At 46.7% G+C, this 461,373-nt stretch carries 435 protein-coding genes, 1 tRNA gene, 1 other RNA gene and 3 pseudogenes (1 of these 440 cut by a window edge); 215 read left to right on the top strand and 225 right to left on the bottom strand.

The genetic code is table 11. The features are described from left to right. From ACOGW3_RS27670 to ACOGW3_RS27655, 4 genes are all read right to left on the bottom strand, one after another. On the bottom strand, window positions 1–1,094 hold the 5' portion of the coding sequence (locus ACOGW3_RS27670) for an ATPase, T2SS/T4P/T4SS family (RefSeq protein WP_419905868.1). It extends 469 nt beyond the left edge of the window; 1,094 of the gene's 1,563 nt are visible here — the first part of the coding sequence; its start codon is at window positions 1,092–1,094; the stop codon falls past the left edge of the window. 190 nt (window positions 1,095–1,284) lie between these two features. Then, the gene (locus ACOGW3_RS27665) at window positions 1,285–2,004 is read right to left on the bottom strand and encodes a hypothetical protein (protein WP_419905867.1); all 720 of its coding nucleotides are present in this window, start codon (window positions 2,002–2,004) and stop codon (window positions 1,285–1,287) included. Window positions 2,005–2,050: 46 nt separating this feature from the next. Beyond that, entirely contained in the window at window positions 2,051–3,160 is a 1,110-nt protein-coding gene (locus ACOGW3_RS27660) for a hypothetical protein (RefSeq protein WP_419905866.1), read from the bottom strand. Window positions 3,161–3,559: 399 nt separating this feature from the next. Next, on the bottom strand, window positions 3,560–3,757 hold the full coding sequence (locus ACOGW3_RS27655; RefSeq protein ID WP_419905865.1) for a helix-turn-helix domain-containing protein: 198 nt from the start codon (window positions 3,755–3,757) through the stop codon (window positions 3,560–3,562). Between the two features lie 22 nt (window positions 3,758–3,779). On the opposite strand from ACOGW3_RS27655, the gene tnpA (ACOGW3_RS27650) reads away from it, so the two are divergent. Continuing rightward, on the top strand, window positions 3,780–4,202 hold the full coding sequence (gene tnpA, locus ACOGW3_RS27650) for an IS200/IS605 family transposase (protein WP_419901409.1): 423 nt from the start codon (window positions 3,780–3,782) through the stop codon (window positions 4,200–4,202). Window positions 4,203–4,305: 103 nt separating this feature from the next. Here tnpA (ACOGW3_RS27650) and ACOGW3_RS27645 read toward each other — a convergent pair whose 3' ends face one another. The 4 genes from ACOGW3_RS27645 to tnpA (ACOGW3_RS27630) form a co-directional block, all read right to left on the bottom strand. After that, window positions 4,306–5,745: a hypothetical protein gene (locus ACOGW3_RS27645; protein WP_419905864.1), complete on the bottom strand. Its 1,440-nt coding sequence runs from the start codon at window positions 5,743–5,745 to the stop codon at window positions 4,306–4,308. Then, a complete protein-coding gene (locus ACOGW3_RS27640; RefSeq protein ID WP_419905863.1) occupies window positions 5,746–7,152 on the bottom strand; it encodes a hypothetical protein in 1,407 nt (468 codons plus the stop codon). It lies immediately after the preceding gene. Between the two features lie 9 nt (window positions 7,153–7,161). Continuing rightward, window positions 7,162–8,751 (bottom strand): hypothetical protein, encoded by a 1,590-nt coding sequence (locus ACOGW3_RS27635; RefSeq protein WP_419905862.1) that lies wholly within the window; start codon window positions 8,749–8,751, stop codon window positions 7,162–7,164. 984 nt (window positions 8,752–9,735) lie between these two features. Further along, on the bottom strand, window positions 9,736–10,158 hold the full coding sequence (gene tnpA, locus ACOGW3_RS27630) for an IS200/IS605 family transposase (protein WP_419901409.1): 423 nt from the start codon (window positions 10,156–10,158) through the stop codon (window positions 9,736–9,738). A gap of 22 nt (window positions 10,159–10,180) precedes the next feature. On the opposite strand from tnpA (ACOGW3_RS27630), the gene ACOGW3_RS27625 reads away from it, so the two are divergent. Further along, window positions 10,181–11,350: an RNA-guided endonuclease TnpB family protein gene (locus ACOGW3_RS27625; protein ID WP_419901410.1), complete on the top strand. Its 1,170-nt coding sequence runs from the start codon at window positions 10,181–10,183 to the stop codon at window positions 11,348–11,350. Between the two features lie 52 nt (window positions 11,351–11,402). On the opposite strand, the gene ACOGW3_RS27620 is transcribed toward ACOGW3_RS27625, so the two are convergent. From ACOGW3_RS27620 to ACOGW3_RS27605, 4 genes are all read right to left on the bottom strand, one after another. Then, window positions 11,403–11,933 (bottom strand): winged helix DNA-binding protein, encoded by a 531-nt coding sequence (locus ACOGW3_RS27620; protein WP_419905861.1) that lies wholly within the window; start codon window positions 11,931–11,933, stop codon window positions 11,403–11,405. A 57-nt stretch (window positions 11,934–11,990) separates the two neighbouring features. Then, entirely contained in the window at window positions 11,991–13,286 is a 1,296-nt protein-coding gene (locus ACOGW3_RS27615) for a TRAP transporter large permease (protein ID WP_419905860.1), read from the bottom strand. Between the two features lie 11 nt (window positions 13,287–13,297). Then, a complete protein-coding gene (locus ACOGW3_RS27610) occupies window positions 13,298–13,870 on the bottom strand; it encodes a TRAP transporter small permease (protein WP_419905859.1) in 573 nt (190 codons plus the stop codon). Window positions 13,871–13,992: 122 nt separating this feature from the next. Continuing rightward, complete coding sequence (locus ACOGW3_RS27605; RefSeq protein WP_419905858.1) at window positions 13,993–14,970, bottom strand: TRAP transporter substrate-binding protein; 978 nt, start codon at window positions 14,968–14,970, stop codon at window positions 13,993–13,995. Between the two features lie 259 nt (window positions 14,971–15,229). Here ACOGW3_RS27605 and pxpB point away from each other — a divergent pair, with 259 nt between their 5' ends. The 6 genes from pxpB (at window position 15,230) to ACOGW3_RS27575 (ending at window position 19,906) form a co-directional block, all read left to right on the top strand. Beyond that, the gene (gene pxpB, locus ACOGW3_RS27600) at window positions 15,230–15,976 is read left to right on the top strand and encodes a 5-oxoprolinase subunit PxpB (protein ID WP_419905857.1); all 747 of its coding nucleotides are present in this window, start codon (window positions 15,230–15,232) and stop codon (window positions 15,974–15,976) included. Further along, window positions 15,976–17,067, top strand: a complete 1,092-nt coding sequence (locus ACOGW3_RS27595; RefSeq protein ID WP_419905856.1) for a biotin-dependent carboxyltransferase family protein — start codon at window positions 15,976–15,978, stop codon at window positions 17,065–17,067. The genes pxpB and ACOGW3_RS27595 overlap by 1 nt, the downstream gene beginning before the upstream one ends. Beyond that, window positions 17,054–17,827: a LamB/YcsF family protein gene (locus tag ACOGW3_RS27590; protein WP_419905855.1), complete on the top strand. Its 774-nt coding sequence runs from the start codon at window positions 17,054–17,056 to the stop codon at window positions 17,825–17,827. Before ACOGW3_RS27595 ends, ACOGW3_RS27590 begins: the two co-directional genes overlap by 14 nt. Before the next feature lie 397 nt (window positions 17,828–18,224). After that, a complete protein-coding gene (locus ACOGW3_RS27585) occupies window positions 18,225–18,503 on the top strand; it encodes a hypothetical protein (protein ID WP_419905854.1) in 279 nt (92 codons plus the stop codon). Window positions 18,504–18,559: 56 nt separating this feature from the next. Then, window positions 18,560–19,276, top strand: coding sequence for a HupE/UreJ family protein (locus ACOGW3_RS27580; RefSeq protein ID WP_419905853.1), 717 nt, complete (start codon window positions 18,560–18,562; stop codon window positions 19,274–19,276). Between the two features lie 15 nt (window positions 19,277–19,291). Further along, on the top strand, window positions 19,292–19,906 hold the full coding sequence (locus ACOGW3_RS27575; RefSeq protein WP_419905852.1) for a transmembrane anchor protein: 615 nt from the start codon (window positions 19,292–19,294) through the stop codon (window positions 19,904–19,906). Window positions 19,907–20,019: 113 nt separating this feature from the next. Here the strand turns inward: ACOGW3_RS27575 and ACOGW3_RS27570 are convergent, their stop codons facing one another. Together ACOGW3_RS27570 and ACOGW3_RS27565 are read right to left on the bottom strand one after the other, a co-directional pair. Then, the gene (locus ACOGW3_RS27570) at window positions 20,020–21,090 is read right to left on the bottom strand and encodes a D-TA family PLP-dependent enzyme (protein WP_419905851.1); all 1,071 of its coding nucleotides are present in this window, start codon (window positions 21,088–21,090) and stop codon (window positions 20,020–20,022) included. A gap of 44 nt (window positions 21,091–21,134) precedes the next feature. Continuing rightward, a complete protein-coding gene (locus ACOGW3_RS27565; protein WP_419905850.1) occupies window positions 21,135–22,013 on the bottom strand; it encodes a MurR/RpiR family transcriptional regulator in 879 nt (292 codons plus the stop codon). A 235-nt stretch (window positions 22,014–22,248) separates the two neighbouring features. On the opposite strand from ACOGW3_RS27565, the gene ACOGW3_RS27560 reads away from it, so the two are divergent. From ACOGW3_RS27560 to ACOGW3_RS27545, 4 genes are all read left to right on the top strand, one after another. Further along, the gene (locus ACOGW3_RS27560) at window positions 22,249–22,755 is read left to right on the top strand and encodes a TRAP transporter small permease (protein WP_419905849.1); all 507 of its coding nucleotides are present in this window, start codon (window positions 22,249–22,251) and stop codon (window positions 22,753–22,755) included. Next, a complete protein-coding gene (locus ACOGW3_RS27555; protein WP_419905848.1) occupies window positions 22,752–24,032 on the top strand; it encodes a TRAP transporter large permease in 1,281 nt (426 codons plus the stop codon). The genes ACOGW3_RS27560 and ACOGW3_RS27555 overlap by 4 nt, the downstream gene beginning before the upstream one ends. 115 nt (window positions 24,033–24,147) lie before the next feature. Beyond that, window positions 24,148–25,203 (top strand): DctP family TRAP transporter solute-binding subunit, encoded by a 1,056-nt coding sequence (locus tag ACOGW3_RS27550; protein ID WP_419905847.1) that lies wholly within the window; start codon window positions 24,148–24,150, stop codon window positions 25,201–25,203. Window positions 25,204–25,290: 87 nt separating this feature from the next. Continuing rightward, window positions 25,291–26,733, top strand: coding sequence for a M81 family metallopeptidase (locus ACOGW3_RS27545; RefSeq protein ID WP_419905846.1), 1,443 nt, complete (start codon window positions 25,291–25,293; stop codon window positions 26,731–26,733). 7 nt (window positions 26,734–26,740) lie between these two features. On the opposite strand, the gene ACOGW3_RS27540 is transcribed toward ACOGW3_RS27545, so the two are convergent. Together ACOGW3_RS27540 and ACOGW3_RS27535 are read right to left on the bottom strand one after the other, a co-directional pair. Continuing rightward, complete coding sequence (locus ACOGW3_RS27540; RefSeq protein WP_419905845.1) at window positions 26,741–28,126, bottom strand: M20 family metallopeptidase; 1,386 nt, start codon at window positions 28,124–28,126, stop codon at window positions 26,741–26,743. Then, a complete protein-coding gene (locus ACOGW3_RS27535; protein ID WP_419905844.1) occupies window positions 28,127–29,659 on the bottom strand; it encodes a gamma-glutamyltransferase in 1,533 nt (510 codons plus the stop codon). 341 nt (window positions 29,660–30,000) lie between these two features. Between ACOGW3_RS27535 and ACOGW3_RS27530 the strand changes: the two genes are divergently transcribed. Then, on the top strand, window positions 30,001–31,677 hold the full coding sequence (locus ACOGW3_RS27530) for a monovalent cation:proton antiporter-2 (CPA2) family protein (protein WP_419905843.1): 1,677 nt from the start codon (window positions 30,001–30,003) through the stop codon (window positions 31,675–31,677). A 172-nt stretch (window positions 31,678–31,849) separates the two neighbouring features. Here ACOGW3_RS27530 and ACOGW3_RS27525 read toward each other — a convergent pair whose 3' ends face one another. Further along, window positions 31,850–32,671 carry a substrate-binding periplasmic protein gene (locus ACOGW3_RS27525; RefSeq protein WP_419905842.1) on the bottom strand — a complete coding sequence of 274 codons (822 nt, stop codon included), beginning with the start codon at window positions 32,669–32,671 and terminating at the stop codon, window positions 31,850–31,852. Window positions 32,672–32,961: 290 nt separating this feature from the next. Between ACOGW3_RS27525 and tnpA (ACOGW3_RS27520) the strand changes: the two genes are divergently transcribed. After that, on the top strand, window positions 32,962–33,396 hold the full coding sequence (gene tnpA / locus ACOGW3_RS27520; protein WP_419901154.1) for an IS200/IS605 family transposase: 435 nt from the start codon (window positions 32,962–32,964) through the stop codon (window positions 33,394–33,396). A gap of 284 nt (window positions 33,397–33,680) precedes the next feature. On the opposite strand, the gene ACOGW3_RS27515 is transcribed toward tnpA (ACOGW3_RS27520), so the two are convergent. Beyond that, complete coding sequence (locus ACOGW3_RS27515; RefSeq protein WP_419905841.1) at window positions 33,681–34,580, bottom strand: N-acyl homoserine lactonase family protein; 900 nt, start codon at window positions 34,578–34,580, stop codon at window positions 33,681–33,683. 137 nt (window positions 34,581–34,717) lie between these two features. Here ACOGW3_RS27515 and ACOGW3_RS27510 point away from each other — a divergent pair, with 137 nt between their 5' ends. Then, window positions 34,718–35,602, top strand: coding sequence for a LysR family transcriptional regulator (locus tag ACOGW3_RS27510; protein WP_419905840.1), 885 nt, complete (start codon window positions 34,718–34,720; stop codon window positions 35,600–35,602). Window positions 35,603–35,649: 47 nt separating this feature from the next. Here the strand turns inward: ACOGW3_RS27510 and ACOGW3_RS27505 are convergent, their stop codons facing one another. Further along, entirely contained in the window at window positions 35,650–36,408 is a 759-nt protein-coding gene (locus ACOGW3_RS27505) for a GlxA family transcriptional regulator (protein ID WP_419905839.1), read from the bottom strand. 294 nt (window positions 36,409–36,702) lie between these two features. Between ACOGW3_RS27505 and ACOGW3_RS27500 the strand changes: the two genes are divergently transcribed. Further along, the gene (locus ACOGW3_RS27500; RefSeq protein WP_419905838.1) at window positions 36,703–37,467 is read left to right on the top strand and encodes a class II aldolase/adducin family protein; all 765 of its coding nucleotides are present in this window, start codon (window positions 36,703–36,705) and stop codon (window positions 37,465–37,467) included. A gap of 9 nt (window positions 37,468–37,476) precedes the next feature. Here the strand turns inward: ACOGW3_RS27500 and ACOGW3_RS27495 are convergent, their stop codons facing one another. Beyond that, window positions 37,477–37,758 (bottom strand): hypothetical protein, encoded by a 282-nt coding sequence (locus tag ACOGW3_RS27495; protein WP_419906010.1) that lies wholly within the window; start codon window positions 37,756–37,758, stop codon window positions 37,477–37,479. A 125-nt stretch (window positions 37,759–37,883) separates the two neighbouring features. Next, the gene (locus ACOGW3_RS27490) at window positions 37,884–38,414 is read right to left on the bottom strand and encodes a Spy/CpxP family protein refolding chaperone (RefSeq protein WP_419905837.1); all 531 of its coding nucleotides are present in this window, start codon (window positions 38,412–38,414) and stop codon (window positions 37,884–37,886) included. A gap of 75 nt (window positions 38,415–38,489) precedes the next feature. Here ACOGW3_RS27490 and ACOGW3_RS27485 point away from each other — a divergent pair, with 75 nt between their 5' ends. Then, window positions 38,490–39,041, top strand: coding sequence for a Crp/Fnr family transcriptional regulator (locus ACOGW3_RS27485; protein ID WP_419905836.1), 552 nt, complete (start codon window positions 38,490–38,492; stop codon window positions 39,039–39,041). On the opposite strand, the gene arfB is transcribed toward ACOGW3_RS27485, so the two are convergent. Genes arfB through ACOGW3_RS27470 form a run of 3 tightly spaced genes read right to left on the bottom strand, consistent with a single transcriptional unit; the run spans window position 39,025 to window position 40,809 of the window. Continuing rightward, on the bottom strand, window positions 39,025–39,450 hold the full coding sequence (arfB, locus tag ACOGW3_RS27480) for an alternative ribosome rescue aminoacyl-tRNA hydrolase ArfB (RefSeq protein ID WP_419905835.1): 426 nt from the start codon (window positions 39,448–39,450) through the stop codon (window positions 39,025–39,027). The two genes, ACOGW3_RS27485 and arfB, sit on opposite strands and share 17 nt — an antisense overlap. Before the next feature lie 56 nt (window positions 39,451–39,506). Next, complete coding sequence (locus ACOGW3_RS27475) at window positions 39,507–40,094, bottom strand: TetR/AcrR family transcriptional regulator (protein ID WP_419905834.1); 588 nt, start codon at window positions 40,092–40,094, stop codon at window positions 39,507–39,509. A 55-nt stretch (window positions 40,095–40,149) separates the two neighbouring features. Further along, window positions 40,150–40,809: a glutathione S-transferase gene (locus tag ACOGW3_RS27470; protein ID WP_419905833.1), complete on the bottom strand. Its 660-nt coding sequence runs from the start codon at window positions 40,807–40,809 to the stop codon at window positions 40,150–40,152. 488 nt (window positions 40,810–41,297) lie between these two features. Here ACOGW3_RS27470 and tnpA (ACOGW3_RS27465) point away from each other — a divergent pair, with 488 nt between their 5' ends. Further along, the gene (gene tnpA / locus ACOGW3_RS27465; protein ID WP_419901154.1) at window positions 41,298–41,732 is read left to right on the top strand and encodes an IS200/IS605 family transposase; all 435 of its coding nucleotides are present in this window, start codon (window positions 41,298–41,300) and stop codon (window positions 41,730–41,732) included. An 18-nt stretch (window positions 41,733–41,750) separates the two neighbouring features. Next, on the top strand, window positions 41,751–42,206 hold the full coding sequence (locus ACOGW3_RS27460) for a PAS domain-containing protein (RefSeq protein ID WP_419906009.1): 456 nt from the start codon (window positions 41,751–41,753) through the stop codon (window positions 42,204–42,206). A 78-nt stretch (window positions 42,207–42,284) separates the two neighbouring features. Here the strand turns inward: ACOGW3_RS27460 and ACOGW3_RS27455 are convergent, their stop codons facing one another. After that, entirely contained in the window at window positions 42,285–43,634 is a 1,350-nt protein-coding gene (locus ACOGW3_RS27455; protein ID WP_419905832.1) for a DEAD/DEAH box helicase, read from the bottom strand. 508 nt (window positions 43,635–44,142) lie between these two features. On the opposite strand from ACOGW3_RS27455, the gene ACOGW3_RS27450 reads away from it, so the two are divergent. The 6 genes from ACOGW3_RS27450 to ACOGW3_RS27425 all read left to right on the top strand — a co-directional run bounded on the left by ACOGW3_RS27450 (window position 44,143) and on the right by ACOGW3_RS27425 (window position 49,709). After that, entirely contained in the window at window positions 44,143–45,330 is a 1,188-nt protein-coding gene (locus tag ACOGW3_RS27450) for an ABC transporter substrate-binding protein (protein WP_419905831.1), read from the top strand. A 132-nt stretch (window positions 45,331–45,462) separates the two neighbouring features. Then, window positions 45,463–46,386, top strand: a complete 924-nt coding sequence (locus ACOGW3_RS27445; protein ID WP_419906008.1) for a branched-chain amino acid ABC transporter permease — start codon at window positions 45,463–45,465, stop codon at window positions 46,384–46,386. Between the two features lie 8 nt (window positions 46,387–46,394). Continuing rightward, the gene (locus tag ACOGW3_RS27440; protein ID WP_419905830.1) at window positions 46,395–47,411 is read left to right on the top strand and encodes a branched-chain amino acid ABC transporter permease; all 1,017 of its coding nucleotides are present in this window, start codon (window positions 46,395–46,397) and stop codon (window positions 47,409–47,411) included. Then, window positions 47,404–48,150: an ABC transporter ATP-binding protein gene (locus ACOGW3_RS27435; protein WP_419905829.1), complete on the top strand. Its 747-nt coding sequence runs from the start codon at window positions 47,404–47,406 to the stop codon at window positions 48,148–48,150. Before ACOGW3_RS27440 ends, ACOGW3_RS27435 begins: the two co-directional genes overlap by 8 nt. Beyond that, the gene (locus ACOGW3_RS27430) at window positions 48,150–48,860 is read left to right on the top strand and encodes an ABC transporter ATP-binding protein (RefSeq protein ID WP_419905828.1); all 711 of its coding nucleotides are present in this window, start codon (window positions 48,150–48,152) and stop codon (window positions 48,858–48,860) included. The genes ACOGW3_RS27435 and ACOGW3_RS27430 overlap by 1 nt, the downstream gene beginning before the upstream one ends. A gap of 3 nt (window positions 48,861–48,863) precedes the next feature. Next, window positions 48,864–49,709, top strand: a complete 846-nt coding sequence (locus ACOGW3_RS27425) for an alpha/beta hydrolase (RefSeq protein WP_419905827.1) — start codon at window positions 48,864–48,866, stop codon at window positions 49,707–49,709. A gap of 21 nt (window positions 49,710–49,730) precedes the next feature. On the opposite strand, the gene ACOGW3_RS27420 is transcribed toward ACOGW3_RS27425, so the two are convergent. Next, complete coding sequence (locus ACOGW3_RS27420; RefSeq protein ID WP_419905826.1) at window positions 49,731–50,429, bottom strand: hypothetical protein; 699 nt, start codon at window positions 50,427–50,429, stop codon at window positions 49,731–49,733. Between the two features lie 34 nt (window positions 50,430–50,463). After that, entirely contained in the window at window positions 50,464–50,751 is a 288-nt protein-coding gene (locus ACOGW3_RS27415) for a hypothetical protein (RefSeq protein WP_419905825.1), read from the bottom strand. Between the two features lie 102 nt (window positions 50,752–50,853). Between ACOGW3_RS27415 and ACOGW3_RS27410 the strand changes: the two genes are divergently transcribed. Beyond that, the gene (locus ACOGW3_RS27410) at window positions 50,854–51,732 is read left to right on the top strand and encodes a LysR family transcriptional regulator (RefSeq protein WP_419905824.1); all 879 of its coding nucleotides are present in this window, start codon (window positions 50,854–50,856) and stop codon (window positions 51,730–51,732) included. 45 nt (window positions 51,733–51,777) lie between these two features. Here the strand turns inward: ACOGW3_RS27410 and ACOGW3_RS27405 are convergent, their stop codons facing one another. Further along, window positions 51,778–52,245: a thiol-disulfide oxidoreductase DCC family protein gene (locus ACOGW3_RS27405; protein WP_419905823.1), complete on the bottom strand. Its 468-nt coding sequence runs from the start codon at window positions 52,243–52,245 to the stop codon at window positions 51,778–51,780. A gap of 314 nt (window positions 52,246–52,559) precedes the next feature. On the opposite strand from ACOGW3_RS27405, the gene tnpA (ACOGW3_RS27400) reads away from it, so the two are divergent. Together tnpA (ACOGW3_RS27400) and ACOGW3_RS27395 are read left to right on the top strand one after the other, a co-directional pair. Beyond that, window positions 52,560–52,994, top strand: a complete 435-nt coding sequence (tnpA, locus tag ACOGW3_RS27400; protein WP_419901154.1) for an IS200/IS605 family transposase — start codon at window positions 52,560–52,562, stop codon at window positions 52,992–52,994. A 115-nt stretch (window positions 52,995–53,109) separates the two neighbouring features. Beyond that, window positions 53,110–53,823, top strand: coding sequence for a substrate-binding periplasmic protein (locus ACOGW3_RS27395; protein ID WP_419906007.1), 714 nt, complete (start codon window positions 53,110–53,112; stop codon window positions 53,821–53,823). 45 nt (window positions 53,824–53,868) lie between these two features. Here the strand turns inward: ACOGW3_RS27395 and ACOGW3_RS27390 are convergent, their stop codons facing one another. The 4 genes from ACOGW3_RS27390 to ovoA form a co-directional block, all read right to left on the bottom strand. Then, window positions 53,869–54,486, bottom strand: coding sequence for a LysE family translocator (locus ACOGW3_RS27390; RefSeq protein WP_419905822.1), 618 nt, complete (start codon window positions 54,484–54,486; stop codon window positions 53,869–53,871). Between the two features lie 37 nt (window positions 54,487–54,523). Beyond that, window positions 54,524–54,982 (bottom strand): Lrp/AsnC family transcriptional regulator, encoded by a 459-nt coding sequence (locus ACOGW3_RS27385; RefSeq protein WP_419905821.1) that lies wholly within the window; start codon window positions 54,980–54,982, stop codon window positions 54,524–54,526. Between the two features lie 198 nt (window positions 54,983–55,180). Then, a complete protein-coding gene (locus ACOGW3_RS27380) occupies window positions 55,181–55,924 on the bottom strand; it encodes a putative 4-mercaptohistidine N1-methyltransferase (protein ID WP_419905820.1) in 744 nt (247 codons plus the stop codon). Between the two features lie 2 nt (window positions 55,925–55,926). Continuing rightward, complete coding sequence (ovoA, locus tag ACOGW3_RS27375) at window positions 55,927–57,348, bottom strand: 5-histidylcysteine sulfoxide synthase (RefSeq protein WP_419905819.1); 1,422 nt, start codon at window positions 57,346–57,348, stop codon at window positions 55,927–55,929. A gap of 307 nt (window positions 57,349–57,655) precedes the next feature. Between ovoA and ACOGW3_RS27370 the strand changes: the two genes are divergently transcribed. Beyond that, window positions 57,656–58,588, top strand: a complete 933-nt coding sequence (locus ACOGW3_RS27370; RefSeq protein WP_419905818.1) for a threonine/serine dehydratase — start codon at window positions 57,656–57,658, stop codon at window positions 58,586–58,588. An 80-nt stretch (window positions 58,589–58,668) separates the two neighbouring features. Here ACOGW3_RS27370 and ACOGW3_RS27365 read toward each other — a convergent pair whose 3' ends face one another. Next, complete coding sequence (locus ACOGW3_RS27365; RefSeq protein ID WP_419905817.1) at window positions 58,669–59,061, bottom strand: DM13 domain-containing protein; 393 nt, start codon at window positions 59,059–59,061, stop codon at window positions 58,669–58,671. A gap of 198 nt (window positions 59,062–59,259) precedes the next feature. On the opposite strand from ACOGW3_RS27365, the gene ACOGW3_RS27360 reads away from it, so the two are divergent. From ACOGW3_RS27360 to ACOGW3_RS27340, 5 genes are all read left to right on the top strand, one after another. Continuing rightward, the gene (locus ACOGW3_RS27360; protein WP_419905816.1) at window positions 59,260–59,850 is read left to right on the top strand and encodes a TetR/AcrR family transcriptional regulator; all 591 of its coding nucleotides are present in this window, start codon (window positions 59,260–59,262) and stop codon (window positions 59,848–59,850) included. Between the two features lie 215 nt (window positions 59,851–60,065). Beyond that, window positions 60,066–61,844 (top strand): sensor histidine kinase, encoded by a 1,779-nt coding sequence (locus ACOGW3_RS27355; protein WP_419905815.1) that lies wholly within the window; start codon window positions 60,066–60,068, stop codon window positions 61,842–61,844. A gap of 227 nt (window positions 61,845–62,071) precedes the next feature. Next, a complete protein-coding gene (locus ACOGW3_RS27350; protein WP_419905814.1) occupies window positions 62,072–62,983 on the top strand; it encodes a DMT family transporter in 912 nt (303 codons plus the stop codon). Between the two features lie 12 nt (window positions 62,984–62,995). Next, a complete protein-coding gene (locus ACOGW3_RS27345) occupies window positions 62,996–64,030 on the top strand; it encodes a hypothetical protein (RefSeq protein WP_419905813.1) in 1,035 nt (344 codons plus the stop codon). A 165-nt stretch (window positions 64,031–64,195) separates the two neighbouring features. Then, the gene (locus ACOGW3_RS27340; protein ID WP_419905812.1) at window positions 64,196–65,341 is read left to right on the top strand and encodes a PA0069 family radical SAM protein; all 1,146 of its coding nucleotides are present in this window, start codon (window positions 64,196–64,198) and stop codon (window positions 65,339–65,341) included. A gap of 14 nt (window positions 65,342–65,355) precedes the next feature. Here the strand turns inward: ACOGW3_RS27340 and ACOGW3_RS27335 are convergent, their stop codons facing one another. Then, window positions 65,356–65,487, bottom strand: a complete 132-nt coding sequence (locus ACOGW3_RS27335) for a DinB family protein (RefSeq protein WP_419905811.1) — start codon at window positions 65,485–65,487, stop codon at window positions 65,356–65,358. Window positions 65,488–65,526: 39 nt separating this feature from the next. Further along, window positions 65,527–66,759, bottom strand: coding sequence for an ISL3 family transposase (locus tag ACOGW3_RS27330; protein ID WP_419901077.1), 1,233 nt, complete (start codon window positions 66,757–66,759; stop codon window positions 65,527–65,529). Between ACOGW3_RS27330 and ACOGW3_RS27325 the strand changes: the two genes are divergently transcribed. Further along, on the top strand, window positions 66,746–66,889 hold the full coding sequence (locus ACOGW3_RS27325; protein WP_419904612.1) for a hypothetical protein: 144 nt from the start codon (window positions 66,746–66,748) through the stop codon (window positions 66,887–66,889). The two genes, ACOGW3_RS27330 and ACOGW3_RS27325, sit on opposite strands and share 14 nt — an antisense overlap. Here the strand turns inward: ACOGW3_RS27325 and ACOGW3_RS27320 are convergent. After that, window positions 66,830–68,077, bottom strand: coding sequence for an ISL3 family transposase (locus ACOGW3_RS27320; RefSeq protein ID WP_419902967.1), 1,248 nt, complete (start codon window positions 68,075–68,077; stop codon window positions 66,830–66,832). The two genes, ACOGW3_RS27325 and ACOGW3_RS27320, sit on opposite strands and share 60 nt — an antisense overlap. 70 nt (window positions 68,078–68,147) lie before the next feature. Beyond that, complete coding sequence (locus ACOGW3_RS27315; protein WP_419906006.1) at window positions 68,148–68,531, bottom strand: DinB family protein; 384 nt, start codon at window positions 68,529–68,531, stop codon at window positions 68,148–68,150. Between the two features lie 112 nt (window positions 68,532–68,643). Between ACOGW3_RS27315 and ACOGW3_RS27310 the strand changes: the two genes are divergently transcribed. Both ACOGW3_RS27310 and ACOGW3_RS27305 read left to right on the top strand, forming a co-directional pair. Continuing rightward, complete coding sequence (locus tag ACOGW3_RS27310; protein WP_419905810.1) at window positions 68,644–69,504, top strand: GNAT family N-acetyltransferase; 861 nt, start codon at window positions 68,644–68,646, stop codon at window positions 69,502–69,504. Window positions 69,505–69,649: 145 nt separating this feature from the next. Beyond that, complete coding sequence (locus ACOGW3_RS27305) at window positions 69,650–70,042, top strand: DUF983 domain-containing protein (protein WP_419905809.1); 393 nt, start codon at window positions 69,650–69,652, stop codon at window positions 70,040–70,042. Between the two features lie 5 nt (window positions 70,043–70,047). Here the strand turns inward: ACOGW3_RS27305 and ACOGW3_RS27300 are convergent, their stop codons facing one another. Further along, complete coding sequence (locus ACOGW3_RS27300; RefSeq protein WP_419905808.1) at window positions 70,048–70,479, bottom strand: Lrp/AsnC family transcriptional regulator; 432 nt, start codon at window positions 70,477–70,479, stop codon at window positions 70,048–70,050. 171 nt (window positions 70,480–70,650) lie between these two features. On the opposite strand from ACOGW3_RS27300, the gene ACOGW3_RS27295 reads away from it, so the two are divergent. Beyond that, on the top strand, window positions 70,651–70,980 hold the full coding sequence (locus ACOGW3_RS27295) for a phosphotransferase (protein ID WP_419905807.1): 330 nt from the start codon (window positions 70,651–70,653) through the stop codon (window positions 70,978–70,980). Then, window positions 70,938–73,685: an aminotransferase class III-fold pyridoxal phosphate-dependent enzyme gene (locus tag ACOGW3_RS27290; protein ID WP_419906005.1), complete on the top strand. Its 2,748-nt coding sequence runs from the start codon at window positions 70,938–70,940 to the stop codon at window positions 73,683–73,685. Before ACOGW3_RS27295 ends, ACOGW3_RS27290 begins: the two co-directional genes overlap by 43 nt. 84 nt (window positions 73,686–73,769) lie before the next feature. Here the strand turns inward: ACOGW3_RS27290 and ACOGW3_RS27285 are convergent, their stop codons facing one another. Continuing rightward, window positions 73,770–74,669, bottom strand: coding sequence for a DMT family transporter (locus ACOGW3_RS27285; protein ID WP_419905806.1), 900 nt, complete (start codon window positions 74,667–74,669; stop codon window positions 73,770–73,772). Between the two features lie 253 nt (window positions 74,670–74,922). Between ACOGW3_RS27285 and ACOGW3_RS27280 the strand changes: the two genes are divergently transcribed. The 3 genes from ACOGW3_RS27280 to ACOGW3_RS27270 all read left to right on the top strand — a co-directional run bounded on the left by ACOGW3_RS27280 (window position 74,923) and on the right by ACOGW3_RS27270 (window position 77,105). Beyond that, entirely contained in the window at window positions 74,923–75,747 is an 825-nt protein-coding gene (locus tag ACOGW3_RS27280; RefSeq protein WP_419905805.1) for a helix-turn-helix domain-containing protein, read from the top strand. 108 nt (window positions 75,748–75,855) lie between these two features. Beyond that, entirely contained in the window at window positions 75,856–76,449 is a 594-nt protein-coding gene (locus ACOGW3_RS27275) for an NADPH-dependent FMN reductase (protein WP_419905804.1), read from the top strand. A gap of 89 nt (window positions 76,450–76,538) precedes the next feature. Then, window positions 76,539–77,105: a D-sedoheptulose-7-phosphate isomerase gene (locus ACOGW3_RS27270; protein WP_419905803.1), complete on the top strand. Its 567-nt coding sequence runs from the start codon at window positions 76,539–76,541 to the stop codon at window positions 77,103–77,105. A gap of 8 nt (window positions 77,106–77,113) precedes the next feature. Here the strand turns inward: ACOGW3_RS27270 and ACOGW3_RS27265 are convergent, their stop codons facing one another. Then, entirely contained in the window at window positions 77,114–77,794 is a 681-nt protein-coding gene (locus tag ACOGW3_RS27265; RefSeq protein ID WP_419905802.1) for a D-glycero-alpha-D-manno-heptose-1,7-bisphosphate 7-phosphatase, read from the bottom strand. A gap of 477 nt (window positions 77,795–78,271) precedes the next feature. On the opposite strand from ACOGW3_RS27265, the gene cysD reads away from it, so the two are divergent. The 7 genes from cysD to ACOGW3_RS27230 all read left to right on the top strand — a co-directional run bounded on the left by cysD (window position 78,272) and on the right by ACOGW3_RS27230 (window position 91,316). Further along, window positions 78,272–79,165, top strand: coding sequence for a sulfate adenylyltransferase subunit CysD (gene cysD / locus ACOGW3_RS27260; protein ID WP_419906004.1), 894 nt, complete (start codon window positions 78,272–78,274; stop codon window positions 79,163–79,165). Then, a complete protein-coding gene (gene cysN / locus ACOGW3_RS27255; protein WP_419905801.1) occupies window positions 79,165–81,063 on the top strand; it encodes a sulfate adenylyltransferase subunit CysN in 1,899 nt (632 codons plus the stop codon). Before cysD ends, cysN begins: the two co-directional genes overlap by 1 nt. A gap of 293 nt (window positions 81,064–81,356) precedes the next feature. Next, on the top strand, window positions 81,357–83,693 hold the full coding sequence (locus ACOGW3_RS27250) for an alpha/beta fold hydrolase (protein ID WP_419905800.1): 2,337 nt from the start codon (window positions 81,357–81,359) through the stop codon (window positions 83,691–83,693). After that, window positions 83,693–85,366 carry a long-chain-fatty-acid--CoA ligase gene (locus tag ACOGW3_RS27245; protein ID WP_419905799.1) on the top strand — a complete coding sequence of 558 codons (1,674 nt, stop codon included), beginning with the start codon at window positions 83,693–83,695 and terminating at the stop codon, window positions 85,364–85,366. Before ACOGW3_RS27250 ends, ACOGW3_RS27245 begins: the two co-directional genes overlap by 1 nt. 50 nt (window positions 85,367–85,416) lie before the next feature. Then, complete coding sequence (locus tag ACOGW3_RS27240; protein ID WP_419905798.1) at window positions 85,417–86,559, top strand: thiolase family protein; 1,143 nt, start codon at window positions 85,417–85,419, stop codon at window positions 86,557–86,559. After that, the gene (locus ACOGW3_RS27235) at window positions 86,556–88,886 is read left to right on the top strand and encodes a 3-hydroxyacyl-CoA dehydrogenase NAD-binding domain-containing protein (RefSeq protein ID WP_419905797.1); all 2,331 of its coding nucleotides are present in this window, start codon (window positions 86,556–86,558) and stop codon (window positions 88,884–88,886) included. The genes ACOGW3_RS27240 and ACOGW3_RS27235 overlap by 4 nt, the downstream gene beginning before the upstream one ends. Window positions 88,887–88,898: 12 nt before the next feature. Then, complete coding sequence (locus ACOGW3_RS27230; protein WP_419905796.1) at window positions 88,899–91,316, top strand: acyl-CoA dehydrogenase; 2,418 nt, start codon at window positions 88,899–88,901, stop codon at window positions 91,314–91,316. Window positions 91,317–91,330: 14 nt separating this feature from the next. Here ACOGW3_RS27230 and ACOGW3_RS27225 read toward each other — a convergent pair whose 3' ends face one another. Next, entirely contained in the window at window positions 91,331–92,143 is an 813-nt protein-coding gene (locus ACOGW3_RS27225) for a substrate-binding periplasmic protein (protein ID WP_419905795.1), read from the bottom strand. 268 nt (window positions 92,144–92,411) lie between these two features. On the opposite strand from ACOGW3_RS27225, the gene ACOGW3_RS27220 reads away from it, so the two are divergent. Continuing rightward, window positions 92,412–92,948 carry a YceI family protein gene (locus ACOGW3_RS27220; RefSeq protein WP_419905794.1) on the top strand — a complete coding sequence of 179 codons (537 nt, stop codon included), beginning with the start codon at window positions 92,412–92,414 and terminating at the stop codon, window positions 92,946–92,948. Window positions 92,949–92,964: 16 nt separating this feature from the next. Here the strand turns inward: ACOGW3_RS27220 and ACOGW3_RS27215 are convergent, their stop codons facing one another. Further along, window positions 92,965–93,825: a LysR family transcriptional regulator gene (locus tag ACOGW3_RS27215; protein ID WP_419905793.1), complete on the bottom strand. Its 861-nt coding sequence runs from the start codon at window positions 93,823–93,825 to the stop codon at window positions 92,965–92,967. A gap of 133 nt (window positions 93,826–93,958) precedes the next feature. Between ACOGW3_RS27215 and ACOGW3_RS27210 the strand changes: the two genes are divergently transcribed. From ACOGW3_RS27210 to sthA, 3 genes are all read left to right on the top strand, one after another. Next, entirely contained in the window at window positions 93,959–95,227 is a 1,269-nt protein-coding gene (locus tag ACOGW3_RS27210; protein WP_419905792.1) for an MFS transporter, read from the top strand. Window positions 95,228–95,317: 90 nt separating this feature from the next. After that, a complete protein-coding gene (locus ACOGW3_RS27205; protein ID WP_419905791.1) occupies window positions 95,318–96,805 on the top strand; it encodes a sulfatase-like hydrolase/transferase in 1,488 nt (495 codons plus the stop codon). Between the two features lie 251 nt (window positions 96,806–97,056). Next, a complete protein-coding gene (gene sthA / locus ACOGW3_RS27200; RefSeq protein WP_419905790.1) occupies window positions 97,057–98,448 on the top strand; it encodes a Si-specific NAD(P)(+) transhydrogenase in 1,392 nt (463 codons plus the stop codon). 86 nt (window positions 98,449–98,534) lie between these two features. Here sthA and ACOGW3_RS27195 read toward each other — a convergent pair whose 3' ends face one another. Further along, complete coding sequence (locus ACOGW3_RS27195) at window positions 98,535–99,005, bottom strand: OsmC family protein (protein ID WP_419905789.1); 471 nt, start codon at window positions 99,003–99,005, stop codon at window positions 98,535–98,537. A 106-nt stretch (window positions 99,006–99,111) separates the two neighbouring features. Here ACOGW3_RS27195 and ACOGW3_RS27190 point away from each other — a divergent pair, with 106 nt between their 5' ends. Further along, entirely contained in the window at window positions 99,112–99,984 is an 873-nt protein-coding gene (locus ACOGW3_RS27190; RefSeq protein WP_419905788.1) for a LysR family transcriptional regulator, read from the top strand. Between the two features lie 4 nt (window positions 99,985–99,988). On the opposite strand, the gene ACOGW3_RS27185 is transcribed toward ACOGW3_RS27190, so the two are convergent. The 8 genes and pseudogenes from ACOGW3_RS27185 to ACOGW3_RS27150 form a co-directional block, all read right to left on the bottom strand. Next, window positions 99,989–101,023 (bottom strand): bestrophin family protein, encoded by a 1,035-nt coding sequence (locus tag ACOGW3_RS27185; protein ID WP_419905787.1) that lies wholly within the window; start codon window positions 101,021–101,023, stop codon window positions 99,989–99,991. Between the two features lie 72 nt (window positions 101,024–101,095). Beyond that, window positions 101,096–101,761, bottom strand: a complete 666-nt coding sequence (locus ACOGW3_RS27180) for an ABC-type transport auxiliary lipoprotein family protein (protein ID WP_419905786.1) — start codon at window positions 101,759–101,761, stop codon at window positions 101,096–101,098. 42 nt (window positions 101,762–101,803) lie between these two features. Then, window positions 101,804–102,838: an MlaD family protein gene (locus ACOGW3_RS27175; protein WP_419905785.1), complete on the bottom strand. Its 1,035-nt coding sequence runs from the start codon at window positions 102,836–102,838 to the stop codon at window positions 101,804–101,806. Window positions 102,839–102,902: 64 nt separating this feature from the next. Beyond that, on the bottom strand, window positions 102,903–103,685 hold the full coding sequence (locus tag ACOGW3_RS27170) for an ABC transporter ATP-binding protein (protein WP_419905784.1): 783 nt from the start codon (window positions 103,683–103,685) through the stop codon (window positions 102,903–102,905). A 1-nt stretch (window position 103,686) separates the two neighbouring features. Further along, window positions 103,687–104,190: pseudogene (locus ACOGW3_RS27165) on the bottom strand (MlaE family ABC transporter permease); the annotation flags it as partial. Window positions 104,191–104,276: 86 nt separating this feature from the next. Continuing rightward, on the bottom strand, window positions 104,277–105,089 hold the full coding sequence (istB, locus tag ACOGW3_RS27160) for an IS21-like element helper ATPase IstB (protein WP_419901088.1): 813 nt from the start codon (window positions 105,087–105,089) through the stop codon (window positions 104,277–104,279). Next, the gene (locus ACOGW3_RS27155) at window positions 105,086–106,132 is read right to left on the bottom strand and encodes a Mu transposase domain-containing protein (RefSeq protein WP_419904170.1); all 1,047 of its coding nucleotides are present in this window, start codon (window positions 106,130–106,132) and stop codon (window positions 105,086–105,088) included. Before ACOGW3_RS27155 ends, istB (ACOGW3_RS27160) begins: the two co-directional genes overlap by 4 nt. A gap of 62 nt (window positions 106,133–106,194) precedes the next feature. Further along, window positions 106,195–107,427 (bottom strand): ISL3 family transposase, encoded by a 1,233-nt coding sequence (locus tag ACOGW3_RS27150; protein WP_419901301.1) that lies wholly within the window; start codon window positions 107,425–107,427, stop codon window positions 106,195–106,197. Here ACOGW3_RS27150 and ACOGW3_RS27145 point away from each other — a divergent pair. After that, a complete protein-coding gene (locus ACOGW3_RS27145; RefSeq protein ID WP_419905783.1) occupies window positions 107,414–107,548 on the top strand; it encodes a hypothetical protein in 135 nt (44 codons plus the stop codon). The genes ACOGW3_RS27150 and ACOGW3_RS27145 overlap by 14 nt on opposite strands. A 6-nt stretch (window positions 107,549–107,554) precedes the next feature. On the opposite strand, the gene ACOGW3_RS27140 is transcribed toward ACOGW3_RS27145, so the two are convergent. Next, window positions 107,555–108,787, bottom strand: a complete 1,233-nt coding sequence (locus ACOGW3_RS27140; RefSeq protein ID WP_419901077.1) for an ISL3 family transposase — start codon at window positions 108,785–108,787, stop codon at window positions 107,555–107,557. On the opposite strand from ACOGW3_RS27140, the gene ACOGW3_RS27135 reads away from it, so the two are divergent. Continuing rightward, window positions 108,774–108,902, top strand: coding sequence for a hypothetical protein (locus ACOGW3_RS27135; protein WP_419905782.1), 129 nt, complete (start codon window positions 108,774–108,776; stop codon window positions 108,900–108,902). The genes ACOGW3_RS27140 and ACOGW3_RS27135 overlap by 14 nt on opposite strands. Here the strand turns inward: ACOGW3_RS27135 and ACOGW3_RS27130 are convergent. The 3 genes from ACOGW3_RS27130 to ACOGW3_RS27120 all read right to left on the bottom strand — a co-directional run bounded on the left by ACOGW3_RS27130 (window position 108,862) and on the right by ACOGW3_RS27120 (window position 110,772). Then, on the bottom strand, window positions 108,862–109,317 hold the full coding sequence (locus ACOGW3_RS27130; protein WP_419905781.1) for a hypothetical protein: 456 nt from the start codon (window positions 109,315–109,317) through the stop codon (window positions 108,862–108,864). The two genes, ACOGW3_RS27135 and ACOGW3_RS27130, sit on opposite strands and share 41 nt — an antisense overlap. Window positions 109,318–109,440: 123 nt before the next feature. Beyond that, window positions 109,441–110,118 (bottom strand): ABC transporter permease, encoded by a 678-nt coding sequence (locus tag ACOGW3_RS27125; RefSeq protein ID WP_419905780.1) that lies wholly within the window; start codon window positions 110,116–110,118, stop codon window positions 109,441–109,443. 84 nt (window positions 110,119–110,202) lie between these two features. Then, a complete protein-coding gene (locus ACOGW3_RS27120; RefSeq protein ID WP_419905779.1) occupies window positions 110,203–110,772 on the bottom strand; it encodes a hypothetical protein in 570 nt (189 codons plus the stop codon). A gap of 272 nt (window positions 110,773–111,044) precedes the next feature. Between ACOGW3_RS27120 and ACOGW3_RS27115 the strand changes: the two genes are divergently transcribed. After that, the gene (locus ACOGW3_RS27115) at window positions 111,045–111,767 is read left to right on the top strand and encodes a substrate-binding periplasmic protein (RefSeq protein ID WP_419905778.1); all 723 of its coding nucleotides are present in this window, start codon (window positions 111,045–111,047) and stop codon (window positions 111,765–111,767) included. Window positions 111,768–111,823: 56 nt separating this feature from the next. Here ACOGW3_RS27115 and ACOGW3_RS27110 read toward each other — a convergent pair whose 3' ends face one another. Both ACOGW3_RS27110 and ACOGW3_RS27105 read right to left on the bottom strand, forming a co-directional pair. Beyond that, the gene (locus ACOGW3_RS27110; protein ID WP_419905777.1) at window positions 111,824–112,999 is read right to left on the bottom strand and encodes a TauD/TfdA family dioxygenase; all 1,176 of its coding nucleotides are present in this window, start codon (window positions 112,997–112,999) and stop codon (window positions 111,824–111,826) included. Between the two features lie 175 nt (window positions 113,000–113,174). After that, complete coding sequence (locus ACOGW3_RS27105) at window positions 113,175–113,297, bottom strand: hypothetical protein (RefSeq protein ID WP_419905776.1); 123 nt, start codon at window positions 113,295–113,297, stop codon at window positions 113,175–113,177. On the opposite strand from ACOGW3_RS27105, the gene ACOGW3_RS27100 reads away from it, so the two are divergent. Together ACOGW3_RS27100 and ACOGW3_RS27095 are read left to right on the top strand one after the other, a co-directional pair. After that, complete coding sequence (locus ACOGW3_RS27100; protein ID WP_419901077.1) at window positions 113,284–114,516, top strand: ISL3 family transposase; 1,233 nt, start codon at window positions 113,284–113,286, stop codon at window positions 114,514–114,516. The genes ACOGW3_RS27105 and ACOGW3_RS27100 overlap by 14 nt on opposite strands. 110 nt (window positions 114,517–114,626) lie before the next feature. Next, window positions 114,627–115,781: an aminotransferase gene (locus tag ACOGW3_RS27095; RefSeq protein ID WP_419905775.1), complete on the top strand. Its 1,155-nt coding sequence runs from the start codon at window positions 114,627–114,629 to the stop codon at window positions 115,779–115,781. A gap of 26 nt (window positions 115,782–115,807) precedes the next feature. Here the strand turns inward: ACOGW3_RS27095 and ACOGW3_RS27090 are convergent, their stop codons facing one another. Next, entirely contained in the window at window positions 115,808–117,307 is a 1,500-nt protein-coding gene (locus ACOGW3_RS27090) for a PLP-dependent aminotransferase family protein (protein ID WP_419905774.1), read from the bottom strand. Between the two features lie 302 nt (window positions 117,308–117,609). Between ACOGW3_RS27090 and ACOGW3_RS27085 the strand changes: the two genes are divergently transcribed. From ACOGW3_RS27085 to ACOGW3_RS27040, 10 genes are all read left to right on the top strand, one after another. Further along, complete coding sequence (locus ACOGW3_RS27085) at window positions 117,610–118,683, top strand: extracellular solute-binding protein (protein ID WP_419905773.1); 1,074 nt, start codon at window positions 117,610–117,612, stop codon at window positions 118,681–118,683. Between the two features lie 166 nt (window positions 118,684–118,849). After that, complete coding sequence (locus ACOGW3_RS27080; protein WP_419905772.1) at window positions 118,850–119,995, top strand: ABC transporter ATP-binding protein; 1,146 nt, start codon at window positions 118,850–118,852, stop codon at window positions 119,993–119,995. Beyond that, the gene (locus ACOGW3_RS27075; protein ID WP_419905771.1) at window positions 119,992–120,891 is read left to right on the top strand and encodes an ABC transporter permease; all 900 of its coding nucleotides are present in this window, start codon (window positions 119,992–119,994) and stop codon (window positions 120,889–120,891) included. The genes ACOGW3_RS27080 and ACOGW3_RS27075 overlap by 4 nt, the downstream gene beginning before the upstream one ends. Window positions 120,892–120,902: 11 nt before the next feature. Next, window positions 120,903–121,769, top strand: coding sequence for an ABC transporter permease (locus ACOGW3_RS27070; protein WP_419905770.1), 867 nt, complete (start codon window positions 120,903–120,905; stop codon window positions 121,767–121,769). Window positions 121,770–122,189: 420 nt separating this feature from the next. Beyond that, entirely contained in the window at window positions 122,190–122,537 is a 348-nt protein-coding gene (locus ACOGW3_RS27065; protein WP_419905769.1) for a hypothetical protein, read from the top strand. Window positions 122,538–122,632: 95 nt separating this feature from the next. Then, a complete protein-coding gene (gene tnpA, locus ACOGW3_RS27060; RefSeq protein ID WP_419901154.1) occupies window positions 122,633–123,067 on the top strand; it encodes an IS200/IS605 family transposase in 435 nt (144 codons plus the stop codon). Between the two features lie 18 nt (window positions 123,068–123,085). Next, window positions 123,086–123,976 (top strand): extracellular solute-binding protein, encoded by an 891-nt coding sequence (locus ACOGW3_RS27055; RefSeq protein ID WP_419906003.1) that lies wholly within the window; start codon window positions 123,086–123,088, stop codon window positions 123,974–123,976. Window positions 123,977–124,090: 114 nt separating this feature from the next. Next, the gene (gene merF / locus ACOGW3_RS27050) at window positions 124,091–124,294 is read left to right on the top strand and encodes a mercury resistance system transport protein MerF (RefSeq protein ID WP_419905768.1); all 204 of its coding nucleotides are present in this window, start codon (window positions 124,091–124,093) and stop codon (window positions 124,292–124,294) included. After that, window positions 124,291–124,494, top strand: coding sequence for a GDCCVxC domain-containing (seleno)protein (locus ACOGW3_RS27045; protein WP_419905767.1), 204 nt, complete (start codon window positions 124,291–124,293; stop codon window positions 124,492–124,494). The genes merF and ACOGW3_RS27045 overlap by 4 nt, the downstream gene beginning before the upstream one ends. Window positions 124,495–124,609: 115 nt before the next feature. Then, entirely contained in the window at window positions 124,610–125,152 is a 543-nt protein-coding gene (locus tag ACOGW3_RS27040; protein WP_419905766.1) for a glycine cleavage system protein R, read from the top strand. A 72-nt stretch (window positions 125,153–125,224) separates the two neighbouring features. Here the strand turns inward: ACOGW3_RS27040 and ung are convergent, their stop codons facing one another. From ung to ACOGW3_RS27015, 5 genes are all read right to left on the bottom strand, one after another. Then, window positions 125,225–125,944, bottom strand: coding sequence for a uracil-DNA glycosylase (gene ung, locus ACOGW3_RS27035; protein ID WP_419905765.1), 720 nt, complete (start codon window positions 125,942–125,944; stop codon window positions 125,225–125,227). 56 nt (window positions 125,945–126,000) lie between these two features. Beyond that, window positions 126,001–126,657 (bottom strand): isoprenoid biosynthesis glyoxalase ElbB, encoded by a 657-nt coding sequence (gene elbB, locus ACOGW3_RS27030; RefSeq protein WP_419905764.1) that lies wholly within the window; start codon window positions 126,655–126,657, stop codon window positions 126,001–126,003. A gap of 138 nt (window positions 126,658–126,795) precedes the next feature. After that, window positions 126,796–127,710, bottom strand: coding sequence for a LysR family transcriptional regulator (locus ACOGW3_RS27025; RefSeq protein WP_419905763.1), 915 nt, complete (start codon window positions 127,708–127,710; stop codon window positions 126,796–126,798). Between the two features lie 184 nt (window positions 127,711–127,894). Next, window positions 127,895–129,151 (bottom strand): FAD-dependent monooxygenase, encoded by a 1,257-nt coding sequence (locus tag ACOGW3_RS27020; protein ID WP_419905762.1) that lies wholly within the window; start codon window positions 129,149–129,151, stop codon window positions 127,895–127,897. Between the two features lie 194 nt (window positions 129,152–129,345). Next, the gene (locus tag ACOGW3_RS27015) at window positions 129,346–130,179 is read right to left on the bottom strand and encodes a hypothetical protein (RefSeq protein ID WP_419905761.1); all 834 of its coding nucleotides are present in this window, start codon (window positions 130,177–130,179) and stop codon (window positions 129,346–129,348) included. 716 nt (window positions 130,180–130,895) lie between these two features. Between ACOGW3_RS27015 and ACOGW3_RS27010 the strand changes: the two genes are divergently transcribed. Further along, window positions 130,896–131,582 (top strand): cell wall hydrolase, encoded by a 687-nt coding sequence (locus tag ACOGW3_RS27010; protein WP_419905760.1) that lies wholly within the window; start codon window positions 130,896–130,898, stop codon window positions 131,580–131,582. A gap of 163 nt (window positions 131,583–131,745) precedes the next feature. On the opposite strand, the gene ACOGW3_RS27005 is transcribed toward ACOGW3_RS27010, so the two are convergent. After that, complete coding sequence (locus tag ACOGW3_RS27005) at window positions 131,746–131,928, bottom strand: DUF4169 family protein (protein ID WP_419905759.1); 183 nt, start codon at window positions 131,926–131,928, stop codon at window positions 131,746–131,748. A 131-nt stretch (window positions 131,929–132,059) separates the two neighbouring features. On the opposite strand from ACOGW3_RS27005, the gene ACOGW3_RS27000 reads away from it, so the two are divergent. From ACOGW3_RS27000 to ACOGW3_RS26990, 3 genes and pseudogenes are all read left to right on the top strand, one after another. Next, window positions 132,060–134,159 (top strand): S9 family peptidase, encoded by a 2,100-nt coding sequence (locus tag ACOGW3_RS27000; protein ID WP_419905758.1) that lies wholly within the window; start codon window positions 132,060–132,062, stop codon window positions 134,157–134,159. A 130-nt stretch (window positions 134,160–134,289) separates the two neighbouring features. Continuing rightward, a pseudogene (locus ACOGW3_RS26995) lies at window positions 134,290–134,571 on the top strand (PCRF domain-containing protein); the annotation flags it as partial. Continuing rightward, entirely contained in the window at window positions 134,560–135,009 is a 450-nt protein-coding gene (locus tag ACOGW3_RS26990; RefSeq protein ID WP_419906002.1) for a peptide chain release factor-like protein, read from the top strand. The pseudogene ACOGW3_RS26995 and the gene ACOGW3_RS26990, both read left to right, overlap by 12 nt. A 59-nt stretch (window positions 135,010–135,068) precedes the next feature. Here the strand turns inward: ACOGW3_RS26990 and ACOGW3_RS26985 are convergent, their stop codons facing one another. The 4 genes from ACOGW3_RS26985 to carA form a co-directional block, all read right to left on the bottom strand. Beyond that, a complete protein-coding gene (locus ACOGW3_RS26985) occupies window positions 135,069–135,632 on the bottom strand; it encodes a histidine phosphatase family protein (protein WP_419905757.1) in 564 nt (187 codons plus the stop codon). Window positions 135,633–135,708: 76 nt separating this feature from the next. Next, entirely contained in the window at window positions 135,709–136,185 is a 477-nt protein-coding gene (gene greA, locus ACOGW3_RS26980; protein ID WP_419905756.1) for a transcription elongation factor GreA, read from the bottom strand. 77 nt (window positions 136,186–136,262) lie between these two features. After that, on the bottom strand, window positions 136,263–139,523 hold the full coding sequence (carB, locus tag ACOGW3_RS26975; RefSeq protein ID WP_419905755.1) for a carbamoyl-phosphate synthase large subunit: 3,261 nt from the start codon (window positions 139,521–139,523) through the stop codon (window positions 136,263–136,265). 116 nt (window positions 139,524–139,639) lie between these two features. Further along, entirely contained in the window at window positions 139,640–140,845 is a 1,206-nt protein-coding gene (gene carA, locus ACOGW3_RS26970) for a glutamine-hydrolyzing carbamoyl-phosphate synthase small subunit (protein WP_419906001.1), read from the bottom strand. Between the two features lie 212 nt (window positions 140,846–141,057). Here carA and ACOGW3_RS26965 point away from each other — a divergent pair, with 212 nt between their 5' ends. From ACOGW3_RS26965 to ACOGW3_RS26940, 6 genes are all read left to right on the top strand, one after another. Next, on the top strand, window positions 141,058–141,510 hold the full coding sequence (locus tag ACOGW3_RS26965) for a GatB/YqeY domain-containing protein (protein ID WP_419905754.1): 453 nt from the start codon (window positions 141,058–141,060) through the stop codon (window positions 141,508–141,510). Between the two features lie 182 nt (window positions 141,511–141,692). After that, window positions 141,693–143,777 (top strand): DNA primase, encoded by a 2,085-nt coding sequence (dnaG, locus tag ACOGW3_RS26960; RefSeq protein WP_419905753.1) that lies wholly within the window; start codon window positions 141,693–141,695, stop codon window positions 143,775–143,777. A 76-nt stretch (window positions 143,778–143,853) separates the two neighbouring features. Further along, window positions 143,854–145,872 carry an RNA polymerase sigma factor RpoD gene (gene rpoD, locus ACOGW3_RS26955; RefSeq protein WP_419905752.1) on the top strand — a complete coding sequence of 673 codons (2,019 nt, stop codon included), beginning with the start codon at window positions 143,854–143,856 and terminating at the stop codon, window positions 145,870–145,872. A 14-nt stretch (window positions 145,873–145,886) separates the two neighbouring features. Next, window positions 145,887–146,363: an ASCH domain-containing protein gene (locus tag ACOGW3_RS26950; RefSeq protein ID WP_419905751.1), complete on the top strand. Its 477-nt coding sequence runs from the start codon at window positions 145,887–145,889 to the stop codon at window positions 146,361–146,363. A gap of 61 nt (window positions 146,364–146,424) precedes the next feature. After that, the gene (locus tag ACOGW3_RS26945; RefSeq protein WP_419905750.1) at window positions 146,425–147,309 is read left to right on the top strand and encodes an MBL fold metallo-hydrolase; all 885 of its coding nucleotides are present in this window, start codon (window positions 146,425–146,427) and stop codon (window positions 147,307–147,309) included. Between the two features lie 84 nt (window positions 147,310–147,393). Next, window positions 147,394–147,470, top strand: a tRNA-Ile gene (locus ACOGW3_RS26940). A gap of 89 nt (window positions 147,471–147,559) precedes the next feature. On the opposite strand, the gene ACOGW3_RS26935 is transcribed toward ACOGW3_RS26940, so the two are convergent. The 6 genes from ACOGW3_RS26935 to ACOGW3_RS26910 form a co-directional block, all read right to left on the bottom strand. Continuing rightward, complete coding sequence (locus ACOGW3_RS26935; protein ID WP_419905749.1) at window positions 147,560–148,168, bottom strand: DNA-3-methyladenine glycosylase I; 609 nt, start codon at window positions 148,166–148,168, stop codon at window positions 147,560–147,562. Window positions 148,169–148,219: 51 nt separating this feature from the next. Continuing rightward, window positions 148,220–148,522 carry a YciI family protein gene (locus tag ACOGW3_RS26930; RefSeq protein ID WP_419905748.1) on the bottom strand — a complete coding sequence of 101 codons (303 nt, stop codon included), beginning with the start codon at window positions 148,520–148,522 and terminating at the stop codon, window positions 148,220–148,222. A gap of 70 nt (window positions 148,523–148,592) precedes the next feature. Further along, on the bottom strand, window positions 148,593–149,198 hold the full coding sequence (locus tag ACOGW3_RS26925) for a TetR/AcrR family transcriptional regulator (RefSeq protein ID WP_419905747.1): 606 nt from the start codon (window positions 149,196–149,198) through the stop codon (window positions 148,593–148,595). Between the two features lie 188 nt (window positions 149,199–149,386). Continuing rightward, window positions 149,387–151,141, bottom strand: a complete 1,755-nt coding sequence (locus ACOGW3_RS26920) for a sensor histidine kinase (protein WP_419905746.1) — start codon at window positions 151,139–151,141, stop codon at window positions 149,387–149,389. Window positions 151,142–151,320: 179 nt separating this feature from the next. Continuing rightward, a complete protein-coding gene (locus ACOGW3_RS26915; RefSeq protein ID WP_419905745.1) occupies window positions 151,321–151,821 on the bottom strand; it encodes a cache domain-containing protein in 501 nt (166 codons plus the stop codon). 153 nt (window positions 151,822–151,974) lie between these two features. Continuing rightward, window positions 151,975–152,985: a zinc-binding alcohol dehydrogenase family protein gene (locus tag ACOGW3_RS26910; protein ID WP_419905744.1), complete on the bottom strand. Its 1,011-nt coding sequence runs from the start codon at window positions 152,983–152,985 to the stop codon at window positions 151,975–151,977. Window positions 152,986–153,111: 126 nt separating this feature from the next. Between ACOGW3_RS26910 and ACOGW3_RS26905 the strand changes: the two genes are divergently transcribed. Then, the gene (locus tag ACOGW3_RS26905; RefSeq protein ID WP_419905743.1) at window positions 153,112–154,011 is read left to right on the top strand and encodes a LysR family transcriptional regulator; all 900 of its coding nucleotides are present in this window, start codon (window positions 153,112–153,114) and stop codon (window positions 154,009–154,011) included. A gap of 45 nt (window positions 154,012–154,056) precedes the next feature. On the opposite strand, the gene ACOGW3_RS26900 is transcribed toward ACOGW3_RS26905, so the two are convergent. The 3 genes from ACOGW3_RS26900 to ACOGW3_RS26890 form a co-directional block, all read right to left on the bottom strand. Beyond that, on the bottom strand, window positions 154,057–154,605 hold the full coding sequence (locus ACOGW3_RS26900; protein WP_419905742.1) for a flavin reductase family protein: 549 nt from the start codon (window positions 154,603–154,605) through the stop codon (window positions 154,057–154,059). Between the two features lie 57 nt (window positions 154,606–154,662). Further along, a complete protein-coding gene (locus ACOGW3_RS26895) occupies window positions 154,663–155,259 on the bottom strand; it encodes an FAD-binding oxidoreductase (protein ID WP_419905741.1) in 597 nt (198 codons plus the stop codon). A 186-nt stretch (window positions 155,260–155,445) separates the two neighbouring features. Beyond that, window positions 155,446–156,294, bottom strand: coding sequence for a LysR family transcriptional regulator (locus ACOGW3_RS26890; protein ID WP_419905740.1), 849 nt, complete (start codon window positions 156,292–156,294; stop codon window positions 155,446–155,448). Window positions 156,295–156,632: 338 nt separating this feature from the next. On the opposite strand from ACOGW3_RS26890, the gene ACOGW3_RS26885 reads away from it, so the two are divergent. The 3 genes from ACOGW3_RS26885 to ACOGW3_RS26875 all read left to right on the top strand — a co-directional run bounded on the left by ACOGW3_RS26885 (window position 156,633) and on the right by ACOGW3_RS26875 (window position 159,234). Next, window positions 156,633–157,718 (top strand): amidohydrolase family protein, encoded by a 1,086-nt coding sequence (locus ACOGW3_RS26885; RefSeq protein ID WP_419905739.1) that lies wholly within the window; start codon window positions 156,633–156,635, stop codon window positions 157,716–157,718. Between the two features lie 11 nt (window positions 157,719–157,729). Further along, a complete protein-coding gene (locus tag ACOGW3_RS26880) occupies window positions 157,730–158,086 on the top strand; it encodes a Rieske (2Fe-2S) protein (protein WP_419905738.1) in 357 nt (118 codons plus the stop codon). Window positions 158,087–158,232: 146 nt separating this feature from the next. Continuing rightward, complete coding sequence (locus tag ACOGW3_RS26875; RefSeq protein ID WP_419905737.1) at window positions 158,233–159,234, top strand: YeiH family protein; 1,002 nt, start codon at window positions 158,233–158,235, stop codon at window positions 159,232–159,234. On the opposite strand, the gene ACOGW3_RS26870 is transcribed toward ACOGW3_RS26875, so the two are convergent. Further along, the gene (locus tag ACOGW3_RS26870; RefSeq protein ID WP_419905736.1) at window positions 159,231–159,695 is read right to left on the bottom strand and encodes a hypothetical protein; all 465 of its coding nucleotides are present in this window, start codon (window positions 159,693–159,695) and stop codon (window positions 159,231–159,233) included. The genes ACOGW3_RS26875 and ACOGW3_RS26870 overlap by 4 nt on opposite strands. A 50-nt stretch (window positions 159,696–159,745) precedes the next feature. Between ACOGW3_RS26870 and ACOGW3_RS26865 the strand changes: the two genes are divergently transcribed. The 4 genes from ACOGW3_RS26865 to ACOGW3_RS26850 all read left to right on the top strand — a co-directional run bounded on the left by ACOGW3_RS26865 (window position 159,746) and on the right by ACOGW3_RS26850 (window position 162,284). Beyond that, window positions 159,746–160,978 (top strand): ISL3 family transposase, encoded by a 1,233-nt coding sequence (locus ACOGW3_RS26865; RefSeq protein ID WP_419901077.1) that lies wholly within the window; start codon window positions 159,746–159,748, stop codon window positions 160,976–160,978. Continuing rightward, entirely contained in the window at window positions 160,954–161,292 is a 339-nt protein-coding gene (locus tag ACOGW3_RS26860) for a DUF2269 family protein (RefSeq protein WP_419906000.1), read from the top strand. The genes ACOGW3_RS26865 and ACOGW3_RS26860 overlap by 25 nt, the downstream gene beginning before the upstream one ends. A gap of 154 nt (window positions 161,293–161,446) precedes the next feature. After that, window positions 161,447–161,902: a PAS domain-containing protein gene (locus ACOGW3_RS26855; RefSeq protein ID WP_419905735.1), complete on the top strand. Its 456-nt coding sequence runs from the start codon at window positions 161,447–161,449 to the stop codon at window positions 161,900–161,902. Between the two features lie 142 nt (window positions 161,903–162,044). After that, the gene (locus ACOGW3_RS26850; RefSeq protein ID WP_419905734.1) at window positions 162,045–162,284 is read left to right on the top strand and encodes a YdcH family protein; all 240 of its coding nucleotides are present in this window, start codon (window positions 162,045–162,047) and stop codon (window positions 162,282–162,284) included. A 56-nt stretch (window positions 162,285–162,340) separates the two neighbouring features. Here ACOGW3_RS26850 and ACOGW3_RS26845 read toward each other — a convergent pair whose 3' ends face one another. The 7 genes from ACOGW3_RS26845 to ACOGW3_RS26815 form a co-directional block, all read right to left on the bottom strand. Next, on the bottom strand, window positions 162,341–163,012 hold the full coding sequence (locus tag ACOGW3_RS26845) for a Fe2+-dependent dioxygenase (protein WP_419905733.1): 672 nt from the start codon (window positions 163,010–163,012) through the stop codon (window positions 162,341–162,343). A 130-nt stretch (window positions 163,013–163,142) separates the two neighbouring features. Beyond that, window positions 163,143–164,246 (bottom strand): DUF1513 domain-containing protein, encoded by a 1,104-nt coding sequence (locus ACOGW3_RS26840; protein WP_419905732.1) that lies wholly within the window; start codon window positions 164,244–164,246, stop codon window positions 163,143–163,145. Further along, window positions 164,236–165,357: an imelysin family protein gene (locus ACOGW3_RS26835; protein WP_419905731.1), complete on the bottom strand. Its 1,122-nt coding sequence runs from the start codon at window positions 165,355–165,357 to the stop codon at window positions 164,236–164,238. The genes ACOGW3_RS26840 and ACOGW3_RS26835 overlap by 11 nt, the downstream gene beginning before the upstream one ends. Next, window positions 165,357–166,895: a di-heme oxidoredictase family protein gene (locus ACOGW3_RS26830; RefSeq protein WP_419905730.1), complete on the bottom strand. Its 1,539-nt coding sequence runs from the start codon at window positions 166,893–166,895 to the stop codon at window positions 165,357–165,359. The genes ACOGW3_RS26835 and ACOGW3_RS26830 overlap by 1 nt, the downstream gene beginning before the upstream one ends. 127 nt (window positions 166,896–167,022) lie before the next feature. Continuing rightward, complete coding sequence (locus ACOGW3_RS26825; protein WP_419905729.1) at window positions 167,023–168,309, bottom strand: imelysin family protein; 1,287 nt, start codon at window positions 168,307–168,309, stop codon at window positions 167,023–167,025. A 295-nt stretch (window positions 168,310–168,604) separates the two neighbouring features. Next, the gene (gene bfr, locus ACOGW3_RS26820) at window positions 168,605–169,084 is read right to left on the bottom strand and encodes a bacterioferritin (RefSeq protein ID WP_419905728.1); all 480 of its coding nucleotides are present in this window, start codon (window positions 169,082–169,084) and stop codon (window positions 168,605–168,607) included. 349 nt (window positions 169,085–169,433) lie between these two features. Next, window positions 169,434–170,858 carry a PLP-dependent aminotransferase family protein gene (locus ACOGW3_RS26815; RefSeq protein WP_419905727.1) on the bottom strand — a complete coding sequence of 475 codons (1,425 nt, stop codon included), beginning with the start codon at window positions 170,856–170,858 and terminating at the stop codon, window positions 169,434–169,436. A gap of 16 nt (window positions 170,859–170,874) precedes the next feature. Between ACOGW3_RS26815 and ACOGW3_RS26810 the strand changes: the two genes are divergently transcribed. The 6 genes from ACOGW3_RS26810 to ettA all read left to right on the top strand — a co-directional run bounded on the left by ACOGW3_RS26810 (window position 170,875) and on the right by ettA (window position 178,998). Continuing rightward, entirely contained in the window at window positions 170,875–171,561 is a 687-nt protein-coding gene (locus tag ACOGW3_RS26810; RefSeq protein WP_419905726.1) for a LysE family translocator, read from the top strand. Between the two features lie 472 nt (window positions 171,562–172,033). Further along, window positions 172,034–173,476: a short-chain fatty acyl-CoA regulator family protein gene (locus tag ACOGW3_RS26805; RefSeq protein WP_419905725.1), complete on the top strand. Its 1,443-nt coding sequence runs from the start codon at window positions 172,034–172,036 to the stop codon at window positions 173,474–173,476. Between the two features lie 120 nt (window positions 173,477–173,596). After that, the gene (locus ACOGW3_RS26800; RefSeq protein ID WP_419905724.1) at window positions 173,597–173,980 is read left to right on the top strand and encodes a response regulator; all 384 of its coding nucleotides are present in this window, start codon (window positions 173,597–173,599) and stop codon (window positions 173,978–173,980) included. A 55-nt stretch (window positions 173,981–174,035) separates the two neighbouring features. After that, complete coding sequence (locus tag ACOGW3_RS26795) at window positions 174,036–174,392, top strand: hypothetical protein (RefSeq protein WP_419905723.1); 357 nt, start codon at window positions 174,036–174,038, stop codon at window positions 174,390–174,392. Then, entirely contained in the window at window positions 174,382–177,138 is a 2,757-nt protein-coding gene (locus ACOGW3_RS26790; RefSeq protein WP_419905722.1) for an ATP-binding protein, read from the top strand. The genes ACOGW3_RS26795 and ACOGW3_RS26790 overlap by 11 nt, the downstream gene beginning before the upstream one ends. 183 nt (window positions 177,139–177,321) lie before the next feature. Beyond that, on the top strand, window positions 177,322–178,998 hold the full coding sequence (ettA, locus tag ACOGW3_RS26785; protein WP_419905721.1) for an energy-dependent translational throttle protein EttA: 1,677 nt from the start codon (window positions 177,322–177,324) through the stop codon (window positions 178,996–178,998). Between the two features lie 33 nt (window positions 178,999–179,031). On the opposite strand, the gene ACOGW3_RS26780 is transcribed toward ettA, so the two are convergent. Beyond that, the gene (locus tag ACOGW3_RS26780; protein WP_419901077.1) at window positions 179,032–180,264 is read right to left on the bottom strand and encodes an ISL3 family transposase; all 1,233 of its coding nucleotides are present in this window, start codon (window positions 180,262–180,264) and stop codon (window positions 179,032–179,034) included. On the opposite strand from ACOGW3_RS26780, the gene ACOGW3_RS26775 reads away from it, so the two are divergent. Then, entirely contained in the window at window positions 180,251–180,382 is a 132-nt protein-coding gene (locus ACOGW3_RS26775) for a hypothetical protein (protein WP_419905720.1), read from the top strand. The two genes, ACOGW3_RS26780 and ACOGW3_RS26775, sit on opposite strands and share 14 nt — an antisense overlap. Before the next feature lie 137 nt (window positions 180,383–180,519). Here ACOGW3_RS26775 and ACOGW3_RS26770 read toward each other — a convergent pair whose 3' ends face one another. Together ACOGW3_RS26770 and ACOGW3_RS26765 are read right to left on the bottom strand one after the other, a co-directional pair. After that, a complete protein-coding gene (locus ACOGW3_RS26770; RefSeq protein ID WP_419905719.1) occupies window positions 180,520–181,161 on the bottom strand; it encodes an MlaC/ttg2D family ABC transporter substrate-binding protein in 642 nt (213 codons plus the stop codon). Window positions 181,162–181,163: 2 nt separating this feature from the next. Next, window positions 181,164–182,006, bottom strand: a complete 843-nt coding sequence (locus tag ACOGW3_RS26765; RefSeq protein WP_419905718.1) for a VacJ family lipoprotein — start codon at window positions 182,004–182,006, stop codon at window positions 181,164–181,166. 459 nt (window positions 182,007–182,465) lie between these two features. Between ACOGW3_RS26765 and ACOGW3_RS26760 the strand changes: the two genes are divergently transcribed. The 3 genes from ACOGW3_RS26760 (at window position 182,466) to ACOGW3_RS26750 (ending at window position 185,595) form a co-directional block, all read left to right on the top strand. After that, on the top strand, window positions 182,466–182,957 hold the full coding sequence (locus tag ACOGW3_RS26760; protein ID WP_419905717.1) for a thioesterase family protein: 492 nt from the start codon (window positions 182,466–182,468) through the stop codon (window positions 182,955–182,957). 34 nt (window positions 182,958–182,991) lie between these two features. Beyond that, window positions 182,992–183,561, top strand: coding sequence for a pentapeptide repeat-containing protein (locus ACOGW3_RS26755; protein ID WP_419905716.1), 570 nt, complete (start codon window positions 182,992–182,994; stop codon window positions 183,559–183,561). Between the two features lie 249 nt (window positions 183,562–183,810). After that, window positions 183,811–185,595, top strand: coding sequence for a chloride channel protein (locus ACOGW3_RS26750; protein WP_419905715.1), 1,785 nt, complete (start codon window positions 183,811–183,813; stop codon window positions 185,593–185,595). A gap of 69 nt (window positions 185,596–185,664) precedes the next feature. Here ACOGW3_RS26750 and ACOGW3_RS26745 read toward each other — a convergent pair whose 3' ends face one another. Continuing rightward, complete coding sequence (locus ACOGW3_RS26745; RefSeq protein WP_419905714.1) at window positions 185,665–186,798, bottom strand: succinylglutamate desuccinylase/aspartoacylase family protein; 1,134 nt, start codon at window positions 186,796–186,798, stop codon at window positions 185,665–185,667. Between the two features lie 495 nt (window positions 186,799–187,293). Here ACOGW3_RS26745 and ACOGW3_RS26740 point away from each other — a divergent pair, with 495 nt between their 5' ends. Further along, window positions 187,294–189,567, top strand: coding sequence for an ATP-dependent helicase (locus ACOGW3_RS26740; RefSeq protein WP_419905713.1), 2,274 nt, complete (start codon window positions 187,294–187,296; stop codon window positions 189,565–189,567). Then, on the top strand, window positions 189,567–190,445 hold the full coding sequence (locus tag ACOGW3_RS26735) for a 50S ribosomal protein L11 methyltransferase (RefSeq protein ID WP_419905712.1): 879 nt from the start codon (window positions 189,567–189,569) through the stop codon (window positions 190,443–190,445). The genes ACOGW3_RS26740 and ACOGW3_RS26735 overlap by 1 nt, the downstream gene beginning before the upstream one ends. 167 nt (window positions 190,446–190,612) lie before the next feature. On the opposite strand, the gene ACOGW3_RS26730 is transcribed toward ACOGW3_RS26735, so the two are convergent. Beyond that, window positions 190,613–190,990 (bottom strand): DUF1127 domain-containing protein, encoded by a 378-nt coding sequence (locus tag ACOGW3_RS26730; RefSeq protein WP_419905711.1) that lies wholly within the window; start codon window positions 190,988–190,990, stop codon window positions 190,613–190,615. A 267-nt stretch (window positions 190,991–191,257) separates the two neighbouring features. Here ACOGW3_RS26730 and ACOGW3_RS26725 point away from each other — a divergent pair, with 267 nt between their 5' ends. After that, a complete protein-coding gene (locus ACOGW3_RS26725; protein ID WP_419905710.1) occupies window positions 191,258–193,075 on the top strand; it encodes an aminopeptidase P family protein in 1,818 nt (605 codons plus the stop codon). Between the two features lie 26 nt (window positions 193,076–193,101). Here the strand turns inward: ACOGW3_RS26725 and ACOGW3_RS26720 are convergent, their stop codons facing one another. Then, complete coding sequence (locus ACOGW3_RS26720) at window positions 193,102–193,992, bottom strand: LysR substrate-binding domain-containing protein (protein WP_419905709.1); 891 nt, start codon at window positions 193,990–193,992, stop codon at window positions 193,102–193,104. Between the two features lie 104 nt (window positions 193,993–194,096). Between ACOGW3_RS26720 and ACOGW3_RS26715 the strand changes: the two genes are divergently transcribed. Both ACOGW3_RS26715 and ACOGW3_RS26710 read left to right on the top strand, forming a co-directional pair. Then, complete coding sequence (locus ACOGW3_RS26715) at window positions 194,097–194,279, top strand: hypothetical protein (protein ID WP_419905708.1); 183 nt, start codon at window positions 194,097–194,099, stop codon at window positions 194,277–194,279. Window positions 194,280–194,323: 44 nt separating this feature from the next. Then, the gene (locus ACOGW3_RS26710; RefSeq protein ID WP_419905707.1) at window positions 194,324–195,130 is read left to right on the top strand and encodes an alpha/beta fold hydrolase; all 807 of its coding nucleotides are present in this window, start codon (window positions 194,324–194,326) and stop codon (window positions 195,128–195,130) included. 41 nt (window positions 195,131–195,171) lie between these two features. Here the strand turns inward: ACOGW3_RS26710 and ACOGW3_RS26705 are convergent, their stop codons facing one another. The 3 genes from ACOGW3_RS26705 to ACOGW3_RS26695 form a co-directional block, all read right to left on the bottom strand. After that, window positions 195,172–196,086 carry a DMT family transporter gene (locus tag ACOGW3_RS26705; protein ID WP_419905706.1) on the bottom strand — a complete coding sequence of 305 codons (915 nt, stop codon included), beginning with the start codon at window positions 196,084–196,086 and terminating at the stop codon, window positions 195,172–195,174. A gap of 120 nt (window positions 196,087–196,206) precedes the next feature. Beyond that, window positions 196,207–196,956, bottom strand: coding sequence for an AraC family transcriptional regulator (locus ACOGW3_RS26700; protein WP_419905705.1), 750 nt, complete (start codon window positions 196,954–196,956; stop codon window positions 196,207–196,209). A 302-nt stretch (window positions 196,957–197,258) separates the two neighbouring features. Next, window positions 197,259–197,387: a hypothetical protein gene (locus tag ACOGW3_RS26695; protein ID WP_419905704.1), complete on the bottom strand. Its 129-nt coding sequence runs from the start codon at window positions 197,385–197,387 to the stop codon at window positions 197,259–197,261. Here ACOGW3_RS26695 and ACOGW3_RS26690 point away from each other — a divergent pair. Both ACOGW3_RS26690 and ACOGW3_RS26685 read left to right on the top strand, forming a co-directional pair. After that, entirely contained in the window at window positions 197,374–198,606 is a 1,233-nt protein-coding gene (locus ACOGW3_RS26690; RefSeq protein ID WP_419901077.1) for an ISL3 family transposase, read from the top strand. The genes ACOGW3_RS26695 and ACOGW3_RS26690 overlap by 14 nt on opposite strands. Further along, complete coding sequence (locus tag ACOGW3_RS26685; protein WP_419905999.1) at window positions 198,582–199,169, top strand: substrate-binding periplasmic protein; 588 nt, start codon at window positions 198,582–198,584, stop codon at window positions 199,167–199,169. The genes ACOGW3_RS26690 and ACOGW3_RS26685 overlap by 25 nt, the downstream gene beginning before the upstream one ends. 226 nt (window positions 199,170–199,395) lie before the next feature. Here the strand turns inward: ACOGW3_RS26685 and ACOGW3_RS26680 are convergent, their stop codons facing one another. Next, window positions 199,396–199,782: a hypothetical protein gene (locus ACOGW3_RS26680; RefSeq protein WP_419905703.1), complete on the bottom strand. Its 387-nt coding sequence runs from the start codon at window positions 199,780–199,782 to the stop codon at window positions 199,396–199,398. Window positions 199,783–199,901: 119 nt separating this feature from the next. Between ACOGW3_RS26680 and istA (ACOGW3_RS26675) the strand changes: the two genes are divergently transcribed. Together istA (ACOGW3_RS26675) and istB (ACOGW3_RS26670) are read left to right on the top strand one after the other, a co-directional pair. Continuing rightward, window positions 199,902–201,410: an IS21 family transposase gene (gene istA, locus ACOGW3_RS26675; RefSeq protein ID WP_419905702.1), complete on the top strand. Its 1,509-nt coding sequence runs from the start codon at window positions 199,902–199,904 to the stop codon at window positions 201,408–201,410. After that, on the top strand, window positions 201,407–202,219 hold the full coding sequence (gene istB / locus ACOGW3_RS26670; RefSeq protein WP_419901088.1) for an IS21-like element helper ATPase IstB: 813 nt from the start codon (window positions 201,407–201,409) through the stop codon (window positions 202,217–202,219). The genes istA (ACOGW3_RS26675) and istB (ACOGW3_RS26670) overlap by 4 nt, the downstream gene beginning before the upstream one ends. A 72-nt stretch (window positions 202,220–202,291) precedes the next feature. On the opposite strand, the gene ACOGW3_RS26665 is transcribed toward istB (ACOGW3_RS26670), so the two are convergent. Next, entirely contained in the window at window positions 202,292–203,269 is a 978-nt protein-coding gene (locus ACOGW3_RS26665) for a methyl-accepting chemotaxis protein (RefSeq protein ID WP_419905701.1), read from the bottom strand. A 164-nt stretch (window positions 203,270–203,433) separates the two neighbouring features. Between ACOGW3_RS26665 and tnpA (ACOGW3_RS26660) the strand changes: the two genes are divergently transcribed. Next, window positions 203,434–203,868, top strand: a complete 435-nt coding sequence (gene tnpA, locus ACOGW3_RS26660; RefSeq protein ID WP_419905643.1) for an IS200/IS605 family transposase — start codon at window positions 203,434–203,436, stop codon at window positions 203,866–203,868. A gap of 69 nt (window positions 203,869–203,937) precedes the next feature. On the opposite strand, the gene ACOGW3_RS26655 is transcribed toward tnpA (ACOGW3_RS26660), so the two are convergent. The 30 genes from ACOGW3_RS26655 to ACOGW3_RS26510 all read right to left on the bottom strand — a co-directional run bounded on the left by ACOGW3_RS26655 (window position 203,938) and on the right by ACOGW3_RS26510 (window position 238,190). Further along, on the bottom strand, window positions 203,938–204,891 hold the full coding sequence (locus ACOGW3_RS26655) for a hypothetical protein (RefSeq protein ID WP_419905700.1): 954 nt from the start codon (window positions 204,889–204,891) through the stop codon (window positions 203,938–203,940). Between the two features lie 227 nt (window positions 204,892–205,118). After that, window positions 205,119–207,227, bottom strand: coding sequence for an NAD-dependent DNA ligase LigA (gene ligA / locus ACOGW3_RS26650; RefSeq protein ID WP_419905699.1), 2,109 nt, complete (start codon window positions 207,225–207,227; stop codon window positions 205,119–205,121). A 5-nt stretch (window positions 207,228–207,232) separates the two neighbouring features. Then, entirely contained in the window at window positions 207,233–208,903 is a 1,671-nt protein-coding gene (recN, locus tag ACOGW3_RS26645; protein ID WP_419905698.1) for a DNA repair protein RecN, read from the bottom strand. A gap of 13 nt (window positions 208,904–208,916) precedes the next feature. Continuing rightward, window positions 208,917–209,756 carry an outer membrane protein assembly factor BamD gene (locus ACOGW3_RS26640; protein WP_419905697.1) on the bottom strand — a complete coding sequence of 280 codons (840 nt, stop codon included), beginning with the start codon at window positions 209,754–209,756 and terminating at the stop codon, window positions 208,917–208,919. 197 nt (window positions 209,757–209,953) lie between these two features. Continuing rightward, the gene (locus ACOGW3_RS26635) at window positions 209,954–210,544 is read right to left on the bottom strand and encodes a UDP-3-O-acyl-N-acetylglucosamine deacetylase (protein ID WP_419905696.1); all 591 of its coding nucleotides are present in this window, start codon (window positions 210,542–210,544) and stop codon (window positions 209,954–209,956) included. Next, complete coding sequence (locus ACOGW3_RS26630) at window positions 210,526–210,918, bottom strand: UDP-3-O-acyl-N-acetylglucosamine deacetylase (RefSeq protein WP_419905695.1); 393 nt, start codon at window positions 210,916–210,918, stop codon at window positions 210,526–210,528. The genes ACOGW3_RS26635 and ACOGW3_RS26630 overlap by 19 nt, the downstream gene beginning before the upstream one ends. A gap of 169 nt (window positions 210,919–211,087) precedes the next feature. Continuing rightward, complete coding sequence (ftsZ, locus tag ACOGW3_RS26625) at window positions 211,088–212,794, bottom strand: cell division protein FtsZ (RefSeq protein WP_419905694.1); 1,707 nt, start codon at window positions 212,792–212,794, stop codon at window positions 211,088–211,090. Window positions 212,795–212,887: 93 nt separating this feature from the next. After that, window positions 212,888–214,159: a cell division protein FtsA gene (gene ftsA / locus ACOGW3_RS26620; protein ID WP_419905693.1), complete on the bottom strand. Its 1,272-nt coding sequence runs from the start codon at window positions 214,157–214,159 to the stop codon at window positions 212,888–212,890. A 67-nt stretch (window positions 214,160–214,226) separates the two neighbouring features. After that, window positions 214,227–215,126: a cell division protein FtsQ/DivIB gene (locus tag ACOGW3_RS26615; RefSeq protein WP_419905692.1), complete on the bottom strand. Its 900-nt coding sequence runs from the start codon at window positions 215,124–215,126 to the stop codon at window positions 214,227–214,229. Further along, window positions 215,123–216,055: a D-alanine--D-alanine ligase gene (locus ACOGW3_RS26610; RefSeq protein WP_419905691.1), complete on the bottom strand. Its 933-nt coding sequence runs from the start codon at window positions 216,053–216,055 to the stop codon at window positions 215,123–215,125. The genes ACOGW3_RS26615 and ACOGW3_RS26610 overlap by 4 nt, the downstream gene beginning before the upstream one ends. Continuing rightward, entirely contained in the window at window positions 216,052–217,005 is a 954-nt protein-coding gene (murB, locus tag ACOGW3_RS26605) for a UDP-N-acetylmuramate dehydrogenase (RefSeq protein WP_419905690.1), read from the bottom strand. The genes ACOGW3_RS26610 and murB overlap by 4 nt, the downstream gene beginning before the upstream one ends. Before the next feature lie 4 nt (window positions 217,006–217,009). Further along, the gene (gene murC, locus ACOGW3_RS26600; RefSeq protein WP_419905689.1) at window positions 217,010–218,446 is read right to left on the bottom strand and encodes a UDP-N-acetylmuramate--L-alanine ligase; all 1,437 of its coding nucleotides are present in this window, start codon (window positions 218,444–218,446) and stop codon (window positions 217,010–217,012) included. Continuing rightward, a complete protein-coding gene (gene murG / locus ACOGW3_RS26595; protein ID WP_419905688.1) occupies window positions 218,443–219,597 on the bottom strand; it encodes an undecaprenyldiphospho-muramoylpentapeptide beta-N-acetylglucosaminyltransferase in 1,155 nt (384 codons plus the stop codon). Before murG ends, murC begins: the two co-directional genes overlap by 4 nt. Then, window positions 219,594–220,718, bottom strand: coding sequence for a putative lipid II flippase FtsW (ftsW, locus tag ACOGW3_RS26590; RefSeq protein WP_419905687.1), 1,125 nt, complete (start codon window positions 220,716–220,718; stop codon window positions 219,594–219,596). Before ftsW ends, murG begins: the two co-directional genes overlap by 4 nt. After that, window positions 220,715–222,142 (bottom strand): UDP-N-acetylmuramoyl-L-alanine--D-glutamate ligase, encoded by a 1,428-nt coding sequence (gene murD, locus ACOGW3_RS26585; protein WP_419905686.1) that lies wholly within the window; start codon window positions 222,140–222,142, stop codon window positions 220,715–220,717. The genes ftsW and murD overlap by 4 nt, the downstream gene beginning before the upstream one ends. 6 nt (window positions 222,143–222,148) lie before the next feature. After that, window positions 222,149–223,237 carry a phospho-N-acetylmuramoyl-pentapeptide-transferase gene (gene mraY, locus ACOGW3_RS26580; RefSeq protein WP_419905685.1) on the bottom strand — a complete coding sequence of 363 codons (1,089 nt, stop codon included), beginning with the start codon at window positions 223,235–223,237 and terminating at the stop codon, window positions 222,149–222,151. Beyond that, window positions 223,237–224,661 (bottom strand): UDP-N-acetylmuramoylalanyl-D-glutamyl-2,6-diaminopimelate--D-alanyl-D-alanine ligase, encoded by a 1,425-nt coding sequence (locus ACOGW3_RS26575; RefSeq protein ID WP_419905684.1) that lies wholly within the window; start codon window positions 224,659–224,661, stop codon window positions 223,237–223,239. The genes mraY and ACOGW3_RS26575 overlap by 1 nt, the downstream gene beginning before the upstream one ends. Beyond that, window positions 224,651–226,165, bottom strand: a complete 1,515-nt coding sequence (locus tag ACOGW3_RS26570; RefSeq protein WP_419905683.1) for a UDP-N-acetylmuramoyl-L-alanyl-D-glutamate--2,6-diaminopimelate ligase — start codon at window positions 226,163–226,165, stop codon at window positions 224,651–224,653. Before ACOGW3_RS26570 ends, ACOGW3_RS26575 begins: the two co-directional genes overlap by 11 nt. Next, the gene (locus ACOGW3_RS26565) at window positions 226,152–227,918 is read right to left on the bottom strand and encodes a peptidoglycan D,D-transpeptidase FtsI family protein (RefSeq protein WP_419905682.1); all 1,767 of its coding nucleotides are present in this window, start codon (window positions 227,916–227,918) and stop codon (window positions 226,152–226,154) included. The genes ACOGW3_RS26570 and ACOGW3_RS26565 overlap by 14 nt, the downstream gene beginning before the upstream one ends. Then, complete coding sequence (gene ftsL / locus ACOGW3_RS26560) at window positions 227,915–228,265, bottom strand: cell division protein FtsL (RefSeq protein ID WP_419905681.1); 351 nt, start codon at window positions 228,263–228,265, stop codon at window positions 227,915–227,917. Before ftsL ends, ACOGW3_RS26565 begins: the two co-directional genes overlap by 4 nt. Further along, a complete protein-coding gene (rsmH, locus tag ACOGW3_RS26555) occupies window positions 228,262–229,359 on the bottom strand; it encodes a 16S rRNA (cytosine(1402)-N(4))-methyltransferase RsmH (protein WP_419905680.1) in 1,098 nt (365 codons plus the stop codon). The genes ftsL and rsmH overlap by 4 nt, the downstream gene beginning before the upstream one ends. Then, complete coding sequence (locus ACOGW3_RS26550; RefSeq protein ID WP_419905679.1) at window positions 229,356–229,847, bottom strand: division/cell wall cluster transcriptional repressor MraZ; 492 nt, start codon at window positions 229,845–229,847, stop codon at window positions 229,356–229,358. The genes rsmH and ACOGW3_RS26550 overlap by 4 nt, the downstream gene beginning before the upstream one ends. Window positions 229,848–230,218: 371 nt before the next feature. Continuing rightward, window positions 230,219–230,660, bottom strand: an RNA gene (rnpB, locus tag ACOGW3_RS26545) — RNase P RNA component class A. A gap of 10 nt (window positions 230,661–230,670) precedes the next feature. Further along, complete coding sequence (locus ACOGW3_RS26540; protein ID WP_419905678.1) at window positions 230,671–231,441, bottom strand: N-acetylmuramoyl-L-alanine amidase; 771 nt, start codon at window positions 231,439–231,441, stop codon at window positions 230,671–230,673. After that, window positions 231,425–232,363 carry a transcriptional regulator GcvA gene (gene gcvA / locus ACOGW3_RS26535; RefSeq protein ID WP_419905677.1) on the bottom strand — a complete coding sequence of 313 codons (939 nt, stop codon included), beginning with the start codon at window positions 232,361–232,363 and terminating at the stop codon, window positions 231,425–231,427. The genes ACOGW3_RS26540 and gcvA overlap by 17 nt, the downstream gene beginning before the upstream one ends. Before the next feature lie 292 nt (window positions 232,364–232,655). Beyond that, window positions 232,656–233,753 (bottom strand): NAD(P)/FAD-dependent oxidoreductase, encoded by a 1,098-nt coding sequence (locus tag ACOGW3_RS26530; protein WP_419905676.1) that lies wholly within the window; start codon window positions 233,751–233,753, stop codon window positions 232,656–232,658. 30 nt (window positions 233,754–233,783) lie between these two features. Next, on the bottom strand, window positions 233,784–235,634 hold the full coding sequence (locus ACOGW3_RS26525) for an ABC-F family ATP-binding cassette domain-containing protein (protein ID WP_419905675.1): 1,851 nt from the start codon (window positions 235,632–235,634) through the stop codon (window positions 233,784–233,786). A 14-nt stretch (window positions 235,635–235,648) separates the two neighbouring features. Continuing rightward, on the bottom strand, window positions 235,649–236,371 hold the full coding sequence (locus ACOGW3_RS26520) for a TerB family tellurite resistance protein (RefSeq protein ID WP_419905674.1): 723 nt from the start codon (window positions 236,369–236,371) through the stop codon (window positions 235,649–235,651). A 158-nt stretch (window positions 236,372–236,529) separates the two neighbouring features. Further along, window positions 236,530–237,321, bottom strand: coding sequence for a DUF3750 domain-containing protein (locus ACOGW3_RS26515; RefSeq protein ID WP_419905673.1), 792 nt, complete (start codon window positions 237,319–237,321; stop codon window positions 236,530–236,532). Between the two features lie 140 nt (window positions 237,322–237,461). Then, on the bottom strand, window positions 237,462–238,190 hold the full coding sequence (locus tag ACOGW3_RS26510; protein ID WP_419905672.1) for a DUF2161 domain-containing phosphodiesterase: 729 nt from the start codon (window positions 238,188–238,190) through the stop codon (window positions 237,462–237,464). Between the two features lie 230 nt (window positions 238,191–238,420). Here ACOGW3_RS26510 and ACOGW3_RS26505 point away from each other — a divergent pair, with 230 nt between their 5' ends. After that, a complete protein-coding gene (locus ACOGW3_RS26505; protein WP_419905671.1) occupies window positions 238,421–239,812 on the top strand; it encodes an FAD-binding oxidoreductase in 1,392 nt (463 codons plus the stop codon). Window positions 239,813–239,852: 40 nt separating this feature from the next. On the opposite strand, the gene ACOGW3_RS26500 is transcribed toward ACOGW3_RS26505, so the two are convergent. After that, window positions 239,853–240,740: a LysR substrate-binding domain-containing protein gene (locus ACOGW3_RS26500; protein ID WP_419905670.1), complete on the bottom strand. Its 888-nt coding sequence runs from the start codon at window positions 240,738–240,740 to the stop codon at window positions 239,853–239,855. Between the two features lie 179 nt (window positions 240,741–240,919). On the opposite strand from ACOGW3_RS26500, the gene ACOGW3_RS26495 reads away from it, so the two are divergent. From ACOGW3_RS26495 to ACOGW3_RS26475, 5 genes are all read left to right on the top strand, one after another. Then, window positions 240,920–241,306, top strand: a complete 387-nt coding sequence (locus ACOGW3_RS26495; protein WP_419905669.1) for an ectoine synthase — start codon at window positions 240,920–240,922, stop codon at window positions 241,304–241,306. Between the two features lie 717 nt (window positions 241,307–242,023). Further along, the gene (locus ACOGW3_RS26490) at window positions 242,024–243,121 is read left to right on the top strand and encodes an ABC transporter ATP-binding protein (RefSeq protein ID WP_419905668.1); all 1,098 of its coding nucleotides are present in this window, start codon (window positions 242,024–242,026) and stop codon (window positions 243,119–243,121) included. Window positions 243,122–243,214: 93 nt separating this feature from the next. Beyond that, entirely contained in the window at window positions 243,215–244,309 is a 1,095-nt protein-coding gene (locus ACOGW3_RS26485) for an ABC transporter substrate-binding protein (protein WP_419905667.1), read from the top strand. Between the two features lie 112 nt (window positions 244,310–244,421). Continuing rightward, entirely contained in the window at window positions 244,422–245,717 is a 1,296-nt protein-coding gene (locus tag ACOGW3_RS26480) for an ABC transporter permease (protein WP_419905666.1), read from the top strand. 4 nt (window positions 245,718–245,721) lie between these two features. Next, window positions 245,722–246,567, top strand: a complete 846-nt coding sequence (locus ACOGW3_RS26475) for an ABC transporter permease (protein WP_419905665.1) — start codon at window positions 245,722–245,724, stop codon at window positions 246,565–246,567. Between the two features lie 80 nt (window positions 246,568–246,647). Here the strand turns inward: ACOGW3_RS26475 and ACOGW3_RS26470 are convergent, their stop codons facing one another. After that, window positions 246,648–247,670, bottom strand: a complete 1,023-nt coding sequence (locus ACOGW3_RS26470; RefSeq protein ID WP_419905664.1) for a GlxA family transcriptional regulator — start codon at window positions 247,668–247,670, stop codon at window positions 246,648–246,650. A gap of 215 nt (window positions 247,671–247,885) precedes the next feature. Here ACOGW3_RS26470 and ACOGW3_RS26465 point away from each other — a divergent pair, with 215 nt between their 5' ends. Genes ACOGW3_RS26465 through ACOGW3_RS26450 form a run of 4 tightly spaced genes read left to right on the top strand, consistent with a single transcriptional unit; the run spans window position 247,886 to window position 253,099 of the window. Further along, entirely contained in the window at window positions 247,886–249,136 is a 1,251-nt protein-coding gene (locus tag ACOGW3_RS26465; protein ID WP_419905663.1) for a sarcosine oxidase subunit beta family protein, read from the top strand. A gap of 12 nt (window positions 249,137–249,148) precedes the next feature. Next, window positions 249,149–249,487, top strand: coding sequence for a sarcosine oxidase subunit delta (locus ACOGW3_RS26460; RefSeq protein ID WP_419905662.1), 339 nt, complete (start codon window positions 249,149–249,151; stop codon window positions 249,485–249,487). Continuing rightward, a complete protein-coding gene (locus tag ACOGW3_RS26455) occupies window positions 249,487–252,507 on the top strand; it encodes a sarcosine oxidase subunit alpha (protein ID WP_419905661.1) in 3,021 nt (1,006 codons plus the stop codon). Before ACOGW3_RS26460 ends, ACOGW3_RS26455 begins: the two co-directional genes overlap by 1 nt. Continuing rightward, window positions 252,500–253,099: a sarcosine oxidase subunit gamma gene (locus ACOGW3_RS26450; RefSeq protein ID WP_419905660.1), complete on the top strand. Its 600-nt coding sequence runs from the start codon at window positions 252,500–252,502 to the stop codon at window positions 253,097–253,099. Before ACOGW3_RS26455 ends, ACOGW3_RS26450 begins: the two co-directional genes overlap by 8 nt. A gap of 85 nt (window positions 253,100–253,184) precedes the next feature. Here the strand turns inward: ACOGW3_RS26450 and ACOGW3_RS26445 are convergent, their stop codons facing one another. Beyond that, window positions 253,185–255,053, bottom strand: coding sequence for a sensor histidine kinase (locus ACOGW3_RS26445; RefSeq protein ID WP_419905659.1), 1,869 nt, complete (start codon window positions 255,051–255,053; stop codon window positions 253,185–253,187). Between the two features lie 413 nt (window positions 255,054–255,466). Here ACOGW3_RS26445 and ACOGW3_RS26440 point away from each other — a divergent pair, with 413 nt between their 5' ends. The 3 genes from ACOGW3_RS26440 to ACOGW3_RS26430 all read left to right on the top strand — a co-directional run bounded on the left by ACOGW3_RS26440 (window position 255,467) and on the right by ACOGW3_RS26430 (window position 257,275). Further along, window positions 255,467–255,850, top strand: a complete 384-nt coding sequence (locus ACOGW3_RS26440; protein WP_419905658.1) for a methyl-accepting chemotaxis protein — start codon at window positions 255,467–255,469, stop codon at window positions 255,848–255,850. 124 nt (window positions 255,851–255,974) lie between these two features. Beyond that, window positions 255,975–256,910, top strand: coding sequence for a DMT family transporter (locus tag ACOGW3_RS26435; protein ID WP_419905657.1), 936 nt, complete (start codon window positions 255,975–255,977; stop codon window positions 256,908–256,910). A 2-nt stretch (window positions 256,911–256,912) separates the two neighbouring features. Then, complete coding sequence (locus ACOGW3_RS26430) at window positions 256,913–257,275, top strand: hypothetical protein (protein WP_419905656.1); 363 nt, start codon at window positions 256,913–256,915, stop codon at window positions 257,273–257,275. Here the strand turns inward: ACOGW3_RS26430 and queG are convergent. The 4 genes from queG to ACOGW3_RS26410 form a co-directional block, all read right to left on the bottom strand. Beyond that, window positions 257,236–258,435 (bottom strand): tRNA epoxyqueuosine(34) reductase QueG, encoded by a 1,200-nt coding sequence (queG, locus tag ACOGW3_RS26425; protein WP_419905655.1) that lies wholly within the window; start codon window positions 258,433–258,435, stop codon window positions 257,236–257,238. The two genes, ACOGW3_RS26430 and queG, sit on opposite strands and share 40 nt — an antisense overlap. A gap of 99 nt (window positions 258,436–258,534) precedes the next feature. Beyond that, complete coding sequence (tgt, locus tag ACOGW3_RS26420; protein ID WP_419905654.1) at window positions 258,535–259,689, bottom strand: tRNA guanosine(34) transglycosylase Tgt; 1,155 nt, start codon at window positions 259,687–259,689, stop codon at window positions 258,535–258,537. Further along, a complete protein-coding gene (gene queA / locus ACOGW3_RS26415) occupies window positions 259,686–260,738 on the bottom strand; it encodes a tRNA preQ1(34) S-adenosylmethionine ribosyltransferase-isomerase QueA (protein ID WP_419905653.1) in 1,053 nt (350 codons plus the stop codon). Before queA ends, tgt begins: the two co-directional genes overlap by 4 nt. Window positions 260,739–260,890: 152 nt before the next feature. Beyond that, the gene (locus ACOGW3_RS26410; protein WP_419905652.1) at window positions 260,891–261,529 is read right to left on the bottom strand and encodes a hypothetical protein; all 639 of its coding nucleotides are present in this window, start codon (window positions 261,527–261,529) and stop codon (window positions 260,891–260,893) included. Between the two features lie 413 nt (window positions 261,530–261,942). Here ACOGW3_RS26410 and ACOGW3_RS26405 point away from each other — a divergent pair, with 413 nt between their 5' ends. Both ACOGW3_RS26405 and ACOGW3_RS26400 read left to right on the top strand, forming a co-directional pair. Next, window positions 261,943–262,347, top strand: a complete 405-nt coding sequence (locus ACOGW3_RS26405; RefSeq protein WP_419905651.1) for a DUF423 domain-containing protein — start codon at window positions 261,943–261,945, stop codon at window positions 262,345–262,347. Continuing rightward, entirely contained in the window at window positions 262,340–262,570 is a 231-nt protein-coding gene (locus tag ACOGW3_RS26400) for a sulfurtransferase TusA family protein (RefSeq protein WP_419905650.1), read from the top strand. The genes ACOGW3_RS26405 and ACOGW3_RS26400 overlap by 8 nt, the downstream gene beginning before the upstream one ends. Window positions 262,571–262,672: 102 nt before the next feature. Here ACOGW3_RS26400 and ACOGW3_RS26395 read toward each other — a convergent pair whose 3' ends face one another. Beyond that, a complete protein-coding gene (locus ACOGW3_RS26395) occupies window positions 262,673–265,879 on the bottom strand; it encodes an efflux RND transporter permease subunit (protein ID WP_419905649.1) in 3,207 nt (1,068 codons plus the stop codon). Beyond that, window positions 265,879–267,045, bottom strand: coding sequence for an efflux RND transporter periplasmic adaptor subunit (locus ACOGW3_RS26390; protein WP_419905648.1), 1,167 nt, complete (start codon window positions 267,043–267,045; stop codon window positions 265,879–265,881). The genes ACOGW3_RS26395 and ACOGW3_RS26390 overlap by 1 nt, the downstream gene beginning before the upstream one ends. A 333-nt stretch (window positions 267,046–267,378) precedes the next feature. On the opposite strand from ACOGW3_RS26390, the gene ACOGW3_RS26385 reads away from it, so the two are divergent. From ACOGW3_RS26385 to ACOGW3_RS26345, 9 genes are all read left to right on the top strand, one after another. Next, entirely contained in the window at window positions 267,379–268,314 is a 936-nt protein-coding gene (locus ACOGW3_RS26385; RefSeq protein ID WP_419905647.1) for a histone deacetylase family protein, read from the top strand. A 97-nt stretch (window positions 268,315–268,411) separates the two neighbouring features. Continuing rightward, window positions 268,412–268,705: an exodeoxyribonuclease VII small subunit gene (locus ACOGW3_RS26380; RefSeq protein ID WP_419905646.1), complete on the top strand. Its 294-nt coding sequence runs from the start codon at window positions 268,412–268,414 to the stop codon at window positions 268,703–268,705. 24 nt (window positions 268,706–268,729) lie between these two features. After that, window positions 268,730–269,617: a polyprenyl synthetase family protein gene (locus ACOGW3_RS26375; RefSeq protein ID WP_419905645.1), complete on the top strand. Its 888-nt coding sequence runs from the start codon at window positions 268,730–268,732 to the stop codon at window positions 269,615–269,617. A 175-nt stretch (window positions 269,618–269,792) separates the two neighbouring features. Continuing rightward, window positions 269,793–271,730, top strand: coding sequence for a 1-deoxy-D-xylulose-5-phosphate synthase (gene dxs, locus ACOGW3_RS26370; RefSeq protein WP_419905644.1), 1,938 nt, complete (start codon window positions 269,793–269,795; stop codon window positions 271,728–271,730). A gap of 119 nt (window positions 271,731–271,849) precedes the next feature. After that, a complete protein-coding gene (tnpA, locus tag ACOGW3_RS26365) occupies window positions 271,850–272,284 on the top strand; it encodes an IS200/IS605 family transposase (RefSeq protein WP_419905643.1) in 435 nt (144 codons plus the stop codon). Between the two features lie 287 nt (window positions 272,285–272,571). After that, entirely contained in the window at window positions 272,572–273,996 is a 1,425-nt protein-coding gene (locus ACOGW3_RS26360) for an MATE family efflux transporter (protein ID WP_419905642.1), read from the top strand. A 1-nt stretch (window position 273,997) separates the two neighbouring features. Next, entirely contained in the window at window positions 273,998–274,747 is a 750-nt protein-coding gene (locus ACOGW3_RS26355) for a TlyA family RNA methyltransferase (protein WP_419905641.1), read from the top strand. 371 nt (window positions 274,748–275,118) lie between these two features. Then, complete coding sequence (locus ACOGW3_RS26350; protein WP_419905640.1) at window positions 275,119–275,580, top strand: hypothetical protein; 462 nt, start codon at window positions 275,119–275,121, stop codon at window positions 275,578–275,580. A 4-nt stretch (window positions 275,581–275,584) separates the two neighbouring features. Further along, a complete protein-coding gene (locus tag ACOGW3_RS26345) occupies window positions 275,585–276,472 on the top strand; it encodes a sensor histidine kinase (RefSeq protein ID WP_419905639.1) in 888 nt (295 codons plus the stop codon). 60 nt (window positions 276,473–276,532) lie between these two features. Here the strand turns inward: ACOGW3_RS26345 and sppA are convergent, their stop codons facing one another. Further along, on the bottom strand, window positions 276,533–278,338 hold the full coding sequence (sppA, locus tag ACOGW3_RS26340; protein ID WP_419905638.1) for a signal peptide peptidase SppA: 1,806 nt from the start codon (window positions 278,336–278,338) through the stop codon (window positions 276,533–276,535). 218 nt (window positions 278,339–278,556) lie between these two features. On the opposite strand from sppA, the gene rlmD reads away from it, so the two are divergent. Further along, window positions 278,557–279,900 carry a 23S rRNA (uracil(1939)-C(5))-methyltransferase RlmD gene (rlmD, locus tag ACOGW3_RS26335; protein ID WP_419905637.1) on the top strand — a complete coding sequence of 448 codons (1,344 nt, stop codon included), beginning with the start codon at window positions 278,557–278,559 and terminating at the stop codon, window positions 279,898–279,900. Between the two features lie 21 nt (window positions 279,901–279,921). On the opposite strand, the gene ACOGW3_RS26330 is transcribed toward rlmD, so the two are convergent. Then, window positions 279,922–280,560 (bottom strand): antibiotic biosynthesis monooxygenase family protein, encoded by a 639-nt coding sequence (locus tag ACOGW3_RS26330; protein WP_419905636.1) that lies wholly within the window; start codon window positions 280,558–280,560, stop codon window positions 279,922–279,924. Between the two features lie 148 nt (window positions 280,561–280,708). Here ACOGW3_RS26330 and hemH point away from each other — a divergent pair, with 148 nt between their 5' ends. After that, window positions 280,709–281,740, top strand: coding sequence for a ferrochelatase (hemH, locus tag ACOGW3_RS26325; RefSeq protein ID WP_419905635.1), 1,032 nt, complete (start codon window positions 280,709–280,711; stop codon window positions 281,738–281,740). 30 nt (window positions 281,741–281,770) lie between these two features. After that, complete coding sequence (locus ACOGW3_RS26320) at window positions 281,771–282,295, top strand: isochorismatase family protein (RefSeq protein WP_419905634.1); 525 nt, start codon at window positions 281,771–281,773, stop codon at window positions 282,293–282,295. Window positions 282,296–282,318: 23 nt separating this feature from the next. Here ACOGW3_RS26320 and ACOGW3_RS26315 read toward each other — a convergent pair whose 3' ends face one another. Both ACOGW3_RS26315 and aroC read right to left on the bottom strand, forming a co-directional pair. Continuing rightward, entirely contained in the window at window positions 282,319–284,454 is a 2,136-nt protein-coding gene (locus ACOGW3_RS26315; protein ID WP_419905633.1) for a spermidine synthase, read from the bottom strand. Window positions 284,455–284,740: 286 nt separating this feature from the next. Further along, window positions 284,741–285,823, bottom strand: a complete 1,083-nt coding sequence (gene aroC, locus ACOGW3_RS26310; protein ID WP_419905632.1) for a chorismate synthase — start codon at window positions 285,821–285,823, stop codon at window positions 284,741–284,743. Between the two features lie 197 nt (window positions 285,824–286,020). Here aroC and ACOGW3_RS26305 point away from each other — a divergent pair, with 197 nt between their 5' ends. After that, window positions 286,021–287,253, top strand: a complete 1,233-nt coding sequence (locus ACOGW3_RS26305; protein WP_419901077.1) for an ISL3 family transposase — start codon at window positions 286,021–286,023, stop codon at window positions 287,251–287,253. A 30-nt stretch (window positions 287,254–287,283) separates the two neighbouring features. On the opposite strand, the gene fabI is transcribed toward ACOGW3_RS26305, so the two are convergent. Next, complete coding sequence (fabI, locus tag ACOGW3_RS26300; protein ID WP_419905631.1) at window positions 287,284–288,123, bottom strand: enoyl-ACP reductase FabI; 840 nt, start codon at window positions 288,121–288,123, stop codon at window positions 287,284–287,286. A gap of 184 nt (window positions 288,124–288,307) precedes the next feature. On the opposite strand from fabI, the gene ACOGW3_RS26295 reads away from it, so the two are divergent. Together ACOGW3_RS26295 and ACOGW3_RS26290 are read left to right on the top strand one after the other, a co-directional pair. After that, window positions 288,308–289,564, top strand: a complete 1,257-nt coding sequence (locus ACOGW3_RS26295) for a YihY family inner membrane protein (RefSeq protein ID WP_419905630.1) — start codon at window positions 288,308–288,310, stop codon at window positions 289,562–289,564. 115 nt (window positions 289,565–289,679) lie between these two features. Then, window positions 289,680–290,678 carry a questin oxidase family protein gene (locus tag ACOGW3_RS26290; protein ID WP_419905629.1) on the top strand — a complete coding sequence of 333 codons (999 nt, stop codon included), beginning with the start codon at window positions 289,680–289,682 and terminating at the stop codon, window positions 290,676–290,678. A 65-nt stretch (window positions 290,679–290,743) separates the two neighbouring features. Here ACOGW3_RS26290 and ACOGW3_RS26285 read toward each other — a convergent pair whose 3' ends face one another. The 4 genes from ACOGW3_RS26285 to ACOGW3_RS26270 all read right to left on the bottom strand — a co-directional run bounded on the left by ACOGW3_RS26285 (window position 290,744) and on the right by ACOGW3_RS26270 (window position 296,250). Further along, window positions 290,744–291,064: a hypothetical protein gene (locus tag ACOGW3_RS26285; RefSeq protein WP_419905628.1), complete on the bottom strand. Its 321-nt coding sequence runs from the start codon at window positions 291,062–291,064 to the stop codon at window positions 290,744–290,746. Window positions 291,065–291,273: 209 nt separating this feature from the next. Beyond that, window positions 291,274–292,215, bottom strand: a complete 942-nt coding sequence (locus ACOGW3_RS26280; RefSeq protein ID WP_419905627.1) for a DnaJ C-terminal domain-containing protein — start codon at window positions 292,213–292,215, stop codon at window positions 291,274–291,276. Between the two features lie 281 nt (window positions 292,216–292,496). Continuing rightward, window positions 292,497–295,292 (bottom strand): response regulator, encoded by a 2,796-nt coding sequence (locus tag ACOGW3_RS26275; protein ID WP_419905626.1) that lies wholly within the window; start codon window positions 295,290–295,292, stop codon window positions 292,497–292,499. After that, entirely contained in the window at window positions 295,282–296,250 is a 969-nt protein-coding gene (locus ACOGW3_RS26270) for a 6-bladed beta-propeller (RefSeq protein WP_419905625.1), read from the bottom strand. The genes ACOGW3_RS26275 and ACOGW3_RS26270 overlap by 11 nt, the downstream gene beginning before the upstream one ends. 245 nt (window positions 296,251–296,495) lie before the next feature. Here ACOGW3_RS26270 and tnpA (ACOGW3_RS26265) point away from each other — a divergent pair, with 245 nt between their 5' ends. Next, on the top strand, window positions 296,496–296,930 hold the full coding sequence (gene tnpA, locus ACOGW3_RS26265; RefSeq protein WP_419901154.1) for an IS200/IS605 family transposase: 435 nt from the start codon (window positions 296,496–296,498) through the stop codon (window positions 296,928–296,930). A gap of 128 nt (window positions 296,931–297,058) precedes the next feature. Here tnpA (ACOGW3_RS26265) and ACOGW3_RS26260 read toward each other — a convergent pair whose 3' ends face one another. Further along, complete coding sequence (locus ACOGW3_RS26260; RefSeq protein WP_419905998.1) at window positions 297,059–297,409, bottom strand: low temperature requirement protein A; 351 nt, start codon at window positions 297,407–297,409, stop codon at window positions 297,059–297,061. A gap of 180 nt (window positions 297,410–297,589) precedes the next feature. Here ACOGW3_RS26260 and istA (ACOGW3_RS26255) point away from each other — a divergent pair, with 180 nt between their 5' ends. Further along, a complete protein-coding gene (gene istA, locus ACOGW3_RS26255) occupies window positions 297,590–299,098 on the top strand; it encodes an IS21 family transposase (RefSeq protein WP_419901087.1) in 1,509 nt (502 codons plus the stop codon). Further along, window positions 299,095–299,907, top strand: coding sequence for an IS21-like element helper ATPase IstB (istB, locus tag ACOGW3_RS26250; protein WP_419901088.1), 813 nt, complete (start codon window positions 299,095–299,097; stop codon window positions 299,905–299,907). Before istA (ACOGW3_RS26255) ends, istB (ACOGW3_RS26250) begins: the two co-directional genes overlap by 4 nt. A gap of 23 nt (window positions 299,908–299,930) precedes the next feature. Here istB (ACOGW3_RS26250) and ACOGW3_RS26245 read toward each other — a convergent pair whose 3' ends face one another. Beyond that, window positions 299,931–300,692: a low temperature requirement protein A gene (locus ACOGW3_RS26245; RefSeq protein WP_419905624.1), complete on the bottom strand. Its 762-nt coding sequence runs from the start codon at window positions 300,690–300,692 to the stop codon at window positions 299,931–299,933. A gap of 154 nt (window positions 300,693–300,846) precedes the next feature. On the opposite strand from ACOGW3_RS26245, the gene tnpA (ACOGW3_RS26240) reads away from it, so the two are divergent. From tnpA (ACOGW3_RS26240) to istB (ACOGW3_RS26230), 3 genes are all read left to right on the top strand, one after another. Then, a complete protein-coding gene (gene tnpA / locus ACOGW3_RS26240) occupies window positions 300,847–301,281 on the top strand; it encodes an IS200/IS605 family transposase (protein ID WP_419901154.1) in 435 nt (144 codons plus the stop codon). 451 nt (window positions 301,282–301,732) lie between these two features. Beyond that, window positions 301,733–303,241 (top strand): IS21 family transposase, encoded by a 1,509-nt coding sequence (gene istA, locus ACOGW3_RS26235; RefSeq protein ID WP_419901087.1) that lies wholly within the window; start codon window positions 301,733–301,735, stop codon window positions 303,239–303,241. Continuing rightward, window positions 303,238–304,050: an IS21-like element helper ATPase IstB gene (gene istB, locus ACOGW3_RS26230; RefSeq protein WP_419901088.1), complete on the top strand. Its 813-nt coding sequence runs from the start codon at window positions 303,238–303,240 to the stop codon at window positions 304,048–304,050. The genes istA (ACOGW3_RS26235) and istB (ACOGW3_RS26230) overlap by 4 nt, the downstream gene beginning before the upstream one ends. A 7-nt stretch (window positions 304,051–304,057) precedes the next feature. Here istB (ACOGW3_RS26230) and ACOGW3_RS26225 read toward each other — a convergent pair whose 3' ends face one another. From ACOGW3_RS26225 to ACOGW3_RS26215, 3 genes are all read right to left on the bottom strand, one after another. Then, complete coding sequence (locus tag ACOGW3_RS26225) at window positions 304,058–304,276, bottom strand: hypothetical protein (RefSeq protein WP_419905623.1); 219 nt, start codon at window positions 304,274–304,276, stop codon at window positions 304,058–304,060. Window positions 304,277–304,333: 57 nt separating this feature from the next. Continuing rightward, window positions 304,334–304,615, bottom strand: coding sequence for a hypothetical protein (locus tag ACOGW3_RS26220; RefSeq protein WP_419905622.1), 282 nt, complete (start codon window positions 304,613–304,615; stop codon window positions 304,334–304,336). A gap of 387 nt (window positions 304,616–305,002) precedes the next feature. Further along, entirely contained in the window at window positions 305,003–306,178 is a 1,176-nt protein-coding gene (locus ACOGW3_RS26215; protein ID WP_419902857.1) for an ISL3 family transposase, read from the bottom strand. A 107-nt stretch (window positions 306,179–306,285) separates the two neighbouring features. Here ACOGW3_RS26215 and tnpA (ACOGW3_RS26210) point away from each other — a divergent pair, with 107 nt between their 5' ends. Continuing rightward, window positions 306,286–306,720: an IS200/IS605 family transposase gene (gene tnpA / locus ACOGW3_RS26210; RefSeq protein ID WP_419901154.1), complete on the top strand. Its 435-nt coding sequence runs from the start codon at window positions 306,286–306,288 to the stop codon at window positions 306,718–306,720. Between the two features lie 69 nt (window positions 306,721–306,789). Here tnpA (ACOGW3_RS26210) and ACOGW3_RS26205 read toward each other — a convergent pair whose 3' ends face one another. Next, complete coding sequence (locus ACOGW3_RS26205; protein ID WP_419905621.1) at window positions 306,790–307,623, bottom strand: LysR family transcriptional regulator; 834 nt, start codon at window positions 307,621–307,623, stop codon at window positions 306,790–306,792. A 318-nt stretch (window positions 307,624–307,941) separates the two neighbouring features. Then, window positions 307,942–308,409, bottom strand: a complete 468-nt coding sequence (locus tag ACOGW3_RS26200) for an RT0821/Lpp0805 family surface protein (RefSeq protein WP_419905620.1) — start codon at window positions 308,407–308,409, stop codon at window positions 307,942–307,944. Window positions 308,410–308,698: 289 nt separating this feature from the next. Between ACOGW3_RS26200 and pdxH the strand changes: the two genes are divergently transcribed. The 6 genes from pdxH to modC all read left to right on the top strand — a co-directional run bounded on the left by pdxH (window position 308,699) and on the right by modC (window position 313,848). Then, complete coding sequence (pdxH, locus tag ACOGW3_RS26195; RefSeq protein ID WP_419905619.1) at window positions 308,699–309,304, top strand: pyridoxamine 5'-phosphate oxidase; 606 nt, start codon at window positions 308,699–308,701, stop codon at window positions 309,302–309,304. 86 nt (window positions 309,305–309,390) lie between these two features. Beyond that, on the top strand, window positions 309,391–310,341 hold the full coding sequence (locus ACOGW3_RS26190) for a cation diffusion facilitator family transporter (protein ID WP_419905618.1): 951 nt from the start codon (window positions 309,391–309,393) through the stop codon (window positions 310,339–310,341). 1 nt (window position 310,342) lies between these two features. After that, on the top strand, window positions 310,343–311,116 hold the full coding sequence (locus tag ACOGW3_RS26185) for an SDR family NAD(P)-dependent oxidoreductase (protein WP_419905617.1): 774 nt from the start codon (window positions 310,343–310,345) through the stop codon (window positions 311,114–311,116). Between the two features lie 122 nt (window positions 311,117–311,238). Continuing rightward, window positions 311,239–312,018, top strand: a complete 780-nt coding sequence (gene modA / locus ACOGW3_RS26180; protein ID WP_419905616.1) for a molybdate ABC transporter substrate-binding protein — start codon at window positions 311,239–311,241, stop codon at window positions 312,016–312,018. Between the two features lie 31 nt (window positions 312,019–312,049). Further along, window positions 312,050–312,715 carry a molybdate ABC transporter permease subunit gene (gene modB / locus ACOGW3_RS26175; protein ID WP_419905615.1) on the top strand — a complete coding sequence of 222 codons (666 nt, stop codon included), beginning with the start codon at window positions 312,050–312,052 and terminating at the stop codon, window positions 312,713–312,715. Next, window positions 312,712–313,848 (top strand): molybdenum ABC transporter ATP-binding protein, encoded by a 1,137-nt coding sequence (gene modC, locus ACOGW3_RS26170; RefSeq protein WP_419905614.1) that lies wholly within the window; start codon window positions 312,712–312,714, stop codon window positions 313,846–313,848. Before modB ends, modC begins: the two co-directional genes overlap by 4 nt. Before the next feature lie 56 nt (window positions 313,849–313,904). Here modC and ACOGW3_RS26165 read toward each other — a convergent pair whose 3' ends face one another. Further along, the gene (locus ACOGW3_RS26165) at window positions 313,905–315,665 is read right to left on the bottom strand and encodes a methyl-accepting chemotaxis protein (RefSeq protein WP_419905613.1); all 1,761 of its coding nucleotides are present in this window, start codon (window positions 315,663–315,665) and stop codon (window positions 313,905–313,907) included. 379 nt (window positions 315,666–316,044) lie between these two features. On the opposite strand from ACOGW3_RS26165, the gene ACOGW3_RS26160 reads away from it, so the two are divergent. Continuing rightward, window positions 316,045–318,216: a CHASE3 domain-containing protein gene (locus tag ACOGW3_RS26160; RefSeq protein WP_419905612.1), complete on the top strand. Its 2,172-nt coding sequence runs from the start codon at window positions 316,045–316,047 to the stop codon at window positions 318,214–318,216. An 81-nt stretch (window positions 318,217–318,297) separates the two neighbouring features. On the opposite strand, the gene ACOGW3_RS26155 is transcribed toward ACOGW3_RS26160, so the two are convergent. Then, window positions 318,298–318,723 (bottom strand): Lrp/AsnC family transcriptional regulator, encoded by a 426-nt coding sequence (locus tag ACOGW3_RS26155; protein WP_419905611.1) that lies wholly within the window; start codon window positions 318,721–318,723, stop codon window positions 318,298–318,300. Between the two features lie 137 nt (window positions 318,724–318,860). Between ACOGW3_RS26155 and ACOGW3_RS26150 the strand changes: the two genes are divergently transcribed. After that, window positions 318,861–319,631 carry a carbon-nitrogen hydrolase family protein gene (locus ACOGW3_RS26150; protein WP_419905610.1) on the top strand — a complete coding sequence of 257 codons (771 nt, stop codon included), beginning with the start codon at window positions 318,861–318,863 and terminating at the stop codon, window positions 319,629–319,631. Window positions 319,632–319,797: 166 nt separating this feature from the next. On the opposite strand, the gene ACOGW3_RS26145 is transcribed toward ACOGW3_RS26150, so the two are convergent. From ACOGW3_RS26145 to ACOGW3_RS26130, 4 genes are all read right to left on the bottom strand, one after another. Beyond that, window positions 319,798–320,331 (bottom strand): hypothetical protein, encoded by a 534-nt coding sequence (locus tag ACOGW3_RS26145; RefSeq protein WP_419905609.1) that lies wholly within the window; start codon window positions 320,329–320,331, stop codon window positions 319,798–319,800. A gap of 117 nt (window positions 320,332–320,448) precedes the next feature. Beyond that, complete coding sequence (gene hemA, locus ACOGW3_RS26140) at window positions 320,449–321,660, bottom strand: 5-aminolevulinate synthase (protein ID WP_419905608.1); 1,212 nt, start codon at window positions 321,658–321,660, stop codon at window positions 320,449–320,451. Window positions 321,661–321,935: 275 nt separating this feature from the next. After that, window positions 321,936–323,318 (bottom strand): aspartate aminotransferase family protein, encoded by a 1,383-nt coding sequence (locus tag ACOGW3_RS26135; RefSeq protein ID WP_419905607.1) that lies wholly within the window; start codon window positions 323,316–323,318, stop codon window positions 321,936–321,938. Window positions 323,319–323,576: 258 nt separating this feature from the next. Beyond that, on the bottom strand, window positions 323,577–324,809 hold the full coding sequence (locus tag ACOGW3_RS26130; protein WP_419901301.1) for an ISL3 family transposase: 1,233 nt from the start codon (window positions 324,807–324,809) through the stop codon (window positions 323,577–323,579). Between ACOGW3_RS26130 and ACOGW3_RS26125 the strand changes: the two genes are divergently transcribed. The 9 genes from ACOGW3_RS26125 to ACOGW3_RS26085 all read left to right on the top strand — a co-directional run bounded on the left by ACOGW3_RS26125 (window position 324,796) and on the right by ACOGW3_RS26085 (window position 331,521). Then, window positions 324,796–324,939, top strand: coding sequence for a hypothetical protein (locus tag ACOGW3_RS26125; protein WP_419905606.1), 144 nt, complete (start codon window positions 324,796–324,798; stop codon window positions 324,937–324,939). The two genes, ACOGW3_RS26130 and ACOGW3_RS26125, sit on opposite strands and share 14 nt — an antisense overlap. Before the next feature lie 31 nt (window positions 324,940–324,970). Further along, a complete protein-coding gene (locus ACOGW3_RS26120; protein WP_419905605.1) occupies window positions 324,971–326,176 on the top strand; it encodes a response regulator in 1,206 nt (401 codons plus the stop codon). Window positions 326,177–326,362: 186 nt separating this feature from the next. Then, window positions 326,363–326,629: a hypothetical protein gene (locus ACOGW3_RS26115; protein WP_419905604.1), complete on the top strand. Its 267-nt coding sequence runs from the start codon at window positions 326,363–326,365 to the stop codon at window positions 326,627–326,629. Further along, window positions 326,602–327,552, top strand: a complete 951-nt coding sequence (locus tag ACOGW3_RS26110) for a M20 aminoacylase family protein (RefSeq protein WP_419905997.1) — start codon at window positions 326,602–326,604, stop codon at window positions 327,550–327,552. Before ACOGW3_RS26115 ends, ACOGW3_RS26110 begins: the two co-directional genes overlap by 28 nt. Window positions 327,553–327,660: 108 nt before the next feature. After that, window positions 327,661–328,641, top strand: coding sequence for an ion channel (locus ACOGW3_RS26105; protein WP_419905603.1), 981 nt, complete (start codon window positions 327,661–327,663; stop codon window positions 328,639–328,641). 131 nt (window positions 328,642–328,772) lie between these two features. Further along, the gene (locus ACOGW3_RS26100) at window positions 328,773–329,258 is read left to right on the top strand and encodes a hypothetical protein (RefSeq protein WP_419905602.1); all 486 of its coding nucleotides are present in this window, start codon (window positions 328,773–328,775) and stop codon (window positions 329,256–329,258) included. 4 nt (window positions 329,259–329,262) lie between these two features. Then, entirely contained in the window at window positions 329,263–329,790 is a 528-nt protein-coding gene (locus ACOGW3_RS26095) for a hypothetical protein (protein ID WP_419905601.1), read from the top strand. A gap of 3 nt (window positions 329,791–329,793) precedes the next feature. Continuing rightward, complete coding sequence (locus ACOGW3_RS26090; RefSeq protein WP_419905600.1) at window positions 329,794–330,471, top strand: SCO family protein; 678 nt, start codon at window positions 329,794–329,796, stop codon at window positions 330,469–330,471. Between the two features lie 96 nt (window positions 330,472–330,567). Beyond that, a complete protein-coding gene (locus ACOGW3_RS26085; protein ID WP_419905599.1) occupies window positions 330,568–331,521 on the top strand; it encodes an AEC family transporter in 954 nt (317 codons plus the stop codon). A gap of 15 nt (window positions 331,522–331,536) precedes the next feature. Here the strand turns inward: ACOGW3_RS26085 and ACOGW3_RS26080 are convergent, their stop codons facing one another. Further along, window positions 331,537–332,079 carry an Lrp/AsnC family transcriptional regulator gene (locus ACOGW3_RS26080; protein ID WP_419905598.1) on the bottom strand — a complete coding sequence of 181 codons (543 nt, stop codon included), beginning with the start codon at window positions 332,077–332,079 and terminating at the stop codon, window positions 331,537–331,539. Between the two features lie 68 nt (window positions 332,080–332,147). On the opposite strand from ACOGW3_RS26080, the gene ACOGW3_RS26075 reads away from it, so the two are divergent. Continuing rightward, entirely contained in the window at window positions 332,148–333,323 is a 1,176-nt protein-coding gene (locus ACOGW3_RS26075) for an MFS transporter (protein ID WP_419905597.1), read from the top strand. A gap of 52 nt (window positions 333,324–333,375) precedes the next feature. Here ACOGW3_RS26075 and ACOGW3_RS26070 read toward each other — a convergent pair whose 3' ends face one another. The 7 genes from ACOGW3_RS26070 to ACOGW3_RS26040 form a co-directional block, all read right to left on the bottom strand. Beyond that, window positions 333,376–333,732, bottom strand: coding sequence for a nitrile hydratase accessory protein (locus ACOGW3_RS26070; protein ID WP_419905596.1), 357 nt, complete (start codon window positions 333,730–333,732; stop codon window positions 333,376–333,378). Further along, on the bottom strand, window positions 333,729–334,391 hold the full coding sequence (gene nthB / locus ACOGW3_RS26065) for a nitrile hydratase subunit beta (protein ID WP_419905595.1): 663 nt from the start codon (window positions 334,389–334,391) through the stop codon (window positions 333,729–333,731). The genes ACOGW3_RS26070 and nthB overlap by 4 nt, the downstream gene beginning before the upstream one ends. Beyond that, complete coding sequence (gene nthA, locus ACOGW3_RS26060; RefSeq protein ID WP_419905594.1) at window positions 334,388–335,032, bottom strand: nitrile hydratase subunit alpha; 645 nt, start codon at window positions 335,030–335,032, stop codon at window positions 334,388–334,390. Before nthA ends, nthB begins: the two co-directional genes overlap by 4 nt. Before the next feature lie 140 nt (window positions 335,033–335,172). Beyond that, complete coding sequence (gene chrA / locus ACOGW3_RS26055) at window positions 335,173–336,477, bottom strand: chromate efflux transporter (RefSeq protein ID WP_419905593.1); 1,305 nt, start codon at window positions 336,475–336,477, stop codon at window positions 335,173–335,175. Window positions 336,478–336,481: 4 nt separating this feature from the next. Beyond that, window positions 336,482–337,300, bottom strand: coding sequence for a chromate resistance protein ChrB domain-containing protein (locus tag ACOGW3_RS26050; RefSeq protein ID WP_419905592.1), 819 nt, complete (start codon window positions 337,298–337,300; stop codon window positions 336,482–336,484). 222 nt (window positions 337,301–337,522) lie between these two features. Next, complete coding sequence (locus ACOGW3_RS26045; RefSeq protein WP_419905591.1) at window positions 337,523–338,557, bottom strand: permease; 1,035 nt, start codon at window positions 338,555–338,557, stop codon at window positions 337,523–337,525. Window positions 338,558–338,671: 114 nt separating this feature from the next. After that, window positions 338,672–338,968 carry an ArsR/SmtB family transcription factor gene (locus ACOGW3_RS26040; protein WP_419905590.1) on the bottom strand — a complete coding sequence of 99 codons (297 nt, stop codon included), beginning with the start codon at window positions 338,966–338,968 and terminating at the stop codon, window positions 338,672–338,674. Window positions 338,969–339,218: 250 nt separating this feature from the next. Between ACOGW3_RS26040 and ACOGW3_RS26035 the strand changes: the two genes are divergently transcribed. Beyond that, window positions 339,219–339,542: a LysR family transcriptional regulator gene (locus tag ACOGW3_RS26035; RefSeq protein ID WP_419905589.1), complete on the top strand. Its 324-nt coding sequence runs from the start codon at window positions 339,219–339,221 to the stop codon at window positions 339,540–339,542. Between the two features lie 6 nt (window positions 339,543–339,548). Here the strand turns inward: ACOGW3_RS26035 and ACOGW3_RS26030 are convergent, their stop codons facing one another. Then, entirely contained in the window at window positions 339,549–340,781 is a 1,233-nt protein-coding gene (locus ACOGW3_RS26030; protein WP_419901077.1) for an ISL3 family transposase, read from the bottom strand. Here ACOGW3_RS26030 and ACOGW3_RS26025 point away from each other — a divergent pair. After that, window positions 340,768–340,902: a hypothetical protein gene (locus tag ACOGW3_RS26025; protein WP_419905588.1), complete on the top strand. Its 135-nt coding sequence runs from the start codon at window positions 340,768–340,770 to the stop codon at window positions 340,900–340,902. The genes ACOGW3_RS26030 and ACOGW3_RS26025 overlap by 14 nt on opposite strands. Before the next feature lie 6 nt (window positions 340,903–340,908). Here the strand turns inward: ACOGW3_RS26025 and ACOGW3_RS26020 are convergent, their stop codons facing one another. Then, window positions 340,909–342,141 carry an ISL3 family transposase gene (locus ACOGW3_RS26020; protein WP_419901077.1) on the bottom strand — a complete coding sequence of 411 codons (1,233 nt, stop codon included), beginning with the start codon at window positions 342,139–342,141 and terminating at the stop codon, window positions 340,909–340,911. Here ACOGW3_RS26020 and ACOGW3_RS26015 point away from each other — a divergent pair. Next, window positions 342,128–342,841, top strand: coding sequence for a substrate binding domain-containing protein (locus ACOGW3_RS26015; protein ID WP_419905587.1), 714 nt, complete (start codon window positions 342,128–342,130; stop codon window positions 342,839–342,841). The two genes, ACOGW3_RS26020 and ACOGW3_RS26015, sit on opposite strands and share 14 nt — an antisense overlap. A 315-nt stretch (window positions 342,842–343,156) precedes the next feature. After that, a complete protein-coding gene (locus tag ACOGW3_RS26010) occupies window positions 343,157–344,077 on the top strand; it encodes a LysR substrate-binding domain-containing protein (protein WP_419905586.1) in 921 nt (306 codons plus the stop codon). Between the two features lie 26 nt (window positions 344,078–344,103). Here ACOGW3_RS26010 and ACOGW3_RS26005 read toward each other — a convergent pair whose 3' ends face one another. After that, window positions 344,104–345,015, bottom strand: a complete 912-nt coding sequence (locus ACOGW3_RS26005; protein ID WP_419905585.1) for a LysR substrate-binding domain-containing protein — start codon at window positions 345,013–345,015, stop codon at window positions 344,104–344,106. Between the two features lie 209 nt (window positions 345,016–345,224). Here ACOGW3_RS26005 and ACOGW3_RS26000 point away from each other — a divergent pair, with 209 nt between their 5' ends. Beyond that, window positions 345,225–346,691 carry a PLP-dependent aminotransferase family protein gene (locus ACOGW3_RS26000; protein ID WP_419905584.1) on the top strand — a complete coding sequence of 489 codons (1,467 nt, stop codon included), beginning with the start codon at window positions 345,225–345,227 and terminating at the stop codon, window positions 346,689–346,691. A gap of 89 nt (window positions 346,692–346,780) precedes the next feature. On the opposite strand, the gene ACOGW3_RS25995 is transcribed toward ACOGW3_RS26000, so the two are convergent. Next, window positions 346,781–347,452 carry an orotate phosphoribosyltransferase gene (locus tag ACOGW3_RS25995; RefSeq protein ID WP_419905583.1) on the bottom strand — a complete coding sequence of 224 codons (672 nt, stop codon included), beginning with the start codon at window positions 347,450–347,452 and terminating at the stop codon, window positions 346,781–346,783. A gap of 234 nt (window positions 347,453–347,686) precedes the next feature. On the opposite strand from ACOGW3_RS25995, the gene ACOGW3_RS25990 reads away from it, so the two are divergent. Next, entirely contained in the window at window positions 347,687–348,478 is a 792-nt protein-coding gene (locus ACOGW3_RS25990) for an enoyl-CoA hydratase/isomerase family protein (RefSeq protein WP_419905582.1), read from the top strand. Between the two features lie 51 nt (window positions 348,479–348,529). Here the strand turns inward: ACOGW3_RS25990 and ACOGW3_RS25985 are convergent, their stop codons facing one another. Continuing rightward, complete coding sequence (locus tag ACOGW3_RS25985; RefSeq protein WP_419905581.1) at window positions 348,530–349,534, bottom strand: zinc-dependent alcohol dehydrogenase family protein; 1,005 nt, start codon at window positions 349,532–349,534, stop codon at window positions 348,530–348,532. A gap of 136 nt (window positions 349,535–349,670) precedes the next feature. On the opposite strand from ACOGW3_RS25985, the gene ACOGW3_RS25980 reads away from it, so the two are divergent. Both ACOGW3_RS25980 and ACOGW3_RS25975 read left to right on the top strand, forming a co-directional pair. Continuing rightward, window positions 349,671–350,606, top strand: a complete 936-nt coding sequence (locus tag ACOGW3_RS25980; protein WP_419905580.1) for a LysR family transcriptional regulator — start codon at window positions 349,671–349,673, stop codon at window positions 350,604–350,606. Between the two features lie 135 nt (window positions 350,607–350,741). Continuing rightward, window positions 350,742–351,221, top strand: coding sequence for a hypothetical protein (locus ACOGW3_RS25975; RefSeq protein ID WP_419905579.1), 480 nt, complete (start codon window positions 350,742–350,744; stop codon window positions 351,219–351,221). Between the two features lie 36 nt (window positions 351,222–351,257). On the opposite strand, the gene ACOGW3_RS25970 is transcribed toward ACOGW3_RS25975, so the two are convergent. Continuing rightward, window positions 351,258–351,689 carry a PaaI family thioesterase gene (locus ACOGW3_RS25970; protein ID WP_419905578.1) on the bottom strand — a complete coding sequence of 144 codons (432 nt, stop codon included), beginning with the start codon at window positions 351,687–351,689 and terminating at the stop codon, window positions 351,258–351,260. Window positions 351,690–351,717: 28 nt separating this feature from the next. Further along, window positions 351,718–352,197, bottom strand: coding sequence for an Lrp/AsnC ligand binding domain-containing protein (locus tag ACOGW3_RS25965; RefSeq protein WP_419905577.1), 480 nt, complete (start codon window positions 352,195–352,197; stop codon window positions 351,718–351,720). Between the two features lie 152 nt (window positions 352,198–352,349). Here ACOGW3_RS25965 and putA point away from each other — a divergent pair, with 152 nt between their 5' ends. Further along, window positions 352,350–355,487 (top strand): bifunctional proline dehydrogenase/L-glutamate gamma-semialdehyde dehydrogenase PutA, encoded by a 3,138-nt coding sequence (gene putA, locus ACOGW3_RS25960; protein WP_419905576.1) that lies wholly within the window; start codon window positions 352,350–352,352, stop codon window positions 355,485–355,487. Window positions 355,488–355,605: 118 nt separating this feature from the next. Further along, complete coding sequence (locus ACOGW3_RS25955) at window positions 355,606–356,148, top strand: hypothetical protein (RefSeq protein WP_419905575.1); 543 nt, start codon at window positions 355,606–355,608, stop codon at window positions 356,146–356,148. Window positions 356,149–356,252: 104 nt separating this feature from the next. Here the strand turns inward: ACOGW3_RS25955 and ACOGW3_RS25950 are convergent, their stop codons facing one another. Further along, window positions 356,253–356,804 carry a cysteine hydrolase family protein gene (locus tag ACOGW3_RS25950; protein WP_419905574.1) on the bottom strand — a complete coding sequence of 184 codons (552 nt, stop codon included), beginning with the start codon at window positions 356,802–356,804 and terminating at the stop codon, window positions 356,253–356,255. Between the two features lie 101 nt (window positions 356,805–356,905). Between ACOGW3_RS25950 and ACOGW3_RS25945 the strand changes: the two genes are divergently transcribed. Beyond that, window positions 356,906–357,877: a GlxA family transcriptional regulator gene (locus ACOGW3_RS25945; protein WP_419905573.1), complete on the top strand. Its 972-nt coding sequence runs from the start codon at window positions 356,906–356,908 to the stop codon at window positions 357,875–357,877. 20 nt (window positions 357,878–357,897) lie between these two features. Here ACOGW3_RS25945 and ACOGW3_RS25940 read toward each other — a convergent pair whose 3' ends face one another. From ACOGW3_RS25940 to ACOGW3_RS25930, 3 genes are read right to left on the bottom strand one after another with little or no spacing between them, the layout of a single operon-like run. Then, on the bottom strand, window positions 357,898–358,467 hold the full coding sequence (locus ACOGW3_RS25940) for a methyltransferase domain-containing protein (RefSeq protein WP_419905572.1): 570 nt from the start codon (window positions 358,465–358,467) through the stop codon (window positions 357,898–357,900). A 10-nt stretch (window positions 358,468–358,477) separates the two neighbouring features. Further along, complete coding sequence (locus ACOGW3_RS25935) at window positions 358,478–359,992, bottom strand: B12-binding domain-containing radical SAM protein (RefSeq protein ID WP_419905571.1); 1,515 nt, start codon at window positions 359,990–359,992, stop codon at window positions 358,478–358,480. A 42-nt stretch (window positions 359,993–360,034) separates the two neighbouring features. Further along, on the bottom strand, window positions 360,035–360,694 hold the full coding sequence (locus ACOGW3_RS25930; RefSeq protein ID WP_419905570.1) for a hypothetical protein: 660 nt from the start codon (window positions 360,692–360,694) through the stop codon (window positions 360,035–360,037). On the opposite strand from ACOGW3_RS25930, the gene ACOGW3_RS25925 reads away from it, so the two are divergent. The 3 genes from ACOGW3_RS25925 (at window position 360,681) to tnpA (ACOGW3_RS25915) (ending at window position 363,311) form a co-directional block, all read left to right on the top strand. Then, window positions 360,681–361,913, top strand: coding sequence for an ISL3 family transposase (locus tag ACOGW3_RS25925; protein WP_419901077.1), 1,233 nt, complete (start codon window positions 360,681–360,683; stop codon window positions 361,911–361,913). The genes ACOGW3_RS25930 and ACOGW3_RS25925 overlap by 14 nt on opposite strands. A gap of 22 nt (window positions 361,914–361,935) precedes the next feature. Next, the gene (locus tag ACOGW3_RS25920; protein WP_419905569.1) at window positions 361,936–362,736 is read left to right on the top strand and encodes a glycosyltransferase family 2 protein; all 801 of its coding nucleotides are present in this window, start codon (window positions 361,936–361,938) and stop codon (window positions 362,734–362,736) included. Window positions 362,737–362,876: 140 nt separating this feature from the next. Next, entirely contained in the window at window positions 362,877–363,311 is a 435-nt protein-coding gene (gene tnpA, locus ACOGW3_RS25915; protein ID WP_419901154.1) for an IS200/IS605 family transposase, read from the top strand. Window positions 363,312–363,316: 5 nt separating this feature from the next. Here tnpA (ACOGW3_RS25915) and ACOGW3_RS25910 read toward each other — a convergent pair whose 3' ends face one another. After that, window positions 363,317–363,928, bottom strand: a complete 612-nt coding sequence (locus tag ACOGW3_RS25910; protein WP_419905568.1) for a hypothetical protein — start codon at window positions 363,926–363,928, stop codon at window positions 363,317–363,319. 308 nt (window positions 363,929–364,236) lie between these two features. Beyond that, window positions 364,237–365,628, bottom strand: coding sequence for an aldehyde dehydrogenase family protein (locus ACOGW3_RS25905; RefSeq protein ID WP_419905567.1), 1,392 nt, complete (start codon window positions 365,626–365,628; stop codon window positions 364,237–364,239). A 434-nt stretch (window positions 365,629–366,062) separates the two neighbouring features. Between ACOGW3_RS25905 and ACOGW3_RS25900 the strand changes: the two genes are divergently transcribed. Next, window positions 366,063–367,085 carry a hypothetical protein gene (locus ACOGW3_RS25900; protein ID WP_419905566.1) on the top strand — a complete coding sequence of 341 codons (1,023 nt, stop codon included), beginning with the start codon at window positions 366,063–366,065 and terminating at the stop codon, window positions 367,083–367,085. 104 nt (window positions 367,086–367,189) lie between these two features. Here the strand turns inward: ACOGW3_RS25900 and ACOGW3_RS25895 are convergent, their stop codons facing one another. Further along, window positions 367,190–367,942: an SDR family NAD(P)-dependent oxidoreductase gene (locus ACOGW3_RS25895; protein ID WP_419905565.1), complete on the bottom strand. Its 753-nt coding sequence runs from the start codon at window positions 367,940–367,942 to the stop codon at window positions 367,190–367,192. Window positions 367,943–368,015: 73 nt separating this feature from the next. Continuing rightward, the gene (locus ACOGW3_RS25890; RefSeq protein WP_419901077.1) at window positions 368,016–369,248 is read right to left on the bottom strand and encodes an ISL3 family transposase; all 1,233 of its coding nucleotides are present in this window, start codon (window positions 369,246–369,248) and stop codon (window positions 368,016–368,018) included. On the opposite strand from ACOGW3_RS25890, the gene ACOGW3_RS25885 reads away from it, so the two are divergent. Continuing rightward, window positions 369,235–369,357 (top strand): hypothetical protein, encoded by a 123-nt coding sequence (locus ACOGW3_RS25885; protein ID WP_419905564.1) that lies wholly within the window; start codon window positions 369,235–369,237, stop codon window positions 369,355–369,357. The genes ACOGW3_RS25890 and ACOGW3_RS25885 overlap by 14 nt on opposite strands. Before the next feature lie 67 nt (window positions 369,358–369,424). On the opposite strand, the gene ACOGW3_RS25880 is transcribed toward ACOGW3_RS25885, so the two are convergent. The 3 genes from ACOGW3_RS25880 to nth all read right to left on the bottom strand — a co-directional run bounded on the left by ACOGW3_RS25880 (window position 369,425) and on the right by nth (window position 371,837). Then, window positions 369,425–370,462 carry a M48 family metallopeptidase gene (locus ACOGW3_RS25880; RefSeq protein WP_419905563.1) on the bottom strand — a complete coding sequence of 346 codons (1,038 nt, stop codon included), beginning with the start codon at window positions 370,460–370,462 and terminating at the stop codon, window positions 369,425–369,427. Between the two features lie 63 nt (window positions 370,463–370,525). After that, window positions 370,526–371,086 carry a LemA family protein gene (locus ACOGW3_RS25875; protein ID WP_419905562.1) on the bottom strand — a complete coding sequence of 187 codons (561 nt, stop codon included), beginning with the start codon at window positions 371,084–371,086 and terminating at the stop codon, window positions 370,526–370,528. A gap of 97 nt (window positions 371,087–371,183) precedes the next feature. Beyond that, the gene (gene nth / locus ACOGW3_RS25870; RefSeq protein ID WP_419905561.1) at window positions 371,184–371,837 is read right to left on the bottom strand and encodes an endonuclease III; all 654 of its coding nucleotides are present in this window, start codon (window positions 371,835–371,837) and stop codon (window positions 371,184–371,186) included. A 148-nt stretch (window positions 371,838–371,985) separates the two neighbouring features. Between nth and ACOGW3_RS25865 the strand changes: the two genes are divergently transcribed. Next, window positions 371,986–374,259 carry a methyl-accepting chemotaxis protein gene (locus ACOGW3_RS25865; protein ID WP_419905560.1) on the top strand — a complete coding sequence of 758 codons (2,274 nt, stop codon included), beginning with the start codon at window positions 371,986–371,988 and terminating at the stop codon, window positions 374,257–374,259. 7 nt (window positions 374,260–374,266) lie between these two features. On the opposite strand, the gene istB (ACOGW3_RS25860) is transcribed toward ACOGW3_RS25865, so the two are convergent. The 3 genes from istB (ACOGW3_RS25860) to ACOGW3_RS25850 form a co-directional block, all read right to left on the bottom strand. Next, entirely contained in the window at window positions 374,267–375,079 is an 813-nt protein-coding gene (gene istB / locus ACOGW3_RS25860) for an IS21-like element helper ATPase IstB (RefSeq protein WP_419901088.1), read from the bottom strand. Beyond that, a complete protein-coding gene (gene istA, locus ACOGW3_RS25855; RefSeq protein ID WP_419901087.1) occupies window positions 375,076–376,584 on the bottom strand; it encodes an IS21 family transposase in 1,509 nt (502 codons plus the stop codon). Before istA (ACOGW3_RS25855) ends, istB (ACOGW3_RS25860) begins: the two co-directional genes overlap by 4 nt. A gap of 311 nt (window positions 376,585–376,895) precedes the next feature. After that, the gene (locus ACOGW3_RS25850; RefSeq protein WP_419905559.1) at window positions 376,896–377,804 is read right to left on the bottom strand and encodes a DMT family transporter; all 909 of its coding nucleotides are present in this window, start codon (window positions 377,802–377,804) and stop codon (window positions 376,896–376,898) included. A 217-nt stretch (window positions 377,805–378,021) separates the two neighbouring features. Here ACOGW3_RS25850 and ACOGW3_RS25845 point away from each other — a divergent pair, with 217 nt between their 5' ends. The 6 genes from ACOGW3_RS25845 to pgmG all read left to right on the top strand — a co-directional run bounded on the left by ACOGW3_RS25845 (window position 378,022) and on the right by pgmG (window position 384,176). After that, window positions 378,022–378,858: a division plane positioning ATPase MipZ gene (locus tag ACOGW3_RS25845; RefSeq protein WP_419905558.1), complete on the top strand. Its 837-nt coding sequence runs from the start codon at window positions 378,022–378,024 to the stop codon at window positions 378,856–378,858. Between the two features lie 144 nt (window positions 378,859–379,002). Continuing rightward, on the top strand, window positions 379,003–379,701 hold the full coding sequence (locus ACOGW3_RS25840; protein WP_419905557.1) for a VWA domain-containing protein: 699 nt from the start codon (window positions 379,003–379,005) through the stop codon (window positions 379,699–379,701). 54 nt (window positions 379,702–379,755) lie between these two features. Next, a complete protein-coding gene (locus tag ACOGW3_RS25835; protein WP_419905556.1) occupies window positions 379,756–380,481 on the top strand; it encodes a DnaJ domain-containing protein in 726 nt (241 codons plus the stop codon). Between the two features lie 63 nt (window positions 380,482–380,544). After that, on the top strand, window positions 380,545–381,414 hold the full coding sequence (gene galU / locus ACOGW3_RS25830; protein ID WP_419905555.1) for a UTP--glucose-1-phosphate uridylyltransferase GalU: 870 nt from the start codon (window positions 380,545–380,547) through the stop codon (window positions 381,412–381,414). 36 nt (window positions 381,415–381,450) lie between these two features. Next, entirely contained in the window at window positions 381,451–382,776 is a 1,326-nt protein-coding gene (locus ACOGW3_RS25825) for a UDP-glucose dehydrogenase family protein (RefSeq protein WP_419905554.1), read from the top strand. 26 nt (window positions 382,777–382,802) lie between these two features. Then, a complete protein-coding gene (gene pgmG / locus ACOGW3_RS25820; RefSeq protein WP_419905553.1) occupies window positions 382,803–384,176 on the top strand; it encodes a phosphoglucomutase/phosphomannomutase PgmG in 1,374 nt (457 codons plus the stop codon). 121 nt (window positions 384,177–384,297) lie between these two features. On the opposite strand, the gene ACOGW3_RS25815 is transcribed toward pgmG, so the two are convergent. Continuing rightward, window positions 384,298–385,521: a serine hydrolase gene (locus tag ACOGW3_RS25815; RefSeq protein ID WP_419905552.1), complete on the bottom strand. Its 1,224-nt coding sequence runs from the start codon at window positions 385,519–385,521 to the stop codon at window positions 384,298–384,300. Window positions 385,522–385,773: 252 nt separating this feature from the next. Between ACOGW3_RS25815 and ACOGW3_RS25810 the strand changes: the two genes are divergently transcribed. The 4 genes from ACOGW3_RS25810 to clpA all read left to right on the top strand — a co-directional run bounded on the left by ACOGW3_RS25810 (window position 385,774) and on the right by clpA (window position 390,577). Next, window positions 385,774–386,454: a hypothetical protein gene (locus tag ACOGW3_RS25810; RefSeq protein WP_419905551.1), complete on the top strand. Its 681-nt coding sequence runs from the start codon at window positions 385,774–385,776 to the stop codon at window positions 386,452–386,454. Window positions 386,455–386,870: 416 nt separating this feature from the next. Beyond that, complete coding sequence (locus tag ACOGW3_RS25805) at window positions 386,871–387,335, top strand: phasin family protein (protein WP_419905550.1); 465 nt, start codon at window positions 386,871–386,873, stop codon at window positions 387,333–387,335. A 283-nt stretch (window positions 387,336–387,618) separates the two neighbouring features. Beyond that, the gene (gene clpS, locus ACOGW3_RS25800; RefSeq protein WP_419905549.1) at window positions 387,619–387,945 is read left to right on the top strand and encodes an ATP-dependent Clp protease adapter ClpS; all 327 of its coding nucleotides are present in this window, start codon (window positions 387,619–387,621) and stop codon (window positions 387,943–387,945) included. Window positions 387,946–388,258: 313 nt separating this feature from the next. Continuing rightward, window positions 388,259–390,577, top strand: coding sequence for an ATP-dependent Clp protease ATP-binding subunit ClpA (gene clpA, locus ACOGW3_RS25795; protein WP_419905996.1), 2,319 nt, complete (start codon window positions 388,259–388,261; stop codon window positions 390,575–390,577). A gap of 68 nt (window positions 390,578–390,645) precedes the next feature. Here clpA and ACOGW3_RS25790 read toward each other — a convergent pair whose 3' ends face one another. Continuing rightward, window positions 390,646–391,575 carry a LysR family transcriptional regulator gene (locus tag ACOGW3_RS25790; protein ID WP_419905548.1) on the bottom strand — a complete coding sequence of 310 codons (930 nt, stop codon included), beginning with the start codon at window positions 391,573–391,575 and terminating at the stop codon, window positions 390,646–390,648. Window positions 391,576–391,782: 207 nt separating this feature from the next. Between ACOGW3_RS25790 and ACOGW3_RS25785 the strand changes: the two genes are divergently transcribed. Further along, entirely contained in the window at window positions 391,783–392,253 is a 471-nt protein-coding gene (locus tag ACOGW3_RS25785; RefSeq protein ID WP_419905547.1) for an SRPBCC family protein, read from the top strand. Between the two features lie 86 nt (window positions 392,254–392,339). Here the strand turns inward: ACOGW3_RS25785 and ACOGW3_RS25780 are convergent, their stop codons facing one another. The 6 genes from ACOGW3_RS25780 to ACOGW3_RS25755 form a co-directional block, all read right to left on the bottom strand. Then, on the bottom strand, window positions 392,340–392,789 hold the full coding sequence (locus ACOGW3_RS25780; protein WP_419905546.1) for a DUF6896 domain-containing protein: 450 nt from the start codon (window positions 392,787–392,789) through the stop codon (window positions 392,340–392,342). Between the two features lie 3 nt (window positions 392,790–392,792). Continuing rightward, on the bottom strand, window positions 392,793–393,335 hold the full coding sequence (locus ACOGW3_RS25775) for a suppressor of fused domain protein (RefSeq protein WP_419905545.1): 543 nt from the start codon (window positions 393,333–393,335) through the stop codon (window positions 392,793–392,795). Window positions 393,336–393,396: 61 nt separating this feature from the next. Next, window positions 393,397–394,671, bottom strand: a complete 1,275-nt coding sequence (locus ACOGW3_RS25770) for a M48 family metallopeptidase (protein WP_419905544.1) — start codon at window positions 394,669–394,671, stop codon at window positions 393,397–393,399. Between the two features lie 64 nt (window positions 394,672–394,735). After that, a complete protein-coding gene (locus ACOGW3_RS25765; RefSeq protein WP_419905543.1) occupies window positions 394,736–395,269 on the bottom strand; it encodes an inner membrane CreD family protein in 534 nt (177 codons plus the stop codon). Continuing rightward, window positions 395,257–395,562, bottom strand: coding sequence for an inner membrane CreD family protein (locus ACOGW3_RS25760; protein WP_419905995.1), 306 nt, complete (start codon window positions 395,560–395,562; stop codon window positions 395,257–395,259). Before ACOGW3_RS25760 ends, ACOGW3_RS25765 begins: the two co-directional genes overlap by 13 nt. Then, a complete protein-coding gene (locus ACOGW3_RS25755) occupies window positions 395,563–396,795 on the bottom strand; it encodes an ISL3 family transposase (protein WP_419901077.1) in 1,233 nt (410 codons plus the stop codon). Here ACOGW3_RS25755 and ACOGW3_RS25750 point away from each other — a divergent pair. Then, entirely contained in the window at window positions 396,782–396,907 is a 126-nt protein-coding gene (locus ACOGW3_RS25750) for a hypothetical protein (RefSeq protein ID WP_419905542.1), read from the top strand. The genes ACOGW3_RS25755 and ACOGW3_RS25750 overlap by 14 nt on opposite strands. Here ACOGW3_RS25750 and ACOGW3_RS25745 read toward each other — a convergent pair. Further along, window positions 396,866–397,594 (bottom strand): inner membrane CreD family protein, encoded by a 729-nt coding sequence (locus ACOGW3_RS25745; RefSeq protein WP_419905541.1) that lies wholly within the window; start codon window positions 397,592–397,594, stop codon window positions 396,866–396,868. The two genes, ACOGW3_RS25750 and ACOGW3_RS25745, sit on opposite strands and share 42 nt — an antisense overlap. A 232-nt stretch (window positions 397,595–397,826) precedes the next feature. Here ACOGW3_RS25745 and ACOGW3_RS25740 point away from each other — a divergent pair, with 232 nt between their 5' ends. After that, the gene (locus ACOGW3_RS25740; RefSeq protein WP_419905540.1) at window positions 397,827–398,426 is read left to right on the top strand and encodes a DUF1287 domain-containing protein; all 600 of its coding nucleotides are present in this window, start codon (window positions 397,827–397,829) and stop codon (window positions 398,424–398,426) included. 164 nt (window positions 398,427–398,590) lie between these two features. Here ACOGW3_RS25740 and ACOGW3_RS25735 read toward each other — a convergent pair whose 3' ends face one another. Then, on the bottom strand, window positions 398,591–398,725 hold the full coding sequence (locus tag ACOGW3_RS25735; RefSeq protein ID WP_419905539.1) for a hypothetical protein: 135 nt from the start codon (window positions 398,723–398,725) through the stop codon (window positions 398,591–398,593). On the opposite strand from ACOGW3_RS25735, the gene ACOGW3_RS25730 reads away from it, so the two are divergent. After that, on the top strand, window positions 398,712–399,944 hold the full coding sequence (locus tag ACOGW3_RS25730; RefSeq protein WP_419901077.1) for an ISL3 family transposase: 1,233 nt from the start codon (window positions 398,712–398,714) through the stop codon (window positions 399,942–399,944). The genes ACOGW3_RS25735 and ACOGW3_RS25730 overlap by 14 nt on opposite strands. A gap of 2 nt (window positions 399,945–399,946) precedes the next feature. Here the strand turns inward: ACOGW3_RS25730 and ACOGW3_RS25725 are convergent, their stop codons facing one another. From ACOGW3_RS25725 to ACOGW3_RS25715, 3 genes are all read right to left on the bottom strand, one after another. Then, window positions 399,947–400,243 carry a hypothetical protein gene (locus tag ACOGW3_RS25725; protein WP_419905538.1) on the bottom strand — a complete coding sequence of 99 codons (297 nt, stop codon included), beginning with the start codon at window positions 400,241–400,243 and terminating at the stop codon, window positions 399,947–399,949. A 40-nt stretch (window positions 400,244–400,283) separates the two neighbouring features. Then, complete coding sequence (locus ACOGW3_RS25720; protein ID WP_419905537.1) at window positions 400,284–401,477, bottom strand: GNAT family N-acetyltransferase; 1,194 nt, start codon at window positions 401,475–401,477, stop codon at window positions 400,284–400,286. Window positions 401,478–401,648: 171 nt separating this feature from the next. Then, window positions 401,649–402,116 carry a RidA family protein gene (locus ACOGW3_RS25715; protein ID WP_419905536.1) on the bottom strand — a complete coding sequence of 156 codons (468 nt, stop codon included), beginning with the start codon at window positions 402,114–402,116 and terminating at the stop codon, window positions 401,649–401,651. A 719-nt stretch (window positions 402,117–402,835) separates the two neighbouring features. Here ACOGW3_RS25715 and tnpA (ACOGW3_RS25710) point away from each other — a divergent pair. After that, the gene (tnpA, locus tag ACOGW3_RS25710) at window positions 402,836–403,270 is read left to right on the top strand and encodes an IS200/IS605 family transposase (RefSeq protein WP_419901154.1); all 435 of its coding nucleotides are present in this window, start codon (window positions 402,836–402,838) and stop codon (window positions 403,268–403,270) included. A gap of 5 nt (window positions 403,271–403,275) precedes the next feature. Here tnpA (ACOGW3_RS25710) and ACOGW3_RS25705 read toward each other — a convergent pair whose 3' ends face one another. Then, the gene (locus ACOGW3_RS25705) at window positions 403,276–404,481 is read right to left on the bottom strand and encodes a pyridoxal phosphate-dependent decarboxylase family protein (RefSeq protein WP_419905535.1); all 1,206 of its coding nucleotides are present in this window, start codon (window positions 404,479–404,481) and stop codon (window positions 403,276–403,278) included. Window positions 404,482–404,630: 149 nt separating this feature from the next. On the opposite strand from ACOGW3_RS25705, the gene ACOGW3_RS25700 reads away from it, so the two are divergent. Beyond that, on the top strand, window positions 404,631–405,218 hold the full coding sequence (locus ACOGW3_RS25700) for a bifunctional transcriptional activator/DNA repair enzyme AdaA (RefSeq protein ID WP_419905534.1): 588 nt from the start codon (window positions 404,631–404,633) through the stop codon (window positions 405,216–405,218). Between the two features lie 180 nt (window positions 405,219–405,398). Here the strand turns inward: ACOGW3_RS25700 and ACOGW3_RS25695 are convergent, their stop codons facing one another. After that, a complete protein-coding gene (locus ACOGW3_RS25695; RefSeq protein ID WP_419905533.1) occupies window positions 405,399–409,034 on the bottom strand; it encodes a vitamin B12-dependent ribonucleotide reductase in 3,636 nt (1,211 codons plus the stop codon). A 617-nt stretch (window positions 409,035–409,651) separates the two neighbouring features. Beyond that, window positions 409,652–410,560 (bottom strand): DMT family transporter, encoded by a 909-nt coding sequence (locus tag ACOGW3_RS25690; RefSeq protein ID WP_419905532.1) that lies wholly within the window; start codon window positions 410,558–410,560, stop codon window positions 409,652–409,654. A gap of 238 nt (window positions 410,561–410,798) precedes the next feature. Between ACOGW3_RS25690 and ACOGW3_RS25685 the strand changes: the two genes are divergently transcribed. From ACOGW3_RS25685 to ACOGW3_RS25665, 5 genes are all read left to right on the top strand, one after another. Beyond that, window positions 410,799–411,638: a hypothetical protein gene (locus ACOGW3_RS25685; RefSeq protein WP_419905531.1), complete on the top strand. Its 840-nt coding sequence runs from the start codon at window positions 410,799–410,801 to the stop codon at window positions 411,636–411,638. 189 nt (window positions 411,639–411,827) lie between these two features. After that, complete coding sequence (locus ACOGW3_RS25680) at window positions 411,828–412,208, top strand: NADH:ubiquinone oxidoreductase subunit NDUFA12 (protein WP_419905530.1); 381 nt, start codon at window positions 411,828–411,830, stop codon at window positions 412,206–412,208. 68 nt (window positions 412,209–412,276) lie between these two features. After that, window positions 412,277–412,726 (top strand): outer membrane lipid asymmetry maintenance protein MlaD, encoded by a 450-nt coding sequence (mlaD, locus tag ACOGW3_RS25675; RefSeq protein ID WP_419905529.1) that lies wholly within the window; start codon window positions 412,277–412,279, stop codon window positions 412,724–412,726. Between the two features lie 52 nt (window positions 412,727–412,778). Next, window positions 412,779–413,009, top strand: a complete 231-nt coding sequence (locus ACOGW3_RS25670; RefSeq protein WP_419905528.1) for a hypothetical protein — start codon at window positions 412,779–412,781, stop codon at window positions 413,007–413,009. Between the two features lie 38 nt (window positions 413,010–413,047). Then, window positions 413,048–413,476 carry a DUF2155 domain-containing protein gene (locus tag ACOGW3_RS25665; RefSeq protein ID WP_419905527.1) on the top strand — a complete coding sequence of 143 codons (429 nt, stop codon included), beginning with the start codon at window positions 413,048–413,050 and terminating at the stop codon, window positions 413,474–413,476. Window positions 413,477–413,515: 39 nt separating this feature from the next. Here ACOGW3_RS25665 and aat read toward each other — a convergent pair whose 3' ends face one another. From aat to ACOGW3_RS25635, 6 genes are all read right to left on the bottom strand, one after another. After that, the gene (aat, locus tag ACOGW3_RS25660; RefSeq protein ID WP_419905526.1) at window positions 413,516–414,184 is read right to left on the bottom strand and encodes a leucyl/phenylalanyl-tRNA--protein transferase; all 669 of its coding nucleotides are present in this window, start codon (window positions 414,182–414,184) and stop codon (window positions 413,516–413,518) included. Window positions 414,185–414,235: 51 nt separating this feature from the next. Then, window positions 414,236–415,585, bottom strand: a complete 1,350-nt coding sequence (gene accC, locus ACOGW3_RS25655; protein WP_419905525.1) for an acetyl-CoA carboxylase biotin carboxylase subunit — start codon at window positions 415,583–415,585, stop codon at window positions 414,236–414,238. 22 nt (window positions 415,586–415,607) lie between these two features. Then, window positions 415,608–416,048, bottom strand: a complete 441-nt coding sequence (locus ACOGW3_RS25650; protein ID WP_419905524.1) for an acetyl-CoA carboxylase biotin carboxyl carrier protein — start codon at window positions 416,046–416,048, stop codon at window positions 415,608–415,610. After that, window positions 416,048–416,488, bottom strand: a complete 441-nt coding sequence (gene aroQ, locus ACOGW3_RS25645) for a type II 3-dehydroquinate dehydratase (protein ID WP_419905994.1) — start codon at window positions 416,486–416,488, stop codon at window positions 416,048–416,050. Before aroQ ends, ACOGW3_RS25650 begins: the two co-directional genes overlap by 1 nt. A 207-nt stretch (window positions 416,489–416,695) precedes the next feature. After that, complete coding sequence (locus tag ACOGW3_RS25640) at window positions 416,696–417,460, bottom strand: DsbA family protein (protein WP_419905523.1); 765 nt, start codon at window positions 417,458–417,460, stop codon at window positions 416,696–416,698. 27 nt (window positions 417,461–417,487) lie between these two features. Next, window positions 417,488–417,643 carry a hypothetical protein gene (locus ACOGW3_RS25635; protein WP_419905522.1) on the bottom strand — a complete coding sequence of 52 codons (156 nt, stop codon included), beginning with the start codon at window positions 417,641–417,643 and terminating at the stop codon, window positions 417,488–417,490. Here ACOGW3_RS25635 and ACOGW3_RS25630 point away from each other — a divergent pair. Beyond that, window positions 417,630–418,862: an ISL3 family transposase gene (locus tag ACOGW3_RS25630; RefSeq protein WP_419901077.1), complete on the top strand. Its 1,233-nt coding sequence runs from the start codon at window positions 417,630–417,632 to the stop codon at window positions 418,860–418,862. The two genes, ACOGW3_RS25635 and ACOGW3_RS25630, sit on opposite strands and share 14 nt — an antisense overlap. Before the next feature lie 117 nt (window positions 418,863–418,979). Here the strand turns inward: ACOGW3_RS25630 and ACOGW3_RS25625 are convergent, their stop codons facing one another. After that, complete coding sequence (locus ACOGW3_RS25625; protein ID WP_419905521.1) at window positions 418,980–420,347, bottom strand: M48 family metalloprotease; 1,368 nt, start codon at window positions 420,345–420,347, stop codon at window positions 418,980–418,982. Window positions 420,348–420,408: 61 nt separating this feature from the next. On the opposite strand from ACOGW3_RS25625, the gene ACOGW3_RS25620 reads away from it, so the two are divergent. Together ACOGW3_RS25620 and ACOGW3_RS25615 are read left to right on the top strand one after the other, a co-directional pair. After that, window positions 420,409–422,016: a gamma-glutamyltransferase gene (locus ACOGW3_RS25620; RefSeq protein WP_419905520.1), complete on the top strand. Its 1,608-nt coding sequence runs from the start codon at window positions 420,409–420,411 to the stop codon at window positions 422,014–422,016. Window positions 422,017–422,068: 52 nt separating this feature from the next. Continuing rightward, the gene (locus ACOGW3_RS25615; protein ID WP_419905519.1) at window positions 422,069–423,214 is read left to right on the top strand and encodes a pyridoxal phosphate-dependent aminotransferase; all 1,146 of its coding nucleotides are present in this window, start codon (window positions 422,069–422,071) and stop codon (window positions 423,212–423,214) included. 150 nt (window positions 423,215–423,364) lie between these two features. Here the strand turns inward: ACOGW3_RS25615 and ACOGW3_RS25610 are convergent, their stop codons facing one another. After that, a complete protein-coding gene (locus tag ACOGW3_RS25610) occupies window positions 423,365–426,262 on the bottom strand; it encodes an Rne/Rng family ribonuclease (RefSeq protein ID WP_419905518.1) in 2,898 nt (965 codons plus the stop codon). Between the two features lie 584 nt (window positions 426,263–426,846). On the opposite strand from ACOGW3_RS25610, the gene ACOGW3_RS25605 reads away from it, so the two are divergent. From ACOGW3_RS25605 to prfB, 3 genes are all read left to right on the top strand, one after another. Next, window positions 426,847–428,058 carry an N-acetylmuramoyl-L-alanine amidase gene (locus tag ACOGW3_RS25605; protein ID WP_419905517.1) on the top strand — a complete coding sequence of 404 codons (1,212 nt, stop codon included), beginning with the start codon at window positions 426,847–426,849 and terminating at the stop codon, window positions 428,056–428,058. A gap of 287 nt (window positions 428,059–428,345) precedes the next feature. Next, window positions 428,346–430,790 carry a penicillin-binding protein 1A gene (locus tag ACOGW3_RS25600; RefSeq protein ID WP_419905516.1) on the top strand — a complete coding sequence of 815 codons (2,445 nt, stop codon included), beginning with the start codon at window positions 428,346–428,348 and terminating at the stop codon, window positions 430,788–430,790. A gap of 75 nt (window positions 430,791–430,865) precedes the next feature. After that, window positions 430,866–432,003 (top strand): peptide chain release factor 2 gene (prfB, locus tag ACOGW3_RS25595; protein ID WP_419905515.1). Its coding sequence is split into 2 segments (ribosomal slippage): window positions 430,866–430,934 and window positions 430,936–432,003, totalling 1,137 coding nucleotides; the frame shifts between segments, so codons are not numbered across the junction. Window positions 432,004–432,224: 221 nt separating this feature from the next. Here the strand turns inward: prfB and ACOGW3_RS25590 are convergent. Beyond that, window positions 432,225–432,512, bottom strand: coding sequence for a DUF1127 domain-containing protein (locus ACOGW3_RS25590; RefSeq protein WP_419905514.1), 288 nt, complete (start codon window positions 432,510–432,512; stop codon window positions 432,225–432,227). 155 nt (window positions 432,513–432,667) lie between these two features. On the opposite strand from ACOGW3_RS25590, the gene ACOGW3_RS25585 reads away from it, so the two are divergent. Then, complete coding sequence (locus ACOGW3_RS25585) at window positions 432,668–433,537, top strand: LysR family transcriptional regulator (protein ID WP_419905513.1); 870 nt, start codon at window positions 432,668–432,670, stop codon at window positions 433,535–433,537. A 17-nt stretch (window positions 433,538–433,554) separates the two neighbouring features. Here ACOGW3_RS25585 and ACOGW3_RS25580 read toward each other — a convergent pair whose 3' ends face one another. The 8 genes and pseudogenes from ACOGW3_RS25580 to ACOGW3_RS25545 all read right to left on the bottom strand — a co-directional run bounded on the left by ACOGW3_RS25580 (window position 433,555) and on the right by ACOGW3_RS25545 (window position 444,648). Continuing rightward, window positions 433,555–435,177: a bifunctional metallophosphatase/5'-nucleotidase gene (locus ACOGW3_RS25580; RefSeq protein WP_419905512.1), complete on the bottom strand. Its 1,623-nt coding sequence runs from the start codon at window positions 435,175–435,177 to the stop codon at window positions 433,555–433,557. A gap of 89 nt (window positions 435,178–435,266) precedes the next feature. Continuing rightward, window positions 435,267–436,703, bottom strand: a complete 1,437-nt coding sequence (locus ACOGW3_RS25575) for an MATE family efflux transporter (RefSeq protein ID WP_419905511.1) — start codon at window positions 436,701–436,703, stop codon at window positions 435,267–435,269. Window positions 436,704–436,747: 44 nt separating this feature from the next. Then, on the bottom strand, window positions 436,748–439,237 hold the full coding sequence (locus ACOGW3_RS25570) for a cation:proton antiporter (protein WP_419905510.1): 2,490 nt from the start codon (window positions 439,235–439,237) through the stop codon (window positions 436,748–436,750). A 101-nt stretch (window positions 439,238–439,338) separates the two neighbouring features. Beyond that, window positions 439,339–440,883: pseudogene (locus ACOGW3_RS25565) on the bottom strand (PAS domain-containing sensor histidine kinase). A 337-nt stretch (window positions 440,884–441,220) separates the two neighbouring features. Next, a complete protein-coding gene (locus tag ACOGW3_RS25560) occupies window positions 441,221–442,627 on the bottom strand; it encodes an MATE family efflux transporter (protein ID WP_419905509.1) in 1,407 nt (468 codons plus the stop codon). Between the two features lie 215 nt (window positions 442,628–442,842). After that, window positions 442,843–443,670 (bottom strand): ferritin-like domain-containing protein, encoded by an 828-nt coding sequence (locus tag ACOGW3_RS25555; RefSeq protein WP_419905508.1) that lies wholly within the window; start codon window positions 443,668–443,670, stop codon window positions 442,843–442,845. Between the two features lie 59 nt (window positions 443,671–443,729). Beyond that, a complete protein-coding gene (locus ACOGW3_RS25550; RefSeq protein WP_419905507.1) occupies window positions 443,730–444,362 on the bottom strand; it encodes a hypothetical protein in 633 nt (210 codons plus the stop codon). Further along, window positions 444,334–444,648, bottom strand: coding sequence for a hypothetical protein (locus ACOGW3_RS25545; RefSeq protein WP_419905506.1), 315 nt, complete (start codon window positions 444,646–444,648; stop codon window positions 444,334–444,336). The genes ACOGW3_RS25550 and ACOGW3_RS25545 overlap by 29 nt, the downstream gene beginning before the upstream one ends. Here ACOGW3_RS25545 and ACOGW3_RS25540 point away from each other — a divergent pair. Beyond that, complete coding sequence (locus tag ACOGW3_RS25540; RefSeq protein ID WP_419901077.1) at window positions 444,635–445,867, top strand: ISL3 family transposase; 1,233 nt, start codon at window positions 444,635–444,637, stop codon at window positions 445,865–445,867. The two genes, ACOGW3_RS25545 and ACOGW3_RS25540, sit on opposite strands and share 14 nt — an antisense overlap. A gap of 2 nt (window positions 445,868–445,869) precedes the next feature. Here the strand turns inward: ACOGW3_RS25540 and ACOGW3_RS25535 are convergent, their stop codons facing one another. Further along, window positions 445,870–446,142 carry a hypothetical protein gene (locus ACOGW3_RS25535; RefSeq protein ID WP_419905505.1) on the bottom strand — a complete coding sequence of 91 codons (273 nt, stop codon included), beginning with the start codon at window positions 446,140–446,142 and terminating at the stop codon, window positions 445,870–445,872. A 163-nt stretch (window positions 446,143–446,305) separates the two neighbouring features. On the opposite strand from ACOGW3_RS25535, the gene ACOGW3_RS25530 reads away from it, so the two are divergent. After that, window positions 446,306–446,926: a hypothetical protein gene (locus ACOGW3_RS25530; protein ID WP_419905504.1), complete on the top strand. Its 621-nt coding sequence runs from the start codon at window positions 446,306–446,308 to the stop codon at window positions 446,924–446,926. A 62-nt stretch (window positions 446,927–446,988) separates the two neighbouring features. On the opposite strand, the gene bcp is transcribed toward ACOGW3_RS25530, so the two are convergent. Both bcp and ACOGW3_RS25520 read right to left on the bottom strand, forming a co-directional pair. Continuing rightward, window positions 446,989–447,459: a thioredoxin-dependent thiol peroxidase gene (bcp, locus tag ACOGW3_RS25525; protein WP_419905503.1), complete on the bottom strand. Its 471-nt coding sequence runs from the start codon at window positions 447,457–447,459 to the stop codon at window positions 446,989–446,991. 385 nt (window positions 447,460–447,844) lie between these two features. After that, window positions 447,845–447,976, bottom strand: coding sequence for a hypothetical protein (locus ACOGW3_RS25520; protein WP_419905502.1), 132 nt, complete (start codon window positions 447,974–447,976; stop codon window positions 447,845–447,847). Here ACOGW3_RS25520 and ACOGW3_RS25515 point away from each other — a divergent pair. Both ACOGW3_RS25515 and ACOGW3_RS25510 read left to right on the top strand, forming a co-directional pair. After that, a complete protein-coding gene (locus ACOGW3_RS25515; RefSeq protein WP_419901077.1) occupies window positions 447,963–449,195 on the top strand; it encodes an ISL3 family transposase in 1,233 nt (410 codons plus the stop codon). The genes ACOGW3_RS25520 and ACOGW3_RS25515 overlap by 14 nt on opposite strands. Before the next feature lie 89 nt (window positions 449,196–449,284). Next, window positions 449,285–449,779: a hypothetical protein gene (locus ACOGW3_RS25510; protein WP_419905501.1), complete on the top strand. Its 495-nt coding sequence runs from the start codon at window positions 449,285–449,287 to the stop codon at window positions 449,777–449,779. Window positions 449,780–449,837: 58 nt separating this feature from the next. Here ACOGW3_RS25510 and ACOGW3_RS25505 read toward each other — a convergent pair whose 3' ends face one another. Further along, window positions 449,838–452,831 carry a bifunctional [glutamine synthetase] adenylyltransferase/[glutamine synthetase]-adenylyl-L-tyrosine phosphorylase gene (locus ACOGW3_RS25505; RefSeq protein ID WP_419905500.1) on the bottom strand — a complete coding sequence of 998 codons (2,994 nt, stop codon included), beginning with the start codon at window positions 452,829–452,831 and terminating at the stop codon, window positions 449,838–449,840. 164 nt (window positions 452,832–452,995) lie between these two features. Between ACOGW3_RS25505 and ACOGW3_RS25500 the strand changes: the two genes are divergently transcribed. Next, a complete protein-coding gene (locus tag ACOGW3_RS25500; RefSeq protein WP_419905499.1) occupies window positions 452,996–456,313 on the top strand; it encodes an AsmA-like C-terminal domain-containing protein in 3,318 nt (1,105 codons plus the stop codon). A gap of 78 nt (window positions 456,314–456,391) precedes the next feature. Here ACOGW3_RS25500 and tyrS read toward each other — a convergent pair whose 3' ends face one another. After that, a complete protein-coding gene (gene tyrS / locus ACOGW3_RS25495) occupies window positions 456,392–457,660 on the bottom strand; it encodes a tyrosine--tRNA ligase (RefSeq protein WP_419905498.1) in 1,269 nt (422 codons plus the stop codon). A 227-nt stretch (window positions 457,661–457,887) separates the two neighbouring features. On the opposite strand from tyrS, the gene ACOGW3_RS25490 reads away from it, so the two are divergent. After that, entirely contained in the window at window positions 457,888–458,964 is a 1,077-nt protein-coding gene (locus ACOGW3_RS25490) for an anhydro-N-acetylmuramic acid kinase (protein WP_419905497.1), read from the top strand. Window positions 458,965–459,043: 79 nt separating this feature from the next. Here ACOGW3_RS25490 and ACOGW3_RS25485 read toward each other — a convergent pair whose 3' ends face one another. Continuing rightward, window positions 459,044–459,697, bottom strand: a complete 654-nt coding sequence (locus tag ACOGW3_RS25485) for an alpha/beta hydrolase (protein WP_419905496.1) — start codon at window positions 459,695–459,697, stop codon at window positions 459,044–459,046. A gap of 263 nt (window positions 459,698–459,960) precedes the next feature. Here ACOGW3_RS25485 and cysE point away from each other — a divergent pair, with 263 nt between their 5' ends. Further along, a complete protein-coding gene (cysE, locus tag ACOGW3_RS25480; RefSeq protein WP_419905495.1) occupies window positions 459,961–460,728 on the top strand; it encodes a serine O-acetyltransferase in 768 nt (255 codons plus the stop codon). 99 nt (window positions 460,729–460,827) lie between these two features. After that, window positions 460,828–461,298 (top strand): Rrf2 family transcriptional regulator, encoded by a 471-nt coding sequence (locus ACOGW3_RS25475; RefSeq protein WP_419905494.1) that lies wholly within the window; start codon window positions 460,828–460,830, stop codon window positions 461,296–461,298. Window positions 461,299–461,373 lie beyond the last annotated feature (75 nt).

Here is a 461,373-nt window from a genome sequence, read left to right as displayed (position 1 = left end):
ATGTTACCTGGCTTGCTCAGTTTTGAAGGATGAACACCCATATCGATTAAGCGGAAAAGAATTCCGTTTGCAGAATTACAGTGAATTGTTGTCCAGACCTGGTGGCCCGTATCAACCATATCCATTACCTGACGGCCCGAATTCCCATCCCTGATTTCCGAGACCATACCGGTTGCCGGATGAACCCGGCAGAAGTGCATGAGGGCCTGACTGTAAACAGCCTCGCGTTCTTCTTCGGTCGCAGCGGTTGATACGGGAATCTGGATGGCTCCGGGGATCGAGTATTCTACAGGATCCTCGACCGTGACCATTTGAAGCTTATTGTTAAACAACTTGTTCTGCTGATTGAGTGAGACAGCAATTGTTGTGGACTTACCATCACCCGTTACCCCGGAAATGAATACGGCTCCGTTAATGGAGAGCATTATTCTCTCCAGGACTTCACAAAGCTCAGAATCAAATCCGAGTTTTTCCAGGGTAAGATTGTCCGTGGTATTTTCGTAAAACAACCGCATGACCATATGGTCACCATTGTGGCTCGGTCCTCGTTGAACGCGGAGTTTTACAATGTTTCCCGGTAATGGAAAAGCGTCAGAGGGGCTTATGGAAAAACCCTGGTTACTTGATTTTTCATATGATGTCTGTTTACTGCCCTCGTCCTTGGCAAAGAAAATCTGCTCCATAGCCTGAGTGCCTTCAGAAGAAGTCCAGGGAGTGCAAAGCTTAATTTTATTATCATTAACAAGAGCGTGAAATTTACAGGACACGCCGTCAGAGTGAATAACAAGATCACTGGCTTTAGCGTTGGCGCAGGCCTTGAGTAAATTGTAAATCCGGGACTTTAACTTGTCTGCCGGAACGTCGCTGTTAACGCTTTTATCGTAAAGAGCGGCGATATCAGAAAGATCACAAGTTACCTTGCTTTTTTCCCTTGGCAGTATCTTGGCACGCATATGGGAATGTACTTCGTTAAGGACGGTCGTATCCTTATCGTAGCCTTTGGCATAGTAATAGGTTCCGTCGCTCGTAACCGCACAAAGCTCCATGAACCTTTGGGAAAGCTTCTTGTGGGTGATGATATCGATGTCGTTCAATTGATATCTCCCTCATAAGAAATTGAGATGGGATATTCAACAGGATCCGCTGCAGGAAGCGCCCGTTGTAGAGGTTGACCCTTTTTCCGGGAAAGAAAAGAACGAAGAGTTGCCGTCTTTCCATCTCCTGTTGTCCCGAAAGGAAAACAACACCTTCTTAAGACAGAAGGCTTGATTTTGGAGAATGTCTTCAATTGAGTTCTCCAGAAAAGACATCATCGAGAGGTTTTGCTTTACGGTTGATGTAGGGAAGCGGGAAGAGGCGCTTTCCTTTTTGGAGGATTACCTTTTCGGGTTTAGCTTCAACGGTAACGATTTTCCAATCGCCCGGAAGCATATCACCACGTTTTAACAGCCAGTTTCCACGGCCGTCACTAATACCGACCGTTAAATCCGTGCCGGTGCCATACATGGTGTACCAGTTGTACTCGGAAGCCAGGGATGGAGATGGATTAGTACCGTTTAAAGCAGGAGGGGCAGGGGGAGTGCCAGTGGCTCCGGAAGAGTGGGAGCCTTGGTTATTGCCGCTATCAAAGAAAACACTTGTATTGTTGCTTAGTGCCTTACGACTGTTTGCTCCTGCCACAGGGGCTTTACCCTGTAGTTTTTGGAGCTTTTGGTCTTCTGTGATGATGGTGTTATATAAGCTGGCGCGTTCGGCACAGAGTTTCAGGACCTCGCTTTCAAGAGCCAGTAGGTCGATCAATTCACTTCCGCTGATATTCTCGCTTAAAGCTTGCTTGATTTGTTCTCTGGGGCAAGGAGTAAAACCTTCAGGATAATCAGCCTGCACGGCAGGAGTGTCCTGTATAACAGGAGCGGCTTGAGCTGATGGTGTCAACTGTACCACTATACCAACAGTAGATAATGGCAGAAGGCATGTAGCGAGAATAAGCGACTTGAATTTCATTGGTTCGGCTCCTTGAAATACGAGATTTTTTACTTGTTTTTAGAGGTTATTTTAGCCCAGGCCATTCAAGTTGTTTGGCAGCATCTTTCCATGCAATTGAATAGTAGTTGACTGCATTAGTGTCGTAGGATAATGAGAGGTTTAATTCTGTGGCTTGATGTTTCCATGTTCCTTGAAATGTTTCACCTGCAGCCCATGCAATGACATTGTTGGGAGAAGTGAATTCAAGGGTGGCAACTTTATTTTCACCAAAGGAAAGTTCTACATAACCCTGCTTTTGCAGCCAATCCGTGAAGGTGAACGCATTATGTCGGCCACCAGTAGGTTTCAACTGGATTTGGTCTCCAATATTATAAGATTGTTGAATGCCGCCTTTTTCCCACTGCATGTCCAGTGTTTCATCTGTTGCACTCAGGTGGGCTATATCTGCAATTTCAAGCTTCTCGTCAATTTTCCAGAACTCACGACCGTTCATGTTCGGGACATAATTCTTGCCGTCGCTATCAACGAGTATATTTCCATTGTTCTGGTGAAGAAAAGCGGCTGCTTCTTCTGCAGTTAAAGGAGTGATTTTCTTACCTGAAGGTGTCAGATCATAGGTTTTGTAGTTCTGTTCGTAATTAGGGGTTTTCTGTTCGTGATTGATCTTTAGACCAGCAGGGAGTTTTAAATCAGGGCATTTTTCTAGTGCCCAGGCTGGCCAAGAGTCTTGTAGGTGGCCAACGACAAGTCGTTTCCATTCTCCCTTACGTTGATACCAACGCTCAAGCACGTTAATTTTTTCGTCGTATATGGGAATAGATCTCGTACCATTGCCGTTGGTCGTGAGAAGTACACCTGAACTAAAAAAGGGTTTGGTTAGGCGCCATGTATCCCATTCTGAATGTCCTTGATATGTACGATATTTGAGGGTTTTGTCGTTTTTTGTGTCTCCATATGTACACTGAAAATCAGTCCCGTCAGGTGCTAAATATGTTGCATGGGATGTACGTCTAGCAATTTCAGATACCTCCCAAAGAGGCGTTTTTGTAACTAACACCTTTCCCGATAGGAAACTCTCAAATTGCTCAATATTATGGCTTGCCTCTGGTTTGGCCATAGCCATTTCCGAGAACCCAATAATCAGGGCTCCAGTGCATATAAATAGTTTTTTCATGTTTTGGCTCCTTAAATAATAGTATGTTTCGTTACGGGTTATGGCTTCTATCTTCCTATTCCACTTTCAACTTCCACGCTGCATCCCCATTACTGGGTCCTTCGTGATCATTGGTATCACCGTCTTGTCGGCTACGACCATCGTGGTCCGGCGTCAGTCATCACACACCATAGTACTTACCTGTTTGCGCGAGATCAATGGTGCAGAACTGCTTTGACCGTGCCGACTTTGGGCAAGTACAGACTGACACCATTTACAATTTTGACCCGTTGCGGGTAGGACATGGCTTGTTTGCCGTGCTCTTAAAGCGGGGATAGCGGCCCTGTTTTCTAAAAAATCGCTTAAAGGCATCATCCAAATGCATCACCGATTGTTGCAAGGCTTGGCTATCGGCTTCCTTTAGCCAGCCTGTTTCTTCCGTGGCTGGAGCTTGTCCAAGGTCTGGCGCTTGCTGATGCTTTCGCCGCGCTCTTTCCAAGCGGAGCTACGCCAGCCCAAAGTAAAATTATACGCCCACCGCATCGCGCCAAATTGAAAGGCAAACGCCTTCCTCTGGTCAACAGTGGGATACAATCGGACTTTGGTTGCCTTTAGCATATCTCGACTCTACCATTGGTCTATGGACAACTCAAATGAATATCGCACAGGAAGACATTGTGTTTTTGCGCTACACGTACACTTGGTATTTATTACCAAATACCGCAGAGATGTGCTGTCAGAACTGGCTATACAGGACTTGCGGCACATCTTTGCCAAGGTCTGCAACGACTTTGAGGCGCAACTCGTCGAGTGTGACGGGGAAGACGACCATGTGCATCTGCTTATCAATTATCCGCCCAAAATATCCCTCTCTAAGCTGGTCAACAGTCTCAAGGGTGTATCCAGTCGCCGTTTGCGAAGCTTTCGCCCTGAAATTACGGGTAGGTATCGCAAAGGTGTCCTTTGGTCGCCGTCTTATTTTGCCGCTTCATGTGGTGGTGCGCCGCTCGATATTATCCGCAAATATGTCGAAACGCAGCGAGCCAACAAAAAACCGCGCTAGCGCGGTTGCGCCTTATATCCCCGCCCTGAAGGACGAGGTTTTACGGCGCGTTCCGATAAATAGTTTTTTCATGTTTTGGCTCCTTAAATAATAGTATGTTTCGTTACGGGTTATGGCTTCTATCTCCACCACTTGCTGCATCCCCATTACTGGGTCCTTCGTGATCATTGGTATCACCGTCTTGTCGGCTACGACCATCGTGGTCGGCGTCAGTATCACCACCACCCTGGCCATCATGATCGCCGCCTCCGCCACTGCTTCCCCCGCCACTCCCACACGCACCTCTTGAGCTGGAGACAACTTCCCCACCGCGCCTACAGGTGCAGTGTTTAAAGCCTTCTTCCGAACTGCCTTCCCAGGTGCTGCATACAAGCGGTTGGGTACAGGTGTTTGATGTCTGTGCCCAGTTTGAATAACTGGTCGCGACAACGGGATCCTGCTTCCAGACAAAGGTTGTGGTTCTGACGGTCTTCGTCCTGCGTAGCGAAATGCTGCCCGTATAACCTGCAGGACAACTCTGACTTTTGTTCTCAGTCGTGTTGACCGTATTTACGATCGGAGCGGGAAGTTCAGCCTTAACAACCCCGTCGCGGATATCAGGGCAGTTGGAACTCTTGAATTCCGGTGCAGACATGCTTACACCATCAGCGCTCACATTCTTGGTTTGTGTCCAGTAAACCGAACCCTGCCAAGTGGTTCCTTTTTTGGTCGTATAACTACAAGAAGTCTTAAAAGTGAAATCTCTCGCATAATCGTCCTTGCAATAGTTCGTAAACTCGGCCCACGCTCCCCAAACAGGGGCACCGACGGGTTCTAGGAATTTGTTGTATTTTTGCGTTCCCTCCCGGCGCATGTAGATCCCGTTTTTACCATGTTTGCCTGCTGGGCAGGCATCGGTTCTCCGGTCAATTACTGTTTTCTCGAAAAATTGCTTCGAGAGGTCAATTACTCTCTCAATTTTAACGGGCCGTCCTGAAGGTAGTGGCGTGTCCAGCATACAAGCCGGAACTTCTAAAATTGGATCAGCATACTGAAAAGAGGATTCAATTATGTTGTCTTCCATCCACTGTAAGGGTGCCGGTGGTTGACCCGGTCCCGAAGTACCGTTTTTCCTCAAGTAAGATTCTGTCCAACCGGTTTGAATATTGCGCAGATTGTCAGGCCCAACACCCTTTGGGGCAGGGTCATCAAGATAAACCAGAAGGGTATCGTCACAATAACGCGCTTTAATACCAGGATAGATACGAGACGCATGCAGATTGTAAATTTTGTCCAGGGGAACACCGTCGGCCCAGTCATTCAAAGGTTCCGTTCCGGGATTTCTCCGGGGTTTGTCCGGATCATCCCCCATCTCTCTCTCGTAACTTGCACCCCCGATCCAGGTGGTTATTTTTTGATGAACCCAGATTATTGAGTGGGCGTAGGAAGCAAGTTGTCGCTCATGAGCCCTTTTTGCCCGATCCGCACGGTCTGCAAATGCCTGGGTACCCATCACGGACAATACGCAAACGCTAAGGAGGAGAGCTTTCTTATTCAACGTCATCTAGTTAATTCCTTGTTGAGCGAGAGTATTGCCAGGAACGGTAAGAACCTGGGCGAGACTTGCTTCTACGGCCCAGGACTGCCGCTTGTTGAAATTTCCTGATTTTGTGACGGACATTATACGAAGACCTGGCACCTGAGCAGTCCGCTTTGCCAGTTGTTCAAGGGATAGCGGTGTTGAAAAACGGACCGACCAATGGCCCGCACTTTCAGAATGGTGCAGGTCAGAAGTTATGGCACCAAACACGAGATCAACTTGTTTTCGAAAAGCAGCTTTTCCTGGTAGTTGGGTTGAATCAAAAGTTGCCTTCAGTGCTTTTACCGGGATAAAGCCAAATGCCGTATCATCCAGGACGACGCCCTTATTCCACTCGGAGAGATTCTTTTCAGCGGAACGGCGGAAGATTGCCTTATTCTTATTGGCAGCAATGCGCCATTCATAGAAAAGGGTTGGCTCTCCAAACAACGGGCTGCCGATTGAAGTGCCAATGTTCGAACTACTTGGAGAACAGGTAACTTTAGTTAGGTCCCATCCGATGAGTTCCGAAGGAGGACTTTGCAGACTGGTAAAGCAGGCTTCAAGAAGGGAAGTGGGATCCACAAAGCTGACAGTAGGTGTTATCTGGGGCTTCTCCACCACAATAACGTGCTCAGTTTGCTGGAAGAACATTGGCATAACGATTTCAGTCGCTAAATACAGGCCCCCAACAATTGCTGTAGCACCCGCTGTTAGTCCCCCCCAAAGAGGTAAGTTATTAACCCGGATGCTTTTAAACGGTAAGGGCTTGATGCTTTTCCGCTGTTGTGGGGAGTAGGCTTCCTCGGTAATGATATCCGATAAAGAGAAGGGCTCTACCTGTGCATCAGAAAGCTCTGGCTCCACAAGCAGGTCCTTGGCGGTATCACTTATAAAAATGTTTTGCCATTCAGTGTTGAGTTCTGTTTTAAAGGCTGCGAGAGCCGATACAGGATCCGGATAGAAAGCATCGCCATTTGGCAGGAGCACGCCGTCCTTAGCCTGTACGATCAAATATGAACCCAGGCAATCTGTCTCTGATTTCTCTGAAGCAGTCTCGCTTGCGAGTATAACCAGTAAAGTACCAGCCTTGTCTGAGAAAAAGTCAGCCACCAGTGTTGCAGCAGGAACCAGATTATCAAGATCGTGGTGTTCTTGCGTTACATACCCTATCTGGTCTTGATACCGGACAGAGGATGAAGCCTCCATGGCCCGGCCGTTTTCAATCAAATAAGCGAGGGACGGTTTACTTGGACCCTTGTATACCCATTCAAGGCCGCAAGCATACTTTTCACCACCCAACACAATTTGATTAGCGGGAGTTGCGTCAAGATTTTGTGACACTTCACTCGTACCAGGTGATGTTGATGTCTCTTGGTTGAAAAATGACATTATCAGATCCTAAAGCAAGTCAGCTTTGTATTCAGTGACACCTTGTGGCGGGTCAATTTCGGCGGACAGAAGAATAACCTGCTGATTTCTCGAAATGTCAGCATCCTGATTGCCACCGAGGAGCCAGTTATCCGCATTGCCGAGACCTGAACGATCGCCATTGGTTTTGTTATCAGTTGTTCCGGAAATGATAAGGGTGTCACCAGAGCGGATCAGTCGTTCAATTCTGATTGCGTTGCTTGATTCTTCAGGAAACTGGAGAGTTGTGCCGTCTGAAGTGAACTCACGTAGTTCAAGTAGGTCCTGCAGTCCAATATTCATGCGTACCCGAACCTGGTCATCGTTTACGATACGAGGCAGGAAGGAGATGAAGTAGCCACTATCAACGGAGCCGATCGTAAAGCTGCGGGAAACCACGCCATCGATGGTGTCTGTTTCTGCTGATTTAAGATAAGCACGGCGGACAAAGCGTTGCAGGGGAACGGGCTGTCCATTCAGAGCTGCGACCGTTCCGTTAAGATCCCGGCTAATGGTCCCGAGAGAATTAAGGGCCTTGATTGTGGCATTAACAGAGTTTGTTGTTGTGCCTGATGGAAGAGGGCGAACCGTTCCTATCAGATTTGATGTTCCGCCGGATACAAATTGCAGACTTTGTTTCCCAAGGATATCTTTAAGCAGGAAATCCAGGTCAAAGTTATAATCCGCTGAGCGGGTGCGCTGTAGATCAAGAATTCGAACCGATAGGGTTACCGAGCGCAGGATTTTTTTGTTCAGGTGTTGTAGGAAGTTCGCAACGGTTTTGATATCTGCGGGTATCCCCTTAACGGTGATGGTTCCACTGGTTGGGGATGCCTTGACCTTTGTTTTAGCACTCACCAGTTCCTTGGCTTGTGTTTCTACTTCATTAAAGAGATCAATTACATAGGTTGATGAGATTTTTTGGCTTGCTAGGGAGTTGCTGCCGTCCGTTTCTGCAGAAGAAGACAGGCTTGTTGTAAAGGTGTCATCGCCAGCAAGCGCGTCGATCGTGAAAACGGAGGCTCCATATCTTATAATGGAAATGCTGTCGCCGTCATAGGACCAGTCATAGCCATAGAAGCTTGTCCACTGATCGAGCAGGGAATCAAGAGGTCCCTGCCAGATGATCTTATCGCTACTGGCGGATGAAATATAACTAACCGGTGTAAAGGTTTTAGCTTTTTTCTCATCACCTTCAGTGTCCTGTTGCCCTTTAAGCTTTACAGATATTCCTGTGGCTGCCGAGATCCTGTTGGCAATCTCGTTGATATCCAGAGCTTCTTCAAAGGGAATAGCAATGCCATTGCCTGTTCTGAATTGTTCGGGGAGGGCAGTACCCTTTGGTAGGGATAACTTTTTAAGTCCTAACCAGGGGCGATCCTTTACATGCACCGCTTGAGGCTTTTGAACCACAACTTCCGGTAAAACTATGGATGCACCAGACGATTCTATCGTGTGCAGTTTTAAATCATAGTCTTTGTCGGCGATACGGGCTTCTTCAGAAACGAGGCAACCGCTAAGCCCCAAAGCCAAGGATAGGCTTGCTATAGCTGTGATAATTTTAGAATCATTAAAGGACATTTGTGATCCCCCGAACAGATAAACTCAAAAAAAAATAAACAAATGGTTGCGAATCTTTCCCATAAGATGGAATAATGCCAATCTAATCAACAATCGGTTGTGTGGTTGGGTGCCAAAATGCTTCCTGTAACCAGACGCACAAGCCAAACTGTATAAAATTTTAGGGAAATTTAAGGTAAACTGTCATACACTGTATTCACTACTTGAAAGTATTCACTACTTGAAAAACTGTCGTGAAAAATATAGTATTAATAACAGTTAACACTTTTAGGTGAATAAATACTAATTCTGGGTCATCATGCTCCTTCTTTGCGGTTGGTGCGTGCTGTGGAGGGTGTGACGGGGCAGGATCCGCCAAAGATACAAGCCCCGTTACCCGACCTCTCTAAGGAGAGAACAGCTTACTTATCACAACTGACAATATAAATTTCCCTATACAAGGGCAATAGTTTTTTTCATTTGCGCCCCCTCTGCAATTCAACACTTCCCCTAACATGTTGATAACTCTTCGCAATTAGAAATTGTTTCAAATGAAATATTTTTTATAACGTTATAAATTCCATTGAATTCATTCACGATCATGTGAGGTAATCGTGATATCTTGAGCGTAGAACTGATAGTGAATTCATATATTTTTCCAACAGAAACAAGTCTAACTCTTTTTATCATCCTCAAGACGTTGTAAGTTTCCTTTTTTTGTCCATCCGGTAAGGAAAGGTCTGGTGCATGGCATATTGTCTGCGTCTCTTTGAAGAGGGCGCGGTAAGCGTCATGCGATTTCAAATCTTGATACTTAACGATGGTGTGTTGTAAGATATGGTTCATACTTCGAAATCCAATACGGAATTTTCTTACGTGGATGCCATACTTTACAACTTTGTAGAAGAAGCCCTTAGCTCTACATTCCGGGCAAAAGCTCTGGCAATTATCGGAACGCGCCGTAAAACCTCGTCCTTCAGGGCGGGGATATAAGGCGCAACCGCGCTAGCGCGGTTTTTTGTTGGCTCGCTGCGTTTCGACATATTTGCGGATAATATCGAGCGGCGCACCACCACATGAAGCGGCAAAATAAGACGGCGACCAAAGGACACCTTTGCGATACCTACCCGTAATTTCAGGGCGAAAGCTTCGCAAACGGCGACTGGATACACCCTTGAGACTGTTGACCAGCTTAGAGAGGGATATTTTGGGCGGATAATTGATAAGCAGATGCACATGGTCGTCTTCCCCGTCACACTCGACGAGTTGCGCCTCAAAGTCGTTGCAGACCTTGGCAAAGATGTGCCGCAAGTCCTGTATAGCCAGTTCTGACAGCACATCTCTGCGGTATTTGGTAATAAATACCAAGTGTACGTGTAGCGCAAAAACACAATGTCTTCCTGTGCGATATTCATTTGAGTTGTCCATAGACCAATGGTAGAGTCGAGATATGCTAAAGGCAACCAAAGTCCGATTGTATCCCACTGTTGACCAGAGGAAGGCGTTTGCCTTTCAATTTGGCGCGATGCGGTGGGCGTATAATTTTACTTTGGGCTGGCGTAGCTCCGCTTGGAAAGAGCGCGGCGAAAGCATCAGCAAGCGCCAGACCTTGGACAAGCTCGTTGAACTGAAAGCCACGGAAGAAACAGGCTGGCTAAAGGAAGCCGATAGCCAAGCCTTGCAACAATCGGTGATGCATTTGGATGATGCCTTTAAGCGATTTTTTAGAAAACAGGGCCGCTATCCCCGCTTTAAGAGCAAACACGGCAAACAAGCCATGTCCTACCCGCAACGGGTCAAAATTGTAAATGGTGTCAGTCTGTACTTGCCCAAAGTCGGCACGGTCAAAGCAGTTCTGCACCGTGAGATTGTAGGTAAGATTAAGACCGTCACCATCTCGCGCACTCAAACAGGTAAGTACTATGCGTCAATCTTGTGTGATGATGGGCTGGAGGTTCCAGCCCTCTTAAAAACGATTGAAGCGGACGCGGTGACGGGTATTGATTTGGGCATAACGCATTTAGCGATTGCCAGCACGGGTGAAAAACAAAAGAACCCCCGTATTTTGAAACGTGCGGCGGCCAATTTGCGCCGCAAGCAAAAAACACTGTCACGAAAGAAGAAAGGGTCGGCAAACCGCAACAAGGCGCGTGTACTTGTTGCCAAGGCTCACGAAAGAACTGCCAACACGCGCAATGACTTTCAACATAAATTGTCAAAACGACTGGTTGACGAAAATCAAGCAATCTGCGTGGAGACGTTGAAAGTCAAAAACATGCTCAAGAATAGGAAGCTTGCCAAACATATCGCTGACGCGGCATGGGGCGAATTGCTCCGAAAGCTGACCTACAAAACAGCTTGGTCAGGTAAGCACCTCGTGCAAATTGACCAGTGGTTTGCATCCAGTAAGACCTGTTCTGATTGCGGCACTAAGGTTGATGCTATGCCGCTGTCGGTGCGGCAATGGACGTGCCAGACCTGCGACCAAGAGCATGACCGCGATATTAACGCTGCCATCAATATTCGGCAGCAAGGTATCCTGAAACTAAAGGCGGAAGGGCTATCCGTCTCTGCTTGTGGAGGCTCGCGTAATTCTGGCACACTGCCAGTTGCAGCCTGAGAAACAAGAAGCCTCGTCCTTTAGGGCGAGGAGTAGTCACTCCAGATAAGAGCTACAACGAAGCCGCGGCTCTTGAGGCTTGGTCATAAAGTCCGGATATACTACGCAGTACCTGGGCAGTATGGGTAATTTCATCTGATTTTGAATCTGTGGAAATAGCGGGATCAATCAGACAAAGTTCACGAATTTTACGGTACTCGGTACAGGCCTCGGCACCTTCTTCTGTCGTGGCGTAGAAGATTTCTTTGCCACGCTTCGTGCCCTTAACCAGTTTGGCTTTGATCAGCTTTTTCAGGGAATAGTTCACAGTGTGCGGATCTTCGACATTGAGGACAAAGCAAATGTCGTTCAGTCGTTTTTCCCTGTTGCGATGGTTTACATTGTGTAAGACCAGAACGTCCAGCGGATTGAAGTCCTGGTGGCCCGCCGCATTCATGCAGCGGACCATCCAACGTGAAAATCCATTAAAGGCGATGATCATGCCGTATTCCAATTCACTCATCTGCCAACCGTGTTCGCTTGCCAGGTGCTCCGAAGAAACGATAGGGCGCGGCGATTTTGGTGTGTCAGCAGAATCAGACATAACGGGTCCTTCTTGTTGAGTGAATACGGTACTGAGTGATCTTAGGATTAATCCTGTTTACATGTTGTTGGGAAGATAGGTCACGATCTCTGGTACGGCAATGATAATAGCAAGCGCCAAAATCAAGAGGCCGAAGAAGGGCAGAGCTGCCTTGGCGACTGTCAGGATATTTCTTCCAGTTAAGGCCTGTAAGACAAAGAGATTGAAGCCCACGGGTGGTGTGATCTGTGACATTTCAACGACGATAACAATATAGATGCCAAACCATAACGGATCGATACCTGCTTGTTCGACTAATGGCATGATTACGGAAGTGGTCAGGACCACGACGCTAATGCCATCCAGAAAACAGCCCAGGACGACAAAGAAAACGGTGAGGGCGGCGAGAAGTCCGTATGTGCTTAATTCAAGGCCACCGATCCATATCGCCAATAGTTTTGGAATTCCGGTAAAGCCCATGGCCACTGTAAGGAAGGCTGCGCCCGCTAAAATGAAGGCGATCATGCAAGATGTCTTGGTTGCCCCCATCAGGCCATCTAGGAAAGTGGTTTTGTTGAGGTCTCCCGTATACCACGATAGTAATAAGGCGAGAGTTACACCCACTGCAGCGGCATCGGTTGGGGAGGCGATGCCTGAATAAATCGAGCCGATCACTCCAGAAATCAGGGCGATCACAGGAAGCAGGCTTTTTGCGCGCTTTAATTTTTCTGTGAATGATATCTGTTCGATAATATCGGGAAGTTGATCTTTGTTTAGTAATGCCCATATGGCGACAAAACCAACAAACAGCGCAACCAGCAAGAGGCCAGGGATCACGCCTGCAATAAAGAGGCGGGCGATGGACTGCTCGGTCGCGACGCCGTAAACAATCAAAATAATGGATGGGGGGATCAGAAGTCCGAGGGTCGCAGAGCCCGCGAGGGTTCCGATCATCATACTTTCAGGATACTTGCGCTTTGATAGCTCAGGTATCGACATCTTGCCAATTGTCGCTGCCGTTGCTGCGGATGAACCAGAAACCGCTGCGAAAATCGCACAGCCAAAGATGTTTACGTGTAGGAGTTTTCCCGGAATTTTTCCCATCCAGGGCGATAGGCCGCTGAACATATCTGCAGAAAGGCGGGAGCGAAAAAGAATTTCTCCCATCCAGATAAAGAGGGGGAGAGCTGCTAGAGCCCAAGAGTTACTCGCGCCCCAGGCTGTGGTAGCAAGGACATCGCCGACTGGGGCGTCTGTGAAGGCAACCATGCCAAAGAGGCCAACGCCAAAAAGGGAGAAGGCGACCCAAACACCAGAACCAAGTAGGGCAAATAGTGTCAGAAGTAACAGTAGTGTTAGGTAAATTTCAGACATCGCAAAGCCCCCTATTCCGCGTGAAGATCAGCGTGATCTTGTTCCAGTAAGTTCTCGCCTTTGCCCTCATAACTCGGGTCCCGGCCACAGAGAACGCAGACTAGTTCATCTAAAAGAGCGAGAGAGAGTACAGCTAACCCGATCAGCATGGGGAGCATTGGTATCCAGATCGGTATGGCAATCATCCCTGGAGACAGGTCGTTGTAAGTGTAGGACTCGTGGACCAGGAAACCAGTATAGGCGGTAAAGTATATCGCCATTGCAGAGGCAATACCCAGGCACCAGATTTCTACGAAATGACGTGTTTTTGGCGATAGGTGCTGGAGTACGAGTGAAACCCGAATATGGCTGCCGTCACGCAGGGTGTAAGCAAGGGCAAGGAATGACGCGCCCGCAAGGAAGAAGCCCGTAAAATCTGCGTAAGAGGGAATGGTGAGGCCAAACGCTTCACCAGTTATCACGCTACTTATACGATCAAGCAGGTTGAGTACGACTTGAGCCATAACAGTAAGGCAGATCGCAACGATAAAAAATGCAGCTGTCCACCCGCTGATGGAATATATTTTATTGAGGAGCTGTCGCATGGTCGTACACACCTTCAGTTGACGATCATGTATTAAGGATGGCTGCTAAAACGAGGCAGTATGTCCTTAAATAAACATGGGCGGCCCGCTAACGAATTAGCATGACCGCCCATCAGGGAAACTTAGTTGCCGTAGGAAGTCAGAATTTCTGAGCCTTCACTGCCAGCATTTTCTTTCCACTCTGTGAGCATGCCAGAGCCAACGTCTTTCAGGCCTGTCATAAGCTTTTCAGCAGGTGGGTTTACTATGGTAACACCGTTGTCTTTCATGATTTTGATTTTGTTCTTGGTTTCGTCCTGGCTCATTGCCCAACCACGTTTTTCAGCTTTAGATGCAGCTGCAAGAACGAGTTTTTGTGTGGCTTCGTCTAGTTTGCGCCAGTACTTTTTATTGATCACGACGATATTTTTTGGAACCCAAGCTTGGATATGAGTGTAGTGAGAAACAAAATCCCAAGCTTTGCTGTTGGCGCCGGTAGAAGGTGATGTGATCATGGCTTCGACGCGACCCGTTGCGTAAGCTTGCGGGATATCAGGTACTTCTACTTGGGTAGGAGCTGCGCCAGTTAGGCTTGCGAATTTCTCAAGAGTAGCATTGTAGGCGCGGAATTTCAGACCTTTGAGGTCATCAACAGAATTGATCTCTTTTTTTGTATAGAGACCCTGTGGTGGCCACGGCACGGAGAAAAGTGGCATCAAGCCCTGTTTGTCGAGCAACTTGCTGATGACAGGTTTTTGCGCGGACCAGAGTTTGCCAGCTTCATCATAATTTGTTGCGAGGAAAGGGAGTGAATCCGCACCGAAAGCAGCGTGCTCGTTTGACAGGCGAGAGAGGAAGAACTCGCCAATTGGCACTTGGCCACTACGAACCGCATTTTTGATTTCTGGATGTTTGAAAAGTGATCCAGCAGAGTGAACTTTGATCTTTAGATCGCCGTTGGTCGCTGTTTCCACATCTTTAGCAAATTCGATGATGTTTGCTGTGTGGAATGTTTTGTCGGGATATGGTGTTGGCATGTCCCATGTGTCAGCGGAAGCTGTTGCGACTGTGCCCATAGCAATGGCAGCGACACCAGCGGTGAAGTTACGTAATAGTTTCATTTTGAAAACCTCCCAGGGTTTTGTAATTCGGCCTCGGTTTATTATGGCCACGACGTTTTTTTTGGCTCGTGTATTCCTGAATTACACTAAGGAAAAGCGAGCAGTTTCTTTGCGAATAATGAGCTTAAAAACGTGTGCCATTACTAACGCATGAACAAACAATGACATTTTGTTGACAAATAGTCAATAAAACAATAACGATTTATTGTTGATGTGTATCTGAAGCTGTAGTTCAATAAGAAAAAACAAGAGAGCTAACGTGGATATCCGAGTCCTTACATTGGGCGATAGCGCCTTCACTATCGAGTTTCCTTCCCTTAAGGGGGCTTTGGGGGCAAGGCGTGTGCGTGCCCTTCGTGCCCGAGTTCAGCAGGAAGTTGACCTGGGTAAATTGTTGGGGGTCTTGGATGTGATATCAGCCAGCCGTTCTCTAACAGTTTGTCTGGATCCTCAAAAGTCAGATTATGAATTGGTTCGTGATCTGATTGCTGACTTGGCGCGTGAGCCTGTTTCTGAGGTCAAAGACGAGGGCCAGTTATGGTCGCTACCGGCCTGTTATCAGGGTGAATATGCTCCTGATCTAGAAGAGGTGGCGCAGAGAAGTGGTCTAAGTGTCAAAGAAGTAATCGAACTCCATAGCTCGGTTACGTATGATGTTTTCTTGATTGGCTTTCTTCCGGGCTTTGCCTTTTTGGGAGAGATTGATAAAAAATTACGCTTCCCGAGAAGGACTAGTCCGCGTGTAAGGGTGCCTGCCGGATCGGTCGGAATAGCGAACGAGCAAACGGCCGTCTACCCTTGGGAAAGTCCTGGAGGGTGGCATCTTCTCGCACGTTGTCCCGTACCTTTTTTCAATACGGCATGGGAGCAACCTAGTTTATTGTCTCCGGGGGTTCTGGTGCGTTTTGACCCTATTTCAATCGTTGAATATGAAAAGCTTCAACGTGATCTCAGCTCCGGAGCTGTAAGCCCTCAATCTTTTCTTGTTGATCAAGGGAGAGATTAATGGGGGCGTCTCTTAAAGTAATTTCTCCAGGCATTGTTGCCTCAATCCAGGATGAGGGCCGTCGAGGGTACGCGGGGTTCGGTGTGCCGAGAAGTGGCGCCGCTGATCCTGTTGCGCTTCAAATTGGTAATGCCTTGGTTGGTAATGATCCGTTTGACGCGGCAATAGAGTTTCGTTTTTTAGGCCCTAAGGTGGTTGCCCATAAAGGGCGTGTCCGTCTGGGGTTGGCTGCGAATACAGCCGCCGAACTTATTCTTGCTGAAAATGGTGAAAAACTGAGTGTTTCAGCTTGGCAAACGGTCGTTCTCAACGAAGGAGATATCCTCGCGGTCTCTTCTATAGGTGATGGTGCTACGGGGTATCTTACCATAGAAGGTGGGTTCGATCTTACCCCCGTTCTTGATAGTTATTCGACCTACGCCAGAGCAAAACTCGGCGGATCTACGGGCTTGCCATTACAAGCTGGTGACGTGGTAGGTGCCAATCTCGACATTCCGCGTGATGGTATGGAGAAGGTCGTTAATTCTCCACCAGTGTTAGATCGCAAAACTGTGCGCGTCATGCTTGGGCCACAAGAGGATTATTTCTCTCAAGATGAGATAGTGAAATTCTCCAGTGAAGTTTATAACGTTAGTGGCGATGTCGACCGTATGGGGATCCGTATGGAAGGCGCAGAGCTGGTGCCTTTGCCAGAAAAGGGCAGTGATCTGATTTCGGATGGTCTTGTGCCTGGATCGATTCAGATACCGGGTAGCGGGCAGCCAATTGTTCTTTTTGTCGATTGCCAAACCATCGGTGGCTATCCCAAGATTGCGACTGTGATTACCGCTGATCTCCCCTTGCTTGGTCAGCTGCTACCCGGTGACAGTATCCGGTTTGAGCCCGTGAGCTTGGCGCAGGCACAGGCAGCATTAATTGATCAAAACTCGGCAATCCAAAACTCCATTTCCTCAATAGCTGAATATTTTGGCGAAGGGGTAATGGATTTAAAGGCGCTTTATAAAGCCAACCTGATCGGCGGTGTTGTCGATGCAAACCAGTCCGGACACTTTCCCGGCCACCTTGAGGGAACATCAAATGAAACTGATTAATCTTAACGCCGATATGGGTGAGGGATTTGGGAAGTATTCAATAGGTAATGATGCTGCCATGCTTGAGGTAATAGGTTCAGCGAATATTGCTTGTGGCTATCACGCCGGCGACCCGCTGGTGATGTCGACCACGACAAGGCTGGCCAAAGAAAAAGGTGTGAGCGTCGGTGCTCATCCCGCATTCCCCGATATACAGGGTTTTGGTCGCAGAAAGATGGTTTTACCGCTTCCAGAACTTGAAGCCATGATGGTCTATCAAATCGGGGCCTTGCAGGCCGTGGCTCAGAGCCAGGGGACGAAAGTTACTCACGTAAAACCCCATGGCGCGCTTAATAATATGGCCGCGGAAGATATGCCGATGTCGCTGGCAATTGCCCGTGCGATCGTTTCTGTCGATCCGTCCCTTATTCTTCTTGCAACCGCTGGCTCCTGCCTTTGTAAAGCCGGGTTGGAATTAGGACTGCCGACAGCAGGTGAAATCTTCGCAGACCGAACCTACGACGAAAACGGAAACCTGACACCGCGTTCGCAGCCTAATGCGGTCATTCATGATCCCGAGCAATCGGCAGATCAAATCCTGTCGTTCCTTGATGAGGGTAAAATCATTACGCCTTCAGGTAAGCGCATAGAAACCCCGATACACAGCATTTGTGTGCATGGTGATACGGAAGAGGCGGTGGCGATTGCCCATCGGGTAAAAGAACGGTTGGAACTAGCTGGTTTTGAACTGGCTCCACTCCCGAAGGTTATGGTGGTATAAAATACTGACAAAGGGTCATGTTTAGTGATCTAGTTAGAAATGAAAGCACCCTACTCAAGTATTGGATAACGAGAGTTTTAACGTCGTTCTATTCCTTTTAAGCATCTGGCTTCTAGGGAAATAGGTGGGATAACTTATTTTCACAGTTGTTAGGCTCGCCTGAGAAACTTCGCAGTTATCTTGTTGATCGCCTTAATGTCTCCATAGTTAGTAATAAAATACAAAGCGATGTTGTAGAAATTGACCGCATTGAGCACATCGTAGTAGAAATTAATCAGCTTAAGCCTGTAGGCAGAATGAAGGGGCGAGATAATTGAGGATTATGACGCGTGCATACAAGTACGTTCATACGCTAAGCATTGTAGGCATTTGTCTTGCCCTTGTTACGTGGTCAATTATGCCCTCCGTTACGCACTCACCTACTGTACTTGAAACGATTCAAGATCATCTTGAACAGGTTGAATCGCACGGCCATTCTCATGGTTTTGAAGAGGATCTCTTTTGGGCGATGCATGGCCACAGTCACGATGTGGCGGATCATGACCATAATCAGGTATTTCTATTTGTATCCCTTACCAATAATTATCCTTTATTATTAAGGGGGCCTTGGTTGAAGGTGGATTCAGTCGCTGGTCCTGAGGGGCATTTCCGTATTGAACGACCTCCACGTGTTTAATCTACGCAGCTTTGCTGTGTTCTTTTGATTGAATTAAACACTAACGGAGTTTTTCCATGAAAATCCTTGCTGGGGACAAGGCACGCGCGCCTATGCGTATTGTTATCCTCACTCTAAGCACGCTGGCATTCTTTGCTAATGCGGCATTTGCCCATGATGTCACACCAGGTGACGCGGGTTATATCCAAGAAATATGGGGGGTGCATATCATTCCCTTCATCTATCTCGGCGCAAAACACATGATGACAGGATATGACCATATCTTATTCCTTCTTGGGGTTGTGTTTTTTCTCTACCATATGAAAGACGTAGCAATTTACGTCACCCTTTTCGCAGTAGGTCATTCAGTTACGATGCTTCTGGGGGTGTGGTTCGGTTGGGGCATTAATGCCTATATCATTGATGCCATCATAGGGCTTTCAGTCGTATACAAGGCTCTCGACAATCTTGGGGCCTTTCAAAGATGGTTCGGATTTCAACCGAATACGAAAGTTGCGACCCTGATATTTGGCCTTTTTCACGGTACAGGGCTCGCCTCAAAAATCTTGGAGTATCAGATCGACCCTGACGGTCTTTTGGCAAACCTTCTGGCTTTCAATGTAGGCGTAGAAGTTGGTCAGCTTTTGGCCCTTTTTATCATACTGATTGTAATGGGATATTGGCGGCGCAGCCCTAATTTCCTGAAACAAGCTACCTATGCAAACTTAATTATGGTCACCCTGGGAGTTCTGCTAATGTATCAGCAGATCACGGGGTACTTGGCCAGCGCTTAACGATTGGATTATCAAATGCACAACGCACCAATACCAAAACTTGAAGACTTGCCTTCTAAAGCACAGCTACGTCGTTACTCCTTCATCGCTGGCATAGGGGCTGTTGCCATCGGTGTCATGGTATATATGCCCGCTGAACTAGGGCAAGACCCAACTGGTGTAGGCTCTCTCTTGGGGTTGACGAACATGGGCGAGATTAAGCAACAGCTTTTGAAGGAGGCAGGAAATGATGCCGAGCACCAGGAAGGCGATGGGGCTTCGTTTTTGCTGCAACAGATTCAAGGCTTATTTGTCTCAACAGCCTATGCTCAAGAGGTGCGGCAGGATGAGATCACCTTCACCCTTGCGCCAGGCGATTACTCTGAGATCAAGGTCACAATGGAGAAGGGGGCTGAGCTTATGTATTCATGGAAAGCTGAGGGTGGTCGGATCAATTTTGACCTCCACGCCCATGCTGGGGGAGAAGCCGTCACCTACGAAAAAGGCCGTGGTCAAATCTCGGGAACTGGAAGTTTTATAACTCCTTTCGCCGGAGATCATGGTTGGTTTTGGCGAAATCGTGACGGTGAAAATGTTACTGTCACTCTACAGCTCAGCGGCGACTATACGGCTATTGTACGGGGTAAATAATAATCATTAGAAAGGCGCACCCCAGAATAATGGGGTGCGCCCTGCTTGTGGTTGTTGGCTTGTTTTCGTAAAAAAGTGTTTTCTTGTTTGATCACAATTTAACTTCAACTTGATCAAGTAACTAGCCCTCTAGCAGCGATTAATGTTTTGGAGAGCTTGCCTTCTTCCTTTAAGTAAACGTAATCGACCATATTTGATACCACGCAGGCGTGGTTCGGAATGATATTGATCGTATCACCGACTTTTGGGGACCATGTGGTTTCGCTAAGGTCAATGATTCCATGCTCTTCGCTTAAGCTGGTTATAATGGCTTCTGGCGCTTCTTTGATTAAACCATAACCATCCAGCCCCAGGAGATCCGAGGTTAGAATCTTTGAGCCTGCGTCTATGATGGCGCGCGTTTGCGTCGGGCGGCTGATGACGGTTGCCTTTACGGTGAGGGCACAGTGTTCGACGGCGCAATGACCTGCGTTGATCAACGATCTGTCGTTGTAGATATAGGTGCCTGATCTATGTTCGTCTGCAATGGATACTTCTTGAGCGCGCCACATATTCGGGGTGCCGCCGCTGCTGATCCGCGGGCAAGGCAGGTCCTTTTCAAGAAGGATGTCTTTTGCCTGTGATAGCCAACTGTTGACGCTGTTTTGATCATCCATGGGGGGGTAGGTCATCAAGCCACCGAGTTGGAGGCCGCAAGCATTATGTATAAGCTTTGCCAGGTGGAGCACTTCCTGTGGAGACTGCGCGCCGCATCTACCTGCGCCGGTGTCACATTCTATTAAAACCTCCAGCGGAAAAGGTTCCCCGAGAAAGGCTTGATTAAGGCCGTCAATAACCTGCCCATTATCTGCGACGACTGATAGTTTGCATCGTTTCGATAGCTCGATCAATCGCTGTAGTTTTCCAGTGCCGAGGATATTGTAAGAGATGAATATATCTTCGATCCCAGCATTCGCCATAACTTCTGCCTCGCCAATTTTTTGACAAGTTATACCGACAGCACCGGCGGCTATTTGCAGCTTGGCCATGGAGGGGAGTTTGTGCGTTTTGATATGGGGGCGTATGGCTATGCCGTGTTGATCGCAATGCTTTTGAAAGCGGGCAATGTTCTTTTTCGCCACTGCTATATCAATAAGCACCGCGGGTGTTTCTACGACTTTTTCTGCGGCTTTTTCAGAATGCATTCGGAAAGCTCTTTCAATTCAAAAGGGGCGCTAGAGCAAAACCCTTAGTCCCCGATTGGTTGTGGGTCCGTGTTTCCGTGGAGAGCGGTTAGGCTGGCTCGTATCCGACGGAGGGTTTCTTTTGTTTTATCAGGCATTTGACGAGCAACGGAAGCCGCGAGAATGTCGATAATTGCAAGGAAAACCAGACGAGAGGCTGTTGGTTTGTAGATATCTGGGTCTTCTGGCAAGTCGATGCCGATAGTAAGGGAGCACGTTTGAGATAATTCTGAATTTGGTCGGGTTAGGCAAACCGTCGTTGCGCCGTATTGATTGGCTATTTTTGCGGTATCAATTAGGGCCCTCGGTGTTCCTGTTGAAGAGATGAAAAACATCAGATCATTTGGGCCAAGGGTTGCTGCGTGCATGCGTAAAAGATAGGCGTCGTTCAAGGATAGTGATGTAATGCCCAGCCGGAAAAAACGGTTAGCAGCATCAAACGCAACCGTTGTAGATCCCCCGCCCACACCACAGAAAATTAGGGTTTGAGCTTTTGTAATTGCCTCAACGGCATTTGCAATTTGCTCTGGATTAATTTGATTATGTGCAACGTTTGTTGTGGAAATCAACGCGCTTAGAACTTGATCAATAGTGCTGTCTGTTTTGGGATTTGGGCTCTCTGAGCGAGAGAGGTATTGAAGGCTGACGGCGACGTTTTGTGCAAGTTGAATTTTGAAATCCTTAAAGCCCTCGCAGCCAAGTTTCCTGCAAAATCGAATAACAGTTGGTTCGCTGACGTCGCATGCCTTGGCGAGGTTACTGACACTGGTTTGGCTGATGGTTTCGAGGTTTTCAAGTACGTAGGTAGATACCTGTTGCTCCCTGGCTTTAAAGCTGCCGTCCATCTTTCTGAGTTTTGTAATGAGGTCGAATGTACCAATCAAACCTATGCCCCTTGAGTATTTTATGTTTCGAATTTGTTTGTGCCGATGTGCAATTACAAAAACAATATACTACGTAGTTAAATTACGCAAATAGTCATATTTAGATAAAATAACTACCATTCAATGATGAAATTTAGCTGAATATGACTATTTGTGAAATTAAATTACGTAATTTTGCTTTACATCATGCGATTCTCATCAGTATATGTAGTAAAGTTACATTTTGGAGGGTTGGATGAGAAAGTTTGCGACTATTGCCAGTGAGAGACTGAACTGGATTGTAGAGCGGTTGGTCGCATTGCTCATGCTGTTATTGGTATTGGATGTATGGCTTGGTGTTATTGATCGGTATCTTTTTCATTGGCAACTCCCTTGGCCAGAAGTGTTGGCCCGTTACTTGATGATATGGGCTGCGTTGCTTGCGATCTCGGCTGGCATCGCTCGCAGAGAGCATATTGGTTTATCCATACTTATTGATCGACTGCCAAAGTTCCTGCGCCGTACATGCCTTTTTTCAGTTGATATTCTCACCTTTGGTCTTTTTGCCTTTTTATGTTGGTACGGCATTGATTTTGCCAATGGTGGCAGCAGCCGCCAGGCAATGATTTTCGATATGACGCTTGCAATGCCCTTTGCGGCAATCCCAGTTTCAGCAGCGATAGCTGCCCTCCAAGTCCTGTTCGTAGCCTTCAGAGATCAGGGCCAAGTCATGACACATACAAATGATGAGGTGATGCAATGATAGTTGGAATTGCCTTCGTCGTACTCGTCCTTATTGGCATGCCAATTGGCTTTGCGCTTGGGCTGGCTGGTGTGTTGGGGCTCGTTGATATGGGTGGAGGATCCTTTTTTGCCTTGGCCCCCAGTCGCATGTTCAACGGCTTAAATATATTCCCGTTTCTAGCGATGCCATTTTTTATTCTTGCCGGAGAAATTATGAACCATACGGGTATTACCCACCGTTTGGTTTCTTTAGCGCAAACATTGGTTGGACACTTTCGGGGGGGATTGGCCCACACTAATATGCTGGCTTCGGTCTTTTTTGCTGGACTTACGGGGGCCGCAACTGCCGATGCCGCAGCTTTTGGTAAAACATTGGTGCCGGCCATGGTAAAGCGTGGATACAGTCGGGATTATGCCTGTGCCGTTACAGCTGCGGGATCTATTATTGGGCCGACCATTCCTCCATCAGGCTTGATGGTTATTTACGGCTCTCTTATGGGAGTATCAATCGGTGGGCTATTTGCTGCTGGAATACTTCCTGGCCTTATAATTTGCTTTGTTTGTATGGTTGTTATTGCCATCGGCGTCAAAGCAAACAACCTTCCAGAAGCGGATAAACGAGCGAGCCTTAGAGAGTTTTTATCCGTCTTTAAGTCATCCATTCTCGCTCTGTTTATGCCAATTATCATTCTCGGCGGCATTCTTGGTGGCATTGTCACACCGACAGAAGCAGCATCCATTGCTGTTGCCTATGCGCTCTTCATCGGTGTTTTTGTCTATCGCTCTATCTCGGTTCCTGATTTTATCGGCATGCTCATTCGCACGGCGAGAATTACGGGCGTCATTTTTGTCATCATTGCCTTTGCTGCAATTCTTGGGTGGTGGTTGAGCTTTAACCGCATTCCACAGGAACTCGCTGAGGCAATTGTCTCTGTTTCAGATAACAAATACATCATCATCGCCCTTATTATTGGCATGTTGCTGGCCGTTGGTATGGTGATGGACATCACCGCAATCTTGATACTGCTTGCACCTGTGCTCGTACCTTTGACGGAACAGGTTGGTTTAGAACCAATCCATGCCGGGATCATATTTGTCCTTGCCTTGAACATCTCTTTGATGACCCCACCCGTCGGCGCCTGCCTCTTTGTTTTGTCCTCTGTCACGGGGGAGAGGCTTGAACGGATAGCTGCAAAGTTGTGGCCCTTCTTGATCGCTGAAGTTTCAATTTTATTCATTTTTGCTTTTTGGGAGGACCTCGCATTGGCGCTTCCCCGCATGCTGGGGTTCGCTTAACTCCGGAACTAGAGGGAGAGCGATTGCTCCCGGTCCTGTTGGCTGAAAGCTAATGGGATGAAACAGGCGCGAAGTTTGGGAAACGAATTTAAAATAAAAACTGGGAGACGTAAGAATGAAGTTTATGAAAAAAGTTGCATCCTCTGTCGCTGTCGGTGCTCTGTTGTGTGCAAGTGTGAGCGGGGCAATGGCTGGGCCAAAAGTACTTAAGTTTGGCCATGACAATAAAATGGATCCCTTTGAAAATCCTGCACATGCCTGTACAGCTGTTTTTGCCAATATCGTTGAAGCAGATACCAACGGTTCTATTGAGGTTGAGGTTTATCCTTCAAACCAACTGGGTTCCGCAAAAGAACACGTTCAGCTCGTTCGTGACAATGTTATCCAGGCGACGCTGACATCCACGGGGGCAATTTCATCATACTATCCGCGTATTGATGTCTTGAATTTGGCATTTGCTTTTGATCATAACGCCGCAACCTATGACGTGTTTGACGGTCCTTTTGGAGCCGAGCTTTCTCGAGATATTGAGGAAACTGTTAGTGGGATTAAGGTCCTAGGTTTCCCTGATACTGGTGGGTTCTTCGCTGTAACAAACTCAAAACACGCGATTAAAAATCTTGATGATTTCAAGGGCATTCGTGTGCGTACCATGACATTGCCGTCGCACCAGAAAATCATCCAGTCTCTGGGTGGAGAAGCTTATCCTTTGGCATGGGGTGAGGTCTATTCAGGGCTCCAAACGGGTGTAATTGATGGTCAGATGAACCCAGTTCCGATCATTTCATTCGCCAAATTTGCCGAAGTTCAGAAGTATATGACACTGACGAACCACCTTTTTGCACCCTACACCTTTATGGTTTCCAAGGCGTTTTGGGATGATCTCACCGCTGATGAGCAACGGGTTCTTAACTATGCGGCGAACTCTTGTGTTGTTGCCAGCCGTGGGTTGAGCCGTGTGATTGAAGCATCCGACCGTGGCCTTGCCGGATTGAAAGACAAAATTGAAGTAACGGCTCTTTCAGCTGAATCTCGCAACCAGTTTAAAACAGCTGCTCAACCTGTTGTTCTAAAACACATCGAAGAAACACTCGGTGCACAAGGGGTTACGCTTTTGGAGTTATTCCAAAAGGAACTTGGGAATGCCAATACGCGGAGCTACCTCAAATAAGCTCCGTTAGGAAAGGGGGAGGTTGTGTGTTTCTCCCCCTTTCACTCTAACTCAATTGATTTACTTATAGTATTGTGAGGCTTTCCAGTGCGGGTATTTTGCGCATCGATTGCGACAGAAACGAATACATTTTCTCCTTTGCGGGCAGACATAAGTGACTTTATGGAAAGCTTTTATGCTGCACCAGGTGATCATCCGGAAACGCCGACACTGTGTAGTGCTGTTTTCCCTGTTTGCCGTCGTCGCGCAAAAGATGAGGGTTGGAAGCTGATTGAAGGAACCGCCACCTGGGCTGAGCCGGGTGGAATCGTTAACGAGCAAACATGGAACAGTTTGCGTGATGAAGTCCTCGATCAGTTGAGAGATGCTTTGCCTGTCGATGCCGTGATTCTCGGTTTACATGGCGCCATGGTGGCACAGAATTGTCAGGATTGTGAAGGCACTTTGCTCTCGGAAATTCGAAATATCGTTGGACCAGATGTGGTTATAGGTGCGACCCTGGATCCGCACAGCCATCTTTCAAAAAAACGAACTGAATCAGCTGATATTTTGGTAGCATTCAAAGAGTTTCCCCATACTGATTTTGTCGAACGGGCTGAGGACTGTGTCGATCTTGTTCTCCGGACGGTAAAGGGTGAGATCAAACCCGTAATCCACGTCGCCGATTGCAATATGATCGAAGTCCTCCCTACCAGTCGTGAACCCATGCGCAGTTTCGTTGATAGGTTAGTAGAGCTTGAAGGAAAAAATGGGGTTCTATCTCTTTGTGTTATTCACGGGTTTATGGCCGGGGATGTCCCGGATATGGGAACCAAGATATTTGTCGTTGCGGAAGGCAATACGGATGTTCCTGCACAACTCGTAAAAGATTTAAGTCAGGAACTTTTTTCGTTTAGAGGGAAAACAAGACCTGAATTTTTAGCCCCGGATGAAGCTGTCAAAAGAGCGATCGAAGCTGATAGAGGTCCGGTTGTTATTGCGGACGTATGGGATAATCCCGGAGGCGGCGTACCGGGTGATTCTACCATTCTATTACGTACGCTCGTTGAGCATGAGGCTTTTGATGCAGCGGTTGGGACGATATGGGATCCCATGGCGGTACGTACGTGTATCTCGGCTGGGGAAGGTGCGACATTAAAATTACGGTTTGGCAGTAAAATGTCAGATACTGCCGGGCCTCCTATAGATGCAGACGTAAAAGTTCTGAAAATCGTTCGAAATGCTACTCAGAATTTTGGTAAATCTATTGTGCCTTTGGGGGATGCCGTTGCGATTGATTACATGGGAATCACGGTTATTCTCAATTCAAATCGTAGCCAAAGTTTTGATCCCAGTCTCTTTAGTAATCTTGGGGTCGATCCCAGGTCCAAGAAAATACTCGCGATAAAATCAACAAACCATTTCTACGATGGTTTTAAGCCGATCGCTTCAGAGATTTTGTATGCAAGTGTTGATGGTCCATACCCAAACAATCCGCGCACAACAAATTACCGTTATGCGCGGAAGGACATTTGGCCAAGGGTTGGTTAAGAGTGGCTTAGTTTCTCTTAATGCCTTTCTCGGCAATATCCCAAAACAGTCCAGCCATATTTCTCAGGCCATCACGGGAAATGGATTTTAAGATGTGTTCATCTGGGGCGTGTTGGGAACATCCGCCATAAGAATGTGGCACCCATACTGTTGGTAGCTCGAGAATGTCACTGAAGGTATCATTGGGGAGCGATCCTGCAAGATTGGGCAGGATGTGTGGTGTCTTACCACTGGTCTTTGATATTGATTCCGCCGTGAATTGTACCCAGGGGTGATCAGGATTGAGGCGTGTTGCTTTGAAGCACACATCTTCGGCGGGCTTAATCGTAACGTTATCAAACCCGCCCTTATCAAGGTGGTTACGAAGAGCCGGGAGGATTTGATCTACGTCGGTGCCAACGACAAAACGTAACTGACAATGTGCAGAAGCACTACCTGAAATGGCGTTTACCGGTGCTTCTGGGACACCGCTTTTCATCGCAAGTACAGAAAAGGAGTTCCAGCCAAACGCCCGCTCTACTGGGGTGAGATCTTTTTCTCCCCAGTCTTGATTTATTTCGGGGCCGCCTTCAATAGGAAGCCCTTTTAAAGTATCTTTAATATCAGGAGTGAGGCTTGTGGGACGCCAGTCATCGATTAAGATCTGGCCTCTGGCATCGGTAATGGATGCAAGGGCATGGGCTAGGATAATTGCCGGATCAGCGAGAAGGCCACCCCAATTCCCTGAATGATTTGCGCCCTCCCGTAACTTGACTTCAAGATCGAAATTTATGGCCCCCCGGGTTCCCATAAACAAAGTTGGTGTGTCGGGCTGTAATCGCGGTCCGTCAGAGGCGATAAGGACGTCTGCCCTCAGGCGTTCTTTTTGCTCTTTAAAGAAGTCTGCAAGCCCGGCAGACCCGGTTTCTTCCGAAGTTTCAATAATCACTTTAACGTTGAAACCAAAACTGCCGCGTTCTTTGAGTAAGCAAGACAGAGCCGAGAGATTGATGAGGTGTTGGCATTTGTTATCCGCTGTGCCGCGGCCATAAATTTTTTCATCCTCCACGACAACTTTGAAGGGATGCAGGCCTTCACGCCATTGATCCGTTTGGGCTCTAATTACGTCACCGTGGCCATAGGTCAGGATAGTCTGGAAAGCGGGATCCTCTATACGTTCGCCAACAAGGATTGGCCCTCCATTTTGATCTGGGTTTTCAAATATCTCTGAGGTGAACCCCATAGAATTTAAGAGTGGGGTAATCCCTTCAATGAGGTATCTGTAGAGTTCTTCGCGTTGATCTGGGTTTTGACTTTCGGTCTCAATCGCCACTAGAAGGGAAATGTCTTCCAGAAAAGAACCGTCGTCAAAATACGTCTCTGCTTTTTGGATCGTGCCTTCACGTGTTGTCATTTACTTGGTTCTCTCTGATACCGCGTCACCCCACGGGGACATGATTTCTGTACAGCCCATATTCTTACCCTTTTCTCTCATTACGCCTGCGGGGCAGGCAAAGGCATAGGGGAATACGGTTCGTTTGGTGGTGGCGACCTGGTTGTCTTTTGATAGAGCCGCAATGATTTCTGGGGAAAGATCCTCGTCGGCGATGATGGCATCTCCACCTGACACATCCATTCTTGGATGGTGGAAAGCATCTTCCAGGGACATGTCGAAGTCAGTCATAAACGAAGATAAATGCATGACCGCAGGCATGATTTTGCGGCCACCCGAAGCGCCCAAAGCAAATCGTTTGTCGCCCTTTTCACCGATAACGGGGCAAACATTCATCAGGCATCTTTTATTCGGCGCTAAAGAATTGGGGTGCCCGGGTTCTGGATCGAACCACATGACACCATTGTTCATTAGAAATCCGGTGGATGGCGAGACAACACGAGAGCCAAACAACGACAGGAGTGTCTGGGTCATCGACACCATATTGCCGTGGCGATCGACGATGGAAAAATGAGTCGTGCAAGAGGGCGAGTGAGGTGCATCCTGATCGCCCATACTTTCCAATCGGCGTTTATAGGAAGCCTGCAACGCTTTGGCATAGGATTGAAATGTTTCAGGGTTGGGGGCTTGTTCCGGATCGAACATGTCCTCAAGCTGTCCTAGAGTGTCTGCGAGAGTTGGGCCTGCAGTCAGAGTTGGTGTTGCGAGGATACGGCTTCCCCGGTATGGAATTTCGAGAGCCTCTTCAAAATCAACCGAATAGTCCGCAAGATCTTCCATGGAAAGAAAGCCACCCTTGTCCAGAACGTCCTTAGTCATGGCGGCGGCGATATCGCCGGTGTAAAAATCCTGAGCTCCGGCTTCTCCAAGCTGGGTTAGTGTGCTTGCAACTTTGGACAAGCTAATGCGTTTTTCCGAGAGAGCTGTCCAACCTGCAATCGTTGGCCATTGACCGTCTTCTAAAAACATGGCGGCGGCATCGGAGTCCGCTGATAGCGCACGGGTACCAGACGCGATTACAAGGGCAGCGTACCAGTCAACGCGAAGTCCTGCTTTTGCTTCTCGAATTGCGGGTTTTAGTAGTTCATTCCAAGGCATCTTGCCAAATGCTTCATGAGCCTTTGAGGTTCCAGCTACAGTGCCGGGGACGGCAATGGAAAGGGGGCCTTGAACGTTTTTGTCGCCGACAACAGATTTCCAGGGAAAGAGATCAGCAGCTTTTCCATCTTTTGCTAAAGGAAAGGCATTTGTGTCCAGTGCTTTGGGGGACTTCATACCATAGGTGAGTGCATAGGCCTTTTGTTCCTCTTCCCTCCAAATCATCATGGCGCCACCACCGGCGGGACCGCTCATCCAGGGTTCAAGAACGCCCATGGCAAAAGAGACTGCAACCGCAGCGTCAACTGCATCCCCGCCGTCTTCAAGAACTGCGGCACCAATTTCAGCAGCTTTAACGTGTTGTGCAGCGACAACTCCGCCAGTTGTAACAGACACAGGCTTACGAATGGTTTGTGATCGAGAAAAATTGTGGTTCAAGGAATGAATCTTTCAGAGTAAAGGGGATATTGGATAATTTATATTGCTAGTTTGTCCTTCTTCCCTGGATTGGTCAAAGGGGATAACCGCGCGATCTCTAATAAATTGATATATTAGAAATATGATCTGAAAACTCAAAACAATGTACTCATTTTTATGAATTTTCTTGGTTAACCATATTTATTTGTTAACGAGATGCTCTTATCCTTAGGGGAGTTCAAACAAGGGTGTCTTGAGATCCTCTGAGGCATAACCGCGAAATGAACTAATGTTTTTAAGCTTTGGGGAAGGGGATATCTATGCTCGAGATCGTATCGCTTCTGGCGGCATCCGTTGTGGCGGTTTTGTTGTTCAGTCGATTGGGTCTTGGTTCTGTTCTGGGGTATCTTTTTGCTGGTGCGGTTATTGGCCCCGCTGGATTTGCCCTTGTTAACGACGCGACTTACATGCGCCATATCGGTGAATTTGGTGTAGTTTTCCTCCTCTTTCTTATCGGCATAGAGATCAAACCTCAACGCTTGTGGGTGCTTCGTAAACTTGTCCTTGGTCTTGGCGGGTTACAGGTGGCCATTTCAGGATTGCTGATTGCCGGGCTTGCCTATTTTATATTGGGAATTCCGAAAGAGACAGCCGGCGTTATCGGGTTTGGCCTGGCGCTGTCATCAACGGCCTTCGGTGTCCAAATTCTGGCGGATAAACATCAAACGACCAGTCACTGGGGGCGCGTTAGCTTTTCAGTTCTGTTGTTTCAAGATTTGGCCGTTGTCCCGCTTTTGATCCTGTTGCCTCTTTTGGCTATCGGAGAGATGCGTTTCTCAGTGTCGATGGGTTTCGCGTTGGTCCAGTCGGTTGGAATTTTTATTTCGGTGCTCGTTGTCGGGCGCTTTGCGATCAACCCTCTGTTGCACACTATTGCACATACTAAAAACAGCGATGTCTTTGTTGCCACAGCCCTTTTACTGGTTCTAGGGTTCGCCTGGATCATGGAGTTGGTCGGGCTTTCGATGGCCATGGGCGCGTTTATCGCGGGTGTTCTCTTATCTGAATCTGAGTACAAGCAACAAATTGAAGCGGATATCATGCCGTTTCGTGGCTTGTTGTTGGGGTTGTTTTTTATGAGTGTCGGCATGACGTTTGTGCCGGCATCCCTTTTTACTAATCTCGAACAGGTTATTTTGGGGGCGCTTGTCCTTCTTATCGTTAAGGCCGTGGTTATTATTGTCCTCGCAAAGACTTGGAAGGTTCCGCTCTCAATAGCAGTGAGATGTGGATTTTTATTGTCCCAAGCGGGAGAATTTGGGTTTGTTCTCTTTACTCTGGGTGACAGTCTCGGTCTTTTGCCAGAGGGCATGATGGAGATTCTCATCGCCGTTATCGTTCTCAGTATGGTCATGACACCGCTTATGGTGAAGATGGGCGAGATAATTGCTGAAAAGCTAAAGTCGCCAGCTTCCTATGCCATGGAAACATCTGAACCCGTACCAGAACGCCCTGTTATCGTCGCTGGTTTTGGTCGGGTTGGGGAGGTTATCGCAGGAATGCTTCGCAATGTTGATGTGAGTTGTGTTGCCGTGGATATGGATGCCAAGAAGGTCGCTGAGGGAAGGCGGCTTGGATACAATGTTCTGTTTGGTGATGCCAGTCGACCCGAGATCTTAAAGGCCATGGGTGCCGTGCGTGCCCGTTTAATGGTCATTACACTGGATGATTATAAAGCTGCAGAAAGTGTCGTACGGACGATGAAGCGCCTTTACCCTGATGTACCTCTACACGTGCGTGTTCGCGATTGGGATGACGCGGATCATTTTACCGAACTCGGGGCTTCCCATGCGATACCGGAAACGGTTGAAGCAAGCTTGCGTTTGGGGGCTTCGACATTGGAAGCCGCAGGGGTCGGTGAAGACGAACGGCGGGACTTGTTTGAGTATCTACGCGAAGGGGATTATGAAAAACTCAGGGATTATCACAAGCTCTAATCACAATTATTATTTGTTTCCATTTGTTTTGGCGAAGGTGGTTTAAAATCGCGGGCTGCTTTCGATAACCCGGATATACTCAGCATTCGAATATCCGTAGCTCTCAATCCAGGAAGCTGAGATGACGTTAGCCTTTATTCTTATCCGGGGCTTTCTCAGCCAATTGGCTAAATTACCAATTGATGCCATATTTAATTTCAATCCACCTGTATTCAGGTGCTTGAGTCACGGAATGAATAATGTGCTCAAGCTTTTTGGCGGATATGGGACCATTCTTACGGACAATGCCGATAAAGTTATAGGGCTGATCGTATGTGTTGGAGACCGAGATAAGGTCTTTTAAGTTTTTGTGAGTTTGCAGATATTGAAGTAAATACGTTTCTGTGATCACGCCGACCTCAACCCTGTTGCCAAGAACGAGTTTAAGGATCTGAATTTGTTTGTCTACGAGGGTAATATCAAATCGATCATTGAGTTTATCCGGATCAGATTCAAAGTCTGCAAAATTGTAATGGTAGCCTAAAATAGCCCCAATTTTCTTATTTGGTAGATCGTTGAAATAAGTTTGATTTGTCACGTTTGAAGCTAAGGCAATATAGCGTTCACCACCGCTCAAATATACGTCGGTTATCTCAACTTTTGCTTCATCCCAGCCCCACTGAATATGATCAAACAAGGAGACGTCATACACGCCTTTATCAAACAGGTGATGTCGACGACGGGGGCTTATTTCAATGGTTTCAAATCTATAGTCGGATTGGATTTCATTCATTGCCTTGATGAGATCAATTCCAAGTCCAGTAGAGGGGGCATTATTTGATACAATATAAAAGGGAGGGAAGTGAGTTATATTTATACGGACGGTTTCGATTGCTTCAACGCTGTTTAGTAAAGCGCTATTGATTAACAAAAAGATGAATAATTGACGCATCCTTTTGGAAGACAACAAAAGCAAATTATAAATTAAAATGGTGCCCCGATAAGCTTGTACCAAGTTAATTGCCTCTTATAGAAATAGCTCTATCACATAGCTTTACTGTATAATGATGGGTATCCAAAGTATTATAAATGGTTAATCGCTGAATTTTATCTGGTTGTATGGGTGGATAAGTTTTCTTTTATTATCAGCTGAGTTGGCATCGTCACTCGTCGGGATGGTTTTTTTTTATCTACTAATTTAATCCGGTAAACCCCCGGCTATGCCGGGGGACTCTCAATGGTTTGACCGTTCCCACGGTCTTACATTTCTTTGTTTATTGACCAAAATAACAAAGGAATTAGCCGATGAGAGATTACAAAAGCCTTGCACATACGAGATGGGATTGTAAATACCACGTGGTTTTCATCCCTAAACGCAGGCAAAAAGTTATCTATGGCAACCTACGTCAGTATCTTGGTGAAATTTTCCATGAACTGGCCGGGCATCGCGAAAGTAAGATTGAGGAGGGCCATTTGATGCCGGATCACATTCACATGTGTATCAGCATACCGCCCAAACATGCTGTTTCAAAAGTCGTTGGATACCTAAAAGGAAAAAGCGCGATTGCCATAGCTCGAAAATTCAAAAATAAAGCACGGAATTTCAAGGGTGAAAATTTTTGGGCCCGTGGATATTTCGTCTCAACTGTAGGGCTCGATGAACAGATGGTGAGGGAGTATATCAGAACGCAAGAAGAGCGTGATAAGTACTTTGACCAAATGGATATATTCAATCCATAACCGCTTTAGCGGTTCCCAATTTGCCCCTTTAAGGGGCTCACCCGCTTAAGCCCCCGGCTTTGCCGGGGGTCATTTAACTACGAAGCAGGTAATTTCGAAAGAAAATATTGTCGATATTAACATTGATGATTTAGGCGGTGGTGAGGATGTCATCACCTAAAGTCATAAAATGGCTGGCTAGAATGCGAAGGTAGATTAAAGGCGAATGTTGATACTGTATCAGGCCCCACTTTGAGGGGAGTTTATATGGACGAATATCCCAATGAGGCCTGATCTTATATACATTATTGATAAAAAGCAGGAGATTTTATGAGTGAATCAAACGTGGGTTTGTCGTGCTCGATCCAAAGCTGTGCATTCGTTTTATCGAGGATATTGTCAATTTTCACGAAGGATTGAATCGTTTCCTTTTTCGAATTCCAGACCGGAATGCCGTAGTTATCGCGATTTTCTTGAAAGTGATATAGATCGCCGGAAAGAATAACAGGGCCTGTCTGGGGAAGATTGACCCATAAAACCTGGTGGCCCGGACTGTGGCCCGGCGTGGATAATATAACGACGGAGCCATCGCCAAACACATCATGATCGCCGTTTAGTTTCATTGTTTCGCTGTCTTTCAGCCCGATGTAATCATCTATATGAAAACCGTAATCTTGGGCGTTTTCACTAAAGGCAATGGTGTGCTCGTTTTCCTGTACCAACCAAGTCGAGTTGGCGAAGTAATTTGCATTGCCAACGTGGTCTGCATGAAGGTGGGAAAGCGCTAAATAATCAACGTCCTTTGGCTTCACTCTGATTTCTTCCAGCTGCGAAATAAGTGTTTTCGACACAGAAAAGTTAAACGCGCCCTCATAAAACTCTACCCCGTTCGGTTCTGTGTTGAGGGAATCGGATAAGCCACCGTCCCAGAACAATGTCCCCTTGGGGTGTTTGATCAAATAACAAGGGGCCACCATTTCCATTGCAGTTCCTTTGGTAATGGCAGGATTGAAAAGCGATAGATCCCGCGCGGATACATTACCGCACTCAAAAACATATAATTGTAATTCTGTATTATTTGTAAGAAGGGTATCTACACCAATGACTTTTGGTGCAGCTTGTGTTGTGCCTATGGATAATAGGAACGATATAGATGCCCCCAACATTCCTTTGACCAGCATTTTTCTGATAAGTGTGTTTTTCATAATAAATCCTCAGAGCTTAACAAGACACGGAATGGAATGACCTTCATGCCATTGCGCTTAACTCTGATATAACTGGCTGAATAGATGAAAATAAGTGAAACTAAGTAAAGTTAATATCAACCATTTGGAAATTATAAATGGATCGTTTTTCCGCATATCGTACATTCATCACCGTGGTTGCTGAGGGAAGTATGATTAAGGCTGCGCAAAAGCTGAACCTGACCTCATCAGCAATAAGTAAACAGCTGTCCCAGTTAGAACATGAGATGGGTGTGGAGCTCATCAAAAGAACTACTCGATCGCTTGCGGTCTCTGACGAAGGAATAGATTTTCACAGGGATTGTGTCGTTCTTTTAAAACAAGCTGAGGGTATTGAAGAGAAGCTAAAGTCTAGTTTGGGAGATATGGTTGGGAAGATTAAAATTTCCTGGTCGCAAATACTGATGCGCGGGCCTTTGGTCGATATGCTTGTAGAATTTTCAAAAGCCTATCCCAACATCAAAATTGAATCTGTTGTGTCTAATAGAAATCTGGATTTCATGGAAAATGATCTCGATTTTGCTTTTAGAACATTTTTGAAAGGAAGTGCCCCAAGCTCTTCTAAAGCCTTGATAAACTCCAGGACAGTGGTATGCGCATCTCCTCAGTATCTGGCCGAGGTTGGTCATCCCACTTCACTAGAAGAAATCCTGCTGGATAATCTCATAGTACCCTCCTACCTAAATCTATCAGATTTAAGGAGCCTGTTATCCAGCTATGGAGAGCTAAAACATCTGGATCGGTACAGTTCCATTAATGATGCAATCGCCTATTATCATGCTGTGTGTGCAGGAATGGGCTTTGGCCTTATGCAGCAAACATTGATCGAGCAGGACTTAAAATCAGGAGCCCTTGTTGAAGTTCTACCCGACTTTAAGCTTCGAACACTCGAAGTTCATCTTGTTGGCAATGACAAGAGTGCTCCGACGCCTAAAACAGTATTATTTAAAGAATTCACTAACAAATTTTTCGAAACTCAATAATCAGATCCAAAAGCTTTAGGACACGACTGTTTTTCAGGACAGTTTTTTTACTGATTATAGCTAAGCCGATCTTTAGAAGGGCTCATTCCAAACTGTCTTTTGTAGGCTCTGGAGAAAGTTTCGTTATTCTCAAAGCCACACAAACTAGCAATGGTGTAGATTTTATGATGTGAATTATGCAGTAAGTATTGGGCGTGTTCTAGACGCAAAGACAGGTAATATTCACCAGGTGTCTTGTGGAGATAGCGCTTGAAAAGACGTGCCAATTTCCACGAGGGGATCTCACACTGTTGGCTTATCTCAGAAAGGGGTATCGGGCTTTCTATTGATGAAAGCATGATGTTCACTGCCCTCGCGGTATCCCGGCTAACAAGTGACAATGCCTGATTGGGGGAAAGCGTTTTCTGAGGACCCGTATGTTCTGTTGGTTGGTAGGTCAATATTTCAGCTACACGTTTTGAAATTGAGCTGCCAGAGTAATGCTTGATGAGGGTGAGTGTCATATCACACGTAGCAACACCTCCGGCGCTGGAGCAAAGGGGAGGGTTGAAATCAAACAATTTATCAACAAACATCGCTTGAGGAAATTGTTCCATGTAGCCTGCGATGGCTTCAAAGTGTGCCGCAACCGGTTTCGTTGATAATAGGCCTGCTTGTGCAAGAATCAGGGCGCCCGTATCAACACATCCCATGAGGCAGCCTGTTCTCGATTGTTTTCGTAACCAATTAATCAGGGCTTTGCTCAGGGCCTTTTCAGGATTGTACGATGATAACAAGAGCAACCCATCGCGCTTTTGCTCATCCATCTTTTCAGTCTGTATCTGATATCCACTGGAAGACCTTAAAACTCCTCCCTCAAGGGACAGGAAACGCCACTTATAAACCTCCCGTAAACTTTCGCGGTTCGCTATGCGCAAGGGCTCTGTGATTAAGGATAGTGACAGGATTGGGAAGTTATCGGTTAGGAAGATATCTATCTGGGGCATCCAAAAATTCACATATGGTAAATTTGTATCAAGGAAGTGTAAGTTTGTGTCAATGAATTTGTACGCCTACAGCTTATGTTGTGCAAATAACAAATTGCTCAAGGAGACAAGGGTATGAGCTTAGTAGAAACAAATGAGGCAAACACTTGTAGTGAGGTTGAATGGGGCGCACGGGTGGAGCTCGCGGCATTGTTCCGAGCCATAGCGCATTATGGTATGTCGGACTTGGTAAACGGCGCTATTGCCTGTCGTGTGTCTGATGAAACAGATCATTATCTGGTTCACCCTTATGGGATGCATTGGGAAGAAATCAGGGCATCTGACTTTGTTAAGATAACATCGGATGGTATCCCCGTTGAAAGTGATATTCCCTGGCTGAATGATGGCGGGGTCAATCTCTGCAAGTGGATCCTAGGAAGCCGACCAGATGCCAACTTCTTTGTCCATGGGCATGACGAAGAGATCATGGCGGTGGGCTCAATTGAAGATGGTCTCATGCCGCTAAATCAACCTGCTGTGTATCTCGGTGACCTAACCGGATATATCGAATATGAATTCGAAGAAGACGATGAGTTTGGCGAGCACTTTGTCAAAACTCTGGCCGGTCACGCCATATTGATCAGTCACAACCACGGCTATTACGCTTTGGGTGAAACCGCCGCGGAGGCTTTTTTCAGGGCCTATTTCCTAAGACAAACCTGCTCCGCTCAAATCAAGACCCTATCAATGGGGCGGGAATTACACCTGTTAGATCCGCAAAAAGTCGCACGCTACCAAGATGCAATGCGTCAGTCTGATGATTATAATTATAATGGAAAAACAGAATGGCCCGGCATTATTCGTATGCTGGATCGCACACAGGACGACTATAAAACCTAATCTGTAAGGCTAATAATCCGACTTTGAAACGCGGCCGCGATTTTTTTTGATCGCGCCGCGTTGCTTTTTTTGATCTGCGTGTTTGGTTTTTGCGGATCTACTCGGTTTTGTCGGGCGGCGGCATTTTTGTTGAATGGTCGCTTGTCTGATGAAATCAGCCAATCTATCACGAGCGTCCTGGCGGTTGCGATCCTGGGTCCGGTGGCTGTTGGCAGTGATGATGATTTCAACGTCCTGTGTCATAAGGTGGCTTGCCAGAGTACGAAGGCGGTTAAAGACAAAGCTCGAAATGGCAGAGCTGGCCTTGGCATTAAAGCGCAGTTGAACGGCAGTCGAAACTTTTTTAATATTCAGTACTATTATGCAGTACTGAATCCAAAGAGTAATAATTTACCTAATTGTAAATTGAAAAAAATTTAATGATTGGATATCAAATATCCTCTTAAATGATTGTATTTTTTAGTTTGGTCTGTCGTCAAAATCTTATGAGTATGAAGATGTGTTGATAAATGCGTAAACCTTAAGTTTGTGCGCGCGTCTTGAATTTGTTCCAATAATAAACGCAGTTTTATTTGATCAATTGTCTTATTTTTGAAGGATTGTCCAAGTTCTTGTTCAAGAACAATTAATTTCTCTCCCTGTACAACAGCTGTTGCTTTCATTTGATCAAATAGTTCCTGAATTTTTGTTACCTGTTGGGGGGTGAGGTGGAGTTCTTCCTTCATCTTCAGCACATGTGATGGCCCCGGTATTCCATTTAATTCTGCCGCTTTGGCTAGCCCCCAGCCGCGACCCGCTTGTAATTCGTTTATGTCCTCAGCAGATAAGCTTTTTATACCTCTCTGTTCCTCGCCCAGATATTTTGAAATATGCTCATGGTTTATGCTTTGAGCAAAGGTAGGTGTTGTGAAGAGCAGTAAAACCACTGGTAATAGAGACTTAAACACGAAATCTTCTCATTTGTAGTTGTTCATCATGTTTATTCTTGTCTCACTAAACGAAATAGAGACATGATAGTTATCATGTCAGATGATTTTATTGAAAAAATAATCCCAAAAATTAAAATCACAAAAAAGATCGAACAAAACAGCTATCTGTTTTATCAAAACGATGCTGTAAGTTCAGTCTATATTGTGGATGCTGGATTAGTCGAATTAACTCGCAATCTGCACGATGGAACATCAATCGTTTTACAGCGCGCTGGAGATCGAACAATCCTAGCTGAAGCGTCCGTTTATTCCCAAATATATCATTGCGATGCTTTTGCCAGATTTCCCTCTACCGTCTTTGTATTACCGAAGGCGATGTTTCTGAAGTTTCTTCGTGATGATGAAGAACTGTCATTGATGTGGGGAAAAAAACTTGCCCATGAGATTCAGTCAACTCGCAACCGATTGGAAATTTTATCGCGACACACAGTATCAGATCGCTTAGATGGTTGGTTGGTTCTGAATGGTAGCGTGATGCCACCAAAGGGAGAATGGAAAAGCATCGCTTCACAAATTGGGGTAAGTCCAGAATCCCTGTATCGCGAATTAGCAAAAAGAAGAAAAAATGCTAATAATCTGACTTAGAAACACTACCGCGGCCTTTTTTGATTGCGCCGCGCTGCTTCTTCTTGTCGGTGCGTTTTGTTTTTGCTGATCGGTTGGGCTTGGTGGGACGGCGGCTCTTTTGCTGAATGGTCGCCTGTCTGATGAAATCAGCCAGCCTGTCGCGAGCGTCCTGGCGGTTGCGATCCTGGGTTCGGTGACTGTTGGCAGTGATGATGATTTCACCGTCCTGGGTCATAAGGTGGCTTGCCAGAGTACGAAGGCGGTTAAAGACAAAACTCGAAATGGCGGGGCTGGCTTTGGCATTAAAGCGCAGTTGAACGGCCGTCGAAACTTTGTTGACGTTTTGACCACCGGATCCCGAAGCGCGGATAAAGGTTTCCTCCAGCTCATCTGGATCAATTTGTATTGTATTTGTTACCCGAAGCATAGATGGATCCAGAAGTTAACTTTTGCCTGTTTGAGCGTCTGATGAAAGAGAGAGGATTAATGCAGTGCAGACAGAGTGATGTCGACAATCTTTTCCAATTTCTCTTTGCCAACTTTACTTTTCACGGATGACCTTAGGCCGGATATACTGTTAAAGAGGAAACCCGCAAGTTCTTTGGGATCGCTATTAGAAGGTATGTCTCCTTCATCTTGAGCCCGCTTTATTGCTTTTGCAAAAAGTGCCTCAAAAGTTTGCGAACGGTCGATGATGATCTGGCGTAATCTTTGGTCTCGGATGTTCCATTCATTGATAGAGTTAGAAATAAAGCAACCTCTTGGTTCTTCAGCTCTCTCTATTTCACGGGCGGCAAAAACCAGGGTGTCACGAATAAAGGCAAGGCCCGAAGGTTTTGCCTCAAGCTCCGCTGACATTGATCTATAAAGTTTTTCGGAATAGCGCTCTATAGCCATTTCGAAAAGCTGAAGCTTACTGCCAAAGACCTTGTAGAGGCTACTTTTTGACAAGCCTGTGGCGGATAGTAAGCTCGCTAGAGACGTGCCTTCATAGCCCTGGGTCCAAAACAGCTCCATAGCTTGATCAAGTGCTATATCAATATCAAATTCGCGAGGGCGTCCTAAAGTCATGCTTTATTTAAGGACCTAGTGGTCTTTTTGTCAATATTTCCCCCTTACCAGAATATCAGGCGGGGTTTGGGAAATAAATAATCGGGTCACCTTCTTTCCAAATCGGATATTTGTACAGAATGTTTTTAAAAGTTTGAGATTCCAGGAAATTGTTAAGCCAAACTTTGAGTTTTAGGTAAGGAGTTTGCTCGAACCATGCCCTGTCAACGTTTGCGAATTGCCTAATGAAGGGAGCTATTGCCATGTCGGCTAAGGAGATTTTATCCCCGTATAAGTATTGCGAAGTATTAAGGCGTTGATCAAGCTCTTGCAGAAAGCTTTCTGCTTCATTCCGGTGCTCAAGTGGATTGGCATTTTCATAACGCGGGGCATATTTGTAGCGGTCTAGGTGACATTTAAAGTCATTTTCACAACGCGTAATCAGTGTGAGCATTTCGTCCAAATTACTGCCCTCAGGCTCCAGCCATCCCTCGGGATCATCAAGTTTGAGAGCCCACAGCATGATATCGAGGCTCTCCTCTATAACGGTTCCATCCGACAGAATGAGGACGGGAACAGTGCCTTTGGGTGAGGCAGCGAGCATGGGGGCGGGTTTGTCGCGCAGGATTATTTCCCGCAACTCACATTTTTGATTACTGCCTTGTAACCCAAGCCGCGCGCGCATAGCGTAGGGGCAGCGTCGAAAGCTATATAAAACAGGGAGTTGGTTTGTCATGCAAGTCTAGCCGAATTGGTGTGTCATAAAGATGATCTACAATGAAGCAGTCATGTCCTGAATGTTCAAGTTCTTCTGTGGTTTTCTCTTTAAATTTAAATTGTGCAGAAGCTTTAATGTACATAGGATATTGGGAAAATATTCTCTAGGTACTATTGCGAATAGCCTCAAATCCCGGATGTAACTATATATTTACAATAGAAAACAATCGTGATGTGGAATCCTTTAAAGGGGCTCGCTTTGGAAAGTTTTTATAAGGCAATACAGGGTGATTTTGTTAAATTACAAAATTGTTGTGGCGAGATGATGCAAGAATATAAACGGTCAACGACACTTGATTTTCTGGATGATTGCCCTGACAAAATTCTGTCGTTCTATAATTTAATCCGGTAAACCCCCGGCTATGCCGGGGGACTCTCAATGGTTTGACCGTTCCCACGGTCTTACATTTCTTTGTTTATTGACCAAAATAACAAAGGAATTAGCCGATGAGAGATTACAAAAGCCTTGCACATACGAGATGGGATTGTAAATACCACGTGGTTTTCATCCCTAAACGCAGGCAAAAAGTTATCTATGGCAACCTACGTCAGTATCTTGGTGAAATTTTCCATGAACTGGCCGGGCATCGCGAAAGTAAGATTGAGGAGGGCCATTTGATGCCGGATCACATTCACATGTGTATCAGCATACCGCCCAAACATGCTGTTTCAAAAGTCGTTGGATACCTAAAAGGAAAAAGCGCGATTGCCATAGCTCGAAAATTCAAAAATAAAGCACGGAATTTCAAGGGTGAAAATTTTTGGGCCCGTGGATATTTCGTCTCAACTGTAGGGCTCGATGAACAGATGGTGAGGGAGTATATCAGAACGCAAGAAGAGCGTGATAAGTACTTTGACCAAATGGATATATTCAATCCATAACCGCTTTAGCGGTTCCCAATTTGCCCCTTTAAGGGGCTCACCCGCTTAAGCCCCCGGCTTTGCCGGGGGTCATTTAACTATTGGGATTCAAAACGCCATGGTCGAACCATGCCTTCGCGTTCTGATTTGGATCCCGTAGAAATGAAACCCTTCCTATCAAGCCTGATCCTTGTTGATGTGAAACACGATCCCCTGAATTTCGTATATCGACTGGTCGGTACAAAAGAAGTCAGTGCACGCGGGTTTGATCCAACGGGATGTGATGTCAGGGAGAGGGTGCTCGGGACTACAGTTGAGGAAGTCTTGACCAACTATAAAATTGTCTCGGAAAAAAAATGCCCTGTCTTTGATCAAGAAGGAGTCCTCTCAGATGTGACTACTTTACGTCAAGGCGATGCTATTTTGCTCCCCTTATCTGATGATGACGAGACGGTTAATATGGTCGTTGCCTATACTGACTTTATCCATCTTTGAGTTTTCGAGATTTGATTAAAATTAAAAAGGCTGCCGTGAGGCAGCCTTTTTAAATAAATATGTCGAAGCGTTAGCTTATTAGGCAGCTTGACGCTTGGTAAATCTTTTTTGAGATCTGTTCTCGCCGTTTGCGTTCTGGGCAGAACGACCACCAAATCCAGAACCGTTACGGGCTTTGGCTGGGCCGCCACGACCGCGTCCGCCAGCACCTGGTCTGCCGCCACCTGGCTTGCCAAAGGAACGTCCACGACGATTGCTTGGCTTTTGTGAGTAAGCGTCACGGTTGCTGATTTCAACGTGGAAAGGGTGATCCTTTTCAACGGTGATATCCTGACGAATTGCTTTTTCAATCCGCTTTAGAGTACCGATTTCTTTCGGTGAGCAGAAAGAATAGGCTTCACCAGTTGCTTCCGCGCGGCCAGTACGACCGATGCGGTGAACATAGTTCTCAGGATCTGTAGGCAGATCAATGTTCACAACAACCTTGATGTCTTTAACGTCAATACCGCGTGCTGCAACATCTGTGGCAACGAGGACATCGATGTCGCCGCGACGGAACTTGTTCATCACTTTGGTACGAATACGTTGTTGCTTGTCACCGTGAATTGCATCAACCCGACGGCCATCTTCACGAAGGGCATCGCACCAACGATCACATTCAGCTTTGGTCTGCATGAAAACGAGAACGCGCTCGCCTGGGTTCTTGTCGAGGATATGACCGAGAAGAGCCTGTTTTTGGCCGCCGTGTACATAGTAAGCACGCTGGGTAACATTTGCAGCAGTGGTTGATTCTTTAGCCGTTTCGATACGAACTGGGTTCGTCAGCAATTTGGTGATCAAACGATCTACAGATTTCGGCATGGTCGCTGAGAAAAGAACTGTCTGGTGCTCTTTCGGTAAGCTGTTGGCGATCTCGGTAACTTCGTCTGAGAAACCAAGATCGAGCATGCGATCTGCTTCGTCGAGGATCAGTGTTGTTGTGTGGTCGAATTTAACAGAACCACGCTTTACGTGATCGATAAGACGGCCAGGCGTCGCAACCAGAATGTTCACGCCGCGATTTAGATCACGGAACTGAGGGAACATTGGGGCGCCACCAGTCACTGTAGTGTAATGCAAGGGCAGGAACTTCGTGAAAGCACGAAGAACTTGGCCAATCTGCATGGCAATTTCACGTGTTGGTGCAAGAATTAGAGCTTGCGGGTGATTTGGAACGTAGCGCTCTTTGTTTTCAAATAGACGCTGTAGAAGCGGAAGTACAAAAGCAGCTGTTTTACCGCCACCTGTCTGAGACAAGCCGATTACATCTTTGCCAGCTAGTAGAGCTGGAATCGCTTGAGACTGAATGGCTGTAGGCGCAGTGAAACCTTGTGCATCGATAGCACGTTGAAGCGGCTCAACAAGATTGAGCTCGGAAAACTGAGTCATGCAGGAAAAGTCCTTTAAAAGCATGGTGAAGGCTATACCTGGATCAATCTAGCTCTTCGCCGCACTTTTGGAGACATAATGTCCAACACAAGGATAAGCGCAATAGATCAAGGCGGGGTTATTACTCAACCCCTTTTCAGAGCGATAAACTGTAGGGCGAACCCACACATTTCCGCGAAGTGACGCAGCAATATAGGAATGGCTTCCACGGGTCAAGCCCAACCGGGCGTCATCTTTTGCATGGCCCCTATGCGTCTGCATGGCTGGGTTGAAAACGGAAATGTTAATGCGGCTAATGAGAGATATTTTTAGCATCTTATGAACAGATATATCGCAGCATATAGTCGATTTAACTGTAATTAGTTGTGTTTAAGAAGTTGCCTGCTCATGGGGCTTGGACTACCGTATCTGCAAAATAATAGGGAGGTTCCTTGTTCGATAGGATTGGGGACTATCGTTCGGTCTCAGGCTGGCCGTTCATAAATATCGATCTTACTAGGGGTTAAAAATGAAAAAAATAAAAAATATTTTACCAACGATAGTCGCAGGAGCTCTTGCCTTAGGGGCCACTTTCGCATCTCCAATCGCTCAAGCTGCTGATCCCGTAAAAATTGGGATGATCACAACCCTTTCGGGTGGCGGGGCTTCGCTTGGCATCGATATTCGCGATGGTTTCATGTTGGGCCTGAAAATGAAAGACGGCAAACTTGGCGGGGTCGAAACCCAGGTTATCGAAGTTGATGATGCGCGTAAGGTCGAAAACGCCAAACAAATCGCCACACGGATGATCAAAAAAGACGACGTCGATATCGTAACCGGGATCGTTTGGTCCAATCTTGCCATGGCTGTGGTGCCAAGCGTAACTCGTGCAGGTAAATTTTACATCAGTCCAAATGCCGGGCCGTCGGCTCTTGCGGGTAAGAGATGTCATGAAAACTATTTCAATGTTGCCTGGCAGAACGACAACCTGCACGAAGCAGCAGGTCAATATGTGACAGATAAAGGCCTGAAGAAGGTTTACCTGATGGCCCCCAACTATCCCGCTGGTAAAGATGCTATCGCAGGATTTAAACGCTTTTATAAAGGTGAGGTCGCAGGAGAAGTTTACACCAAACTTGGCCAAGTGGATTATGCCGCGGAACTCGCCAATCTTCGGGCCGCAAAACCTGATGCGGTTTATTTCTTCCTTCCCGGTGGTATGGGCGTGAACTTCGTTAAGCAGTATTCCCAGGCAGGTCTCAGCGCGGATACCCCACTTTTTGGCCCGGCGTTCTCCTTTGATGAAGGCATCCTAAAGGCTGTTGGTGACGCAGCTCTTGGGGTCTACAACACTTCTCAGTGGAATAAAGACATCGAAAACCCTACAAACGCTAGTTTTGTGACTGCTTTTAAAGAGGCTTATGGTCGTAATCCTTCGCTTTATGCCAGCCAGGGATATGATGCAGCATTGTTGATTGATTCTGCGATTGCGGCCGTTGGCGGTGATCTTTCTGATGATGACAAATTCCGCGCGGCTCTCCGTAAGGCTGACTTCTCTTCTGTTCGGGGGGATTTCAAGTTTGGTTCTAACCAACACCCTGTACAGGACATTTATGTTCGTGTTGTCCACAAAGAGGGTGACATCGTAACCAATAAAATCGTGAGCAAGGTTTTCTCAGCTCACCAGGATGCTTACGCGGCTGATTGTAAGCTTTAAATTTTATCAGAGCCGGCTGTTGTCCATAGGCGTTACAGGTTTCAATAATCTGTCGTTCTGAAAGGGCAAACGAACAGCCGGCTCTGGCATGTCTGCTGTTATGCCTGCTGTGCGTCTGGAAGTTAGTTTATGTTGACGATAGAGCTCTTTCTTGAACAGTCCCTCAATGGTCTCCAGCAAGGGGTCATGCTGTTTCTTATGGCTGCCGGGTTAACCCTTGTGTTCGGTATTATGTCCTTGATTAATCTGGCGCACGGATCGCTTTATATGGTCGGCGCTTATGTTGCTGCGAGTGTTACCCAGGCAACGGGTAATTTTGTGATTGGAATACTCGCTGCTCTCGGAGCTGCTGGTGTAACTGGAATGCTTCTGGAGTACTCTGTGCTTCGGCGGCTTTATAATCGGGACCACCTGGATCAGGTTCTGGCGACATTTGGTATGATCTTGTTCTTCAATGAACTGGTGAAAATTCTCTGGGGGCCACAGGCTCTTTTTCTTTCCACACCGGAACTTTTGTCTGGAACTTTAGAATTTATTCCAGGTGCTCCTTATCCTTCCTACCGCTTGTTTATTATCGCAGCCGGTTTGTTGGTTGCCCTTTTGTTACGTCATCTTATCATAAATACGCGGGTTGGGATGTTGATCAGGGCAGGTGCGACCCACCGTGAAATGGTTGGCGCGCTGGGGGTAAATATTGATCGGCTCTATACTATAGTCTTTGGAATTGGTGCCATGTTGGCGGGGCTCGCCGGGGCTTTGGCTGGTCCCATGCTGGCAATCGAAGTCGGCATGGGTGAAAAAATCCTGATCCTGACTTTTGTTGTCATCATCATTGGGGGCATCGGGTCGGTTCGTGGCGCTCTGGTCGGGGCCTTGCTGGTTGGTATGGTCGATACCTATGGTCGGGCTTTCCTCCCCACTATTATGCGGCAAATGATGGAACCTTCAGCAGCTGATTCAGTTGCGGCGTCAATGTCTTCTGTGGCGATTTATGTGTTGATGGCTGCCGTTTTGATATGGAAGCCAAGAGGCCTCTTTCAGGCGTATGGGGGATAGGCCAAATGATGTTTTTGAATAAGCTATTCAGTCCCAACTCTGGGGTGCGAACAAAAACGGTAATTCTTAGTGGATTGTCATTGTTATTGTTATTGCCGCTGTTTGCAGCACTTTTGGATGATCCCTTCCTCGTTGATATTGCCAGTCGAATTTTAATCTATGCTCTCGTGGCAGTCAGTCTCGATTTGATTTTGGGTTATGGCGGCATGGTCAGTTTTGGTCATGGTGCCTTTTTTGGTCTCGGTGCCTATGTAGTTGGTATTCTCTCCCATCATAGTTATGAAGCCACCGCGATTACTTTTCTCCCAGGGGATTGGGAGGGAACAACTCAGGCTTTTATCCAATGGCCGCTTGCCATGGTTGTCAGTGGTTTACTTGCATTGATGATTGGCGCGCTAAGCCTTCGGACGTCCGGAGTTTATTTCATTATGATTACCCTGGCGTTTGCCCAAATGTTGTATTTCTTCATGATATCTATTCCGACCTATGGTGGGGAGGATGGTTTGAATATTTGGGAGCGTAGCGAAATTCCGCTCTTAGATCTCTATGATAGTCAGACCTTTTATTACACTTGTCTGGTACTGTTGCTGATCTGTCTTTGGGTCTGTCGGCGGCTGGTCAAAAGTCGTTTCGGCATGGTTCTACAAGGTTGCCGCCAGAACGAAACCCGGATGAAAGCCCTGGGCTATCCGATCTACCGTTACAAACTTACAGCCTTTGTGATTTCTGGAATGATTGCGGGATTAGCAGGTGCGCTCTCAGCCAATCACACAGAGTTCGTTGGCCCCGGCCTTATGCATTGGACTCGATCGGGTGAGATCATGGTTATGGTTATTCTCGGTGGCATGGGCAGTTTGTTTGGCGCGGTTCTTGGGGCGGCATCCTTGTTAATGATGGAAGAAGTACTCTCAGGATTAACCGAACACTGGATGATCTTCCTGGGGCCAATTCTGGTCCTGGTGGTGCTGTTTGCCCGCAAAGGATTATATGGACTTCTAATTGGCAAAGGTGCTGACAATGGCTGACCCGATTTTAGAAGTTTTAAGTTTGACCAAATGTTTCGGGGCTATAGCTGCCAGCGATGGGCTGACGTTCTCGGTTAAGCGGGGAACTATTCACGCTCTGATTGGTCCGAATGGGGCTGGGAAATCTACCGCCATTGCTCAGCTTTCAGGAGAACTTCGCTCTGATACGGGGCGGGTTCGCTTCGACGGGCAGGATGTTACACGCTGGTCGGTTGATAAACGCGCGCGAACGGGTTTGCAGCGATCCTATCAGATCACCAGCTTGTTGCCGGAGTTCTCCGTGGAAGATAATGTGGCGATGGCGATCCAGTCACAACAAGGGCATAGCTTTCGCTTCTGGGAAGATGCGCGACGGGATCTCTGCCTGAGAAACCCAGCGCAGAAAATTCTCGAACGCGTTGGATTGAAAGATCTCGCTGATCGCCCAGTTACCTCGCTCGCCCATGGTCAGCAAAGACAGCTAGAGCTGGCGATGGTGCTTGCGACAGCGCCAACCATGTTGTTGCTCGATGAGCCGATGGCGGGCATGGGACAGTCAGAATCTTTGCAGATGATGGAATTGCTCCGCCCCTTGAGAGGGGATATCACCATGCTGTTGGTTGAACATGATATGGATGTTGTTTTTGCGCTTGCAGATGTTGTCACAGTTTTGGTCAAAGGGCAGGCATTGGCAACGGGGACGCCAGATGAAATCCGCGCTAACCCGGATGTTCGCCGTGCCTATCTGGGGGATTATTGATGGGAGCTCTTAAACTTTCAGGAGTTGAGACCTGTTACGGCCCCAGCCAGGTTTTGTTTGGTGTCGACCTTGAAATTCTGCCCGGTGAAGTCGTTACGCTGATGGGGCGAAATGGTATGGGTAAGACGACCACCGTTCGTTCCGTCATGGGGCTGACGGCGGCCAACAAGGGAACGATTTCCTTTGGGGGGACTGAGATACGTGATTTACGCAGTCATGATATTGCCAAACTTGGCATCGGTTATGTTCCCGAAGGACGGCAGGTTTTCTCGAACCTTACGGTGATGGAAAACCTTGTTGCAACGGCGGCTAATAATGCTGGGTTGGATGAACCTTGGACTGTTGAAAAGGTTATGGATCTTTTTCCGCGGTTGCGAGAGCGATCAAAGCAATACGCCCGTACGCTTTCTGGTGGGGAACAGCAAATGCTGGCGATTGGCCGGGCACTTATGACCAATCCAAGTTTCATGATTTTAGATGAAGCGACAGAAGGACTTGCTCCTTTAATCCGGGATGAAATCTGGCACGTGCTCGAGCATAACTTAAAACAATCCGGTCAGGCCATTTTGGTGATCGACAAACATCCCGAAGCCATGGCTCGTATAGCGGATCGTCATTATGTTATGGAAAAAGGCCGTATAGTCTGGTCGGGAACATCTGAAAGTTTATTGGCAGATGAGGCCATGCAACACCGATATCTCGGAGTATAATAAATGACCATCGATCCAACCCTCGAGAAGCTCTATAGCGTTCGCACGGCCATTCCAACCTTTCCAGAGATTTTTGCGGAATGGGAGAGACGTTCGGATGCATTCCGTGAAAAGAACACGGGGCATCTCGATTTGGTTTATGGTTCCGGGCCAAGAGAAAAGTTGGATATTTATCCTGCACGGGATAAAGGTGCGTCTCTACATGTCTTTATCCATGGTGGTTATTGGCAGGCAATGGATAAACGTCAGTCAAACTTTTTGGCACAAGGGTTTCTCGACGCTGGCATTTCTGTTGCCATGATCGGTTACGATTTATGCCCAGATGTATCCCTTCGCGATATCGTCGAAGAGGTTCGTTGGGGCTTTTCCTGGCTTTGGCAGCATGCTGAAGAATACGGCTATGATCGAGAGAAAATTCAAATCTCAGGTCATTCAGCAGGTGGCCATTTGGTTGCGATGTTGCTTGCCACAGATTGGGTTAAGTATGGATTACCGAAGGACGTTCACCCAATTCATAGCGCCATTTCCATCAGCGGTCTATTTGATGTCTCTCAGCTGGTCCAGACTTCGATCAATATAAAGCTTGGCCTTGATGTCGAAGAGGCCTTGGCGCCTAGTCCTCTCTTCATGACACTTAAAAATTCCTGTCCTCTACTCCTAGCCGTTGGGGAAGAGGAGAGTTCTGCCTTTCACGAGCAGTCCGATAATCTTCTCGTGAAATGGGCGGGTGAGAAAAATCTGGTCGAGAGGATGACGATACCCGGATGTCATCATCTCTCAGTGGTTACAGAACTTGTTAACCGGGAAAGCGATCTTTTCAAGTGGTGCGAAAGCCATCTCCAGTGCTGACCTACGCGACCTTACTGATGATTACCTTCTGCTTTGAGCAATGTAATAGATGTAATCGGTTAGATGTTTGTCGTTAAAGTCGACAACCTTGTCTAGAACATCAGGATTGTTATCTCTGAAACGATCACCAGCAGCGGTGGTATCATAGTAAAGCACAACTGCTTCGTCGGGCGTTGTCATGCCGTATGCCTGAGTAGTGCCAAGGAATGATTCCAATTGATAGGCATCATCGCGTGGCCGCACTGTTTCGCCCAAGTGCGCGAGATCGAGATCTCTTTTTGTAGGATTGGAATTATTGTAGTGGCTCACTTTTAGGATATAGGAACGTTCACCAGCCTGCTTTTTAAAAGAGACCGTATCTTGGAAGAACGGTGTGCCTTCCATTGCAGCAATGTAATCACTGCCTTTGCCAAGATCAGCCAGGAAGTCTCTGCCATCTGGGCTTCCCAAGAGGGATGTTTTGCAGTCAAAGTAGATAAAGCGATTGGGTTGATCCAGATCGATGTCTCCGTCTTCGGCAACAACAGGCCCCTCGCGAAGGATGGTGCAGTTCATGGACTGGGCTTTTTCTTCAAAATTTGAGAGTTGATTGTCATAACGAACCGTATCGTTTACGTCGAGAAGCGCAAGGACACCGTGTGAGGGTGTTTCTGATATCGCGAGACCCGAATTCAAAAACGAGAAAGACAACGTACAAAATATTGTTGATAGTTTATTCATTTTGAATCTCCTGTATTTAAAGGTTGAGGCGTTATTAGATTTCGAACTCGACAATATTATTTTTGAAGACGTCGACAGGAGAGGTGTCAGGCGATGTTTTAAGGGCGTTAATGCTCTCAATAGGTTTCCCTAGAAATGCCATGGGATGTGCGGGTTTGGGCATGGAAGGGGCAGAGCCATTAAAACGTGCGGTAAAGTGTTCTGGGGTCCAGAAGTAATCCAGCGAAGCCAACTGTTTGCCATTTGCTTCGATAGCGATGCTCATTTCCCCGTTCATGCCTTCGCGAATATCAGCTTCGATAAGAGTTGCTTGGTATTTCATTTTTTTCTCCGTTTTAGATTTGTTGTGTATTGGCTTGAGAAAAAGATGACAGAGAAGGGTTGGTCATGTAATTATCCAAAAATAAACCAGTATGGATGAAAAATGATCCAATCATTTAATTGGGATGACATCAGAGTTTTTCTGGCGTTGAGCCGTTCAGGCTCTGTCAGAGGGGCATCCCGGCGTTTGAAAGTAACCCACGCGACGGTTTCCAGGCGGTTACGAATATTAGAGGAAACAATCGGGGTTTCATTATTCGAACGGGTTACGCATGGCGTTAGTTTGAGTGAGGTCGGGCGGGAAATATTACCCGCTGCTGAAGAAGCTGAAATCGCCATGCAAGAGCTGGATCGGCGCGTGTTTTCCAGAGAAACACAAATTGCTGGTAAAGTTCGGCTCTCGATGTCCGAAACACTTTTCCTCAGTATTCTGCACCCGACCATCGCTGCCTTTCAAGAGCGTTACCCCATGGTCGAGTTGACCCTGGAAAGTTCTGATTTGATGGCCAAGCTGGACCAAAGGGAAGCAGATGTTGTGATCAGGATCACCCGTAATCCCCCACCAAATGCTGTGGGCCGCCGGATCGCGGAAAGCCCCCTTGGGTGTTATGCTTCTCTAGGATATCTAGCCAAGCGCCCAGCATTGGATCGTTGGATATCGCAGAGTTATGAGGGCGCGGCTAAACCTGTAATCCCAGCAAGGATTTCTGCGACAGGGACGTCAGCCAACTCCGTACAGGTCATGTTACGTGATGGTATGGGGATTGGAATGCTACCTTGTTATATGGGCGATAGTGATCCCTTGCTCTGCAGAGTACCGGATACAGAACTGATATCAGACAATACAATGTGGGTTCTTGTGCATGCCGATATAAAGGAAAACCGACGTGTCCGGGTATTGCTGGATTTTCTTTATGAGGCAATGGATGGGTTCAAACCTTTGATTGAGGGGCGTATTCCTCAAAAGCCTATAAAGGCGTGAATATATTCAAAAGCTGAAAGTTATTTTGAATAAATAGAGGAAAGATTATTTCAGGAACCGTTGCTTTAAATCATCAGTCGGGACCAGGCAGCTTTCACTCTTACCAAAGAAACTATAGCGATTTTGTGCAATTCTGTCGTAGAGCAAGTTATCAATAGGAGAGGGTATAAGGCCAGATAGGGATAATATCCGGGCTGGGTAGGGGAGGAGAGACATGCAATTAGAAAAGGCAGACATCTTTCCGTAAGCACGCCCTTCCGAAATCAAAAGGTTGGTTTCAAAATTTATGGGATCGAGATTGTAGTGCCTAAAAAGCGATTGGCCGAGCTGAGATTGACCTGCTGTGAATTGGAATTTTTTCTCTGCATCATGCTTAATCACGAATTTAATAAAGCCTGAACAGAGTACGCAATCGCCGTCATAAACCAATAGAGGACGCCGGTCATCAAATTCGCGGACTGCAGGGTCGTCACGGTAACTATTTAGGGGATATGCAAGAGAAGCTCTGGACATCATCATTACTCTAGAGGTTAAGACAAAGTAGTATTGTGAAAATAACAAATGAAGGAAAGCGTTATACAAACTGTGGTATAGTTTTTATGCAAAATTAGCTTATTGGGTTCGTTTAATGAAAGCAGGGGGCTGCTAGAAAGGTCCATGAATGCTCCGCCTTCCTCTCTTGATTCTATCTTGTTGCTTGGTGTTGGGGAGTATTCTAATTTAATCCGGTAAACCCCCGGCTATGCCGGGGGACTCTCAATGGTTTGACCGTTCCCACGGTCTTACATTTCTTTGTTTATTGACCAAAATAACAAAGGAATTAGCCGATGAGAGATTACAAAAGCCTTGCACATACGAGATGGGATTGTAAATACCACGTGGTTTTCATCCCTAAACGCAGGCAAAAAGTTATCTATGGCAACCTACGTCAGTATCTTGGTGAAATTTTCCATGAACTGGCCGGGCATCGCGAAAGTAAGATTGAGGAGGGCCATTTGATGCCGGATCACATTCACATGTGTATCAGCATACCGCCCAAACATGCTGTTTCAAAAGTCGTTGGATACCTAAAAGGAAAAAGCGCGATTGCCATAGCTCGAAAATTCAAAAATAAAGCACGGAATTTCAAGGGTGAAAATTTTTGGGCCCGTGGATATTTCGTCTCAACTGTAGGGCTCGATGAACAGATGGTGAGGGAGTATATCAGAACGCAAGAAGAGCGTGATAAGTACTTTGACCAAATGGATATATTCAATCCATAACCGCTTTAGCGGTTCCCAATTTGCCCCTTTAAGGGGCTCACCCGCTTAAGCCCCCGGCTTTGCCGGGGGTCATTTAACTTCTAGCACAGCTGCTTGGGCCGAGTGCGAAAAAAAGATCTCTATAGCCTATGCGAAAAATTACATACCCTATCAATTTCAATCGTCCTCTGGTGTGCCTTCTGGTCTTGATATTGATATCATTTCAGCGATTTTGGATGAGTTGGAATGCGAGTACAATTTTATCGAAATCCCTGCCAAGCGCGCCCAAGTTCTCCTTAAGCGAGGTGCGCTGGATATTATGCCAGCAGCGTCCATCACCCAAGAGCGACAGAGCTATTCATACTTTTCTGAACCCTATAGAGACGAAGCGATTGCCATGTTTGTGCGTTCAGAAAGCCTGAGCAAGTATCAGTATTATGTATTGCGGGATGCAATAGATAACGGTCTTCGAATTACTGCGGGATTGGGAGCGTGGTATGGCCCGGAATATAATGAAGAAAAAGCACGTGCAATAGAAATTGGTGCTCTTACATTAAACGCGAGTACTGCTGTACGCTTTCAACAGTTGTTTGATCTGCGTACGGATATGGTTCTTGCCGATTTGTTCGTAGGTTATCATTATGCAATTAAGTCAAACCGTTTAGACGATTTTAGCCCATTACCTCATTTGCTTAACTCGGACCCTGCTCATTTTATGTTGAGCAAAAGTTCAATTCCCCGGGAATTTGTAAGTGAATTTAATAATGCTCTAGAGCTTGTTTTAAGTAGCGAAAAATATGAACGTTTGCTGGAAAAATATCGCCCCACAGCAAACGTTCATACAAATTGACTGTCTTCTCTTTCTGATGATTACCAGCTTGGCTTTCAGAAGTTTTTAGGAAGCTAAAATATAGAAACCAAAACCACCAATAACCAAAGCTGAGAGCCAGTCGATGGCTTTGATAAAGCTGGTGGGCAGGTGCTTTCTCATAACGCTGCCTAAAAGAGCAATAAAGAGCCACCACCCCAGAGACCCCAAAAAGATACCGAGAGCTACAATCCAACGCTCTTCGCCAGACCCGTCGTTGTTTAATCCGGCAAAAATTGCCAGAAATACAAGTATTGTCATTGGGTTGGTAATGGTTAAAGCGTAGGCGCTGGAAAAGGCGACAATCAAGCCCTTGCTGCCGCTGTCCTTGATCTCGGCTGCATGTAGTACAGCTGGTGCCCGCAGTATTTTGTAGACACTAAACCCTGCCATGATGATTAGTCCGCTGCCGCCAAGTGAACGGATTAAGTCATTATGCTCAAGCAAAAGGGTCATGACCGCGGTTAGGCCAAGCAACGCTAGAATGCCATATGTCATATCTGCAATGGCAATACCCAGCCCAGTGGCAAAGCCCGCCATAATCCCGCGTTCAAGGCTGAGTTTTAGGCAGAGAAGTGCCATTGGCCCTACGGGGGCGGCGACGGCGAGGCCAATCATAAGGCCTTTTATTGTGAGTGCTAACATTGTGTATCTTTCATCGGCTGGCTACCGATGTAAAAGATTACACTGGCAGTATTATGGGCAGTATTGTTGTTTCTTTTTCGCTCTCTAAGACAACGATGGTTTCTGTATGGGCCACACCTGGTTGCCGTTTCAGCTGTTGTTTCAAAAACTGTTGCAAGCCTTGCGTATTGGCGACACGAACTTTTGCTAGGTAGTTGTGTTGGCCTGTCACGTGATGAAGCTCTTGAACTTCAGGTAGTTGTTTGATGGCCTCAACAAAGTTGTCTTCATCTGTTCCTTGGTGCAGGTCGATGAAGAGAAAGGCGAGTAATTCCATCCCAAGAGTTTTTGGATTGAGAACCGCCCTGTTGTCTTGGATGGTTCCGTTGCTCTGCAACTTTCGCACCCGGTCATTGACCGCCGATACACTCAAGCCAGTTTGGTCGGCGAGAGTTGCCATGGAGGTTCTGTTGTCGCTTTGGAGTTGAGCGAGAATTTTCCGGTCTGTGCTGTCCATGTCAGGAATATATGTGGTGAAATGGGGTTGAGTCAAGAAATAAATGTGAAATAATTGAATTATTCATGCATTATTTCGGATTGCATGGTAATTTTCCGTCCATTATCCTGAAAATACTTCGGTACGCCGGATTTCATAGCGAAAAGCCCCGGATGTGGGGCCAGGGCTTTGTTTTGATCGAATCTTTGAGAAATGTGGTTAACTTTTTTTCTTCCAGATCGAAAGTTCAGCGAGGGTGTGTTGGTGTTTGCGCCGGGTTTCTCGAATAACAAAAGGAACATCGGTCGGCTGACCCACAAGTTCGAATTCTGGCGCCAAAGCATCGCGAAGGCCATCAAGCGTGGTGTAATTTTCCCCGGTGTTGGCTTTAAAGCCCCCCAGCCAATTTTCTCGTTGGGTGAATTCTTCCAACCAGGTGTAGGGCGAGGTCAAAACAAGGTGCCCACCCGCGCGGATACGATGTTTGATGGAAGAAATGAAACTCTGTGGATCGTAAAGACGGTCGATGAGATTACCGGCAAAGACCAAGTCGTAATCTGTATATTTTGCATCCAGATTACAGGCGTCCCCTTGCACGAAATTCACTCTATTTTTGATCGCATTATAGCCATCAAAATCCTCGAGATTGATCTCCTTGTAGCTGACAAGGTCACCTTCGTCCTGGAGCGTGTAACGTTGTGTGCCTTTTTGTTGTAGAGTTGAGGGCGCTTGTATTAAGCGAGCGGAAAAGTCGATTGCGTCGACATGATCATAAACTTTGGCGAGCTCAAAAGAGGCCCGACCTGTCGCACAGCCGAGATCCAGGGCTCTGTTGGTCGCTCCTTCTTGTGCGTGATCTAGACAGATATTTGCACAGGCCACCGGAAAATTTGGAACCCCAAAGTACTGGTCGCCATAATGAAATTCGATGTATTGGGCGACAATGTCGTCTGTTTCGTACATATTTACCTCGGTCGTGGGGAGTTCCGTAGCTTCAACATAGCGCAGACCTGAGTATTGGAAAAATGACGGCGAAAGGCGTAGCGTGAATCTTTAAGGGCATAGTTCCCTGTGGAGATCCAGCAACCGCCTTTAAAGATGTTGTGTTTACCATCAAACGTCGGGGTTGAGAAATCGTCATAGATAGGATGAACCGAAAAACCTTCGAAGCCGTCGATGGCGGTTTCTGTCCATTGCCAAACATTGCCAATGATATCAAAGAACCCTTCCGCAAATTCGTGACGGTTAATCGGACAGGATGACATTTCATGCTCGAGGTTGATGTTCCCTGGTGCGTGGTCCCAAGTGGGTTGATCCGTTGGCTCTAACTCGCGAAGTTTATACCACTCAGCTTCGGTTGGAAGTCTTATCGTTTTACCGGTTTTTTCTGACTTCCAATTACAAAATGCTTTTGCCTCAAGGTAATTGATATCCACCGGCCAGTCCCAAGGCATGGGGATGATTTCAAGCATGGTTCGGTAATTGTATTCACCATTCTCTTTTACCCAATAGATCGGGGTTTGGGCCTCTTTGTATTGTACCCACTTCCACCCTTCACTGGACCAATATTTTTCTCGCCCATAGCCGTTGTCTTGGACAAAGCCTAGATATTCTTCATTGGATACGAGGTATTTACTGGCCTTAAAGGTCTCAACGGTTGTGGGGAAAGTTCCGTACTCATTATCCCAGCCAAAGTGCTGGTTATCGTGTCCTTTCCCAAGCGTCAGTTTTCCACCGTTTACAGGTAGTAATTGGTTCGTGGGTGCAGACGAAGACTCTTTGCAAATTTTACTCCAAATTCGGTGGGGCTTTAGCAACTTAATTGGTAGTTCCCTAATGAGAACTGCTGTTGTCTCGAGATGGATACGTTCGTGCTCGATGCCCATCATGATTATCCAAAGAGGATCATCCTGATTAATGGGAACAGAAAGATCACAAGTGCGAATGAAGTGATCGACCACCACGCGCGTTTTGTCGCGATATGCCTTCACTGTCGCAGGGGTAGGCCAGTTGTAACTGTTTTCGTTCAAATCATCCCAAGACATTTCATCAACACCGATCGCAAGAGTTGATTCGAGTGTTTCATCGAGACGCTTATCGATTAATTTTGCAACATTAAGTTTATTGATAAAAAAGACTGCTGTGTGGCCGTAGTAGAATATCAAGGGATGCCGTAAAGGGTTCGCCCGGGCATAAAAGGCGTCGTCACTATTGAGGCATTCAAAAATAGTTTCATAGAGCGAAAAGGTTTTGTGAAAATAATCGAGGATCTCTTGCCGTTTTTCTTCTGGGCTTCCTCGATTGAGATGAATTGTACGCGTACTAAGGAGGTTGCTGTCAGATAAAGTTATACTTTTATCATTGCGAAGATCTGCTTCTGGCGACATTTGTCGGGTTCCCTGTTATAAGCTTTCTTTTGTGAACAAAACGAGTACAGCTTAGTAATATGGGAGTGGGTTCTGAGATTTCAGTATGTCTGACGAAAGCGTGATGAAAAGTAAGGTTTTAATGGCTTGGGCGGAATTTCGTTGTAAATATCTTATGTAAATTAGTATGTTAACTTTACTTTGTTTGTTCTTTTTCTCTTATTCTGCACGACTGTACTTCTCTTACCTTTCGGCGGGGATAGTCCTTTTAATGCAAGAAACACTTCCTACATGTGCTTGTACTAACAACTGAATAAAGGTGTATTCTGTGGCAGAGGTCATTTCTCAATCCTCCATACTCACTTCTTATGAGCTCATTCGAGAGCACATAAGGCGGACACCAATTTTACGTGTACCAGCAGGTGAGCTGATTGAGGATGTTCCCATTGCTCTGAAGTTTGAGCAAATTCAGCACGCTGGGTCTTTTAAAACGAGAGGAGCCTTTAATGCCCTTCTTTCGGGTGAGCTTCCTGATACGGGGGTGATTGCGGCTTCTGGTGGCAACCATGGCGCTGCGGTTGCTTACGCAGCAAACAAATTAGGTGTGCGAGCAGAGATCTTTGTTCCTGAAATTATATCGCCAGCAAAACTTGCGAAGCTTGAAGAGTACAAAGCCAAGATAAATATTGTCGGCCGCAATTTTTCCGAGGCGCTGGAAGCTTGCCTGATCAGACAAGAAACAACGGGTGCAAAGTTACTCCATGCCTATGATCAGGCCGTAATCGTGACTGGGCAGGGTACTGTCGGACTTGAATTTGAAGAACAAGTACCAGAATTGGATAGTCTTCTTGTGGCTGTCGGTGGCGGCGGTTTAATTGGCGGCATTTCTTCTTGGTATCGCGGCAGAGTTAAAATTATTGCGGTGGAGACAGAAGGGACCTCGACCTTGCATTCAGCCAGAGAAGCAGGTCAGCCTGTTGGGGTGACTGTTTCTGGGCTTGCAGCGGATGCACTTGGCGCGAGTACAATTGGCACTCTTGGATTTAACGCGGCAGACAAATTCGTTAGTAATTCAATACTCGTATCAGATCAGGACGTTCGCAATGCGCAGCGTTTGCTGTGGGAGAGTTTTCGGCAAATTGCAGAGCCGGGTGGGGCAACTGCTTTGGCGGCTATTTTATCGGGTCGATATACCCCTGAGCCTAATGAAAAAGTTGGGGTTTTGGTCTGTGGAGGAAATATGGATCTCTCGAAGTTCTGAAATTCTTTAACTAAATCTTTGAAACAAAAACGGCCGATCAAAGGGGGAGGATCGGCCGTTTCTTTTCTGAGTACTGCTAATTATTTCAAACTAGCAACGCCCAGGGGAACACTGAATTTTTCACACCAAACATAAATTTCATTAAATTTGCTTGGATCGATTGAGGCAGGAAGTTTGTATTCCTGGTGACCGGTTTTACTTTTTAAGGGAGCAAAAATGGTGCTTTTGTCTACGCCGTTGTGGCCAAAAGCCAGTTTTGGATCTGGAGCGCCATCAAGGGAAAAGTCACTTGCAAGGATCACTTTATAGCCACCGTGACCATCCTTAACGATTTCTACGCCACCTGTCGTAATGTGGTCACTGCGTCCAGAAAAAGTACCATGAGATACGCTCTCGCCAGCCTGGGCAGGGGTGATTGCAATTGCAGATACTGCAACAACTACTGCAGCAATGACTTTAAAAAACTTTAGCATTTGTGTCTCTCCATTAAATAGGTGGCCGTTTGGTTCCTAATTGACCGCACTCTTGATTGTTGCGGCGTCTCGAGTAATATAGGGTTAGGAACCATTTGGTCAAAAACACAAAATCGTGAGCTTATTTTTTTGTCATAAATCAAATGAGTGAATTTTAACGGGCATGACTTCTAACCTATTGAATGTAAGGATTTAAACGTGGCAAGGCCTCGCGAATTTGATTTGGATTTTGCCCTGGAACAGGCAATGAATGTCTTCTGGGAGAAGGGATATGAAGGGGCTGGGCTTAATGAATTACTTTCCGCTATGCATATTGCCCGCGGGTCTCTTTACAAAGCATTTGGCGATAAAAGAGCTCTTTTCCTTGCAACACTGGCACACTACGACAAGACCTGTATCGGGGAATCCCTTGATCTCTTGAGTAATAAATCGGTTGCTGATGGCGCAGAACGTATCGTCAAGCTTATGGAGAATATTGCTCTTGCAGTCGAAGTCCATGGGGATCGACGAGGCTGTTTTCTTTGCAATTCTGTCGTTGATCAAGCCCCTCATGACAAGGAAATAGAATCTCTATGTCAACGTATGATGGGACGGATGGAAAGGGGTTTCGTGATTGCTTTGAAGGCATCTAAAAAAGCTGAAACGGTAACTCAAGAAAGATTAATCGAGAATGCGCGAAATTTGAATGTGACTTACAATGGACTTCGGGTCATGGCAAAAGCTGGGTATAGCGCGGATGATATTCGTCGGGCTATCGATACGGCATTACAAGAGATCGGTATCGGCTAATCCTGACCAGAGTTTATCTTTTTTTCAATAAAACACTGAAATCGGCACCCATAGGATGTATCTTAACGGGTTTTCCATCTTAGGGGGGTAAGGTTGGGGTGTGATAAGCATTTATTGTGATGATTTTGCTAGTTTTACGGCCGATGAACTAGAAAAGGTATATAGTATTTTTATGTTTTGGATGAAGTGTTTGCCGACATGTTTGGGTGTGGAACATGACTGTTTCTAACAATAAGCCCGTTCAGAAGTTCAGTGGTGAATCTCCCCTGCCTAACGAGGAAGATCCCGGCCCTGTATATAAAGGCTTAAGCAGACTTCATCTTCGTTGGCGTATTTATCTAGTTGTTCTTTTTTCTATCGCGCTCTTTATTTTTGGCGGAGCGTTAGCCGTTTACATTCTCGAAGATGAACGATCTATCTTAGAGGAGACGCAAAGCAATCAGGCGCGTCGACTTTCCGATCTGACTGTTCTCTTTCGTCGGTTAACGGATACCAATAGCAATCTTGCAGTATTGCTTTCGCGTACAAGTGAAGATTTTCTTGATGATCAATTTTCACGGGCATCACGACCCTATATCGAAGAGTTAAGCAGTATTCAGAAATTGCTCGAAGAGATCAGACAAGATTCCACGTTGGAAGATCAGGAACAACGTCATCTAAATAACGTTATAGATCGCTTAGATCGTTATCAGCAGGTCATTTTATCCGCGACAGAATTTACTGATAGGGGTCACAATCTCAGGCTTACACAGATGCGCCATGCCAGTGATTGGTTCCTCCGGATATCGGAAGCTTTTGGTGGCTATGTTGATTATTATAGTGAACGAACAGAAGGGGATATGGGAGCCCTATTGCAAAGGTACTCTTTTTACATCCCGTTATTTGTATCTTGTATGGCATTGGGATTGTTTGTCTTAGGTGGTTTGGCCTGGGGGGTGACATCATCCATTGTGGTGGATTTGTCGAGAGTGACTAAAGCTCTTGGGCTACTTGCTGAAGGCCATAATGTTGGCCAACTGGAAGGGATGGAACGCCAAGATGAATATGGTGATATTGCAAGGGCTGCAGATCTTTTTCGTCATAATTTGAAAAGGTTGGATGATTTACGCCACCTGCAACACAACGAATCTATTCTCAAATTAAGAATTGAGGAACTTAGCGAAGCAGAAAATCGACTTGAGAGCCAAGTCGATTTCCTTCGTACATTTGCACAGGATCTTGATGATGCCAGACAAAAAGCTGAAACAGCTGTGCGTTCAAAAAATCAATTCCTTGCAAATATGAGTTATGAGTTGCGCTCACCGTTAAACACAGTAATTGGCTTCTCACAGATTATGTCCCAAGAAATGTTCGGACCGATCGAAAATGCGCGTTACAAAGAGTATGCAGGGCAGATAGAAGAAAGTGGATCGCAGCTTCTGCAATTGGTTGATGATATTTTAGATCTTGCAGAACTCGAGGCGGGTAAAATCCAGTTGAATGAAGCAAATCATAACATTAAAGATCTTTTCGAAACCTGCGAGAGGGTGGTCAGCAGCCGGGCGAGAGAGGCTGGGGTAACATTGTCTTCTGAAGTCGTGCCCGAAAACCTTGGTTTGACTTGTGATATGAGGGTGATACAGCAAGCTTTGTTGAACCTCTTGTCGAATGCCTTAAAGTATACCAAGTCGGGGGGCGAAGTCGTTCTGTGGGGCGGGTTAAATAATGTGGGGAATGTGTGCTTATCTGTTCGTGATACGGGACAGGGTATGGATCTATCAGTCGTTGAGCGGGCTTTGAATTCATATTCTCAAGGAGACGCACCAGTGATGCGTGGAAAAAGAGGTATCGGTCTTGGTCTACCGCTTACAGCAAGCTTTATAGAACTGCATGACGGTCGACTTAATATTGACAGTGAAGTTGGAAAAGGAACTCAGATTACCTGTGTTTTCCCTGCTGAGCGGACCGTATTGCCAGTGGATCCTGGATATGATTTGGCTGAGGCCACGATATAAGAGCTCGCCATGAGATTGTGATATGAAATTATGTTGTGAGCCCGGGCATGAGAGCTCAATCGTTTAATCACATTCCAAATTTTTAGTTCTTCAAAGAGATATATTTTAAAATAATATACGACGGTAATTTTCCTTCCTTGCTGCCTAAAAGGCTTTGACGTAGCTTCAATGCATCTGAACTGACGAACGATTTTCCAGGTCAGATCTTTTTGTAAATTGAGGTTGGTATGTCTTCTTCACGATGGGCTTTTGTGTTTTTAATTTCAGCGCAATTATTATGGGCTGGGAATTTTATCGTCGGGCGCGCAATTTCTACTGAAATTGACCCGTTAACGTTATCTTATTGGCGTTGGACGATCGCATTAATTTGTCTCCTTCCTTTTACGGTACCTACGCTGATTAAAGACTGGCCACTCTATCGTCCGGTTATGGGGAAGATGATTGTCCTCGGTGTGTTGAGTGTTGCCTGTTTTAACACCCTTTTATATTTTGGTTTGCAAACGACACCAGCAACCAACGCAGCGCTTTTTAACTCGATGATTCCAGTTATCATTATTGGTCTGTCATTTGTGATATTTCGTGAACGAATTAGGCCTCTGCAAATACTTGGCATCACCATTTCGTTTTGTGGAGTTGTTGCCCTTCTTGTGCGTGGGGATCTCCAGAATTTAGCTGGATTAACGCTTAATCGTGGTGACTTTTTTGTTCTGGGCGCTGTGCTTAGTTGGTCTTTATATTCAGCCTTGTTACGGTGGAAGCCAGTAGGCGTTTCTCCATTTTCGTTCATTTTGCTCAATGTACTTATTGGTGAGGTCGTTCTGATGTTTCTGTATGTGCCGGGCTGGATTGATGCCGCACCGTTAGAGTTTAACCGCAACAATTTACTCGCCGTCTTCTATGCAGGTGTCCCGGTTTCAATTCTTGCCTTTCTTTGTTGGAATGAAGGTGTGAAACAAGTCGGCGCAAGCCTTGCTGGCCAATTCATACATCTGCTCCCGATATTTGCAGCAATACTCGCCATTATTTTGCTAGGTGAACAGCCTGAATACTACCATGGTGCAGGTGCATTTTTGATCGGGTTTGGGGTTTGGTTATCTGTACGTAAAAGTCGCCGGGCTAAAACCGTCGAACCTATTTAGACAAGATGCTAATTGTGGGGGCATGCACTAACACAAGGGTTTAATAGAGAAGGCAGCAAGTCATTGATTATCACGGTGCTTTCAAAAATAGGAAGTCGAGCATCAGTGGTGCTGGCCGTTAGCCTGCCGATTGGAGTGTTGTTACCTGAAGTAATTAGCCAGAGCCTATTACCCTATCTCCCCCATATAATTGTGGGATTGCTTACTGTTGCGATGATCAGGGTCGATCTGGGTAGGGTCTTGTCCCACCTTAGCAAACCTATTCTTTTGTGCGCTTCTCTTATACTTCTAATGATTATCATACCTATAGGAGTGAATTGGCTGTCGGGGGTTCTGGGGCTTTCTTCAGCTTTGCATATGGCCTTGATTTTTATGGTCTGTGCCCCACCCTTGGGATCCGCGCCTAATTTAGCTTATCTACTAAAGTTGGATGCGGAATTTGTTTTTAACATTACGATAGCTGGCACTTTAATCTTGCCCTTGATTGCCCCGATTATGGTCGCTGTAACCCTCGGGGATAATATGGGGTTTGACAGCTGGGCATTGTTCTCTCGTTTGTCCTTTACGGTTGGGGCGTCAGTTTTCCTTGCATTTATAATCCGAAAGGTTGTCGGTCGGGGTTGGATCAAAACCAACGGGGCGAGCCTTGATGGGGTAAGTACTCTTATCATGGTGTTGTTTGTAGTTGCCGCTATGGGTGGCGTAAATCGTATTTTATATGCTGACCCGATGCAGGTTTTGTCTTTGTTGGGGATCGTATTTTTTGCAAATTTTGGTGCGCAGGCCTTGTTTTCTTTTCTCGGCATGGGGATGGAGAAAATTAACTCTGGGGTGACACGTCAACAATCTTTGTCATTTGGTATGGTTGCTGGAAACAGAAACCTTGGTCTATTTGCCGCTGCAATTCCCATTGCTAACCTAGAGCAAATTCTTCCCTTTCTTGCCCTATATCAGGTACCGATTTATCTCACGCCGATGATTGGGGGGCTGTTTTATCGCTATTTTCTTAAACAACCACCTGAAGATACACCCAAAATAGTCAGTTAAGCATACGCTATAAGAATGTAATTGTCTGGAAGGCTATTTGGAGTCCTTACCAACAGGGCTATTTTGTCATCATTAAGTGTTAGGTTAAGTTTCTGAATATAAGAGAAAATTTATTTTTAATAATAAATTTGTTCCCTGTTTGTTCTGATGGCGTTAAGCTACGGTATGACAAATCAGACAATGACTGAAGATCAGAATAATAGTTTTGATATTACCGATGACTTACACCCGAAAACAATCCGTGGGCGTGGGGCGGTTACCAACAGGGTTGGGCGGTTTGAGCGGTCAGAGCGCCTTCGTGTCGATGATGGATGGGGGAGTTTGGATGATGCAGAGAAATCCAGAACTGAAATCATTTCTGATCCGAGCCGCTCAGTAATTTCAAAAAATTCCTCACCAGATATTCCATTCGATCTGTCTTTTAACCCCTATAAGGGGTGCGAACACGGTTGTATTTACTGCTTTGCCCGGCCGTCCCATGCTTATCTCGGATTGTCGCCGGGTATTGATTTTGAAAGACTTATTTATGTTAAGGATGATGCTGCAAGCCTTTTAGAGCAAGAGTTGTCGAAGAAGTCCTATAACTGCAAGGTTATCGCTTTTGGTGCCAATACGGATCCCTACCAGCCTATCGAGCGCGAGCAAAAAATTACCCGTCAGGCCTTGGAAGTCTGTGAGGCATTTAACCAGCCCGTTGGTATAATCACCAAGGGATACCTGGTTATGCGTGATGCAGATATCCTGGAGCGGATGGCGCGGAAAAACCTTGTTTCTGTGGCGGTGTCCGTGACCACTCTTGATCGAAAACTTGCGCGAACAATGGAGCCCCGGGCTTCCACGCCAATGCGACGTCTAGATGCGATAAGAGAGTTGACGCAACGAGGTGTACCGGTCTCTGTGCTGATGGCACCGATAATACCGGCTTTAAATGATCATGAAATTGAACGTGTACTCGGGTTATCGGCACGTGCTGGTGCTGTTAGCTGTAGTTACGTGTTATTACGGTTGCCTGGGGAAATCCGTGATCTTTGGATGGAATGGTTACGTATGCATTATCCTGATCGGGCTAGCCGCGTAATGAATACTTTACAGTCAATGCGAGGCGGCAAGGATTACGATGCCCGGTGGGGGAAACGGATGCGAGGAGAGGGAGTATTCGCCAAGTTAATCGCTGATCGTGTTAATCTATCCCGACAAAGATACGGTCTTAATCGAAGATCGCTGAGGCAACTCGACACTGAGATTTTTAGTGTACCGAATCAGTTTCGCGATACAAAAAAGTCATCACGGCAAATGGACCTTTTCTCATGAAGCAGTACGGAGGGTTAGTCATTTTCCCGCACAAAATAGAGTATATCGAGAGAAGGAGGGGCAATTTCTGTTTGGCTTAATAAGCTGTGGACCTGCCCTCTATGATGGGTTTGGTGGTTAAAAATATGACGGATTATAATGTTCATAGGATCGTCATGGGCACTTCTCCGCTTTGTTGAGTAGATTTAGGATTTCAAATAGAGCATAGATTGATTATCTGGAATGGATGATTGTCTAATTTTGAGTTTGAAGTATTCGGTATCCTTGATGCCTCTGGCTCGCTTACGGATCATTCCTATACTGACATTACCAGCCTCTATCCTGGCGCTTGTGAGCTTGTGTTTGGCGTAGTTGCAGATGCCCACACAATGTTTCCGTAGGGATTTCGCGAACTTTTTTAGATAGAGCATCTGTGACTGATCTGCTATCAGGCACCAACGTTCCAGTTGCTCCGCCATCGCCTCAAATGAAGCGGCACTCCACAGCAGCTGAAGCTGTTCTTTCAAGACGTAAAGTGCATTCAGGTTGCTATTGCTCTCCAGCAACCTTTGCAGCTTGTCACTTTGTTTTTCACTCAACTTATCCGCATTTTTGAGCAACAGATAATGTGTCCCTTTCATCAACTCTTTACCACTTGGATCGGCCTTTCTGAACTCAAGTCGACGCTGATTATGGATAGCTTTGCTGTAGTTTTTCATGACGTGGAAACGGTCAAATACTATGTCGGCCAACGGCAAGGACTCTCTGACAGCCTTTTGGTAGGCAGGCCCCATATCCATCGCTACGGCCTTTATTTTGCAGGCTGTATCTGGTTGCAGTTGTTTCAAAAACCTTGAAAAAACCTCGGCAGTTCGGCCTGCTTCAACCCAGATCAGATGACCGCCAACCATATCGTAGACCACCGTCATGTAGTCATGACCTTTCGCCCGGGCAACTTCATCTACACCAATATATTCCAAGCCAGTTAGCTCTGCAGGATCAAGCGTAGGGAGAGTTTCAATAAGGTATGCCCTGTCGATATTCTTGACCGTTTCCCATCGTATATCCAAATGTCTGGAAACCGCTTGAATAGACATATGCCGACATAATCCACTGATCAGTCGGCAAAATCGGTGAGTGAAACGGCACCCTTTATCAACAAAATCACACCCCTCAATGCGGCGTTCGCCCTTGTTAATATAAACCTGCGCCAGCTCAATCTCGACCACACAAGGATACCCAAAAAGGGGGATGTCGTTTACTTGTCGGCGGACATGCTGGTTGATGCTTCCCTTCTGGCCTGTAGCAGGGTCTATAGCCCTCCTACGCGCGTCTCGGCTGCAGTGAATGACAATCTTAACACCGCCGTCATCCAGTTTAATTTCATTTACACGTTGCCCTTTGAGGCCTAAAATATGCTGCGAGATGTTGATTGTCATATACCTGCTCTATGTAAAGTTATCAGAAACCATACATATCAACAGGTTACTTGGCGGTCGGCATCTTTTTCTACTCAACAAAGCGGAGAAGAGCCAAATAGAGCATAGATTGATTATCTGGAATGGATGATTGTCTAATTTTGAGTTTGAAGTATTCGGTATCCTTGATGCCTCTGGCTCGCTTACGGATCATTCCTATACTGACATTACCAGCCTCTATCCTGGCGCTTGTGAGCTTGTGTTTGGCGTAGTTGCAGATGCCCACACAATGTTTCCGTAGGGATTTCGCGAACTTTTTTAGATAGAGCATCTGTGACTGATCTGCTATCAGGCACCAACGTTCCAGTTGCTCCGCCATCGCCTCAAATGAAGCGGCACTCCACAGCAGCTGAAGCTGTTCTTTCAAGACGTAAAGTGCATTCAGGTTGCTATTGCTCTCCAGCAACCTTTGCAGCTTGTCACTTTGTTTTTCACTCAACTTATCCGCATTTTTGAGCAACAGATAATGTGTCCCTTTCATCAACTCTTTACCACTTGGATCGGCCTTTCTGAACTCAAGTCGACGCTGATTATGGATAGCTTTGCTGTAGTTTTTCATGACGTGGAAACGGTCAAATACTATGTCGGCCAACGGCAAGGACTCTCTGACAGCCTTTTGGTAGGCAGGCCCCATATCCATCGCTACGGCCTTTATTTTGCAGGCTGTATCTGGTTGCAGTTGTTTCAAAAACCTTGAAAAAACCTCGGCAGTTCGGCCTGCTTCAACCCAGATCAGATGACCGCCAACCATATCGTAGACCACCGTCATGTAGTCATGACCTTTCGCCCGGGCAACTTCATCTACACCAATATATTCCAAGCCAGTTAGCTCTGCAGGATCAAGCGTAGGGAGAGTTTCAATAAGGTATGCCCTGTCGATATTCTTGACCGTTTCCCATCGTATATCCAAATGTCTGGAAACCGCTTGAATAGACATATGCCGACATAATCCACTGATCAGTCGGCAAAATCGGTGAGTGAAACGGCACCCTTTATCAACAAAATCACACCCCTCAATGCGGCGTTCGCCCTTGTTAATATAAACCTGCGCCAGCTCAATCTCGACCACACAAGGATACCCAAAAAGGGGGATGTCGTTTACTTGTCGGCGGACATGCTGGTTGATGCTTCCCTTCTGGCCTGTAGCAGGGTCTATAGCCCTCCTACGCGCGTCTCGGCTGCAGTGAATGACAATCTTAACACCGCCGTCATCCAGTTTAATTTCATTTACACGTTGCCCTTTGAGGCCTAAAATATGCTGCGAGATGTTGATTGTCATATACCTGCTCTATGTAAAGTTATCAGAAACCATACATATCAACAGGTTACTTGGCGGTCGGCATCTTTTTCTACTCAACAAAGCGGAGAAGAGCCTCGTCATGAAAGTTACCAGCGATATTCTGGTAAGAGAGTTCACCATCCAGTCTGTCTTGAGTAATGTTCTTTGCAAAAGAGATGATCCGCTGGTCTTCAATTTCGCGGGCTGATCTTAAATTGTTGAAATCTTCGTAAAGGATATCTCCAAGAGCGAGGTTTTCAGGAACATCTTCTAGGCGACCAAACCAGATACGATCGCCCACGAGGATATGATTAAGTGTATTGTGGATTGATCCAAAATAACTTTTTCGTTCTAGTTTGTATTCTGTTTCCGAGAGCTCGGAACAGGCAGCATACAGAGTTTTGTTCGCCCAGGCATTGTAATGTGAAAGGTGAATTACTTCATTGGGGGTCATGATCGAATGGGTTCCAATTTTTGACACATTTTTTTGCTACATTTCGCGTGGCTAAAAAGTTAGCGTAGCTCTATCGTACCACCGTAATACACTATTCTAAAAGGTTAATTTCGTGACAGAAGATACATCTAGAGATCATTTTGAAATTCGGTTGGTAGCTGAAGATGAAATCCAGTTCTTGTGTGATCTCGCCGCTGGTGAAGGGTGGAACCCCGGTTTGCGCGACATTCAGTGTTTTTATCAGGCAGATAAGACGGGATTCTTTATCGGTCTTCTTAATGGTGAACCGATTGCTTGTATATCGGCTGTCAAATACGGCATGGAATATGGTTTTGTCGGGTTTTATATCGTGCGGGAACCTTGGCGTGGCAAGGGTTACGGAATCCAAGTTTGGAATCATGCGATGTCGAGCCTCGAAGGGCGTGTAATTGGTCTGGACGGGGTTGTAGATCAGCAAGATAATTATATCAAATCAGGATTTTCGCTCTCTCACAGAAATATTCGTTTTGAGGGAACACCAGAAGCAACTCTTCCGAACCTAAAGGCATTGTTTGATATTCGGACTTTGCCTAAGCAGAAGCTGATTACCTTTGATGAGAAATATTTCTTTGATAATCGCAAAAGCTTTTTAAATGCTTGGCTGGGTGAAGAGGGGCACATTGGATTTGCCTACCTCGACGATGGGGTTGTTAAGGGCTATGGCGTGATCCGTCCCTATGCAGATGGATATAAAACGGGTCCGTTATTTGCCGAAAACCCTGAGGTTGCGAATACAATTTTTCAGGCCTTATGCGCTAAAGTCGATGGCGGAAAAATCATTCTCGATGTACCAGAAGTTAATACAGAAGGCCTTATGCTTGCCGAGCGTTACGGGTTGGTACAAAGCTTTGAAACGGCCCGGATGTATAAAGGTGAAAAGCCTGAGCTTCCTCTGGATAAAATCTATGGCGTTACCTCTTTTGAACTCGGTTAAATTGAATGCTTTGGGCGCTGCGACGTTGTGTAGCGCCCGATAACTCTCGTCTAAAGCGCGAAATCCCACTATCTATTACGCAATACACTCAGTCTCGTTATTCGTTGAATATCTGGAGGCTGATTAAAAAAATGTGGGAATTAACATGCAAAACGAGAACGAAAAGACCTATCCAAAATTGCCTGCAATGAAAACCGGCACACGGGGTAAATGTCCACGATGCGGAGAAGGTAAGATATTCAACGGCTTTTTGACGGTTGCTCCAGGGTGTGAATCCTGCGGGTTAGATTACTCTTTTGCAGACCCAGCCGATGGGCCCGCGTTTTTCATCCAAATGTTGTTTTGCATTCCCGTCGTCATCTTTGTGCTTTGGTTTGAAGTTAAAATCGAACCTCCGCTTTGGGCGCACCTCCTCACAACCGTACCGATGATTTTACTTACCTGCGTCCTGCCGCTAAGGCCGCTTAAGGGCTGGTTGATCGCAAGCCAATTCTTTTTTAAAGCTGAAGAAGGTCGACTGGTAAAAGAGGACGACTAATTACTCTAAGCATCAAGTTCCCGGTTGAGGACCAAAGATGTTTGGAGGTCAGAGACGACAGGATTGAGCGATAATCTGTTCCGTATTTCGTTCAGGGCCTCGGGTGTTTCCGCTTGAACCTCGACCAATAGGTCTGGGTTGCCAGCAAGAGAATAGCACCGGATAACCTCCGGGAAGCTTGAAATTTCATTTATGAGATCGATTGCAGGGGTCTTTTTTAATTTAAGGAATAAAAAGGCTCCAAATCCGCTTGTCGAGGCATTTTTCAATTCAACCCGATAACCGGTTATGATTTCATCGTCTTCCAGTTTTTGCAGACGGTGACGCACGGTTGAGCGGGCCAGGTTGGTCTGAGCCGCTATTCCTTTGATTGTTTCGCGGGCATTTTTGCGCAAAACTTGTAGGATCAGGCGGTCGGTATCATCCAGTTCTCGCATCGGAAAAATCTTAATCTTTATAGGGTGGATATCGAAATTTTTTGTTGGTCGGGAGATTATCAGGCACCTGCCATAAAAACAATCAAAGGCGCATAATGGCGAAAGATACCGCCAAGTAAATTCCCTATACTAAGATCAATTAATCAAAGTATTGGTAGAAGGTATTTTCTAATGTCTGTGAGTGTTCTCCATAAATACGATACGACAGAGGCGGAACTCCTGTTTCAGGAGTTTTATGGACTATCGGGTAAGGCCTCGGTCTTGCCGAGTGAAAGAGATCAAAACTTCCGGATTACTTCCGAAGAAGGTAGAGACTACGTTCTTAAGCTTTATGCACCCGAAACGGATGCCGAATGGCTAGATGCACAGGATAAGCTTTTAGAGCAATTGTCCAAGAGAGATCCAAGTCTTCCTTTGCCAAGAGTATTACCAAACAACAAAGGCTCAATAACGGATAAATTTGCCGATCCCCAGGTGAAACCCGTTTTATTAGGGCTTTAACCTGGTTAGAGGGGGATGTCTGGAGTAAGGCCGCTCAGAAAAAAGAGCTCGATTTTTCTCAAATCGGTCGTTTGATGGGACGAATGGATGTCTCCTTAAAATCCTTCAGCCATAAAGGGGCAAAGCGGACTTTCTTGTGGGACATCGCCCAGGCCTCCGCTCATAGGGCTTTTGTTCCGATGATCGAAGACGAGCATATACAATTCATTGTCATGAACATTCTCGATAAATTCGAGCAGGAAAACGCTAAAGGCCTGAATATACTTCCCGCCCAGGTTATTCATAATGATGCCAATGATTATAATATTTTGGTTGATGGAGCTGGTCACATTAGTGGGTTGATTGATTTTGGAGATTTTATCGAGAGTCATAGAATTTGCGAACTGGCGGTTGCTTGTGCCTATGCGATGCTTGGACAGAGTGATCCCGTGGGGCGCGCTTGTGATGTTGTATCAGGGTATCATGTCGAAAACCCTTTATCGGAAGACGAAATAACCCTTCTTTACGATCTCATTCGTGTTCGTCTAGCTGAATCGATCTGCATGGCAGCACAGCAATATGCCGCAAATCCTGATAATGAGTACCTGCTTATTAGCCAAAAAGATGTTCGAGATCTTCTGCGGCGGATGGAGCAAATCAATCCGAAAGTTGTTCACTATCGTTTCCGTGATGTCTGTGGCCTCGAAGCATGTAAGGGGGCGCGTAAATTGGTGCAGTGGTTATCAGCGAATGCAGATAAAATTGGCCCCATCGTCCAGCACGATCTTTCCCCGGATAATGTCTTAGTGCTTGATCTCTCCCCAATATCGGTAAATGACGAAGGTATACCAAGAAGTGCTGAAGAGGCCACCAACGTTATCTTTAAAATGATGGATGATGCCGGTGCTGCAGTTGGTGTCGGTAGCTATCTCGAAGATCGCGATGTTTATAAAGGTGATTTTTTCAAAACGGTTGACCCTGATGAAAAGCGAACTGTTCATTTGGGGATTGATCTTTTCTTGGCTGCTTATGAGCCTCTTTATGCGCCTTTGGATGGTAAAGTGTGTGTGCACAATGACAACACCCGCGATTATGATTACGGGCCTGTGGTTATTCTGGAACATGAAACCGACGATGGGCAAGTTTTTTACACCAAATATGGCCATTTGAGCCGGACTTCGCTTGAGCTTTGGGAAGACGGTAAGGAATTCAAAAAGGGTGAGATCATTGGTTACCTAGGCCCCTATCCCGAGAATGGAAATTGGGCCCCCCATGTGCATTTCCAACTGCTTCTTGATCTTATGGGCATGGAAAATGATGTCTGTGGCGTTGCTGCTCGGAGTGAAGTCAACGTCTGGTCTTCGGTCTGTCCAAGCCCAAACCTTATTTTGGGTATGAAGACGAAATGCCAGGGGGAAGTTGTTCGAAACTCTAAAAACATCCGTGCCGAAAGGTCCCGTCACCTCAGCCCCAATCTTAGCCTTTCTTATTCTGATCCTTTAAAAGTCGTCAGAGCTGATGCACAGTATCTCTATACGGATAAAGGCGAACGTTATTTGGATATGGTAAATAACGTTTGCCATGTCGGCCACTGCCATCCACGTGTCGTGGCCGCTGCGACCGAACAGATGTCTGTACTCAATACAAATACCCGCTATCTTCATGACAATATCGTAAATTATGCGCGGGAGTTGTTGTCGACTTTTCCAGAGCCACTAGATGTTTGCTTCTTTGTCAATTCAGGCAGTGAGGCAAACGACCTCGCGCTTCGATTGTCCCGGAACTATACCAATAGTAAAGACATGATGATTGTGGACCATGCCTACCACGGTAATCTGACGTCTCTGATCGATCTCAGTCCCTATAAATTCAACCGAAAGGGTGGGAAGGGCTGCCCTGAACATGTGAAGATTTGTCCGATGCCGGACGGCTATCGCGGTCCGATCAAGTGGGATGATCCTGAGTGTGGAAGTAAGTATGCCGATATGGCCATTGAGCAACTGAGAGCTCTCGTAAGTGAAGGCCGAAAGCCTGCAGCCTTTATTGCGGAATCATTGCTTGGTTGCGGAGGGCAAATTGTCCTTCCTGAGGGTTATTTATCCAAAGTTTACGGAGCCGTTCGTGAAGCTGGAGGTCTTTGCATTGCTGATGAGGTGCAAGTCGGGTTTGGTCGCGTCGGAAGTCATATGTGGGGTTTTGAGCTGCAAGAAGTTGTTCCAGACATCGTGACCCTTGGCAAACCTATAGGAAATGGTCATCCCCTGGGGGCAGTGATTACAACACGGGCTGTTGCTGATGCCTTCTTTAACGGGATGGAGTATTTTAATACTTTTGGCGGTAATCCTGTTTCCTGTGCAATCGGCCTGGAAGTCCTTCAGGTGTTGCGTGATGAACGTTTACAAAACAATGCTGCCCGAGTTGGTGAGTACCTGATGAACGGGCTTAAGCAATTGGCAGATCGGCACCCATTGATAGGTGAGGTTCGCGGACGAGGGCTCTTCATTGGGGCCGAACTGGTTCGAGATCATGACACACTAGAACCTGCAACGACTGAAGCCAGTCAGGTGGTTAATTTGATGAAAGACCGTGGCATTTTACTTTCGACAGACGGGCCACTTGATAACGTTGTTAAAATCAAACCGCCAATTTGTTTCTCGATGGAAAATGCTGATGAATTCCTTCGAGAGTTCAGCAGTTGTATGGAGCTTGTTGGGGGAAATTCTTAATTTAAGTTTAGTGTTATAAAGCAAAACGCTGGAGTTCCTTTGGTATAAGGTGCCCCAGCGTTTTATTTGAATGGGTCTCTTTTTCTAAGTCGTTGCATTTTTTCGAACGGGTAGGGGGCTCTTCTTGGCAAAAATTACGAGATTTCCAGCAAGAGCCAGGGCGACACCCGCAAGAGAAATCGGTGTCCAGATATAGCCTTCAAAAATCGTCGAAAGTGTGAGGGCTACGATTGGGAAGAGTACCGTGCTGTAAGCCGCTTTTTCTGCGCCGACGCGACCAACGAGTTTGAGGTACATGGCAAAACCAATAATTGTTCCGGGAATAGCAAGATAGAATAGAGAACTTAAGTATTTTGGCGTGAGCTCAATATCAAAGGAGTATCCTTGGAATAAGCACCAAGCACCCAAAGTGACGCTGCCGTATACAAGGGAGTAGGAATTTGCCGTTAAAACATCTCTTCCCTGTTTTTGTTGGTGTTGAGAAACCATATTTCCAAGGGAGAAACAATAAGTCCCCCCAATTGCAAGTAATAGTCCAGTGATGTTGGTGCCATACCAGTCTCCGCTGGAAAGATCTGTCCAGAAGAGGGCGCAAACACCAGCTACACCCAGTGCGGCCCCAAATATTGATCTTACAGTTGGTACCACTCGATTGAAAATAAGGTTATTCGCCATGTTGAATACGGTAGCCAGCGAAAAGACAACTGCGATCAGGCCGCTGGAAATGTGAATGGCCGAGTTATAAAAGAAGAGAAAATTCACACAGAATAGGAGCCAGCCCTGAAGCACGAACCATTTTTGTTGTGTCAAAGGCACCCATTTTAATCGACGGAAAATCACCATAACGCCGATCTGAATAATCGCGGCTAAGGCAAATCGATAAAAAGCAGACACTTCTACCGAGACATCGCCGACCTGAAAGGCAATTGCTATCCAGGTTGTTCCCCAGATCAAAACAGTACCAAGATATAAGAGAGCGCTCACAGCGGTATTTCCATTTCTTTTTCGTGCAAAATTTGACAAGGCCATGGGCCAATTAATGGAGTACACATTAGTTTGGTTATGGAAACAGGGATATCACCTTATTGCGCCAAATTTCACATTCTTGCGGTTATTTTCTTTACGGTACTTCTCTTAACTGGGTGTCTCAGTTAAATTAAGGGAAGTAAGTTTAGGTATAGATGAAATGCAACCCAAAGAACTGTATGTATATAAAACCCTGCTTGGGTTAGGGGCAATGTCCGGTCAGTCTACTGACATTGGGCGTGGTCTTTCTTTGGCTACTTGGCAAAACGATGATGGTTATGCCGAGTATGAGCGCGCCAATCACCATACCTTAAGTTATTATCTGCAGGGCGGTAAAAAGACGCGACGCCACCTGGGGGAACGTTCGATAGGAAAAGGGCATCCCGGGGCCGTTTGTGTCATGCCAGCTGGCGTGGTTTCTGAATGGAGTATTGAGGCACCTTTCAGATTTATGCACCTTTACTTCGATCGTAAAGAATTCAATCGCCACATTATCGAAGGCTGTGATGTCGATCCTGCTCATGTTGAACTTCATGATCTCACTTTCATAAGTGATCCTGTCATAGAGCGATTGTTCCGGGATATTATTCTGCCTCTTGATTGGGACAGCGCCTCAGATAAGATGAGTTTGTCACATGCTGGTCAATTGTTGATACAGCATTTATTGCGCAACTATACGAATAAAAGCCTCGCGCCTTCTCCCTGTCGTGGGGGTCTTTCACCTTTTGTCTTGAAAAAGGTACGTGATTTTGTTGAAGCTTGCTTGGAACAGGCGATGACAGTTGAAGATTTGGCAGGTATTGCTGAATTAAGCCCCTTCCACTTTACCCGAATGTTCCAGCAATCGGTTGGTTTGAGCCCTCATCAATACGTACTTAGTCGCCGGATCGAAAAAGCCAAAGAGCTTCTGGGTGAGCGAGACCCCTCTCTTGCTGATGTTGCTCAAGAATGTGGCTTCAGTAGCCAAAGCCATCTCACTACACGATTTAGGAGGGCGACTGGTATGACCCCGAATTCCTTCAGGCGCCTCTCCTAGAATAATTTTTTACATATGTTGCAATACTTGATCTGATGGATGTTTCTCCTTAGATCAATAAGTATTGTTTTGTTCAAAATATTAGGGGTTAAACCCCAGGGGAAATTAATGGCTGGTACTGAAACTCAAAAGGAAGCATTTCATATTGTTGCAGTAGTGGGAAGCCTACGCAAAGGATCATATAATCGTGCCTTACTTCGCGAAGCCATTGAAGCCGTTCCAGAAGGTGTGACAATTGAAGTTTTTGATAAACTGGCCGATCTTCCTCTTTTTAACGAAGATATCGAAACCCAAGAGACACCCGATACTGCGTTAGCCTTCAAAGAAGTCATTCGTAAAGCGGATGCATTGTTGGTTGTTACGCCCGAATATAATTCTGGCCTGCCAGCAGTACTAAAAAATGCCATTGATTGGGCATCCCGGGGTTCTCCCTCCGTGTTTAAAAATCTTGCAGTTGGGATTATGGGGACAAGCCCGGGCGCGATGGGGACTGTTAAAGTTCAGGCACAATTAAAACAGTCTCTAGGGGGCCTTGGGGCTTATCCTCTGGCTGCACCTGACTTTGTTTTGCCTCTCTATAAAAGCAAATTTGATGCAAATTTAAAGCTCACTGATGAGGCGACAGTTACTCGTTTGACAGCTTACCTTGATCGGTTGAGAGAACTCGGTACCTGCCTCTCTGCTATTCGTGAAAAATTGTAAGCTAGTTACTGGAAAGATCCTGCTGCGAGTGCTACATCGGTAAAGCACCGATTTTGCGTGCCGGATTTTGATGTTTATAGGGGCCAACCGTGTCATTTGAAAATTATTGCCAGACCGTTGTTAAAAATTTTGAAGCTATGAGTGCTTTGGAAGAGGTCATGGATAATGCTGCGGAAATATGGGTTCAGGCGTTAAAACGAGGTAACAAGATTATCTTTTGCGGTAATGGGGGCTCCGCCTCAGATTCCCAACATCTCGCAGCAGAGCTCGTTGGTCGTTACATTATAGAACGGGATTCCTTGCCTTCTATTGCTCTGACAGTAGATACCTCTGCATTGACGGCCATTGCCAATGATTATGGATATGACCAGGTTTTCGCCCGACAACTAAGTGGTCTTGGTAAATCTGGTGATGTTTTTGTTGGTATCACCACAAGTGGGAACTCTGCCAATATCGTTGCCGCTGTCGAGGTCGCCAAGAGAATGGGGATCACTGTGATGGGCTTTACCGGGCAGGGAGGCGGTAAACTCGCCGATGCTTGTGATCTCTGCATCAAAGTACCATCAGACACCACCAACCATATCCAGGAAATGCACATTGCTGTTGGTCACTATCTGTGCGGGGTTACGGAAATTCGTTTGAGAGACGAAGCCTAAACCTACGCTCAAACTCTGAAAAATGGCAGTGTCATAACCTCTGATATACAGTCACCTGTGTGAACATTAAATTGTGATGTTTCTAATTTTTTTGCCAGATCGGCTTCTCCGTCGCGGCTGCCGTGTCCGGTGAGAACGTGCAGGCCTCCAGCAATGCTGGCATTGCGGCCCGCTTCAATGTCAGAAGCTCGATCACCAACAATCCAGGATTTTTTATAATCAATATCGAACATTGCCGATGCGCGTAGCAGCATGCCCGGTTGAGGTTTTCGTGCTTCGTGATCCGGGTGTCCGCCCCATATCGTATCGCCTTTTTGGTGAAAGGGGCAGGCAAATACGGCATCAATACGGGCGTTTAATTTTTCGAGATCCTTGTGGATTTGGTGCTGGACAGCATCAAACTCTTTCCAGCCAAAATATCCATAAGCAATGCCTGCTTGATTTGTCACCATGATCACAGGGATCTTTTTTTCATTGGCTGTCGCGATAACTTCCGCAGCCCCGGGGATGAGTTCAACATCATTAGGGTGCTGCAAATAGTTGACCTCTTTCACGATGACGCCATCTCGATCCAGAAAGAGAGCAGGCAATTTTCCTTGGTCTTCATATGTGGATAGACATCTATTTTCCTCCCATACACCAGTTTGACTGACAAAGGGGTGTTCGGGAGTTAAAAATTCTAAATTCATAGGGTGTTTCGATTTATTGATAAGAATGTAAAAAATATAACCTGACTATTTACAGGGATACAGGATTTCCGTCCAAACTCATTGAAAATTCCTTGTTGGGCCTTGAAATAATGAACATATTTATTGTGTAAATAAAGTGAGGGTCAATTAAAATTTTGAACAATTATATTTTTATTTTACCTCACTTTATTTAACTAATTGATTTTAAGTGAATATATGGAAATTATATATATACATTAAATTTGTGTTATATAATTATTTTTCTCTTTTATTATTGTTAATTGTTATGTAAACACTAAATCACAAACTTATCGGTTGAGTGATAGACATTGTCACATAAATCGGTGTTGAATACTTAGGGCCTTAACTTGCTTATCAAACTTGACAATTGTTGAGATTTTGGCTGCTTAAGGGCATACCTTTTCATATTTACCTGCTTAATGGCAGGACTCGGAGATAACGGTGAGCGACCCGTACCTGACACACTTGAAACAGTTGGAAGCTGAGAGCATCCATATTATCCGCGAAGTTGCTGCAGAATTTAGCAACCCGGTTATGCTCTATTCTATTGGTAAAGATTCTGCCGTTATGCTGCATTTAGCGCGTAAGGCTTTCTATCCGTCCAAGCCGCCTTTTCCTTTGATGCATGTCGATACGACGTGGAAGTTTAAGGAGATGATCGCATTTCGTGATAAAATGGCCGCTGAATACGGATTTGATCTCATCGTTCATACCAACGAAGAAGGCCGTGAAAAAGGAATGAATCCATTTGTTCACGGCTCTGGTCTTTACACTGACGTTATGAAAACCGAGGCTCTGAAGCAGGCGCTTGATAAATACAAGTTCGATGCCGCCTTTGGTGGTGCGCGCCGGGATGAAGAGAAATCCCGAGCCAAGGAGCGCGTATTTTCTTTCCGTTCAGAAAACCACCGTTGGGATCCAAAAAACCAACGCCCTGAACTTTGGAACACATACAATGCACGTGTCAAACCGGGTGAATCTATCCGGGCTTTCCCAATCTCGAATTGGACCGAGCTAGATATTTGGCAATATATCTACAGTGAGAATATTCCAATTGTACCGCTTTATTACGCCGCTAAACGCCCTGTCGTTAAGCGCGATGGCATCTTGGTTATGGTTGATGATGAGCGCTTGCCGCTTGATAAAGGCGAAACTCCGGAAATGAAATCTATCCGGTTTAGAACGCTTGGCTGTTATCCTTTGACCGGAGCAGTTGAATCCGAAGCCGATACGTTGCCGGATATTATCCAGGAAATGCTCCTGACAACCACATCTGAACGCCAAGGTCGCATGATTGATCATGACGAGGCGGGTTCTATGGAAAAGAAAAAGCAGGAGGGCTACTTCTAATGGCCCATCAAGATAAATTAATCTCTGAAGACATTCTCGCTTATCTGAAAACCCACGAAGAAAAGAGCCTGTTACGCTTTATTACGTGTGGTTCGGTTGATGATGGTAAGTCCACCCTAATCGGGCGCATGCTCTATGATTCAAAGTTGATTTTCGAAGATCAGCTTGCGGCGATTGAAAATGACAGTAAAAAAGTAGGTACAACAGGTGATGATGTTGATCTGGCTTTGCTGGTGGATGGATTACAAGCCGAGCGTGAGCAGGGAATAACAATCGACGTCGCCTATCGCTTCTTTTCGACGGACCAGCGTAAATTTATCGTCGCAGATACGCCCGGTCACGAACAGTACACGCGTAACATGGCAACTGGCGCATCAGGCGCTGAACTTGCTCTGATTCTCGTCGATGCGCGAAAGGGTGTCTTAACTCAAACCCGTCGCCACAGTTACATCGTGTCATTGTTGGGGATCAAAAATGTTGTTTTGGTCGTCAATAAAATGGACTTGGTTGATTATTCGCAAAGCCGATATGACGAGGTTGTAGAAGAGTATCTTGAATTTGCAAAAAAATTGGATATTCCAAACATCATCACGACGCCAATTTCTGCTTTAAAGGGTGAGAACGTTATCTCTCCGAGTGAGAAGATGCATTGGTATCACGGACCAACTCTTCTTGGTCACCTTGAGACTGTTGATGTTACAACTGATATTACGGAAACTGATTTCCGCATGCCGGTTCAATGGGTGAACCGTCCAAACCTGGATTTTCGTGGGTTTAGTGGCACGATTGCTTCCGGTCGTATCAAGCCAGGTGATAAGCTTGCGGTTTCCCCTTCAGGTAAGACTTCGACAATTGAACGAATTGTTACGTTTGATGGTGATCTGGATGAAGCGATTGCAGGGCAAGCCGTTACAATTACCCTCAGCGATGAGATCGATATTAGTCGAGGTGATATCTTATCCAAAGCTGATGAAATTCCTGAGTTAAGCGATCAACTACGGGCTCATATCTTGTGGATGCAAGATGAAGAGATGCTTCCTGGGCGTCCGTATCTTTTGAAAACGGCTTCGACAACAGTGCCTGTTGTTGTCTCAGATCTTCATCACAAGGTGAGCGTCAACACGCTTGAAGAACAGGCCGGTAAAACCCTTGAACTCAATGAAGTCGGGGTTTGTAACCTTGCTTTGGACCGTGCCATTCCGTTTGATGCTTATAAGGACAATCGGGAGACCGGTTCTTTCATTTTGATCGACCGTTATACCAATTCCACGGTTGCTGCAGGCATGATCGATTTTGGTCTGCGTCGTGCGAGTAATATCGTTTGGCAGGAACTAGATGTTCATAAAGCGAACCGTGCTGAGCAGAAAGGGCAGAAACCATGTGTTCTTTGGTTTACGGGTCTTTCCGGGGCGGGTAAATCCACCGTAGCCAATTTGGTTGAGAAAAAGCTCTTTGCAGAAGGTCGTCACACCTACACCCTTGATGGCGATAATGTCCGTCATGGTCTGAATAAGGATCTTGGTTTTACCGATGCAGATCGTGTTGAAAACATCAGACGTGTATCGGAAACGGCGAACTTGTTTGTTGATGCCGGATTGCTCGTCCTTGTGTCCTTTATTTCGCCTTTCCGAAGTGAACGGCGTATGGCACGTGAACTGATGGGTGAAAATGAATTCATCGAGGTTTTCGTGGATACGCCGCTTGCAGTTTGTGAAGAACGTGACCCTAAAGGCCTATACAAGAAGGCGCGGGCGGGAGATATCAAGAACTTTACAGGCATTGATTCTGCCTATGAACCGCCGGAAAATGCTGAGATTGTTCTAGAGGGTGGATCTGCCAGTCCAGAAGAACTCGCCGATCAAGTTATTGCTCAATTAAAAGAGCGCGGTTTTATCTAATAATAAATCATCCGGATTTATATCGTAGGTACTTTATAAAAGGAGCTGAAAATTTTCAGCTCCTTTTTGTTTGATCTTTTTTTTGAGGCGAAGTAGTCTATTCTTAATACTACCTTAGCCAGTAATGTGCTTAACTGGTAAAGTGAGGAATAATTGGGATTAAAATTCTGAAATCTCAGAAAAATAACTTTTAAGTGAGGCTCTTAGTTCTAATCTATTGTTTATAATCAATTGGTCCGAAACACCTTGATTTAAAGTTAAAGGGGGAAACGGATCAAGTCCTGGGTGGGGAGATGAACGCAGAAATAGATCTTGATTTTAAACCTACTTATGACTGGTGTGTCCGGGCTTTTTCCCTTGTCAAAAGTCGCCTGGGGATAAATATCCGTTTGCACGATGAGGCGAATAGTTTTCCTGGCGGAGACATTTATCTCTTCAATCATTTTGCCCGCTTTGAAACTATTATCCCACAATATTTAATCCACGAAGCGACAGGTGGTTATTGTCGTTGTGTCGCGGCTGGTGAGTTATTTGAAGGAAACGATGCATTCTCAAATTTTCTCTATGGGGTCGGTGCAGTTCCTCATGATCATCCAAGATTGTTACCCTTTCTGGCCGGTGAAATCCTTAGGGGGCATAAGGTTATTATCTTCCCAGAAGGGGGGATGGTAAAAGATCGCCAAGTGGTAGATCCTTCTGGTGATTTCAGTATCTTTTCTCCTACCGCGCAAAAGCGTCGCAAACATCACACCGGCGCTGCGGTTCTCGCCCTTACCGTCGAGCTCTTCAAACAACGGGTTTTATCCGTGTTTGAGAAGGGAGAATATGATCGGTTAGAGCGTTGGGCGCGTGCTTTGGAGTTGGAAACAACCGAGGAGTTATTGGCGGTTGCGGGTAAGCCTACCGAGATCATTCCTGCCAACATAACTTTTTATCCGCTGCGAGCGAGCGACAATATTCTTAGCCGAAGTGCAGAGTTTTTTAGCAAGGGCACCAACCCCCGGATGGTCGAAGAAATCCTCATAGAAGCGAATATTATCCTTCGCGATTGTGATATGGACATCCGTGTCAGTCGACCACTCGAAGTCCAGCACGTGTGGTACTGGTGGGAAAAACGACTACTTTCTCGCGTCTTTAAACAAATCAATTCTTTAGATGATTTTTTTAATCTTAATGCTTCCCCTGAAACCTTGAATGAGCGCATTTTTAAACTTTGCAGTTCTCGCGGAACAAATCGATTACGCGACTATTATATGGAAGCCATTTATGCTGGAGTAACCGTTAATCTTTATCACCTGACTTCATCAATCATCAGGGATCTTGTCCAAAAAGGCGAAAACAAGATTGAGAAGAAGTTATTCCACAAGATCTTATATCTAGCCGTAAAAGAATGCCAAAAAGATGAGGGTGCTCACCTTCATCGGAGTCTGAGCAAGCCAGAAAATTATTGGGATCTTTGGAATGGTGAGAGCTGTAATTCTTTAAAAAAATTCTTCGCATCCGAAGGCTGTGATGAGCATGTCTCTGAAGACTCCCAGAACTATTATTTTGATGATACTGTCGTTGAAGAAAATAGTTACAACACGGTGCGTTTGGACAATCTGATTAGGGTTTATGCCAATGAAGTCATGCCAAATGATCACGCGGTTATGGGAGTTGAAAAAGCCTTTTTGGAAGCACCGTCTCTGAACAAAGAGGCTATGGCTCGGCACCTTTTGGATGATGAATTTGTGTCTCTGGATTGTGATCGAAAGACATATACCAAAGACCGTCACCTGGAAATGAATGAAAAGGAGACTGCTACGGCTTCTCCCGAGCCTTTTCTTTTTGTCCCGGAAAAAAGAAAACGGATAGGTGTCGTCCTGGTACATGGACTTCTGGCATCTCCTGCGGAAATGTTCGAGTTTGGTCAGTTGCTTTCAGAAAAGGGTTATGCCGTCTGCGGTGTGAGACTTAAAGGTCATGGGACTTCACCTTGGGATCTTCGAGACAGACATTGGATAGATTGGTCTGCTTCTATTTCACGGGGCCAGGAAATTTTATCTGCGTTTGTTGACGATATTGCTATTGTTGGGTTTGCATCCGGCGGAAGTTTATCTTTACTCCAGGCTGCGTCCGACCCAGAGAATATTATCGGCGTGGTAGCGGTTTCTGTTCCATGGAAATTTAAAACCCGCAACCTGTTGTTAGCCCACCTTGCTCAAGGTTATGAGAAATTGACCAGTTGGGTTCCCACGATGGAAGAAAAGGCTATTTTTAAAGAGCATCCTTCTGAACACCCAGATGTGAACTATCATAGTGTTCCGGTTCGTACGACATATGAGCTGCATAAATTAAGAGAAGAGCTACATAGAAAATTACCCGAAGTAACCTGCCCAATACTTTTACTTCAGGGAACAAATGATCCGATTGTTGACGCCAAAGGGATCAATAAAGTTTTCGAACTTATCGGCTCGAAAGCCAAAGAACTTGTCATGATCGAAGCCGAAAAACACGGAATTATCTACGAGGATATTGGTGATTGTCGAGAGCAGATTTTCAATTTTTTGGGGGAAGTTGAAGATAATGTATCTGGCATAAATAGAGATGTTACACCTGCTGTTGAACTTGAAAAAAGGAAGATTGATTGATGTCAGCATCACAAAGTCTTGGGCAAGATCCAGTAAGTTCTCATTCAAGAAATAATCCGGTTCAGCCCAACAATCAATCTCTTTACCAAAACCTGGAGCAGGTGACGTCGGTATTTGGTGGTAAACCCTGTGTGGATTTCCTTGGTCGAAGTTTTAGTTACGATGAAATTTTTGACCAAGTCCAGCTCGTAGCGGCTGGATTGCAGCGACAGGGGGTTTCAAAAGGTGACAGGGTCGTCTTGTTTCTTCCAAACTGTCCTTATTTTGTAATTAGTTATTATGCGATACTCAAAATCGGGGCCATTGTTGTCAATGCCAACCCACTTTATGCGCCTGAAGAGCTTGAATACCTTCTCAATGATTGTGCTGCTGAAATACTTATTACGCTGGATGTTAAGGAGCTCTGCGACAAAGCTGCTAAACAGATCGAAAAAACCTCTTTAAATAAGATTGTTATATGTCGGCTCGCTCAAGCTATGCCAACACTTAAAGGAGCTCTTTTCTCACTGCTTCAGTTCCATAAAATCACGCACCCATCAGGGGATCAGTTTGTTGAGTTTGTAGATCTTGCGAGTGAAATTGAGGGCGGATACCCTGTAGATGTCTCTCCAGAAGATTATGCGGTTTTGCAATATACGGGGGGGACAACGGGGACGCCCAAAGGTGCTGTGTTAACCCACGCCAATATCATGGCCAATACCAAACAAGTTGTTGCATGGTTTTCTGACGCGGTACCCGGGGAAGAACGGATAATGGGGGTGCTTCCCATGTTCCATGTTTTTGCCATGACGACAGTACTTAATATGGGGATAGCTCTAGGGGCTGAAATTATCCTTTTGCCACGATTTCAATTGGGGCAGATGCTTAAGGCGATCGATAAACAGAAGCCAACCTTGATGATGGGAGTGCCTGCTATTTATGGGGCGGTGAACAATTCTCCGGTTGTTGGTCGATATGATCTCTCTTCCATCAAATATTGTATTTCAGGGGGCGCACCGCTGCCGCTAGATGTGAAGCGTCAATTTGAAAACATAACAGGGTGTGTCCTTGTTGAAGGTTATGGCCTCAGCGAAGCCTCTCCTGTCTGTGCCTGTAATCCTGTGGAAGGTGAAAACAGAGAGGGATCAATTGGTTTGGCTCTGCCTGATACCTTGTTGGAAATCCGTTCAGTAGAAGCGCCTCATCATCTCCTTGAAATGGGTGAAAAAGGTGAGCTTTGTGTATCTGGTCCACAAGTCATGTTCGGTTACTGGAAGAATGAAGAGGCAACTGGCCGGGCTATTGTTGAGGGGCGGTTACGCACTGGTGATGTCGGTTACATGGATGCAGAGGGATATGTCTATTTGTTGGATCGCCTGAAAGATCTCATCATCTGTAATGGCTATAATGTTTATCCGCGTAATATTGAAGAAGCGATAAACCGGCACCCTGCTGTAGAAGAAGTGACGGTTATTGGCATTCCTGAAAAAAGTCGCGGGGAGATTCCAAAAGCTTTTATCAAGTTGTGTGCGGGGCAGGAATTGTCCGAGGAAGAGCTTATAGAGTTTTTAGGAGAATATCTGTCTCCGATGGAAATGCCGCGGGAATTGGATTTTCGAAGTATGCTTCCCAAAACGATGATTGGTAAGCTTTCTAAAAAAGAACTCAGACAAGAAGAAGCAGAAAAAAATTAACCCTGAACCCTCTTCTCATGAAAGCGCTTGAGAAAGCAAAGGATGAATAAATGGTCGATATTGTAATAGCAGGTTATGCAAGATCCGCTTTCCATTTTGCTCATAAGGGAGCTCTTGCGAAAATTCGCCCTGATGATCTCGTTGCTCAGGTAATTAAAGGTCTGGTCCATAAAACAGGAATAGAGGGCGGAGCTTTGGAAGCCGTCTTTATGGGGTGTGCTTTTCCAGAGGGTGAACAAGGCCTTAATGTTGCCCGACTAGCCGTATTCCTTGCTGATTTACCACAGTCGGTGGGTGGGGCAACGGTTAATCATTTTTGTGGTTCTTCTATGCAAGCCATTCATATGGCTGCGGGGGCGATATCCATGGGGGCAGGGAATGCCTACATCTGTGCAGGGATTGAATCCATGTCTCGCGTGCCAATGATGGGTTTTAATCCTCTTTTAAATCCTGCCCTGGCCCAAGATTTCCCACCTGCTTTTATTTCCATGGGGGAAACCGCAGAAAATGTCGCTGACAAATATGCTTTAACCCGCAAGGACCAGGATAGTTTTTCCTTGGAAAGTCACCAGAAGGCTGCTCTTGCTCAGGGAGCTGGAAAGCTTAGGGATGAGATCATCCCAATAGAAGATGAAATAGGCGCTGTCATCGACCATGATGGCTGTATAAGGGGTGGGAGTACTCTGGAGGGACTTGGAGGTCTTTCTCCTGCCTTTAAGGAAGAAGGAAGCGTCACGGCAGGGAGTTCATCACCGCTTACCGACGGGGCCTCTGCTGTGATCGTTTGCACGGCTGATTTCGCGAAAGAGCAGGAACTCCCGGTGCTGGCCAAAATTCGAAGCATTGCCGTAGCTGGGTGTGCACCGGAAATCATGGGCATCGGCCCGGTTGCTGCAACAAAAAAAGCTCTATCCAGAGCCGGGATCTCGATCAAGGATTTGGATGTTATTGAATTAAACGAAGCCTTTGCCAGTCAAGCAATGGCTTGTATTTCTGATCTGAATATCGATAGGGATAAGGTTAATCTAGATGGAGGCGCAATTGCCTTGGGCCATCCTCTCGGCGCGACAGGGGCCCGGATAACAGGCAAGGCAGCTCAACTACTCAAGCGTGAAGGCGGTAACTTCGCCTTGGCCACACAATGTATTGGTGGTGGACAAGGCATCGCAACCATATTGGAGGCCGCTGAATGAGGTCTATAGATAGGGTTGCTGTCATTGGTGCAGGTGTTATGGGCGCGGGGATCGCAGCCCAAGTTGCCAACGCTGGTGTCGAAGTTTTGTTATTTGATCGACCCCAGTCAGAGGGTGAAGATCGAAATGCCATAGCGAAAGGGGCCATTGCCAGTTTGCTGAAAAGCAACCCAGCAGCCCTTATGGTCAAGGGTAATGCACAGTTGATCACTCCGGTTAACACCGAAGATGATCTGGATAAACTTGGAACTTGCGATTGGATTATTGAAGCGATTATTGAAGATGTGGCGATCAAGCAAGGGATCTACCGGCAGCTTGAACAACACAGAAAAAAAGGATCAATCGTTTCCTCTAATACCTCAACCTTACGCCGTAAAGATTTGGTCGAAGGAATGCCATCTGGCTTTGGGCAGGATTTTCTTATCTCCCACTTTTTTAACCCACCGAGATATATGCGTTTATTAGAGCTCGTAGGAGGAGACGAAACTCCTGATGAGCTGATGGATCTCGTCGATAATTTTTGCGATATAAAGCTCGGTAAGGGTGTTGTCCGGTGTAAGGATACGCCCGGCTTTATCGCAAATCGAATTGGAATTTTCTGGTTACAGTGCGCTGTAATCGAAGCCATTGATCAAGGTATATCTATAGAAGTTGCTGACGCGGTTATCGGGCGTCCTTTTGGTATTCCCAAAACCGGTGTTTTTGCCCTTCTCGATATGGTTGGTCTGGACCTAATGCCCCATGTACTCGGCTCAATGGCCGAATATCTGGATGCCGATGATCCCTTTCATAAGATTTATCGAGAGCCGGTTTTAATCAAAGAAATGATTGCTGATGGCTATACTGGCCGAAAGGGAAAAGGGGGATTTTATCGGCTGAAGCCGGACAGCCCTGACAAGGTTAAAGAGGCTATTGATCTTGCAACAGGGAAATACAGCAAAGCCTTACGTCCCACTGTATCTATTGTCAAAAAGGCGGGGCGAAAAAATCCGCGTAAAGTACTCGATGATGATAGTGCGGCAGGGCGATATGCCTGGTCAGTCATGTCTAAGACCTTGTCCTATGCTGCTTCACTTGTGCCGTCGGTATCCGAAGATATTGGGGCGATCGATCAGGCGATGTGCTTGGGGTACAACTGGAAATATGGCCCGTTTGAGTTGCTGGACCAGATCGGAGTTTCCTGGTTTACCAAGCAACTTTCCGCGAAAGGGGAAGTTGTTCCAGAGTTTCTAACCAAAGTAGGTGGAGATGGTTTCTATCGTCGAAAGCAGGGGCAAAGAGAATACCTTTCAAGTGGCGGGCAGTATCACGAGGTTAAATCCCGAGTGGGTGTTCTCAAGCTTGAAGATATTAAAGCTCGTGGAAGGCCTGTTGCGAAAAATCCTTCTGCTTCTCTCTGGGATCTCGGTGACGATATTCTCTGTCTGGAATTTCATAGCAAGATGAATTCGCTTAACCTTTGGACGCTTAACATGATGGAAAAAGCGATATCCAAAATAGGTGAAAGTGAATTTAAGGCCCTGGTTGTCTATAACGATGGCTCTAATTTTTCTGTGGGCGCCAATATCGGTTTGATGGCTTTCGCAGCAAAAATCTGGGCGTTTCCCTTTATCGATTATATGGTTCGTCGCGGGCAGGATACCTATAAAGCGCTCAAATTTGCACCGTTCCCTGTTGTTTCTGCGCCTTCAGGGCTGGCACTTGGCGGCGCGTGTGAACTGCTTTTGCATAGTGATGCGGTACAAGCACATGCGGAGACCTATACGGGGCTGGTTGAGGTTGGAGTTGGGATAATTCCTGGTTGGGGAGGCTGTAAAGAGCTGCTTTGTCGGTGGGCACTGGCAAAAGATGGCCCCAAAGGCCCAATGCCCCCTGTGAGTAAAACTTTTGAACTCATCGGTTTGGCCCAGGTCGCAAAATCCGCTGCTGAAGCGCGGGAAATGAAAATCCTGCGCCCGTCTGATGGTATTTCCATGAACCGGGATAGAGTTCTTGCCGACGCAAAAGCTAAAGCCATTGATCTTGCGGAGGGCTATGTCGCTCCAGAACCTGTAGAAATCATACTTCCAGGTGAAAGTGGACAGGTTGCTTTAGATCTGGCCGTGTCCGGGTTTAGAAAATCTGGCAAAGCGACAGCTCATGATGTGGTTGTCTCTGCTGCGTTGTCTGAGGTCCTGAGTGGCGGAAATACGGATATGACTGCCAAAGTCAGTGAAGATACTTTGCTGGAATTAGAGCGCAAAGCTTTTCACAAGCTTTGCCGACATCCAGATACAATAAAACGTGTCAACCACATGTTGAAAACCGGAAAACCCCTTAGAAATTAGGAGAAGAGCCCGATGTTATTAATAACGGTCCTGCTTGCCATTCTGGTTATGGCAACTCTCTTATACGCTGGGCATGGTTATTGGGCGTGGGTATGCGCTCTATTAATATTAATTGCTGGGGGGCATTTTAGTGATGCGCCTACTGTTTTTACAGGATGGGCCATAATTTTTTCCGCAGTTCTATCAGCATTATTCGGCATTCATCAATTACGGCGGGGCGTTTTAACCTCAAGCTTGATGAGGATTGTCAAACGTAGTTTGCCGACAATGAGTGAAACCGAACAAACGGCCGTGGATGCAGGAACGGTTTGGTGGGATTCTGAACTTTTCAGCGGTCGTCCCGATTGGGAAAGGCTGGAGAAGTTTGATGTATCTGGATTAACCAAAGAAGAGCAGGATTTTTTGGATGGCCCTGTTGAGGAAATTTGTCGCAAAACGGATGACTGGAAAGTCGCACAAGATCGAGATCTTCCTGCAGAAATATGGCAGGAACTAAAAGATCAGAAATTCTTTGGGATGATTATACCTAAAGAATACGGCGGTCTCGGATTTTCTGCTCAGGCGCATTCTGACGTAATCTTGAAATTATCCTCCAGAAGTTTGCCATTGTCTGTTGTCGTTATGGTGCCAAATTCTCTCGGCCCCGCAGAGCTCTTGCTTCACTATGGTACAGAAGAACAAAAAGATCACTACCTTCCTCGATTGGCGAGAGGCGAAGAGATGCCGTGCTTTGCCTTGACGGAGCCCAAAGCAGGAAGTGACGCGGCCTCTATTCAAAGCTACGGTGTTGTTTGCAAGAGCAAAATTGATGGTGAGATGGTCTTGGGTATTCGCCTGAATTGGCGAAAACGGTACATTACCTTAGCTCCAGTAGCCACGGTTATTGGCTTGGCTTTCAAGCTTCATGATCCTGCGGGACTTCTTGGCGATAAGGAAGATTTAGGCATTACTTGCGCCCTTATCCCGCGTGAAACCAAAGGCGTGAAAATTGGGAAACGCCATGATCCCATGGGAATACCTTTTCCAAATGGCCCCATAGAAGGGAAGGACGTATTTATTCCTTTGGATTGGATTATTGGAGGACAAGAGGGTGTGGGACAAGGTTGGCGTATGTTGATGGAATCTCTTGCCGCTGGCCGGTCGGTATCGCTGCCTTCTTTGTCTCTTGGGGCGTCGCAACTTGCAACCAGAGTAACAGGCGCCTATGCCACTGTGCGCCGTCAATTTGGTGTTCCCATTGGGAAATTTGAAGGGGTAGCGGAACGTCTCGCACGAATAGGTGGGCTGACTTACGGGATGGATGCGGCACGTAAACTTACGTGTGCTGCGGTGGACGCAGGCGAACGTCCCTCTGTACTTTCGGCGATTGCCAAGGCATATCTGACGGAAAACATGCGCCTTGTTTTTCTTGATGCCATGGATGTATTGGGGGGAGCGGCAATTTGCCGGGGCCCAAAAAACCTTCTTAGCCGTGCCTATGATGGGCTTCCAATTGCCATCACGGTAGAAGGCGCGAATATTCTCACAAGATCAATGATTATCTTTGGGCAGGGATCTATACGGGGCCATCCCTTTGTTCCCAATGAATTGGAAGCGGTCGCTCAAAATGATCTCATCGCTTTTGACGAAGCCTTTTGGGGACACATTAATTTTACCTTGGGTAATGCAGTTCGGGCCGCGGTTGACGGTATCACAGGTGGGAGGTTGATCAGGGTTGAAGGAAATCCCGTTGCAAAGCGGCACAAGCAGCTCCTAACGCGTTACAGCTCTGCCTTTGTCATGGTGGCTGATTTCTCCATGCTGGCACTGGGCAGCAGTCTAAAGCGCCGGGAATCCCTCAGTGGTCGATTGGCTGATGCTCTCTCCTGGCTTTATCTCGCAACTGCCGCGGTGAAGCGGTTTGAGGATGAAGGCAGCCTGGAAGACGATGAAATCTATCTCGACTGGTTTTGTGCCTATGCCTATCAGCAGATTGAACAGGCGCTGATCACGATCACACATAATTATCCCATTGGGTTTTTGGGATTATCGCTCCGCCTGAAACTCTTTTTCTTGGGGCGATCGGCGCACGGACCAAGTGATAAGCAGAGTCTTGAGCTCGCTCGACGGGTCATGGGCGAAAAAGAGGGGAGAGAGCGCCTTACAAGTGACATCGCTATTCCACGTAATACCCATGAGGCTATGGGAGCTTTGGAAGAGGCCTATTACAAGGTGATTGAAATCGCCCCGATAGATGAACGCATTCGGGCGGCAAGAAAGGCAGGAATTCTACATGGTGTGGAACGGGATGATTTACCCAGGGTTGCCCAAGAAAGAGGTGTTATAACCGAGGATGAGCATCTACTCATACAAGAAGCGCAAAAGTTAGCAGATGCTGTGGTTGAAGTGGATGACTACACGGCTGCGGCTTATAAAAAGCTAAAGGGATAAAATGAAAGTGAGAACTATTGAGTGGAGTAAATTACCTCTTCTGGCGTGAGCTGCTCATACCAAAATTGTTCACCAACACCGTATTTTTCAAAATATCGTTTGGTTTCTCCTGCTTCTAGCATTTCCAAAAGAGCCACATTTAATTCTTGATAAGCCTTTGTTTGAGGGGAGTATTTAGGAACGCCATAATAATATCCCTCATCACCGTTTGTTATGACAAAATTGGAAAAAACGTAATTGTTATGGCCAGCGCGTTTGAGTGCTTCTTCAATCGCTTTCTTGTCGGCGATTGCCATAACTCTAAACCGACCAGCGCGGAACATTTTTGCCATGTTGTCATCGTCGATACTTTGAAGCCTTTTTATATCGTGATTTTCGTCAAAAACTTTTCCATATACCGTCCCTCGCTTTACTCCGATTGTATAGAGATAGAGGTCCTTGAATTCTTGAATTAGGTTGAGATCGTCTTTATGAACTAGAAAATGAATTTGACTTCTGTGATAGGCTACAGGCCCGATGTAATTGGAATAAAGAGCTCGATCTTCGGTAATCCTCATACGGGGTACTATCGCCGGGGATTTTCTTTGAAGTATCTGAAGGCTGCGGGCGAAAGGGACTTCTCTCCAAGCTATTTTAAAACCAGATTTTTGAGCAGCTTCCTCCAATATTTCTACCAAAATGCCGCTGTAACGTTGATCAGCTGTTTTCGTTAGGTAAGGCGGGCGGTCACGCCAATGCGCCGTTAATACGAGGTCCTCAGCAAAAGTTAAGCAAGAGAAGTTAATTAGCAGCAGTGAGAGTACCAGGGTAATAAAAGCACGGTGCATGGGTCTTCAATTCGAAATTCTCTGGATCCTTGTTTAAGGGTGAACTTATTTGATTAATATATAATAAGTTTCATTTAAGAGCTTCCTGAAGTTGATTAAGTTCCTTCAACCAATCGTGACGTGCCTTTACCCTCATGTTGATTTAGGTTTTGTGTCTGGTTTTTGAATAGGAATAGCAGTGTTGTTATATAGGAAACTGATCGCATCGTTGGTAATGTCGCTCGTACTGGTAGCCTGTGGCAGCCTGATCCCCTCTGGGCATCAAGAAGTGGAGATATCACAATGGAAAGGTGGTGCTTACAAACTTGATCCTGATCATGCGAGTTTACACTTTGCGATTAATCATCTTGGGTTCTCCAATTATATCGGACGCTTTAATACGCTGGATGCGTCGCTGGATTTTGACCCGGAGAAACCAGCGGATGCACATCTATCTGCCACAGTTCAGATCGATAGTCTCGATGTTAACAATCCAGAATTTGCGCAAGAGCTCAAAGGGAGCAGTTGGTTTAATGCCAAAGAGTTTCCTGTTGGCTATTTTGAGAGCACAGAGATAATCCCTACCGGTGATAAACAGGCAAAACTTATGGGGAACCTCACTCTCAAGGGTATTACAAGGCCGATGGTTTTTGATGTGTCTTTTAACGGAGGCGCGAACAATTTTCTGACTGGAAAATATACTATGGGGTTTGCGGCCAAGGGGATAATCAAGCGTTCTGAATTTGGTGTTTCTTCATTGGTGCCAGCTATTGGTGATGAGGTTGAATTACAGATTAATGCAGAGTTTTTGAGAATATCTAATTAAAAGTCCCTGGATATGCCTACTCTTCACTCTCTGAGGCCGCAACAATGCGCAATCCATCAAGAGCCTGATCGACGAGCTCTTTGTTGAGCGGATTCTTTGCATAGACCATATAGGCGGGGCGCTGGATTGTCGGCGTGCTGGGGACAAGGAATAGCACCTTTTCCGCAATGAGTGAGCGCACCACGCGCATGGGAAAGTAGCCAGTGCCACCATTTCCTAAGATATAACGTAACCCAAGATCTCCGAGGCCCACGTATATCGGTGTTGTGGACATATCAGGGAAGTGTTCGTTGTGGATGTTTTGATAGACATCGCCCCAATCAACAAAAATATAATCCTCGCGCCAATTGTCGTCTATGCTCTTAGCTGTCGTCGAGACCATGACCAGCTGCTCTTCCAATAACTTCTCTACTTTTAGGCCAGAAACTTGCCTGGGGCTATACATAACCCCAATATCGAGTACTCCGTCGGAGAGCTGGCGCATCATGGCCTTTGAATAATTGGTATCAAGACGTAGGGCCACACCCGGAGCATTGTTTCTCATCCAGGGCATCCAATGCAGGATTAATCGCTCCCAAAGACTGAATTGGGAGGAAAGGGAGACCGTCGCGTTGAGACCATGCGGGAGGCAGACTTCTTGTTTTGCCTGCTTCCATAAACTGAGCATGCTGGTGGTATAGCGTTGTAATTGCCGCCCTGCTGGGGTGAGCTCTACCCCATTGTGGTTGCGTTTGAACAAGGGGCGGCCCAGAGAGTCTTCCAATGCTTTAACGCGACCACTGATAGTGGATTGGGTCACGCTGAGGTTTTCGGCTGCTTTGTTAAAGTTTCCCGTATCTGCAATTTCAAGGAAAGTATCGAGGTGGGAGAGGTTCATGGCCTGTTCTCTGAGTAAACATTGGTATCGGAATTATCGATTAATCCTATCAGAAAATGCCGCTTCTCAAATATCTAAATTCTCCTAAGATTATTCTTTTTGTTCCAAAGAATTTTTGATCCGGAGTTTTATTATGTTTGTTCGCCACCCCATTTGGTTGCGGAGCGTTACCCGACCAGGGGCCGAATCTTTTGCATTGGTCTTCGCATTGGAATCTCTATCGCGATCTTTAATATCCTCTGTAATTCCCATTCAGTTGCTGCGCATACTTGGGGATACTCAGCATGTTTCGGCGATGTATTTTGGGGCCAGTTGTATTGGTTTGGTGGTCTCGCTTTTCTTGCCGTTGTTGGTCGAAATTGTTCCCAGGCGCTGGGTTTATTCTATAGGAGCCTTTTTATTTGTTACTGCCGCCTTGTTATTTATGGTGGACAGCGAAATTAGTCTGGCTTTGGGGATGTTAGCGCGGGTCGTTGGCTTGGTATCGACTACGATTTGCATGAATCTTTACATCCTCGACTATATTGCCAGAAAAGATTTGAGTAAGTCAGAACCAAAACGAGTGTATTATTCTGCCTTGAGCTGGACAGTTGGCCCTGTCTGCGGTGCCTTGTTGTTCAAGTGGGGAGGGGATTGGGCACCCTTTGCTGTCAGCGCTGTTTGTGCAGGCGTCATGCTGGGCTACTTTTGGTTTCTACGCCTTGGCAAAGATACCGTAATTCTTCCAGCCAAATCGAAAAAAACAAAAAGTAAGAGAGCGCAAAACCCCTTGGTTATGATAGGGCGTTACCTCAAACAGCCACACCTTAATACAGCCTGGATCCTTGCTTTTTGCCGTGCCGCCTGGTGGTCGATGTTCTTTATCTATACCCCGCTTTATGCGGTGGAAAGTGGCCTTGGGGAAGTCGTTGGCGGATTGATTGTCTCTGTAGGAAACGCCTGCCTGTTTTTCCTGCCGCTCTGGGTGAAGATTGTTCGGCGCATCGGCGCAAGAAAAACACTTATCATTGCGTTTTTTATCTCGGGGGTGGGGACGTCGCTGGTTTTCTTTGCCAACGGTTATGCTTTGCTTGGAGCTGGGTTCATCTTGTTCGCGGCACTGGGAATGTCATTTCAAGATGCAATAGGGAACCTTCCCTTTATGGCTGCGGTTCGTCCGCGTGAACGATCAGAAATGACATCTGTATTCAGTACATACCGAGATGCTTCAGAGTTAATTCCGCCCGGCATATTCGCTATTTTACTACGGTCATTTGAGCTGTCATCCGTGTTCTTGGTTACTGGCGGATTGATGTTTGTTGTGGCCGGATTTTCAAGAAAGCTCCATCCGCGTCTTGGGAAAGACCGGATAAAGTCTCAAGGTTTGCCTGAAATAAGTTCTGCAGCTGAAAAAACGATTTAGTCAAAGAGCTCTTAGGGGTTCGAACAATTTATATAGATGAACGGGATCAGTCCCAGATCTTATGGCAGGGGCGATTAAAGGAATAAAAAAATGGCACAAGAAGTTAGTGGTAAAAATTTACTGATTATTATCTCTGATGAACACCGTAAGGATGCCATGGGCTGTGTTGGTCATCCCATTGTTCAGACGCCTAATCTGGATGCGCTCGCAGCTCGGGGTGTCATTTTTGAAAATGCCTACACGCCGTCGCCGATGTGTGTACCCACCCGTGCGTCAATCGCCTGTGGGGACCATGTCCACAAGATCGGTAATTGGGATAGTGCTACCCCCTATGATGGAACAAAGAGAAGCTGGATGCGACAGCTTCGTGATGGTGGTGTCGAGGTTACGTCTATCGGAAAATTGCATTTTCGTTCAGCAGAAGATGACAATGGCTTTACCCAAGAGATCTTACCCATGCACGTCGTCGGTGGGGTCGGTTGGGCGCCCGGATTGCTTCGAAAAAAACCTCCTGAATTTTCATCAGCTTCTGAGTTGGCCGAGGATGTCGGAGCAGGTAGCAGTTCTTACACGGATTATGACCTTGCAATTACCGAGGCTACCGAAAGCTTTTTGAGGAAAAAAGCGGGGTCGGAAAAACCTTGGGCCGCTTTTGTCTCCTTGGTCAGCCCCCACTATCCCCTTACTGCGCCACATGTATACTATGACATGTATGATCCTTCTGAGATGGACCTCCCCATTGGATATGAGGAGCGCGAAAGCCCAAAGCATTCAGAACTTAAAAATATCGCAAATTTTTTTGATTACGATAAGTATTTTGATGAACATAAAATGCGCCAGGCCAAGGTGGCCTATTATGGGTTGACGAGTTTTATGGATAATTGTGTCGGTCGGGTATTGGCGGCGCTGGAAGAAAGTGGGCAGGCTGAAAACACTGTGATTGTTTATGTATCGGATCATGGTGACATGATGGGGGATCAGGGCTTTTGGACCAAGCAGGTCATGTATGATGCCTCCGCAGGGGTGCCGATGATTGCAGCTGGCCCTGGTTTTCCTGTTGGAAGGCAGGTTAGCACCGGTACTTCATTACTTGATCTTGCGGCTACAGCTCTGGATGTTACCGGTGTCTCTCATGACGATAAGAGCGAGGCACTTCCCGGTGTTTCCCTACAGAAAATTTCCCTCAGTGATGACAATACTGACCGAACCATCTTCAGCGAATACCACGATGGTGGATCAACAACGGGGACATTTATGGTGCGCTGGCAGGATTGGAAGTTTGTGTATTATGTTGGGCACGATCCCCAACTTTTTAATATGAGGGCAGATCCTAATGAACTCCAAAATCTTGCGATTGAAGGCGTGAATGACCCAGTGGTACGCGCTGCGTGGAAAGAAGGAGAGCGCCGGTTACGGGAAATATGTGATCCTGAGGCCGTGAATGAAACTTGCTTCACAGACCAGAAAAGGCGGATCGAACAGCTCGGAGGGGAAGAGGCTTGTCTCAATGCTTATGTCTTTAATCATACCCCGACGCCAAACGAACAGGAGGAAATGCGGGAAGGTTCTGCTTTGTAGTCTTTGGTTCTTTAGAATGAACCCGTAGGATTATTTGATCACTCGCATAAATCGTCCCGTTCGTAAGAGATCTAGAATACAAACTCCGGTCAAATTTTTATAGGTGATTGACCTTGATCAATCGTCTTTTAAGGATTCTTGGCCTATAAGGACGATGACGTTAAGGGCTTTGCAACGAAACTTTGCTTAGTCCTTTGTTATATTGTGATAAATCCTGTACTTTGCAGTTTGAATAATCCCTGGGGGAAAATATGGAACGTTATGAACTGATTGTTATAGGCAGCGGCCCTTCCGGACGTCGCGCCGCAGTTCAAGCTGCAAAGTGGAATAAACGCGTTCTCGTGATTGAGAAGAGCCCGGAGATTGGTGGGGTCTCTGTGCACACCGGAACTCTTCCGAGCAAGACCCTTCGGGAAACCGTTCTCAATCTATCTGGTTGGCGAGAGCGCGCATTCTATGGCCGCTCCTATCGGGTGAAAGATAATATTACGGTGAATGATCTTCTTGAACGTCTGCATATGACACTTCAGCATGAAGTCGATAATCTTGAGCACCAGTTTGTGCGAAATAAGGTTGAGTGGGTACAAGGTCTCGCCAAATTTGTGGAACCCCATGTGCTTGAAATTCTGGATGGTGAAGGGGAAAGCACGCAGGTCCGTGGCGATAAAATTCTCATTGCCACGGGAACCCAACCGCATCGTCCAGACTATATCCCTTTTGATGGCGAAACCGTTATCGACAGTGATGAAATCATCGAACTTAAAAATCTTCCGCGTTCTCTGGCCGTCATCGGTGCCGGAGTGATCGGGATTGAGTACGCGACCATATTCAGCGCCCTGGATGTTGCGGTTACGGTGATTGAACCTCGCGATACCATGCTGGATTTTATCGATCGAGAGCTGATCGCCGAATTCATGCATGTCCTTCGCCAGCAAAACGTCACCTTCCGTTTTGGCCAAGGTGTGTCCGAAGTTACAAAGGTCGAGGGTGGGGGGAACATCATTACCCTTGAGAACAAGCGTATCGTCAAAGCAGACATGGTATTGTTCTCCGCAGGTCGCATGGGGGCAACGGATAAGCTTGATCTGGATAAAGCAGGTGTAAAGGCTGACCACAGGCAACGCATTAAGGTGAACGAAAACTTCCAAACCGGGGTTGATCATATCTATGCAGCTGGCGATGTTATTGGCTTCCCCAGTCTCGCTTCTACTTCGATGGAACAGGGGCGTATTGTTGCCTGCCATGCCTTTGAGCAAGACGCGCATGATGCTCCAGAATATTTCCCCTATGGAATTTACTCAGTTCCTGAAGTCTCGACTGTCGGTATGCCAGAGGAAGAAGTTCAGCAGCGTGGAATTCCCTATGAATGTGGCATTTGCCACTTCCATGAAACGGCTCGTGGTCAGATCATGGGGCTGAATCACGGTATGATGAAGATGATTTTCTCTCTGAAAACACGCCGATTGCTCGGGGTGCATATTGTAGGTGAAGGCGCGACTGAGCTTATTCACATCGGCCAGGCTGTGCTCAACCTCAAGGGGACATTAGAATATTTTGTTGAGAATACATTAAACTATCCGACATTGGCAGAAGCCTACAAAGTCGCAGCGTTGGATGCATGGAACAGAATGCCTTCGGACTAATACGCTTGCTTTTAAAATTTGAAAAGTAGTCGATCTACAAAAGAGGAAACCATACGTTTCCTCTTTTTTCGTTTTCAAGGTTAATTCTAGTTCGTTTTGATCGTGGGTACGTGTCCGATGGGGAAATTCATCGACCGGGTGACAAAGCACATTTTATTGGCTTCATGATGCAACTCTTCTGCTTTTTCGACATTTGATCCTGCGGTGATCGTGACCTGAGGATTTAGAGTGGCCGAGGTGAATTGTCCGCTACCATCCGGGTTCATCACCATAGTTGCAACTGCTGGATCGCTATAGTCCGTCACCACGATTTTATTTACCGAACACAGGTGAAGATACCATAGCATATGGCACGAGGAGATAGATGCGAGCAGCATGTCTTCTGGATTGTGTCGAGATGCATCCCCTCTAAAGGCTGGGTCTGAGGACCCGGCGAGGGTTGGCTTACCCTCAATTGTGATATCGTATTGGCGATCATAATCTTTGTAATTACTTGTGCCTGTGCCCTTATTCCCGGTCCATGTTAACAATGATTTATACTGATGTTCTTGAGCCACAAAATATCTCCTGCCTGTGGAATTCTCTGTTGGGTCACATAATAGAAAAGAAAATATAAGAAGAAAAATGTTTGTTTTTGTAGGTAATTCATACAAAAATGAATAGATGAGTGATTGGGATGATTATCGTTATTTCCAAGCCGTGGTTAAGACCGGCGGGTTATCTGCGGCAGCGAGAGAGTTAAATGTAAGCCAGCCAACGGTTGGAAGACGCATTGCAGGTATAGAAGCACGCCTGGGGCAGGACCTACTTGAACGCGACGGTAAACACGTGCGCTTAACCGACTATGGAAAACTTCTGGCAAAGCGTATTGAGCCTCTCGTGGAAACAGCGTTCCGTCTAGAGAAAGAACTCGAGAATTTTGGAAAAATCCAGCATCCCCCCGTGCGTATCACGAGTACTGATGGCCTCGCTCTCTATTGGCTTCCCGAGATGTTGGGGAAGTTCCATGAAGTAGAGCCCGATATCAAGTTTCTTCTCTTACCGGGAAATCAACTCGAAGACGTGAGCAAAAGAGAGGCTGATATTGCCTTTCGTGTCAAAGGTGATCCTGTTCAGGGGTTAACTGAAGAAAAATTTCTCGAGTTTGAAAACTCCTTATGGGCCTCAAGCCGATATCTGGAAAAAAATGGCGCGCCTCAAAGTGAAGCAGATCTGAATTCCCACAAGTTGGTTGCGTTTAATGAAAACTATATGGCGATGCCGCATATGGTGCTTTTTGGTGCCGGTGACCTATCACAAAATATCGTATTTCGCTCTGACAACGTGCCAGCCCAAGCCCGAGCTGTTCAAGCGGGGCTAGGAATTGGTATTTTGCCTGATTATCTGGCGGAGCAGAATCGGTTACAAAAAATCCCTTGGGATGGATTAATAACGGCAACACAGTTTTCTATATTAGCCCATCCAACAGCACTTCATCGTGAAGAGATCAATAAAGTTTGGACTTACTTCTTAAATATGAAAGTCGAGCTGGGTTAATTCTTCACGATAAATTATATTTCTCAGGCAAAACTTGTGCGGGTAAGTCAGTTTCGTTGAGAGCTTCAAAAAGATTTATCTCGATGGTTCTGGACATACTGCTAAGGGCGAGATCGTGTGGGGATGTTCCAAAGGGCCCTTCGAGTTCTTCGCCGAGTGCATCAAGGCCGAAAAAAGTATAGGCGATAACTGCTGTTACGATTGGGGTAAGTACATCTAAAGTGGCCACGAGACCTAGGGGCAGTGTGAAACAATAAATATAAGCTGTTCTGTGCAATAGAAGGCTGTAAGCAAAAGGGAGTGGCGTGTTGTGAATGCGTTCACAAGCTGCGAGTACCGCAGCCATAGATGTTACTCTTTCCTCCAGATTGCGGGCTGATATCTCCCCGATAAGATTATCACGTAAAGCGGTTCCAATTTCATCTCCAAGTAACTTGAGAATGAAGTTCGGTGTATGCTGAACTCTCTTCAGGCTTTCCTTGTCTTCTTCAGTTAGAAATTGACCTATATCCTCTTGGCAATCGGTATCGCGTAAATGGTGTCTAAGGGCATGTGTGAACGCAATCGCTAAAAGAATAATCCGACGTTGACACTGTTTGGCAGGACTAGGAGTTGATTTCGAGTGACTTGTTTGGATAGCACTTATGTGACTGTCGTTAATATAGGTTTGGGCCTGTCGTGCGATCGATCGGGTATCGATGATGAGCTGCCCCCATTGTTTCCTTGCTTCCCACCAACGTTCATAAGAAGCCCGATTTCTAAATCCGAGAAATATCGACAGTGTTACGCCAAGAAGGATAAAGGGTGTTACTGTCAAATCGGGGATCGATTGAGGAAAGTACTCAGTTCCTAATAATATGAAAACAGCAACCAAAGCCGAGACGAGTATCTGTGGTGCAATTACCGGTACGACAGAGCCCTGAACAACAAAGAATAGTTTAAAGGCATTGGGCTTTCTTCTGATAATCATGGCGTCTTTAATCTCTGCGTTGGGGGTAGATTGAAGAGCCAAAATTGCTTGTAAGTTATCTGGGTGCAAATCGTAAATTCAGCATAAGAAATCGTGAATTACGAACAGCACCAGAAGGGTTTTTTATTTACGAATTAAAGGTTATTTTTTGTTATAGAGCGGGTTAGCGGTTGAGATAGTCCATTCAACCAGCTTTTTGGTGACCTTGCCCAAGCCGATATCAAAGGCGGCGACCACGGCATCGAGCTGATCAGATCGGGCGGGGACTTTTGCCTCAAAACTGTGCGACCCAATGATCGTCCGTCGGGGCATTTGCACGATCTTGGCATTGATGACAACGCGAACAGTTGGTGTTTCATCGAAATAGAGGGTTTGAAATTCTCGAAGTTCAGTTTTGAGAATGAAATCAGATCTCAAGCCAATGGTTTCGCGTCCAACCGCAACAATTTTCCCTGTGTTCTCGAAGGATTCAACCAATAGGGTTTGTACCATAATCGGTGCTTTGTCGACCCATCCAGCATTGGCATAATACTCCATCTGGTTGGCTTCACGTTGCAAGGCGATCTTTGTTGTATTCAAGCTGGCGTTGGCACCGGTTTGCTCGAGAACCAGTTGCCAGGGAACTGTTGGCAACCTTGGGTCGAAGGTACTCTTGGGTGAACGGCGGTAAAGATCGGGAAGGGGCCCCTGACCTGGAATTAAGTTCGTGCATGATGTTGTAATGCCAACGAGAGGTAACAAGGCTGCAAGTTTTAGGAAATTGCGTCTGTTTTTCTTGTTGGTATCGGTGTTTCGCATGTCGATCATTCTACTCACTTAATTCTGAAAGATTATCTCTATATAACTTTTTTATTGTGTGGTCTCATACCCTTTTTGCTGGTTCCCGAAGAAGAACCGAGCTGGGTCTCGTTCAATTTCACCTGCGATCAATTGAAGATCTTTAACCAAGGTACGGGTTTCAGAAAGCAAGCTGGAAAATTCATAGAGACCGGTTGAGGTGAAATCTTGAAGAGGTTCACGGTTTTCACGAATGAGGGCTTCTACCTGATCACTGGTTTTTGCAAAACTTCGCGCTGTCTGTTGGAAGTCTTTAACCAATACTTTAATTTCGGGCGTGCTTTCGCTGACGAGTTTATTCATGGAAGTTGCTGCAGCATCCAGGGATCCAACCGCATGTTCTGCTTTTGAGATAATGCCCTTGCTTCCGCTTTGTAAGTCCTGGGTCAATTCCTTCACGGAAACAGAGACATCCTTGATATTACGTGCCGTTATCGCTGTGTCATCAATAAGTGTCGCGATCTGGTTTTCTTTTTCTGCCAGTGCCTTGGTGAGGGCTTCAATATTTTGCAGGGTTTGGGCAACGCTGGCACGATTTTGCTCGTTTAAAAGATCATTGCCCCGGGATACCAGAACGTTGGCATTGGAAACCAGCTCCGGAGCCCCTTTGAGGAGTTCGTCAAGAGCTGACGTTTTTGCTTTGATGACGGGGTGGCCATAAGGGCCTTTTTCCGTTAAGGGGGCAGAAGCCACATTCCCGAGGGTCAGTTGGATAGACTTTACGCCCGTAATACCTTCGAGCTGAAGGGTTGCTGTGGTATCTATTTTTACAGGCGTGTCTTCGCCAACCTCGAGTAATATGACCACTTCCTCTGAGGGGTTGTCCGGGGAAAGCGCGACATCGATGACCTCGCCAACATTTACACCGTTATAGCGGACCGCACTACCAGACTTAAGACCAGTCACATCCCCGCTATAGATAATGTTGTAGTGGGCGAACTCACGGTCCGCCTGAAATTTGGCCAGCCAGATAACAAAAACCATTGCTCCTAAAGCAAAAGCGATGACAAAGGCCCCTACGATCAAATGGTTGGCTCGGGTTTCCATCATGTTTCCTTATCTGGCGATATCGTCATAGTATACGCGAAATTTATAAGATTAGTTGAAAAGATCATGGGTGAGACCGCGTAGCTGCCCGCCTCCTTGGGCCACCGAAATACTCCTTGATCCAGGGATCAGGTTCTTTCATCAGATTTGTAATCGTCCCGACTTTTATTTTTTTATCCAATAAAACGCCAATTCGATTACAAATGGCATGTAGAGAATCAAGGTCATGGGTGATCATCACGACAGTTAAACCCAAACTTTCCTGTAGGCGAGCGATCAGTTGATCGAACTGAGAAGCCCCAATTGGATCGAGCCCTGCGGTGGGTTCATCAAGAAATAAAATGTCAGGATCAAGGGCGAGGGCTCTGGCAATACCTGCACGTTTTCTCATGCCCCCAGATAGTTCAGAGGGGTACTTGTCTCCGGCCTCAAAGGGGAGACCCGCAAGAGATATCTTTAGCGCAGCAATTTCTCTAACTAGAGTTGAGGGGAGCCTTGTGTGCTCCTTGAGAACCGCTTCAATGTTTTGCGATACGGTGAGAGATGAAAACAGCGCACCGTCTTGAAAAAGAACCCCCATGCGCTGCCGCAGGTTCGTGAGTTCTTTTGGGCTGACATCATCAACATTCTTATCCAAAATTGTAATGTTCCCTGCCGTTTTTTGGTTGAGCCCAACAATGGTGCGCATCAAAACCGATTTACCGGTACCGGATCCACCGACGATCCCAAGGACTTCTCCCTTTCGAATGTCGAGGCTTAATTCATTATGCAGAACGTGATCACCAAACTGATTTCTAATGTCTTTGAGGGAGATAACAATTTCTTTTGTTTTCAGTTCTTTCGGCATTTTAAATATCCAGAACTGAAAAGAGGATTGAGAACAAGGCATCAAGAACGATGACAAAGAAAATTGCTTCCACCACGGATCGTGTGGTTTGCCGTCCTACAGATTCTGCGGATCGACTGACCTGAAGGCCTTCGTGACAGCCTATAAGGGCAATGATAAAGGCAAAGATTGGGGCCTTAAACATGCCGACAAAAAAATCGCCAAGAGACGCTGCATCTTGTAGATGGCGAATATATTGAAATAGAGAGAGATCGAGCGTGATCATCGTCATGGCGGCGCCACCGATCAGCCCCATGATATCGGCGTAAAATGTCAGCAGGGGGAGAACAAGAACCAACCCGAATATCCTCGGCAGAACCAGAACATCAATAGGATCGAGACCAATCGTCCGCATGGCATCGATTTCCTCATTCACCTTCATGGTGCCAATTTGGGCGGTAAAGGCCGATCCTGAACGCCCCGCCACGATGATGGCCGTTAACAGAATTCCCATTTCACGCAGAACGCCAACCGCTGTAGAGCGTCAACCACTTTGTCCGGTTGCGTCAACCACCTTGGCCGCTTTTGATGCGGCTGTGATCTGACGTTTATTTACGATGCTTCAGGCATATTTTTCACCTTTTTGTTTGTGGTTTTCCGCAACATTTTTTTGAGATTTTGGGCGGCTTCCCATTGTCTGTAGCTGTCGATATTCATCTCAAGAATGGTTGAGTGGTGAACAAGACGATCGATTGCTGCAACGGTCATGGCCTTATCTTGAAAAATATTGTCCCATCCGCTAAAAGGTTGATTGGCAGCAATTGCAATACTTCGGTACTCATATCGTCTGGCGATCAATTCAAAGAGCACGGATGTTTCAGATATATCCCTTTGTGCATAGGTAATATCATCGAGAATGATGAGATCAAATTTATCGAGTTTTGCGAGGGCGTTTTCGAGCATAAGTTCACGTCTGGCAGCCTGGAGTTTTTGCACCAGATCACTGGTTTGCGTATAGAGCACACGGTATCCAGCCTCTATAAGAGCATAACCTACGGCGCATAGGAGATGAGTTTTTCCTCCCCCTGAATTTCCAATGGCAATCAGATTTGCTCTTGCGTCAATCCAGTCACCGGCAGACAAGGCTTCGACCTGCGCCTTTTTCACGTTAGGCAGCCGCTTGAAGTTAAAGGTGGCCAGAGTTTTTCCGCCCAGCAGGTTTGATGCGTTGAGATGGCGTTGAATGCGTCGCGTGTCCCTTTCGGCCAATTCATATTCGGCCAAAACGGCAAGGAACCTGGCTGCTGACCAGCCCTCCTTGTCGGATTGGATTGCGATATCTTGCCAGTGTTTGTGAAAGCTGGGTAATCGTAAGTCAGTTAGCATAAGAGGCAGCTTGTGCTGATCCACTTCAATGTTTGTCATGCCCGATCCTCCAACAGAGTATCAAAGACTGATAATGAAGGTTGAACCACGGGAATATCAGGAGGTAAATCCGTGTTCTTTTTTGTGATATTCAGCTTAAGTTTTTTTGCGCAAGGTAGCCTTCCTGCATTGATTTCTCTCGAAATCAGGTGCGCGACTTCGGCCTCACAAGCCTCTTCGTGCGCAAGGAAAAGTATCCCAACCATCTGACGACACGCATCTCTGCGGGACAACTTTTTCTGAAACAATGTCCAGGCCAGGGAGTACTCGGTTCTTGGAAAAATACTGTCACGATAAATAGAATTGGCGAGTGCCTGAGGTTTACGTTTGAGAGCATGAATGACGTGATGATAATTGATAACATGAATGCGGGGGCCTTTGCCGTGCCCCCGCTCACGAGAATGGCTGACGACATGAGTGCTGCCTAGATAGGCTTCTATCCGGTTATCGTAAATATGGACACGCAAGCGTTGACCAATTAGGCGAGAAGGGGCGCTATAAAAAACCTGCTTAACTAAAAAACCACTTGTTTTGGTAACTCTCGACACGACTTCAGTGTAATCTGTTGTTCGCCGAGGAGGTAACGCCTTGAGAGATTTCAACTCTGTTTGGATATCTTGGTCACGATGTTTGTTCCGTCTAGCAATCAGCTCGTCCAAAAATCGCCGATACTCATCCAAAGTGTCAAAGTCATTACTGCCACGCAAAATCAGGGCCTGCTTTATCGCAGTCTTAAGGTGACCGTGGTGAGATTCAATGGCACCGTTCTCGTGTGATTCCCCTCTGTTATTTCGACTGGCCTCCATACCGTAGTGCTCAACAAAAGCAGAATAACGTTTGGTAATGTCCTCCTTTTCCTCAACGCTCAAATTCCGAAAGGCCGCAGACAGGCTGTCGGTCCGGTGGTTTTCAGGAGCGCCCCCCAAGGACCAAAGCGCATTTTGTAAGTTCTCCGCAAGGGCTGTAAAACTCTCACCGCCAAGTACGACCCCAACATGTTCCCATCGGCTATATACCAGAACAAAATGATAGAGCCGATGCACCAAAGGATCTCCTGCAATGGTAATACTTAAGTCGGGGCACTTCTCCGCTTTGTTGAGTAGATTTAGGATTTCAAATAGAGCATAGATTGATTATCTGGAATGGATGATTGTCTAATTTTGAGTTTGAAGTATTCGGTATCCTTGATGCCTCTGGCTCGCTTACGGATCATTCCTATACTGACATTACCAGCCTCTATCCTGGCGCTTGTGAGCTTGTGTTTGGCGTAGTTGCAGATGCCCACACAATGTTTCCGTAGGGATTTCGCGAACTTTTTTAGATAGAGCATCTGTGACTGATCTGCTATCAGGCACCAACGTTCCAGTTGCTCCGCCATCGCCTCAAATGAAGCGGCACTCCACAGCAGCTGAAGCTGTTCTTTCAAGACGTAAAGTGCATTCAGGTTGCTATTGCTCTCCAGCAACCTTTGCAGCTTGTCACTTTGTTTTTCACTCAACTTATCCGCATTTTTGAGCAACAGATAATGTGTCCCTTTCATCAACTCTTTACCACTTGGATCGGCCTTTCTGAACTCAAGTCGACGCTGATTATGGATAGCTTTGCTGTAGTTTTTCATGACGTGGAAACGGTCAAATACTATGTCGGCCAACGGCAAGGACTCTCTGACAGCCTTTTGGTAGGCAGGCCCCATATCCATCGCTACGGCCTTTATTTTGCAGGCTGTATCTGGTTGCAGTTGTTTCAAAAACCTTGAAAAAACCTCGGCAGTTCGGCCTGCTTCAACCCAGATCAGATGACCGCCAACCATATCGTAGACCACCGTCATGTAGTCATGACCTTTCGCCCGGGCAACTTCATCTACACCAATATATTCCAAGACAGTTAGCTCTGCAGGATCAAGCGTAGGGAGAGTTTCAATAAGGTATGCCCTGTCGATATTCTTGACCGTTTCCCATCGTATATCCAAATGTCTGGAAACCGCTTGAATAGACATATGCCGACATAATCCACTGATCAGTCGGCAAAATCGGTGAGTGAAACGGCACCCTTTATCAACAAAATCACACCCCTCAATGCGGCGTTCGCCCTTGTTAATATAAACCTGCGCCAGCTCAATCTCGACCACACAAGGATACCCAAAAAGGGGGATGTCGTTTACTTGTCGGCGGACATGCTGGTTGATGCTTCCCTTCTGGCCTGTAGCAGGGTCTATAGCCCTCCTACGCGCGTCTCGGCTGCAGTGAATGACAATCTTAACACCGCCGTCATCCAGTTTAATTTCATTTACACGTTGCCCTTTGAGGCCTAAAATATGCTGCGAGATGTTGATTGTCATATACCTGCTCTATGTAAAGTTATCAGAAACCATACATATCAACAGGTTACTTGGAGGTCGGCATCTTTTTCTACTCAACAAAGCGGAGAAGAGCCTAGATGGCACTTCTCCGCTTTGTTGAGTAGATTTAGGATTTCAAATAGAGCATAGATTGATTATCTGGAATGGATGATTGTCTAATTTTGAGTTTGAAGTATTCGGTATCCTTGATGCCTCTGGCTCGCTTACGGATCATTCCTATACTGACATTACCAGCCTCTATCCTGGCGCTTGTGAGCTTGTGTTTGGCGTAGTTGCAGATGCCCACACAATGTTTCCGTAGGGATTTCGCGAACTTTTTTAGATAGAGCATCTGTGACTGATCTGCTATCAGGCACCAACGTTCCAGTTGCTCCGCCATCGCCTCAAATGAAGCGGCACTCCACAGCAGCTGAAGCTGTTCTTTCAAGACGTAAAGTGCATTCAGGTTGCTATTGCTCTCCAGCAACCTTTGCAGCTTGTCACTTTGTTTTTCACTCAACTTATCCGCATTTTTGAGCAACAGATAATGTGTCCCTTTCATCAACTCTTTACCACTTGGATCGGCCTTTCTGAACTCAAGTCGACGCTGATTATGGATAGCTTTGCTGTAGTTTTTCATGACGTGGAAACGGTCAAATACTATGTCGGCCAACGGCAAGGACTCTCTGACAGCCTTTTGGTAGGCAGGCCCCATATCCATCGCTACGGCCTTTATTTTGCAGGCTGTATCTGGTTGCAGTTGTTTCAAAAACCTTGAAAAAACCTCGGCAGTTCGGCCTGCTTCAACCCAGATCAGATGACCGCCAACCATATCGTAGACCACCGTCATGTAGTCATGACCTTTCGCCCGGGCAACTTCATCTACACCAATATATTCCAAGCCAGTTAGCTCTGCAGGATCAAGCGTAGGGAGAGTTTCAATAAGGTATGCCCTGTCGATATTCTTGACCGTTTCCCATCGTATATCCAAATGTCTGGAAACCGCTTGAATAGACATATGCCGACATAATCCACTGATCAGTCGGCAAAATCGGTGAGTGAAACGGCACCCTTTATCAACAAAATCACACCCCTCAATGCGGCGTTCGCCCTTGTTAATATAAACCTGCGCCAGCTCAATCTCGACCACACAAGGATACCCAAAAAGGGGGATGTCGTTTACTTGTCGGCGGACATGCTGGTTGATGCTTCCCTTCTGGCCTGTAGCAGGGTCTATAGCCCTCCTACGCGCGTCTCGGCTGCAGTGAATGACAATCTTAACACCGCCGTCATCCAGTTTAATTTCATTTACACGTTGCCCTTTGAGGCCTAAAATATGCTGCGAGATGTTGATTGTCATATACCTGCTCTATGTAAAGTTATCAGAAACCATACATATCAACAGGTTACTTGGCGGTCGGCATCTTTTTCTACTCAACAAAGCGGAGAAGAGCCTAAGTCGGCTGCATCCGTGAAATCTGATTGGCCCATGTAACCCGGCTCAGGTGTTTGCCTGAAAATGATATCCTTTTCAGGGCCATTCAGAGCCCGCCATCCCCGAACTCGGCGCTCTAACGTGCGCTTGACACGGTCATCGGGAAAACGGAGCGGATAGAGGCTCTGTATGTGGCGCAACAAAGTAATGGGTTTGACCGAGTTGTCTTTATCCAAAATGGGAAGGATGTCCTTATCCCAGATATCTTCAAGCGGATCAGAAACTGTTCGCCCTCGCTTTATATTGCGTTGTGACGGTAAAGTCGCATCAACGTCAAATCGGCGGGCCGTGCGTTCGCTAAACCCTGCGCGGGCAGCGGCGGTTCGTTGACCATGAGTTTTTCTATCTGTCATGTAAAGTCTCAGTTGTTCATCTGTGATAAATTTATACGGCAAACAGGTTCCTCCAATTACATCTAGAGGTTCCTAATTTATCAACTCACAGCAGCTTGTAACTAACACCAAATTAAGCCTTGGCCGGTGGATCTGATTATCAAACGGGCACGCCCTTTTTAATGATCAGATCCACCGGCCAAGGTGGTTGTCGCAACCGGCCAAGGTTATTGTCGCTGAACAAACCGCAACCAGGTTTATTGTAAAGATCTGTGCGCCAAAACGCTCTAACTGCCCGGCCCCTTGAAAGGCAAGAACAACGCCGATTAAAAATGAAATAAGGCCAACGATCGGTAACGCATGGATACCGATTTGTTCCATTTGAGAAATCAACGAGGTAATGCGGATTCTTCTTGGATTTAGAATTTGTCGCAAGGTGGCAGTAAGAACCAATCCGAGAAAGCTGATCAACTCATTAAATTTACCACAGATTTCAATGGCGCTTTTACCCGTGTCCGAGAGTAGTTCAACAATACCTCTTACTTCCTTAGCCGGCGGGCAGTCTTTTATCCGGTGTTTTTCTACCGTCGAAATAATCTGGGATACATGGTCAGGTGCATTTGCGAGCGAGCATTTATACCCTGCACGTTCAATAGCAGCCTGCTTTTGCAAGAGAACCAACGCACCATCCGTGTCCATAGTCCCTACTTGAGAAAGGTCAAAGACAACGGGAGTTCCTGGTTGATCACTTATGGCCTCAAGAGGTTTGAGCACGCTCACAAGATCTTGGGTTAGCCACGATCCGGATAACTGGCACTGCGTCCTGTCTTGGTTTTGTGAGACTTTAATTTCTGGAGTGGTCAAGCTTTTGGGAACCGCATCGTTGTTGATTAATCGGTGCAATGTATTTTAAGCGTAAACTCTTGGAAAAGGCTAGTTTTAAGTGGCTTACGATGCTTTTGCTCTCTGAGCTAAGTTTTTAACAGCGTCTTCTCCTTCAAGAAAAGCTGTTGTAACCCGGAGTGCATAGTCGACGTTAGAAAGACGTTTGTTTGATAACGTCTTGTCGTGTCGGCCGGTTCCACCCAAAACATAGTTCTTGATGATGGCAGGAGGCTCAGGCACTTTCCGTTCGTGTTCAGGGAGCTCTACCTCAGCTATGACGAAATATGTTTTGTCTTGGTTTTTGAGGAAATCGACATCCCAGGTTAAACCATCAAGGATAAACTTGAAGCGTATCTTTTGAACGTCCCGTTCTCTGACCGACCAAAGTTTATCAAAGTCTTCTTTTGCAATATCGGTTTCGACTTCGATTACATCGTCTTCAACACGGTGCTTGTAGGTATAGATATAACGAAGAACATTCGTTTGAAGATCGTGCCATTCGCGGATTCTGGATCCTTTGCGAATATAACCCTGTTTGATGCCCGCCCTGAAATGATCAGAGGCTAAGAGTGTTTTTTCCAAGGTTCCGTCCGGATCGTGGAGGGCGAATTTGTACTCGTTTTCTATTGGCATATCTTGCCTATATCCTTAGGGGTGACCGCACTTTATTACCCTTTTCTTGCAGAGCACGCTAGATCAAGAGAGTACTGTAATAATAGTTTCATATTTCTCAATTCTTAATAATTTAACATATTTGGCATTATTTATCTGTTTTTGTGTATTGAAACGGATATCACTTGTGGTGATTATAGGCTTCTGTTCGTGCATTGGTTGAGTGTTGCTGTCCTTTTATGAAATTTTTATTGTACGTTTTTACATTCTTGCTGGTTTTGCCTTTTGAGGTCATGGCAGAGAATAAGTCGCTAAAAGCTGCAGTTCCTCTGGAGAAACCGTGGAGTTTTTATGGTGAGAATGGCGAGCTGCGCGGGCTTGCGGTTTCCTATTTCAGGGTTTTATCTGAAGAATTAGATACCCCCATAACCGTACATGCTGTCCCAGCTAAAAGACTGATACATGGCATCGAAATGGGGTACTACGATTTAACCCTGATGTTTGCAGATCAAGCACAAGATGGAGCCGTCTCAATTGTTGCTCCCGTCTTGAAGTTGGATAAGGTTTTGGTCGGTCTCAAAGGGCTCGACATTAAAAACAGACAGGATATCGAAGGGCTGCGTATGGCTTTTGTACGTGGAGCTTCCAGCGGGAGCTGGATTGACAATAATCAAAGAATCAAAAAAATCACAACATCGAATTACCGCGAGTCCTTGTGGCTTCTCAAGCAAAAGCGTGTTGATGCGATAACGGGATCCTATCCAGTTCTCGAAAATATCTTAACAAAACATGATATGTCTTGGGATGATTTGAACAGGCCTTATCTTTTGAGTTGTCGTTTTGTGTTGTTGATGTTTTCGAACCTTTCCAAACACTATTCCCAATTCAAAGCGGTACAAGTTACGGCATTGAAAATGAAAAAGGGGCAAAAGTGGGAGGCTCTCTTGCGTGAAGTCTCCGAAGTTGCGCCCTCGATGCTTGCTCAGCACAATCACGAAAAGTTCTTAAGTTATTGATAGAAAGTTTAACCCTCTGGAAGAGTATTATTCCCAGAGGGTTTTATAACAACGGACTATCGTGTTGCTGTCGCCTTGCCAAATCGGCGACCTAGAACGCGTAGGCGGCTCTCAAATTCACTACGATCAACATAACAACCACGAAGGTGGCGACCTCCGCTGTGGCTTTCTGATGCTTCGAAAGCATTGCGGCCGTGCATTACTCTTCTATTGTCAAATATACAGAGATCGCCTGCTTTCATTTTTATGGAAATAACAAAGCGTGCATCGTTGATGAGAACCATCAGCTCGCGGAAGGCGCGGTAATAGCGATCCATCATGTCTTCGTCCATATCGAATGTGCTGACAAGGTGTGGGCTGTAGCGAAGTTCGACCAAACGACCGTTTTCATCGACGTTGATGATCGGGTGTCTGGTTTGAATATCAGTTTCACCATCATGATAGCGCATCGGCACCGTAACCGTGCTCAATATTTGAAAAGAACCTGGTGATGTCGCTTTCAACTCTTCAATGATCTTAAAGCCGTCAGCATAGGTTGATTCACCCCCCTTACTATCGTTTATCAGGCAGTGGAGGAATTGATAACCCGGCGGTGTCTCCTGGTTTATAAGGTCGATATGAAGAGGTAATGCTTCTGAAGTGTAGGCATTATTGATCGGATTGGGTTTTGATTTAACATCAAAGACCTTGCCAAAATTGGTTTCGCGCAGGAATGCGATCCGGTTGGCAACATCGATCACGCCTTGATCGGTGCAGGGGACATTGCGAACGTATGAAATACCCCATTTTTTAACAGCATATAACCAATCATGAAGAGCCTGATCATCCTGCATCAAGTCTTCGTATTGGACTTCGTAGAGACTATCCATAATCTCTGTCCCCCAGGGTGTGACAGAGCTTTCTGGGGTAGATTTGAAATCGGCAGAGTAAGCGTTTTCATAAAGCCATTCCAAACGATATACGCTTTTGTGTTCGTGTTCGGACCAGGAAACGTATAACGCTGTTTCATCAAATGCGCTTGAAACGGCATGAATGTCTTCGCTCACAGTGGTGAGGTTAAAAAGACGCTCTTGGGTGGAAGGATGAAAAGCGCTTGGGCAATTGTCGCGAAGCCAAAGATAATGGAAGGTCGCAACCTTTCCATCTGCCCAGGTAATTTTTATGGAACGTTCGTTTTGTTCCAAGGATTGGACTGAAATCCCAAACTGTTGTTTCGTTGCGGGGGAATTCATCTACTTCTCCATATGTATTGTGTTCTTGATGCCCGATGAAGGGGATGTTTTATCAAGGGTGACTATCATGCTTATCTAGGGAGAACTTGGGGGAGATTGTAAAATTGCAAAAGTGATTTTATTTGATGAATTGGTCAATTTTTCTCAGCCAAAAAGAATAACTTCGCAAATTTAATTACAGAATAAATTGGCTCTTCTCCGCTTTGTTGAGTAGAAAAAGATGCCGACCGCCAAGTAACCTGTTGATATGTATGGTTTCTGATAACTTTACATAGAGCAGGTATATGACAATCAACATCTCGCAGCATATTTTAGGCCTCAAAGGGCAACGTGTAAATGAAATTAAACTGGATGACGGCGGTGTTAAGATTGTCATTCACTGCAGCCGAGACGCGCGTAGGAGGGCTATAGACCCTGCTACAGGCCAGAAGGGAAGCATCAACCAGCATGTCCGCCGACAAGTAAACGACATCCCCCTTTTTGGGTATCCTTGTGTGGTCGAGATTGAGCTGGCGCAGGTTTATATTAACAAGGGCGAACGCCGCATTGAGGGGTGTGATTTTGTTGATAAAGGGTGCCGTTTCACTCACCGATTTTGCCGACTGATCAGTGGATTATGTCGGCATATGTCTATTCAAGCGGTTTCCAGACATTTGGATATACGATGGGAAACGGTCAAGAATATCGACAGGGCATACCTTATTGAAACTCTCCCTACGCTTGATCCTGCAGAGCTAACTGGCTTGGAATATATTGGTGTAGATGAAGTTGCCCGGGCGAAAGGTCATGACTACATGACGGTGGTCTACGATATGGTTGGCGGTCATCTGATCTGGGTTGAAGCAGGCCGAACTGCCGAGGTTTTTTCAAGGTTTTTGAAACAACTGCAACCAGATACAGCCTGCAAAATAAAGGCCGTAGCGATGGATATGGGGCCTGCCTACCAAAAGGCTGTCAGAGAGTCCTTGCCGTTGGCCGACATAGTATTTGACCGTTTCCACGTCATGAAAAACTACAGCAAAGCTATCCATAATCAGCGTCGACTTGAGTTCAGAAAGGCCGATCCAAGTGGTAAAGAGTTGATGAAAGGGACGCATTATCTGTTGCTCAAAAATGCGGATAAGTTGAGTGAAAAACAAAGTGACAAGCTGCAAAGGTTGCTGGAGAGCAATAGCAACCTGAATGCACTTTACGTCTTGAAAGAACAGCTTCAGCTGCTGTGGAGTGCCGCTTCATTTGAGGCGATGGCGGAGCAACTGGAACGTTGGTGCCTGATAGCAGATCAGTCACAGATGCTCTATCTAAAAAAGTTCGCGAAATCCCTACGGAAACATTGTGTGGGCATCTGCAACTACGCCAAACACAAGCTCACAAGCGCCAGGATAGAGGCTGGTAATGTCAGTATAGGAATGATCCGTAAGCGAGCCAGAGGCATCAAGGATACCGAATACTTCAAACTCAAAATTAGACAATCATCCATTCCAGATAATCAATCTATGCTCTATTTGAAATCCTAAATCTACTCAACAAAGCGGAGAAGAGCCAATAAATTTTGCTCACTCGTTGCATCAAATCAACCCAGAGTGTTACTATAAATGTGTCTAAACAAGAGCGGGAGAACAACGCCATGAAAGATGCTAATTCTGTTCTGTCATCCTATAGCACGACAGTTTTTGAGGTTATGTCGCAGTTAGCGATGGAACATGATGCAATCAACCTTGGACAAGGTTTTCCCGATGAAGATGGTCCTTTAGAGCTTCGAAAAATAGCAGCCGATGCGTTAATCGATGGGCCCAACCAATACCCGTCCATGATGGGAATTCCAGAGTTGCGTCAGGCAATTGCAGAGCACGATAAACGCTTTTACGGCATTCATCTCGACTGGAAAACAGAAGTCATGGTTACTTCTGGTGCCACGGAAGCGCTTTCCAATTGTCTGCTTGGATTGATTGAGCCGGGCGATGAAGTCGTTGTTTTAGAACCTTTTTACGATTGTTATCTTCCGCTGATAAAAAGAGCCGGTGGAATTCCTGTCGTCGTCAAGATGTCCGCACCGGATTGGAAATTGCCGATTGAGGAGCTAAATGAAGCACTCCATCATGAGACCAAACTGATCCTTATTAACAGCCCTATGAACCCCACAGGTAAGGCATTCCACTGGGACGAACTGGAGGCTTTGGCCGAGCTTTGCCTACGCTACGATGTCTATGCTGTGTGTGATGAGGTTTACGAACATCAACTTTATGACGGACGTAAACACTACCCGCTTATTACCCTGCCTGGGATGAGAGACAGGACTGTTCGGATTGGCTCTGCGGGGAAAAGCTTTGCCCTCACAGGTTGGAAGGTAGGCTATATCTGTGCGGCTCCCGAATTGCTTGCTCCGATTAGCAAGGCGCACCAATTCACTACTTTTACGACGCCCCCAAATTTACAAAAGGCTGTCGCAGCCGGGTTGAGAAAAGACCAAAGTTATTTTGATGGCTTGACGAGCGAGCTTCAGGAAAAGCGTGATTATTTATCCAAAGGCCTTGCAGACATCGGTTTTGAGGTCCTGCATAGCGATGGGACGTTTTTTGTAACGGCGGATATTAGTTCGCTTTACAAAGGGCGTGACGAAGAGTTTTGCCGTTATATTACGACTGAAGCGAAAGTTGCGGCTGTGCCTATTAGCGTTTTTTATGACGCCGAAGGCCCTACCAACCTTGTGCGCTTTTGCTTTAGTAAGCGTATGGAGGTTCTGGAAGAGGCCCTCAGAAGACTCAAAAAGGCATTTTCTTAAAAGGTGAAAGCGAGAGAAACTCTGAACTAGAGGATCTCTCGCAATATTTTAGCCATGCCCCTGACACCCTCGGGTATTTTATCTTCAGGCGTACCAGCGAAACCAATCATTATGCCATTGCGTTGGTAAGGTTTCATACAGTAATAGGCGATATTGTTGACGGCATAACCTGCTGCGCGCAATGTGCCTTCGACCATCTCTGGGTCAGCATGGTCCGGTAACCACGCATTACAGTGGAACCCCTGGTCGACGGCTGACATTTCCACAAGATCCTTCAGGTGTATTTCAGCTGCTTCCAACAAAATCTGTTGGCGTTGATGGTAGATCTTACGCATTTTCCGCATATGAGTGGCAAAGAAACCCTCGTTTATAAAGTCAGCGATGATTTGTTGGGTGAGAAGAGGCGTCGAGCGTTGTAAAATGGTGGAGGCATGGGCAAATGCTTCTACCATTGATTTTGGAACGACCATGTATCCGAGCCTAAGGCCGGGATAGAGGATCTTTGTGAAAGAGCTCACATAGAGAACCCGCCCAGATTTATCTAGCCCCTGTAAAGCCGAAAGGGGCCGGCCAGTATAACGAAATTCACTGTTGTAGTCGTCTTCGAAGATCCAGGTATTGTTTTGCTGAGCCCATTCCAAAAGCTTGATACGACGGGTTAATGGCATGCGTCGACCCAAAGGGTGTTGGCTCGAAGGGGTTACGTAAGCCAGCTTTACAGGTTTATTCCTTTCTTCCTCGGGGCAAAGTGCGGGATTAAAGCCATGCTCGTCGATGGGAATTGGAACCACCTTAGCGCCACTACCCTGGAATACGCATCGCGCTGCCGTATGGCCCGGATCTTCCATCCATACGTTATCCCCCGGATCGATCAATAACTGACTGGCAAGGTTCAGGGCTGTTTGAGTGCCAGAGGTGATAATTATCTGTTCTGGAGAGCAACGGACTGATCTAGAGGCTTTGAGGTAACTTGAGATTGCTTCGCGCAGCGGCATATAACCACCCCGATCGGAATAAGTCAGGTATTCATCTTTTGGTTTACGTTGGTAGCGATTAGTTAGCCGTGAAAAAGTATCGTGCGGAAGAAGTTCATAGGCGGGTTGGCTGGGACGAAAGGTATAGATGCCCTCTGGTTCGTACTCATGGGGGAGGTCTGCATAACCTTGCCCGCGCTTTGATAAGCTTAGATTCGGGTCCTCTTCATCCGATTCAGGATCATCTTCGACAGATGTTTGATAAAATTCCGTCATTTCTGACAGTCTTTGTGTGACATAAGTACCGGAGCCGCGGCGAGTCTCGAGAAAGCCTTCGGATATCATCTGCTCAATTGTATTGATAACGGTTGTTCTTGATACTTCGAGTTCTGTTGCGATTGTTCTACTGGCAGGCAGCTTCGTTCCTGGTGGCAAGTCACCAGAAAGGATAAGTTTTCTAATCCCTATATAGAGTTGTCGATAAAGGGGGCTTTGAGAATTAGGGTCCAGCTTAACCCCTTCTAGTAACGCGCCAGATGCAAATTTCGCCATGTTCTTGAACTTAATTTTAAAGTGGTATGGTTAGGCATCCGATAATGGATCTTAAAGTGATGCCACTATCTGTGTAGTATTTCCAAAATAATAAAGCCGCAAGTAAAACCGCTTAAAAAAGTGGAATTGCAAACAAAGTTCAACGTCACTGTAACACATGCCCTTTAGGTATGCCGTTACATTACAATGATGCCCTTGCCGGGCATCAAACAAGACTTGGAGAGCTATTGTTCGGTGAAAAAAGGGGCAAGGTGTCCCGTGACGCATTCGAACATGCGCATTAAAAAACACGGAGGTTGTTTATGACTACTACGAAAGCTATTTTGGGACTTACCGCAATTGCAGGTGTTGCATTTGCAGGCCAAGCACAGGCAGAAGAACTGAGACTTCTTACATGGGGTGGTTATGCACCTGATTCTGTAATTGAGCAGTTCAAAGCTGAAACTGGCATTGATGTTAAAGTTACTAAATCTAACAACGAAGACATGATTTCCAAGTTGCGTGCCACTGGCGGCGGCGGGTTTGACCTTGCACAGCCAAGCCAGGATCGTATCTCTGCTGCACAGGCTGAGCACCGCATCTACAAATCTATGGATCTTTCACAAATCGACGGCAGCCAGTTCATCGGTTCCATGCTGGAAGCTACCAAAGGCAATACTACATACAAAGGCGACGTTTATGGCGTTCCTCATGTATGGGGTACAAGTGGTCTGGTTCTAAACACTGCAACTGCCAGCAGCGTGAAAGACTATACCGATCTTTGTAATGACGCTGTTGCAGGTAAAGTTTCTTATCGTTTGAAGCGTCCAACACTTATCGGTTTTGCTTTCTCTATGGGCCTCGATCCATTTGCGGCTTATGGCGACAAAGCCAAATACAAAGAAATTATGGGCAAAGTTGAAGAAAAGCTCATTTCTTGTAAACCAAATGTAAAAACCTATTGGGAAGGTGGCGACGCGCTACTGAACCTGGTTCGTTCTGGTGAAGTTGTTGCTGCAATGGCTTGGGACACCGGCGGTTGGAAGCTGAACAATGATAATGCTGATGTGACTTTCGTTGCACCAAAATCTGGTGCTTTGGGTTGGATCGATACTTTTGCTCTTCCAAAGAAAACCAAAAACGAAGCTGGTGCATACAAATGGATCAACTTTGTAATGCGTCCAGAAATCGCGGCTCAGATTACAGCTGCTGCAGGAAACTTCACAGCATCTAAAGGTGCTGACAAATTTGCCGAAGGTAAATTGAAAGCTCAGTTCCAGGATAGCTTCCCACAAGCTGATCTGGACAACATCAAATGGTACCCAACTGTACCACCAGGGCTTGAAACCATCGAAGGTAAAGTTCTAGACCGTGTAAAAGCTGCTTCTTCTAACTAAGTCAGTTTTATACGGTTAAAATATTGGCTTCCCCCGGTCTCGAAGGTGATCGGGGGAAATGCCATCAACTATCCGGTTTCAATATTTCACCGATTTTTGAAACTAGCGTAATAGTACCTGCGTATGCCTGAAGCCAAACGCACCAGCAATCAACTAGGTTAATAATATGAGTAATCAATTGGATCTTGAGTGTCGCCAACTGGTAAAATCCTTTGGGAAATTTACCGCTGTAGACAATGTATCCCTGGAAATCCCGAAGGGATCCTTTTTCTCAATACTCGGTCCAAGTGGCTGCGGTAAAACAACATTGCTTAGAATGCTTGCTGGGTTCATTGAGCCGTCTGCTGGAGACATAGTCATTAAAGGCGATTCCATGTTGGGCGTGCCACCAAACAAACGCCCTGTAAATATGGTCTTTCAGCATCTCGCACTGTTCCCAATGATGAACGTGGCTGAAAATATTGGCTATGGCCTCAGACGCCGGAAAGTACCCCAGGCTGAAATTGATAAACGTGTCGCTGATGTTCTCGAACGTGTCAGCTTGCCAGATGCCGGGTCTAAAAATGTCGATCAGCTTTCGGGCGGACAACGACAAAGAATTGCGATCGCGAGATCTCTTATTCTGGAACCTGCGGTTCTTCTGCTCGATGAGCCATTAGGGGCTCTCGATCTAAAACTACGTGAACATATGAAGGTTGAGCTTAAGCAACTTCAACACGAAGTTGGCACTACCTTCGTTTACATTACTCATGATCAGTCTGAAGCTCTTGTGATGTCCGATAATGTAGCCGTTATGAACAACGGACGTTTTGAACAGGTTGGTTCTCCTCAAGACCTTTATTACAATCCGCAAACAGCTTTTGTCGCTGGTTTTGTTGGTGATACAAACCGTTGGAGCGGAAAAGTTCAGTCTGTAAGTGGTGATCAAGCCATGATCTCTCTGGACGAGGGTGGCGTAATTGCTGCTGTTTCCGGTACCAAATCGCCAATGGGGATGGGGGATCAGGTTGAACTCTTCGTTCGCCCTGAAGCTATTACGATTGAACGTAGCGCTGCGACACATGACGGGGCGCATATCGAAGATGGCAAAAATACTCTTTCTGGCGTTGTAGAGAATTTACTTTTTGATGGTGCCAATAGCCGTGCTCAGGTGCGCGACCAGAAAACGGGCCATCAAGTCACTGTTTCTCTTCCGCAAACAGGCGCATTCAGTGATCTTCAGGCCGGTGAAAACCTCCGCCTGAGTTGGGGCGTTGATAAAGCTCTTTCCTACGTATCATCTGCGGCTGCTAAGAAGGAACAGGCGGCATGAGTAGCGCCTTAGTCATTTCTGGCGCAGAGCAACGTAGAGTGATGCCCGCGATCAAGCTGGGCACTTTCTTGTTAATGCTGCCTTTGTTGTTGTGGTTACTTTTGCTAATCGTTTTGCCACACGTGGATCTGTTGATTGTTTCTCTTCGCGAAGTACTTGGGTATCGGGAATATGCTTTTAGCCTGCAAAATTATGCAGAGTTTTTCACTGAACCATTGTACTGGAACACTTTTGTTCGCACGGCAGTGATGTCGATTTTGGCGACTGTAATCACACTGATCGTCGGTTTTCCGGTTTCGTATTACATCGCCAAGGTGGTGAAGGGCAGAAAACGCAATTTGCTGTTTATAATGTGCCTCATACCGTTTTGGGTTTCTGAACTTGTCCGTACTTTTGGGTGGATGATCCTGCTCCGCGAAAGTGGTGTGATCAGTAGCTTTATCCAGTGGGTTGGTATTGTGAACGGACCCGTTGAGTTTCTCTATACCGATGCGACCTTAATGGTTGGTCTGGTTTATACTTCGATGCTCTTTATGGTGGTTCCATTGGTATCTGTGCTGGATACTCTTGACGATAGCCTGATTGAAGCAGCTTATGATCTCGGTGGGAACACGGTCTCAATCTTAAGAGAAATCGTTATCCCTCATGCCATGCCGGGTATTGCTTCGGGTTGTATCGTTGTCTTTATGTTGACCCTTGGGAATTATCTGACGCCAACTCTACTTGGGGGTAAAGACAGTCTTTGGTTTACAGAGCAAATCTACAATCAATTCATCACGCGTTTTAACTGGGAATCTGGATCCGCGTTTGGTTTCCTCTTGTTGTTCCTCTCATCTGTTATCGTCTTTGTTGGCCTGAAATTAAGCCGACAGACCTTGGCTGATACTGTTAAGTAAGGGGCATAATAATGATTCCATCTCTCCCCCAGTCAAAGTTTAGTACCCGGCTTTATGCTGCTTATATAACTTTGTTTTTTATCTATCTTGGTGCGCCGCTGATTGTTGTTGGGTTTTTTGCCTTTAACGATAGCTTGTTCCCTTCCATGCCATGGAATGGGGTGACTTTTGATTGGTTTATTGGCACTGAAGCGCCAAGACTTGGTGTTTTCAACGATCATCAACTATTGGAAAGTATCGGGTTTTCAGCTTTTGTTGCAGTTTGTGTGACAACGCTCGCCGTTTTTGTGGGAACGTGTAACGCCTTTCTCTTTGAGCGACATTCTTTCCCGGGTAAAAACATCCTCTACATGTTTGCCCTCATGCCGTTGGTTATACCGGGCGTTATTCTTGGTATTTCGATTCTGATCTTTACCAACTCTATTGCTAATGGAGCAGAAGACAGCCTTGGTTGGGATCTCGAGTTTTTACGACCGGGTCTGTTTATCGTGATAATGGGCCAGTTTTCCTTTGTAACCACGATAACAACTTTGGTGATCTCTGCCCGTTTGCGGAAGTTTGACAACAGCCTAGAAGAGGCTGCGTTAAATCTGGGGGCAACGAAATGGGAAGCCGTTCAGACCATAACATTGCCATTCCTAAAGCCGGCGATTATTGGTGCCGGGATTATCAGTTTCCTGATGTCTTTCGAAAATTTCAATACGACCTTGATGTTGGTTGGATCTGATTCTCCTTTGACGATCACGATGTTTGATCGACTAAAGCAGGGTTCGACCCCGGCATTAAATGCGGTTTCATTGATGCTGATGATAGTTTCAGGAGCACTTGCTCTGGTGGCTGTGTTTGTTCAACGGGATAAGACACCGGCAGATCAATAATGGAATGATCCGTTGTTGGGTTTTGAAATATGATAGAGCAGTTTATTTTCTGTGATCTATCACAAGGTTATGCATTGGGCCGATCCGAAAGGTGCAATGCATAAAGGTAGTTGCTCTTTGAGTAACTTACCCCACATGACTTGGCCGGGTTTTTTACCCGGCCATTTTTTTGTCTGGTAGAATGGTAAGTAAATGCATTTACCAAGTTAAGCGAGTTATTCTCTTTTTGGTGGTGGTATTTTCATTCTGAGGGAACTATGATCGGCTATACCATTATGATGATTGGGGACTGAATATGATTAATGGTTTGAAGAAAATATAACATTATAAAGACGGAACTTGTCAGTTAGATCTTGTTAGGAGGGGTGCTTAACAAAGATAAGAGGCAGGGGAATGCTTCAATCTAGGAATTTTCAGTCCATGTTAAAAGATGCCGCTCGTGAAAGCACAAAAATTCAGCAAGCTGCTACATCCTTTACCCGGCGCGGTCTTTTAAAGTCTGCTCTTGCTTTTGCAGGTACCGCTACTGTTCTCCCAACATTTTCATCAACAAGTTTTGCTTCTTCTGGTGAATTGGAAGTCTTTGCCTGGCAGGGATTTTTCAGCGATGAAATGATATCAGAATTTAAGAAAGACACCGGGATAACAGTTAATTCTACAGATTTCGATACTAACGCTGAAGCTCTGCTTTATTTAAAGGCGACCAAAGCTCAGGGATTTGACCTCATTTTTCCCTCTGCAGCCTCGCTTTCTAATTTAATCCGGTAAACCCCCGGCTATGCCGGGGGACTCTCAATGGTTTGACCGTTCCCACGGTCTTACATTTCTTTGTTTATTGACCAAAATAACAAAGGAATTAGCCGATGAGAGATTACAAAAGCCTTGCACATACGAGATGGGATTGTAAATACCACGTGGTTTTCATCCCTAAACGCAGGCAAAAAGTTATCTATGGCAACCTACGTCAGTATCTTGGTGAAATTTTCCATGAACTGGCCGGGCATCGCGAAAGTAAGATTGAGGAGGGCCATTTGATGCCGGATCACATTCACATGTGTATCAGCATACCGCCCAAACATGCTGTTTCAAAAGTCGTTGGATACCTAAAAGGAAAAAGCGCGATTGCCATAGCTCGAAAATTCAAAAATAAAGCACGGAATTTCAAGGGTGAAAATTTTTGGGCCCGTGGATATTTCGTCTCAACTGTAGGGCTCGATGAACAGATGGTGAGGGAGTATATCAGAACGCAAGAAGAGCGTGATAAGTACTTTGACCAAATGGATATATTCAATCCATAACCGCTTTAGCGGTTCCCAATTTGCCCCTTTAAGGGGCTCACCCGCTTAAGCCCCCGGCTTTGCCGGGGGTCATTTAACTGGCATGCAGCAGAAGGTCTTTTGCGGCCTATTGATGAAAGTCGCTTGGATCTGGACAGTATATATCCAACAATTCTTGAACAGTCCGACAATCTCGGAACCATATATAGAGGCAAGCGTTATGCTGTACCTTTTAGTTGGGGAGCCGAAGGTCTTTCGTTTGATAGCACTGTCCATGATTATCAGTCAGGTGGCGTTTCCTGGTCAGACCAGTGGTCACTTGAAAATAAAGGCTTTGTAGCGACACGCCCGCGCTCAGCTTTGACCAGTATGGCTCTTATGATTGATGGGACGGGGGAGCGGCTTGATAGTGCCTATGTTAATGAAGAGCTTGCGCGGGAGGTTTTTGGCGAGGCCCTTTTATTTGGGATTGAACATAAGTCCTATATCCGCCAGTTTTGGAACGATGTAGAAGGATTAACCTCTGCCTTTACTTTGAATAACTGTGTGATTGGGCAGTCATGGAGCGGTGTCGGCTTCGATCTTTGGAAAAATTCAAAAAGTAAATTCAAGTTCGTAGCCCCCAAAGAGGGCGCTCTTTCCTGGTTGAATACAATGGCACTTCCGGCTGGTGCTCAAAATACAGATCGTGCCTATGAGTTGATCAACTGGTTGTCTTCTGTGAAAGGGGGCGGAATGTTTATGGCCCATACTGGTCATAACTCAGTTGTCGTCGGTGCTGAAAGTGGGCTTGATCTTGCTTCTCGCGATCGTTTTGATTTCGCCTACAACAGCGGTCAATCGATAGAGAACCTCTATTGGTGGAAGCCAGAGCCTAAATGGTTCCAAGACCTACGGAATCTTTACGTTAAAAAATATAAGGCAGCCTAACCTTATGGAGTGATCACCGGGATGTTGGCTAAGTTAGGCGCCCTGATCACATTGTCGTGTCTGTTCTTCTTATGCTTTCCAATGGGGCCTATACTACTTTGAGTAGGAGGCTTTATGAGCAAAAATAGAATTCTAAAAATCGGTGTCATTGGTTCCGTTATAACTGCAATTTGCTGTGTGACGCCAATACTTGTTGTCCTTTTTGGCGTGCTTGGGGTCGGCGCGGCGGTTTCGTATCTTGATATTATTCTTATACCCATGCTTGCTGTTTTTTTAGGAATAGCTGGATATGGATATTGGAGGGTTAAGTGGCAATGACAGAGGCCTACTCCGAAATTACCTGTCCAGAATGCGGTCATAAAGAGCGGGAGCTTATGCCCACTGATGCATGCCAATGGTTTTACGACTGTAAGGGGTGTGGAGTTTTGTTGAAGCCAAAGGAGGGAGATTGCTGTGTTTTCTGTTCTTATGGCACGGTAGCTTGTCCGCCCATTCAATTAGGTGATACTTGTTGCTAACAATTTCTTGTAATAATATGTCAAAACTAGCACTATAAAAGTCGTTTTTGTTCAAATGATAGGAGGTTTAAGAATTATACTGGTTTTATAACGTATGCCTGAAAGGAACAAAAGTATGGCGAATTCCATTATCCTGACTGTAACGGGTAAAGACAGGCCTGGCTTGGTAGATGATATCTCTTCAATGGTCACCGAACAGAGTGGCAATTGGCTGGAAAGCCGGGTTACTAAATTGTCTGGCCACTTTGCCGGAATAATTCGCGTATCAGTTCCCAGCAAAAATCAAGAAAAGCTTGAATCAGATCTGAAAACTTTGGAAACTTCAGACTTTCATCTGGCTATAGAGCGACAGACCAAGGCCGAAGCTGAAGTCCCCGTCCGTGAGCTTAGTCTGGAAATCGTCGGTCCTGATCATCCTGGCATTATACAGGATATCTCTCATGCCCTTGCTGAGAAGAAAATAGGCATCAACGAAATGTTGACCGACTGTAATGATGGTGCCATGTCTTCCGAGCGTATTTTTAGTGCCGAGATTAATATTTCAATTCCAATGGCAGTATCCGTGGATACTCTTCGCGATGAATTAGAAGAGCTTGCCGATCAGTTGATGGTCGACATCTCTATGGATGATCTCGAAGGGACTGTTACCCGTATTTGATCCGTTTTGATTGTCCCAGAACTTTCAAAAAAGGCGTAGCAGTTGCTGCGCCTTTTTTATGTTTGAGATCTTTTAAAGCAGCTCTTGTGCAATTTCGGAACTCGGGGGTAACAGCCAGTTTATCGGCGCTCGCTCATGCTGTTTTAAGTAAGCATTGGTTTGAGAGAAATGTTTGTTACCAATGAAACCTCTGTGAGCAGAAATAGGTGACGGGTGAGGCGATTGCAATACCAAGTGTTTTTCTCGATCAATCGCGGCCCCTTTTTTATGGGCGTAACTCCCCCAAAGTAAGAAAACGAGATTGTTGTGTGTCTCGCTTAACTTATGAATGATTTGGTCCGTAAACAGCTCCCAGCCGCGGCCTTGATGTGCGCCTGCCTTGTGTTGTTCAACGGTAAGGACTGAGTTTAATAAGAGTACGCCTTGTTGAGCCCAGGGTATCAGGCAACCATGTGTTGGTTGGTCGATATCCAGATCTTGTTTCAATTCTTTAAATATATTTTTTAGAGAGGGTGGGATCGCGATGTCTGGGCGAACCGAGAAACAAAGTCCGTGTGCCTGGCCTAGCCCGTGATACGGATCCTGCCCGAGGATAACAACCTTTACTTCTTCTACGGGGGTGAGGTTCAAGGCTTGAAAATACTCACTTCCGCGCGGGAAAATGATTTTTTTGAGTTGCTTTTGTTGCTTCAGAAATACTTTGAGATTTCGCATGTAATCTTTGTTGAATTCAGACGAAAGAATTTCTTTCCAGCTTTCATGCAATTGGATGGAATCAGAAGAGCTATTCATTATAAGCTTTATTTATAGGGGAGAGTGAAGTTTGAGTGTGCGTCCAGAAGGACCAGTTAGTCGATTAGAGTAAGAAGTACTTCCATTGCGTTTTCGGCGCCATGGGCAATGTCTGGGACTGTTGCGTCAAGCATATAGCAAGGGGTGGTGACGAGCTTGTTTGCCCTGTCGACAACGACTTCACCATGCCCAGTGGTTTCGTGCCGAGCCCCCATCTCCTCTAATGCATTAGCTGTATCAATATCCTGACCAATCGTCAGGGTTGGGCTATCGTACAAACGCGTGACAACTGCGGGAGAAATACAGAGCGCAGCGACGGGTTTATTTAGGCGTATCATACCGGTAATGGCCGCTTCAACATCCGGGTTGATGGTGCAGTCAGCACCTTCACTGGCGAAACTTGAGAGGTTTTTTGCCGCGCCAAAACCACCGGGAAGCACCATCGCATCCACCAAAGAGGGATCAAATTCTGCTAAATCAGTGACATTCCCTCGGGCAATTCTTGCGGATTCAATCAATACATTCCTGCGCTCGTTTGGAACAGGTTTCCCGGTTAAATGATTGATGACATCGCTTTGTTCAATATTTGGCGCAAAGCAGATTGATTCTGCGCCAAGCTTCTGAAGAGCAAAGAGCGTCATTACGGCTTCGTGGATTTCTGCGCCATCAAGAAATCCACAGCCGGATAAAATTACCGCTACCTTAACACTCATTAATTTCTCCAGATTTTTATAAACCAAACCCTAGTTTACCAGTATTGAAATATAAAAAACACTGAAACCTGATGCAGCCAAATATTGCCAAATATTTGTCATACATATAAGTCCGTAAGGATCTTCACTTCTTGCCGATTATTTTTCCCCAGCTTCACGGAGTAGTTTTTCAACATCCTGACGTTTGGTGTGCTTAAAGAATTCCTTCGCAATTGGAGAACTTGGCTCACGTTTAGCGATTATCATGCCAATTTTATTAATTAGGCGAGGTTCTGAAAGTGGAATGGCGACAACGCCTTCTAAATTTCTGAGCACATGAATGAGGCTGATGGGCACGATACTTGATGTGTTGCCAAATCGAGTTTCGTGCAGCAACTGAGTAATCGAGTTGGTTTGGGTCTGCGGCGTAACGAAACAATCGAGCTCTTCAAAGGTTTTGTCGATAAGTCTGCGGTACTGCATGTCCCGCGTTAAGAGGCTGAGAGGCAGGCCTGCTGCTTCTTGCCACGTAATGGTGTCGTGATCTTTCAGGGGGCCATCGGCTTTGTGAATTAAAGAATATTCTTCTTGGTAAAGCTCGTGACTTTCCACGTTAGAACTCAGTTCGCTGCCGAGGTAAGTAACGCCGACTTCAAGATCAAATTTTTCGAGCCCAAGTTGGATTTCAGCAGATGAAAGAGACAAGAGTGAAATTGTTATATTTGGATGAGCTTCGCAAAAAGGATTTTTGATCAGAGACATCATAGGCATAGCAGAAGGAATAGCCCCGATGCGGAGATGACCTGCCAGGCCTTTGCTCATCTGGCTTAGAGACTGTTTAAGAGTTCGGGCCTCAGCCAAGATGCGTTGAGCCGTTGATACGACAAGCTCGCCCTCAGTTGTAAGGCCTTGAAAGCTTCTCTCTCTTTTAACTATGGGAACGCCGAGCTCGTTTTCGAGTTGACGAATTCTCGCCGAAAAAGCTGGTTGGGATATATTGCAGTTTTTAGCCGCTCGCCCAAAGTGCTTTTCGCGCGCCAGAGCGCAGAGTAATTCCAATTGGCGCAGGTCCAAGTTATTCACCTCCTGAGGTGGGGATTATTTATTTTGCTATATTCTTATTAGTAGAGTTCGGGTCGCCGAAATTCGATCTTTAAATGTATATAGTAAATTCAAGCCAAACATAAGGGCATATGTTTTTATTGCATTAAGTTAGAGCGTCACATGAAGTAAGGATTACGACAAAAATAGGCCAGTTTTATTTGATTTCTTTACCCGACATGAGGCTAGGTGTGCCAAGGGGAGAGGTCATTCCTGATTTCATCATCAAGTGGCGCAGGGGTGAAAAGTTGCGCACTGCTGAAAGGCCTATATCCCTGACTTTGTGGAGAATAGCACTGTCATTTGACGCAAAACGGTTCAACCCATCAGCCGCGGCAAGTCTTGAAACAACATCAAAGCTCCTTGCTCTGTCGTATTCTTTTAGCAGTTCAATATCATTGAGGGCCTTGTCTGCTTTATTGTGATCAATGAGAAGTTCTGCCAAGACCGCAACGTCTCGTAAGCTGAGGTTAAGACCCTGGGCTGCAATTGGTGGCAACGCATGTGCTGCTTCTGCAATCAAGGCAAGGTTTTTACCGTAAAAACTATCGCTAAGCATGGCAGAGATAGGAAAGCCGCCTCGTTTGCCGAATAAATTGATGGTTCCCAGTCGTCCTTTGATCTTATTTTTAAGTTCCTGCTCAAACGCCTCCTTGTCCAGCGCAAGATATTTCTTTGCCAGCCGGGTATCTTCGACCCAGACGATGGAAGACCGTTTGCCCATCATGGGGACGAGTGTAAAAGGACCTACGGGATAGTGAGTTTCTGTTGAAACGTTTTGATGAGGTTTGCTGTGCTCAATGTAACAGGTAATTGCAGTTTGCGGGTAAGGCCAAGACATGCTCTTGATACCTGCGGTTTTGCGGCAAGCTGAATTTTTACCATCGGCTCCGATGGTTAAGGGGGCAACTGCATTTTGTCCGTTAGAGAGGTGGAGTGAATAACCTTCTGGAGTCTGCTCCATCCTATCCATCTTTGTGGATGTCAAATGGGTGACAGAGGGAAGCGCTAGCAGGCGGTCGAATAGCACCCGGCGCAAAACGGCGTTGGGTACATTGAACCCAAAGGGACTGTTCTCAATTTCACGAGAATCAAAGTCAGTGGAGTTGGAATGTTTTTGCGCACCGCGGGGAAGGTTAACAATACGCATAACCGTCAGGGCTGTTGCATAATCTTCACAGCCCTTCCAGGCGCCACAAGCATTGAGTAGATTTATCGAGTTTTGAATAAGCGCGGTTGTTCTATTGTCATTTGCGTCTTCAAAAGGTGTGTCACTCGGTTCTGGCTCAAGATCAATTAAGAGAGTCTTTATGCCAGCGGTTCCCAGGGCTGCTGCGAGACTTAAACCGGCAAGTCCGCCTCCAACAATCTGTACCTGGCCAACGATTTGTACCTGAGAAGTATGATCAGCCATTTATTTGTGCGACACCTGCGGTGCAGTCCCTAGATGTTTTTCTTCTTAATTGAGGTACTCCCAAAGTAGCTGAGGTGCAAGGCGAACTATTGATAAAAAAATGGAGCCCATGAGGCTCCATTTCTAATATAGTATTATGAGACTGGTTGTCCCAGCCTCATTACCAACTTACCGTCTCGTGACAAGGTAAGTGTCTAGTCACCAAGTAAGCTTTTGAGGGCGTCACCTGCACCATCAGCTGCGTCTTTGATGCCGTCTGTTGCTCCCGAGGCTGCATCGCCCACTGTATCTGTAACGGTTGACGCGCCGCTTACGACGCCATCTGCTACGCCCGTGACGCCATCAGCAACCCCTTTTGCGAGGCCCTTCAGGTCAACAGATCCTAAAGCACCTGTGATGTTTTGCGTCACAGCGCCGACTGCGGCTTGTAAAATCACTTCAGGACTTGCACCGTTATCGCCTTTACCAATGTCTGTCAGGTGGATGTTGGGAAGATCCAGGTCGATGGTTTTGTCTCCGAGAGGGGCTGCTGCAACAGAGATTTCGCCGTCATTCAGGTAGAGATGCTCAACGATGAATTTTGGGCCTTCCTCTTCTGTAGCAGTTGTTTCTTCGCTTTTGCCATGGGCCTGAGCATTTTCATTGATGGTATCGATGTTACTCTTTTTTGGACCGACTTCATAAGTGATATGTGGGGCGTTAATCCTGATTTCATTAATCACAATGACATCTTCAGTTAATGAAGTGATGTCAATTTTGACGGAGATTTCTTCGAATTGGAAAGCTTCGTTAGAATTAAAGCCATCCGGGTTACTCATGGTAAAACCACGTAAGCTCCCCTGGCCCGTCGTTGGTGAAATCTCGACGTCGTTAAGTGTGACCTCTGTCTGGGTCATATCAGAGGCTATGCTTTCGACAGCGGCCTTAACGATAGAATCAAGAGATGAATAGACAAAGATAAAGCCGCCAACAATGAGTACGGCAAGTGTGATTGCGGTGATGCTCGCAATTTTAACGAATTTGTTCATCGATCAGATTTCCCCGGTTGTTCTGTGTGTAGCCATTTATCACTGTTAGGAAGATAAATCTATAAGTATGTCCCCCTATTGCAGGTATCAAATGCTTGTGAATCCACAGAAGGCTATGGGTTTTGAAATGACAATATAGTTAACGTTTTAAGTAAAAAGGTAAATAAAGCGAGGCCGTTAAAAGATGTTTTTAACCATAGTTTATTCCTGTTGTAAATTTGCCACTAAAGCGGGTTAAAATAAAATTTAGGGTTGCCAAATAGAGGCGAAAAATAAAAATAATTTCAAAAATCAAAAATAACTCTTATATAACAGATGGTTATTTTGTTCGTAAGATTACGTACACTCGACCCCAATTTTGTCACAGTAAATTGTACTCTGTTTCATTTGATGGCATGGGGACTATGCGATTTGTGCATGGCTGGTTATTTTTTATTTAAAGTAAAAGGTGGTTTTTGTAAGTAATGGCTAAATTGAGCTTGAGTAGTCATGTAATAGCCAAGTACTTTATGTGGTTTTTGTCGCGAATTCATGATAAATATTTCTTTGACTCTTGATGTTAATCTCTTGTAAAGATTTGTCATCAACGAACAGCACGAGGTTGTTTGCTTGAATTTAATCCCCATATCGGGGGCGCTCACAATGACACAGGCTGTGTGAGCACGGGCTTGAAAAAGCTGCTGAAGTTATATTTTTTAAAACTGAGGTACTTAATAATGAGACGTGGTTTACGACAGATTAAACGGATAGGTTACCGATTGCGTGGTCAATTCCGTGGTCATTGGTACGGTATTTCTTCCTTCCTTTTTGCTGTGGCTATTAGCGCAGGTGTTCTTGCGCCGAATGCTCAACAAAATACATTGGCTGTTCAGGTCACAGAAGGGGACTTCATTGCCCCTGTAGATGTCCGGATACTAGCGCGTGATTACGCTGTGCTACCGGAACTTGAACGCCGCCGTCCGACCCAAGCAAGTTACGACACTGAATTAGAATGCCTGGCGCAGAATATTTATTTTGAGTCCCGAAGTGAGCCTGTGAGCGGAAAACGTGCGGTCGCACACGTTGTGCTTAACCGTGTTTCAAGCAAGCGTTTCCCTTCGACCATTTGTGGTGTGGTGCAGCAGGGCGGATCGCGTTTAAATCGCTGCCAGTTCTCCTGGTGGTGTGATGGCAAAAAAGACGACATTAAAGATCAAGCCTCTTGGGATGAAGCCCAAAAACTAGCACGTTTTGTTTATTGGGGCGTTTCAAATGATGTGAGCGAAGGTGCCCTTTGGTATCACGCTGACTATGTAAGTCCAAAGTGGCGTACCGCTTTTGATAAGGGGCCAACAATTGGTCGTCATATCTTTTATCGCGAGAAATCTAAAGAGTTGAAAGTAGCTTCTATCGACGTGAAGTAAGTCTTTACGACGTTAAGCAAAAAGCGCCTGATCTAAGGCGCTTTTTTTGTGTCCAACTCTATCTCGATAGAAAACGCTATATGCTTCTCTCTGTAATTTGGGAGGAGATATCCTAAAGATAGCTTTTGGGCCTGATTTGTCCGAGTTACCTGATTAGTCTGGGTTAACTGTCTTTATCCAGCTTGTGATCATCGATCTTTTTTTTGTCGCGTTTTTTTTCAGATTCTGAGATTTTCTTTTCAATTTTGGTGCGACCAAATTCAACACGATTGTCGGCAGCTTGTGAAGCCTTGGCGTCGCGTGCTTTTTTTTTGCGAAATTGTTTCAAGTTTACCACGTTTGTCACGGATGTTCCTCTCGCTGTATCTGATCGGATTATCAGGTACGAATATCTCTAAAGCATTTCTTGTTTCATCTCATGATGTAACCATTTAAAGCTTCTATACCAGAACTTTTTGATTCCCAGACGGAGCCACCATGTCCAATACCCCTGTATCCGAGAACAGCTTTGCCCCAATGGCGGAGAAAAGATCTATGATCCATGAGCTTCATGGTGATCACAGGGACGATCCTTATGCCTGGTTACGGGCGGATAACTGGCAGGAAGTTATGCGCCAACCTGACAAGCTATCATCTGATATCAGAGATTATCTCGAACAGGAGAACGGTTATTGTAAGGCGGTCATGGCTGATCAGGAAGATTTGCAAAATCAGCTGTTTAAAGAGTTAAAGGGGCGCATTAGGGAAGATGATTCTTCCGTACCTGCTCCAGACGGTTCCTGGCTCTACTATCTTCGCTACGAGGAAGGGGCTCAACATCCTATTTTTTGCCGTAAACCTTCTGCAGGAAGCGGTGACGAAGTCGTACTCTTGGATGGGAATAAAGAAGCCGAAGGCAAAGATTTTTTCCAGATTGCAAGCTGTTCCCACAGTCCTGATCATCGCTATGTCGCCTATAGTGTGGATGAAAAGGGATCGGAATATTATAGCTTAAAAGTACGTGATCTCGACACTGGTGATGAACTGGATGACTTGATTGAAAACACGTCTGGCTCCGTCGTATGGGCAGCGGATAACAGAACTCTGTTCTACACCGTACTCGATGATAATCACCGGCCGTCAAAGGTCCTTCGCCATATGCTTGGCGATGATGAAGAGCTGGATGTCCTGGTCTATGAAGAATCAGATCCTGGGTTCTTTATTGGTATTGGCAAAAGTGAATCCGGACGCTTTGTGCAGATATTGGCCCACGATCATCAGACCTCTGAAGTGTATTTGATCCCTGCTGATCAGCCGGTAACGGCCCCGAGTGTCGTCTCTGTCCGTGAGGAGGGCATTGAATATGAAGTCAGCGACCATGGAGAGCGGTTGTTAATTCTGACCAACGCGGATGACGCGGTTGATTTCAAAATTTGTGAGACCCCACTTGATAAGCCAACTCGTGAAAACTGGAAAGACTTAATCCCACACCAGCCTGGTGTTCTGGTCTTAACCCAGATCCTCTTTAAGGATCATATGACACGTTTGGAACGTGTAGAAGGTCTGCCACGTATTGTCATTACCCGTTTTTCAGACGGGCAAGAACACTCTATCTCCTTTGATGAAGAAGCCTATAGTCTTGGGATGTCAGCAGGATATGAGTTCGATACGACCTCCTTGCGCTTTACCTACTCATCACTTTCCACGCCAGCCCAGGTTTACGACTATGACATGGAAAGTCGGGAACGGGTCTTGCGTAAAGAAGATGAGATCCCAAGCGGACATAATCCCGATGATTATGAAGTCAAGCGCTTGATGGCGCCTTCTCATGATGGGGCACTGGTGCCGATATCTCTGCTTTATCGCAAAGATACGCCTCTGGATGGAAAAGCTCCTTTGTTGCTTTACGGCTATGGCTCTTATGGTAATTCAATTCCTGCTGGGTTTATGCGCAACAGCTACTCCCTGGTTGACCGTGGCTTTGTTTATGCCATCGCTCACATTCGGGGAGGGACGGATAAGGGCTATGGCTGGTATCTCGATGGCAAGATGGATAAAAAGAAAAACACCTTTATCGATTTTATTGCTGCGGCCGAGCATTTGATCTCTGAAGGTTATACTTCTAAGGGGCAAATCGCAGCGCATGGCGGCAGTGCAGGGGGCATGCTCATGGGCGTAATTAGCAACATGCGTCCAGACCTTTTCAAGGCTATTGTGGCAGATGTGCCTTTTGTCGATGTCTTGACCACGATGTGTGACGCAACTCTGCCTCTCACGCCTCCTGAGTGGCCTGAATGGGGCAATCCCCTCGCAGAAAAAGACGCCTATGATTACATCAAGTCCTATTCGCCAGTGGATAATGTCAGTGCTCAGGCCTATCCAAACATGTTGGTGACAGCAGGCCTTACAGATCCGCGCGTGACCTATTGGGAGCCTGCCAAATGGGTAGCAAAATTGCGTGAGCTAAAAACGGATAGCAATCACCTGATCTTCAAAACCAACATGTCTGCAGGACACGGTGGCGCTTCTGGTCGTTTTGAGCGCCTGAAGGAAGTCGCATTGATGGATGCCTTTCTCGTGAAGGTGTTCGGACTCTAATTGGTGAGATTAATGAGGGCTTTCTAATAAGAGTTAAGTCCTCACCCCCAAGCGTACCGCTAGCCCAATTAAAATTTAATCCTTGAACTCTTCACAGCCCTATGTTGTTTTGGCCGCTTGATTGTTATGAATGGAGGTATCAATCATGAAGAAGATCATAGAAATTCGCGCCGCTGAAGGTGGGGATGATAGTAAGTTATTTGTCGGCGAACTTGCCGATGCTTATTGTAAGCTGTTCCTCCGCAAGGGCTGAACATATCGCATCGCTCGGAAACGACCCAGTGATGCGGGGTATCATGAAATTGCCTTGGAAGTCGAAGGCGTTTCACTAAACAAACTCACTCAAGAAAGTGGTGGCCATCGTATCCAGCGTGTCCCGGTAACGGAACGCGGCGGACGTGTGCACACTTCAACTGTGACTGTCGCTGTTTTGTCTTCCGATCAAAAGGGATTTGGGAGTGGTATTCTTACGGTCTGGGCAGATGATAAGTTCAAAGTGGACTGGTTTTCTGGCACAGGCAAGGGCGGGCAACACCGGAATAAAACTCAGAATTGTTGCCGTATAAAACACCTTGAAACAGGCTTTACCGAAGCGCGTCAGGGCCGCAAACGCGAAGACAACTTTCGACAAGCACGAGATGCTTTACTGGTAACGCTTGAAGCGTATGAGGCAAGTAAAAGAGCCGGTGTGGAAGCGCATAATCGTAAATCCCAGATTGGAAGCGGCATGCGCGGTGATAAATCCGTTACCTTACGCTTTCAGGATGATGTCGCGATCAATCACAGTACCGGGCGAAAAATGTCTCTTAAAAAGTATATGCGCGGAGAAATGGACAGGCTCTGGGCTTAAGATCAGATTGAGTGTGCTCCTGATTAAGGGAGCACACTCAAATCGATTTTGTTATTGACCTAACCTTCGTTCACGAAGCGAAGTTGCCAGTTTTGGTGCTCAGCTGTCGGAGGCGCATGATGAGCAAGGGCACAATTTGGTAAAACTTGATTGTCGGGGATGCCAAAATGATGCTTGATAGCACCGTAGAGGCCGCCATGTGCCGCAATCAAAACCGGTCCGGGGCGATCAATTGCTTTGTTAATGCCTGCGGTGGCACGCTCTATAAAAGCGGCTCTTGTCTCGGCTCCTTCTGGGGTGAATTCTCCGTCTTTCCAGGCTTCGAACCAGCCGTCATCCACAAGGCCTTCCTGATTGCCAAATCCCGCTTCTTTGAGATCATCAAGGATGATGAGTTCGCAATTGAGAACTTCATTGAGAATTTTTGCGGTTTCCAAAGCTCGGCCAAGGGGACTGGCACAAATAGTGGCAATCTCGGTGCCTTTTATCGCTTCTGCAGCTTGATAGGCTTGTTGGCGCCCGGTTTCATTTAAGGGGATATCGGTAAAGCCTTGCATACGTCCCGCAGCGTTCCAGTCGGTTTGTCCGTGGCGAATATAATAAAATTCTTTTTTAAGCAGCATTTATAAAAACTCACTAAACAAAAATACCCGGCACATCTTGTGACGTGCCGGGTTGGTCATGGGGTTACATCTAAGCTTAGATGTATTCGATCTTTACGATCTCATAACCCTTGTCGCCAGCAGGAGTTCGTACTTCTACGGAATCTCCTTCTTCCTTACTAATTAGCGCACGCGCAATTGGTGAGGTAATGGCAATACGTCCAGCTTTTACGTCGGCTTCCAAATCCCCAACCAATTGGTATGTGGATTCTTCGTCCGTGTCTTCGTCGGCGATTGTGACCGTGGCACCAAATTTAACTGTCGTACCGGACATGGCGGCAACGTCAATGACCTCTGCACGTGATATGCGAGCTTCGAGCTCCATAACACGGCCTTCAGTAAAACTCTGCTTTTCACGGGCCGCGTGATATTCAGCGTTTTCAGAAAGGTCGCCGTGTTCGCGGGCTTCAGCGATGGCACGGATAATAGCAGGGCGCTCGACAACCTTCAGGTTACGTAGCTCTTCTTCAAGGCGGACTAAGCCCTCCTTGGTCATAGGGAACTTTTCACTCATTCGCGTTTCCAGGCGTTTATACAAATAGCAACTCCCGATTCCGCCTCACTAAAGGGTAGAATCGGGAGCCGTTTAAATTAGAACGAAGAACTAAAGTAAGCCTGAAGTGGCTCGACTTCAAGTAGCCCTTCATGTTTTGCTTTCAAAGCTTCTACCATGGCGCGTGCGCCGTTGGCTGTCGTGAAGTATGGAACCGAGGTATCCAGGGCGCCACGGCGGATATCAAAACTATCCGCAATCGCTTTTGCGCCCTCGGTTGTATTGATAATCAAATGAACCTGACCAGACTTGATGCTGTCGGCAATATTCGGGCGACCTTCACGAACTTTCAGGGCTTTTTCTACTTCAAAACCCTTGTCTTGAAGATAAGTTGCCGTGCCACTGGTGGCGACAAGCTTGTAACCCATCTTGATAAGATCGCCAGCGAGAGATTCCATTACCTTTTTGTCGCGGTCTTTGACCGAGATAAATACGGTGCCTTCGTCTGGTAGGGTAACACCAGCTGCCATCTGTGATTTCAAGAATGCACGGCCAAAGGAAGTATCAAGCCCCATGACTTCGCCAGTTGAGCGCATTTCAGGGCCAAGCATGACATCAACGCCAGGGAAGCGATTGAACGGGAACACAGCTTCTTTGATGGCAATGTGATCGCCACGATCATGAATGAGCTCGATGTCTGCGAGTTTTTCTCCAGCCATAACCCGAGATGCAATCTTCGCTACCGCATTGCCAGTTGCTTTTGCCACAAAAGGAACTGTACGGCTGGCGCGAGGATTAACTTCCAGGATGTAAACCACATCATCTTTAACCGCGAACTGAACGTTCATGAGGCCAACGACGTTCAGAGCCAGAGCCAGTTTATTTGCCTGGTCTGTAATCTCGGCAATAATGTCTTGTGACAAGCTGTAAGGAGGCAGTGAACAAGCCGAATCTCCAGAATGGATACCAGCTTCTTCGATGTGTTCCATGATGGCTGCGACAAAAACCTCGGTTCCGTCACAAATCGCATCAACATCAACTTCGATGGCATCTTGAAGATAGCTATCAAGGAGAACAGGATTTTTACCCGAAACCTGAACCGCAGTATTGATGTAACGTTCAAGCTGTGGAGTTTCGTGAATGATTTCCATCGCACGGCCACCCAGAACATAAGATGGTCTGATGACGACAGGGAAACCAATCTTCTCTGCGACAGCAAAAGCTTCTTCTTTTGTCGTTGCGGTACCGTTTACAGGCTGACGAAGATTTAGACTCTGCAGCAGCTGCTGAAAACGCTCGCGGTCTTCAGCCAAATCAATCGCGTCAGGAGAGGTTCCGAGAATAGGAATGCCGGCATCTTCCAAAGCTTGAGACAGCTTCAATGGCGTTTGGCCGCCAAACTGAACGATGACGCCTTTAAGGGTGCCGTTACTCTGTTCTTTACGTGCAATTTCGATAACGTCTTCGCCTGTGAGCGGCTCAAAGTAGAGGCGATCAGAAGTGTCGTAATCAGTAGAAACTGTTTCCGGGTTGCAGTTGACCATAATGGTCTCATAACCCGCTTCGCTTAGAGCGTAAGCGGCGTGAACACAGCAGTAATCAAATTCGATTCCCTGGCCAATACGGTTAGGTCCACCACCGAGGATCATGATTTTATCCCGGCTGGTTGGTTCTGATTCGCATTGTGCTGGGTTGACGCCATCACCTTCGTAGCAAGAGTACATATAAGGTGTTGTTGATGGGAATTCACCCGCACAGGTGTCGATCCGCTTGAACACTGGTAGAACATCTAGGCTGCGACGGTGAGCAGAAACTTCCTTTTCCGTCTGGCCTGTGATTTCTGCCAAGCGTTCATCAGCAAAGCCCATTTTCTTCAAATTGAGGAAAGATTGACGATCTTTAGGAAGACCATTTTGGCGTACATCTTCTTCCAGTGTCACAACATCTTCGATCTGGCGTAGGAACCAGGGGTCAAACTTGGTGACTTCAAAGATCTCTTCAACAGAAAGACCGTGACGCATGGCTTGCGCAATCGTTAGCATCCGGTCCTTGGTTGGTTTGGCCAGGAAAGAGCGCACGTTGTCTTTATCGACATTACCATCACTATCCACAGCACCGGGAATGTTAACTTCGTTGAAGCCAGTTAAACCGGTTTCCATGGAACGCAAAGCTTTTTGCGCGGATTCCGCAAAGCAGCGACCGATGGACATCGCTTCACCAACTGATTTCATCGCTGTCGTCAGATAGTCTTCTGCGCCAGGGAATTTTTCAAAGGTGAAACGTGGGATCTTCGTGACGACATAATCAATTGTTGGTTCAAAGGAAGCCGGTGTTACTTTGGTGATATCGTTTTTCAACTCATCCAGAGTGTAACCAACAGCAAGTTTGGCCGCGATTTTCGCGATCGGGAAACCTGTTGCTTTTGAAGCTAGAGCGGAAGACCGAGATACACGCGGGTTCATCTCGATGACGACCAGTTCGCCATTTTCAGGGTTCATACCGAACTGAACATTAGAGCCGCCGGTATCCACACCGATTTCGCGTAGACAGGCAATCGAAGCGTCGCGCAAGATTTGGTATTCTTTATCACTCAAGGTCAGAGCGGGTGCCACTGTCACTGAATCACCGGTGTGAATACCCATCGGATCAACGTTTTCGATAGAGCAGATGATGATGCAGTTATCCGCGCTGTCGCGAACAACTTCCATTTCATACTCTTTCCAACCGAGAACAGATTGTTCTACCAAAACTTCTGTTGTTGGAGAAGCTTTCAAGCCGCTTTTGACAATCTCTTCGAATTCTTCCGGATTGTAAGCGATACCCCCGCCAGTACCACCCATTGTGAATGATGGGCGAATGATAGCTGGGAGTTTAACTTCTTCGAGAGCAACCAGCGCTTCTTCATAAGTGTTGGCAACACTTGAGCGTGGTGACTTAAGGCCAATTTTTTCCATTGCGGTACGGAAAAGCAGGCGATCTTCGGCTTTTTCAATAACATCAGCTTTGGCGCCAATCATTTCGACGCCATGCTTTTTGAGAACACCGGAATGTTCTAGTGCAAGGCCGATATTAAGAGCTGTTTGTCCACCCATAGTTGGGAGTAGCGCATCGGGTTTTTCTTTTATGATGATCTTCTCGACCATTTCCGGTGTGATCGGCTCGACATAAGTTGCATCAGCCAATCCCGGGTCAGTCATAATCGTTGCAGGATTAGAGTTGACCAGGATAACCCGGTAACCTTCTTCGCGCAGGGCTTTACAGGCTTGAGTGCCTGAATAGTCAAATTCACAGGCCTGACCGATGATGATCGGTCCAGCACCGACGATCATGATTGATTTAATGTCTGTTCTTTTAGGCATGGTCTGCTTTGCTCATCTTTTGTCTGTTTGCTTATCTGGCCGCAATGGCTCTTAAGCTGTTCAGCTGTCTGTTAAAGCAGTGGCGGCCGCTTTTTTATCAGCGCCGCCACAATAAATCATTTCTGGCGGGCTACCATGAGATCACGGAACCGCTTGAATAGGTATTGGCTATCCTGAGGGCCAGGTGATGCTTCTGGGTGGTATTGAACCGAGAATACCGGCCGTCCTTTGAGACGAATGCCCTGATTGGTTTCATCAAAGAGAGATATGTGGGTCTCTTCGACGTTCTCAGGAAGACTTTCTTTATCAACCATAAAGCCATGGTTTTGGCTGGTGATTTCCACCTTGTTTGTGGTGAAGTCTTTTACAGGGTGGTTTGCACCACGATGCCCCAAGTGCATTTTCTTGGTATCAGCACCAAGTGCCAGAGCCAGAATTTGGTGGCCGAGACAAATACCAAAAATTGGTAGGTCTTCGTGAGCCAACAAATCTTTTACCATCGGGATCGCGTATTCCCCCGTCGCGGCAGGATCGCCTGGACCGTTGGAGAGGAAGACACCATCAGGATTGTGTGCCAAAATTTCGTCTGCTGTTACGTTAGCCGGAACCACAGTTACCTTGCAGCCTTGGGACGCGAGAGACCGGAGGATATTTCTTTTTGCACCGAAATCAACCGCGACCACATGAAATTCCGGATCTGAAAGATTTTGGTATCCGTCAGACAGGTCCCAACGTTTTTCATTCCAGTCTGATGTTTGTGCACAGGTAACATCTTTGGCCAAATCCATACCGTTTAGGCCAGGCCAGCTAGCTGCTTGTTGGCGTAGGGCCTCTAGATCGAACTTACCGTCAGCGTGATAGGCTATGCAGCCGTGAGGCGCGCCACTGTCACGGATCAAGCGGGTAAGTGCACGTGTATCCACGCCAGTAATCGCACTCAAATTATGAGATTTAAGCCAGGCATCCAAATCCCGGGTCGCGCGCCAATTGGAAGGCAACGTGATATCCATTCGGAATATGGCACCACGGGAAGACGGAGTAACCGTTTCGATGTCTTCATCATTGGTTCCAACGTTACCAATGTGTGGAAAGGTAAAGGTAATGATTTGGCCGGCGTAGGATGGATCGGTCAGAATCTCCTGATAGCCGGTCATAGAAGTATTGAAACAAACTTCTGCGACGGCCTCTCCTTCAGCTCCAAGACCTTTCCCCCAAAAGACCTGGCCATTGGCCAGAACCAAAGCGGCGGTAGCTCCTGCAGGCTGTTTGCAGGCAGAATCAATAGCCCCTGTCTGTGCGACATGGGTTTCATTCGATTTCATAGTACTCATGGATGGGGCGTCCTCTAGGCAGACGAAAGCGTCAGCGATTTATTAGCTGAGGCCTTTGTATAAGCATAAGTCCCTTGGACGTCAAGAAAAAGAGGAAAAGAATATATCATTTAATATCAATACCTTAGGTGAATTATAAATCTTTGCCATTTTCTTTTTTATGGAGTAGGTTCTCACACTTTCCAACATGTTCGGGGCAAAAAATGCTACGTAACAGCTTGAATGACGCTCTCAAAGACGCGATGCGTAACAAAGATAAGCAAGCGATTTCAACGCTTAGACTTATTTTGGCTGCACTAAAAGACCGTGATATTGCGGCGCGAGGCGAGGGTCGTGATCCTATAGGTGAAGAAGATGTTCTGGAAATGCTCCAGAAGATGATTCGCCAAAGACGAGATTCTATCGAAATGTACGAAAAAGCTGGTCGTACAGAACTTGCTGAGCGTGAGCAAAGTGAGATTGCGGTAATTGAAGGTTTCCTTCCTAAGCAGATGTCTGCTGAAGAAGTCGAACAAATCGTAGCCGATCTTATTGTCGAACTCGGGGCCGATTCCATCAAAGATATGGGCAAGGTCATGGGTGCGCTTAAAGGTAAGTACGCTGGTAAGATGGATTTTGGTAAAGCGAGTGCGATTGTAAAAACCAAGCTGGTTTAAAATAACCAACTATATCTATTAAAACAGAACCCCTGGGCGACCATCGGGTTCTGTTTTCTTTTCTACTCAAATCTTTTCACGCAAATGAACTTTCTACCCATGTAAATGTAGAGCAGCATTATATGCTGTGATAAACTGTTAGCTGTTATCTAAAGGACTGCCGCTTGGGAACTCGCCTTTCAATGTCATTCACGCCAGAATTTTTGGATGAACTGCGCGCACGCGTTCCAGTCTCCGGTGTGGTTGGCCGTAAGGTGAAGCTGATTAAACGGGGACGTGAATTTAGTGGGCTTTGTCCTTTCCATAATGAGAAGAGCCCTTCATTTACAGTTAATGACGACAAGGGGTTTTACCACTGCTTTGGCTGTGGCGCCCATGGAGATGTCATTACCTTTGTTACCGAAACAGAGGGGCTGTCTTTCCCTGAATCGGTTGAGCGACTTGCAGATCAGGCTGGTTTGGAAGTTCCCAAGGCGAGTAAAGAAGAAGCTGAACGTTCTCAAAAGCGCGCCAGTCTATATGATGTCATGGAAGAAGTTGCTCGCTGGTTCGAAGAACAACTGGCCGGCAGTGGTGGTAAAGAAGCACGTGAGTATATCGATAGACGGGGACTCCGAGCTGAAACCGTGAGCCGCTTTCGCCTTGGTCTGGCGCCTGCTCAAAGGGGGTTATTGCGTAAAGCGATGAATGCCCGTGGGGTTGATGATCAACAGTTGATTGATGTCGGTGTCATCAAGCAGAACCAAGATAATGGTCGCTCTGATGGCCCCAAGCGTGATGAATTCTGGGAATACTTTAATCATCGCCTGATGTTCCCGATTACGGACCGAAGAGGTCGTATTATCGCATTTGGGGGCCGTGCCTTAGGGGATAGTAAAGCCAAGTACCTCAACTCTCCTGAAACCATCCTGTTTCATAAAGGGAAGGTGCTGTACAACCTAGCGAATGCACGGCAGGCCGCACATGATATGGGCGAGGTTATTGTTACAGAGGGCTATATGGATGTGATCGCCCTGTCACAGGCTGGATTCCCTGCATCTGTTGCTCCTTTAGGTACTGCTGTTACAGAAGACCAAATTCAAGAGCTTTGGCGCATGGTGTCAGAGCCTACTCTGTGTCTTGATGGGGATACCGCAGGTATTCGCGCGGCCTTCCGTGTTGTGGATCGTGCATTGCCCATTATTCAACCGGGAAAGTCGCTCAAGTTTACGACGCTCCCTGAAGGCGAAGATCCCGATAGCCTGATACAAACTCAGGGCTCCGCAACGATGCGAGAGTATTTAACCAAAGCGCGGCCGCTTTCAGAGATGTTGTGGAAGAAAACGACAGAGGGGGTTGATATTGAAACTCCTGAGAGGCGCGCGGCGCTTAAGGCGGATCTGCGAAAACAGGTTGGTGTTATCACAGATAAAGATCTGAAGTTTGAATACCAGAAAGATATGTTCCGCCGTTTTGATGGACTAACAGGCGGGAATGTGAAGCAGGGATACTCTAATCAGGGGTATTCTGGCCAAGGATATCCGGATCAGGGATACCCAGATCAAGGATTTGGAAATCCAGGCTTCCCTAACCAGGGATTTGATCAAAATTCTGGCCAAAATTATGGTCAGGCACCCTATTCGAATAATCCGCGTCAGGGATACAATAAACCCTATAATAAACAGGCTGGCAAAAAACAGAATCGTGGCACATGGGGAAAGGGCAACGGCCGAGGTAAGGATTCGTTCGATCCGGACCCCAGATTGCCAAGATCTAATATGTCGCCACGATTATTAGCCCGGCGCCAGGAACAAGTTTTATTGGCTACTTTGATAAATCACCCCGGTGTATTGACCATACAGCTAGAGGATCTGGCGACTTTGAGGCTTCCAAGCAAGGACTTCAACGGGGTATTACAAGATCTTGTTGATGCAATTGTACGTGACCCAGATCTTGACAGAGAGGCACTTAAATGCCAACTGTGCGATAAGGGATATTCTCGATTATTGGATGAACTCTTGAGCCCCGCTGTTTTGGATCACGGTAAATTTGCGAGACCAGCTACAGACAGCACCGCTGCTGAGCATGGCGTGACGCATATTGCGGCTATGTTCCGTGAAAAACAGGCAGAGCAGGATAAGGGAGTTCACAGTCGTGAATTTGCGGCGAATATGGACGAAACGGGATTGACTCAGTTGGAGGCGCATAAGCAGCTTCGGCAGGAAACATCAGGAGTTTCTATCGATTTAGATAGTTACGATCCAGATGCTTTCGAAGAAAGTCACTGAGCGTTTAGAGAGGGCGCGTTGGCCATTGATCGAATAGGCTGGCGTGCTGAATTGCTATTTGGGGTACAAGGTTAACATGGTAACCAAGGCGACCGAAACCGCTGAAAAAAGCACTGAAACTCGCGAAGAGTCTTCGGACGCACCGCTGATGGATGTGACATCAGCGACCGTCAAGAAGATGATCGCGAAGGCAAAAGAAGTTGGCTACGTCACTTATGATGAGCTCAACAAGGTTTTGCCTTCAGATGAGATGTCTTCTGAACAAATCGAAGACATTATGGCCCTTCTCTCAGAGATGGGCATTAATGTTGTCGAGAATGAAGAATCAGACGAAGCCGTCGATGAAGAAACAAAAGCTGACGAAGCCGTCGTTGGTAATGTCAAGGAAGAGGAAGTCGGGCGTACCGATGATCCTGTCCGGATGTATCTTCGTGAAATGGGTACGGTTGAGCTGCTTTCTCGTGAAGGCGAGATTGCGATTGCCAAGCGTATTGAGGCTGGCCGCGATAAGATGATTGGGGGGATCTGTGAGAGTCCCCTGACCATTCGCTCACTGCTGCATTGGCGTGAAGGCCTGATCGAAGGTAATTTACTTCTTAGAGATATTATCGATTTGGACGCGACCTATGGTGGCGGCCCGAACGACGATGATATTGCATTTGAAGAATCCGGTGCTGGCGACAAAGCCGACGTTGATGATGAACTCGTCTCGCAGCCAGGTGAAAAAGTCGACGACGACGATGACGACAAGCCTGCTCCGCCAGAAGGTGAAGAAGGCGAAGGTGCAAAGTCGGAAGATGATGACGACGACGATGGCGAAGAGAACAATATGTCTCTTGCTGCCATGGAAGAAGCCCTTCTGCCGCAGGTTCTCGAAATGTTGGAAAACATTGCCGATCATCAGCAGAAAATGAACAAGATCCAGGAAAAGCGCCTGACATCCTTGCTTGCTGGTGAAAAAGTTGCGGATTCCGTCGAGAAAAAATACGACAAGATGAAACATGAAATGATCGAGTTGATGGAAGGGGTTCACTTTAACTCCAATCGTCTCGAACAGCTCATGGATCAGCTCTACGGCCTCAACAAAAATTTGATGTCTCAAGAAGGTAAACTTCTTCGTTTGGCTGAAAAATCTGGTGTGGCCCGTCAGGAATTCCTCGATACCTATTTCGGAAGTGAACTTCATCCGAACTGGCTCGAAGAAATCAAATCCTATAAAGGCAAGGGCTGGGATAAATTCGCTGAACGCTATTCTGACGATATTGTCAAAATTCGCGGCAGCATCTCAAAAGTTGCCGATGATGTCGGTTTGCCAATTCCTGAATTCCGCAAGACTGTTAAAGTCGTGCAGACCAGCGAAAAAGAAGCCAGTCGCGCCAAGACAGAAATGGTTGAAGCCAACCTTCGTCTCGTGATCTCTATTGCCAAGAAGTACACCAATCGTGGCCTTCAGTTCTTGGATCTTATTCAGGAAGGTAACATTGGTCTGATGAAGGCGGTCGATAAGTTTGAATATCGCCGTGGTTATAAGTTCTCTACTTACGCTACCTGGTGGATCCGTCAGGCGATCACGCGTTCTATCGCGGATCAGGCCCGGACAATCCGTATTCCGGTTCACATGATTGAGACCATCAACAAGCTGGTTCGTACCAGTCGTCAGATGCTCCACGAAATTGGCCGCGAACCACAGCCGGAAGAATTGGCAGAACGTTTGGGCATGCCGCTTGAAAAAGTGCGTAAGGTCCTGAAAATTGCCAAAGAGCCGATTTCGCTTGAAACCCCTATTGGGGACGAGGAAGACAGTCATCTCGGTGATTTCATCGAAGATAAAAACGCTGTTATTCCTTTGGATTCTGCGATTCAGTCAAACTTGCGTGAGACCACAACCCGCGTTCTCGCCAGCTTGACCCCACGTGAAGAGCGCGTACTGCGTATGCGCTTTGGTATCGGCATGAACACCGACCATACTTTGGAAGAAGTTGGTCAGCAGTTCTCTGTGACACGTGAGCGTATTCGTCAGATCGAAGCGAAAGCTCTGCGTAAACTCAAGCACCCAAGTCGTTCACGCAAACTGCGTAGCTTCTTGGATACCTGATACAGACAGTGTCTGTGCCGAGTACTGGTTCAGAAGATAAGATCGAGGCGTTTTGGAAATCTTGCCGGGAGTATATCCCGGCGGAGGACTGGGACGCCTCTTTTGCTTCATGGTCTTTTGGCGATAGTGCTGAGTTGGCTAATGATCTGCTTAAGCTCGTGATTTCTGGGGCAAAGACGGCGACATGTGGTGCTTTGTTTGATTATGAGGCTGACAATGAAGCTATCCCGTTAGAGGGCAGCTATCACATCCTGACAGACTTTGAGGGCGCGCCTGCCTGTTTGATCCAAATGAGCTCGGTAACCTTATCGGCTTTTCGGGATGTTCCCGTCGTATTTGCCTTTGCAGAAGGAGAGGGCACGTACGAAGAATGGAAACAAGCCCATACAGAGTTCTTTAAGAGGCGAGCCACGGAGACGGGAAATGTCTTTGACGGAGAAACTGTTCTGGTGCTCGAACGATTCAAAGTGGTATATGCGATACCAGAATAGTTTCAATTGATACTTTTTTGAAGTGAAGTTCAGAATTTGGTTACGGTAATGGGAGTAGAGCATGGACATCACACTATTGGGCACGGGTTGCCCTGCGGTCCATACAGAGCGCTATGGCGCTGGACAGTTGATCAGGCATTCAGAGGGGCAGAATAAAACGCAGATCCTGATCGATTGTGGCTCTGGCGTAACCCAGCGCTTGGTCGGTACCGGATCATCCGGCGCCGAGCTCGATGCTATTCTGCTTACCCATCTGCACTCTGACCATGTCATCGATGTCTATCAGGTTATCGTCTCTGCCTGGCATCAGGGGCGCACCACCCCACAACGTATTTTTGGGCCAACGGGCACGCGCAAGTTCATCGAAGGTCTGATGGCGGTCTGGAAAGAAGAGTTGGATCTGCGTATTAAACACGAACGCCGGCCTTCTACTGCTGCGCTCGAGCTGGATATCACTGAAATTAAAGCCGGTGAGCGATTGGAATTCGGTGACGTTGCCGTTGATGTCGTCGCCGTTGACCACCAGCCCATTGATCCGGCCTTTGGTTTTATCTTCACCGCTGCGGGAACCAAGATCGCTCTATCCGGCGATACCACCTATTGCCCAGCTTTGATTGAGGCTTCCCAAGGTGTTGATCTCTTGGTTCATGAGGTTTTTGTCCACCGCGAGATGCATGTGATCGAAGGTGTGCGGTCTGCTGAGACCATCGCAGCTGTCGCCGGTTACCACACCTTGTCTGATGAAGTGGGCAAGGTTGCGGCCCAAGCTAGGGTTGGTTGCCTATTGCTCACACATATCGTTCCCCCCAACAGCAATCGCGATGATCTCTTGGCGGAAGTGAAAAAATCCTTCGATGGTCCGGTGCTGGTCGGCGAAGATCTCATGCGCGTAGATCCTGTTTCCAAGACAGTCTCTTACGGCGCAGCCAGACTTTCATACGCCTGATAGAAAAACTGTAAAAACATTTCAAGAATCGGATAATTAACACTTGAAGATTCCGAGCGCCTGAGCAACATTAGGCGCTCAAGTGGGCCTGTAGTTCAGTTGGTTAGAACCCTCCGCTCATAACGGAGATGTCGCAGGTTCAAGTCCTGCCGGGCCCACCAATTTTTTCCAAAAAAAATGGTCATCTGAATTAACAACTCTACTTTCAAGTGTGAAGTGCCTTGAGTTTCAGTTTCATAATGTTCTCTCATCACCTAGGCCGTTTAAAATTCTTCCGCGCCTGCTTTACCTTTTCCCGGCATACACAGCCTTCGACGTGGTCGTTGATCAGGCCCATGGCTTGGATGAAGGCATAGGCTGTGGTCGGGCCGACGAACTTCCAGCCGCGTTTTTTGAGCTCTTTTGATAGAGCGATTGATTCAGGCGAGGTCGATTGTGTTTGTGGTTTGCCGAGGGTTTCTGGCGCGGGTTCGTAGCGCCAGAGGAACGCGGCGAGAGAGCCTTCGGATTTGACCATTTCCTGTGCGCGTTTGGCGTTGTTGATCACCGCTTCGATCTTGCCGCGGTGACGGATGATGCCTTCGTTCTGGAGCAGGCGTTCTATATCTCGCTCATCAAAGCGGGCGACTTTATCAAAATCAAAATTATGGAATGCTGTGCGAAAGTTCTCGCGCTTGGCGAGGATCGTGCGCCAGCTTAACCCGGACTGAAAACTCTCCAGGCATATTTTTTCATACAGGCGGCGGTCATCACCAACCGGAAAGCCCCATTCGTTATCGTGATAGTCGATGAAGTCTGGAGCAGAAGCAGACCAGCTGCAACGTGATTGACCATCGGGGCCTACGATTGTTGTTCTCATGTGTCCTTGCCTTGTATTTCGGTGTTTGGGGTGTCGGAGTGGGATGGTTGTTTATGACGCAGTGGTTTCCGGGAGAAGAAACTTCAGCCTATCATCCGTTCTGGCAGGGGTGATTTCGCTTATTTCTGCTGTGACAACATTTTCGATGACAAAGGGATCGTCGTTTACCCTGTTTTCTAGCTCGGCCCTCGAGGTATTGTGCGCGACGATACCGCCGCCGAGATTGGGTTGCAGGCTGCCGACCACGAGAAATACTCCATCATCAAATCCGCGTTTGATCCATTCTTTGTGGCCATCCATCAATTGCCCCGCCTGGGCTTTGTTGCTTGAGAATTTGAGTTGGATGATAAACATTGGATGCTTGCTCCTGTTAATTTAGTCTCGATAGGTCGGGTGTGAAGTCTATTGCTTTGGGCGTGGAAGATTACCTCACGCCAAGCTCGTCTTGTGGCTTGGTTGGTACACTTTCCACGCAGGATCTGAGCCAGTCGTTCATCTGTGTGACTTCTTTATTGATAAAGCCCTCATCCCGAAAAGCATTCGCCAGTGTGGCCACACCCTGACTTCTGGCTAGTAACTGCATTGCGAGATCGTCGGCATCTGTTGGCCGGCCAAGCAGGGTGAACTGTCGGCTTAACCAGGTTCGAAACAGTGCGAACAGCCTGTTTGCCTGGTCCTGAGCGGGGTGGTCCAGTTTCGAAAGTTCGGTGCTTAATGTGCCAACAGGACAGCCGTAACGGAGTATTTTAGACTGGTTCGTAATTAGAATTTGAATAAAACTTCGGATGCGATCTTCGGGGTGCTTCCCCTCAATTTCCCAATGGTCCAACATATTTTTGGTATTGGTTAAGCGCAGGATGATTACAGCGTCGAGTATCTTGTCCTTGGTTTTGAAATGGTAGTAAAAATTACCACGAGATATCTTTACAGCGTCGGCGATATCCGAGAATGAGGTGTGTTCAAACCCTTGCTGATAGAACAAGAGGTCGGCAGCTTTGACAATGTGCTCACGTGTTGTTTTCTTGTTCATGGGAACCATCTCTGCTGCTTATTGACTTAATGTGTTTTGTGTTTAGGACGCTCATCCTATATGAATAATTCACTAGGTCAAGCGTCCTAATTTTTAAAGTGAGGAACGAGTAGTGAATAAAATAAACGGCTTGAATGAGAGGGGGGATTTTCTCAGGCAGTAAACGCTTACCAATAAAGGGAAAATCTTTAATGTGAGTCTGGCGCTGGCAATTCGTTAATGACGGTGGTTCCTTTTCCGGTATCGCTTTCTACAATCATTAGGCCGCTATGAAGTTCGACGAGGGATTGGGATATTGCAAGTCCAAGTCCCCAGCCAGGCTCGGAGACATAAGCATCCTGCTGCTCTCTGAAAAAAGGTTTTGTGATGTTGGTTAACTTCTCTGGTGGAATTCCAACTCCATTATCCATCACCACTATCTTTGTGTTCTTTTCTGAAGTACTGGCACGGAGCGTGATCTTACCTCCATCAGGTGTGAACTTGGCGGAATTTGATAACAGGTTAAGGAGAATTTGTTTTATGGACCGTTTGTCAGCGTAAATTGAAGTGAGATTGTCGGGGATTTCGATCTTCAAGCTAAGTGATTTTGACTGCACTTTTTCATGAATAATCCGTTCGCAATCATCAATAATGCCCTTAATGGAAAGCCACTCTTTGTGTAGAGATTTTTTGCCTGTATCGATCGTTGAAATATCGAGTAGGTCATTTACAAGTTCAAGGAGGTGTTCTCCGCTATGGTGAATATCCTTGGCATATTCGCGATATTTTCCAGCCCCCGGGGGGCCAAAATACTGTTCGCTTAAGATATCCGAGAACCCGAGTATTGCGTTAAGGGGTGTTCTGAGTTCGTGACTCATGGAAGCCAGAAACTCTGATTTGATTTGATTAGCGCGTTGAGCTTCTTCCAGGGCAGATTCGCGTTCTTTCTCGGCCTTTTTTAGGCTGATTACGCTTTCGCGGAGGCTGAGAAGTGTTTCGTTCAATGTTTTGTTTTTGTCATCCAATTCATGAGTGCGTTCTGTAACCTGCATTTCAATTTCTTTATTACGACTGGTGACCAATGAAAAAGCATAGAGCAAGAGGCTCGTAACGGTTAAGCCAAGTAGAAAAGCTATCGTAAACAAATTTGAAAGCAGGGATAATATTGGTACCGGTCTGGAGAATTGGAGACGTAAATTCGAATTCCCGATCGGAATATGATGTATAACACGGAACTCATAATCGCCGGTTTTGTATGCGCCGGTATTGTTCCCAGTATTATCAAAAATAACGCCCTTTTCGGATCCAACAATATTGCTGGCTTCAACCTTCATTCTAATATTGATGGGAAGAGCGTTTTGGCTCAGAAAATGTTCCGGGTTCAGGCGTAAACCAACCAGACCCTGGCCGACTTCTCCGCGGTCCTCTTGTTCTGGAATAAGGCGTCTGCTGACGACGCCAAGTAAAAACCAATGTCCTTTAAGTGCAGTGACGTGTGTTGGCCCCCGAGCATAAGTTTCTTCTTGGCTATCTATTGCAATGCCAAGGGCCGTGGAAAATTCCTGATATTGACTAACTTCCTGCCCGCCGAAGGCCTGTCGGTTCGATTCTGGGTTGGCATATAGAACCGGAAAAGATGGGGTATTGATGTTGCCTTGTTGGGAGTGGGATATATTGAACTTGCTGTATCCCGCCTGGGTTTTTAAATAACGGGCTAATTCAATGTATTCAGCTTCATACACAGCAGGCGCATAGATGATTGCAGCAACCAGCGGATTGTTTTTCAATGCTCTGTTGGCAACAAGGGCAAATTCGGCAGGGTTGACAAAATCGGAGGCCTCAAACAGAGACTCCATTGAAGAAATGCCCGTGTTAACAACTTGGATATTAGAGAGGACTGTTTGATTAACAAAGCGTGCCTGTTCGTGAAATCTCTCTCGTTGTTCAGTGAAAGACAGAAACATTGCTGTTCCACAAAGAACAAGGACAAGGGCAATTCCAAAAATACAAATGCCAATATAAGTTAGCCTGTTATCATTTATTGACTTGCTCGATTTTTTCTTTTTATCGAATAAGTGAATTTGACTTCCTAACTTGATTGATTTTAATCACCATCAAACTTTGATTTGGGACACGCGTTTGTTCACTCGGGACGATAGGCACCAACCATAACAATCAAGTCGCCAACTGCGATGTGGAAGGTTTGCTTCCATGCAGGCTCACCCGTTGCTGGGTCGGTGAATATGTACTCTGTCCAACCTTGTCCTTTCTCCTTTGTCGTATTGACGATGTCCTGACAAGCAAAGCGCCCGTTAGGGTTTTTTAGATTCCATATGTTGCGTCCGACCAGATGGGGTTTCAGACCGTGCGCTAGAAAAGTACAGTTAAAATCCTGAACGAAAACGTAGAGATCCCGGTCAAAGAATTGCCCTCCTTTTGTATGAAAGGCTGACTTGGCATTTTCCCAGTCATGGTCCTTTACATATTGGGCTGCTTTTAAAGCCATGATCTTTGCTTCAGAAGGTGTGGTCCTTGTTTCATCATCAGCAAGGAGGGGTGAAATTGATAGGGCCAGGTATGTTGTTATCCATAAGCCTAGCCGTAAGAATTTGATAATGCCAGACAACGCAGGATGATCAGGCATAGCGTTCCTATCCTCTCAGCTCAGTTGTCATTTCTTATGCGTATTGTAAATCACTTCTCTCTAAGGAATGGTAAACTATCAAGGGACTTCATTTTGCGGCCTGAAAAATTGACTTGCGGCCGGCCCGATCGACTGGGGGGGCCGCAAGCGATACTAAAACCCTTCCAGAACGATCTTACCCTTGACTGTTCCTGCCTCGATCAAGGCATGAGCTTTTCGGACGTTCTCTGCGTTGATTGGCGATAAAATTTCCGAAACGGTGGTGCGGATGTGTCCCGCATCGATTTCTTCGGCCACGAATGTGAGAAGCTTGTGCTGCTCGATCATGTCCGGTGTGTTGTGCATGGAGCGTGCAAACATGAACTCCCAATGCAGGCTGGCGGATTTGATCTTCATGCCGTCCATCGGCATGGGAAGATCCGTATCGTCGATGGTCACGATGCCGCCTTGGGGACGAATCAGTTCAACAGCAGTTTCCCAGTGTTGCATGTCGTTGAAGATGGCGATGTGGTCAATGTGTTGAATGCCGAGAGCGCGAACCTGGTCGACCATGTTCTCATGGTGATTGATAACGTGATCAGCACCGAGTTCTTTGACCCAGGCTGTGGTTCCTGGTCGTGATGCGGTGGCTATGACCCTCAGTCCAGCCAGTTTGGCGAGTTGAATGCCGATGGAGCCGACCCCGCCGCCAGCGCCGATAATTAAAATGCTTTGGCCTTTGTTGGCGCCATCACGGTCTATGCCAAGGCGATCGAAAAATGCTTCGTAAGCGGTAATGCTCGTGAGAGGGAGCGCGGCGGCCTGAGCGTGAGAGAGTGTATTTGGTTTGTGACCGACAATGCGCTCATCCACCAACTGGTATTCGGCGTTGGTGCCAGGGCGGGTGATGTCTCCGGCGTAATAGACTTCATCACCAGCTTTAAAGAGGGTCACATCAGCGCCGACAGCCTCAACAATACCGCTGGCATCATAGCCAATCACGCGTGGGGTTTCTTCGACTTTGTCTTTTGGGGCGCGAACTTTGCAATCTACCGGGTTTACCGCCACGGCTTTCACAGAGACCAGAATGTCATGCCCTGTTGGGGTGGGCTTTTCGAGTTCTATATCAAAAAATGAATTCGGATCCGCGATGGGCAGGTAGTGGGTAAGGGCGACGGCTTTCATGGCATACTTTCCTTTATTGAGAGAGCTTCTCTATTTGAGGGCAACAGATAGCACTTGCCCTTGGCCCAGATAATTGTGCAAAATTCGAAATGATATTTTGGAATATCCGAATAATTGGATGTTTGTATGGATCTGGATAATCTAACGCTGTTTCTGCGCATTGTAGAAAAGGGCGGCATGGCCGCAGCTGGACGCGATTTCGGTTTGTCCCCGGCAAGTGTATCCGAACGTCTTGCCGCGCTTGAGGCCTATTATGGCGCTCGCCTTTTGACCCGAACCACCAGGTCCATAAGTCTCACCGATGAGGGGCGTGAGCTTGTGATGGGTGCACGGCGTATTCTTACCGAGGCGGATGAAGTTCAGTCTCGTATCAAACTCGGGGTCGAGAAGATCTCTGGCACCATACACATCAGTGCGCCTATTGATCTTGGTTATAACCGGATATCGCCGCTGTTGGATGCATTTATGGAGATGCATCCAGAAGTTAGTATCGACCTCTCGCTTAATGATGGGTACGTTGATCTCGTTGGACAGGGCCTTGATTTGGCACTTCGTTTCGGGGCGTTGGCCGATAGTACGTTGCGAGCTCGGAAGCTTGGCAGTAACCGACGTCTGGTCTGTGCGTCACCAGAATACCTGAAGGTAAAGGGTACGCCACAACATCCTGATGAGTTGAAAAGTCATAATTGTATTTTGATACGATTTGGTGCTCAGGTGGATCAGGTCTGGCGCTTTAACCTTGAGGGGAAAGAGAAAAAGTTCACGGTGAGGGGAAACCGCATTGCCAATGATGGTCACTTGGTAAGGCTGTGGTGTCGGGCCGGGCATGGTATCGCCTTGAAAACCGAGTGGGATATTCAAGACGATCTCAAGGCTGGGACGCTGGTACCCATTTTACAGGATTACGCCCCAGCGCCCACGGCGCTGCAGATGGTTTATCCCGCCGGAGCTATTCAACCACGCCGGATCCGGCTCTTGATGGATCATTTGGCCGATTGGTTTTCAAATAATCAGGCGACCTTGTAAGTGAATTCAGCAGCGAATGATAAGGAAAAGATTTAATGACACCCCTTATAGCTCTAGAACGACATCGTCCTGGGCATAACTGCAGCAGGCAAGGATCACACCCTGTTCTATTTCCACGTCAGTGATGCCGCCCGAATGGGTCATAGAGACAGAACCTGATACTTTCTGAACCTTGCAGGATCCACAAAAACCCATACGGCATGCTGATGCGACCCAGAGGCCACTTTTGGCGGCGACGTCGAGGATGGTTTCTGAGGCTTCGCAAGAAACGCTCTTGTCTGCTTTTGTAAAGGTGAGGCTGGCGCTTTGGCCAGTGTATTGATTGGGGATTGAGATCGTTTCTGATGCAGGCTCGATATCTTTACTCTCTCCATTCAAGGCGGACTGTGTTGTTTCGTCACTGGTGTTCGTAGCTATATCATCATTGTCGTTTGTCGGGCTTTTGGTTGTCTCTGGCAAAGCTGTTACGGGTACTGCTGCACCGCCAAAACTTTCCTCGTGATATTGCTCCATCGGAAAATCTAAAGCTTTGATGATTTTCCGCACCGCCTGCATGTAGGGCTCCGGTCCACAGATATAAATTGTCCGCTCCATCAGGTCGGGAACCATTTGTTCCAGCATTTCTTTGTTGAGGAAGCCCCGGTAGCCTGACTAGGTTTCGCCCGTTAAGCTACCTTCGCATACTAGAGACAACCGAAAGTTAGGAGTGCGGGTATCCATCGACTGAAGTTCGTGATGGTAGATGATATCGGCGGGCGTTCGTGCGCTGTGGACAAAGTGGATATCTACATCATCCGCGACATCATAAAGCCAGCGTGACATAGACATGACGGGGGTAATGCCGCTTCCGCCAGATAGCATTAGTGCTTTTCGGGAGGGAAGGTCGGAAAAATTAAACGCGCCCATTGCCCCTTTTATGCGCAGGTAATCACCGACCTGAAAGCTTTCGTGCAGCCAGTTTGATACAACGCCGCCGGGGACACGCTTTACGGTAATAGAGAAATTATGTGGTCGCGAAGGTGGGGTTGAGATCGAGTAAAGTCTGCTGGTTGGGCCTCCATCTATATCAGCCGTGATCTGTACATATTGTCCCGGCTTAAAAGTGAACAACAGCGGCTCGTCAGCTGCGAAACAAAAAGAACGAACATCATGGGTTTCCTGCGTTATTTGGATACAGCGAACCGAAATTTCATCATTCGACCAAGGCTGTGATTGGTTCAAAACCAACGGATTTACTAAGGTATTCATGTGCACTTATCCCATAACGAGCCGATAATAGGTCGACTTTGCTCTTTGTCTTCCGCAAGACGGCGCGGAAATGATAAAGAGATTTTAGGGCGCAGAGCGAACTGAGGTAAGTTGAAAGTTTTCTAAGTTTTAATCGAATTTTTCGATTGAAACTTAGAAGAGATTGAGCCTGGGATGTTGGCGGTGTTATTCTATGGCGATAAGCTGTAAGGCTTTGACGGCCTTTCTTATTTCGGGTTTGTGCCGATTTCGCACCAAATAGGCAATATAGACGGGTTGTTTGATTTCAGGGGCACCTGAAACCGCGAAAAAGCCTTCTTCGGTGATCAACTGTTGCGCAACGGGAGCTGGAAGATAGCAAGAGCCTCCTTTGCTTTTGATAAAATCTTCGGCGAGGGAGTAGAGCCCCATGGACAAGGGGGCATGTTGAAGGCGGGGCAATAATTCAACGTGACGGGTGATGAAGTGCGGGCTGTATCCCATACGGATGTAGCTCTCGAGTTTCAGGTCATCAATTCCGGTTTGCTCTGATGAAACCATGATGAAGGTTTCATCAAGCAGCGGTTGGATTTCGAGGTCAGGCAGGTACTGTGGTGTATAAAGCACGCCAATATCGAGGTTGCCGAAGATTAAGTCGTCGATCATGCTTTTAGAATAGTCTGCCTCTACGTGAATGCCCGTTTTGGGGAACTCCTGACGTAGCCAGACCACCCAGTGGTGCAGCAGGCTTTCCCTATGGGATACTTGCGCTGCGACCCGCAAAACGCCGTCGTATCCCTCCGGCATTCCAAGGTCTTGTCGCGCCAAATTCCAACTCAGCCGAATGTTGCGCGCATAGCTCTCGAACCGACGCCCTTCCGCTGTGAGCTCGGCCCCGGTGCGGCCGCGCTCAAATAGTTGGGTACCCAGGCCTTGCTCCAGAGTTCTTATCCGAGAACTGACGGTGGACTGGGTGATGTTAAGCCTTTCGGCCGAGCGGTTAAAGTTCCGGGTTTCGGTGATGTTCAGAAAGGTTTCGATAAGCTCTATATTCATGGCGCGGTATTCTCTTTTCCCAACACAAACAGGTTCGGCCTGTTCTAAGATCTCTCGTAGGGGCATTTGGGGGGGCGTTTTGCAACTAAGCCCAGCCTCTTGTTGTTTTAACTACCAATATATCGCCAATAGCGACCTGCCTACAACAAAAGCGACAATTTTTAATCTAAATATTCGATTGATACGGCCTATAATTATCGCTTCATCATTTGTTCTGGTTTCTCCTATGCTTTGCCAACTCCTGTAGCACGTCATGATTACGTTCTGATGCGGAGGGGATTTAACAACAGTATAATTGGCCGCGATCTCAACGTTGGCCTGAACTTAGGAGAGTGCTCATGGTCATCGTTGATTGCGACTGCCATAACTATTGGACCGATGCAGAGGTTCTGCTGCCGTACCTCGATGGGTACTGGAAAGATTATTTTGTTCGCGGTGAGAAGACCGGCCCAACCGGATCCTTCCCGCATGGTCACCGTGCCTGGTTCCACCCCGAAGGCTTTAAACGCGCGGACATTAATCCGGAGACTCAACACGAGCATTACACCATCATGAAGGAAAAGCATCTCGATCGTTACAACATCGATTATGCGATCCTAACGGGTGATGAAGCGCTTGAAGCCTCCACTCTGGCAAATCCTCATTACGCGCACGCTCTGGTGCGGGCCTATAATGAATGGATGATCAACGAATGGATGCCGCTGGATAAGCGTTTTAAGGGCTCGCTTATCATCAGCCCAACAGATCCCCACGGTGCCGCCGAAGAAATCCGTCGTATAGGGGGGCATCCTGACATCGTCCAGGTCTTGGCTTCACACGGGGCGCAACGCCCTTATGGTGATCCTTTCTATCACCCGATCTATGAAGCCTGCGCTGAAATGGGCCTTCCCTTTGCCATCCATCTCGGCGGCCAAGGTGGTGTGAACTCCAATCCAATTGGCGCCGGACCAACGACCTATTTCTGGGAAACCCATGCTCTATTACCACAAACGGCAATGACCCACGTGGCCAGCATGATTGCTCACGGTGTTTTTGAAAAGTGGCCGGATCTTTACTTCGTCGTGATCGAGTGTGGTGTTGCCTGGGTGCCAAGCGTGATGTGGCGTCTGGATGCGAACTTTAAGGCTCTACGTAAAGAGACACCATGGTTGAAGATGCTGCCAAGTGAATATTGCGCTCGCAATGTCCGTTTCACCACTCAGCCTTTGGAACAGCCTGCCAATAACCAGCATCTGTGGTCCACTTTAGAAGCCATGGATGGCAAAAACACTCTGATGTTTGCTTCGGATTATCCGCATTGGGACTACGATTCCGTTGATGCTCTGCACATTCCACCGGAGTGGCGCGAGAACATCCTCGGTGGCAATGCCCTCAAGGTATACAAACGCCTCGGGGCATCACATGCCGCTTTGGCTGCTGAATAGGGAGAGATGTAATGACTGGACAAATGATTAAAGTCTGCAAGACAGATGAAGTGTCTCCTGGGAACCAGAAGGTTGTCGACGTTAATGGCATGTCAGTGGTCATCTTTAATATCGATGGCGGTTATTATGCACTGTTGAATATTTGTCCACACCGGGGCGCTGCGCTTTGTGAAGGGCCGCAATGTGGCACGACGCAAAAGACCAATGACTATGAATTTGTCTATGGTGAAAAAGACGCTGTGGTGCGGTGTTCCTGGCACGGATGGGAGTTTGATATCCGCTCCGGTGCTTTCCTGGCCGATGATAAAATCAAGGCGAAAACCTTTGAAGTCTCAGTGAGCGGCAATGAAGTTTTTGTTCATATCTAAACCATATTAGGGCTCAACAGTTTGGAGCACTGGGGTTCGCCCGAACGTTCTGGTTAACGCCCTCAACTCGACCTTCCGCTGAAAGGCGGAAGGTTTTTTCTGGAAGTATTGTTCTCAATATTTGCCAGCAAAACAGGACATAATTTATGGAAGCTCTACTGGCGCGTCGAACGCTGTTGCCGGGTGTGCTGGCGTGTCTAACCGTTGCCATGGCTGCCTCCTTTCTTTCTGACCATTATGGCGGACCAACCATGCTTTTTGCCCTGCTGCTTGGCATGGCCTTTAACTTTTTGCACAAGGACAGTCCTTGTCGACCCGGGATCGATTTTTGTTCCCGGACAGTACTGCGTTTTGGTGTGGCATTACTTGGGGCTCGAATTACCTTTGATGCCTTTGTCGATCTTGGATGGCATACCGTAGCTTTTGTCGTTTCAGCCCTGGTTGTCACAATCTTCTTTGGATGGTGCCTTGCGCGTTGGAATAAGGAAAAAGGGGCTTTTGGTATCCTCACGGGCGGTGCTGTTGCCATCTGTGGTGCCTCAGCGGCCCTTGCGATATCTGCAGTTATGCCCAGGGATAATCGGCTTGAGCAAGATACTCTCTTTACCGTTATTGGCGTTACCACACTAAGTACGGTTGCCATGATCCTTTATCCGATGATTTCGTCTTTTTTTGCGTTTTCAGATGTTGAGGCGGGAGTGTTTTTAGGCGGTACCATTCATGATGTTGCCCAGGTTGTTGGTGCTGGTTATGGGATTTCTGAACAGGCTGGCGATATTGCCACGGTCACCAAATTATTACGCGTGACCATGCTGGTGCCTGTTGTCCTTGTCATCTCGCTGATCGTGTCGAGGAAAGCCGAGAGTAAAAATCCGGCAATGTTACCGTTGCCACTATTTCTCGTTGGTTTCATTATCCTGGTGATATCCAACAGTTTTAACTTGTTGCCAGAACAGTCACTTCCGGTCCTAGACGACCTTTCACGGGCCTGCCTGGTCATGGCGATTGCTGGTTTGGGGATGAAAACTGCGCTGGGAGAATTCAAAAACTTGGGCCTCCGACCGATTATGATCATTGGCTTGGAAACGTTGTTTTTAGCAACTCTGTTTTTGATAGCCCTGAGTTTGAACTTGTTGAACCTTGTTTAATTTTCTGCCTCAAAATCGGTAACACGTAATTCTGCCGCGCCAAATTTGGCCATTGCATCTCGCCAGTGAGGGTCTTGAGCCATTTTTTTTATGACATCGTTTATAAAGTGCAAAATATCTTCCCGGCCATTTAGAACCATGATGTGGCGGGTGTATTGATCAACTGGTCGCATGGAGATGTATAAATCATTCTCGAGCTCCAACTTGGGGATCATATATTTGGCAATGTTTAGGGAGGTCGATACAAAGTCTGCCCGGCGATGATACAGCATGTTCAGATGGCCTTCGAAGTTGATGCTGTTTACTTCTCGAATATAGCCCTGTTCTATATAGGTATCGAGCCCGACTTGGACGGCGCCCTTTACCTTTACAATGGTGTAGCCAAAGAGTGATTCCGGGCCGGTGTAGTCAATTTTGGCTCTTCTCCGCTTTGTTGAGTAGAAAAAGATGCCGACCGCCAAGTAACCTGTTGATATGTATGGTTTCTGATAACTTTACATAGAGCAGGTATATGACAATCAACATCTCGCAGCATATTTTAGGCCTCAAAGGGCAACGTGTAAATGAAATTAAACTGGATGACGGCGGTGTTAAGATTGTCATTCACTGCAGCCGAGACGCGCGTAGGAGGGCTATAGACCCTGCTACAGGCCAGAAGGGAAGCATCAACCAGCATGTCCGCCGACAAGTAAACGACATCCCCCTTTTTGGGTATCCTTGTGTGGTCGAGATTGAGCTGGCGCAGGTTTATATTAACAAGGGCGAACGCCGCATTGAGGGGTGTGATTTTGTTGATAAAGGGTGCCGTTTCACTCACCGATTTTGCCGACTGATCAGTGGATTATGTCGGCATATGTCTATTCAAGCGGTTTCCAGACATTTGGATATACGATGGGAAACGGTCAAGAATATCGACAGGGCATACCTTATTGAAACTCTCCCTACGCTTGATCCTGCAGAGCTAACTGGCTTGGAATATATTGGTGTAGATGAAGTTGCCCGGGCGAAAGGTCATGACTACATGACGGTGGTCTACGATATGGTTGGCGGTCATCTGATCTGGGTTGAAGCAGGCCGAACTGCCGAGGTTTTTTCAAGGTTTTTGAAACAACTGCAACCAGATACAGCCTGCAAAATAAAGGCCGTAGCGATGGATATGGGGCCTGCCTACCAAAAGGCTGTCAGAGAGTCCTTGCCGTTGGCCGACATAGTATTTGACCGTTTCCACGTCATGAAAAACTACAGCAAAGCTATCCATAATCAGCGTCGACTTGAGTTCAGAAAGGCCGATCCAAGTGGTAAAGAGTTGATGAAAGGGACACATTATCTGTTGCTCAAAAATGCGGATAAGTTGAGTGAAAAACAAAGTGACAAGCTGCAAAGGTTGCTGGAGAGCAATAGCAACCTGAATGCACTTTACGTCTTGAAAGAACAGCTTCAGCTGCTGTGGAGTGCCGCTTCATTTGAGGCGATGGCGGAGCAACTGGAACGTTGGTGCCTGATAGCAGATCAGTCACAGATGCTCTATCTAAAAAAGTTCGCGAAATCCCTACGGAAACATTGTGTGGGCATCTGCAACTACGCCAAACACAAGCTCACAAGCGCCAGGATAGAGGCTGGTAATGTCAGTATAGGAATGATCCGTAAGCGAGCCAGAGGCATCAAGGATACCGAATACTTCAAACTCAAAATTAGACAATCATCCATTCCAGATAATCAATCTATGCTCTATTTGAAATCCTAAATCTACTCAACAAAGCGGAGAAGTGCCAATTTTTGACCGGTTTAGCCCTTATGCATCTAGGCGGTTATGATTTAACCGATAGCTGGATATATTGGGGTCTTGGCTTATATTTCTTTGCGGGAATATGCTGGTTGCCCGTGGTGTGGATGCAGATAAAAATGCGAGATCTCATAGGTCAGTCGCTGGAAACGGGCGAGGATTTATCCACTCGTTATTGGGCGATGAACCGTTGGTGGATTATCCTGGGATCACTCGCTTTTCCCGCTGTTGTAATTGTATTCTATTTGATGGTTTTCAAACCAGAGTTTCCTTGAATTGAGCTTTATTAAGCTGGGATAATCAAGAACGTCTTATATAGAGGCAGATAATCATGGTTATGAGCCTCTATTAAGAAATATTAACAAGATTGTATTAAAGTACGCGATAGATGGTTTGGTTCTCTCTTAGTAAGGTTGGAGAGGTGGTCGGGTGCAGAAGTTAGATACTTACAAACACCTAGAGATTGATAGTGCTCACCTTATGGAGTTGCTGCGCTATTGGAAAAGCGTGTCTCCTTATGGAGGCCTGCCTGGGCGGCAGGATATCGATCCGCTGAACATTCCCCATATCCTCCCCTATTGTGAACTGCTGGATGTCCATTTCGACCCTCTTGATTTTGAGTATCGGTTGATTGGAACAAAAATAGATGCCATTTCTCGGGGGAAATATACAGGACTCAAAGTAAGTGAGATTCCAACTCAGATTGCTCCAAGTTTGGTGTATGAGCTCTATCGTAGAGCGGTAGATCAGAAAGCTCCAGTAAGGACCGTTCTTCCTTATATTGGTGATGAACCTGGAATCGTTGAGGTCGAATGTCTTGTTCTTCCTCTTGCAAGCAATGGCAGTGATGTTGATATGCTGCTTGGAGGCATTGCTCTGAATTGAGTCGAAATCGGGTTAATCTTTAAATCGAATATTGCTGTGCTTTTCTTATCCTCATTTTAGACCCTGTTGACCTAAGTCAATGTGAATCCGTTGTGTTTCTCCTATTCTCATAATTGTAGATGACAGTTATGAGGGAGTGAGAATGTCTCAGCATACACCGCATGGACTTTTGGAAGAATTTCCAGAATTCAAAGACAGCATTCGTATCAAGAAGCAGTCTGATGCGCATTTTGCAAAGTTGGCAGATGATTATCATCGGATTAACCGTTTGGTACATCGGCATGAAAGTGAGATCGAAGCTCTGAGTGATGAACATATCACTGAGATCAAGAAGGAACGCTTAGCACTGAAAGACACGCTTCACTCGCTCCTAACCGTTTAATTTACTTGTTAAATTCCCCAAGACAACTTGGCTGCCTTTTTAGGCAGCCTTTTTTTTTAAGGTTCCGCCCAAAGTCTGAGAAGATTGGCGTGGCTTTTGCTCAAAAGATCAAATTCTGTCGTTTTGCCTTCACGATTAAATATTGCCCGGCGTGTTGTGTCGATATCGAAGAGGATTTCGCGATGTTCTGCAGACCGGACAAGACTTTGTATCCAGCTGACAATGACTTGTCTTACACCTTTGGTAACCGGGGCAACTCGGTGGAGGGTTGTGGAGGGATAAACAATGGCTGACCCCGCTTCCAGTTTAAATTTTTGCTCTCCGACTGAGCTGTTCATAACGAGTTCACCGCCCTCGTAACTTTGAGGGTCGTTTAAAAAAACGGTGAAAGAAATATCGGTCCGAAAGCCACGGTCACCCCCCATGACTGCGTCATCAATGTGGTTACCGTACTCCATTCCTGGTTCGTAGCGACTAAAGAGAGGGGGGCGCATTTTGCGAAGGAGGGTGGCTCTCGAAAAAGTACCGTTTTGGCGTATAGACTTATTGAGTATGGCAATGGCCTGGCGCGCCACCTTGTCATTTCCGGCAAGTTGTTGGTTGTTCTTAACCAGTTTTGCATGCCAGCCTGCGGTTAATTTTCCGTCTTTAAAACTGCCTTGTTCCAGCAACTCATTGATTTGGGTAAGATCAGCTTTGTTTATAAGATTTGGAACTGTAATTAACATTAACCCTGCTATCCCCGAATTTATATCATAAAACGATTGGGTGACTATAGCCTGAAGGTCGTTAATTAACGATGGCTAAAAGGAGGGACCTTACTTATAAGAAGGCGAAGGATGATTGGTGAACATGTTCTTATAAGCTTGTGAGGTGGTTATCCCAGGCATAATCTGAATTTTGATGTATAGCCCGTTCTTCTTGCCAAAGGTTTCCGCTTCCATCTGAAATCACAAAACTTTCACCAAAACCCGCAACGCCACCAGCATCCTGTCGCTGGATTGTTTTAGCAAGTGTGCCATCAGCACTGTTCCATAACGCAATTGCATTACCACGAGGGGCCGAAGTCGCCACAAGTGTCCCAGATGCATTCACCGCAACAGAGCCAATGTAATGGTTCATGCCAATATAGGTTTTGGGATCCGATATAGGTAAAATTTGTTTGCCGGGGCGTTGGCTCGCAACCAGGCTTAAGCTGTCGGTCGGACTGCCTTCGTATTGACCGCCAATCCATAGGGTACCATCACCGGATTCTGCCATATGCCGCAAAGAGAGTTGGTAGAATTCACGGGGTAATCGTGCCCGAGAGAGTAATTTTCCATCTCTGGCGTCCAGGTAGCTGATAGAGGGTTCCATGGTGGAGATGTTTAACTTTTGTCTCGGATAATCGGGGTGGGTCAGTATGCCCCCATTGGCAACAGCTATGGTTGTTCCATCCGACATGAGTAGTGCCTCATGCGGACCAATGCCGTAGGTTTCGATCTGTGATACGCGTTTAAAGTTATCCGCGGCGTCGTATATGCCAATAATGCCGCGCTCGTTTTCATAATCGTTTTCGGTGGCGTAGAGTAATTTTCCATCGTTCGAGAAAAAACCGTGGCCGAAAAAATGATGTCCTTCAGGTGGTGTAAAAGCGGTACGTTTTTTTAAGTTCAGTAAATCAAGGACCAGAGCAAAACGCCCAGGTCGGCGGGCAAAAACGACAGCTAATTTTTTATTGGGAGAAATCGTCGTTGCATGGCCGCGATCGTTAAGCCTTTCACTGAAGAGTATAGACCCCCGGTCATCGAGGACTGCTGCTGAATAGTGCCCCGATTTATCTTTGCGGGCGGCTATAAAAGCAGGGGGGCTGGATTGAGTTGCCGGAGAAGCGTTCGAGATTTTGGCAAGGGGAAGTAGAGCACTTGTGAATATGCCTGATGATGCCAACCCTGCTATGAATTGTCGGCGATTAATCTCCATCGAGCGAATTAAACCCCAGACTAAGACCAAGTTCTGCTGGAATAAGGTCTGTTGTTACGTTTTTAGCCCCTTCAAGAGGGATGAGGAGGAAGTTCAGCGTTTTGTGGGCATCCTCGTTCTTTACCAGTTCAACCCATGGCGCTGATCGCTGCTCTAATTGGGTTAAAAATTTATTTGTTTGTTCTAGTTCAAAGCCTAAAGATTTGGTGTATCGAGGTGTGAAAGATCCAAGGCCACCCGCATTCAACAGCTGTGCAACCGAATTCAAATTCTCTTTTATTGCATGTATTGTTAGGTTTGATCGCCAAAGTGGCGCTCGTTTGGGTTTGGATTTCTCAGGGGTGCTTTTGATCGAGTTGTGGATTTTCAGATCACGTACGCTTTGGATCATTTCACTTGAGACCCGAAGCAGATCCTGAACAACTTCCTCTTGGGTTCTGTAAACAGGGTTATCAGAGCCGGGATTGTACATCAGATCGGCATAGCCATTTGGTTTGGACCAATCCTTGGAAATGTCCAAAGCAGTTCGTCCCATAGCCTGGCTAATTGTTTCGCCGTATTTGCAACGGTAGCTCTGAGCTATCCCCTCGGACAAGAGATCTGCGCCTTTGCCAAAGAGAACGTATTCAAGGGCAAGAAGGCCCTGTACAGCCACACTCTTGGTTCGAAGGGTTTCGTATGAAAGTGCGGTTTGATTTTCTGTGTCTATCAATTTTCGAACTTGTTTGAGTCCAATTGATTTACGATCAGGCCAAAAGAATAATTTTTCCTGGCGATTGTTTTTTATGGCAGGGCCAAGTCGAAATATTTCAACCGACGCCCACGCGCTAACGAGGTTTTTGTATCCTTTGCGTGCTTGGATCAGGTTGTTCAGATTGGGACTTTGACAAAGATTTGAAATTGATCGTTCTTCTGTGTGGGCCGCTATCCGAAGGGCCTCGTAGCCAGGAAGAATAGAACGTTCGATCACCTGTTTTATCATAGGACCAAAGTCAGGCTTTGGTTCCTGATCGTCGCTGAGATCTTGAGCCATAGCACTGATGGGCAATACGCAAAAGCCGACAAGAATTAGGAGTGCTTTTTTGGAATTTTGAAATGGGTTCGATAACATCAAAGAGATTCCAGAAATTTAAGTAAAGAGCGGCGCTCTTCGGGTGTCATATCGACAACGGTGTCACGTGATGCCTGAGCTTCTCCGCCATGCCAAAGTATAGCTTCTAACAAATTACGGGCTCTGCCGTCATGAAGAAAGTAAGTGTGGCCGTTCACGGTTTCAGTTAAACCAATGCCCCAAAGCGGGGCTGTGCGCCACTCGCGCCCGGTTGCGTCCCCTACAGGACGATTATCTGACAAACCTTCGCCCATATCATGTAATAGCAAGTCGCTGTATGGCCAGATCAGCTGGAAAGACAGTTCTTTTTGCCCTGCATCGCGTCGGGTAACGTACTTGGGTTGGTGGCAGGCAATACAACCAGAGTTGTAAAACAGCTCTTTACCTTCAAGCACTTTTGAATTGTTCACGTCACGTCGTGCGGGAACGGCAAGGTTCTTTGAGTAGAACACAACAAGATCCAGGACTTTTTGGGGAGCTTCTCCTTCGCCGAGGTTCTTTTGGTCACCATCTGGCTGAGAAAGACAGGTTGGTTGATTAACTGTGCAATCACCCCAAGGATTAGGCACATCTGGTGTGGAGAGACCGATGTCGCCAGCAAAGGCATTTGCGGATTGCGTATGGACGTCAATATTTGAGGCTTTCCAGCCAAAGCGACCGAGAACTTTCTGTCCGCTTGACGGGTCAAAAATCAGACTTGGCTTTCCTGAAATACCGTCTTCATCGCGATCTTCTGGATCTGCGAGAGCGAGAATATCCTGTTCGTGAATTGCTTCCAGTAATCCAAGGCCAATCATCGGTGGGGCGACCCGTGGGGAGAGCATGACATCAGGAGCGAGGTCTCCATAGGCCAACTCTTCTACGCTATAGCTTGGTGTTCTTAGGGAAGCTGTTTCGCCACCGTTTAAAGTAATGGTTTTTTCTTGATAAGAAATACGCATTTTGCCTTCGGCAGGTAGGCCCGTTACCGCTTGATCCTGGAGCTGCCCACCATAGGTAGGTTCAATAATACGGAGACGGGTTCCTGATTTAATCGCATCTATTTCATCCGCTGTTTTTGGAGGAACCGAAAGGCGGAGGAACATCGACGTGGCGATGTCCTGGTTACTTTCTGGTGGATGGCCGCGTCCGTCTTTTAAGTGGCAGCGCTGGCAAGATCTGGCATTGTAGAGAGGGCCAAGACCATCCGAAGCTTTGGTTGAGGAGGGGGATGCGACCCATATTTTTTTAAACAGGCTATTGCCCAGTTTAAAGTCACGCTCTCCTTCAAAGCTCAAATTCCCAGAAGAGTGTGAGAAGGCTTTATCATTTGGTTTCTTTTTAGAGGTCGCGGCACCAGCAGATTTTTGTTCGAAATTTTCCGCTTTGGTGAAATCTGTTGTTGGTTTTGTGACCGATGATACACGGGCTTGGTCAGTTTTTGTGAGGTCATTTCGTAAATAACTAGGAGCGGAATTTGCAATGACACCAGCTGAAAAAACGATGGCAATTGAAACCGTGCAGCAGAGGATCAATTGTTTATGAATAGAAGCTGGCATTGATAATTACTTTTTCTTTTAAATACGTGAAATGGGCAATCCAAAACAGGATTGCCCACAGTACTATCACAACAATTAGATGAAAAAATATGAGCACTTGGTCGCAGTACCCATATTTTTACGTGCCTTAATTGAAGACTGAATTTGGACTGTCGAGGCTGTCTGAGCCTTCAACTTCAATCTCGGAAAGACCAAGAGCAACAACCGCACGTTCAATAGAACGCGTTTGGTTGATGAGGCCATCAATGGCAGCTTGTACGACTGCATTACCGACAACATTTCCTTCGCCGATCATCTGGTCATAAGCTTCAATGCTTTCTGCGCGCGCTTTCATCACAGCCATGGAAGACACTGTGCTGTCCAATTTGCCAAGGAGTTCAGCATCCGCTGCGGCATCCTTAGCTTTTACGAGATCAGAAATGGATGGGCCGCTTACTACAGAACCATCTAGGCGACGGTAGTGGCCGGTATATACATTACGAATACCAATTTGATCGAAGTAGTGAGAATTGTGCGTATTGTCAGAGAAGCAATCGTGCTCTTCTTCAGGATCATTCAAAAGCAGGCCAAGCTTCATGCGTTCACCAGCAAGTTCACCATAAGAAAGGGATCCCATACCGGTGAAGATTGTTGTTAAACTTGCTGAAGGATCTTTTAGAAGGCCAGTTCTTGCTTCGCCTTTGGTTTCCCAATTCGCGGTCATTTCTTCGAGATCAGAGATCAGAAGTGTAGATGCAGACTGGAGGTACTGGGCACGGCGGTCACAATTTCCACCGGTGCAGTTTTTTACATCAAAGTCGGTTGCAGGACGGTTACCTGCTCCTGCACCATTGCCGTTAAGGTCTTGTCCCCAAAGAAGGAATTCAATCGCGTGATAGCCGGTTGCAACATTGGATTCTACTTCTTCAGCTTCGTGAAGAGTTTCAGATATCAGTGTTGGTGTAATCGCTGTTGCATCAACTGCTTTACCGTTTACGGAAAGCTTTGCATTGGCAACAACGTTGACTGTGTAAAGAGCATTTTCGTCTGATTCGTCGCCGTAAGATGTGTCGACATAATCGATCAGGCCTTCATCGAGAGGCCAGGCATTTACGCGGCCTTCCCAATCGTCGACAATTGCATTGCCAAAACGGTAAACTTCGGTTTGTTGGTAAGGAGCACGTGCCGCAACCCATGCTGCACGTGCGGCGTTAAGAGAAGCATCGGATGGGGATGCAATCAGAGTATTGATAGCACTATCCAAAGCTTTTGCAGATGTAAGTGAATCCTGATAGCCGGCAAGAGCTATGTCCGCGTAATTTTTGATAACACTATTTGCATCAACATTACCTGCAAAGGCGGTGCCTGCGCCTATTACAGAGAGGACAGTTACAGTGCTCGCTACACGAGCGGCTTTTTTCAGAGCGTTGCTCATTTTTTTCCCATTCACAGTCGGGGCATTTCGCAAAAGCGGATAGCCGAGGCGGTAAGCTTGAAGCTCAAGCAGAAAGCAAGAGCGGTTGAGTATTATTCGCAACAACTATCACGAATGAGAATGAGTTGCAATTTTGAAAATGCATTTTTTAGGGGAAAATGCATTTTTCCCTAATTTGACTGTAAGGTTTCTAGCCTGATCGACAAAGGGAGGGGGAGCCGGTTAATGGTGGGCATAAAAAAAGGCTGATACGTGAAGCATCAGCCTTTTGAAATGGAATTAACCGTTTGTAATTTTAGTCGTCGTCAGACTGGCTCTGAGATTGAACGTAGTTCTGGATGCCGACGCGTTTGATAAGCTCAAATTGTGATTCGATGTGATCCACGTGCTCTTCTTCGTCGATTAGAATTTGCTTAAGAAGTTCGCGGCTGCCGTAATCGTTGACAGATTCACAATGTGCAATACCTGCTTTGTAAACTTCAACGGCTTCCAGTTCACCAGCGAGGTCGCACTTAAGAATTTCTTCTACGTCTTCCCCAATTTTCAACTTGTTTAGGTTTTGAAGATTTGGAAGGCCATCAAGGAGAAGGATACGGTCCATGAGTTTGTCTGCGTGGTGCATTTCTTCAATGGATTCTTTGTATTCAAACTTGGCGAGTTTTTCTACTCCCCAATCCTTGAGCAATTTTGAGTGCAGGTAATATTGATTGATTGCAGTAAGCTCGTGGGTCAAAGCTGTATTAAGATGCTCAATGACTTTTTTATCGCCCTTCATAATGGGGTCCTCGCTTTGAATTAATGTTAGAAAGGAAAAGAAATTTCCTTGAAATGATTGTTATTATCTACTTTAGAATCTTTCCAATAATGTAAATTGTTTCTCTGAATTATCAAGTAAAATTTATATGAAATGATAAAATGATAATGATTATCAATTACGAACAAGAGAGGTTTTGTAACCCTTAAGTATAAGTGAAGTATGGTTTTGGTAAATGATAGATTTGTTTTGAAGTTTTGAGTAATATTTAAGAACTAATTTTTTAATAAATACTTAGCTCCAGTAGAAAATATGATTTTTTTGTAAGTTATCAATCTAAATGAAATACTAAGTATAACTTGATTTGATTTTAGAACATTTCGTAAACATCTTCATTTGGAGTTGATAGAATTGCTTTCAGTTTATGTAAGGCAGTTTCGAGCGTACTGGTTTGCTTTGGAGCCATGATAGATAGGCGGATATTCTGATGTCCTGAATGGCTATTGTTTGCAAAGCGATGCCCCGCCATTACGTGAACACCACAGATCTCGGCCCTTTTAACAAAGTTCTCAGCGGAGATGGTTTCTGGCAGTTCTATCCATGCATGAGAACGACAAATATCCAAGCTTTTAACTTTCCCTCTCAGCATGGTTTTGGTGAGCTCACTGCGTTGATCTGCTTGTGCTTTAACTGTTTGCGGCATGTTGGTTAAATCATCTCTTCGACCCGCAATTTCTACGGCGGCAGTGACCAGTATTGGGGAGACCATCCAAGTCTGAGCCGTAATTCCCTGAGCCAATAACATGGTGATATGTGGCGGTGCTACGGCAACTCCGATACGCAAGGAGGGGGTTATTCTTTTTGCCAGACCTGTAAGGTAAATAGCATTATTTGGGAAAAGGGAGGCGTAAGGTGCTGGGGCCTCTGGGTATAAATACCCGTAGATATCATCTTCAATAATGAGAACGTTATGCCTTTCGGCAAGAATACCAATTTCGTTTCGTCTTGATAATGGTGTGGTGATGCATGTCGGATTGTGCCCTGTTGCGGTGGTCACCAAGATACGTATGCGGCCTTCTATACAGAGCTTCTCAAACGATTTAGGGCAGATCCCCTGGTCGTCAGTCTTCACAGTAATGCTGGAGAGCCCCGCTTGAGAAAGGGCCGCAGATATTCCGGGATAACTTAATGGCTCGATACAGACGTTGTCCCCTGGAGAGGTGAGCCTGCTAAGGGCTGTGAATATTCCGTTTTGGGCACCGTGGGTAATGACTATGCGTTCGTTGCTGATGTCCTGAAGAGATGCAGGCAAGAATTGTCGCATTGCTAATTTTTGTGAGGGGTCGCCAAACCCATCTCTGTAGGTCATCAGGGTTAGAGAAGATGCTTTTTCTGCAGCTCTTTTTAAAGCCCAGCGAATAAGGTTTTCCCCCCAGTCGTTAGCGATAGCGTTCATCCCCAAGTCTATATAGCCAACATCGTTGGATTTGGAGGTCGCTTCAATAGTTCTTGGGCTGGGGAGTATGATATCAGCGCCAATTTTTGATTTTTCCTGAACGAAAGTGCCGCGCCCAACCTCCGCAACGACAAGGCCTTTTCTCTCCAGTGAAGTGTAAACCCGTGACATTGTTCCAAGACTGCACTTCGCATTCCAGGCTGCAATCCGTAAGGGGGGGAGTTTTTCTCCTGGTTCTAAAGTGCCCTCACTAATCGCCTGTTGAAACAGGGTTTCAAGTTGTACGTATTTTTGGCCCTCGATCGGTGCTTGTTCTGATATCAGAGATAATATTGTCATAGGAACAATATAATAATTGTTCAATGAACAATACAAGGTAAGTTTTGGATATCTGATTGTTAATAGAGAATTTGATGAAGGAGACGATCTCATGGCACCAGAAAATATCTTACCTGCGATCGTGTTTGCAGCAGTCATGTCTGGAACACCCGGTCCGGCTAATATGATTCTTATGGCAACAGGGGCGGCACTTGGATTTAAGGGAGCACTTCCCTTTACCTTCGGGGTTCAAAGCGGTTTCTTTCTGGTTCTGGCCGTTGCCGCTTTTGGGGTTACGAGTTTGTTGGATGGTTTTCCGGCCTTGGCACCGATTATTACAATCGCGAGCAGTTGTTATCTGCTGTATCTTGCCTGGAAAATCGCAATGTCAGATATGAGTAAGGCATCGGGCGGGGCGAAAGTGAAAAGTGTTGGTTATCTGAACGGTCTTATTGTTCACCCTATGAACCCCAAGGCATGGTTGATGGCGACGACTGTTTTTGCCCAGTTTACCAATCAGGAAAATCCGGCCTGGGAACAGTGGCTCATAATGTGCCTGGTTTTCATCGTGGGCGGATTTCCGACTAACTGTATTTGGTGCTGGGGAGGCGATAAAATTATCTCTGCCATACAAAGTCCGAAAAAGAGATTGGCGGTAAATATATTTCTTGCAGTCTCAACAGTGGGAATTGTGGCTTATATGGCAATGGGACAATTTGCTTGAGAGGTGGGGGTAAGAAAAAGCGAGAGAGGTTAAATCCTCTCTCGCTTGAGTAAGGTCGATAGAGCTTCTCTGACTACAAAGTTGGCGGTAATCAGATCACCTATATCTTTGGTGTACGTCTGTACTGCTAAGGTCAAACACACTTACCTCGTGCACAGTTACCAAAGATTCTTAAAACCCGTCGTGCCGTATGTCGTCTTCAAAGGCTAACAGCCGACAGGGAGTAACAAAGGCCGATAAGCCTAAAACTAACAATGTCAAGTACAGGGACCGTCTTGTTCGTTCTTAAGTGAAAGCTAAGGGGATCTTGGTGAGGGGGCAATAAGGCATTGCCAATTTTTGCAAACTTTGTAAATATATTTAAGTAATTACGCTTAGATTTGTGAAAGTTGTAAATTCGATGGCGCGTCAGATATTTGCAGGTCGTAAAATTCGACATTTGAGAAGCCAGATAGGTCTAACACAGATCGCAATGGCGACGCAGTTAGGTATTTCTGCTGCTTACCTCAATCTTGTAGAGCATAACCAGCGGCCTTTATCAAGAAAGTTGCAAAAGAGGCTGGAAGACGCTTTTAATATTAAAGAGGGAGAGCTTTCCGGGGGAGAAGAGGCCCGGTTACTTTCCGCTCTCAATGAGCTTTTTTCAGATCCCTTGTTTGATCGTTCGCGCCCTGATGGTTCCGCGTTGGGAGATTTTGTTGCCGTTCATCCCGAAATCAGCCGGGCTTTATTGCGGCTTTATCGAGCTTTTCGAAATGCACGTGAAGATACTTTGCGGGCACGTGAAGTCATTTCCGCGGATCCATATTTTACCGATACCAGCCATAAACTGCTTACTCAGTTAACATCGATCCGGTCATTTGCAGAGATTCTTCAAGACAATGATGATCTGTCCGATCATCAGCGCGAGCGCTTTACAACAGTACTTGTGGATGAAAGCCAAAAGTTAACTTTGATGGTCGGAGAGCTGTTTGATTTTATTAACGGTGAGTCCAAACAATCGTCAGTTCTTAGTGAAACGCCAACGGATGAAGTGGTGGATATGCTTTCTGCCAATGACCATTATTTTCCCATTTTGGAGCAAGCGGCAGATCAATTACGAGAACGCCTTGGGGATCCAAAGCCTTATGGGCTGTTTGACGCCCTGGCTGGATACCTTGATCGACAGCTTGGTATTAAGGTCGAGATTGTCACGGTCTCTGCTCAATCATCGCTTAAGCGAGGCATGTGGGAACTCGAGGGAGAAGATGGTGGCACGCTTCGATTAATGGAAACCCTGTCGGTGAGTTCACTTAATTTCCGTATGACCCGTATAATCGCAGAGGTCGCCTATGCGGATGTGCTTGATAAAACTCTTTCCGACGTAAATGTCAGTGGCGAAGAGGCGAGATCTTTATGTTTAAAGGCTTTGGGGAGCTATTTTGCGGGGGCTTTGATGATGCCCTACACCCAATTTAGAGAGGCCGCCCTGGAGTTGCGTCACGATATTGACCTGCTGCGTCGCCGCTTTCGAGTTGGTTTTGAGCAAGTCTGTCACCGGCTGACGACACTGCAAAAGCCGGAAGAGGAAGGTGTGCCATTCCATTTTATCCGTGTGGATTTGGCGGGGCAGATTTCTAAACGATTTAGTGCATCCGGCCTTCGGATACCAAGGTATGGAGTGCTTTCGCCCGACTGGGGGGTGCAGGATGCCTTTCTAAAGCCAGGAAGGATAAACCTGCACTCGTTACGAGCTGAGGATCAGGGTGTTTATTTTTCAATCTCAAAAACGGTCACAAAGCCAGGGACCATGGTTGGGCAGGCAGGCAATACATTTGCTGTAAGCCTTGGGTGCGAAGTGTCTTTTGCCAAGCATGTGGTCTACGCAGATGGCCTGGACTTTGCGCACCCTGACAGTGTGCTGTTGGGAGCGTAGAAGTAGAATTGTTTTGGTGAGTGAAATCACGCCTTGGCAAAGCAGACAGCCTGATTGTAATGTATGTGCCACAGGGAATACGAAATAAAGAGATAACCGGATAGCAGAGAAGGGCAGAAAATGCCTCATACGGTTCTCGTGGTCGAGGACGAGCCTCATATAGTCGACTCACTGAGCTTTCTGATGAAGAAGGCCGGCTTTGAAGTCTTTATTGCGCGCGATGGTGATGCGGCCTTGCGGATGGTGGAAAGTCGTCCGCCAGATTTGATGCTGCTTGATATCATGTTGCCAAGGCGCGATGGCTTTGAAGTTTTGAAAACAGTGCGTTCAAATCAGGCGTTGCGAGACATGCGGGTCATTTTATTGACCGCAAAAGGGCGTGATGTGGATCGGTTAAAGGGGATGGAACTCGGGGCGGATGATTTTGTAACGAAGCCTTTTTCGACAAAAGACATCGTCCGTTTGGTTCGCCAGCAACTGGGCGTCGAGGAAAAGTCAGCTTAGTTTCGTTATGGTGCAGTCAATCAGAGAACTTGTTTAACCCTTGAAAGGAGGTTTTGTGAGCCGCTCAGGTGATAGAGGGGAACGGAGTATTGCACTCTTCCTGTTGGCCTTACTTCTTTTCAGTCCGCTAATATTATCGATCTTTAACCAGGAAGATTTGTTTTTCGGCCTGCCACCTCTTTATGCTTATTTATTTACCGCCTGGGGTGGAATAATTGCTGCTGTAGGTTGGTCTGCTTCGCGAGACAAGGATAGTGTCGAGCCATATGAGCAGGATAAAATAGCGACTTCCTCTTATGAAATATCAAGCGACCCATCCATAAAAGATTCGGATCAAGCCTCCCAAAATAACCTCCGCCAAAGTGAGGCCTATGGGGATAAGAATGTGAAGGATGACCGGGATGCTGGTTGACTGGATCATAATCCTCTCTTCGATTTGTTATCTCCTTTTGTTGTTTGCTGTAGCCTTTATCGCTGATAAACGCGCTGAAAGGGGGGCGGGGATCACATCACACCCCTATGTTTATGCGCTGTCTCTCGGTGTCTACTGTACATCGTGGACTTTCTATGGATCGGTGGGTCGGGCAGCATCCAGTGGTCTTGATTTTCTGCCGATTTATATTGGGCCGACATTGGTGTTTGTCCTGTGGTGGCTTGTTGTCAAAAAAATTATCCGGATAACCAAGGCTCACCGTATAACCTCTATTGCTGATTTTATCTCTTCTCGATATGGCAAGAGCACCCCTTTGAGTGTGCTTGTAACGGTTATCGCGGTTGTTGGGATTGTCCCTTATATCTCCCTACAGCTTAAGGCGGTGGCGACCAGCTTTAACGTTTTGAAGCTCTATCCAGATGTTATTGCGCCATTGAATTCTCCCCCCATCGCCACGGTCGCTGATACAGCCTTTTGGGTTGCTTTGGTTCTGGCAATTTTTGCCATTCTTTTTGGAACCCGTCATATCGATAATAGTGAGCATCACGACGGTGTTGTGGTGGCAATTGCTTTTGAATCAGTCGTCAAATTATTTGCATTTCTCGCTGTTGGTATCTTTGTCACCTTTGGCATCTATGATGGATTTGGTGATCTTTTTGCCAAGGCGGCGCTTAAGCCAGAGTTGCTACAGCTCATGACCTTTCAAAAAGAGGGGGCCTATACGACTTGGGTTACCCTGACGACCTTGTCTATGGTTGCAGCGGTATGTTTGCCGCGGCAATTCCAGGTCATCGCTGTCGAGAACGTGAACGAACCAGAACTCCGTAAGGGGGTTTGGCTTTTTCCGCTCTATCTTTTGGCGATTAATATATTTGTTCTGCCAATTGCCCTTGGTGGTCTTCTGCAATTCCCTGGTGGGGATGTAAATGCTGATACCTTTATCCTCACCCTGCCAATGGCACACGGTCAGGAGTTGCTTGCTCTTCTCGTTTTCCTTGGCGGCCTTTCTGCTGCGACAGGGATGGTGATTGTTGCGACAATTGCCCTGAGCACAATGGTTAGTAATGACTTGGTTATGCCTGTGTTGCTGCGATGGAAATGGTTGGGCTTAAGGGAAAAAAGTGACTTTACCGGGGTTCTCTTATTTGTCCGCCGCAGCAGTATTATTCTTATCCTGTTGTTTGGTTATGCCTACTTCCGTTTCCTAGGGGAAAGTGATGCTCTGGTAACCATTGGTTTGATATCCTTCGCAGCAGTATTTCAGTTTGCACCTGCAATGCTCGGCGGGATGTTCTGGAAGGGTGGCAACCGCCTAGGTGCTTTAACAGGGCTTTCTCTTGGGTTTGCTGTATGGGCCTATACACTGCTTCTGCCCGCTTTTGCGAAATCCGGCCTCCTGCCAATTACCTTTATTGCAGCCGGACCGATGGGGCTGGAGTTCCTTCGGCCTTATGAGCTGTTTGGTCTTCAGGGGCTGGATCATTTAACCCATGCTCTTTTCTGGACCACGACATTTAACCTTGGGGCCTATATTTTTGTTTCCCTCTATACCAAACATTCAGCACTGGAACGGGTTCAGGGAGCTTTGTTTGTTGATGTGTATCGATACGCGGATCAGGGGCCACGTTCACAAATTTGGCAGGGGTCCGCTTCTGTAGAAGAGTTATTTAACCTCCTTGTGCGTTTCTTAGGCCGTGCGCGAGCCGATCGTGCTTTTAGCGGTTATTTCCGAGATCGTGGTTTGGAGCGTCGACGTGTTACTACCGCAGATGCTGATTTAGTTAACTTCACAGAGAGGTTGTTGGCAGGCGCGATTGGTGCCGCTTCGGCGCGTGTAATGATCTCTTCTGTTGTGAAGGGGGAAGTCGTCAGAATTGAAGAGGTTATGAAAATCCTCGACGAAACCTCTCAAGTTATCGAATACAGCCAGAATCTGGAGCAAAAGTCCCAGGAATTGGAAACAACAACAAGCCAGTTGCGAGCCGCAAATGAAAGGCTACAGGAGCTAGATCGCCTCAAAGATGAATTTCTGTCGACAATAAGTCATGAGCTTCGAACTCCTTTGACCTCCATTAGATCCTTTAGCGAAATTCTGAGTGATCATCCAGATCTGGATGAGGAAGAAAAGAGTAGGTTTCTTGGCATTATCGTGAAGGAAAGTGTCAGGTTAACGCGTCTGATAAATCAAGTGCTGGACCTCGCCAAGATTGAAGCGGGGCAAATGGAATGGCTGGTTGAAGATCTTGATGTCCCTCAGGTCGTTGAAAATTCACTTGATACGATGACTGCTATTTTGAGTGAGGGAGAAATTGATTTGGACGTTGATTTCGCCCCTGACCTACCCCTGATTAAGGGGGATCGAGACCGTCTCATGCAGGTTATCGTCAATCTGTTGTCGAATGCTGTTAAGTTCTGTAGTGACGAACAAGGGTGGGTAAAGGTATCCGTTTCTAGCCAAGCAGAAGAAATGATCATTACCGTCTCAGATAATGGAGGAGGGGTGCCTTGGAGTGCCCGGGAGCATATCTTTGAGAAGTTCCACCAAAGTCGCGAAGGCCTTGCTGATAAACCGCACGGAACAGGATTGGTATTGAGTATTTCTCGTCAAATAATCGAATATTTTGGCGGTCGGTTAGAGCTGGTGGAAACCAGTTCCAAAGGCTCTGTGTTTGGTGTGTTCCTCCCCCTGAGGCAGCCTGTTAAAATGGAGAAGGCAGGTCAGTAACGCTTTCAATTAGGGGGCTTTATGATCGTTAATATCAAAATAGGCTACTTAGATTTTTTCATCATGAGATAGGTAAAACGCCCTTTGACACTGTGATGGGTTTGCACAGCAATCATTGATAGGGTAAAACCGCTTCAACGCAGTACGCTGCAATAGTTTTAAATGTTTAATCTGGAGCGCCGAATGGCATCATATCAGTATATTTATCAGATGGATGGGGTTTCTAAAACCTATCCCGGTGGTAAACAGGTTCTGAAAAATATTCACTTGAATTTCCTGCCGGGCGCCAAGATTGGTGTTTTGGGTCTTAATGGTTCTGGTAAATCAACTCTCATGAAAATCATGGCGGGAATTGATACCGAGATCAATGGTGATGCCCGCGCCGCAGATGGGGTTAAAGTCGGTTACTTATCTCAAGAGCCAGAACTGGACCCTGCCAAGGACGTAGCAGGTAATGTTTTTGAGGGCGTTGCTGAAACGAAAGCCCTGTTGGTAAAGTTCGAAGAAATCAGTGCGAAGTTTGCTGAGGTTGATCCTGATGAAATGGATGCCTTGATTGCTGAGCAGGGCGATCTTCAAGAAGAAATTGATGCAAAGGATGCCTGGGATCTTGATCGCCAGGTTGAGATTGCCATGGATGCGCTTCGTTGCCCTCCTGGGGATGCGGATGTATCCAAGCTTTCAGGTGGTGAGCGCCGTCGTGTTGCTCTTTGCCGCCTGCTTCTCTCCAGCCCTGATATCTTACTCCTCGATGAGCCAACCAACCACCTTGATGCAGAATCTGTTTCTTGGTTGGAGCGCTTTCTTGAAGAATACAAGGGCATGGTCGTCTGTGTGACCCACGATAGATACTTCCTTGATAACGTTGCGGGATGGATTCTTGAACTCGATCGTGGTGAGGGTATTCCTTATGAAGGGAACTATTCCAGCTGGCTTGAGCAAAAGACTAAGCGCCTTGCTCTTGAAGAGAAGCAAGAAAGTGCCAAGCAAAAATATCTTAAAGACGAGCTTCAGTGGGTGCGTCAGGGATCCAAAGCGCGTCAAACAAAGTCAAAAGCGCGTTTGCAGGCCTATGAGACACTTGTCCAAGAGGAAAGCACAAGGGCTCCAGATCCGGGCCGTATCGTAATCCCACCTGCGCCGCGTCTTGGTGATCTGGTTATTGAGGCCACGAATGTCAGTAAGGCGTTTGGTGATCGGCTTCTAATTGAGGATATGAACTTCAAGATCCCCAAGGGCGCAATCGTTGGTATTATTGGTCCAAACGGTGCTGGTAAAACGACATTGTTCAAGATGATCACAGGTCAAGAACAACCTGATAGTGGTGCCTTGAACGTGGGGGACACTGTCGAGATTGGTTATGTCGATCAGAGCCGTGATGCTCTTTCCCCTGAAAAGACAGTTTGGGAAGAAGTCGCTGATGGTCTTGATGTCATTGAGATCGGTAAGCACACTTACCAGTCTCGTTCGTATGTTGGTTCCTTTAACTTCAAGGGCGGAGATCAGCAAAAGAAAGTTGGTCAACTCTCAGGTGGTGAACGTAACCGTGTCCACCTTGCCAAGATGTTGCGCAAAAGCGCCAACGTGATCCTTCTCGATGAGCCAACCAACGACCTTGATGTTGATACATTGCGTTCTCTGGAGGAATCTATCCTCGATTATAGTGGCTGTGTGCTGGTAACATCGCATGACCGTTGGTTCCTGGATCGCATTGCCACTCACATCCTGGCCTATGAAGGTGATAGTCAGGTAGTTTGGTTTGAAGGTAACTACGATGATTATGAGGCCGATCGCAAGCGCCGTTTGGGTGCTGAAGCCGATCAGCCACACCGTATTAAATACAAGCCTTTAAAACGGTAAAATCTAGGCACTTCTCCGCTTTGTTGAGTAGATTTAGGATTTCAAATAGAGCATAGATTGATTATCTGGAATGGATGATTGTCTAATTTTGAGTTTGAAGTATTCGGTATCCTTGATGCCTCTGGCTCGCTTACGGATCATTCCTATACTGACATTACCAGCCTCTATCCTGGCGCTTGTGAGCTTGTGTTTGGCGTAGTTGCAGATGCCCACACAATGTTTCCGTAGGGATTTCGCGAACTTTTTTAGATAGAGCATCTGTGACTGATCTGCTATCAGGCACCAACGTTCCAGTTGCTCCGCCATCGCCTCAAATGAAGCGGCACTCCACAGCAGCTGAAGCTGTTCTTTCAAGACGTAAAGTGCATTCAGGTTGCTATTGCTCTCCAGCAACCTTTGCAGCTTGTCACTTTGTTTTTCACTCAACTTATCCGCATTTTTGAGCAACAGATAATGTGTCCCTTTCATCAACTCTTTACCACTTGGATCGGCCTTTCTGAACTCAAGTCGACGCTGATTATGGATAGCTTTGCTGTAGTTTTTCATGACGTGGAAACGGTCAAATACTATGTCGGCCAACGGCAAGGACTCTCTGACAGCCTTTTGGTAGGCAGGCCCCATATCCATCGCTACGGCCTTTATTTTGCAGGCTGTATCTGGTTGCAGTTGTTTCAAAAACCTTGAAAAAACCTCGGCAGTTCGGCCTGCTTCAACCCAGATCAGATGACCGCCAACCATATCGTAGACCACCGTCATGTAGTCATGACCTTTCGCCCGGGCAACTTCATCTACACCAATATATTCCAAGCCAGTTAGCTCTGCAGGATCAAGCGTAGGGAGAGTTTCAATAAGGTATGCCCTGTCGATATTCTTGACCGTTTCCCATCGTATATCCAAATGTCTGGAAACCGCTTGAATAGACATATGCCGACATAATCCACTGATCAGTCGGCAAAATCGGTGAGTGAAACGGCACCCTTTATCAACAAAATCACACCCCTCAATGCGGCGTTCGCCCTTGTTAATATAAACCTGCGCCAGCTCAATCTCGACCACACAAGGATACCCAAAAAGGGGGATGTCGTTTACTTGTCGGCGGACATGCTGGTTGATGCTTCCCTTCTGGCCTGTAGCAGGGTCTATAGCCCTCCTACGCGCGTCTCGGCTGCAGTGAATGACAATCTTAACACCGCCGTCATCCAGTTTAATTTCATTTACACGTTGCCCTTTGAGGCCTAAAATATGCTGCGAGATGTTGATTGTCATATACCTGCTCTATGTAAAGTTATCAGAAACCATACATATCAACAGGTTACTTGGCGGTCGGCATCTTTTTCTACTCAACAAAGCGGAGAAGAGCCAAAATCTAATCGCTTCATTGTGATTCTTGAAAAGGGTGTTGATGGTTTCAACACCCTTTTAATTATGTGGTGGTGTGGATTATTTATAGCGCAAAAAAAAAGCCTTGGAGGATATCCTTCAAGGCTTTTTTATTTGTGTGTTGTCTTAGGAAAGCTGTGGCTAGCTATTATCCTTAGGGGCGAAATCCCCTGATTTGATCTTTTTACGCAGCTTGCCGTTTAGGGCTGATAGATCGCCACCCAAGCTTTTTAGAGCGGATGTATAATCAGATTTGTAAGTACTGCGTAAGCTAATACCTTCTGCCGCGATATCTGTAATAACAAAGCCGGAAGTTTCCTTGGCTTGAATGCGCCATAGGAGTTGAGCGGGTTCTCCGCCTTCAGTTTTTATCTTGCTATAAACAACGTAAAAACTCTTTTTCTTGACGACTTTCGTTACTTTAAAATCGGAACTCGCGTATTTAGAAAATGTCGGAAGGAAGCGTTGAACCATGATGTCTTCAAAGATTGTCATGAACTCACTTCGTGGGCCATCTTCTGCTTTGCGCCAGTATTTACCAACGACAAACTTAGCAATACCACTGATATCGAAGTTTTCATTCAGGAGGGATCGGAATTGTTGTTCACGCTCTTCTGAAGATATGCTTTCGTTGGAAAGTTGGCTAACGGCTTCTTCCTGCAGGGCCTTTAAGAACAGTCCGGCATCATCAGCTCTGGCAGTAGTTGAAACTGCCAAAGACAAAGCTGCCCCCACAAGGAGGGCAGATGTATAGGATATAAGGCGAGAGATCAGCAGCTTCATGATCAATCTACAACGGAGACCTGATCGTCATCTTCAGGGAAGATATCAGTTAGGCCAGGAGCAAGAGTTGGTTCGTACTCACCATCATTGATCTCATTCTCACGCTTCTGGTGATAGAGAGAGCGGACGCGGGCGTAGAAATCGATTGAATCTTGTTTGAGTTCATCAAGCGTTTCAATGTTGCGTGATCTTTTGTCAACGCCGTCCGTAACCTTGCGTGCCAACAGAGCTTCCGATGAGGCAACATATGTAAGTGGGTCAAGCAACGCGTCGCCAACAAGGCCTACAGTGTCACGAAGGTTTGAAGGGCCTAGTATCGGTAGGACAATGTATGGGCCTTCGGAAACACCCCACGTTCCCATCGTCTGACCAAAATCTTCAGAGTGATACTCATGACCAGCTTGTCCGGCAACATCGGCTAAGCCACCAGCTCCGGCGACGGTATTAATAAGAAATCTTGCAAAGGTGTTCTCTGCCTTCTCAATATCGCCTTGAAGCAAATCATTTGCGAGAATGACAGGTGAGTAGCTGTTGCGGATAAAGTTACGCACTGAATCTCGGATTGGCGCAGGAACTAAGAAGCGATAGCCTTCAGCGACAGGTCGAAAAATAAGTGTGTCTGTGGCATCATTGAACGCGAAGATAAAGCGGTTAACTGTTTCAATAGGATCGTTTCCGCCTTCGTCAACGGCGGTCGTGCCCTCAGTTTGTGCCCACTGATCATCGCTTGTGGATGCTTCATCCTGCAGCGTCGAATTTGGCTGGCTTGCGCACCCTGTTACAAAAATTGCAACGGCAGCAAAAGCAGTAAATCGTTTAATAAGTCCAGAATTAATCTCGGACAAAATACCTAACCCCACGACATTTCGCCTATCATTGTTTCTAATTCAGTTACGTACATTATATGTTCCCCCCGGTCATTTGCTATCAGCATAACCCAAATACTGTCTTACAAACGTAAAGCGAACATTTCTTCTCTACTATTCTTTAAGCTAAACTTCTACGAATTAGCTTGGGTGTTTTTTACATAACTATCCAAGTGTATCAATAGAGTTACATGCTTAGTATGGTTGAGTATCACAGCCTAACTTTTAAAACCAGTAATAAGAGAAAGAAAATTGGGCGGGAAACAACTCTGTTGTATTTATGCATCACTAATCATTGATTTATGGACATCTTTATTAATTAGGGGTGTTCGAATCCTTATTAATGTAATGATTTTTTAACACATTTTGTCATTGGTCACCATTACTGGATTCTGATGTGATCCGTGTAATTAAGCAACATAATTGAAAGTAAGTACGATGGACATTCAACTTAGGGCTGTTGACCCTTTGGTTACTTATCGGGGGACGGTTCCTGTTGATTGGCTCGATTATAATGGCCATATGAACGTGTCGTATTACATGAGCGTTTTTTGTGATGCGACTGATGGTTTTCTGGAGTTTTTTGGGGTTGATCCTGTTTATAGAAATAAAACCAAATGTTCGACCTTTGTTGTTGAAAACCATGTGAACTATCTTCGAGAACTCCATTTGGAATCAAAAATGCGGGTCGAAACACGTTTGCTTGGCTTTGATAACAAGAAGCTCAGTTATCATCATTCACTCTATAATGCGGATGAGGGGTATTTGGCGGCGACTTCTGAATGGATTTCTGTACACGTAAACTTGGAAACGAGATCATCGTGTCCCATGAATGAGGAGCTTAAAAGAAATCTGGATAAGATTTTAAAATTACAAAACTCTCTACCGCTACCCCTTAATATCGGACGCGCAGTGATGTCCTGGCGTTAGTTCTAATCAAGCAGAATTCTCTGTGAGGCCGTAAATGTATTTTCATAAAAAGTTGAATAGTGATTTACTTGAAGTTAAGGGTAATTTTCCTAACATTAGAGTTATGATGAATTTTCTTCGATTTTCAGCCTTATGGCTTGTTTTAACCCTTTTCTCTTTTCCTGCTGCTGCGGCTTGTACTGATCCGCCTGATCCTGGGGTGAATTGGCAAAGGTGCAATATGGATGGGCTAAATTTTGATGAGGTAAATCTATCCTCTGCCAGATTGCGTGACACCAGCTTTATCCGTGCTTCTATGAATAATGCAAATTTACAGAAGATTTCTGCGTTTCGAACCAAGTTTGTCAGTGTGTCTTTAACTGGGAGTGATTTCTCCAAAGGCTCTCTTCCAGAAGCTGATTTCACCAAGGCAAATCTGGATAATACAAATTTTACCAATGCTGATCTGCAGCGGGCGCGTCTGTTTAAAGCGACTTTACGTGGCGCGAATTTAACCAAAGCAAAATTAAAGGGCGCAGATCTTACAAAGGCGGATTTGTCCGGTGCGACGTGGGTTGATGGTATCCGGGTGTGTGCCGAAGGTTCAATTGGGCGCTGTAAATGATCTGGGTAAATGATCTGGGTAAATAATCTGTGTCGATGATAAAAGTTCAATTTTGAGCTCCCCTGTGAAAGAATGTTGTTTTTGGGCAGCAAGAGTGAGTATAAACGAAGTCGGAATTTAATACTCTGACTTTGCAGTTGGTAAGTCTGAAAGCTTCTACAGTGAAACACGAATTTACATTGAACATCATCAATGCTCGAAAGACACTTCATTGCGAACATAATTCTTGTAGGCATAAGAGGGTAGGGTATGTCTAACGAGAATGGTCAGCGGTTATCAATTAGACACCAGGCTCGGCAATTTATCAAAAATGAACAGGTCATACTGTCTTCTTTAGCTGTGGTTATCGGAGGAGCGTCAGGACTAGCTGCTGTTGGCTTCCGCCACTTCATTGATATCGTTCAAGGATTTTTCTACGGCTTTGAAGGTGAGAAGGTTACTGAAGGTTTTTCTCAGTTACCGTGGTGGCAAATATTGCTGGTTCCCGTTGTTGGCGGGGCGATTGTTGGCGTTTTTATTCGTTACTTTTTGCCTGATGGAAAACCCCAGGGGGTGCCCCATGTTATTGAAGCGACTGCCCTAAAAGGGGGCAGAATGTCATTGAAGACAGGACTTCGTGCGGCCGTGGCTTCTGCCTTTTCAATTGGTGTTGGGGCTTCTGTTGGTCGTGAAGGGCCTGTCGTTCACTTGGGGGCAAGTATTGGTGCCTGGCTCTCTAAGCGTCTTCATCTTGGCTACACACTCTTTCGCACTTTACTTGGCTGCGGTGTTGCCGCCGCAATTGCGACTTCTTTTAACGCACCAATAGCAGGGGTGTTTTTTGCTCTCGAAGTTGTTGTTGGGCATTATGCTATTTCGGCCTTTGCACCTATTGTTATTGCCTCAGTCGTTGGGACAATAATAAGCCGGATTTACTATGGTGATTTTCCGGCCTTTATCTTGCCAAATGCCATGTCGCTTTCCTCCTTTTGGGAGTTTCCGGCCTTTGCTTTGCTTGGGATTGTTTCTGCGCTGGCGGCAATCGCCTTTATGTGGGCGGTCATATTCACCGAAGACAGCTTTCAGAAACTTAAAGTCCCTTTCTGGGCGAAACCCATGATCGGTGGCTTGGCACTTGGTGTTATGGCACTTGTGTTCCCTCAGGTTATCGGGGTTGGCTACGAGGCCACAGATGCTGCCTTATCTGAGAACTATGAACTTTGGCTGCTCCTTGCATTGATCGTAGTCAAAACACTTGCAACGGCAGTTTCTCTCGGCAGTGGGTTTTCTGGTGGCGTCTTTTCTCCCTCGCTATTTATTGGGGCAATGGTTGGCGGGGCGTATGGATTAATCGCGACATCGATTTTTCCCGAACTTTCGTCAGGAACATCGGCCTATACTGTCATTGGGATGGGGGCCGTTGCCGGTGCTGTTCTCGGTGCGCCAATCTCAACCATTTTGATGATCTTTGAGCTTACAAACGATTACGCAATGACGATCGCTGTGATGATCGCGACCTCCTTATCATCGGTTATCACTCAGCAAGTTCACGGGAAATCTTTTTTCATGTGGCAGCTTGAGCGTCGTGGGGTGGAAATCCGGGGCGGACGAGAAGCAAGTCTTATGAGAACGCTGACGATAAGTCATATGGTTCATAGTGTCGTTTCAACTATCCCACCTGATGCAGATCTCGCGACGGTACGGCGGGAGCTTAGAAAAACAAAACTCGGTCAGTTATTTGTCGTGGATGAAAGTGGCCGCTTGAAAGGGTGCATTTCCTTTGTGGATCTTGCTGACGGGCTCGATTTACAAGAAGAAAAAGGGGAGCCTGTAACCGCGATTGAAATTGCACGAACAAAAGCCGCGCAGTTGGAAGAAAATGCCAATATTGAACAAGCTCTTGAAGCACACGGTGCGAGTGGAGAGGTCTATATTCCAGTCGTGAATAACTCAGAAGACGGGATTTTGAAGGGGGTTATTCACGAACACGATGTTGCTCTTGCTTATAAAAAAGCTATGGAGCAAGCCCGGGCGGAAGAACGCGGCGAAATCTAACCTAGAGCGTTAAAGTAATCAGCCCCGGATTTTGTTTATAAGAGCCGGGGCTGACTTTGTTTGTGGGGCTTAGTCTTCGAGAAGGTAGCCCGCTTTAAGAGGCTCTGTTCCCGCGACTTTACCAACGACCAGTCCCGGCTTGACGGCCTTATGTTGTCGACGGGTAAAGAAAATGCCCTCAGTACTCGCGTAAATCGGCGTACGGGCTCGAGTTGGATCTTCTGCAGCCAAATCGATTAGCGTGGCAATCTGGTCACCTTTTTTGACCTGCGCACCCAATTCTTTGCAATAGGTGACAAAACCTGCGCCTGGGGATTCGATGATTTCACATGCATCAGTGCCCGTTGCTTCACAAAGAGCCTCTGGAATAGGTCCGGCATCACCCTCTACCAAGCCGCGTCGGATCAAGAATTTAAAGAGTGCATCGCCGTCTTTGGCACCGATCTCATCAGAAACATCCGGGCGGCCACGGTGCTCAACAGTCATTGACATGGTTGCCTGCGGGATCGGCTTGTTCGGGAAAAGACGCGCAAGTTCGGCCCAGGGCCGGGTGTAAACTTCATCAAAGCTGCCGCCGCCTGAATTCTCTGCCATCATCACGGCCGCTGCGCCAAAGTCAGCAGCAAAGTCCTGGCAATCGGGCCAGTTGAGATCTGAGATGTAAAGGTATGGCAGGGAGTCATCATCACAATGAAGGTCGAACACGAAATCGGCTCTGGCTGCTTCGCTTGCGAGCAACTTTCGAAGACTGCTAAATTCTGTCGTGGGTATCGTTTCGCTCAGGACTTCCTGCATCGCATCGCGAATAATCGCGACGTTTCTATCCGGGCTCTCCGTTAAGCGGCTTTCCAGCCTGTCTTTGGTCATTTCTGTCAGGTCAAACCAACCGCGGTTAAAGTTACCTTCGCCGCCGAGATGGGTACGCCCGAGTAAATTATCATCTTCAAACTGATCTAGGCCAATGGGGTTTGCATAGGGCAGGACAACAATCTCACCATTGATTAGACCTTTACTGTCGGCATCTTCAAGGCTCTGTAGCAAGTGGTGGACTGCTGCCATTGCGGGAGTTTCGTCAGCGTGTAGGGCCGCTTGAATATAGGCCTTTTTGCCATCTGTATTCGCGCCGTAGCGATGAATAGTTACAACCCGTTGTGTGCCAGGTGTCTCTGAAAGTAGCGCGTGGCGCTCTGTAATCCGGGTCATTATTGGTCCTGTGTGGTGTCTGCTTAAATGTAATTAAAAATCACTCATCATGATAAAAACAACAAAGAAGTAATAAAAGCAACGCTAGTGATTTTCAAAATGAGGGTTTTTGAGAAACCAAGTCGATCAACGTAAAAGTATATAATCGCTTGAATGATTGCGAGTAGAATTACACTAGAAGACGCACGCAAATAACAATCTCCGTACGTAGTCGTTATGTTGCAAAAATTCTTTGCGCCAAATGACCAAAATAAGATTCCTAAAACCATTGCAGTAAATAAAATATCCAGTGTCGCAAGAATTATGAAGTGATTTCGAGGCACATAATTACCTTATGTTTGGCGTTGCGTGAATTATTTTCACCTTTGTGAGGAGGTTAAAGTAATCCACACTTTTGTCCAAAACGTGTCTTTGTAAGCGCGGATCAAAAACTCATTGTTTTATGCCTAATAAAAGGGGATGAGCTTCTCGAGCGGACGCGCTATAAACCATCTTATGATGGACGAATCGCAATTTCAAAATGATGGGCAGCCGCCCTATCTCACCGGTTTAAACGAGTCTCAGCTAGAGGCCGTCGAAACCACTGATGGACCTGTGCTGGTACTCGCTGGCGCGGGAACGGGTAAAACGCGTGTGCTGACAACACGTTTGGCTCATATTCTTGCAACCGGGAAGGCGTTTCCGGGGCAGGTCTTGGCTGTGACCTTTACAAACAAGGCCGCTCAGGAAATGAAAGAGCGTGTTGCTTCTATATTGAACCAACCCTCTGTTGAGAGATGGTGGCTTGGGACGTTCCATGCGATTGCTGTGAGAATGTTGCGCGCGCATGCAGAGAAGGTTGGCCTCGGGACAGATTTTGCGATCATTGATACCGATGATCAATTGCGGTTGGTAAAACAGCTTCTTAAAGAAAATAACCTCGATGATAAGAAGTGGCCACCAAAGTCTGTATTGGGGGCTATTCAGCGCTGGAAAGATCGCGGGCAAACCCCTGATCATGTTTCCGCAAGTGAGGCTAAGGAATTTGCCGGTGGGCGTATTCACGGGATTTATAAGAATTATCAGCAGCGTTTGAGAGAGCTCAATGCCTGTGATTTCGGTGATTTGTTGCTTCATACCTTGGTGATTTTTCAAAATCATCCAGATGTGCTCGCTGATTACCACAGACGTTTCCACTACATTTTGGTCGATGAGTATCAAGATACCAACGTCGCGCAGTACCTCTGGTTACGCCTGTTAGCACAAGGGCATCAAAATGTTTGTTGTGTTGGCGATGACGACCAATCAATTTATGGATGGCGCGGTGCTGAGGTTGGCAATATTCTGCGCTTCGAAAAGGATTTCCCCGGCGCCAAGACTGTACGTCTAGAACGGAATTACCGATCAACTGGTCGTATTCTGGCGGCCGCCTCTTCTGTCATTAGTCATAATGAAGGACGTCTGGGTAAAACACTTTGGACCGACGATGATGAGGGCGAGATGCTTCGGGTCCGCGGTTTGTGGGACGGTGAAGCGGAAGCCAGGTTTGTTGGCGAAGAAGTTGAAGGGCTTCAGCGTAAAGGGCAAAAACTGGATCAAATGGCTGTTCTCGTTCGTACTGGCGCAATGACCCGTGAGTTTGAGGAACGCTTTCTTACACTAGCTATTCCGTATCGTGTTGTTGGTGGAGCCCGTTTCTATGAACGTCTGGAAATCCGCGACGCACTTGGCTATTTGCGGTTGGTGAATTCTGCTGATGATAGTCTGGCTTTTGAACGCATAATCAATACTCCGAAACGGGGGCTTGGTCCGGCCGCGGTCCGCGTGGTGCACGAGCTTGCACGCCAGATGAATATTTCACTGTTTAATGCTGCGCGAGAGATCGTTCAAACGGATGAACTTCGTCCTGCAGCGCGCAAGGCCATGGCTGGTTTTGTTGAAAAGATGGAGCGCTGGCAGGGCCTTAAGGCCGATATGCCACATCCGGAATTGGCTGATCTGGTTTTGGAAGAGAGCGGCTATCTGGAATTTTGGCAGAATGATAAATCTGTTGAAGCCAAGGGTCGGGTTGAGAACCTGCGCGAGCTGGTCAATGCGCTGGGTGAGTACGAAAATCTCTCCGAGTTTCTGGAGCATGTCAGCCTGGTGATGGATACCAACAGCCAGACCGGACAAGATATGGTTTCGATTATGACCTTGCACGGGGCCAAGGGGCTTGAATTTGAAACGGTATTCCTACCCGGTTGGGAAGAAGGGCTGTTTCCAAATCAACGCGCAATGGATGAGCAAGGGCTGAAAGGCCTCGAAGAAGAGCGTCGATTGGCTTACGTAGGGCTAACCCGGGCACGACAACGCGCGATTATTTCCTTTGCGGCAAACAGACGGATGCACGGCTCATGGGCTTCTGCTATTCCTTCCCGGTTTGTTGATGAGCTTCCGCATGAGCATATCGAACGCGAAAGCGATCGCGGGATTTATTCTGCTCCGCTTGAGTCGTCCTACGGCGGATTTGGCTCTAACAAGTGGCTGGATAATGACCGTGGAAGTCCGGGAATGCAGCGGGCTCGCAATTATTCAAGTGGCGAGTCTCAGCTGGTTCGCAAGGCCGCGCAAAAGGTATCCGAAAGTAAAAGTGGCTTTGGGCGTGGAGAAAGAGTATTCCACCAAAAGTTTGGTTATGGTCTGGTCGCTTCCGTTGAAGGTGAGCGCCTGACGATTTCATTTGATAAGGCGGGCAGCAAAAAAGTGCTTAGTAATTTTGTTGTTCCCGCTGAACAGGCAGGTATGTAATGAGAGCAGACAATTCAGCAGTTTGGTGCATTTCACTAGAGGTTCCCAAGGATCAGCTTGCTATTTATGAGCTTGCTCTTGAACCCCTTGATGGGGCGATCGTTGTCACAAACCCTGATGCACAGGGCATGATCGCCGCCAAGATATATGTTGATGGCCAGCCTTCACAGGAAGTGGTTGATCAACTGTTGGCTGATACTGCTGACATTGTTGGTGGTACTGCGCCCAAGGCGACTATCGAACAGTTGCCGGATATTGATTGGGTCGCGGAAAGTCAGAAGGCGTTGCCTCCAATTGTGGCGGGAAAATTCTTTGTACACGGTTCTCACGTCACAGATACTCCGCCTGAAGGATCTGTCCCTCTGCTCATCGAGGCTAACGTTGCTTTTGGTACTGGCCAACATGATACGACAAAAGGTTGCCTTATTGCCCTGACGGATCTGGCTGCTGAACGGAAGGTTGGATCAGCGCTCGATATGGGGTGTGGATCAGGCATTCTCTTTATGGCGATCAAGATACTTTGGGACTGCCCAGTTCTTGGTGTGGATATTGACGAAGATTCTGTCCGGGTTGCACTTGAAAATGCAGAGCTTAATAAAATAACTGGTATTACAGGTATCTGTGGTGACGGGTACGACGCGGCTGAAGTATCCGAAAGCGCCCCATATGATTTGATCGTCGCCAATATTCTTGCCGAACCGCTGTGTCATATGGCGCCCGCACTTGAAAAGAATTTGGCTGTGGGTGGGGTGGCCGTATTGTCGGGTCTATTGATCAAACAGCAAGAACAGGTTGTGAAAGCACACGAGGCAGTCGGGCTCAAAGTTATTCGTGAACTGCATCTTGGTGAGTGGTCAACCCTGGTGCTGTCCCGCTAAACCAGTATTCGATCTTTTAATAAAAAAAGACCGCAGCTTCTGGCAGCGGTCTTTTTTATGTATAGCTTTTATTTGTTCTTGCCATCAGGCAATAAAAAAAACGCGCTGGAAATTTTTGAATTTCCGACGCGTTTTTTAACAATGCAGTGCTGCAAGCAAAAGGGGGTTTATGCTGCGCGGACTGCGTTGCTGTTGTTTTCAGCTTTGTTTGTACCGTTTGTGGCAACAAAGTCAGAAGAGGATAGGAATGAGAAACCTGGCTCGAAAGTATTGGCTTCTTTTTCTGCAGCATCAGCATAGAGGCTGTTTACAGTCGCTTCGATGCTGCCACGGTTTAGGCCGATGTCGCTAAGTTCGCGATCGCTAAGGTCCCAAAGTTGGTTCACAGTAGAGCGGCGTTCCATGTAGCTTTTGAAGCTTTTTGCGATACCTGTTACGGCTGCGTAGATGCGGTATGCTCTTGTGTAGCGGTGTGGTGCTACAGAAACGAGTACAGGCTGGTTAGCAATTTCGTTGGCCGCGAATATGATTTTGTCTTCTCTCATGATCGTATCTCCTAGATCAGGTTTTTGCGGCCGGCTAATGCTTGTATCTTGCCGCTGTGTTGTTGCAGTATATCTAGCGTAAATAATATTTTCTGGTAGCGGTGATTCTGCAACAGAGCTATGCATTTTGGGTATATTTCTGATTTTTACTCTGTAACGTATTGAAATATATTAATTTAGTATTATGCAAAAGCATGTGTTGTTTAGTGTCAATTGCTTGGATAATCTGCCAATTAACAAATTGTATATTTTATAAGGATGGTAAAAATGCCTGAATCGGCGACTAGTGATCATGCTCTACGACTAAAAGCTCTGCGTGATCAGCTGGTAAAGGATGGGGTTGATGGGTTTATAATTCCCAGAACTGATGAGCACCAAGGCGAGTATGTTCCGCCTCAAGCGCAAAGGTTGGCTTGGATGAGTGGCTTTACGGGGTCCGCTGGATTGGGCGTTGTCCTTACTGATAGTGCGGCGGTTTTTGTTGATGGGCGATATACTATTCAGGTCCGTCAGGAAGTGGATGAAACACTATATACCTATAAGCATCTTATCGAGGAACCTGCGCACGAATGGTTGAGCGAGCAAGTAAAGCCGGGAATGCGTATCGCTTATGATTCCTGGCTGCAAAGCGAAAACCAAATTAAAACTCTTCGCAAGGGAGTGGAAAAAGCTGGTGGAGAGCTGGTTGCTCTTGATATCAATCCTGTAGATGCTGTGTGGAGTGATCAGCCTGCAAGACCCTGCACCAAATCGATGCCATACGATTTAAAACACGCTGGGAAGTCCTCTCGCGAGAAACGTGATGAAATTGCGACTATCTTAAAAGATGGTGAAGCAGATTGTGCTGTATTGAGCCTGCCTGATTCTGTGGCTTGGTTGTTAAATGTGCGTGGGGAGGATGTGGCGCATACTCCATTGGTGCTTTCATTTGCCGTTATTCACGATGATGGATCTGTACAGTGGTTTGTTGATTCTGAAAAAGTAACCAGTGAGACAATGGCGGCACTGGATAATCAAATAGAAATTGCAGAGCCCGGGGCTCTTGAAAGTCGCTTGGTTTCTTTTGCGCGCGAAGGTAAATCAGTTCTGGTCGACCCCGCAACCTGTCCGGAACGCATCACTTCTGTTTTAGAAAAAAATGGTGCGAAACTCGTCCGTGCGATGGATCCCGTAATGAAGCCAAAAGCACGGAAGAATACCACTGAATTGGATGGTATACGCGCAGCACATATCCGTGATGGTGCGGCAATGGTCAGGTTCCTTAAGTGGGTAACTGAGACTGCTGAGAAGCGTGCGGAGACGGATAATCCCGTCACAGAAATCGAAGCAGCTTACAAGTTGCAGGCGATCCGTGAAGGTGTTTCTCTTTTTAGGGATATTTCCTTTGATACCATTTCCGGCGCAGGTCCAAATGGCGCAATGTGTCATTATAAAGTTTCTGAAGAAAGCTCCATTCCTTTAAGTATGGACGAGATCTTTTTGATCGATTCAGGTGGGCAGTTTCTTGATGGAACAACTGATATCACCCGTACGGTGATTATTGGGGCACCAACTGATGAAATGAAAGACCGTTTTACCCGTGTGTTAATGGGGCACATTTCGTTGGCAACTGCCAAGTTCCCTAAGGGGACAAATGGTATGCAGCTGGATAGTTTGGCGCGGCGTCCCTTGTGGGATGCTGGGTTGGATTTTGACCACGGCACAGGCCACGGTGTGGGCTGTTTCTTGGGGGTGCACGAAGGGCCGCAGCGGATTGCAAAAGCCTCATCCCCTGTGGCACTGGAGCCCGGGATGTTTTTATCCAACGAGCCCGGTTATTACAAAGCGGGTGAATATGGCATTCGGATTGAGAACCTAATCATTGTTCGGGATATTGGCCAGATGGTTGGTCTGGATACGCCGCTTTATGATTTTGAAACCGTAACCTTGTGCCCTATTGATCTGCGTTTGATCGAACCCTCGATTATGAGTGCAGGTGAGATCAGATGGTTAAATGACTATCATGCCTGGGTGCGTGAAGAGCTTACCCCTCTTCTTGATGCTGAGCATGTCACATGGCTTGAAGAAGCAACCAAAGCGATCTGATAGCTCATAGCTTATTTCCAAAATTCTCAAATGGATCTCTCTGCCGCTTTTTGGCTGCGGATCCATTTGAGAAAAGCACGGAGGTGATGGGAGACCACGCCTTGTTTATAGACCAGGTGATACCCGGTTTCCTCACCACTGGTTAGAGAGAACAGCTCGACAAGGCGCCCGGTCTCAATGTCATCGCTTACCCAGTTTGAGGGGAGAGTGCCGATCCCCTGACCGCTGCGGATGGCGTCACGGGTCAGGTACCCGGAAAGGTGTATCTTAGCACTGTGTTTGGAGAAATCGATCCCGTGATGCGCAAGCCAGTGGTTCCATTCCGAATGGTTGTCATCTATATCGCAAACCCAGGGAAGCTTGGTAATGTCTTTGGGGTCCTTTATTGATACCCCCTTTAAAAGATCAGGTGAGACGACGATAGATGCATAGCTCTGCATAAGCTTCTCAACCTCAAACCCGGGCCAGTTACCATTGCCATAACGAATGGCAAGGTCGTACTCTTCTCTACGAAGGTCAACGACATCACTGTTGGCATTGAGCAAAATCTCAATTTCAGGGTGCTTTTCCCTGAAATCACCAAGTCTCGGCATGAGCCAGAAATTGACAAAGGTGGGGGTCATGGTGACGCGTAGAGGGCGTCCATCCGTCGCTGTTTTTAAGTCCTTCACTATGTCGTCGATAATATCAAAACTCTTGCTTAACTCCGCCCCCAGACGCAAGCCGGCATCCGTTGGGGCAACTCCACGCCCTTCCCGGCGAGACAGGGTGAGGCCAAACCATTCTTCAAGCCGCTTTATTTGCTGGGCAACAGCCGCGTGGGTCACGTTCAATTCCTTGGCGGCATGGCTCAAGTTTTTGTGCCGAACAACAGCTTCAAAAGCTCTCAGGCTGGAAAGAGAGGGGAAGTCACGCATCTGTATATGTAAGTAAAACTAACATTATGTAATTTTTCCTGAGTTGAGAAAAATACTAAGTGCACTGATATTTATGAGAGTAATCCCATGAAAGGAACAGAGCAATGATTAACATATTAGGAGAAACTTACATTTTGGCAACACGTATGGAAGTGCGTGGTGTTGCCGTTCAACCTGAATTGCACGGTGATCGTAAACGGGTGAAGCACGAAGAAGCAAAGTGCTCTCAATCTATTTTTAAACAGATACGAGCTTGGTTCTCTAGCCCTTTGTTATCCGTCTCATAGTTCTTTTCAGATGATAACAGAATTCAATAATTTCAGAGGTACTTATGCTTAAGCTTGATCGACGGTTTGAATTTAAAGGTCAGTCGGTTGCCTGGGATGTTATCGGAGAAGGAGAGCCATTGGTTCTCCTTCACGGAACCCCCTTTTCATCTCAGGTATGGCGAAGAATTGCCCCGCTTCTGGCAGGTACTTGGCGGGTATATTATTTTGATTTACTTGGCTATGGGCAATCTGACAAACGGGTAGGGCAGGATGTTTCTCTCGCTGTGCAGAACGAGATTTTTGCCGCACTTGTTAAGGAGTGGCAACTTTCCAAACCCGCCGTTCTTGCTCATGATTTCGGTGGTGCGACAGCCTTACGTGCTTATTATCTGAATAATATTAGATACTCCAGATTGACGTTGATTGATCCTGTGGCTCTTGCACCTTGGGGATCACCTTTTGTGCAACATGTCCGAGATCATGAAACCGCGTTTTCGAACATGCCCGATTATATGCATGATGCTTTACTGCGTGTTTATCTACAAGGTGCTGCTTTTAAAGAGCTTAATGAAGAAACCTTCAAAGTTTATCTGCAACCTTGGCAGGGAGAGGAAGGTAAACCCGCTTTTTATCGGCAGATTGCCCAAATGGATGAGAGCTATACTGATGAAGTTTCTGTTTGTTATCAGCCGATGGACTGCCCCGTGAAAATAATATGGGGGAGAGAAGATGAATGGATCCCGACATCTCAGGGGGTGCGGTTAGCAGATATGTTAACTGACGGGGCGATCTCTATCATACCGGGATCAGGCCATTTGATGCAGGAGGATCGGCCGGAGGCCATTATAGCTGCGATGATGGGAGGTTGAAGGCAAGTCGCTGGTAACCTGCCTTCTTCCCTGCTGCCTGATTATGTCGCTTGATGTGTCATCTTGCTGGATTTATTTGAACGCAAGATCTTTATGGAAGCGAGCAATGCTCCGCCAACGATGAGAAGACAGGCTATGGCGATGATCCAACTAGCTTCCGCGAGGCCGGTGGCTATGAGTACCAAAGTGCTCAGGAGAGGGGCACCATAGGAAAGTGCGCCCAAAACCTGTATGTCGCCGTGTTTTGTTCCATAATCCCAAACAAAAAATGCTAACCCAACCGGACCAAGGCCGAGGGCAACTATGGCTGTCCATTGTGTTAGGTCTGGTGTCACCCAGTTTTCCGTGATCAGGTGACACGCCAATCCCAATAGGGCTGTTGCACCACAAAAACCTGTAACGGCCTCACTTGGGACATGGGAAAATTTGCGGTTGAGAACTGAATAGCCTGACCATGTAAGTGCACAAGCAATCGCTGCTAGATAGCCTAGCGTGTGTTCTGTATTCAAAGAAAAAGACTGTCCTTTGGTCACAATAATAACGGCACCAGCCAAACCCAACAACGTACCCGCAATATGAAACCAGTAGAGACGTTCGCCGGGTAAAAGGGCCGAAAAGAAAACAATTAGTAATGGCCAAAGATAAGCAATTAAGCTGGCCTCAACAGCTGGCGCGTTGTGCAGGGCGATAAAATAAAAGAGATGGTAACCAAATAATCCTCCGACCGAGAGAAGCCAGACCAGGGGTGGTTGCTTCAACGTAGAAAGGCTTTTCTTTCCTTTGCTTACAAGAACGAGAAATCCAGAAATAAACGCAATGGAGAATGACAGCATCAAGAGCTGAAAGGTGGGAATGCCTTTTGCCCATGTGGTAAAGAGAGCAAGCAGAGCCCAGAGTAAAATTGCGACGCCCCCGATAAGGGTCGCACGTAATGTGGTTGATGAATTGTTGCTCATGGCTGTTTCCCAAAGTTGATGCGCTTAGTCTATGTACTTTGGTGCTGATGTCTTGTCTGAAGTTCGCAAAGTTTATACCCAGATTCCAGAATGGGATTCCATAAAGCAAAGGTAGAGTTTTTAGCTTTTATGCTCTAAGCGCTCTTTCCCCGGTGCTTGTCCGTATATATTCCTGTAGGCACGATTAAAGCTACTTTGGTCGGCGTAGCCAACTTCCTGAGCGATTTGTGATAGAGAGAGTGTGCTATCAAGTACGAGTTGCCGGGCTCGTTCGAGCTTCAACTTTGTTTGAAATTTTTGAGGCGTGTAGCCCAAGATATTGTTGAAAAGAGAATGGAGATGGCTGACTGATAGACAAGCCGCTGACGCAATATCTTTGGAGGAAAGATTCCGTGTGTGGTTCTCTTTAATGAATTTTAGAGCGCCCTGGAGCTTGGCAGGTAAATGATCGACCTCTGTTTTCGTTTTATCCGCCAGGGCAAGGAGGAACAATTTTATCCCTTGTTCGCTCAGTGATGTCAGCCCACGATCTTTCAATTCCAAAGCGGTGAAGCGACTGAGATTGATCAGGCCTTCATCTAAAGGAAACAAAATCTGATTGTGTGCGCGGTCCCAAAGAGAGTTTAGCTCTGGCATGTAACTGGCATCATCAAAATCGAAATCAACGACGGTGAAGCTGTTGGGATGCAGTCCTCTAAAAGCGTGGGTATCATTTGCAGTGATTACGGCGACTTGATCAATGTTGGCAATCCCAGACGACTGCTCAGCCTCCAGTTCTAATTCTCCTTTGTGCGGAATAATCAGTTGGTGAAATGTGCTGTGGCTATGGCTTTTGAAATCTTTGTCGTAGCTCTTAGTGTTTGCTTCCATCTAGATATATTACCAAGCCTGACTAGGATGCCAAGTAACCTTTAAAAGAACTGCCGATGTTCAAGGTTTTCGCAGATAGCTTGTATCGACAAATCTATCTACCTATCCATGACATGGGGAGGCCAATGTTTTCCCTGATTGGAAAGCGTTGTAACTCTCAAGTTATCGCAAGGATTATTTTACCTTCAATAGATATATTATAATCAATGGTTATAATTGGGAGGTGCGTGTGAAATCATTTGGTTATGGATTTATACTTTGCCTTCTCTTGAGTTCTGTTTCGAAGTTAGGCTTATCCCAAACTATATATACTGAAAATTTCGGCTCTTCTCCGCTTTGTTGAGTAGAAAAAGATGCCGACCGCCAAGTAACCTGTTGATATGTATGGTTTCTGATAACTTTACATAGAGCAGGTATATGACAATCAACATCTCGCAGCATATTTTAGGCCTCAAAGGGCAACGTGTAAATGAAATTAAACTGGATGACGGCGGTGTTAAGATTGTCATTCACTGCAGCCGAGACGCGCGTAGGAGGGCTATAGACCCTGCTACAGGCCAGAAGGGAAGCATCAACCAGCATGTCCGCCGACAAGTAAACGACATCCCCCTTTTTGGGTATCCTTGTGTGGTCGAGATTGAGCTGGCGCAGGTTTATATTAACAAGGGCGAACGCCGCATTGAGGGGTGTGATTTTGTTGATAAAGGGTGCCGTTTCACTCACCGATTTTGCCGACTGATCAGTGGATTATGTCGGCATATGTCTATTCAAGCGGTTTCCAGACATTTGGATATACGATGGGAAACGGTCAAGAATATCGACAGGGCATACCTTATTGAAACTCTCCCTACGCTTGATCCTGCAGAGCTAACTGGCTTGGAATATATTGGTGTAGATGAAGTTGCCCGGGCGAAAGGTCATGACTACATGACGGTGGTCTACGATATGGTTGGCGGTCATCTGATCTGGGTTGAAGCAGGCCGAACTGCCGAGGTTTTTTCAAGGTTTTTGAAACAACTGCAACCAGATACAGCCTGCAAAATAAAGGCCGTAGCGATGGATATGGGGCCTGCCTACCAAAAGGCTGTCAGAGAGTCCTTGCCGTTGGCCGACATAGTATTTGACCGTTTCCACGTCATGAAAAACTACAGCAAAGCTATCCATAATCAGCGTCGACTTGAGTTCAGAAAGGCCGATCCAAGTGGTAAAGAGTTGATGAAAGGGACACATTATCTGTTGCTCAAAAATGCGGATAAGTTGAGTGAAAAACAAAGTGACAAGCTGCAAAGGTTGCTGGAGAGCAATAGCAACCTGAATGCACTTTACGTCTTGAAAGAACAGCTTCAGCTGCTGTGGAGTGCCGCTTCATTTGAGGCGATGGCGGAGCAACTGGAACGTTGGTGCCTGATAGCAGATCAGTCACAGATGCTCTATCTAAAAAAGTTCGCGAAATCCCTACGGAAACATTGTGTGGGCATCTGCAACTACGCCAAACACAAGCTCACAAGCGCCAGGATAGAGGCTGGTAATGTCAGTATAGGAATGATCCGTAAGCGAGCCAGAGGCATCAAGGATACCGAATACTTCAAACTCAAAATTAGACAATCATCCATTCCAGATAATCAATCTATGCTCTATTTGAAATCCTAAATCTACTCAACAAAGCGGAGAAGTGCCAAAATTTCCCCCCCTATAACTATCAAGTTGATGGGAAGTTATTAGGTTTATCCAGTCAAATTATCCAGCAAATGGCTCACGACTTAGGTGTGACACCCGATATTTCTTTCTTACCTTGGGCTCGGGCTTACAAGTACGCAAAGGAAAGAGAAAACAGTGGTATTTTCTCTATGGTCCGAATTCCATCAAGAGAAGCTGACTTTCAATGGGTCGGGCCAATTGAGACCGTAAATATTGGCATCTACGCCTCTGAGCTAAATTATGAACGATATTTTGGGGAGAATGAACAAAGGTTGGATCAAGCCAAGCTCGTATCTGGAGTAGGCGTTCAAAGAGGGGGCGCCGCGGAAAGAATTTTGACATCGATGGGATTTGAAAATCTTGAATATTCAGAAACGACGAGAAAAGCTATTTTGAGATTGATAAACAATCGGTTTGAATTACTCGCTCTAGATGCCAATTATCTAAAGTTTGTACTGGAAGTCGAACAAGTTTCAAATGATCATCAGAAGGGTTGCAGATGTAGGGAAATTTGATCTTTATTTAGCCTTTTCGAACTCAACGCCCAAGAATATCGTACTAAAATGGCAGATGGCACTCGAACGTATTAGAAATAACCAGCAAAATGAAAAAAGGGGAATTGTGAATTAAAATTCTACAATTTCTTGATATGCAAAAAGACCATCTCAAAAATCAAGAATATTCGGATAAAAAGCCCCCTTTATGGAACTTTGTCCATAAGGAGGCCTTTCAACTTTATTTTTACGCTACAGCAAGCTGGTTTTGATTTTCCGACGTTTGATCAAGAATATAGGACCGGAGGTCTTCTCTTGATGTCTGAGTGTGGTCGAATTCTATAACGGGTCCCTCGGATGGGTTGCCATTTATCACCTGAAAACCGATCTCGAGATCCAAGCCTTCGATTTCTATTCGATGAGCTGATTCCGGCATATACTTTAACGGGCTAATTTTTGCGCCAGTTTCTGAAAGTTCAGATAGTTCTATATCTATTTTACCAGTGCCAACGATAAGAGCGGCATTCCAGGGGCCTGCATGTCTTTGAGATTCTCTTCGGTCCCCAACCGCGGTGTTCAGCGACAATAACCTTGGCCGGTTGCGACAACCACCTTGGCCGGTGGATCTGATCATTAAAAAGGGCGTGCCCGTTTGATAATCAGATCCACCGGCCAAGGCTTAATTTGGTGTTAGTTACAAGCTGCTGTGAGTTGATAAATTAGGAACCTCTAGATGTAATTGGAGGAACCTGTTTGCCGTATAAATTTATCACAGATGAACAACTGAGACTTTACATGACAGATAGAAAAACTCATGGTCAACGAACCGCCGCTGCCCGCGCAGGGTTTAGCGAACGCACGGCCCGCCGATTTGACGTTGATGCGACTTTACCGTTACAACGCAATATAAAGCGAGGGCGAACAGTTTCTGATCCGCTTGAAGATATCTGGGATAAGGACATCCTTCCCATTTTGGATAAAGACAACTCGGTCAAACCCATTACTTTGTTGCGCCACATACAGAGCCTCTATCCGCTCCGTTTTCCCGATGACCGTGTCAAGCGCACGTTAGAGCGCCGAGTTCGGGGATGGCGGGCTCTGAATGGCCCTGAAAAGGATATCATTTTCAGGCAAACACCTGAGCCGGGTTACATGGGCCAATCAGATTTCACGGATGCAGCCGACTTAAGTATTACCATTGCAGGAGATCCTTTGGTGCATCGGCTCTATCATTTTGTTCTGGTATATAGCCGATGGGAACATGTTGGGGTCGTACTTGGCGGTGAGAGTTTTACAGCCCTTGCGGAGAACTTACAAAATGCGCTTTGGTCCTTGGGGGGCGCTCCTGAAAACCACCGGACCGACAGCCTGTCTGCGGCCTTTCGGAATTTGAGCGTTGAGGAAAAGGAGGACATTACCAAACGTTATTCTGCTTTTGTTGAGCACTACGGTATGGAGGCCAGTCGAAATAACAGAGGGGAATCACACGAGAACGGTGCCATTGAATCTCACCACGGTCACCTTAAGACTGCGATAAAGCAGGCCCTGATTTTGCGTGGCAGTAATGACTTTGACACTTTGGATGAGTATCGGCGATTTTTGGACGAGCTGATTGCTAGACGGAACAAACATCGTGACCAAGATATCCAAACAGAGTTGAAATCTCTCAAGGCGTTACCTCCTCGGCGAACAACAGATTACACTGAAGTCGTGTCGAGAGTTACCAAAACAAGTGGTTTTTTAGTTAAGCAGGTTTTTTATAGCGCCCCTTCTCGCCTAATTGGTCAACGCTTGCGTGTCCATATTTACGATAACCGGATAGAAGCCTATCTAGGCAGCACTCATGTCGTCAGCCATTCTCGTGAGCGGGGGCACGGCAAAGGCCCCCGCATTCATGTTATCAATTATCATCACGTCATTCATGCTCTCAAACGTAAACCTCAGGCACTCGCCAATTCTATTTATCGTGACAGTATTTTTCCAAGAACCGAGTACTCCCTGGCCTGGACATTGTTTCAGAAAAAGTTGTCCCGCAGAGATGCGTGTCGTCAGATGGTTGGGATACTTTTCCTTGCGCACGAAGAGGCTTGTGAGGCCGAAGTCGCGCACCTGATTTCGAGAGAAATCAATGCAGGAAGGCTACCTTGCGCAAAAAAACTTAAGCTGAATATCACAAAAAAGAACACGGATTTACCTCCTGATATTCCCGTGGTTCAACCTTCATTATCAGTCTTTGATACTCTGTTGGAGGATCGGGCATGACAAACATTGAAGTGGATCAGCACAAGCTGCCTCTTATGCTAACTGACTTACGATTACCCAGCTTTCACAAACACTGGCAAGATATCGCAATCCAATCCGACAAGGAGGGCTGGTCAGCAGCCAGGTTCCTTGCCGTTTTGGCCGAATATGAATTGGCCGAAAGGGACACGCGACGCATTCAACGCCATCTCAACGCATCAAACCTGCTGGGCGGAAAAACTCTGGCCACTTTTAACTTCAAGCGGCTGCCTAACGTGAAAAAGGCGCAGGTCGAAGCCTTGTCTGCCGGTGACTGGATTGACGCAAGAGCAAATCTGATTGCCATTGGAAATTCAGGGGGAGGAAAAACTCATCTCCTATGCGCCGTAGGTTATGCTCTTATAGAGGCTGGATACCGTGTGCTCTATACGCAAACCAGTGATCTGGTGCAAAAACTCCAGGCTGCCAGACGTGAACTTATGCTCGAAAACGCCCTCGCAAAACTCGATAAATTTGATCTCATCATTCTCGATGATATTACCTATGCACAAAGGGATATATCTGAAACATCCGTGCTCTTTGAATTGATCGCCAGACGATATGAGTACCGAAGTATTGCAATTGCTGCCAATCAACCTTTTAGCGGATGGGACAATATTTTTCAAGATAAGGCCATGACCGTTGCAGCAATCGATCGTCTTGTTCACCACTCAACCATTCTTGAGATGAATATCGACAGCTACAGACAATGGGAAGCCGCCCAAAATCTCAAAAAAATGTTGCGGAAAACCACAAACAAAAAGGTGAAAAATATGCCTGAAGCATCGTAAATAAACGTCAGATCACAGCCGCATCAAAAGCGGCCAAGGTGGTTGACGCAACCGGACAAAGTGGTTGACGCTCTACACCGCGGATTGACGAAGTTTAGTAAGAACTTCTGACATCCGTTGTTCTAGCGCAATAATATGCTCAGAGGTTTCGTTGGCATTCGTTACAACTTTTTCAGATATTTCACTGACTTGTTTTGTCTCATCAGCTAGATGACCAACTTCGGAAGAGGCCTCCGTAGTGTTGGTTGCTGTTTCTTGAACATTTTGACTGATTTCTTTGGTCGCGAGATCTTGTTGTTCTACTGAATCTGCTATTGTTTGCGCGATATCATTAACTTCGGTGATTGTGCCCGCAATTGACCTTATTGCGGTAACAGCTCCCTCCGTTTCAGAACGAATAGAGGATACCTGGCTGCTAATGTCCTCTGTAGCCTTGGCGGTTTGTGTGGCCAAGCTTTTCACTTCAGAGGCAACAACCGCAAATCCTTTTCCTGCATCACCCGCTCTGGCAGCTTCAATAGTCGCGTTGAGGGCGAGAAGATTGGTCTGTTCGGCAATGTCCTGGATCAGGCTGACAACATTACCAATTTTATCCGCTGCCAAAGCGAGTTCACTGATGGTTTTATCAGTACTTTGAGCTTCTCCCACTGCTTTAAGAGTAATTGAATTGGACTGTTCAACCTGGCGAGTAATTTCTCCAATGGATGAGGAGAGTTCTTCAGCTGCTGAGGCGACAGCTTGAACCCGTTCACTGGCTTTGAACGTGCTATCAGCTACAGAGTTGGTCCTGCCGGACAGCTGTTGAACAACACCGCTCATGTCCATGGAAGCATCTTTCATCGATGATGTCTTAAGGTTAGCCTCTTGAACGGCGTCTTGAATTTCTTTGTCGAGATCATCAGCAATGGATAAAATTTCATTTTTGAGAGCGGCAGCTTGTTCTTCTCTTTGGGCGGCATTTGCTGCTCGGGTTTTGACTATTTCAATAGAGTTTTCTTTGAAAATTTGCACAGCACGGCTCATTTCACCCATTTCATCTTTGCGGTCCAAGCCGGTTAATTCAATGGTTTGGTCTCCTTTTGCCAGCCGTTTCATGGCCGTAATAATTTAATCCGGTAAACCCCCGGCTATGCCGGGGGACTCTCAATGGTTTGACCGTTCCCACGGTCTTACATTTCTTTGTTTATTGACCAAAATAACAAAGGAATTAGCCGATGAGAGATTACAAAAGCCTTGCACATACGAGATGTGATTGTAAATACCACGTGGTTTTCATCCCTAAACGCAGGCAAAAAGTTATCTATGGCAACCTACGTCAGTATCTTGGTGAAATTTTCCATGAACTGGCCGGGCATCGCGAAAGTAAGATTGAGGAGGGCCATTTGATGCCGGATCACATTCACATGTGTATCAGCATACCGCCCAAACATGCTGTTTCAAAAGTCGTTGGATACCTAAAAGGAAAAAGCGCGATTGCCATAGCTCGAAAATTCAAAAATAAAGCACGGAATTTCAAGGGTGAAAATTTTTGGGCCCGTGGATATTTCGTCTCAACTGTAGGGCTCGATGAACAGATGGTGAGGGAGTATATCAGAACGCAAGAAGAGCGTGATAAGTACTTTGACCAAATGGATATATTCAATCCATAACCGCTTTAGCGGTTCCCAATTTGCCCCTTTAAGGGGCTCACCCGCTTAAGCCCCCGGCTTTGCCGGGGGTCATTTAACTTTACCGAGGGGGACCGTAATACTTCTTGTAATCAAGGCGCTTAACAGTATTGAACTAATTAAAAGGATAGACCCAACAACGATAGTGATGGATTTGGTTTGATTACGAACGTTGGTTAAGTCCGTTTTTGCACGTTCCAATCCAATACCTGCTGTCTCAAAAAGTGTGACAAAGTCTGGACCCATCTCCTTAAATATAGCACTTAATTTTTTGGTTTCATTTTGAGTTTGTATAAATACTGAAGACCACGTACCGAATTTATTAACGTAACTACCCAGGCGGCCTGATAACTCTGTCTTTTGTGTTTCAGGAATGTTTGCGGTTTTAAGAATTTCAAGAAACTCGGTTTGTCGATTTGCGATACGGGTTACATATTTGTCTTGTCCCCGAAGCATGAAGTCTTTCTCGTGCCGGCGCATCATCAACATTTTAATGGTGAGAGTTTCAAGGTTGGCGGCCTTGAGTTGTTCTTCAACTTGGTGAACAGCTGCACGTAAATCGCCTTTCAAACCACTTTTTTCATCAAGTCCCATCGTTTGGTATAGGGAGAATACTTTCTTGAATTGTTCTGCATGAATCTGGAGATTGGTTTGTAAGCGTTCTATCTCTCCTTGAAGGTTTTGTGCAATGTTAAGGCTTGATAACTCCAGCAACGCTGTTGAAACCGTATCTTTATCCTTTAGGTAAAGATCAAGGTATTTAGGACTTTTGCGGAGAAGAAAATCTTTTTCTCTACGCCGCATTTGCAATGTACCGACTTCAATGTTTTTTGTGAGCGAAGCCAGCTTTTCATTTTCAGACTGATCTTGGAAAGCTTGTCCGACGAGCTGGTCTCCGGAAAAAAAAGTGCCACCTAGAACGAGTAGACTAACAACGGCTAATCCTGCGATTAAGCTTATACGTAAACTAATTTTTATACTTTTAAAAATATTGATATTCAACATGACAGTCGCTTAAATTAAGAACACAAAAGTTATGTGAAGAGTACGAGCAACTATAGTTTGAAGTGTTACTTACTAAAACTTTATTAAGTAAAAAATATCTATCGCTATGGTTGTCGATTATTTTGTTGTGGGAAAGTTGAGAAAGCTAAATAATCTGAGTAATATACTCGGGTATAAAAAGATTTTCTCAGTCCATTATATATATAGAATAAAGTTGATCGTTACCTTCAGCTTACAAGAGAGTGCCAGTCTTCTTCGGATAAAACAGTAACACCCAGCGATTCTGCTTTTTTCAATTTTGATCCGGCATCTGCACCAGCTACCACATAATCCGTTTTCTTTGAAACGGATCCTGCAACTTTGGCTCCAAGACTCTCAGCCTTAGCTTTCGCTTCATCGCGAGACATGGTCTGAAGTTTTCCGGTAAAGACAACGGTCTTTCCTGTGACGGGTGAATCACTGCTGATTTCTAGGATGAACTCTTCGATTGTCAGTTGTTCTTTCAGGGCGGCAACAACTTCTTGATTGTGTGGCTCACCAAAGAAAGCGATGAGGTCCCCTGCCATAGAAGCACCAATGCCATCAATTGCCAGAAGTTCAGGTAAAGCATCGCTTTCAGGATCGTGCACAAGCCTTGTGATTTCTTCGATACGATCAAGCGTGCCATACGTTTTTGCCAGTAATTTTGCTGTCGCCTGACCGATTTGGGGGATCCCGAGTGCGAAGATGAAACGGTCCAGGCTAATAGACCGTTTTGTTTCAATGGCATTATAGAGCTTATCCGCCGATTGCCTTCCCCACCCAGGTTGATTGCGAAGGGGGATTAGGCTTCTCTTGTCTTTTTCTGAAAGTTTAAACAGATCGGCTGGGGACTTGATTAACTCTTGTTCGAAGAAGAACTTAATTTGCTTGTCGCCAAGGCCCTCGATGTCAAATGCGTTGCGACTTACAAAGTGTTTTAGGCGTTCAACGGCTTGTGCCGGGCAAATTAGGCCTCCGGTACAACGGGTAACAACTTCCCCTTCTTCTTGAATTGCGAGAGAGCCACATTCAGGACAGTGATCGGGGAAGGGGAATGGAACTGAATTTTCGGCGCGTTTGTCCAGAAGAACTTCGACGACCTGGGGAATAACATCTCCTGCGCGCTGGATGATGATGCTATCGCCTTCGCGGACATCTTTTCGTTCGATCTCATCCCGGTTATGCAGTGTTGCTCTCGAAACGACCACGCCACCAACTGTGATGGGTTCCAGGTTGGCGACTGGTGTTAACGCTCCGGTGCGTCCGACTTGTATGGTGATTTCGTTTAATCGGGTAATGGCTTGTTCGGCGGGAAATTTGTGAGCAATGGCCCAGCGGGGGGCTCGGCTAACAAATCCAAGTCGTTCTTGCCAATCCAAACGATTGACCTTGTAGACAATACCATCGATTTCATGCTCAAGGTCAGGTCGGGCAGTCATTATGTTACGATAATAATTAAGTACTTCGGCGAGTGAAGTACATAATTCACCTGGATTGACTGGTAATCCCCAGCTCTTAAATCGCTCCCGAACTTCTGTAAGACTATTGCCGAGAGGTTCTGATACCTCCCCCCAGGCATAAGCATAAAAGTCTAGCGGACGTGCAGCTGTTATTGAGGGGTCAAGCTGCCGAAGGGAGCCTGCGGCTGCATTTCGCGGGTTGGCAAAAGCCTTTCCGCCTATCGTAGCTTGGGTCGCGTTGAGTTCCTGGAAGCGGTCACGCCTCATATAAACCTCGCCACGGACTTCCAGAATATCAGGGTATCCAGATCCCGATAACTGGTGTGGTATGCAGGCGATTGTTTTTACGTTGTCTGTAATTTTTTCGCCTTCTGCACCGTCCCCACGGGTTGCAGCTTGAACCAGTACGCCTTTTTCATAGCGGATAGAGCAAGAGAGGCCATCAATCTTTGGCTCGGAAAAAATATCAATCACTTCATCTTTGCCGAGGCCCAAAAAACGTCTGATACGAGCCAAAAATTCGGAAACATCTTCATCATCGAAAGCATTTCCGAGAGAGAGCATGGGTACAGAGTGCTTAACTTTGCTAAAGCCCGACGTTGGAGCCGCCCCGACCTTGTTTGTCGGGCTATCTTCGCGAACGAGTTCAGGAAAGTGGTTTTCTATGGCAGTATTCCGGCGACGCAGAATGTCGTATTCAGCATCGGTAATCTCCGGTGTGTCCTGCTGGTAGTATAGCTTGTCGTGCTTGGAAATCTCTCTGGCCAGAGTTTCAAGTTCTTTTGCAGCCTGTTCAGGGGTCAGCCCTTCAGTCTCTTGATTAAAGAGAGCGAATGTTTGGTTCTTATCGTTCACGGTAGTTATCCTAAAAGGCTGTCTGCAGCTGATCTGGCTTCGTTTGTAATTTCTGCTCCGGAGAGCATTCGAGCGACTTCTTCGCGTCTTTGCTGATCGGTTAATGCAAAGACCGTTGTCGTCGTCGTTTCACCCTCAGCTGATTTGGCGACCATGAGGTGCTGGCGACCTTTCGCCGCGACTTGTGGGCTGTGGGTAATGACGAGGATTTGGCGCTCTTCTGCAAGGCGTGCCAAGCGTTCGCCAACAGCATGGGCTGTAGCCCCACCAATTCCGGCATCGACTTCATCAAAGACCAGACAATCTATCGGGCTTACTTTTGCCATCACGACTTTTAGCGCGAGAAGAAAACGCGCAAGTTCGCCGCCCGAGGCAATTTTTCCAAGCGGGCCAGGTGCTGACCCTGGGTTTGTGGCGACAAGGAAGGAGACCTGATCCCATCCGTGGCGTCCCCAGTTTTCTTCATCCTGTATCTCTATGCCGGTTTTAAACGCAGCTCTTTCGAGCTTTAAGGGAGGGAGTTCCGTATTAATTGCCTTATCAAGCTCCATGGCTTTTTTGTGCCTGGTCTGGCTCAGCTTTTCGGCAGCCTTTACATATTTTACCCGCGTTTCTTCACAGCGTTTATCGAGCTCTTGCAAGTGCTCGTTGCCTGTATCAATGAGGCGAAGCTGGTTGAAGACACTGTCTCTGACGCCAACGAGCTGTTCTGGCTCAACCCGGTGTTTACGAGCAAGGTCTTGATAAAGGAAATAACGTTCTTCAATTTCCTGAAGCTTTGTCGGGTCAAGGTCCAGATCACTTGAAATCGCTTGTAAGGAAGATAAAGCTTCCTGGACTTCAAAAGTCGCGCGATCCAAAGCCTCAACAACTGGCTTTAGGCGATCACGGGCACTTTCAGGGATGCCCAGTAAGTGCCCTTGGGCTCCGGCAATGGCGTTTTCAGCACCACCGACACCACTATCGCCGGTGAGGGTTTGAGTACAGGCGTTCATAGCCTGGACTAGCTTCTCACTATGCATGAGAAGTTGCCGTTGGGATGAAAGTCCTTCCAATTCTCCGTCTTCAGGAGACAAGACATCAAGCTCTTCAAGAGCGTGTCTAAGGAAAGTTTCTTCTCTTTGGGCTTGAGCGAGTTTTTCATCAGCCTCAGCACGTTCTTTGATCGCGCCGGACCAATGTGTCCATAAGGTCTGAACCTGAGATACGAGGTGATCATTTTCACTGGCGGCATCAAGCAGATTACGATGATTGCTTTGGTCTAACAGGCCGCGCTGTTCGAACTGGCCTTGAATTTCAATGAGTAAATCACCGGCCTGTCTCAGAAGATTAGCCGATACAGGCGTATCATTAATATAAGCGCGGCTCCGACCATCAGAATTAAGTACCCGACGAAAAACGAGGAGCTCATCCTCTAAGGTGAAATCGCGTTCTTGCAGGAGGGCAAATATGGGATGATTGGGAGCAGGATCAAATACTGCGGTTACCGTCGCTTTATCCGTGCCTTGTCGTACCAAACGCGATTCTGCGCGTGCCCCGAGGGCAAGCCCCAGAGAATCAAGCAAGATTGACTTACCCGCTCCGGTTTGGCCGGTGAGGACACACAGACCGTTATCGAAAGCGAGTTCCAAACGGTCAATAAGGACGACATTGCTGATCGTTAAGCTGAGCAGCACAACTCACCTGCCATTAAAGAATTGAATCCCAGACTTCAGAAATCCATGAACCTTCTTTTTCTTCAGGCTCAAGGTTCTGACCGGTTAATAACGCATAACTATCTTGATACCAGCGATCACCAGGGAAGTTATGACCGAGCACGGAAGCTGTTGCTTGTGCTTCGTCTATAATACCGAGTGCTAAGTAAGCTTCAACAAGTCTGTGGAGAGCTTCAGGAACGTGTGTGGTGGTCTGGAACTGTCCAATGACCAATCTGAAACGGTTAATCGCGGCGAGATATTCTTTACGATTTAGGTAAAAACGGCCTATCGTCATTTGCTTTCCCGCAAGGTGATCATTTGCGAGATCAATTTTAAGTTGGGCATCCCGTGCGTATTTGCTTTCTGGGAAACGCCGTACAACGTCACGAAGAGATGACAGGGCTTCTCTGGTCATGTTTTGGTCACGACCAACGTCGGAAATTTGTTCGTAGAAACTTAACGCCTTTAGATAATAGGCATAGGGAGTATCGCGGTTACCCGGATGAAGTTCTATAAAACGATCCAAAGCACTTATGGCATCATCGTATTGGTTCTCAGTATAGAGAGCATAGGCTGCCATCAACTGGGCTTTCGAGGCCCAAACTGAGTAGGGATGTTGACGCTCTACCTCATCAAATAACCGGGCAGCTTCTAGGTTTTCGCCTGCTTTAAGCGCGTTATTGGCACTGCTATAAAGCTCTTCGACCGGTCTTTCAACGTACGTAGGCTTTTCGTCTGAACTGCAAGCTGCAAGTGTCGCAACCAAAGACAGTGCGTAAGTCACACGTGCTAAGGGAGTTGCAATTAAGTGTCTGAATAGACCGGATTTCATATTACGATACTCTTTTTGTTAGCCATTCCGCTTACCAAAGGCTGAAGTGTCAGAGCACTATAGGGCTTCACTATCATGTCCTCAAGAGAACTGAGCCGATCTTGATGCCGATGAAGGAAAATAAATCGTGATCATAATTTCAGATAGCAAAAAAGCCCAGCAAAACCGGGCTTTTGTCGTCGTTTGAAGAGGGGGCTTTAGACGCTAGCTGCGACGGCTTTTTCCGGAGCGGCAAATGTCGCGTTCCGTGGTGCAGTTTTTTCTTGGTTTTCGATTGGGAGAGTTACCCATTCCCAAGCACTGTTGTCAGAAAGAAGCTTTTTAACAAGACGGTAAGTCTGTGCATGGCCGGTACGAATACCGTGATAGTGACCAATAATCGGGGCGCCAGCGAGATAGAGATCGCCAATAGAATCTAGAACTTTATGGCGAACGAATTCGTTGCCGTAACGAAGGCCGCCTTCGTTCATAATCTTGTCGCCATCAATAACGATCGCATTGTCCAAAGAGCCACCACGAGCGAGACCCATTTTACGAAGCTGATCAGCTTCGTGGAGAAAGCCAAAGGTGCGTGCGCGGCTTACTTCTTGTTTGTAACGATCTGCGCGAACTTCCATGTAAAGTTCTTGATGACCAATTGCCTGGCTTTCAAAGTCAATCTCAAAGCTTACGGAGAAGCACTCGTTTGGGCTAAGGGCGCCGGCGCGATTGCCTTCTTCGTCCCGAACTTCTTTGAGTATACGAATAGCGCGCTTGGGTGCGTTTTGCTCTACAATGCCAGCGCGCATTCAATCAGGAATACAAAGGGAGAAGAGCTTCCGTCCATCACGGGGACTTCACAGGCATTGATATCGATATAGCAATTATCGATGCCAAAACCAGACAATGCAGACATAAGATGTTCGATTGTGCCGATTTTAACATCATCTTTGACGAGCATCGTACAAAGAGGAGATTCTACAGCGTACTCCCAAGTGGCAGGGATAACAGCGCCTTTTCCTGCGACGTCGGTACGGCGGAATACAATGCCTGTACCTGGTTCTGCGGGATTGAGAGTCATGATTACATTGTCGCCGGAATGCAGACCAACACCAGAGCAGTTAATCGAACTCTTCAGTGTTTTCTGTTTTTGTACACGGTTGGCAGCAATATTGGTTTTCATGAGCACGCTTCGTTTGTCAGTTAATCCCCCCGGAGACATCTAAGTTAAGCAACTGAGTGTCTATCGGATAAAATGCAACAGGGGAACGATAGCTCGTCCCCCTGTCTCTAACAAATCACTGTTTGTTTCAATATGTTACGAAATGTAACGTACTCTGAAATAATCAGGCTTAATTCGCTTGGCGTCGCAGAAATGCTGGGATATCGAGCAAGTCTTCGTCTGTAGAATTTGACTGAATTCGGTCTTGAGGATCAAGACCGGTTAATCGTGGCTGTTGACTGTTACCAGCAGAAGGCGATTCGGCAGGCTTTGGAGCCGCATTGGTCGCTGGAGGAGTTACCGTGGCTGCGCCCAGCTGTAGGTCATCAAGTTCTTCTGCTTGAGTGGCTGCCTGTAGCGCTCGGGCAGCCCCGCCAGTGATCCGACCAAATAGACCGCGACCTTTTTTCGACCCATCTTCATGCTTGTCGGTACCGTTAGCCAGAGCAGCTGCGGCAAAAGGGTCAGCCTTTTGGGATGCAGGTTGCGGTATGGCAGGTTTTTGATTTGATACGGTAGCCGGAGCCGGAGCAACAAAGCTGTCATTTTTGATCTCGGCCTGAGGAGCCGATGCCATGATTTGTTGGCCGTCAGCATCACTTCGTGTGATCGCAGATTCGATACTGGTTTGGGATGGACCCGTTTCAATAATTGGCTGAGAAGCTGCAGGAGCAGAACTCGCCGCCGGAGCCATAGGAGCAGGTGCTGCCGCCGGAGCTTGAGGGGCGGTAGGTGATGCGACCTGGGGTTCTGCCAAGGCAGCAACAGCTGGCTCTGGCTGAGGTTCGGTTTGTTCAGGTGTTACATTCAAGGGTGCCGGGGGAGTTTGGAATTCTTTGCTTTGCGGCGGACGAATGTTTTTCATCGATTCAGCATCGATCCCTGTCGCAACAACTGAGACACGCATAGTGCCTTCCATGTTGGGGTCATAAGTTGAACCGAAAATAATGTTGGCCTCTGGATCGACTTCATCACGGATACGATTTGCAGCTTCATCCACTTCGAAGAGAGTGAGATCAGGTCCGCCAGTAATGTTGATCAGGACGCCACGCGCCCCCTTCATGGAGACTTCGTCAAGCAGCGGATTAGAAATCGCAGCTTCGGCGGCATCCATAGCGCGGGCCTCACCTTCTGCCTCACCTGTACCCATCATGGCTTTACCCATTTCGGTCATTACAGCACGGATATCGGCAAAGTCGAGGTTGATAAGGCCGGGCATAACCATGAGGTCAGTAACGCCACTAACACCTGAACGTAGAACGTCATCTGCCATCTTAAAGGCGTCGGCGAAGGTAGTTTTTTCGTTCGCTATCCGGAAGAGGTTTTGGTTTGGAATGATGATCAGCGTATCAACATATTGGGCAAGCTCTTCAATTCCTTTTTCGGCGAGACGCATGCGGTGCACGCCTTCAAAATGGAAAGGCTTGGTGATAACGCCAACGGTCAAAATTCCTGCATCCCGTGCAGATTTTGCAATGACAGGAGCAGCGCCTGTTCCTGTACCACCACCCATTCCGGCGGTAATGAAGACCATGTTGGAGCCTTCAAGATGCCCAAGAATTTCGTCCATGGCTTCTTCAGCAGCAGCTTGACCGATGTCCGGACGAGAGCCTGCGCCGAGGCCTTGGGTGATATTCCGACCAAGTTGAATAGTGCGATCGCATGATGACTGGGCGATAGCCTGAGCGTCTGTATTTGCAATAAGAAACTCAACACCTTCCAGGTTACTCTGGATCATGTTGTTTACTGCATTACCCCCTGCGCCGCCGACCCCTATAACGGTAATCTGGGGGGTCAGTTCTGATTCAACTGGTGGTACATCTAAATTTAAAGCCATCACTAACCTCCATTGGTCGCCGACTCGGCGCATTCGTTTGTCAAGTTGTACTATAAAGTTGTGGAATCAGTCGAGCTAATTCCTAACTTTTTCTTAAAAATTTTCACTAAACCATCTTCCGAATTTATTTATGAAGTGCTGAGGCTGAGTTTCCTCGGGCGTTTTCTCACTTTGAACTTCAGTATGAGAGATGGTTGCGTAGGTTAACAATCCGCTGCAAGTAGAAAAACTGGGTCCCCCTGTAGCATCTGCTAAACCTGAAACTCGTATTGGTCTCCCAATACGTACTTGCTTATCTAATATAAGGCTGGCGAGGTCGGGTAAGCCGGGTAGTTGGCTTGCGCCGCCGGTAAGAACAACCCGTCTGCCGCCGATTTTGTCGGAACCGCTCATTTCTAATTTTGATCGAACGATTTCAAAGGTTTCTTCTAGTCTTGGCTGTATTATCCCAACAAGGAGTGATCTCGGTACTTGTTGGGGCTGGCTTCCTGCGGCTTCACCAACTTGGGGGACGTCGATCATCTCTCGTTCGTCCGTCACTGTTGCAACAGCATGCCCATATAGGGTCTTCATTCGCTCTGCTTCCGCGACAGGTGTTGATAACCCTCGTGCTATATCGTTCGTAACATGGTGGCCGCCGACAGGAATGACATCGCAAAATACGAGTTTCCCTTCACTAAACACGGCGATGGAAGTCGTTGTCCCCCCCATATCGACCAGCGTGACACCGAGTTCCATTTCATCATCAACCAGGCAGGACAGGCCAGATGCATAGGGAGAAAGAACGAAGCTTAAAGGGGTCAAGTGACAGCGTTTAATGCAAGTGGTTAGATTGCGGATGGAATTCGCTGCTGCGGTAATAAGGTGCATGGTTACACCGAGCATTTCACCGTGCATTCCGCGTGGATCCTTAATCCCGCGATTGCCATCCAGTGTGAAGCCCGTCGGTAAGGAATGAATGAGTTGGCGTCCTTGTTCCGGGTTTCCCTCAGGTCCTTGGACTTGACTGGCGTGTTCCAGAGCTTGTTTTAGGTCTGTATCTGTGACCTCGTGCCCATTAATAGCAATTTCGAGATTGATGTTATGGGATGAGGGGGCGCCACCGGAAAGATTGACCAGTACAGAGTTTACAGTTTCCCCTGCCATCTGTTCTGCGGCATGGACAGCATTAAGGATGGAATCTTCTAAAGCTTCCATATCAACGATATTACCGCTTTTCATTCCGTGACTGGCTTGTTGGCCAATGCCGATTACTTTTGGAGGTGTATCACCATCCAACTGGGCAATAAAACAACAGACTTTACTGCTACCAACATCGATCGCAGCCACAGTTCCGTGTTTGATTACACCTGGGTTCCGCTTCATGACTTGCGGCATCCTTTCGTCAGAGAAAGGACAGGTGCGTGTGTCAGGTTAAATTGCACCATTAACATTAGGTTTTTTTTCCTTTTACGGTTTTTTTTCTGTCTTTAGCGGTACCGCCAGATGTCCTGACAATTAATCGATCCCGCAATCGTAGATCTACCAAAACAACATCCCGTTCCAGAACACCTTCCTCGCGTTCAATACGTGCAAAAAAGGACCAGGCATCAGTTGGGTCTTCCTCGGGGAGTTGAACATCAACACCATTATTTAAGCGGATGTTCCACCGACGGCCACTCACGCGTACGGCAGCCTTAACCTGGGTGCCGAGTTCGGGCTCACTTTCGATTAAGGCAAGTATTTCTTTGGCGTGATCAGGAGCATCAGGGCCAACAATTAAAGGGAGAGAAGAAAACTTAGAAGCCTTGGCATTCGGGATGACTTCGCCGCTTTGATCAATGACATGCAAAATGCCGGCTTGTTGCCAGAGAGCAAGAGGTTGCCGTTCCACCAATTGGACGTAAATTACGTTTGGAAGGCGCCTTTCTACGATGGCCTTCTTGATCCATGGCAGACGTTCAATTTCATCCTTGGCATCACTTGGTGAGAAGGAGAGAATTGGTGTGCCGCGTTCTACGTCCAGCTTATCCAAAATGGCTTTAGCGTTGGTTCGTTTTCGACCTTCGACAAGAACGTCTTCTATGGATAAACCGGCATCTGCAGTCAGGCCGTAAAAGTTATTTTCTGCGAGATTAATTTTCCCTGGTATCCAGCCATTGGTCCAAAGGACCGTCGTTAAACCGACGAGGGCTAATGTCGTTCCGGCAGCAGTGCCAATAAAAACGCGTCGCCAATTTGTATCACCAAACGGAAACTTACTCCGATTTTGTGTACGTTTGCGCCGACGTTGAGTTTTTACCGTTTTCTTTCCGGCGGGTTTAGCTGTTCTCTTTGGAGCGGTTTTGCTCATATCTCCTCCTTTCTATGGAGGGCGTCTTCCACCATCCAAGCGCAGAGTTCGGAGAAGGAGATGCCGAGATACTTTGCTTGCTCGGGTACGAGGCTCAGGTCCGTCATGCCGGGTTGAGTGTTGGTCTCTAAATAATAGAGGCCACCATCGCCATCGGCGGTGTCATCGTAGCGAAAGTCACTTCGGCTAACGCCATGACATCCCAAAACCTGATGTGATTTCAAAGCCGCATCTAGTGCTTCTTGATAAATGTCATCCGGGATTGGGGCAGGAATTACATGATCGGTTTTGCCATCTGTATATTTGGCTTCGTAATCGTAAAAACCCTGTTTGGGTGATAATTCGGTTACTGCAAGAGCCCTGTCACCCATAACGGCAACGGTCAATTCGCGTCCAGGTATGTAACGTTCAACCATAATATCGCCTTCGAAACCGAGTTCTTTACGGCTGGTCGCGATGTGATTGTCGCCTTGGAATACGATATGAACGCCGACGGATGAACCTTCACTGAGAGGTTTAATAACATAAGGACGAGGGAGAGGGTCGCCCATGGCAAGGTCGCGAGCAAGGATACTTTTACTTTCAGGGACCCTGACACCTACTTGTTCGACCAGAGCTTTTGCGCGTTCTTTGTGCATCGCCAGAGCCGAGCTTAGGACATTCGAATGCGTATAGGTTAATTCCAATAATTCGAGTAAGCCCTGAACACACCCATCTTCGCCCCACTGGCCATGAAGTGCGTTGAACACAACAGAGGGCTTCGCCTCTTCCAGCTGAGAAACCAGCGAAGATATATCCTTGGATACATCAATTTCAGTAACCTTATAACCTGCTTCGCGTAGTGCCACGGCACAGGCAGTTCCACTGGCAAGGGACACTTCCCGCTCAGCAGAAAATCCACCTTTTAATAACGCGACATTACAGGTCATAAATTTTGGTCCTTTATTGAGTTGTCTCGGGTTCGGGCATCGCCGATACGTTTGATTTCCCAGTGAAGATCTATGCCAGAAGTCTCTTTGACACGTCTTCGCACTTCTTCACCAAGGTTTTCTAGATCACTTGCTGCAGCTCTATCGTTATTGATTAGAAAGTTGCAATGCTGTTCAGAGACTTGAGCATCACCGATTTGCAATCCCCGACAACCGGCTTTGTCGATTAGCTGCCAGGCCTTGTTATCGTCGGGATTTTTGAACGTACTGCCCCCGGTCCGGGATTTGATCGGCTGTGTCGATCCGCGTGCGCTCTGAATTTCTTTCATTCGAGCTGCTATCTGGTCTGAATTTCCTGCAGTGCCTTGGAAACAAGCGCTAAGGAAAATCCAGTCTTTATCAAGACTGCAATGCCGATAGGCGTACCCAAGTTGATCTGGCGTCAGTTGATGAACATTCCCTTCGGGATCCAGCACTTCTGTCCAGAGAAGAATATCTTTCGTTTCCCTGCCGTAGGCTCCAGCGTTCATCCGAAGAGCCCCGCCAATTGTCCCGGGGACACCACAAAGGAACTCGAGACCGGTCAGGCCTTCTTTCAGCGCGACCTTTGCAACTTTTACATCCAATGCAGATGCGCCAGCTATAATGTTCTCGCCTTTGGCTTCTACTTTGGAGAAGGCGGGGCCAAGCCTGATGACAACACCAGCAACACCACCGTCGCGGACAAGCAGATTTGAGCCGACACCAATGACCATTACCGGAACGTCAGCGGGTTTGTTTTTTATAAAGTTTACGAGGTCGTCTTGATCGGCAGGTGTGAAAAGCACATCCACAGGTCCACCCACACGGAACCATGTGATTTTGCCAAGGCGCGCATCGGCTTTATAGCTGCCCTTAACTTCTGGCAAGCGATTTATCAGGTGGTTATCTGGAAGGTGAGTTTCTGCCATGATGCTACGACTTCGCTGCCTCCGTATTTTCGATAAGAGGCTGAAGTTGTTCTGGAAGTGCATGTGCCCAAGCGGAGATGCTACCCGCACCCAAGCAGACGACAACATCGCCTGGCAGAGCTGAGTCCGCAACAATACGCGCGAGTTCATCCTGGTGAGGGAGAGCCACTGCATTACGGTGTCCGCGGGTTAGTAATCCCTTCACGAGGCTATCGCGATCCGCCCCCTCTATTGGATCCTCTCCTGCGGTATAAACATCGGCAACGATAACCTGATCAGCGTCGTTGAAGCAGGAACAGAAACCTTCGAAATGATCTGAAAGTCGCGAGTAGCGATGGGGCTGTACCACAGCAATGACACGAGAATTTTCATCAACGGCTTGACGGGCTGCCTGTAAAACTGCAGCGATCTCAACCGGGTGGTGGCCGTAATCATCGATGATTGTGATGCCATTGACTTCACCCGTCTTCGTGAAGCGCCGTTTAACCCCTTTGAACTCGGATAGGGAGGATCGGATTTCTTCATCGCTCATGCCGAGCTCACTGGAAACAGAAATTGCAGCCAGAGCATTTAGAATATTGTGATTGCCCAGCATCGGGAGGCGGCAGTCGGTAATGGTCCGGCTCTCTTCCTCATTGCGTTTTGAAATCACAACATCAAAGACATTGCCGGTAATTTCAGTGCGCACGTTCACGGCACGGAATTTAGCTTGTGGACTAAATCCGTAAGTGACGATACGTCGGTCTTCTATGCGTCCAATAAGGGATTGAACAACGGGGTGATCAATACAAAGGACCGAGAAGCCATAGAAGGGGATGTTGGTAACGAACGTGGCAAAAGCTTCATGCAAAGCTTCAATGGAACCGTAAAATTCCATGTGCTCTGGGTCTATATTTGTGATCACGGAAACGGTCGCTGGCAACTTGATGAATGTACCATCACTTTCATCGGCTTCAACTACCATCCAATCGCCATCACCGAGGCGGGCATTCGTCCCATAAGCATTGATAATTCCACCATTGATGACAGTGGGATCAAATTTTCCACCATCCAACAATGCTGCAATCATAGACGTTGTTGTCGTTTTTCCGTGCGTACCACCAACCGCAACACACGATTTAAAACGCATAAGTTCAGCCAACATTTCTGCGCGGCGAACGATAGGTGTTAAGTTGTTGCGGGCTTCTTCAATTTCTGGATTGTCCAGTTTAATAGCTGAGGAGACTACTACGACACGGGCATTTTCCACATTTTCAGCCTTGTGGCCGATCATGACTTTAATGCCCATTTCCCTTAAACGAACAACGTTGGCTGAATCAGCAATATCGCTTCCCTGAATCTGGTAACCCAGATTGTGAAGGATCTCTGCTATCCCGCTCATACCAATGCCGCCAATGCCGACAAAGTGTAGAGGGCCTATATCAAGCGGCATGCCTTTCATGCTGCCGCACCCGTTGAAACGTTCTCGCTTGTTGATGGTTCGTCTCCGTTATCTGCTTTTGATCCACAAATCACATCTGCCAAATTGCTCGCGGCGCCAGTAATGGCATGCTCGTTAGCGCAAGATGCAGCTCTTTGTAGAAGTTGTGTGTGTGAAAATAGTGAAATCAGCCTTTCAGCCAAATTTTTTGTATCAAGACAGGCCTGTGTCATAAGCCACCCGGCCCCGGCATCCGTGAAATCACGCGCATTATCAGTTTGGTGATCGTCTGTTGCGTGGGGGTAAGGGACTAAAATTGCGGGACGGCCAGCTGCGGCGAGTTCGGTGATTGTTGACGCGCCGGACCGGCAAATTGCGATGTGTGCCTGGCCTAAACGTTCTGGCATGTCATCGAAGAAGGGTTTCAAATCCGCTTTGATACCGTTTTTTTGGTATATCGCTGCGATATTTTCTGATCCCTCGCCACGAACTTGTTGACTAACATGGAGACGTTTTCGCATCTCTTCTGGGATGAGGGCGAGTGCTTCTGGAATGACTGTATTGAATACGGATGCACCTTGGCTACCGCCAGTGACCAAAATGTGGAATTTGTTTTCACCCTCTGGAATACTAAAAGGGATCTCCCGAATATCCATAATCGCAGGTCGAACAGGATTTCCCGTCAGGGCAACTTTTGCTTCTTGACCAACGGGGACATGGCTTACATTTCTGAAGGATGTACAGATACGTTTGGCTTTTCCAGCTAAAAGACGATTGGCGCGGCCGAGAACCGCATTTTGTTCGTGCAGATATAATGGAATTCCGAGCTGGCTTCCGGCAAGACCTGCTGGGACTGAAGCATAACCTCCAAAGGCTACGACTGCGTCAGCATTAAGAGAACCGAGGAGTTTCCTTGCTTGAAAGGCACCAATAGCCAGTTTGCACAGGCTCATGGCTTTCTTAATAAGTCCGCTTCCCGCAACGCCAGCAGCAGAAACCCGGTGAACTGTTACATCCTGTAAATCATTTCCAAAGCCTTGCCCTCTGGTATCCGTTACCAGGCTCACTCTATGGCCCCGGCTTAAGAGTTCTTCGGCCAGCGCGCGTGCGGGGAACATATGCCCACCGGTTCCGCCGGCTGTGAGAACAATATGCATCTTCTTATGGTTCATTCTTCAAGCCCCCCATGTGGGCGTCTTCGGGTGAGGGCCAAAACCATCCCCATTCCAATAGAAAGCGCCAGAAGTGACGAGCCGCCGTAGCTGATGAAGGGCAGGGTCATACCCTTGGTTGGTATCAGATGAATGGCGGAGGCCATATTAATAATCGCCTGCAGACCGAATTGGGTCAGAAGACCTGTACAGGCGAGGAGAACAAAAAGATTGTTTTCTTGAAGTAGGCGACTGAAACCACGAAGAACAACAAAGGCAAACAAAGAGACAATGATCAAACAGGCAATAAGCCCAAGTTCTTCCCCTGCTACAGAGAATATAAAATCAGAATGTGCATCAGGTAATTGGGATTTAACAGTACCTTCGCCGGGACCTTGTCCCAGTAGACCACCATTCTTGAATGCTTCCATAGATCTATTGACCTGATACCGACTTCCTGCGGCCGGGTCTAAAAAGCCATCAATACGTGCAGTTACGTGCGGAAGGGTAAAGTAAGCGGCAATGAGGCCAACAGCGGCGAGGAAAATGAAGACCCCAACAAGCATCATTGATAAGCCAGCAAGAAATAGTTGGACTCCGCCGATTGCTGTTATGACAACGGTTTGTCCCAAGTCGGGCTGCATCAGCAAAAGACTTATGACCAAAAGCCAGATACCAATGGCAATCCAGGTTCCAGGCATTCCTTCATCGGTTTTCCCACTGGCGAGCATCCAGGCGATGGTTACCGCAAAGAAGGGTTTGACAAATTCTGAAGGTTGAAGAGAAAAGCCAAGCAGGTTAATCCAACGTGTCGCGCCTTTGATTTCAACACCTAAAATCAATGTCGCGAGTAACATGACAACCGTTATCCCCATCCCGAGAACAGCAAAGCGCCGTATCTTTTTTATCGGGAGCAGGGAGATGCCAATCATAAAAGCTGCCGCTGCGGGTAATAGTAGGAAATGGCGTTTAGCCAACTGGAACGTGCCGACCCCAATTCTGTCCGCGGCTGCTGGTGAAGCCGCGAGAACCAAAAGAGCGCCAAATCCCATAAGGGCAAGAAGGGCTGCAAGGTTCCAGCGATCGACAGTCCACCACCAACGACCAACAACAGAAGTGTCCATTCTAGAGAAGGTGCTCATGATGCCACACTCCCTTCCTGACTGCTGTCATTCGAAGGAGTAAGGATCTCACTAACGCACTGTTTAAAGTGATCGCCACGAAGCTCAAAACTTCGGTATTGATCCCAGGATGCGCAAGCTGGTGAGAGCAACACAACGGCATTGTTATTACCGTCGTTGTTCGCGTCGTTGACAGCCTTTTTAACTGCGCGGTCCAATGTTTCACACATATCGCGAGGGATGTTCTCGCCCAGTTGGTCAGCGAAATCTTTGGCGCTGTCGCCAATTAGGTAAGCGTGACGAATACGACTGAAATAGGGTGTCAGATTTTCAATGCCGCCTTCTTTGGCAAGACCACCAGCAATCCAGTATATGTTGTCATAGCTCCCCAAAGCACGCGCTGCGGCATCTGCATTGGTTGCTTTTGAATCGTTAATATAGCGAATTCCGTTATGAACCGTGACCAGTTCTTGGCGGTGAGCAAGCCCGGGGAATGATTTCATCCCGGATACGATTTCGTCGCTGCTAAGGCCAATAGATCGACAAGCTGCAAAGGCTGCTGCTGCGTTCTGGTGGTTGTGATTTCCGGGCAGGCGTTCGATTGAGCTTAAATCAACGATGTCAGTAACGGATGAAAAACGGTCATCAATTAGCTGCCCTTCAGCTACGAAGACCCCTTCGGCCAATCGGGTTTGGCCAGAGATCGGGATCGTTGTGATAAGGCCGGCAGCATTGATTTGATCAAAGACAATTCGACTATCCTCATCGTCCATGCCAATGATCGCTGTTTGTGATTTGCTCTGTCTGTCAAAGATGTGCTTTTTGGCTGATATATAACCCTGCATATCTCCATGTCTGTCCAGATGGTCTGGGCTGACATTCATAAACAAGGAGATGTCAAAGACCAGTTGGCTTAATAGGTCTAGTTGGTACGAGGACATCTCAAGCACATAGATGCCATCGTCATTGAGGATAGGTAACTCTAGCGCTGGAGTGCCAAGATTCCCACCAACAGCAACTTTTCGACCAGCTTCTTCAAGGATGTGAGCGATTAGGCTGGTTGTCGTTGATTTGCCATTGGTCCCAGTGATGCCGACAAAGGTTGCGTTTGGACAGGAGCGGTAAAGTAACTCTACCTCACAGATAACTTCGACATTCGCGGTTTGTGCTGCCGCAGCAACGGGATGAGGTCTCGGGTGTGTCAAAGGAATGCCGGGTGACATGACCAGACTTTGAACCTTGTCCCAATCGCATTCTTTGAGATCGAGAATTTTGAGGCCAGCTTCGGCCGCTTTTTCCCGACCCTGCGGATTGTCGTCCCAAGCCCAAACTTCTGCCCCGGATTGAGCGAGCACACAAGCAGCAGTCAGACCTGAACGGCCCAGGCCCAAAACGGCGAAGACATTCTTGTCCAGAGTGCTGATGTATGTGCTCAGATCAATCATGTTTCCTTATCTCAGCTTGAGAGTCGCAAGGCCAATCAGGGCCAAGATCATAGAGATAATCCAAAAGCGAATAACGACAGTGGGTTCTGCCCAACCTTTTTTCTCAAAGTGGTGGTGAAGTGGCGCCATTCTAAATACACGCTTGCCTGTTGTCTTGAAGGAGACAACCTGGACGATGACAGAAACCGTTTCGAGGACAAAAAGGCCGCCAATAATTGAGAGAACAATTTCATGCTTGGTGATGACCGCGATCGCCCCCAATGCTCCACCGAGACTTAAGGAGCCGGTATCCCCCATGAAGACCATTGCAGGGGGCGCATTAAACCAGAGGAAGCCAAGGCAGGCACCAACTAATGCGCCACAGAATACGGCCAGTTCACCTGTTCCTGCGACGTAAGATATCTGCAAGTATTCAGCAAAAATAGTATTCCCAACCAGGTAGGTAATCAGCCCAAAGCAGGCACCAGCAATCATCACCGGAACTGTTGCTAAGCCATCTAGGCCGTCAGTCAGGTTTACGGAGTTGGAAGCGCCGACCATAACAAACACTGAGAAGGGGATGTAGAAGAGCCCAAGATTGATCATCAAGTCCTTAAAGAAAGGAATGGCAAGGTGAGTGCTCATTTCATTCGGGCTTGCTGCCATAATGCCCCAAGTAGCAAGAACTGAAATCAAAATTTGGGTAAACAGCTTAGCTTTCCCCGGGAGACCCTTGGTATTTCTTTTTGTCAGTTTTAAATAATCATCACCAAAACCGATGAGACCAAAGCCGATGGTCACAAACAGGGTAATCCAGATGAAAGGATTGTGCAGGTCAGCCCAAAGAAGGGTTGAGACAGACAAGGCAAGCAATATTAAAGCGCCGCCCATCGTCGGGGTCCCTTTTTTCGTCAAAAGGTGACTTTCAGGGCCATCGTCTCGAATGGGTTGTCCTTCGCCCTGCTTATTTTTGAGCATGCGAATGATACGAGGGCCAAAAACAAATGAGATCAACAGAGCCGTCAATACTGCACCACCACTTCGGAAGGTGATATAACGAAAGACGTTGAAAATTGAATACTCTTCCGCAAGTGGAAAGAAAATTTCGAACAGCATTATGCCTGTCCCCCACTACTTTTTGCAGATAAGGCTTTCAAACTTTCAATAACCACGGACATTCGACTTCCCAATGAACCTTTAACTGAGATCACATCATCAGCCTGCACGACATCTGTGATGACGGCGGCTAATTCTTGTGAATTTTCTGAGTGAACACCACGCATTTCAGGTGGCAGCGCTTCGTGTAGGGCTTCCATGTGCGGGCCGCAAGTAAATACGAGATCAATTCCTGAATCATTTATTGGACCAGCGAGATCTGCATGCATTTTCCGTGATTTACGGCCGAGCTCTAACATGTCTCCCAGAACGGCGATTCGGCGTCCAGTATTGTTTGGTGTGGCATTTGCCAAGACATTTATCGATGCGCGGACGGATACGGGGCTTGCATTGTAACTGTCGTCGATCAGCTCAAAGCTTTGTCCCTGGTCGAGGGCGATGATGGTTTTTTCACCCCGGCCAGCCAATCCATGAAGCGTACTCAAATCTTGCGCAGCCTTGGTCACATCGGCGCCAACGGATTTAATCGCAGCAAGAGTTGCCAAGCTATTCAATATCCAGTGGAAGCCTGGATTTGAGATCGTATAGTCTAAAACTTCACCACAGATATCAGCTTGGACACGACTATATTCTGCAAACAGTTCATAGCCGATAAGCCTCGCATCTGCTTGGTTGCTTTCACCAAAGCCAATAATGTTTGTAACGCCATTTTGACGAGCCCGGTCAGCCATTAAATCAAATAAGGGATGATCTCTGTTGAGAACGGCGGCCCCTTCGGCATTCATTGCTTCAAATATTTCGCACTTTGCTTCAGCAATTTCTTCGGTTGATTTAAAGAACTCAAAGTGTACGGCTTCTATTGTGCTTATGATGGCGACATGTGGGCGAACCAGTTTTGATAGCTCTCTGATTTCGCCGGGGCTGTTCATCCCCATCTCATTTATGGCGTAGACGGCATTGCGCTGCATCCGCGCCAAGCTGAGAGGTACGCCCCAGTGATTGTTGAAACTTGCCGCACTTGCCGCGGTAATGTCCTGACGGTTCAGGCAGTGCCGCAACATTTCTTTAATTGAGGTTTTCCCCACGGAGCCCGTAACGCCAATAAATTTTGCCGAACTATTCGCGCGAGCTGCGGCGCCAAACCGGTTCAAGGCACCAAGGGTATCATCGACAATGAGAAGGCTGGCATCGTCCTTTAATCTTTCAGGACGTCGTTCAACGACCGCAACTGCCGCGCCTTTATCAAAAGCATCAGCAACATAATCGTGACCGTCAAAGTTTGGCCCCTGCAGCGCAAAAAACAGATCCCCTTTTTCAAGGTTTCTGGTGTTTAACGACAAGCCAGTGGCCTGCCAGTCATGAGTATTCTCTCCGCCTGTGGCATCGGCTGCTTCTTGAGCTGTCCAAAGAACCTCACGCACCATTGGTAACTCCCGTCTTATTCGTCTCTTCTAAGATTGACGCAGCGATAGCCTCACGGGCCACGTCACGATCATCAAATGGAAGTACTGTGTCGCCGATAATTTGGCCGCTTTCATGACCTTTTCCGGCAATAATAAGGAGATCTCCTTCTTCAAGATCAGATACTGCCTTAAAGATTGCTTTTCTTCGATCATCGACCTCTATCGCGTTCGGGGCTGCAGCCATTGCTTGTGCACGAATGCTGGCAGGATCTTCTGAGCGTGGATTGTCGTCGGTGATGTAGGCACGGTCAGCGAGTTTGTCTGCAATGCTCCCCATTAGGGGACGCTTCCCTGGGTCACGATCTCCACCACAACCAACAACGATTGATAGTTTTTGTTGAGTGTGAGGGCGTAAGGCTGTGATGATTGCTTCTACAGCATCGGGTGTATGGGCAAAGTCAACGTAAACAGTACCGCCCTTGGCAGATTGACCAATTTTTTCGGCTCTGCCTGGAACTCCCGCTAGATCCGGTAAGATATCAATTATGGCATCGAGTTCGGAACCGCATGCAAGTGCAAGTCCGATAGAAGCCATAATGTTACCCGCTTGGAAGCTTCCGGTAAGAGCAAGTTTCAAATCAACAACTTTGCCATAGAGGGATAATTTAAGTTCCTGTCCCTCTGTCGTTGGGCGTTGTTCTAAAACCTGGAGATCTGAAGCACCATGACCATAGCTGATCACTTTAATATTTCTTCTCGCGCAGATTTCCTGGATCCGATTGAATTCGGACATGTCGGCATTTATAACTGCACTTGCACCTGCTGGCATGAGATCTTCGAATAAACGAAGTTTTGCCTGAAAATAACTATCCATGTCATTGTGATAGTCGAGGTGATCTTGTGACAGGTTGGTAAAAGCAGCGGCTTTAAGATCTAGACCGTCCAGACGATATTGATCCAGGCCGTGGCTAGATGCTTCGAGTGCAAGGTGGGTGAAGCCGCGTTCATCCATGTTTTTCAGGCAATCGAACAATTCGATACTATCAGGTGTCGTCAAGGCTGCCGGGGCGTCTGGCTGGGGAGGGTAAAGCCCCAGTGTTCCAAGACTTGCCGCTTTATGACCTAAGGATTCCCAGATTTGTCGAGTGAACGTTGCGACCGATGTTTTGCCGTTCGTACCCGTAATGGCAACCAAATTACTGGGTTGGTGAGCACTGAAAGCCGCAGCCATTAACGAAATTACTTGTCTGGGGTTTGGGCTTTTTAGGACTGTGACTTGATCATCAAAAGGTGACGCGTCTCTTTCGGAGGGTAATAATACGACACTGGCGCCGGATTTAATTGCCTGGGGAATGTAGTCAAAGCCATCCAGACCACTGTCATTTGACGGAGGTAAGGCGGCAAAAAGATAACCATCTTTAATTTTTCGACTATCTAAAGACAAACCTGTTATTACCCTTTTGTCGTTGAGACCAAGGGGGCGGAAGTTTTCGGGTAACTTTAGAAGTAATTCATCGAGCCGCAATCTTACGTCCTTCCATGCGGGCTTTGGCCTTTTTTAACAGCGCATTTCCACCTATATCAGCATCTTCGATATGAACGGGTTCAATCCCCAACAAGGGAGCCATTCGCTCGACAACGCGTTTAACAACAGGGGCTGCAACCCAGCCACCCGTAGCAAATCCATATGTTTTTTTAGTGCCTTTGGGCTCATCCACCATAACGTAGATCACGTAACGGGGATTGTTCATCGGAAAGGCCGCGACAAAGGATGAGACACGGGAATTTTTCACGTATCGTCCACCTTTTAATTTGTCTGCAGTACCTGTCTTTCCTCCGACGAGATAACCTTCAGCATTAGCGTTTCTACCTGATCCGTGCAAAACAACAAGTCTCATTAAATCCCGCATATAGGATGAGGTTTTTTCGCTTAAAATACGGCGCCCTTCTGGAGCGTCTGACAGGGCGCGTTTTATAAAGGTTGCGGGCTTTAATTTACCGCCGTTAACGACGCTGGAGATTGCAGAGCTTAATTGAAGGGGGCTTACCGCAATACCATGACCATAGGAAATCGTCATTGTATTGATTTCGCGCCAAGGGGAGGGAACAAGAGGCGTTCCTACTTCGCTGATTTCAACGGAGGCCGGGCGAAGCAAACCAAAATTAGATAGGTATTTTCGCTGTGCTTCAGTCCCCACCTCTAGCGCCATTTGTACAGTGCCGATATTACTTGAATAAATGAGGATTTCAGGAACAGATAACCAACGCTTTAAGGGTTTGTAATCGTTGATGGTATAGCGGGATACTCGAATTGGTTTACTGACATCATAACCATCATAAACAGAGGCAACTCCCTCATCCAAAGCCATTGAAGACGTCAGGAGTTTAAAGGTTGAGCCCATCTCGTATATACCGAGGGTCGCCCGGTTGAAGCGTGCGTCATCCGAGGCCTGACCGGGATTGCCCGGGTCAAAATTAGGTAGGGATACCGAAGAAATGATTTCACCGGAATTTACGTCCATGACAATACCGGCAGCACCAATCGCGCTGAACTCTTTCATTGAACGGGACATTTCTTCGTTCAGTATGTGCTGAATACGAAGGTCGATGCTCAATTCTACGGGCTCAGGTTTCTCCCTGAGGGCTTTGTCAAAGGACTGCTCAATTCCAGCCAGTCCCTTATTGTCGACATTGGTGAAGCCAATGATGTGGGCACCAAGCTTTCCGTGCGGGTAAAAGCGACGTTGTTCGGTTTCAAAATTAAGACCGGGAATTCCCAAGCTGTTGATCGCGTATTGCTGGCGTGGAGTAAGGTTTCGTTTAATCCAGATAAAGCCGCGTTCAGATGCCAGTTTTTTGAGTAGCTTGTCGTGAGAAATCTCAGGAAGGATATCTGCAAGAAGTCGAGCTGCTTGTTCAGGGTTGGGAATCTTACGAGGTTCTGCGTACAGGGATGCCGTTGGAAGTGTTGTGGCTAGAACAATGCCGTTTCTATCGGTAATATCTGCCCGAACTGTTTGTACTGGCGGCGCTTCGTCAATTATTTGAGCCGTTTTAGCCGTATTCTTGGGCCCTTGAAGAAGGGTCAGATCAACCAAGCGGATAGAAATAATTACAAACGCGATGGCCATCAGAGTGCCAGCCACGATCAACCGGGTTCGGCCTACTTCAAGCGCATGGCGTACACGACCATCAAGTGTGATGACCGATTTGGGCGCTTTCGGGCTACGTAAGTTTGTTAGACGGCCTTGTTTGCGATCCTCGCGCCAATCGCTCATTGTGCACCTCCCGTACTCGTGGGTGTGGCTGCGCCAGGTAGTTTGATGTTTGTGCCGCCGTCAAATTGCTCATCAAGTCTTGGGAGGTTTTCTACGGTAACGATCTGGGCTGGATCCAAAGGTTTGAGATCTAGGTATCGACTTGACAATCTCGCCAGGCGTTCCGGGCGATTGAGGTAGCTCCATTCGGCTTGCAGGATACGGATTGTCTGCTTGTCTGACTTGATCTTGGCTTCAACGGAAGCCAATTGATCTTCTAGATCAGTGACTTCATGTTTGACCTGAAAAAGAACAATCGCACAGGCGGTACCCACGACGATCCAAAGAGTGAGGACAAGGTTTTTCATCGCCGCCCTCCTTTGTCGTCGGATCCGATCTCGGCAGGAACGTCTGTTCTGATCGCAACACGAAGTTTAGCTGACCGTGAACGTGGGTTTTCATGGCATTCAGAATCAGAAGGCGCGATAGCTTTTTTTGTTGGCAGCATGAAGGGCTGTTTACGCAGAGCCGCGGGCTCAACCGTCGGAGAATGACGGGAGCCCTGCGGCGTCCCCCCACTGCGTTCGCGTAAGAAGTTTTTAACAATGCGGTCTTCCAGTGAATGGAAGGAAACAATAGCCAGGCGTCCGCCAGGATTCAGCAGAGTTTCGGCAGCGACCAAGCCACGCTCCAATTCGCCAAGTTCGTCGTTCACATAAATCCGTAGAGCCTGGAAAGATCGTGTCGCGGGGTGAATTGTTTTGCCGTCTTTCCGAGGTTTTACCCTGATAATTCGTCGAATTAGTTCTGAAAGCTGCAATGTCGTCTCAAAAGGGGTCTCAACCCTGTCTGTGACGATGGCCCTGGCAATCAGACGAGATTTTTTCTCTTCCCCATATTTGTAGAGAATATCGGCGATCTCTTTTTCACCGTAAGTGTTGACCACATGTGAAGCAGGTTGGCGTAAGCTAGAATTTGGGCCGTCCATACGCATATCCAGAGGGCCATCTGTCTGGAAGGAAAAGCCGCGCTCTGCTTGGTCGAGTTGCATCGATGAAACGCCCAAGTCGAGAGTGATGCCGTCCACTTTGTTAATGCCCGCATCTACAAGCAAGCGTTCCATATCCCCAAAACAGCCTGACAGAGTAATGATCTTTCCGTCTTTTACCTCGGGTAATTCTTTTGCGCTCTCATGAGCTGTGGGATCGCGGTCGATACCATAGACTTTGCAATCGGCCTGTTGGGCAATGGCGCGACTGTATCCGCCAGCACCAAAGGTGCCATCGACAAAAACTTCACCATCCTCAGGGGCGAGGGCTGTGATAATTTCTGGCAACATGACGGAATAATGGCCATCTTGCTGTGCGTTTAAATCCTGAGAGGCATCTTGGCCTGAAGATGTTTTATCCGTGGGCGCAAAACACGGCTGAACTAAAGAGGAGAGGGGATATGATGGGGTCATCCATTCCCTCCCTCGCGTCCACTATTAGATGACATGTTGTCACTCAAGGAAATAGTGAGTTTTTTGGCTCTGGCACGGTCTCTTGCTTCTTGCTTTTTCTCTTCTAACGTCTCAGGATTCCAGACTTGAAATATATCCCCTTTACCAACAAAGGCAGCGCGATCGGTGATTTGGGCGTGAGCGATTAGCGCGGGTGGTAAAAGAATACGGCCATCCCCATCAAAGGACAATTGATGAGAATCAGCGAGAATTGCGGTAGCAAGGTCATCGTGTTCATCTGAAAACAGATCTAGGCTAGAGCTCATGCTACTATGTAGACGGCGCATGAAATCCATACCTGCGGCCTCTAGGGCATCAGCACGATAGGAACGGAATATGACGATGCCTTGAAAGGGCTGGTCAGTGAGCATTTGGCGAAAGGTAGCCGGAACCGAAACGCGGCCCTTCTTGTCTACCTTGTTTTCGAATGTACCTATGAAAAAGGTCACTTGAATCCGCCCTAAAATGAATTGACCGATATTGGTCTGGTAAGATCACACCCCTGCGATCTTGTTCCGCCCTGTTCCCGATTTAGTCCAAAATGGGTAGTTCTTGGTCCTAAATGGGTATTTATGGGATATCATGGGATAAAATGGGTGTCAATGGTTTGGCACGTTGTGATTGTATGGTTAAAAGATGGTTAATTGCTTAATTTACCTGACATATTCAAGAGCGAATCAGCTTGTTCTTCAGGCTCTTAATTGACTTGGAAGGGTGATATTTAGAGGATTGTTTGTGCTCAAGAGTAGAACAAGGCTTGAATTTATTTCTATCGCAGGCGTGTAGACTCGATCTCAGGAGTTGAAGTGGGGCTTTTGAAAATGTCAGACGGTCATAAGCCGGGTTTTGTCGCTTGCCGCAAAGCCGAAGCTCTTTGACAACGGAAGGCTATTCATCTGGGATGCCCATCGCTGGACACCTCTCGCAACTGACCCGGTCGACGATGCGGAAAAGCACCTGATCCCTCAAAACCGAAATTTTGTGGACCTGCCGACCCTATTTAGTTTTGCTCCCGGTGGGGTTTACCATGCCGCTTCCATCTCTGGACGCGCGGTGCGCTCTTACCGCACCCTTTCACCCTTACCTGCTTATTGAAACCCAAGAAGAGTTACAACCTACAGGTGGTTTGCTTTCTGTGGCACTTTCCCTAGGGTCGCCCCCGCCGGGCGTTACCCGGCACCGTATTCCCGTGGAGCCCGGACTTTCCTCCCTTTTCGGTTCAGGCGAACCTGCCAAAAAGAGCAGCCTGTCGGACCGTCTGACGGGGTACAGTTAGGTCGGATTGTTGTGGGCGTCAAGTTGGGAATGCAATTTGCTCAAGATCAGGCAGCATTCATTATCGATAACCCCGTCTAGTTTGTCCGGGCGAAAGTGACGTTGGAAAGCAATTATCGCCGCAATTGTTAGTGGGGCATGAGGAGTTGTGTGATCAATCTGATATCCGAAGTTCTCCAGTTTTTGGAGGAAATTACCTTCGTTTACCGCATTTTCTCTGAGATCACGGCCGGGGTCGTCACAGGGGGCGTCACAGGGGGAATCCCTTAGGGTGTCCTTGGGGTAGATCCCGATAGCTTCTTTTGCCAGTTGTTTCCAGTCAAACAATTCACCAGGATCTTCTTTGCGTTCGGGGGCAACATCAGAATGGGCGAGGACTCTGTGAGCTGGAATTTTATTACGGGCCAATATGTCTTTGCATAGGTTGATCACTGCCCGCATTTGTTGTTCGGGAAAGGAACGGTACCCCCACTCGTGACCGGGGTTAACGATCTCAATGCCAATGGAGCAGCTATTGATATCACCTTGCCCCTGCCAGGAGCCGAGGCCGGCATGCCAAGCGCGATTTTCTTCAGCGACCATTTGAAAAATGCGACCGTCTTCTTCGATCAGGTAGTGAGCGCTGACTTGGGCTGCTGGATCGCATAGTCGCTCTAGGGCTTCTTGCCCCGTTTTCATGCCCGTGTAGTGAAGCAGGAGCATGTCAATCTGGACATCATCAGGACGGGGCCCAAAATTGGGAGACTGGAATTTATGATTGATTTGCATAGTGTTCTTCCAGTCTTTTTAGCATTGGGTTATTGGCTGTTAATTCCGTAGATTCAGACAAAAGCCAGTTTCTAAACTTCCGCAAGGCTGGTTTATTGGCTTTGTTCTTTGGGCATACAAGGTGGTAGTGGCCAACAAGGGATGCATATTCTGGGAAGGGCATTTTTAACCTGCCAGATTTAAGGTCATCCTCAATCATTGAAATGTCCCCCATTGCAATACCGAACCCACTTGTCGCGGCCTGTAGTGCACTGTCAGTGGTGTCGAAAGATTGGCCGATGTCTGAATTCACTTCAGTTGTACCCACTTGTTGGCACCATTGCCCCCATTCCTGACATCCGCTTCCACAAAAGAGTAGTGTTAGGTGTTTAAGGTCGTTGGGCGTGTAGTCAGTCGGCAGTTTATTCATAAGTTCTGGCGAGCAAACGGGGGTCATCCATTCGTTCGTGATGATTGTGTCGTGTAAGCCTGGTATCATGTGGTGGCTATGTAAAATTCCTGCGTCATAGCTTTCTTTATCAAAGTCCACGGTGTGCCAAGCGGTTGTCAGGCGAACATTGATATCGGGCTCCATTTGCTGAAATTTTGCGAGCCGGGGTATCAGCCACCTGACCGCAAAAGAGGGGAGGACCTTGATGGTAAGATCTTGGCTGTGTCCCGTCAATTCTTCTGACACGGCTTGAATACGATCAAACACTTCGCTGAGTACGGGTAATAATCTATGCCCGCCTTCTGTAAGCTCTAGCCCTCGATGCCGCCTCTGGAACAATTGGATTTGATAGTGTTCTTCCAGAGTTTTGATTTGCCGGCTAATTGCTCCCTGGGTGACATGCAATTCCTCTGCGGCCTCTGTAAAGCTGAGGTGCCGTGCCGCCGCTTCAAAAGCCTTGAGCGCGTTAAGGGGAGGAAGTTGTCTGTGCATTGTTCTTTCCATGAGAAAAACTCATTTAACTATGACTAATTCCAGTTTGAAGAACAAGGGGGAGAGATCTTAAGTTTTGAATTAAATAAAGAATACTTACAGAATTTAGTAAAGAGGGCTTCATGGTATGAGAAAAATGCATTCAAAATTGAAAGCGTTGCTGGCTTCTCTTTTTGCTGAGGAAGGGAATTTATTTACCCAGTCTGGTGCCCGGGAATGTGAGCCTCTAGTGCATACGCGGGATTATCTCGCCAGACCCGGATTGCCCTCTGCAGTGATTACAGTATCTGGCTCAACATTTGGTCAGAACTTTCTCAGCGATCGCCATGCACGACGTAAGGCCAGGGGATTCAATACCAAAGAGGTTCACTAGCCCGGGGACGCCATGGAGTTCTTCGTCTTGGATAACAAAATCTGCAGCATTCTCTCCCGGTGCTTGGAGCTTGGGGCGTATACCAGAATAATCCGGGGTTAGAGAACCATCTTTCAGGGCGGGCCAATAACGTCTGATGGCTTTATAGAAAGGGGCAGATCGGGTTGGATCTACTTCGTATTCAAGGTTTTCTGTCCATTCTACATCTGGACCAAACCGCACCTGTCCTTCAAGGTCGAGGGTTACATGTACACCAAGCCCCGCCGCCTCAGGTACAGGGTAAATCAGGTGTTTGAACGGAGATTTTCCATTTAAGCTGAAATAATTACCCTTGGCATAATAGAGTTCAGGGATCAGGTTATTGGGAAAGCCATTAAATTTTTGGACAAGTCCCGTTGCGCCGAGGCCGGCTGCATTGATGACAGTCTTTGCACAGAGTGTCATCGGGCTTTCACCACCAGTCTCAAGAACGATCCCTTTACCGGAAACCTCTCCACTCAGCACGGGAGTATTAAGTGCAATCATACCTCCGCAATTTTCAAGATCACCCTGAAAAGCCAGGATTAAACTGTGGACATCAACTATCCCGGTCGAAGGGGAGTAGAGGGCTTTGGTAATATCGAGATCGGGTTCTCGACCTCTAATCTCTTCCGTGGAAAGGTAGTAGAGATCATCAACGCCATTGGCGTTTGCGAGTTGTTTTATTTTCTCTAAGGCAGGCTCTTCCTCTGAACATGTCGCCACAATGAGCTTACCGCATTTTTTGTGGGGGACGGCATGATCAGCGCAATAAGGGTAGAGAAGTTCATTTCCTCTAAGGCAAAGCTCTGCCTTTAAACTGCTGATTGGGTAGTAGATACCAGCATGAATGACGCCGCTATTTCGAGCAGAGATTTCAGACCCGGGCATCGTCTCTTTTTCAATAACAATAACTTCGCGTCCGTCGAGAGCTAGAGTACGAGCGCAAGCCATACCAACAACACCTGCGCCAATGACAATGCAATCAACCTGCTCCATGGTATCGTTACCGCCGTGATTCAGTATTTTCTAGTTATTACCTGACTTTAGACTCTCTTGTTTTTCTTCCAACTCAAGCCAGCGTTCTTCTGCTGTAGCTAGATCCTCATGCGCTTTCCCAAGTAGTTTCGTCGCCGTCTGGAACCGCTCAGGGTTCTTGCTGTAAAGTTGTGGGTCTGCCATTTCAGCCTCAAGCTTTTGAGCCTCGGTAGTCAGTTTGTCCATAAGTTTAGGAAGGGAGTCTAATTCGCGTTGTTCTTTATAGCCAAGTTTTCCTCCCGATTTTGAGGATTTTGAGCGCGGGGTATTTTCTTTCTTGGCTGACTTGCTTGTACTTAGATCTGGTAGGCCATCGGCATCAGTGCCCAAAGCTTTTTGATTTCGGTAATCGCTATAACCCCCAGCGTACTCAATCACTGATCCATCGCCCTCTACGGCGTAGATGGCTGTTGCCAGGCGGTCAAGGAAGTCACGGTCATGGCTTACAAGTAGCAAGGTGCCATCGTACTCGTCTAACACTTCTACCAGTAGGTCCAGCGTATCCATGTCGAGATCGTTTGTTGGCTCATCGAGGACCAAAAGATTACTTGCTTGTGCGAACATGCGGGCTAGGAGAAGGCGATTTTTCTCGCCACCTGACAGAGTGTAAATTGGTTGGCGAACCTGGCCTTCGTCGAAAAGGAAATCTTTTAGATAGCTCACGACGTGTTTTTGCTGTCCGCGCACCATAATAGAATCACCACCGCCCGGCGACATGGCTTCCCAAAGAGTGCTATTGGGATCGAGATCTTCGCGCTTTTGATCGAAATAAAGTGTGGTTAGATTGGTGCCGAGTTTGACACTTCCGCTATCTGGTTCGATCCTGCCCAGCAACATTTTAACCACAGTGGATTTGCCCGCACCGTTGGGACCAACAAGACCAATGCGGTCACCGCGTTTCACCTTAGTGCTGAAATCTTTAATGATTTCGCGGGTGCCACCATCCTTGAGGGGATATGACTTGCTGATATTCTCAGCAGTGATGACCTTGTCACCGCCCGTATCCAAGGTATCAATCTGGAGTTTGGCAGTCCCGGGAGCTTTCATCCACTCCTGACGTTTTTGACGAAGATCCTGTAAGTTGCGCAAGCGGCCCATGTTGCGTTTGCGTCGACCAGTTACGCCGCGTTGTAACCAGTGTTCCTCGCGAACGATTTTCCGCTTGAGGCGGTGTAGTTCCTGCTCTTCGTTCTGGCGCATTTCGTCAGCCCAGGCTTCATAGTGTTCGAAGCCTTTGCCAAGACGGTTGATCTTACCGCGATCGAGCCAGAAAGTTTGCCGTGTGAGGTGGTTGAGGAAGGCCCTGTCATGGCTGATGACCATCAAGGCTCCTCGAAATTTCCCGAGTTCTTCTTCGAGCCATTGTATGGTTGGAAGATCCAAGTGGTTTGTCGGCTCATCCATCAGCAAGACTTCAGGGTCGCTGATAAGTGCGCGGGCCAGGGCAGCACGACGACCTTCGCCACCTGATAATCCTGTAAGAAGGCGATCTCCAGGTAGGTTGACGTGAATAAGCATGGCATCGACAAGGTAGTCAGCATCGCTGACCTCTGGGCGCAACCCGGCTTTTACATGCTCAAAAACGGTTTCATCGTGGTCGAAAACGGGATCCTGAGGCAGGTAGGCAACTTTAACGCCTGGCTGGAGAAAGCGCTGTCCCTCATCAAGTTCCTGTTGACCGGCCATGATTTTGAGCAGGGTGGATTTACCTGTTCCGTTCCGGCCAACAAGGCAGGCTTTTTCTCCCTTAGCGAGACCAAAAGAGAGATCTTGAAAAAGGGTTTTTGTGCCAAAGCGTAGGCCGGCGCCATTAAGCGCAACAAGGTGTGAAGGAGGAGCCATTTTAATGTGTGTTCTTAACTTCTAAGTTGTTTGATCTGGTCGTAGGCGGCATTAATCGCAGCCAGTTTTTCATTGGCAAGGTCCACAAATTCCTGTGGCATGCCCTGCGCGACCAATTTGTCGGGGTGGTTTTCAATAACAAGTTTGCGATGTGCTGCCTTGATAACTTTATCGTCGTCGCTACGCTGAACACCAAGAATACGGTAGGGATCACATTTGTCGGGTCCAACGTTTGAGGCGTGCAACCTGTCCCATTGTATTTCGCTGAAACCAAAAATTTCCGCAATGCGTTGCAAGAATACGACTTCTTCAGAAGATACCGTTCCGTCTGCCTTGGCAATGTGGAACAGGCCATTAAGAAGCTCTTCAAGTACGGCAGGATTGTCCTTGAAAGTTCTGCTGATTTGATGGGCGTAAGGTTCAAAACCTTCCGCATCTTGTCTTGCGCGGTCGAAAAGCCGGCCGACATTTTTCATTTCTTCAGGGGGGATGCGGAAGACCTGTTTGAATGCTGCGACTTCATCCTTGGTTACAACGCCGTCGGCCTTTGCCATTTTGGCCCCGAGAACGATCACACCAATGGTAAAGGTAATTTGCTTGGTACTGTCGCCACCCTCTTCAGGCTCAGACCTCATGCGATCTACGGCGTGTCCCGCCATAGCGCCGACAAAAGCGCCAATCGGTCCGCCCAACGCAAAGCCAGCAGCTCCACCAACAATTTTTCCCCAAATACTCATGATAGTTTCATTATGCCTTAATTTTTAAGCAGAGCCAGTCGTCTTGGAATAAGGGTCTTTTAAAACAGGTGTGTTCAGCCTTTTGCACTAACTTGCTCTTACTTGAGAGTCAATCCCATATAGGGAGATGATCACCATTTGTTCCGTTTTGTTAGCGCTTATTCAGGTGCTGGTACAGTGTCTGGAATAAAACCAAGTTTACCGATCCCGGGTAGTCTTACAGCCAAGTTGTCAGGATCCAGGCCAAAATTAAGCCCCAAAAGGTTTATCTCGATGCCTTCGGATTTGGCTAAAATGGCACCTACTGCACCTACTACACCGTAAAGGGAGATTTGTACGCCCGTATTGCTTGGGGCAGAGGCCATGAAATGATTGCTTTCGTCCAGATAATCCTTCCCGATTGCCGTTGGTGGCAAGTCCACTTCCATGTCTGGTACGTGTCGTAGGACATGAGCTGTAAAAGTGTTGGAGTTGGGGCCGGGCCAGGCTTCGTATTCTTCGGGATAGGGATAAGATCGAGCAGCCTCTATAATCTGAGGGATAATCTGTTGGGCTTCTTGCCCCCTTAATTCGTAGTAAATTTCGGGCTTGGCACCAAACCAGTTACGATCTGGCCAGGCGGCTGTTGCTGATATGACCGGTAGGCCTCTGTATCGCCGCCAGCCAATGACCTCAAGCCGGGTGTAGGAAGAAGCATTCTCTGGTTTGACGGCGATCCAGGTGTGTACAGCAAAGGCGCCGCGCCAGTTAAAAGTTCTGGCACCATAAACCTGAACGATAGCTTCCGGAGTATCGGCAGGATTTGGAGCGATACCAATTCGATCATGGTTTGCTTCGCTCCAGGGTGTCTTAAGATCGACTTCACCGGAAAAAGCAATTATTGCCGGACCCAAAAGGAGCAGTAAAATTATCCCGATAAACAATCTGATTGGTTTGAGTATATATCGCATAGTTCCACTTAACTATATGCCAATTGAGGCAGCTCTATGACCGCATTTCAGATGCCGTCAATAATTCAGGTCCAGTATCTATATTGTGGTGCTTTTCTTTATTATCAAAGGTCATGCTTAATTAATAAACAATGTGTCGATCAATTTGTCGTGCGTTTTTCCTCCTTAAGCGCAGGGGCGAGAGATACAATGATGTCGGAAAATGTGGTGAGGGCTTCAGTTCCCTTGGGCGAAAGTTCATAGATTCCTCTCTCTACCCGGATAAACCAACCATAGACATCGCGTTGTAATATGGCTGCTGTTTTGTCAACCTGAGTGCTTTTCCGGATCTCAGATACTTTTGCTTTACCCTGCGCATTAATGTAGTTGGCGCAACGAAGGGCGTCTTGCCTGTATGCGGTGATGATAGGGCGTTTGTTAATGCCTCCTTGGTTGGGATCGCCCACGCGGCGGTCGAACTCTTGGAGCAGAAGCCCTTTCCGCCGAGTATTCTTTCGGGGAACGTAGGGGCCTGGATCTTGATGAACCTGGATGTCGACAGGATTATCTTCTGCGAACCGAACTGTGATTAACCCAAGGCCAAGGCGTCGGCATAACTTAATAATATCACTTTTGAAACGAAACCATGGATTTGTACGTTTTAGTTTGGCGGGTATTGCAAAGGCTAGATATACATCCTCTGACATGTTTTGGCGGTCAATGCCTTGAAAGAGAAGGGGCAAGTTGAAGCCCGTTTTTAGTTCCACGATGACAGGTTGCTCATTTCCTCTCACAGCGACAACATCACAGCCTTTGATCTCAGACTTTACCTCGTAGCCCTGCTTTTCCAGATATGACTTAATCGGGGGATATAAATCTGTCTCTAGCAATGGTATTTCCCTATTTGTTGTTTGAACCCTTTTGGGGGCTGGTTGCCTAACTTGAAAATTGAGGTCGTCGCCGAGGTTGCAAAGGGGGCTACAAGCTTGGTTTGCTTATTGGCAGGTTTTTATTTCACATGCTAGACTAATCTCTTGGATATCCTTTAGCCATCTAACTTTTCTAAGAACTGTATCAGTGGCTCCCCAATAATATAACGTTTGAAAACAATGGTGATGGAATGAGAAACAAGACCCGGCTCAATAACGTGCTGAAAGACTCTCTTCTTGAGCTGTTGGGTAAACGCTTGAATTTTTCAGCGGCTATTTGTGACCGGCATGGTCAAGGGGAATCCCATCACCCTGGAATGGCACCTGAGGCAGTCGCCTTTGCTCGTTCGACAGAGGAAGTTTCTGCCATCATGCGTTTGTGTGATGAGCATAACTGTCCTGTTGTCCCATTTGGTACAGGGACATCACTTGAGGGGCATGTTGCCGCTGTCGCTGGAGGTTTATGTATTGATTTGTCCGAGATGGCCGACATTCTCGAGGTGAATGATGAAGATCTGGATTGTAAGGTGCAAGCTGGGGTTACGCGTAAGCAGGTAAATCAACATCTTCGGGATACCGGGTTGTTCTTTCCTATTGATCCCGGCGCGGATGCTTCATTAGGGGGGATGGCAGCAACAAGAGCCTCAGGAACAAATGCGGTGCGTTACGGCACGATGCGGGATAATGTTTTGGGGCTAACTGCGGTTATGGCGGATGGGAAAATTGTTAAAACGGGCGGACGAGCGCGAAAGTCCTCTGCGGGATACGATCTGACTAGGATGCTTGTTGGCTCTGAGGGGACGTTGGGGATTATTACCGAATTGCAATTGAAGCTGTATGGTATTCCTGAAGCCATTTCTTCTGCAGTTTGTTCTTTTGAGAGTCTGGAAGCTGCTGTGAACGCGGTTATGCTGATAGTCCAGTCAGGAATCCCTGTTGCACGGATCGAGTTACTTGATGATGTGCAGATGGATGCGGTTAATCGCTATTCAAAGCTGAACTATGCCGTGGCACCAACACTGTTCTTTGAATTTCATGGCACAGAAGCAAGTGTTGCAGAAATGGCAGAGCGCGTCGGTGAAATCGTTCACGATTATGGTGGTGGGGATTTCCAGTGGGCGAGCCGGCAAGAGGATCGCAATAAGCTTTGGCAGGCAAGGCATGATGCCTATTACGCAGGTATTAGTCTGAGAACGGGTTGTCAGGGGTGGCCAACTGATGTTTGTGTCCCCGTTTCACAACTCGCCGCATGTATATTGGAGACTAGAAGGCTCATTGACGAAGCAAACTTGATTGCGCCAATTGTTGGTCATGTCGGCGATGGCAATTTTCATGTTCTGTTTATTGTTGATACGGAAAATGAAGATGAAATGGAACGTGCCGCAAAAGTGAATACGGCCATGGTGGAAATGGCCATAGGTTTTGAGGGGACGTGTACTGGTGAGCATGGTGTGGGACTGGGGAAGAAAAAATACCTTGTCCGTGAACACGGAGAAAATGCTGTTGGGGTTATGCGTGCAATCAAGCAGGCCCTGGATCCGAAGGGGCTGTTAAATCCAGGGAAGATTGTTCCAGAACTGTAGCTGATGGGAGGGCTCCATTCGATAGCTTGTAACAGAGCCTTCAGCTTGTTTTCTTTTGTTGATTAGTAATTGCTTTGAACCAGTCGACAAAAATTTCTACGGCTTCGGATCTCTCGCTTTCTGTCGTTAGATAATACCCGGCATCTGTATTGGTTTCTACTTCCGAGAGGGGGATGAGATCGCCTCGCGTAATTTCTTCCCGGTAAATTTCCACAGGACATAATGCAATGCCGTGACCCGCAATGACGGCAGTTGTCATCAAATTTGTATCCTGAAAAATGGGTCCGCTGAGTTGGTTGATTTCAGTTATGCCCGCTTTAGAAAACCAATCCTGCCAATCCTCTTTGGTTTCGTCGTGAAGCAGACTAACCTTGGCGATATTTAGTGGATTGGACAGGTCGGGATGTTTTTCCAAAAAGCCAGGACTGCAGACTGGTCGAGTTGCTCGCGAAAATATTTTCTCACTTTTGACATGTGCTGCGGTGTCTTCGCCGAGTGTTATCAAGATATCGTAGTCGCCGTCTGACAGTCTATTGTCTGCCTGTGCGTAAAGTACTTGTAGGTCGATGTCTTGATGTTGTGTTGAGAAGTTCCCTAAGTGGGGAATTAACCAACGAGCGGCAATAGAGGGGATGCAGCCAACAGATAATGTGTGACGCTGACCGCTGGATTTAACCCTCTGGCAAACGTCTGCCATTTCTTCGAACAGTACTGATATGTGAGATAAGAGATATTGACCAGCTCTGGTAAGGCGTACGCGCCTGTTTTGTCGTCGAAATAATTTTCTCCCGAACCAGTCCTCAAGGTTTTTGATTTGGTGACTTATAGCTGCATGAGTGACGCACAATTCATCGCCAGCACGGGAAAAATTTTGATGTCGCGCCGCCACTTCGAAAGTTTTAAGGGCATTTAAAGGGGGCATTTTCATTGTTAGAAATTATAACCATCTTTGTGAATATTGATCATTTGTCGATAATAGATAATTCCGTCATGTTTTTTCTTAATTACCAAGAATTAGGATAACCAAGCATGTTTCTATAAATACGTGCTGTCGCATGTCCTCGTATTTGGTGAATTTATGTTAGCAAAATATACAGAGATAAAGCAATGTTTGTACGTGCACTTAAAGATGTTGAAAAGACGGATCGTTTTGTCGATTGGGGTAACGGGACCAGCCACAGAATGCTGACCGAAGTCGATGGTATGGGCTTTACTGTGTGCCATACAGTTGTGCATTCGGGGTCCCAGTCATTGCTTGAGTATCGAAATCATCTCGAAGCTTGTTATTGTATCGCGGGTGAAGGTGAAGTCGAAGATATGGAAGGCAATATATTTCCAATTAAACAGGGTGACATATATGTGCTTGATAAAAACGATCGCCATTTCCTGCGCGGTGGGAAAGCTTCGGACCTTGTGCTGGTTAGTGTTTTTAATCCCCCTTTAACAGGAGCTGAAATACATAACCTGTCCAACCCTGAAGGTTCTGCCTATTGATGCGGGTGCCCCAAGGTGTGATGTGCCCTGAAATGTGATGTATATAGGGGAGGGCAGTTTTGGTCGAAACATATGCTGTTTGGTTGCAGCTTAATTATGTCGCTTGGAGACCTTCTCTCCTTTTTGGGGCCATCACCGACTTTGTGGGAGATATGATAAAAGTTGATTAAATTGGTCCCGCCGATTTCTTGTTGTTCTGTTGTCTTGTTAGCGACAAGCTGTCCTGACTTGTATAGGGGAGTGAGCGAAATGAATTTAATTTTGTCTGTCGGCGTTTGAAGAGATGAAAATGTCGCGATTAGACGAAAAATAAGTCATTATGTCTCATTGGTTCATGTTAATGTCACATTTATTCATGACAGTTTGAGGTTCATGGGTCATCGTAAATGTGGTTTTGGCAGTTAACTGAACAGTAAATAATAAGCTCTCAAAAGAGGAGCGATACGACAACTAAACTTACAAATTGTTGTCTTTGCTGTTTAGAATAAAAATAAGCTCAATATAAAATTGGGTGAGGGAGGCAGGACTTGTACAGTCAAATTAATATCAAAGAACCAGCCTTGAAACAGACGATTTAATCGGACGCTATTTTGTGAATTTGCGCCATAATTTTTTGTGAGCGCTTGATTCATTCAGAATTAGTGTCTCTAATGTGCGTTAACGAAAAGCACGCGTACTGCGTGATAAATTTGAACAGGTAGCGAGGCAATAAGCGCTATGGCGAATCCCGCATCTAACGAAGCGTATGTACGCTTTGATGGGGTCCAGAAGAGTTATGACGGCGTAAATTTGGTTGTTAAAGACCTTAACGTTGACATTCCCCGGGGCGAATTTCTAACAATGTTGGGCCCTTCCGGGTCTGGTAAAACAACTTCGTTAATGATGCTTGCTGGTTTTGAAACCGCAACCCATGGCGATATCTTCCTTAACGGACGCTCAATTAATAACGTGGCGCCCCATAAGCGCGGAATTGGTATGGTTTTCCAGAACTATGCTTTGTTCCCGCATATGACCGTTGCTGAAAACTTGGCTTTCCCCCTTCTCGTTCGGAAAATGGGTAAGGCTGAGGTTGAAGAAAAGGTTCAGCGTGCCCTTGATATGGTTGAGCTAGGTCAGTTTGGTAACAGGCGTCCGGCTCAGCTTTCTGGCGGTCAGCAACAGCGTGTTGCTGTTGCGCGTGCCTTGGTCTTTGAACCTGATTTGGTACTGATGGATGAGCCTCTCGGCGCACTTGATAAAAATCTGCGTGAGCAAATGCAGTATGAAATCAAGCATATCCATGATCGTCTGGGTGTGACGGTTGTTTACGTGACCCATGATCAGTCCGAAGCGCTAACAATGTCGAACCGGATTGCTGTTTTTGAAGATGGTCGCATTCAGCAGCTGGCTCCACCTGTCGAGCTATATGAAAAGCCAGAAAACGCTTTTGTCGCTCAGTTTATCGGTGAGAATAATACACTTACTGGAAAGGTTGATGCCTTAGCTGACGGGATTTGCGAAGTTGTTCTGGATAACGGCGATCGTGTGAAGGCGCTGGATATCAATACTGCCGGTGCCAACACCGCAACAACGCTTTCTCTTCGTCCGGAGCGGGTTTTCTTAAATCCTGCTGATGGACAGTGCCAGAACATGTTCTCTGGCAAAGCTGAAGAAGTTATCTATCTCGGTGACCATATTCGCGTTCGCATGAACGTCTGTGGTCATGATGATTTTATCGTCAAAGTTCCAAATTCTTCCGATAAGAAAGGTCTCGTCGAAGGCGATACCATTCCAATCGGTTGGAGTATTGACGATTGTCGGGCACTTGATGCCTGATAATTAAGACCATCTTCTGTCTTTTTGCAGATAGGAGATAATGTAGTGTTTTTTAACACAAGGTCATAAAAGCCTTAGGGAGGCATATTAAGAATGAAGAAAACTTTGAAAATTTCCACAGCTCTTGTGCTGGGTTCACTGGTAGCTGCAACAGCTGTTCAGGCTGCTGATAGTATTACTGTTGTATCCTGGGGTGGTGCTTATACTGCCAGTCAGCGTGGCGCTTATAGTGATCCTTTTACTGCAAAAACAGGTGTAACAATTCTAGATTCAGATCAGGCTGGTAACGGTCTGGCTGGTCTACGTGCTCAAGCCGAAGCCGGGAACGTAACTTGGGATGTTCTTGATATCCTCGAGGGTGATTCCATGCTCGCTTGTGATGAAGGCCTGGCTGTAGAACTTGATTACAACAAAGACCTTAATGCTGCTCCTGATGGAACAGCTGCACTGGAAGATTTTATTCCAGGTTCTTTGAACGGTTGTTTTGTCCCAACGATCGTTTATTCAACAGTGATTGCTTTTAATGATACAGCCTTCTCTGGTGACAAACCTTCAACAATTGCCGATGTCTTTGACCTGAAAAAATATCCAGGTAAACGTGCTCTTGAGAAAAAACCAGATGCAAATCTGGAGTGGGCTTTGATTGCTGACGGTGTAGCCGTTGCTGATGTTTACGATGTTCTGGATACTCCAGAAGGTGTCGACCGTGCTTTTGCTAAACTAGACACGATTAAAGACAGTGTTGTTTGGTGGGAAGCTGGGTCTCAAGCTGTTCAACTTCTTGCTGATGGTGAAGTTTCCGTAGCATCTGGTTATAACGGTCGTATTTTTGACGCTCAAGTAAATGACAAGCAACCATTCACCATCATCTGGGATGGTCAGGTGTTTGAACTTGATGGCTACGTAATTCCTAAAGGCGCTCCTAACATGAAGGCAGCCATGGATTACCTCCGTTATGCAACAGATACGCAACGCAACGCTGATCAGGCTAAGTTCATTTCTTACGGTCCTGCTCGTGCATCTGCTGCACCTCTAGTTAGCACTCATATCACAACTGGTATTGATATGGGTCCTCACATGCCAACTCACCCAGATAACTTTAAAACTCCGGTTAAAAAAGATCCTGGTTTCTGGGCAGATAACAAAGATGATTTGAGCGAGCGTTTCAACGCTTGGTTGGCTCAATAATTTTTCTTTAGTTTTGGAGGGAAGCAGAAATGCTTCCTTCCAACACTTTTGTGAGTGATGCGTGCATCATTTTCATAAGTGTCTTAAACGCGAAAAATATCTGGGAAATAATATGGCAATAACGGTCGATTCAACTGGAGATTTGAGCCTTGAAGAGCAGCGAAAGCTTAAGGGGGATCTGAGCCCTGAGGAGCAGAGAAAGCTTAAGGGTGATTTGAGCCGCTCGTTACGGCAAAAAAAAATAAAAGCTACCTTATTAGTCTTACCATTGGTTGCCTTCATTCTGGTTACGTTCATTTTTCCAATTGGAAATATGCTGGTTCGTTCTGTCGATAATCCCCAAGTTATAACCTATATGCCCAATGTTACCGAGGCACTTAAAAGCTGGGACGGACAAGCTTTACCTGACGAGACCATTTACGCAGCTCTCGCTACAGATTTGATTGAAGGTCGCAAGGCCAAAACGATTGGTAAGGCTGCAACCCGGTTAAACTATGAAAAAAGTGGGATGCGCAGCCTCATCACAGGTTCCGCAAGAAAATATAAACAGATAAAAGCGCCCTACAAAGAATCCCTCATAAAAATTAAAAAGAAATGGGGTGATATTGATACCTGGAAAATTATCAAAAAGATGGGAACGCCGGTAACGGCATCCTATTTTATTAACGCATTTGATATGGAAGAATCACCCGATGGGGATGTGTCTTTCGCGCCAGAGAAGACACAGATTTATCTTAAGTTGTTTTGGCGTACTATATGGATGAGTCTTCTCATAACCTTTATGACGGTGTTGTTAGGTTATCCTGTATCTTTTCTTTTGTCTTCGTTACCTTTGAAGACCGCTAATTTGTTAATGATTCTTGTTCTTCTTCCCTTTTGGACTTCATTGCTGGTCAGAACAAGTTCATGGATCGCATTGCTTCAGACCGAAGGTATTTTGAATGATCTTCTTGTTTGGGTCGGGGTTTTAAATAACGAAGCCCGAGTGCAAATGATCTATAATGCAATAGGAACGGTTGTCGCTATGACACATATCCTGCTGCCATTTATGATCCTGCCACTTTATTCTGTTATGAAAACGGTGCCTCCGAGTTATGTAAGAGCAGCGCGCTCTCTTGGTGCAACGAACTGGACTGCTTTCTGGAAAGTATACGTACCCCAAACAATTCCGGGTGTGTCTGCCGGGGCGATATTGGTGTTTATTCTGTCGATTGGTTACTACATTACGCCAGCACTCGTCGGCGGCCAGTCAGGACGGTTCATTGGCAACATGATTGCTTATCACATGCAATCATCGCTTAACTGGGGTTTAGCGGCAGCGCTTGGTGTTATGTTGCTGGTCATGGTGTTGGCAATATTTGGTCTTTACAGCCAATTGGTTGGCGATAAAAAAGTGAAGTTGGGGTAATAAAATGGCTGTACCTTCTTATGCAGGACCTCTGGAGAGAGCATGGTATTATGGATTTAGGGGTATTTGTGCTCTTATTTTCATCTTCCTTATTACTCCAATCCTGATCATCGTTCCGTTATCCTTCAATGTTGAGCCTTATTTTAGCTTTACAGAAGGTATGCTAACGCTTGATCCTGAAGCATATTCTCTTAAATGGTATGAAGATTTCTTCACGAGTGATCGGTGGCAAGAATCAATTAAAAACTCTGTTATCGTAGCATTTTTTGCAACGATATTGTCCACTAGCCTCGGTACTATTGCTGCGTTAGGCCTTAGCCGTTCAGAGTTGCCTTATAAAGGAATAATCATGGGGCTGTTGATCTCTCCGATGATTGTACCTCTGATTATTGCTGCGGCCGGGATGTTCTTTTTCTACTCATCCCTTGGGATTTCCAATTCGTATTTTGGTTTGATCCTTGCTCATACAGCACTTGGGACACCTTTTGTTGTAATTACGGTTACAGCTACGCTTAGCAATTTCGATACAACTCTGATAAGAGCAGGGGCAAGCTTGGGTGCAACCCCAACGTACACATTCTTCAAAGTAACCATGCCTTTAATTATGACGGGTGTAATTTCAGGTGCACTCTTTGCTTTGATGACTTCGTTTGATGAAGTGGTCGTTGCCATATTCATCGCAGGTGTTGAGCAAAGAACAATGCCTATGCAGATGTGGGCAGGTATTCGTGAGCAGATTAGCCCAACAATTTTGGCAGTTGCGACGTTACTTGTAGCTTTATCCATAATCATGCTTTCGACTGTGGAGATTCTCCGTCGTCGTTCTGATCGGATCCGTGGTATTTCCTGAATTTATTCCGGGTTAATCCTAAAAAAGCAGGCTATCGAAAGATGGCCTGCTTTTTTGATTCAAGTCTAAATTAAAATAATTTAGCTTTCTTCAGGTAGTAAATTTCCCAGGATTTCGAGACCTTCTGCTCTAGAATTTCTAATAGAGGAGGGGGGGCGTTTAAAGGTTTTACTGAAGTGTCTGGAAAAATGTGACGCATCGGAAAAGCCGCAATCTGCAGCAATGTCACTGATGGCTTTATCGGTATTTAACAACTGCCATAGGCCATGTCTGAGTCGCAGATCTCTGTAACAGGCTTGGGGGCTTAGGCCGAGGTGCTCGCTGAAGGTGCGTTCTAGTTGCCGTTTGGAGATGTTAACCCGGTTGGAAATCTCTTCTACTGACAGAGGAGCCGACATATTTTGTTCCATGGTAAGGACGGCTTTTCGAACCCGGTCATTGTTTGAAATGTGTATCATGGGTGGTTGGGGCTGTGGCGCAGAGGCTGAGCGGACTTTCTCAACTTGAAGAATGCGGAGTGCTTTTTGGGCGGCTGATTTACCAAGATGTTTTTCAACTAGCCACGCAGCAAGATCGAGTGCTCCAGCGCCGCCTGCGCAGGTAATTCGATTGCCATCGACGACGTAAACCTGGTCGGCGACAGGCTTAACATCGCTAAACTCTTCCAGGAAGTCATTGTAGTGGTACCAGCTAACACAACATCTCCGTCCCTTCATAAGGCCTGCTCTGATCATAGCAAAACTACCCGTGCAGAGCCCAACTATAGAAGTGCCGAGACCCGCAGCTTTTTGCAAAATTTTGATCGTATCAGGATCTGCCTGTGGACCTTTGTGTAGTAACCCGCCGACGACAATGAGGTAATCATATTGTGAGAGATCTGAGGTATCGTGTTGTGGAGTAATCTCGACACCACAACTTGATTTCACCGCTTTACCCGGTTTGTTACTGATGATCGACCACTTGCATTTTAGCGGTCGGCTAAAATCTTCGTCGTCAGCGGAAAGTCTCAAGGTATCAATGACCGAAGAAAAAGGGGTCAATGTAAAGTTTGGTAGCAGTATAAATGCGACACAAAGAGAGAGATCTGTGGTCTTGCTGTCCACGTTTTTTGAGTTCCCTTGATTGATCATAGGCTTAGCTGCAATCGAAGTTAAAAGCGGAGCGGTAAGATCAGAACATAAAGATGTTTTGCGTCGCTTCTGGACATGAAGATTATCAGAATGTCGCAAGGATACAATAATCTTGTCTTCGCCGTACATGGAAGTGTTTTCAAACTAGGCGTAGGATGTGGACAACTAACAGAGGAGTGTAAACGGCTATGTCCCGTTTTTCGATTTTCAGCTTGGCTCGAAATGCCATGAGCTGGCATCAGAACTGGCCCCGCCAATGGCGTAGTCCAGATCCGAAGCCGGAATACGATGTTGTCATTATTGGTGCAGGTGGCCATGGCCTTGCCACAGCCTATTACCTTGCCAAAGAACACGGTATAACTAACGTTGCCGTCATTGAAAAAGGTTGGCTCGGCGGTGGTAACACCGGACGTAACACAACGATTGTTCGCTCGAACTATCTGTGGGACGAATCTGGTCTCTTCTATGAGAACGCGATGAAGCTCTGGGAGAACCTTTCCATTGAGCTGAATTACAACGTGATGTTCTCTCAACGCGGTGTGATGAACCTTGCCCATAACTTGGGTGACGTGCGTGAATCCATTCGTCGTGTAAACGCCAATAACCTGAACGGTATTGATGCTGAATGGCTCAACGCTGAACAGGTAAAAGAATTTTGCCCTATCATTAATATCTCCAAAGATAGCCGTTACCCTGTTATGGGCGCGACACTACAGCGCCGCGGTGGTACCGCCCGTCATGATGCTGTGGCCTGGGGCTATGCACGTGGTGCTGATGAAATGGGTGTTGACGTTATCCAGAACTGTGAAGTTCAGGGGCTGATGATCGACAATGGTACTGTTACGGGTGTTCGTACATCACGTGGCGATATCAAAGCCAAGAAAGTAGCGATGGCCTGTGCGGGTCATACTTCTGTTGTGGCTGATATGGCGGGTATTCGTTTGCCGATTGAATCCCATCCTCTTCAAGCGCTGGTTTCTGAACCTATGAAGCCTGTACTTGATTGTGTCGTGATGTCTAACGCTGTGCACGTTTACGTGTCTCAGTCGGACAAAGGCGAATTGGTCATGGGCGCGGGTATCGATTCTTACGTTGGTTATAGCCAACGTGGTTCGCTACACGTCATCGAAGACCAGCTGGCATCTGCCATGGAACTGTTCCCGCTGTTCTCACGTACACGGATGATGCGTTCATGGGGTGGTATTGTTGATACCTGTCCTGATGCTTCACCGATCATTGGTAAGACACCTGTGAAAAACCTCTATGTCAATGCTGGCTGGGGTACGGGTGGCTTTAAAGCGACACCTGGAGCAGGTTGGTGCTATGCGCACACAATCGCAAAAGATGAACCGCATGATCTTAATGCGGCATTTTCCATCGATCGCTTCATTACCGGTGCACTTGTGGATGAACACGGTGCTGCTGGTGTGGCTCACTAAGGAGTTAATTGGATGCTTTATATTAAATGTCCTTTCTGTGGTGATCGTGATGAAACCGAATACCACTACGGTGGTGAGGCGCACATTGCCCGTCCAGAAAATCCGGATGAACTAACTGATGCTGAATGGGCGGAATACGTCTTTATGCGGACCAACACCAAAGGTGTTCACCGCGAGCGTTGGGTGCATTCCGACGGATGCCGTCGCTGGTTTAATGTTGCGCGTAATACCGTAACCAATGAAATCGTCTCTGTTTACAAAACAGGTGAAAAACCGGATCTGCCTGAAGCTTCGACTTCAAAGCCAGCTCCGGCTGATAAGACCTCTACTGCTAAGAAAGAGGGCGCGTGATGACCGAGCAATTCCGTACAACACAGGGAAGCCGGGTTGACCGTTCCAAGGCCATTAACTTTACGTTTAATGGCAAGAGCTACAAAGGCGTTCAGGGGGATACACTTGCATCCGCACTGATTGCTAATGGGGTTCATCTGGTTGGTCGTAGTTTTAAAACCCACCGTCCACGGGGGATTTTGACTTCTGGCTCTGAAGAACCAAATGCGATCATTCAGCTGGAAACCGGCCCACGCAGCGAACCTAACCTTCGTGCGACACAGGTTGAGCTCTACGAAGGACTGAGTGCAAAGTCTGTTAACTGCTGGCCATCCGTGAACTTTGATATCGCTGCGATTAACTCTGTTGCAGGGCGTATTTTTGTTGCGGGCTTCTACTATAAGACTTTCATGAAGCCGTCATCCCTATGGATGACAGTTTGGGAGCCTGCTATTCGTCGCATGGCCGGTCTGGGCGTTCTTCCGCGCGAAAAAGATCCTGACACTTATGATCACATGAACGAGTTCTGTGAGGTCATGGTTGTTGGCTCTGGCCCTGCAGGTCTTAGTGCAGCTCTCGCTGCTGGTCGTACCGGGGCCCGTGTTGTTCTTTGTGATGAACAGCCTGAATTTGGTGGTTCTCTTTTAGATACAAAAGAAATCATTGACGGCAAGCCGGCTCGTGAATGGATTGATGCTACCGTTGCTGAACTGGAAGCTATGGACAACGTGCGCCTTCTAAAGCGTGCCAATGCCTTTGGTTACTACGATCACAACTACATTACGGTTCATGAGCGTCGTACTGATCACTTTGGTCCTGGGGCGAAGCCTGAGCTTGCGCGTCATCGTATCTGGCACTTCCGTTCTAAACAGGTTGTTTTGGCAACGGGTTCTCACGAACGCCCATTGGTGTTTGCTGATAACGACCGTCCAGGCACTATGCTTGCGGGTGCAGGTCAAACTTATGCAAACCGTTATGGCGCACTTCCTGGTCGTCGTGGTGTGGTTTTCACAAACAATGACAGTGCCTATTCTGTTGCGATCGACTTGGTTGATGCCGGAATGGATATCCCAACGGTTGTTGATTTGCGTGAAGTTGTCGATGGCGAACTGCCAAATACAGCACGCAAAAAAGGCATCGAAGTTATTACGGGCTCCGGTATCGTAGCCACATTGGGTCGTAAACGGGTTAAGGGCGTCGAGATTGCCACCGTATCATCTGATGGAAGCAAAGTTACAGGCACAAAACGCAAGATTGATTGCGACACCATCCTGAGCTCCGGTGGATGGAGCCCTGCAGTTCATCTCTTCTCTCAGTCAATCGGTAAACTCCGTTATGACGAAGAGAAAGTTTGTTTTGTTCCAAACATTTCTTCACAAAGCGAGCGGACTGTTGGCGCTTGTAAAGGCTCTTTTGATCTGCAATCTGCACTTGATGAAGGTGCTGCTGCAGGTGCAGCTGCTGCTAAAGATACCGGCTTTGGTAAAGGAAAAGCACCAGCTTCTCCTAAGGCCATGGTTGTTGAAGAGAAACCAATCAAAGCCTACTGGGTTGTACCCACGGATCACGCTATTGGTCAGGGTAGCCGCAAGCACTTTGTTGATTTCCAGCACGATGTAACTGCGGCTGATATCATGCTTGCCGCCCGCGAAGGTATGCACTCTGTTGAGCACATGAAGCGTTATACCACAACAGGTATGGCGACTGATCAGGGTAAGCTATCCAACGTGAACGGTTTGGCTATTCTTTCTTCACAGTTGGAAAAAGCAATTCCGAAAGTTGGAACGACAACTTTCCGTCCTCCTTACACACCGGTTAATTTTGGTGCGTTGGCTGGCCGTGGTATCAATGCTGACCTTGCAGATCCGGTACGTCGTACGCCAATGTACGGCTGGCACCTTGAAAACGGTGCTGCTTTCGAGCCGGTTGGGCAATGGCAACGTGCCTGGTACTACCCTAAAGCCGGCGAAGATATGCATGCCGCGGTAACACGTGAAACTGCTGCTCTTCGTGAGGGTGTTGGTATCCTCGATGCTTCTACATTGGGTAAAATTGATATCCAGGGTAAGGATGCTGCGAAGTTCCTCAACCTGATTTACACCAATGCCTGGCTCAAACTTCCTGTGGGAATGTGCCGTTATGGTTTCATGCTCAAAGAAGACGGCATGGTATTCGATGATGGTGTGACTTCTCGCCTTGGTGAGAACCACTTCCACATGACAACGACGACGGGTGGCGCTGCAGGTGTTCTCGATTGGCTCGAAGAGTATCTTCAGACCGAATGGCCTGATCTCGAGGTTTATTGTACTTCTGTTACTGAAGAGTGGTCGACCCTTTCTATTGGTGGTCCAAAAGCTCGCCAATTGATGGAAGAACTTGCTCCTGAAATGGACTTCTCGAATGAGAATTTCCCATTCATGGCTTGGAAAAATGGTGTTGTTGCTGGCGTTGATGCACGCGTTTTCCGGATTTCCTTTACCGGTGATCTTTCCTACGAGATCAATGTTCGCAACTGGCACGGTCTTCATCTTTGGAAGAAATGCATGGAATTGGGTGAGAAGTATGACATTACGCCATACGGCACAGAAACCATGCACGTTCTTCGTGCTGAAAAAGGCTTTGTAATCGTTGGTCAGGAAACTGATGGCACCCAAACGCCACAGGATCTTGGCATGGATTGGATCGTCGCGAAGAAGAAGGGGGACTTTGTTGGTCGCCGCTCCTTCGTTCGTGCAGATACAGCCCGCGCTGATCGCAAGCAGTTGGTTGGTCTGCTGACAGAGAATTCCAAGGAAGTTCTGACAGAGGGTGCGCAGTTGACTTATGAGCGCGTGAACCCAACGCCAGCACCAATGGTTGGTCATGTGACATCTTCATATTGGAGCCCGAACCTGGATCATTCCATTGCGATGGCTTTGGTTAAGGATGGACACAATCGTATGGGGCAGTGGATATACGCCCATGATCGCGGCAAGGTGACTAAGGTCAAAATTGTTAGCCCGGTCTTCTATGATTCTAAGGGAGAACGTCGTGATGGTTGATAACTTCCGCAGCAGTATTATTGCTCATAAAGAGCAGGCCATGATCAATGGTTCAGTTGGTGGTGATAACGGGGTTACCCTGTCAGAAGTTCCGTTTCTGGCTCAGGTCAACATCCGGGGTAACGCCGACGACAAAAAATTTGTCGCCGGTGTAAAAAAGATCACAGGAATTAAGATTCCAACCGATCCGAATACTTATGTGACCAAAGACGATGTTACTATTTTCTGGCTTAGTCCTGAGGAATGGCAAGTCGTTGGTCCCGTGGATGCACAAGACGACCTCGTTGCGAAGCTGCGAGAAGCCCTCGATGGATTACATGTCGCCGTTATCGATGTATCCGGCAACCGGACAACTTTGGATCTTACGGGTGCTCAGGCACGTAATGTCATGAAGAAGAGTTGCCGTCTCGATATGGATCCGCAATCCTTTGGGGTTGGTCAAGCTGTACAAACCCGCGTTGGTAAAGCGCCTGTTGTATTGCAGATGCTTGATGATCAGCCGACGTATCGGATGTTCGTACGTCCATCCTTTGCAGAATACCTTGTTGATTGGTTGTTGGACGCTATGGGTGAATACCACCATAGCGCTTGATATGTACCGATTGCACTAAGTAATAAAACGGCCCGCGACATCAGTTGCGGGCCGTTTTTTATGAGGTATGAATTATTAGTGGGCTTTAGATACTGCTGACGATGCTCTGGTCAAGCGGTGAAGTATCTGGGCCTCTTTGAAGGACACGAGAAGCTGGGAACGTAATTGTAGCTGTCGTTCCTTTGTTAATCTTACTGTCAAGCAGCAAGGCTCCGTCGTGTTGTTCCATTAATGATTTTACAAGAGGAAGACCAAGTCCCGTTCCCTCAAATGCACGAGTCATAGGCGTATCAGCTCTTATGAAGGGTTCAAGAATACGTTCAAGTTCGTGTTTTGGAATGCCTATTCCTGTATCACTGATCTGGACAGAAAGGCTGTTATCCGGATTTACCATTGCGGTTAAAATAACGTCGCCGCCTTGCGGTGTAAATTTTACAGCATTGGATAAGAGGTTGAGTAAAATCTGTTTAACGGCACGTAAATCAGCTTTCACATAAGGCAGGTCAACTGGCATGTCCAGGGTAACCGGGACAAAGTCCGCGGTGCTTTGTCCGACAACGAGTTTATGTGCTGCGCGCGCTGTCTGTGCTAAATCGACAGATTCGTCCTGGAGTTCGAAAGCTCCGGCTTCAATTTTAGAAAGATCTAGAATGTCATTGATCAAATCTAAAAGGTGCGTCCCGGAGGCGTGAATGTCTTGGCAATAGGATTTGTAATGATTAGATCCTAATGGCCCCATAAGTTCACTCTTCATGATTTCAGAGAAACCAAGAATAGCGTTTAGCGGTGTTCTCAATTCATGACTCATATTGGCAAGGAATTGGGATTTGGCGGTGTTCGCCTGATCCGCAATTTCTTTTGCGCGACGAATCTCACGTTCTTGGTTCATCAGCTGCGTAATGTCTGTTGCCAGAACAACGATTTCTTTAGCAGGGGTTCGACGGTGGTTGAACTGTAACCTGGTCCCGTTACTGAGGTGTAGGATCATCCTCTCTTGAAGCGACTCATGGCTGGCACAGGTTTCTTTGATGAATTCCTCTTCACGGCCTTCTGTACCGACAAAGTCACCCGCGTAAACAAGTTCACGCATCAGATCTTCGAACCTAGATCCAAGAGTGATAATTCGCGCGCGTTTGGCGGAAATGTTCCGGTAATTACTGTTACAAAGGACTAGCTTGTCGTCTTGGTCATAAAGGGCAAAGCCTTCAGACATTGTTTCAATGGCCTGCGTAAGCTGTGCTTCGGAACGTTTGGCCCGAAGTTCACTGGCTTTTACCGCCGCTTCGTACGCGGATTGCTTTTGGAGAAGATCATTATAAGCCGTGACAACAGCACCAAGCTCGTCATTCGATTTCCAGTCGACGGCAACGCGGTTTTTGTGTTGTTTCTCGGTCTGAATAGATTCCAGTAATAACTTTAAAGGGACGCCGATGTATGAATTCGCCCCAAGAAAGGTAAGCGCAGAAAGAACCAGAATTGTGACGATCATAACCAGCCCATCAAAGATCAACCTCTCTCTGATTTCGGCGGTGATAAGGGCATCATGGAAAAGGACTTTGACCGTGCCTATCGTCTCTAATCGGTCAAATGAATTATGTTTAATCGCAGTTTCTCTAGAAAGAGCAGCTTCGATTGTTTGTACACTCTCACTTGTCAGTTCTGCCAATACAAGACCGTCGGTATCGTATACCTGAGCTGAGTGAAATTCCGGATTTCTGGATAAGGCAAGCAAAATTGCCTGGATTGAATCCAAGTCATAATTCCAGACTGGCGTTGAAAGCGCAGTCCCCTGAATGTCCACCATTTTATCTAAACGCGTTCCAAGCTCGGAATTCAGTTTATGAATATTCCGGCTCTCAAGAACGGTAAAGAGAAGCAGCAAGCTGATACTGATCAGCGGTATGTATATAGACAGCAGCTTCCCACAAATGGAGTTGCGTATATTTAAATTCAACCGGCGCTCCACACCCTATCGATATATTGCCTTGACTGTTTTGCTTTTCTTGCTCGTTTTTAAGGTAGAAAAGGCTCCACTCAAAGTAGCACCATCCTCTTAAGCAAAAATGAATACAAGGGGTTCATATAATTAGAACAATAGATGGTTATAGGTGAACATATCAACCTTCTGATTAACCTTTATACTAATAATCGCCTTTTCCGAGTTAATTTAGGGTTTGTCTTTTCGATAATCTGTATAGGGTTTGGCGGTTTTTTAGAGGACGCAACCGTTGAACTACTCTCTCGCTATGTGACAGTTAAGCTTGGATTTAAAAAAATTACCTAAAATGCATTTTTTTATCCGTGGTTAATCTCACGTTAATAGCAAGTTGCTATCAGTGGGTTCGGTCTAATGGGAGCTAGAGATAAATGAATCCAAATCAGGGTGTTTTAGAGCAGAGTATTGATAAGATTTTTGAAGAAATCGCTCAGCTTAGTATTGAAATTGAAAACGTAGGTAATGTTGCACAGCAGATTGATGCCATTGCGCGTCAGACAAATCTTCTAGCTCTTAATGCCACAATTGAGGCTGCACGTGCAGGTGATGCGGGCAAAGGTTTTGCTGTCGTTGCTGGGGAAGTTAAACAGCTTGCTGGTCAAACTAGCCAAGCAACTACGGAAATTGGTGGTATTGTTCAATCTCTTTCATCGCATGTAGAAGAGCTTAAGGTTATAAGTAATAAGGCAAGAGCAGATCTCCCTGCCCATGAGAATTCAATGTCTGGTGGGCTTAATGAAGCAACTGTCGTTTAATATTCTGACGACAATTCTGCATAAATCAAAATTATTACAAACAAGCCATTTGCGTTTGAGTTAATTTCTTGGAACATTGGGGGGCTAAATTATAAACCCCCAATGGAACCTGAAGTAAATGCACTTGGATAAACCTCGAATTCATCAATATGTCCTGCTCATTTTATTAGGGGCAATATGGGGGAGTTCGTTTTTCCTTATTAAGATAACACTGGAGACAATTTCTCCAGTGACCCTTACCGCATTTCGTCTGTTCTTGGCTTTTCTTGTTCTCTCAACATTAATGCTTGCCCTCGGGAAGAGGTTTCCAAAGGATCGCAGGACGTGGTTGCGATATCTTGCTATTGCGGTAACAGGAAATATTGTTCCATTTATTCTCATTTCCTGGGGTGAACTTCATATAGAATCAGGCCTTGCCGCGATCTTAATGTCAGTTGTACCTCTCACGGCCTTGGTCGTTTCGCATTTTTGGACGGATGATGAAAAAATGTCCCTGCCAAAAACGATGGGAACATTGGTTGGTTTTGGAGGCGTTATTCTCTTGGTCGGGCCGGATGCTTTAAAAGGGTTGGGTGATTCTGTTTTAGGACAACTCGCTGTTGCCTTTGCTTCATTTTGTTATGGCGCAACCTCCGTTTATGCGCGGAAGACTGGTTTGGTTAAGCTTGATCCTATTGTGAATGGTGCTGCAATTTTGTTGTGTGCATCAATAATGGCAATACCAATGGCCTTTGTTTTGGAAGATCCACTTGCATTGGATCCAACTGTCCGAAGTGTTGGAGCTTTGATTAGTCTAGCTGTGCTTTCTACAGCCATTGCCTATATCGTTTTATACTATTTATTAGGGATGGCAGGGGCAAATTTCACGGCGTTGAATAATTACCTTGTCCCCGTATTTGGTATGGTTTGGGGCTTCTTATTCCTCTCCGAAAGTTACGATACAGAAGCCTTCGTAGCTTTGGCGATTATTCTCTTTGGAATTATCATAACTCAGTTGGGTAAAAAGCGCCGAAAAATTCTTGGCGATGCCGCACTTATAAATGGGAAAACGGGAGAATAGGGATGCCAACCATGAAAACACTGATTCTACGGTTTACGGTTGGTACTTTTGTTATTTTACTTTCAGCCTGTGCAAACGAACCTATTAAAATCGATGCTTCTCGTCCTGTAATCAAGGCTGTGGCTAAAGGTGCACAAATTTATGGTAGTAATGATTATACGCCCTGGGCTTTTGGCGTCTGTTATGGCAACCGCGTAAATACTCCAACTCAAATCTTGGCCTTTGCAAGAGAGACTTGTGGTAATGGGCGTATTGAACTCAGAGATGAAGACATCATCTGGAATGGGTGCCCTGTTATCCAAGCAACAAGAGCCTCATTTGTTTGTTATCCTAAAGGACCTAAAACGTCGGCTTCAGGAGGATGAAGTGCTTCGGGGCGATAAGGTGTCGCCCATTCTTCGAGCACATCTGGGTCAGATTCATCTTGCGTATTAATGATGCGCAAGGCCTCAAACTTAGTCGAACTCATTAACCTCCCAAGTGCCCAAACGGCCATAGCGCGGACGTAAGGTGAAGCATCTTGCAAAAGGGACTCTATTCGCGGAGTTACTGAGTTATCACCACAATTTCCCAATCCGATAAGGACATTTCGGATAAAACGGTCCCGTCCAATCCTTTTTATTGGTGAGCCTGAGAATATTTGCCGGAAACTTGCATCATCCAATTCTGCTAAATCGGCAAGTCTTGGAGCGGTTAATTCAATACGCGGGAAAACATGTTCTTCTGTTGTTGGCTCAGCAAATTTGTTCCACGGACAGACGGCAATGCAATCATCGCACCCGTAGATATGATTTCCCATGGGGATACGAAATTCTCGGGCGATATGGCCGTGATATTCAATCGTCAGGTATGATATGCAGCGTTTCGCATCCAGAACGTAGGGGGCTGGAAAAGCATCTGTTGGACAAATGGAGAGGCAGCGGTTGCACGAACCGCAATGATCTTCTTCTTGCTGATCTGGCTTAAGCTCAAGCGATGTATAGATTTCACCAAGAAACAACCAGGATCCATGTTCGCGGGAGACGAGATGGGTGTTCTTGCCTTGCCAGCCAATACCTGCTTGAGCTGCAGCGACCTTTTCAAGAACAGGGGCTGTATCAACAAAGACCTTTACCTGACAATCAAGGTTTTCGACCATCCAGCGTGCGAGAGCTTTGAGCCGCTTCTTGATAAAGTCGTGGTAGTCTTTGTTGCGGGCATATACTGAAATATTGCCACGGTCATCGAATTCAAGATTGGCCAGTGGGGGATCTGCAGGTCCATAATTCACCCCGAGCACGATAATACTCTTGGCGTCTTCCCACATCGCTGTGGGGTTTTCACGCCATTCGATACGGTTTTCCATCCAGCCCATATCTCCGTGATAACCACGGGCGAGGAACTCACGCAGGTTTTCCTTCGTCTGTTCACTCATCTCAGCCGGAGAAAACCCGACGGCATCGAACTGTAGCTCAAGGGCCTTTTGACGAATAGCGGCTGCCGGATCAGTAGGGTAAGAGGGTTTGGTCTTTGTTTTTTTACTCATCTCAAAACCCTCCTTCTCCTTAGCATCTCGTTTGTTGATTATAGTACGTTCAAAATAGTGGGATCGATACTACCATAACCATATTTAAACTGAGCCACCTCATTCCAGTGCTGGAATATCTCCACCTTCTTGCAAGCGGTAAAATTCTTTTTGGAACTCTGTGAAAGTTCCTTCAGCAATGGCGTCACGCATTCCGGCCATCAGCTCTTGATAATAAGCAAGATTGTGTATGGTCAAAAGAACAGGGCCGAGCATTTCTTTCGCTCTAAATAAGTGACGTAGGTAAGCCCGGCTAAATTGGGTGCAGCATGCGCATTTACACTGGTCATCCACTGGGCGATGATCATCTTCATGACGCTTGTTGCGCATGTTGAGCGCCCCGCGTCGTGTGAAAGCTTGCGCATTTCTGCCTGATCTTGTTGGGAGAACGCAATCGAACATATCAATGCCGCGGGCGACAGCACCGACGAGATCAGATGGTTTGCCCACCCCCATAAGGTAGCGTGGTTTATCTTCTGGAAGGTGTGGCATGGTATGATCGAGAACTTCGAACATCACTTCTTGCCCTTCACCAACGGCAAGACCGCCGACGGCATAGCCTTCAAAGCCAATATCAATCAGGGCTTCGGCAGACTCTTTACGCAAGTCTTCATAGGTTGAGCCCTGAACAATTCCAAAAAGACCATAGCCATCTCTGTCCCGGAAGGATTTACGGCAACGCTCTGCCCAACGCATGGAACGGCGCATGGAATGAGCTGCTTCTTCGTGCGTAGCTGGATAAGGGGTGCACTCATCCAGGACCATGGTGATGTTTGAATCCAACAAGTCCTGGATCTCCATGGATCTCTCAGGAGTTAGATTGTGCTTGCTGCCATCAATATGGGATTGGAATTTGACGCCTTCTTCGGTGATCTTACGCAGACCTGATAGCGACATAACCTGGTACCCACCGGAATCAGTCAGGATTGGGTGAGGCCAGTTCATGAATTTGTGCAGGCCACCGTGACGATCAACCAACTCTGCAGTTGGACGCAACATCAGATGGTAGGTGTTACCCAGGACAACCTCTGCTCCAGTAGAACGAAGCTGTTCAGGAGTGAGCCCTTTTACGGTACCTGCAGTACCCACTGTCATAAAGGCTGGTGTTTGAAATGTACCGTGGGCTGTTGTCACTTCACCCCGACGGGCAAGACCATCTGTAGCTTGTAGTTCGTAACCAAATTTTGCCAGCTTGTTCTCTTCTTGGGTACTCATAAATGATCCTCACGCTGCAATAGGCTGCAGTCCCCGTAGGAATAAAAACGATAGCCATTCTTGATGGCGTGTTGATAGGCGGCACGCATGCGATCCAGTCCAGCGAAGGCGGATACCAGCATGAATAAAGTCGAGCGCGGCAAATGGAAGTTGGTCAACAACAGATCAACGATCTTAAATTTGTAGCCTGGGGTAATGAAAATATCCGTTTCACCATCGAAGGGCTTGAGGGTCCCGTCGTCATCTGCGGCACTTTCCAGTAAGCGAAGTGCGGTAGTTCCGACAGCAATTATTCTACCGCCTTTGGCGCGGACGGCGTTTATTTTGGCAGCAGTCTCTTTGTTGATATGGCCAATTTCACTGTGCATTTTATGATCTTTGAGATCATCTACTTTTACCGGTAAAAACGTTCCAGCACCGACGTGGAGGGTCAATGTCAGGTGTTCTATGCCTTTGTTATCCAAGGCAGCCATAAGACGGTCAGTGTAATGAAGGCTTGCGGTTGGTGCGGCGACAGCCCCGCGATATTTAGCAAATCTGGTTTGATAATCATCTGCGTCCTGCTTGTCCGATCCGGCGTCCCTCTGGATATATGGCGGTAAGGGCATTTTGCCATACTCTTCCAGATAGGGATAAAGCTCTTCAGGTGGTAAATCAAAGGCAAGAAGAACTTCGCCACCATCAAGTTTGCTTTCTACCTTGGCGCTAAAACCGTCAGCAAAACGAACGATATCATCCAGGCGCAGTTTCTTGGCTGGCTTGGCAAAGGTCCACCACCGTGCGCCACCATCGCTTGATGGTGGTTCTTGTTTGTGTAGCGTGACTTCAATGCCCGCTTCTCCTCGTTTGCCTTTTAGGCGTGCGGGGATGACTTTGGTGTCATTAAAGACCAGCAAATCACCAGGCTGAATAAGCTCTGGCAAGTCTATCATTCTGTGATCTTCAAAGCGGTTGCCAACGGACAGGAGTTTGGCCATGTCACGTGGGTTTTCCGGTCGGTGGGCGATTACCTCACGGGGGAGCTCGAAGTCAAAGAGATCCGTTTTCATCTATTCGTATCCTATTGCTCATCCAAGATCATAAATTGATCAAAGAGCCATTGACGCGATAGGTATCAGAAGTGGACCCCGGACGCAAAGGGGACGCGCACTTAACTGATATGCTTTATTGGTATAGATTTAGGGAGGATGAGAACCTATTGTTACTGCGCTTTATCCAAAGGCTCTCGAACGTTGTATCTTAGACCATAGCCGACACGTTCTTTTGAGACCCCCTCAACAAAATGGAACGGGCGTTCCTCTATACCAGCAAAGTTTTTCCCGCGCATCAGAATCATGACACCTGCTTTGGCCTCCATGCGTTTTGCATTGGTTCTGTCTCGATCATCGCAGATGTAAAATCCAGCTTCTCCTGCAAGGGTTAAAATGGCTATTACCCCTTCAAAACACACTAAATCCCGGTGGGGTGAGATACCTGCAGATCCTTCGTAGTAGCGTAGCGCTGCGGTATCGTTGAAAGCAAAAGGCGTTTTATATGGTTGGGGGCTCATTAATTCAAAGGCGACGTTTAGTTGTTGCTCAAAAGCTGCCTGATAGTCATTGAGGAAAGTGTCTTCTTCAAAATTCATGCAAATGGTAAAGTCCTGCTGAACTTCATTGCCTGGAGAACCGACCACAGGGGTGCTTTTGCGAAAATTAAGTTGCTCTGTTGCCCGAAGCATTTTTTCACAACCAGCTTCATCGACGAGAGGAAAAGCGACAGCTCCTTCATTGGGGAGGGCTGACATCGTTGCGGCGAGGGAAGCTGGTGTTGTCAAAAGATGTTGGGTGAAATCGGACATGTTCTTATCTTCTTATAAGGGATATGGCTTGAACAGAATGTGTGAGCCGTATTCTCAATAAAAGTTATACCGCACCTGGGAAATAAAAATGTACCAGATGCGTCATTATGAAGCCTGACGTCTGTAAACCAGAAAACGACCCTTCCTTTGCTGTACAGCTTTGGTAAAGCCGTTTATAGATATTCTCCGAGCTCTCTTTCGTTCATTATAATTTTAATATTCATGAATAGGCAGATTGTGGCTTTTTTTCGTCGTACCTACTGACAGTGGTTTTAGTTCTAATGACTTGGTTCGGTTGTTGTTTTTGTGGGAGAAGCTTCTACATTTATTCTCTCTATATCCGGACCAGCGTTTGATGAAATTTATGGAATGTCGTGGTTTTTATCTTTGCAGCAGTACTCAGTAAGGAAAGAATGATTTTTAACATGAATAAGTTCTGGATTGTATTCGCAGCCCTTTGGGGGGCGATATCTGTAGCAATCGGTGCCTATAGTGCTCACGGTCTTGGTGGTGATGAAACCCGGGTGCTCTGGGCACAAACCGGTGGCTCCTATGGCTTGGTTCATGTCCTTGCTCTGATCGGTCTGACAGCACTTGGACAGGTTGGCGGCGGGTGCTCACGAGCAAGGATAGTCGGGAGTATCTGCTTTGCCTTGGGGCTGGTCTTATTTACCGGTGGACTGTTTGTTAAGGCACTTGCTGATGTTTCTCTGGGTGGCCCCTATATTACCTTTGGCGGCAGCCTTTACATTTTGGGGTGGATTTTAACAGCCGTTTTCGGTTTCACCTTTAAGACGAAAGAAAATAATCATGGCTGAACACTTACTTGATGCGACAGGGTTAAAATGCCCAATTCCGGTTTTACGTGCGCGTAAAGCTATGAAGCCATTGACTCCAGGAGAGGTTCTTGAAGTCCATGCCACAGATCCAAGTGCCCTTATGGATTTTAAGAACTTCTGTGAGACAACGGGGCACGAATTCTTGTCATCCGAAGAAGGAAGTGATGATGTGCTGGTCTTGAAAATCAAAAAATCTGACTAAGGTCTTATCTAATTGGTTTAACGGCCAATTTACAGGACAGCATAAAATTTGAGTTTAAAGAAAAAGCCTCTGGATGGGTCCAGAGGCTTTTTTAAATTTTCTTTATTCCACGGCATCCGTTAACCCAGGCCGTGCCTTGAGTTCCTGATTGTGCTTACGGTCTTTTTCAAGAGTTTTCTCCATCAAAGCAAGCATCGGAGGAATGATTAGCAAGGTGAGCACTGCCGATAGAGATAATCCACCGATAACAACAGAGCCCAAACCTCGGTAGAGCTCAGAGCCTGCTCCTGGAACCAATACCAATGGCATCATACCAACGACAGAGGTCAGAGTGGACATGAAAATTGGTCGAATGCGGTTGCGGGTCGCTTCCAAAATTGCGGCCTGAGCATGCATGTTCTCAACACGCAAGTGATGCAAGGTTTGATGGACGACGAGAATGGCGTTATTGACAACAATTCCGACCAATATAACAAACCCAAGCAGGGTCAACATATCCAGGGGTTGAAAAGAAAAGCTGTTGAGGAAGACCAAGCCAGCGACCCCGCCAGCAGTTGCCAAGGGCACAGCTAGCAGAATGATCAGGGGATAAAGGAAGCTCTCAAAAAGAACGGCCATCACCAGATACACGATAACAATTGCCAACAACAAATTAACAACCATTGCATCCCAGGTTTGAGCAAGTTTATCAGCTGTACCGCTCAGGCTTATCTTTACATCACTCGGAAGGCCAGCTGCTTCGAGAGGTGCGATAATTTCAGCTTGTAAGGTCTCCAGGGCCTGCTCCAAAGGCACACCGGCTGATGGCCTAAGTTCGAGTGTTATTGTACGCAAACGTTCACGATGTCTAATTTCTGTTGGCCCAGACGTTAGAATAATTTCTGCAAGGCTGGAAGCGGGAAGTATCGTTCCATCTGCAGTTACAACTGGTAGACTGGCAATGCCCTGGGTTTGGGTTATACCCTTGTTGGGTCCTTTGAGCGTCAAATCAAGCCGCTTGTTTCCAACGGTGATTTCTTCGACCCGGAGGCCGTCGTTAAATACATCAATGGCGGTGCCAAGTTCATTTACGGAAACGCCGTTGTCGGCAAGTCGTATACGGTCCGGTAGCACGCGTACTTCAGGTGCTCCTAATTCTAGGCCCGGGCGAGGCCTGAATTGATTGCCCTCACTTGTGGGAAAGACGGCGAGCATCTTCCCGGTCGCTTGACCCGCGATAGCCAGGATTTCGCCCAGATCAGAGCCTGATATATCCAAGTCAATTTTACGTCCTCCGCCGATACCACGGCCAAAAAGAGAGGGTTGGTTGATAAAGCCAAAAGTTCCAGGTTCCTTGAAAACAGGTTTCTGTAGTACAGGGATGAGTTCCGCTACTCGTTGGCCATCGATGGCAACGGCACCTAGGAAGGTGTTGGATCTTGTGGCGACAAAAAAGAAACGTTCCATCTTTACGGGCTCTTCTGGAGCCGATTCAGGACCAGTTTCAGATGCCCACAAATTGCGGATGGAATTTTCAACTTCAATGGCAATGGATGTCATTGTGTCCAGATTGTACCCGGGTGGCGGAATGATAATACCAAAAACCAGGTTTCTGTTGCCTTCTGGCAAGTACTCAAGTTTAGGAAGGTACTTCCATGTGCCGAGTGAAGCCACAGCGGTTATGGCACCGACCAATCCAATGGCAATTAGCTTTCTTTTGATAACCAGAGTTTGAAAGCCCATGACAAACTTTACAAACCCCGTGCCAAACTGATCAATTCCAGGAAGATGAATACGGTTCATCGTGTCGCTGCCATCTGTATCGTGATCACGAAGGAAGCGTCTGGAAAGGGCAGGGATCACAGTAATGGATACGACGAGTGATAAGGTGACGGAGACAGATATCGCGACAGCAATGTCTCTAAAGAGTTGGCCGACCTCTAACTCCATAACCATAATCGGTATAAAGACCATGACGGTGGTCAGAGCCGAAACAAAGATGGCTCCCCATACCTGTTGGGCTCCTTCATAAGCCGCAACAGCAGGAGATTTTCCTTCTTCTTTGAGCCGGAAAATATTTTCAAGAACGACAATGGCTGCATCGACCACCATGCCTACGGCAAAAGCAAGGCCTGCCAGAGATATAACATTGATGGATCTGCCAAGCGCTGCCATGGCGACAAAAGAGCCAACGACAGAGACGGGAATAGCCATAGATATTATGACTGTTGCTCTAACAGAGCGTAGGAAAATAAGCAGGATTATTGCGGCGAGAATACCGCCAAACCATATATTCTGCCTGACGAGATCAATTGCAGAGTTGATGTATACGGTCTCGTCGTAAACCTGTTCCAGTTTCAGTCCGGCACTCGGTATCGAGCGAGCGTTAAGATCTTCAACGGCTTGATAGATACCGTCCATGGTCTCAATAACATTAGCCCCGGTTTCGCGAGTGGCGTTAAATGCCATAGCCGCATTGCCGAGGACGCGGATCTTAGCGCTTGGATCTTTGTAGTTAAAATTGACCCTTGCTATATCACCAACTGTTACCCGGGCCACGCTGCCCGTAAAAGCATCTTGAGAGCTGCGAAGCACGACTTGTCTAACGGCTTCAACCGTATCAAGATCACCTTCTGTCCTGACAATATAACGGCGTTTTCCCTCTTCAACGTCCCCTGCGGAAATCGATGAACTCGCGGCGCGTAGAGTGCTGACGACAGAGCTGGCAGTTAAGCCGTAACGGGCGAGAAGCTCGGGCTGTATTACTATTTCAATTTCTCGTTCACTGCCGCCATATATATTGACACCACTGACACCGGGAACACGTTCTATCCTGTCTTTGACAATGTCTTCTACGAAGTCACCATAGGTGTGAATGTCGGCCGTATTACCGTCTTCTCGGGTAAGAACAAACCAAGCGATGGGGCTATCTTCTGCTCCTGCAGTGTCTAATGTCGGTTCGTCGGCTTCATCAGGGTATCCATTTACACGGTCCAATCGATTAGCCGTTAGTAACAGGGCTTTGCCCATGTCTGTGCCAACATTGAACTCTAGCGTAATTCGACCAGAGCCATAAGAAGAGTTACTTGTCATACTGTGGAGGTTTTCCAGGCCCTTAAGTTTCTCTTCCTGCTCAGTTATGATTTCGCGTTCAACCTCAGCTGGCGCCGCGCCACCCCAGTTTGTCCGAATAGTAATAACCGGACGGTTCACGTCTGGCGTAAGTTGGATCGGGATAATTTGGAGCGCAACTGCCCCAAATAAAACAACCATGATAACGGCTGATATAATCGCAATTGGTCTTTCAATGGAGACTTTGATCAAGTTCATTACGAGGCGTCCTCGCTACTGCTTTCATCCTGTTTTTCGGATTCTTGATCTTTGGCTTTTTCTGCGTCGGCACCATTAATCTGAAGCGGCATTCCTGGGAAAAGACGCTCGTTACCTCGGGTAACAACTTGATCACCTGATTGCAGGCCGTAAATTACTTCAATGCGTTCCCCTATTTGCTGACCGAGTTGAATAGGCCGAGGTTGGGCATGTCCTTCGGCATTTAGAAAGACCATAGGGCCGTTAGGGCTTTGGATGACAGCATCTTTGTGAACGGTGGGCACATCCCGTTTTGGCCCAGCAGGTACTAACAGAGTAATACTTTGGTTATCTGCGAGTAATTCTGGGTTTGGCAATTGGGCATTTAGTCTTACCGGGCGGGTTCTGGTTAGAGGATTTTCCCGAGGTAGAATTGCTCTTATTGTTGCCATCAAGGGAGTGCCATCTTCAAGGTTAAGTGAAAACTCCATCCCTACTTTGATGCCTTTCAGGCGACGGGCAGGGACTTCAACTTCAATCTCTAAACTGTCACGTGACAGTAGGCGTGCCACTGAATCCCCGGTTTGAACATAGGATCCAGCTTCAGTTTCTTTCGCGAGTACTACGCCATGATAGGGGGCTTTTATCTCCGTATAGGCGAGATTGATTTCAGCTCTACGCAATCTGGCTTTCGCGGTATTTATATCGGCCCGTGCCTGGGATACTTCCGCTTTTGCGATCGCACTGTTTTGGACGGCATCTTCATATCTGGACTTATTGAAGGCTGCTGATTTTCTCAGCTTTTCAAGTCTCTTTAGTTCCTGACCTGCCAGCGCGAGCCTTGCCTGAAAGGTCGCCAGACGACTATTTGACGCGGTAACTTCACTCGCCGCGAGATCCCTATCAGCACGCAGGGTAGCCGAATTGAGGCGGGCAATTATCTGTCCTGTTGTTACGCTGTCGCCAACTTCAATTAAAACTTCCTCGACCGGCCCTGCAATACGTGCGGAAACATTACCAGTTTGGCGCGCGACCAGACGCCCAATAACTGGTACCGTTTGGTTCATCGCTTCGATACGAACTTCATCGACACGAACAAGGGATGCTTTTTGAGCAGAAGCCGTGAATGGAAAGGTCATCAGGCATAAAGCCATTAGAAAAGAAGAGGGTGTAAACAGCTGGCGCAAACCGGCCTCCTGAAAAGATACCAAATTGTGAATTTGGCATTTAAATTGATTTTAATTTGGTGGCTAAAGCGTTGCTTGTGCCATCAGTAGTTCCATAGGAAGATTCACGGCACGGTTGTTTTCTACAACGCCGTTCTCTTTTTGTACTTTAGTAGAGGCAAAGGTAACCTGTAAAGGCTAACTCTTGATAACAAAACATAATGTTACTTTTTGTTCAGACAAGTCGGGTACTGAAGGTTAAACGAAAAAAATAAAGAAAACCGTCGGCAGATTGTAGAATTAATGACACAATTCAAAAAGTTGATGAATTTGAATTCAATCAGGAGGATATAAATGGCAACAGCGTTATTCAGTCACCCTGTAAGTCAGTTGCACGATCCTGGTTTACATCACCCTGAATCCCCCCGTCGTATAGAGGCAATCTTAAGGGCCTTAGCAGAGCCAGATTTTGACGGCTTGGACCGAAGGAGCTCTCCTCTTTTGGACGAAGAGAAGCTTCATTGGGTCCATAGCGAAGAACATATTCGTGAAGTTTTTCGAGCTATTCCTGATACAGGTTATGTCGCCATAGATGGAGACACTGTTGTCTGTAAGGATTCAGGCGAAGCGGCTCTACGCGCCGCTGGCGGTATCTGTGCTGCGGTGGATGCTGTAATAAACAAGGATGTCGACAATGCCTTTTGCCTGAGCCGTCCACCCGGCCATCACGCGGAACGACACAAAGCAATGGGATTTTGCCTTTTTTGCAACCCTGCGATTGGCGCCTATCAAGCGCGTAATGAACATGGCCTGCAAAAAATCGCTGTGATCGATTTTGATGTCCACCACGGAAACGGTACCCAGGATATTCTTTGGGATGACCCAAATATGTTTTATGCCTCAACCCATGAATCACCCCTATTCCCCGGAACAGGGAGTGCTGGAGAATTGGGGGTCGCCGGAAATATATTAAATACACCACTGCCTAATGGCGCTGGGTCATTTGAGTTTAGAAAGGCAATGGAAGATAGAGTATTTCCCGGCGTAAAAAACTTTGCCCCAGAACTGATCATTGTTTCAGCTGGTTTTGATGCGCACCGGGAAGATCCTTTAGCTTCAATTAATCTGGAAGATGAAGATTTTGGCTGGGTAAGCAGGAGAATTGTTGAATTGGCGGGGGAACTTTGTGATGGACGCCTCGTTTCAATATTGGAGGGGGGATATAATACAGAGGCTTTATCCCGCTCGGTTTCACTGCACGTGAAGGCGATGATGAATGCTGTGGATTAATATTATGGCACCAACCTGCTGACAAAGCCTTGTCTGCACTATATTGACAACGTAAAGTGCCGCTGAAATTAAATCTCGAATTTCCATGGGAGTTTCCATGACGGAAAATTCACAAAACTCAGAAAATCAGATGGGTGAAAATCAAATGGGTGAAAACACCGACGACATTCAAACGATGAGTTTCGAAGCAGCCCTTGCTGAGTTGAAAATGATTGTGGAGCGTCTGGAACAAGGTGAAGGTAAACTTGACGAAGCCATTGGCGCCTATGACCGAGGGGCCAAACTTAAAGCTCATTGTGAGACTAAGCTTCGTGAAGCCCAGGAAAAGGTTGAAAAAATCACCATGGGGCCTGATGGGCAGCCTCGTACGGAACCTTTTGATGTGGCGTAAAGCCTCCTGGCGGAGATGTCTTTAATGCAGGACATTAAACAAGCCCTTACGTTACGTGCCGATGCTGTAGAAGCTCGACTAGACGAGTTACTCCCTCTCGTTTCATCCCCGGAAGGTGAAGTCGTCGAAGCCATGCGTTATAGCGCTCTGGGTGGAGGGAAACGGTTACGACCATTTCTGGTTATGGAGACTGCAGCGCTTTTTGACGTAGAGGAAAATTACGCACTACAGGTCGCAGCTGCTCTGGAAATGGTACACTGTTACAGCCTGGTACATGACGATCTACCGGCTATGGACGATAGTGATTTAAGGCGAGGGCGTCTGACAGTTCATAAGAAATGGGATGATGCCACTGCGATACTTGCCGGAGACGGCCTTTTGACTGAAGCCTTCGGCGTTCTGGCAGATCCAAAATCTCATCCCGATGCTGATGTGCGTCTCAAATTGATCTCCGGTCTTTCACTGGCGGCGGGTTCCGCAGGCATGGTGGGGGGACAGATGATCGATTTGTCTCCAAACCGCTCTAACCTGGATCTCACAGGGATTACACGCTTACAGGATTTGAAAACGGGTGCCTTGATCCGCTATGCTTGTGAGGCCGGTGCTATCTTGGGGAAGGCTTCTCCTGAAGAGTTCAAAGCACTTAGTCTTTATGCTGAAGATATTGGGCTGGCGTTTCAGATTGTGGACGATCTGCTCGATCACGAATCAACACCAGAGGAAACAGGCAAGCCTACAGGAGTAGATTCTGACGCTGGAAAAGCGACCTTTGTCGGGCAGCTTGGTCTAAAAGAAGCGAGAAGCAAAGCAGAGAAATTAATACTCTCGGCTAAATCTAGACTTGATATTTTCGCAGGAAAGGCGCAGTTACTTCGCGATACAGCCACATTTGTATTAGAACGTAGATCCTAAGATATCTACTCTAGTGTTTAAAAATGGGTTTACGGATCTATTAACGGTTTCTGTGGAAAAATTAACCTGACCAGGATTATACTTTGATACTGGTTGCCGAGGGACCTGGAAATATCTCATGCCTTGTCTGGTTTAACTGGCAGGGCAAATTGAGAAAAAAGTGATGGAGAGACGGGTGAGTCAGTACGGTCATAATCGCCAGACCCCTCTGCTGGACACAGTAAAAAATCCTGCAGATCTACGCACATTGGACGAAAGCCAATTACCACAATTGGCGGAAGAAGTTCGCCTGGATATGGTCAATGCTGTATCGCGTACTGGTGGACATCTGGGTGCTGGGTTAGGCGTGGTTGAGCTAACCGTTGCTATTCATCACGTGTTTAATACACCAGACGATAAACTTATCTGGGATGTTGGCCACCAATGTTATCCCCATAAAATTCTCACCGAACGCCGTGAACAATTTAGTACCATTCGCCAGGGCGGCGGCTTATCTGGCTTTACGACCCGCAAAGAAAGCATCTACGATCCGTTTGGGGCCGCACACAGTTCCACATCGATTTCTGCCGGGCTTGGGTATGCAGTTGCCCGTGATCTCGCTGGAAAAACAAATAATGTGATCTCTGTGATCGGTGATGGTTCCATGACTGCGGGCATGGCTTACGAAGCTATGAACAATGCTGGTGCCATGAATTCCAGACTGATTGTGATCCTTAACGATAACGATATGTCGATCGCCCCGCCTGTTGGGGCTTTGAGCGCTTATCTTTCTCGTTTGATTTCAGCCAAGCCTTATCAGTCTATGCGCCATTTGGCGAAAGAGATCATCAGTAAATTTCCTCCCCGTTTGGAAACCGCAGCAAAACGCGCAGAAGAATACGCGCGAGGCTTTTTTACAGGTGGAACTTTATTTGAAGAACTTGGATTTTTCTATATTGGCCCGATTGATGGCCATGATTTTTCCCATCTTCTTCCGGTTTTAAAAAATGTTCGTGATTGCGGATTTGATGGCCCGGTTCTTATTCATGCTGTTACCCAAAAAGGGAAAGGCTATGAACCTGCTGAACAGGCTGCTGATAAATACCACGGCGTTTCAAAATTTGATGTGGTCAGCGGAAAACAGCAGAAAACACCTCCAAAGGCACCTCTCTATCAGAACGTCTTTGCCAAGGCTTTAATTGCTGAAGCGAAACACGATGAAAAAATCGTTGCAATGACAGCTGCTATGCCTTCAGGCACAGGTATCAACTTGTTCGAAGAAGAGTTTCCTGACAGAACTTTTGATGTCGGGATCGCAGAACAACATGGGGTGACTTTCTGTGCTGGTATGGCCTGCGACGGCTATAAACCCTATGCCACGATCTATTCAACTTTTTTACAGCGTGCTTACGACCAAGTTGTTCATGATGTCGCTATTCAAAGCCTGCCTGTTCGTTTCATTATTGATCGTGCCGGGATGGTTGGTGCAGATGGGGTGACCCATCAGGGGAGTTATGATCTCGCCTATCTTGGATGTATTCCGGATATGGTTATTATGGCACCTTCGGATGAGCTTGAGTTAATGCACATGGTCGCAACTTCAGCTGTCATTGATGACAAACCAAGTGCCATTCGCTTTCCGAGAGGGGAATCAACCGGGAAGGTTGAACTCCCAGAACGCGGGAGCGTGTTGGAAATTGGTAAGGGACGTATTATACGTAAAGGCAAGCATGTTGCCATTCTTGCCCTTGGTACCCGCTTGGAAGATTGTCTCAAAGCTGCGGATAAATTAGCAGCTCACGGCTTTAGTTCAACTGTTGCCGACGCCCGTTTTGCAAAGCCGCTAGATGCTGATCTCGTTCGTTCTCTCGCAAAAAATCATGACGTGTTCCTCACTGTTGAGGAAGGCTCTATTGGCGGATTTTCTTCTCTGGTGTCCAATTTATTGGCCAATGAGGGGCTGTTCGATAAGGGACTTAAATTCCGTCCCGTTTGTATGCCTGATATCTTTATCGATCATGACACCCCGTCTAAACAGCTAGAGCAAGCAGGGTTGGACGTCGAAGGGATCTTTACTAAGGCCATGTCAGCTCTTGGTAAATCGGTTGTGGAAACGTCCTCTTCGATTGCGTAAACCCGCTTTAATTTAATCCGGTAAACCCCCGGCTATGCCGGGGGACTCTCAATGGTTTGACCGTTCCCACGGTCTTACATTTCTTTGTTTATTGACCAAAATAACAAAGGAATTAGCCGATGAGAGATTACAAAAGCCTTGCACATACGAGATGTGATTGTAAATACCACGTGGTTTTCATCCCTAAACGCAGGCAAAAAGTTATCTATGGCAACCTACGTCAGTATCTTGGTGAAATTTTCCATGAACTGGCCGGGCATCGCGAAAGTAAGATTGAGGAGGGCCATTTGATGCCGGATCACATTCACATGTGTATCAGCATACCGCCCAAACATGCTGTTTCAAAAGTCGTTGGATACCTAAAAGGAAAAAGCGCGATTGCCATAGCTCGAAAATTCAAAAATAAAGCACGGAATTTCAAGGGTGAAAATTTTTGGGCCCGTGGATATTTCGTCTCAACTGTAGGGCTCGATGAACAGATGGTGAGGGAGTATATCAGAACGCAAGAAGAGCGTGATAAGTACTTTGACCAAATGGATATATTCAATCCATAACCGCTTTAGCGGTTCCCAATTTGCCCCTTTAAGGGGCTCACCCGCTTAAGCCCCCGGCTTTGCCGGGGGTCATTTAACTTCCTCGTCTGGTTAATCAGGTCGTCAACAAGAGTTTATGCCTTAATAGCCTGTGCAATATTCACGATATTTCTAAAAGCTCTATACAACCCTGTTGCAACTCGCTAGGGTGAATTTCAAGTTACAAATTTGCTAGCCCCGAAAGGGAGACGACGAACAACCTATTTTGGCTGCGTGCGTCAGTAAATTTCTCATTTAGGATCAGTTTTATGTCAACCGGACTGTCAACGGACAGGGCTATTGTGGCCCCTGACCAGTCTTTGCCGCCCTCCGTTTTGTGGGGAGAGGAAATTAAAGCCAGCTTTAATCTTGCCTGGCCGCTTGTTGTTGCCCAGGTGGCACAAATGGCTCTCTTTACAACAGATGTTATTATGATGGGGTGGCTTGGGCCCAAGTTTCTTGCTGCGGGCACTCTTGCAACAAGTCTTATGAGCCCTTTTTTACTTTTTGGTATTGGCTTGATTACCGCCGTGGCCCCCATGATGGCACAGGCTATTGGGGCGCGGGACTTTAAGTCTGTACGCCGAACGACACGCCAGGGGTTTTGGGTTTCTATCGTGGTTGCGGCTCTGCTCGTCGGGTTGATTTGGAATGCTGAAATAATCTTTTTGGTTCTCGGTCAGACGCCTGAAAATGCGTCAATGGCGCAAGGGTACATCCGTTTTGCCGCCTGGAACTTCTTCCCAGCATTTCTTTTTTTGGTTTTACGGTGTTTGCTTTCCGCGCACGGAAAAACATCAGTGGTATTATACATAACAATTGTTGGCATTTTTGTGAATGCGGCCGGTAATTATGCGCTGATGTTCGGTAACTGGGGCTTCCCGCGTCTTGAATTGGCGGGGGCCGGGATCAGCACAACTTTTGTAAATCTGGTCATGTTTTTACTGATTTTGGCTTATATTTTATTTCATCGACGGTACAAAAGGTACGCAATCCTTGTCCGTTTGTGGAAACCGGATTGGTCGCGATTTAAGGAAATTTTTCGCATTGGACTTCCTATCGGGTGCACCTTAACAGCTGAAACCGGGCTCTTTGCCGCCGCAACAATTTTGATGGGGTGGTTGGGGACTGATGAATTGGCTGCCCATGCCATAGCTCTGCAATGTGCTTCAATCGCCTTTATGGTGCCCTTGGGAATAAGTCAGGCGGCGACAATTCGGGTTGGACTTGCTATGGGACAGAAAAATTCCGACGGAATAAAAAGAGCTGGTTGGGTATCGATCTTCATGGGGACCGGATTTATGGTGACCACTTGCCTGGCATTTTGGTTGATGCCAACACTGTTGGTCAGCTTCTATCTCGACCCAGCTTTAGCGGAAAACCAGGTGTCTCTAAAGCTGGCTGTTTCCTATCTCGCTGTTGCTGCATTGTTCCAGTTGGTCGATGGGTGCCAAGTTGTTACAGCCGGAGCTCTGCGTGGTCTCAGTGATACCAAAGTTCCAATGTTTTTAGCCATATTTGGGTATTGGGCTCTCGGGCTTCCAATTTCTTATGTTGGCGGCTTTGTCCTTGAGGGCGGAGGCCAGGGTATCTGGTTAGGGCTTGCGGCAGGGTTGTCTTTTGTGGCAGTTGTCTTTGTTGTACGCTTCACAATTCGTGAACGCTTGGGTCTGATTAATTACAAGAGTATTTGACGTGGCAAAGGTCGGGAAGAAAAGAGCAGATCAGCTCCTTGTTGATCGTGGGTTGGTTGAAAGCAGAACCAAAGCACAAGCTCGAATTATGGCTGGGCAAGTTTACAGTGATACCAAACGGATCGATAAACCCGGCCAGCCTTTGCCTGAAGATGCGCAATTGACTGTAAAAGGCGAAGATCATCCCTGGGTTAGTCGGGGAGGTCTCAAGCTGGAAAAAGGATTGAAGACCTTTGATATCAATCCGACAGATAAGGTCTGCATGGATGTCGGTGCTTCAACCGGTGGCTTTACTGATGTCCTCCTGACCAATGGAGCCCGTAAGGTTTATGCGGTCGATGTTGGCCATGGACAGTTGGCGTGGAAAATTCGCAAGGATGAACGTGTTGTCGTGATGGAGCGTACAAACGCGCGCCATCTTACTTCTGAGGTTGTTCCGGAAACGATCGACATGATTGTTTGTGATGCAAGCTTTATTGGTTTGGAAACTGTTTTGCCCGCACCCATGGCCCTGGCTGGAGCAGGTGCTTTGATGATTGCTTTGATCAAACCTCAATTTGAGGTTGGTAAAGGAAGGGTGGGTAAGGGAGGCGTTGTCCGGGAACCTGAACTCCATCAAGAAGTCTGCGACCGGATTGAAAAGTGGCTTTCTGAGGAGACTGACTGGGCTGTACTTGGTATAACGGAAAGCCCAATAAAAGGGCCCGAAGGGAATATTGAGTTCTTAATTGCAGCCAGGAAGTTTATATAATCAATACTAACTGAAAGTAATAACTTAGTAATATCTCGTTTATTGCCTGTTAACCCCCTCCCTGTATCTTATTAGTAGAAATAATAAAAAGAGTATCGACCAATTTTCGGTAGTGGTTAGGTTGTTGATTCTAAATCTCAATATAACCAACCTTAAAACATATTAAAGTTAAGGCCGTGAAAATGGGGTGGTACCAGGTTGGTTGCCGGGGGATAAGGACCTTATGGTGTGAGGTGCAAGTTACTGGTGTTCGCATAAAAGTATTGTGAAAATAGATAGGTCACCAGATCATAATGGTCTTTAAATCTGTCCGTACAAAGCTATTGATAATCTGTACTCTGTCAGTTCTTGTGACAGGGCTCGCTCCTTTCTTGTTTTTCGAAGTACGATTTTTTCAGCTCGAAGAAAGCCGTATTGCACAACGTGCCTTGGATGTTGCGAACAAGGTATCTGTGCCTTTGTCACGTTCTCTCTGGGATTACGACGAGAAAACAGTTCTACTGGTTCTGGAAACATTGATGAGGGACCCCGATCTTGTTCGGGTTCGGATAATTTTACCTGACGATGCGGGAGAGTTTTATCCTTCGAGCGATCTCAATGCAGATAATTTCAAGTTAACAGATATTGATTTTATTCGCGTTCCTCTGACCTATACCGTTTTTGATAACGATGAAATCCTAGGGCATTTAGAGGTTGGTTATACTACGGAACGTGCTTTCACTGATGTTTGGACCCGGATCTTTGTTGATGCCCTGATCTTTCTCGTCATTCTGATGACATTGGGGGGGGGGCGCAGCGATTGCTATCAATCGAGCCGTGGGGCGCCCTCTTAAGCTATTGTCTAATTCTATTGAAGAAATGGCGACACAGAAAAAACCTGTTCTCGTAAAGTGGCGTTCCGATGATGAACTTGGCCAAACGGTTGAGGCCTATAACAATATGCTGATTACGATCGAACAGCATGAGCGGGCTTTGACGGAATCAAAAGAAACAGCAGAAATTGCCAACCGTGCCAAGACGTCCTTTCTTGCGAATATGAGCCATGAATTACGAACTCCATTAAACGCGATTATTGGGTTTTCAGAAATATTGATGAAAGAAAAAGATTACAAGGTTGATCAAGATAAGCGCGAAGAATACCTGGGTTATATTTTTGAAGCCGGTTCAAACTTGATGACCATGGTGTCGGATATTCAACAAATTTCCCGCTTGGAATCTGCCGAGGCTGGAATACAAGATGAAGAACTCGATGTTACCGATGAAGTGCTTGGTTGTGCACGTGCTTTGGAGCTGAGAGCGGCGGATCGTGGTGTCGTTGTTGAGTGTTCAATGCAAGAGGACCTTCCCTATTTACGCAGCAATGCTCAGGGATTTAAACAGATTGTCGTTAACCTCCTCAGCAATGCCATTCATTTTACCCCGCGAGATGGTCAGGTCGATGTGTCAGCATTGTATGATGAGTATCATGGTTTGAGTATCCGGTTTTCGGATACCGGGATTGGGATAAAGAAAGAAGATTTGCCTTTTGTAACGGATCCCTTTTGGAAGTCTACAGAAGGCGGGGAAGAGCGCAGCGGCTTGGGCTTAAGCATTGTTAAGGCCATTACCGAGCGCAATAAAGGTACCCTTTCCATAGAAAGTGAACTCGGGAAAGGGACTTCGGTGACGATTAACTTCCCAACAGAACGTCTGGTCGAGAGATCACAGCTACTTAAAGAAGGTTGAGCTATCTGAGGTCCCAGTAGAAAGGGCCTCACAATTACCAAGTTATTATTTTTCCAGTTATTAATTCCCTAGAGGTTTTATCCCTGAATTTAACACGGAAACTCGAGGGTCCTGTGTCGCCTGTTCTATGCCTTGCAACATTGGGGAAGCAATTTTTAATAGGCTTTTGAGGGATTTTAAAACAGCGGGATCGCTGAGGATCATTGGTCCGCCCATTGCATTTTCCAAAAGTTCTTCAAGGGGATCGCGTGGTGTCGGGAAAACTACCAATTCATGGGCGATGTCATCGTGGATCATTGCGGCTTCTCGAGCCACTTGTACCGCTTCACGGAAGCCCCCGAGTTGATCAATCAAGCCGTTCTCTTTGGCTTGAAGCCCACTCCAGATTTGCCCTTTGGCAATAGTATGAATTTCTTGCTGAGTTCTACCTCGTCCTTCGCCTACCTTAACCGTGAAGTCTTCATAGATACGGTCGAGGGAGCCTTGTAGTCGTTCCCAGCCTTCATTAGTAAACGCTTTATTGGCACTGTAGAGATCGGCATTGTCACCAGCCTTCACACCATCCCAGTTTACGCCGACCTTATCCCACAAGCCACTTAAGACCATCTTGCCGCCAGCTACACCGATGGAACCAGTGATCGTCACGGGGTTTGCCAAAATTTTATGAGCAGGGGCCGAGACAAAATACCCGCCAGATGCCGCGACTTCACCCATAGAGATGATCACGGGTTTACCGACTTCTTTAGCCCGGACAACCTCACGCCACATAACATCTGATGCAACATAAGATCCACCAGGGCTATCTATGCGAAGGAGGATTGCTTCGATAGTGGGGTCATCAATGGCATCCGAAATTGCCCGGGCAATAGTGTCGGAGCCCATGCTCATGCCACCACCAAAGAATGGGTCTCCCTGGCTATCTCCCAGGTGAATTTCACCCATGCCGTAAATCAAAGCGATGCGTGAAGCGTCTTCTGGAACTTCAGGTTCTGTGCTAAAGGCGTAGTCAGCAATATTTACAAATTCTCGATCTTCGACCAAGGCTTCGCTACGCACCTCATCCCAGTAACCAATACGGTCGACAAGATCCGTATCAATCGCTTCAACCGCACTTAGTGGGGAGCGGTTCATCAAGCTACCAATTTCACCTGGTTTCTCTCGACTAATTGAAATTTCTTTTTCAATTTGAGCAAAGATTGAATCTAGTACGCCTTGGGTGTTCTGGCGCACCGGTTCAGGCATGCTATCGCTGGTGAACATATTCATAACACCTTTGAATTCATGACGCTGGCTGAATTGGGGGAGAACGCCAATTTCATCAAGAACGGGGCGTAGATATGGGCTTTCCATACTGAATCCGGAAATATCAAGATCGCCAGAAGGTTGGATCCAAACAGTCTCGGCCGCACTCGCTAAATAGTAGTGCAGGGTTCCATGCCCGGCTTCGCCATAGGTCTCAGCAAAGGAAGCGCTCCACTTTCCAGTTTTTGCAAAATCCTTAATCGCCCGACGGAGTTCTTGAGCTTGCGCAAGGCCCAAAGGACCGCGCCCAGCACGGACCAATACCCCTTTGACACGGGGATCTTTTTGGGCGCGATAAAGCGCCTCGATTGCATCATGTAAAGGAATGCCTGGTTGAAATGAATTACTCAGGTAGGATGTTTTATAGGGCCCTTCCCAGATCCCTTGGGATAGATCGATGGTCAGGATGATTTCTGAAGGTAGGTTTTGATTGTCGACAGTTTTGCCCAGATCATCCGCATTGTTAATTGCCACACCGACAAGGACAGTGATTAAGATGACGAGCAGACCAAGTGCCGCAAAAAGGCCGATAATACCTTTAAAGAGAAATCGAAAAAATGACATGACCCAAAAGATCCAAAAGTTATCAGAATAATCTTAGGGTGTAAGATGATGATCCCGTGGCTTTTTTGCAAGCTTGGGATGAGTTTTGTATCCATTTATTCCAGAGGTTGAGTTAATTTGTCAGACCTATTGATTGCGGCTTTTTGAAAAGCTGCTAAATTGGCGCAAAATTACCAGGGAAAAGACTGGTACAATCATAAAATTAGGTGTCAGGAAATATGCGACGTAAAGCACGCCGAGGCGGCGGTAAACAGATCGAACTAGAGATCAAAACTCTCGGTGCGCGCGGCGATGGTGTCGGTGATCATGATGGAAAACCCGTCTTTGTTCCCATGACCATGCCGGGGGATCGCTTGCTTGTGAAACTGGTCGGTGAACGATCTGGTGGCTTGAAAGCAGAAATCCTCGAGTTACAAGAGCAGGTCTCTGACCATGTTGATCCTCCTTGCCAGCATTTTGGTCCTTGTGGAGGTTGTACAGTTCAACACGTAGCGCCTGAGTATTATCAACGCTGGAAAAGAGATATTGTTATCCAAGCGTTACGTCGCAAAGGGTTCAGCGGCGGTGAAGTTGCCGACCTGGTTCAAATCGAAGCAGGAACACGTCGGCGCGCTGTATTCGCGGCCGAAGCCCGGGGTAAAAAGATTAGCCTCGGATTTCATGAACGTGAAAGTCATAAGGTCATTGATGTCGTCGATTGTAAAATACTGACATCAAGTCTTGGCAAAATCCTCCCACCGATGCGAGAACTCCTGAAGATCCTATTGGGCCCGGATCAATCCAAAGCTGACATCACGATTATTGATTCCACTGCAGGTCTTGATGTTCTTGTTGTAACTGACGCTAAATTGACTCTCGAAAGTCGAGAGGCCATCACAGTCTTTGCTGAAGCCAATAATATTGCTCGTTTTGCCTGGAGTTGGCCAAAGGGGGAACCCGAACCGGTTGCGATTAGAGACAAACCGATACAGTTGTTTGGTGGTATTCCTGTTCTCCCACCAGAGGGTTCTTTTTTACAGCCAAGTCAAGAAGGTCAAGATACCCTTACCAAGTTGGTTCTGGATTATTTGCCTGAGGACGTTGAGACGGTAGCTGATTTGTTTTCGGGCTGTGGCACTTTCACATTTCCTTTATCCCAAAAAGCCCATGTTCATGCCATTGAAGGGAATGAGCACGCCATTGCCGCTTTGACCTCTGCTTCCAGGCGTAATGATACTGATCATAAAATAACGACTGATTGTCGGGATCTTGTCAAAGACCCTGTGACGGCAGATGAATTACTTGGTGGAGATTGTGTTGTTCTTGATCCCCCGAGAACAGGGGCGAAAGAACAATGTTATGAGTTGGCGCAATCAGACATCGGAACGATTATCTATGTGTCCTGTAACCCAACCACCTTTGCCCGGGATGCGAAAATTTTGGTCGAAAGTGGGTACATTTTGAAAGAAGTTACCCCAGTCGATCAGTTTATCTGGAGTGGTCATCTCGAAATTGTCGCTTGTTTTGAGGCAATGGGTTATGAAGATGATGATTTTGACGATCAGGATGAACAACCGGAATAGGTTGTTTATTCGGCTAGATTATTAGTTCTGGGGCGCGCTATTAATTCGGGATAGATGGTCCTCCAACACTGTCATCGGGACCTCTATCTGTTTGCTCAAAAGGGCTGATCGCATAACTTCTTTTTCTGCTTCAGTCACGACCGGATGTGCAAAGGCATGATCTCGCATTTCCTTGCTGGGCCATATGGCATAGGCCACCCAATGCGCATCGGATGCAAGGTGTAACCTGGACCCTTGAACATCGTACTTTGATCTGAGTTCCAGTGTAACCCTGTGCCATATTTCCTTGAAAGGATTTATGACATCAGGATTGATCATCCAGTGGTAAAAACTCGCAAAAACATTGGGATCTTTTTCAGGGATGGGAAGAAGGAGATCGTCTGTAACGACAAGTTTCATCTCAGGGTGGCGACGTTTTGTACAATCCCTCATTTTCATAATCTGATCTTGATGAGGAATGCCCGAGGCAAAGGCTTCCGCGCGATGTTCAAGACTATCCCATAAGGCATAAGCAAGATAGCTTCCATCATCCGATTTATGTAATCGTGAGCCGCTAGAGCCTTCTTTTTCTTTCAGACAAAGAGTAACGTCTTTCCACGCAGATACAAAATCTTCCTCTGCGGATGGCTTTAAATCCCATTGATATATAATGGCATGCATGAGGCATATTAGCACAATTGCCTGAATTTTAAAACTCCGGGCTTTGCATGAAATTGCTTTGGCCCTATATTTCTGAAGAACGATTGGCGAGTGGTATTTATAGACAATGAGCCATATCCATTTGATTTAATGCCCTTTTGAGAGATCTATGACAATTCAAGCTCTTCCCAGTGATCATCCTAAATTTCCACCCTCCAAGGTTGGCGTCTTACTGATAAATTTAGGGACTCCGGATGGTACTGACTATTGGTCGATGCGGCGTTATTTAAGCGAATTCCTGAGTGACCAAAGAGTGATCGAAGCACCGAAGTGGCTCTGGCAACTTATTCTACAGGGGGTTATTTTGACGACCCGCCCGAATAAAAGTGGTGAGGCCTATAAAGAAATCTGGAATAAGGAAAAAGATGAATCCCCGCTTAGAACTATCACCAGGGATCAGGCCGAAAAACTTCAGGAAAAGTTGTCTGTGGTGTATCCCGATGTCATCGTCGATTGGGGGTGGCGCTATGGAAATCCAGGGGTGAAGGGCCGTATAGAAGCCTTGCAAAAGCAAGGCTGTGAGCGCATTTTGCTGTTTGCACTGTACCCACAATATTCTGCGACTACGACGGCAACCGCCTATGACAAGTGTTTTGATGCGCTTAAGAATTTGCGTTGGCAACCAGCTGTTCGTTGCGTACCTGCCTATCACGATGAGCCCGTTTATATCGATGCCTTGGCAAAATCTGTGGAAGAGGGAATTGCCAAGCTGTCGTGGCAACCAGACGTGACGATTGCGTCATTCCACGGCCTGCCAGTGGAATATCATGAAAAGGGGGATCCTTATTATTGCCACTGTGCTAAAACCACACGCCTGCTTCGCGATCGCCTTGGCCTAACGGAAGAGACTTTGAAGTTGTGCTTTCAATCTTTGTTTGGCCCCAAAGAATGGCTCAAACCCTATACGCAGCCAACAGTCGAAGAAATGGCTCGAAATGGGGTGAAAAACCTGGTTATCCTCACGCCAGGGTTTTCTGTAGATTGCGTCGAAACCCTCGAAGAAATAGATATCGGTGTTCGCGAAGCATTCCTAGAAAACGGGGGTGAAAACTTCGCTTTTATCCCTTGTCTCAACGCGGACCAAGGTGGCATGGACGTTATCGAACAAGTGACTCTTCGGGAGCTCCAAGGCTGGATTTGATAGCCTTATGTTTCTGGGAGATAAATATCAATGAAGGTTCTCCTTATTATCGATTTCCAGCGTGCTGTAGCGATCGAGCCTAAAGCACATGATTTTGAAAATGTCCGTGCGGTTCTGGTTACGGCTGTAATAAAAGCTCGCTCGCAAAATATCCCCGTAATTTTTGTCCAACACCAGGAGGACAAATCTCCTTTTGCCAAGGGGGGCGAGGGCTGGAAGCTGTTTGAAGATCTGTCTCCTCAGCTTGGGGATTATCTGGTCGCCAAGGAATCCTGTGACAGTTTCCGCCAGACAGAGTTGGAACAAATACTGGCCAAACTCGGTGCCGATACTTTGATTATTGGTGGTTATGCGACCGAGTTTTGTATTGATACCTCTGTTCGGGCTGCTGCCAGTCGTGGCTACAAAACGATTGTCCTCAAGGACGGGCATACCACCCGTGATCGGGACCATCTGTTGGCGGAAGATATTAAACGGCACCACAACTGGGTTTGGCCAACCATGACAAACCCAGAGCATGAAATCCAATTGCTCAATATAGATGAGTGTTTTTAGGGCAGCAGTTTCTGTCTAACCAATTATTTCAAAGTCGAAAGCACATGTGAATAATCATCGGTCCAAACTTTGATATCGGGATCGATGGTAAGTCTTCGCCAGGAGTTTTTCTTTTCACTGCTATCAGGTAGAGGGATGGGCAGGACCTGATCGAGTAACGTTTCACTTCTTGCAAGAGCTACCCAGGAGGTGGAGAGGTGGTAGGGTTTATCGATCGTGGGATCTTTACCCCTAACGTAGTGATAGACCCTTGCTTTTAAGCCTGATGCTCCGGCTGTTGCTGCGATCACCTGCTCCAGATCAAAATACCGGTTTGATATGTGGAGTATGATAATGCCGTCGTCCTGTATCTTGTCTCGATAGAGATCAAAGGCCTCTTTGGTCAGAAGATGTATTGGGATTGAATCAGAGGAGAAGGCATCGGCAATCAAGAGATCAAACTCTTTTTCTTTTACTTCCTTAAGCGAAAGCCGTGCATCACCAATGATGACGTCTTTTAGCGGTCCGCATTCACTTAGGAATGTGAACTGCGACGGATCACGCGCAAGTCTTTCAACCAGGGGATCAATTTCATAGAATGTCCATTCCTGACCGGGGCTTTGATAACAAAGTGCTGTACCGGTTCCGAGCCCGATAGCGCCGATGTTTTTTGGTCGTAGATTATTTTCTTCAAAGGCATTCATCAAAATACCCAGACCACCCTGAAGGTGGTAATAGCTTACAAGCTCTATAGAATCTTTGAATTGAATACCATGGACGGTGGTACCGTGTGTTGCGATCCGGACCTTTTGATCAATCTCACTATCGCTCGGTCCTTTTTGTACGGTGTAAACACCAAAAAAGCTTCGTTCGTTAAAGAAGTGTTTTTTAGATAAATCACCGAACTGCCCACTGATAATCACGGCAGCTACAATGCTCAGAGAAAACCGTATCGGGCGCCCAATCCCTTCTACCAGGAGCAGGATAATAAGTGTGCTTGCAATGACTGTAATTAGCTTAACGATTACGGTCGTATCCGTTTGTACCTGATCGACGATCCAGGAAAGTCCCAATATCGTGAGGGGGAGTAATATATCGGCGGCAACAGATTGAGATTTCTTACCTAGAAGCCTGTTAATGATGGATATTGCTGGTTTATCCATTTTAGGCATAAGGAGTGCCGCAAAGATCAAAAGCAGGGCATATTCATAAATGTTGTTGAATATTGTTGGGGCTACGATCCCGACAAAGATCCCGCCGAGGACGCCCCCGAAAGACATGGCAATATAAAAATTGGTTAAAAATGAGGCGCGGGGACGTAACGATGCAAGCTTGCTATGGCAATAAAGGGCAATAAAGAAAAAGCAAAACAGGCTCCCGGCAATAAACATCAAAATAGTGTTTGTCCCGGGTGTTGAGATCGTCACTACCGCGACGGCAATAAGAAGATAGGGCGCTATTTTCGATACCGCACTGTGCGAAATAATCGGATTTCTGGAAAAAACGATCACGAAAGTAAGTAAGTATAGCCCTAAAGGGATCACCCAGAGTAAGGGGATAGCTAAGAGATCTGTGGTTATTTTGTTGGTAATGCTCAGGAGAAGAGCTGAGGGAACCAGGGCGAGGAATATCCAGTGGGCATAGTTAGATATACTCGGGGCCTTTGCTTCGCCTAAGACGGTTGCTTGCTCTGTGTTGCTTGCGAGAGGGGAGGCGTTTATTTTAAGGAAAAGACCACAAAATAATATCAGGCCCAATAGGGTGATAAATCCTCCAGACCAAAGGACGCCCTGTGTCACGAGGCCAAATTGGATTTCGATATAAAGCGGGTAAGCAGCCAAGGCCGCGATAGACCCGACATTACTGGCAGCGTACAAAAAGTAGGGGTCGTGGGCATGTGTGTCTCTGGTCGTGCTAAACCAACTTTGCAGGAGAGGAGCATTGGCTGAAACAATGAAGAATGGCAATCCTATGGAGGACATAAATAACCACAATAGCCAGACAGTTGGCCAATTTTCAGAGGGTGTATCGATGCTATTTGAAATGGCTATTGGCAAGAAGATGAGGGCCATGACCATAATCAGAAGGTGGATAATGATCTGAGTAAGCAGAGAAAATTTTGTGGTTAGTAAGTGCGCGTATATATAACCAGCCAGCAGCATTGCTTGAAAAAAAATCATAGCTGTATTCCAAACCGCAGGCGTCCCCCCGAGTAGGGGTAAGGCAAGTTTGGTGAACATTGGTTGGATTAAAAAGAGCAGAAAAGCACTTACGCAGAGAGTGACCACAAATAAATAACGATAGAGTGTGGTCCCCATTCTGGGGGAACTGCGCGCTGTTGAACTGGTGTTGTTTTCTATTGGCATCAATATATCCAAACCCTGGTCAAGGTTTGGATGATATTGATTACTCCTTAAGACCGATTTAATGCTCGATTAAAGGATAAGCAAAATACGTTCTTAAATTTTATCTGTTCTGAGCTTTATGGCGTAACCAATGATCGGCAAGTGTAAGTGCCATCATCGCTTCGCCTACGGGCACACCACGGATACCGACGCAGGGGTCATGACGCCCCTTGGTGAAGATTTCCGTCTCTTCTCCGTCGGTGGTCACCGTTTTACGGGTTTGCAAAATAGAGCTGGTCGGTTTTATCGCAAAACGGACAACAACGTCTTGTCCTGTTGAAATCCCTCCGAGAATTCCTCCGGCATGGTTGCTGGTGAAATGTGGTTTACCATCGACCATCCGGATTTCATCGGCGTTTTCTTCTCCGCTGTAGGCCGCGGTATCAAAGCCGTCGCCGATCTCGACACCCTTGACGGCGTTGATTGACATCATGGCTTTGGCCAGATCTGAATCGAGCTTGTCATAAACCGGATCGCCAAGCCCGACAGGAACGTTACTGGCGACAATTTCAATGACAGCCCCGAGGGAGGAGCCCGCTTTACGCGCTGAATCGAGATAGGTTTCCCATTCCTTTGCTGCAACAGGATCTGGGCACCAGAAAGGGTTGTTGTTTACCTCGTTCCAGTCCAGGCGAGAGCGGTCAATTTTGTGCGGCCCCATTTGGACAAGGCCGCCTTTGATTTGCACACCGCCCTCAATCTGTGTGTCGAGGATTTTGCGGGCAATGGCACCCGCAGCGACACGCATTGCAGTTTCTCGGGCCGATGAGCGCCCGCCGCCACGATAATCCCGGATGCCATATTTTTCCCAATAGGTGTAATCGGCATGACCCGGGCGGAATTTTTTGGCAATGTCGCCATAGTCTTTGGAGCGTTGATCGGTGTTCTCTATCAATAAACCGATAGGTGTCCCGGTGGTTTTACCCTCGAAAACACCTGATACAATTTTGACCAGATCGGCCTCTTGGCGCTGGGTTGTAAAACGGTTTTGTCCAGGTTTACGCGCATCCAGATAGATCTGAATTTCTTCTTCGGTAATATCAATGAGCGGGGGCGTTCCATCGACAACACAGCCTATGGATGGTCCGTGGCTTTCGCCCCAGGTCGTAAAACGGAAAATTTCACCAAAAGTATTACCAGCCATAGTGCTCTCGCAGCATTTAGAATTATCGTAAAAAAGGGAGCGGCAGCTCAGCCGCGCTCCCCCGTATTATATATCTCAATAAATTGAGATATTGTCTTTATGGGCTCTTCTCCGCTTTGTTGAGTAGAAAAAGATGCCGACCGCCAAGTAACCTGTTGATATGTATGGTTTCTGATAACTTTACATAGAGCAGGTATATGACAATCAACATCTCGCAGCATATTTTAGGCCTCAAAGGGCAACGTGTAAATGAAATTAAACTGGATGACGGCGGTGTTAAGATTGTCATTCACTGCAGCCGAGACGCGCGTAGGAGGGCTATAGACCCTGCTACAGGCCAGAAGGGAAGCATCAACCAGCATGTCCGCCGACAAGTAAACGACATCCCCCTTTTTGGGTATCCTTGTGTGGTCGAGATTGAGCTGGCGCAGGTTTATATTAACAAGGGCGAACGCCGCATTGAGGGGTGTGATTTTGTTGATAAAGGGTGCCGTTTCACTCACCGATTTTGCCGACTGATCAGTGGATTATGTCGGCATATGTCTATTCAAGCGGTTTCCAGACATTTGGATATACGATGGGAAACGGTCAAGAATATCGACAGGGCATACCTTATTGAAACTCTCCCTACGCTTGATCCTGCAGAGCTAACTGGCTTGGAATATATTGGTGTAGATGAAGTTGCCCGGGCGAAAGGTCATGACTACATGACGGTGGTCTACGATATGGTTGGCGGTCATCTGATCTGGGTTGAAGCAGGCCGAACTGCCGAGGTTTTTTCAAGGTTTTTGAAACAACTGCAACCAGATACAGCCTGCAAAATAAAGGCCGTAGCGATGGATATGGGGCCTGCCTACCAAAAGGCTGTCAGAGAGTCCTTGCCGTTGGCCGACATAGTATTTGACCGTTTCCACGTCATGAAAAACTACAGCAAAGCTATCCATAATCAGCGTCGACTTGAGTTCAGAAAGGCCGATCCAAGTGGTAAAGAGTTGATGAAAGGGACACATTATCTGTTGCTCAAAAATGCGGATAAGTTGAGTGAAAAACAAAGTGACAAGCTGCAAAGGTTGCTGGAGAGCAATAGCAACCTGAATGCACTTTACGTCTTGAAAGAACAGCTTCAGCTGCTGTGGAGTGCCGCTTCATTTGAGGCGATGGCGGAGCAACTGGAACGTTGGTGCCTGATAGCAGATCAGTCACAGATGCTCTATCTAAAAAAGTTCGCGAAATCCCTACGGAAACATTGTGTGGGCATCTGCAACTACGCCAAACACAAGCTCACAAGCGCCAGGATAGAGGCTGGTAATGTCAGTATAGGAATGATCCGTAAGCGAGCCAGAGGCATCAAGGATACCGAATACTTCAAACTCAAAATTAGACAATCATCCATTCCAGATAATCAATCTATGCTCTATTTGAAATCCTAAATCTACTCAACAAAGCGGAGAAGTGCCTCTTTATGATTGCGGTTTAAAGTTAGCCAACAATTCAGAAAGTTCCGGTGCTTTATCAACGTTCATCATACCGACAACGTGATATCCGGAATCCACGTGGTGAATTTCGCCAGTAACACCGCCGGACATATCAGAGAGCAGGTAAAGACCAGCACCACCGACTTGTTCGATGCTAACGTTACGTTGCATAGGAGAGTTAAGTTCATTCCATTTCAGAATATGACGGAAATCGCCGATACCTGATGCAGCCAGTGTTTTGATCGGGCCAGCAGAGATCGCATTAACGCGAATGTTGTCCGGGCCCAGGTCATCAGCCAGATATTTAACAGAGGCTTCGAGAGCAGCTTTGGCCACACCCATAACATTATAATGCGGCATTACCTGCTCAGCACCGTAATAGGTAAGGGTGACGAGGCTTCCGCCTTCTTTCATCAACGGTGCCGCGTGTTGTGCGATTGATGTGAAAGAGTAACAGGAAATATCGAGGCTCTGCAGGAAGTTTTCGCGGCTTGTATTAAGATACTTGCCTTTGAGCTCTTCCTTATCAGCATAAGCAATCGCGTGAACGAGGAAGTCGAGCTTGCCCCACTTTTCTTCGATTTCGCGGAAGGTTGCTTCAACGCTGGCATCGTCGGTGACATCACATTGTAGAAGAATGTCTGATCCAACAGATTCTGCAAGCGGCGCAACGCGCTTTTTCAGGGCATCGCCCTGGTAAGTGAAAGCAAGTTCAGCGCCCTGGTCAGCAACCGCTTTTGCGATCCCCCAGGCGATAGAGCGGTCGTTGGCAACGCCCATTACTAGGCCGCGTTTTCCAGCCATCAACGGTTGTGGGTTGGACATAAGGTTCCTCGCTGTGAGATTGTCCTAAAAAATAAGGTGCAGCATCCTACAACATTGCCGGGATTGGTCAAAGAATTGGCGACGTGTAGTGTGCATTTTTGACTTTTTAGCTGGGAATTTCCCTTTCTGCCAGCGATAGTTAAGACTAAATGCGAAAATGGGTTAAAATTGGGGGCAACTTTAGATGGTAGATTCGACTTTTAAGCGATTTTTGGTGCAAATCAGGAGAATCGCTAAAAAACAGAATCTGAAAAATGGCCTTCGTTTTGTTGGCTATGTATTTAAGCGATTTGGTCGGGACCGGGGAACGCGGGTTGCCGCGTCTTTGAGCTACTCATCTCTTCTCGCAATTGTACCAATGATGACAATTGCATTGGCGCTGATGTCGGCTTTTCCTGGGTTTCAAGATTCCAAAGGCGAAATACAGGCATCCCTGCTGAACAATCTACTTCCTTCAGCCGAGCTTGAAATCGCTGAGCAGCTCAATTCTTTTGTGGCCAACGCCAATAATATGACAGCGATTGGTATTGTGGCCTTGGCAGTCACAGCAATAATGTTGCTCTATACCATTTCAAATTCATTCAATACCATCTGGCGGGTGCAGGAGCGTCGCCCTATTTTTAATTTGATTCTTGTTTATTGGGCTCTTCTTACCTTGGGGCCATTGATGCTTGGCGCTTCTTTGACCTTATCAAGTTATGGTTTTGCTGTTGCCCAAATGGCAGATCAATCAGGGTATGTGAGTTCAGCTCTAACGGCTTTCATTCCAATTGGTCTCGGCTGTACCGCTTTCACCGTTCTTTTCTTGGTCGTCCCCAATCGCCCTGTTTTATTCTTTCATGCCCTTATTGGTGGTATGACAACCACCACTCTCTTTGAGATTCTTAAAAGCGGGTTTGGGCTTTATCTTCATTATTTTCCATCTTATCAAGCGATCTACGGTGCACTTGCCACGATCCCGATTTTTCTTATCTGGATGTATCTTTCCTGGATGGTTGTCTTACTCGGGGCGGAATTGACTGCTGCTCTCCCCGAGCGAAGAGCCATATTGCGGAAAGATATCAAACGCGAAGGTATCGGCGATCGCCTATCCCTTATCCTAGCCCTTTTACAAAAACTAGAAAAAGCGGGCAAAAATGGCGCGACTTTAAAAGAGACCATCATGATGAAGGGATTACCTGCCGACTTGCAGGCTACCGGGGAAGCATTAAATGGTCTGAAAGATATGCATATAACAGAGCGAACCGGGCGAGGGCGTTGGGTGCTATGCCGGGATTTAGCCACTGTTAGCCTCGGTGATCTTCTCCGTGAACTCGATTTGAATTACGCACCAAAAAGAAACTGGCCGGATGGCGTCGAGAGCGCGCTTAAAACTCTGGAAGATACGCCGATAGACATTCGTGATAAATCTCTGAAAGAGATTCTACAAAGCGTAGATTAACCCTGTTATTTACCCTAATTATTATTTAAAAATACATGTCGCGATAAAGTTGAAAATTTTAGTTTGAACTACTACTTTTTCTCTGTGGAATTAATCATTGGGAAAAGAGAACGTAATGACAGTTGATCATGCTGAGATTTATGCGCCTACATTTGGGCCTCAACAGTTTTCTAATCACTTTCCGATGGCTTCTTTTGCCCTCAAAAAGCTCGGAGCGGATGAAGAACTTATTGATAGATTTAATAAGGATAACCTTCCGCGATTGGACTTAAATGTAAGGTCCGATAATAGTCTGGTGATTACAAAAGATAATTTTGACCTCAATTTGGGTAAGGCTAAGGGCTATTTGGGATATCTAAAATATTTCCAGGACAAGGGGTGCCAGGGAAAAGAGCTCCCACGAATTGATGATTTAGCAAAAGGGGTCTCTGCAAGCGCTTTCCATGCTCTCATCCGCCTGGGATACGGCCTCGACGCCAATGATGCCTCGGAAATTGCTGCGGGGTTGGCTTATATGGCTGACACTTTGCTTATCGTTATTCCCGAAGAAAACCGATCAGCTGTTGTTTCAAAGGTAGGTGCGGGGGATCTCGGCAAGGAAATCGTAAGAAAACGACTTGCGGGTGAATTGGAAGTACTATCAAGCAAAGCAACAATATCTGGCCGAATGACTGTCACAGCTCAGGATAATGAGAGACAAAATATCATCTCAAGCGCATTTAATGCATCCGATCTCTCGCTTGATCAAGTTGCAAAAATAAGCTTGCAGGTCTTCCTGCACACCAACAACTTTACCGCCCTGCACGCCGTTACTGCGTCCCATGCGGCCAGATTGGTTTTGCCTTATGTTGGCGATCAAGAGACTTTTATTCGTGAGCTTTTTGCTGGAATTATCACCGCTGTTCTGACCATTCCAGGGGAGGATTTTAGGGCAGATGCATTCGGCCAGGAAGACCTACTTTCACAGGAGGTACTTTCGAAACAGGGGCGCGCTTCAACAGACAGTCATGACATCAAATTTGTCTATAGCTGTCTGGAAGAGTATCGCGAGTATGGGGAGAAACTATACTTAGCCGCAGCCGAGCTAAGGCTCAATGGATGGGGAAGGGTGTGAAAAGATATGAGAGACGCAGTGTTATGTCGCGCCTCTCTACTCTGACATTTAGGCTTGAGTAAACCTTATCCCTGGTTGCGAATGATGTCTTCCAGATCTTGACGAGCATCTGAGGGGAGGGACTGGATGGCTGTCGCTAAATGGCCGAGAAGTTTACGGAGGTTATATACCTGATCCATAGATCTGAGGATAATAGGCATCGCTTCGTAATTCGCGCCGATGTCGTGGATCAACTCGCGCAATAGTCTTACACGTGCTTCATCTTCGTCGTTGAAGATAAGTGTTCCATCTTCTTGTGTTGGCAAGACCCAGTTACTTTCGATCCAATCAGATAGTTCTGATCCGCTGACATCCAGATCGATGACAATATCGTCAAAGGTTTTCATGATAGTGGGTCCTCGTCATAAAGATGCCAGCGCAAACATGGCGCGACAAATTTGGCGTCAGTTTTTGACGCGTGTTAAGTAATTGGGCCTCTATTTATGCGCTCAGGCGCTCATATGCAAGGGCAGCCTAGACGAAAGCTGCCTCAGGCCCGCAGTCTGAATGAAAATTGGTAAGACCGATAAACGGGATTGTTTGATGAAAGTACTCTTTAATCAAACAATCCGGTATCTTTTCGTGGATCATAGTCTTTTGATTTAGACCAGCCACGTAGGAAATCGCGCAATTCTTTGTCGGTCTCGTTTGGCAATGTTACCTGGAGGCGGATGAGTTGGTCGCCGCGGTTATGGCCTTTTATGTCATCGATGCCTTTGCCTTTAAGACGCAGGATTGTTCCTGTATTGGAATCAGCTGGTATTTTAACCTTAACCTTGCCTGTCACGGTTGGAACGGTGAGCGTTGTGCCCTCCACGGCTTCCATGAGTGTAATAGGAAGGTCTAGGTGAACGTTGTAGCCTTTGCGGGTAAACATCGGATGTTCTTCGATCCGAATTTCAATATTAGCATCCCCATTAGGGGCGCCGCCCTTACCCGGAAGGCCTTGATTTTTAAGTCGTAGAACCTGTTTGTCGTTGGTACCGGGGGGGATGGTAATATTCAGGGTTTTTCCATCGGCCAGATTGATGCGTTTTTTGGCGCCTGCCGCTGCTTCGACAAAATTAACGCTGCATTCGTAACGGACATCACTTCCCTTGCGTTTGGGGACACGGCCTGGGCCGCCGCCTGGGCCACGTGGGTTTCGTTGTCTTCCACCAAACAAGTCGGAGAAAATATCCCCGATATCCATTTCCTGGCCAAAATCAAATCCACCTGAAGCTTCGCCACGTGGGGCGCCTTGATGGGTATAGCCACCATGGAAAGGACTTTTGGGTTGACCCGTGGCATCTATCTGCCCTTGGTCATACTGCTGTTTTTTCTTCGCATCCCCGAGAATGTTATAGGCCTGTGATACCTCTTTGAACTTGTGCTCAATAGCCTTGTCGTCCGGATTAAGGTCCGGGTGGTATTTTTTGGCGAGCTTACGGTAGGCAGCTTTAATCTCTGCGTCTGAAGCAGTCTTGCTGGTTCCGAGGATTTTGTACAGGTCTTGCATTTATAGGGTGATACTCATTTTATCGTTACAGGTAGCTCTCAAGACATAGTCACTTATGATAGCTGATGCAAAGCTAATGTAGTAAATTAAACATGAGTTTAAAAGGGGCTAAGCCATGTCGCTCTTTTCAGTTCAGCATCTTGTTCTTGTGATGAAATAAAGCTGAGCCCTTACAGAGTAACCTATGGCCCTTAAACATGGAGTTAAAGACAGCGAAAACTTTATAGCCAGATCAGGGGGCTTGTATTTAAGGGAGGTAAGGACTGAACCGGCTAACGATACTACTCAGCCATCTGTGTTAATATTACCTCGGCCTCACAGGCGCTTTGGGATAGGCCCTGAACCAGCTGTTCGATATCATCGGTTCGACCTTCGTCACAGGCTTTCATCATCTCACTGGCCTGCCTTTCCATGCTGACAACATACATGGATCCTGACATTCCTTTTATGGTATGAGCATCAAGTTTAACCGTGTCATAATCACCGTCTTTAATGCTTTTCCTCAGGCGGTCCATCATTCCTGGGAGTTCGTTTAGATAATCCTTTAACAATCCGTTGAAAGTCTCTTTGTCAAAGAAGTCCATCATATCCTTGAGCATCGCCCGATCAACGATGGCGTTTTCTGTGCTATTTTCTGCTTCGGTATTGTCATGGGGTATTTGAACTTCAGGTTCTTGGCCGTGGCCCCAATGAGAGAGGATATCCGACAGTTTTTTTCTGTTGAGTGGTTTAGACACATAATCACTCATGCCGACATCGATGAACTTTTGTTTGTCGCCTTTCATGACATGAGCGGTAGCGGCAATGATCGGTATGTTTCGGCAATGGCTATTCATTTGGCGGATTTGCCGGGTGGCTTCCAAACCGTCCATTTCCGGCATTTGAATGTCCATCAGGATAAGGTCGTAATGATTTCCCTGCGTGGCGCTGACGGCTTCCTGGCCGTTCTCTGCAATATCCACCCGATGGCCCATCCGTTTCAGAAAGCCGAGGGCGACATCGCGGTTGGTCCGATTATCTTCGGCCAGTAGAATATACAGAGAAATATTTTGATTGCTATTGATAGGATCATTCGTTTGAGAGGCAGGTGGGGCATCGACGCAAAGACCGAGAACATCTGCAATTTGGTCAAACAATTCAGCGCGCCTGATGGGCCTGACCATAAAGCCGTTAAACCCTTTTTCCTTGGCCCATTTTTCCTCTCCCGGTTTTTGAGCAGAAGAAACCAGGATCAGCTTCAATCCGGCAAGATCGTCATCGCTTCTTATTAATTGTGCGAAATCAACGCCGGAAATTTTGGGCATGCAATGGTCCGTAACAACCACGTCGAAACCAGTCCCCTGATTGATATGAGAGCGCACCAGATCTATTCCTTCAGCGCCACTGGCGGCGATATGAACCTGACATCCGATGGAAGACAGATAGGAATGAAACACACGGCGGTTGGTTTCATTATCATCGATGACCAATACAGATAGTCCCGCCAGTTCTTTGTACCGCATATTGAAAGGAATGCGCTCCTTGGTGCTTTTGGGAAATGTAAGTTCAAGCCAAAAGGTACTGCCCTCGCCAAGAGTACTCTCCACACCGATCTCACCCCCCATCAAGTTCACGAGTTTGTGGGTGATAGACAAGCCAAGACCTGATCCTTCGTAGCGTCTTTCCAGGGATGAATCAGCCTGGGTAAAATCGTCAAAAATATGGGGGATAAAATCTCCTGGAATGCCAATACCAGTGTCTTGAACCTCGATGCGAAATTTAACCTTGTGATCACTATTTTCCAGAACTGTGACATCAATATTGATCATGCCGTGATCGGTGAATTTAATGGCATTCCCAACAAGATTATTCAATATTTGGCGCATACGGTTGGCATCACCTTCAATGGCCACAGGGCTGCCAGGCATAATGTAGGATCCCAGCTCGACCCCTTTTTTTCGCGAACGCGCACTGAGAATTTGCAGGGTTTGCTCTACGAGTTCATCGAGGTAAAAATCCTCCTCCTCCAGTTCAAGCTTGTCGTCGCCAATTTTTGAAAAATCGAGAATATCGTTCAATAGTACGAGTAGGGAGCGTGCAGATTCCAGGATTGTGTTGGCCCGGCTCTTTTGGATGGTTGTCAATTCTTCATCCATTAAAAGCTCGGTCATACCAATCACTCCATTCATCGGTGTACGAATTTCATGACTGATCGTTGCAATGAAATCTGCCCTGGCTTTCTCCGATGCTGTTGCCTTTGATAATGTGTTATTAAAGGCACGACCGAGAAGGCTAATTTCATCGTTCCCTGTTACGTCAACACGTTGCGAAAGATCACTAAAGGCCCCAATGTTTGTAATTTGATCGGTAAGTCTGCGGAGCGGGTGTATTACTGCCCGGCTTAAATGGCTCAGAGTTAACAATAGAACTCCTGCACCCAGGATGGAAACAGAGATGATGGTTGTAAAAGTTATAATTTTTAGCTGTGCAATTTCTGCATCTAAGTTGGCTAGGGCATAGCGACGTTGATCATTGGTACGTTCTATAAAGACTTGGAGAATCTTACCAGCGGGTTCCAAGTTTAGCTCGGTTAGCGTTTTGGCTTTCTCTATATCTCCTGCCATCATTGTTGCAATAGCCGTAAAGAAATCATCACGGTATTGATAGACGATGGACTTATGTTTTTCCGCGAGCTGTAATTCTTCTTTGAGATTCCACTTCTCTGCATGAGCAATTAAGCGAGAAAAACTGGATAACATGTTCTCACTCAGAGCCAGTAATTCACGGGGATTTATATTCTCTAATTGCTCATGATCTCCTTGATGAAGACCAGTTTGAGTTTTATGTAGCACAGTTTCAAAATAGGCGAATTCAATCGATTGCTCTAACAAAGCTTTATTCTGGTGCTCTTTTTGATCTATTTGTAGGAAAAAGAAGACTGTCACGCTGAGCAATAGTACCAGAGTACTCACAATAATGGTAAAGATGGTGTAGATCCTTGCCGTTATGGTCAGTCCGCTTACATTTATTTGGGGAATGTTCAACAAAGCTAACTCCCTGTGAAATCGAGAAAAGTTGGTTGGAAATTCATTCCCCAAAATCCAGGATACGGAACTTTTGGATCCGATTGTTACCCGTATCCGCGACATAGACATAGCCGTCATCATCAACAATCAGGCCATGAAGATTGGAGAATTGACCCTGCGCCAGGCCTTCTTCGCCCCAGATATATTTCAGTTCATGATCTTTGTTGAAAACCTGAATACGGTTATTGCCGAGATCACAGATGTAAATGTTGCCAAATTTGTCAAATGCGATGCCCGTTGGGTTGCGGAACTCCCCTGGTGCCGTTCCTTCCTTTCCAAAAACACTGATTAGTTTGCCGTCCGGGGTGAATTTTTGGATGCGATTATTGCCGTAATCGGTAACATAAATAGTGCCATCAGATGCATGTTTGGCAGCTTCCGGGCGTTTCAGGTTTTCAGCATTCTGACCAGGACCGCCGAAGACGAATTGAAATTCTCCATCCAGATTAAAGGTGCTGATACGGTGATTACCAGCTTCCGCAATATAGATTAGTCCATCGGGTGTAACGGTCATAAATTCGGCTTCGATGGTTTGGCCTTCTTCCTTGCCGGGACCTGAAAATGTCTTAAGCAAATTATGGTTTGTATCAAATTTGTGGATATATCCGGAAAGGTAATCTCCACCATAGATGTTACCCTGGGTGTCAACGGCGACGCCTTCAGGTTTTTGAAAGCTATCACGATCATTATTGAAGGTGTCGATTTTAGATAGAAATTCTCCATCGGGGCTGAAGATTTGAACATTCGATCGTATAGCGTCAGTGGCCAATAAATTGCCAGAGGCATCCAGGGCGAAATCCTCGAGATAGAGAAACTGTCCATCGCCATTGCCTTTGCTGCCCCACGCGGACACGAATTCGACCTTTTGGCCAAAACCAAAAAATGACGCTTTTGCGCTAAGCATGACGCCGCCGATGGCTAGAATTACAACGATGGAAGTTATGAGGGGAGTTTTTTTGTTAGCGAGCATAGCTTAACGATCTCCTGCAGAAATCCAGAGAAGATAATTATCCCTCATAACGGTAAATTTATAATTAATTACACGTTATGCGATAGTTGAGTGTCCGCGTCACCGAAACAGTATACAGAGATACGTCGGTCTATTAATTTAATCCGGTAAACCCCCGGCTATGCCGGGGGACTCTCAATGGTTTGACCGTTACCACGGTCTTACATTTCTTTGTTTATTGACCAAAATAACAAAGGAATTAGCCGATGAGAGATTACAAAAGCCTTGCACATACGAGATGGGATTGTAAATACCACGTGGTTTTCATCCCTAAACGCAGGCAAAAAGTTATCTATGGCAACCTACGTCAGTATCTTGGTGAAATTTTCCATGAACTGGCCGGGCATCGCGAAAGTAAGATTGAGGAGGGCCATTTGATGCCGGATCACATTCACATGTGTATCAGCATACCGCCCAAACATGCTGTTTCAAAAGTCGTTGGATACCTAAAAGGAAAAAGCGCGATTGCCATAGCTCGAAAATTCAAAAATAAAGCACGGAATTTCAAGGGTGAAAATTTTTGGGCCCGTGGATATTTCGTCTCAACTGTAGGGCTCGATGAACAGATGGTGAGGGAGTATATCAGAACGCAAGAAGAGCGTGATAAGTACTTTGACCAAATGGATATATTCAATCCATAACCGCTTTAGCGGTTCCCAATTTGCCCCTTTAAGGGGCTCACCCGCTTAAGCCCCCGGCTTTGCCGGGGGTCATTTAACTAAATTCCTGTTTGGGTTTTAAGTTTTCACTCTGCTGTTGAGGCTCTCGACTACATAAATAACAGCATCTCGTAAAATCGCAGCAAAGCAGCTGAATAAATTACAGAGATAGATATGAAAAAAACTATCATTGCAATTCTCTGGGCCCTGGAAGAAAGAATTTTTTTGCCATAACAAAGAAAAAAGGAGGCCAGGAAGGTAATAACACCAATTGTCGTCAACAAAGTTTGTTGAAGAGGGTTAAGTTCCCCACTTATTGAGAAGCTAATTGCAACCGATAAAGTTGATAGGGCGCAATAAATACCTAAATGGCCATATAAAATTCTTTGCCCGGTACCTAACTCTTTACCAATTGCTTTTTCTTCGTGGGTTTCAAAATATAACCACCAAACTGCACAAATTGTTCAGCGACAATAACCTTGGCCGGTTGCGACAACCACCTTGGCCGGTGGATCTGATCATTAAAAAGGGCGTGCCCGTTTGATAATCAGATCCACCGGCCAAGGCTTAATTTGGTGTTAGTTACAAGCTGCTGTGAGTTGATAAATTAGGAACCTCTAGATGTAATTGGAGGAACCTGTTTGCCGTATAAATTTATCACAGATGAACAACTGAGACTTTACATGACAGATAGAAAAACTCATGGTCAACGAACCGCCGCTGCCCGCGCAGGGTTTAGCGAACGCACGGCCCGCCGATTTGACGTTGATGCGACTTTACCGTCACAACGCAATATAAAGCGAGGGCGAACAGTTTCTGATCCGCTTGAAGATATCTGGGATAAGGACATCCTTCCCATTTTGGATAAAGACAACTCGGTCAAACCCATTACTTTGTTGCGCCACATACAGAGCCTCTATCCGCTCCGTTTTCCCGATGACCGTGTCAAGCGCACGTTAGAGCGCCGAGTTCGGGGATGGCGGGCTCTGAATGGCCCTGAAAAGGATATCATTTTCAGGCAAACACCTGAGCCGGGTTACATGGGCCAATCAGATTTCACGGATGCAGCCGACTTAAGTATTACCATTGCAGGAGATCCTTTGGTGCATCGGCTCTATCATTTTGTTCTGGTATATAGCCGATGGGAACATGTTGGGGTCGTACTTGGCGGTGAGAGTTTTACAGCCCTTGCGGAGAACTTACAAAATGCGCTTTGGTCCTTGGGGGGCGCTCCTGAAAACCACCGGACCGACAGCCTGTCTGCGGCCTTTCGGAATTTGAGCGTTGAGGAAAAGGAGGACATTACCAAACGTTATTCTGCTTTTGTTGAGCACTACGGTATGGAGGCCAGTCGAAATAACAGAGGGGAATCACACGAGAACGGTGCCATTGAATCTCACCACGGTCACCTTAAGACTGCGATAAAGCAGGCCCTGATTTTGCGTGGCAGTAATGACTTTGACACTTTGGATGAGTATCGGCGATTTTTGGACGAGCTGATTGCTAGACGGAACAAACATCGTGACCAAGATATCCAAACAGAGTTGAAATCTCTCAAGGCGTTACCTCCTCGGCGAACAACAGATTACACTGAAGTCGTGTCGAGAGTTACCAAAACAAGTGGTTTTTTAGTTAAGCAGGTTTTTTATAGCGCCCCTTCTCGCCTAATTGGTCAACGCTTGCGTGTCCATATTTACGATAACCGGATAGAAGCCTATCTAGGCAGCACTCATGTCGTCAGCCATTCTCGTGAGCGGGGGCACGGCAAAGGCCCCCGCATTCATGTTATCAATTATCATCACGTCATTCATGCTCTCAAACGTAAACCTCAGGCACTCGCCAATTCTATTTATCGTGACAGTATTTTTCCAAGAACCGAGTACTCCCTGGCCTGGACATTGTTTCAGAAAAAGTTGTCCCGCAGAGATGCGTGTCGTCAGATGGTTGGGATACTTTTCCTTGCGCACGAAGAGGCTTGTGAGGCCGAAGTCGCGCACCTGATTTCGAGAGAAATCAATGCAGGAAGGCTACCTTGCGCAAAAAAACTTAAGCTGAATATCACAAAAAAGAACACGGATTTACCTCCTGATATTCCCGTGGTTCAACCTTCATTATCAGTCTTTGATACTCTGTTGGAGGATCGGGCATGACAAACATTGAAGTGGATCAGCACAAGCTGCCTCTTATGCTAACTGACTTACGATTACCCAGCTTTCACAAACACTGGCAAGATATCGCAATCCAATCCGACAAGGAGGGCTGGTCAGCAGCCAGGTTCCTTGCCGTTTTGGCCGAATATGAATTGGCCGAAAGGGACACGCGACGCATTCAACGCCATCTCAACGCATCAAACCTGCTGGGCGGAAAAACTCTGGCCACTTTTAACTTCAAGCGGCTGCCTAACGTGAAAAAGGCGCAGGTCGAAGCCTTGTCTGCCGGTGACTGGATTGACGCAAGAGCAAATCTGATTGCCATTGGAAATTCAGGGGGAGGAAAAACTCATCTCCTATGCGCCGTAGGTTATGCTCTTATAGAGGCTGGATACCGTGTGCTCTATACGCAAACCAGTGATCTGGTGCAAAAACTCCAGGCTGCCAGACGTGAACTTATGCTCGAAAACGCCCTCGCAAAACTCGATAAATTTGATCTCATCATTCTCGATGATATTACCTATGCACAAAGGGATATATCTGAAACATCCGTGCTCTTTGAATTGATCGCCAGACGATATGAGTACCGAAGTATTGCAATTGCTGCCAATCAACCTTTTAGCGGATGGGACAATATTTTTCAAGATAAGGCCATGACCGTTGCAGCAATCGATCGTCTTGTTCACCACTCAACCATTCTTGAGATGAATATCGACAGCTACAGACAATGGGAAGCCGCCCAAAATCTCAAAAAAATGTTGCGGAAAACCACAAACAAAAAGGTGAAAAATATGCCTGAAGCATCGTAAATAAACGTCAGATCACAGCCGCATCAAAAGCGGCCAAGGTGGTTGACGCAACCGGACAAAGTGGTTGACGCTCTACAACAAATGGCGATAAATCCATTAATCGCCATAAATGGTGTCGATAGTATCCAGGTAAGATCACCAAGCTTTGTCGCAATAGCAATAACCGTTTCTCCCAGAAGAATTATCGTCAACAACCCAAATCTTTCGGGCATGTGATGAGAGTTCACTGAGATAAGTTTTAAGGTTTTCCTGCAAAGAAATGGTGTAAGGATTTCGATCAAAATCCCTGAATATAACCATAGATAGCGAAAAGGAGGGTCCACAAAAATAGATGTGAAGCTTATGGTTAGGCCAATAGAAAAGCCTATACCTAAGTGTTTACTAATGGGAATGGCTTCAGGCATTAAAGAAGAAGCACGTGCGTACATGAGGATAAGTAATATTCTGATTGCTAAATATGAAAATAAAAAACCATGATAATTTCGGTCGAAGTCGGGGCTAATGAAGGAGGTAAAAAAGACTACCGCGAGCATTTGCACTAAAGTCAAAAAGCGTTGAGTGGTATCCTCTGTATCAAACCGGGTGGCAAACATTGTGTGGCCCGTCCAAGCCCACCAAATAGGTATCATAATGAGGACAAAAATTCCAAGTTGAGACCAGTCTAGGTGTCCTTCATGGAGGTGTGAAAGGACATGCGTTGCCTTGGCAATTGCAAATACAAACACCAAATCGAAAAATAGCTCCATCCAATTGGCATGCTTTATTGTTTCAAGCTTAGGGCTCATGCTCCAACCTCAATTCAGTATGATTTCCTGAGAAAAGAGAAGTTAATTTAATCCGGTAAACCCCCGGCTATGCCGGGGGACTCTCAATGGTTTGACCGTTCCCACGGTCTTACATTTCTTTGTTTATTGACCAAAATAACAAAGGAATTAGCCGATGAGAGATTACAAAAGCCTTGCACATACGAGATGGGATTGTAAATACCACGTGGTTTTCATCCCTAAACGCAGGCAAAAAGTTATCTATGGCAACCTACGTCAGTATCTTGGTGAAATTTTCCATGAACTGGCCGGGCATCGCGAAAGTAAGATTGAGGAGGGCCATTTGATGCCGGATCACATTCACATGTGTATCAGCATACCGCCCAAACATGCTGTTTCAAAAGTCGTTGGATACCTAAAAGGAAAAAGCGCGATTGCCATAGCTCGAAAATTCAAAAATAAAGCACGGAATTTCAAGGGTGAAAATTTTTGGGCCCGTGGATATTTCGTCTCAACTGTAGGGCTCGATGAACAGATGGTGAGGGAGTATATCAGAACGCAAGAAGAGCGTGATAAGTACTTTGACCAAATGGATATATTCAATCCATAACCGCTTTAGCGGTTCCCAATTTGCCCCTTTAAGGGGCTCACCCGCTTAAGCCCCCGGCTTTGCCGGGGGTCATTTAACTTGCTCAAAATTGTTCTTTTGTCGATCAAGTTTGGGCTAAATATCAATATCAAAATTTTGATAACTGCCGTTGCTTGGAGGTGAGATAGAAACCTCGCCTCCAAGCTGAATAAGTTTTATATTGCAGCTACTGGCGCTAGCTTCTCCCCATGGCTTTGACGCTCATCTAAAATCTCGCGCGGATACCCCGTCCTGTTCAGCGACAATAACCTTGGCCGGTTGCGACAACCACCTTGGCCGGTGGATCTGATCATTAAAAAGGGCGTGCCCGTTTGATAATCAGATCCACCGGCCAAGGCTTAATTTGGTGTTAGTTACAAGCTGCTGTGAGTTGATAAATTAGGAACCTCTAGATGTAATTGGAGGAACCTGTTTGCCGTATAAATTTATCACAGATGAACAACTGAGACTTTACATGACAGATAGAAAAACTCATGGTCAACGAACCGCCGCTGCCCGCGCAGGGTTTAGCGAACGCACGGCCCGCCGATTTGACGTTGATGCGACTTTACCGTCACAACGCAATATAAAGCGAGGGCGAACAGTTTCTGATCCGCTTGAAGATATCTGGGATAAGGACATCCTTCCCATTTTGGATAAAGACAACTCGGTCAAACCCATTACTTTGTTGCGCCACATACAGAGCCTCTATCCGCTCCGTTTTCCCGATGACCGTGTCAAGCGCACGTTAGAGCGCCGAGTTCGGGGATGGCGGGCTCTGAATGGCCCTGAAAAGGATATCATTTTCAGGCAAACACCTGAGCCGGGTTACATGGGCCAATCAGATTTCACGGATGCAGCCGACTTAAGTATTACCATTGCAGGAGATCCTTTGGTGCATCGGCTCTATCATTTTGTTCTGGTATATAGCCGATGGGAACATGTTGGGGTCGTACTTGGCGGTGAGAGTTTTACAGCCCTTGCGGAGAACTTACAAAATGCGCTTTGGTCCTTGGGGGGCGCTCCTGAAAACCACCGGACCGACAGCCTGTCTGCGGCCTTTCGGAATTTGAGCGTTGAGGAAAAGGAGGACATTACCAAACGTTATTCTGCTTTTGTTGAGCACTACGGTATGGAGGCCAGTCGAAATAACAGAGGGGAATCACACGAGAACGGTGCCATTGAATCTCACCACGGTCACCTTAAGACTGCGATAAAGCAGGCCCTGATTTTGCGTGGCAGTAATGACTTTGACACTTTGGATGAGTATCGGCGATTTTTGGACGAGCTGATTGCTAGACGGAACAAACATCGTGACCAAGATATCCAAACAGAGTTGAAATCTCTCAAGGCGTTACCTCCTCGGCGAACAACAGATTACACTGAAGTCGTGTCGAGAGTTACCAAAACAAGTGGTTTTTTAGTTAAGCAGGTTTTTTATAGCGCCCCTTCTCGCCTAATTGGTCAACGCTTGCGTGTCCATATTTACGATAACCGGATAGAAGCCTATCTAGGCAGCACTCATGTCGTCAGCCATTCTCGTGAGCGGGGGCACGGCAAAGGCCCCCGCATTCATGTTATCAATTATCATCACGTCATTCATGCTCTCAAACGTAAACCTCAGGCACTCGCCAATTCTATTTATCGTGACAGTATTTTTCCAAGAACCGAGTACTCCCTGGCCTGGACATTGTTTCAGAAAAAGTTGTCCCGCAGAGATGCGTGTCGTCAGATGGTTGGGATACTTTTCCTTGCGCACGAAGAGGCTTGTGAGGCCGAAGTCGCGCACCTGATTTCGAGAGAAATCAATGCAGGAAGGCTACCTTGCGCAAAAAAACTTAAGCTGAATATCACAAAAAAGAACACGGATTTACCTCCTGATATTCCCGTGGTTCAACCTTCATTATCAGTCTTTGATACTCTGTTGGAGGATCGGGCATGACAAACATTGAAGTGGATCAGCACAAGCTGCCTCTTATGCTAACTGACTTACGATTACCCAGCTTTCACAAACACTGGCAAGATATCGCAATCCAATCCGACAAGGAGGGCTGGTCAGCAGCCAGGTTCCTTGCCGTTTTGGCCGAATATGAATTGGCCGAAAGGGACACGCGACGCATTCAACGCCATCTCAACGCATCAAACCTGCTGGGCGGAAAAACTCTGGCCACTTTTAACTTCAAGCGGCTGCCTAACGTGAAAAAGGCGCAGGTCGAAGCCTTGTCTGCCGGTGACTGGATTGACGCAAGAGCAAATCTGATTGCCATTGGAAATTCAGGGGGAGGAAAAACTCATCTCCTATGCGCCGTAGGTTATGCTCTTATAGAGGCTGGATACCGTGTGCTCTATACGCAAACCAGTGATCTGGTGCAAAAACTCCAGGCTGCCAGACGTGAACTTATGCTCGAAAACGCCCTCGCAAAACTCGATAAATTTGATCTCATCATTCTCGATGATATTACCTATGCACAAAGGGATATATCTGAAACATCCGTGCTCTTTGAATTGATCGCCAGACGATATGAGTACCGAAGTATTGCAATTGCTGCCAATCAACCTTTTAGCGGATGGGACAATATTTTTCAAGATAAGGCCATGACCGTTGCAGCAATCGATCGTCTTGTTCACCACTCAACCATTCTTGAGATGAATATCGACAGCTACAGACAATGGGAAGCCGCCCAAAATCTCAAAAAAATGTTGCGGAAAACCACAAACAAAAAGGTGAAAAATATGCCTGAAGCATCGTAAATAAACGTCAGATCACAGCCGCATCAAAAGCGGCCAAGGTGGTTGACGCAACCGGACAAAGTGGTTGACGCTCTACACCGTCCTTTAGGTCGGGGAGGAAGCGCGGCCTTTCTTTACGTTGCCACCGATTGGTGGTAGATTGCGTTTGAAACAGTGATAACCAAGCTGTTTCGCTTTTACCCAAACGGCGGTGGAACACACCGTTGCTGGACGTGGAGGGTAGCACTGGCTCCCCTGTGAAGCGTCAACCTGACGGGCTAACCGCCCCGAAAATCCCCTGCTTTCAAGCGGGGGAAGGTGTTAAGGATGTTCTTTCCAACAATGGATGGTCGGGGTATACGGCGAGAAGTTCCGGGTAGGTAAAGCCAGAAAAGCTTTCCGTTTCAACCGTTGTAATCGTTGTCGGTACCTCAAATGTCTTTGCAGCCTTAGCCAAAGCTACGACATTATTTTTTAAAACCTGTCGGTCAATGCTTTGAACCCCAAAGGCCATTTGTGGTTGGTGATCAATAAAAATTAGTTGAGAGTTTGCCGGGGTTAGTAGTTCAAGTTTTGTATCTGACATATTTTCCTCTGAAATTCTGGTAATAATTGGTTTTGACAAATTTATTGGGGTTAATTTTATAGGGATGTTTCGGACAGCAGAAATCCCTCGTCAGCGAAGGCATAACAGTGAGAACCTCCACATTGTTACCCCTAGCTTTAGAAGTATTTTTGCCGTGCCCCCAAAAGGTCGTAACGTCGTAATTAGATTAGTAAAACACCAAAAGATATTCGTCTAATTCGTGTTTAGCATAGGCAATATGAATCAAATTCATATTGCGGGGGTGCTTAAGAAGGAGGGGGTTTGAGGGCGAATAAATATTGAATAGACTGAAAGTTATTTAATATTGTTTTTGTAAAACATTGTTTTATTGATCTTTAAGGCACTTCTCCGCTTTGTTGAGTAGATTTAGGATTTCAAATAGAGCATAGATTGATTATCTGGAATGGATGATTGTCTAATTTTGAGTTTGAAGTATTCGGTATCCTTGATGCCTCTGGCTCGCTTACGGATCATTCCTATACTGACATTACCAGCCTCTATCCTGGCGCTTGTGAGCTTGTGTTTGGCGTAGTTGCAGATGCCCACACAATGTTTCCGTAGGGATTTCGCGAACTTTTTTAGATAGAGCATCTGTGACTGATCTGCTATCAGGCACCAACGTTCCAGTTGCTCCGCCATCGCCTCAAATGAAGCGGCACTCCACAGCAGCTGAAGCTGTTCTTTCAAGACGTAAAGTGCATTCAGGTTGCTATTGCTCTCCAGCAACCTTTGCAGCTTGTCACTTTGTTTTTCACTCAACTTATCCGCATTTTTGAGCAACAGATAATGTGTCCCTTTCATCAACTCTTTACCACTTGGATCGGCCTTTCTGAACTCAAGTCGACGCTGATTATGGATAGCTTTGCTGTAGTTTTTCATGACGTGGAAACGGTCAAATACTATGTCGGCCAACGGCAAGGACTCTCTGACAGCCTTTTGGTAGGCAGGCCCCATATCCATCGCTACGGCCTTTATTTTGCAGGCTGTATCTGGTTGCAGTTGTTTCAAAAACCTTGAAAAAACCTCGGCAGTTCGGCCTGCTTCAACCCAGATCAGATGACCGCCAACCATATCGTAGACCACCGTCATGTAGTCATGACCTTTCGCCCGGGCAACTTCATCTACACCAATATATTCCAAGCCAGTTAGCTCTGCAGGATCAAGCGTAGGGAGAGTTTCAATAAGGTATGCCCTGTCGATATTCTTGACCGTTTCCCATCGTATATCCAAATGTCTGGAAACCGCTTGAATAGACATATGCCGACATAATCCACTGATCAGTCGGCAAAATCGGTGAGTGAAACGGCACCCTTTATCAACAAAATCACACCCCTCAATGCGGCGTTCGCCCTTGTTAATATAAACCTGCGCCAGCTCAATCTCGACCACACAAGGATACCCAAAAAGGGGGATGTCGTTTACTTGTCGGCGGACATGCTGGTTGATGCTTCCCTTCTGGCCTGTAGCAGGGTCTATAGCCCTCCTACGCGCGTCTCGGCTGCAGTGAATGACAATCTTAACACCGCCGTCATCCAGTTTAATTTAATCCGGTAAACCCCCGGCTATGCCGGGGGACTCTCAATGGTTTGACCGTTCCCACGGTCTTACATTTCTTTGTTTATTGACCAAAATAACAAAGGAATTAGCCGATGAGAGATTACAAAAGCCTTGCACATACGAGATGGGATTGTAAATACCACGTGGTTTTCATCCCTAAACGCAGGCAAAAAGTTATCTATGGCAACCTACGTCAGTATCTTGGTGAAATTTTCCATGAACTGGCCGGGCATCGCGAAAGTAAGATTGAGGAGGGCCATTTGATGCCGGATCACATTCACATGTGTATCAGCATACCGCCCAAACATGCTGTTTCAAAAGTCGTTGGATACCTAAAAGGAAAAAGCGCGATTGCCATAGCTCGAAAATTCAAAAATAAAGCACGGAATTTCAAGGGTGAAAATTTTTGGGCCCGTGGATATTTCGTCTCAACTGTAGGGCTCGATGAACAGATGGTGAGGGAGTATATCAGAACGCAAGAAGAGCGTGATAAGTACTTTGACCAAATGGATATATTCAATCCATAACCGCTTTAGCGGTTCCCAATTTGCCCCTTTAAGGGGCTCACCCGCTTAAGCCCCCGGCTTTGCCGGGGGTCATTTAACTAGGGAAAATTTGACATCGGGAAGTGAGACTGGGGGGGCGAGGAGAGTGATTTCGCTGGTTTCGGCAAAAGGGACCAGGATGCTATCAGCGCAAGTTGTTATTAAATATGAGCCAGGAAGAATTTGAGGTATCAGCAAATAGTGTGGGATAGTTGCTTTTATTTCGCGTTGTTTGCCAATCAATTCCAAGCTTAAATCAACCTGGCCCTGTGATACGCCGTCCACAGAAATTTGAAGATGTGGATTGGATAGGAAGGATTCTAGTGTGAAGGGCGTATCTAGCGCGGGATTTTTATTCCACATGGCACATAAAAATTTTTCAGACAGAATAACTTCTTGCTCAAGGTTCTGATCAACATCTTTAACGTTCCCAAGCACGACACAATCCAGTTTTCCCGTGCGTAACATCTGGCATCCACTTAATTGAGTAACATTGTGGACATTGATCGTAGCGAGGGGAGCTTCCGCTCGAAATTTTTTAATCAATTGAGGCAAAAACATGAAGGCCGTACCATCGGATAAGCCGATGGCAAAATTGCGATTAGATAGAATGGGATCAAAATCCAGGAAATTGTCGAATGCCCCTTGAAGATCAGCAAGTGCAGAAGAAATTGACTTTGCCAACACCAATGCACGGGGAGTTGGTTCCATCCCAGTGGATGTGCGTATAAAAAGTTCATTAAAAATTTGGCGAAGTTTTTTTAGGGAATGGCTGATTGCCGATTGGGACCTACCCACTTTGGATGCCGCACGGGACACTTGGCCTTCGTTCAGCAGAGAATCAAATACCAAAAGTAGGTTTAGATCAAGGCTACGCAAATTCATTAAATGAAGCTCTTAACTGGTTTGGGCTATTACTTAAGACGTAACAGGTTACAAATATTTAACTACCATCCACTGTCGTATTCTAGTGTGTATTTAATTTCCTGCACCTATAAATTAGGTGAATTCAACACGAAAGCGTAAACAGGAGGGTAATGAAATTAACCTCTATGGTTCGTTCATCGTATTGTGAAGCTATAAATTGGTTTTCTGAGAAAAATAAAAGCCCTAACCGAGGGGTTAGGGCTTTTTAATAAGTGCATTTTCAAAGGTCAGATTAAATATGAAACTTTATGTTTAGTCTCTATATTATCTCAAATCTTATTGGATCTCCCAAGAACCATCAGGCTGGCGACAGGCTGTGCCGTAGGCTTCTTCTGTTTTGCCACCGATAACCACTGACTGCTGGTATTCGCGGCAATATTCACCGGCAGTTGATGTGCCGTCACGTACAGGAGTTACGGTCCCAGAATTACCTGAATCAGGGTTGTTCCAGGCAATGGTTTGACCGACAGGGGCTGTTTGAGCCTGATTATAGGCGGTATCAGCTTGGCGTTTGTCTTCGTCGTCCATATAACGGCCGACTTCACTACCGATGAAACCACCGATGACAGCACCAGTTGCTGCCGCAACGACTTGGCCTGTGCCTTTACCGAATTGAGCGCCGAGAAGACCGCCGGCAATTGCACCGCCTAGACCGCCGACAGTTTGTTTTACGCCGCGATCATTTGAGCAGGCCGCCGTTGTGAAAACGATCAACAAAATTGCTATGCTTGCCTTAAAATTCATGGTCTTGCTCTCTTTTGTGCATTTTGCAGTATGTGTGCTGGAATTCAGACTTTATCATAAGTCTTGTTCTTACGCCCAGCCTTACCTAAATCTGAATAATTGATAGAACTTAATTGAGGCAGTTTTATGGCTCTAGGGCTATTTTTGTGTTCTGTTATTTTCAAGTTTTTGTGAAATTTGTAAACATGCCGCAGTGTACACTGTTGTCACTTATTGTACTATCTGATAGGCATTTTTGTACCACCTGTTCATTTCCAATTGTTCCACCTTTAAAAGGCCGGTAACCATTATGATCCGCGACACGACACCTTCTGATCCATACGACGTATTTGATGTATGGTTGAAAGAGGCCGAAGAAAAAGAAATTAATGATCCAACCGCGATGAGCCTGTCTACGGTCGATGAGACCGGAATGCCATCCTCTCGCATGGTGTTGTTAAAGGGCTGGGATCATGAGGGTTTTGTTTTCTATACCAATTTCGAGAGCCGCAAAGGTGAACAGCTTTTGGCTCATCCAAAAGCAGCGCTGCTGTTTCATTGGAAATCCGTCAGACGTTCTATCCGGATCGAGGGCATTGTTGAGCAGGTGACTGATGCTGAGGCCGATGAATATTTCGCAAGTCGGCCGAAGCAAAGCCAAATCGGAGCCTGGGCCAGTGATCAGTCCCGCCCTCTCGAAGGACGATTTGAATTGGAAAAAAGAGTAGCAAAGTACGCCGCAAAATATGGTTTGAGTAAGGTTCCACGCCCCCCGCATTGGTCTGGATTTCGGGTCCGTCCTTTGCGGATAGAGTTCTGGCAGGATGGGCCTTTCCGTTTACACGATCGCCTCGTTTATAGTGCTTTATCTGATGGTGAGCCTGGTAAGTGGAATACGGAACGCTTGTTCCCGTAACATTTCGGGACGGTTCCCCGTTATAATATTCAGTCTATAATACCCAGTTATAATAATCATATGTATCGAATTTTCGGCTCTCTCAGATGAATGCAGGACAAGCAGGCCATAGAGAACGAACCGCTCTCTTAATGAAGCGGGCGGCTTATGCTGCGGTTCTTACGGCGTTGATCTTGATTGCGGCCAAACTCTCAGCCTGGGCTTATACCGGGTCTGTATCCATTTTGACGACCCTGGTTGATTCTCTACTTGATGCCGGTGCTTCCCTTTTAAATCTTTTGGCGATAAGTCACGCGTTGACCCCCGCAGACAATGAACACCGTTTTGGCCATGGGAAAGCTGAAGGCCTCGCCGCTCTGGCACAATCGGCATTTATTACGGGTTCGGCAATTTTCTTGGTTCTGGAAGCAGGGCAACGGCTAGCTGATCCCCACGAGGTATCCAACACGGGTATTGGTATTGGGGTGATGGTTTTTTCTATTCTGATGACCTTTGCCCTAACCCGCTATCAAAATTATGTGGTCAAGCAAACCGGATCTGTCGCTATTCAGGCAGATGCGCTGCACTATTTTGGGGACATCGTAGTAAATCTATCGGTGATTATTTCACTGTTGATCGGGCATTATTTCGATATGCCCTGGGTGGATCCGGCTTTTGCTCTGGCAATCTCGTTTTATATTCTTACCTATGCATGGAGCATCTTTAAAAAAGCGCTTGATATGCTGATGGACAGAGAGCTTTTGGATGACGAGCGCGAGAAGATTGAAACGTTAATTCTTAATCATGCCGAAGTTCTCGGTGTTCATGATCTACGGACCCGGGTTTCAGGCCCAAACCTCTTTATTCAGTTTCACTTAGAACTGGATGGTCATATTAGTTTAGCCCATTCCTATGCTATTGCTGAGGAAGTTGATCAGAAAATCTGTATGCTTTATCCCCATGCAGAAATAATCGTTCTACAAGAGCCGTATGGGATAGAGGTTCGCAAAGCTATTCGCCGCCAAAATAATAACGGGCAAGGTGGCAAGGAGAAGTAAAGTGCAGGATACTGAAATCGATAACTCTCAAAATGGCTCTGAAGATCGGAAAACGGTTATCTTGACCGGGGCAAGTCGTGGCATTGGCCATGCAACTGTCCAGTATTTTAGTCAACGAAATTGGCAGGTCATCACCTGTTCGCGCGAAGATGTTCCTGACCATTGTAAACGTGACCCCAATTGGGCAGATCATATCGTAACGGATCTGAACGATACCAAAAGCACGCAAAGCTTTATTGATCGGGCCAATGAAATCCTCGGCGATGCCCCTTTACATGCGCTGGTAAACAACGCTGCGGTATCGCCCAAGACCTATTACAAAGAACGCCTCGGGTGTCTCAATGGGGATGTCGATACCTGGCGTGAAGTGTTCGAACTTAATTTCTTTGCGCCTTTGATGTTATGCCGAGGTTTTGCTTCTGCTCTTGGTCGGGGCCAAGGGGCGGTGGTCAACATTACTTCCATTGCCGGACACGGCGTACACCCCTTTGCTGGATCTGCTTATTCGACCTCTAAATCGGCTCTCTCGGCCCTGACCCGCGAGCTTTCAGTCGAATTTGCGCAGTTTGGCGTTCGGGTGAATGCGGTGGCACCAGGAGAAATTGAAACCGATATGATCGGCGAAGAATACGAGGCCCTGATCCCGCGCATTCCCATGAACCGCATGGGGCAACCGAGCGAAGTTGCTTCTGCTGTTTATCAGCTCTGCACCCCAAATTTTGGCTACGTTACAGGTACAGAGATCTTTGTCACGGGTGGTCAGCACCTGTTCTAAATCACAGAGCATGCCGGTGATGTCTCGTGATCTCAGTTTGATGTTAATCAATGATGCGGTTGTTATTTGATTGATATAAAATAATAATTTGAACGCCACAACAGGTCTGAGCTCGTCAATATATGTACTATAGTAAAGGTATCTTCTGCTTTCTGATTACCGTCTTTTCTCTGGGGTTTTCAGTCCCGGCCAATGCTGAGAAGACGACCATAGCAGTTGCTGCAAACTTTACGGCGGCGGCAAAGGAATTAGCAGAAGTCTTCACCGCTAAAACGGATCATGAAGTGGCCTTGAGCTTTGGCTCTACCGGTAAGCTATTCACTCAAATTATTTATGGGGCACCCTTTGATGTTTTTCTGGCAGCTGATAGCGAGCGCCCAAAACGGGCAGAGCAAGAGGGATTAACCGTCAAGGGAACACGCTTTACCTATGCTCAGGGGCAGATTGTATTGTGGAGCAGGGGCCCAAGCCACTTGGACCCCAAAGGCAGTGCTTTGCAGCAAGTAAGACTGTTGCAGAGTAAGTCAACGACCCGTCTGGCAATTGCAAATCCGAAAACGGCTCCTTACGGCAGGGCTGCATTGGAAGCCCTAACCAAGCTTGGTGTGTACGACGATATTAAAAGTAAAATCGTTCAGGGTGAAAACATTGCTCAAACTTATCAATTTGCCTACACCGGAAATGCTGAGTTAGCGGTCGTTTCGTTATCTCAGATCACTTTGAATAAGGATGGGGCCCATTGGGTGGTACCCCTAGAACTCTATGCACCTTTGGATCAGCAAGTGGTGCTGTTAAAAAAAGGCGCTGAAAACAAAGCAGCTATTGCATTCATCAGCTTTCTAAAGAGTAATGAAGCAGCTGTAATCATTCGAGAATTCGGCTACACTCTTAACCAAGAATAAAACAATGCTCCGCTGAGGGGGATACCAGCGCATGTGGGATCCAATTTGGATCACAGTCAAATTAGCCTTTATCACCACACTCATACTTTTGATCGTCGGTACGCCTATCGCCTGGTGGCTTGCGCGGTCCAAGGCTTGGTGGAAGGAAGGTATTGCCGCGATTGTCGCTTTGCCAATCGTGCTGCCACCCACGGTGATGGGCTTCTACCTTTTGATTGCTCTGGGGCCCGATAGCCCCATAGGCCAATTGGCAACTCTTGTTTTTGGCCGTGCACTCCCCTTTACTTTTGCCGGCCTTGTTGTCGGTTCTGTAATCTATTCCATGCCGTTTGTTATCCAGCCGATCAGGAATGCTTTTGACGCGATAGGGGAACGACCTCTTGAGGTCGCAGCCACTCTGAGGGCTTCGCCGCTGGATACTTTTTTTTCTGTGGCTCTGCCGCTGGCGCGACCGGGCGTTTTAACCGGGGCGGTACTGGGGTTTGCCCATACGGTGGGGGAATTCGGGGTCATACTGATGATCGGGGGCAATATCCCGGGAGAAACAAAAGTTCTTTCGGTGGCGATCTATGACCACGTTGAAGCTCTGGAATGGGAGCAGGCGCATATCCTGTCCGCTGGGCTGTTGGTTTTCTCTTTTGTTGTCATCCTAAGCATGATGATCTTGGAGAAGAAGTTGGGGAGGCGCCTAAGATGAAAAGCGCTATGAAAAATGAAATGAGTAACGCAGACGGTATCGTTGCTCGTTTCTCTGGCTCCTTGGAAGGGTTTGATCTCTCCGTTGACTTTACGTTGCCCGGTAAGGGCGTCACTGCCTTGTTTGGGCGGTCCGGGTGCGGCAAGACATCCGTGTTAAGATGCCTGGCTGGGTTGAGCCCTATGGAGCAAGGGTTTCTTTCTGTAAAAGACCATGTTTGGCAAGATGATAAAAGCTGCATGCCGACACATAAGAGACCCGTTGGTTTTGTCTTTCAGGAGGCCAGCTTGTTTGCGCACCTCTCGGTGAAGGAAAACCTGATTTTTGGTCAAAAACGCAGTGTTGGCAATGGTCAGGTGATCGAGCTGGATGAAATAGCGTCCTTGCTTGGGTTGGAACATCTCCTCTCGCGTTCCGTCCATAATTTATCCGGTGGCGAGCGTCAGCGCATTGCGATTGGTCGGGCGTTGTTATCTGGTCCAGAGCTCTTGTTGATGGATGAACCCCTTGCCGGGTTGGATAAGTTCAGCAAAGACGAGATTATTCCCTATCTCGATCGGCTGTTTAAAAGCCTGGATATCCCTGTGATATTTGTCAGCCATGACACTGAAGAAGTCGAAAGATTAGCAGATAACATGATCCTTATGGATCAGGGAAAGATCTTGGCAATGGGGCCTTTGAGCGAGGTCTTGTCCGATCCAACCCTCTACATCGCAGAGGGACCTAAACCCACTTCTGTTATTGACGTTGAGGTTACAGCCTTTTCAGAGGCTGACAGAATAACAGAAGTGAACGTTGACGGTGGTGTTCTTCAAATTCCCGGTCAGCTGGGTGATGTGGGGAGCAAACATCGGATAAGCATCGCGGCCAACGATGTCAGTCTTGCGCGCGAGAAACCCTCTGAAACAACGATCCTAAACGTGATCCCAACCCATATTCTTAATATCCATCTTCTCGATGGCGGACGGGCGAATTTACTGTTGTTGATCGGTCATCAGGACAAAAAGGAAGGGGCCAGATTCCTTGCCCGCATCACACAGAGATCTCTTCGAAAGTTCGATTTTTCGGTGGGGCAGGATATTTATGCGCAAATAAAATCGGTTTCTATGGTTGGCGATCCTCAGACTATATAGGTGTTTATGCCGCTATAAGTTTGAGAACCGCCCCTCGATGATTTTAAGTCGTGGTTTTAGGCAGAACGTAAGCGGTTAAGGAAACTATCTATCTCACCTTTTAGAATGCCGGATTGAGACGTAAGTTCACCTGTCGCCGTTAGAACTTCTTGAGCATTAACGCCTGTTTCAGAGGCACCATTCTTTACCTCGGTAATACTCGTCGATACCTCTTGGGTTCCTTGAGATGCTTGTTGAATGTTGCGAGATATTTCTTGTGTGGCTGCGTCTTGTTCTTCAGCAACGCCGGCAATTTGCTTTGTGATTTCATTAACCTTGTTAATAGTCTCACTAATGCTTTCAATCGCCTTCGCTGTGTTGCCGGCCACAGCCTGCATTTCCGTAACCTGGGTTGATATTTCCTCTGTTGCCTTTGCTGTTTGGTTCGCAAGATTTTTAACTTCACTTGCGACAACAGCAAAGCCTTTTCCGGCGTCACCTGCCCGAGCAGCTTCAATCGTTGCGTTTAAAGCCAATAGGTTGGTTTGCTCGGCAATATCATTGATCAGGTTAACCACAGATCCGATACTTTCAGCCATTTCTGACATTCCCTGAACCGTACTATTGGCATTCTGACCTTCAATTACCGCTTGGTCGGTTATTGTTGAAGATTCTTTTACCTGTCTCGTGATTTCCTGCACTGAGTAGGAAAGTTCTTCTGTCGCAGATGCAACAGTCTGTACATTCTGGGAGGCCTGTTCGGACGCAGAAGATACCGTGAGTGCTTGTCTATCCGTTTCTTTGGCTGTGATGCTCATGGTTTCTGCTGAAGATTGCATTTGCGTTGCAGCGGTAGATAGAGACTGAATAACGCCGCCTACAGAAATTTCCAACTCTTTGGCCATGTCAATTCGGGCTTGTTCTTCTGCTTTTTCCGCACGTACCCTTTGCTCTTCGGCTTCGACTTGTAGCTGGCTGTTTTCAATTAATTTTTCCCGGAAAACGTTAAGGGCTTGGGCGACTTTACCGATTTCGTCGTTGCTGGAAACATCAACGGTTATATTTGTATCGCCAGCCAGCAGGTGATCCAGGGACACCACAATTTTCTTAAGAGGCGTTGTAATGCTTCTTCTAACAAGGAAAAGGGCCATAACACTTGCAACGAGTAAGGCTACACTCGTCAGGATGATAAGAATACGCAGGGCAAAAATTTCATGGTGTTCTGCTGTCAGGGCCGCTTCGGCTGTAAACTCTTCTATCTCAAACAGCAGTGCTTCAAGTTCGTGAGTGAGCTGATTGATTAGGACCTCAAATTTTTCTTCTAGCTTGTGGGCCTCTTCCAGCTTGTCAGCTTCCAGAAGCTGGAAAATTGTATTGGCTTGCTTGTCATAGTCATGGTGCTCTTTTTCAATTTTTTTCAGAGCCTCCAGAATATGGGTAAATTCTTTTAACTCTGCAGCGTTATGGGCGCGGGTAATGGCGTCAGCCGCAATTTCTTCGCCCTTCAATATTTCGCTGTCGACCGTAACAGTCAGCTCTTGGAATTCCTGTTTAGTTTTGTTGTATAGAGCTGCCACTTTAGAATCATCCAGCCCTTGTTCCCCATACTTTGTCGCGCGTTCATAGCTGATGGTTTGTTCCATCTGATGCACTGTAATTTTGGTCAGGATTTCGGTTAAGGGAATGTCTTGTTCTGCAATGCCTTCAAGCTCTGTACCTATTTGTTGCATCTGGTAAATGGCAAAACCAGAGACGGCAACCATCGATAAAAGGCAAAGAACCACAACTCCTAAAACCTTACCGCTTACACCCGTGATGTAATCTTTAATGTAGCTCACAATATCAAACCCTTATATTTGTTGGCGTTTCATAGTGTTGTTTTTGGTTTTTAAATATGCATAACTATTTGTAAAATAAGTAATAATTTTAACGTGAATACTCATGTATGCAAAAATTTAAAGGATTTTAATTAAAGTAGTGTTAAATTTGGAGCACCACCTATCAATGTCATATTTCCGCGAAGGCTTAATTATAATGGTCAGGCGATCGGCTGTCGCTCTGTCAGTAACAAAGGACGTTGGCATAATATGATGATGGCATAGGGTTAGGGAGTGCCGAATATTTATAAATATTTTCTCAGTAATTGTGGTTAATTACTTAGTAATCAACCTGCGGTAACATCTTGGCAAAAATAATAATGTGTCGGGAAGTTGTTCAATGAAATGGTCATCTCTTAAGACCATGCCGAAGATATTAATTGGCATGGCGATACCACTTGCTTTGTTAGTTGTGATTAGCTTGGTGAGTATTACCTCTATTGGAAATATTACTTCTGCTAATAAAAAAGTAGATGGCGCGCATCAGGGATTGGAAGAGATGACTTCAGTCATTAATTCAGCCGTCGATATGCAATCTTCAATGCGGGGTTATCTCCTGGCGGGGCGCGATGGTTTTCTTGTTCCCTATCAAGAGGGCGAGAAGAATACCTATGCTCAAATTGCTTCGCTCAAAGAACGTGTTGGTGACAATCCCGAACAACAGGCTTTCTTGGACCAGGCAGACGCAACGCTTCGGGAATGGCAGGCGACTGTAACAGGGCCCGCGATTGCTCTTCGCCGCCAGATTGGTGACGCCGAGACCATGAATGATATGGGGCGTTTGGTGGCCGAGAATAAGGGAAAGGTGTATTTTGAAAAGGTGCAAAGCCAAATTGAAACCCTGATCCAGCAAGTCGTGGCCAAAAGAGCTGAGCGTCAAAAGAAAATTGATTCCGTGCTTATGTTCACCAAACTTGATGCTGATTCCGTTGGTAAAATGCTCAAAGAAGTCAATGACACCAACGGGATCATCATTCAGGCAAATGCCGTCTTTAAAGCGGCTGTGGATATGGAAACAGGGATGCGCGGGTACCTTCTCGCCGGGCAGGAAGATTTTTTGAAGCCCTATACCGAGGGCAGTAAGGAGCTTTTTAAAATCACGGCAGGATTAAAAGAAACCATTGCCGATGACAAGAAGCAGGTTGAGCTTCTAAATCAGCTTGATGAAACCGTTAAAGAATGGCAGGTAAAAGTCGTCGAGCCTTTAATTACCCTCAGGCGTCAGATTGGTTCAGCAAAGACCATGGATGACATGGCTGATTTGGTAGCAGAGGCCAAAGGCGAAGAATATTTTTCTAAATTCCGTTCTCTGATGGCCTCTTTCGAGGCTGGCGAACTCGCCGGTATGGAGCAATTAAAAGCCGATACATCCGCAACCGTGACTACGACCGAAACAGTTATTTTGGTCGGTAGCATAATTGCTATTCTTTTTGGCGGCGTCGTTGGCATTATGATTGGGCGCGGGGTCTCCCTGCCCATAAATAAAATGACAGAGGTCATGGGCCGCTTGGCTGGTGGCGAAAAGGATGTCGACATTCCGAGCCGCGAGCGTAAGGATGAAGTCGGCCAGATGGCCGAAGCTGTTCAGGTCTTCAAGGATAATATGATCAAGGCTGATGACATGGCCAAGGAGCAGGAAAAGATCCAGCTTTTGCGAGAAGAGAGGACAAATAAGATTTCTGAATTGACCAAAGATTTTGATAGCGGCGTATCGGCACTTTTAAAATCAGTGGGATCAGCAGTTGTTGAAATGGAGGGCACGGCCTCCTCGATGACAGATATTGCACTCAAGACAAAGGATCGGGCGGCTGTTGTGTCCGGGGCCGCACAAGAGGCATCTGTTAACGTTCAATCCGTCGCCAGTGCGACTGAGGAACTTTCCTATTCCATTAAAGAGATTAGCCAGCAGGTTAACCAGTCCTCTGAAATTGCAGCTAAGGCTGTTGACGAAGCAGGGAAGACTGATCAGCAGATACAGGGGCTGGCTCATACCGCGGATCAGATCGGCGATGTGGTCAGTCTGATTTCTGATATTGCCGAACAGACAAACCTTCTGGCATTGAATGCAACTATCGAGGCCGCGAGAGCGGGTGATGCGGGTAAGGGATTTGCTGTTGTTGCAAATGAGGTCAAAAATCTCGCCAGTCAAACGGCAAAAGCGACCGAGCAAATATCCACGCAAATCGACGCGGTGCAAGCTGATACCAAAGATGCCGTTGTTGCAATCCAGTCGATCACATCCACGATCGGTGAGATGAACCAGATTGCATCAGCAATTGCTGCTGCCGTCGAAGAGCAGGGCGCTGCGACATCAGAGATTTCTCGAAATGTTGAGCTGGCTGCGAACGGTGCAGGCGAGGTCACAGAGAATATCGAAACCGTAAGCCATGCAGCCAATGATGCCGGGGCCGCATCTGAACAAGTATCCATGGCGACAAAAGAACTCAATCTCAAGGCAGACGGGCTGCGGGGGGAAGTAGAGAGCTTCTTGCACGGTATTAGGGCCGTATAGATCTCTCATGGTTTTGGCGCATATCATTAAGGGAGAGTTCGCTCTCCCTTTTTTTTGCCAAATTGCCTCTTCATTCGCTCATCACTGATAGTGCGTGGCCAATAATATATTGGTTTCAGTTTCCATAACATCTTCATGGGCACGTATATCGGCCAGAGCTGTATCAAGGTCTTCAAGAGAGTCTGTGTGGAGTTCGGCAAGCATATCTGACGGACCACTTATAGTGTGGATGGCGATGACCTCTATTTTTCCTGACAGATATGACAAGATACGCTTGTTTGATTTAGACCGCATCTTGATCCGTGTTTGTGCACGGATGGGTGCTTGTTTGTCCGCATTGTTGGTTTTGATGGTAAAGCCCTGGATGATCTTATTTTCCAGTAATCGGTCTATCCTGTTTTGAACTGTCGCCCTGGATACGCCTAAGATATGTGCGAGAGATACAATGGGTAGTCGCGCATTCTGTCTTAGTTGTGCGATAAGATTTTTATCGATGTTATCAATCATGTCTGTGCATTATGTTAAGTCGAGATAGCATTATGCTAGTATCTTTTCATAGTGCTAGCAACTATTGGGCTATTTGGTGGCATTAGTATTTGCCAATATCACGCTTAGTATTTGGTTTTATGAACAGTGAGATAATTATGAAAGTAACCGTTTGCCAATTCGATAATAGGCCTGATCATCTTGAAAGCAGTTTTCAGTCTTTGATCAAACATGTCAAAGCCACTCAGTCTGAATTTGTTCTGGTTCCTGAAATGTCTTTTTCATCCTGGCTTGCGGCAAGTGATAAACCAACTGATGAGGCTTGGCGGGCGGCTGTAGAAGCGCACTGTGGCATGATCTCACGGTTGGGAGAGCTTGGGGTTGAGGCGGTAATGGGAACGCGTCCTGTGGTGGATCAGGGCAGCCGCCGCAACCGTGCTTATCTTTGGACTGAGGGTCAGGAACTCGCTGAATTTCATGACAAGTGGAACTTACCCGATGAAGAAGATTATTGGGAAGCGACCTGGTACGATCGGGGAGACAAACTCTTCACCACAAATAGATATAAAGACATTCGCATCGGGGTAACGATTTGTACCGAGATGTGGTTCTTTGAACACGCGCGCTCTTATGGAAAACAAAAAGCTCATCTTCTTTGTGTACCCAGGGCCACACCACACGGATCGACGGAAAAATGGCTTGCAGGTGGTCAGGCATCAGCCGTTGTCTCTGGTGCTTACTGCCTGTCATCAAATCTCTATAACCCAAAAGGAAATGGCGATAATCTCGGCGGTTTGGGATGGGTGATCGATCCAGAGGGGAATGTGCTTGGAACCACCTCGCCAGAAGAGCCGTTTATCACAGTGGAGATTGATCCCGGTTTTGCCGAGCGTTCCAAGAAAACCTATCCACGTTACGTCGCAGATTAGAGAGCGAGATTTTCGATCCGGATAAATGGAACCCAGATAAATGGAACCCAGATAAATGAAACCCGGATAAATGAAACCAGGTTAAACGAAAACGAGGCCCCTGATGGGGCCTCGTTTTTTCGTGTTCAAGTCTGGAGAATAGCCAGATTGGATAGAGTTTTTAGCTTTAAGCCATACTCTCAGCCATCTTCTCATAGGTATTCAGCTGTTCCGTAGTGTGTTTGATGTCGAGATCCAGCCAGCCGTCAAATTGGCCTTCGTTTGTTGAATAACCCTGTTTTAGTTCAAGCAGCCTGGTGAGCTGTCTTTCATAGATGTCGACCAGAAGATTGATCTGCATTGCCTGGGTCTTTGAATCGGAAAGGTGTAGCAGGCGCATTTTGATTGCGATAATGAGCTTGCTCATATCCGTCACGGGTGCGCGCAGGTTCGAGGTCATAAGGTACGTGAACTCTTCCCGGCCAGTATCTGTAAGCGACAGGGCAGCTTCTTCAGAACTGTCTTCGCCTTCAACTAGGCCTTCGACCTTGAGCACTTCCAGCGGAATCCCAATAAGATCGAGAGAAGGGCCAACAATCAAGCTGTTGAAACCACGCACTGTTTGGGCCAGCTTTGCATAACTCATGGGGGTTTCCATAAGCAAGCCAAGGGCGAGAAGACGTGTTGCTTCTGCTGGGACCAATGTGTTGTCGCGGTACATAGAGTTCTCTCTCCTAAAAAGAAGATTTTACTGAAAGGGCATTAATTCGCAATTAAAGTAACGCGAAGAGTAACCTCTGTCCAGTCAAATGAGAACAATTCTCAACTAAAGGTGCTTTCAGGCTGCAATTTTCAAATTGAGTTCTTGCCAGATTTCCCGAAGCGCTTTGACCAAATGATCGATATCCTCATCGGCATGAACAGGGGAAGGTGTAAGGCGTAAGCGCTCAGTTCCCTTTGGTACCGTAGGATAGTTAATCGGTTGCACATATATGCCATAGCGCGACATCAAGGTGTCGGTGATCTGTCGACAAAGGACTGGGTCGCCAACCATAACGGGTACGATGTGGGTATCCGAATCGGCAACAGGAAGTCCGGCTTCTTTAAGGCGCCGACGGGTTTCTGCCGCGCGGTCCTGGTGTCTGTTCCGCTCAAACGTACTTTCTTTGAGGTGGCGAATAGAGGCTAAAGCACCAGCTGCCACCGCAGGAGGAAGTGACGTTGTGAAAATAAAGCCAGATGCATTAGATCTGATGAAGTCAACAAGGTTAGCAGATGCTGTGATGTAGCCGCCAACAACGCCAACGGCCTTACCCAGTGTGCCTTCGATAATATCAAGGCGATCACAAAGACCGTCACGATCGGTAATGCCGCCACCTCTTGGGCCATAGAGGCCAACAGCGTGGACTTCATCCAAATAAGTTATCGCGTTGTATTTATCAGCCAGATCACAGAAGGCTTCAATCGGGGCGACGTCTCCGTCCATTGAATAGACGGATTCAAAAGCGATTATTTTTGGCCGTGCGGGATCGATTTCTTTGAGTTTGGCTTCCAGATCTGCTGGATCATTGTGATTGAAGATAATTTTTTCAGCCTTACTGTGGCGAATACCTTCAATCATAGAAGCGTGGTTCATGGAATCGGAAAGAATTACACAGTTTGGAAGCTTGGACCCCAGAGTGCTCAAAGCAGCCCAGTTTGAGACATACCCAGAAGTGAAAAGCAGCGCAGCATCCTTGTGATGCCAGTCAGCCAGCTCCTTTTCGAGGAGGACATGGTAGTGATTGTTTCCCGAAATATTTCGTGTACCGCCCGCGCCCGCGCCGCACCGATCTAGTGCGTCATGCATGGCGGCGATAACTTTGGGGTTCTGGCCCATGCCAAGATAATCGTTTGAACACCACACTTTAACCGGACGCATTCCGTCCCGGCTGAAATGGGTTGCGTTGGGGAACTCACCGGCCTTACGTTCCAAGTCAGCAAAAATACGATAGTGACCTTCTTCTTTCATGTCTGCTATCGACGTGCTGAAAAACTTTTCGTAATCCATATTGCTCTTCTCGCCTAACGTAAGCCGTTTAGTTCGGCTTGTTTTTGCTTGTTTAAGAGTCTTCCCAAATCAAGCTTATCACTTGTTGAATTAATGATTAGTTTAACGCAATTCAACAACAATTCGCATACTATTACGCCATAATTATAACACCAACGCGACTGAACGACGCATAGAGATAACAGTCTTCGTTCAAAAGACTGTTATCTGCTTTTAGACTTTACGTAATTGATCGATGTCAATTCAAGCTTAATTCAGGTGAATTTTGGCAGAATTTAAAGTAATCCTTCTGTTTTGACCCATTGGAGGGTTTTATCCAGGGCAACGTTAAAGCGTGCGAGCATTTGATCGATTTCGTCACGGGTGATGATCAAGGGAGGACAAAAAGCGATTGCATCGCCCATGTTGCGGATAATCAACCCTTCTTCTGTGGCCCGTTCGTTCAAGTAAGTGCCGACTTTCCCAATTGGATCAAAGCTGACTTTGTTCTCTTTGTTTTGAACAAGCTCAACGGCTGCAATCAGTCCCACGCCTCTTATTTCACCAACCAGGGGATGATCTTTAAATTTAGCGAGACCCGCCTGGAGATGTTCGCCAACATTGGCAGCATGAGCAAAAAGATCTCGCTCTTCATAGATCTTCAATGTTTCCAAGGCGACTGCAGCGCAAACCGGGTTTCCAGAATAGGTATAGCCGTGTCCCAGGACGCCGTTCTTGGCAGAACTATCGGCAATACCCTGATAAAGTTGGTCAGAAATCATTACAGCCGAGATCGGGAGATAGGAAGAGCTCAGGGCTTTGGCAACGGATATAATATCAGGCTTCATGCCAAAGGTTTGGCTGCCAAAAGCATTTCCTGTACGGCCAAAGCCGCAAATGACTTCATCTGCGACCAACAGAACATCATATTTTTTAAGGACAGCTTGTATCTTATCCCAATAAGTCGCCGGGGGAATGATAACCCCGCCAGCTCCCATCACAGGTTCCGCAATAAAGGCCGCAATTGTATCCGGCCCCTCAGCCAGGATCATCTCTTCGAGATCATCAGCCATACGGGTTGAAAAATCGTCTTCGCTTTCACCGTCTTTGCCGAAGCGCCAGTAATGCGGGCAAGATGTGTGTAAAAAGTTGGCTATGGGTAAATCAAAGTCGTTATGATTTGTTGGTAACCCGGTCATACTTGCACTGGCAACGGTTACACCGTGATAGCCTTTTATACGACTTATGATCTTTTTCTTATTCGGGCGGCCAAGGGCGTTATTGTAGTACCAAACCAACTTTACTACGGTGTCATTTGCTTCCGATCCTGAATTTGCAAAGAACACTTTCGACATTGGCACAGGAGCCATTGCGAGTAATTTTTCAGAGAGCTCAATCGCAGGCAGTGAGGCTTTGTGTGAAAAGTTATGATAAAAAGGCAGTTCTTTCATCTGCTTGTTCGCTGCCTCAACCAGACGCTCTTCACTAAACCCGAGTGATGTTGACCAAAGCCCAGCCATACCTTCGATGTATGCCTTACCCTGATCGTCAAAAACCTCAATGCCTTTGCCGTGGGTAATAACCATAGGCCCTTTTTCTTCATGGGCGCGGGCATTGGTGTAGGGATGGAGGCAGTAGGCGACATCACGGCTTGCAATAGAATTTGGCTTTGCACTCATGGCTGGATCCTGTTTCGTATAAGGTACTATTTCAATTTTTAGAGATTACACCCGAGACAGGGATTAACGGCAAGAATAGAAATGTTTTTCGGAGGTTTTTGATCAGAGCCTCGCAGATAGAGTGTTGTCGGGCTTGGAAAGAGCGTGACGCGGTAATTTTAAAACGAAACCTCTCGGAGAAAAGATCCTCGGTTCCGAAGGAACTTTATCAGAATAGTAACGAATATTATTGGCTCTTCTCCGCTTTGTTGAGTAGATTTAGGATTTCAAATAGAGCATAGATTGATTATCTGGAATGGATGATTGTCTAATTTTGAGTTTGAAGTATTCGGTATCCTTGATGCCTCTGGCTCGCTTACGGATCATTCCTATACTGACATTACCAGCCTCTATCCTGGCGCTTGTGAGCTTGTGTTTGGCGTAGTTGCAGATGCCCACACAATGTTTCCGTAGGGATTTCGCGAACTTTTTTAGATAGAGCATCTGTGACTGATCTGCTATCAGGCACCAACGTTCCAGTTGCTCCGCCATCGCCTCAAATGAAGCGGCACTCCACAGCAGCTGAAGCTGTTCTTTCAAGACGTAAAGTGCATTCAGGTTGCTATTGCTCTCCAGCAACCTTTGCAGCTTGTCACTTTGTTTTTCACTCAACTTATCCGCATTTTTGAGCAACAGATAATGCGTCCCTTTCATCAACTCTTTACCACTTGGATCGGCCTTTCTGAACTCAAGTCGACGCTGATTATGGATAGCTTTGCTGTAGTTTTTCATGACGTGGAAACGGTCAAATACTATGTCGGCCAACGGCAAGGACTCTCTGACAGCCTTTTGGTAGGCAGGCCCCATATCCATCGCTACGGCCTTTATTTTGCAGGCTGTATCTGGTTGCAGTTGTTTCAAAAACCTTGAAAAAACCTCGGCAGTTCGGCCTGCTTCAACCCAGATCAGATGACCGCCAACCATATCGTAGACCACCGTCATGTAGTCATGACCTTTCGCCCGGGCAACTTCATCTACACCAATATATTCCAAGACAGTTAGCTCTGCAGGATCAAGCGTAGGGAGAGTTTCAATAAGGTATGCCCTGTCGATATTCTTGACCGTTTCCCATCGTATATCCAAATGTCTGGAAACCGCTTGAATAGACATATGCCGACATAATCCACTGATCAGTCGGCAAAATCGGTGAGTGAAACGGCACCCTTTATCAACAAAATCACACCCCTCAATGCGGCGTTCGCCCTTGTTAATATAAACCTGCGCCAGCTCAATCTCGACCACACAAGGATACCCAAAAAGGGGGATGTCGTTTACTTGTCGGCGGACATGCTGGTTGATGCTTCCCTTCTGGCCTGTAGCAGGGTCTATAGCCCTCCTACGCGCGTCTCGGCTGCAGTGAATGACAATCTTAACACCGCCGTCATCCAGTTTAATTTCATTTACACGTTGCCCTTTGAGGCCTAAAATATGCTGCGAGATGTTGATTGTCATATACCTGCTCTATGTAAAGTTATCAGAAACCATACATATCAACAGGTTACTTGGCGGTCGGCATCTTTTTCTACTCAACAAAGCGGAGAAGAGCCATGTTATTCTAATCTCTGGGGCGGCGAGTGAGTAAGGTAGTACCCGATTCGAAAGTATAGGAATTTATGTCTTCTAACGACACAGACGAGAGTTTTGACCGATTAAAGGTAGAATTTGTTGATCAGTGTCGAATTGTTACTGATGAGCTTGAAGGGCTGCTAAATCAGGTTTATGACGGCAAGGAAGATGAAGCCCAGGTCGTGCAGTTTATACGCCGGGAAATGCACAATCTTAAAGGTCAGGGCGCGGTATTTGGTTTTCCAGTAATCGGGATGATTGCGCACAGGTTGGAAGACTATCTTGCCAAGGTAAATGCACTCGCCATAACGAATATAAATGATGTGAATATTTACCTAGATCATATCCGAGGAATAATTTCACACGATAAATTACCTACAGAATCTGAGACGGCAGAGTTACTCAGATCTCTTCCTCAGGTTGGTTTTGCTGAGAGTTCGGATTTTGAAAAAGAGAACATAATTGAAGACGTCGAGATCATGGTGACGACTTCGAGTAAGCTACACTATCTCCGTCTCGAGCAGGCCATGATGATACCTGGATGGCGCCTTTTTTCTTTTTCCAGCACGTTGGAACTCTTGCAAAATGCTCTGGTTAGCCCGCCGAACGGTGTCATCGTATCTGGCGAAATGCCATTGATATCTGGTATCGAACTTGCGTCTGTATTTCAATCCCTGGGTAAATTACAAAAGGTCCCTTTTGCTGTGCTAAGCAGCAGAGATAAATCGGATTCTCATTTCAAGAGATTGCCAAAAGGCGTTGATATAATTTCGACGGGCAGTAATTTTTCTCTGGATGTTGAAAGAGTTATTAATAGCTTCATGCCTGAAATTTCTCAGGCCCCCAAGAAACCAAAAGCTCACTATCTGAATAGCAAGCCGCGAAGACTTAATATATTGGTGGCAGAAGATAACCAGATAAACCAAATATTGTTACAACGGTTCCTCGATCTCTATCCCTATGACATTACCTTGGTTGAAAACGGCTTGGAAGCTGTAGAGCAAATCTCGAACAAAATGTTTGATGCGGTGCTAATGGATGTGATCATGCCCAAGATGGGGGGGATTGAGGCCACGGAAACCATAAGATCCCTAGATTTACCCTGGGCGAAAACAGTTCCGATTATTGCACTGACGGCTGATAATTCTGCTGAACATAGAAGGAAATATCTCACTGCGGGTATGAATGACTGTGTGGGAAAGCCTGTTGAGCCCGAAGTTTTGGTTCAGTCGATCGAAAAATTAACGGGCTGATTTGTCTACCTATTATGTAAAACGATCGTGTGTTTTGTACCTTTTACAAAACAACTGGTATCGCTTTTTTCTTTTGAATTACACCCTATACTCATAAATCGATAGCAGACCAGCATTTGGATCCTTCCTTCGGACCTCTGTTTTGCAACTCATTGTATTATTATCAATTTCAGGAGCCGGAAGTTTATGGCGATCAAGAACCGTATTGCAGAGTTTAAAGCCGAAATGACGGAGTGGCGCAGACATTTACATGCCAATCCAGAGCTGGCTCTTCAGGAAGAGGAAACTTCTGCTTATGTCGCCGAAAAACTGACAGAGTGGGGGATCGAAATCCATCGTGGTCTTCCAAGACGGGTATTGTCGGTGTTTTGCACGGTCAGAATAGCCCCAATGACCCTGGAAAGGCGATTGGTATTCGTGCTGATATGGATGCCTTGCCGATGTCAGAATTAAATGATTTTGAACACAAGTCCAATAATGCAGGACGGATGCACGCTTGTGGGCACGATGGCCACACCACAATGTTATTGGGCGCGGCAAAATACCTTGCTGAGACGCGTAATTTTGACGGAACGGTTTATTTCATTTTTCAGCCCGCGGAAGAAGATATTGGCGGGGGACGGATAATGGTCGAAGAAGGCTTGTTCGATCGTTTTCCAATGGAAGCCGTTTATGGTTTGCATAATATGCCCGGCATTCCTGCGGGTGAAATTGCGGTACGCTCGGGGCCGACAATGGCTTGTGCGGATACTTTTGATGTCGTGGTGACAGGCAAAGGCGGCCATGCTGCGATGCCTCAGTTCGCCGTAGATTCCATCATTGTTGCGACCCAGATCGTACAGGCTTATCAGTCTATCGTAAGTCGTGCCATTGATCCCATTGAATCCGCAGTTGTTTCTGTTACCCAATTCCATGCTGGCGATGCCTACAATGTCTTGCCACAAGAAGCCAAGATTTGTGGCACTGTACGGACATTCAAGCCTGAGGTCCGTGCCCGGGTGCGAAAAGCGATGGAAGATATGGCAAAATCAATTTCTGAAGCTCACGGTGCGGAAGCCTGTTTCGAATATCAGGAAGGTTATCCGGCTTTGGTCAATGATGCCGAACATACAGAAAAGGCGGCTGTTATCGCCAAGAAACTTGTTGGTGAAGATAAAGTCCATGAAGGAATGCCGCCGATAATGGGTGGCGAAGATTTTTCCTACATGCTTGAGGCAAAGGCCGGAACTTATATTTTTCTCGGCAATGGCGTTGAAGGTGAAAAGGGTGGCGTATCTGTTCATCATCCCGAGTACGACTTTAACGATGATATCTCTCCGGTTGGGGCAAGTTTCTGGGCAGAGTTGGTTGAGAGTTTCTTGCCAAGATCGCATTAACTCAGGGGCAATCACCCTCTGCTATCATTGTAAATTATGTGTTTTGTAAGGTTTCTATCTTACGGTGAGTATGTTTGTTCCTGGTTCTAGTTAAGAGTGCGAGGATGAATGTCGGATAATAATTTATGTTCTTATGTTTCGCCCGAGGGTATCCCCTGCCGGCAAGAAGCCGAAGATAGCGGGAAATGTTTTTGGCATGATCCCTCTATCGATAAAAGAGATCACTCCCTTAGCAAAGAGTTGGAGCAACTGGCTCGTTCCGGTGCCTCTCTTCATGGTCTGCTACTCAAAGAGGCAGATTTGAAGGAGGTCAATCTGGTCAAGCGTGGCTCTGATACCGGGTATGATCTTTCTTATTCAGACCTTTATCATGCCCACTTAAACGGCGCCCATCTCTTTAATTTGAAATTGCAAAATGGATCGCTGATGAAGGCGAACCTTGCAGAAGCGAACTTACATCTTTGCTCCTTTGAAAACACTAACTTGCTTGGTGTGAAGTGGGGAAAAGCCAGAATTGATGGCATGAGGGTAGGGCAGCAAATCTCACAAGAACGCAAGGCTGAGCAGGCGTATCAAAAAGGGGATCTCCCCAAAGCGATCGATAATTTTGAACAGAGCGAGGAAATTTATCGCGACCTTCGGAAGTTGGCTGAAACGCAAGGCCTCTTTGAAGAGGCGGGACATTTTTTGTGCAAAGAACTGACCATGCGACGTTTTCAATTTCCTCTATATTCCAGGCGGCGTATTCAATCGAAACTTATTGATTTGTTTTGTGGCTATGGTGAGCGCCCGCTTAATGTCATTGTGTTTTCGCTCCTTCTCATTTTTACGAGCGCGATTTGTTATTTTTTCCTTGGAGTTTCAGCAAATAATGAAGTGATCGGTTTTAATTCTGAACTCAGTGTTGAGACCAATATGAAGTATTTTTTTAACAGTATTTATTACAGCGTTGTTACCTTTACCACCCTAGGATATGGCGATATCACGCCCGTAGGTGCATCTCGATTTGTCGCGGCACTAGAAGCTTTTATCGGCAGTTTCACTTTGGCGCTTTTTGTCGTGGTTTTTGTGAAAAAAATGACACGCTGAACACAGTAATTTTATGGGACGTGATAAAGTCTTTTTCAACATTTGAAGTAGAGTATGTGCTCGACGTATTACAAGTGGCTTTGATCTCAGAATAATTTGGTCCCAGAATAAGCCAGAATAAGGGGGACACGATGAATTGGAAATTAGCAGACGCTTTTGGTTCTGTGATACACAAATTAAAATTGGTACCCGGATGCTTTATTGTTGCAGCCAGTATTCTTTCTTCGAATTTATCCGTGGCTTCAGCTGCAACAACACCAGAACGTGTGCAGATCACCGGAGAGATCATTGATACCTGGTGTTACGTCACTGAAATTATGGGCGATGCTCAGGGTACGGCGCATCACCTTTGTGCTGTTTGGTGTGCCATCGGTGGTATTCCCGTCAGTATCCTTGGTGAAGATGGACAGGTTTACATGGTTCTCAGGGTGGAGAGCGAAGACACAAATGTGGCCAACCCAACCGTGGTAAATATCCAGACCCATAAAGTGACAGTTGATGGTGACCTCTACGAACGAGACGGGGTCAAATATCTCTTCGTCAATCAAGTGGCTGATGATCAGGGTGTGGTTAACCTTAACCACGAAGATTATGGCATTATTCCTTTTGGGAAGTAGAGAAATGAAAATACTTACAGAAATATTTTTCGCTGCTTCTTTTTTTATGATTGCAGTGACGACATCAAGCTTTGCCGCGAACGAATGGGGCATTGATGGTGAAGAGGCAAAAGAACTCAATGGCACTGTCGTTGATTTGGCGTGTGAGCTCTCTGGTAATTGTCCCGCTCAATGTGGCGCTGGGAAAAGACAACTCGGCCTACTCTTGGCAGACGGAACGTTATATCCTGTTGTCAAAGGTGGGACCAATTTTGCCGGTGGAACCGATGATCTAATTCCACACTGTGGAAAATCCGTTCATGTCGATGGCTTGCTGATTACAGATCCCTTGATGACGATCTATTTTGTCCAGCGCATCAAATCCGAAGAAACCGGTGAGTGGTCCAAAGCCAAGCAGTGGGGTAAAAACTGGAAAGCGGCTAATCCAGGGAAAAAACTTGGGCGCTGGTTCCGGGAAGATCCTCGTGTTGCCAAGATTGTTGCTGAAGGTGGCAAGCTTGGAATCCCAGGTTTGGTTTACGAGGACGAATAATTCATGCGAATTAAAGTTAGTATTGCCGCGTTTATGGCGAGTGTATTGATGTGTGTTGGCACAGCTTTCTCTGCAGAAACATCTGTTACGCATGAAAGCCATTCTACAGCGAAGAAAGCAGATAAACCAAAATCGCCCCCCGCTTTAAACGCTCTGTTTGGTGGCCCATTTGAACTGAAAGACCACAAGGGAAATACTAGGAAAGACAGTGACTGGGATGGGAAGTTCAAGTTGGTCTTTTTTGGCTATACCAACTGCCCTGCGATCTGCCCGACGACGTTACAAGATATGACAGATGCTCTGGATCTTCTCGGCGATGATGCCAAGGAAATTCAGCCCCTGTTCATCACGGTAGATCCCGAAAGAGATACCGTAGAAGTCCTGGAGGAATATGTCTCTTCGTTTTACCCAAGTTTAGTCGGTCTGACCGGAACTGAAGATCAGATAAGCAAGGTTGCCAAAAGCTACCGGGTGCAACGCCATAAAATCCTGCTCTCAGAAGAAGATCATTCGGGGCATGGCAGTGGTCATGGAGGTGGTGAGGTCAATTATGATGCAGCCCACAGCACCCTGACTTATCTGATGAGCCGTGATGGCAAGTTCTTGACCCTGTTTCCCTATGATACACGTGGGGAAGTCATGGCCAAGCGTTTGCGCGGTTATTTGAGCGGATCATCCTGATCGGGTTTGATGTCTGATTGGAAAACTGTTTAAAGTGTGAGGCTAACCCCTCACACTTTTTTTATTCCTATCGCTTCCTTATTGTCCGGACATTCCATGCTTGTTGTTTTCGAGAGTATTTTTCCAATCTTTGCCATCATCCTTCTCGGGTTTGGGCTTCGGAAGAGCAACTTTGTGCCAAAAGAGCACTGGCGCGTATTGGAAGAGCTCTGCTTTTGGATCTTCTTTCCCTGTATTTTGGCAACGACTTTAATCAAGGCAGATCTGTCTGCGATAGAGCTTGGCCCTTATGTCTTTACGCTTCTCGCGATGATGGCGACGATGGCCGGGATCACCTTGTTACAGTGGCCACTTCTTAAACGATTTTGGGGGACACGCAGGGGGCAGTTTTCTACCGTTTACCAGGCGACGACCCGGTGGCACGGTTTTATTGCCTTGGCGATTGTTTTAAAGCTTTACGGTGAGGACGGCGGGGCTTTGATTGCCTTGGCAATGGCGGTTATGGTGCCGATCCTGCAGGTGACAAATATCCTCATTCTGGCTGCCTTTTCAGACCATGATAACCAGGCGGGACCATCCTTATCCAAGGTGGCGAAGACCATTATTGTCAATCCTCTGTTATGGGGAGTGTTGATCGGTCTCATCCTTAATCTTCTGTCTGTTGAAGTTTGGGACCCCGCTTTGACCATGGCAGATTTACTTGGACGCGCCGCGCTCAGTATGTCCCTTCTTGCTCTTGGCGCAGGGTTGAGTTTGAAAGCAGCTTTAAAGCCATCAAAAGAGCTTCTTGTTGGGTTAATTGGGAAGTTGTTTATCACTCCTGCCGTTATGGCAGGCTGGGCTCTTTGGTTTGGCGTATCCGGAATGTCGATCTCGGTATTGATGGTAAGCGCATCGGTACCAACAGCGATGAACGGTTATCTCCTGGCAAAAAAAATGGGGGGCGATGCGGACCTCTATGCCGCGACATCGACTGTTCAGACCGTGGTATCTTTTCTGAGCATCCCTTTTATTTTATGGCTTGCGAAAGCCTATGCAGGAGGCATTTGAGTTTCTAGCACCGATTTATTCCAAACCGTCTTTGAACTGCTTCATAACAAGCCCTTCGCTAATGTCTGCCTGAACGGGACGCTCTAGGTACGTGGTCAGGGCGACGTAACTCTTTGTGCTGCGAACGCCCGGCAATTCGTAGAGTTTTGCTAAAAAGCCCTCAAGTGCCTCACTGTTTTCCAGTCGGACTTTTAAGAGCATGCAGGAGTCCCCGGTAACGGAGTGCATTTCTTCGAGCTCTGGTAATTTTGAGAGCTCCATTAACTCCTTGGTTTTTCCCCACCCTTCAGTATCGAGATGGACGAAGGCAAGCAATGGCTTGCCTACGGATGGCCCATCTAAAAGAGCCGCGGTGCCTTTTATCCGGCCCGAGGAGCGCAGGCGTTTCACTCTTTCGTGGACTGCCGGGGCAGAGAGACCGACTTTTGTGCTGAGGTCTGCGTAGCTGGTATCTGCATCTTTTGTCAGCTCACCTAATATTTTTCGGTCAATGTTATCCAGGCTACGCGGTGGTTGGCCTGAATTCCGAATATTATCTGGTTTTTTGTCATTCTGCATTTTGGCCTCTTCACAATATTACATTCGGTAATTATCGTTCTTAGCTGTATACGAATCAAGGTGCAGTTATGATTACACTTCCCATCCTTATACTGACACTCTCAGTTGCTATTGTTGGAGCAAACTCTTTGGTCCTAAGCCCGATTGCGGGATCGGTTGCCAGCTCTTTTGTGGGAACCGAAGCTTCAGGTATAATGATTGCCTCGGCTACCTACGGAATCTGTACAGCGGTATCTGCGCTCTTTTTGGCGCCACTTTCGGATCGTCTCGGCGGGAAGCCAGTGTTGCTTGTTGCTATGTTCTTGCTAGCTTTGGCCCTTGGCTTATCTGCACTGGCGCCAACCTTATTGATTTTGTGTGTGGCACAAGGATTATCCGGGGTAGCTGCAGGTGTCGCGCTGCCAGCATCTTATGGTCTGGCTGTGCAACTAGCAGCCAAAGGGCGGGAGAGTGAGACGTTGGGTGTCGTCCTCACGGGATGGACCCTTAGTCTTGTTGTTGGTGTCAGTATATCTGCCCTCATTGCCGACTTCGTTCATTGGAGAGGTGTCTATATTTTTATGGCTGTATTAGCAGCCTGTGTGACCCTAAGTATTTATCTCACGGGAGCTTGGGGCGCGACTGCTGTCTCAAGTCTTGCCAAAGGAAAATCGACCTCTCCTCTGACTGCATTGCGTGTGCCGGGAATAGGGCGAGCTCTATTGGTTTGTGCCTCTTATATGATCGCTTTTTATGGTCTTTACACTTATTTGGGTGGGCACCTGCAACAAGAGCTCGGGCAGTCCACGGCGGCTTCGGGTCTCACAACTCTTAGTTATGGGATCGGCTTTGGCGGTGCGGTATTACTGGATAAATTTATCGATCGCCATGGTGCAGCTTATGTCGCTCCATTTGTGTTTATTGGCCTTGTCCTGACTTATTTGGGAATATCTTTTGTATCGGTTTCGTTTGTCGGCCTAGTCGGGTTCTGTCTCGTTTGGGGAATGATGAACCATCTTGGCCTCAACCTTGTCGTCGGACGGCTTGTCTCTCTGGATGAAAGCCAGCGTGGCGCGATAATGGGGATTAATTCGTCTGTGACTTATCTCTGTGTCTTTATCGGTGCTATGGCTTTTAAACCGATTTTTGATAACGCAGGGTATGCTGTTTGCGGGCTTGTCTCCGCTACTTGCATCCTGCCCGCGGTCATCGATGGTATTGTAACCAGGCGCCAAAATGGACTTGCCAAGGAAAGCGCCGCTTGAAGAATAGGCCCCATGGATATCGGCCTGTGCAAACTTTGAGAGAAGAGGCTTCTTATAATTCTACAGGTTGACCGTGAGGGGTGCGAAGATATGCCTGCCGCCATTCTTCTTTTCGAGAAGTCATGTCGTCCGGGCTTACAGCCCCTTTTTGAGACACGATTTTTTCCAGAGTGTTGAGCCAGTGATTGTAATAGGTATCGCCTAAATCTGGATCACCCGCGGCCTGAGCGCGTTTGACTTCTTTGCTAAAAGTATCAACCCATTCTGCCCAGGTGAAATGGCCCTCATCACATAGGCGCACCGCGAGGGCAAAGGCTTGAGCTTGCCAGGGTTCAGCAAAGACGGGGCCTTCTTCATCTGTCGGCAGGTTGGGAAGGTTTTTGCAAAAATATGTCGTTGTATCGCTCATGCTTTTTCCAGATAACTCTGCCAGAGATCAACATGGATCGTACTGTCGTTATCAGGTCCCCAAAGAGTGTTGCCATCAAAAGAAACGTTATAGAGGTGCTGCCCGATTTTGTTTCCTTTTGAGTTTTCGTCCGGAAGAATGAAGCTGCCGTGATAGTCACTAACAGTAGCGATATGACCACGAACGTATCTTGGGGCCCGGGTATGACCTGTCGGATTGAATTGGATGACGCGGACTTTGTCGCCGATCTTGAATTTCTGCGGATCGTCCGTGGCAAAATCGCAGGGACCACCAGAACCAAGAATACCTGCGACATCCTCAGCGGGGGCGCATTTATCCTTGAGAGTATCAGGTGTCGGGTCCAGGGCCTTGCCTTGTGCGAGTTCTTCCGGGGAAACGATGCCTCTTTCCACCAGCAGAGTTTCTAAGCCAGCGAGCCAATTTTCGTAATAGCTGTTGGATAGATAGGTCACGGGATGTTGGCGTTCGCGGGCATGGCGGGAAATATCAATATTCCACTGTCCAAGCCAACCAGCGGTTAAGGTCAGGCCAAGAGCGCGTTTCTCCCACTCCGCATGAAACAAAGGCTCTTCACGCTCTGGTTCGGGATTGATTGGGCCAAGACCGTGCATGCCACCAAGATCGTGAGCGCCGTTCATGATGTTTCCCCAGCTTGTATGGCTTTTAGCTCAGTTGGGGTGAGTGCCAGTTCAACACCAATCATGGAGTTTCTACTGACAAGATCCTCGAGCTGTTGCGAAGTCCAGCCATCAGTACCTTCCGGTCTTTGTGGAAGAACAAGGAACCGCATTTCAGAAGTTGAATCCCAAACCGAGATCTTGGTACCTTCAGGCAATGTTGTCCCGAATTCGGCAAGAACTCCTTTGGGGTCAGATACGGCCTGAGCTCGGTAGGGCGCGGACTTGTACCAAACCGGTGGAAGGCCAAGAACTGTCCAGGGATAACAAGAGCATAGGGTGCATACGACAAGGTTATGTCGGGTATTTGTGTTCTCAACCACCTTCATATGCTCGCCTTGGCGACCAGCATACCCCATAGAATTGATTGCTGTGTTTGCGTCATTGAGAAGTAAATCTTTAAAATCTGGATCGGTCCAGGCGCGGGCAACAACTTTTGCGCCGTTACGCGGTCCAACCTTGGTCTCATAAGTTTCAATGATGGCGTCAATAGCAGCAGGATCAACCAACCCCTTTTCCACGAGAAGAGATTCTAGGGCTTTCACCCGGAGGGCCGGATCCGAAGGCGGATCTGTGTGGTCGTGTGGATGATCGTGCCCCATGATATCTTCCTGCTCTTTGTCGAGTTAACTTTTGATAACGCTAACATATCAATTAGGTATGGCAAAAGGTATCGGCAAGAGTGGGCTTCAAAAGAAGGTGAGAAAGAAAGGAGCCAATACCATTTGGCCCCTCTTTTTCATCACGCGATCCAAATCAAACCTAGGCCTCCCAGAGAGGCTGTTAGCAGGACGCGGGTTAGTCCCCAGTGGAATTTGAAGATTAAGAGGCCGCAAATCGATGACAACAGAATGACGCGCCAATCAAGAGAGCTTAGTTCTGGTATCCAAAGTTTGATGGGGCCAACATTCTGAGGGGTAACCTCGGTAAAGAACACGTGCAACCCGAACCAGATGGAGAGATTCAAGATAACGCCAACCACCGCGGCCGCGATACCGGCCAGAGCCCCTCGAAGTCTCGGTTGGGCTCCGATCCAATCGATGTACGGGGCGCCGGCAAAAATCCACAGGAAACAAGGGGAAAAGGTGACCCAAAGAGTGAGCAGGGCGCCGAGTAAACCAAGTCCTATGCCACCTTCCCTAAAGGCTGCAAGAAAGCCAACAAACTCGGTTACCAGTATCAACGGCCCGGGTGTGGTTTCCGCAAGGCCAAGGCCATCCATCATCTCGCCAGCCGTTAGCCATCCGAAATGTGTGACCACATCCTGTGACATATAGGCTAGGACCGCGTAGGCCCCGCCAAAGGTAACAACAGCGAGTTTGGAGAAAAACACCCCGATATCATTCAAAATAGAGTTCTCTACAAAGACATGCAGGACAACAAGAGGGGTAAGCCAGACCAGAAGCCAGATGATAATGGTCACGACAGTTGCGGAAAGGGTTCTCTTTATCGGCTCAGTTTTTTTCTCGTGTTCTTCTAATGTAGCGCTTCGGAGAAATCCAAATAGTGCTGCCGTTAGAATGATCAGCGGGAATGGGAGATCGAGAAAGAAAATCCCGACAAAGGCCAAAGCCGCAATGATCCAGTGCTCGGGAAGGTGTAACACCTTCTTTGCTATTCGATGCAGAGCCTCGATAACGATAACCAAGACACATGCCTTTACCCCTAGAAACAATGCGCTCACGAGAGGGACATCACCATAAAGTCCGTAGATCGCCGCAAAGGACAGGACAACCAAAGCACCCGGGATCACAAACAGCAAACCTGCCATGAGCCCGCCGATTACACCGTGTAATCGCCAGCCGGTATAGGTTGCAAGCTGCATGGCTTCGGGCCCAGGAAGCAGCATGCAAAAACTTAAGGCGTTCAGGTATTGCCTTTCCGTCAGCCATTTTCTTTCGTCGACAATAATGCGGTGCATTAAAGCAATTTGTGCTGTTGGGCCCCCGAATGAAAGCAGCCCAACTTTGAGCCAAATGTTGAACGCATCTAAAAGCGAGGGTACGGGCGGATTGTTTAAATCCGCCTTCATATCAAGAGATGTCATTGAATTAACTCCGCACCGAAGCGGCTGGCCAGTCATGGCCTTCTTTAGTGGCATCACGCGCCCAGCGATAAAAGGCATCATAAAGTGTCATCCCTGCCTCTAACTGGGCGAGATCATCACGGTACATGCGTGATAAGCCAAGGGAGGCAGCGAGTAATCCGGCTGCTTCTGGGGCGAGATCATGCCGGTTGGTATCAGCGCCGCGAATAATAGTTGCCAATCGGTTTAAGGCTTCAGTTTCAAGTCCGAATTCTTCAACCATGGTATCAAAGGTGCAACGTTCGTCGCGATGGCTCCAGAATACGTCCTCCACATCGAAGGGGATGGCATCAAATTTATCAGCGACATCGAGTACTTCGGAAGGGGCGACAAATAGAATTTGTGCATTTCTGTCGATAAAGCGGCGAATAAACCAAGGGCAGGCCATGCGGTCAATTTTGGGACGGTGTCTGGTCACCCAGACAGTGCGGCCTTCGGCATTGCGTTCCGGCATATGAGTTTGCAATACAAGAGGAGCACCGTTATCTCTCCAACCATTAAATCCGCCTTCGAGGGATTCAACCTGTACACCGTGATCACGCAATATCGCGACCACACCCTGGCTGATTTTCTTACCTTTATGACAACTCACGACAACTCGGGATGAGCCGAGCTTCGGTACAAGCGATGTGATATCGCGAAAGGAATGTCTGAATGATTGTGGAATCAGCCTCGGATCTTCTGCGAAATCTTCATCAATACGCAGGTCGATGATTATCGGGCAATCAGGTGTGCCGATAAGGCGTGTTAGTTGTGATACTGTTATTTCTGTTGGTGATGGCATAGCGCATCCTCCCACACTTTGGTGTTGATCAGGATGCGAAACTTGGGCTGACGCCTCACGGGGTGTTCGCAAGCCCCATGCCCTTGAATTTACAAACTGCAGCCCTTCAGGTCAATGGGGTAATGCCGATTGCTTGTTCCTGGGAGTATGTTTCATGAAGATTAAGAGATAAAGAATACTCCAGAACAAGAAGTCTGGAGTATTCTTATCCACCTTGTTTTATTAAGACACAAGCCAGAGTTCAAAGGCGTACCCGGCTGTAATTGATCCTAAGAGACCTAGAGATAGGTAAAGGAAAAAGGTTGGCTTTTTCACCAAGGCGTAGACGCTCATTGCCGCTGGGATAGACGATACCGAACCTGCCAGCATAAAGGTCATTCCCGTTCCGGCACCCATACCGAGTTCCATAAGACTGTTTATGGTTGGGATTGCAGCGTAGCCGTTGAGATAGGCCGGGATACCAATCAAGGCCCCAAGGGGAATGGACCACCATTGGTCATCACCAAAGAGTAGGGCAACCTTGTCCACTGGAAGATATGCGACCATCAGGCTCTCAAACAAAAAGGCGAGCGCAAGCCATTTGAACAGGAACCAGCTGTTTGTTATCGCCTCATTTTTAAAAAGTTGTTTGCGATCGGCGGAATGCCAAAACTTCCAATAGATACGGTTATCGGCTTGGCTAGAGGGGGCACAGCTAGACCCGCAGCCGCCCTGTTCCTGAGGTCGCATGATATCTTGAAAGAAACCTGCACGGACCATTGTATAAGCGATGAGCCCGCCGCTTAACCCCATCAAGAATGCGGCAATGGTTTTGAATGTGGTGAACTCTATACCAAAAACGGCGCTGGTGAGGATAAACATTTCGGGATCCATTAAGGGCGAAGATATCCAAAAAGCCATCACAGGGGCCAATGGAACACCCGCTCTTAACAGACCCGAGATCAAGGGGATAACCCCGCAGGAGCAAAAGGGAGATAACGTACCAAACAATGCCGCAACACTGATACTCACCACCGGGTTACCAGAGGAAATACTGTTGACCTTGCTGTCGAGATTACTGGCCTTGGTATAAGCCGCGACCCCAATTGAAAGTAAGATGAAGGGGAGTATGCCAAACATGCTCTCAAAAGCAAACGCAAGTGAAGGCAACAGTTGGTTATGATCAAGAGTTGCTATTAATAGTAATGTGGCAATAAACGCGAGAACAACACGGTCCCAGCGAAAGTTACTTATTTTGGTGAGTTCGATAAATGACATGCTTATTACCTTATTTCTAGAATAGTCGAAATAATTAATCGTAAAAAAATCAATTGTTGTGGCTATTCTCAAATTTAATTTCGAAGGTTAATTTGTTGTGCTTACGGGGTTACTTCAACACTTCTGCAAGCCTTTACAGCAGTCTTCCATGAGGTACTCCAATAGATTATTGGTGAGTTCGTAATCTAAGCGACAGCGAAGGACACGGCCTTCACGGGATTGGATCAGTAATCCCGATGCGATCATATGCGATATATGGTGGGATAAGGTAGAGTGCGGCATATCCAACTCTTTTTGAATATCGCCCACAGCTAAGCCTTCTTCTCCGGCTTTAACCAGTAGCCGAAACATTGCTAATCGGGCAGGGTTCCCAAGTTTAGCAAAACAGACAGCAGCCTTATCTAATTCCATCATAATCTCAATATTTATATTTCGACTATTATCGAAATAATACTTTGTGGCTCTTTTGTCAAGGCAGTGTTTGATTGTCTATATCATAACCTAAGGCAAAGAGAAGCGATAGAAATAATTAGGTTTATGGAATAGATCGGGAATAGCTTGATAAATCACTAACTTGCAAAATAAAAGTCATGTACACATATTAAATGGCGTAAGAGAAACTCAATTCTGAAATTATTTATTAATAGCGAGTAAGCGAGCCATGCGGTTAGAAGATTTGCGGTTTTTTGTTCGTGTTGCGGAACTCAATAACCTTTCAGCTGCTGGCCGTGACTTTGGCCTTTCCCCTTCTGCTGCGAGTGCGCGACTGGTTACTTTGGAAAAAACCGTAGGGCGTCAGCTCGTAATCCGTACGACACGACAATTAACGGTGACAGAAGCTGGGAAAACTCTGACAAAACATACGCTAACGGCTTTACAAGAAATGGATACAGCCATGTCTCTGCTGAGAGAGGATAAAGCTGACATTAAAGGAGAGCTCAAAATATCGAGCAGTATGTTTTTTGGCACTTCTCCGCTTTGTTGAGTAGATTTAGGATTTCAAATAGAGCATAGATTGATTATCTGGAATGGATGATTGTCTAATTTTGAGTTTGAAGTATTCGGTATCCTTGATGCCTCTGGCTCGCTTACGGATCATTCCTATACTGACATTACCAGCCTCTATCCTGGCGCTTGTGAGCTTGTGTTTGGCGTAGTTGCAGATGCCCACACAATGTTTCCGTAGGGATTTCGCGAACTTTTTTAGATAGAGCATCTGTGACTGATCTGCTATCAGGCACCAACGTTCCAGTTGCTCCGCCATCGCCTCAAATGAAGCGGCACTCCACAGCAGCTGAAGCTGTTCTTTCAAGACGTAAAGTGCATTCAGGTTGCTATTGCTCTCCAGCAACCTTTGCAGCTTGTCACTTTGTTTTTCACTCAACTTATCCGCATTTTTGAGCAACAGATAATGTGTCCCTTTCATCAACTCTTTACCACTTGGATCGGCCTTTCTGAACTCAAGTCGACGCTGATTATGGATAGCTTTGCTGTAGTTTTTCATGACGTGGAAACGGTCAAATACTATGTCGGCCAACGGCAAGGACTCTCTGACAGCCTTTTGGTAGGCAGGCCCCATATCCATCGCTACGGCCTTTATTTTGCAGGCTGTATCTGGTTGCAGTTGTTTCAAAAACCTTGAAAAAACCTCGGCAGTTCGGCCTGCTTCAACCCAGATCAGATGACCGCCAACCATATCGTAGACCACCGTCATGTAGTCATGACCTTTCGCCCGGGCAACTTCATCTACACCAATATATTCCAAGCCAGTTAGCTCTGCAGGATCAAGCGTAGGGAGAGTTTCAATAAGGTATGCCCTGTCGATATTCTTGACCGTTTCCCATCGTATATCCAAATGTCTGGAAACCGCTTGAATAGACATATGCCGACATAATCCACTGATCAGTCGGCAAAATCGGTGAGTGAAACGGCACCCTTTATCAACAAAATCACACCCCTCAATGCGGCGTTCGCCCTTGTTAATATAAACCTGCGCCAGCTCAATCTCGACCACACAAGGATACCCAAAAAGGGGGATGTCGTTTACTTGTCGGCGGACATGCTGGTTGATGCTTCCCTTCTGGCCTGTAGCAGGGTCTATAGCCCTCCTACGCGCGTCTCGGCTGCAGTGAATGACAATCTTAACACCGCCGTCATCCAGTTTAATTTCATTTACACGTTGCCCTTTGAGGCCTAAAATATGCTGCGAGATGTTGATTGTCATATACCTGCTCTATGTAAAGTTATCAGAAACCATACATATCAACAGGTTACTTGGCGGTCGGCATCTTTTTCTACTCAACAAAGCGGAGAAGAGCCTAAAAGGCACTTCTCCGCTTTGTTGAGTAGATTTAGGATTTCAAATAGAGCATAGATTGATTATCTGGAATGGATGATTGTCTAATTTTGAGTTTGAAGTATTCGGTATCCTTGATGCCTCTGGCTCGCTTACGGATCATTCCTATACTGACATTACCAGCCTCTATCCTGGCGCTTGTGAGCTTGTGTTTGGCGTAGTTGCAGATGCCCACACAATGTTTCCGTAGGGATTTCGCGAACTTTTTTAGATAGAGCATCTGTGACTGATCTGCTATCAGGCACCAACGTTCCAGTTGCTCCGCCATCGCCTCAAATGAAGCGGCACTCCACAGCAGCTGAAGCTGTTCTTTCAAGACGTAAAGTGCATTCAGGTTGCTATTGCTCTCCAGCAACCTTTGCAGCTTGTCACTTTGTTTTTCACTCAACTTATCCGCATTTTTGAGCAACAGATAATGCGTCCCTTTCATCAACTCTTTACCACTTGGATCGGCCTTTCTGAACTCAAGTCGACGCTGATTATGGATAGCTTTGCTGTAGTTTTTCATGACGTGGAAACGGTCAAATACTATGTCGGCCAACGGCAAGGACTCTCTGACAGCCTTTTGGTAGGCAGGCCCCATATCCATCGCTACGGCCTTTATTTTGCAGGCTGTATCTGGTTGCAGTTGTTTCAAAAACCTTGAAAAAACCTCGGCAGTTCGGCCTGCTTCAACCCAGATCAGATGACCGCCAACCATATCGTAGACCACCGTCATGTAGTCATGACCTTTCGCCCGGGCAACTTCATCTACACCAATATATTCCAAGCCAGTTAGCTCTGCAGGATCAAGCGTAGGGAGAGTTTCAATAAGGTATGCCCTGTCGATATTCTTGACCGTTTCCCATCGTATATCCAAATGTCTGGAAACCGCTTGAATAGACATATGCCGACATAATCCACTGATCAGTCGGCAAAATCGGTGAGTGAAACGGCACCCTTTATCAACAAAATCACACCCCTCAATGCGGCGTTCGCCCTTGTTAATATAAACCTGCGCCAGCTCAATCTCGACCACACAAGGATACCCAAAAAGGGGGATGTCGTTTACTTGTCGGCGGACATGCTGGTTGATGCTTCCCTTCTGGCCTGTAGCAGGGTCTATAGCCCTCCTACGCGCGTCTCGGCTGCAGTGAATGACAATCTTAACACCGCCGTCATCCAGTTTAATTTCATTTACACGTTGCCCTTTGAGGCCTAAAATATGCTGCGAGATGTTGATTGTCATATACCTGCTCTATGTAAAGTTATCAGAAACCATACATATCAACAGGTTACTTGGCGGTCGGCATCTTTTTCTACTCAACAAAGCGGAGAAGAGCCTGTTTTTTGGCCGAAAACATGTTTTGCCCTATCTAAAGGAGTTCATGGAACTGCACCCTGGGCTTACAATAGAGCTTAGTTTTTCGGATCGTTTGGTGGATGTTATTGCTGAAGGATTTGATCTGGCGATTAGGTCCGCTGAGTTAAAGGACTCTAGCCTAAAGGCACGTAAAATCACCAATCACAGGCGTGTTCTATGTGCTTCGCCTGATTATATCAAAAAAAGCGGCCTACCCAGTCATCCCGAAGATTTGAGATCGCACGAATGTATTGGCGTATCTTCAATTCCTAAGTGGCGGTTTGGTGGGATTGAGGGCGAGATCTCAATCGCCGTCGATACACTGATCAAAGAAGATAGCGGAGTTTATGCCCATGAAGCCGTGCTTAACGGTCTTGGTATTACCGTGAAATCAATCACGCATATATGGGAAGACTTGAGAGAAGGACGTTTGGTTGAAATCCTTCCCGGATTCCCGATCCTTAATAGTGGGGAAATCTGGGCGGTATATCCCCCGGGTAATATTACAGATCCTAAGGTCACAATTTTTATTGATTTTCTCAAGTCAAAATATGGTTCCTCACCCTACTGGGAAGCACCTTTTTAGAATGCTTTGTGGGATAGAGTGAGGAACCATCACCTTCACACTTCTTCGTTACGGGAGGTGAAGAGGCTTAAGCCCTAGCAACAAAAATTGCTGGGTTTATTGAAGAGTTTTCCCTTTAGAACGGCTTTGATTTTCGTCGACAAGGAGGCGAGCAAACCTTTGGTTGCTTCATTACGGTGATGACGCGCCAGGGTCTCGAACTTGTTTCTGGTATGTAACATGAATATCTCCTTTTCTGTTGAAAGGACTATCTCATGATCAATAAGTTTGTATAATTGGGGTTGTTTCAATAACACTTTCCAAAGTTTTGGTATAATGCGTCTTGATGATCTCAGATTTTTTGTCCGTGTTGCGACTTTGAATAATCTTTCTGCTGCCGGGCGGGAGTTCGGTCTTTCTCCCTCTGCGGCCAGCGCACGTCTGGTCACGTTAGAGAAGTCCATAGGCAATCAATTGATGGCTCGGACCACACGCAGCATCGCTATTACAGAAGCTGGCCAGATATTTCTCGAACATGCCCAATCTGCTCTAAAGGAAATGGATGCCGCTGTTGACCGGCTCGATGCAGCGACGGGGGCGCCCCGAGGACTGTTGAGAATTTCCTGCAACATGTTTTTCGGGCGTAAACACATTTTGCCTTATCTCAATGAATTCACTGAAAGGTATCCGGATGTCAGGCTCGAGATGAATTTCTCTGATGATATCGTAGATCTGATAGGAGAAGGATTTGACCTGGCAATACGTGCGGCCATGTTGCCTGATTCCACCCTCAGAGCCCGTAAGCTTGGTGGGAACCCAAGGGTGCTGTGTGCTTCACCGGATTACCTCGCCCGAAAAGGCGTGCCGAGTTGTCCGGATGATTTGGCCCGCCACGATTGTATCGGTCTGAGTTTTATGCCGGTTTGGTATTTCCACGGTCCAAAGGGGGAGGTTTCAGCCTCGGTAACATCTTCTATTACCGGGGATACCGGTGATTATGCTTATGATGCCGCGTTGCACGGATTGGGGCTGACGGTGAAATCTGTGGCTCACGTCTGGGAAGACTTGAGGGATGGTAAGCTGGTTGAGGTCATGAAGGATTATCCGGTTGCTCGAACCGGTGATATTTGGGCGGTATATCCACCGGGAAACTTTACCCCACCCAAAATTACGGCCTTGATCGATTTCCTCCGGGAAAAATACGGATCACCACCTTATTGGGAAACGGATTATCAAGTGGTGGGCTCTGCCGGGTAAATGTAGCGAGTTCAGGAAATACGATACTATCCCTGATCTTTTACCTCTTCTTTGACCCAATTCACGATTTTTCCCGCCTGATGATGATGCCGTTGATAGGCCAGGTCGTAACCATAATCCGTCCGAACCCTGAGACCGGTAAGTTCAACAAGTTGTCCGGATTTGAGGGGCAATTCGGCGAGTTGAGGCCAGGCCAAGGCGACACCATGACCCTCGACTGCAGTCTGTAAGGCTAGCGTGTAGTTATTATAAAAATAAGTATCTGGCGCTGGCGTGTAGTCGATAGAAAGGTGTTTCAGCCATTGTGTCCAGGATAGCCAGCTATATTTTTCGACCTGTTCGTGAATGAGGTTAACCTCTAGCAGTGAGAGAGGCGCAACGTTCTCGCATCCGCCGAAGTGATCTCTGGCATATTGTGGGGAGCACACCGGGAACAGTTCTTCACTGAATAATTTTTGCGAATGGCCATCACTCCAGTCGCCCTTGCCAAATCGTATCGCGAAATCAATTTCCTCCAGATCAAAAATTGTCTCGGTGTCAGAGGTGACCATGCGTAATTCGTATTCTGGCATTAGTTTTTGCAGTGCAGAAAATCGTTGCATTAACCACAGGTGAGCAAAGCCATAGGTACACCCGATTGTTAAAACGTTGGAGGGTTGTTTTGTGGTAATTTTATTTGCCGTTTGGCGAATATGACCCAAACCGAGTTTGACCGCGTCATAAAGCTCTTGCCCTGCATCCGTAAGCTCCACCCGGTGATGTAGGCGATTAAACAACGGAACATTAAGGAGGTGTTCTAACGAGGCAATATGCCGGCTTATGGATGGTTGAGTGGTGCCCAGACTTTCCGCAGCTTTCGTAAAGCTGCCTTTATCGACGGCGACTTCAAAAGCAGCCAGATGATTGAGGGCAGTACCTATACGCCAATCAAGATTCATATCTTATCTCACATACGCCAAACGTATGTCAGTATAACAAAAAACGAGAGGCGCATTAAAGTGTTTTCTATAAACTGAAAGTGCACGAGTGTTTATGTGAGAGGCGAGATTATCTGCTCTCAAAACGTCTCGTTCTAATGACAGTTTTGTAGCAGGGACAGGGCAGGTAGAGCTTTCAGATGAGTGCTATTTGTTCATAGGCTTTACCCATGAAAGAATTTCTTCTCACTCTCGATCGAAATAGTACCGAGAAACTACAGCCTCAAATTCGACGTCAAATTATCTCGGCAATTCTAAACGGTAGTTTGCCATCTGGCTCCCCAATTCCACCGAGTAGAAAGCTGGCCGCAAAATTGGGTATTGCCCGTATTACTGTCGTGCAAACTTATCAGGACTTAATTTACGATGGATATTTGCATACAAAAGAGCGAAGCGGCATTTTTGTAAGCGATGAACTGACCCTGCCTGTAAAAAGCCTGACACAGAGATCACACGGAGATATTGCTGTCCCCCAAGAACCAAAATTTTCTTTTAAGTTTATGCCAAGCAAGCAAGAAACGACCGAAAAGCCAATAAACTGGATGGACTATCCCTATCCTTTTGTTACCTCGCAAGTTGATAAGTCTCTCTTTCCTATTACGGCCTGGCGGGACTGCTCCCGGCAGACCCTCAGTCTTAATGCAATGGCTGAGTGGACCGAGGATCGTGCGGGGAATGATGATCCGCTCTTGATTGAGGAGATCCGCACCAAATTACTTCCAGCACGGGGCATTCATGCCAGCGAAGATGAAATCATGGTGACGGCTGGTGCTCAAAACAGCCTCTTTATGTTGACACGCATTCTTCTGGATCAGAGTACCCAGGCGGGCATAGAAAACCCGGGTTACCCTGATCTTCGCAACATGGTGGAATTAACCGGGTCACGGACAAGGTTTCTCAATATAGATGAGCAAGGGTTGCTCCCCGATCAGCAGCTCAATGGTTGCGATCTGGTTTGTGTCACTCCGAGCCATCAGGCGCCGACCACAGTTACCATGTCGATTGATCGTCGTTATGAACTACTCGAAAAAGCAGAGAGAGAAAATTTCATAATAATTGAGGATGATTACGAACCGGAATTGAACTTTGAACGCACTCACTTTCCTGCGATCAAGGCGCTGGATCAAACTGGCCGCGTGATGTACGTCGGCAGCCTCTCGAAGTCTTTCTTTCCTGGATTGCGTTTGGGATATCTGGTTGCTCCAGCAAGCGTGATCCGTGAAGTCCGTGCTCTGAGACGACTGATGCATCGGCATACACCGACAAATAATCAGCGGACAATGGCGATCTTCTTGGCTCAGGGACATCATGAAAGTTTTCGCCGCCTTCTACATAAAACCTATAAAGATCGGTGGCTTGTCATGAGACAGGCCCTTGAAAAATCTAGTATTAATTTTCAAGTTCAACCCTCCAATGGAGGATCAAGTTTTTGGGTGAAAGGTCCTGAGAACCTCGATAGTCAGAAGCTTTCAAAGGCTGCATTGGAATTAGGTGTGATAATCGAACCCGGTACGGTTTATTATTTTAATGAAGAGGCCCCCAAGAACCGTTTTAGGTTGGGTTTTTCTGCCATTGATAAGGGCGTGATAACAGAAGGGATTTCCCGGCTTGAAGAGGCTGTGACCAGGGTTATTTGAAGATGAATTATTGGGCACTGTTAGTGGGAAAACAAAAGGGCAGCTAATGATAGCTGCCCTAAATTTAGACTGTGTTGTCTAATAGACGATTAGTCTGCTTTACCGCCCCGTTCCCGAGACCATTCGTTGGGACTGCTCAGGAATGATCTTACCGTGACGAGGTTGTCATTTTCCAGATAACCTTTTTCTTCAGCCACTTTGAGAGCATCCCACCAGGTTGCCAGTGCGTGAAGAGTAACGCCTTCTTTGGCAAGATCGCTTACAGACTGTGGGTAAATACCATAATGGAAGAAAACAAAGGTGTGATCGCATTTGCCGCCCGCTTTGCGGATGGCTTCGACAAAGTTCAACTTGGAACCACCGTCTGTTGCCAGATCTTCGACCAATAAAACACGGCTACCTTCCGCCATGTAGCCTTCGATCTGGGCGTCGCGACCAAAACCTTTTGGCTTTTTACGAACGTAAAGCATTGGCAGGCCCATGCGTTCGGCGATCATCGCAGCAAAAGGAATGCCTGCGGTTTCCCCGCCAGCAATTGCATCGATTGATTCGTATCCGATATCGCGCTGGATCAATTCAACAGCCATGTCCATCAATTTGGCGCGGGCGCGTGGGAAAGAAATGATTTTACGGCAATCAACATATACCGGGCTGACCCGGCCAGATGTAAAAGTAAAGGGATCTTCTGGACGGAAGAGGACAGCCTCGATTTCCATCAATATTGAAGCGGTCGTGCGGGCTGTTTCGGTAATTTTGCTCATCGCGGGTCCGGTCCTTTGGTCTGTTACCATTGGCCTCTCTCGTGGGGCCAGTAGAATAATTTTGTTTTGTTTAACCTCTGGCCCTCTTTGCTGCAACGAAATTTCGATGTCCAGGCTGAGTGTAACGTGAATGTCTGCCATGTGCTTTTATACTGCACTTGCCAAATCGGGCGCTTAAAGGGCAGTCTTCGCATGTGCGATAAGTGTGCACAAATCAAATTGTATGAGGGTTTTATGACAGATAAGCAAAACGAGTCCGTATTGCTCAAACGGGAAGGGGCCATTGCCACTGTTATATTGAACAGGCCCGAGAAATTAAACGCCTTCAATCTCGCAATGTGGCAGCGCCTTGGTGATGTCATGATCGAGCTCAGTGTTGATGATGCGTTACGTTGTATTGTTATTCGAGGTGCCGGAGGGCGTGCTTTTGCTGCCGGGGCAGATATTGCTGAGTTTGAAAGGGTACGCTTTTCTTCAAAGCAGGCGGTAGAATATTCAAAACCTATGGATCGTGCAGCCGAGGCTATTCGCGATTGCCCGCACCCAACTCTTGCCTTTATCGAGGGGGCTTGTATGGGCGGTGGTCTGGAACTGGCTGCTCAATGCGATCTTCGCATCGCGAATAAATCGGCCAAATTTGGGATCCCAATTAATAAGATCGGCAATGTTCTGCCCTATCCTGCGATGCTGGCCTTGGTCGGGCTTGTCGGGCGAAGTGTCACGTTGGAGCTTTTGCTTGAGGGCAGAATTTTTACCGCTGATGAAGCCTATGCCAAAGGTCTTATTGGTCGTATCGTTGAAGATACTGACGCTGAAGCTGAAGTCTATGCCTCTGCAAGGCGGATTGCAGAGGGAGCACCTTTGGTCGCGCGGTGGCATAAACAGAATGCAACCCGGGCACAGGATCCCAGCCCTCTCAGTGCGACTGAATATGCCCAGCCATTTCTCTGTTGTGATACTGAGGATTACAAAGAAGGTATCCGCGCATTCCTGAGCAAAAGAAAACCAATTTTTACAGGAAAATAAGGAGCTGCCTTTTGTCGTTGGCAACTCCTTATCCCGAGCCAAGCTACTAGATTAATTGACGATGGCAATCTTTCCAAAGTGACTTGCCGCCTGCATGGTCGCGAAAGCTTTTGGCGTGTCGTCGAAACTAAAAACCTGATCGACAACAGGGCGAATTTCATGCTTGGTCATTTGGGCGAGCATGTTCTCAAACATTTTTCGGCTACCAACCATGATCCCTTGCAAGCGTAGTTTTTTGAAAAGAATTGGAAGTGGAGAGATATTATCTCCAATACCGGCCTGTACCCCGATCATGGTCACTTCGCCATTATAAGAAGCGGCTTGAAGAGATTGATTAAGGGTTCCTGGTCCGCCGGTTTCTATAATGACATCAGCGCCCTTACCGTCGGTTAGACGAAGAACTTCTTCGGCCCAGTTTGGTGTTTCCCGGTAATTGATGCCGATATCTGCACCCATCTCTTTTGCGCGGGATAACTTTTCTTCGCTGCTTGATGTGATGATAACCTTTGCGCCTGCGGCCTTGGCGAATTGGAGGGCGAAGAGGGATACGCCGCCTGTGCCAAGTGTTAAAACCGTTTGGCCCGGTTTCAGATTGCCTGTTTCCATAAGAGCATTCCAGGCGGTTAGGGCAGCGCAAGGTAAGGTAGCGGCCTCTTCGTAACTGAGGAAATCTGGAATTTTGACGAGGGAGTGCGCGGGTAAAATAACTTCATCGGCCAGAACACCATCGATAGCTCCGCCCATTGCGACACCATCTGGGGATGCTGTTCCATCCATCCAGTCGCGCCAAAATAAATTGGCGACACGATCGCCAGGTGTCAGACTGTCAACATTGTTGCCAACGGCGATAATTTCCCCCGCACCATCAGATAATGGAACGAGACCGCCTTCTTTTATCCCGGGGTAGGTATCGTTTGCGACCATGAGGTCACGCTTGTTTAGGGATGTCGCACGAATGCGAACACGGACTTCTCCGTCTGCAGGATTTCCAAGGTTAAGATCTTGTTGTTGAAGGTTTAATTTTTCTGCGTCGGGGATAACTTTCCAGGCTTTCATGATTATTTCCTTATTTGGTTTGGGCTATAAATCGCTGTTGACCTGAAGGTAAGAAATTTCTTTTCATATCTCTAATTTATTGTTTGTATGGTAATTATATGAATTGTGAATGTGTTGTGAGGTGCCCTTGTCGAATGTGGATTTAAATCTTCTGGTGGTTTTTGATGCTGTCATGACAGAGCGTTCCATCACGGGGGCTGCGAATAGAATTGGCATGACCCAGCCTGCGGTCTCTAACGCTGTGGCACGGATGCGGCAGGTATGGAATGATCCGCTCTTTGTCAAAAGTGGGCGCGGTATTAAGCCGACACCTCATGCCGAAAACCTTTGGCATCAAACACGAACCCCCTTACTTGAAATCCGTCAGGTAACCACGGATAGCGTGTTTGACCCTGCAACGTCTCATCGAGTATTTCGGGTTGGTTTAACAGAACATCCAGTTGATATGATTTGGTTGCCGTTAAGAAAGGCGATCGAAACAGAAGCACCGCATATTTCTATTCACTCCGTACCAATTCACCGCAATACAGAAGAGTTGCTCTTGGACGCATCAATTGATCTTGCCGTCCACTATTACGTTGGGAAGCATAAGCAGGTGCGTTCATCTTGGCTCTTTTGTAATAAACTTGTTTGCGCCGTCAGACCGGATCATGAGGTATTACAATTCCTCGATGCCAAAGGCGTATTGCCCCTAGAACGTTATCTTCAAGAAGATCATTTGATGGTGTCGTTGTCAGGTGAAGCCCGGGGTAATGTTGATGAGGCACTTGCCCAGCAAGGTCTGGAGCGAAAAATTGCCATGACCGTAAATCATTTTTCGTTGGTTCCCTCCATTCTCAAAGACAGTAATTTGGTTTGTGTAACCCCTCAATCTGTCGTGGCGAGAGCTGTTCGAGCGGGGGAGCTCACAATTGTTCCCCTGTCATTTGAGGTTGAGCCCGCACCGATATCTTTACTTTGGCACACACGGCAAGACAGGGATGCGGGAAATATATGGATGCGCCAGCTTATTTCCCGGTTTGCTAACGCCGAAACCGCAACCATGGCAGCATGGTTTGGTGAGACGAGTTAATTTTGTTTGGTTTATTCATTACTTAAAAAATTATATGCTTGGGAGAACGAGAGGGAGTTTGTCGTGGGATATCTTGGTAAGTCTGTTTTTACGCTTTGGTATAATTGGCATTGGTATATCTGAATGTACCAATTCTTGGACCTAACAGATATTCCCGAAAGCAGTCCTGTCTATTTCATGGCGACTTATTTTACAACCTTACTTAGTGCCGAGAAAAGTGAGTCTGAGCCTTTATCTGTACCTTTTTGGACAGATTTCGATCCCATTGCAATTCGAAAAATCCTTCCCTGGACAATGGTTATGGAACGCAATGGTCCTAGCCCTGAGGGGCACGTGATTAAGCTGGAAGGCCAACGGATTGTTGAAGCTTCCGGCGTTAATACGATGGGTAAATCATTGGCTGAAGCCTTTGACCCAGAAATGGCCAACGCAAAATGGGAAGAAATGGAAATGGTGGCGCAAAAGAGGTGCCCGTCTTTTACATTAAGCCCAGTGCCGCGGGCTGAGCGGGCTTTTATTGATATTTACAGGGGCTGTTTCCCGTTTTGTGATGTGGATGGTAATGTGAATCGGTTGGTTGTCATCGTCGCGCCAGTAGACGATAAGATTTCTTGATTACTAACCTGCGGGCGATCTAGCTAAATATAGCTCCTAAAATACTTTCATCACAGCTTCGCCCTGTCCGATAAGTTGATCATTTTGATTGCGAACTTCACAAGATAGGAACTTGATATGTTTTCCACCGCCCTTGAGGATACCTGTCGCTTTTAAGTGGTCACCAACATTGGCCGCAGCCGTAAACTGAGTGCTCAGCGATAGGGTAACAGCTTTTCGTTTTTTGGCTGGGTCAGGGTTGTGGATGATGGCATAGCCGCAAGCCGTGTCGATCAGCGTGGCGAGGACGCCACCATGCATGATGCCAGCGCGATTGCGATGACACTCATCAATCGTCAGAGAAACGGTTGCTTGTCCCTCTGACCAATCCGTCAGGCTATAACCTATGTGTTGACCAAAATTACTGGGTGGATCGAGTTCTTCTGAAATATCCAAGTCTGTAATACCCAAGTCTGCAGATTTATCCATTATAGCGTCCTTTTGGCCTTGGTATTTATTAAAAGTTGTCTTTAACAGGTAATATGTTGGTGTTCTTTACTTCTTCCATAACAACATAGCTATGGGTTTGAGAAACACCGGCCGTGGCGGCGAGCTTATCACCGAGGATTCCTCTATATTCAGCCATATCTGCTGCCCTTACTTTAATTAGGTAGTCAAATCCACCAGATACCATGTGACATTCTAGGACCTCTGGGATTTGAAGCATTGAGCGTTTGAATTCTTCAAAGGCGGCAGAAGTTGTTTTTTCTAGCGTAATCTGGACGTAGACCAAAAGGCTGGCATTAATTTTAACCGGGTTAAGCCACGCCATATAACCTTTGATATAATTGCTTTGCTCAAGCCTGCGAACACGCTCCAGGCAGGGGGTCGGGCTCAGGTTGACCTGTCTTGCAAGTTCGACATTTGAAATGCGGCCATCCTCTTGAAGGACCCGCAGGATGTTACGATCAATGCGATCAAGCTTTCTTTCACTCATTCAGAATATATAACTACATATTCGCCAGTTTGCTAGAGGAAATATTGTGTAATTTGGAACTTTGGTAGGACATATCGCTATTAGTGGCGTAAAATTGTATCCAGAAAAATTGAACAAAACTCACTCAAGTGTGTTTTCTGGGATTTATAGACATGATTATTGATGAACAACTGGCTGAAGTCACTCCTTTGCTAGCTGCCTTGCGTAGTGGGTACCGTATGGATGAAAGTGAGGCTGTTACAGCCTTGATCAGTTCTTTAGATTTACCGAGCGATGCTCTTGATCGCATTTCTGCCCGGGCCCGCGATTTGGTTAAAGAGGTTCGTAAGTCCAGGATTGGTCATGGCGGTATTGATGCTTTCATGCACGAGTTTGAGCTCTCTTCCAAAGAAGGCGTTGTTTTGATGTGCTTGGCCGAAGCCCTTTTACGGGTGCCGGATAGCCTAACCATCGATAGACTTATTCGTGACAAGCTGACATCCGCGGATTGGAAGGCTCATCTTGGTCACAGTGATTCCATGTTTGTGAACGCATCGACTTGGGCCCTGATGCTCACCGGCCGGGTTGTGAATATCAAAAAAGAAGAAAGCAAAGATTTTTCCGGGCTTTTCCATCGTATGGTTCAAAAAAGTGGTGAACCCGTAATTCGTAAAGCAGTGCGTCAGGCGATGAAAATTCTCGGTCGTCAATTTGTGATGGGGCGGAGCATCAAAGAAGCACTTGAACGCGCCGTAGAAGATGAGAAAAAAGGCTATCGTTATTCCTATGACATGCTGGGCGAGGGCGCCCGAACCATGCCGGATGCTGATCGCTATTTTGAAGCCTACCGTGTCGCGATTGAGGAAATAGGCAAAGCTGCAAATGGTCGGGGTGCCATTGATTCTCCGGGCATTTCCATCAAGCTTTCCGCAATCCACCCACGTTATGAGTTTAGTCACCGTAATCGTGTGATGAGCGAAGTGGTACCCCGCCTTAAAGATTTGGCTTTGGCGGCGAAGAAATATGATATTGGCTTAACCGTTGATGCGGAAGAAGCTGATCGCCTTGAGATCTCACTTGATGTTCTCGAAGCCGTCTCTGGTGATCCTGATCTTAAGGGGTGGAATGGTCTTGGTTTGGCTGTTCAGGCTTATCAAAAACGCTCACCTTACGTTATCGACTGGCTTGCGGATATGGCACATCGTCACGGCCGCCGTCTTATGGTGCGTCTGGTTAAAGGAGCCTATTGGGATACAGAAGTCAAAGTTGCCCAAGAAGAGGGCCAGGAAGGCTACCCGGTTTATACCCGCAAAGTATCCACTGATGTCTCTTATCTAGCCTGTGCGCAAAAGATGCTGGCTGATCCCGAAGCTTTTTATCCACAGTTTGCCAGTCATAACGCGCATACTGTTGCGTCCATTCTCGAAATGGCGGGCCCAGAGCAGGATTTTGAGTTTCAGCGTTTACATGGCATGGGTGAAGCCCTCTACGCGCAGGTCGTTGGTAAAAAAGGCAAAGGCCATCCTGTCAGAATTTATGCCCCTGTCGGAAGCCATGAAGATTTATTGGCATACCTTGTGCGGCGTTTGCTTGAAAATGGGGCAAACTCTTCGTTTGTAAACCGTATTCAAGACGAGAAGCTGCCCATAGACGAGATCATCAGCGATCCTATTTTAAAGGCAAAAAGCCTGTTTAATATCCCACATCCCAAGATCCCTCTACCTGTTCATCTCTATGGAACCGAGCGCGATAATTCCATGGGGGTAGATTTATCAGATGCTGTGAAGCTCGTCGAACTTGGAGCTGAGGTTAAGAAATTTGCGGCTACCGGTTGGACCGGGGCACCAATTATTGGTGGCGTCGAGCAAGCGGGATCTAATCAGTCCGTAACATCACCCTGTGATCGTCGGAATAAGGTCGGTGAGATTGCCTGGGCTTCAAAAGATCAAGCCGAGCAGGCCCTTGCCCGCGCCGATCGTGCGTGGTGGGATTGGGATCAAACATCTGCCGGTGAACGCGCAGATTGCCTGGATCGCATGGCAGATCTCATGGAAGCCAACACCGCTGAATTAATGGCGTTGTGTATTCGTGAAGCCGGGAAAACCCCTGCGGATGCTATTGCTGAAGTCAGAGAGGCAGTTGATTTCTGTCGTTACTATGGTGTGAAGTGCCGTCAGGATTTTTCTGATCCGCTCGTCATGCCTGGGCCTACCGGCGAACGCAACGAGTTGTCGCTCCACGGTCGCGGCGTGTTCCTTTGCATTAGTCCGTGGAATTTCCCCTTGGCTATTTTCCTCGGCCAGATCAGTGCGGCCCTGGCAGCAGGGAACACGGTTATTGCCAAACCAGCGGAGCAAACAGGCTTGATTGCAGCTGCGGCAATAAAACTATTCCATCAAGCGGGTGTTCCCGGCGATGTGCTTCATCTCTTACCGGGAGATGGACCAACAGTTGCTGGCCCACTTTTGTCTGATGCTCGTATTAAAGGCGTTGCCTTTACCGGGTCGACAGACACGGCAAAATTAATTCAACGTGCTTTGGCTGCGCGTGACGGCGAGATTGTTCCTTTGATTGCCGAGACCGGTGGCCAAAATGCGATGATTGTCGATTCAACCGCTCTGCCGGAACAGATTGTCCGTGATGTCCTAGCTTCTTCCTTCCAATCTGCAGGGCAGCGTTGTTCAGCTCTTCGGGTACTTTTCTTGCAGGAAGACGTTGCTGATAAAATTTTGACGATGTTGGCCGGAGCAATGGATGAATTATCCCTTGGAGATTCTGCGAAGCTTTCAACTGATGTTGGTCCGGTAATTGATGAAGAGGCACGCGTGATGCTTCAAAATCATATTGATCGATTGAAAAAGGAAGCCAAGCTCATCCGCGAACTTCCACTGCCAGCCAATGTTTCCAATGGAACCTACGTTGCTCCAGCTGCATTTGAAATCGCAGGTTTGCAAGTCTTGCAGAAGGAAGTCTTTGGGCCTGTGCTACACGTCATTCGTTATAAAGCTTCTGAGCTCGATAGCATCATTGATCAGATCAACGGCTCTGGCTTTGGTCTGACCCTTGGTATTCACAGCCGTATTGACGAAACCGTCGATTACATTAGCCGCCGGGTCCGGGTTGGTAACACTTATGTTAATCGCAATCAGATCGGCGCAATTGTCGGCGTTCAACCCTTTGGTGGCATGGGACTGTCTGGAACGGGGCCCAAAGCGGGTGGTCCACGTTACTTGCACCGTTTTGCAACCGAACAGTCGATTTCAATTGATACCACAGCGGCCGGGGGCAACACCTCGCTGATGACACTCTGATCGATTTTAATTGGATGAAATAACAGCCCGGCTATATTTTGATGTAGCCGGGTTTTTATTGCCTTGCGCCCAGAATAAACTATCGTGGTCTTTTTTTGGGGGCAGCCGTTCCCAGTAGTTGCCCGACAATAGCCCAGCAGTAACCAAACGTCAGAAAGAAGATCCATTGCGTAAAGAAGATCTCGAAGAGTTTGTATTGGCAGGGATCAAATCAGATGAAGAACTAAAGTGGTTTAGTCGTCCCGATTTCATCGCCATCTGGCGAAATGAGTTCTCTGCGGCGTTGACAAAAATATTTCTCATCATCGCTGCAGTGCTGGGGCTGTTTAGTGTTATTACGCTGGTTTTCTTTAAAATCTCGACAATTCTAGTGATCGCCTTTGCTGTATCTTTGGGGGCAATAATTTTCAGACTGGGGTGGATCTATTATCTCTCGCGTCGTCTAACCTATGTCATTACTTCGTCCCGCCTGTTGTTCCTACTCGAAGCCGGGCGACCGATAGAATACAAATCCTATCTTCTTTCAATGATCAAAAAGACTGTACGAGTTGATCATCCCGGCGGAAGCAGTGATTTGCTTCTGCCTGAACAAAGTGATGCGTTATACGGCGTTAGTAACGGGGAATTGGCAGAGCAACTGTTGTCTAAAATCAACGATTAAAGTCAGCTCAAATCTGTTTTCTTTGTGTTTTGGCAATACTGGCACGGGCTATTTAAATCTCCCTCCTTCAGGCATGCTGCACCTTTGAGAGGGAGATCTCTCAATTAAATACGGCTAAGGGTTTCGTCTGTGGAGATGACTTCGGCATAGGCAAAAGAGAGCGCCGACATAAAGGCGGTATGGACCTGAGCTGCGGGGACGGTCTTGTCATTGAATTGAAGGTCCAAGGTCGCACAGGCGTCTTCCGCGACAATACACTTAAAACCATAATCAGCGGCAGCGCGGACCGCTGCGTCGATGCACATGTGGCTCATGGAGCCAATAACAACCAGTTCGCTGATATTCTGTTCTCTCAGGGCCTGCAACAGGTCTGTGCCTTTGAAGCTATTGATCTCTGATTTAATTATGACTTGCTCGCTTTCCAGCGGTTTAACTGAGTTGTGAATTTCACTTCCCACTGTTCCCTTTACAAAAAAAGGCGCTTCTGAACTGTCGGCAATATGTCGAACGTGAAAGACTGGGCGCTTTTTAGCGCGGAATTGTTCAAGCAATCGCGTTGCCTGCTCAGCTGCTTTTTCTTGATCTACGAGGGGCCAACTTCCCCCTGAAAAATAATCGTTTTGAATGTCTATGATGAGAAGGGCTGTGTTTGTCATGTCAATTTTCCTGGTTTGGATTGCATATAACGCTATTTAACTTGAGAAAAATAACTTAGAGTATGGGCGGATATGACAATTATAGGGTGAGATGCGACATTGTGACTAAGGCAGTCAATATTGGGATATTAGCTTATCCAGGCGTGATGAATTCTGCTCTTCATGGTTTGGCTGAAATATTTGAGGTAACAAATCGAATAAGAGCGGAATACCCGAATTCGTCGTGGCCGAAGTTGGCGTGGAGTTATTGGGCGGTTGAGCCCGATCTCGCTCCTTCATCTCTTCAAGTACATCCCGTTTTGACATCGAATAAATCTTTGGATGTCGTCGTGATACCGCCAAGGATAGAAGAAGAAGAGTTCTGTCAAATTGAGCCTGTTTGTAGCAAGTGGCTCAGAGAACAGCATGACCAGGGTGCGGTTCTCGCTTCTGCTTGTGCTGGGGCACTTCTCTTGGCTCAGGCTGGGGTGCTTAAGGGGCGACGTGCGACAACGCACTGGGGGCTTGCTGATGAACTCAAAGATAATTTCCCGGAAATTATCATGTGTGAAGAAGAGCTGCTTATTGATGACGGTGATATCATCACCGCGGGCGGGATGATGGCTTGGACAGATTTGGCGTTGCGGCTGGTGGAACGTTTTGCAGGGCCTTTTCTAGCCATGAAGCTCAGTAAGTATTTCTTGATCGATACCGGTCAGAGAGACCAGAGGTATTACCAGAGTTTTGTGCCCAAGTATGGCCATGGTGACCGGGAAGTGCTCACTATTCAGCAATGGCTGCAGTCAAATTATGCCAAGTCGGTCTCAGTAAAGAAAATAGCAGAAGATAATAATCTGACCGAGAGAACCCTGCAGCGCCGTTTTACCAAGGCCACCGGCCTTGCTCCATCAGCTTATATCACCCAGTTGCGTCTGCAAAGATCACGTGAACTGTTGGAAACGAGTACGAGCACCATCGATGAAATTGTCTGGAATATCGGCTACGAAGACCAAAGCTCTTTTCGAAAACTCTTTAAAACCCAAGTGGGCCTAACCCCAAGTGAATACAGGAAACGTTTTCTTATTAGAGAATAGTCTTGAGCCTGCTTGGGCAGCTATATTTTCCGAAGGGCAAAGAGCTGGTTGAGGCCGAAAAGGAACGGCCTGTATTCAACCAATTCAAAGTATCCCTTTGAATAATGGGCAACAGTTTCGTCGGTGAAATATGTTTCGTGATCATCTTCGATATGCTGGGCATAGAGGTTGATCAGCCATTCAGCCTTTTGCTTGGGTGTGGTGAAAACGAAAAGGCCCCCGGGTTTTAAAATCCGGCTGACCTCTTTAAAGACGAATTCCGGATTGGGGAGATGCTCTATCACAGCCAGCATGGTCACATAGTCAAAAAAGTTGGCTTCGCAATCAACACCCGAATTAAAATTGCCAGCTTCCCCTTCCAACAGGGGGTCTTTGCCAAATCGCTCGATGTTTTTCAAGCGGCTTAGAAAATAACCATCCCCGCAGCCGATATCCAAAAGCCTTAACCCAGCTTTGTCTTCGACATGACGCATGATATTACTGGCGCGAAGATACCGCGTGATCGGGAAGATCAAGGGACCGATGATTGGTCGCGCATCCTGATAACCCAGTTTTTCAATGAACCGGGTGTTGTGGTCTACAGCAAACATATCTCAGATATTACCCGGTAAATGCATCATATGATGAATTGGGTACGGTCCGTTTGATCTTCGCGAGCATTTTGTCATCGTACACCTTTTGGTTTGGTGTCATGGAAATGACCGACATGCCAGCACGTGCTTTACGGGCAAATTCACCAACAGAGCGTACTTGCATAGCTTTGCGCATGATATAGGTAGGGCGTAGATAGAAGCTTTTGTAGCACTTAATCAGGATTTCACGAAGTTCCTGACGGGTGAAGTTTTCTTCCCATACCGGAAGTTCAAATCCTGCAGCAGGGTTTTCTGCAAATTTCTGCCAAACGTCCTCTTTGATAATGCCTTCTTTTAGGCCGCGCATATAGATTTCTGTACCGGGATAAGGGCAAAAGATAGTGAAGTGAACGTAATCAGGGTTCAGCTCACGTGCCAATTTCATAGTGTCTTCAATGTCCTCCATCTTTTCAGTCTGTTGGCCAATAATGAAATAGGCCAGACGTTCAAGATTGATTTCTTTAGCGGCATCAAAGGCGGCTTTTACCTTGGCTACCGTGGTGTTCTTACGGATCTCGCGCATCATGCGGTCATTGCCAGATTCCACGCCAAAGTGGATACGATCACAGCCAGCCTCGACCATGTGTTTCATCAAGTCTTTGTTGACTGTGTTCACATGGGCACGGACATCCCATTTAAATTTAATATTGCGAGAGATAATTTCGTCGCAAAGCTCGTGTACCCGGTCTTTTCTAACCGTAAAGGTATCGTCGTAGATAAAGGCTTCGTTAATCCCCAGACTTATGCAGTCTTCCATCTCGTCAGCAATATGTTGGGGGGATCGCCACCTGAAACCCGATAGAACGGGTGAGAAAGGGCGGTCGCAAAATGTACAGCGGAAGGGGCAACCACGAGAAGTAAACATGGTGGTAATCGTGCTGCTGCGACCAAGCAGAGATGTGTAGTCGCCGACATTTAATTTGTTTCGTGCTGGGTGCCCCAAACTATCGAGATCATCGGTAGAGGGGGCAATACCCCCGTTGTAAATGGTGCCGTCGTTCTGTTCAAACACAAGCCCCATGATGGTGGCCCACTCTGTTGGCGTATCCAGCTTGTTCAGGAAATTGAGGAAGGCAATCTCGCCTTCTCCCTGTAATAAGAAGTCAACCTCAGGCCAAACGATTGTTTCATCTGCAAACAGATGTACATGGGGGCCACCAAGAATGACTTTTGCATTGGGGTTTACTTCTCTGATAACGCGGCAGGTTTCGCGTACATCAATGAGAGTAAAGGTCATGGCAGTGATGCCGCAGACATCAAATTCCTTACCGCGGAGTTCTTCTCTGAGCTGATCGTAACTCCATTGTGGAGGTTGGGCATCTATTACTTCGACAGAATGGTCGCTGTGTTCTTCGAGGTATCCAGCAAGGAAAAGCAGTCCCAAAGGAGGGTTGAAACCCCGGTGCTTTTCAACGATGGCAGGGTTTTTCCCTATCAGTTCGTTAAACCGGGGTGGGTTTATGAGAAGTACTTTTTTGCCCATGATTACTCTCTAACTCTTTCAACGAAGTGCTCGAAACTGCCCCTAACTCCCAGTTTCCAACTCTTTACGTTGGTAAATTTTCATCAATCCCCGCCCTGAAGAAGTCGCTATTAGCCTATAGTCTGCCTCAATAGTTTTAAAATAGTCTTTAAAACTATCTGGCATTTTATGCTCTATGGCTCCCCAGTAGAGCAGGTAATCAATTTTTACGTTTGTTTGTTGCTCATAGGCTGAGGGATCAATTATTTCATAAAAGTAATCTGAAAGTTTTGTCCCAACAATTGAGGGAAAGGGCGATTTTCCATCAATGTACTTTATTGGAATAACGGGGAAGGGACTACGGGCTTGGATGACTTTCAGATTGATGGCTCCAGTGTTCGCCGCCAATCTCTTGCCTTCGTGTAGAAAGAAATCAAGTCGCGTAACATCTTTTTGGTCTCGTAAGTTAAAGACCATGAAAGTCTTGCCAGGTTCTAAATATTGTTCGGCAAATTGATATTCTTGATATTTTTCATAGGCCTTAGAGAATTCATCTATTCGCTTCAGGGGAATGGCTACATTTATTGCAATGATCAAAGGGATAAGAACTTTACGGCTCTTCTCCGCTTTGTTGAGTAGAAAAAGATGCCGACCGCCAAGTAACCTGTTGATATGTATGGTTTCTGATAACTTTACATAGAGCAGGTATATGACAATCAACATCTCGCAGCATATTTTAGGCCTCAAAGGGCAACGTGTAAATGAAATTAAACTGGATGACGGCGGTGTTAAGATTGTCATTCACTGCAGCCGAGACGCGCGTAGGAGGGCTATAGACCCTGCTACAGGCCAGAAGGGAAGCATCAACCAGCATGTCCGCCGACAAGTAAACGACATCCCCCTTTTTGGGTATCCTTGTGTGGTCGAGATTGAGCTGGCGCAGGTTTATATTAACAAGGGCGAACGCCGCATTGAGGGGTGTGATTTTGTTGATAAAGGGTGCCGTTTCACTCACCGATTTTGCCGACTGATCAGTGGATTATGTCGGCATATGTCTATTCAAGCGGTTTCCAGACATTTGGATATACGATGGGAAACGGTCAAGAATATCGACAGGGCATACCTTATTGAAACTCTCCCTACGCTTGATCCTGCAGAGCTAACTGGCTTGGAATATATTGGTGTAGATGAAGTTGCCCGGGCGAAAGGTCATGACTACATGACGGTGGTCTACGATATGGTTGGCGGTCATCTGATCTGGGTTGAAGCAGGCCGAACTGCCGAGGTTTTTTCAAGGTTTTTGAAACAACTGCAACCAGATACAGCCTGCAAAATAAAGGCCGTAGCGATGGATATGGGGCCTGCCTACCAAAAGGCTGTCAGAGAGTCCTTGCCGTTGGCCGACATAGTATTTGACCGTTTCCACGTCATGAAAAACTACAGCAAAGCTATCCATAATCAGCGTCGACTTGAGTTCAGAAAGGCCGATCCAAGTGGTAAAGAGTTGATGAAAGGGACACATTATCTGTTGCTCAAAAATGCGGATAAGTTGAGTGAAAAACAAAGTGACAAGCTGCAAAGGTTGCTGGAGAGCAATAGCAACCTGAATGCACTTTACGTCTTGAAAGAACAGCTTCAGCTGCTGTGGAGTGCCGCTTCATTTGAGGCGATGGCGGAGCAACTGGAACGTTGGTGCCTGATAGCAGATCAGTCACAGATGCTCTATCTAAAAAAGTTCGCGAAATCCCTACGGAAACATTGTGTGGGCATCTGCAACTACGCCAAACACAAGCTCACAAGCGCCAGGATAGAGGCTGGTAATGTCAGTATAGGAATGATCCGTAAGCGAGCCAGAGGCATCAAGGATACCGAATACTTCAAACTCAAAATTAGACAATCATCCATTCCAGATAATCAATCTATGCTCTATTTGAAATCCTAAATCTACTCAACAAAGCGGAGAAGTGCCTGGGTTTTCTTTTGAAATTATTGCTGTCGATGATGGTTCCGAAGATAAAACAAGTGAAATTCTCAAGTCCATGGAATTTCCTATTCGTGTTCTTCGTAACGAAGAAAATTGTGGCTATGGCGCCTCTATAAAAAGGGGGATACGCCATGCAAAGGGGGCCTTAATTGGGATAACCGATGCGGATGGAACTTACCCTCCTTCTGCTTTGCCCGAGTTGATCAAATTGGTTCACAGTGGTGACGCGCATATGGCGGTTGCGGCCCGGGTTAGTTCTCGGAATGCGACCCCTCTTATCCGTCGACCTGCAAAATGGTTCTTACGTGTCTTGGCAAGTTTTGTCTCTGGTCGGAACATCCCGGATATAAATTCTGGCCTGCGTGTTTTCAGAAAAGATTTGGCAGAAAAACTGGTTGGCATATTACCTGATGGCTTCTCATTGACGACAACGATCACATTGGCTCTATTGACCAATGGGTATACTGTTGAATACCGAACAGTGGACTATTTGAAACGAAAGGGTGTTTCAAAGATAAGGCCAATCAGGGATACCCTGCTGTTTATACAGTTGACCCTGAAAATTGCGCTCTACTTTGCGCCGCTGAAAGTCTTCATCCCTTTTAGCCTGGCTCTTATGGCTGCAAGTTTAGGTTGGGCGCTTTTCAGCTATTTTTATTTCGGCCGTTTGGCGGATACCAGTAGTTTGGTCCTTGCTTTGGGAGGCCTGCAAATGGGGGCGATTGGAATGCTTGCTGAAATGATCCGGTTTAATTTTCCGGTCAATCGGAATGAAGATTAGCTCATTAGCTTCTGGATTTCTTTTTCCACTAATTTAATCCGGTAAACCCCCGGCTATGCCGGGGGACTCTCAATGGTTTGACCGTTCCCACGGTCTTACATTTCTTTGTTTATTGACCAAAATAACAAAGGAATTAGCCGATGAGAGATTACAAAAGCCTTGCACATACGAGATGGGATTGTAAATACCACGTGGTTTTCATCCCTAAACGCAGGCAAAAAGTTATCTATGGCAACCTACGTCAGTATCTTGGTGAAATTTTCCATGAACTGGCCGGGCATCGCGAAAGTAAGATTGAGGAGGGCCATTTGATGCCGGATCACATTCACATGTGTATCAGCATACCGCCCAAACATGCTGTTTCAAAAGTCGTTGGATACCTAAAAGGAAAAAGCGCGATTGCCATAGCTCGAAAATTCAAAAATAAAGCACGGAATTTCAAGGGTGAAAATTTTTGGGCCCGTGGATATTTCGTCTCAACTGTAGGGCTCGATGAACAGATGGTGAGGGAGTATATCAGAACGCAAGAAGAGCGTGATAAGTACTTTGACCAAATGGATATATTCAATCCATAACCGCTTTAGCGGTTCCCAATTTGCCCCTTTAAGGGGCTCACCCGCTTAAGCCCCCGGCTTTGCCGGGGGTCATTTAACTTTGCTTCATGGATATCGAGGAAACCTTTCTTGACTTCACGCGTGACGGCTTTGGGAGGCGGGGCATTGTCTCTGTCTGTTGTGGGAACGGAAGTGACAAGAGATTTTGTGAAAAGGATATCGCCCGTACCATCATTGTGTTCAGCTCGCTCAAGGAAGTCGAGTTTATCGATATCGTAGCTCACAACGGATTTTTTCTTATAATCATCAATGATCATTAAGCGCCGGTTGGTCAAAACGTAGAAGGTTTGCTCAGCACGTGACTTGGCAACCTTGGGTTTGTTGATGAGTTTACTTGCCATAAACATAAAAGGAAGTCCAAAGAGAGCTAAAGCCAGACCCGCCATTTTCCCAGTTGAAAAGCTGGTCATGATCACCCCAAGCATCCATAGGAATACAACGGCAATTATGACTTTGCCAAAGATGGCAGCTTTACGTTTTTTTGACATACGACGGTTGGGATCTGGACTATCTGCCCAAATCAGCTCTTCGCCCTCGATAAGTTCTTCTCTCGCGCGTTCAAGTGGATTTTTCTTCACTTAGATCATATCCTGAGGCTGTATTTACGTAATTACGTTTGCATGAATATTAATCTATTTTAAATTATATATTTTGGCTATGTCGAAGGCGTTTCGACCGAGATGAAAAAGTATTTGATACTAAGTAGAAATCTGGAATTTGGAACACCCATAATTACCGTATATAAGGTTCCTTAAGGGATAACCCAGATTTTACCCGTAAGGTCATTTATGAATTTGGCATGTAAACTCAAGGCAAAATAGATAAAAAAGCCAGTTGAGAAACTCAACTGGCTTAGTCAAAAACGTCACTTTATTACAATATTTGTTTAAAGCTTGGTACGAAGGTGGAATGACTTCGGACGGGTTAGGTGCTCGTAAGCCACTTTAGAGAGGCTACAGCCGCGGCCGGAGTTCTTAACACCTGTCCAGGCCAATGCCGGATCAAGGTAATCACAGCGGTTCATAAACCAGGTGCCCGTATTGATATCATCACCGATTGCGAGCGCGGCATCAGCATCTTCGGTCCAGATTGAAGCGGTCAGGCCAAATTCACTATCGTTCATTAGCTTGATGGCTTCCTCGTCGGAAGAGACCTTCATGACCCCGACAACAGGGCCAAAGCTTTCTTCATTCATCACCCGCATGGAATGATCAACACCAACAACCAATTGTGGTGCGAGATAAGGTGTACCCTCTTTGTCAGCTGCGAAGTAACCTGGATCGATCAGGGCTTCTGCGCCAGCTTTCACGGCTTCGGCAACTTGGCCACGAACAAAATCAGCAGCACTGGTTTTGACAACAGGGCCAAGGTTTGTGCTGGTATCTGTCGGGTTGCCCAGTTTGTATTGCTTGAGCAGATCAACAGCTCCGGATACAAAATCATCGTATACGGAATCATGAACATAAATACGCTCAATGCCGCAACAGGATTGGCCAGAGTTAAACATAGCGCCATCAACAAGGCTTTCGACAGCATAAGCAACGTTTGCGTCCGCGCGTACGTATCCAGGATCTTTACCGCCAAGCTCAAGGCCGGTTGCGATAAAACGGCCAGAGGCTGCTTTTTGAATAGCGTGGCCCGCAGGAACAGATCCGGTGAAGTTGACAAAATCCACGCCGTCAGATCCGATTAGTTTCGCAGCACCTGAGTGGCTCATATGTAGGTGTTGGAACACTCCTTCTGGAAGGCCGGCAGCTTTGAAAGCTTCGGAGAAACGTTCAGCACAAAGTGGTGTTTGTGCCGCATGTTTTAATAGAACTGTGTTACCAGAAAGAAGTGCAGGAACAATACAGTTCACCGCCGTCATCAACGGGAAATTCCAGGGAGCAACAACGAAAACCACGCCCAAAGCTTCTTTTCTGATGAAGCGGGTAAAACCCTCTTTATCTCCAACGTTTTGGTCAGCCAATGATTCCGGTGCGATGTCAATCATGTAACGTGCACGTTCCTCGAAACCACCAATTTCACCGGGGGCTTGTGAAATGGGGCGTCCGATTTGCCAGGTAATTTCCTCGGCGATTTCGGCTTTGTTAGCAACAAAGTAATCGACAGCTTTGCTTATCAGGGCTTGTTTTTCGCTGATCGGAACTTTGCGCCAGCTTTTTTGGGCGGCAACGGATTTATCCAAGGCCGCTTGGATATCACGATCACTTGCAAGTGGACGTTCGACATAAACAGATCCGTCTACAGGTGAAATACATTTCAATAATTCGCTCATGGAAGGCGCTCTCCTTGGTGTTTATGGAGTATTTTTGTGGGACCTTCATAAACTGAACGGGTACTTGCCACAAGATGTCCATAAGGAAGCCCAGATATGCGTGTTGCGCATGGCTCCATTCGAAAATTGCATGGCTCAATTGGGGGTAGTATTATTTTACGATATTAGGTGCGCGATAGAAGTTAAACTGGTTGCCATTGGCGAGAAAGATCCGCTTCCTCTCGCTGATTTATATATGTGCTCGAATCCAGCTGTACTTTAGCTTTACCATAATTTGTTGAAATATATACGAAATGCTGGACTTGATTATTTATTAAGTAAACATTAAGATTCATAAATTATCTTATATAGTAATTGAAAATTTGTCGGAGCATGTAGCTCTATCCCACTTTATACGTTGTTCGTTAAGGTAGGGGCGACCTCAGGAGGAGAAAATGGCTCTTTCCGCACTAGGCTTGTTACAACAAGGGCTGGAGAACCTGCGTGGTTTTTCAGGCGATAACGCGCGTGTGCTAACACCAGTTCAGAATGCGCAAGATGCACTCGCCAGACAAGCTGGCCAGCAGAACCCCAATAATCCAAATATTCGTGATCAGGTTGATGTCCCTGACACATTGTTAGGCGATGCAGATGAAACTTCTGAAGCTTCTACAAGTGGTGCTTTGACACCAAAGGAAGCCATTCAGAAAACCCTGAGCAGCGCTTTGGATTCTATCGTTGGGACCTTAGCTGAAGTATTTGAACGTTTGGGGAATAGCAAAGAAGCTGCGATTGAATTTGCACAAAATCTTGTTAATTCCATTAAGGAATCTGCAGCGAATTCCGATGAGTTTAGTTTCTCATTTGAACAGTCCGTTGCCACGCGCACTCAAAAAGCCTTGTCCTATGCCGGAGCAGATGGAACAGCTGCTGGAGTAAGCGAGCAAACCTATCTTGCTGTCCAATCGCTAGATATATATGTGAACAACAATACCGGCGAGTTATCATTTAATTTTGCCTCTGTTCAGGCAGAGATAACAAAAACCACAGCGGTGGCGCAGTCTAGTTCTGCCGAAGGTGCGAATGCATTGCTTGGGAACGTGCTGCAAGGCCTCGAAGGTGGAGAGTTTTATGGAGCGGGTGAGGGGCTAGCTCTCGCAAAGAGCGGCTCTGGGCTTGGTGACTTTATCAAAGAACTGGTTAGTAACCCTCCTAGAACAAATGAGGATGATGATCAGGAGCTCTTGAGGAAATTACCGGGTGAGGGGCCATTACTCACGGTTAGAAGTAAAGATGAGATCTTGCCTAAAACCGATGGTGAAGATCCGATTACCCACATTCGAGCTGATTTACTGGTACCGTTAGGCCAGCTGTTCAACGGCGCAAATGGTCCAGAATTTGAAGGGCGTAATGGCGTGCGTCAGTTATTGTTGGATACCTTAACGGGTAGTGCCGCGGGTGTTGGTGTCGACGCCTAAGAATTATTGGATTTTAAGTTACTCAGTACAACAATTTAAAATTCTTATGTAATAAAGAGGGCTGAATATTCAGCCCTCTTTTTTTATTGAGTAGAATGTCTAGTTTAGGGGCGGGCTAGAAGCCCTCCGTCGACGATAAGTTCCGTTCCGGTTATATAACTGGCTTTTTCAGATAATAGGAATAGGGCGGCGTTTGCCATGTCTTGTGTTGTTCCAGCTCTCCCAAGGGGAATTGCCTTTTCTGTGGAGCTCTGTATTGAAGGATCCTTGATCCAGCGATCTTGCATGGGGGACGCTGTCGGTCCGGGAAGAATAGAATTCGAACGAATATGATCGGCAGCACCTTCCAGGGCGACCGTTTTGGATAGTGAGATAATCCCGGCTTTGGAAGCCTGATAGGCCACTTGGGGCTTGTCGTCGCCGCGCATGGCTTGGACAGAGGCAATATGAACCATAGAGCCTGACCCTGTTTTACGCATCAGGGGGAGGGCATGGCGACAGGTTATAATCATGGATTTGAGATTGATATCCATAATCCGGTCCCAGGCGTCCAGGTCGGTCTCTTCTGTTGATCTATCTTTGTCAAACCAGAGAACACCAGCCGCATTGACCAGATAATCAAGTCGTCCGGTTTTCTCGTAAGTCTTATCCATAACCTGTTTTATAAAAACAGAATTGGTAACGTCGCCTTCTCTAAATTGGGCTGTACCCTGCTTCACCAACGAGAGGTCTGTCTCTGGTTGTTTCACATCAATAAGGACAACATAAGCGCCTTGATTAGCAAGATCGAGAGCAATGTTTAATCCCATGCCTCCCGCAGCCCCGGTAACAACGGCGGTTTTCCCTTTAAAACTCATGAGCACACCTAACCTTGTAATTCGATAATGGAAATATCCAAAAATGGGCACTTCTCCGCTTTGTTGAGTAGATTTAGGATTTCAAATAGAGCATAGATTGATTATCTGGAATGGATGATTGTCTAATTTTGAGTTTGAAGTATTCGGTATCCTTGATGCCTCTGGCTCGCTTACGGATCATTCCTATACTGACATTACCAGCCTCTATCCTGGCGCTTGTGAGCTTGTGTTTGGCGTAGTTGCAGATGCCCACACAATGTTTCCGTAGGGATTTCGCGAACTTTTTTAGATAGAGCATCTGTGACTGATCTGCTATCAGGCACCAACGTTCCAGTTGCTCCGCCATCGCCTCAAATGAAGCGGCACTCCACAGTAGCTGAAGCTGTTCTTTCAAGACGTAAAGTGCATTCAGGTTGCTATTGCTCTCCAGCAACCTTTGCAGCTTGTCACTTTGTTTTTCACTCAACTTATCCGCATTTTTGAGCAACAGATAATGTGTCCCTTTCATCAACTCTTTACCACTTGGATCGGCCTTTCTGAACTCAAGTCGACGCTGATTATGGATAGCTTTGCTGTAGTTTTTCATGACGTGGAAACGGTCAAATACTATGTCGGCCAACGGCAAGGACTCTCTGACAGCCTTTTGGTAGGCAGGCCCCATATCCATCGCTACGGCCTTTATTTTGCAGGCTGTATCTGGTTGCAGTTGTTTCAAAAACCTTGAAAAAACCTCGGCAGTTCGGCCTGCTTCAACCCAGATCAGATGACCGCCAACCATATCGTAGACCACCGTCATGTAGTCATGACCTTTCGCCCGGGCAACTTCATCTACACCAATATATTCCAAGCCAGTTAGCTCTGCAGGATCAAGCGTAGGGAGAGTTTCAATAAGGTATGCCCTGTCGATATTCTTGACCGTTTCCCATCGTATATCCAAATGTCTGGAAACCGCTTGAATAGACATATGCCGACATAATCCACTGATCAGTCGGCAAAATCGGTGAGTGAAACGGCACCCTTTATCAACAAAATCACACCCCTCAATGCGGCGTTCGCCCTTGTTAATATAAACCTGCGCCAGCTCAATCTCGACCACACAAGGATACCCAAAAAGGGGGATGTCGTTTACTTGTCGGCGGACATGCTGGTTGATGCTTCCCTTCTGGCCTGTAGCAGGGTCTATAGCCCTCCTACGCGCGTCTCGGCTGCAGTGAATGACAATCTTAACACCGCCGTCATCCAGTTTAATTTCATTTACACGTTGCCCTTTGAGGCCTAAAATATGCTGCGAGATGTTGATTGTCATATACCTGCTCTATGTAAAGTTATCAGAAACCATACATATCAACAGGTTACTTGGCGGTCGGCATCTTTTTCTACTCAACAAAGCGGAGAAGAGCCCAAAAATGGAATAAGCATAAGAATTTAAATAAAATTTCTAAAGACGTCTTTAGATAAAGCGACAAAAAAGAGTAAGAATGATTATTCCAAATTCATTAAGCGCTTTATACGAAGCGATGTGGCTGGATGCGTTGAAGTCAAATTGCTGGCAAATTCACTGAAAGATCTGTTCGGGTTTATGATGAACATATGTTCGGTTGCAGCATTTTTTTCTTTAAGTTTTGCATGGCCACTAATCTTAAGAAGGGCAGAGGCCAACCCTTTGGGGTTTCTTGTCAGTTGGGCTGCTGTTGCATCCGCGAGGTATTCGCGTTCTCTCGATATTGCCATACGCACAATATAGGCAACCAGAGGCGCAAGTATTGCGGCGAGAAGCCAGACAGCACCGACGATGAGCAAAAGAGGCCCCGTCCCTTTATTACCTTTCTTCGAACGAGATGATGCCCGGCGAGAGGAGGAAAAGAAAATCCGGATCATTCTAAGCATAAGCTCAGCAAACACGGCAATTAATCCGGCACCTACCGCTACGAGTACGGCGTATTGTACGTCACGGTTGAGGATATGCGCCATTTCGTGGGCAATAACGCCTTGTAACTCGTCCCTGTTGAGAGTGTCGTAGAGGCCAGTCGTTACCGTAATAGAGGAATTCTCGGGCCTAAGGCCGGTTGCAAAGGCATTGAGGCCAGGATCATCAATAATATAGATTGCCGGCTTTACCTGCCCGGATGCTATGGCCATTTCATCAACGACGTTATGGAGATCATCATATTTCTCTGGATCAGCTTCTTTGGCGTCGTTCATTCGAAGAAGTGTTTTATCCCCAGAAAAATAGGCCCAACAAAGTGCGAGTGCGGATAGGACAAGCATACCCAATGCTGCGGATATTCCCCAGCTGCTGTTTAAAGTTGTGGTGAGTAACTCAAAAAGCTCCTGGTCGTAGGGCGCATTAATTAGGGCGGGATGGCTTTGCGTGAAAATCTCGGCAGCCCAGCCTGTGATAAACCCAAGAGCCATGGCAGTTGATATCATGATGATACACAGAAGAAGTGAGTTCCACTTGTTTTTGGCTTGCGCAGCCTTGAAGTCAGTGGAAATCACGATGAGTGGTTGCGTTGTCATCTCAGAAAAAGAGTCATTTCAAAATACCACCAGTTCTTATTGATAAAATCGTACTATTCAGGGTTAGAACGATACTTTTGGTGCATCTTGGGCCTCTTGACGTGTGGCCTCATCTAGTTCCCACAGCTCTTCAAGGGCGAACTTGAAGAGGTTCGCAACCAGGTTGGATGGAAATTGTTGAACGCGGTTGTTCTGGTTGGTTGTCACGTCGTTGTAATGTTGTCTGGAAAAGGCGACTTTATTTTCTGTTGTCGTCAACTCTTCGGTCAGGTCGCTAACATTTCCCTGGGCTTTAATGTCAGGGTAATTTTCCATGACGGCAAGAAGGTTCGCTGTCGCGTTTGACAATAGGTTGTTGCTCTCGATTGCTTCGCTACGGGATCCGGCATTATAGGCACGTGTTCTGGCTTCGGTTACCTGGGTCAGGACATCTTTTTCATGAGCCATAAAGCCCTTGACCGTCTCTACCAGGTTCGGGATTAAATCAAGCCTGCGTTTGAGTTGGACGTCTATCTGTCGCCAGGCATTTTCAACTGAATTTCGTCCTGAAACGAGACTGTTGTATACCTTGATAGCGTAAAGCGCGGTTAGTATTACCAGTGCAAGAACAATGTATTCAGTCATGTTTGTCCCAAAAGTACGAGAATAGATCAGATTATGTGCTTAGGTTGCAGTAGCAACATTTATACTCGAACAAGGGTAGTGGTGGCCAGTTTCATTTTTAGGATTTCTTTGTTTTAACTGGATTTTTTCTATCTGGATAACAGGTTGTGCAAATTTCACACTTTGTGCCATCACATCCACGTGCTGAGCAATATTCCCGTCCATAATAAATGATTTCTAGGTGGAGATCATTCCAACGCTCTTTGGCAAAAAGCCTTTTGAGGTCTTTTTCTGTTTGATCAACATTTTTGCCATTCGTTAACCCCCATCTCTGGGCTAAGCGATGGATATGAGTATCAACGGGGAAAGATGGAACCCCAAAAGCCTGTGACATGACAACTCCGGCAGTTTTGTGTCCCACACCCGGAAGTTCTTCCAGAGCTTCCATAGATTGGGGGACAGCACCATCGTATTTATCGATCAAAATTTGGGAAAGTTCAGAAATAGCTTTTGATTTACGTGGCGAAAGACCGCAAGGCCGGATGATGGCTCTTATCTCATCAACAGGCACCTTTGCCATATCAAATGGATTGTCTGCGCGATCAAAAAGAGCAGGTGTAATTTTGTTTACTCTTTCGTCAGTACATTGAGCTGAGAGCAAAACTGCAACGAGCAGAGTGTATGGATCCTTGTGATCAAGGGGAATCGGCAGGGTTGGATATAGCTCTTTGAGGCGCTTATTTATATATACAACACGATCTTTTTTTAACATTTTGACCCTTATCGCTCAGATTTAGGAAATATTATCTTTTGATATACTTTATGTTAACGCTCCCGACGAATAATCGTTGTTAAAGAAGTAAAAGCAATAACAATTTCGTCTCATAAATGAGACTTGATAGGTAAGGTCGGGTTAAGTCGTGTCTGAAGAACAAAAAAATACTACCGATGGCAACCAAGAAGAGGTCGCCATCGATGAAGCAGTCCATGAAGAAACTCTTGGTGAAGATGTCGTCAGTGAATTTCCTGAAGAAGTAGAAGATACTGGGGAAGTCCAGCGAACTACTTTTCTTGGTAATTTTGCTGTATCTACGCGAATTTCAGCCTTGATGTTACTGGGTATCATTGCCTTGGGTGTTATTTGTACCATCTATTTTGTCGGTGATGTTCTACTGTCAAACAGTAGGACGCAGCTCGCGGAAAATCAGGCAATACTTACTCAAAACCAAGAGTCGTTATCTGAAGATCAAAAAAAGCTGGATAAATCTCAGCAAATTCAAAAGTTGGTTGATGAAATTGATGTAAACATTAACCGCTTGGCTTTGAATGAAAAAGATTTCCTTCTTAAAAGTGATTTAAAATTTGAGGATCTCTTTTTTAAGGAAATGGATGTCATCAATACCAAACTTAAAGAGCTTGAAGGACTTTCAGATGCTCCTGAAATCAAAGATAGCCTTGCAAAATTAAAAGCCAATCTTCTGGCTTACGAGGATAGTTTTGGTGTTGTTGTTCAGGCGAAATCTACGCTTGGAATGACTAAAAATGCTGGTTTGAAAGGCAAGTTAAACAACTCTGCCTTTGCGATTGAGGATAGCTTGAAAGCGCCTTATTTGATCAAACTGGCTGGTGAGATGACTGCTATTCGTACGGTTGAGAAAACCTTTATCATTACCCATGAGAAAGCAGACATGGATTCTGTTCTCAAAAAGGGTAAAAAGTTTAACCGTAACGTAAAATATGCGCTTCTTTCTAAAGACGAAAAGAAGTCTATTCAGGCGCTGGTTGTAACCTACCTAAAAGATTTCGAGAATTTTGCGAAAACCACCCTGAGCTTCGACGGTGGCACGGATAAATTGGTTGCTGTTTTTAGCACTCTTCATGCTCCTCTCGAGACTATGGCTGAATTCAGCAAAAAAGAACTCGATGCTATCGCCAAGCGTGTTGCTACGGTAACCGGAGAGGTCGACGCTGTATCCGCCGATGTGAAAAAGGTGTCATTAGAGGCAGATGAAAATGCCGCTTTTGTTCGCAGTTTGATTATTGGCGCTGCAATTGTGATTTTCATTCTTATGGTCGCAATTGGCATTGTTGTTCTTCGCAGCTTAACGGGGCCAATACGTTTGATTACTGATGTGACAACTCGTTTGTCAGAGGGTGATAAAGAAGTTGAAATTCCTGCAGTTGATAATAAAGATGAAGTCGGGGAAATGGCCCGCTCACTTCTGGTCTTTAAGGAAAACCTGATTGAGAACGAGCGTAATGATGCCGAGCGACGCGAACAGCGTAAGGAGCGCGAAGCAAGATCCCGACGACTTGAAGAATTAGCAAAACAGTTCGATGGTGAAGTTCGCGATGTTCTTTCGGGACTACAGAGCTCTACTGGCCGAATGGGCGATACAGCTACAAGCATGTCTACCATTGCTGATGAAACCAAGGCTCAGTCTGCCGCAGTTGCTTCTGCTTCTGATTTGGCGTCCATGAACGTGCAGACGGTTGCTTCTGCTGCTGAAGAGCTTTCAGCATCGATCAATGAGATTAGTCGTCAGGTATCTGATTCCGCAAATGTCACAAGTCAGGCTGTTTCCGAGGCTACTAAGACCAGCCAAACTGTCCAGGAATTGTCAGACGCTGCACAAAAAATTGGTGAAGTCGTTCACTTAATCAATGATATCGCAGAGCAAACGAACCTGTTGGCATTGAACGCAACCATCGAAGCTGCTCGCGCAGGAGAGGCAGGAAAAGGGTTTGCTGTTGTTGCTTCCGAGGTGAAATCCTTGGCTAATCAAACAGCCAAAGCGACTGAGGAAATTTCAGAGCAAATTGCAACTATGCAAAAGCAAACTGGCTCTGCTGTTGGTGATATTCAGGGTATCAGCAAAATTATTAACCAGGTTAATGAAATTGCTTCTGGTATTTCTGCTGCAGTTGAAGAGCAGGGCGCTGCGACTCAGGAAATTGCACGCAACACTCAAGAAGCGGCAAGAGGAACGCAGGAAGTTTCATCTAATATTTCTGGTGTAAGTGAGGCAGCTGAAAAATCAGGGCAAGCCTCAGATCAGGTCATGACAGCGGTTGGTGAATTGAAGGATCAAGGGGATCGTTTGAACTCTCAGGTTCAGAACTTTGTAGAGCGTCAACCACTTTGTCCGGTTGCGTCAACCACCTTGGCCGCTTTTGATGCGGCTGTGATCTGACGTTTATTTACGATGCTTCAGGCATATTTTTCACCTTTTTGTTTGTGGTTTTCCGCAACATTTTTTTGAGATTTTGGGCGGCTTCCCATTGTCTGTAGCTGTCGATATTCATCTCAAGAATGGTTGAGTGGTGAACAAGACGATCGATTGCTGCAACGGTCATGGCCTTATCTTGAAAAATATTGTCCCATCCGCTAAAAGGTTGATTGGCAGCAATTGCAATACTTCGGTACTCATATCGTCTGGCGATCAATTCAAAGAGCACGGATGTTTCAGATATATCCCTTTGTGCATAGGTAATATCATCGAGAATGATGAGATCAAATTTATCGAGTTTTGCGAGGGCGTTTTCGAGCATAAGTTCACGTCTGGCAGCCTGGAGTTTTTGCACCAGATCACTGGTTTGCGTATAGAGCACACGGTATCCAGCCTCTATAAGAGCATAACCTACGGCGCATAGGAGATGAGTTTTTCCTCCCCCTGAATTTCCAATGGCAATCAGATTTGCTCTTGCGTCAATCCAGTCACCGGCAGACAAGGCTTCGACCTGCGCCTTTTTCACGTTAGGCAGCCGCTTGAAGTTAAAAGTGGCCAGAGTTTTTCCGCCCAGCAGGTTTGATGCGTTGAGATGGCGTTGAATGCGTCGCGTGTCCCTTTCGGCCAATTCATATTCGGCCAAAACGGCAAGGAACCTGGCTGCTGACCAGCCCTCCTTGTCGGATTGGATTGCGATATCTTGCCAGTGTTTGTGAAAGCTGGGTAATCGTAAGTCAGTTAGCATAAGAGGCAGCTTGTGCTGATCCACTTCAATGTTTGTCATGCCCGATCCTCCAACAGAGTATCAAAGACTGATAATGAAGGTTGAACCACGGGAATATCAGGAGGTAAATCCGTGTTCTTTTTTGTGATATTCAGCTTAAGTTTTTTTGCGCAAGGTAGCCTTCCTGCATTGATTTCTCTCGAAATCAGGTGCGCGACTTCGGCCTCACAAGCCTCTTCGTGCGCAAGGAAAAGTATCCCAACCATCTGACGACACGCATCTCTGCGGGACAACTTTTTCTGAAACAATGTCCAGGCCAGGGAGTACTCGGTTCTTGGAAAAATACTGTCACGATAAATAGAATTGGCGAGTGCCTGAGGTTTACGTTTGAGAGCATGAATGACGTGATGATAATTGATAACATGAATGCGGGGGCCTTTGCCGTGCCCCCGCTCACGAGAATGGCTGACGACATGAGTGCTGCCTAGATAGGCTTCTATCCGGTTATCGTAAATATGGACACGCAAGCGTTGACCAATTAGGCGAGAAGGGGCGCTATAAAAAACCTGCTTAACTAAAAAACCACTTGTTTTGGTAACTCTCGACACGACTTCAGTGTAATCTGTTGTTCGCCGAGGAGGTAACGCCTTGAGAGATTTCAACTCTGTTTGGATATCTTGGTCACGATGTTTGTTCCGTCTAGCAATCAGCTCGTCCAAAAATCGCCGATACTCATCCAAAGTGTCAAAGTCATTACTGCCACGCAAAATCAGGGCCTGCTTTATCGCAGTCTTAAGGTGACCGTGGTGAGATTCAATGGCACCGTTCTCGTGTGATTCCCCTCTGTTATTTCGACTGGCCTCCATACCGTAGTGCTCAACAAAAGCAGAATAACGTTTGGTAATGTCCTCCTTTTCCTCAACGCTCAAATTCCGAAAGGCCGCAGACAGGCTGTCGGTCCGGTGGTTTTCAGGAGCGCCCCCCAAGGACCAAAGCGCATTTTGTAAGTTCTCCGCAAGGGCTGTAAAACTCTCACCGCCAAGTACGACCCCAACATGTTCCCATCGGCTATATACCAGAACAAAATGATAGAGCCGATGCACCAAAGGATCTCCTGCAATGGTAATACTTAAGTCGGCTGCATCCGTGAAATCTGATTGGCCCATGTAACCCGGCTCAGGTGTTTGCCTGAAAATGATATCCTTTTCAGGGCCATTCAGAGCCCGCCATCCCCGAACTCGGCGCTCTAACGTGCGCTTGACACGGTCATCGGGAAAACGGAGCGGATAGAGGCTCTGTATGTGGCGCAACAAAGTAATGGGTTTGACCGAGTTGTCTTTATCCAAAATGGGAAGGATGTCCTTATCCCAGATATCTTCAAGCGGATCAGAAACTGTTCGCCCTCGCTTTATATTGCGTTGTGACGGTAAAGTCGCATCAACGTCAAATCGGCGGGCCGTGCGTTCGCTAAACCCTGCGCGGGCAGCGGCGGTTCGTTGACCATGAGTTTTTCTATCTGTCATGTAAAGTCTCAGTTGTTCATCTGTGATAAATTTATACGGCAAACAGGTTCCTCCAATTACATCTAGAGGTTCCTAATTTATCAACTCACAGCAGCTTGTAACTAACACCAAATTAAGCCTTGGCCGGTGGATCTGATTATCAAACGGGCACGCCCTTTTTAATGATCAGATCCACCGGCCAAGGTGGTTGTCGCAACCGGCCAAGGTTATTGTCGCTGAACAGAACTTCTTGCAGGAAATCCAGACTGCGTAACCTACGTCATATTTTATTAGTTCTAGGAAGATATTTTTTAAAAAGGTCGGAGCAACAAGCTCCGACCTTTAGTTTTGTCTACAGTTTCTTAAGTTGAATATTAGCGCTTCGACCATTTGGTAAGAGTATTTTTAGACAATCGACTTACTGCAATTCCTGATAAAATGAGGAGCAGGGCGAAAATTGTGGTTGAGGGAAGTCGTTCACTCAGAAACAGAGCTCCCCACAGTACGCCAAAAAAGGGAACGAGATAACCCACGTAAGAGGCAAAACTAACGCCGACTTCTCGAATAAGATAAAAGCGAAGAACAAAGGCGAGAGCGGTTGGTATCAGGCCAAGATAAATTAAAGCTGTGAGGCTTTCCCAGCTGCTTGCGGGGAGAGAAAGCCAAGGTGCTTCAAATAGAAGACTTACAGGGAGAATCAACATAGTCGCCGAGATGAGAATAGAAGCGGTGATAACTGTATTCGATTTCTCTTTTACTCTACGTACAAGAATACCCGAACAGGCATAGCAAATGGCTGCGGCCATGGTTGCGAGTTGAGCAATAACATCTTCTCCAAATCCAGAAAAAGTATCGGGGCCAAGAATGATGAGAACACCTGAGAAGCCAATAACAACACCAATAAATTTAAACAGCGTGAAGCGGTCATCGGTGCTGAAAAAGTGAGAAAGGATCAGAGCGATCAAAGGTCCTGTTGCCATGAGAATGGCCGTTAATCCGGAATCGATAAACTTCTCAGCCCAACTGATCATCGCAAAGGGAGCCGACATACTAAAAAAACTGACGATGATAATTTGAAACCAGAACTTTCTATCCCGGGGGAAACGCAATGATCGTGAACGCATATAAAAATAAATGACGATACTGGCAATCAACAGCCGGCTGGTCGCAATCGTTGCAGGGGGAACTTCTTCGACAGTAATTTTAATTGCTAGAAATGCTGAGCCCCAAATTGCAGCTAGTAAAGTTAATAGTAAAAAGTCGTTTAGGGTTGGGGCGCGCATTTTTGCATCCGATCATTCTCAATATGGAAGAAAGAGCTATCGCCTTATGACTTCTTCTGGCAAGGGAAAAAGGAATGTCAGCGATTGTAATATTGCTGAGTTAAAGTCTGGGCAGTAAAGTGATTAAGGTACGGGGGGATACGATTCTTGTCTGTTTTTGACTGGCTTCGCGCTGTATTTTGTCGAAGTGTTAATATTATAAAAGTAGTTTTCTAAGATGACTGATAATAAAGAGCTACATCGACCACGTATTGTGGTTATAGGCAACGAAAAAGGGGGGTCAGGTAAATCCACGACCACCATGCATCTTGTTGTTTCACTTATGAAAGATGGTTTTACTGTTGGGACAATCGATCTTGACGCCCGTCAAGGAACGCTCTCAAGATATCTTGAAAATCGAACCCGATTTGCTGAAAAATCAAAAGATGTTGTTTTGCTTCCTAAGCACAGACGGGTCTTTCGATCTGAAGCGGCTAATAAAGCCACGAGTGAAGAGGAAGATAAAGATAATCTTGAACTCGCGATGCACGAACTGTGGGACCGTGATTTTATTATCTTCGATACACCAGGTAGCGATAATTATCTCTCTCGCCTTGGTCATAGCTATGCTGACATATTAATTACGCCTTTGAACGATAGTTTCTTGGATATGGATATGTTGGCAAAGGTGGAGATTGAGGAAAAAGAACTGAAATTGACACCGAGCACCTATAGCCAGATGGTTTGGGAGCAAAGGCAACAAAGGGCGATGCAGAGAAAGCGCCCGATTGACTGGATTGTGATGCGCAATAGGCTGTCCCATATTGATGCTAAAAATAAACGGGACATGGGGGTCCTACTCGAGCATCTCTCCAAACGATTACAATTTCGCCTTTCACCAGGCTTTGGTGAACGGGTTATCTTCAGAGAACTATTCCCCAAGGGACTGACATTGTTAGATCTAGGATCTGATGGCGCCGGAGTTAGTATGAGTATGAGCCATGTTGCCGCACGACAAGAGGTACGTACACTTGTTAAGGCGATTGGGCTTACGAAGGATGAGCCGGCGATTTGAAGTAATTAATAAGAAGGTGTTAAGCGGAATAGACCCTAAAATTTTACAAGAGTTTAGAAGGACCTTTTGATTACACCTTACGATCCCTATATTCTATAGATACAAGCCCTTAGGGGTATTTTTCCTTTTCTCTAGGGAGATCTCGTGCCTGACAAAAAACTTCCTATTAAGTCGGATAAACAGGACATCGAGGCTTTTTTGAAAAAGCTGGATCAAACTCCTGTCCCCAACTCATCACGAGGAAGGCTAATTTTTGCTCTGGATGCAACGGCAAGCCGACAGATGACTTGGGATCATGCCTGCCATATTCAATCCATGATGTTTGAAGAGGCGGGGCGTGTCGGTGGACTTGATATTCAGCTCATTTTTTTTCGAGGCTTTCGCGAATGCAAAGCGTCGTCCTGGGTTAGTGACGCTGGGCATCTATTACGGCTTATGACATCCGTGCAATGTCTTGCCGGAAATACCCAAATTGGCAAAGTTTTTAAGCGTGCTCTTAAGGAAACCAGGGAAAAGAGAGTGAGTGCTTTGGTTTTTGTTGGCGATGCCATGGAAGAAGACGTGGACGCTCTTGGTCATATGGCTGGCCAATTAGGGTTACACGGGGTTCCCTGTTTTATGTTTCACGAAGGTGGCGATCCTATCGTTGCCACTGTTTATAAGCAGATTGCGAAATTGTCAGGTGGTGCTTATTGCCCTTTTGATGAAGGAAGTGCTCAGCAACTCAAGGAATTGTTGTCTGCCGTTGCTGTATTTGCAGCGGGGGGACGTAAAGCATTACAGGATTTTAGTCAGGGTAGTAAGGGAGCTTCGGTAAAACTTCTTTCGCAATTACCAGATTAAATGTCCTGACTATTCATTAGTCGCCACTTGTCACGATAGCGGAGTAAAAGAGTAATGCCATACTTTATCCTGGGACTAGGCCTCTTGGCAGGTTTGATCTTTCTCGCCCATTGGTACAGTCAGGCTAATCCCGCTATTGTTATCAAAACATTGAAAACGATCGTCTTTGGTACGGGCCTTCTTATTGCCTTATTTCTGATCTTTACCGGCCGTATTTTCCTCGTATTAGCTGCAATACCGTTGTTATTACCTTTCCTTTTGAGGTCTCGATCCCTTTTGCAGCGCTTGAAAGCGGCTACGGGGGGGACGCGTGGAAGTACTTCTCAAGTCGTTACAAGGTTTTTGCGTATGACGCTGGTACATGACAGTGGAGAAATGGACGGTGAGGTGTTGTCTGGAGCCCATGAGGGGTGCAAACTTTCAGAGCTTTCTCTGGTTGCCATTGAACAGCTTTATCGTGTTTACCTCATAGAGGAAAATAAGTCGGCTGACTTACTTTCTGCCTATGCCGAACGCCGATTTGGTTCTGATTGGCTGTGTGGTGAGGGGGGTAATACGGATGAACAGAGTAATGGAAACGGGACAGGCTTCTCAAGCCCAGCCATGGATCGGAAAAATGCTTTTGAGATATTGGGACTAGATGAAACTGCTTCTGAAGAGGATATTAGGGAAGCTCACAAAAATCTGATGCAAAAGTTACACCCCGACCATGGTGGAAACAACTATCTTGCAACCCAGGTTAACAGAGCAAAAGACGTGTTGTTAAAAGGCTCTGGTTGAGTTCCCAGTGTGACTGTGGCATGACCATGTTTAATTTTGTAATTGATGAGGAGTGGGGGATCTATGCGCCGCCCCGTACGTAAAGCGATTTTTCCGGTTGGAGGCCTTGGAACGCGGTTTTTACCCGCGACAAAGGCGATGCCTAAAGAGATGTTGCCGGTAGTTGATAAGCCCCTGATCCAATACGCGGTTGAAGAGGCAAAAGCAGCTGGAATAGAAGAATTTATCTTTGTTACTGGGCGCGGGAAAGCAGCGATAGAAAACCATTTCGACCGTGAGTACGAGCTCGAATCTGTTTTGAAAAATCGGGGAAAGGATAAAGAGCTCGACGATCTTTCAAGCCTTTTACTCGAAGCAGGCAGTGTTACCTATACCCGACAACAAGAACCTCTTGGTCTCGGCCACGCGGTTTGGTGTGCCCGTAATTTGATTGGCGATGAGCCTTTCGCGGTTTTATTGGCCGACGATCTTGTTCAAGCTGATACAGCTTGTCTTAAACAGATGGTCGATAGTTACCAGGACACAGGTGGGCATTTGGTCGCGGTTATGGATGTTCCCCGGGACCAAACTAATCGCTATGGTATTCTTGATGTTGTGGAAGATAACGGGTCTTTGGCTCGGGCACGCAGTCTTGTGGAAAAACCAAAGCCGGAAGATGCTCCTTCAACCCTGTCAATAATTGGCCGCTATATTCTGGATCCGTCAGTTTTTGATGAGCTTGATAAAAAAGAACGTGGTGCAGGTGGGGAGATACAGTTAACAGACGCTCTGGCCGCGACCCTGGATGAGGTTAACTTTCATGGCCTTCGTTTTGAAGGAACAAGGTTCGACTGTGGTAGCAAGGCAGGTTTCCTTGAGGCGACAATTGCCTTTGCGCTAGAGCGCGAAGACCTTGGCGGCAAAATGCGAAATATTCTTAAAAAGTATGCATGATGGCTACCTATTAGGTAGCTCTGAGGAGAAAAACGCATGCGCATTGCAATGATTGGCACAGGTTATGTTGGCCTCGTGTCTGGTACCTGCTTTTCCGAATTCGGTACGAACGTTGTCTGTGTCGATAAAGACAAAAGTAAAATTGATGGTCTTAAAAGGGGGGTAATCCCCATTTTTGAACCAGGCTTGGAGACCTTAGTAAAAAATAACTCCGAGGCTGGACGCTTAACCTTTACGACTGACCTCATGAAGGCAGCCAGCGAAGCGGATGCGATTTTCATTGCGGTGGGCACTCCTCCTGGTGAAAAAGATGGCCAAGCTGACTTATCTTATGTCTATCAGGCTGCCAAAGAGATTGCCGCGGTTATAAATGGTTATACTGTTATTATCACGAAATCGACCGTACCCGTAGGTACGGGGCGGGAAGTTGAGCGTGTTATTCGTGAAGAGCGGCCTGATGCTGATTTTGACGTTGTATCTAACCCTGAATTCTTGAGAGAAGGTGCCGCGATTAACGACTTTATGCGGCCCGACAGGGTTGTGATCGGGGCGGAAACCAAGCGAGCGCAGGACGTTATGTCTGAACTCTATCGCCCCTTGTTCCTGATCGAAACGCCAATTTTGTTTACCAAATTGGAAACGTCTGAACTTATTAAGTATGCAGGCAATGCGTTTCTGGCGACAAAGATATCCTTCATCAATCAGATGGCTGATCTTTGCGAGAAGGTCGGCGCGGATGTTCATCAGGTTGCCAAGGGTATCGGTCTTGACGGTCGTATTGGGCGTAAATTTCTTCATGCCGGACCTGGTTATGGTGGCTCTTGTTTCCCTAAAGATACCCAGGCGTTGGCTTATACGGCTCGCGAACACGAAGCCCCCGTCAGCCTGGTTGAAGATGTGATTGCCTATAACGACAATCGTAAACGCCAAATGGCTGATAAGATTCTTGCTCAGTGCGGCGGAGTAGTTGAGGGCAAGAAAATTGCGGTTCTTGGCCTGACTTTTAAGCCTAATACTGACGATATGCGTGATTCCCCGAGCCTTGATATTATTCCGATTCTTCAGGAAAAGGGCGCAAGAATAAGTGCCTATGATCCAGAGGGAATGAAAGAAGCATCGGAATTACTGTCGGATGTGGCTTACGGGGATAATGCTTATGAGATTATGGATGGTGCTGACGCATTAGTGATCATCACTGAATGGAACGAGTTTAGAAGGCTCGATCTCGCAAGAGTAAAGTCTCTCTTAGCTTCTCCTGTTATGGTTGATCTGAGAAATATTTATAATCCCGATGAAATGAAAGAAGCCGGGTTCGATTACCTGTGTATAGGTCGTCCTCTTTCAGCTTTCTCAAATGTTTAATTAAATGAAAACTAGGTTAGGTAGACGTGCATAACTTTCATCCAAGCATCATTCGTGAATATGATATCCGTGGAATAATTGACGAAACCCTTCACAAAGCTGATGCTTTGGCTATCGGGCGTGCCTTTGGGACAATTATTCGCCGTGCTGGTGGGGATAAAGTTGCTGTTGGATATGATGGCCGAACTTCCTCACCTGTCTTGGCAGAAGCGATCTCAGAAGGTTTAAGGGCATCAGGCATTACTGTCTATGCAGTTGGTTGCGGCCCGACACCGATGCTCTATTACGCGGCTTACACACTCCCGGTTGATGGGGGTATTATGATTACCGGCTCTCATAACCCGGGTAACCACAATGGTTTTAAGTTGGTGCATAATCGCCAAGCTTTTTTTGGATCACAAATCCAAAAAATCAATGAATTGGCACAAACCGGTGACTTTGAAAGTGGTAATGGTGATCTGATAGAGCACCCAATCTTTGATGATTACATCAAACGTTTGCTTGAAGAAGTGAGCTTTGATGGAAATGGCCTCAAAGTCGTTTGGGATGCTGGAAATGGTGCTGCAGGTGAGGCTATGACGGCATTGACCGCAGCGCTTCCAGGTCAGCATACGCTGCTTTTTGCCGATATTGACGGGTCTTTCCCAAATCATCATCCTGATCCTACGGTTCCAGAAAACCTAATCGATCTACAAAAAGCTGTGTCCGAGCAGGGGGCTGATTTGGGCGTTGCCTTTGATGGCGACGGCGACCGGATTGGATTGATCGATTCTGAGGGGGAGATCCTTTGGGGCGATCAGATCATGCTCTTCTTGGCAAAGGGGGTTTTAAAAGATCTACCTGGTGCAACGATTATTGCTGACGTAAAGGCAAGCCAGGTCCTCTTTAGCGAGGTGGAAAAAGCTGGTGGTAATCCTGTTATGTGGAAAACCGGCCACTCTCACATCAAGTCTAAGATGATTGAACTTAAGGCTCCTTTTGCCGGAGAAATGTCAGCTCATCTGTTTTTTGCTGATCGTTATTACGGTTATGATGATGCGCTCTATGCTGCAGTTCGTACGCTTAACCTAATTGCCCAAGAGGGTGTTTCTCTTAGCGAATTTCGTAAGTCTTTGCCTAAAGCCGTTAATACCCCTGAGTTACGCTTTGACTGTGAAGAGACACGCAAGTTTGCTGTGGTTGAGGAAGTAGCCGCACGCTTGGCAGCCGAGAACGCTGATGTGGTTTCAGTCGATGGCGTCAGGGTGAATACCGAAGATGGCTGGTGGTTGCTACGAGCTTCAAATACGCAGGCTGTACTCGTTGCACGTTGCGAAGCAAGCAGTGACGAAGGTTTGCAAAGGCTGAAAGATCAGTTAGCTGCACAACTCATTCAAAGCCAGGTTGAGATGCCTTCCTAATTTCATGTCTAACAGCCGGTGATTTATATCTCTTCGGCTGTTAGACAATGCGTTATCGCAATAAATAAGGCCTGTGGGTTTCATCACAGGCCTTATTTATTACTTATATATTGGTTAAGATTTAAAATAGCCCGGGTGGAACCGCGACACAGGACATCCGCTGTTCTTTGAGTTCCCGGCAAGCATTGCGTGCGGCGACCTCATCCAAGCCTTTTAGGCGCGCCCGGTAGAGAGAGCCCTCGGCTTTATCGACCTGCTGGATATGCACTTGAGTGCCACCATTGTTTGTCGAAATTTGAGCAAGAGCCTGATCCGCAGCCATCTTTGCTGGTTCGTATTTTTTGAAGGCTCCGACTTGAATGCCCCAATCACTAATGGGTTGGTTGACACTCGTATCTGCTTGTACAGCAGCAATTTGCCCAGGCAATTTGATATCGTTAGAGGCCGTGAGGGTCGGACGTGATTTAGGCAGCGGGGCAGCTTTGGCGAAAACACTTTCACGGCGAGGGTTGCGTTTAGGGACGGCGGGCAGTTTCGCTACCTGAGTTACGCCAACACGCTTAAAGCTTTTATCCAGAATTTCTTTCATGTGGCGATCACGTGAACGCCCGGTCTTGCCACCGAAAACAACGCCGATGAGACGGCGGTTGTTGCGCACGACAGAAGCCACAAGATTAAAACCAGAAGCCCGGGTGTAACCCGTTTTTACACCGTCAGTACCTTGATAGCTCGCAAGGAGCTTATTGTGGTTGCGATAAGAACGCTTTTTATAGGTATAGCTCGTAGTTGAGAACAAACCATAATATTGTGGGAAATCCCGTCTTAACGCGATGGCGAGAGTTGCCATGTCACGTGCCGTACTCAACTGTCCCCGGTTTGGAAGGCCGGAAGCATTGCGAAAGGTGGTCCGTTTCATGCCAAGCGCATGAGCTCGTTTTGTCATCATGCGGGCAAATGTGGTTTCTTTGCCACCAATAGCCTCTGCCATGACAACAGCAGCATCGTTGGCAGACTTTGTCACCAGGGCCATAATAACGTCTTTTGTTGCAATCGTGCTGCGATACTTTAAGCCCAATTTAGAAGGAGCCATACCCGCCGCGCGCCGAGAGACAGGAAGCTTCTGTTTCATTGTCAGCTTGCCCTTTTCTAAAGCTTCAAAAGCCATGTAGAGGGTCATCATCTTGGTGAGTGATGCGGGGTAATTTTTGGTATCTGCGTTTCTGCTATAGAGGATTTCGCCTGTATGAGCGTCCATTACGAGGGATGCGTATTTGGCCTGCGCAGGTGCCATGAGCACGAACAGGGTCAGAAGCATGGTGGATATAAGCTTCAGTCCTAGTGTCATTAATTCCCCCTCATTAATGGGATTGTTTAAAATATTTAGCCAGCGTACTGGATGTTATTACTCAAGACTGTCTTCTAACCATCTAGAACAGAAGGATTCTATATAAAAACGATTCTTCTGTCTAGTTGCCATTAGGATGACATATTTATCTTGTGAATTAGTGAAGATACAGAGCCAATATTAATAAATGGCAAAAATGGCGGAAATTAGTAAATTTTTTTAAAAGAGGACAAAATGCGTCTAGTTCCCACCTTGCCCTTGATTGTGGCGCCTCTATTACTCGTTACCGCCTGTGCTTACCAAGGCGATATTGATAAACCCTATACTCAAAAAGCAACCTGGTTCAGTTATGTGGGCGGGGATGATATTCGTGACCGGTGCGCCCCGGGAATTACTGAATATCGCTTTGTTTATAATGCCGTTTATGATGAGCAGCTACGCACTTATGAGGTCACTGGAACTCCGGGTGGTCCCGCAAAATTGATTTCTCGTGTTCAGGTCGGGACAGGGCTTAAAAGCAGCCAAATATCCGTGTCAGAACCACTTGCCCAGTTTGGATGGGAAAAATCCGTTACCGATTTGACGTCCGTAGAAGTATCTGAGCTAGAACAAGGATTAAAAGAGACCGGTGCAGGAGAACCTATTACCAAAGGGGCTCGGCTGAGATCTGATGATTTTTATTGGGTTTCGGCACTGTGTTATGACGGAGCTTTTGTTTTTAATGGTTGGAAGAAAAAGACCGATGGCTTTGATCACTTAAGTTTTATGCCTTTCTTACTTGGGCATGATGCTACCCAGATAGAGGTAAACCCCTTTAGGGATGTTGGAACCAAAAATGCCGCGCGTATGCATCAATCCAAGGCAGAGAAACAAAAACACTTTGATCTTGAAGTCGGCGATAATGGACTCGTAACGGGATTCTCTTTCTTTTAGTAAGGTGCTCTTAGAATAGAAATTCTTTAAAGTATATATAACTGACGAGCCGGTCGTTCCCTTTCGTATTCCAACTGATAAACAGGCAGAGCCAATTGAACTTTTACGTTCTGTGGCTCTCTGCCTGATTTACCAAGCCTTACAAGTAATAATAAATTCAATTTTCACTCTGACAGCCATTGGTTAGTTCGTGACAGTTGGGTTACAAATCAGTTATGTGTTTGTTGCAATGCAGCATTGTACTTGAAATCCTAATATAACTGTGTATGTTAGTAGTTATGTTGCGTTGCAGCATGAGTGAGTTGAAGAGTGTGTTGACGAATATGTTGTCTGGGGTGAGACGGATCGCCCTTTAAGATTTGACTACGGGGCCTGGGTGAAGTGCTCCGAACACAAAACGACCCTAGGAGACCAACGTGACAACAAACAACAAGAAAAAGACGGCAGGACCTACTGAACCTAAATCACAGGCACCAGAGGCGGAAGCGCCCAAAGCCCGTGTTATTGAAAATGAAATTGTGGAGAATATTATGAAATCAGGTATGGACGCTGCTGCGCTAGGTAAAGAAAATGCTGAACTGGCTGCCAAGTCAGCCGCAAGTTTTTTTGAAGGCTTCCAAAAAATGAACAACTTGTTCATGGGCATCGCTCAGGAAAGCATGAAAAAGAACATGGCTGTTGCTGAAGCTTTCATCGGCGCAAAAGACTTCAACGAAGTTTCTGACATTCAGTCAAAATTTGCCCGCGAATCTTTTGATGCCATGGTAAAAAACGGAACTGAAATTTCCGAACTTACAACCAAACTGACCAACGAAGCTGTTGAACCTGTTCGCAAACAGGTAACTGAAGCTGTTGAAAAGATGACAAAAGCTGCTGCTTAAGCTCTTTAGCTAATAGCGCTTTATGCCAAAGCCCCGCTCGTTGTGGGGCTTTTTGCATTTCTACTATGTGCCCGAAGAATAATCTGTGATCTTGGATAATTGTTCAAAACCTCATGGCGCCTTCTTGAACAGCACTGTTGGGACCCCTATAATATAAGCCGGACAGTAAATTGGTCTTTATGCCCTTTGGCTGGGCTTTTACATAAATTATAAAGTGTCTGTCAGTTATCATAACAGTGATCTGATGCCTGTAAGACAACTAAAGAGATCAGGTAAATTCTACATGAGTGGAAAAGAACGCGATAACGATTTTGGGACGTCAGATGACATCCTTGTAAAACCGCGCGAGAAAACAAAAAAGCCTTCTATGTACAAGGTTCTTTTGTTGAATGACGACTATACCCCTATGGAGTTTGTCATCCACATTCTGACCCAGTTCTTTGGCAAGGATCAGGACGACGCCACCCGCATTATGCTGCAAGTACACCAAAAGGGTGTCGGCATTTGTGGGGTGTATAGTTATGACGTTGCTGAAACCAAAGCGACACAGGTTGTTGATTTCGCAAGAAAGAATCAGCACCCTCTCCAGTGTATAGTGGAAAAGGATTAAGGCAGATGCCTTTTTTCGCGTCCAAATTTGGTCTCTTTGTACATTTAAAGTGATAATTCTCAGTTCAATTCAAACTATTTTTACTCTTTCTTCTTTTTTTTAAGGCTACAATATCCTTACAAACCCTCGGATTGAGACCTCAGAAATTAAAACTGAGGAAAGAGTTATTTCTCTGATGTCTTGCTGAGTGAATAGACGCTCCCTAGGTATAGTTTGTGATACTGGTCAAAGACATGAAATCGAGAGTTAGGGCTCTTGTTAGTGATTTGATGATCTGACCAAGATGGTTGTGAAGGGAAGTTAATTTATGGCGATGCTATCGAATAATCTGGAACAGACACTGCACAGAGCCTTGGCCTATGCCAACGAGCGCCGGCACGAGTATGCCACGCTAGAGCACTTGCTGTTGTCGCTCACAGAAGATCAGGATGGCATTGCGGTCTTTAGGGCTTGCGGTGTCGAGCTTGAGACCCTGCGCGAGGATCTGATCGATTATATCGACAACGATCTGTCCAACCTGACGACAATTCATTTAGGTGATGCAAAACCAACTGCGGGTTTCCAACGCGTTCTGCAACGGGCGGCCATTCATGTCCAGTCTTCTGGTCGTGAAGAGGTTACCGGCGCCAATGTACTGGTCGCGATGTTCTCAGAGCGCGAAAGCCATGCGGTGTTCTTCTTGCAAGAACAGGAAATGAGCAGGCTTGATGCGGTGAACTATATCAGCCACGGTATAACCAAGGTTGAGGGGCTGGAAGAAACCAGAACCGTTCACGGCGCGGATGACATTCTCGAAGAAGGCGGGTCACAAGCGGTTAAAGGCCGTGAAGCCATTGATGCCTATTGTGTGGATCTGAACCAGAAAGCCCGCGACGGCAAAATTGATCCGCTCATAGGTCGCGAGTCCGAACTTGACCGCACCGTTCAGGTTCTGTGCCGCCGGACCAAAAACAATCCGCTTTATGTCGGCGACCCCGGTGTGGGGAAAACGGCGATTGCCGAAGGTCTGGCCAAGAAAATCGTCGACGGTCATGTGCCGGAAGTCTTAAAAGATACCAAGATTTTCTCCCTCGATATGGGCTCTCTTCTGGCGGGAACCCGGTATCGCGGTGATTTCGAAGAACGCCTCAAAGGCGTGGTCAAAGAAGTCGAAGCTATGGACGGCGCGGTACTCTTTATTGACGAGATCCATACAGTTATTGGTGCTGGTGCCACATCCGGTGGTTCCATGGATGCCTCTAATCTCTTGAAGCCGGCGCTGCAAAATGGAGAGCTGAGCTGCATTGGCTCCACTACCTACAAAGAATACCGCAATCACTTCGAAAAAGACCGCGCGCTGGTCCGTCGTTTCCAGAAAATCGACGTGGCAGAACCTTCCATCGAGGATGCGGTAAAAATCCTGCGTGGTTTGAAGCCTTACTACGAAGAACATCACAAGGTGAAGTATTCCAACGAAGCCTTGCGCACAGCAGTTGAACTTTCTGCGCGTTATATCGGGGACCGTAAGTTACCCGATAAAGCGATTGATGTGATCGACGAAGTCGGTGCTTCTCAGATGCTTTTGCCCGAAGACAAGCGCAAAAAATCATTGGGCGTCAAGGATGTTGAGGCCGTCGTGGCCAAGATCGCCCGGATCCCACCAAAATCCGTCTCCAAAGATGACAAATCTGTCCTCAAAAATCTTGAGCGTGATCTCAAGACCATGGTTTACGGGCAGGATAATGTGATCACGTCACTGGCTTCCGCGATTAAATTAGCCCGTGCTGGTTTGCGGACGCCTGAAAAACCAATCGGGAGCTATCTCTTCACCGGACCAACAGGTGTTGGTAAGACGGAAGTGGCGAAACAGCTGTCCCACTCTCTCGGGATTGAGATCACTCGTTTTGATATGTCGGAATATATGGAACGCCACGCGGTCTCTCGCTTGATCGGTGCGCCTCCGGGCTACGTTGGTTTTGATCAGGGTGGTTTGTTAACCGATGCGGTTGATAAGACGCCCCATTGTATCCTGCTGTTGGATGAGATCGAAAAAGCCCACCCGGATATCTTCAACATTCTGTTGCAGGTGATGGATAATGGCCGTCTCACCGATAACAACGGTAAGACAATTGATTTCCGCAATGTGATCTTGATCATGACATCCAATGCCGGGGCTGCCGATATGGCAAAACCTGCCTTTGGTTTCGGTCGGGAAATGCGCGTTGGTGATGATGAAGAGGCCGTGAACAAAATGTTCTCGCCTGAATTCAGAAACCGCCTCGATGCTGTTATCCCGTTCAAGAACCTGTCCCCTGCGGTTATGGCCAAGGTTGTCGACAAGTTCATTATGGAACTGGAAACCCAGCTTACGGATCGTCAGGTTAGCTTTGATCTCGCACCAAAAGCCAAGAAGTGGCTTGCGACCAAAGGCTATGACCCGCTCTATGGTGCGCGTCCTCTTGCCCGCGTGATCCAGAACAAGATCAAGAAGCCTCTGGCTGAAGAGTTGCTGTTTGGCAAGCTCACCCGCGGCGGGACAGTTCGCATCGATGTCAAAGACGACGAGTTGACGTTCAGTTTCCCGGAAGAGCCTAAGGGTAAAGACCCTAAGGGATCAGGACCTAAAAAGTCGAAGCGGAAACAGCCTGCTTAATTGGGTTTCATACTGAGAATATAACAAAGGGGTACTGATATCAGTGCCCCTTTTTGTTTAGGCTGGCATTAGTATTGGGATACTTTATTTTTAGATAACGTGTCCTTGTCCCAAAACTCATCTTTCCTTGATTTAATCTGTTCGGCGAGAAAGTCGACCAGCAGGCGAACACGTGCGGTTTTTCGCAGGTCGCGATGAAGCAGCAACCAGATATTTCGGTAAGGTATGGGCTTCTGATAAGGAGCTCTTATCAGATCTGGATGGCGGTCACCCAGGCAACAGGCAATTTGTGTCATGCCTAGGCCTGCCGCTGCCAAGGTAAGGAGGGGGACGATCTCTGAAACGCGGTGGCGTAATTTGGCTTTGGGGTAAAAGCTCTCGGATATCCATTTGGCGGTGGTATCGCCTTCTGGTTCTCCCCATCCCAGAAAGCTCAGGCCTTCTCCACCGTTATCATCAATTATTCTTGCATAGTCTTTGCTGCAATAGACAGCTGAAGAAAGCTGAACCAATTTCCGGCCGACAACATCCTGGGTCACTTCGTCGGCAATCCTGATGCTGACATCAGCCTCTCGCCGGGTCAGGTCGGCAACAACATTGGTAAAGGTTATGTTCAGGTCAATGTCGGGATATTGCTCTGAGAAGAGGGCGAGGTCATCCGTGATCGATGTCATCGCCAAACCATGGGGCAGGCTGAGATGAATCGTGCCACTGGGCAGGGCATCACGTCCAATGATGAGCCTGGATGCTGCAGTCATTTCTTCTTCGACCCGCTCCGCATGGGGGAGGAGGTCTTCGCCAAGCTGCGTCAGCACCAGCCCTGATTTGGTGCGGTCAAACAGACGACTGCCGACATTTTCTTCCATAAAGGTCAGGCGCCTCGAAACTGTGGCGTGATTGGCGTTAATGCGATCTGCTCCACCACGTAAGGTGCCGCTCCGCGCAACGGCGAGAAAGTATTTTAAGTCATCCCAATTAAACGAGTGGCGTTCTTTCAAGGTTTAGCTTCCAGCCCAGTTCTTCAGTAGTGTGTTTCATTTTTGAACCACAGTGTTCAGGTTTCTCTCTCTTACGGATCATTTTCATCGATGCTATCTAATGAGGCAAGGGTTCAGAGAAAGTTTTTGCGCGTAGATGCTTTCAGTCATCACGGAAGCAACCTTTCCAATCACCCGTTTTTATTTCAGAAATGAAAGTGGAAGAAAATGGTCACCATTTCCGTAGAGAAAATTGTCAACGCGCCTGTTGCGTCCGTTTGGGCCAGTTGGGATGACTACGCCAATATTTATAAATTTCACCCGGGCTTGAATAATTCCTACCTTCTGGAATCTAAAAATACCACTGGCATGGGCGCTTTACGCCAGTGTGATTTCACGGATGGCAAAACCTTTTTGAAAGAAAAGGTCATCGGTTATGAAAAAAACAGCAGAATGCGCATTGAGATCTTTGACACCAATGCGCCGATCAAAAAGGCTCAGGCGCTGTTCGATTTTACCAACATCAGTTCCAACCAGACCCGTGTTGTCATGACCATGACCTTTACCCCCAAAATGGGTCTGCTTGGCAAACTGTTGACGCCAATCATGAAAAAGCAGTTCACCAAAGGCCTAACTGCCCTCTTGGAAGGCAATGCCAAGTATGTGGAGGAAATGGCTGTGCTGAAGTCAGTTGCGTGAGTTAGGAAGGAGCGGAAGTCTTTACACTTCCGTTCCAATTTGTGATGACGGGGATACATCTACTTAGAGATTTGTTCTATGGACGATTAATTTAGCCAATAAAGACCATTTGGTTTTGTGTGCTGAACAATGGTGTCCCGTTCAATGAGATGGTTGAAGTATTTTTCAATCGTTTCTATATTTTCAAACTGTGGGTACATCGAAGCGATGGCTTCGTTATCACTTACGAACGAGGAAATTCTCCAGACGTCAAATCCACCAACTGAACAGTCTAAATCAAATTCAAAATCAATATTTATGCCTGGACTTGTAATGTAACAGCCTGAACCATGGAAATAGTAGCTCAAACCCTTTGTTTTAAACTCGGCTTTTTGAGGGAGTTTTAACGATATCCATAGAGTTAAGTCGTCAATATCGAGGTTATTTAAAAGCTCACCAGATAATTCGTCCAGTGTCTTCGTATAGAGTTTAATAAGCTCAATCAATTGCTCAGCTTTACGACGTTTTGCTCTAGAAAACCCAAGTTCGTCTTTCAAACTCTACACGCCTTTAACAGAGTTGTTTCTTAAAGAATTCCAGTAAGCGACTTCTTTAACCTCAAAGTATTTCCAGAGTGCTTCTTCCCCATGCTTTTTTTTATAAATCAATTCCTCATCAAATAGGGGGACTAATTGGATGAATTTAATGTTTTTATTTTTATGAGATAATGGCGGAATAATATCGGTTCCATCCGTAAACATGAAACTTTTAGCTTTTGTTTTTGGCCATAAATTAAACGCCAGCGTAATAGTGTCTCCACTGGAGGGAACGTCATTGGTACCATTCCCGTCAAACGCTACTTCTGCTAATGCTTCAACAATATCATCAGCTGCGGGTGTTATACCTATAAAAAATTCACAGCTAGACTGATCATCGCCAAGGTTTTCATTCGCTCCTATTGTTGCGTACATGGTCACCCCTTCTCCACATTGTTCCTCAGTCCATTTATAGATCTCTACCGCTCTGCCATCTTGAGTAATATACTCAGCTTCTCTTTCTGGTTTTCCATATTTGTTAAGATAGTAGTTTGCTATCACGGACATAATTTGAATCCAATTTCAGAAATGTTACCTCCAAGAGTTTCGTGTCATAAGCACTCTGCCTCTACCGCTCAGGAGCCCAGTCGGAAATCATTTGTCGGCCAACAGTTTCTTCCAATTGTTCAAGTTCGGCTTCAATAAGGGATTGATCTTCTGCTGCAACGATAACCGAAGCTTCGGCCACGGGATGGGCTGCAAGGAATGCCAGACGTTGCCGGGTTGGTGGATGAGTGGCATCCAGGCGTGCATTCTCCCGATGTGCCAGTCGATCAAGACGTTCTAATTCGCTCACCGGAAGGTTTCTAAAATACGAGACGAACTTAGTAAGTACTTGCTTGCCTGATTGCTGTGTGTGGACAATAGATTTGTTTGCAAATATCTCAAGATGTACCGCAAAGGAGGATTTCTGCAAGCCATCGCTCATAGCTTGTGTACCCGATACAGTGGTCGCTAAATAATCAGCCAAAAATTCCGCGATCTGCGACTGACGCCAAACGAGATGGTATAATCCTAAGTACACGAGTTCAACTAACAAGGACACAGTCCATAAAAGATAATGCAGAAGCATCTGTGTGAAGTTGGAATCCTGATCATACTCTGGTCTCAGAAAACGTATTAAGTGTTCCAAAGTGTCCAGAGCAGTTCCGATAACCATGCCCCGTGTGGTATCTCCATTTGCACCATGAGAAAATTCATGTGCAAGAATGGCTATCCGCTTTGGCCAGGTCTGTACCAACCACATCGGCAATCCGATTACCAACAACGTTTTTCTTGGTATTCCGACCCTGGCAAAAGCAGCGTTGTAATCGCCATCTATCTGTATTCCGTCAGCTCGGGGAGAGCCAACTTTGTCTGCAATCTGGTCGCTCAATGCAAAGAGTGCGGGGGCATCCTGTCTACTCAGGCAGTCTTTGGGCATAGAACCAAATCTTGGGCGCATACTCCAGGCTAACCAAAGTAGGGATGCCCCGATTAGCATCAACAATATCGCTGGCCAGCCAAAACTGAGCGCGTAGAGGCCTAGGCCAGCCATTGCGATTGAAAACAGGTGAATGGTGAATGAAACAGTGAAGGCCAGTATTTTTGAGACGGTCAAGCGTGGCCGCAAATTCTCAGGATCTTGGTTGAGAACGGACTGGTAAACACTCTCGCCCTGAGAAATGCCGATCTTTTGGTATATCTTTGCAATATGGCTAGAAGTATTACCAGCTTCTTCGGCACCTAAATTCCATTCACATTGCGGACACCAACTCGGAAACTCTCTATAAGAATGAATGTTGGTGCCGCAGTCTGGGCAAGGCTTATCTTGGATCTCTGATTTTAATGCTACACTGGTCATTCTTATACCCCCATAAAATAACCGAGACCGACCTGATGTTTGTAGCTCTCGTGGTTCGAGTGGCCTACGTTTCCAAGACTTCCTTATCAGAAGAGATAACAATGTTATCTTTTTCAGGAACTCTGTTCAGGTTTCGTGTCATGTACATCATTACGAGCAATACGAGTAAAAGCAAGCCGCTGCCCATGGTTAGGGCGTAGTCTTCCATCTGCAGGATGGAGTAGAGGAAACCATATAGCGTGCTGAGTAAGGCGCCGATGGCGAGGCCGTTGGTTTTGTCACGTGTTGCAGAGGTGATGTAGCTGGCAATCGACAACACGGTGACACCTGCGGCGAGCGAATAGGACAGGCTAAAGCTGATGTGTTCAGACAGCGTCAGCAGCAAAAGATAGAACACCGAGAGTGAGACCCCGACCAGGAGGTATTGTACCAAGTGCAGACGGATACCGCGGGTAAACTCGAACACCAATAGCATCAGATAGGTGAGAGCCACGAACATGATGCCGTACTTGGCTGCGCGGATGGAGGTGCCGTAGTGGGACACGGGCTCAAACAGTTGCGCTTCGGCGATGATCTCACCCAGGTTCAGGTTGTCCAATTGTTAAAAACCTGTGGATAGTTGCGCGAAAGATGGCTGACTTCCCAGGTGGCAGAAAAGTTATCGGAGGTGATATCCCGGGTGCTTGGTAGGAATTGACGAAAGCTTGGGTGGGGCCAGTCGGCCGAGATATCAATTTTTGTGTTCATACCAAGCGGAATAGCACTGATATTTCGGCTGCCACGCAGGGTGGTATCAAACGCAACAGAAAAGCTGGAAAGATCTTGCTTTGGGTCGATCTGGGCGGAAAATCCCCGGCTGAGAAAGGCACTTCTCCGCTTTGTTGAGTAGATTTAGGATTTCAAATAGAGCATAGATTGATTATCTGGAATGGATGATTGTCTAATTTTGAGTTTGAAGTATTCGGTATCCTTGATGCCTCTGGCTCGCTTACGGATCATTCCTATACTGACATTACCAGCCTCTATCCTGGCGCTTGTGAGCTTGTGTTTGGCGTAGTTGCAGATGCCCACACAATGTTTCCGTAGGGATTTCGCGAACTTTTTTAGATAGAGCATCTGTGACTGATCTGCTATCAGGCACCAACGTTCCAGTTGCTCCGCCATCGCCTCAAATGAAGCGGCACTCCACAGCAGCTGAAGCTGTTCTTTCAAGACGTAAAGTGCATTCAGGTTGCTATTGCTCTCCAGCAACCTTTGCAGCTTGTCACTTTGTTTTTCACTCAACTTATCCGCATTTTTGAGCAACAGATAATGTGTCCCTTTCATCAACTCTTTACCACTTGGATCGGCCTTTCTGAACTCAAGTCGACGCTGATTATGGATAGCTTTGCTGTAGTTTTTCATGACGTGGAAACGGTCAAATACTATGTCGGCCAACGGCAAGGACTCTCTGACAGCCTTTTGGTAGGCAGGCCCCATATCCATCGCTACGGCCTTTATTTTGCAGGCTGTATCTGGTTGCAGTTGTTTCAAAAACCTTGAAAAAACCTCGGCAGTTCGGCCTGCTTCAACCCAGATCAGATGACCGCCAACCATATCGTAGACCACCGTCATGTAGTCATGACCTTTCGCCCGGGCAACTTCATCTACACCAATATATTCCAAGCCAGTTAGCTCTGCAGGATCAAGCGTAGGGAGAGTTTCAATAAGGTATGCCCTGTCGATATTCTTGACCGTTTCCCATCGTATATCCAAATGTCTGGAAACCGCTTGAATAGACATATGCCGACATAATCCACTGATCAGTCGGCAAAATCGGTGAGTGAAACGGCACCCTTTATCAACAAAATCACACCCCTCAATGCGGCGTTCGCCCTTGTTAATATAAACCTGCGCCAGCTCAATCTCGACCACACAAGGATACCCAAAAAGGGGGATGTCGTTTACTTGTCGGCGGACATGCTGGTTGATGCTTCCCTTCTGGCCTGTAGCAGGGTCTATAGCCCTCCTACGCGCGTCTCGGCTGCAGTGAATGACAATCTTAACACCGCCGTCATCCAGTTTAATTTCATTTACACGTTGCCCTTTGAGGCCTAAAATATGCTGCGAGATGTTGATTGTCATATACCTGCTCTATGTAAAGTTATCAGAAACCATACATATCAACAGGTTACTTGGCGGTCGGCATCTTTTTCTACTCAACAAAGCGGAGAAGAGCCCTGAGAAAGTTATTTGATAGTCCCGTCCCCGGCATCAATTCCAGTTTTTTTCCGGCAAGAGTGACCGTGGGAGAAGACCCAATGCCACTGTTATCAGTGAGCGCTATGGCGATATAGGCTTGATCATAATGGATTTTTTGCAAGTTCTTGATCGGTGGTGGATCCAAATGAAAGCTCGCAGAGCCTTTGACATCGGCGGTATAGACCAGGCTTTTATATATGGAGCGTTCGCGAAATCCATGCTCCAGATGGCTTTTGAGTTTGAGTTGATCAGGTAGGATGATCAGCTTGTCATGGCCAACCACGATCTTGTCCTTGCCATTGCTATCTGTAACCCGTGCTTCGGTAGTATAGGGGATTACAAGAAGCGGGGCTGCGATGGTCTGTTCCTGTCCCCATTCCTGATCTGTTTCATAGAGGACAGAACGATAAAGGCTGTGCCGCTCGTTCATGAGATCGTGCACCAACGCGGTTGGGATCAACATTAAAAGCGTCAAAAAGCCAATGATCACGGCCTTGACCATAAGCGGGTTCGAATTGGCAAGCCGTCCGCTGAGATCCCCTGTGAGACTTCCTGAAAATCCTGACGTTTGTTCCGCATAACGGCTATAGAGCCAGCGCAAACAAACCAGCCCAATTATCGCGCAAATGCCCAGAAATATGACAATGGCGATGACGATAAGTACCGTCGTAAAGTCGATCATGTTTCCTCCCCCTTAAAGGAAAATTGAAGTGTATTGATTCATATAACTGCCAGAAGAAAACGCACGGTGTTCAGGCAATCTGTTCAGATGTGATGAGGGGGATCTTGAGGGAGGAATGCGCAAATAGTTTGAAATCAATGGGGCAATTCAAAGCCAAGATTTCATAAAGCCGCCTTACTGCGTCCTGATTGGTTTGCAAGATTTGAAGAGCTTAACCAAACAGGGAACGATAATGAATTGGAGAACTTCGAGTGGTATTCTTGTTGCCGTAAGTCTTGGTCTATCTTTTCAGTCCCAAGCAGACACATCCTTTGGCTCCTCCTTGGCCGAGGCGGCTTTGGATCGAACTGAACAAAGCATCATCTATGACGGTAGTTACCACGCCATGTCTTATCCTGGTGGAGATGTTCCCGCGGGTATTGGGGTGTGTAGTGATGTGGTGATCCGGAGTTACCGGGCATTGGGGATTGATCTGCAAAAGCTGGTGCATGAAGACATGCGGGTAAATTTTGCAAGCTATCCCAAGATCTGGGGCCTGAAGACGACGGATCAAAACATTGATCACCGCCGCGTTCCCAACCTCCGGGTATTCTTTACCCGTAACGGTCAGTCTCTGGTGCCAACTCAAGATCCTGCGGATTACTTTCCCGGTGATCTTGTTTCGTGGAATTTGAACGAGAGTGGATCGCTGCCTCATATCGGTATTATCAGTGATCAAAAATCAGCCGATGGCATTCCGCTCGTCGTGCACAACATCGGCGCAGGCCCTAAATTACAAAACATGCTGTTCGACTACAAAATCACCGGACATTACCGTTATCAAAGGCAGTAGGTCGAAGCGATATCTATTAAAAGGGCGCTCTATTTCTTTTGATTGACCAGCTCACGGCCTCTGATCCAATAAAGAAGGAGGAGTTCCTGATCTCTTCGATTGTCCAATGCTCGTGGTTCAGATCTTTTGAGCCAAGCGGATCAAAATTAAGGTACAAAACCCTGTCATGGTAAAAGCTGATGATTTCGTAGGCTCTTCTCCGCTTTGTTGAGTAGAAAAAGATGCCGACCGCCAAGTAACCTGTTGATATGTATGGTTTCTGATAACTTTACATAGAGCAGGTATATGACAATCAACATCTCGCAGCATATTTTAGGCCTCAAAGGGCAACGTGTAAATGAAATTAAACTGGATGACGGCGGTGTTAAGATTGTCATTCACTGCAGCCGAGACGCGCGTAGGAGGGCTATAGACCCTGCTACAGGCCAGAAGGGAAGCATCAACCAGCATGTCCGCCGACAAGTAAACGACATCCCCCTTTTTGGGTATCCTTGTGTGGTCGAGATTGAGCTGGCGCAGGTTTATATTAACAAGGGCGAACGCCGCATTGAGGGGTGTGATTTTGTTGATAAAGGGTGCCGTTTCACTCACCGATTTTGCCGACTGATCAGTGGATTATGTCGGCATATGTCTATTCAAGCGGTTTCCAGACATTTGGATATACGATGGGAAACGGTCAAGAATATCGACAGGGCATACCTTATTGAAACTCTCCCTACGCTTGATCCTGCAGAGCTAACTGGCTTGGAATATATTGGTGTAGATGAAGTTGCCCGGGCGAAAGGTCATGACTACATGACGGTGGTCTACGATATGGTTGGCGGTCATCTGATCTGGGTTGAAGCAGGCCGAACTGCCGAGGTTTTTTCAAGGTTTTTGAAACAACTGCAACCAGATACAGCCTGCAAAATAAAGGCCGTAGCGATGGATATGGGGCCTGCCTACCAAAAGGCTGTCAGAGAGTCCTTGCCGTTGGCCGACATAGTATTTGACCGTTTCCACGTCATGAAAAACTACAGCAAAGCTATCCATAATCAGCGTCGACTTGAGTTCAGAAAGGCCGATCCAAGTGGTAAAGAGTTGATGAAAGGGACACATTATCTGTTGCTCAAAAATGCGGATAAGTTGAGTGAAAAACAAAGTGACAAGCTGCAAAGGTTGCTGGAGAGCAATAGCAACCTGAATGCACTTTACGTCTTGAAAGAACAGCTTCAGCTGCTGTGGAGTGCCGCTTCATTTGAGGCGATGGCGGAGCAACTGGAACGTTGGTGCCTGATAGCAGATCAGTCACAGATGCTCTATCTAAAAAAGTTCGCGAAATCCCTACGGAAACATTGTGTGGGCATCTGCAACTACGCCAAACACAAGCTCACAAGCGCCAGGATAGAGGCTGGTAATGTCAGTATAGGAATGATCCGTAAGCGAGCCAGAGGCATCAAGGATACCGAATACTTCAAACTCAAAATTAGACAATCATCCATTCCAGATAATCAATCTATGCTCTATTTGAAATCCTAAATCTACTCAACAAAGCGGAGAAGTGCCATTTCGTAGTTTATTACCGAGTTTGAACCGCGGCCTTCTTGGGGCAACCGAAATTGAATTTTCCCTTCTAATATCAGTTCAAGGGACACCATGCTATCAAATGGTATTTCACTCGTAAGTGATGTGTCGTAGGCAGATAGCTCAATAACTAACCTGGCTGCTGCATCATTTGCTTCATTGATACATTCAGATCGAAGAAATACGGCTCCATCAAACCCGTCAAATCGCCGAAGAAACCTTTCAATGTTTTCTTCCGTTAACTGGTGCTGCATTCAGGAGCTCTCCGCATTTTTATATTTGAATAATAGTGACTTAGTCACTTTTTTTGAAGGGGCCGATGTCGCAGAGTTGTTCGATTTCGTGGTCGATGGCGGGGTTTTCACTTTGCAGGAAACGGGCGATAGCGGCACGGAACTGCGGGTCGGCGATGCCGTGTAGGCTGTAGGTTTTGGTGGGCAGGTAGCCGCGTTGGATTTTGTGTTCGCCCTGGGCGCCTGCTTCGACCTTTTTGAGGCCGTGGGTAATGGCATAGTCGATAGCCTGATAGTAACAGAGTTCAAAGTGAAGGTTGGGAAAATGGCCGTGGGAACCCCAGTTGCGGCCGTAAAGAGTATCGCCGCCAACAAGGTTTAGCGCGCCCGCCACCATTACTGAAGTATCCCTCACGGAGTTGTCCATTGTGGTGGCCCAGGCGGTGGAAAGCACGACTTTGTCCGCGAGCTTTGTCCCCAGCATTTGGAAGAAATCGCGGTTGAGGTAATCGTGGGCGTATTTCTTATCTACGGTATTGAGGTAGAGATTATAGAACTGGTCGCAGATTTCAGGGGTGAGGTCTGATCCCGTGAGGGTTTTGATTTCCAGCCCATGAGCCTGGGCCTCGCGGCGTTCCTTGCGGATTGCTTTCCTCTTGCGCGATGACAGGGCGCCGAGAAAATCATCAAAGCTTTCGTAACCCTCGTTTTCCCAATGATACTGAATTCCTGAACGGGCGAGCAGGCCTGCCTCTTTCAGCTGTTGCCATTCTTCTTTCGTGGTGAAGGTCAGGTGCAGGGAAGAGGCGTCGTACTGTTGAAGGATCTGTAGCATGGCATTGAGCAGGGCGATGCGCAGGTCCTTGGTTTCTTGCTCGGTCGTTGGCGAGATGAGCAAGCGCTTGCCTGTGACCGGGCTGAAGGGCACAGCGGATTGCAGCTTGGGGTAATAGTTGCGCCCGGCACGCTCATAGGCGTTGGCCCAACTCCAGTCAAAGACGTATTCGCCGTATGAATGGCTTTTCAGATAGAGCGGGGCGCAGGCAATGATCTTGCCGTCGTCGTCTTGAACGGTGAGGTGTTGCGGCTGCCATCCGGTCTCGGCACCGACAGATCCACTTTCTTCCAGGGCCAACAGGAAGGCATGGGAAATAAAGGGGTTGTTATCGGGTGCATCACTTTGCGCGCAACGATCCCAATCAGTGGGATTGATCCCGCTAATTCGAGGGTGAACTTCTACGCGTAACTGGCTCATTTATGTCTTGGGGCCTAAACAAAAATATGAAGGAATACAGTCTGATAAAAATAGGAAGTCTGGGCACCAATAACAAGACGCTTGTCAGGCGAGACAAACAAAAAGGCAGGCGCGATGGCCTGCCTTTTCAATAACTTGTTTCATTCAGCATTACGCTGAACGGCAAACTATTTAGTCAATTTCTGCAACGCAGTCGACTTCTACAGCGATGCCCAATGGCAGGCTTGGTGCAGAAACCGCAGCGCGGGCGTGAACGCCTTTGTCGCCGAACACTTCAACCATGAGATCGGAAACGCCGTTGATGACTTTTGGCTGGTCAACAAAATCAGGTGTGGAGTTAACGAAACCACCAAGTTTGACGATGCGTTTTACGCGATCGAGGTTGCCATCTGTTGCGGCGCTAAGCTGAGCAATGATGTTGATGCCGCAAAGACGCGCAGCTTCCTGGCCTTCTTCAACAGACATACTGTCGCCAAGTTTACCTTTGTAAAGGATTTCACCATCTTTAGCAGTGATCTGGCCGGAAACAAAAACAGTGTTGCCGGAAGTTACATAACCAACATAGTTGGCAACAGCTTTTGCAGGCTGTGGGATTTCAATACCAAGTTCTTTCAAACGGGCGTCAACAGTACCAGTCATAGCTCTATCCTTATTCGTTTCTTATCTGTCATTATTGTTAAAGAACGCGTCCCCTATTTGGGGATCTCATTAAAAGGGACGTGTCCTCAAGCCTGAGTTAGAGCTGACACTCAAATGGTGCCTTATCTCACGCGCCCACCCAAAACTAAAAAACAGGCGAATTCTATCGCTCCAGTTCGCCAACGCAAGCAAAGTTAGCAAAAGGTATGGAAAACGATGTTTTTTCTAATAGAAGCTATCGCCTTTAAGAAATATCGTGTCGTTTATGGTTTATGTCGCTGGGCGAATCTGAAGACACTGATTTGACGGGATATTGTGCTCGGAAGGAAATTTCCAGTGATCATACACGTCTGAACTCACGATGCTTCAATACTCATTCGTACTGCATCAATTGCAGCCTTGATATCGTCGTCATTCGTTCGCCAATTGCATACTGAGATACGCATCGCACGTTGTCCTCTCCAAGTTGTCCCTCCAAACCATGCAATTCCAGTTTTTTGGATGTGCTCAATTACCTGATCTGTTCTGGTGTCATGATCTCCATACTTGGAAATAAATCGAACAAGCCCTTGGTTTATGATTGGATGAGCAAGAATTTCTACACCTTCTAATTTAATCCGGTAAACCCCCGGCTATGCCGGGGGACTCTCAATGGTTTGACCGTTCCCACGGTCTTACATTTCTTTGTTTATTGACCAAAATAACAAAGGAATTAGCCGATGAGAGATTACAAAAGCCTTGCACATACGAGATGGGATTGTAAATACCACGTGGTTTTCATCCCTAAACGCAGGCAAAAAGTTATCTATGGCAACCTACGTCAGTATCTTGGTGAAATTTTCCATGAACTGGCCGGGCATCGCGAAAGTAAGATTGAGGAGGGCCATTTGATGCCGGATCACATTCACATGTGTATCAGCATACCGCCCAAACATGCTGTTTCAAAAGTCGTTGGATACCTAAAAGGAAAAAGCGCGATTGCCATAGCTCGAAAATTCAAAAATAAAGCACGGAATTTCAAGGGTGAAAATTTTTGGGCCCGTGGATATTTCGTCTCAACTGTAGGGCTCGATGAACAGATGGTGAGGGAGTATATCAGAACGCAAGAAGAGCGTGATAAGTACTTTGACCAAATGGATATATTCAATCCATAACCGCTTTAGCGGTTCCCAATTTGCCCCTTTAAGGGGCTCACCCGCTTAAGCCCCCGGCTTTGCCGGGGGTCATTTAACTTGCTGATGCCCGTGACCAATCGATCCGCGTAAAGACAGCTCTTATTGACCAGATCTTCTAGCCCATTGCGTCCAAGTGTACGTAGAGCTGCATAGACAGGATAACCCCGTGCACGCCGGGACCACTCTAAATTCCAGTCCATAGGGTTTCGGACGCCCTCAATGGGTATCGAATAGCTGGTAGACTGAGTGAGTGCTGCGCTATGAGTGCTGGGATCCGCGACAAATACAAAACCGCTATCAAAGGGAAGATTCAACCACTTGTGGCCGTCAGTCGCCCATGAATCTGCCAATTCAGCTCCTTCCAGCAAGTGGCGATGTTTTTTGCTGGATGCAGCCCAAAGGCCAAACGCTCCATCCACATGGACCCATGCGTTCTGAGCCTTAGCAAGCGGTATCGCTTCTTTGAAATTATCGAAAGCACCAGTATTTAAATCACCGGCTTGCAAACAAACAATTGTTGGCTGCCCTGGATTTTTTGATAGAGCAAGATCAAGTGCGGAGAGCGAGACACTTCCTGATGGATCACAAGATACAGTCTCAACCGAATTTGATCCAAGTCCCAGTAGCCTCATGGACCGGATAAGTGATTCATGACGATTTTCACTGGTAACCAAACGTATCGATGGCGCGCCTGATAAGCCTTTTCTTTCAACGTCCCATTTTTGTTCTGATAACAGTTTGTGTCTGGCTGCAGCGAGTGCTGTCGTGTGAGCAGCCTGACATCCGGTTACAAACCCGAAGGAGGCCGGGGAGGGAATGTTGAGAAGGTCTTTTAGCCAAGCACCACAAACCTCTTCAACTACGGCAGTCGCCGGGCTGCAAGCCGAAGCTGCTGCATTCTGATCCCATATTGATGTTAACCAGTCCGCCGCCGCAGCAGAAGGTATAGTCCCGCCGATAACCCAACCGAAAAACCTACCCCCTGCTGAAGCAAGCAAACCACCATCAACATCGGCCACAAGTTCGTCGATGACTTGGGTTTCATTTACACCATGATGGGAAAGTTCACGCCCCAGTCGGTGTCGTAGATCATCGAACGATGTTGTGCTGTGAACAGGACGCTTTTTTAACGTTTCCAAAAACGTGTTTGCATGGAAAACGGCCCGATCCAGTGAAGGGTTGCTTGACATAAATTACTCCGGATTGTCATTTGGTATCCGGGTCATATTTTCATTCGCAGATTTACTTGTCTGGCAGTATTCGGACTCTGTCCTCCGAAATTATCGATAGAAATTCATTAGGACTTTAGTTTTTATTTTTGCACGATAGGGTTATCCACATGACTTTATTGATAGATCCTGACATGTGGCAAAACTGGGACTCTTGCGATCGTGCCCGAGTTGCGAGAGATGTGAATTATGATGGGGCTTTTTTTACCTGTGTCCGAACCACCAAAATTTACTGCCGCCCTATATGCCCTGTTTCTCCTGCTCTCTCGAAAAATGTGTTTTTTGTTCCAACGGCGGCAGCAGCGGAAAAGTTGAAATTTCGGCCATGCTTTCGATGTCGACCAGAATCTGCTCCGGGGAGCCCTGCCTGGCGCGGGACAGCGACGACTGTTGCTAGAGGGTTACGGGAAATTGAGGGTGGTTATCTAGATAATCATTCTCTTGCTGAACTTGGAGATAAGCTAGGGGTTGGTGTGCGTCATCTATCTCGCTTATTTCGGAAACATTTAAACGTAACTCCTAGCGAGATTGCGGCAACAAGGCGAGTTCAAGCTGCCAAGCGATTGATTAGTGATACATCAATGCCTTTATCAGAAGTCGCTTTCGAGGCTGGGTTTTCTAGTATCCGGCAATTCAATGGAGCATTTATTAAAATCTATCGACGCCCTCCTTCAAGCTTTCGGAGATACTCGAATTAAGTTCTACTGCTCAAATGATTACTCTCGAGTGAAAATACAAAAAGGGCGGCCGAAGCCACCCTTTTTGCTGCGAAGAAGCGGGATGCGAACTAGACTGTAACCCCTAAAGATTACCTGTTCGCGGCTCACCGCTACTCTACCAGCCATACCTCACTATGGCTGATCCCCAAAGCTCCTGAATTAGGAGCAACCTGTGGTCCCGCCACAGGTATCACATTTCAGGCAAGTACCGTTACGTACCAGCGTGAAGTTACCACATTCTGGACAGGAATCCCCTTCGTAGCCCTTCATACGGGCTTCGCGAACCTGTTCACTGCGTTGGCTTGGTGCCTTGGTGACTGTTTCCGTAACAGTTCCGGTTTCTGGTGCGCTGACGATATCCTGTTTTACTTCAGATACGATCTCATCAGGAGTACGACCACCGTTCACGACCATGAGCTTGTTGCGGACATAGCCCGTGGAAGCCACGCGACGAACAGTTTCAGCAACGGCGTCTTCTGCTGCAGGCGCACTGCTTTCACCCGTACCCTTACCAAGTGAATCCGGCATGATATCTGCAGGTTCAACGTGGGCTAGATCGTTACGATCAAGGTAGGAAACAGCTAACTCACGGAACAGGTAATCAAGGATGGAAGTCGCCATCTTGATCACGTCGTTACCTTCAACCATGCCTGATGGCTCAAAGCGGGTGAAGGTATAGGCTTCGACGTACTCTTCAAGCGGAACACCGTACTGCAGGCCGATGGAAATCGCGATGGCGAAGTTGTTCATCAGGCTTCGGAACGCGGCACCTTCTTTGTGCATATCGACAAAGATCTCACCCAGGGCACCATCTTCGTATTCACCAGTACGGAGATACACTTTGTGGCCACCAACGATGGCTTTTTGAGTGTAACCCTTACGACGTGAAGGAAGTTTTTTGCGCTCGGTAATGGTTTTTTCGATGACGCGTTCGATGATGCGTTCAGCAACGACTTCAACACGTTTGGCTGTTGGCGCTTCTGCAACATCATCTTCATCATGATCGAGTTCAAGAAGAACACCAGAAGAGAGTGGCTGAGAAAGTTTTGAGCCATCACGGTAAAGGGCGTTGGCTTTCAGACCAAGTTTCCAAGACAGCATGTAAGCATCGTTACAGTCTTCGATAACCGCGTTTGCCGGCATGTTGATGGTTTTGGAGATTGCACCGGAAATGAACGGCTGGGAAGCCGCCATCATGCGGATGTGGCTTTCTGCTGACAAGAAACGTTTGCCGGTTTTACCGCAAGGGTTGGCACAATCAAAGATCGGCAGGTGCTCGTCTTTGAGGTGTGGTGCGCCCTCAAGTGTCATTGAACCTGTGCAGAAAATATTGGCAGCTTCGATTTCTTTGCGGCTAAAGCCAAGCTCGGCCAGCATGTCGAAGTCCATGTCGTTCAATTGGGCTTCGGTGAAACCAAGCACTTTGGTGCAAAGTTCTTCACCCAGGGTCCATTTGTTGAAGATGAACTTGATATCAAAAGCAGAACCGAGGCTGGCTTCGATGGCATCAATCGCGGCTTCGGTGAAGCCTTTTGCAACCAGGCTGTCATGGTTGATCGATGGTGCACCTTTTAGGGTACCGTGACCAACTGCAAACTTGATGATGTCATCAACTTGCTCATCACTGTAACCGAGGTTGCTCAAGGCACCTGGTACGGTACGGTTGATGATTTTGAAATAACCGCCACCAGCAAGCTTTTTGAATTTCACCAGCGCAAAATCAGGCTCGATACCTGTGGTATCGCAATCCATCACAAGACCGATTGTACCGGTTGGGGCAACAACGGTTGTCTGGGCATTACGATAACCATGCTTTTCACCGAGAGTGAGAGCATTGTCCCAGGCAGCTTTGGCAGCCTCGACCAATGCTTGGTCAGGGCAGTCGTTGGCCGCGATTGGAACTGGGTTGATTTCGAGACCTTCGTATCCGGATTCTTCGCCGTATGCGGCGCGACGATGGTTACGGATAACCCGCAACATGTCTTTCTTGTTCAGGTCATAACGTTTGAACGCACCGAGCTCTCCAGCCATTTCAGCAGACGTTGCATAGGCAGTACCGGTCATGATCGCGCTGAGAGTAGCGCAGATTGCACGACCTTCTGGGGAATCATAAGAAACACCAGTGGACATCAACATGCCGCCGATGTTGGCATAACCGAGACCAAGTGTACGGAACTCGTAAGAGTACTGAGCAATCGCTTTTGATGGGAACTGGGCCATCATCACCGAGATCTCGAGAGCAATCGTCCAAAGGCGCGTGGTGTGGGTATAGGCTTCGATGTCAAAGCTACCGTCTTCGCGCAGGAAAGTCATCAGGTTCATGGACGCCAGATTACAGGCGGTATCATCCAGGAACATGTACTCGGAACAAGGGTTGGAGCCGTTGATGCGACCAGACTGTGGGCAGGTGTGCCATTCGTTGATCGTGGTGTCGTACTGGATGCCAGGATCTGCACAAGCCCAAGCAGCGTAGTTCACCTGATCCCAAAGTTCGCGGGCTTTCAGGCTTTTATGAACTTTGCCATCGATACGACGGATCAGATCCCAATCGCCATCTTCTTCAAGCTTTTGGAAGAAGGCGTTGGAAACACGCACGGAGTTGTTTGAGTTCTGACCGGAAACAGTTAGATATGCATCTGAATCCCAATCGGTGTTATAGGTATCAAACTCGATGTTTGAGAAACCCTGTTGGGCAAATTGAAGAACGCGTTGAACGTAGCTCATCGGAACTTCGTGGCTGCGCGCAGTTTTAATCGCGGCTTTCAGAGTGGTGTTCTTGCGCGGGTCGACGCGGTCTTTATCGTCGAGGTCATCGTTGTTGCAAGCGGCCATAATCTGCGAGAGATGCTTTTGGCAGATTTTAGAACCAGCAACAAGCGCGGCAACTTTCTGTTCTTCGATAACTTTCCAGTTGATGAACTCTTCAATATCCGGGTGATCCAGATCGACAGTCACCATTTTGGCTGCACGGCGTGTGGTACCACCGGATTTAATCGCACCAGCAGCGCGATCACCAATTTTCAAGAAGCTCATCAGGCCGGATGATTTACCACCACCGGAAAGAGGCTCTTCTGCGCCACGAACGCGGGAGAAGTTGGTACCTGTACCTGAGCCGTATTTAAAGAGACGTGCTTCGCGCACCCAAAGATCCATGATGCCGTTGTCATTAACGAGGTCATCACCAACGGACTGAATGAAACAGGCGTGTGGCTGTGGGTGCTCGTAAGAGGATTTGGATTTGGTGAGTTTGCCTGATTTGTAATCGACATAGTGATGGCCTTGGCCGGGACCGTCGATACCATAGGCCCAGTGAAGACCGGTGTTGAACCACTGTGGAGAGTTCGGTGCGGTCATCTGGTTGGTCAGCATGTAGCGCATTTCGTCGAAGTAGGTCTGTGCGTCCTCTTCACTATCGAAATAGCCACCTTTCCAACCCCAGTAAGTCCAGGTGCCAGCAAGGCGGTCAAAAACCTGCTTTGCAGAAGTTTCACCGATGATGCGTTCGTCCTCGGGGATGTCAGACATCGCATCGTGATCGGGCTCAGAACGCCACAACCATGACGGGACAGAGTTTTCTTCTACTTTCTTGAGCTTCTGTGGGATACCGCGTTTGCGGAAATATTTTTGCGCAATGATATCGCAAGCCACCTGGCTCCATTTGGCTGGAACTTCAATGTCCTTGGCCTGGAAGACTATAGAGCCATCCGGGTTTTTGATTTCGCTGGTTGTTAAGCGAAACTCAATGGCGTCATAGACGTCTTTCCCGGTTTCCGTAAAGCGACGTGCGATGCGCATGCCGTATCCCCTTTAAATATAACAAGACTCGTTAATAAAGCTCTGGAAGAAGGCTGTTGATATCCTGGTCCAGAGCTCACTCATATTAGTAGGTCCGCAAGTCTGATGACTCTGCGGTTTTCTGCGAAGAGAAGCACATTTTGTTGATCTGAAGTGATTTAACCACAATATTTGGTTCCCGTCATCAGTATTTTGCATATTGACACCACATTTTGTGGTTCAATCTATCTTGATAAGCCTGTGGATAAATCTGTTGATAGAGGGAGGAAGGATTCTGTAGCGCCTGAAAAATAGCGGAAAAATCAATCTCTTCTGAGGATATATAAAATATTGTTTTCTTTTTATAAAAAGAGCGAAAAAAATTACTTTGTGCTGACGAATCTAACTTAAAAAATTATCCAAAAAACATAGCTGAGATTCGTTACCGATTCGTGTTTGGAAAATGATTATTTATACAAAGAACCTAAATGAATTCGATATTAGAATTGTGTCGAGAAGCGTTACAAGAAGCTGTACAAAAGCCGTCGTTTATTAAAAGGAGGTTATAATAGGTTGTATATTGCCTCTGATGCTAAACGTGTTGAATTTGTTTCTATCCGTCTGGAATAGGTGAAAAGTTAAATCCTAACAGGCCTGCAGCAGGAAATAACTACAGCACTTAATACCAACACAGACCCTGTTATTTGCAGGTGGGTTAGGCTTTCATGCAAGATCGCCACGGCAGCAAGGATTGTTACAATGGGTTCAACATTAAAAAACATTGCGGTTCTGGAGGGGCCTACAAATCTCACGGTGATAATTTGAGCAAGAGTTGCCAATAAATACAGTCCGGCGATAAGGGCGGGATATTTTAAATTTGCAACAGTTTCAAAATTGATAGCAGGGAGGTCAATTCCATCGCTAAGGAGGAGATAGGGGACCGATAAAACGAGCCCAATAATGTTCACATAGAATACGATGGTTAGGTTATTAACCTCAGAGACCACTTTCCTGCTGATAATCAAGGTGCCGGATATGGAGAGGGCGGCCAAGGCAACAAAACCAATACCGCGCCAATCAAGAGCATCGATAGATGGCCCCAATGCAACAGCAATCCCGCTAAAGGCGAGGAGGGATAGCGCAAGCTGGGCCACACTCGGCAAGCGTCGTTGCAGGAGCGGGTCTAGGATCGTGACGATTATGGGGTAGGTATAGAATAAAATTGCGGCCAAACTGACTGGAATATAAACCACAGCCGATAAATAAAAGACCGTGACTGTAAAGATAAACAGGCCCATAGCCGATAGGGGAAGCCATTTATTTCTGGGAACGTGCAGGGGGCACCGCCCAACAAATATGATTAATCCCATAAGCCCCAATCCCAGGACAAACCGAATGAAGGTAATCATTACAGGGGTGCTACCGGCCTCGTTGGCAAGTGGAGAAATTGGCGTAATCAAGCCAAACGCGGCCCCACCGATCAACCCCGTCATCATGCCGATCAAAGGAACTTTTTTCGTTTTCTGTACCACGTCTGCTGGTTTCAAAATTTCGACTCACTAAGGGGATGGGAGGACAGTTTAGGTCAGTGTCTAAAACTCGGGTACTAACACTTAAAGCATTTCACTGACACTAAAGACTGTTCAATGTCAGCTCGCAAGTAAACGCGACAATTTTTTCGATATGAATGGCCGGAGGAGTAATTTGAACAGCGTTAAGCACGTGTACTTAGCTCACCCTTGTGGTAGATGAGGGGTTGTACATGAGTTAGTGAAAGACAGATGGATGAGAATACCGTTACTTGATTTTCAAGATAAACTTGAAGATTGCCTTGAGGCACGAGGTGCCCAAGATACAGCGCTTGATCAGGCATCTGCCATGATCCAGTGGGCAGAGCGTATTCATCGTTGCGGTATATCCTATCTTGCCCGCGAGAGCGACGCCTTCAAGAAGACTAATTTAAATTTGGTAGCGCTCACGTCTGAAAAAGAAAATGCCTCTTTCATTGATTGTGGGGGACAGTCTCTGGCGGTTGCAGGACCACAAGCCCTGGAAAAAGCGATACTTCATGCTAAAGAGAGCGGCATGGGGTTGGCAGCCCTTTCGGATGTCAGCGACCTGATAGGCGTTGGTCGGCTTGTAGAAGAGGCCGTCGAAAAAGGCTATGCGTGTTTTGCGACCTTTGTGGTTAATCCGCTCAGTGATGAAGGCCAGCTTTTAACAGAAATCTATGGCCATAGCCGGGGAATTATTGGCGTTCCCAGTCCCGAGGAAACACTCCATATAGAACTTTATGGTCTCCCGGTTAGCCACGATGCTTTCATCCAGGGTATTGCCCCAAGCAACATCGGTGAATTGTTAGTCAGTGTTCTCTCCAAAACAGAGAATGTTCTGCCTGGCTGTACGCTTCTTTGTCTCGATCTGCCCGACCTTTACGATAATATTATCAAAGGGCTTGAAGCTGGGGTTAAAGCAGCCCCGGCTCGTCTATATAATCCGGCTGATTTTGAAGCCCGGAACAGAGATATTGCAGAGGAAGGATATGAGGTAAACGAGCAAGATTGGAAAGCGATCACGGAAGGAGAAGGACTTTTTTCTCCGCCAGAGGGAACTGCTGAATTATAATAGGGTAAAAATTACGACATTTTTGCGCCCTTTAAGCTGGACTGATAGGGGTTGCGATGTAATATTCAGCCCAGAACATTATGAGGGCACGAAATGTGATCGTGCTTTTATGAACTCAATAGTGAATGCCCCGATGGCATAAAAACTAAAGACTAAGATAAAATGGGCCTTGCCCAATAAGGAAGAGAAATGGCTGGAACTCCTCTTGGAACTCGTTTGTTTACATGGCTCAAAGGTGAGCTTGTTGGACAAGATAGCGACGGCAACAAGTTTTACCGCACCAAGGGTGGCAGTGCCGTTCACAAAAATAGCCTGCGTTCTGAGCGCCGTTGGGTGATCTATAATGGCGCAAACGAGGCAAGCCGGGTTTCCGCTGATTGGCATGCCTGGATACATCACACAACAAACGACCTTCCACCTGAAGGCGGTTATGCCAAACACGATTGGCAAATTGCACACGAGCCGAATAAAACCGGGACAGCAGAAGCTTATCGTCCTCAGGGAAGTGCTCTTAAAGCAGGTGAGCGTCCACGGGTTTCCGGCGATTATGACGCGTGGCAACCTGAGTAGTATTATTCTCTCTTGAATCCTAGTCTCTTTTCCCAAGATTTTCCTTACTTATCCTCGTAGGTGATTGCATGAATAGAAGTATTGTCGAAACGATTATCGGTGGGCTGGTATTGCTTGTCGCAGTTTCCTTTGGCTTCTATGCCTTTAGTAATAACTCTAACGGATCCACAGGTGGCTATGAGGTTGTTGCCGAGTTTGACAATGCCAGTGGTCTTGTATCCGGGACAGATGTGAAAATTGCGGGTGTAAAGGTTGGGACAGTTCTGCGTCAGGAACTTGATAAAGATACTTATTTTGCCATTGTTACACTTGAGATTAATGAAGAGATCAAGCTCCCTAAAGGAACCTCTGCCCGTATATTGGCCGAGAGTTTACTTGGTGGCAGTTTTGTCAGTCTCGAGCCTGGTGGTGAAGATGACTATATCGAAGCTGGTGGCTCAATTGATGATACGCAAGGATCTGTAAACCTGATGGATCTTCTTGGTCGTTTTGTCTTCTCTTCGGTAGATTCTGAATAATCAGCAGGATTTCCGTTGGCCAACTGGCCTGGTTGGAAGAGGGATATTGTTGATGACTGAGAAGAAAACAACTCAGACAATATGGCGTGAACCAAATGGAACGCCGTTATCCTGCCTTGAAAAAATCAAAGTCTTAAATGAAAATCTCGAAGAGATTAAAGAACTTTCCCAGGATGCATTGGAAGACGCCATCCTTATGGGGGGCGATGAAAAGCAACTTCGCAGTGTTCTCATGCAAATCGTTGATGAGTTGGTTAATCCTTATGGAAATAAAGGCCAATAAGCTTACAAGTTAGCTTACGCTTTTTGGGGGAAATTTAGATGAAGACAGCTCTGATACGATCTATGATATGTTTGGCGGGGGTGATGATTACGACCTCATCACAAGCTGAATTGATCCCTTATGATGTTGCAGTCTTACAGGGGTTGAACAAAATTACCGCACGTGTATCAGAGTTCAATGCCCCACTTAATCAAACGGTAAAGTTTGGAACTCTTGAAATCACAGCAAGAGATTGCCGTAAAAGTCCCCCCGAGGATATGCCTGAATCAGCTTCCTTCTTGGAAATAGACGACGTCAAAGAAAACGTTGAAAAGGCAAGAATGTTTACGGGGTGGATGTTCGCATCTTCTCCGGCCGTGTCGGCCATGGAGCATCCTGTATATGACGTATGGGTTGTTGATTGTAAGACGGCTGAAGAGGCTGCAGAAAGTTCCATTGACGGAGCGACATCAGTATTGCCTGAGTAAGTGATACTGAAACTAGCCTAGGGACGAATAAAGAGGCTCTTAATCGTCGGAATAAATAGATGACTTATTTCCCAGGTTGCTCTCGATATAGGTTTCAAGTTCCTCTTTTGTTAATTCAAGAGGGAACCGGGCAGGTACCTGCATTGCCTCAAACAAACATTGCTTATAGATTTCCCGTTCAATCTCAATCGTCCCAAACTGGCTCAGGTGCTTGGTCGTAAATTGAGTATCGAGCAGGCTGTAATTGCCCTTTTTTAAGCGCGCGGCGAGATGGACGAGAGCGACCTTGCTTGCGTCACTCCGCCGACTGAACATGCTTTCGCCAAAAAAGGCCCCACCAAGAGAGACACCATATAGGCCGCCAACCATTCTGTCATCCAGCCAGCACTCAACAGTATGGGCAAAGCCCCTTTCAAAGAGCTGTGTGTATATTCTTTTTATAAGAGGGTTAATCCAGGTGTCAGGCCTTTGTGAGGTCGTGGCGGAGCATTTTTCCAGAACTTCGGAAAAAGAAGTATTACACCTGATTTCAAACGGTTCTTTCCGGAGTGTTTTTCTGAGAGACCGTGAAATATGAATTTTATCGAGGGGAAGTACGCCGCGGTTCTCTGGATCTATCCAATGCAAATCCAGAGAATCGTGACTTTCAGCCATAGGAAAAACCCCTATGGTATAGGCTTTTAGTAAAAGGTCTGCCGTGATCTCCATGAACACTTATGTCCTGTAACATTTATGCTCGTAAAATCGGTAACCGCACCTTTACTCGTTATTTATACTATCAACGAACTTTTCCAACCAATGGATATCATAAACACCCGTCTGGAATTGATCATTGTTTACCAACTCCATATGGAGTGGGATGGAAGTGTTTACGCCATCAATAACGTACTCTTGCAAGGCGCGCCTTGTTTTCATAATGCAATCTGCGCGATCGTCACCATGAACAATGAGCTTTGCTATTAGACTATCATAAGTCGGCGGGATTTTGTAGCCAGCATAGATTGCAGCATCAACACGAATGCCCAAACCACCAGGAGCGTGATAGCCTTTAATTTGACCGGGAGAAGGCATGAAATTAAAGGGATGTTCTGCATTGATACGGCACTCGATTGCGTGGCCTTTGAGAACAACATCTTCCTGTTTTACACTCAATTTCTCACCAGCCGCAATGCGGATCATTTCACGCATGAGATCGATGCCACTGATGGCTTCGGATATTGTGTGCTCAACCTGAATACGGGTGTTCATCTCAATGAAGAAAAACTCACCGTTCTCATAGAGGTACTCGATCGTGCCCGCGCTTTTGTAGTCAAAGTGCTTCATCGCATCGGCAGAAATTTTACCAATTCGATCACGCTCTTCATTGGTAAGCATGGGGGATGGAGCTTCTTCAAGTACCTTTTGGTGGCGACGTTGTAATGAGCAATCGCGTTCACCCACATGGATAGCGTTACCTTGCCCGTCACCAAGAAGTTGAATCTCGATGTGACGAGGGGTGCCGAGGTATTTCTCCATATAGACCACGTCGTCGCCAAAGGCTGCTTTTGCTTCTGTACGGGCGAGGCGGAACCCCTGGCGGAGTTCTTCGTCGTTATTTGCGACTTTCATCCCGCGACCACCGCCACCGGACCTGGCTTTGATGATTATGGGATAGCCAATCTTGGCAGCGAGCTCGATACCTTGTTCAGCGCTTTTTAATTCACCGTCAGATCCGGGAACAACAGGGATACCAAGTTTGATCGCTGTTTCTTTAGCGACAACCTTATCCCCCATGATACGAATATGTTCAGGCGAGGGGCCAATGAAGGTAAAGCCATGCTCTTCTACCATCTCAGCAAAGTCAGCATTTTCCGAAAGGAAGCCAACGCCAGGGTGGATAGCATCTGCCCCGGTCATTGTTGCAGCTGATAATATTGCTGGAATGTTAAGGTAGCTGTCTTTACTCGGAGCGGGGCCAATACATACGGATTCATCTGCCAAACGCACGTGCATGGCATCGGAATCAATGGTGGAATGAACCGCAACGGTTTCGATGCCCATGTCGCGGCATGCTCTTTGAATTCTAAGAGCAATTTCGCCGCGGTTGGCAATCAGGATCTTTTTGAACATGGAACCTTCTTTTGCCAGCTTATTATTCAATGACCATCAGCGGTTCACCAAATTCTATTGGATCTCCATCGCTGACGAGAATTTGTTTAACCACACCCGATTTCGGGCTAGGCAGTGGGTTCATGACCTTCATCGCTTCGAGAATCAGAAGTGTCTGACCTTCGTTAACGCGATCACCAACCTTAACAAAATCAGGAACCCCAGGTTCTGCTGCAAGATAAGCGGTTCCAACCATCGGTGAGGTAATGGCATTGGCAGGTACGCCCCCATCACTCGGTGCTGCGACTGTTGCAGGGCTTGCTGGAGCCGCTACAGAAGGAGCAACAGCTTGAACAACGGTACCGCCGCGTACTAGACGAATGCGGTGGCCATCAGCCTCGTATTCAATTTCAGTTAGGTCCGTTTCATCGAGCAAGCCGGCGAGGGTACGGATAACTTTCTCATTTACTTCAAGTTTAGACATTATAATTCTTGTTCGCTGTTTAAAACGTTTGCCATCGCATCCATCGCCAAAAGGTACCCTTGACGTCCAAGTCCGCAAATCACACCAAGTGCGGCTTGAGATACGTAGGACTGATGTCGAAAGCTTTCTCGACGATGGATATTAGAAATATGAACCTCTATCACAGGCAGATCGACGCCTTTAAGAGCATCAAGCAAGCCGATAGAGGTATGGGTGAGAGCACCCGGGTTAATGATGATCCCTTCGTGAACCCCACGGGCTTCGTGGATCCAGTCGATCAGTTGGCCTTCCCAGTTGGATTGTTGGCACACTAAAGAAAGCCCAAGAGCCTTGGCCCGCCGTATACACTGGGCGTTAAGGTCTTTAAGGTTTTCTGAACCATAAATCTCTGGCTCACGGGTTCCCAATAAATTTAAATTAGGTCCGTTTAAAAGCAACACTGACGGCAAAGGTTTGCACCATTCATTTCAGTTAAATGAATTGATTAGGCCTAACATAGCCCGGCGGTTGGTGCAATCTTTGCCGGATAAGTTCTGCCTTTTTTATCGCGGATATAGGCCTAGTCGCCGGTTTATTAAGACACTGGCAATAAACCGGCTGAACTATGGGGCTCAGAGTTTAATGCTCTGGCCTTATTTCAGGGTTTATCAGCTTTGTTTGTTAGCTCTGATATTTGCAATGATTTGCTTGAAGGCTTCAAAGCTGGTTCCAGGTGAAACGCTTTGGGTGCCGACTACAAAAGCAGGAGTTTCGTTGGCCCCGATGCGTTGTGCAAGTTGGCGAACTCTTAAAATAGATGCCCCGGTTTCAGGAGACTTCATGTCCGCTGAAAATTGATCGAGGTCCATATCAAGATTGTCCGCGAGCGCACGCAGTCTGTTTTGGGAGAGGTCCTGAGGGCTATCCATTAAGGCAAAATGAAATTCAGCGTATTTGCCCTGCTTATTCGCCGCCAAAGCTGCGCGGGCGGCAATGGTGGATTCCGGGCTGAGAATTGGAAATTCTTTCATCACCACTTTTAGATTCGGATCATCCTCTATTAGTGCCTGGATCGTCGCAGAAGCTTTGTGGCAGTAGGGGCAGCGATAATCGAAGAACTCAACCAGTACAACATCGCCATCGGGGTTACCGAGCACGGGTGAGTCTGGTGCGTTGTGTAGTTCATCCTTGCTATCAGCAACAGCCCGCTGTTTTGCTTCTTCTTCACGTAACGCCTGCATTTCCTGGTATCTGGTGAGGGACTGTATGATCACTTCAGGGTTCGTGAGGATGTATTCCCGAACAGCTTCATCGAATGCTTTTTTCTCTTCGGGGCTTTGTTCTTGAGCAGATAGAGTCTGGCCCGAAAGAAGTGTGGTTAAAACAATGCTGGAAACTAATCCTGCTTTTCTGAAACTAATTTGTGGGAACATAATAATAAAATCTCAATCTACTTTGAATTAAGTAAGCAGTATGTGGAAAGCGATTGTCTGTTGCAAAGAACTTTGGCTCTTCTCCGCTTTGTTGAGTAGAAAAAGATGCCGACCTCCAAGTAACCTGTTGATATGTATGGTTTCTGATAACTTTACATAGAGCAGGTATATGACAATCAACATCTCGCAGCATATTTTAGGCCTCAAAGGGCAACGTGTAAATGAAATTAAACTGGATGACGGCGGTGTTAAGATTGTCATTCACTGCAGCCGAGACGCGCGTAGGAGGGCTATAGACCCTGCTACAGGCCAGAAGGGAAGCATCAACCAGCATGTCCGCCGACAAGTAAACGACATCCCCCTTTTTGGGTATCCTTGTGTGGTCGAGATTGAGCTGGCGCAGGTTTATATTAACAAGGGCGAACGCCGCATTGAGGGGTGTGATTTTGTTGATAAAGGGTGCCGTTTCACTCACCGATTTTGCCGACTGATCAGTGGATTATGTCGGCATATGTCTATTCAAGCGGTTTCCAGACATTTGGATATACGATGGGAAACGGTCAAGAATATCGACAGGGCATACCTTATTGAAACTCTCCCTACGCTTGATCCTGCAGAGCTAACTGGCTTGGAATATATTGGTGTAGATGAAGTTGCCCGGGCGAAAGGTCATGACTACATGACGGTGGTCTACGATATGGTTGGCGGTCATCTGATCTGGGTTGAAGCAGGCCGAACTGCCGAGGTTTTTTCAAGGTTTTTGAAACAACTGCAACCAGATACAGCCTGCAAAATAAAGGCCGTAGCGATGGATATGGGGCCTGCCTACCAAAAGGCTGTCAGAGAGTCCTTGCCGTTGGCCGACATAGTATTTGACCGTTTCCACGTCATGAAAAACTACAGCAAAGCTATCCATAATCAGCGTCGACTTGAGTTCAGAAAGGCCGATCCAAGTGGTAAAGAGTTGATGAAAGGGACGCATTATCTGTTGCTCAAAAATGCGGATAAGTTGAGTGAAAAACAAAGTGACAAGCTGCAAAGGTTGCTGGAGAGCAATAGCAACCTGAATGCACTTTACGTCTTGAAAGAACAGCTTCAGCTGCTGTGGAGTGCCGCTTCATTTGAGGCGATGGCGGAGCAACTGGAACGTTGGTGCCTGATAGCAGATCAGTCACAGATGCTCTATCTAAAAAAGTTCGCGAAATCCCTACGGAAACATTGTGTGGGCATCTGCAACTACGCCAAACACAAGCTCACAAGCGCCAGGATAGAGGCTGGTAATGTCAGTATAGGAATGATCCGTAAGCGAGCCAGAGGCATCAAGGATACCGAATACTTCAAACTCAAAATTAGACAATCATCCATTCCAGATAATCAATCTATGCTCTATTTGAAATCCTAAATCTACTCAACAAAGCGGAGAAGAGCCAGAACTTTCACGTGAACGGGGGCAAACTCTGGTGCTGTATGCTTTGTGATAAAAGGAATAAGTTACATCCAGTTTTGAACTGAGCATTTCTTAAGAACGATTTTTCCGTTGCTTTTCTTTTCTATCAGCAGCGCTGTTTAAGTCCGAGGCTCGCAACCATGCGGGAGATCCTTTTGCCAAGACCTCCCTGGCCCGGCCAGATTGTAACACGGCTTCATCGAACTTGCCGCGGCCATAGGCCGCTTCGGCCAGAGCAAGATAGGTCATGCCTTTGTCGCCTTTACGGCCATGAATTATAGCGGCCTGGCGCCAAACACCTGGGTTGTTGGGCTCGGACTGTAAAATTTTGGTGATGTGTTTCAGGGCCTTGTCATCTTGTTCAGGGTTGTTTTCCTCCACAAGAACTCTGACAAGCAAGCTTCTGATTGGTGCGGCTTCTGGCGCTAATTCGGAAGCTTTTTCAAGATAGGAGACGGCTTCGCTACCTTTTGCAAACTCAAACAGGATTTGCCCTTTTAATTCCAAGTAATATGGGTTGTCTGGCGCATCCGATAATAAACTATCCAATTCACGAGAAGCATTCTCGATATCGGTCGAGCGATAATAGGAGATGGCCCGGGCATATCTTGCTGCTTGAGACCTATCTGTTTCAGGATATTTTCTGAATACTTGGCTAGAGGGTTCAAGGAAGCCGACAAGTTTGGCAACTACTCTGTTATGGAACTCAATAATCTCGGGCGAATCGGTATTGCTTGAATAGGGGGATTTGAGAACCTCATTATCTAAAAAGTTATAACGTTGCTGGGTCAGAGGGTGACTTCTTAAGTAAGGGTCCTGATTCTTACTAAGAAGGACTTCTTGGCCTCGAAGCAAACCCATAAAATCTCTCAAACCTTCTGGGGATTGCTCGGTCGCTCTAAGGTATTTAACTGCGGCCTGGTCTGCGGCAGATTCTTGCTGGCGCGTGTAACTCAGAAAATTTCTTAAGGCAAAACCCTGCCCTGCACCAATGATGACACCTGCTGCTTCTCCTTGGCCAGTGGCAATGGCGGCACCAATACCTAAGAGATAGCTAGCGATATTGGTAATGACTGCTTTGTCTACATTCTCGCCGCGAAAGGCAACGTGTCCCCCGGCGATGTGGCCTGTCTCATGAGCGATCACGCCAATCACTTCAGAGGGGGTTTTGGCTTTCATAATCAAACCGGTATTTATGAACATACGATTACCGGATGTAACAAAAGCATTAAGGCTTTTGTCATTGACGATGAAAATCCTTACACTCTGCGGGCTAATTCCTGCAGCTTGAAAAATAGGGGTGGCATAGCTACGAATTGCATGTTCTGTTTCTGCGTCTCTGATCAGGTTTAAACCCTGAGCTTTTGCTGGTAAGACGAAAGTAACAGTGGCAATAAGAGTTACGATACGTAAAATCAGGCTGGGTGTTCGTTTTATCAACGTTCATTACTCGCAGGTTTAAGAGAGTTTAATACAACCATTTGGGGGCAAAGCGTCGGCAATGCAAGATACCTTTTTCCGGAAGACGAAAGTCAGTTCGGCTATCTTAACAGTTTGTTTGGGGGGATTGCTACTCTCTGCTTGTGATACGACAGGTGAACCTGAAAAAGGAACCCTTCACACCGTAAAGGGATTTGCCGGACTTGTTTCAGCGGATGAACCCCGTGCCGCTCAGGTGGGCCGTGAACTGCTGGGGAATGGGGCCACGGCAATTGATACTGCTGTTGCCATGTATTTTACCATGTCCGTAACAATGCCTTCACGCGTTGGTCTTGCTGCCGGGGGGGCCTGTTCATACTACCACAAGGAAGACAATGAGGCAGTTGCCTTGAACTTCTTGCCAACATCATCTTCCTCAGGAGGAGTTGTTCCTAAAGCTCCACGCGTGATGGCGGCCTTGCATGCCAAATACGGTTCTGTTCGTTGGCAGCAGTTGGTTTCTTATGGTGAAAAGTTAGCGCGGTTTGGGAATCCGGTAAGCCGTTCTTTTGCCTATGACCTTGCCCTTGCTAACAAGCGTCTAGGCGTGAATGCTGAGCTCCTGAGTAAATATGCCCGTGCCGATGGTCGTCTGCCTCGGGAAGGGGATAATCTGACACAACCTGAATTGTCAGGTGTTCTGTCTGGCCTAAGGGCCCAAGGGGCAGGATATCTATATGCGGGGCCACTAACACGGCGCTTTGCAGAGGCATCCACGGCTGCAGGTTTGCCTTTGTCCGTTGATGATATTCGTAACTACCTTCCTGTTATGGATAAGCCTCTCTCTGTTCAAGTCGGGGACGATTTGGCCCACTTCTCAGGAGATTACAGCAATGGGGCACTTGTCGCGGCTCATCTTATTGGACAGTTAAGTGCTGATGATGTTTATGCTGATGCTGACCCGGACGAAAGGGCGCATATATTTGTTGAAGCCTTGAAAAGAGCGCAAGTAAATCGTGGAGGAGTGGTTTCAGGAAAATTATCAGCCCAAGATAGTTTAAGTATTGAAGCTCTCGAAGTGGATTTTGGTAATTTTGATGAAGATCGGGCGACACCGGTATCTTCGCTTCCATATCAACCTGTTGCTGCCTCAGGTAATCCTTATGCTGCCGGGTTCGCCGTTATCGATCGTTACAATAATTCCGTCGCCTGTAGCTTTACGCTGAACGGGTTGTTCGGTTCTGGCCGTATGGCGCAGGATACAGGGGTTGTTCTACCAGCACCTCCACGCTCTTCTGTTGATGGTATTGATACCCTCATTAGCGTTGTCGTTGCGAATGATCCAACAAAGTTCTCACGGTATGCTGGAACAGCGGCAGGAGGAACTGTTGGGGCTTCAGCGCTCGGAAAGGTCATGGCGAATACCTTGCTTGCAGGACAGGCGCTCAAGGAATCAGAAAAGGCTTCAAGGCTTCACCATAGCGGTAAGCCGGATGTTGTTTTCTATGAGAAGAGTAGCGATGCTGAGATTGTGGCCTCACTAAAAGCTAAGGGCCATGATGCCCGCCCTGCTCCTGATTTTGGCCGGGTGAATTCTGCTTATTGTTCTGAAAGCCTTAAGTTTAAGCCTGAAACCTGTACTTCAGCGGCCGATAATCGTGGGTATGGCCTCAGCCGTTTGGCGCGATAAGTTAGCAAACTGATCTACAGCAATTAGTGGTCATTCACTTTAGGACGATTTTATGGCGTTGAAGCTATCTGCAAGGGGGGATATTCCCCCCTTTATCGTTATGGATGTGTTGCGCTCTGCCAATGAAAGAGCGGCGGAGGGAGAGGATATTTTGCATCTCTCGCTTGGGCAGCCAGACACACCTGCTCCTCAACCTGTTCTGGAAGCGGTTAAAAAAGCTATTGATAATGAGGCTATTGGTTATACCGATGCAATGGGGATCCCAGTTCTACGTCAGAGGATCGCTGATCATTATAAGTATCTTTATAATCAGGTTATTGATCCCAAACGTATTATGGTGACTACTGGTTCCTCTGCGGGGTTTTTGTTGTCATTTTTGGCGGCTTTTGAACCTGGGGACAAGGTTGCTCTGGCAGCGCCTGGGTATCCGGCATACAGGAACATATTGACGGCGCTTGGTATTGAGCCAGTACTTATAGAAGCTGGACCCGACGAGCGTTTTCAGCCGTCGCCAGAGCTATTGGATGCATTGGGAGAGGAGCTCGATGGATTGATAATCGCGAGCCCATCCAACCCTGCGGGAACAATGTTAGATGAGCAGGCGCTCAAGAACATCGTAGACTACTGTGAGCAAAAGGAAATTCGCCTCATTTCCGATGAAATCTATCACGGTATTTCTTATGGGATGAAGGCAACTACAGCGCTGAAGTTTACCGATAATAGTTTTATCATAAATTCTTTTTCTAAGTACTTCTCTATGACGGGCTGGCGATTGGGCTGGATGGTGCTTCCAGAAGATATGGTGCGCCCTGAAGAATGCTTGGGGCAGAATTTTTTTATCTCACCGCCAACACTTTCTCAGATTGCAGGCGCAGCCGTATTTGATTGTTACGATGTTCTTGATGAATACGTAGAGCACTATACCCGAAACCGGGATATTCTCCTGAATGAATTGCCCTCTGCCGGGTTTGGTAGTTTAGCGCCGGCTGACGGCGGGTTTTATATCTATGCAGATATCAGCCATCGAACCAATGACAGTCATGAATTTTGCCGCCGTATGCTTAATGAAACAGGGATTGCTGCGGTTCCTGGCGTGGATTTTGATCCTTATAGCGGTGATCACTATATGAGGTTCTCATTTGCCGGGTCTCAAAAAACCATGTTAGAGGCCGTCAAAAGGCTTAAGAACTGGAAATAATGATCTTTGATACTCTATAGACAGGAACTGTTATCTTCCTGACCTTTCGTGTTATTAGGTCTAAAGTATCGTTCGAAAAAAAAGCCCCAGCGAAATGCTTGGGGCTTTTTTGTTCATGGGGTTTTACCCATAATATATGGGACCGTAGATTTAGTGGCCGGTAATTCGGCTCCACCATCCCTTTTTCTTCGGTCCAGACGCATCAGGCTTTGCTGGCTCTGGCTTTGCTGGTGCGGGTGTAGAAGGAGCCGCCGCAGTAACTGTCGGAGCTGGTGCCGCAGGGGCCGCCGCAACAACAGGTTTGCTTTCAGCAGGAGCTGGCTTCTTAGATGAAGGAGCCTTAACCGCCACAGCAGCCTCGCCGGAAGTGGCCTCAGCCTTTTCAGCAGCTTTAGTTGCTCTTGGCTTGCGAGTACGGGTGGCCGTGCTCCGTGGTTTTGCAGCTGTTTTTGCTCGCGTTCTTGTGCGAGGTTTTGGTTTTTCCTCTTTATCAGCCTCTACAGCTTTTGCGTCCGTCGGTTCAACCGCCACGGTTTCTGCAGAAGGAGCATCAGTGGTATCGGTTTCTGCTGCAGCCTTTTTACGGGGACGACGTGTACCTGTCGCAGCTCTTTTGCGCGGTGCACGTTTTGGCTTTGCTGGTTTCTCTTCTTCGGTCGTCTCCGAAGGGGTTGTCGCCTCAGCTTCAACAGCCTGGACATCAGCTTGAGCTTCCGTTGCTTGAGCTGCTTCCGGTTGGGCAACTGTTGGTGCCTCCGTCACGTCTTCGGTTACAACTTTCCTGCGGCGAGGAGCTCTCCGTTTTTTTGGTTTTTCTTCAACGGTTTCAGTCACAGTACCAACAGGTTGAGCTTCACTGGTTGCCTGATCGCCGGAAGCCTCGGAGGCAGCATCTGTAAATGGACTTGAGGTGTCTTCAGTTTGAGGTCGATCGCTAGATTGATCAGCTTCAGATCCAGAGACTTCGGCGGTTTCATTTTCAGCTAGTTCACTGTCAGGGCGACGGGTACGTCGACGACCGCCACGCTTGCCACGACGGCGTCTTTTCCGAGGACGATCGTCGTCATCAAAATCATCGTCATTCTGGTCGCCATCAGCCTTGGTTTGATCGCCAATCTGTTCGGCACCTTGCTGTGACTCAAGATTACTCTCTGTTTCACTCTCTTGGACTTCAGGGCGATCTTTGCGGCGGCGACGGCGGCGGCGACGTTTTTGATCACCGTCGGTGCGTTCGTCGCTATCACTGCGATCAGATCTGTCGTCGTTTAATCCGCGCGTAGATTTGACCGAAGCAGGTTTAACCGGCTCCAGTGGCATAATTTCTTCAATCGGGCCATCATTGTTGGATACCAGTCTTTCCAAACGGAAATTCGGAATCACAATGGTGTTGTCCGCATTGATGTCGACGCTGAATTTATAACGTTGTTCTATTTCAATCAGGCGCGTCCGCTTTTGATTGAGGATGTAGAGCGCAACTTCTGTCGGCACAAACAGCTCAATCTTACCGCCACCGCGACGAATACCATCTTCTTCAAGTGCACGCAGAACATGGAGAGCCGTTGATTCCGTTGTGCGCATGGTACCAATGCCATCGCAATGAGGGCAGGTAACCGTGGAGTTCTCAACAATACTTGGGCGCAGACGTTGGCGCGACATTTCGAGAAGCCCAAAAGGACTAATTCTACCAAGCTGAATGCGGGCGCGATCTGCCTGCATGGCATCTTTCAAACGCCGCTCTACTTCACGGTTATGTTTGGGATCATCCATGTCAATGAAGTCGATGACCAGAAGGCCAGCGAGATCACGCAAGCGGACCTGACGAGCGACTTCGTCAGCAGCTTCCTGGTTGGTTTTAAACGCCGTTTCTTCGATGTGGCGTTCTTTAGTTGCCCGTCCAGAGTTTACATCGACAGCGACCAACGCCTCCGTTGGATTGATAACAATATAGCCGCCAGACTTTAGCTGAACGATAGGGTTGTGCATGGCATCGATCTGAGTTTCCACCTGGAAACGATGATAGAGCGGAACCTGCATGCCTTTGTAGTTCTTGACTTTTTTCGCGTGGCTCGGCATCAGCGAACGCATGCAGCTTTTTGCCATTTTATAGCCGCGTTCGCCCTCGACCAAGATCTCTTCCATGTCGCTGGTGTAGAGATCACGCATGGCGCGCTTGATCAGGTTGGCTTCTTCATAAATCAGGCTTGGGGCATCTGACTGTAGAGTGTTCTCTCGAATCTCGTTCCAAAGTCGGATGAGGTATTCGTAATCGCGACGGATCTCCATCTTTGTGCGCTGGCTTCCCGCCGTGCGTACAATAACAGCAATCCCCTCAGGGATTTTAAGTTCTGACAGGATATCTTTTAAACGTTTACGATCATTCGGGCTGCTAATCTTCCGGCTGATACCCCCACCTTTATTGGTGTTTGGCATGAGGACTGAGTAGCGTCCGGCAAGCGAGAGATAAGTGGTGAGCGCCGCGCCTTTGTTTCCGCGTTCTTCCTTGGCAACCTGGACAAGAATGACCTGTCGACGCTTAATGACCTCTTGAATCTTATAGCGTTTCATGAGGTTTACGCGAGATTTGGTCTTTTCTTCGAAATCGGAATCGTCATCATTGATGCTATCGACGGATGTTTCTCCGGCGATTTCTTCAATGGTATCATCCTGTTGCTTCGCAACACTTTCGGGGTCGTCAGAAGAACCAGAGGAGATATCTTCTTCGGCTGATGCAGTATTGGTTTTATCTTCTACTTCAGCTTCGTTTACGATTTCACCTTCCAAGAGATTATCGCGATCTGCCACAGGAACACGGTAATAGTCCGGGTGGATTTCACTAAATGGAAGGAAACCATGACGATTTCCGCCGTATTCTACGAATGCGGCCTGAAGAGAAGGTTCAACACGTGTTACACGAGCGAGATAGATATTTCCTTTTAGTTGTTTCTTAGAAAGTGTTTCGAAGTCGAAATCTTCAAGTTTGTTTTCGTTGTGTACCACTACCCGGACTTCTTCCGGGTGGGTGGCATCGATCAACATACGCTTTGCCATACGTGAGTAACTCCAGCGTGCGGCCAGCCCCTCCGGTAAGCCATAACGGAGGCGGCGCACGGTACATCGTTGTAGATGAATTTATATGATCAAGAGCGTTCATTACCGTTTTTTATCCTGCGTAACCGCACTTATTTACGGGAACGCTCTCGCTAGGGAACCGAAAATATACGGTTCATTTTAGTTAAATATTTCGGAGAGGTAGTTGCTTTTGTAAAACCTTGCCTCGCCGCATTGGCTTGATACGCTTGCTTTCCAGGGCGTCTTATTTATAAAGACCGAAATCCACAGTTGTTAATTGTAGAGCCTCCTGGTGCATCAGCGAACGCTGTGGAATGAACTTTATCAGTCCATCACCAGCGCAGAATTATCTGTTTGTAGACTAACAGTAGTGTTCCCTCTGTGCTAGAAGGTAATTTCACTTTTTTGGATTCATTTGTGTAATAGGGGTAATTACGGGCCTGTAAAGGTCAGTTTTTTACTGTAACATGTTTAGAATAAACCAGAATTAAGTACTATATTGTTGTGGTAATTGAGTTAAGAGGCGCATGAACGGTAGGTTTCAGATTTACAAGAAGAGCTTGATGCTAATTTTAGCAGCTATGGCATTCTTGTGGGGTGGTGTCACCCAAGCGGCTGATCTTGAGGCTATTCGAATCGGAAAACATCCGGAGAAGACACGCTTTGTCTTGGAGTTGTCAGCAGCCCCAGCTTATCGGGTGTTCACGTTACCCGACCCCTTTCGGATTGTTATCGATCTTCCTAAATTGAACTGGAAGGTCCCTAAGAATAAAGTTCCAAAGGCGACAGGTGCAGTGCAAGCACTTCGGTTCGGGCTTTTTGAGCCCGAGGTCAGTCGGATTGTCCTCGATGCGCGTTATCCGATTTCAATATCATCCGTGTTTCTTTTGCCACCCAAAGAAGGGCACAAACACCGCCTTGTTGTGGATATTGTAAAGGTTACGAGGGCAGTCTACGCACAGTCTGGCGAGCAACAGAAAAAGATTACCTCCAAATCTCCCCTTAAAGCTCAAAGCCAGGTTGCATCTAATCCTGTTCCCCCGGCACTGCTTTCTCCGGATCCCGTTAAGAAAAAACGGGTCAAAAAAGTCATTGTTGTCGATGCTGGCCACGGCGGGGTTGATCCTGGTGCAACGGGCCTCTCCGGTGTTCAGGAAAAGAAATTGGCTCTCGATTATGCAAGAAGCCTGAAAGCAACTTTGGAGCGGAGTGGGCGTTATAAGGTTATTATGACCCGCAACAGCGATACTTCTCTGGCACTACGTCAGCGTGTCGAAGTGGCGCAAAAGGCTGAAGCAGATCTCTTTATTTCTTTGCACGCCAATAAACATGCATCGAGTAATATCAAAGGGGTATCCGTTTATAGTCTTTCTGAAAATGGTTCAGATAAAGAAGCTGAAGCGTTGGCCGCAAAAGAGAATAAAGCCGATATTATTATCGGTTTCGATCTGAGTGAACAGTCTCCGGATGTGAGTAAAATTCTCATCGATTTGGCCCAACGAGAAACAAATAATCAAGGCAAGCAGTTTGCTAATGTTCTGGTTGGCGAACTCAAACATACAGCGACCATGTTGGGGCGACCTCACCGTTCTGCCGGGTTTGCTGTTCTCAAGTCGCCGATCATACCGTCAGTACTTATTGAATTGGGGTACATGTCGAACAAAAGAGAGGAACGATTGCTTCGAAGTGCTGCTCATCGCGAGAAACTAGTCGTCGCAATCTCACGAGCCGTCGATCAATATTTTGGGAAGCTTGAGACTTATAACCTTCAATAGGTGGTATGTTTTGATAATCTGGTATAATAAACGCTGGTAAACCGTAATTGGGGCTGATGTGCTCCCTGGAAAATACCAATCGGGAATATTAGGTATTGGGAATAATACGAATTGTAAGGCGTGCCATAACAAGGTCACAGTTATAAGGCACGTTATGTTAATGGTAGGCGTGTTTTGAGTAAATAATTGGGGGCGGCATACACTGTGATGCCGCTTTATTTTATCATTTTGTGTTGTGGGTTTGCTGATATTTATTGTCAGACCAGTGGGAACGATTGGGAATTAGTGTGAAGATTCTGAAAATACTCGGCTACCTATTCGGCCTTGGGGTGGTGATGGCAATCGCCGGAGTTGGAGTTGTGATCTATGCTTTTTATGAGTATGGAAAAGGGCTTCCTGAACACACTGAACTTGCTGATTACGACCCTCCTACCGTAACACGTGTCCACGCTGGTGATGGTCGATTGATGGAAGAATACGCCAAGGAAAAGCGTATTTATGTTCCAATTGAAGCTGTTCCAACCCGTGTGAAAGATGCTTTTCTTTCTGCTGAAGACAAGGAGTTTTATAACCACGGGGGGCTTAATTACCTAGCTCTGGCACGTGCGATGATGACGAATACCGTCAACTATTTATCAGGATCTGGCCGACGGTTAATTGGCGCATCAACTATTACGCAGCAGGTTGCAAAAAACTTTCTTTTAACAAATGAAGTCTCTTATGAGCGCAAGATTAAAGAGGCTATTCTTGCTATTCGGATAGAAAAAGCATTTGAGAAAGAGCGTATTCTTGACCTTTATCTCAATGAAATTTTTCTTGGTTATCGTTCCTACGGTGTTGCCGCAGCGTCTTTGAACTATTTCAATAAATCTTTGGATCAGCTTACGGTGCCAGAGGCCGCTTATCTCGCGGCATTACCGAAAGCACCTTCAAACTACCACCCTGTACGTCATCATGCTGCAGCTCTCGCTAGGCGAAATTATGTTATTGGCCGTATGTTTGAAAATGGGAAAATTACCCGCGAACAAGCTGAATCCGCATGGCAAACGCCGCTGGAAGTTATTAAACGTGATCGCACAGAAGTTGTGGAAGCTCCGTTTTTTGCAGAAGAAGTCCGTCGGGAACTTGTTGATCTCTACGGTGAAGATGGGCTTTATGAGTCTGGTTTGTCTGTGCGCACAACCTTGCAGCCTAATCTTCAGGACATTGCCCAGCGAAGCCTACGCAAAGGATTGATCTCCTACGACCGACGCCATGGGTGGCGTGGTCCTGTTGCCACTTTCGATCCAGAGTCTCCAGAAGGATGGAAGAAGAATCTAGAAGCAGTAGAGCTGCCCAAAGGTGCCGAACCCTGGAAACTAGCTGCTGTTCTGGACGTGGGTAAAAAAGAAGTGGCCATTGGTATGACCGATGGCGTTCGCGGAAAGATCCCCATGAGCGAGTTGAAATGGGCACGCAAGTGGCTAAAGGATCAACGCTTTGGTGGGGTACCATCTACGCCAGGGCACGTGCTTTCTGTCGGTGATATAGTTCTGGTTGAGCCCGTATTAAAAACATCCAAAGGCAAAGATTATCCCGAAAATACATTTGGCCTTCGTCAAATTCCGGATGTGAATGGAGGCCTGATTGCCATTGACCCCCACACGGGGCGGGTACTGGCTATGGCGGGCGGTTTCTCCTTTGCGCGCAGTTCTTTCAATCGGGCAACGCAGGCAATCCGCCAACCAGGATCGGCTATTAAGCCTTTTATTTATTTGAGTGGTTTAGATAACGGGTATACGCCAGCAACACTTATTCAGGATACTCCCTTTGCTTTGGACCAAGGTGCTGGTTTGGGGAAATGGAAGCCCGGAAACTATAAAAAGAAGTTTTATGGCCCAACCAGAATGAGGGTTGGAATTGAAAAATCCATAAATCTGATGACGGTTAGATTGGCACAAAATGTAGGTATGAAAACGGTGGTGGAATATGTCGATCGTTTTGGTATCGATGACAAAATGCAGCCTGTACTTTCGATGTCTCTTGGAGCTGGTGAAACATCGCTCATTAAATTGACCACTGCATATGCTATGTTGGTCAATGGGGGGAAGCGAATAACGCCGTCGCTCATCGATCGAGTTCAAGATCGACGCGGACGCACAATCTTTAAACATGATGTCCGTGATTGCTTGCCATGTAAGGTCAATGATGAATGGAACAATCAGCTGGTTCCATCTTTACCCGACACACGAGAGCAAATAGCCAATCCAGATTCCGTTTACCAGATTGTTTCAATGCTTGAAGGGACTGTACTCCGGGGGACAGGGCGTAGCATAAAATCTATCGGCAAGCCTCTTGGTGGGAAAACAGGAACCACAAATGATAGTTTGGATGCCTGGTTTATTGGCTTTTCACCAGACCTTGCGGTCGGTGCCTATGTAGGATTTGACAACCCTAAAACCTTGGGCAGAAGAGAGCAGGGCGCCAGTGCTGCAGCTCCCATATTCAAATCCTTTATGGAAGAAGCCCTGAAAGATGCACCAGCGACACCCTTTAGGGTACCTGCCGGGATTCGTCTTGTACGCATTAATGCTGCAACTGGTCGATTGGCAGGAGCTAAAGACAACAATGTTATTGTAGAGGCATTTAAACCGAACAATGTCCCATCCCCTACGTTCTCAGGTGTTGGCGAGGAAAACGACAATCCATTGTTATCTGGAAATGATCTCTTGAATTCAGAGGGGCTGTACTAACCTGCCAGAGGCAGGTAGAAGAACTCAAATTCAAATTTGTATTAATTTATTAGCTGATGAGGAGGCCGTATAGCCATGCGCGCCGAGATCGAAGCAGCGGTTAGCGATATTGAACAATCGTTGATCCTGCTGAGGAGGCATCTTTGACTGGGATGCTGCACTTAGACGTTTAGACGAGCTTAATGTTCGCGCCGAGGATCCTGAGCTTTGGAATGACCAGAATTTGGCCCAGGCTTTGATGAAGGAACGCACCCACTTGGAGCAATCGATCGCTGCCGTACGCAAGATCGAAAGCGACGTGGAAGAGGCCTCACTTCTGATTGAGATGGGGGATGACGAGGGCGACAAAGAATCTGTCGATGAAGGCGAAGCCCAAATTATTGCGCTCAAGGAATTGGCCGATAAGAAACAACTGGAAAGCCTGCTTTCCGGTGAGGCAGATGCCAACGATTGTTATTTACAGGTAAATGCTGGTGCAGGTGGTACCGAAGCTCAGGATTGGGCTGAGATGCTATTACGCATGTATACCCGTTGGTCTGAACAGCATGGTTATAAAGTCGAATGGCTTGAAGAGAGCAGCGGTGACGAAGCTGGGTTAAAGTCAGCTACCGTAGTTATTAAAGGCCATAATGCTTATGGCTGGCTGAAGACTGAAGCGGGTGTGCACCGACTGGTTCGTATTTCACCCTACGATTCTCAAGCCCGTCGTCATACATCCTTTAGTTCGGCCTGGGTCTATCCCGTAATTGACGATAGTTTTGATATTGAGATCCTGGATAAGGATTTACGGGTTGATACTTTCCGGGCTTCAGGTGCGGGTGGACAGCACGTGAACACGACTGATTCAGCCATCCGTATTGTCCACGAACCCACTGGTATCGTCGTACAGTGTCAAAATGATCGATCACAGCATAAAAACCGTGCTACGGCGATGAACATGCTGAAATCTCGCCTGTTTGAGCACGAAATGCAAAAACGCGAAGAAGTGGCTCAGGCCGAAGCTGACTCAAAAACGGAAATCGGTTGGGGAAGGCAGATTAGATCCTATGTTCTTCAGCCATACCAAATGGTCAAAGACCTGAGAACAGGGGCTGAAACCAGTAATTCTAATGCGGTTCTAAACGGTGACATCGATATGTTCCTCGAAGCTTCACTTGCCTCCAAACTTAAGGGTGGCACAAGTGAAGACGAGGGGGAAGAAGAGATCCTCTAAGATCATAGAGCGTAGATGCTTGAATTAAAAAAGCCCGGTGGTTACTTACAATGTAATCACCGGGCTTTTTTGTTAGCTCGTCAAACAGCAGGTTTGTTAAGCTTTGGGACACCCAGGTGTCCCACATAAGCACGCCTCGGATTTCGGGGGAAAAGAGCGTGCTTAACTTGTTAGACCTCATAGACCATGGTCAATAATGGCTCTGAGAGGGTCAGGTAGCTCTATAGATTACGATCCAGGGGAAGATCCCAATAAGCCCGCTTACTTTCGCTCTCAACGTCGCTCTCGATTAACCCAATATCTTTGAGTTGCTCGCCGGTTAAGCCTGCGAGCGTTCTCCGTTCTTCCCTTACCTCGAAGGCCATAACCACCCATGCAAATGCACGGGCAATGAGTGTTGAGATCTCTTTATTTGTTGCCGTGATCTGAGACTCTAGGCCTTGATCTTGAGCGAAAGAAGACCCGCAAGCGCCGCTGGTGCTTAAGGTATGACATTGTTGTTTTAACATTTCATCCTCCATTGCAGAATGTGATGGTTTCGGTTGTTGTGATCAATGTTATTGATATATGGCAAAAAACGTTTATTATTAAAGTGAATAGTTTTGATGAGTATCATCACAAAAATTGATAGCTGTATTTGTAAGCTTATAAAGGAATGTGCGAGATGCACCGGAATTTTGATTTAGGAACACTGCGAAGTTTTATTGCTGTGGCTGAAACCGGAGGGATGACATCCGCTGCAAATAAGCTGCATATGACCCAGTCAACGGTGAGTATGCAAATCAAGCGGCTTGAGGATAGTATTGGCCTGGCTCTTCTTGATCGTAATGGCGGGCGGGGTATTCGCCCTACTGCCGAGGGGGATCAACTCCTGGGATATGCTCGTTCAATGCTAGACCTAAACGATGAGATCTGGGGGCGGCTAACGGCGCCTAAATACGAAGGACTGATTTCTCTTGGAGTGCCTGGAGATATCATTCGGCCGCATATTCCCAATGTATTGAAGCAGTTTAACCGGGATTTCCCGCGGGTAAGAGTCAAATTAACCACGGCAGGGTCAATTGAGCTACGGGCTGCCCTTGAGCAGGGCCAGCAAGATTTGATTTTGACCACAGAGATCTATGAAGAAGATAAAAAGCTACCAACTAATGCGGAACTTCTTAGTGTGGAACCTCTTCTCTGGACAGGAGCTGAAGATGGCCATGCATGGTTGTCCCGGCCCTTACCGATTGCTCTGGTACGAAGTTGCGCATTTCGGAAGCCGACAGTCAACGCACTGGAAGCGGCGGGTATTCCCTGGGTTGATGGCGTCGATACAGATAGCGAAGATTCGACTTCTGTCGCCGTGGCCGCCGACTTTGCAATCCGCCCGGAGTTACCAAGCTTTGACTATCCCGGGGTTGAAGAAATTGAACACAGAGGAGAATTGCCAAAGTTACCTCAATGCAGCATCAACCTTTATCTTGCAGATAGTCCAAATGCTGCTTTGGCTGGAGAGCTGGCGAAATACATTCGCGCTGTATTTACCGGGTGATAAATTAACTCAATAAATCACTTGATCTGAATACGATCTTCAAGTCGAACGGTAATCGGAGAGAACTTCGCCAGATATTCTGCGACGGCATCTTCGAGCCTTGGTCCAAGATGGCGCGAGGTGATCGCATCTGTTGCGAAAATATCATAGCCATCGCCGCCCTTTGCCAGGTAATCGTTCGTAGCAAGGAGATACATTCGGTTAAATTCTAAGGGAGAAAAACCAGTTTCTTTATTCCCGATTTCTACGCTAAGGACACGGTGTCCTGGTGATGCTTCAGGATCCCATTGTACACGCATTCCGGCGACTTGAGGGAAGCGGCCTGCAATATCCTCAGTTTGAGAAAAACCGTTTTCTAATGCCGTAATGATGTCTGTTCCGGATACTTTGAGAAGGGTGATCCGGTTTCTGAAAGGCAGGACGGTAAGGATTTGACCCCAACTTATAGAACCCGAGCTGATAGACGCGCGTAACCCACCACCGTTTTGAATGACAATCTCAACACCCCGCTTTTTAAAACGCCATAACATGGCATCGGCAACCATATTTCCCATTGTGCATTCACGTACTCGGCACTCAGAGCGCAAGCCATTTAAGGTAGCGGTGGTTACGCCAATCTTGGTTTTGCGGATATCATCCAGTTGCCGATTAAGAGCATCAACCTGATTTTTAATATCGGGGTCTTCATCAAAACCTTGATCTAGTAAGACGGTATCGCCCGAAGAACTCGTCACATTGCCATTGTCGTCAAAAGTGAGAGTTATTTCGCCGTAATATTTCCCATATCCATAAGCTTGTACTATCGGGGTAGGCTGTTTGTTTGGACTTGATATTAAAACAGGGTAAGGCCCATCAGCTTTATTAACATTATTGGATAAAAGAGTTTTGCTATGGGCTCCGACGATGAGGTCGATGCCCGAAATTTTGGTCGCAATCACTTTGTCTGTTTTAAAGCCGAGATGGGAGAGAAGAATGATTTTATTGATGCCTTCACTTTCCAGTTTTGTGACAAGATCCCGCAACGCTTCAGTTGCATCTCCAAAATGGATTTTATTACCTGCGTTAGACAGTTCAGCTGTATCTTCTGTAATCGCACCAATGACAGCGATTTCCTCACCGCCACGATCTAGGATTACATGGGTTTTAATTTGCCCCTTGAGCACAGAGCTATCATCAAAAATGGTATTGGCGCTAATGACGGGGAAATTGGCCTTTGATAAAAAGCGTCTCAGGACACCCGGGCCGCCATCAAACTCGTGATTGCCTAAAGCCATCGCGTCTAAATTCATCTGATTCAACAACTCTACAGATGCCAATCCTTGGAAACGGGCATAGAAGATTGATCCTTCAAAATCATCGCCGCCATGAAGGAAGATCGACTCATTACCTTGGGATAACAAGGCTTCACGTCGAGCATTGATTTCCTTTGCCAGCCGGGCGTAGCCCCCAAAACATTTCTTGAGTAAAAGGTCTTCTTCGTTACAGGTATTGTTATACTTGTTAATGGGAAGAATACGGGAATGAAGGTCATTGATGTGAAGTACAGTCAATGAGTAGTCGGCCCAAACAGGGGTCGAATTTATTATTGCCCCGAGCACTATCCCGCAAATAAGGATAATGCGGATCGGAATTTGTCTCATCTCTTCCTCCAATCGGCTATTCGAGTATAAAGATGATTGGTTAACCTGATGTTTCTCTTGGGAAAGGTTTTTTTATTTTTTTGGAAAGATTAAATGACTTTACTCTTTGAAGATAAAACGAGAACTCTTGGCGTTCCAAGATTACCGATCCTCTTATGGGCGACCACGAACAGGATTAGCCCCGAAAGAATCAGTCCGCTCCATACGGCGGCAAAAACCGCTGCCCATACTCCCCAGGTACCCCAATCCAACACATAGACGAAGAGAGCTGCAAATCCGGCTGAGGCAAATATTTGTCTGTAGATACCAATCCAAACCGTCCAAATCGGCCGTTTTATGCCTTGTAAAAAAGACATCATCGCAAAAAGAGTAAGGTAGGCTGGTAGCATAGGAGCCGCCAATAATAGATAGTCAAAACCGATATCGATGACGGCTGGGTCGGAGGTGAAGAGGCTTAGTAAAAGTTTTCCCCCAAACAAGAGAAGCAGGGCGCCCGCAAGCATCATGGCTGTGCCAACACTAACGCACCACCAAAAGGCGTAACGTATTCGGTCAAAAGCCTGAGCCCCAAAATTTTGAGCAATGATGGGGAGGAGGACTATCGTAAGTCCGAGACCAGGAAGAAGGATGAGCTGTTCAATGCGAAGGGCAATACCATAAGCTGCGACCGCGGTTGCCCCGAAAGGCTGTAAAAAAAACTGGATGACGAAAACACCCATGGTGATGGTCAGGAAGTTGAGACTGGCTGGGGCCCCCTGGGACATGATGTCTTTCACGGTTTGCCAGCGCAGGAGGAAGCAATTCAGACGGCTATGTTCCATCACCCTTGAACCCAGAGCCTGCCGCAGCATGTACAGAGCCACGCCCCATTCAATAACCACAGTTGATGTGGCGAGACCGTCAAAACCCAGGCCGTTAAAACCAAGTTCGGGAATAGTGGTAATACCGGGTATGCCAAAAATAAACAGGGGATTGAGGATACAGTTTGCGAGAAAACCACCTATAAGGGCGTGTTGATTACTTACCGTATCTCCTTGTGCACTTAAAATTCCGTTGGCAGCAAATGCAATCATAAAGGCTGGAGCTGCGAACATGATGATACGTAGGTAAGCGATGGCAAGTTCCCGATAGCCGTTGGAAACGCCGAGGAGGTCAAGCAAGAGAGGGGTTGCGTAATAGCCTCCTATACCAATGATGATCGAAAAGAGACCAGCAAAGCTTAACCCTTGTGCCGCGAGGTCTTTGGCATCCGTATGCTTCTTTGCTCCAATAGCAGAGCCCACCAATGCGGATATGCCCTGACCCAGCCCAATGCCGAACGCGATCAGGATAAAGAAAACAGTAAAAGAAACCGATAACCCCGCCTGGGCATCGGTAGAGATCATGCCCGCGTAAAAGGTATCAACAACGTTATATAGCGTGTTGAACAGCATACCGATGCCCGCAGGAATGGCCAGAGCACGGAAATGTCCCGAAATTTGGCCATGAACCAGATCGCGTTCTCTGTTTTTTTTCTGCTTTGCCAAAGGGGGATGTCCCTCAATTTATACCTGGTGCTATCTCGGAAGCATTAGCTATTTGCTTCATTCATTGCTTTGCGTTTTTCGGCGATCTCGTCGAGTTTACCACGCCAGTTCGGATGGGAACGAACCAGTTCATTAAAGGTATCGACTTCGAGCAATAGCAGGTGTGAATAACTGATTGATTTGACATCGGCACTGCGTTGAGCTTCGTCGAGTAGTGCCATTTCTCCAAAAAAGTCACCGTGCCCAAGCCTGTAAAGCTCATCTCCAACTCTAATTTCTACCGCCCCACTGGCTATGAAGTATAAGCCATCGGCACGATCTCCTTTGTGGAAAACAAAAGCATCATCAGCAAGTATTCTTGGGGTTAGTTGATTGGCGATTTGTGCGAGTTCTTCCAACTGTAAATCAGCAAAGACCGGAAAGGATGTCAGCAGATCTGCTGTCGTTGCCTTGATGTCGACAATCGTTTTAGGGCGGCTTATCGCGTGAATAGAATTTGCCTCATTACTCAGACTGCGGGCAAGGTCGTCACTGATTATTCCAGAATCTCGGAGGGATTCAATCTGGTCAACTTCTTCCTGATAGGCAAACCGTTCCAAAACACTGTGATCCAGGGTTCGTGCAAATTTCGGGTATTGCAATCGCAAAGCATCGAGGTGACGTTCAATTTCATCAAGCCGTTGATTGAGTATTTCATGGAGTATTTCTAGGGGACGCTCTCCTAGCAAAGACCCAAGTTTGAGGTCAAGAAAGACGACCAGTTCCATAACCATAATACGGCTGATCATTAAGAACTGAAAATGTTTACCCAGATGAGCAGCCAGGGGACGATTGACCCCTAACTGGCTATGAGCCCAACTCAGGATGCGAAAGTTGAGGCTCTGCTTATATGGTTTTCGAGCAGCGTTGAGATACCCGAGACGACCATCTTCTCTGGTTGCGTCGATCATGTTCTCGACAGCCAAAAGGTATTGATCGAGAAGGCGATGAGGTAAAACACTGCTGAGGCGTTGTTCAAACAGAAGGGTTTTTTCCTGATTGGCCAAAGCGACAAGGCCAAGGGTCAAACGTTCCTTATCACTAATCTCTTCTTCAAAAGACCTATCCTCCGCTACACGAGAGAGACGATTGCTATAGGGTTTAATCGCTATATCTACAAGTTGGGAGTCCAACTCAAATCGCTCAGCAAAACTGCTTAGACCCGTACGGACAGTTGATAGGGATTGGGTGAGAACCTGAGTCCGAAAGGCACGCTCTATGGGAGAGAGCTGATCCAGTTTAAGCCAACGCATAAGGGAGGTGAGAGTCGTTCCTTGAACCAGAAGGGTGAAAAGAGCAAATCCTGTGGCCTGGATGGCAATAAACCGTTGGGTTTGTGGATCTATAAGGTGGTTTTCTGTAACGGCAAGTGCCAACGCAAGAGTGACGGCTCCACGCAAACCGCCCCAGATTATGACAACTTTGGTTGGGTTGTTAACCCTCTGAGTTACTTTCGTAGCCGCTAGAATAGGGAATATACCAAAGAGAATTATGGCTCTGGCAATGAGAGCAGTCGTAACGGCAACCAAGGTTGTAAGAAGGTCCGAGAAAACAAAATCGGAGAGGAGGTCTGGAACCACAAGAGCAGCGAGGACAAAAACGAGTCCCCCGGCCCACCAGGCAAGTTGGTCCAGGGTTTCCTGGAAGAACTTGAAAGTTTCTGGCTGGACCCGTGAACGTGCCATTGCACTTAGGACAAGGCCACTGGTAACGACTGCAACAACCCCGGATGTTTCAATGTATGTGTTAGCAATACTATAAACGACAAAGGGCAGAGCCACGGTAATCGTCACTTGTGCGGCCCGAAATGATTTTAACCAGGTCAGGAGGAAAATAGCTAAGCGTCCAAAAATTAAACCAGTTAAAATGCCGCCAGAAAAAGAAGAGAAAAGCTGTTTTAGTATATAACCCTGTTCGTGCTCACCACCAGAAATTGCCAGAGCAAGAAATGCACTGAATGCGGCGATTGCTGTTGCATCATTGAGCAGGCTTTCCCCTTCGACCAACCGGGTAAGGCGGGCCGGGGCGCCGAGATCTCTGAACAAGGCAATGACAGCACTGGGATCTGTTGTTGCGACAATCGCACCAAATAAAAGACAGACAACTAACGGCGCAGAGGAGACAAGTGAGACAGCCCCGCCGATAAGGCCTAATGCTACCATGACCCCTAAAACAGCTAGAAATATCACCGGGATGGTATCTTGTGCCAGGCGCCGGACATCGATGGTAATTGCGCCTTGGAATAAGAGGATTGGCAGTAGAACGTCAAGAAAAGTGGCCGAGGACACGGGGATATTTATGACTAGGGCTGCGACCTCGTTAAATTTGTCGGTTAGCGTGGTATGTAATAACCAGTTTGCCCCAAGAGCAATAAGAACACCTACGCCCCCCAGAACAACGGTAAAAGGTAACCCGCTTCGTCTTGCGATAGGTTGTGTGCAAGCGATAACGATTAACAGTGCTGCTATGGTGAGAACAATATCTGAAATCGGCAAGTGATTGTCCCAAACTTATTTAAGGTATTATTTATGGGGTAATCATAGAGGATCACAAATCGAGATGAGAAACCAGAAATAGGAGCAATATTGAAAAAATATTATAAGACCTCAGAGGCCTCTACGGTTCGTTCTGGGGAGAAATCAAGGGTAACAGTCGTACCCACTCCAACTTCACTGTAAATATTCAAAATACCGTCGTGAAGCTCGGTCAGCATTTTACTGAGAGAAAGCCCTAAGCCCGTGCCTTCATGGGCCGTTCTCGCATTCGTTCGGGCTTGCCCAAATGGCGCAAGTACGTGGGAGATATCATCTTATTCGATACCGCACCCTGTATCAGAGATACTGAAGGTGATACCCCTGTTATCGTTTTTTGTAAGAACGAGTGTTATCCTACCCTCAGCCTGGGTGAATTTGACTGAATTGGACAGTAGGTTGAGGATAATCTGGCGGATAATTCTCTCATCACCTCTGAAGTAAACGTTGCCCTCACTGCTCTCAACAATGATATCGAGGGCAGCAACATCTTGTTTTCCTCGAATTATTTGCAGGCAAGCTGCAATGGTGTCTTTCAGGTCAAGAGTGTCTTCGTTGAGGACAAATTCACCTGCTTCGACCTTTGATATATCAAGAACATCGTTGATTAGGTTTAACAGGTGTTCCCCTGAATGATGCACGTCGTTGATATATTCCCGATACTTCGGGTGGCCGAGATCACCGAGTAGTTCATCTCGCATGACTTGGGTAAAGCCAAGTATCGAATTGAGAGGCGTGCGTAATTCGTGGCTCATGTGCGCCAAAAATTCGGATTTTGTATTGTTGGCTATATCGGCTTCGTCTTTGGCTTTAACCAAAGCAATCTCGGTTGATTTGAGATCTGTGATGTCTTTTTGGATGCTAACAATGTTGCCTTCATCGGTCACACGGTCACTCAATAAAAGATAACGGCCATCTTTGAGTTGGACCACGATAGATCTTGGCGGGCCTTTTTCCATGTCTTCGCGACGGTGAATATAATTCTCGTGATCCGCATCTTTGATAAGAACGGTACCTCGTTCCATATCCAACACACCAAGTCGACGTCCCGAAGTTCCAACTCTGACTTCTTCGTCGCTATAGCCGTAAAATTCCTTGAACTTTGAATTACAGATTATCAGACGGCCATCCTGGCCATAGAGGACGAAACCTTCACTCATGGCTTCAAGGGCATCAATGAGAATTTTCCGCGAAGTTACGACAGAATTCTTAACCTGAAGTTCTTCGGTAATGTCATAACCCGTAAATAAAATATAACTCTTGGAGCTAATTGTAATGGCCTGAATTGTGACGGAAAAATCGTGTAAAACACCACTTTTCCCGCGAAGACAGGTATGGAATCTGCTGACAACTTTATCGGTTTTAATCCGACGGATCATTTCCAGGCGTTGGTCGGGATGGAGCCAGATTTTGAGCTCTTCAGAGGTTCGGCCAACGACTTCATCTCGTTCGTATTCAAGGATTGATAGCCATGCATCGCTTATGGCTACAATCAACCCTGTAATGGGATCGGTAATGACAATATAGTTGCCAGAAGCACTAAAAAGTGCACCTAGAAGTTCTGTGGGATCGAGAGCAAGATCGGGCAACAAAGAATCAAGCGCAGGCATACACGTCCTCTAGCAACAAACCAAAACTAACCTTAACCGACCCGGGTGCGAGTTCCCAGGTGCGAGTTCCTCGACGGGAGATAGATCTTTAAATCCTCGGTATATTTACCCAAAACCATTCAACTTTGAGAGGCTTTGGACGAAAGGCAGATGCAAAATAACAGAAAAGGCTAGTGCATGGCAAATCGGTATATAAATGATTTATACCCAGAGTTGAATGCTCGGCTTGTATGCTTAGTGCTTCAATCAGTTCTTCTAAGTTATTTTTTTGATAATGATTTTGTTGGGAGTGGTTATTCCGCCCACTGGAAACGTAACCCTTGGCCGAATACTCCTCTTATGCCGTCTGATTTGTTACTGGCGAGGACCTGAATAAACCCAATTTATAGCCTGTTCTACTCGCATTTTGAGTAAGAACAACCGCTGTCAACAATACCATCAATATTTCAGTTAAAGGGCCGACATGCCAAATACCGATTTCACCAAAAAATTGCGGCAGGATATAAGTAAGCGGTAAGGAGAACAGATAAGTTCTGGTCAGTCCGATTAGGGCAGAGCGTTTGGCATCCCCAATAGCCTGGAAGAAACCAGACAGGATCATGCTGGGGCCAAAGGAGAAATAAAGCATGGTAATAAGTGGCAATATCCTGCCGGTTTCAGCGGCGATCTGGGGATCGTTGACAAAGATAAATCCGAGATCGTCTGAGAAGACGTTAAACAGTGTTTGCAAACCTGCGCAGTAAATAAAGGCGGCAAGGGCAGCGAGCTTTAAACTGTTATTTACCCGGGGCCAAATCTGAGCACCCTGATTATTTCCAGCAATAGTTTGAAACGCGATGTTCAATCCAAGAAGGGGAAGGTAGCTAAAGGTCAGTATTCTGGTCACGATGCCATAAGCTGTCACTGTTGCTTCGTAGTTTTCATTTCCCCATTGCTGAAGAGAATAAAAAACGGCACCGGATGTGAGCGATACACCGAGATATCCCAGGCTGACGGGCGCGCCGAGAGCGAGATATTCACGCCAAAAAGAGCTTAATTTCTGTGTGCCAACATTTGCCATGGTAATGACAGAGTGTGTGTTGAAACGATAGAGAATGACGGTGCATAAAGATAGGAATTGCGCCAGCAAGGTTCCATAAGCTGATCCCGCGACACCGAGGTCTAGTTCTACGATGAGTATGTAGTTGAAAACGACATTCAACAGGGTGGAAAGTACTGATATGAAGGTCATGAAAGCCAATTTCCCCTCACACCTGAAAGCATCGGCACTGACCGTCAGCATAAAAACCAGAGGAGAGAAAAAGATCAGCAAAGATATGTAGGTGTATCCCATCTCGGACAGCTCAGGGGATCCCTTGGTTACCCAATTGATCAGTTCACTTCCTCCGGCTAAAAACAGTGCGATGAGGACAATGCAAACAAGGGCTGATAAAACCAGGGCACTGGCATAAGCAGAACTGGAGACGGCGTGTTTTCCTGCCCCCAAAAGCCGGGCGAGGACACTTGAAAATCCCCCGGATACCCACGTTGAAAGCGCGACGATGAGCATAAAAACCGGGAACATCATGGTAACGGCCGTGAGCGCGTTCGCTCCGACAAACTCACCAAGGAAATAGGCATCAACAAGCGTGAAAAGCCCGTTCACCTGCATGATCAGAATAATGGGTGTAGCCGTTTTGAGAAACAGTTTTGGCAGGGATCCAAAAAGGAACATGTTCTCTGAATTATTGGCTGGTTGGCTCACAGGGATTACCTCGGGTTAATCAACTTGGCTAGATCGTCGTTAGGTCTTGATTTTATTGCGGAGTAGGAAAGGCAGATAATCGCTGAGGAAGCGGTCGGGCTGTTAAATGATATGTAAATTATGGAATAGAAGGATACGAGAAGCGATTATAAGGCAAAGACCTAAACTGTCTTAACTTTTCTTGCTCTCTGTATGGATTTCTGAGTATCCCGCTTTTATAGATCGGCAATCGGGCCGTAAAAATCTATCGGGAAGTCAGCTTTATTGCGACCTTCTTCATTGAAGGGAGGTTTTACCCGTCCTTTAAAAAGGGTGAGGATAATATTTTGCCAGCTTTCAATTGGGTCTTCGTTGTCTTGCGCACACAGGTACTCAAACCACCTTTTGCCCTTGGCGACATGTGTGATCTCATCATCGTAAATCACCTGTAGACGATCTGCACTTTCAAAGTCCTTTACCGCTTTGAGTTTTTTGATGATGCCGGGTGTAACATCAATGCCTCGGGCTTCGAGTACCATGGGAACGACGGCAAGCCGTGCTTTCAAATTGTGTTCTGTGACTTCTGCCCCTTTCCATAATCCGGCGTGCGCAGGAAGGGCTCCATAAAAAGATCCGAGTTGATCCAGCCTTTCACATAGCAAAAGGTGGTGACGGGCTTCGTCATCAGCAACCGATACCCAATCATCGTAAAACCCCTTAGGCATTGGGGTCGAAGCAAAGCGGGCAATGATATCCCAGCAGAGGTTAATCGCGTGAAGTTCAATGTGGGTCAGAGCGTGGAGCATGGCCACGCGGCCTTCTACTTCCTGAGTGACTTTGCGGCGCGGTACCTCTTGGGGCGGAACCAGAACGGGCTTTTTTTCACGCGCAGGCTCCTTTGGAATTGGCGCAATTCCGACTTCCGAAATCTCTCCGCTTTGCCACGCCTTGGCAAAGCACCGGGTTGCTTCAGCCTTTTCAATAGAATTGGCAATACTAAGCGCGGTTACGGCTGCTTGAGCTAAACTTGTTGGGACTAAGCTATCTTGTCGTTGTTGTGTCATCGTCGATCCCGATAGCATCTCATTGGGGTTAAACAGGAAGCCGTAATGTTCAGCGGAGACTACGCAAACAGGATTTCAAAATCAATGCTGTCCTGCGTTTTGTAAAAATCATCAGGTAGAGTAAAGGTCATGCCAATTATGGTATCTTCGTAGACGAAATAATCAACGCTGACAGGTTGTGATACCAGGTTGTTTTCGTCCAGATATATCTCTTCATCAACGGTGACGATTTCAATATCATCCTCGAATATGTCATCTTGTTGAAGAATGTAGAATTCTTCTCCCGGTTTTAAACTTTCCCAGGAATTGTTTTCGGTATTGTTGTCGAACATGTTCAGCAAGTCATTGTTGACGACCAGAAAGTGATAGTCATCCATACTAAATAGAGCCAGCTCTTCATCAAAATAGAGGAGGTCATCATCATCCAATTCAATCGTGATGTAGTCATCCAAATCGAAAATATGGAGTTGTTTGTCATCACTGTATTTTGACAAGCTTACACTGGTTTTGTTTTGTAACTTACTTATGTCCAGTAATTTGAAATTATCGTGCGTCAATAAGTTATCAAGTAAAGACAAAGTCTTATCTTCTTCGGTCTCCAGACTTAAAGTAACTGGGTTTTCTGCTGGATCAATGAAATCGTTTATTGATAAGTGGGACTGTTCATTGGTCGTGCTCTTGGAGGGGGACACTATACCTGTATGAGGATCGGATGGAGTGTCCAAAAGAAGGTCTTCTGGATTGGAAACAGTTGTGTCGTCTGGAGATTGCTCTTCCATTGTTGGTGCCGCTTTTGCAAAATTTGACTGCACCAACACAAAGAAAAGAGCTTCTATATATAGAGCAGTGTAAAGTCGTTTGAAAAAACTGGCTCTTCTCCGCTTTGTTGAGTAGAAAAAGATGCCGACCGCCAAGTAACCTGTTGATATGTATGGTTTCTGATAACTTTACATAGAGCAGGTATATGACAATCAACATCTCGCAGCATATTTTAGGCCTCAAAGGGCAACGTGTAAATGAAATTAAACTGGATGACGGCGGTGTTAAGATTGTCATTCACTGCAGCCGAGACGCGCGTAGGAGGGCTATAGACCCTGCTACAGGCCAGAAGGGAAGCATCAACCAGCATGTCCGCCGACAAGTAAACGACATCCCCCTTTTTGGGTATCCTTGTGTGGTCGAGATTGAGCTGGCGCAGGTTTATATTAACAAGGGCGAACGCCGCATTGAGGGGTGTGATTTTGTTGATAAAGGGTGCCGTTTCACTCACCGATTTTGCCGACTGATCAGTGGATTATGTCGGCATATGTCTATTCAAGCGGTTTCCAGACATTTGGATATACGATGGGAAACGGTCAAGAATATCGACAGGGCATACCTTATTGAAACTCTCCCTACGCTTGATCCTGCAGAGCTAACTGGCTTGGAATATATTGGTGTAGATGAAGTTGCCCGGGCGAAAGGTCATGACTACATGACGGTGGTCTACGATATGGTTGGCGGTCATCTGATCTGGGTTGAAGCAGGCCGAACTGCCGAGGTTTTTTCAAGGTTTTTGAAACAACTGCAACCAGATACAGCCTGCAAAATAAAGGCCGTAGCGATGGATATGGGGCCTGCCTACCAAAAGGCTGTCAGAGAGTCCTTGCCGTTGGCCGACATAGTATTTGACCGTTTCCACGTCATGAAAAACTACAGCAAAGCTATCCATAATCAGCGTCGACTTGAGTTCAGAAAGGCCGATCCAAGTGGTAAAGAGTTGATGAAAGGGACGCATTATCTGTTGCTCAAAAATGCGGATAAGTTGAGTGAAAAACAAAGTGACAAGCTGCAAAGGTTGCTGGAGAGCAATAGCAACCTGAATGCACTTTACGTCTTGAAAGAACAGCTTCAGCTGCTGTGGAGTGCCGCTTCATTTGAGGCGATGGCGGAGCAACTGGAACGTTGGTGCCTGATAGCAGATCAGTCACAGATGCTCTATCTAAAAAAGTTCGCGAAATCCCTACGGAAACATTGTGTGGGCATCTGCAACTACGCCAAACACAAGCTCACAAGCGCCAGGATAGAGGCTGGTAATGTCAGTATAGGAATGATCCGTAAGCGAGCCAGAGGCATCAAGGATACCGAATACTTCAAACTCAAAATTAGACAATCATCCATTCCAGATAATCAATCTATGCTCTATTTGAAATCCTAAATCTACTCAACAAAGCGGAGAAGAGCCAAAAAACTTGGCACTTTTGCCGTTTTTTGTATTTCAGCATTTATGATTTCATTGGAAGGGCTAAGCAAACCGCTCTGTTGTTTATCCGAAGGCGCATTAATCGTCGTGGGTTCGTCTGTATATTGGTCGGGTGTATCGCTTGAACGTATTGAATGATTATCAATGACACGGGGACTCTTCTGTTGCTCAGAATCAAATTTCCGAGAAGATTTCAGGAGTTTATATATTTTCTGAAAATCTTTTAACATTGTATTGGCAGATATTCCCCATTCCTAATGGATCACACTTAAACCGGGAGAATATGTCATAAGCGTGACGTCGTAGGTTACGCGCCAAGTTTAACTCTATTGTAATGCATTTACATCACTCTGCCTTCAGCCATTTGAAGAGATATCCGGGAGAAGTCCTGTTATGGAGAAGAGTTCTGCTAAGCTTAAAACCCTGTTGGTGACAGCTGTTTGCGGTTTCTGTTTTATTGCTCCAGTACTCGCTGAGGGGACGTATATTGATGAGCGTCCGGTTAAAGAAGGAATATTGTTTGAGCAATATAACGACTGGCAAGCCGGCGCGGAGGCATTTCACACCGAAGACGGTGAACTGAGAACGATTTGCTCAATCCACACAGGAGGAGATGGCGACAACTCCATTACTGTATCTATCTCCAATGGTGATGTGTTGCCTCCCGATGGCATGCCATATGTTGAATATCAAGAAGCGACAGCCCGTGGATATCCGACACAATTACAACAAAACCAAGCTGTTCTTTGGATCATATATACAGATGGTAAGGGGGCCAGTTATCAATCCGAGGCTTATACCGGTATTGATGAGGAAGGTATTCCCTACGCAAATGTCAGTGTAAATGGCGATGAGCTAGGAATTTTACGCGGGTTTGCCAAAGGTAATAAAGTGGTGCTGCTCGATGAGTATTCAGGCGGAGATTTCTATGTTGCTTCTTTAAGAGGATTTTCCGCGGCATACCGTAAAATGTCAGCCTGGTGTGGATTTTCTCCAGACAGTGTATTGAAGTAATCCCCAAAAAAGATATCTGATGCTTTTAAGCTGTATTTTTCTTGGGGACCTTCGTTAGTACCTTACTGTGTAAGCTCTACTACGGCAGCCTTGACCTCGGCCACATGGTTTTTAACTTTAACCTTGCGCCATATTTTTTGGATTATACCGTCGGGATCGATCAGGAAGGTAGCTCGTTCGATCCCCATGTACTCTCTGCCATACAGCTTTTTGAGAACCCAAACTCCATAAGCCTCACAGATCTCACCATCGAGATCCGCCACCAGATCAAAGGTCAATTCGTTCTTGGCGATGAAGTTGTCGTGGCGTTTCACGCTGTCCTTGGATACGCCAATGACAGTTGCATTGAGCTTGGAGAAATCTGGCAAAGCATCACGAAATTCACAGGCTTCCGTCGTGCAGCCCGGTGTGGAATCTTTCGGATAAAAATAAAGAACAATCGACTGGCCCTTAAGCGAACTCAAGCTCAATTCGCCACCACCATTAATCGGTGCAGTGAAATCCGGGGCAGCATTGCCAACTTCAAGTGTCATTATAGTCATCCTGTTGTGTATGATTTTTGATTTGTAAGTGGTTCATGGATCAGGATCAAGGACAGTCTTTCTCGTGGTGGGTATCATGTTGGGAGTTTTGTTTAGGCATGAAGTGTTACTATGGATTGTAATAATTTGTTGTATTTTATGAACTCTTCGGGAATGTTGTTTGGGTTGTGTTTGCATTAATGAATTCAATTCATACCCATCATTGAAGATTTAACGTAACGAAAATTAATTTTTGAGTGTGTATTCATGATCAATACTAATTTACGTAAAATGTTTAAAGTTTTGCTTCTGTTTGGGATAATATTTCCTACGCCGACTTATTCTTCAGGTGCTGTTGACATGAAAGCGGCGATTAAAAAATACATAACGAATAATGTTATTGGAATAAGAAAGAAACCTGGCTCTTCTCCGCTTTGTTGAGTAGAAAAAGATGCCGACCGCCAAGTAACCTGTTGATATGTATGGTTTCTGATAACTTTACATAGAGCAGGTATATGACAATCAACATCTCGCAGCATATTTTAGGCCTCAAAGGGCAACGTGTAAATGAAATTAAACTGGATGACGGCGGTGTTAAGATTGTCATTCACTGCAGCCGAGACGCGCGTAGGAGGGCTATAGACCCTGCTACAGGCCAGAAGGGAAGCATCAACCAGCATGTCCGCCGACAAGTAAACGACATCCCCCTTTTTGGGTATCCTTGTGTGGTCGAGATTGAGCTGGCGCAGGTTTATATTAACAAGGGCGAACGCCGCATTGAGGGGTGTGATTTTGTTGATAAAGGGTGCCGTTTCACTCACCGATTTTGCCGACTGATCAGTGGATTATGTCGGCATATGTCTATTCAAGCGGTTTCCAGACATTTGGATATACGATGGGAAACGGTCAAGAATATCGACAGGGCATACCTTATTGAAACTCTCCCTACGCTTGATCCTGCAGAGCTAACTGGCTTGGAATATATTGGTGTAGATGAAGTTGCCCGGGCGAAAGGTCATGACTACATGACGGTGGTCTACGATATGGTTGGCGGTCATCTGATCTGGGTTGAAGCAGGCCGAACTGCCGAGGTTTTTTCAAGGTTTTTGAAACAACTGCAACCAGATACAGCCTGCAAAATAAAGGCCGTAGCGATGGATATGGGGCCTGCCTACCAAAAGGCTGTCAGAGAGTCCTTGCCGTTGGCCGACATAGTATTTGACCGTTTCCACGTCATGAAAAACTACAGCAAAGCTATCCATAATCAGCGTCGACTTGAGTTCAGAAAGGCCGATCCAAGTGGTAAAGAGTTGATGAAAGGGACGCATTATCTGTTGCTCAAAAATGCGGATAAGTTGAGTGAAAAACAAAGTGACAAGCTGCAAAGGTTGCTGGAGAGCAATAGCAACCTGAATGCACTTTACGTCTTGAAAGAACAGCTTCAGCTGCTGTGGAGTGCCGCTTCATTTGAGGCGATGGCGGAGCAACTGGAACGTTGGTGCCTGATAGCAGATCAGTCACAGATGCTCTATCTAAAAAAGTTCGCGAAATCCCTACGGAAACATTGTGTGGGCATCTGCAACTACGCCAAACACAAGCTCACAAGCGCCAGGATAGAGGCTGGTAATGTCAGTATAGGAATGATCCGTAAGCGAGCCAGAGGCATCAAGGATACCGAATACTTCAAACTCAAAATTAGACAATCATCCATTCCAGATAATCAATCTATGCTCTATTTGAAATCCTAAATCTACTCAACAAAGCGGAGAAGTGCCAGAAACCTTTTAGAATTGTTGTCGTATCCGAAGTTAACGATGATTTTGATGACTATGATGCCTTGGCAAAAGTTCTTCCATCATTAACAGGGATTCACTTTGAAAGTGTTTCTTCTGGTAATATTGATTCGATAGTTATTAGTGCAGATCAAATTGACGAGGCTGTACAATCTTACCATTTAGCGGGTGAGATGATAAAGTTTATGTACTGTAGTGATCATGAAGAAGATAGAGTGTGCCTAGAGCATATGGCACGCTCAAAATTATCTGCACAAAATGGATATCCGACAGTGGCCTACTCTACTCGGGATGGCGAACTGAATCGATATTTTGGTATGTCCATAAATAAACTAGGTGGAAATTTAAATTATCCTTACAAACCTGTGAGCCTTTTTTATGCCTATTTTGCTCATAAAAAAGCACAAAACATTGGCTTTCCTTCTTTGGTGTCATCTACTGAAAGTGAGTTTTTAGCAGCGCTAGAATATATGAAAGGAAATAGCGATTTAACTCCATTTGATAAGTCTTTGATTTCTGAATTATACTCAAAAAAATGAAATATATTTCAGATTTTGACGTCTGAGCATAATTAAGATTAGGGGTTAATTTGACTTTCTATATCTTGGTTATCGAAGCCTCAGCCTTAATCAATCGCCCGTAAATCTCCGCAACCCGTTCCGTCGTTTGCATGTACCTCGCTTTGAGTTCAGGAAAACCTGGCTCACTTAATGCGGAAGCCAGGCGAGAGAGGACTTCGGGAGGAGCGGTTTCTTCGTCGAGTTGCTCGCCAGTGGTCAGGCGGAGCAGGTTCTGCAGTTGGTGAAAGAGATCAAAAGCCTCTATCAGGTCGGCGGTATCAGGAGACGAGAGCAAGCCTTCCTGGCCGAGTTGTTTAAAGCTTTGTTTGGTGTTGGGATGCAAAACATTGGGGGTATCGTGCGCGTGTTTAAGCTGGAGGTATTGGGACAGGAATTCAAGATCGATTAATCCGCCACTTACCTGTTTGATATCCCAAACACCTTTGGCTGGTTTTTCTTTGGCGATCCGCTCTCTCATGCCCGCGATGTCATCAACCAGTTTTTGCGGATCCCTTTTCAGACAAAGCACTTGTCTGATGACTTGGTTGATTTTTTCGCAAAAGTCCTTGTTTCCCCCAATGGCACGCGCACGGGTCAGGGCCATGTGCTCCCACGTCGAGGCATCGTTGAGCTGATAACGTTCAAATGCTTTAAGAGAGAGCGCAAGCGGGCCAGCACCACCTGATGGGCGCAGGCGCATGTCTATTTCATACAATTTTCCCTCAGGTGTCATGACACTCAAGGCATTGGTAAAACGTTGGGTCAGACGGGCGAAATACTGGGTTGGGTCGAGAGGGCGATCCCCGTTGGATAGGACACTGCTTGGCTGATCTCCGTTTGGTAGGTGAGGATCACTTTCTAATCCGTAGAGGCTGATAAGATCGAGATCAGAAGTCACCGTCATCTCATGAGAACCAAGTTTTCCCATGGCGAGGATGGCAAAGTTACTGTGTTCAATTTCTCCGTGACGGACTTTTAACTCGTCGTGTACTCTAGGAAGAAGTCCTTCGATGACACACTCGGCGATATTTGAGAGATCGCGACTGGAACGCTCGACAGATCCTGTTACTCTTAAAATCTGGAGGCCAACACGGAATTTCTGATCATTGGTCCAGCTTCGACTGAAGTCGAGGATGTCTTGAAAATCCCGTGCTTGATCCAGGGCGGCAAGGAGTTGAGATCTGAGATCTTCCAGATCAGGCAGGCGGTTAAAGAAGTCTTCACTGAGGACAGCATCCAACAAACCCGGAGATTGGCTCAGTCTGTTGGCAAGGGCCGGGGCTGATCCCATAATTTCGGCGAGTAAATCCAATAAATTTGGATTTGTCTGTAACATCGAAAAAAGTTGCACACCCGTTGGCAGACCAGACAAAAATTCATCAAATTTAATGAGGGCGCTATCGGGCGCGGTGGATTTTCCAAAGGCTTCGAGTAAGACAGGAACAATCTCGGCTATCAACCGTCTCGATCTGTCAGAACGCACCGCGCGGTAGCGGCCATGTTTCCATTTGGCAATTAGTTGGAAAACGCCAGCCCCGTCTTTAAAACCGATTTCTTGTAAGGTTTCGATGAGCTGTGGGGAGGGTTCATGACCGGTAAAGTTCAGATTTTTTGTGGTTGAGGGTTGTTCGTGCTCTTCCTCAAAGAGGGCAGCATAGTGATCTTCGACGACGTGGAGATGATGCAATAGCTCTTCGCTAAAATCCCCTGAACTATCGTAACCAAGGAAGGCCGCAATTTCACCCAGGCCTTCGTCTGTTTCCGGCAGGAACTGGGTTTGCTGATCCTCCACCATCTGGAGACGATTTTCGACACGGCGGAGAAACCAATAAGCTTCGGTCATGTCGGTATGGGCTTTGGGTGAAATCAGATGGGCGCGGTGGAGTTGTTCAAGGGCATAGGCGGTTGAACTGCTTCTAAGCTCTGGATTTCGTCCCCCCCATATCAATTGCTGGGTCTGGGCAAAGAATTCAATCTCTCTGATGCCGCCACGACCAAGTTTGATGTTGTGACCCTTGATCGCAATCTTTGCGCCGCCTTTGTGGGCGTAGATCTGACGCTTGATGCCATGAATGTCATTGATGGCGGCAAAATCGAGATGTTTGCGCCAGACAAAGGGTTTTATTTCTTTTAAAAACCTGTGCCCGAGCTCTTTATCTCCTGCAATTGGGTTGGCCTTGATCATGGCGCAACGTTCCCAATTGAGGCCTGTGGTTTCGTAGTATGACATAGCCGCATTGAAAGACAGCGCAAGTGGGGTGGCACTGGGGTCTGGTCGTAGTCTGAGGTCGGTTCTAAACACGTAGCCATCTTTGGTGCGATCATCAAGGCAACGGACAAGATCGCGTGTCATCCTGACCATACCTTCGTGAGTGCCACGATCATGCAGATATTTTATTTTTTCCGGATCGAATAAAACGATCAGGTCGATGTCCGAGGAATAATTTAGTTCCCAAGAACCAAGTTTACCCATGGCGAGTACAACATACCCGCAATCCTGCTCTGGGTTTTCGGACGTGTTTAACTGCAGATGTCCTCGTTTTTCCAGTTCCAGAAGTAAGTGGGAAACAGCAGTAGAAATGGCCGTTGAAGCGAAACCCGTTAGTTCTTCGACAACGCGTCTGTCTGTCCATTGCCCGGTTATGTCAGCAAATGCAATGGCCAGAGAAGCCTGTTTTTTTGCCCGCCTCAATGAGGACATAATGGTTTGTCTATCTGTCGAAGTCGCGATGTTTTCGAGCAGATGATTATGGATACTGGTCAGACTTTTTTCAGCACCCTGCTTTAAAAGTCCACAAAGGAATTCCATATCCCTGAGAAGGCAATCTGAAAGATAAGGACTGTTAGAGAAGATGGATCTCAACAGTGAATTAACTTTCGGTGTGTTATAAAAATCGGTAAGATCCTGCTTTAAATCAGGATTTTCTATGCGTTCAATTCGTTCTTCCCAATGGGTACAACCAAGTTTAGCCCTTTCGGGATTGGCGATTTTGGGTAATGTTTCTTCTGAAAAAGAGAATGAAAGTATCATGAATACCGCTACCTTGTTCGAGTACCCACCTTGTTTCGCGTACCCATCTTGTTTCGCGTACAGTGCAAAGGCTGTAAAAATTGGTCAAGAGATTGAGTAAATAAAATTATGCAGCACTTTATCGACTATGGTAGCAATTTAGGCGAGCGGAGCCACAATATTTTATGATACGTAAGTCTTCTCTGATTATTTTGGAACTAATTGCCGCTTTGCTGGTGATCACCGCCATTATGGCGGGGATTGCGGTATGGCGCTTGTCTTCGGGCCCTGTACAGCTCGATTTTTTAACTCCCTATGTCGAAGAAGCCTTTGTTGATCAAGAGCAGGGCATGCGTCTGGATGTCGAGACAACTATGCTTGTCTGGCTGCCCAAAGAGCGCGCGATTGCAATCCATGTGGAGCAGGTCAGGGTCCTCGACAAAGACGATAATACCATAGCTGCCGTTCCCTTAATGGGCATTGATTTTGATGTCGGTGCCTTGCTTCGGGGAAAGATTGTGCCAACAGGTGTCGGGGTGATTGGTCCGCGGCTCTATCTGGTTCGGGCCGAAGACGGAAGCTTTGAGATTGTAAATGATCCCACGGGCGAAAGAGGGGCTGATGAGCCTAGTTTTGGCGATGTATTGCCCGAGATTCTTGATAGTTTGATGCAAGATCGGGATGTCGGCCATCCTTTGGCGTATCTCAATCAACTTGAAATCGTTGGTGCCAAGCTGGTCATAGACGACAAAAAACTCGGGTTGGTCTTTAACGTCCCCTATGCAGACATTAACATTCGCCGAGATAAGTTAGGCCTAAAAGGTGAACTGGATCTAATCGTTGATATTGCACAGGAAGAAGCGATCCTCAACGGGGCTTTTGTCTACGATAACTCTTTGCAGATCATTGATCTTGCCTTCCAGTTGTCTGGTGTGAAACCAACGACCCTTGCGAAACTAGATCCAAGTCTATCCGAGCTTTCTACAATCGACATTCCTCTCGCGGCATCCGTGGCAACTTCGCTTAACTTGGCCGGAGAATTTGGCCGTAGCCGGTTTGAGCTTTCGGGCGGTAGCGGGACAATTGAAATACCGAGCCAAAATATTCCGGTACTTCCGGTGCAGGGGCTCTTTTTGAAGGGCAGCTACAGCAAAACAAATCAAAAGCTAACTCTTGATAACGCAGCGATCAATTTTGGTCTCGAAGGCGAAAAGGGACCGCAACTCTCTGTTGCTGGCAGCGTTTCCGGCCTCGAAGGGGATATGCAAATTCTCGCCGGTGTGAAGGCTGTAGAAGTTCCTCTCGATGATCTCTCGCTTTATTGGCCGGAAGGAAAGGCGGATGACGCACGCGAATGGGTAACGGAAAACATCCGAACCGGAATTGCGAACGAAGCCGTGGTGAAAGTTGTTCTTGATATTCCCGAGGGAGACTTTGAAAAAGCCAAACTGGTTTCCCTGAAAGGGGACATGAAGTATACGGACCTTGATGTTTACTATCTGCGCCCCTTGCCACCTGTGACCAAGGTTTCTGGTACAGCAGAAGTCCGTTCGGATGGATTAACCCTCTTTACTGAAAGCGGGATCCTGAAGGACATGTCGGTTCTGCCGTCGACGATTGAGATAACGGGCCTGGATATTGAAGAAGAAAAGATTGCTATTCAGACAGCCGTTGAAGGCCCTGTAAATACGGCGCTTGCCATCTTAAACAGTGAAAACCTCAAGCTCATAGACGAACTGGGTATCAAGCCGGAAGAAACCAGTGGCGATGCCGCTGTTGCAGTTGATTTTGATTTCATGTTGCTGAACGATCTCAAATTTGAAGACATTTCTATTGATGCTTCAGCAGAGATCAAAAATGCTCGCATTGGTAAAATTTATAATGGGCTTAACGCGACAGATGGAGATCTGGTTCTTAATGTAACGGGTAAGGGGATGCATGTTACGGGCCCGTTGTTTCTTGCTGAAGTACCTCTGACGGTTGACTGGACAGAAAATTTTGGCAGTGATGTCGATATCCGCACAAACCTGAAAGCAGATATCCCCCGCATTTTGCCAGATGGTTTAACCAAGCTCGGTATCCCTGTGTCTGATTTTATCGAGGGGCCGGTCTCGCTGTCTCTCGCGTTGGAAAACAGGACGGATGAAACCGGCACGGTTCAGCTGGCGACTAACCTTCAGGATGCGGTACTCAAACTTGATACACTCGATTACCAAAAAGAAGCTGGTGTGCCTGGTCAGTTACAGGCGATCGTTACCTTGCAAAATGGCAATGCGGTAAATATTGACAGTTTTAATCTGGAAGCAAATGACCTCGCGGTTAATGGACAGCTAAACCTGGATGAGAACGGGATCTCACGCGGAACCCTGGATCAGTTTCAGCTTGGTAACTCGCTGCTTACGGATGTGAAACTCGACCTGCGAAACGAAAAATCTGTAATCGTTATTGGCGGAGGTGTCTTGGATGCGACCCGATTTACGGGTGATGATAAAAATGTCAGTGACGAAAGCCAGGCAGAGTCGGATCCAAATGCGACCACCACACCAACTGTTGACGTCAATAACTCTGTAGTTCCAGAGCCCCCAGCCGACCCCATTGCCGAACCAGTAACTCCTATAACAGTGATCGCTGAGAATCTTGAGGCGATTTATATGGGGGAGCAACGCTTCTTTAGGGATGCCTCTCTATGGATTGATCGAGAGGCTGAAGGTTGGAAGCGCATTCAGTTCTCAGGCACTATTCCAAAGGAACTTTGGCATGCGGAAGGCGTGAAGCCGAGCGGGGAGGCGGATAACGTTCCGCGAACCTTTGCGATGGCTTACCAACCTTTGGAAAATGGGAGCCAGGGATTAAATATTACCGCGAACGATTTTGGTGCGATGCTGCGTGCTTTGGATGTCCTTGATACCGTCGAAGGTGGCTCACTTCAGATAACGGGATCGGCAGCTGATTATCACACAGAAACTTTGCTCAATGGACATATGGAAGCTCGAGGCCTTCGGCTGGTAAAGGCGCCGACCCTTGCCAAAATGCTTGCCTTTGCATCGCTTACTGGACCGGTCACAACTTTGACTACCGAAGGGATCGCCTTCAACGAGCTCAAGGGGGATTTTACCCTCCAGAACGGATTATTACGAAGCGATCTTATCCGGCTTTATTCTTCATCGATAGGTCTTACTGCTAAGGGTGAGATTGATACCAATAAGAAAATTTTAGCCGCAGATGGAACGATTGTACCTGCATACACAATTAATAGAATCCTTGGCGGAATACCACTTATTGGCAATTTACTTACGGGCGGGGAAGGTGAAGGTATCGTGGCTTTCAATTACTCTTTAAAAGGAGATTTAGAAGAGCCCGAAGTCTCTATTAATCCGCTATCCGGTCTTGCTCCAGGCTTTCTCCGTAATATCTTTGGCAATGCGACCCCGACCACTGAGGGGCAAAGTACGACTGAGGAAGAGCCCGCGAAAAAGAAGAAGCCGAAAATTGATCAGAAGTAATATATTTGTACTCTAATCAAACAAAAGGGCTGCAAATCTGCAGCCCTTTTTCTCAATACAAAATATCGAAAGACTAGGTTAAATTGGCTTAACCAGGATATGTCTTTTCTTACCGGCGGACAGCTTAATGGATCCCTCGGCGTTCAAGTCAGCCAGAGAAATTGACAAGCTATCATCCTTGATTTGAATGTCGTTGAGACGTCCGCCACCACCTTTGATCAGCTTGCGAGATTCCCCGTTACTGGTTGTGAGGCCAACCTCTTTCCAGAGTAAGAAAGCCGGGATACCTTCTTCAAGGCGTGACTTTTCAATATCACAACTCGGAAGATCAGCACTCATGCTGCGTTCTTCAAAAGCTTTACGTGCGGTTTCCGCTGCAGCTTCTGCCGCTTCCAAACCATGACACAGTCTCGTTGCTTCGGTGGCGAGGACTTTTTTCGCTTCGTTAATACCGGCGCCTACCATGGCCTCAAGATTTTTGATTTCGTCTTCGGAAAGTTCGGTGAACAGGCGAAGGAAACGGCCGACATCAGCATCTTCTGTGTTACGCCAGTACTGCCAGAAATCATATACGGACAGGCGTTCTTCGTTGAGCCAAACCGCACCGCTGACCGTCTTGCCCATCTTCACACCGGAAGAAGTGGTAAGAAGAGGTGAGGTCAGGCCATATACTTCGTTACGACTGACACGACGCGTGAGATCGACACCATTGACGATGTTGCCCCATTGATCAGAACCACCCATTTGTAACAGGCATTCCTGTCGTTTGTTCAGTTCCATGAAATCGTAAGCTTGCAGGATCATGTAGTTGAATTCGAGGAAAGACAGGGACTGTTCACGGTCGAGGCGCAGCTTGACGGAATCAAAGCTGAGCATCCGGTTAACCGAGAAATGCACCCCGTAATCACGCAGGAATTCAAGGTAGTTGATGTTATCGAGCCAGTCGGCATTGTTGACCATCACGGCATCTGTTGGGCCATCACCAAAAGTCAGATACTTGGAAAATACCTTCTTGATGCCATCCATGTTGTGCTGGATTTCTTCAACGGTGATTAGTTTACGCGCTTCATCCTTAAAAGACGGATCTCCAACTTTACTGGTGCCACCGCCCATGAGGACGATTGGTTTGTGACCAGACTTCTGGAGCCAACGCAATAGCATGATCTGAACCAGACTGCCGACATGCAGAGAATCTGCTGTGCAGTCAAAGCCGATATAAGCTGCGATTGGACCTTTTTCGAGTTTTGAATCCAGGGCGTCCATATCCGTACACTGATGGATATAACCACGAGCGCTCAGTTCACGAAGGAATTCTGAACGATAGTTGGTTGCTTGTGGCGCGGTCATAGTAAGTCTCGCTTAGTTCGAAAAAGGTCAAAATTAAATTAGAGAGTACGACAGAAAAGTAATCCTCTACTTGCCGTAGCCGCAGGGATTTAACACAATCCCTATAAGGAAACAATCTTCGATGCCATATGAAGCCTCGGTAAATGTTATAAAACCTTGGTAAGTGGTAGAAGCCCGGCAGAGAAAAACCCGGTAGTGAGAAGCTCGTATAGATAAGAGATAGAAGCATGACGGATAAAAAAAATGACTGGCTGTTAGGTTTGATGAGCGGGACGTCTATGGATGGCATAGATGCGGCCCTCATCAAGAGTGATGGTGAGAGTGTCCTTGAGCAGGGGCCAACTCATAGTTTTTCCTATAGCGCCGACCAACGTGCCATGCTTCAGGCGGTGATGGGGGAAGGCAAAGACACCACAAATGCCGAAGAGGCCTTAACCCGTTGGCATCATACTGCTGTGCAAGAGCTTTTAGGCAAAGCATCTCTTAAGGCATCTGATGTTGAGCTGATCGGTTTTCACGGTCAGACGACCTTTCATGACCCTGCTCGCGGCATTACCAAGCAGATCGGCGATGGCGACCTCCTGGCCAGCCTTTGCGGTATCCCCGTCGTTAATGACTTCCGCTCTGCCGACGTTGCAGCTGGAGGAGAGGGGGCACCTTTTGCTCCGCTTTACCATCAGGCTTTGGCGATGGATATAACGAAGCCGATCATGGTTCTCAACATTGGCGGTGTTTCCAACATTACCTATCTCGGATCAGATGGTTCTGTTCTTGCCTGTGATACCGGACCGGGCAACGGCCTTCTCGATGATTGGATGGCAAAGCACTTTGACCAGACCATGGATGAAGGCGGAAAGATTGCCGCATCCGGTCGGGTCGATCAAAAGGTGTTGGCGCAAATGCTCAACAAGACTTTCTTCTCGCTAGAGCCGCCAAAATCGTTAGATCGCTATGATTTCTCAAATGATCCGGTACAGGGTTTGAGCCCTGAAGATGGCGCGGCGACCCTCACAGCCTTTACCGCCGCGGCCAATGCAAGAATTCTCCCATTCCTCCCTCAATCTCCTGATCAATGGCTAGTCACTGGTGGAGGACGTCATAACCCTGTGCTGATGGATGCGTTACGTGAAGAGCTGAAAGTATCTGTAGAACCCGTGGAAACTGTTGGTTGGGATGGCGATGCTTTGGAAGCGCAAGCCTTCGCATTCCTCGCCAAACGCAGCCAGCTCGGCCTGCCGCTATCCCTGCCCACAACAACAAAGGTCCCCGAACCTTGTTTTGGCGGCGTGTTGCACGCAGCTTGAATGTCTGTGTTCTATTAAAAAAGGCCGCTGAAAATGCAGATGCAATCAGCGGCCTTTTTATTCATCACTCAAAGAGTGTTTATTCTTCGGCAGCCGGGGCTAAATTTTGGCTGACGTAGTCTTGAATGTGGCTGTCGATGATATCCATTTCGTTCTCGAAATAGTGACCGGCAGTTGGTTCAATACGATAGTCGATGGCGATGCCTTTTTGTGAATTCAGCTTGTCGACCAGTTTCGCTGTTGCGGATTCTGGTACGACCTCGTCACGTTCGCCCTGAACGATCAATCCTGAAGAAGGACAAGGGGCAAGGAAGCTGAAGTCAAACATGTTGGCTGGAGGAGCGATGGAGATAAATCCATCAATCTCTGGACGACGCATCAATAACTGCATGCTGATCCAGGCACCGAATGAAAATCCGGATACCCAGCACTGGCTGGCGTTGGCATTGACGGACTGTAGCCAGTCTAGTGCGGATGCTGCATCTGACAGTTCACCTTCGCCATCATCGAAAGTACCCTGTGAGCGACCCACGCCACGGAAGTTAAAGCGCAGAACGGAAAAGCCCTGTGCTTTGAATGAGTTGAACATCGTGTAGACGATTTTGTTGTTCATGGTGCCGCCGTGCTGAGGATGCGGATGAAGCATCAGAGCAATCGGTGCATTTGGTGTCGGATTGTGAAAATAGCGTCCTTCAAGACGACCTTCCGGGCCGTTAAGAATAATATCAGGCATACAGTCACTGTTCCCTTTAGTTGACTTCGAGGCTTTATTTCAGCCGTTCACCCGTCTAAACTATCTTCACTTAAGCCCTGGATAAGCTCCAGATTCTATTGTGTCGTTAGTCTAAACACTTGCTACACTTGACCCCAACGACCCAGATTACTATATCGCAGAGGATGTGCCGTGTGATTCCAATGCATTGTATATAATCTACAGGTAGCTCTTAGCCAAATACCTTTTTCAAGAAAGTAAAAGGTAGAGATAGGAACGAACATATGTTCGACAGATTAAAAGCTGAAATTGATGCGACAATGTCACGTGATCCCGCCGCGCGTTCTCGGGCTGAAGTTGTGCTGTGTTATCCTGGGTTTCAAGCCGTTAGTCTCCATCGTCTATCCAATAAACTGTGGCGAAATGACTGGCGACTACTCGCGAGATGTCTGTCTCATTTGGGGCGGATCGTAACAGGAATTGAAATTCATCCCGGCGCAACAATCGGCAAAGGCTTCTTTATCGACCACGGCATGGGTGTTGTTATTGGTGAAACCTCTATCATCGGCGACAATGTGACGCTCTATCATGGCGTGACTTTGGGGGGTGTAGCTCCTAGTGTTGATTCTGATGCTCAGCGAGGAACTAAACGTCATCCAACATTGGAATGTGGGACAATCGTTGGATCTGGTGCTCAGGTGCTTGGTCCGATTGTCGTTGCGCGCAATGCCCGTATTGGGGCGAATGCTGTCGTGACCAAGGATGTGCCTTGTTGTGCAACGGTTGTCGGTATTCCGGGTAAAGTGGTTAACCCGAAACCGGCAGTGGTGGATGAACAACCTTTTGTTGCCTATGGAACGCCGACAGGGGATGTTCCTGATCCTGTGTCGCGCACACTGGAGGGGCTTCTCAATGAAGTTCAATCGCTGCGCAGACGTATAAATTCTTTAGAAGGCCAGGACGATTATCAGGCCAATCTGCTCACACAAAAGGAGGATAAGGATAAGAGTGATAATACTGGCGAGGATATCCCTCCACAGGGGAAATGTTAAGGTGACCCCTTCGTAAGGGATGAAATTTAATTGGGGGCTGTTATAATATGGCGAGTATTAATGGCCAGATTGTTACCGGATGTTTAGGAGTGATGAGCTGTGAAACTAAGCACTAAGGGGCGTTATGCTGTTATGGCTATGGTCGATTTGGCTCTTTATGCAGGTGAGCGACCAGTATCTCTTGCGGAAATCGCAGATCGTCAAGAAATCTCTCTTTCATATCTTGAACAGCTTTTTGCCAAGTTGAGGCGGGAAAGCCTGGTGGCTTCGGTGCGGGGTCCCGGTGGCGGTTATAAGATGTCAAAAAAGGCCAGTGAGACCATGATATCTGAGATCTTCCAAGCTGTTGAAGAGCCGATAAAGGCCACAGCTTGTACGCCCACAAGTCCACAAGGATGCCGAAGTGATAAAAGTCGTTGCATCACACACGACCTTTGGATGGGGCTTTCAAATCATATCTACAGCTATTTAAGCAATGTGTCCTTGGCAGACGTAATTGAACGTCGTATTGATCCCGGATCAGATTTATTTTTGTCTTCTGGTCCAAATGATGGTGTAGCAGCGGAATAAACACCCTATATCTATTTGACCCAGTGTAATATTGAACCCAGTATTCTATTGCCCCAATTGTTTTATTGGGCTGTG

This window comes from Kiloniella sp. (genome assembly GCF_965205715.1).
Classification (GTDB): domain Bacteria; phylum Pseudomonadota; class Alphaproteobacteria; order Kiloniellales; family Kiloniellaceae; genus Kiloniella.
The sequence above is the reverse complement of the archived record's forward strand: the minus strand, read 5'-3'. Positions and strand labels throughout refer to the sequence as shown.

Bases quoted from the DNA above. Each gene is read 5' to 3' on its own strand.
- ACOGW3_RS27665 (WP_419905867.1), bottom strand. From the start codon at position 2,004: ATGAAATTCAAGTCGCTTATTCTCGCTACATGCCTTCTGCCATTATCT.
- ACOGW3_RS27660 (WP_419905866.1), bottom strand. From the start codon at position 3,160: ATGAAAAAACTATTTATATGCACTGGAGCCCTGATTATTGGGTTCTCG.
- ACOGW3_RS27655 (WP_419905865.1), bottom strand. From the start codon at position 3,757: ATGCTAAAGGCAACCAAAGTCCGATTGTATCCCACTGTTGACCAGAGG.
- tnpA (WP_419901409.1), top strand. From the start codon at position 3,780: ATGGACAACTCAAATGAATATCGCACAGGAAGACATTGTGTTTTTGCG.
- ACOGW3_RS27645 (WP_419905864.1), bottom strand. From the start codon at position 5,745: ATGACGTTGAATAAGAAAGCTCTCCTCCTTAGCGTTTGCGTATTGTCC.
- ACOGW3_RS27640 (WP_419905863.1), bottom strand. From the start codon at position 7,152: ATGTCATTTTTCAACCAAGAGACATCAACATCACCTGGTACGAGTGAA.
- ACOGW3_RS27635 (WP_419905862.1), bottom strand. From the start codon at position 8,751: ATGTCCTTTAATGATTCTAAAATTATCACAGCTATAGCAAGCCTATCC.
- tnpA (WP_419901409.1), bottom strand. From the start codon at position 10,158: ATGGACAACTCAAATGAATATCGCACAGGAAGACATTGTGTTTTTGCG.
- ACOGW3_RS27625 (WP_419901410.1), top strand. From the start codon at position 10,181: ATGCTAAAGGCAACCAAAGTCCGATTGTATCCCACTGTTGACCAGAGG.
- ACOGW3_RS27620 (WP_419905861.1), bottom strand. From the start codon at position 11,933: ATGTCTGATTCTGCTGACACACCAAAATCGCCGCGCCCTATCGTTTCT.
- ACOGW3_RS27615 (WP_419905860.1), bottom strand. From the start codon at position 13,286: ATGTCTGAAATTTACCTAACACTACTGTTACTTCTGACACTATTTGCC.
- ACOGW3_RS27610 (WP_419905859.1), bottom strand. From the start codon at position 13,870: ATGCGACAGCTCCTCAATAAAATATATTCCATCAGCGGGTGGACAGCT.
- ACOGW3_RS27605 (WP_419905858.1), bottom strand. From the start codon at position 14,970: ATGAAACTATTACGTAACTTCACCGCTGGTGTCGCTGCCATTGCTATG.
- ACOGW3_RS27595 (WP_419905856.1), top strand. From the start codon at position 15,976: ATGGGGGCGTCTCTTAAAGTAATTTCTCCAGGCATTGTTGCCTCAATC.
- ACOGW3_RS27590 (WP_419905855.1), top strand. From the start codon at position 17,054: ATGAAACTGATTAATCTTAACGCCGATATGGGTGAGGGATTTGGGAAG.
- ACOGW3_RS27585 (WP_419905854.1), top strand. From the start codon at position 18,225: ATGCCCTCCGTTACGCACTCACCTACTGTACTTGAAACGATTCAAGAT.
- ACOGW3_RS27580 (WP_419905853.1), top strand. From the start codon at position 18,560: ATGAAAATCCTTGCTGGGGACAAGGCACGCGCGCCTATGCGTATTGTT.
- ACOGW3_RS27575 (WP_419905852.1), top strand. From the start codon at position 19,292: ATGCACAACGCACCAATACCAAAACTTGAAGACTTGCCTTCTAAAGCA.
- ACOGW3_RS27570 (WP_419905851.1), bottom strand. From the start codon at position 21,090: ATGCATTCTGAAAAAGCCGCAGAAAAAGTCGTAGAAACACCCGCGGTG.
- ACOGW3_RS27560 (WP_419905849.1), top strand. From the start codon at position 22,249: ATGAGAAAGTTTGCGACTATTGCCAGTGAGAGACTGAACTGGATTGTA.
- ACOGW3_RS27555 (WP_419905848.1), top strand. From the start codon at position 22,752: ATGATAGTTGGAATTGCCTTCGTCGTACTCGTCCTTATTGGCATGCCA.
- ACOGW3_RS27550 (WP_419905847.1), top strand. From the start codon at position 24,148: ATGAAGTTTATGAAAAAAGTTGCATCCTCTGTCGCTGTCGGTGCTCTG.
- ACOGW3_RS27540 (WP_419905845.1), bottom strand. From the start codon at position 28,126: ATGACAACACGTGAAGGCACGATCCAAAAAGCAGAGACGTATTTTGAC.
- ACOGW3_RS27530 (WP_419905843.1), top strand. From the start codon at position 30,001: ATGCTCGAGATCGTATCGCTTCTGGCGGCATCCGTTGTGGCGGTTTTG.
- tnpA (WP_419901154.1), top strand. From the start codon at position 32,962: ATGAGAGATTACAAAAGCCTTGCACATACGAGATGGGATTGTAAATAC.
- ACOGW3_RS27515 (WP_419905841.1), bottom strand. From the start codon at position 34,580: ATGAAAAACACACTTATCAGAAAAATGCTGGTCAAAGGAATGTTGGGG.
- ACOGW3_RS27510 (WP_419905840.1), top strand. From the start codon at position 34,718: ATGGATCGTTTTTCCGCATATCGTACATTCATCACCGTGGTTGCTGAG.
- ACOGW3_RS27505 (WP_419905839.1), bottom strand. From the start codon at position 36,408: ATGGATGAGCAAAAGCGCGATGGGTTGCTCTTGTTATCATCGTACAAT.
- ACOGW3_RS27500 (WP_419905838.1), top strand. From the start codon at position 36,703: ATGAGCTTAGTAGAAACAAATGAGGCAAACACTTGTAGTGAGGTTGAA.
- ACOGW3_RS27485 (WP_419905836.1), top strand. From the start codon at position 38,490: ATGTCAGATGATTTTATTGAAAAAATAATCCCAAAAATTAAAATCACA.
- arfB (WP_419905835.1), bottom strand. From the start codon at position 39,450: ATGCTTCGGGTAACAAATACAATACAAATTGATCCAGATGAGCTGGAG.
- ACOGW3_RS27475 (WP_419905834.1), bottom strand. From the start codon at position 40,094: ATGACTTTAGGACGCCCTCGCGAATTTGATATTGATATAGCACTTGAT.
- ACOGW3_RS27470 (WP_419905833.1), bottom strand. From the start codon at position 40,809: ATGACAAACCAACTCCCTGTTTTATATAGCTTTCGACGCTGCCCCTAC.
- tnpA (WP_419901154.1), top strand. From the start codon at position 41,298: ATGAGAGATTACAAAAGCCTTGCACATACGAGATGGGATTGTAAATAC.
- ACOGW3_RS27455 (WP_419905832.1), bottom strand. From the start codon at position 43,634: ATGACTCAGTTTTCCGAGCTCAATCTTGTTGAGCCGCTTCAACGTGCT.
- ACOGW3_RS27450 (WP_419905831.1), top strand. From the start codon at position 44,143: ATGAAAAAAATAAAAAATATTTTACCAACGATAGTCGCAGGAGCTCTT.
- ACOGW3_RS27440 (WP_419905830.1), top strand. From the start codon at position 46,395: ATGTTTTTGAATAAGCTATTCAGTCCCAACTCTGGGGTGCGAACAAAA.
- ACOGW3_RS27435 (WP_419905829.1), top strand. From the start codon at position 47,404: ATGGCTGACCCGATTTTAGAAGTTTTAAGTTTGACCAAATGTTTCGGG.
- ACOGW3_RS27430 (WP_419905828.1), top strand. From the start codon at position 48,150: ATGGGAGCTCTTAAACTTTCAGGAGTTGAGACCTGTTACGGCCCCAGC.
- ACOGW3_RS27425 (WP_419905827.1), top strand. From the start codon at position 48,864: ATGACCATCGATCCAACCCTCGAGAAGCTCTATAGCGTTCGCACGGCC.
- ACOGW3_RS27420 (WP_419905826.1), bottom strand. From the start codon at position 50,429: ATGAATAAACTATCAACAATATTTTGTACGTTGTCTTTCTCGTTTTTG.
- ACOGW3_RS27415 (WP_419905825.1), bottom strand. From the start codon at position 50,751: ATGAAATACCAAGCAACTCTTATCGAAGCTGATATTCGCGAAGGCATG.
- ACOGW3_RS27410 (WP_419905824.1), top strand. From the start codon at position 50,854: ATGATCCAATCATTTAATTGGGATGACATCAGAGTTTTTCTGGCGTTG.
- ACOGW3_RS27405 (WP_419905823.1), bottom strand. From the start codon at position 52,245: ATGTCCAGAGCTTCTCTTGCATATCCCCTAAATAGTTACCGTGACGAC.
- tnpA (WP_419901154.1), top strand. From the start codon at position 52,560: ATGAGAGATTACAAAAGCCTTGCACATACGAGATGGGATTGTAAATAC.
- ACOGW3_RS27390 (WP_419905822.1), bottom strand. From the start codon at position 54,486: ATGTTAGCACTCACAATAAAAGGCCTTATGATTGGCCTCGCCGTCGCC.
- ACOGW3_RS27385 (WP_419905821.1), bottom strand. From the start codon at position 54,982: ATGGACAGCACAGACCGGAAAATTCTCGCTCAACTCCAAAGCGACAAC.
- ACOGW3_RS27380 (WP_419905820.1), bottom strand. From the start codon at position 55,924: ATGTACGAAACAGACGACATTGTCGCCCAATACATCGAATTTCATTAT.
- ovoA (WP_419905819.1), bottom strand. From the start codon at position 57,348: ATGTCGCCAGAAGCAGATCTTCGCAATGATAAAAGTATAACTTTATCT.
- ACOGW3_RS27365 (WP_419905817.1), bottom strand. From the start codon at position 59,061: ATGCTAAAGTTTTTTAAAGTCATTGCTGCAGTAGTTGTTGCAGTATCT.
- ACOGW3_RS27355 (WP_419905815.1), top strand. From the start codon at position 60,066: ATGACTGTTTCTAACAATAAGCCCGTTCAGAAGTTCAGTGGTGAATCT.
- ACOGW3_RS27350 (WP_419905814.1), top strand. From the start codon at position 62,072: ATGTCTTCTTCACGATGGGCTTTTGTGTTTTTAATTTCAGCGCAATTA.
- ACOGW3_RS27340 (WP_419905812.1), top strand. From the start codon at position 64,196: ATGACAAATCAGACAATGACTGAAGATCAGAATAATAGTTTTGATATT.
- ACOGW3_RS27335 (WP_419905811.1), bottom strand. From the start codon at position 65,487: ATGAACATTATAATCCGTCATATTTTTAACCACCAAACCCATCATAGA.
- ACOGW3_RS27325 (WP_419904612.1), top strand. From the start codon at position 66,746: ATGTTGATTGTCATATACCTGCTCTATGTAAAGTTATCAGAAACCATA.
- ACOGW3_RS27330 (WP_419901077.1), bottom strand. From the start codon at position 66,759: ATGACAATCAACATCTCGCAGCATATTTTAGGCCTCAAAGGGCAACGT.
- ACOGW3_RS27320 (WP_419902967.1), bottom strand. From the start codon at position 68,077: ATGACAATCAACATCTCGCAGCATATTTTAGGCCTCAAAGGGCAACGT.
- ACOGW3_RS27315 (WP_419906006.1), bottom strand. From the start codon at position 68,531: ATGACCCCCAATGAAGTAATTCACCTTTCACATTACAATGCCTGGGCG.
- ACOGW3_RS27305 (WP_419905809.1), top strand. From the start codon at position 69,650: ATGCAAAACGAGAACGAAAAGACCTATCCAAAATTGCCTGCAATGAAA.
- ACOGW3_RS27300 (WP_419905808.1), bottom strand. From the start codon at position 70,479: ATGCGAGAACTGGATGATACCGACCGCCTGATCCTACAAGTTTTGCGC.
- ACOGW3_RS27295 (WP_419905807.1), top strand. From the start codon at position 70,651: ATGTCTGTGAGTGTTCTCCATAAATACGATACGACAGAGGCGGAACTC.
- ACOGW3_RS27280 (WP_419905805.1), top strand. From the start codon at position 74,923: ATGTCCGGTCAGTCTACTGACATTGGGCGTGGTCTTTCTTTGGCTACT.
- ACOGW3_RS27275 (WP_419905804.1), top strand. From the start codon at position 75,856: ATGGCTGGTACTGAAACTCAAAAGGAAGCATTTCATATTGTTGCAGTA.
- ACOGW3_RS27265 (WP_419905802.1), bottom strand. From the start codon at position 77,794: ATGAATTTAGAATTTTTAACTCCCGAACACCCCTTTGTCAGTCAAACT.
- cysN (WP_419905801.1), top strand. From the start codon at position 79,165: ATGGCCCATCAAGATAAATTAATCTCTGAAGACATTCTCGCTTATCTG.
- ACOGW3_RS27250 (WP_419905800.1), top strand. From the start codon at position 81,357: ATGAACGCAGAAATAGATCTTGATTTTAAACCTACTTATGACTGGTGT.
- ACOGW3_RS27245 (WP_419905799.1), top strand. From the start codon at position 83,693: ATGTCAGCATCACAAAGTCTTGGGCAAGATCCAGTAAGTTCTCATTCA.
- ACOGW3_RS27240 (WP_419905798.1), top strand. From the start codon at position 85,417: ATGGTCGATATTGTAATAGCAGGTTATGCAAGATCCGCTTTCCATTTT.
- ACOGW3_RS27235 (WP_419905797.1), top strand. From the start codon at position 86,556: ATGAGGTCTATAGATAGGGTTGCTGTCATTGGTGCAGGTGTTATGGGC.
- ACOGW3_RS27230 (WP_419905796.1), top strand. From the start codon at position 88,899: ATGTTATTAATAACGGTCCTGCTTGCCATTCTGGTTATGGCAACTCTC.
- ACOGW3_RS27225 (WP_419905795.1), bottom strand. From the start codon at position 92,143: ATGCACCGTGCTTTTATTACCCTGGTACTCTCACTGCTGCTAATTAAC.
- ACOGW3_RS27215 (WP_419905793.1), bottom strand. From the start codon at position 93,825: ATGAACCTCTCCCACCTCGATACTTTCCTTGAAATTGCAGATACGGGA.
- ACOGW3_RS27210 (WP_419905792.1), top strand. From the start codon at position 93,959: ATGTTTGTTCGCCACCCCATTTGGTTGCGGAGCGTTACCCGACCAGGG.
- ACOGW3_RS27205 (WP_419905791.1), top strand. From the start codon at position 95,318: ATGGCACAAGAAGTTAGTGGTAAAAATTTACTGATTATTATCTCTGAT.
- sthA (WP_419905790.1), top strand. From the start codon at position 97,057: ATGGAACGTTATGAACTGATTGTTATAGGCAGCGGCCCTTCCGGACGT.
- ACOGW3_RS27190 (WP_419905788.1), top strand. From the start codon at position 99,112: ATGAGTGATTGGGATGATTATCGTTATTTCCAAGCCGTGGTTAAGACC.
- ACOGW3_RS27180 (WP_419905786.1), bottom strand. From the start codon at position 101,761: ATGATCGACATGCGAAACACCGATACCAACAAGAAAAACAGACGCAAT.
- ACOGW3_RS27175 (WP_419905785.1), bottom strand. From the start codon at position 102,838: ATGGAAACCCGAGCCAACCATTTGATCGTAGGGGCCTTTGTCATCGCT.
- ACOGW3_RS27170 (WP_419905784.1), bottom strand. From the start codon at position 103,685: ATGCCGAAAGAACTGAAAACAAAAGAAATTGTTATCTCCCTCAAAGAC.
- istB (WP_419901088.1), bottom strand. From the start codon at position 105,089: ATGACAAACATTGAAGTGGATCAGCACAAGCTGCCTCTTATGCTAACT.
- ACOGW3_RS27145 (WP_419905783.1), top strand. From the start codon at position 107,414: ATGTTGATTGTCATATACCTGCTCTATGTAAAGTTATCAGAAACCATA.
- ACOGW3_RS27150 (WP_419901301.1), bottom strand. From the start codon at position 107,427: ATGACAATCAACATCTCGCAGCATATTTTAGGCCTCAAAGGGCAACGT.
- ACOGW3_RS27135 (WP_419905782.1), top strand. From the start codon at position 108,774: ATGTTGATTGTCATATACCTGCTCTATGTAAAGTTATCAGAAACCATA.
- ACOGW3_RS27140 (WP_419901077.1), bottom strand. From the start codon at position 108,787: ATGACAATCAACATCTCGCAGCATATTTTAGGCCTCAAAGGGCAACGT.
- ACOGW3_RS27120 (WP_419905779.1), bottom strand. From the start codon at position 110,772: ATGCCAATAGAAAACGAGTACAAATTCGCCCTCCACGATCCGGACGGA.
- ACOGW3_RS27115 (WP_419905778.1), top strand. From the start codon at position 111,045: ATGGCAGAGAATAAGTCGCTAAAAGCTGCAGTTCCTCTGGAGAAACCG.
- ACOGW3_RS27110 (WP_419905777.1), bottom strand. From the start codon at position 112,999: ATGAATTCCCCCGCAACGAAACAACAGTTTGGGATTTCAGTCCAATCC.
- ACOGW3_RS27100 (WP_419901077.1), top strand. From the start codon at position 113,284: ATGACAATCAACATCTCGCAGCATATTTTAGGCCTCAAAGGGCAACGT.
- ACOGW3_RS27105 (WP_419905776.1), bottom strand. From the start codon at position 113,297: ATGTTGATTGTCATATACCTGCTCTATGTAAAGTTATCAGAAACCATA.
- ACOGW3_RS27095 (WP_419905775.1), top strand. From the start codon at position 114,627: ATGAAAGATGCTAATTCTGTTCTGTCATCCTATAGCACGACAGTTTTT.
- ACOGW3_RS27090 (WP_419905774.1), bottom strand. From the start codon at position 117,307: ATGGCGAAATTTGCATCTGGCGCGTTACTAGAAGGGGTTAAGCTGGAC.
- ACOGW3_RS27085 (WP_419905773.1), top strand. From the start codon at position 117,610: ATGACTACTACGAAAGCTATTTTGGGACTTACCGCAATTGCAGGTGTT.
- ACOGW3_RS27080 (WP_419905772.1), top strand. From the start codon at position 118,850: ATGAGTAATCAATTGGATCTTGAGTGTCGCCAACTGGTAAAATCCTTT.
- ACOGW3_RS27075 (WP_419905771.1), top strand. From the start codon at position 119,992: ATGAGTAGCGCCTTAGTCATTTCTGGCGCAGAGCAACGTAGAGTGATG.
- ACOGW3_RS27070 (WP_419905770.1), top strand. From the start codon at position 120,903: ATGATTCCATCTCTCCCCCAGTCAAAGTTTAGTACCCGGCTTTATGCT.
- ACOGW3_RS27065 (WP_419905769.1), top strand. From the start codon at position 122,190: ATGTTAAAAGATGCCGCTCGTGAAAGCACAAAAATTCAGCAAGCTGCT.
- tnpA (WP_419901154.1), top strand. From the start codon at position 122,633: ATGAGAGATTACAAAAGCCTTGCACATACGAGATGGGATTGTAAATAC.
- merF (WP_419905768.1), top strand. From the start codon at position 124,091: ATGAGCAAAAATAGAATTCTAAAAATCGGTGTCATTGGTTCCGTTATA.
- ACOGW3_RS27045 (WP_419905767.1), top strand. From the start codon at position 124,291: ATGACAGAGGCCTACTCCGAAATTACCTGTCCAGAATGCGGTCATAAA.
- ACOGW3_RS27040 (WP_419905766.1), top strand. From the start codon at position 124,610: ATGGCGAATTCCATTATCCTGACTGTAACGGGTAAAGACAGGCCTGGC.
- ung (WP_419905765.1), bottom strand. From the start codon at position 125,944: ATGAATAGCTCTTCTGATTCCATCCAATTGCATGAAAGCTGGAAAGAA.
- elbB (WP_419905764.1), bottom strand. From the start codon at position 126,657: ATGAGTGTTAAGGTAGCGGTAATTTTATCCGGCTGTGGATTTCTTGAT.
- ACOGW3_RS27020 (WP_419905762.1), bottom strand. From the start codon at position 129,151: ATGGCTGATCATACTTCTCAGGTACAAATCGTTGGCCAGGTACAGATT.
- ACOGW3_RS27015 (WP_419905761.1), bottom strand. From the start codon at position 130,179: ATGAACAAATTCGTTAAAATTGCGAGCATCACCGCAATCACACTTGCC.
- ACOGW3_RS27010 (WP_419905760.1), top strand. From the start codon at position 130,896: ATGAGACGTGGTTTACGACAGATTAAACGGATAGGTTACCGATTGCGT.
- ACOGW3_RS27000 (WP_419905758.1), top strand. From the start codon at position 132,060: ATGTCCAATACCCCTGTATCCGAGAACAGCTTTGCCCCAATGGCGGAG.
- ACOGW3_RS26985 (WP_419905757.1), bottom strand. From the start codon at position 135,632: ATGCTGCTTAAAAAAGAATTTTATTATATTCGCCACGGACAAACCGAC.
- greA (WP_419905756.1), bottom strand. From the start codon at position 136,185: ATGAGTGAAAAGTTCCCTATGACCAAGGAGGGCTTAGTCCGCCTTGAA.
- carB (WP_419905755.1), bottom strand. From the start codon at position 139,523: ATGCCTAAAAGAACAGACATTAAATCAATCATGATCGTCGGTGCTGGA.
- carA (WP_419906001.1), bottom strand. From the start codon at position 140,845: ATGAAATCGAATGAAACCCATGTCGCACAGACAGGGGCTATTGATTCT.
- ACOGW3_RS26965 (WP_419905754.1), top strand. From the start codon at position 141,058: ATGCTACGTAACAGCTTGAATGACGCTCTCAAAGACGCGATGCGTAAC.
- dnaG (WP_419905753.1), top strand. From the start codon at position 141,693: ATGTCATTCACGCCAGAATTTTTGGATGAACTGCGCGCACGCGTTCCA.
- rpoD (WP_419905752.1), top strand. From the start codon at position 143,854: ATGGTAACCAAGGCGACCGAAACCGCTGAAAAAAGCACTGAAACTCGC.
- ACOGW3_RS26945 (WP_419905750.1), top strand. From the start codon at position 146,425: ATGGACATCACACTATTGGGCACGGGTTGCCCTGCGGTCCATACAGAG.
- ACOGW3_RS26935 (WP_419905749.1), bottom strand. From the start codon at position 148,168: ATGAGAACAACAATCGTAGGCCCCGATGGTCAATCACGTTGCAGCTGG.
- ACOGW3_RS26930 (WP_419905748.1), bottom strand. From the start codon at position 148,522: ATGTTTATCATCCAACTCAAATTCTCAAGCAACAAAGCCCAGGCGGGG.
- ACOGW3_RS26925 (WP_419905747.1), bottom strand. From the start codon at position 149,198: ATGAACAAGAAAACAACACGTGAGCACATTGTCAAAGCTGCCGACCTC.
- ACOGW3_RS26920 (WP_419905746.1), bottom strand. From the start codon at position 151,141: ATGTTTCTGTCTTTCACTGAACAACGAGAGAGATTTCACGAACAGGCA.
- ACOGW3_RS26915 (WP_419905745.1), bottom strand. From the start codon at position 151,821: ATGCCTGATCATCCTGCGTTGTCTGGCATTATCAAATTCTTACGGCTA.
- ACOGW3_RS26910 (WP_419905744.1), bottom strand. From the start codon at position 152,985: ATGAAAGCCGTCGCCCTTACCCACTACCTGCCCATCGCGGATCCGAAT.
- ACOGW3_RS26905 (WP_419905743.1), top strand. From the start codon at position 153,112: ATGGATCTGGATAATCTAACGCTGTTTCTGCGCATTGTAGAAAAGGGC.
- ACOGW3_RS26900 (WP_419905742.1), bottom strand. From the start codon at position 154,605: ATGGAGCGGACAATTTATATCTGTGGACCGGAGCCCTACATGCAGGCG.
- ACOGW3_RS26895 (WP_419905741.1), bottom strand. From the start codon at position 155,259: ATGAATACCTTAGTAAATCCGTTGGTTTTGAACCAATCACAGCCTTGG.
- ACOGW3_RS26890 (WP_419905740.1), bottom strand. From the start codon at position 156,294: ATGAATATAGAGCTTATCGAAACCTTTCTGAACATCACCGAAACCCGG.
- ACOGW3_RS26885 (WP_419905739.1), top strand. From the start codon at position 156,633: ATGGTCATCGTTGATTGCGACTGCCATAACTATTGGACCGATGCAGAG.
- ACOGW3_RS26880 (WP_419905738.1), top strand. From the start codon at position 157,730: ATGACTGGACAAATGATTAAAGTCTGCAAGACAGATGAAGTGTCTCCT.
- ACOGW3_RS26875 (WP_419905737.1), top strand. From the start codon at position 158,233: ATGGAAGCTCTACTGGCGCGTCGAACGCTGTTGCCGGGTGTGCTGGCG.
- ACOGW3_RS26865 (WP_419901077.1), top strand. From the start codon at position 159,746: ATGACAATCAACATCTCGCAGCATATTTTAGGCCTCAAAGGGCAACGT.
- ACOGW3_RS26850 (WP_419905734.1), top strand. From the start codon at position 162,045: ATGTCTCAGCATACACCGCATGGACTTTTGGAAGAATTTCCAGAATTC.
- ACOGW3_RS26845 (WP_419905733.1), bottom strand. From the start codon at position 163,012: ATGTTAATTACAGTTCCAAATCTTATAAACAAAGCTGATCTTACCCAA.
- ACOGW3_RS26840 (WP_419905732.1), bottom strand. From the start codon at position 164,246: ATGGAGATTAATCGCCGACAATTCATAGCAGGGTTGGCATCATCAGGC.
- ACOGW3_RS26835 (WP_419905731.1), bottom strand. From the start codon at position 165,357: ATGTTATCGAACCCATTTCAAAATTCCAAAAAAGCACTCCTAATTCTT.
- ACOGW3_RS26830 (WP_419905730.1), bottom strand. From the start codon at position 166,895: ATGCCAGCTTCTATTCATAAACAATTGATCCTCTGCTGCACGGTTTCA.
- ACOGW3_RS26825 (WP_419905729.1), bottom strand. From the start codon at position 168,309: ATGAGCAACGCTCTGAAAAAAGCCGCTCGTGTAGCGAGCACTGTAACT.
- bfr (WP_419905728.1), bottom strand. From the start codon at position 169,084: ATGAAGGGCGATAAAAAAGTCATTGAGCATCTTAATACAGCTTTGACC.
- ACOGW3_RS26815 (WP_419905727.1), bottom strand. From the start codon at position 170,858: ATGACAATATTATCTCTGATATCAGAACAAGCACCGATCGAGGGCCAA.
- ACOGW3_RS26805 (WP_419905725.1), top strand. From the start codon at position 172,034: ATGGCGACGCAGTTAGGTATTTCTGCTGCTTACCTCAATCTTGTAGAG.
- ACOGW3_RS26800 (WP_419905724.1), top strand. From the start codon at position 173,597: ATGCCTCATACGGTTCTCGTGGTCGAGGACGAGCCTCATATAGTCGAC.
- ACOGW3_RS26790 (WP_419905722.1), top strand. From the start codon at position 174,382: ATGCTGGTTGACTGGATCATAATCCTCTCTTCGATTTGTTATCTCCTT.
- ettA (WP_419905721.1), top strand. From the start codon at position 177,322: ATGGCATCATATCAGTATATTTATCAGATGGATGGGGTTTCTAAAACC.
- ACOGW3_RS26775 (WP_419905720.1), top strand. From the start codon at position 180,251: ATGTTGATTGTCATATACCTGCTCTATGTAAAGTTATCAGAAACCATA.
- ACOGW3_RS26780 (WP_419901077.1), bottom strand. From the start codon at position 180,264: ATGACAATCAACATCTCGCAGCATATTTTAGGCCTCAAAGGGCAACGT.
- ACOGW3_RS26770 (WP_419905719.1), bottom strand. From the start codon at position 181,161: ATGAAGCTGCTGATCTCTCGCCTTATATCCTATACATCTGCCCTCCTT.
- ACOGW3_RS26760 (WP_419905717.1), top strand. From the start codon at position 182,466: ATGGACATTCAACTTAGGGCTGTTGACCCTTTGGTTACTTATCGGGGG.
- ACOGW3_RS26755 (WP_419905716.1), top strand. From the start codon at position 182,992: ATGTATTTTCATAAAAAGTTGAATAGTGATTTACTTGAAGTTAAGGGT.
- ACOGW3_RS26750 (WP_419905715.1), top strand. From the start codon at position 183,811: ATGTCTAACGAGAATGGTCAGCGGTTATCAATTAGACACCAGGCTCGG.
- ACOGW3_RS26745 (WP_419905714.1), bottom strand. From the start codon at position 186,798: ATGACCCGGATTACAGAGCGCCACGCGCTACTTTCAGAGACACCTGGC.
- ACOGW3_RS26740 (WP_419905713.1), top strand. From the start codon at position 187,294: ATGATGGACGAATCGCAATTTCAAAATGATGGGCAGCCGCCCTATCTC.
- ACOGW3_RS26735 (WP_419905712.1), top strand. From the start codon at position 189,567: ATGAGAGCAGACAATTCAGCAGTTTGGTGCATTTCACTAGAGGTTCCC.
- ACOGW3_RS26730 (WP_419905711.1), bottom strand. From the start codon at position 190,990: ATGAGAGAAGACAAAATCATATTCGCGGCCAACGAAATTGCTAACCAG.
- ACOGW3_RS26725 (WP_419905710.1), top strand. From the start codon at position 191,258: ATGCCTGAATCGGCGACTAGTGATCATGCTCTACGACTAAAAGCTCTG.
- ACOGW3_RS26720 (WP_419905709.1), bottom strand. From the start codon at position 193,992: ATGCGTGACTTCCCCTCTCTTTCCAGCCTGAGAGCTTTTGAAGCTGTT.
- ACOGW3_RS26715 (WP_419905708.1), top strand. From the start codon at position 194,097: ATGATTAACATATTAGGAGAAACTTACATTTTGGCAACACGTATGGAA.
- ACOGW3_RS26710 (WP_419905707.1), top strand. From the start codon at position 194,324: ATGCTTAAGCTTGATCGACGGTTTGAATTTAAAGGTCAGTCGGTTGCC.
- ACOGW3_RS26705 (WP_419905706.1), bottom strand. From the start codon at position 196,086: ATGAGCAACAATTCATCAACCACATTACGTGCGACCCTTATCGGGGGC.
- ACOGW3_RS26700 (WP_419905705.1), bottom strand. From the start codon at position 196,956: ATGGAAGCAAACACTAAGAGCTACGACAAAGATTTCAAAAGCCATAGC.
- ACOGW3_RS26690 (WP_419901077.1), top strand. From the start codon at position 197,374: ATGACAATCAACATCTCGCAGCATATTTTAGGCCTCAAAGGGCAACGT.
- ACOGW3_RS26695 (WP_419905704.1), bottom strand. From the start codon at position 197,387: ATGTTGATTGTCATATACCTGCTCTATGTAAAGTTATCAGAAACCATA.
- ACOGW3_RS26680 (WP_419905703.1), bottom strand. From the start codon at position 199,782: ATGATCAGATCCACCGGCCAAGGTGGTTGTCGCAACCGGCCAAGGTTA.
- istB (WP_419901088.1), top strand. From the start codon at position 201,407: ATGACAAACATTGAAGTGGATCAGCACAAGCTGCCTCTTATGCTAACT.
- tnpA (WP_419905643.1), top strand. From the start codon at position 203,434: ATGAGAGATTACAAAAGCCTTGCACATACGAGATGTGATTGTAAATAC.
- ACOGW3_RS26655 (WP_419905700.1), bottom strand. From the start codon at position 204,891: ATGTTGAATATCAATATTTTTAAAAGTATAAAAATTAGTTTACGTATA.
- ACOGW3_RS26640 (WP_419905697.1), bottom strand. From the start codon at position 209,756: ATGAAATCCGGTCTATTCAGACACTTAATTGCAACTCCCTTAGCACGT.
- ACOGW3_RS26635 (WP_419905696.1), bottom strand. From the start codon at position 210,544: ATGCGCGCTGGCATTGTAGAGCAAAACGCACCCAAGCGCGCTATTCGT.
- ACOGW3_RS26630 (WP_419905695.1), bottom strand. From the start codon at position 210,918: ATGAAAACCAATATTGCTGCCAACCGTGTACAAAAACAGAAAACACTG.
- ftsZ (WP_419905694.1), bottom strand. From the start codon at position 212,794: ATGGCTTTAAATTTAGATGTACCACCAGTTGAATCAGAACTGACCCCC.
- ftsA (WP_419905693.1), bottom strand. From the start codon at position 214,159: ATGAAGCGGAACCCAGGTGTAATCAAACACGGAACTGTGGCTGCGATC.
- ACOGW3_RS26615 (WP_419905692.1), bottom strand. From the start codon at position 215,126: ATGAGCAAAACCGCTCCAAAGAGAACAGCTAAACCCGCCGGAAAGAAA.
- ACOGW3_RS26610 (WP_419905691.1), bottom strand. From the start codon at position 216,055: ATGACCTGTAATGTCGCGTTATTAAAAGGTGGATTTTCTGCTGAGCGG.
- murB (WP_419905690.1), bottom strand. From the start codon at position 217,005: ATGGCAGAAACTCACCTTCCAGATAACCACCTGATAAATCGCTTGCCA.
- murC (WP_419905689.1), bottom strand. From the start codon at position 218,446: ATGAAAGGCATGCCGCTTGATATAGGCCCTCTACACTTTGTCGGCATT.
- murG (WP_419905688.1), bottom strand. From the start codon at position 219,597: ATGAACCATAAGAAGATGCATATTGTTCTCACAGCCGGCGGAACCGGT.
- ftsW (WP_419905687.1), bottom strand. From the start codon at position 220,718: ATGAGCACCTTCTCTAGAATGGACACTTCTGTTGTTGGTCGTTGGTGG.
- murD (WP_419905686.1), bottom strand. From the start codon at position 222,142: ATGATTGATCTGAGCACATACATCAGCACTCTGGACAAGAATGTCTTC.
- mraY (WP_419905685.1), bottom strand. From the start codon at position 223,237: ATGCTGTTCGAAATTTTCTTTCCACTTGCGGAAGAGTATTCAATTTTC.
- ACOGW3_RS26575 (WP_419905684.1), bottom strand. From the start codon at position 224,661: ATGGTGCGTGAGGTTCTTTGGACAGCTCAAGAAGCAGCCGATGCCACA.
- ACOGW3_RS26565 (WP_419905682.1), bottom strand. From the start codon at position 227,918: ATGAGCGATTGGCGCGAGGATCGCAAACAAGGCCGTCTAACAAACTTA.
- ftsL (WP_419905681.1), bottom strand. From the start codon at position 228,265: ATGAAAAACCTTGTCCTCACTCTTTGGATCGTCGTGGGTACCGCCTGT.
- rsmH (WP_419905680.1), bottom strand. From the start codon at position 229,359: ATGACCCCATCATATCCCCTCTCCTCTTTAGTTCAGCCGTGTTTTGCG.
- ACOGW3_RS26540 (WP_419905678.1), bottom strand. From the start codon at position 231,441: ATGCAAATCAATCATAAATTCCAGTCTCCCAATTTTGGGCCCCGTCCT.
- gcvA (WP_419905677.1), bottom strand. From the start codon at position 232,363: ATGCACAGACAACTTCCTCCCCTTAACGCGCTCAAGGCTTTTGAAGCG.
- ACOGW3_RS26530 (WP_419905676.1), bottom strand. From the start codon at position 233,753: ATGGAGCAGGTTGATTGCATTGTCATTGGCGCAGGTGTTGTTGGTATG.
- ACOGW3_RS26525 (WP_419905675.1), bottom strand. From the start codon at position 235,634: ATGGCTCCTCCTTCACACCTTGTTGCGCTTAATGGCGCCGGCCTACGC.
- ACOGW3_RS26520 (WP_419905674.1), bottom strand. From the start codon at position 236,371: ATGAGTATTTGGGGAAAAATTGTTGGTGGAGCTGCTGGCTTTGCGTTG.
- ACOGW3_RS26515 (WP_419905673.1), bottom strand. From the start codon at position 237,321: ATGCGATATATACTCAAACCAATCAGATTGTTTATCGGGATAATTTTA.
- ACOGW3_RS26505 (WP_419905671.1), top strand. From the start codon at position 238,421: ATGAGAAACAAGACCCGGCTCAATAACGTGCTGAAAGACTCTCTTCTT.
- ACOGW3_RS26500 (WP_419905670.1), bottom strand. From the start codon at position 240,740: ATGAAAATGCCCCCTTTAAATGCCCTTAAAACTTTCGAAGTGGCGGCG.
- ACOGW3_RS26495 (WP_419905669.1), top strand. From the start codon at position 240,920: ATGTTTGTACGTGCACTTAAAGATGTTGAAAAGACGGATCGTTTTGTC.
- ACOGW3_RS26490 (WP_419905668.1), top strand. From the start codon at position 242,024: ATGGCGAATCCCGCATCTAACGAAGCGTATGTACGCTTTGATGGGGTC.
- ACOGW3_RS26485 (WP_419905667.1), top strand. From the start codon at position 243,215: ATGAAGAAAACTTTGAAAATTTCCACAGCTCTTGTGCTGGGTTCACTG.
- ACOGW3_RS26480 (WP_419905666.1), top strand. From the start codon at position 244,422: ATGGCAATAACGGTCGATTCAACTGGAGATTTGAGCCTTGAAGAGCAG.
- ACOGW3_RS26475 (WP_419905665.1), top strand. From the start codon at position 245,722: ATGGCTGTACCTTCTTATGCAGGACCTCTGGAGAGAGCATGGTATTAT.
- ACOGW3_RS26465 (WP_419905663.1), top strand. From the start codon at position 247,886: ATGTCCCGTTTTTCGATTTTCAGCTTGGCTCGAAATGCCATGAGCTGG.
- ACOGW3_RS26460 (WP_419905662.1), top strand. From the start codon at position 249,149: ATGCTTTATATTAAATGTCCTTTCTGTGGTGATCGTGATGAAACCGAA.
- ACOGW3_RS26455 (WP_419905661.1), top strand. From the start codon at position 249,487: ATGACCGAGCAATTCCGTACAACACAGGGAAGCCGGGTTGACCGTTCC.
- ACOGW3_RS26450 (WP_419905660.1), top strand. From the start codon at position 252,500: ATGGTTGATAACTTCCGCAGCAGTATTATTGCTCATAAAGAGCAGGCC.
- ACOGW3_RS26440 (WP_419905658.1), top strand. From the start codon at position 255,467: ATGAATCCAAATCAGGGTGTTTTAGAGCAGAGTATTGATAAGATTTTT.
- ACOGW3_RS26430 (WP_419905656.1), top strand. From the start codon at position 256,913: ATGCCAACCATGAAAACACTGATTCTACGGTTTACGGTTGGTACTTTT.
- queG (WP_419905655.1), bottom strand. From the start codon at position 258,435: ATGAGTAAAAAAACAAAGACCAAACCCTCTTACCCTACTGATCCGGCA.
- tgt (WP_419905654.1), bottom strand. From the start codon at position 259,689: ATGAGTACCCAAGAAGAGAACAAGCTGGCAAAATTTGGTTACGAACTA.
- queA (WP_419905653.1), bottom strand. From the start codon at position 260,738: ATGAAAACGGATCTCTTTGACTTCGAGCTCCCCCGTGAGGTAATCGCC.
- ACOGW3_RS26410 (WP_419905652.1), bottom strand. From the start codon at position 261,529: ATGTCCGATTTCACCCAACATCTTTTGACAACACCAGCTTCCCTCGCC.
- ACOGW3_RS26405 (WP_419905651.1), top strand. From the start codon at position 261,943: ATGATTTTTAACATGAATAAGTTCTGGATTGTATTCGCAGCCCTTTGG.
- ACOGW3_RS26400 (WP_419905650.1), top strand. From the start codon at position 262,340: ATGGCTGAACACTTACTTGATGCGACAGGGTTAAAATGCCCAATTCCG.
- ACOGW3_RS26395 (WP_419905649.1), bottom strand. From the start codon at position 265,879: ATGAACTTGATCAAAGTCTCCATTGAAAGACCAATTGCGATTATATCA.
- ACOGW3_RS26385 (WP_419905647.1), top strand. From the start codon at position 267,379: ATGGCAACAGCGTTATTCAGTCACCCTGTAAGTCAGTTGCACGATCCT.
- ACOGW3_RS26380 (WP_419905646.1), top strand. From the start codon at position 268,412: ATGACGGAAAATTCACAAAACTCAGAAAATCAGATGGGTGAAAATCAA.
- ACOGW3_RS26375 (WP_419905645.1), top strand. From the start codon at position 268,730: ATGCAGGACATTAAACAAGCCCTTACGTTACGTGCCGATGCTGTAGAA.
- tnpA (WP_419905643.1), top strand. From the start codon at position 271,850: ATGAGAGATTACAAAAGCCTTGCACATACGAGATGTGATTGTAAATAC.
- ACOGW3_RS26360 (WP_419905642.1), top strand. From the start codon at position 272,572: ATGTCAACCGGACTGTCAACGGACAGGGCTATTGTGGCCCCTGACCAG.
- sppA (WP_419905638.1), bottom strand. From the start codon at position 278,338: ATGTCATTTTTTCGATTTCTCTTTAAAGGTATTATCGGCCTTTTTGCG.
- rlmD (WP_419905637.1), top strand. From the start codon at position 278,557: ATGCGACGTAAAGCACGCCGAGGCGGCGGTAAACAGATCGAACTAGAG.
- ACOGW3_RS26330 (WP_419905636.1), bottom strand. From the start codon at position 280,560: ATGCATGCCATTATATATCAATGGGATTTAAAGCCATCCGCAGAGGAA.
- hemH (WP_419905635.1), top strand. From the start codon at position 280,709: ATGACAATTCAAGCTCTTCCCAGTGATCATCCTAAATTTCCACCCTCC.
- ACOGW3_RS26320 (WP_419905634.1), top strand. From the start codon at position 281,771: ATGAAGGTTCTCCTTATTATCGATTTCCAGCGTGCTGTAGCGATCGAG.
- ACOGW3_RS26315 (WP_419905633.1), bottom strand. From the start codon at position 284,454: ATGATTTTTTTTCAAGCAATGCTGCTGGCTGGTTATATATACGCGCAC.
- aroC (WP_419905632.1), bottom strand. From the start codon at position 285,823: ATGGCTGGTAATACTTTTGGTGAAATTTTCCGTTTTACGACCTGGGGC.
- ACOGW3_RS26305 (WP_419901077.1), top strand. From the start codon at position 286,021: ATGACAATCAACATCTCGCAGCATATTTTAGGCCTCAAAGGGCAACGT.
- fabI (WP_419905631.1), bottom strand. From the start codon at position 288,123: ATGTCCAACCCACAACCGTTGATGGCTGGAAAACGCGGCCTAGTAATG.
- ACOGW3_RS26295 (WP_419905630.1), top strand. From the start codon at position 288,308: ATGGTAGATTCGACTTTTAAGCGATTTTTGGTGCAAATCAGGAGAATC.
- ACOGW3_RS26290 (WP_419905629.1), top strand. From the start codon at position 289,680: ATGACAGTTGATCATGCTGAGATTTATGCGCCTACATTTGGGCCTCAA.
- ACOGW3_RS26285 (WP_419905628.1), bottom strand. From the start codon at position 291,064: ATGAAAACCTTTGACGATATTGTCATCGATCTGGATGTCAGCGGATCA.
- ACOGW3_RS26280 (WP_419905627.1), bottom strand. From the start codon at position 292,215: ATGCAAGACCTGTACAAAATCCTCGGAACCAGCAAGACTGCTTCAGAC.
- ACOGW3_RS26270 (WP_419905625.1), bottom strand. From the start codon at position 296,250: ATGCTCGCTAACAAAAAAACTCCCCTCATAACTTCCATCGTTGTAATT.
- tnpA (WP_419901154.1), top strand. From the start codon at position 296,496: ATGAGAGATTACAAAAGCCTTGCACATACGAGATGGGATTGTAAATAC.
- istB (WP_419901088.1), top strand. From the start codon at position 299,095: ATGACAAACATTGAAGTGGATCAGCACAAGCTGCCTCTTATGCTAACT.
- ACOGW3_RS26245 (WP_419905624.1), bottom strand. From the start codon at position 300,692: ATGAGCCCTAAGCTTGAAACAATAAAGCATGCCAATTGGATGGAGCTA.
- tnpA (WP_419901154.1), top strand. From the start codon at position 300,847: ATGAGAGATTACAAAAGCCTTGCACATACGAGATGGGATTGTAAATAC.
- istB (WP_419901088.1), top strand. From the start codon at position 303,238: ATGACAAACATTGAAGTGGATCAGCACAAGCTGCCTCTTATGCTAACT.
- ACOGW3_RS26220 (WP_419905622.1), bottom strand. From the start codon at position 304,615: ATGTCAGATACAAAACTTGAACTACTAACCCCGGCAAACTCTCAACTA.
- tnpA (WP_419901154.1), top strand. From the start codon at position 306,286: ATGAGAGATTACAAAAGCCTTGCACATACGAGATGGGATTGTAAATAC.
- ACOGW3_RS26205 (WP_419905621.1), bottom strand. From the start codon at position 307,623: ATGAATTTGCGTAGCCTTGATCTAAACCTACTTTTGGTATTTGATTCT.
- ACOGW3_RS26200 (WP_419905620.1), bottom strand. From the start codon at position 308,409: ATGAATTTTAAGGCAAGCATAGCAATTTTGTTGATCGTTTTCACAACG.
- pdxH (WP_419905619.1), top strand. From the start codon at position 308,699: ATGATCCGCGACACGACACCTTCTGATCCATACGACGTATTTGATGTA.
- ACOGW3_RS26190 (WP_419905618.1), top strand. From the start codon at position 309,391: ATGAATGCAGGACAAGCAGGCCATAGAGAACGAACCGCTCTCTTAATG.
- modA (WP_419905616.1), top strand. From the start codon at position 311,239: ATGTACTATAGTAAAGGTATCTTCTGCTTTCTGATTACCGTCTTTTCT.
- modB (WP_419905615.1), top strand. From the start codon at position 312,050: ATGTGGGATCCAATTTGGATCACAGTCAAATTAGCCTTTATCACCACA.
- modC (WP_419905614.1), top strand. From the start codon at position 312,712: ATGAAAAGCGCTATGAAAAATGAAATGAGTAACGCAGACGGTATCGTT.
- ACOGW3_RS26160 (WP_419905612.1), top strand. From the start codon at position 316,045: ATGAAATGGTCATCTCTTAAGACCATGCCGAAGATATTAATTGGCATG.
- ACOGW3_RS26155 (WP_419905611.1), bottom strand. From the start codon at position 318,723: ATGATTGATAACATCGATAAAAATCTTATCGCACAACTAAGACAGAAT.
- ACOGW3_RS26150 (WP_419905610.1), top strand. From the start codon at position 318,861: ATGAAAGTAACCGTTTGCCAATTCGATAATAGGCCTGATCATCTTGAA.
- ACOGW3_RS26145 (WP_419905609.1), bottom strand. From the start codon at position 320,331: ATGTACCGCGACAACACATTGGTCCCAGCAGAAGCAACACGTCTTCTC.
- hemA (WP_419905608.1), bottom strand. From the start codon at position 321,660: ATGGATTACGAAAAGTTTTTCAGCACGTCGATAGCAGACATGAAAGAA.
- ACOGW3_RS26135 (WP_419905607.1), bottom strand. From the start codon at position 323,318: ATGAGTGCAAAGCCAAATTCTATTGCAAGCCGTGATGTCGCCTACTGC.
- ACOGW3_RS26125 (WP_419905606.1), top strand. From the start codon at position 324,796: ATGTTGATTGTCATATACCTGCTCTATGTAAAGTTATCAGAAACCATA.
- ACOGW3_RS26130 (WP_419901301.1), bottom strand. From the start codon at position 324,809: ATGACAATCAACATCTCGCAGCATATTTTAGGCCTCAAAGGGCAACGT.
- ACOGW3_RS26120 (WP_419905605.1), top strand. From the start codon at position 324,971: ATGTCTTCTAACGACACAGACGAGAGTTTTGACCGATTAAAGGTAGAA.
- ACOGW3_RS26115 (WP_419905604.1), top strand. From the start codon at position 326,363: ATGGCGATCAAGAACCGTATTGCAGAGTTTAAAGCCGAAATGACGGAG.
- ACOGW3_RS26110 (WP_419905997.1), top strand. From the start codon at position 326,602: ATGGATGCCTTGCCGATGTCAGAATTAAATGATTTTGAACACAAGTCC.
- ACOGW3_RS26105 (WP_419905603.1), top strand. From the start codon at position 327,661: ATGTCGGATAATAATTTATGTTCTTATGTTTCGCCCGAGGGTATCCCC.
- ACOGW3_RS26100 (WP_419905602.1), top strand. From the start codon at position 328,773: ATGAATTGGAAATTAGCAGACGCTTTTGGTTCTGTGATACACAAATTA.
- ACOGW3_RS26095 (WP_419905601.1), top strand. From the start codon at position 329,263: ATGAAAATACTTACAGAAATATTTTTCGCTGCTTCTTTTTTTATGATT.
- ACOGW3_RS26090 (WP_419905600.1), top strand. From the start codon at position 329,794: ATGCGAATTAAAGTTAGTATTGCCGCGTTTATGGCGAGTGTATTGATG.
- ACOGW3_RS26085 (WP_419905599.1), top strand. From the start codon at position 330,568: ATGCTTGTTGTTTTCGAGAGTATTTTTCCAATCTTTGCCATCATCCTT.
- ACOGW3_RS26080 (WP_419905598.1), bottom strand. From the start codon at position 332,079: ATGCAGAATGACAAAAAACCAGATAATATTCGGAATTCAGGCCAACCA.
- ACOGW3_RS26075 (WP_419905597.1), top strand. From the start codon at position 332,148: ATGATTACACTTCCCATCCTTATACTGACACTCTCAGTTGCTATTGTT.
- ACOGW3_RS26070 (WP_419905596.1), bottom strand. From the start codon at position 333,732: ATGAGCGATACAACGACATATTTTTGCAAAAACCTTCCCAACCTGCCG.
- nthB (WP_419905595.1), bottom strand. From the start codon at position 334,391: ATGAACGGCGCTCACGATCTTGGTGGCATGCACGGTCTTGGCCCAATC.
- nthA (WP_419905594.1), bottom strand. From the start codon at position 335,032: ATGGGGCACGATCATCCACACGACCACACAGATCCGCCTTCGGATCCG.
- chrA (WP_419905593.1), bottom strand. From the start codon at position 336,477: ATGACATCTCTTGATATGAAGGCGGATTTAAACAATCCGCCCGTACCC.
- ACOGW3_RS26050 (WP_419905592.1), bottom strand. From the start codon at position 337,300: ATGCCATCACCAACAGAAATAACAGTATCACAACTAACACGCCTTATC.
- ACOGW3_RS26045 (WP_419905591.1), bottom strand. From the start codon at position 338,557: ATGTCATTTATCGAACTCACCAAAATAAGTAACTTTCGCTGGGACCGT.
- ACOGW3_RS26040 (WP_419905590.1), bottom strand. From the start codon at position 338,968: ATGGAATTAGATAAGGCTGCTGTCTGTTTTGCTAAACTTGGGAACCCT.
- ACOGW3_RS26035 (WP_419905589.1), top strand. From the start codon at position 339,219: ATGCGGTTAGAAGATTTGCGGTTTTTTGTTCGTGTTGCGGAACTCAAT.
- ACOGW3_RS26025 (WP_419905588.1), top strand. From the start codon at position 340,768: ATGTTGATTGTCATATACCTGCTCTATGTAAAGTTATCAGAAACCATA.
- ACOGW3_RS26030 (WP_419901077.1), bottom strand. From the start codon at position 340,781: ATGACAATCAACATCTCGCAGCATATTTTAGGCCTCAAAGGGCAACGT.
- ACOGW3_RS26015 (WP_419905587.1), top strand. From the start codon at position 342,128: ATGTTGATTGTCATATACCTGCTCTATGTAAAGTTATCAGAAACCATA.
- ACOGW3_RS26020 (WP_419901077.1), bottom strand. From the start codon at position 342,141: ATGACAATCAACATCTCGCAGCATATTTTAGGCCTCAAAGGGCAACGT.
- ACOGW3_RS26010 (WP_419905586.1), top strand. From the start codon at position 343,157: ATGCGTCTTGATGATCTCAGATTTTTTGTCCGTGTTGCGACTTTGAAT.
- ACOGW3_RS26005 (WP_419905585.1), bottom strand. From the start codon at position 345,015: ATGAATCTTGATTGGCGTATAGGTACTGCCCTCAATCATCTGGCTGCT.
- ACOGW3_RS26000 (WP_419905584.1), top strand. From the start codon at position 345,225: ATGAAAGAATTTCTTCTCACTCTCGATCGAAATAGTACCGAGAAACTA.
- ACOGW3_RS25995 (WP_419905583.1), bottom strand. From the start codon at position 347,452: ATGAGCAAAATTACCGAAACAGCCCGCACGACCGCTTCAATATTGATG.
- ACOGW3_RS25990 (WP_419905582.1), top strand. From the start codon at position 347,687: ATGACAGATAAGCAAAACGAGTCCGTATTGCTCAAACGGGAAGGGGCC.
- ACOGW3_RS25985 (WP_419905581.1), bottom strand. From the start codon at position 349,534: ATGAAAGCCTGGAAAGTTATCCCCGACGCAGAAAAATTAAACCTTCAA.
- ACOGW3_RS25970 (WP_419905578.1), bottom strand. From the start codon at position 351,689: ATGGATAAATCTGCAGACTTGGGTATTACAGACTTGGATATTTCAGAA.
- ACOGW3_RS25965 (WP_419905577.1), bottom strand. From the start codon at position 352,197: ATGAGTGAAAGAAAGCTTGATCGCATTGATCGTAACATCCTGCGGGTC.
- putA (WP_419905576.1), top strand. From the start codon at position 352,350: ATGATTATTGATGAACAACTGGCTGAAGTCACTCCTTTGCTAGCTGCC.
- ACOGW3_RS25950 (WP_419905574.1), bottom strand. From the start codon at position 356,804: ATGACAAACACAGCCCTTCTCATCATAGACATTCAAAACGATTATTTT.
- ACOGW3_RS25940 (WP_419905572.1), bottom strand. From the start codon at position 358,467: ATGTTTGCTGTAGACCACAACACCCGGTTCATTGAAAAACTGGGTTAT.
- ACOGW3_RS25935 (WP_419905571.1), bottom strand. From the start codon at position 359,992: ATGGGCAAAAAAGTACTTCTCATAAACCCACCCCGGTTTAACGAACTG.
- ACOGW3_RS25925 (WP_419901077.1), top strand. From the start codon at position 360,681: ATGACAATCAACATCTCGCAGCATATTTTAGGCCTCAAAGGGCAACGT.
- ACOGW3_RS25930 (WP_419905570.1), bottom strand. From the start codon at position 360,694: ATGTTGATTGTCATATACCTGCTCTATGTAAAGTTATCAGAAACCATA.
- tnpA (WP_419901154.1), top strand. From the start codon at position 362,877: ATGAGAGATTACAAAAGCCTTGCACATACGAGATGGGATTGTAAATAC.
- ACOGW3_RS25905 (WP_419905567.1), bottom strand. From the start codon at position 365,628: ATGAGCGAATTATTGAAATGTATTTCACCTGTAGACGGATCTGTTTAT.
- ACOGW3_RS25900 (WP_419905566.1), top strand. From the start codon at position 366,063: ATGGCTCTTTCCGCACTAGGCTTGTTACAACAAGGGCTGGAGAACCTG.
- ACOGW3_RS25895 (WP_419905565.1), bottom strand. From the start codon at position 367,942: ATGAGTTTTAAAGGGAAAACCGCCGTTGTTACCGGGGCTGCGGGAGGC.
- ACOGW3_RS25885 (WP_419905564.1), top strand. From the start codon at position 369,235: ATGTTGATTGTCATATACCTGCTCTATGTAAAGTTATCAGAAACCATA.
- ACOGW3_RS25890 (WP_419901077.1), bottom strand. From the start codon at position 369,248: ATGACAATCAACATCTCGCAGCATATTTTAGGCCTCAAAGGGCAACGT.
- ACOGW3_RS25880 (WP_419905563.1), bottom strand. From the start codon at position 370,462: ATGACAACGCAACCACTCATCGTGATTTCCACTGACTTCAAGGCTGCG.
- ACOGW3_RS25875 (WP_419905562.1), bottom strand. From the start codon at position 371,086: ATGACTGAATACATTGTTCTTGCACTGGTAATACTAACCGCGCTTTAC.
- nth (WP_419905561.1), bottom strand. From the start codon at position 371,837: ATGTTAAAAAAAGATCGTGTTGTATATATAAATAAGCGCCTCAAAGAG.
- istB (WP_419901088.1), bottom strand. From the start codon at position 375,079: ATGACAAACATTGAAGTGGATCAGCACAAGCTGCCTCTTATGCTAACT.
- ACOGW3_RS25850 (WP_419905559.1), bottom strand. From the start codon at position 377,804: ATGCGCGCCCCAACCCTAAACGACTTTTTACTATTAACTTTACTAGCT.
- ACOGW3_RS25845 (WP_419905558.1), top strand. From the start codon at position 378,022: ATGACTGATAATAAAGAGCTACATCGACCACGTATTGTGGTTATAGGC.
- ACOGW3_RS25835 (WP_419905556.1), top strand. From the start codon at position 379,756: ATGCCATACTTTATCCTGGGACTAGGCCTCTTGGCAGGTTTGATCTTT.
- galU (WP_419905555.1), top strand. From the start codon at position 380,545: ATGCGCCGCCCCGTACGTAAAGCGATTTTTCCGGTTGGAGGCCTTGGA.
- ACOGW3_RS25825 (WP_419905554.1), top strand. From the start codon at position 381,451: ATGCGCATTGCAATGATTGGCACAGGTTATGTTGGCCTCGTGTCTGGT.
- ACOGW3_RS25815 (WP_419905552.1), bottom strand. From the start codon at position 385,521: ATGACACTAGGACTGAAGCTTATATCCACCATGCTTCTGACCCTGTTC.
- clpS (WP_419905549.1), top strand. From the start codon at position 387,619: ATGAGTGGAAAAGAACGCGATAACGATTTTGGGACGTCAGATGACATC.
- clpA (WP_419905996.1), top strand. From the start codon at position 388,259: ATGCTATCGAATAATCTGGAACAGACACTGCACAGAGCCTTGGCCTAT.
- ACOGW3_RS25785 (WP_419905547.1), top strand. From the start codon at position 391,783: ATGGTCACCATTTCCGTAGAGAAAATTGTCAACGCGCCTGTTGCGTCC.
- ACOGW3_RS25775 (WP_419905545.1), bottom strand. From the start codon at position 393,335: ATGTCCGTGATAGCAAACTACTATCTTAACAAATATGGAAAACCAGAA.
- ACOGW3_RS25770 (WP_419905544.1), bottom strand. From the start codon at position 394,671: ATGACCAGTGTAGCATTAAAATCAGAGATCCAAGATAAGCCTTGCCCA.
- ACOGW3_RS25750 (WP_419905542.1), top strand. From the start codon at position 396,782: ATGTTGATTGTCATATACCTGCTCTATGTAAAGTTATCAGAAACCATA.
- ACOGW3_RS25755 (WP_419901077.1), bottom strand. From the start codon at position 396,795: ATGACAATCAACATCTCGCAGCATATTTTAGGCCTCAAAGGGCAACGT.
- ACOGW3_RS25745 (WP_419905541.1), bottom strand. From the start codon at position 397,594: ATGATCGACTTTACGACGGTACTTATCGTCATCGCCATTGTCATATTT.
- ACOGW3_RS25740 (WP_419905540.1), top strand. From the start codon at position 397,827: ATGAATTGGAGAACTTCGAGTGGTATTCTTGTTGCCGTAAGTCTTGGT.
- ACOGW3_RS25730 (WP_419901077.1), top strand. From the start codon at position 398,712: ATGACAATCAACATCTCGCAGCATATTTTAGGCCTCAAAGGGCAACGT.
- ACOGW3_RS25735 (WP_419905539.1), bottom strand. From the start codon at position 398,725: ATGTTGATTGTCATATACCTGCTCTATGTAAAGTTATCAGAAACCATA.
- ACOGW3_RS25725 (WP_419905538.1), bottom strand. From the start codon at position 400,243: ATGCAGCACCAGTTAACGGAAGAAAACATTGAAAGGTTTCTTCGGCGA.
- ACOGW3_RS25720 (WP_419905537.1), bottom strand. From the start codon at position 401,477: ATGAGCCAGTTACGCGTAGAAGTTCACCCTCGAATTAGCGGGATCAAT.
- ACOGW3_RS25715 (WP_419905536.1), bottom strand. From the start codon at position 402,116: ATGACTGGTACTGTTGACGCCCGTTTGAAAGAACTTGGTATTGAAATC.
- tnpA (WP_419901154.1), top strand. From the start codon at position 402,836: ATGAGAGATTACAAAAGCCTTGCACATACGAGATGGGATTGTAAATAC.
- ACOGW3_RS25705 (WP_419905535.1), bottom strand. From the start codon at position 404,481: ATGTCAAGCAACCCTTCACTGGATCGGGCCGTTTTCCATGCAAACACG.
- ACOGW3_RS25700 (WP_419905534.1), top strand. From the start codon at position 404,631: ATGACTTTATTGATAGATCCTGACATGTGGCAAAACTGGGACTCTTGC.
- ACOGW3_RS25695 (WP_419905533.1), bottom strand. From the start codon at position 409,034: ATGCGCATCGCACGTCGCTTTACGGAAACCGGGAAAGACGTCTATGAC.
- ACOGW3_RS25685 (WP_419905531.1), top strand. From the start codon at position 410,799: ATGAGAATACCGTTACTTGATTTTCAAGATAAACTTGAAGATTGCCTT.
- ACOGW3_RS25680 (WP_419905530.1), top strand. From the start codon at position 411,828: ATGGCTGGAACTCCTCTTGGAACTCGTTTGTTTACATGGCTCAAAGGT.
- mlaD (WP_419905529.1), top strand. From the start codon at position 412,277: ATGAATAGAAGTATTGTCGAAACGATTATCGGTGGGCTGGTATTGCTT.
- ACOGW3_RS25670 (WP_419905528.1), top strand. From the start codon at position 412,779: ATGACTGAGAAGAAAACAACTCAGACAATATGGCGTGAACCAAATGGA.
- ACOGW3_RS25665 (WP_419905527.1), top strand. From the start codon at position 413,048: ATGAAGACAGCTCTGATACGATCTATGATATGTTTGGCGGGGGTGATG.
- aat (WP_419905526.1), bottom strand. From the start codon at position 414,184: ATGGAGATCACGGCAGACCTTTTACTAAAAGCCTATACCATAGGGGTT.
- accC (WP_419905525.1), bottom strand. From the start codon at position 415,585: ATGTTCAAAAAGATCCTGATTGCCAACCGCGGCGAAATTGCTCTTAGA.
- ACOGW3_RS25650 (WP_419905524.1), bottom strand. From the start codon at position 416,048: ATGTCTAAACTTGAAGTAAATGAGAAAGTTATCCGTACCCTCGCCGGC.
- ACOGW3_RS25640 (WP_419905523.1), bottom strand. From the start codon at position 417,460: ATGTTCCCACAAATTAGTTTCAGAAAAGCAGGATTAGTTTCCAGCATT.
- ACOGW3_RS25630 (WP_419901077.1), top strand. From the start codon at position 417,630: ATGACAATCAACATCTCGCAGCATATTTTAGGCCTCAAAGGGCAACGT.
- ACOGW3_RS25635 (WP_419905522.1), bottom strand. From the start codon at position 417,643: ATGTTGATTGTCATATACCTGCTCTATGTAAAGTTATCAGAAACCATA.
- ACOGW3_RS25620 (WP_419905520.1), top strand. From the start codon at position 420,409: ATGCAAGATACCTTTTTCCGGAAGACGAAAGTCAGTTCGGCTATCTTA.
- ACOGW3_RS25615 (WP_419905519.1), top strand. From the start codon at position 422,069: ATGGCGTTGAAGCTATCTGCAAGGGGGGATATTCCCCCCTTTATCGTT.
- ACOGW3_RS25610 (WP_419905518.1), bottom strand. From the start codon at position 426,262: ATGGCAAAGCGTATGTTGATCGATGCCACCCACCCGGAAGAAGTCCGG.
- ACOGW3_RS25605 (WP_419905517.1), top strand. From the start codon at position 426,847: ATGCTAATTTTAGCAGCTATGGCATTCTTGTGGGGTGGTGTCACCCAA.
- ACOGW3_RS25590 (WP_419905514.1), bottom strand. From the start codon at position 432,512: ATGTTAAAACAACAATGTCATACCTTAAGCACCAGCGGCGCTTGCGGG.
- ACOGW3_RS25585 (WP_419905513.1), top strand. From the start codon at position 432,668: ATGCACCGGAATTTTGATTTAGGAACACTGCGAAGTTTTATTGCTGTG.
- ACOGW3_RS25580 (WP_419905512.1), bottom strand. From the start codon at position 435,177: ATGAGACAAATTCCGATCCGCATTATCCTTATTTGCGGGATAGTGCTC.
- ACOGW3_RS25555 (WP_419905508.1), bottom strand. From the start codon at position 443,670: ATGACACAACAACGACAAGATAGCTTAGTCCCAACAAGTTTAGCTCAA.
- ACOGW3_RS25540 (WP_419901077.1), top strand. From the start codon at position 444,635: ATGACAATCAACATCTCGCAGCATATTTTAGGCCTCAAAGGGCAACGT.
- ACOGW3_RS25545 (WP_419905506.1), bottom strand. From the start codon at position 444,648: ATGTTGATTGTCATATACCTGCTCTATGTAAAGTTATCAGAAACCATA.
- ACOGW3_RS25535 (WP_419905505.1), bottom strand. From the start codon at position 446,142: ATGTTAAAAGATTTTCAGAAAATATATAAACTCCTGAAATCTTCTCGG.
- ACOGW3_RS25530 (WP_419905504.1), top strand. From the start codon at position 446,306: ATGGAGAAGAGTTCTGCTAAGCTTAAAACCCTGTTGGTGACAGCTGTT.
- bcp (WP_419905503.1), bottom strand. From the start codon at position 447,459: ATGACACTTGAAGTTGGCAATGCTGCCCCGGATTTCACTGCACCGATT.
- ACOGW3_RS25515 (WP_419901077.1), top strand. From the start codon at position 447,963: ATGACAATCAACATCTCGCAGCATATTTTAGGCCTCAAAGGGCAACGT.
- ACOGW3_RS25520 (WP_419905502.1), bottom strand. From the start codon at position 447,976: ATGTTGATTGTCATATACCTGCTCTATGTAAAGTTATCAGAAACCATA.
- ACOGW3_RS25505 (WP_419905500.1), bottom strand. From the start codon at position 452,831: ATGATACTTTCATTCTCTTTTTCAGAAGAAACATTACCCAAAATCGCC.
- ACOGW3_RS25500 (WP_419905499.1), top strand. From the start codon at position 452,996: ATGATACGTAAGTCTTCTCTGATTATTTTGGAACTAATTGCCGCTTTG.
- tyrS (WP_419905498.1), bottom strand. From the start codon at position 457,660: ATGACCGCGCCACAAGCAACCAACTATCGTTCAGAATTCCTTCGTGAA.
- ACOGW3_RS25490 (WP_419905497.1), top strand. From the start codon at position 457,888: ATGACGGATAAAAAAAATGACTGGCTGTTAGGTTTGATGAGCGGGACG.
- ACOGW3_RS25485 (WP_419905496.1), bottom strand. From the start codon at position 459,697: ATGCCTGATATTATTCTTAACGGCCCGGAAGGTCGTCTTGAAGGACGC.
- cysE (WP_419905495.1), top strand. From the start codon at position 459,961: ATGTTCGACAGATTAAAAGCTGAAATTGATGCGACAATGTCACGTGAT.